Origin of the sequence: Curtobacterium sp. NPDC089689 (genome assembly GCF_044749145.1) — a bacterium.
Classification (GTDB): domain Bacteria; phylum Actinomycetota; class Actinomycetes; order Actinomycetales; family Microbacteriaceae; genus Curtobacterium.
On the sequence record NZ_JBIVHJ010000001.1, the window covers coordinates 484,768 to 933,155 of the forward strand.

At 72.0% G+C, this 448,388-nt stretch carries 448 protein-coding genes and 2 tRNA genes; 202 read left to right on the forward strand and 248 right to left on the reverse strand.

What is annotated here, in order from left to right; genetic code table 11:
- Positions 1-173 precede the first annotated feature (173 nt).
- Entirely contained in the window at positions 174-650 is a 477-nt protein-coding gene (locus ACIPYW_RS02255) for a MarR family winged helix-turn-helix transcriptional regulator (protein WP_290132676.1), read from the reverse strand.
- Positions 651-769: 119 nt separating this feature from the next.
- On the opposite strand from ACIPYW_RS02255, the gene ACIPYW_RS02260 reads away from it, so the two are divergent.
- Positions 770-2,935 (forward strand): MDR family MFS transporter, encoded by a 2,166-nt coding sequence (locus ACIPYW_RS02260; RefSeq protein WP_400410375.1) that lies wholly within the window; start codon positions 770-772, stop codon positions 2,933-2,935.
- Positions 2,936-3,020: 85 nt separating this feature from the next.
- On the forward strand, positions 3,021-3,620 hold the full coding sequence (locus ACIPYW_RS02265; RefSeq protein ID WP_400410376.1) for a TetR family transcriptional regulator: 600 nt from the start codon (positions 3,021-3,023) through the stop codon (positions 3,618-3,620).
- 16 nt (positions 3,621-3,636) lie between these two features.
- Here ACIPYW_RS02265 and ACIPYW_RS02270 read toward each other — a convergent pair whose 3' ends face one another.
- Complete coding sequence (locus ACIPYW_RS02270; protein WP_400410378.1) at positions 3,637-4,395, reverse strand: SDR family NAD(P)-dependent oxidoreductase; 759 nt, start codon at positions 4,393-4,395, stop codon at positions 3,637-3,639.
- A gap of 68 nt (positions 4,396-4,463) precedes the next feature.
- On the opposite strand from ACIPYW_RS02270, the gene ACIPYW_RS02275 reads away from it, so the two are divergent.
- The 3 genes from ACIPYW_RS02275 to ACIPYW_RS02285 all read left to right on the forward strand — a co-directional run bounded on the left by ACIPYW_RS02275 (position 4,464) and on the right by ACIPYW_RS02285 (position 6,028).
- Positions 4,464-5,069: a TetR family transcriptional regulator gene (locus tag ACIPYW_RS02275; RefSeq protein WP_400410380.1), complete on the forward strand. Its 606-nt coding sequence runs from the start codon at positions 4,464-4,466 to the stop codon at positions 5,067-5,069.
- A 90-nt stretch (positions 5,070-5,159) separates the two neighbouring features.
- Positions 5,160-5,561, forward strand: a complete 402-nt coding sequence (locus ACIPYW_RS02280; protein ID WP_400410382.1) for a VOC family protein — start codon at positions 5,160-5,162, stop codon at positions 5,559-5,561.
- Between the two features lie 32 nt (positions 5,562-5,593).
- A complete protein-coding gene (locus ACIPYW_RS02285) occupies positions 5,594-6,028 on the forward strand; it encodes a VOC family protein (protein WP_400410384.1) in 435 nt (144 codons plus the stop codon).
- A 39-nt stretch (positions 6,029-6,067) separates the two neighbouring features.
- On the opposite strand, the gene ACIPYW_RS02290 is transcribed toward ACIPYW_RS02285, so the two are convergent.
- Positions 6,068-6,331, reverse strand: a complete 264-nt coding sequence (locus ACIPYW_RS02290; protein ID WP_400410386.1) for a hypothetical protein — start codon at positions 6,329-6,331, stop codon at positions 6,068-6,070.
- A 63-nt stretch (positions 6,332-6,394) separates the two neighbouring features.
- Between ACIPYW_RS02290 and ACIPYW_RS02295 the strand changes: the two genes are divergently transcribed.
- The 3 genes from ACIPYW_RS02295 (at position 6,395) to ACIPYW_RS02305 (ending at position 7,836) form a co-directional block, all read left to right on the forward strand.
- Positions 6,395-6,607, forward strand: a complete 213-nt coding sequence (locus tag ACIPYW_RS02295; RefSeq protein WP_400410388.1) for a hypothetical protein — start codon at positions 6,395-6,397, stop codon at positions 6,605-6,607.
- Between the two features lie 75 nt (positions 6,608-6,682).
- Entirely contained in the window at positions 6,683-6,808 is a 126-nt protein-coding gene (locus ACIPYW_RS02300; protein WP_290132685.1) for a hypothetical protein, read from the forward strand.
- A 152-nt stretch (positions 6,809-6,960) separates the two neighbouring features.
- Entirely contained in the window at positions 6,961-7,836 is an 876-nt protein-coding gene (locus ACIPYW_RS02305) for a DUF808 domain-containing protein (protein ID WP_400410390.1), read from the forward strand.
- A gap of 29 nt (positions 7,837-7,865) precedes the next feature.
- On the opposite strand, the gene ACIPYW_RS02310 is transcribed toward ACIPYW_RS02305, so the two are convergent.
- From ACIPYW_RS02310 to ACIPYW_RS02320, 3 genes are all read right to left on the reverse strand, one after another.
- Positions 7,866-9,815, reverse strand: a complete 1,950-nt coding sequence (locus ACIPYW_RS02310; RefSeq protein ID WP_400410392.1) for a potassium transporter Kup — start codon at positions 9,813-9,815, stop codon at positions 7,866-7,868.
- A 228-nt stretch (positions 9,816-10,043) separates the two neighbouring features.
- Positions 10,044-10,442, reverse strand: a complete 399-nt coding sequence (locus ACIPYW_RS02315; RefSeq protein ID WP_400410394.1) for a hypothetical protein — start codon at positions 10,440-10,442, stop codon at positions 10,044-10,046.
- Positions 10,443-10,547: 105 nt separating this feature from the next.
- Complete coding sequence (locus tag ACIPYW_RS02320) at positions 10,548-11,264, reverse strand: MgtC/SapB family protein (protein WP_400410396.1); 717 nt, start codon at positions 11,262-11,264, stop codon at positions 10,548-10,550.
- Between the two features lie 106 nt (positions 11,265-11,370).
- Here ACIPYW_RS02320 and ACIPYW_RS02325 point away from each other — a divergent pair, with 106 nt between their 5' ends.
- The 5 genes from ACIPYW_RS02325 (at position 11,371) to ACIPYW_RS02345 (ending at position 17,560) form a co-directional block, all read left to right on the forward strand.
- Positions 11,371-13,035, forward strand: a complete 1,665-nt coding sequence (locus ACIPYW_RS02325; protein ID WP_400410397.1) for an HAD family acid phosphatase — start codon at positions 11,371-11,373, stop codon at positions 13,033-13,035.
- A 126-nt stretch (positions 13,036-13,161) separates the two neighbouring features.
- A complete protein-coding gene (locus tag ACIPYW_RS02330; protein WP_400410399.1) occupies positions 13,162-13,839 on the forward strand; it encodes a response regulator transcription factor in 678 nt (225 codons plus the stop codon).
- Positions 13,832-15,199 (forward strand): sensor histidine kinase, encoded by a 1,368-nt coding sequence (locus ACIPYW_RS02335; protein ID WP_400410401.1) that lies wholly within the window; start codon positions 13,832-13,834, stop codon positions 15,197-15,199. Before ACIPYW_RS02330 ends, ACIPYW_RS02335 begins: the two co-directional genes overlap by 8 nt.
- Before the next feature lie 100 nt (positions 15,200-15,299).
- Entirely contained in the window at positions 15,300-15,968 is a 669-nt protein-coding gene (locus ACIPYW_RS02340) for a PepSY domain-containing protein (protein WP_400410403.1), read from the forward strand.
- A gap of 236 nt (positions 15,969-16,204) precedes the next feature.
- Positions 16,205-17,560 (forward strand): lipopolysaccharide biosynthesis protein, encoded by a 1,356-nt coding sequence (locus ACIPYW_RS02345; protein WP_400410405.1) that lies wholly within the window; start codon positions 16,205-16,207, stop codon positions 17,558-17,560.
- Here ACIPYW_RS02345 and ACIPYW_RS02350 read toward each other — a convergent pair.
- A complete protein-coding gene (locus ACIPYW_RS02350; RefSeq protein ID WP_400412494.1) occupies positions 17,462-18,421 on the reverse strand; it encodes a TerC/Alx family metal homeostasis membrane protein in 960 nt (319 codons plus the stop codon). The genes ACIPYW_RS02345 and ACIPYW_RS02350 overlap by 99 nt on opposite strands.
- Before the next feature lie 354 nt (positions 18,422-18,775).
- On the opposite strand from ACIPYW_RS02350, the gene ACIPYW_RS02355 reads away from it, so the two are divergent.
- Entirely contained in the window at positions 18,776-19,795 is a 1,020-nt protein-coding gene (locus ACIPYW_RS02355; RefSeq protein WP_400410407.1) for an LLM class flavin-dependent oxidoreductase, read from the forward strand.
- Positions 19,796-19,934: 139 nt separating this feature from the next.
- On the opposite strand, the gene ACIPYW_RS02360 is transcribed toward ACIPYW_RS02355, so the two are convergent.
- Positions 19,935-20,615, reverse strand: a complete 681-nt coding sequence (locus ACIPYW_RS02360) for a response regulator (protein WP_400410408.1) — start codon at positions 20,613-20,615, stop codon at positions 19,935-19,937.
- Entirely contained in the window at positions 20,612-22,273 is a 1,662-nt protein-coding gene (locus tag ACIPYW_RS02365) for an ATP-binding protein (RefSeq protein ID WP_400410410.1), read from the reverse strand. The genes ACIPYW_RS02360 and ACIPYW_RS02365 overlap by 4 nt, the downstream gene beginning before the upstream one ends.
- Positions 22,274-22,463: 190 nt before the next feature.
- On the opposite strand from ACIPYW_RS02365, the gene ACIPYW_RS02370 reads away from it, so the two are divergent.
- Entirely contained in the window at positions 22,464-23,897 is a 1,434-nt protein-coding gene (locus ACIPYW_RS02370) for a cation:dicarboxylate symporter family transporter (RefSeq protein WP_400410412.1), read from the forward strand.
- A gap of 245 nt (positions 23,898-24,142) precedes the next feature.
- Here ACIPYW_RS02370 and ACIPYW_RS02375 read toward each other — a convergent pair whose 3' ends face one another.
- Positions 24,143-25,033: an SDR family oxidoreductase gene (locus ACIPYW_RS02375; RefSeq protein WP_400410414.1), complete on the reverse strand. Its 891-nt coding sequence runs from the start codon at positions 25,031-25,033 to the stop codon at positions 24,143-24,145.
- A gap of 79 nt (positions 25,034-25,112) precedes the next feature.
- Here ACIPYW_RS02375 and ACIPYW_RS02380 point away from each other — a divergent pair, with 79 nt between their 5' ends.
- Together ACIPYW_RS02380 and ACIPYW_RS02385 are read left to right on the forward strand one after the other, a co-directional pair.
- Complete coding sequence (locus tag ACIPYW_RS02380; protein ID WP_400410416.1) at positions 25,113-25,709, forward strand: TetR/AcrR family transcriptional regulator; 597 nt, start codon at positions 25,113-25,115, stop codon at positions 25,707-25,709.
- A complete protein-coding gene (locus ACIPYW_RS02385; RefSeq protein WP_400410417.1) occupies positions 25,709-26,059 on the forward strand; it encodes a hypothetical protein in 351 nt (116 codons plus the stop codon). The genes ACIPYW_RS02380 and ACIPYW_RS02385 overlap by 1 nt, the downstream gene beginning before the upstream one ends.
- Before the next feature lie 319 nt (positions 26,060-26,378).
- Here the strand turns inward: ACIPYW_RS02385 and ACIPYW_RS02390 are convergent, their stop codons facing one another.
- Positions 26,379-26,963, reverse strand: a complete 585-nt coding sequence (locus ACIPYW_RS02390; RefSeq protein WP_400410419.1) for a recombinase family protein — start codon at positions 26,961-26,963, stop codon at positions 26,379-26,381.
- A 98-nt stretch (positions 26,964-27,061) separates the two neighbouring features.
- Here ACIPYW_RS02390 and ACIPYW_RS02395 point away from each other — a divergent pair, with 98 nt between their 5' ends.
- Together ACIPYW_RS02395 and ACIPYW_RS02400 are read left to right on the forward strand one after the other, a co-directional pair.
- Positions 27,062-27,715: an HAD family hydrolase gene (locus tag ACIPYW_RS02395; RefSeq protein WP_400410421.1), complete on the forward strand. Its 654-nt coding sequence runs from the start codon at positions 27,062-27,064 to the stop codon at positions 27,713-27,715.
- Positions 27,716-27,803: 88 nt separating this feature from the next.
- Positions 27,804-28,304, forward strand: coding sequence for a GNAT family N-acetyltransferase (locus tag ACIPYW_RS02400; protein WP_400410423.1), 501 nt, complete (start codon positions 27,804-27,806; stop codon positions 28,302-28,304).
- Between the two features lie 283 nt (positions 28,305-28,587).
- Here the strand turns inward: ACIPYW_RS02400 and ACIPYW_RS02405 are convergent, their stop codons facing one another.
- Both ACIPYW_RS02405 and ACIPYW_RS02410 read right to left on the reverse strand, forming a co-directional pair.
- Positions 28,588-29,202 carry a hypothetical protein gene (locus ACIPYW_RS02405; RefSeq protein WP_400410424.1) on the reverse strand — a complete coding sequence of 205 codons (615 nt, stop codon included), beginning with the start codon at positions 29,200-29,202 and terminating at the stop codon, positions 28,588-28,590.
- Complete coding sequence (locus tag ACIPYW_RS02410) at positions 29,199-29,666, reverse strand: phosphohydrolase (protein WP_400410426.1); 468 nt, start codon at positions 29,664-29,666, stop codon at positions 29,199-29,201. Before ACIPYW_RS02410 ends, ACIPYW_RS02405 begins: the two co-directional genes overlap by 4 nt.
- Positions 29,667-30,256: 590 nt before the next feature.
- On the opposite strand from ACIPYW_RS02410, the gene ACIPYW_RS02415 reads away from it, so the two are divergent.
- Positions 30,257-30,919: a hypothetical protein gene (locus ACIPYW_RS02415; RefSeq protein ID WP_400410427.1), complete on the forward strand. Its 663-nt coding sequence runs from the start codon at positions 30,257-30,259 to the stop codon at positions 30,917-30,919.
- Positions 30,920-30,927: 8 nt separating this feature from the next.
- Here the strand turns inward: ACIPYW_RS02415 and ACIPYW_RS02420 are convergent, their stop codons facing one another.
- The 3 genes from ACIPYW_RS02420 to ACIPYW_RS02430 all read right to left on the reverse strand — a co-directional run bounded on the left by ACIPYW_RS02420 (position 30,928) and on the right by ACIPYW_RS02430 (position 33,239).
- Positions 30,928-31,677 (reverse strand): hypothetical protein, encoded by a 750-nt coding sequence (locus tag ACIPYW_RS02420; protein ID WP_400410429.1) that lies wholly within the window; start codon positions 31,675-31,677, stop codon positions 30,928-30,930.
- A 17-nt stretch (positions 31,678-31,694) separates the two neighbouring features.
- Positions 31,695-32,345, reverse strand: a complete 651-nt coding sequence (locus ACIPYW_RS02425) for a DedA family protein (protein ID WP_400410431.1) — start codon at positions 32,343-32,345, stop codon at positions 31,695-31,697.
- A 93-nt stretch (positions 32,346-32,438) separates the two neighbouring features.
- On the reverse strand, positions 32,439-33,239 hold the full coding sequence (locus ACIPYW_RS02430; protein ID WP_400410433.1) for a hypothetical protein: 801 nt from the start codon (positions 33,237-33,239) through the stop codon (positions 32,439-32,441).
- 357 nt (positions 33,240-33,596) lie between these two features.
- On the opposite strand from ACIPYW_RS02430, the gene ACIPYW_RS02435 reads away from it, so the two are divergent.
- From ACIPYW_RS02435 to trpS, 3 genes are all read left to right on the forward strand, one after another.
- On the forward strand, positions 33,597-34,568 hold the full coding sequence (locus ACIPYW_RS02435) for a sensor histidine kinase (protein ID WP_400410435.1): 972 nt from the start codon (positions 33,597-33,599) through the stop codon (positions 34,566-34,568).
- The gene (locus ACIPYW_RS02440) at positions 34,565-35,224 is read left to right on the forward strand and encodes a response regulator transcription factor (protein WP_400410437.1); all 660 of its coding nucleotides are present in this window, start codon (positions 34,565-34,567) and stop codon (positions 35,222-35,224) included. Before ACIPYW_RS02435 ends, ACIPYW_RS02440 begins: the two co-directional genes overlap by 4 nt.
- Before the next feature lie 504 nt (positions 35,225-35,728).
- Positions 35,729-36,745 (forward strand): tryptophan--tRNA ligase, encoded by a 1,017-nt coding sequence (gene trpS, locus ACIPYW_RS02445; RefSeq protein ID WP_400412495.1) that lies wholly within the window; start codon positions 35,729-35,731, stop codon positions 36,743-36,745.
- Positions 36,746-37,127: 382 nt separating this feature from the next.
- On the opposite strand, the gene ACIPYW_RS02450 is transcribed toward trpS, so the two are convergent.
- Positions 37,128-37,199 (reverse strand) — tRNA-Gln (locus ACIPYW_RS02450).
- Positions 37,200-37,293: 94 nt separating this feature from the next.
- On the opposite strand from ACIPYW_RS02450, the gene ACIPYW_RS02455 reads away from it, so the two are divergent.
- The 3 genes from ACIPYW_RS02455 (at position 37,294) to ACIPYW_RS02465 (ending at position 38,917) form a co-directional block, all read left to right on the forward strand.
- Complete coding sequence (locus tag ACIPYW_RS02455) at positions 37,294-37,788, forward strand: MarR family winged helix-turn-helix transcriptional regulator (protein ID WP_400410439.1); 495 nt, start codon at positions 37,294-37,296, stop codon at positions 37,786-37,788.
- Between the two features lie 38 nt (positions 37,789-37,826).
- The gene (locus tag ACIPYW_RS02460) at positions 37,827-38,267 is read left to right on the forward strand and encodes a VOC family protein (RefSeq protein WP_400410441.1); all 441 of its coding nucleotides are present in this window, start codon (positions 37,827-37,829) and stop codon (positions 38,265-38,267) included.
- 68 nt (positions 38,268-38,335) lie between these two features.
- Positions 38,336-38,917 carry a hypothetical protein gene (locus ACIPYW_RS02465; RefSeq protein ID WP_400410443.1) on the forward strand — a complete coding sequence of 194 codons (582 nt, stop codon included), beginning with the start codon at positions 38,336-38,338 and terminating at the stop codon, positions 38,915-38,917.
- A gap of 9 nt (positions 38,918-38,926) precedes the next feature.
- On the opposite strand, the gene ACIPYW_RS02470 is transcribed toward ACIPYW_RS02465, so the two are convergent.
- The 7 genes from ACIPYW_RS02470 to glp form a co-directional block, all read right to left on the reverse strand.
- Positions 38,927-40,831: an ABC-F family ATP-binding cassette domain-containing protein gene (locus ACIPYW_RS02470; RefSeq protein WP_400410445.1), complete on the reverse strand. Its 1,905-nt coding sequence runs from the start codon at positions 40,829-40,831 to the stop codon at positions 38,927-38,929.
- 82 nt (positions 40,832-40,913) lie between these two features.
- On the reverse strand, positions 40,914-41,312 hold the full coding sequence (locus ACIPYW_RS02475) for a PLD nuclease N-terminal domain-containing protein (RefSeq protein WP_290132741.1): 399 nt from the start codon (positions 41,310-41,312) through the stop codon (positions 40,914-40,916).
- 129 nt (positions 41,313-41,441) lie between these two features.
- Positions 41,442-42,023 (reverse strand): hypothetical protein, encoded by a 582-nt coding sequence (locus ACIPYW_RS02480; protein ID WP_400410447.1) that lies wholly within the window; start codon positions 42,021-42,023, stop codon positions 41,442-41,444.
- Positions 42,024-42,081: 58 nt separating this feature from the next.
- Positions 42,082-42,522 carry a molybdenum cofactor biosynthesis protein MoaE gene (locus tag ACIPYW_RS02485; RefSeq protein WP_400410449.1) on the reverse strand — a complete coding sequence of 147 codons (441 nt, stop codon included), beginning with the start codon at positions 42,520-42,522 and terminating at the stop codon, positions 42,082-42,084.
- A complete protein-coding gene (locus ACIPYW_RS02490) occupies positions 42,519-43,031 on the reverse strand; it encodes a molybdenum cofactor biosynthesis protein B (RefSeq protein ID WP_400410451.1) in 513 nt (170 codons plus the stop codon). The genes ACIPYW_RS02485 and ACIPYW_RS02490 overlap by 4 nt, the downstream gene beginning before the upstream one ends.
- Positions 43,028-43,501 carry a cyclic pyranopterin monophosphate synthase MoaC gene (moaC, locus tag ACIPYW_RS02495; protein WP_400410453.1) on the reverse strand — a complete coding sequence of 158 codons (474 nt, stop codon included), beginning with the start codon at positions 43,499-43,501 and terminating at the stop codon, positions 43,028-43,030. Before moaC ends, ACIPYW_RS02490 begins: the two co-directional genes overlap by 4 nt.
- A complete protein-coding gene (gene glp, locus ACIPYW_RS02500; RefSeq protein ID WP_400410455.1) occupies positions 43,502-44,746 on the reverse strand; it encodes a gephyrin-like molybdotransferase Glp in 1,245 nt (414 codons plus the stop codon).
- A 120-nt stretch (positions 44,747-44,866) separates the two neighbouring features.
- Between glp and ACIPYW_RS02505 the strand changes: the two genes are divergently transcribed.
- From ACIPYW_RS02505 to ACIPYW_RS02540, 8 genes are all read left to right on the forward strand, one after another.
- Entirely contained in the window at positions 44,867-45,715 is an 849-nt protein-coding gene (locus ACIPYW_RS02505) for an MTAP family purine nucleoside phosphorylase (RefSeq protein ID WP_400410457.1), read from the forward strand.
- Positions 45,712-46,881 carry an NAD-dependent epimerase/dehydratase family protein gene (locus tag ACIPYW_RS02510; RefSeq protein ID WP_400410459.1) on the forward strand — a complete coding sequence of 390 codons (1,170 nt, stop codon included), beginning with the start codon at positions 45,712-45,714 and terminating at the stop codon, positions 46,879-46,881. The genes ACIPYW_RS02505 and ACIPYW_RS02510 overlap by 4 nt, the downstream gene beginning before the upstream one ends.
- 356 nt (positions 46,882-47,237) lie before the next feature.
- On the forward strand, positions 47,238-48,047 hold the full coding sequence (locus tag ACIPYW_RS02515) for a glycosyltransferase family 2 protein (RefSeq protein ID WP_400410461.1): 810 nt from the start codon (positions 47,238-47,240) through the stop codon (positions 48,045-48,047).
- The gene (locus ACIPYW_RS02520; protein WP_400410463.1) at positions 48,044-48,679 is read left to right on the forward strand and encodes a DUF2064 domain-containing protein; all 636 of its coding nucleotides are present in this window, start codon (positions 48,044-48,046) and stop codon (positions 48,677-48,679) included. Before ACIPYW_RS02515 ends, ACIPYW_RS02520 begins: the two co-directional genes overlap by 4 nt.
- Positions 48,676-49,338 carry a methyltransferase domain-containing protein gene (locus tag ACIPYW_RS02525; protein WP_400410465.1) on the forward strand — a complete coding sequence of 221 codons (663 nt, stop codon included), beginning with the start codon at positions 48,676-48,678 and terminating at the stop codon, positions 49,336-49,338. Before ACIPYW_RS02520 ends, ACIPYW_RS02525 begins: the two co-directional genes overlap by 4 nt.
- 62 nt (positions 49,339-49,400) lie before the next feature.
- Positions 49,401-49,664 carry a hypothetical protein gene (locus tag ACIPYW_RS02530; RefSeq protein WP_400410466.1) on the forward strand — a complete coding sequence of 88 codons (264 nt, stop codon included), beginning with the start codon at positions 49,401-49,403 and terminating at the stop codon, positions 49,662-49,664.
- A gap of 177 nt (positions 49,665-49,841) precedes the next feature.
- Complete coding sequence (gene pgm / locus ACIPYW_RS02535; RefSeq protein WP_400410468.1) at positions 49,842-51,461, forward strand: phosphoglucomutase (alpha-D-glucose-1,6-bisphosphate-dependent); 1,620 nt, start codon at positions 49,842-49,844, stop codon at positions 51,459-51,461.
- 138 nt (positions 51,462-51,599) lie between these two features.
- The gene (locus tag ACIPYW_RS02540) at positions 51,600-54,068 is read left to right on the forward strand and encodes a DHA2 family efflux MFS transporter permease subunit (protein ID WP_400410470.1); all 2,469 of its coding nucleotides are present in this window, start codon (positions 51,600-51,602) and stop codon (positions 54,066-54,068) included.
- 33 nt (positions 54,069-54,101) lie between these two features.
- Here the strand turns inward: ACIPYW_RS02540 and ACIPYW_RS02545 are convergent, their stop codons facing one another.
- Positions 54,102-54,977, reverse strand: a complete 876-nt coding sequence (locus ACIPYW_RS02545) for a DNA-methyltransferase (RefSeq protein WP_400410472.1) — start codon at positions 54,975-54,977, stop codon at positions 54,102-54,104.
- Positions 54,978-55,047: 70 nt separating this feature from the next.
- On the opposite strand from ACIPYW_RS02545, the gene ACIPYW_RS02550 reads away from it, so the two are divergent.
- On the forward strand, positions 55,048-55,335 hold the full coding sequence (locus ACIPYW_RS02550) for a GNAT family N-acetyltransferase (protein WP_290132756.1): 288 nt from the start codon (positions 55,048-55,050) through the stop codon (positions 55,333-55,335).
- Positions 55,336-55,376: 41 nt separating this feature from the next.
- Here ACIPYW_RS02550 and ACIPYW_RS02555 read toward each other — a convergent pair whose 3' ends face one another.
- On the reverse strand, positions 55,377-55,706 hold the full coding sequence (locus ACIPYW_RS02555; protein WP_400410475.1) for a hypothetical protein: 330 nt from the start codon (positions 55,704-55,706) through the stop codon (positions 55,377-55,379).
- Positions 55,707-55,891: 185 nt separating this feature from the next.
- Between ACIPYW_RS02555 and ACIPYW_RS02560 the strand changes: the two genes are divergently transcribed.
- Positions 55,892-56,668 carry a hypothetical protein gene (locus ACIPYW_RS02560; RefSeq protein WP_400410476.1) on the forward strand — a complete coding sequence of 259 codons (777 nt, stop codon included), beginning with the start codon at positions 55,892-55,894 and terminating at the stop codon, positions 56,666-56,668.
- Here the strand turns inward: ACIPYW_RS02560 and ACIPYW_RS02565 are convergent.
- Complete coding sequence (locus ACIPYW_RS02565; protein ID WP_400410478.1) at positions 56,665-57,303, reverse strand: GNAT family N-acetyltransferase; 639 nt, start codon at positions 57,301-57,303, stop codon at positions 56,665-56,667. The genes ACIPYW_RS02560 and ACIPYW_RS02565 overlap by 4 nt on opposite strands.
- An 80-nt stretch (positions 57,304-57,383) precedes the next feature.
- Between ACIPYW_RS02565 and ACIPYW_RS02570 the strand changes: the two genes are divergently transcribed.
- Positions 57,384-58,004 carry a TetR/AcrR family transcriptional regulator gene (locus ACIPYW_RS02570; protein ID WP_400410480.1) on the forward strand — a complete coding sequence of 207 codons (621 nt, stop codon included), beginning with the start codon at positions 57,384-57,386 and terminating at the stop codon, positions 58,002-58,004.
- 111 nt (positions 58,005-58,115) lie between these two features.
- Here the strand turns inward: ACIPYW_RS02570 and ACIPYW_RS02575 are convergent, their stop codons facing one another.
- The 3 genes from ACIPYW_RS02575 to ACIPYW_RS02585 form a co-directional block, all read right to left on the reverse strand.
- A complete protein-coding gene (locus tag ACIPYW_RS02575) occupies positions 58,116-59,165 on the reverse strand; it encodes a biotin/lipoate A/B protein ligase family protein (RefSeq protein WP_400410481.1) in 1,050 nt (349 codons plus the stop codon).
- Between the two features lie 39 nt (positions 59,166-59,204).
- The gene (locus ACIPYW_RS02580; RefSeq protein ID WP_400410483.1) at positions 59,205-59,558 is read right to left on the reverse strand and encodes a hypothetical protein; all 354 of its coding nucleotides are present in this window, start codon (positions 59,556-59,558) and stop codon (positions 59,205-59,207) included.
- Positions 59,559-59,651: 93 nt separating this feature from the next.
- Positions 59,652-60,521 carry an alpha/beta hydrolase gene (locus ACIPYW_RS02585; protein WP_400410485.1) on the reverse strand — a complete coding sequence of 290 codons (870 nt, stop codon included), beginning with the start codon at positions 60,519-60,521 and terminating at the stop codon, positions 59,652-59,654.
- 98 nt (positions 60,522-60,619) lie between these two features.
- Between ACIPYW_RS02585 and ACIPYW_RS02590 the strand changes: the two genes are divergently transcribed.
- Positions 60,620-61,756 (forward strand): anion permease, encoded by a 1,137-nt coding sequence (locus tag ACIPYW_RS02590; protein WP_400410487.1) that lies wholly within the window; start codon positions 60,620-60,622, stop codon positions 61,754-61,756.
- A gap of 12 nt (positions 61,757-61,768) precedes the next feature.
- A complete protein-coding gene (locus tag ACIPYW_RS02595; RefSeq protein ID WP_400410489.1) occupies positions 61,769-62,038 on the forward strand; it encodes a hypothetical protein in 270 nt (89 codons plus the stop codon).
- Between the two features lie 72 nt (positions 62,039-62,110).
- Here the strand turns inward: ACIPYW_RS02595 and ACIPYW_RS02600 are convergent, their stop codons facing one another.
- The gene (locus ACIPYW_RS02600) at positions 62,111-62,863 is read right to left on the reverse strand and encodes an SDR family NAD(P)-dependent oxidoreductase (RefSeq protein WP_400410491.1); all 753 of its coding nucleotides are present in this window, start codon (positions 62,861-62,863) and stop codon (positions 62,111-62,113) included.
- A gap of 132 nt (positions 62,864-62,995) precedes the next feature.
- Between ACIPYW_RS02600 and ACIPYW_RS02605 the strand changes: the two genes are divergently transcribed.
- Positions 62,996-63,427 (forward strand): MarR family winged helix-turn-helix transcriptional regulator, encoded by a 432-nt coding sequence (locus ACIPYW_RS02605; protein WP_290132768.1) that lies wholly within the window; start codon positions 62,996-62,998, stop codon positions 63,425-63,427.
- Positions 63,428-63,432: 5 nt separating this feature from the next.
- Positions 63,433-64,770 (forward strand): MFS transporter, encoded by a 1,338-nt coding sequence (locus ACIPYW_RS02610; protein ID WP_400410493.1) that lies wholly within the window; start codon positions 63,433-63,435, stop codon positions 64,768-64,770.
- Between the two features lie 101 nt (positions 64,771-64,871).
- On the opposite strand, the gene ACIPYW_RS02615 is transcribed toward ACIPYW_RS02610, so the two are convergent.
- Positions 64,872-65,762, reverse strand: a complete 891-nt coding sequence (locus ACIPYW_RS02615) for an alpha-E domain-containing protein (protein WP_400410495.1) — start codon at positions 65,760-65,762, stop codon at positions 64,872-64,874.
- A 131-nt stretch (positions 65,763-65,893) separates the two neighbouring features.
- Here ACIPYW_RS02615 and ACIPYW_RS02620 point away from each other — a divergent pair, with 131 nt between their 5' ends.
- The gene (locus ACIPYW_RS02620) at positions 65,894-66,424 is read left to right on the forward strand and encodes a MarR family winged helix-turn-helix transcriptional regulator (RefSeq protein WP_058725235.1); all 531 of its coding nucleotides are present in this window, start codon (positions 65,894-65,896) and stop codon (positions 66,422-66,424) included.
- A 9-nt stretch (positions 66,425-66,433) separates the two neighbouring features.
- Positions 66,434-66,649: a hypothetical protein gene (locus tag ACIPYW_RS02625; protein ID WP_400410498.1), complete on the forward strand. Its 216-nt coding sequence runs from the start codon at positions 66,434-66,436 to the stop codon at positions 66,647-66,649.
- A 69-nt stretch (positions 66,650-66,718) separates the two neighbouring features.
- Here the strand turns inward: ACIPYW_RS02625 and ACIPYW_RS02630 are convergent, their stop codons facing one another.
- The 6 genes from ACIPYW_RS02630 to ACIPYW_RS02655 form a co-directional block, all read right to left on the reverse strand.
- Positions 66,719-67,561, reverse strand: coding sequence for an NAD(P)-dependent oxidoreductase (locus ACIPYW_RS02630; RefSeq protein WP_400410500.1), 843 nt, complete (start codon positions 67,559-67,561; stop codon positions 66,719-66,721).
- Positions 67,562-67,626: 65 nt separating this feature from the next.
- The gene (locus ACIPYW_RS02635) at positions 67,627-68,559 is read right to left on the reverse strand and encodes a peptidoglycan DD-metalloendopeptidase family protein (protein ID WP_400410502.1); all 933 of its coding nucleotides are present in this window, start codon (positions 68,557-68,559) and stop codon (positions 67,627-67,629) included.
- Positions 68,560-68,567: 8 nt separating this feature from the next.
- Positions 68,568-68,897 carry a hypothetical protein gene (locus ACIPYW_RS02640; RefSeq protein ID WP_400410504.1) on the reverse strand — a complete coding sequence of 110 codons (330 nt, stop codon included), beginning with the start codon at positions 68,895-68,897 and terminating at the stop codon, positions 68,568-68,570.
- A gap of 100 nt (positions 68,898-68,997) precedes the next feature.
- Positions 68,998-69,741 (reverse strand): lysophospholipid acyltransferase family protein, encoded by a 744-nt coding sequence (locus tag ACIPYW_RS02645; protein WP_400410506.1) that lies wholly within the window; start codon positions 69,739-69,741, stop codon positions 68,998-69,000.
- A 95-nt stretch (positions 69,742-69,836) separates the two neighbouring features.
- Positions 69,837-71,678, reverse strand: coding sequence for a DNA helicase RecQ (gene recQ, locus ACIPYW_RS02650; protein ID WP_400410507.1), 1,842 nt, complete (start codon positions 71,676-71,678; stop codon positions 69,837-69,839).
- A 9-nt stretch (positions 71,679-71,687) separates the two neighbouring features.
- Complete coding sequence (locus ACIPYW_RS02655) at positions 71,688-72,869, reverse strand: lysostaphin resistance A-like protein (protein ID WP_400410509.1); 1,182 nt, start codon at positions 72,867-72,869, stop codon at positions 71,688-71,690.
- 36 nt (positions 72,870-72,905) lie between these two features.
- On the opposite strand from ACIPYW_RS02655, the gene ACIPYW_RS02660 reads away from it, so the two are divergent.
- Positions 72,906-73,925: an EamA/RhaT family transporter gene (locus tag ACIPYW_RS02660; RefSeq protein WP_400410511.1), complete on the forward strand. Its 1,020-nt coding sequence runs from the start codon at positions 72,906-72,908 to the stop codon at positions 73,923-73,925.
- Between the two features lie 174 nt (positions 73,926-74,099).
- On the opposite strand, the gene ACIPYW_RS02665 is transcribed toward ACIPYW_RS02660, so the two are convergent.
- On the reverse strand, positions 74,100-74,528 hold the full coding sequence (locus ACIPYW_RS02665; protein ID WP_400410513.1) for a GNAT family acetyltransferase: 429 nt from the start codon (positions 74,526-74,528) through the stop codon (positions 74,100-74,102).
- A gap of 93 nt (positions 74,529-74,621) precedes the next feature.
- Here ACIPYW_RS02665 and ACIPYW_RS02670 point away from each other — a divergent pair, with 93 nt between their 5' ends.
- Positions 74,622-75,428: a class E sortase gene (locus ACIPYW_RS02670; RefSeq protein WP_400410515.1), complete on the forward strand. Its 807-nt coding sequence runs from the start codon at positions 74,622-74,624 to the stop codon at positions 75,426-75,428.
- Positions 75,425-75,601, forward strand: coding sequence for a hypothetical protein (locus ACIPYW_RS02675; RefSeq protein WP_290132782.1), 177 nt, complete (start codon positions 75,425-75,427; stop codon positions 75,599-75,601). Before ACIPYW_RS02670 ends, ACIPYW_RS02675 begins: the two co-directional genes overlap by 4 nt.
- Positions 75,602-75,643: 42 nt before the next feature.
- Here ACIPYW_RS02675 and ACIPYW_RS02680 read toward each other — a convergent pair whose 3' ends face one another.
- The 4 genes from ACIPYW_RS02680 to ACIPYW_RS02695 all read right to left on the reverse strand — a co-directional run bounded on the left by ACIPYW_RS02680 (position 75,644) and on the right by ACIPYW_RS02695 (position 81,691).
- The gene (locus ACIPYW_RS02680) at positions 75,644-78,625 is read right to left on the reverse strand and encodes an AAA family ATPase (RefSeq protein WP_400410517.1); all 2,982 of its coding nucleotides are present in this window, start codon (positions 78,623-78,625) and stop codon (positions 75,644-75,646) included.
- On the reverse strand, positions 78,625-79,794 hold the full coding sequence (locus ACIPYW_RS02685; RefSeq protein ID WP_400410519.1) for an exonuclease SbcCD subunit D: 1,170 nt from the start codon (positions 79,792-79,794) through the stop codon (positions 78,625-78,627). The genes ACIPYW_RS02680 and ACIPYW_RS02685 overlap by 1 nt, the downstream gene beginning before the upstream one ends.
- 67 nt (positions 79,795-79,861) lie before the next feature.
- Complete coding sequence (locus ACIPYW_RS02690; protein WP_400410521.1) at positions 79,862-81,049, reverse strand: S24/S26 family peptidase; 1,188 nt, start codon at positions 81,047-81,049, stop codon at positions 79,862-79,864.
- 42 nt (positions 81,050-81,091) lie between these two features.
- Complete coding sequence (locus ACIPYW_RS02695) at positions 81,092-81,691, reverse strand: hypothetical protein (protein ID WP_290132786.1); 600 nt, start codon at positions 81,689-81,691, stop codon at positions 81,092-81,094.
- A 255-nt stretch (positions 81,692-81,946) separates the two neighbouring features.
- Between ACIPYW_RS02695 and ACIPYW_RS02700 the strand changes: the two genes are divergently transcribed.
- A complete protein-coding gene (locus ACIPYW_RS02700) occupies positions 81,947-82,462 on the forward strand; it encodes a MarR family winged helix-turn-helix transcriptional regulator (protein ID WP_400410523.1) in 516 nt (171 codons plus the stop codon).
- Between the two features lie 10 nt (positions 82,463-82,472).
- Positions 82,473-82,982, forward strand: a complete 510-nt coding sequence (locus ACIPYW_RS02705; protein WP_400410525.1) for a DUF664 domain-containing protein — start codon at positions 82,473-82,475, stop codon at positions 82,980-82,982.
- A gap of 88 nt (positions 82,983-83,070) precedes the next feature.
- Here ACIPYW_RS02705 and ACIPYW_RS02710 read toward each other — a convergent pair whose 3' ends face one another.
- The gene (locus tag ACIPYW_RS02710) at positions 83,071-85,233 is read right to left on the reverse strand and encodes a DEAD/DEAH box helicase (protein WP_400410527.1); all 2,163 of its coding nucleotides are present in this window, start codon (positions 85,231-85,233) and stop codon (positions 83,071-83,073) included.
- Between the two features lie 269 nt (positions 85,234-85,502).
- A complete protein-coding gene (locus ACIPYW_RS02715) occupies positions 85,503-86,357 on the reverse strand; it encodes a PPK2 family polyphosphate kinase (protein ID WP_400410529.1) in 855 nt (284 codons plus the stop codon).
- Positions 86,358-86,503: 146 nt separating this feature from the next.
- On the opposite strand from ACIPYW_RS02715, the gene ACIPYW_RS02720 reads away from it, so the two are divergent.
- Positions 86,504-87,505, forward strand: coding sequence for an alpha/beta hydrolase (locus tag ACIPYW_RS02720; protein WP_400410531.1), 1,002 nt, complete (start codon positions 86,504-86,506; stop codon positions 87,503-87,505).
- A gap of 316 nt (positions 87,506-87,821) precedes the next feature.
- On the forward strand, positions 87,822-88,064 hold the full coding sequence (locus tag ACIPYW_RS02725) for a hypothetical protein (protein WP_400410533.1): 243 nt from the start codon (positions 87,822-87,824) through the stop codon (positions 88,062-88,064).
- A gap of 54 nt (positions 88,065-88,118) precedes the next feature.
- Here ACIPYW_RS02725 and ACIPYW_RS02730 read toward each other — a convergent pair whose 3' ends face one another.
- The 3 genes from ACIPYW_RS02730 to ACIPYW_RS02740 form a co-directional block, all read right to left on the reverse strand.
- Positions 88,119-91,589: an efflux RND transporter permease subunit gene (locus ACIPYW_RS02730; RefSeq protein WP_400410535.1), complete on the reverse strand. Its 3,471-nt coding sequence runs from the start codon at positions 91,587-91,589 to the stop codon at positions 88,119-88,121.
- A gap of 34 nt (positions 91,590-91,623) precedes the next feature.
- Positions 91,624-92,292, reverse strand: a complete 669-nt coding sequence (locus ACIPYW_RS02735) for a DUF6518 family protein (protein WP_400410537.1) — start codon at positions 92,290-92,292, stop codon at positions 91,624-91,626.
- 83 nt (positions 92,293-92,375) lie between these two features.
- On the reverse strand, positions 92,376-93,818 hold the full coding sequence (locus ACIPYW_RS02740; RefSeq protein WP_400410539.1) for a PLP-dependent aminotransferase family protein: 1,443 nt from the start codon (positions 93,816-93,818) through the stop codon (positions 92,376-92,378).
- A 60-nt stretch (positions 93,819-93,878) separates the two neighbouring features.
- Between ACIPYW_RS02740 and ACIPYW_RS02745 the strand changes: the two genes are divergently transcribed.
- The 3 genes from ACIPYW_RS02745 (at position 93,879) to ACIPYW_RS02755 (ending at position 96,048) form a co-directional block, all read left to right on the forward strand.
- A complete protein-coding gene (locus ACIPYW_RS02745) occupies positions 93,879-94,541 on the forward strand; it encodes a YitT family protein (protein WP_400410540.1) in 663 nt (220 codons plus the stop codon).
- A gap of 80 nt (positions 94,542-94,621) precedes the next feature.
- On the forward strand, positions 94,622-95,470 hold the full coding sequence (locus tag ACIPYW_RS02750) for a DUF4097 family beta strand repeat-containing protein (RefSeq protein ID WP_400410541.1): 849 nt from the start codon (positions 94,622-94,624) through the stop codon (positions 95,468-95,470).
- Complete coding sequence (locus ACIPYW_RS02755) at positions 95,467-96,048, forward strand: PadR family transcriptional regulator (RefSeq protein ID WP_290132798.1); 582 nt, start codon at positions 95,467-95,469, stop codon at positions 96,046-96,048. The genes ACIPYW_RS02750 and ACIPYW_RS02755 overlap by 4 nt, the downstream gene beginning before the upstream one ends.
- Positions 96,049-96,164: 116 nt before the next feature.
- Here ACIPYW_RS02755 and ACIPYW_RS02760 read toward each other — a convergent pair whose 3' ends face one another.
- Positions 96,165-96,953: a MerR family transcriptional regulator gene (locus ACIPYW_RS02760; RefSeq protein ID WP_400410542.1), complete on the reverse strand. Its 789-nt coding sequence runs from the start codon at positions 96,951-96,953 to the stop codon at positions 96,165-96,167.
- A gap of 130 nt (positions 96,954-97,083) precedes the next feature.
- Here ACIPYW_RS02760 and ACIPYW_RS02765 point away from each other — a divergent pair, with 130 nt between their 5' ends.
- From ACIPYW_RS02765 to ACIPYW_RS02780, 4 genes are all read left to right on the forward strand, one after another.
- Positions 97,084-99,357 (forward strand): amino acid permease, encoded by a 2,274-nt coding sequence (locus tag ACIPYW_RS02765; protein ID WP_400410543.1) that lies wholly within the window; start codon positions 97,084-97,086, stop codon positions 99,355-99,357.
- Between the two features lie 37 nt (positions 99,358-99,394).
- Positions 99,395-100,147 carry a hypothetical protein gene (locus ACIPYW_RS02770; protein WP_400410544.1) on the forward strand — a complete coding sequence of 251 codons (753 nt, stop codon included), beginning with the start codon at positions 99,395-99,397 and terminating at the stop codon, positions 100,145-100,147.
- A gap of 74 nt (positions 100,148-100,221) precedes the next feature.
- A complete protein-coding gene (locus ACIPYW_RS02775; RefSeq protein ID WP_290132802.1) occupies positions 100,222-100,482 on the forward strand; it encodes a DUF3072 domain-containing protein in 261 nt (86 codons plus the stop codon).
- A gap of 120 nt (positions 100,483-100,602) precedes the next feature.
- Positions 100,603-101,043, forward strand: a complete 441-nt coding sequence (locus tag ACIPYW_RS02780; protein WP_400410545.1) for a DoxX family protein — start codon at positions 100,603-100,605, stop codon at positions 101,041-101,043.
- Positions 101,044-101,161: 118 nt separating this feature from the next.
- Here ACIPYW_RS02780 and ACIPYW_RS02785 read toward each other — a convergent pair whose 3' ends face one another.
- Positions 101,162-102,283 carry an NAD(P)-binding domain-containing protein gene (locus tag ACIPYW_RS02785; RefSeq protein ID WP_400410546.1) on the reverse strand — a complete coding sequence of 374 codons (1,122 nt, stop codon included), beginning with the start codon at positions 102,281-102,283 and terminating at the stop codon, positions 101,162-101,164.
- A 160-nt stretch (positions 102,284-102,443) separates the two neighbouring features.
- Between ACIPYW_RS02785 and ACIPYW_RS02790 the strand changes: the two genes are divergently transcribed.
- The gene (locus ACIPYW_RS02790) at positions 102,444-102,659 is read left to right on the forward strand and encodes a DUF3073 domain-containing protein (protein ID WP_022905133.1); all 216 of its coding nucleotides are present in this window, start codon (positions 102,444-102,446) and stop codon (positions 102,657-102,659) included.
- A gap of 309 nt (positions 102,660-102,968) precedes the next feature.
- Here ACIPYW_RS02790 and purM read toward each other — a convergent pair whose 3' ends face one another.
- Positions 102,969-104,072, reverse strand: coding sequence for a phosphoribosylformylglycinamidine cyclo-ligase (gene purM, locus ACIPYW_RS02795; protein ID WP_400410548.1), 1,104 nt, complete (start codon positions 104,070-104,072; stop codon positions 102,969-102,971).
- 70 nt (positions 104,073-104,142) lie between these two features.
- Here purM and purF point away from each other — a divergent pair, with 70 nt between their 5' ends.
- On the forward strand, positions 104,143-105,600 hold the full coding sequence (purF, locus tag ACIPYW_RS02800) for an amidophosphoribosyltransferase (RefSeq protein WP_290132806.1): 1,458 nt from the start codon (positions 104,143-104,145) through the stop codon (positions 105,598-105,600).
- A gap of 84 nt (positions 105,601-105,684) precedes the next feature.
- On the opposite strand, the gene ACIPYW_RS02805 is transcribed toward purF, so the two are convergent.
- Entirely contained in the window at positions 105,685-106,080 is a 396-nt protein-coding gene (locus tag ACIPYW_RS02805) for a hypothetical protein (RefSeq protein ID WP_400410549.1), read from the reverse strand.
- A gap of 120 nt (positions 106,081-106,200) precedes the next feature.
- On the opposite strand from ACIPYW_RS02805, the gene ACIPYW_RS02810 reads away from it, so the two are divergent.
- Entirely contained in the window at positions 106,201-108,786 is a 2,586-nt protein-coding gene (locus ACIPYW_RS02810; RefSeq protein WP_400410550.1) for a LuxR C-terminal-related transcriptional regulator, read from the forward strand.
- A 280-nt stretch (positions 108,787-109,066) separates the two neighbouring features.
- On the opposite strand, the gene ACIPYW_RS02815 is transcribed toward ACIPYW_RS02810, so the two are convergent.
- Entirely contained in the window at positions 109,067-109,429 is a 363-nt protein-coding gene (locus ACIPYW_RS02815) for a sterol carrier family protein (RefSeq protein ID WP_400410551.1), read from the reverse strand.
- A gap of 58 nt (positions 109,430-109,487) precedes the next feature.
- Between ACIPYW_RS02815 and purD the strand changes: the two genes are divergently transcribed.
- Positions 109,488-110,756 (forward strand): phosphoribosylamine--glycine ligase, encoded by a 1,269-nt coding sequence (purD, locus tag ACIPYW_RS02820; protein WP_400410552.1) that lies wholly within the window; start codon positions 109,488-109,490, stop codon positions 110,754-110,756.
- Complete coding sequence (locus ACIPYW_RS02825) at positions 110,753-111,619, forward strand: phosphoribosylaminoimidazolesuccinocarboxamide synthase (RefSeq protein WP_400410553.1); 867 nt, start codon at positions 110,753-110,755, stop codon at positions 111,617-111,619. The genes purD and ACIPYW_RS02825 overlap by 4 nt, the downstream gene beginning before the upstream one ends.
- A 103-nt stretch (positions 111,620-111,722) precedes the next feature.
- On the opposite strand, the gene ACIPYW_RS02830 is transcribed toward ACIPYW_RS02825, so the two are convergent.
- On the reverse strand, positions 111,723-112,919 hold the full coding sequence (locus ACIPYW_RS02830; protein ID WP_400410554.1) for a PP2C family protein-serine/threonine phosphatase: 1,197 nt from the start codon (positions 112,917-112,919) through the stop codon (positions 111,723-111,725).
- Positions 112,920-113,081: 162 nt separating this feature from the next.
- Between ACIPYW_RS02830 and ACIPYW_RS02835 the strand changes: the two genes are divergently transcribed.
- From ACIPYW_RS02835 to ACIPYW_RS02855, 5 genes are read left to right on the forward strand one after another with little or no spacing between them, the layout of a single operon-like run.
- A complete protein-coding gene (locus ACIPYW_RS02835) occupies positions 113,082-114,005 on the forward strand; it encodes an ABC transporter ATP-binding protein (RefSeq protein ID WP_400410555.1) in 924 nt (307 codons plus the stop codon).
- Positions 114,002-114,817 (forward strand): ABC transporter permease, encoded by an 816-nt coding sequence (locus tag ACIPYW_RS02840; protein WP_400410556.1) that lies wholly within the window; start codon positions 114,002-114,004, stop codon positions 114,815-114,817. The genes ACIPYW_RS02835 and ACIPYW_RS02840 overlap by 4 nt, the downstream gene beginning before the upstream one ends.
- Positions 114,818-114,840: 23 nt before the next feature.
- Positions 114,841-116,100: a sensor histidine kinase gene (locus ACIPYW_RS02845; protein ID WP_400410557.1), complete on the forward strand. Its 1,260-nt coding sequence runs from the start codon at positions 114,841-114,843 to the stop codon at positions 116,098-116,100.
- Entirely contained in the window at positions 116,097-116,723 is a 627-nt protein-coding gene (locus tag ACIPYW_RS02850; protein WP_400410558.1) for a response regulator, read from the forward strand. Before ACIPYW_RS02845 ends, ACIPYW_RS02850 begins: the two co-directional genes overlap by 4 nt.
- A gap of 9 nt (positions 116,724-116,732) precedes the next feature.
- Positions 116,733-117,077, forward strand: a complete 345-nt coding sequence (locus ACIPYW_RS02855; protein WP_400410559.1) for a hypothetical protein — start codon at positions 116,733-116,735, stop codon at positions 117,075-117,077.
- 46 nt (positions 117,078-117,123) lie between these two features.
- Here the strand turns inward: ACIPYW_RS02855 and ACIPYW_RS02860 are convergent, their stop codons facing one another.
- The 3 genes from ACIPYW_RS02860 to ACIPYW_RS02870 form a co-directional block, all read right to left on the reverse strand.
- Positions 117,124-117,939 carry a helix-turn-helix transcriptional regulator gene (locus tag ACIPYW_RS02860; RefSeq protein ID WP_400410560.1) on the reverse strand — a complete coding sequence of 272 codons (816 nt, stop codon included), beginning with the start codon at positions 117,937-117,939 and terminating at the stop codon, positions 117,124-117,126.
- Between the two features lie 99 nt (positions 117,940-118,038).
- Positions 118,039-118,680, reverse strand: a complete 642-nt coding sequence (gene lepB / locus ACIPYW_RS02865) for a signal peptidase I (protein ID WP_400410561.1) — start codon at positions 118,678-118,680, stop codon at positions 118,039-118,041.
- Positions 118,677-119,201 (reverse strand): hypothetical protein, encoded by a 525-nt coding sequence (locus ACIPYW_RS02870; protein WP_400410562.1) that lies wholly within the window; start codon positions 119,199-119,201, stop codon positions 118,677-118,679. The genes lepB and ACIPYW_RS02870 overlap by 4 nt, the downstream gene beginning before the upstream one ends.
- A 119-nt stretch (positions 119,202-119,320) precedes the next feature.
- On the opposite strand from ACIPYW_RS02870, the gene ACIPYW_RS02875 reads away from it, so the two are divergent.
- The gene (locus tag ACIPYW_RS02875) at positions 119,321-120,190 is read left to right on the forward strand and encodes a VOC family protein (protein ID WP_400410564.1); all 870 of its coding nucleotides are present in this window, start codon (positions 119,321-119,323) and stop codon (positions 120,188-120,190) included.
- Between the two features lie 74 nt (positions 120,191-120,264).
- Here the strand turns inward: ACIPYW_RS02875 and ACIPYW_RS02880 are convergent, their stop codons facing one another.
- From ACIPYW_RS02880 to ACIPYW_RS02900, 5 genes are read right to left on the reverse strand one after another with little or no spacing between them, the layout of a single operon-like run.
- A complete protein-coding gene (locus ACIPYW_RS02880; protein WP_400410566.1) occupies positions 120,265-121,347 on the reverse strand; it encodes a hypothetical protein in 1,083 nt (360 codons plus the stop codon).
- A gap of 23 nt (positions 121,348-121,370) precedes the next feature.
- Positions 121,371-121,964: an ATP-binding cassette domain-containing protein gene (locus ACIPYW_RS02885; protein ID WP_400412497.1), complete on the reverse strand. Its 594-nt coding sequence runs from the start codon at positions 121,962-121,964 to the stop codon at positions 121,371-121,373.
- The gene (locus tag ACIPYW_RS02890; RefSeq protein WP_400410568.1) at positions 121,964-123,022 is read right to left on the reverse strand and encodes a peptidoglycan-binding protein; all 1,059 of its coding nucleotides are present in this window, start codon (positions 123,020-123,022) and stop codon (positions 121,964-121,966) included. The genes ACIPYW_RS02885 and ACIPYW_RS02890 overlap by 1 nt, the downstream gene beginning before the upstream one ends.
- On the reverse strand, positions 123,007-123,621 hold the full coding sequence (locus tag ACIPYW_RS02895; RefSeq protein WP_400410569.1) for a hypothetical protein: 615 nt from the start codon (positions 123,619-123,621) through the stop codon (positions 123,007-123,009). The genes ACIPYW_RS02890 and ACIPYW_RS02895 overlap by 16 nt, the downstream gene beginning before the upstream one ends.
- Positions 123,622-123,885 carry a hypothetical protein gene (locus tag ACIPYW_RS02900; protein ID WP_400410571.1) on the reverse strand — a complete coding sequence of 88 codons (264 nt, stop codon included), beginning with the start codon at positions 123,883-123,885 and terminating at the stop codon, positions 123,622-123,624.
- Between the two features lie 93 nt (positions 123,886-123,978).
- Between ACIPYW_RS02900 and ACIPYW_RS02905 the strand changes: the two genes are divergently transcribed.
- Positions 123,979-124,545, forward strand: a complete 567-nt coding sequence (locus ACIPYW_RS02905) for a GNAT family N-acetyltransferase (protein WP_400410573.1) — start codon at positions 123,979-123,981, stop codon at positions 124,543-124,545.
- 109 nt (positions 124,546-124,654) lie between these two features.
- Here the strand turns inward: ACIPYW_RS02905 and ACIPYW_RS02910 are convergent, their stop codons facing one another.
- Together ACIPYW_RS02910 and ACIPYW_RS02915 are read right to left on the reverse strand one after the other, a co-directional pair.
- Positions 124,655-126,184: a catalase gene (locus ACIPYW_RS02910; RefSeq protein ID WP_400410575.1), complete on the reverse strand. Its 1,530-nt coding sequence runs from the start codon at positions 126,182-126,184 to the stop codon at positions 124,655-124,657.
- An 83-nt stretch (positions 126,185-126,267) separates the two neighbouring features.
- Complete coding sequence (locus ACIPYW_RS02915) at positions 126,268-126,777, reverse strand: Fur family transcriptional regulator (protein ID WP_400410576.1); 510 nt, start codon at positions 126,775-126,777, stop codon at positions 126,268-126,270.
- A 138-nt stretch (positions 126,778-126,915) separates the two neighbouring features.
- Between ACIPYW_RS02915 and ACIPYW_RS02920 the strand changes: the two genes are divergently transcribed.
- The 3 genes from ACIPYW_RS02920 (at position 126,916) to ACIPYW_RS02930 (ending at position 130,039) form a co-directional block, all read left to right on the forward strand.
- Complete coding sequence (locus tag ACIPYW_RS02920) at positions 126,916-127,752, forward strand: aquaporin (protein WP_400410578.1); 837 nt, start codon at positions 126,916-126,918, stop codon at positions 127,750-127,752.
- 9 nt (positions 127,753-127,761) lie between these two features.
- A complete protein-coding gene (locus tag ACIPYW_RS02925) occupies positions 127,762-129,069 on the forward strand; it encodes an acyltransferase (protein WP_400410580.1) in 1,308 nt (435 codons plus the stop codon).
- A gap of 151 nt (positions 129,070-129,220) precedes the next feature.
- Positions 129,221-130,039 carry a cytochrome c oxidase assembly protein gene (locus ACIPYW_RS02930; RefSeq protein WP_400410582.1) on the forward strand — a complete coding sequence of 273 codons (819 nt, stop codon included), beginning with the start codon at positions 129,221-129,223 and terminating at the stop codon, positions 130,037-130,039.
- A 254-nt stretch (positions 130,040-130,293) separates the two neighbouring features.
- Here the strand turns inward: ACIPYW_RS02930 and ACIPYW_RS02935 are convergent, their stop codons facing one another.
- The gene (locus ACIPYW_RS02935; protein WP_400410584.1) at positions 130,294-131,967 is read right to left on the reverse strand and encodes a DHA2 family efflux MFS transporter permease subunit; all 1,674 of its coding nucleotides are present in this window, start codon (positions 131,965-131,967) and stop codon (positions 130,294-130,296) included.
- On the reverse strand, positions 131,964-132,572 hold the full coding sequence (locus ACIPYW_RS02940; protein ID WP_400410586.1) for a PadR family transcriptional regulator: 609 nt from the start codon (positions 132,570-132,572) through the stop codon (positions 131,964-131,966). The genes ACIPYW_RS02935 and ACIPYW_RS02940 overlap by 4 nt, the downstream gene beginning before the upstream one ends.
- 145 nt (positions 132,573-132,717) lie before the next feature.
- On the opposite strand from ACIPYW_RS02940, the gene purS reads away from it, so the two are divergent.
- The 4 genes from purS to ACIPYW_RS02960 all read left to right on the forward strand — a co-directional run bounded on the left by purS (position 132,718) and on the right by ACIPYW_RS02960 (position 137,072).
- Positions 132,718-132,969 carry a phosphoribosylformylglycinamidine synthase subunit PurS gene (purS, locus tag ACIPYW_RS02945; RefSeq protein ID WP_290132834.1) on the forward strand — a complete coding sequence of 84 codons (252 nt, stop codon included), beginning with the start codon at positions 132,718-132,720 and terminating at the stop codon, positions 132,967-132,969.
- 5 nt (positions 132,970-132,974) lie between these two features.
- Complete coding sequence (gene purQ, locus ACIPYW_RS02950; protein WP_070419245.1) at positions 132,975-133,670, forward strand: phosphoribosylformylglycinamidine synthase subunit PurQ; 696 nt, start codon at positions 132,975-132,977, stop codon at positions 133,668-133,670.
- Positions 133,671-133,735: 65 nt separating this feature from the next.
- Entirely contained in the window at positions 133,736-136,117 is a 2,382-nt protein-coding gene (gene purL / locus ACIPYW_RS02955) for a phosphoribosylformylglycinamidine synthase subunit PurL (protein WP_400410588.1), read from the forward strand.
- A 34-nt stretch (positions 136,118-136,151) separates the two neighbouring features.
- Positions 136,152-137,072 carry a 2-hydroxyacid dehydrogenase gene (locus tag ACIPYW_RS02960; RefSeq protein WP_400410590.1) on the forward strand — a complete coding sequence of 307 codons (921 nt, stop codon included), beginning with the start codon at positions 136,152-136,154 and terminating at the stop codon, positions 137,070-137,072.
- Positions 137,073-137,098: 26 nt separating this feature from the next.
- Here ACIPYW_RS02960 and ACIPYW_RS02965 read toward each other — a convergent pair whose 3' ends face one another.
- The 3 genes from ACIPYW_RS02965 to ACIPYW_RS02975 all read right to left on the reverse strand — a co-directional run bounded on the left by ACIPYW_RS02965 (position 137,099) and on the right by ACIPYW_RS02975 (position 138,976).
- Entirely contained in the window at positions 137,099-137,512 is a 414-nt protein-coding gene (locus ACIPYW_RS02965) for a GNAT family N-acetyltransferase (RefSeq protein ID WP_400410591.1), read from the reverse strand.
- A gap of 76 nt (positions 137,513-137,588) precedes the next feature.
- Complete coding sequence (locus tag ACIPYW_RS02970; RefSeq protein WP_400410593.1) at positions 137,589-138,659, reverse strand: lactonase family protein; 1,071 nt, start codon at positions 138,657-138,659, stop codon at positions 137,589-137,591.
- Positions 138,656-138,976 (reverse strand): chorismate mutase, encoded by a 321-nt coding sequence (locus ACIPYW_RS02975; protein ID WP_290132839.1) that lies wholly within the window; start codon positions 138,974-138,976, stop codon positions 138,656-138,658. Before ACIPYW_RS02975 ends, ACIPYW_RS02970 begins: the two co-directional genes overlap by 4 nt.
- 66 nt (positions 138,977-139,042) lie before the next feature.
- On the opposite strand from ACIPYW_RS02975, the gene ACIPYW_RS02980 reads away from it, so the two are divergent.
- Positions 139,043-139,447 (forward strand): DUF1304 domain-containing protein, encoded by a 405-nt coding sequence (locus tag ACIPYW_RS02980; RefSeq protein ID WP_400410595.1) that lies wholly within the window; start codon positions 139,043-139,045, stop codon positions 139,445-139,447.
- A gap of 130 nt (positions 139,448-139,577) precedes the next feature.
- Here ACIPYW_RS02980 and ACIPYW_RS02985 read toward each other — a convergent pair whose 3' ends face one another.
- The gene (locus tag ACIPYW_RS02985) at positions 139,578-140,588 is read right to left on the reverse strand and encodes an iron-siderophore ABC transporter substrate-binding protein (RefSeq protein WP_400410597.1); all 1,011 of its coding nucleotides are present in this window, start codon (positions 140,586-140,588) and stop codon (positions 139,578-139,580) included.
- A gap of 54 nt (positions 140,589-140,642) precedes the next feature.
- Here ACIPYW_RS02985 and ACIPYW_RS02990 point away from each other — a divergent pair, with 54 nt between their 5' ends.
- Positions 140,643-141,512: a shikimate dehydrogenase family protein gene (locus ACIPYW_RS02990; RefSeq protein ID WP_400410599.1), complete on the forward strand. Its 870-nt coding sequence runs from the start codon at positions 140,643-140,645 to the stop codon at positions 141,510-141,512.
- On the opposite strand, the gene ACIPYW_RS02995 is transcribed toward ACIPYW_RS02990, so the two are convergent.
- The gene (locus tag ACIPYW_RS02995; protein WP_400410601.1) at positions 141,499-141,891 is read right to left on the reverse strand and encodes a YchJ family protein; all 393 of its coding nucleotides are present in this window, start codon (positions 141,889-141,891) and stop codon (positions 141,499-141,501) included. The two genes, ACIPYW_RS02990 and ACIPYW_RS02995, sit on opposite strands and share 14 nt — an antisense overlap.
- Positions 141,892-141,922: 31 nt before the next feature.
- Here ACIPYW_RS02995 and ACIPYW_RS03000 point away from each other — a divergent pair, with 31 nt between their 5' ends.
- The gene (locus ACIPYW_RS03000; protein ID WP_400410603.1) at positions 141,923-142,591 is read left to right on the forward strand and encodes a hypothetical protein; all 669 of its coding nucleotides are present in this window, start codon (positions 141,923-141,925) and stop codon (positions 142,589-142,591) included.
- Between the two features lie 4 nt (positions 142,592-142,595).
- Here ACIPYW_RS03000 and ACIPYW_RS03005 read toward each other — a convergent pair whose 3' ends face one another.
- Positions 142,596-143,186: a hypothetical protein gene (locus tag ACIPYW_RS03005; protein ID WP_400410605.1), complete on the reverse strand. Its 591-nt coding sequence runs from the start codon at positions 143,184-143,186 to the stop codon at positions 142,596-142,598.
- Positions 143,187-143,300: 114 nt separating this feature from the next.
- Between ACIPYW_RS03005 and ACIPYW_RS03010 the strand changes: the two genes are divergently transcribed.
- From ACIPYW_RS03010 to ACIPYW_RS03020, 3 genes are all read left to right on the forward strand, one after another.
- Positions 143,301-144,704 (forward strand): alpha/beta fold hydrolase, encoded by a 1,404-nt coding sequence (locus tag ACIPYW_RS03010; RefSeq protein ID WP_400410607.1) that lies wholly within the window; start codon positions 143,301-143,303, stop codon positions 144,702-144,704.
- Positions 144,701-146,293: a GMC family oxidoreductase gene (locus ACIPYW_RS03015; protein ID WP_400410608.1), complete on the forward strand. Its 1,593-nt coding sequence runs from the start codon at positions 144,701-144,703 to the stop codon at positions 146,291-146,293. The genes ACIPYW_RS03010 and ACIPYW_RS03015 overlap by 4 nt, the downstream gene beginning before the upstream one ends.
- Positions 146,294-146,371: 78 nt before the next feature.
- On the forward strand, positions 146,372-147,103 hold the full coding sequence (locus tag ACIPYW_RS03020) for an SOS response-associated peptidase (protein ID WP_400410610.1): 732 nt from the start codon (positions 146,372-146,374) through the stop codon (positions 147,101-147,103).
- Positions 147,104-147,179: 76 nt separating this feature from the next.
- On the opposite strand, the gene ACIPYW_RS03025 is transcribed toward ACIPYW_RS03020, so the two are convergent.
- From ACIPYW_RS03025 to ACIPYW_RS03040, 4 genes are all read right to left on the reverse strand, one after another.
- The gene (locus ACIPYW_RS03025) at positions 147,180-147,509 is read right to left on the reverse strand and encodes a hypothetical protein (protein ID WP_400410611.1); all 330 of its coding nucleotides are present in this window, start codon (positions 147,507-147,509) and stop codon (positions 147,180-147,182) included.
- A 101-nt stretch (positions 147,510-147,610) separates the two neighbouring features.
- Positions 147,611-147,940, reverse strand: coding sequence for a hypothetical protein (locus ACIPYW_RS03030; protein ID WP_290132850.1), 330 nt, complete (start codon positions 147,938-147,940; stop codon positions 147,611-147,613).
- A gap of 390 nt (positions 147,941-148,330) precedes the next feature.
- Entirely contained in the window at positions 148,331-148,888 is a 558-nt protein-coding gene (locus tag ACIPYW_RS03035; protein WP_400410613.1) for a low molecular weight phosphatase family protein, read from the reverse strand.
- A 2-nt stretch (positions 148,889-148,890) separates the two neighbouring features.
- A complete protein-coding gene (locus ACIPYW_RS03040) occupies positions 148,891-150,195 on the reverse strand; it encodes an adenylosuccinate synthase (protein WP_290132852.1) in 1,305 nt (434 codons plus the stop codon).
- A 169-nt stretch (positions 150,196-150,364) separates the two neighbouring features.
- Here ACIPYW_RS03040 and ACIPYW_RS03045 point away from each other — a divergent pair, with 169 nt between their 5' ends.
- Complete coding sequence (locus tag ACIPYW_RS03045; protein ID WP_400410615.1) at positions 150,365-150,523, forward strand: hypothetical protein; 159 nt, start codon at positions 150,365-150,367, stop codon at positions 150,521-150,523.
- 119 nt (positions 150,524-150,642) lie between these two features.
- Here ACIPYW_RS03045 and ACIPYW_RS03050 read toward each other — a convergent pair whose 3' ends face one another.
- The gene (locus ACIPYW_RS03050; RefSeq protein ID WP_290132854.1) at positions 150,643-150,813 is read right to left on the reverse strand and encodes a hypothetical protein; all 171 of its coding nucleotides are present in this window, start codon (positions 150,811-150,813) and stop codon (positions 150,643-150,645) included.
- A gap of 77 nt (positions 150,814-150,890) precedes the next feature.
- Positions 150,891-154,529, reverse strand: a complete 3,639-nt coding sequence (locus tag ACIPYW_RS03055; RefSeq protein ID WP_400410617.1) for a S8 family serine peptidase — start codon at positions 154,527-154,529, stop codon at positions 150,891-150,893.
- Positions 154,530-154,688: 159 nt separating this feature from the next.
- On the opposite strand from ACIPYW_RS03055, the gene ACIPYW_RS03060 reads away from it, so the two are divergent.
- The 5 genes from ACIPYW_RS03060 (at position 154,689) to ACIPYW_RS03080 (ending at position 160,236) form a co-directional block, all read left to right on the forward strand.
- Positions 154,689-155,342 (forward strand): TetR/AcrR family transcriptional regulator, encoded by a 654-nt coding sequence (locus ACIPYW_RS03060; protein WP_290132856.1) that lies wholly within the window; start codon positions 154,689-154,691, stop codon positions 155,340-155,342.
- Positions 155,339-156,025 carry a hypothetical protein gene (locus ACIPYW_RS03065; protein ID WP_400410619.1) on the forward strand — a complete coding sequence of 229 codons (687 nt, stop codon included), beginning with the start codon at positions 155,339-155,341 and terminating at the stop codon, positions 156,023-156,025. Before ACIPYW_RS03060 ends, ACIPYW_RS03065 begins: the two co-directional genes overlap by 4 nt.
- A 1-nt stretch (position 156,026) precedes the next feature.
- The gene (locus ACIPYW_RS03070; protein WP_400410621.1) at positions 156,027-158,096 is read left to right on the forward strand and encodes a YhgE/Pip family protein; all 2,070 of its coding nucleotides are present in this window, start codon (positions 156,027-156,029) and stop codon (positions 158,094-158,096) included.
- A 166-nt stretch (positions 158,097-158,262) separates the two neighbouring features.
- Entirely contained in the window at positions 158,263-159,066 is an 804-nt protein-coding gene (locus ACIPYW_RS03075; RefSeq protein WP_400410623.1) for an NAD-dependent epimerase/dehydratase family protein, read from the forward strand.
- 147 nt (positions 159,067-159,213) lie between these two features.
- A complete protein-coding gene (locus ACIPYW_RS03080) occupies positions 159,214-160,236 on the forward strand; it encodes a LacI family DNA-binding transcriptional regulator (protein ID WP_400410625.1) in 1,023 nt (340 codons plus the stop codon).
- 63 nt (positions 160,237-160,299) lie between these two features.
- Here ACIPYW_RS03080 and ACIPYW_RS03085 read toward each other — a convergent pair whose 3' ends face one another.
- The gene (locus ACIPYW_RS03085; RefSeq protein WP_400410627.1) at positions 160,300-162,093 is read right to left on the reverse strand and encodes a BCCT family transporter; all 1,794 of its coding nucleotides are present in this window, start codon (positions 162,091-162,093) and stop codon (positions 160,300-160,302) included.
- A gap of 206 nt (positions 162,094-162,299) precedes the next feature.
- Between ACIPYW_RS03085 and ACIPYW_RS03090 the strand changes: the two genes are divergently transcribed.
- Positions 162,300-163,460, forward strand: a complete 1,161-nt coding sequence (locus tag ACIPYW_RS03090; RefSeq protein WP_400412499.1) for a PP2C family protein-serine/threonine phosphatase — start codon at positions 162,300-162,302, stop codon at positions 163,458-163,460.
- A 26-nt stretch (positions 163,461-163,486) separates the two neighbouring features.
- Here the strand turns inward: ACIPYW_RS03090 and ACIPYW_RS03095 are convergent, their stop codons facing one another.
- Together ACIPYW_RS03095 and ACIPYW_RS03100 are read right to left on the reverse strand one after the other, a co-directional pair.
- Entirely contained in the window at positions 163,487-164,125 is a 639-nt protein-coding gene (locus ACIPYW_RS03095) for a TrmH family RNA methyltransferase (protein WP_400410629.1), read from the reverse strand.
- A gap of 10 nt (positions 164,126-164,135) precedes the next feature.
- Complete coding sequence (locus tag ACIPYW_RS03100) at positions 164,136-164,861, reverse strand: TetR/AcrR family transcriptional regulator (protein WP_400410631.1); 726 nt, start codon at positions 164,859-164,861, stop codon at positions 164,136-164,138.
- A 195-nt stretch (positions 164,862-165,056) separates the two neighbouring features.
- Here ACIPYW_RS03100 and ACIPYW_RS03105 point away from each other — a divergent pair, with 195 nt between their 5' ends.
- Positions 165,057-165,854 (forward strand): HAD-IIA family hydrolase, encoded by a 798-nt coding sequence (locus ACIPYW_RS03105; protein ID WP_058725198.1) that lies wholly within the window; start codon positions 165,057-165,059, stop codon positions 165,852-165,854.
- Positions 165,855-165,861: 7 nt separating this feature from the next.
- The gene (locus ACIPYW_RS03110; protein ID WP_400410634.1) at positions 165,862-166,659 is read left to right on the forward strand and encodes a methyltransferase domain-containing protein; all 798 of its coding nucleotides are present in this window, start codon (positions 165,862-165,864) and stop codon (positions 166,657-166,659) included.
- 22 nt (positions 166,660-166,681) lie between these two features.
- Here the strand turns inward: ACIPYW_RS03110 and ACIPYW_RS03115 are convergent, their stop codons facing one another.
- Positions 166,682-167,560 (reverse strand): lysostaphin resistance A-like protein, encoded by an 879-nt coding sequence (locus tag ACIPYW_RS03115; RefSeq protein ID WP_400410636.1) that lies wholly within the window; start codon positions 167,558-167,560, stop codon positions 166,682-166,684.
- A gap of 23 nt (positions 167,561-167,583) precedes the next feature.
- Here ACIPYW_RS03115 and ACIPYW_RS03120 point away from each other — a divergent pair, with 23 nt between their 5' ends.
- Positions 167,584-168,273: a metal-dependent transcriptional regulator gene (locus ACIPYW_RS03120; RefSeq protein WP_290132868.1), complete on the forward strand. Its 690-nt coding sequence runs from the start codon at positions 167,584-167,586 to the stop codon at positions 168,271-168,273.
- Between the two features lie 354 nt (positions 168,274-168,627).
- Here the strand turns inward: ACIPYW_RS03120 and ACIPYW_RS03125 are convergent, their stop codons facing one another.
- Both ACIPYW_RS03125 and ACIPYW_RS03130 read right to left on the reverse strand, forming a co-directional pair.
- On the reverse strand, positions 168,628-169,920 hold the full coding sequence (locus tag ACIPYW_RS03125) for a sodium:proton exchanger (RefSeq protein ID WP_400410637.1): 1,293 nt from the start codon (positions 169,918-169,920) through the stop codon (positions 168,628-168,630).
- 363 nt (positions 169,921-170,283) lie between these two features.
- Positions 170,284-170,928: a HEAT repeat domain-containing protein gene (locus ACIPYW_RS03130; protein WP_400410639.1), complete on the reverse strand. Its 645-nt coding sequence runs from the start codon at positions 170,926-170,928 to the stop codon at positions 170,284-170,286.
- 111 nt (positions 170,929-171,039) lie between these two features.
- Between ACIPYW_RS03130 and ACIPYW_RS03135 the strand changes: the two genes are divergently transcribed.
- Positions 171,040-171,993, forward strand: a complete 954-nt coding sequence (locus ACIPYW_RS03135; RefSeq protein WP_400410641.1) for an aldo/keto reductase — start codon at positions 171,040-171,042, stop codon at positions 171,991-171,993.
- Between the two features lie 110 nt (positions 171,994-172,103).
- On the opposite strand, the gene ACIPYW_RS03140 is transcribed toward ACIPYW_RS03135, so the two are convergent.
- Together ACIPYW_RS03140 and pyrE are read right to left on the reverse strand one after the other, a co-directional pair.
- The gene (locus ACIPYW_RS03140) at positions 172,104-174,311 is read right to left on the reverse strand and encodes a septum formation family protein (RefSeq protein ID WP_400410643.1); all 2,208 of its coding nucleotides are present in this window, start codon (positions 174,309-174,311) and stop codon (positions 172,104-172,106) included.
- The gene (gene pyrE, locus ACIPYW_RS03145) at positions 174,308-174,859 is read right to left on the reverse strand and encodes an orotate phosphoribosyltransferase (protein WP_290132873.1); all 552 of its coding nucleotides are present in this window, start codon (positions 174,857-174,859) and stop codon (positions 174,308-174,310) included. The genes ACIPYW_RS03140 and pyrE overlap by 4 nt, the downstream gene beginning before the upstream one ends.
- A gap of 88 nt (positions 174,860-174,947) precedes the next feature.
- On the opposite strand from pyrE, the gene ACIPYW_RS03150 reads away from it, so the two are divergent.
- Positions 174,948-176,606, forward strand: a complete 1,659-nt coding sequence (locus ACIPYW_RS03150) for a hypothetical protein (protein WP_400410645.1) — start codon at positions 174,948-174,950, stop codon at positions 176,604-176,606.
- Positions 176,607-176,689: 83 nt separating this feature from the next.
- On the forward strand, positions 176,690-178,036 hold the full coding sequence (locus ACIPYW_RS03155; protein ID WP_400410647.1) for a peptidoglycan DD-metalloendopeptidase family protein: 1,347 nt from the start codon (positions 176,690-176,692) through the stop codon (positions 178,034-178,036).
- A gap of 286 nt (positions 178,037-178,322) precedes the next feature.
- Here the strand turns inward: ACIPYW_RS03155 and ACIPYW_RS03160 are convergent, their stop codons facing one another.
- Genes ACIPYW_RS03160 through ACIPYW_RS03180 form a run of 5 tightly spaced genes read right to left on the reverse strand, consistent with a single transcriptional unit; the run spans position 178,323 to position 180,544 of the window.
- Complete coding sequence (locus ACIPYW_RS03160) at positions 178,323-178,919, reverse strand: hypothetical protein (RefSeq protein WP_400410648.1); 597 nt, start codon at positions 178,917-178,919, stop codon at positions 178,323-178,325.
- The gene (locus ACIPYW_RS03165; protein ID WP_400410650.1) at positions 178,916-179,548 is read right to left on the reverse strand and encodes a hypothetical protein; all 633 of its coding nucleotides are present in this window, start codon (positions 179,546-179,548) and stop codon (positions 178,916-178,918) included. The genes ACIPYW_RS03160 and ACIPYW_RS03165 overlap by 4 nt, the downstream gene beginning before the upstream one ends.
- Positions 179,545-179,916, reverse strand: a complete 372-nt coding sequence (locus ACIPYW_RS03170) for a hypothetical protein (RefSeq protein ID WP_400410652.1) — start codon at positions 179,914-179,916, stop codon at positions 179,545-179,547. The genes ACIPYW_RS03165 and ACIPYW_RS03170 overlap by 4 nt, the downstream gene beginning before the upstream one ends.
- Positions 179,913-180,104, reverse strand: coding sequence for a DUF2273 domain-containing protein (locus ACIPYW_RS03175; RefSeq protein WP_400410653.1), 192 nt, complete (start codon positions 180,102-180,104; stop codon positions 179,913-179,915). The genes ACIPYW_RS03170 and ACIPYW_RS03175 overlap by 4 nt, the downstream gene beginning before the upstream one ends.
- On the reverse strand, positions 180,101-180,544 hold the full coding sequence (locus ACIPYW_RS03180) for an Asp23/Gls24 family envelope stress response protein (protein WP_290132879.1): 444 nt from the start codon (positions 180,542-180,544) through the stop codon (positions 180,101-180,103). The genes ACIPYW_RS03175 and ACIPYW_RS03180 overlap by 4 nt, the downstream gene beginning before the upstream one ends.
- A gap of 86 nt (positions 180,545-180,630) precedes the next feature.
- On the opposite strand from ACIPYW_RS03180, the gene ACIPYW_RS03185 reads away from it, so the two are divergent.
- Positions 180,631-181,467, forward strand: a complete 837-nt coding sequence (locus ACIPYW_RS03185; RefSeq protein WP_400410655.1) for an exodeoxyribonuclease III — start codon at positions 180,631-180,633, stop codon at positions 181,465-181,467.
- A gap of 148 nt (positions 181,468-181,615) precedes the next feature.
- Here the strand turns inward: ACIPYW_RS03185 and ACIPYW_RS03190 are convergent, their stop codons facing one another.
- Positions 181,616-182,539: an AEC family transporter gene (locus tag ACIPYW_RS03190; protein WP_400410657.1), complete on the reverse strand. Its 924-nt coding sequence runs from the start codon at positions 182,537-182,539 to the stop codon at positions 181,616-181,618.
- Between the two features lie 81 nt (positions 182,540-182,620).
- Between ACIPYW_RS03190 and ACIPYW_RS03195 the strand changes: the two genes are divergently transcribed.
- From ACIPYW_RS03195 to ACIPYW_RS03205, 3 genes are all read left to right on the forward strand, one after another.
- Entirely contained in the window at positions 182,621-183,208 is a 588-nt protein-coding gene (locus ACIPYW_RS03195; protein WP_400410658.1) for a nitroreductase family protein, read from the forward strand.
- A gap of 63 nt (positions 183,209-183,271) precedes the next feature.
- Positions 183,272-183,685, forward strand: coding sequence for an acyl-CoA thioesterase (locus tag ACIPYW_RS03200; protein ID WP_290132883.1), 414 nt, complete (start codon positions 183,272-183,274; stop codon positions 183,683-183,685).
- Positions 183,686-183,813: 128 nt separating this feature from the next.
- Positions 183,814-184,572 (forward strand): HAD-IIB family hydrolase, encoded by a 759-nt coding sequence (locus tag ACIPYW_RS03205; protein WP_400410660.1) that lies wholly within the window; start codon positions 183,814-183,816, stop codon positions 184,570-184,572.
- 134 nt (positions 184,573-184,706) lie between these two features.
- On the opposite strand, the gene ACIPYW_RS03210 is transcribed toward ACIPYW_RS03205, so the two are convergent.
- Both ACIPYW_RS03210 and ACIPYW_RS03215 read right to left on the reverse strand, forming a co-directional pair.
- On the reverse strand, positions 184,707-185,330 hold the full coding sequence (locus tag ACIPYW_RS03210; protein ID WP_290132885.1) for a phosphoribosylanthranilate isomerase: 624 nt from the start codon (positions 185,328-185,330) through the stop codon (positions 184,707-184,709).
- A 43-nt stretch (positions 185,331-185,373) separates the two neighbouring features.
- A complete protein-coding gene (locus ACIPYW_RS03215; protein WP_290132886.1) occupies positions 185,374-186,426 on the reverse strand; it encodes a serine/threonine-protein kinase in 1,053 nt (350 codons plus the stop codon).
- A gap of 194 nt (positions 186,427-186,620) precedes the next feature.
- Here ACIPYW_RS03215 and ACIPYW_RS03220 point away from each other — a divergent pair, with 194 nt between their 5' ends.
- Positions 186,621-186,824, forward strand: coding sequence for a DUF2945 domain-containing protein (locus ACIPYW_RS03220; protein WP_290132887.1), 204 nt, complete (start codon positions 186,621-186,623; stop codon positions 186,822-186,824).
- A gap of 17 nt (positions 186,825-186,841) precedes the next feature.
- Here ACIPYW_RS03220 and ACIPYW_RS03225 read toward each other — a convergent pair whose 3' ends face one another.
- Together ACIPYW_RS03225 and ACIPYW_RS03230 are read right to left on the reverse strand one after the other, a co-directional pair.
- A complete protein-coding gene (locus tag ACIPYW_RS03225) occupies positions 186,842-187,537 on the reverse strand; it encodes a DedA family protein (RefSeq protein WP_400410663.1) in 696 nt (231 codons plus the stop codon).
- 51 nt (positions 187,538-187,588) lie between these two features.
- Positions 187,589-188,719 (reverse strand): ROK family transcriptional regulator, encoded by a 1,131-nt coding sequence (locus ACIPYW_RS03230; RefSeq protein ID WP_400410665.1) that lies wholly within the window; start codon positions 188,717-188,719, stop codon positions 187,589-187,591.
- Between the two features lie 62 nt (positions 188,720-188,781).
- Between ACIPYW_RS03230 and ACIPYW_RS03235 the strand changes: the two genes are divergently transcribed.
- Entirely contained in the window at positions 188,782-190,527 is a 1,746-nt protein-coding gene (locus tag ACIPYW_RS03235) for a beta-N-acetylhexosaminidase (RefSeq protein WP_400410667.1), read from the forward strand.
- A gap of 274 nt (positions 190,528-190,801) precedes the next feature.
- Here ACIPYW_RS03235 and ACIPYW_RS03240 read toward each other — a convergent pair whose 3' ends face one another.
- From ACIPYW_RS03240 to ACIPYW_RS03295, 12 genes are all read right to left on the reverse strand, one after another.
- A complete protein-coding gene (locus ACIPYW_RS03240) occupies positions 190,802-192,931 on the reverse strand; it encodes a fructose-specific PTS transporter subunit EIIC (protein ID WP_400410669.1) in 2,130 nt (709 codons plus the stop codon).
- A gap of 85 nt (positions 192,932-193,016) precedes the next feature.
- Positions 193,017-194,063 (reverse strand): 1-phosphofructokinase family hexose kinase, encoded by a 1,047-nt coding sequence (locus ACIPYW_RS03245; protein ID WP_400410671.1) that lies wholly within the window; start codon positions 194,061-194,063, stop codon positions 193,017-193,019.
- Complete coding sequence (locus ACIPYW_RS03250; protein ID WP_400410673.1) at positions 194,060-194,848, reverse strand: DeoR/GlpR family DNA-binding transcription regulator; 789 nt, start codon at positions 194,846-194,848, stop codon at positions 194,060-194,062. Before ACIPYW_RS03250 ends, ACIPYW_RS03245 begins: the two co-directional genes overlap by 4 nt.
- Before the next feature lie 302 nt (positions 194,849-195,150).
- Positions 195,151-196,101 (reverse strand): carbohydrate ABC transporter permease, encoded by a 951-nt coding sequence (locus ACIPYW_RS03255; protein WP_400410675.1) that lies wholly within the window; start codon positions 196,099-196,101, stop codon positions 195,151-195,153.
- On the reverse strand, positions 196,098-197,135 hold the full coding sequence (locus ACIPYW_RS03260) for a carbohydrate ABC transporter permease (protein ID WP_400410677.1): 1,038 nt from the start codon (positions 197,133-197,135) through the stop codon (positions 196,098-196,100). The genes ACIPYW_RS03255 and ACIPYW_RS03260 overlap by 4 nt, the downstream gene beginning before the upstream one ends.
- A gap of 3 nt (positions 197,136-197,138) precedes the next feature.
- Positions 197,139-198,464 (reverse strand): sugar ABC transporter substrate-binding protein, encoded by a 1,326-nt coding sequence (locus ACIPYW_RS03265; protein WP_290132896.1) that lies wholly within the window; start codon positions 198,462-198,464, stop codon positions 197,139-197,141.
- Between the two features lie 280 nt (positions 198,465-198,744).
- Complete coding sequence (locus ACIPYW_RS03270) at positions 198,745-199,296, reverse strand: DUF2231 domain-containing protein (protein ID WP_400410680.1); 552 nt, start codon at positions 199,294-199,296, stop codon at positions 198,745-198,747.
- A 72-nt stretch (positions 199,297-199,368) separates the two neighbouring features.
- Positions 199,369-201,552 carry an ATP-dependent Clp protease ATP-binding subunit gene (locus ACIPYW_RS03275; RefSeq protein ID WP_400410682.1) on the reverse strand — a complete coding sequence of 728 codons (2,184 nt, stop codon included), beginning with the start codon at positions 201,550-201,552 and terminating at the stop codon, positions 199,369-199,371.
- 47 nt (positions 201,553-201,599) lie between these two features.
- The gene (locus ACIPYW_RS03280; RefSeq protein WP_400410684.1) at positions 201,600-202,994 is read right to left on the reverse strand and encodes an MFS transporter; all 1,395 of its coding nucleotides are present in this window, start codon (positions 202,992-202,994) and stop codon (positions 201,600-201,602) included.
- A 110-nt stretch (positions 202,995-203,104) separates the two neighbouring features.
- Positions 203,105-203,371 (reverse strand): twin-arginine translocase TatA/TatE family subunit, encoded by a 267-nt coding sequence (gene tatA, locus ACIPYW_RS03285; protein ID WP_400410686.1) that lies wholly within the window; start codon positions 203,369-203,371, stop codon positions 203,105-203,107.
- Between the two features lie 160 nt (positions 203,372-203,531).
- Positions 203,532-205,025: a sugar transferase gene (locus ACIPYW_RS03290; protein ID WP_400410688.1), complete on the reverse strand. Its 1,494-nt coding sequence runs from the start codon at positions 205,023-205,025 to the stop codon at positions 203,532-203,534.
- 111 nt (positions 205,026-205,136) lie between these two features.
- Positions 205,137-207,839 carry a glycoside hydrolase family 2 protein gene (locus tag ACIPYW_RS03295; RefSeq protein ID WP_400410690.1) on the reverse strand — a complete coding sequence of 901 codons (2,703 nt, stop codon included), beginning with the start codon at positions 207,837-207,839 and terminating at the stop codon, positions 205,137-205,139.
- 216 nt (positions 207,840-208,055) lie between these two features.
- Between ACIPYW_RS03295 and ACIPYW_RS03300 the strand changes: the two genes are divergently transcribed.
- Together ACIPYW_RS03300 and ACIPYW_RS03305 are read left to right on the forward strand one after the other, a co-directional pair.
- On the forward strand, positions 208,056-208,463 hold the full coding sequence (locus tag ACIPYW_RS03300) for a pilus assembly protein CpaE (protein WP_290132902.1): 408 nt from the start codon (positions 208,056-208,058) through the stop codon (positions 208,461-208,463).
- A gap of 77 nt (positions 208,464-208,540) precedes the next feature.
- Positions 208,541-209,371, forward strand: coding sequence for an aldo/keto reductase (locus tag ACIPYW_RS03305; RefSeq protein WP_400410692.1), 831 nt, complete (start codon positions 208,541-208,543; stop codon positions 209,369-209,371).
- 60 nt (positions 209,372-209,431) lie between these two features.
- On the opposite strand, the gene ACIPYW_RS03310 is transcribed toward ACIPYW_RS03305, so the two are convergent.
- Both ACIPYW_RS03310 and ACIPYW_RS03315 read right to left on the reverse strand, forming a co-directional pair.
- On the reverse strand, positions 209,432-209,890 hold the full coding sequence (locus tag ACIPYW_RS03310) for a DUF3060 domain-containing protein (RefSeq protein WP_400410694.1): 459 nt from the start codon (positions 209,888-209,890) through the stop codon (positions 209,432-209,434).
- Between the two features lie 102 nt (positions 209,891-209,992).
- Positions 209,993-212,410: an Ig-like domain-containing protein gene (locus ACIPYW_RS03315; RefSeq protein ID WP_400410696.1), complete on the reverse strand. Its 2,418-nt coding sequence runs from the start codon at positions 212,408-212,410 to the stop codon at positions 209,993-209,995.
- A gap of 275 nt (positions 212,411-212,685) precedes the next feature.
- Here ACIPYW_RS03315 and dnaK point away from each other — a divergent pair, with 275 nt between their 5' ends.
- From dnaK to ACIPYW_RS03340, 5 genes are all read left to right on the forward strand, one after another.
- Positions 212,686-214,551, forward strand: a complete 1,866-nt coding sequence (gene dnaK, locus ACIPYW_RS03320) for a molecular chaperone DnaK (protein ID WP_400410698.1) — start codon at positions 212,686-212,688, stop codon at positions 214,549-214,551.
- A gap of 2 nt (positions 214,552-214,553) precedes the next feature.
- Positions 214,554-215,216, forward strand: a complete 663-nt coding sequence (locus tag ACIPYW_RS03325) for a nucleotide exchange factor GrpE (protein WP_400410700.1) — start codon at positions 214,554-214,556, stop codon at positions 215,214-215,216.
- Positions 215,217-215,238: 22 nt separating this feature from the next.
- Positions 215,239-216,246 carry a DnaJ C-terminal domain-containing protein gene (locus ACIPYW_RS03330; protein ID WP_400410702.1) on the forward strand — a complete coding sequence of 336 codons (1,008 nt, stop codon included), beginning with the start codon at positions 215,239-215,241 and terminating at the stop codon, positions 216,244-216,246.
- Positions 216,247-216,419: 173 nt separating this feature from the next.
- A complete protein-coding gene (locus ACIPYW_RS03335; protein WP_400412501.1) occupies positions 216,420-216,830 on the forward strand; it encodes a heat shock protein transcriptional repressor HspR in 411 nt (136 codons plus the stop codon).
- Between the two features lie 23 nt (positions 216,831-216,853).
- Positions 216,854-217,996, forward strand: a complete 1,143-nt coding sequence (locus ACIPYW_RS03340) for a class I SAM-dependent methyltransferase (RefSeq protein ID WP_400410704.1) — start codon at positions 216,854-216,856, stop codon at positions 217,994-217,996.
- A 6-nt stretch (positions 217,997-218,002) separates the two neighbouring features.
- On the opposite strand, the gene ACIPYW_RS03345 is transcribed toward ACIPYW_RS03340, so the two are convergent.
- Positions 218,003-220,024, reverse strand: coding sequence for an acyltransferase family protein (locus tag ACIPYW_RS03345; protein ID WP_400410706.1), 2,022 nt, complete (start codon positions 220,022-220,024; stop codon positions 218,003-218,005).
- Between the two features lie 85 nt (positions 220,025-220,109).
- On the opposite strand from ACIPYW_RS03345, the gene ACIPYW_RS03350 reads away from it, so the two are divergent.
- Positions 220,110-221,609: a polysaccharide biosynthesis tyrosine autokinase gene (locus ACIPYW_RS03350; protein ID WP_400410708.1), complete on the forward strand. Its 1,500-nt coding sequence runs from the start codon at positions 220,110-220,112 to the stop codon at positions 221,607-221,609.
- 284 nt (positions 221,610-221,893) lie between these two features.
- Here the strand turns inward: ACIPYW_RS03350 and ACIPYW_RS03355 are convergent, their stop codons facing one another.
- From ACIPYW_RS03355 to ACIPYW_RS03370, 4 genes are all read right to left on the reverse strand, one after another.
- Positions 221,894-223,273, reverse strand: a complete 1,380-nt coding sequence (locus tag ACIPYW_RS03355) for a hypothetical protein (protein ID WP_400410710.1) — start codon at positions 223,271-223,273, stop codon at positions 221,894-221,896.
- Between the two features lie 81 nt (positions 223,274-223,354).
- A complete protein-coding gene (locus ACIPYW_RS03360; protein WP_400410712.1) occupies positions 223,355-224,665 on the reverse strand; it encodes a lipopolysaccharide biosynthesis protein in 1,311 nt (436 codons plus the stop codon).
- Positions 224,662-225,960, reverse strand: coding sequence for an O-antigen ligase family protein (locus ACIPYW_RS03365; protein ID WP_400410714.1), 1,299 nt, complete (start codon positions 225,958-225,960; stop codon positions 224,662-224,664). The genes ACIPYW_RS03360 and ACIPYW_RS03365 overlap by 4 nt, the downstream gene beginning before the upstream one ends.
- A gap of 49 nt (positions 225,961-226,009) precedes the next feature.
- On the reverse strand, positions 226,010-226,876 hold the full coding sequence (locus ACIPYW_RS03370; RefSeq protein ID WP_400410716.1) for a hypothetical protein: 867 nt from the start codon (positions 226,874-226,876) through the stop codon (positions 226,010-226,012).
- Between the two features lie 90 nt (positions 226,877-226,966).
- On the opposite strand from ACIPYW_RS03370, the gene ACIPYW_RS03375 reads away from it, so the two are divergent.
- Positions 226,967-227,869, forward strand: coding sequence for a hypothetical protein (locus tag ACIPYW_RS03375; protein WP_400410718.1), 903 nt, complete (start codon positions 226,967-226,969; stop codon positions 227,867-227,869).
- Between the two features lie 68 nt (positions 227,870-227,937).
- Here the strand turns inward: ACIPYW_RS03375 and ACIPYW_RS03380 are convergent, their stop codons facing one another.
- The 7 genes from ACIPYW_RS03380 to ACIPYW_RS03410 form a co-directional block, all read right to left on the reverse strand.
- A complete protein-coding gene (locus tag ACIPYW_RS03380; protein WP_400412503.1) occupies positions 227,938-229,125 on the reverse strand; it encodes a glycoside hydrolase family 1 protein in 1,188 nt (395 codons plus the stop codon).
- Positions 229,126-229,149: 24 nt separating this feature from the next.
- Complete coding sequence (locus tag ACIPYW_RS03385) at positions 229,150-230,022, reverse strand: alpha/beta fold hydrolase (RefSeq protein WP_400410720.1); 873 nt, start codon at positions 230,020-230,022, stop codon at positions 229,150-229,152.
- Positions 230,019-231,800 carry an ABC transporter ATP-binding protein gene (locus ACIPYW_RS03390; protein WP_400410722.1) on the reverse strand — a complete coding sequence of 594 codons (1,782 nt, stop codon included), beginning with the start codon at positions 231,798-231,800 and terminating at the stop codon, positions 230,019-230,021. Before ACIPYW_RS03390 ends, ACIPYW_RS03385 begins: the two co-directional genes overlap by 4 nt.
- Positions 231,797-232,726 carry an ABC transporter permease gene (locus ACIPYW_RS03395; RefSeq protein ID WP_400410724.1) on the reverse strand — a complete coding sequence of 310 codons (930 nt, stop codon included), beginning with the start codon at positions 232,724-232,726 and terminating at the stop codon, positions 231,797-231,799. The genes ACIPYW_RS03390 and ACIPYW_RS03395 overlap by 4 nt, the downstream gene beginning before the upstream one ends.
- Positions 232,723-233,703 carry an ABC transporter permease gene (locus ACIPYW_RS03400; protein ID WP_400410726.1) on the reverse strand — a complete coding sequence of 327 codons (981 nt, stop codon included), beginning with the start codon at positions 233,701-233,703 and terminating at the stop codon, positions 232,723-232,725. Before ACIPYW_RS03400 ends, ACIPYW_RS03395 begins: the two co-directional genes overlap by 4 nt.
- On the reverse strand, positions 233,700-235,460 hold the full coding sequence (locus ACIPYW_RS03405) for an ABC transporter substrate-binding protein (RefSeq protein WP_400410728.1): 1,761 nt from the start codon (positions 235,458-235,460) through the stop codon (positions 233,700-233,702). The genes ACIPYW_RS03400 and ACIPYW_RS03405 overlap by 4 nt, the downstream gene beginning before the upstream one ends.
- A gap of 146 nt (positions 235,461-235,606) precedes the next feature.
- Positions 235,607-236,713 carry a LacI family DNA-binding transcriptional regulator gene (locus ACIPYW_RS03410; protein WP_400410729.1) on the reverse strand — a complete coding sequence of 369 codons (1,107 nt, stop codon included), beginning with the start codon at positions 236,711-236,713 and terminating at the stop codon, positions 235,607-235,609.
- A gap of 226 nt (positions 236,714-236,939) precedes the next feature.
- On the opposite strand from ACIPYW_RS03410, the gene ACIPYW_RS03415 reads away from it, so the two are divergent.
- On the forward strand, positions 236,940-237,092 hold the full coding sequence (locus ACIPYW_RS03415) for a hypothetical protein (protein WP_400410731.1): 153 nt from the start codon (positions 236,940-236,942) through the stop codon (positions 237,090-237,092).
- A 27-nt stretch (positions 237,093-237,119) separates the two neighbouring features.
- Here ACIPYW_RS03415 and ACIPYW_RS03420 read toward each other — a convergent pair whose 3' ends face one another.
- The gene (locus ACIPYW_RS03420) at positions 237,120-237,857 is read right to left on the reverse strand and encodes a GntR family transcriptional regulator (protein ID WP_400410733.1); all 738 of its coding nucleotides are present in this window, start codon (positions 237,855-237,857) and stop codon (positions 237,120-237,122) included.
- 115 nt (positions 237,858-237,972) lie between these two features.
- Between ACIPYW_RS03420 and ACIPYW_RS03425 the strand changes: the two genes are divergently transcribed.
- Positions 237,973-239,118 (forward strand): MFS transporter, encoded by a 1,146-nt coding sequence (locus tag ACIPYW_RS03425; RefSeq protein WP_400412504.1) that lies wholly within the window; start codon positions 237,973-237,975, stop codon positions 239,116-239,118.
- A gap of 202 nt (positions 239,119-239,320) precedes the next feature.
- On the opposite strand, the gene ACIPYW_RS03430 is transcribed toward ACIPYW_RS03425, so the two are convergent.
- On the reverse strand, positions 239,321-240,478 hold the full coding sequence (locus ACIPYW_RS03430) for a Vms1/Ankzf1 family peptidyl-tRNA hydrolase (protein ID WP_400410735.1): 1,158 nt from the start codon (positions 240,476-240,478) through the stop codon (positions 239,321-239,323).
- Positions 240,479-240,710: 232 nt separating this feature from the next.
- On the opposite strand from ACIPYW_RS03430, the gene ACIPYW_RS03435 reads away from it, so the two are divergent.
- The 4 genes from ACIPYW_RS03435 to ACIPYW_RS03450 are packed head-to-tail and all read left to right on the forward strand — an operon-like array spanning position 240,711 to position 247,154.
- The gene (locus tag ACIPYW_RS03435; RefSeq protein WP_400410737.1) at positions 240,711-242,075 is read left to right on the forward strand and encodes an extracellular solute-binding protein; all 1,365 of its coding nucleotides are present in this window, start codon (positions 240,711-240,713) and stop codon (positions 242,073-242,075) included.
- On the forward strand, positions 242,072-243,181 hold the full coding sequence (locus ACIPYW_RS03440; RefSeq protein ID WP_400410738.1) for a carbohydrate ABC transporter permease: 1,110 nt from the start codon (positions 242,072-242,074) through the stop codon (positions 243,179-243,181). The genes ACIPYW_RS03435 and ACIPYW_RS03440 overlap by 4 nt, the downstream gene beginning before the upstream one ends.
- On the forward strand, positions 243,178-244,113 hold the full coding sequence (locus ACIPYW_RS03445; protein ID WP_400410740.1) for a carbohydrate ABC transporter permease: 936 nt from the start codon (positions 243,178-243,180) through the stop codon (positions 244,111-244,113). The genes ACIPYW_RS03440 and ACIPYW_RS03445 overlap by 4 nt, the downstream gene beginning before the upstream one ends.
- The gene (locus ACIPYW_RS03450; RefSeq protein WP_400410742.1) at positions 244,110-247,154 is read left to right on the forward strand and encodes a glycoside hydrolase family 2 TIM barrel-domain containing protein; all 3,045 of its coding nucleotides are present in this window, start codon (positions 244,110-244,112) and stop codon (positions 247,152-247,154) included. The genes ACIPYW_RS03445 and ACIPYW_RS03450 overlap by 4 nt, the downstream gene beginning before the upstream one ends.
- A gap of 188 nt (positions 247,155-247,342) precedes the next feature.
- Here the strand turns inward: ACIPYW_RS03450 and ACIPYW_RS03455 are convergent, their stop codons facing one another.
- On the reverse strand, positions 247,343-247,759 hold the full coding sequence (locus ACIPYW_RS03455; RefSeq protein ID WP_400410744.1) for a DUF3151 domain-containing protein: 417 nt from the start codon (positions 247,757-247,759) through the stop codon (positions 247,343-247,345).
- A gap of 289 nt (positions 247,760-248,048) precedes the next feature.
- Here ACIPYW_RS03455 and ACIPYW_RS03460 point away from each other — a divergent pair, with 289 nt between their 5' ends.
- Positions 248,049-249,626 carry an ABC-F family ATP-binding cassette domain-containing protein gene (locus ACIPYW_RS03460; protein WP_400410746.1) on the forward strand — a complete coding sequence of 526 codons (1,578 nt, stop codon included), beginning with the start codon at positions 248,049-248,051 and terminating at the stop codon, positions 249,624-249,626.
- 57 nt (positions 249,627-249,683) lie between these two features.
- Here ACIPYW_RS03460 and ACIPYW_RS03465 read toward each other — a convergent pair whose 3' ends face one another.
- From ACIPYW_RS03465 to ACIPYW_RS03480, 4 genes are all read right to left on the reverse strand, one after another.
- Positions 249,684-250,382, reverse strand: coding sequence for an SDR family oxidoreductase (locus ACIPYW_RS03465; RefSeq protein ID WP_400410748.1), 699 nt, complete (start codon positions 250,380-250,382; stop codon positions 249,684-249,686).
- A 74-nt stretch (positions 250,383-250,456) separates the two neighbouring features.
- Positions 250,457-250,834: a DedA family protein gene (locus tag ACIPYW_RS03470; RefSeq protein ID WP_400410750.1), complete on the reverse strand. Its 378-nt coding sequence runs from the start codon at positions 250,832-250,834 to the stop codon at positions 250,457-250,459.
- A 194-nt stretch (positions 250,835-251,028) separates the two neighbouring features.
- Entirely contained in the window at positions 251,029-252,060 is a 1,032-nt protein-coding gene (locus ACIPYW_RS03475) for a YihY/virulence factor BrkB family protein (RefSeq protein ID WP_400410752.1), read from the reverse strand.
- Positions 252,061-252,062: 2 nt separating this feature from the next.
- Positions 252,063-252,587 carry a hypothetical protein gene (locus ACIPYW_RS03480; RefSeq protein ID WP_400410753.1) on the reverse strand — a complete coding sequence of 175 codons (525 nt, stop codon included), beginning with the start codon at positions 252,585-252,587 and terminating at the stop codon, positions 252,063-252,065.
- Positions 252,588-252,650: 63 nt separating this feature from the next.
- Between ACIPYW_RS03480 and ACIPYW_RS03485 the strand changes: the two genes are divergently transcribed.
- A complete protein-coding gene (locus ACIPYW_RS03485; RefSeq protein WP_400410755.1) occupies positions 252,651-253,394 on the forward strand; it encodes an MBL fold metallo-hydrolase in 744 nt (247 codons plus the stop codon).
- A gap of 372 nt (positions 253,395-253,766) precedes the next feature.
- Here the strand turns inward: ACIPYW_RS03485 and ACIPYW_RS03490 are convergent, their stop codons facing one another.
- The 7 genes from ACIPYW_RS03490 to ACIPYW_RS03520 form a co-directional block, all read right to left on the reverse strand.
- Positions 253,767-254,810 carry a Gfo/Idh/MocA family protein gene (locus ACIPYW_RS03490; protein WP_400410757.1) on the reverse strand — a complete coding sequence of 348 codons (1,044 nt, stop codon included), beginning with the start codon at positions 254,808-254,810 and terminating at the stop codon, positions 253,767-253,769.
- 100 nt (positions 254,811-254,910) lie between these two features.
- Complete coding sequence (locus tag ACIPYW_RS03495; RefSeq protein ID WP_400410759.1) at positions 254,911-255,828, reverse strand: prenyltransferase; 918 nt, start codon at positions 255,826-255,828, stop codon at positions 254,911-254,913.
- Positions 255,825-256,250, reverse strand: a complete 426-nt coding sequence (locus ACIPYW_RS03500) for a lycopene cyclase domain-containing protein (RefSeq protein ID WP_290132939.1) — start codon at positions 256,248-256,250, stop codon at positions 255,825-255,827. The genes ACIPYW_RS03495 and ACIPYW_RS03500 overlap by 4 nt, the downstream gene beginning before the upstream one ends.
- Positions 256,247-256,579 (reverse strand): lycopene cyclase domain-containing protein, encoded by a 333-nt coding sequence (locus tag ACIPYW_RS03505; protein ID WP_290132940.1) that lies wholly within the window; start codon positions 256,577-256,579, stop codon positions 256,247-256,249. The genes ACIPYW_RS03500 and ACIPYW_RS03505 overlap by 4 nt, the downstream gene beginning before the upstream one ends.
- Positions 256,579-258,207 (reverse strand): phytoene desaturase family protein, encoded by a 1,629-nt coding sequence (gene crtI, locus ACIPYW_RS03510; protein ID WP_400410761.1) that lies wholly within the window; start codon positions 258,205-258,207, stop codon positions 256,579-256,581. Before crtI ends, ACIPYW_RS03505 begins: the two co-directional genes overlap by 1 nt.
- The gene (locus ACIPYW_RS03515) at positions 258,204-259,184 is read right to left on the reverse strand and encodes a phytoene/squalene synthase family protein (RefSeq protein WP_400410763.1); all 981 of its coding nucleotides are present in this window, start codon (positions 259,182-259,184) and stop codon (positions 258,204-258,206) included. The genes crtI and ACIPYW_RS03515 overlap by 4 nt, the downstream gene beginning before the upstream one ends.
- Entirely contained in the window at positions 259,181-260,239 is a 1,059-nt protein-coding gene (locus ACIPYW_RS03520; RefSeq protein WP_400410765.1) for a polyprenyl synthetase family protein, read from the reverse strand. The genes ACIPYW_RS03515 and ACIPYW_RS03520 overlap by 4 nt, the downstream gene beginning before the upstream one ends.
- Before the next feature lie 21 nt (positions 260,240-260,260).
- On the opposite strand from ACIPYW_RS03520, the gene idi reads away from it, so the two are divergent.
- From idi to ACIPYW_RS03555, 7 genes are all read left to right on the forward strand, one after another.
- Positions 260,261-260,803 carry an isopentenyl-diphosphate Delta-isomerase gene (gene idi, locus ACIPYW_RS03525; protein ID WP_290132944.1) on the forward strand — a complete coding sequence of 181 codons (543 nt, stop codon included), beginning with the start codon at positions 260,261-260,263 and terminating at the stop codon, positions 260,801-260,803.
- Positions 260,804-260,950: 147 nt separating this feature from the next.
- Positions 260,951-261,115, forward strand: a complete 165-nt coding sequence (locus ACIPYW_RS03530; protein WP_400410767.1) for a hypothetical protein — start codon at positions 260,951-260,953, stop codon at positions 261,113-261,115.
- A gap of 266 nt (positions 261,116-261,381) precedes the next feature.
- Positions 261,382-262,431: a magnesium and cobalt transport protein CorA gene (locus ACIPYW_RS03535; protein ID WP_400410768.1), complete on the forward strand. Its 1,050-nt coding sequence runs from the start codon at positions 261,382-261,384 to the stop codon at positions 262,429-262,431.
- Positions 262,432-262,646: 215 nt separating this feature from the next.
- Positions 262,647-263,666, forward strand: a complete 1,020-nt coding sequence (locus ACIPYW_RS03540; protein WP_290132947.1) for a LacI family DNA-binding transcriptional regulator — start codon at positions 262,647-262,649, stop codon at positions 263,664-263,666.
- Between the two features lie 547 nt (positions 263,667-264,213).
- Positions 264,214-265,737 carry a multiple monosaccharide ABC transporter ATP-binding protein gene (gene mmsA, locus ACIPYW_RS03545; RefSeq protein WP_290134156.1) on the forward strand — a complete coding sequence of 508 codons (1,524 nt, stop codon included), beginning with the start codon at positions 264,214-264,216 and terminating at the stop codon, positions 265,735-265,737.
- Positions 265,734-267,026 carry a multiple monosaccharide ABC transporter permease gene (mmsB, locus tag ACIPYW_RS03550; protein WP_400410770.1) on the forward strand — a complete coding sequence of 431 codons (1,293 nt, stop codon included), beginning with the start codon at positions 265,734-265,736 and terminating at the stop codon, positions 267,024-267,026. The genes mmsA and mmsB overlap by 4 nt, the downstream gene beginning before the upstream one ends.
- An 83-nt stretch (positions 267,027-267,109) precedes the next feature.
- Complete coding sequence (locus ACIPYW_RS03555; protein WP_400410772.1) at positions 267,110-268,213, forward strand: substrate-binding domain-containing protein; 1,104 nt, start codon at positions 267,110-267,112, stop codon at positions 268,211-268,213.
- 129 nt (positions 268,214-268,342) lie between these two features.
- On the opposite strand, the gene ACIPYW_RS03560 is transcribed toward ACIPYW_RS03555, so the two are convergent.
- From ACIPYW_RS03560 to dcd, 3 genes are all read right to left on the reverse strand, one after another.
- Entirely contained in the window at positions 268,343-268,687 is a 345-nt protein-coding gene (locus ACIPYW_RS03560) for a DUF86 domain-containing protein (RefSeq protein ID WP_400410774.1), read from the reverse strand.
- A complete protein-coding gene (locus tag ACIPYW_RS03565) occupies positions 268,684-269,199 on the reverse strand; it encodes a helix-turn-helix domain-containing protein (RefSeq protein ID WP_400410776.1) in 516 nt (171 codons plus the stop codon). The genes ACIPYW_RS03560 and ACIPYW_RS03565 overlap by 4 nt, the downstream gene beginning before the upstream one ends.
- 166 nt (positions 269,200-269,365) lie before the next feature.
- A complete protein-coding gene (gene dcd / locus ACIPYW_RS03570) occupies positions 269,366-269,953 on the reverse strand; it encodes a dCTP deaminase (protein WP_022903028.1) in 588 nt (195 codons plus the stop codon).
- Positions 269,954-270,033: 80 nt separating this feature from the next.
- Here dcd and ACIPYW_RS03575 point away from each other — a divergent pair, with 80 nt between their 5' ends.
- Together ACIPYW_RS03575 and ACIPYW_RS03580 are read left to right on the forward strand one after the other, a co-directional pair.
- The gene (locus tag ACIPYW_RS03575) at positions 270,034-271,146 is read left to right on the forward strand and encodes a GNAT family N-acetyltransferase (RefSeq protein WP_400410778.1); all 1,113 of its coding nucleotides are present in this window, start codon (positions 270,034-270,036) and stop codon (positions 271,144-271,146) included.
- Between the two features lie 118 nt (positions 271,147-271,264).
- Positions 271,265-273,310: a cytochrome c oxidase assembly protein gene (locus tag ACIPYW_RS03580; RefSeq protein ID WP_400410780.1), complete on the forward strand. Its 2,046-nt coding sequence runs from the start codon at positions 271,265-271,267 to the stop codon at positions 273,308-273,310.
- 196 nt (positions 273,311-273,506) lie between these two features.
- Here ACIPYW_RS03580 and ACIPYW_RS03585 read toward each other — a convergent pair whose 3' ends face one another.
- Both ACIPYW_RS03585 and ACIPYW_RS03590 read right to left on the reverse strand, forming a co-directional pair.
- The gene (locus ACIPYW_RS03585; protein WP_290132955.1) at positions 273,507-273,818 is read right to left on the reverse strand and encodes a hypothetical protein; all 312 of its coding nucleotides are present in this window, start codon (positions 273,816-273,818) and stop codon (positions 273,507-273,509) included.
- 25 nt (positions 273,819-273,843) lie between these two features.
- Positions 273,844-274,974: a DUF6177 family protein gene (locus ACIPYW_RS03590; RefSeq protein WP_400410782.1), complete on the reverse strand. Its 1,131-nt coding sequence runs from the start codon at positions 274,972-274,974 to the stop codon at positions 273,844-273,846.
- Positions 274,975-275,186: 212 nt separating this feature from the next.
- On the opposite strand from ACIPYW_RS03590, the gene ACIPYW_RS03595 reads away from it, so the two are divergent.
- The 7 genes from ACIPYW_RS03595 (at position 275,187) to ACIPYW_RS03625 (ending at position 281,527) form a co-directional block, all read left to right on the forward strand.
- Positions 275,187-275,260: transfer RNA gene (locus tag ACIPYW_RS03595), tRNA-Gly, on the forward strand.
- A 58-nt stretch (positions 275,261-275,318) separates the two neighbouring features.
- On the forward strand, positions 275,319-275,918 hold the full coding sequence (locus ACIPYW_RS03600) for an RNA polymerase sigma factor (RefSeq protein ID WP_400410784.1): 600 nt from the start codon (positions 275,319-275,321) through the stop codon (positions 275,916-275,918).
- Positions 275,915-276,802 carry a hypothetical protein gene (locus tag ACIPYW_RS03605; protein WP_400410786.1) on the forward strand — a complete coding sequence of 296 codons (888 nt, stop codon included), beginning with the start codon at positions 275,915-275,917 and terminating at the stop codon, positions 276,800-276,802. Before ACIPYW_RS03600 ends, ACIPYW_RS03605 begins: the two co-directional genes overlap by 4 nt.
- A 196-nt stretch (positions 276,803-276,998) precedes the next feature.
- Positions 276,999-278,108 carry an FAD-dependent oxidoreductase gene (locus ACIPYW_RS03610; protein WP_400410788.1) on the forward strand — a complete coding sequence of 370 codons (1,110 nt, stop codon included), beginning with the start codon at positions 276,999-277,001 and terminating at the stop codon, positions 278,106-278,108.
- 55 nt (positions 278,109-278,163) lie between these two features.
- Positions 278,164-279,183 carry a glycerate kinase gene (locus ACIPYW_RS03615; protein WP_400410789.1) on the forward strand — a complete coding sequence of 340 codons (1,020 nt, stop codon included), beginning with the start codon at positions 278,164-278,166 and terminating at the stop codon, positions 279,181-279,183.
- Positions 279,184-279,302: 119 nt separating this feature from the next.
- The gene (locus ACIPYW_RS03620; protein WP_400410791.1) at positions 279,303-280,349 is read left to right on the forward strand and encodes an NAD(P)-dependent alcohol dehydrogenase; all 1,047 of its coding nucleotides are present in this window, start codon (positions 279,303-279,305) and stop codon (positions 280,347-280,349) included.
- A gap of 215 nt (positions 280,350-280,564) precedes the next feature.
- Positions 280,565-281,527, forward strand: a complete 963-nt coding sequence (locus ACIPYW_RS03625; RefSeq protein WP_400410793.1) for a helix-turn-helix transcriptional regulator — start codon at positions 280,565-280,567, stop codon at positions 281,525-281,527.
- Here ACIPYW_RS03625 and ACIPYW_RS03630 read toward each other — a convergent pair.
- Genes ACIPYW_RS03630 through ACIPYW_RS03645 form a run of 4 tightly spaced genes read right to left on the reverse strand, consistent with a single transcriptional unit; the run spans position 281,524 to position 285,406 of the window.
- Positions 281,524-282,942: a hypothetical protein gene (locus tag ACIPYW_RS03630; RefSeq protein ID WP_400410795.1), complete on the reverse strand. Its 1,419-nt coding sequence runs from the start codon at positions 282,940-282,942 to the stop codon at positions 281,524-281,526. The two genes, ACIPYW_RS03625 and ACIPYW_RS03630, sit on opposite strands and share 4 nt — an antisense overlap.
- Positions 282,923-283,780 (reverse strand): TIGR03943 family putative permease subunit, encoded by an 858-nt coding sequence (locus tag ACIPYW_RS03635; protein WP_400410797.1) that lies wholly within the window; start codon positions 283,778-283,780, stop codon positions 282,923-282,925. The genes ACIPYW_RS03630 and ACIPYW_RS03635 overlap by 20 nt, the downstream gene beginning before the upstream one ends.
- Positions 283,767-284,789 (reverse strand): permease, encoded by a 1,023-nt coding sequence (locus tag ACIPYW_RS03640; protein ID WP_400410799.1) that lies wholly within the window; start codon positions 284,787-284,789, stop codon positions 283,767-283,769. Before ACIPYW_RS03640 ends, ACIPYW_RS03635 begins: the two co-directional genes overlap by 14 nt.
- A gap of 38 nt (positions 284,790-284,827) precedes the next feature.
- Positions 284,828-285,406 carry a TetR/AcrR family transcriptional regulator gene (locus tag ACIPYW_RS03645; RefSeq protein WP_400410800.1) on the reverse strand — a complete coding sequence of 193 codons (579 nt, stop codon included), beginning with the start codon at positions 285,404-285,406 and terminating at the stop codon, positions 284,828-284,830.
- 70 nt (positions 285,407-285,476) lie between these two features.
- Between ACIPYW_RS03645 and ACIPYW_RS03650 the strand changes: the two genes are divergently transcribed.
- Together ACIPYW_RS03650 and ACIPYW_RS03655 are read left to right on the forward strand one after the other, a co-directional pair.
- Positions 285,477-285,791 carry a DMT family transporter gene (locus ACIPYW_RS03650; RefSeq protein WP_400410802.1) on the forward strand — a complete coding sequence of 105 codons (315 nt, stop codon included), beginning with the start codon at positions 285,477-285,479 and terminating at the stop codon, positions 285,789-285,791.
- 1 nt (position 285,792) lies between these two features.
- Positions 285,793-286,209, forward strand: a complete 417-nt coding sequence (locus tag ACIPYW_RS03655) for a DMT family transporter (RefSeq protein ID WP_400410804.1) — start codon at positions 285,793-285,795, stop codon at positions 286,207-286,209.
- Between the two features lie 369 nt (positions 286,210-286,578).
- Here the strand turns inward: ACIPYW_RS03655 and ACIPYW_RS03660 are convergent, their stop codons facing one another.
- A complete protein-coding gene (locus ACIPYW_RS03660; RefSeq protein WP_400410806.1) occupies positions 286,579-287,718 on the reverse strand; it encodes a CE1758 family FMN-dependent luciferase-like monooxygenase in 1,140 nt (379 codons plus the stop codon).
- Between the two features lie 220 nt (positions 287,719-287,938).
- Between ACIPYW_RS03660 and ACIPYW_RS03665 the strand changes: the two genes are divergently transcribed.
- Positions 287,939-288,358, forward strand: a complete 420-nt coding sequence (locus tag ACIPYW_RS03665; protein ID WP_400410808.1) for a hypothetical protein — start codon at positions 287,939-287,941, stop codon at positions 288,356-288,358.
- A gap of 2 nt (positions 288,359-288,360) precedes the next feature.
- Entirely contained in the window at positions 288,361-289,809 is a 1,449-nt protein-coding gene (locus tag ACIPYW_RS03670; RefSeq protein ID WP_400410809.1) for an FtsX-like permease family protein, read from the forward strand.
- An 81-nt stretch (positions 289,810-289,890) separates the two neighbouring features.
- Here the strand turns inward: ACIPYW_RS03670 and ACIPYW_RS03675 are convergent, their stop codons facing one another.
- The 3 genes from ACIPYW_RS03675 to ACIPYW_RS03685 form a co-directional block, all read right to left on the reverse strand.
- A complete protein-coding gene (locus ACIPYW_RS03675) occupies positions 289,891-290,817 on the reverse strand; it encodes a DUF4436 family protein (RefSeq protein ID WP_400410810.1) in 927 nt (308 codons plus the stop codon).
- Positions 290,814-293,141, reverse strand: a complete 2,328-nt coding sequence (locus ACIPYW_RS03680; RefSeq protein ID WP_400410811.1) for an Ig-like domain-containing protein — start codon at positions 293,139-293,141, stop codon at positions 290,814-290,816. Before ACIPYW_RS03680 ends, ACIPYW_RS03675 begins: the two co-directional genes overlap by 4 nt.
- A gap of 120 nt (positions 293,142-293,261) precedes the next feature.
- The gene (locus ACIPYW_RS03685; protein ID WP_400410813.1) at positions 293,262-294,047 is read right to left on the reverse strand and encodes a phosphatase PAP2 family protein; all 786 of its coding nucleotides are present in this window, start codon (positions 294,045-294,047) and stop codon (positions 293,262-293,264) included.
- A 310-nt stretch (positions 294,048-294,357) separates the two neighbouring features.
- Here ACIPYW_RS03685 and ACIPYW_RS03690 point away from each other — a divergent pair, with 310 nt between their 5' ends.
- Positions 294,358-294,840, forward strand: coding sequence for a DUF4383 domain-containing protein (locus ACIPYW_RS03690; RefSeq protein WP_290132971.1), 483 nt, complete (start codon positions 294,358-294,360; stop codon positions 294,838-294,840).
- A gap of 384 nt (positions 294,841-295,224) precedes the next feature.
- Here the strand turns inward: ACIPYW_RS03690 and ACIPYW_RS03695 are convergent, their stop codons facing one another.
- From ACIPYW_RS03695 to ACIPYW_RS03750, 12 genes are all read right to left on the reverse strand, one after another.
- Positions 295,225-296,529, reverse strand: coding sequence for an ATP-dependent RecD-like DNA helicase (locus ACIPYW_RS03695; RefSeq protein ID WP_290132972.1), 1,305 nt, complete (start codon positions 296,527-296,529; stop codon positions 295,225-295,227).
- Complete coding sequence (locus ACIPYW_RS03700; RefSeq protein ID WP_400410815.1) at positions 296,526-298,688, reverse strand: cytochrome c oxidase assembly protein; 2,163 nt, start codon at positions 298,686-298,688, stop codon at positions 296,526-296,528. The genes ACIPYW_RS03695 and ACIPYW_RS03700 overlap by 4 nt, the downstream gene beginning before the upstream one ends.
- 153 nt (positions 298,689-298,841) lie before the next feature.
- Entirely contained in the window at positions 298,842-299,129 is a 288-nt protein-coding gene (locus tag ACIPYW_RS03705; protein ID WP_022903744.1) for an HU family DNA-binding protein, read from the reverse strand.
- Positions 299,130-299,445: 316 nt separating this feature from the next.
- Complete coding sequence (rpsN, locus tag ACIPYW_RS03710; protein ID WP_022903745.1) at positions 299,446-299,751, reverse strand: 30S ribosomal protein S14; 306 nt, start codon at positions 299,749-299,751, stop codon at positions 299,446-299,448.
- 2 nt (positions 299,752-299,753) lie between these two features.
- Positions 299,754-299,924 carry a 50S ribosomal protein L33 gene (gene rpmG, locus ACIPYW_RS03715; RefSeq protein ID WP_022903746.1) on the reverse strand — a complete coding sequence of 57 codons (171 nt, stop codon included), beginning with the start codon at positions 299,922-299,924 and terminating at the stop codon, positions 299,754-299,756.
- Positions 299,924-300,160, reverse strand: a complete 237-nt coding sequence (gene rpmB, locus ACIPYW_RS03720) for a 50S ribosomal protein L28 (RefSeq protein WP_022903747.1) — start codon at positions 300,158-300,160, stop codon at positions 299,924-299,926. Before rpmB ends, rpmG begins: the two co-directional genes overlap by 1 nt.
- A gap of 478 nt (positions 300,161-300,638) precedes the next feature.
- Positions 300,639-301,334 carry an alpha/beta fold hydrolase gene (locus ACIPYW_RS03725; RefSeq protein ID WP_400410818.1) on the reverse strand — a complete coding sequence of 232 codons (696 nt, stop codon included), beginning with the start codon at positions 301,332-301,334 and terminating at the stop codon, positions 300,639-300,641.
- 10 nt (positions 301,335-301,344) lie between these two features.
- On the reverse strand, positions 301,345-301,758 hold the full coding sequence (locus tag ACIPYW_RS03730) for a Fur family transcriptional regulator (protein ID WP_400410819.1): 414 nt from the start codon (positions 301,756-301,758) through the stop codon (positions 301,345-301,347).
- The gene (locus tag ACIPYW_RS03735; protein ID WP_400410821.1) at positions 301,755-302,687 is read right to left on the reverse strand and encodes a metal ABC transporter permease; all 933 of its coding nucleotides are present in this window, start codon (positions 302,685-302,687) and stop codon (positions 301,755-301,757) included. Before ACIPYW_RS03735 ends, ACIPYW_RS03730 begins: the two co-directional genes overlap by 4 nt.
- Positions 302,687-303,562 (reverse strand): metal ABC transporter ATP-binding protein, encoded by an 876-nt coding sequence (locus ACIPYW_RS03740; RefSeq protein WP_400410823.1) that lies wholly within the window; start codon positions 303,560-303,562, stop codon positions 302,687-302,689. The genes ACIPYW_RS03735 and ACIPYW_RS03740 overlap by 1 nt, the downstream gene beginning before the upstream one ends.
- Positions 303,559-304,470, reverse strand: a complete 912-nt coding sequence (locus tag ACIPYW_RS03745) for a metal ABC transporter solute-binding protein, Zn/Mn family (protein WP_400410825.1) — start codon at positions 304,468-304,470, stop codon at positions 303,559-303,561. The genes ACIPYW_RS03740 and ACIPYW_RS03745 overlap by 4 nt, the downstream gene beginning before the upstream one ends.
- A gap of 135 nt (positions 304,471-304,605) precedes the next feature.
- A complete protein-coding gene (locus ACIPYW_RS03750; protein ID WP_400410826.1) occupies positions 304,606-305,874 on the reverse strand; it encodes a PTS transporter subunit EIIC in 1,269 nt (422 codons plus the stop codon).
- Between the two features lie 209 nt (positions 305,875-306,083).
- Here ACIPYW_RS03750 and ACIPYW_RS03755 point away from each other — a divergent pair, with 209 nt between their 5' ends.
- The gene (locus ACIPYW_RS03755; protein ID WP_058741885.1) at positions 306,084-306,320 is read left to right on the forward strand and encodes a PTS transporter subunit EIIB; all 237 of its coding nucleotides are present in this window, start codon (positions 306,084-306,086) and stop codon (positions 306,318-306,320) included.
- Positions 306,317-306,772 (forward strand): PTS glucose transporter subunit IIA, encoded by a 456-nt coding sequence (locus tag ACIPYW_RS03760; protein WP_400410828.1) that lies wholly within the window; start codon positions 306,317-306,319, stop codon positions 306,770-306,772. Before ACIPYW_RS03755 ends, ACIPYW_RS03760 begins: the two co-directional genes overlap by 4 nt.
- A 96-nt stretch (positions 306,773-306,868) precedes the next feature.
- Here the strand turns inward: ACIPYW_RS03760 and ACIPYW_RS03765 are convergent, their stop codons facing one another.
- Complete coding sequence (locus ACIPYW_RS03765) at positions 306,869-307,666, reverse strand: GntR family transcriptional regulator (protein ID WP_290132981.1); 798 nt, start codon at positions 307,664-307,666, stop codon at positions 306,869-306,871.
- A gap of 56 nt (positions 307,667-307,722) precedes the next feature.
- On the opposite strand from ACIPYW_RS03765, the gene ACIPYW_RS03770 reads away from it, so the two are divergent.
- From ACIPYW_RS03770 to ACIPYW_RS03785, 4 genes are all read left to right on the forward strand, one after another.
- A complete protein-coding gene (locus ACIPYW_RS03770) occupies positions 307,723-308,355 on the forward strand; it encodes a response regulator (protein WP_400412506.1) in 633 nt (210 codons plus the stop codon).
- Entirely contained in the window at positions 308,348-309,544 is a 1,197-nt protein-coding gene (locus ACIPYW_RS03775; RefSeq protein WP_400410830.1) for a histidine kinase, read from the forward strand. Before ACIPYW_RS03770 ends, ACIPYW_RS03775 begins: the two co-directional genes overlap by 8 nt.
- Before the next feature lie 81 nt (positions 309,545-309,625).
- Entirely contained in the window at positions 309,626-311,674 is a 2,049-nt protein-coding gene (locus tag ACIPYW_RS03780) for a bifunctional lysylphosphatidylglycerol flippase/synthetase MprF (RefSeq protein WP_400410832.1), read from the forward strand.
- Positions 311,671-312,957 (forward strand): alpha/beta hydrolase, encoded by a 1,287-nt coding sequence (locus tag ACIPYW_RS03785; protein WP_400410834.1) that lies wholly within the window; start codon positions 311,671-311,673, stop codon positions 312,955-312,957. Before ACIPYW_RS03780 ends, ACIPYW_RS03785 begins: the two co-directional genes overlap by 4 nt.
- Positions 312,958-313,104: 147 nt before the next feature.
- Here the strand turns inward: ACIPYW_RS03785 and ACIPYW_RS03790 are convergent, their stop codons facing one another.
- From ACIPYW_RS03790 to ACIPYW_RS03810, 5 genes are all read right to left on the reverse strand, one after another.
- Entirely contained in the window at positions 313,105-313,680 is a 576-nt protein-coding gene (locus ACIPYW_RS03790) for a GNAT family N-acetyltransferase (RefSeq protein WP_400410835.1), read from the reverse strand.
- 96 nt (positions 313,681-313,776) lie between these two features.
- Complete coding sequence (locus tag ACIPYW_RS03795) at positions 313,777-315,351, reverse strand: dihydrolipoamide acetyltransferase family protein (RefSeq protein WP_400410837.1); 1,575 nt, start codon at positions 315,349-315,351, stop codon at positions 313,777-313,779.
- 37 nt (positions 315,352-315,388) lie between these two features.
- Positions 315,389-316,348: an alpha-ketoacid dehydrogenase subunit beta gene (locus ACIPYW_RS03800; protein WP_290134158.1), complete on the reverse strand. Its 960-nt coding sequence runs from the start codon at positions 316,346-316,348 to the stop codon at positions 315,389-315,391.
- A gap of 89 nt (positions 316,349-316,437) precedes the next feature.
- On the reverse strand, positions 316,438-317,571 hold the full coding sequence (locus tag ACIPYW_RS03805; protein ID WP_400410840.1) for a thiamine pyrophosphate-dependent enzyme: 1,134 nt from the start codon (positions 317,569-317,571) through the stop codon (positions 316,438-316,440).
- Between the two features lie 23 nt (positions 317,572-317,594).
- Positions 317,595-318,674 carry a histidinol-phosphate transaminase gene (locus tag ACIPYW_RS03810; protein ID WP_400410842.1) on the reverse strand — a complete coding sequence of 360 codons (1,080 nt, stop codon included), beginning with the start codon at positions 318,672-318,674 and terminating at the stop codon, positions 317,595-317,597.
- Positions 318,675-318,724: 50 nt separating this feature from the next.
- Between ACIPYW_RS03810 and ACIPYW_RS03815 the strand changes: the two genes are divergently transcribed.
- From ACIPYW_RS03815 to purB, 3 genes are all read left to right on the forward strand, one after another.
- The gene (locus tag ACIPYW_RS03815) at positions 318,725-319,123 is read left to right on the forward strand and encodes a phage holin family protein (protein WP_400410844.1); all 399 of its coding nucleotides are present in this window, start codon (positions 318,725-318,727) and stop codon (positions 319,121-319,123) included.
- 173 nt (positions 319,124-319,296) lie between these two features.
- On the forward strand, positions 319,297-319,809 hold the full coding sequence (locus ACIPYW_RS03820; protein ID WP_290132990.1) for a low molecular weight protein-tyrosine-phosphatase: 513 nt from the start codon (positions 319,297-319,299) through the stop codon (positions 319,807-319,809).
- The gene (gene purB / locus ACIPYW_RS03825; RefSeq protein ID WP_400410847.1) at positions 319,806-321,191 is read left to right on the forward strand and encodes an adenylosuccinate lyase; all 1,386 of its coding nucleotides are present in this window, start codon (positions 319,806-319,808) and stop codon (positions 321,189-321,191) included. Before ACIPYW_RS03820 ends, purB begins: the two co-directional genes overlap by 4 nt.
- Positions 321,192-321,370: 179 nt before the next feature.
- On the opposite strand, the gene ACIPYW_RS03830 is transcribed toward purB, so the two are convergent.
- A complete protein-coding gene (locus ACIPYW_RS03830) occupies positions 321,371-322,285 on the reverse strand; it encodes a LysR family transcriptional regulator (RefSeq protein ID WP_400410849.1) in 915 nt (304 codons plus the stop codon).
- Between the two features lie 71 nt (positions 322,286-322,356).
- Between ACIPYW_RS03830 and ACIPYW_RS03835 the strand changes: the two genes are divergently transcribed.
- Positions 322,357-323,316 carry an EamA family transporter gene (locus ACIPYW_RS03835; RefSeq protein ID WP_400410851.1) on the forward strand — a complete coding sequence of 320 codons (960 nt, stop codon included), beginning with the start codon at positions 322,357-322,359 and terminating at the stop codon, positions 323,314-323,316.
- Here the strand turns inward: ACIPYW_RS03835 and ACIPYW_RS03840 are convergent.
- Together ACIPYW_RS03840 and ACIPYW_RS03845 are read right to left on the reverse strand one after the other, a co-directional pair.
- Positions 323,285-324,274, reverse strand: a complete 990-nt coding sequence (locus ACIPYW_RS03840) for an epimerase (RefSeq protein ID WP_400410854.1) — start codon at positions 324,272-324,274, stop codon at positions 323,285-323,287. The genes ACIPYW_RS03835 and ACIPYW_RS03840 overlap by 32 nt on opposite strands.
- A complete protein-coding gene (locus tag ACIPYW_RS03845) occupies positions 324,274-324,918 on the reverse strand; it encodes a DUF4166 domain-containing protein (RefSeq protein ID WP_400410855.1) in 645 nt (214 codons plus the stop codon). The genes ACIPYW_RS03840 and ACIPYW_RS03845 overlap by 1 nt, the downstream gene beginning before the upstream one ends.
- Positions 324,919-324,964: 46 nt before the next feature.
- Here ACIPYW_RS03845 and ACIPYW_RS03850 point away from each other — a divergent pair, with 46 nt between their 5' ends.
- Positions 324,965-325,879 (forward strand): cation diffusion facilitator family transporter, encoded by a 915-nt coding sequence (locus ACIPYW_RS03850; RefSeq protein WP_400410857.1) that lies wholly within the window; start codon positions 324,965-324,967, stop codon positions 325,877-325,879.
- 32 nt (positions 325,880-325,911) lie between these two features.
- Here the strand turns inward: ACIPYW_RS03850 and ACIPYW_RS03855 are convergent, their stop codons facing one another.
- A complete protein-coding gene (locus tag ACIPYW_RS03855; RefSeq protein WP_400410860.1) occupies positions 325,912-326,520 on the reverse strand; it encodes a hypothetical protein in 609 nt (202 codons plus the stop codon).
- A gap of 110 nt (positions 326,521-326,630) precedes the next feature.
- The gene (locus tag ACIPYW_RS03860) at positions 326,631-327,893 is read right to left on the reverse strand and encodes an MFS transporter (RefSeq protein ID WP_400410862.1); all 1,263 of its coding nucleotides are present in this window, start codon (positions 327,891-327,893) and stop codon (positions 326,631-326,633) included.
- Between the two features lie 48 nt (positions 327,894-327,941).
- Here ACIPYW_RS03860 and ACIPYW_RS03865 point away from each other — a divergent pair, with 48 nt between their 5' ends.
- Positions 327,942-328,853, forward strand: a complete 912-nt coding sequence (locus ACIPYW_RS03865) for a LysR family transcriptional regulator (RefSeq protein ID WP_400410864.1) — start codon at positions 327,942-327,944, stop codon at positions 328,851-328,853.
- A 118-nt stretch (positions 328,854-328,971) separates the two neighbouring features.
- Here ACIPYW_RS03865 and ACIPYW_RS03870 read toward each other — a convergent pair whose 3' ends face one another.
- From ACIPYW_RS03870 to ACIPYW_RS03890, 5 genes are all read right to left on the reverse strand, one after another.
- Positions 328,972-329,190: a hypothetical protein gene (locus tag ACIPYW_RS03870; protein WP_400410867.1), complete on the reverse strand. Its 219-nt coding sequence runs from the start codon at positions 329,188-329,190 to the stop codon at positions 328,972-328,974.
- 132 nt (positions 329,191-329,322) lie between these two features.
- Positions 329,323-329,586, reverse strand: coding sequence for a hypothetical protein (locus tag ACIPYW_RS03875; RefSeq protein ID WP_290133002.1), 264 nt, complete (start codon positions 329,584-329,586; stop codon positions 329,323-329,325).
- Positions 329,583-330,239: a DUF308 domain-containing protein gene (locus tag ACIPYW_RS03880; protein ID WP_400410870.1), complete on the reverse strand. Its 657-nt coding sequence runs from the start codon at positions 330,237-330,239 to the stop codon at positions 329,583-329,585. Before ACIPYW_RS03880 ends, ACIPYW_RS03875 begins: the two co-directional genes overlap by 4 nt.
- 120 nt (positions 330,240-330,359) lie before the next feature.
- Complete coding sequence (locus ACIPYW_RS03885; protein WP_400410872.1) at positions 330,360-332,336, reverse strand: hypothetical protein; 1,977 nt, start codon at positions 332,334-332,336, stop codon at positions 330,360-330,362.
- A 138-nt stretch (positions 332,337-332,474) separates the two neighbouring features.
- Positions 332,475-334,160 carry an alpha-amylase family glycosyl hydrolase gene (locus ACIPYW_RS03890; RefSeq protein WP_400410874.1) on the reverse strand — a complete coding sequence of 562 codons (1,686 nt, stop codon included), beginning with the start codon at positions 334,158-334,160 and terminating at the stop codon, positions 332,475-332,477.
- Positions 334,161-334,261: 101 nt separating this feature from the next.
- Between ACIPYW_RS03890 and ACIPYW_RS03895 the strand changes: the two genes are divergently transcribed.
- From ACIPYW_RS03895 to ACIPYW_RS03915, 5 genes are all read left to right on the forward strand, one after another.
- Entirely contained in the window at positions 334,262-334,819 is a 558-nt protein-coding gene (locus ACIPYW_RS03895) for an NADPH-dependent FMN reductase (RefSeq protein WP_400410877.1), read from the forward strand.
- A 226-nt stretch (positions 334,820-335,045) separates the two neighbouring features.
- Positions 335,046-335,558 carry a MarR family winged helix-turn-helix transcriptional regulator gene (locus ACIPYW_RS03900; protein ID WP_400410879.1) on the forward strand — a complete coding sequence of 171 codons (513 nt, stop codon included), beginning with the start codon at positions 335,046-335,048 and terminating at the stop codon, positions 335,556-335,558.
- 118 nt (positions 335,559-335,676) lie between these two features.
- Positions 335,677-336,183, forward strand: coding sequence for a Dps family protein (locus ACIPYW_RS03905; protein ID WP_400410881.1), 507 nt, complete (start codon positions 335,677-335,679; stop codon positions 336,181-336,183).
- A 15-nt stretch (positions 336,184-336,198) separates the two neighbouring features.
- A complete protein-coding gene (locus ACIPYW_RS03910; protein WP_400410884.1) occupies positions 336,199-336,999 on the forward strand; it encodes an SDR family NAD(P)-dependent oxidoreductase in 801 nt (266 codons plus the stop codon).
- A 9-nt stretch (positions 337,000-337,008) separates the two neighbouring features.
- Positions 337,009-338,202, forward strand: coding sequence for an NAD(P)/FAD-dependent oxidoreductase (locus tag ACIPYW_RS03915; RefSeq protein ID WP_400410886.1), 1,194 nt, complete (start codon positions 337,009-337,011; stop codon positions 338,200-338,202).
- A 73-nt stretch (positions 338,203-338,275) separates the two neighbouring features.
- Here ACIPYW_RS03915 and ACIPYW_RS03920 read toward each other — a convergent pair whose 3' ends face one another.
- Positions 338,276-339,412, reverse strand: coding sequence for an alpha/beta fold hydrolase (locus ACIPYW_RS03920; protein ID WP_400410888.1), 1,137 nt, complete (start codon positions 339,410-339,412; stop codon positions 338,276-338,278).
- Positions 339,413-339,482: 70 nt separating this feature from the next.
- Entirely contained in the window at positions 339,483-340,355 is an 873-nt protein-coding gene (locus ACIPYW_RS03925) for an SMP-30/gluconolactonase/LRE family protein (RefSeq protein ID WP_400410891.1), read from the reverse strand.
- A 174-nt stretch (positions 340,356-340,529) separates the two neighbouring features.
- Between ACIPYW_RS03925 and ACIPYW_RS03930 the strand changes: the two genes are divergently transcribed.
- Positions 340,530-340,721: a hypothetical protein gene (locus ACIPYW_RS03930; protein WP_400410892.1), complete on the forward strand. Its 192-nt coding sequence runs from the start codon at positions 340,530-340,532 to the stop codon at positions 340,719-340,721.
- 49 nt (positions 340,722-340,770) lie between these two features.
- Here ACIPYW_RS03930 and ACIPYW_RS03935 read toward each other — a convergent pair whose 3' ends face one another.
- The 3 genes from ACIPYW_RS03935 to ACIPYW_RS03945 all read right to left on the reverse strand — a co-directional run bounded on the left by ACIPYW_RS03935 (position 340,771) and on the right by ACIPYW_RS03945 (position 343,743).
- The gene (locus ACIPYW_RS03935) at positions 340,771-341,604 is read right to left on the reverse strand and encodes a DUF1206 domain-containing protein (protein ID WP_400410895.1); all 834 of its coding nucleotides are present in this window, start codon (positions 341,602-341,604) and stop codon (positions 340,771-340,773) included.
- Between the two features lie 109 nt (positions 341,605-341,713).
- Positions 341,714-342,880: an RtcB family protein gene (locus tag ACIPYW_RS03940; protein ID WP_400410897.1), complete on the reverse strand. Its 1,167-nt coding sequence runs from the start codon at positions 342,878-342,880 to the stop codon at positions 341,714-341,716.
- Positions 342,881-343,272: 392 nt separating this feature from the next.
- Positions 343,273-343,743 (reverse strand): MarR family winged helix-turn-helix transcriptional regulator, encoded by a 471-nt coding sequence (locus ACIPYW_RS03945; RefSeq protein WP_290133016.1) that lies wholly within the window; start codon positions 343,741-343,743, stop codon positions 343,273-343,275.
- A 63-nt stretch (positions 343,744-343,806) separates the two neighbouring features.
- Here ACIPYW_RS03945 and ACIPYW_RS03950 point away from each other — a divergent pair, with 63 nt between their 5' ends.
- The 4 genes from ACIPYW_RS03950 to ACIPYW_RS03965 all read left to right on the forward strand — a co-directional run bounded on the left by ACIPYW_RS03950 (position 343,807) and on the right by ACIPYW_RS03965 (position 347,673).
- Entirely contained in the window at positions 343,807-344,334 is a 528-nt protein-coding gene (locus tag ACIPYW_RS03950; RefSeq protein ID WP_290133017.1) for a phenolic acid decarboxylase, read from the forward strand.
- Complete coding sequence (locus tag ACIPYW_RS03955) at positions 344,334-345,095, forward strand: alpha/beta hydrolase (protein WP_400410900.1); 762 nt, start codon at positions 344,334-344,336, stop codon at positions 345,093-345,095. The genes ACIPYW_RS03950 and ACIPYW_RS03955 overlap by 1 nt, the downstream gene beginning before the upstream one ends.
- A gap of 93 nt (positions 345,096-345,188) precedes the next feature.
- Complete coding sequence (locus tag ACIPYW_RS03960; protein WP_400410902.1) at positions 345,189-347,057, forward strand: glycoside hydrolase family 15 protein; 1,869 nt, start codon at positions 345,189-345,191, stop codon at positions 347,055-347,057.
- A 13-nt stretch (positions 347,058-347,070) separates the two neighbouring features.
- Positions 347,071-347,673 (forward strand): DUF1992 domain-containing protein, encoded by a 603-nt coding sequence (locus tag ACIPYW_RS03965; protein WP_400410904.1) that lies wholly within the window; start codon positions 347,071-347,073, stop codon positions 347,671-347,673.
- Between the two features lie 89 nt (positions 347,674-347,762).
- On the opposite strand, the gene ACIPYW_RS03970 is transcribed toward ACIPYW_RS03965, so the two are convergent.
- Entirely contained in the window at positions 347,763-348,443 is a 681-nt protein-coding gene (locus tag ACIPYW_RS03970; protein ID WP_400410906.1) for a hypothetical protein, read from the reverse strand.
- 201 nt (positions 348,444-348,644) lie between these two features.
- On the opposite strand from ACIPYW_RS03970, the gene ACIPYW_RS03975 reads away from it, so the two are divergent.
- The 6 genes from ACIPYW_RS03975 (at position 348,645) to ACIPYW_RS04000 (ending at position 353,806) form a co-directional block, all read left to right on the forward strand.
- Positions 348,645-351,026, forward strand: coding sequence for a phosphoketolase (locus ACIPYW_RS03975; protein WP_400410909.1), 2,382 nt, complete (start codon positions 348,645-348,647; stop codon positions 351,024-351,026).
- 195 nt (positions 351,027-351,221) lie between these two features.
- Positions 351,222-351,527: a hypothetical protein gene (locus ACIPYW_RS03980; RefSeq protein WP_400410911.1), complete on the forward strand. Its 306-nt coding sequence runs from the start codon at positions 351,222-351,224 to the stop codon at positions 351,525-351,527.
- The gene (locus ACIPYW_RS03985) at positions 351,517-351,732 is read left to right on the forward strand and encodes a hypothetical protein (RefSeq protein ID WP_400410913.1); all 216 of its coding nucleotides are present in this window, start codon (positions 351,517-351,519) and stop codon (positions 351,730-351,732) included. Before ACIPYW_RS03980 ends, ACIPYW_RS03985 begins: the two co-directional genes overlap by 11 nt.
- A gap of 53 nt (positions 351,733-351,785) precedes the next feature.
- Positions 351,786-352,469, forward strand: coding sequence for a fumarylacetoacetate hydrolase family protein (locus ACIPYW_RS03990; protein ID WP_400410916.1), 684 nt, complete (start codon positions 351,786-351,788; stop codon positions 352,467-352,469).
- A gap of 184 nt (positions 352,470-352,653) precedes the next feature.
- Positions 352,654-353,628 (forward strand): sugar phosphate isomerase/epimerase family protein, encoded by a 975-nt coding sequence (locus ACIPYW_RS03995; protein ID WP_400410918.1) that lies wholly within the window; start codon positions 352,654-352,656, stop codon positions 353,626-353,628.
- Between the two features lie 10 nt (positions 353,629-353,638).
- Positions 353,639-353,806 carry a hypothetical protein gene (locus tag ACIPYW_RS04000; RefSeq protein WP_400410920.1) on the forward strand — a complete coding sequence of 56 codons (168 nt, stop codon included), beginning with the start codon at positions 353,639-353,641 and terminating at the stop codon, positions 353,804-353,806.
- Positions 353,807-354,074: 268 nt separating this feature from the next.
- Here the strand turns inward: ACIPYW_RS04000 and ACIPYW_RS04005 are convergent, their stop codons facing one another.
- The 3 genes from ACIPYW_RS04005 to ACIPYW_RS04015 all read right to left on the reverse strand — a co-directional run bounded on the left by ACIPYW_RS04005 (position 354,075) and on the right by ACIPYW_RS04015 (position 357,757).
- The gene (locus ACIPYW_RS04005; RefSeq protein WP_400410921.1) at positions 354,075-354,230 is read right to left on the reverse strand and encodes a hypothetical protein; all 156 of its coding nucleotides are present in this window, start codon (positions 354,228-354,230) and stop codon (positions 354,075-354,077) included.
- A gap of 141 nt (positions 354,231-354,371) precedes the next feature.
- On the reverse strand, positions 354,372-356,870 hold the full coding sequence (locus ACIPYW_RS04010) for an ATP-dependent DNA ligase (RefSeq protein ID WP_400410923.1): 2,499 nt from the start codon (positions 356,868-356,870) through the stop codon (positions 354,372-354,374).
- Positions 356,867-357,757 carry an SDR family oxidoreductase gene (locus ACIPYW_RS04015; protein WP_400410925.1) on the reverse strand — a complete coding sequence of 297 codons (891 nt, stop codon included), beginning with the start codon at positions 357,755-357,757 and terminating at the stop codon, positions 356,867-356,869. The genes ACIPYW_RS04010 and ACIPYW_RS04015 overlap by 4 nt, the downstream gene beginning before the upstream one ends.
- 105 nt (positions 357,758-357,862) lie before the next feature.
- Between ACIPYW_RS04015 and ACIPYW_RS04020 the strand changes: the two genes are divergently transcribed.
- On the forward strand, positions 357,863-358,876 hold the full coding sequence (locus tag ACIPYW_RS04020; protein ID WP_400410927.1) for a Ku protein: 1,014 nt from the start codon (positions 357,863-357,865) through the stop codon (positions 358,874-358,876).
- On the opposite strand, the gene ACIPYW_RS04025 is transcribed toward ACIPYW_RS04020, so the two are convergent.
- Positions 358,873-359,358 carry a DUF6328 family protein gene (locus ACIPYW_RS04025; protein WP_400410928.1) on the reverse strand — a complete coding sequence of 162 codons (486 nt, stop codon included), beginning with the start codon at positions 359,356-359,358 and terminating at the stop codon, positions 358,873-358,875. The two genes, ACIPYW_RS04020 and ACIPYW_RS04025, sit on opposite strands and share 4 nt — an antisense overlap.
- An 83-nt stretch (positions 359,359-359,441) precedes the next feature.
- Between ACIPYW_RS04025 and ACIPYW_RS04030 the strand changes: the two genes are divergently transcribed.
- Positions 359,442-360,047 (forward strand): antibiotic biosynthesis monooxygenase, encoded by a 606-nt coding sequence (locus ACIPYW_RS04030; protein WP_400410930.1) that lies wholly within the window; start codon positions 359,442-359,444, stop codon positions 360,045-360,047.
- Positions 360,048-360,050: 3 nt separating this feature from the next.
- Here the strand turns inward: ACIPYW_RS04030 and ACIPYW_RS04035 are convergent, their stop codons facing one another.
- The 4 genes from ACIPYW_RS04035 to ACIPYW_RS04050 are packed head-to-tail and all read right to left on the reverse strand — an operon-like array spanning position 360,051 to position 364,329.
- Positions 360,051-360,986: a Ppx/GppA family phosphatase gene (locus ACIPYW_RS04035; RefSeq protein ID WP_400410933.1), complete on the reverse strand. Its 936-nt coding sequence runs from the start codon at positions 360,984-360,986 to the stop codon at positions 360,051-360,053.
- 31 nt (positions 360,987-361,017) lie between these two features.
- Positions 361,018-361,875, reverse strand: a complete 858-nt coding sequence (locus ACIPYW_RS04040) for a ribokinase (RefSeq protein WP_400410936.1) — start codon at positions 361,873-361,875, stop codon at positions 361,018-361,020.
- Positions 361,872-363,281: an MFS transporter gene (locus ACIPYW_RS04045; RefSeq protein ID WP_400410938.1), complete on the reverse strand. Its 1,410-nt coding sequence runs from the start codon at positions 363,279-363,281 to the stop codon at positions 361,872-361,874. Before ACIPYW_RS04045 ends, ACIPYW_RS04040 begins: the two co-directional genes overlap by 4 nt.
- Positions 363,282-363,285: 4 nt before the next feature.
- Positions 363,286-364,329, reverse strand: coding sequence for a nucleoside hydrolase (locus tag ACIPYW_RS04050; RefSeq protein WP_400410940.1), 1,044 nt, complete (start codon positions 364,327-364,329; stop codon positions 363,286-363,288).
- 156 nt (positions 364,330-364,485) lie between these two features.
- On the opposite strand from ACIPYW_RS04050, the gene ACIPYW_RS04055 reads away from it, so the two are divergent.
- Positions 364,486-365,472: a LacI family DNA-binding transcriptional regulator gene (locus tag ACIPYW_RS04055; RefSeq protein ID WP_400410942.1), complete on the forward strand. Its 987-nt coding sequence runs from the start codon at positions 364,486-364,488 to the stop codon at positions 365,470-365,472.
- Between the two features lie 263 nt (positions 365,473-365,735).
- Here ACIPYW_RS04055 and ACIPYW_RS04060 read toward each other — a convergent pair whose 3' ends face one another.
- The 12 genes from ACIPYW_RS04060 to ACIPYW_RS04115 all read right to left on the reverse strand — a co-directional run bounded on the left by ACIPYW_RS04060 (position 365,736) and on the right by ACIPYW_RS04115 (position 377,257).
- A complete protein-coding gene (locus ACIPYW_RS04060) occupies positions 365,736-367,409 on the reverse strand; it encodes an MDR family MFS transporter (protein WP_400410945.1) in 1,674 nt (557 codons plus the stop codon).
- A complete protein-coding gene (locus ACIPYW_RS04065) occupies positions 367,406-368,032 on the reverse strand; it encodes a TetR/AcrR family transcriptional regulator (RefSeq protein ID WP_400410948.1) in 627 nt (208 codons plus the stop codon). Before ACIPYW_RS04065 ends, ACIPYW_RS04060 begins: the two co-directional genes overlap by 4 nt.
- A 49-nt stretch (positions 368,033-368,081) precedes the next feature.
- Positions 368,082-368,564: a GNAT family N-acetyltransferase gene (locus ACIPYW_RS04070; RefSeq protein ID WP_290133040.1), complete on the reverse strand. Its 483-nt coding sequence runs from the start codon at positions 368,562-368,564 to the stop codon at positions 368,082-368,084.
- An 84-nt stretch (positions 368,565-368,648) separates the two neighbouring features.
- Complete coding sequence (locus tag ACIPYW_RS04075) at positions 368,649-369,329, reverse strand: HAD family hydrolase (RefSeq protein WP_400410951.1); 681 nt, start codon at positions 369,327-369,329, stop codon at positions 368,649-368,651.
- Between the two features lie 48 nt (positions 369,330-369,377).
- Entirely contained in the window at positions 369,378-370,019 is a 642-nt protein-coding gene (locus ACIPYW_RS04080; protein ID WP_400410954.1) for an MBL fold metallo-hydrolase, read from the reverse strand.
- Positions 370,020-370,097: 78 nt separating this feature from the next.
- Entirely contained in the window at positions 370,098-370,688 is a 591-nt protein-coding gene (locus ACIPYW_RS04085; RefSeq protein WP_400410957.1) for a DUF3618 domain-containing protein, read from the reverse strand.
- Positions 370,685-371,137 (reverse strand): phage holin family protein, encoded by a 453-nt coding sequence (locus ACIPYW_RS04090; RefSeq protein WP_400410960.1) that lies wholly within the window; start codon positions 371,135-371,137, stop codon positions 370,685-370,687. The genes ACIPYW_RS04085 and ACIPYW_RS04090 overlap by 4 nt, the downstream gene beginning before the upstream one ends.
- Positions 371,134-371,919, reverse strand: coding sequence for a hypothetical protein (locus ACIPYW_RS04095; protein ID WP_400410962.1), 786 nt, complete (start codon positions 371,917-371,919; stop codon positions 371,134-371,136). Before ACIPYW_RS04095 ends, ACIPYW_RS04090 begins: the two co-directional genes overlap by 4 nt.
- Positions 371,920-372,061: 142 nt before the next feature.
- Positions 372,062-374,008, reverse strand: a complete 1,947-nt coding sequence (locus tag ACIPYW_RS04100; protein ID WP_400410964.1) for an amylo-alpha-1,6-glucosidase — start codon at positions 374,006-374,008, stop codon at positions 372,062-372,064.
- The gene (locus ACIPYW_RS04105) at positions 374,005-374,919 is read right to left on the reverse strand and encodes a carbohydrate ABC transporter permease (protein WP_400410965.1); all 915 of its coding nucleotides are present in this window, start codon (positions 374,917-374,919) and stop codon (positions 374,005-374,007) included. Before ACIPYW_RS04105 ends, ACIPYW_RS04100 begins: the two co-directional genes overlap by 4 nt.
- On the reverse strand, positions 374,916-375,959 hold the full coding sequence (locus ACIPYW_RS04110) for a carbohydrate ABC transporter permease (protein WP_400410968.1): 1,044 nt from the start codon (positions 375,957-375,959) through the stop codon (positions 374,916-374,918). Before ACIPYW_RS04110 ends, ACIPYW_RS04105 begins: the two co-directional genes overlap by 4 nt.
- Before the next feature lie 5 nt (positions 375,960-375,964).
- Positions 375,965-377,257 (reverse strand): extracellular solute-binding protein, encoded by a 1,293-nt coding sequence (locus tag ACIPYW_RS04115; protein WP_400410970.1) that lies wholly within the window; start codon positions 377,255-377,257, stop codon positions 375,965-375,967.
- A 93-nt stretch (positions 377,258-377,350) separates the two neighbouring features.
- Here ACIPYW_RS04115 and ACIPYW_RS04120 point away from each other — a divergent pair, with 93 nt between their 5' ends.
- Both ACIPYW_RS04120 and ACIPYW_RS04125 read left to right on the forward strand, forming a co-directional pair.
- A complete protein-coding gene (locus ACIPYW_RS04120) occupies positions 377,351-378,340 on the forward strand; it encodes a LacI family DNA-binding transcriptional regulator (RefSeq protein WP_400410973.1) in 990 nt (329 codons plus the stop codon).
- A gap of 146 nt (positions 378,341-378,486) precedes the next feature.
- On the forward strand, positions 378,487-379,182 hold the full coding sequence (locus tag ACIPYW_RS04125) for a hypothetical protein (RefSeq protein WP_400410975.1): 696 nt from the start codon (positions 378,487-378,489) through the stop codon (positions 379,180-379,182).
- Here ACIPYW_RS04125 and ACIPYW_RS04130 read toward each other — a convergent pair.
- Positions 379,179-379,787 (reverse strand): helix-turn-helix domain-containing protein, encoded by a 609-nt coding sequence (locus ACIPYW_RS04130; protein WP_400410977.1) that lies wholly within the window; start codon positions 379,785-379,787, stop codon positions 379,179-379,181. The genes ACIPYW_RS04125 and ACIPYW_RS04130 overlap by 4 nt on opposite strands.
- A 66-nt stretch (positions 379,788-379,853) precedes the next feature.
- Here ACIPYW_RS04130 and ACIPYW_RS04135 point away from each other — a divergent pair, with 66 nt between their 5' ends.
- Positions 379,854-380,858 (forward strand): NAD(P)/FAD-dependent oxidoreductase, encoded by a 1,005-nt coding sequence (locus tag ACIPYW_RS04135; RefSeq protein WP_400410980.1) that lies wholly within the window; start codon positions 379,854-379,856, stop codon positions 380,856-380,858.
- On the opposite strand, the gene ACIPYW_RS04140 is transcribed toward ACIPYW_RS04135, so the two are convergent.
- The 6 genes from ACIPYW_RS04140 to ACIPYW_RS04165 all read right to left on the reverse strand — a co-directional run bounded on the left by ACIPYW_RS04140 (position 380,843) and on the right by ACIPYW_RS04165 (position 385,171).
- Positions 380,843-381,511 (reverse strand): pentapeptide repeat-containing protein, encoded by a 669-nt coding sequence (locus tag ACIPYW_RS04140; RefSeq protein WP_400410982.1) that lies wholly within the window; start codon positions 381,509-381,511, stop codon positions 380,843-380,845. The genes ACIPYW_RS04135 and ACIPYW_RS04140 overlap by 16 nt on opposite strands.
- 4 nt (positions 381,512-381,515) lie before the next feature.
- Positions 381,516-381,935 (reverse strand): DUF6314 family protein, encoded by a 420-nt coding sequence (locus ACIPYW_RS04145; protein ID WP_400410985.1) that lies wholly within the window; start codon positions 381,933-381,935, stop codon positions 381,516-381,518.
- A gap of 9 nt (positions 381,936-381,944) precedes the next feature.
- Positions 381,945-382,466: a hypothetical protein gene (locus ACIPYW_RS04150; RefSeq protein WP_400410987.1), complete on the reverse strand. Its 522-nt coding sequence runs from the start codon at positions 382,464-382,466 to the stop codon at positions 381,945-381,947.
- A complete protein-coding gene (locus tag ACIPYW_RS04155) occupies positions 382,463-382,774 on the reverse strand; it encodes an SHOCT domain-containing protein (RefSeq protein WP_400410990.1) in 312 nt (103 codons plus the stop codon). The genes ACIPYW_RS04150 and ACIPYW_RS04155 overlap by 4 nt, the downstream gene beginning before the upstream one ends.
- A gap of 113 nt (positions 382,775-382,887) precedes the next feature.
- The gene (locus ACIPYW_RS04160) at positions 382,888-383,964 is read right to left on the reverse strand and encodes an NAD-dependent epimerase/dehydratase family protein (protein WP_400410993.1); all 1,077 of its coding nucleotides are present in this window, start codon (positions 383,962-383,964) and stop codon (positions 382,888-382,890) included.
- Positions 383,965-383,980: 16 nt separating this feature from the next.
- Positions 383,981-385,171, reverse strand: coding sequence for a zinc-dependent alcohol dehydrogenase (locus ACIPYW_RS04165; RefSeq protein ID WP_400410995.1), 1,191 nt, complete (start codon positions 385,169-385,171; stop codon positions 383,981-383,983).
- A gap of 250 nt (positions 385,172-385,421) precedes the next feature.
- On the opposite strand from ACIPYW_RS04165, the gene ACIPYW_RS04170 reads away from it, so the two are divergent.
- Entirely contained in the window at positions 385,422-386,240 is an 819-nt protein-coding gene (locus tag ACIPYW_RS04170; protein WP_400410998.1) for a polysaccharide deacetylase family protein, read from the forward strand.
- On the opposite strand, the gene ACIPYW_RS04175 is transcribed toward ACIPYW_RS04170, so the two are convergent.
- A complete protein-coding gene (locus ACIPYW_RS04175) occupies positions 386,210-386,770 on the reverse strand; it encodes a GNAT family N-acetyltransferase (RefSeq protein ID WP_400411001.1) in 561 nt (186 codons plus the stop codon). The genes ACIPYW_RS04170 and ACIPYW_RS04175 overlap by 31 nt on opposite strands.
- A gap of 51 nt (positions 386,771-386,821) precedes the next feature.
- On the opposite strand from ACIPYW_RS04175, the gene ACIPYW_RS04180 reads away from it, so the two are divergent.
- Positions 386,822-387,424 (forward strand): TetR/AcrR family transcriptional regulator, encoded by a 603-nt coding sequence (locus ACIPYW_RS04180; protein WP_400411004.1) that lies wholly within the window; start codon positions 386,822-386,824, stop codon positions 387,422-387,424.
- 48 nt (positions 387,425-387,472) lie between these two features.
- Here the strand turns inward: ACIPYW_RS04180 and ACIPYW_RS04185 are convergent, their stop codons facing one another.
- The 8 genes from ACIPYW_RS04185 to ACIPYW_RS04220 form a co-directional block, all read right to left on the reverse strand.
- The gene (locus ACIPYW_RS04185; RefSeq protein WP_400411007.1) at positions 387,473-388,375 is read right to left on the reverse strand and encodes an aminoglycoside phosphotransferase family protein; all 903 of its coding nucleotides are present in this window, start codon (positions 388,373-388,375) and stop codon (positions 387,473-387,475) included.
- A gap of 3 nt (positions 388,376-388,378) precedes the next feature.
- Positions 388,379-388,933: a TetR/AcrR family transcriptional regulator gene (locus ACIPYW_RS04190; protein ID WP_400411009.1), complete on the reverse strand. Its 555-nt coding sequence runs from the start codon at positions 388,931-388,933 to the stop codon at positions 388,379-388,381.
- Positions 388,923-390,422, reverse strand: a complete 1,500-nt coding sequence (locus ACIPYW_RS04195; RefSeq protein WP_400411012.1) for an MFS transporter — start codon at positions 390,420-390,422, stop codon at positions 388,923-388,925. The genes ACIPYW_RS04190 and ACIPYW_RS04195 overlap by 11 nt, the downstream gene beginning before the upstream one ends.
- A 94-nt stretch (positions 390,423-390,516) precedes the next feature.
- Positions 390,517-391,155, reverse strand: coding sequence for a DNA alkylation repair protein (locus ACIPYW_RS04200; protein WP_400411015.1), 639 nt, complete (start codon positions 391,153-391,155; stop codon positions 390,517-390,519).
- Positions 391,152-391,943 (reverse strand): sulfite exporter TauE/SafE family protein, encoded by a 792-nt coding sequence (locus ACIPYW_RS04205; protein WP_400411017.1) that lies wholly within the window; start codon positions 391,941-391,943, stop codon positions 391,152-391,154. The genes ACIPYW_RS04200 and ACIPYW_RS04205 overlap by 4 nt, the downstream gene beginning before the upstream one ends.
- Positions 391,944-392,122: 179 nt before the next feature.
- Positions 392,123-393,322, reverse strand: a complete 1,200-nt coding sequence (locus ACIPYW_RS04210; RefSeq protein ID WP_400411020.1) for a peptidoglycan DD-metalloendopeptidase family protein — start codon at positions 393,320-393,322, stop codon at positions 392,123-392,125.
- A 126-nt stretch (positions 393,323-393,448) separates the two neighbouring features.
- Positions 393,449-394,027, reverse strand: coding sequence for an SRPBCC domain-containing protein (locus tag ACIPYW_RS04215; RefSeq protein WP_400412507.1), 579 nt, complete (start codon positions 394,025-394,027; stop codon positions 393,449-393,451).
- Positions 393,922-394,296: an ArsR/SmtB family transcription factor gene (locus tag ACIPYW_RS04220; protein ID WP_400411023.1), complete on the reverse strand. Its 375-nt coding sequence runs from the start codon at positions 394,294-394,296 to the stop codon at positions 393,922-393,924. Before ACIPYW_RS04220 ends, ACIPYW_RS04215 begins: the two co-directional genes overlap by 106 nt.
- A gap of 87 nt (positions 394,297-394,383) precedes the next feature.
- Between ACIPYW_RS04220 and ACIPYW_RS04225 the strand changes: the two genes are divergently transcribed.
- Positions 394,384-396,240 carry a gamma-glutamyltransferase family protein gene (locus tag ACIPYW_RS04225; protein ID WP_400411026.1) on the forward strand — a complete coding sequence of 619 codons (1,857 nt, stop codon included), beginning with the start codon at positions 394,384-394,386 and terminating at the stop codon, positions 396,238-396,240.
- Between the two features lie 34 nt (positions 396,241-396,274).
- On the opposite strand, the gene ACIPYW_RS04230 is transcribed toward ACIPYW_RS04225, so the two are convergent.
- Positions 396,275-397,324, reverse strand: a complete 1,050-nt coding sequence (locus ACIPYW_RS04230) for an NAD(P)-dependent alcohol dehydrogenase (RefSeq protein ID WP_400411029.1) — start codon at positions 397,322-397,324, stop codon at positions 396,275-396,277.
- 102 nt (positions 397,325-397,426) lie between these two features.
- A complete protein-coding gene (locus tag ACIPYW_RS04235) occupies positions 397,427-398,044 on the reverse strand; it encodes a DUF805 domain-containing protein (protein WP_400411031.1) in 618 nt (205 codons plus the stop codon).
- Between the two features lie 138 nt (positions 398,045-398,182).
- Between ACIPYW_RS04235 and ACIPYW_RS04240 the strand changes: the two genes are divergently transcribed.
- The 3 genes from ACIPYW_RS04240 to ACIPYW_RS04250 all read left to right on the forward strand — a co-directional run bounded on the left by ACIPYW_RS04240 (position 398,183) and on the right by ACIPYW_RS04250 (position 400,552).
- The gene (locus ACIPYW_RS04240) at positions 398,183-398,623 is read left to right on the forward strand and encodes an OsmC family peroxiredoxin (RefSeq protein ID WP_058724976.1); all 441 of its coding nucleotides are present in this window, start codon (positions 398,183-398,185) and stop codon (positions 398,621-398,623) included.
- A 94-nt stretch (positions 398,624-398,717) separates the two neighbouring features.
- Complete coding sequence (locus ACIPYW_RS04245; protein ID WP_400411034.1) at positions 398,718-398,981, forward strand: hypothetical protein; 264 nt, start codon at positions 398,718-398,720, stop codon at positions 398,979-398,981.
- A 74-nt stretch (positions 398,982-399,055) separates the two neighbouring features.
- Complete coding sequence (locus ACIPYW_RS04250) at positions 399,056-400,552, forward strand: threonine/serine exporter ThrE family protein (RefSeq protein WP_400411036.1); 1,497 nt, start codon at positions 399,056-399,058, stop codon at positions 400,550-400,552.
- Positions 400,553-400,586: 34 nt separating this feature from the next.
- Here ACIPYW_RS04250 and ACIPYW_RS04255 read toward each other — a convergent pair whose 3' ends face one another.
- Together ACIPYW_RS04255 and ACIPYW_RS04260 are read right to left on the reverse strand one after the other, a co-directional pair.
- Positions 400,587-400,781, reverse strand: coding sequence for a DUF2795 domain-containing protein (locus ACIPYW_RS04255; RefSeq protein WP_058724973.1), 195 nt, complete (start codon positions 400,779-400,781; stop codon positions 400,587-400,589).
- Between the two features lie 100 nt (positions 400,782-400,881).
- Positions 400,882-401,559, reverse strand: coding sequence for a TetR/AcrR family transcriptional regulator (locus tag ACIPYW_RS04260; protein WP_400411039.1), 678 nt, complete (start codon positions 401,557-401,559; stop codon positions 400,882-400,884).
- 188 nt (positions 401,560-401,747) lie between these two features.
- On the opposite strand from ACIPYW_RS04260, the gene ACIPYW_RS04265 reads away from it, so the two are divergent.
- From ACIPYW_RS04265 to ACIPYW_RS04280, 4 genes are all read left to right on the forward strand, one after another.
- Positions 401,748-402,071 (forward strand): hypothetical protein, encoded by a 324-nt coding sequence (locus ACIPYW_RS04265; protein ID WP_290133078.1) that lies wholly within the window; start codon positions 401,748-401,750, stop codon positions 402,069-402,071.
- A 68-nt stretch (positions 402,072-402,139) separates the two neighbouring features.
- Positions 402,140-403,033, forward strand: a complete 894-nt coding sequence (locus ACIPYW_RS04270; protein WP_400411041.1) for an ABC transporter ATP-binding protein — start codon at positions 402,140-402,142, stop codon at positions 403,031-403,033.
- A gap of 68 nt (positions 403,034-403,101) precedes the next feature.
- Positions 403,102-404,091 (forward strand): ABC transporter substrate-binding protein, encoded by a 990-nt coding sequence (locus ACIPYW_RS04275; RefSeq protein WP_400411044.1) that lies wholly within the window; start codon positions 403,102-403,104, stop codon positions 404,089-404,091.
- Between the two features lie 2 nt (positions 404,092-404,093).
- Positions 404,094-406,172 (forward strand): iron ABC transporter permease, encoded by a 2,079-nt coding sequence (locus ACIPYW_RS04280; protein ID WP_400411047.1) that lies wholly within the window; start codon positions 404,094-404,096, stop codon positions 406,170-406,172.
- A 92-nt stretch (positions 406,173-406,264) separates the two neighbouring features.
- On the opposite strand, the gene ACIPYW_RS04285 is transcribed toward ACIPYW_RS04280, so the two are convergent.
- Positions 406,265-407,164, reverse strand: a complete 900-nt coding sequence (locus ACIPYW_RS04285) for an SDR family oxidoreductase (protein WP_400411049.1) — start codon at positions 407,162-407,164, stop codon at positions 406,265-406,267.
- A gap of 148 nt (positions 407,165-407,312) precedes the next feature.
- On the opposite strand from ACIPYW_RS04285, the gene ACIPYW_RS04290 reads away from it, so the two are divergent.
- The gene (locus tag ACIPYW_RS04290; protein ID WP_400411051.1) at positions 407,313-408,116 is read left to right on the forward strand and encodes a hypothetical protein; all 804 of its coding nucleotides are present in this window, start codon (positions 407,313-407,315) and stop codon (positions 408,114-408,116) included.
- A 3-nt stretch (positions 408,117-408,119) separates the two neighbouring features.
- Here the strand turns inward: ACIPYW_RS04290 and ACIPYW_RS04295 are convergent, their stop codons facing one another.
- Both ACIPYW_RS04295 and ACIPYW_RS04300 read right to left on the reverse strand, forming a co-directional pair.
- Positions 408,120-408,902, reverse strand: coding sequence for an endonuclease/exonuclease/phosphatase family protein (locus ACIPYW_RS04295; RefSeq protein ID WP_400411053.1), 783 nt, complete (start codon positions 408,900-408,902; stop codon positions 408,120-408,122).
- Positions 408,903-408,918: 16 nt separating this feature from the next.
- The gene (locus ACIPYW_RS04300) at positions 408,919-409,488 is read right to left on the reverse strand and encodes a sigma-70 family RNA polymerase sigma factor (RefSeq protein WP_400411055.1); all 570 of its coding nucleotides are present in this window, start codon (positions 409,486-409,488) and stop codon (positions 408,919-408,921) included.
- A gap of 49 nt (positions 409,489-409,537) precedes the next feature.
- Between ACIPYW_RS04300 and ACIPYW_RS04305 the strand changes: the two genes are divergently transcribed.
- Positions 409,538-409,777: a hypothetical protein gene (locus tag ACIPYW_RS04305; protein WP_400412537.1), complete on the forward strand. Its 240-nt coding sequence runs from the start codon at positions 409,538-409,540 to the stop codon at positions 409,775-409,777.
- Entirely contained in the window at positions 409,774-410,172 is a 399-nt protein-coding gene (locus tag ACIPYW_RS04310) for a TetR family transcriptional regulator C-terminal domain-containing protein (RefSeq protein WP_400412508.1), read from the forward strand. The genes ACIPYW_RS04305 and ACIPYW_RS04310 overlap by 4 nt, the downstream gene beginning before the upstream one ends.
- Positions 410,173-410,187: 15 nt before the next feature.
- On the opposite strand, the gene ACIPYW_RS04315 is transcribed toward ACIPYW_RS04310, so the two are convergent.
- Complete coding sequence (locus ACIPYW_RS04315; protein ID WP_400411058.1) at positions 410,188-411,717, reverse strand: LCP family protein; 1,530 nt, start codon at positions 411,715-411,717, stop codon at positions 410,188-410,190.
- Between the two features lie 136 nt (positions 411,718-411,853).
- Positions 411,854-413,221: an MFS transporter gene (locus tag ACIPYW_RS04320; RefSeq protein ID WP_400411061.1), complete on the reverse strand. Its 1,368-nt coding sequence runs from the start codon at positions 413,219-413,221 to the stop codon at positions 411,854-411,856.
- Between the two features lie 107 nt (positions 413,222-413,328).
- Here ACIPYW_RS04320 and ACIPYW_RS04325 point away from each other — a divergent pair, with 107 nt between their 5' ends.
- Together ACIPYW_RS04325 and ACIPYW_RS04330 are read left to right on the forward strand one after the other, a co-directional pair.
- Positions 413,329-415,560: an FAD-dependent oxidoreductase gene (locus ACIPYW_RS04325; protein WP_400411063.1), complete on the forward strand. Its 2,232-nt coding sequence runs from the start codon at positions 413,329-413,331 to the stop codon at positions 415,558-415,560.
- Between the two features lie 56 nt (positions 415,561-415,616).
- Positions 415,617-416,393: an IclR family transcriptional regulator gene (locus ACIPYW_RS04330; protein ID WP_400411066.1), complete on the forward strand. Its 777-nt coding sequence runs from the start codon at positions 415,617-415,619 to the stop codon at positions 416,391-416,393.
- A gap of 12 nt (positions 416,394-416,405) precedes the next feature.
- On the opposite strand, the gene ACIPYW_RS04335 is transcribed toward ACIPYW_RS04330, so the two are convergent.
- Complete coding sequence (locus tag ACIPYW_RS04335; RefSeq protein ID WP_400411068.1) at positions 416,406-417,059, reverse strand: GntR family transcriptional regulator; 654 nt, start codon at positions 417,057-417,059, stop codon at positions 416,406-416,408.
- A gap of 12 nt (positions 417,060-417,071) precedes the next feature.
- Positions 417,072-419,213 (reverse strand): MMPL family transporter, encoded by a 2,142-nt coding sequence (locus ACIPYW_RS04340; protein WP_400411070.1) that lies wholly within the window; start codon positions 419,211-419,213, stop codon positions 417,072-417,074.
- Positions 419,214-419,283: 70 nt separating this feature from the next.
- Here ACIPYW_RS04340 and ACIPYW_RS04345 point away from each other — a divergent pair, with 70 nt between their 5' ends.
- Positions 419,284-419,685 carry a MarR family winged helix-turn-helix transcriptional regulator gene (locus ACIPYW_RS04345; RefSeq protein WP_400411072.1) on the forward strand — a complete coding sequence of 134 codons (402 nt, stop codon included), beginning with the start codon at positions 419,284-419,286 and terminating at the stop codon, positions 419,683-419,685.
- Positions 419,686-419,755: 70 nt separating this feature from the next.
- Positions 419,756-420,793 carry an LCP family protein gene (locus ACIPYW_RS04350; protein ID WP_400411074.1) on the forward strand — a complete coding sequence of 346 codons (1,038 nt, stop codon included), beginning with the start codon at positions 419,756-419,758 and terminating at the stop codon, positions 420,791-420,793.
- Positions 420,794-420,856: 63 nt separating this feature from the next.
- Here the strand turns inward: ACIPYW_RS04350 and ACIPYW_RS04355 are convergent, their stop codons facing one another.
- From ACIPYW_RS04355 to ACIPYW_RS04390, 8 genes are all read right to left on the reverse strand, one after another.
- Positions 420,857-421,540, reverse strand: a complete 684-nt coding sequence (locus ACIPYW_RS04355; RefSeq protein WP_400411076.1) for a transglycosylase family protein — start codon at positions 421,538-421,540, stop codon at positions 420,857-420,859.
- A gap of 301 nt (positions 421,541-421,841) precedes the next feature.
- Entirely contained in the window at positions 421,842-422,993 is a 1,152-nt protein-coding gene (gene rlmC / locus ACIPYW_RS04360; RefSeq protein WP_400411077.1) for a 23S rRNA (uracil(747)-C(5))-methyltransferase RlmC, read from the reverse strand.
- Positions 422,994-423,000: 7 nt separating this feature from the next.
- The gene (locus tag ACIPYW_RS04365) at positions 423,001-423,966 is read right to left on the reverse strand and encodes a hypothetical protein (protein WP_400411079.1); all 966 of its coding nucleotides are present in this window, start codon (positions 423,964-423,966) and stop codon (positions 423,001-423,003) included.
- The gene (locus tag ACIPYW_RS04370) at positions 423,963-425,024 is read right to left on the reverse strand and encodes a glycosyltransferase family 4 protein (RefSeq protein WP_400411081.1); all 1,062 of its coding nucleotides are present in this window, start codon (positions 425,022-425,024) and stop codon (positions 423,963-423,965) included. The genes ACIPYW_RS04365 and ACIPYW_RS04370 overlap by 4 nt, the downstream gene beginning before the upstream one ends.
- Positions 425,021-426,160 (reverse strand): glycosyltransferase, encoded by a 1,140-nt coding sequence (locus ACIPYW_RS04375; protein WP_400411083.1) that lies wholly within the window; start codon positions 426,158-426,160, stop codon positions 425,021-425,023. The genes ACIPYW_RS04370 and ACIPYW_RS04375 overlap by 4 nt, the downstream gene beginning before the upstream one ends.
- A gap of 71 nt (positions 426,161-426,231) precedes the next feature.
- Entirely contained in the window at positions 426,232-427,113 is an 882-nt protein-coding gene (locus ACIPYW_RS04380; protein WP_400411085.1) for an SMP-30/gluconolactonase/LRE family protein, read from the reverse strand.
- Positions 427,114-427,161: 48 nt separating this feature from the next.
- Positions 427,162-427,803: a FadR/GntR family transcriptional regulator gene (locus ACIPYW_RS04385; protein WP_290133098.1), complete on the reverse strand. Its 642-nt coding sequence runs from the start codon at positions 427,801-427,803 to the stop codon at positions 427,162-427,164.
- On the reverse strand, positions 427,800-428,522 hold the full coding sequence (locus ACIPYW_RS04390; protein WP_400411087.1) for an SDR family oxidoreductase: 723 nt from the start codon (positions 428,520-428,522) through the stop codon (positions 427,800-427,802). Before ACIPYW_RS04390 ends, ACIPYW_RS04385 begins: the two co-directional genes overlap by 4 nt.
- A 43-nt stretch (positions 428,523-428,565) precedes the next feature.
- Between ACIPYW_RS04390 and ACIPYW_RS04395 the strand changes: the two genes are divergently transcribed.
- The 7 genes from ACIPYW_RS04395 (at position 428,566) to ACIPYW_RS04425 (ending at position 435,858) form a co-directional block, all read left to right on the forward strand.
- Positions 428,566-429,327, forward strand: a complete 762-nt coding sequence (locus tag ACIPYW_RS04395; RefSeq protein ID WP_400411089.1) for an SDR family NAD(P)-dependent oxidoreductase — start codon at positions 428,566-428,568, stop codon at positions 429,325-429,327.
- Positions 429,328-429,482: 155 nt separating this feature from the next.
- Positions 429,483-432,410 carry a Na+/H+ antiporter subunit A gene (locus ACIPYW_RS04400; protein ID WP_400411091.1) on the forward strand — a complete coding sequence of 976 codons (2,928 nt, stop codon included), beginning with the start codon at positions 429,483-429,485 and terminating at the stop codon, positions 432,408-432,410.
- Positions 432,407-432,844: a Na(+)/H(+) antiporter subunit C gene (locus ACIPYW_RS04405; RefSeq protein ID WP_400411093.1), complete on the forward strand. Its 438-nt coding sequence runs from the start codon at positions 432,407-432,409 to the stop codon at positions 432,842-432,844. Before ACIPYW_RS04400 ends, ACIPYW_RS04405 begins: the two co-directional genes overlap by 4 nt.
- Positions 432,841-434,592 (forward strand): Na+/H+ antiporter subunit D, encoded by a 1,752-nt coding sequence (locus ACIPYW_RS04410; protein ID WP_400411095.1) that lies wholly within the window; start codon positions 432,841-432,843, stop codon positions 434,590-434,592. The genes ACIPYW_RS04405 and ACIPYW_RS04410 overlap by 4 nt, the downstream gene beginning before the upstream one ends.
- Positions 434,589-435,170, forward strand: coding sequence for a Na+/H+ antiporter subunit E (locus tag ACIPYW_RS04415; protein ID WP_400411097.1), 582 nt, complete (start codon positions 434,589-434,591; stop codon positions 435,168-435,170). The genes ACIPYW_RS04410 and ACIPYW_RS04415 overlap by 4 nt, the downstream gene beginning before the upstream one ends.
- Positions 435,167-435,508, forward strand: coding sequence for a sodium:proton antiporter (locus ACIPYW_RS04420; RefSeq protein ID WP_400411099.1), 342 nt, complete (start codon positions 435,167-435,169; stop codon positions 435,506-435,508). The genes ACIPYW_RS04415 and ACIPYW_RS04420 overlap by 4 nt, the downstream gene beginning before the upstream one ends.
- Positions 435,505-435,858 carry a cation:proton antiporter gene (locus ACIPYW_RS04425; RefSeq protein WP_400411101.1) on the forward strand — a complete coding sequence of 118 codons (354 nt, stop codon included), beginning with the start codon at positions 435,505-435,507 and terminating at the stop codon, positions 435,856-435,858. The genes ACIPYW_RS04420 and ACIPYW_RS04425 overlap by 4 nt, the downstream gene beginning before the upstream one ends.
- A 20-nt stretch (positions 435,859-435,878) precedes the next feature.
- On the opposite strand, the gene ACIPYW_RS04430 is transcribed toward ACIPYW_RS04425, so the two are convergent.
- The gene (locus tag ACIPYW_RS04430; RefSeq protein ID WP_400411103.1) at positions 435,879-437,096 is read right to left on the reverse strand and encodes an MFS transporter; all 1,218 of its coding nucleotides are present in this window, start codon (positions 437,094-437,096) and stop codon (positions 435,879-435,881) included.
- Positions 437,097-437,342: 246 nt separating this feature from the next.
- On the opposite strand from ACIPYW_RS04430, the gene ACIPYW_RS04435 reads away from it, so the two are divergent.
- The gene (locus tag ACIPYW_RS04435) at positions 437,343-438,371 is read left to right on the forward strand and encodes an aldo/keto reductase (RefSeq protein WP_400411104.1); all 1,029 of its coding nucleotides are present in this window, start codon (positions 437,343-437,345) and stop codon (positions 438,369-438,371) included.
- Positions 438,372-438,378: 7 nt separating this feature from the next.
- Here the strand turns inward: ACIPYW_RS04435 and ACIPYW_RS04440 are convergent, their stop codons facing one another.
- A complete protein-coding gene (locus ACIPYW_RS04440; RefSeq protein ID WP_400411107.1) occupies positions 438,379-438,567 on the reverse strand; it encodes a hypothetical protein in 189 nt (62 codons plus the stop codon).
- Between the two features lie 116 nt (positions 438,568-438,683).
- On the opposite strand from ACIPYW_RS04440, the gene soxR reads away from it, so the two are divergent.
- A complete protein-coding gene (soxR, locus tag ACIPYW_RS04445) occupies positions 438,684-439,157 on the forward strand; it encodes a redox-sensitive transcriptional activator SoxR (RefSeq protein ID WP_400411108.1) in 474 nt (157 codons plus the stop codon).
- Between the two features lie 86 nt (positions 439,158-439,243).
- On the opposite strand, the gene ACIPYW_RS04450 is transcribed toward soxR, so the two are convergent.
- Positions 439,244-439,954, reverse strand: coding sequence for a phosphatase PAP2 family protein (locus ACIPYW_RS04450; RefSeq protein WP_400411111.1), 711 nt, complete (start codon positions 439,952-439,954; stop codon positions 439,244-439,246).
- 93 nt (positions 439,955-440,047) lie between these two features.
- The gene (pcp, locus tag ACIPYW_RS04455; RefSeq protein WP_400411114.1) at positions 440,048-440,698 is read right to left on the reverse strand and encodes a pyroglutamyl-peptidase I; all 651 of its coding nucleotides are present in this window, start codon (positions 440,696-440,698) and stop codon (positions 440,048-440,050) included.
- A 73-nt stretch (positions 440,699-440,771) separates the two neighbouring features.
- On the opposite strand from pcp, the gene ACIPYW_RS04460 reads away from it, so the two are divergent.
- The gene (locus tag ACIPYW_RS04460; protein ID WP_400411117.1) at positions 440,772-441,419 is read left to right on the forward strand and encodes a Pr6Pr family membrane protein; all 648 of its coding nucleotides are present in this window, start codon (positions 440,772-440,774) and stop codon (positions 441,417-441,419) included.
- A 69-nt stretch (positions 441,420-441,488) separates the two neighbouring features.
- Complete coding sequence (locus tag ACIPYW_RS04465) at positions 441,489-441,617, forward strand: hypothetical protein (protein WP_400411119.1); 129 nt, start codon at positions 441,489-441,491, stop codon at positions 441,615-441,617.
- Between the two features lie 24 nt (positions 441,618-441,641).
- Here ACIPYW_RS04465 and ACIPYW_RS04470 read toward each other — a convergent pair whose 3' ends face one another.
- Positions 441,642-441,929, reverse strand: coding sequence for a Dabb family protein (locus ACIPYW_RS04470; protein WP_400411121.1), 288 nt, complete (start codon positions 441,927-441,929; stop codon positions 441,642-441,644).
- A 134-nt stretch (positions 441,930-442,063) separates the two neighbouring features.
- Between ACIPYW_RS04470 and ACIPYW_RS04475 the strand changes: the two genes are divergently transcribed.
- Positions 442,064-442,420, forward strand: a complete 357-nt coding sequence (locus ACIPYW_RS04475) for a VOC family protein (protein WP_400411122.1) — start codon at positions 442,064-442,066, stop codon at positions 442,418-442,420.
- 149 nt (positions 442,421-442,569) lie between these two features.
- Here the strand turns inward: ACIPYW_RS04475 and ACIPYW_RS04480 are convergent, their stop codons facing one another.
- From ACIPYW_RS04480 to ACIPYW_RS04500, 5 genes are all read right to left on the reverse strand, one after another.
- Positions 442,570-443,457, reverse strand: a complete 888-nt coding sequence (locus ACIPYW_RS04480) for an SDR family oxidoreductase (RefSeq protein WP_400411124.1) — start codon at positions 443,455-443,457, stop codon at positions 442,570-442,572.
- A gap of 252 nt (positions 443,458-443,709) precedes the next feature.
- Positions 443,710-444,639, reverse strand: coding sequence for an ROK family protein (locus ACIPYW_RS04485; RefSeq protein ID WP_400411126.1), 930 nt, complete (start codon positions 444,637-444,639; stop codon positions 443,710-443,712).
- On the reverse strand, positions 444,636-446,312 hold the full coding sequence (locus tag ACIPYW_RS04490; RefSeq protein WP_400411129.1) for a dipeptide ABC transporter ATP-binding protein: 1,677 nt from the start codon (positions 446,310-446,312) through the stop codon (positions 444,636-444,638). Before ACIPYW_RS04490 ends, ACIPYW_RS04485 begins: the two co-directional genes overlap by 4 nt.
- Positions 446,312-447,205, reverse strand: coding sequence for an ABC transporter permease (locus ACIPYW_RS04495; protein ID WP_290133122.1), 894 nt, complete (start codon positions 447,203-447,205; stop codon positions 446,312-446,314). Before ACIPYW_RS04495 ends, ACIPYW_RS04490 begins: the two co-directional genes overlap by 1 nt.
- Positions 447,206-447,260: 55 nt before the next feature.
- Positions 447,261-448,220, reverse strand: a complete 960-nt coding sequence (locus ACIPYW_RS04500) for an ABC transporter permease (protein ID WP_290133123.1) — start codon at positions 448,218-448,220, stop codon at positions 447,261-447,263.
- Between the last annotated feature and the right edge of the window lie 168 nt (positions 448,221-448,388).

The window sequence follows — 448,388 nt, forward strand, 5'->3', positions numbered from 1 at the left end:
GGGGCGTGGGTGGGGGCGGGGGGGGGGGCGGGGGGGCTGGGGGGGGGGGGGGGCGGGGGGGGGCGGGGGGGGGGGCGGGGGGGGGGCCGGGGGGCGGGGGGGGGGGCGGGGGGGGGCCCCCCCCCGCGCCTCCAGGCCGGCCCTTGGTGACCCGGCGCTGACGCGACGCGCGGTCAGGAAGTCGCGTCGCGCGCGGCCGCGCCCACCCCGAACAGGACGTCGGCCCGGTCGTTGAGCCGCTCGAGGAGCGCCGCGAGCTGCCGGAGCTCGTCGGCGGCGAAGACGCCCGTGAGGTCGTCGAAGACCTCGGCGCCGGCGAGGTCCAACTGGTCGAGGACCTCGACACCGAGCGGCGCGAGGGAGAGGAGGGCCGCACGGCCGTCCGCCGGATCGGGAGCAGTGCTGAGGAAACCTGCGTCCACGAGCGAGGCGACCCGTCGGCTGATGACCGGACGCGAGAGACCGGTGGCGTCCGCGATCGCCGTGGACCGTACGGCGCCGAAGTGCTCGACGGCGCGGAGGATCACGCGAGCGGTCGGGTCGAGTCCCCCGCGCGACTCGATGAGCGAGGCGCGGATGGTCTGCCGCACCCACAGCCGGTCGAGCTGCGATCGGAGGAGTCGCTCGGCGGCGGTCCGGTCCTCGTTCACGGGGTCAGCGTACCGGCCGGATTTAGTTGCTTTCAGAACGCAACGGATGTATCGTTGCGCGGTCTGCAAACTTTCACAGCGCGAAACTCCGGTTCGCGCAGCTTGATCCAAGGAGCTCGATGACAGCCACCGCACCCGTCTCGGTGCAGGCCCCCGCGGCCGCAGGTGGGGCCGGTCAGCAGCCGCTGATGACCCACCGCCAGATCCTCCTCGTCATCTACGGCCTGATGGCGGGCATGTTCCTGTCGTCCCTCGGCCAGACCGTCTTCGGGACCGCGATCCGCACGATCGGTGACGACCTGCACGGCCTCGACCAGCAGGCCTGGGTCACGACCGCGTACCTCATCACGTCGACGATCGCGACACCGATCTACGGCAAGCTCTCCGACATCTTCGGCCGCCGGCCGCTCTACATCTTCGGCATCGTCGTGTTCATCCTCGGCGCCGTGCTGTCGTCGATGGCGACCTCGATGATCATGCTCGCCGGCTTCCGCGCCGTGCAGGGCATCGGTGCCGGTGCGCTCATGTCGCTGCCGCTCGCGATCATGGGTGACATCCTCGCCCCGCGCGAGCGCGCCAAGTACCAGGGCTACTTCCTCGCGGTGTTCGGCATCTCGTCGGTGATCGGCCCGCTCATCGGCGGTCTGCTCGCCGGTTCCTCGGAGATCCTGTGGATCACCGGCTGGCGCTGGGTGCTCCTCATCAACGTGCCGATCGGCATCGCGGCGCTCATCATGGTGATCGTCTTCCTGCACCTGCCGAAGGTGCACCGCGCCGGCGACAAGCCCGTCGTCGACTGGTGGGGTGCGACCGCCGTGATCGTCACGCTCGTGCCGCTGCTGCTCGTCGCCGAGCAGGGCCGCACGTGGGGCTGGGGTTCGCCGGCCGCGATCGCCTGCTACGTGATCGGTGCCGTCGGCCTGGTCGCCCTGCTCGTCATCGAGTCGAAGATGGGCGACGCGGCGATCATCCCGCTGAAGCTCTTCCGCTCCGGCACGTTCTCGATGGCCACGGTCATCGGGTTCCTCGTCGGGTTCGCGATGTTCGGCGCGATGCTGACCATCCCGCTGTACCTGCAGATCGTCGTCGGCCTCACCCCGACCGAGTCCGGCTTCGCGACCCTGCCCCTCGTGGGCGGCCTGATGATCGCGTCGATCACGTCCGGCCAGATCGTCGCCCGGGTCGGCCGCTACCGGATCTTCCCGGTCATCGGCACGTTCCTGGTGTCGACCGGATACGTCGTCCTCACGTTCATGACGATCGACAAGCCGCTCTGGTTCCTCATGATCGGCATGTTCCTCATCGGGCTCGGCCTCGGCTCGGTCATGCAGTCGCTGACCCTCGCGTCGCAGGGCTCGGTCGAGGCGCGGGACATGGGTGTCGCGACCTCGTCGGCGACGTTCTTCCGCCAGATCGGTGGCACGCTCGGCACGGCCGTGCTGCTCTCCGTGCTGTTCTCCGTGATGCCGGCGAACATCCTGCACGCGACCGCGAACGAGAAGGACCTGTCCGCCGCACTCGGTGCCGCGACGAACCCGACCGTGGCCACCGCGAGCGAGAACCGCGGCGTGATGGACAAGATCTGGACGCCGATCGTGACCCCGCTCGAGGACGGCGTGCAGTCGAAGCTCGACGACGCCGCCGCACAGGCGAAGACCGCTGCTCGGACTGCGGTCACGGAGCAGGTCAGCGCAGCGGTCCAGCAGCAGGTCGCCGCCGGTGCGGTCCCCGAGGCCGCCGCCCAGCAGGTGATCGACCAGCAGGTCGCCGCCGCCACCCCCGCGGCCGAACAGCAGGCCCTCGCCGCCGTCGCGGACGAGGCGCACGCCAGCGTCCAGGACGGCACGGTCTCCGTCGACTGGGCGGACGCCTCCGAGCGCTCGTACTGGGTCGATCAGCTCACCCCGACGCTCGCGAAGCAGATCGACGACGGCTCCGGCTCGAGCGAGAACGCCTCGAGTGCGAACGACACCTCGTTCCTGACCGGCGCCGACAGCCGCCTCACCCGGCCGTTCATGGCGGGCTTCAACGCCTCGTCCGTGACGATCTACTGGGTCGGACTCGGCGTGATCCTGCTCGCGTTCGTGCTCACCTGGTTCTTCCGGGTCCCGCCGCTGCGCCAGCGCTCGGCCCTGCAGGAGCAGCACGACCTGTCCGCCGAGGCGCAGCTCGAGACCGAGGCGGGCACGGCAGCGGCCGCCGCGGGTTCCTTCACCGGACCGATGACGGGCTCCGTGCCGGTCCAGTCCGCACCGACGACGGGGTCCACCCCCACCCGTCGGTGACCGACCGGGGTGTCCGTCCGCTCCCCCCGCGCGGACGGACACCTCACCCTCCACTCCCCCGCCACGACCACCCCAGGAGGCCCTCGTGACCACCCCGGCGCTCGAACGCGACACCGCCGTCGACCCCGAGCCCTGCACCCTCCGCGAGCGCAAGAAGCAGCAGACCCGACAGGCGATCCACGGGGCGGCGCTCGACCGCGTCATCGCGCACGGACTCGACGGGGTGACCGTCGAGCAGATCTGCGCGGACGCCGACGTCTCCCCGCGGACGTTCTTCAACTACTTCACGTCGAAGGCGCACGCCGCCCTCGGGCTCGACACCGTCGTCACGCCCGACCGCGTCGCCGAGGCGTTCCGCGACGGCAGCGGGCGGCTCGTGGACGACGTCTGCACCCTCGTCGCCCGGAGCGTACCGCTGCCGTCGGACCGTAGCCGCACCAAGGAACTGCTCGTCCACCGACCCGAGATGACGCCGATGGTGATGCGGTGGATGGCCGAGTCACGGCAGGCGATGCTCGCGGTGGTCACCACGCGCACGGACGAGCAGACGGCTCGGACGGTCGTGACCCTGGTGATGTCCGCGCTCTCCGAGGTCGCGCACCGCGAAACCGTGTCGAGCACCGTCGAGCTCGGCGACCGGTTGCGCGCGGTGGTCGCGGAGATGGCCGCTCTCGCGACCGCCTGAGCCGTCAGGGGTCGCGTCAGACGACGGACCAGCCGCCGTCGCTCGGCAGCACCACGCCGTTCACGTTGGCGGAGTCGTCGCTCAGCAGCCAGGTGATGGCCGCGGCGAGCTGATCGGCCTGCGCCACGGGCGGGACCGCGACCTGCATGAGCGGCCCCACCCGTCCGGCCGCGTACTCGCTCCGCATCGGTGCCTCGATGTTCGTCGCGACCGCGCCGGGCGCGACGGCGTTCGCGCGGACGCCCTGCGGGCCGTGGAAGAACGCGACGCTCTTGGTGAAGCCCGCGATGGCGTGCTTCGAGGCGGTGTACGCCGCCCCTGCCGTCGACCCGCGGAGCGCCGCCTCCGAGGCGACGTTCACGACGGCGCCGTGACCGGCGGCGATCATCCGGGGCAGGACGGCTCGGGTGAGCCGCATGGGCCCCGTGACGTTGACGCTGAAGACCCGGTCCCACGTGGCGTCGTCCACCTCGTCCGGCGGCAGGAACCCGTCCATGATGCCGGCCACGTTCGCGAGCCCGTCGACCCGGTCGCCCGCAGCTGCGAGGAGCAGGTCGATCGTCTCGGCAGCGGCCACGTCGCCGACGACCGCCTCCACCTCCGTCCCGCTCAGTCCGGCCCGCAGGGCGTCGAGCCGCTCCGCGACCACGTCGGTCGCGACGACCCGGCCGCCCTCGTGGGCGATCCGCGTCGCCGTGGCGCGTCCGATGCCGGATCCGGCGCCGGTCACGATGATGGTCCTGCCGGCGAATCGTCCGGCGGTGGTGTCGGTCATGGTGTCTCCTCGTCGAGAGGCGCACGGTGCGCCGATGCAGTTGTAGCACTCAGTGCCGAAAGGTGTCCATGAGCTCCACGGGAGAGCGCCCCACCGGGCGTCCACGCACGATCGATCCCGACCGGGTGTCCCTGGTGGCGCTGCGGTTGTTCGACGACCGCGGGTTCGATGCGGTGTCGATGGACGACGTCGCGAGCGCGGCCGAGGTGAGTCGCCGCTCGCTGTTCCGTCTGTTCCCGACCAAGGCGGCCCTCGTGTGGGGCGGCCTCGACGAGTTCGCGGACCGGTTCACCCGTGCCCTCGCCGACCGTCCCGCCGACGAGGACGCCTGGGTGGCACTCCATGCCGCGTACCGCGCCGGGGCGGCGTTCCCGCCGAGCGTGGTCGAGGTCACCCGGCACCGGCTGCGCGTCATCCGGGAGAACCCGTCGCTCGACCAGCTCGGAGCCCCGACGGTCGCGGCGCTCACCGACACGATCGTGGCCTTCGTCGCCGACCGGTCCGGCACCCCGGCCGACGACCTCGCGACGACGGTCCGGGCGAACGCCGTCACCGCCGCCGCGAGCGCCGCCCTGACGTGGTGGGCGCTCCACGGTGGCGACGCAGCGCCCGAGGACGTCGTCGATCGGGCCCTCGGCCTGCTGCGCACCGACCTCGGGCGTCCGCTGTCCTGACGCGTGGCCGATCCGGTACACGGATCCCGAGGAGAGCGAACCGGATCGGCGGTCCTCGACGCCGGACGTCGAACGCAGTACCCTCCCTGCATGCGAGCCAAGGGTGCGTCGCCGTACTTCCAGTTCCCCGGTACCGCCCGGGCGGCCCTGCGGCGCTGGTCGGAGGTGTTCGGCGGTGAGGTGCGGATCGCGACCTACGCGGACTTCCGTCGCACGGACGGCCCCTCCGACGCGGTCGCGCACGGGCAACTGGCGGGCGACCTGGAGCTGTTCGCGGCCGATGCGGCCGAGGGCGAGACCGCGTTCGCGGCGACCGGACTGCTCTTCTCGCTGCTCGGTGCGTCCGACCCCGCAACGCTGACCCGTTGGTTCGAGGCGCTGTCGGTCGACGGCACCGTCCTCGATCCGCTGCAGCGGCGGCCGTGGGGCGACTGGGACGGTCAGGTGCGCGACGCGTTCGGCGTGACCTGGCTGATCGGCTACGAGGCCTAGGCGCTGCCGGGGCACGAGCAGGAGCAGGAGCGGTGAGCGCCGTCCGGCAGGTCCAGGTGACGTTCGACTGCGCCGAGCCGGAGCGCGTCGCACGGTTCTGGTGCGCGGTCCTCGGCTACGTGGTGCCGCCACCGCCGCCGGGCTTCGCGGACTGGGCGGCGTTCGACGCATCGCTGCCGACGGAGCACCAGGGTTCGGCGTTCGCCTGCCAGGACCCGGACGGCGTCGGGCCACGCCTGTTCTTCCAGCGCGTCCCGGAGGACAAGGTCGTGAAGAACCGGGTCCACCTCGACGTCCGGGTCGGGACGGGCCTCGTCGGGGAGGAGCGTCTCGCCGCCCTCGACGCCGAGAGCACGCGACTGGTGGCACTCGGCGCGACCCAGGTCCGGCGCATGACGGCGGACGGCATCAACGAGTCGTGCATCGTGATGCAGGACGTCGAGGGCAACGAGTTCTGCCTCGACTGACGCCGAGACCGGAGCGGAGCCCGGCGCCTGGCGCCCGCGTCAGCCCGCGGCGACGAGCGGCGCCCAGAAGACGTCGGGAGCTTCCTCCTGCACGCTGTCCGCGCTGAAGTCGAAGCCGTACTGGCCGACGAACTCGCGTGCGGCGGCGACCTCGTCCTCCTCGTCGTCGTGCGCGGCGTCGAAGAGGTACACACCGTGGCCCATCACGACGCCGCTGTCGCTCACGACGGCGAGGTCCCACCGCCCCTCCTCGGAGCGCGTGATCCGGACGACAGCGGCCTGGTCAGCGGTGAAGTCAGCCATGTCGCGAGCATACGGAGCGGCTTGTACCCCGGCATCAGGGTCGGGAGGCGTACGGTCCCGCGCATGAGCGAACACCACGGAGAACCCGGAGAACAGCACCACCCGGTCATGGACGGTGCCGAGGAAGCGACGAACGAGGAGAAGCTGCACGGCCTCGTCGAGCAGGTCGAGCACGACCACGGACACGAGGGTGCCGGCGCCATGGCCGACCATCTCCGCGACCGTGCCGCCGAGACCGGCGTCGAGGCCGAGGAACCGTCCGACCACGTCGAGTGACCGGTCCGGCCGACCCGGGAATGGACCCAGCCGCTCCGGCGTACACATGAACACCGATCTCACGAGGAGCGAGCCATGATCCAGACCGACCCCCAGCCGACCGACCGCGACGAGAAGCGCTGCCGCCCCGTCCCGTCGCTCCACGACGCGCCGGAACAGCGCTTCGGCCGCTGGCTCGGACTCATCAACGAGGGCCGCTGACGCGACCAGGTACCGGCCGCTGACGCGACCACCCGACCGCCTGGAGGCGCGGTGCCAGCCGGCACCGCGCCTCCAGGCGGTTCTGCGCCAGCACCGGCCGCTAGGCTGAGCGGTCGGACAGCAACCGGCTGGTCCAGCACGAGGAGATCAGCATGTCAGTGGGGTTGCTCGCGGTCGTCGACGACATCCTGTCCGCCGCACTCAAGGCGAGCGCGAAGACCGCCGGTGTGGTCATCGACGACGCTGCCGTCACCCCGCAGTACGTGCAGGGCATCGCGCCCGCGCGCGAACTGCCCGTCGTCGGGCGGATCGCGCTCGGCAGCCTGTTCAACAAGTTCGTCATCATCATCCCGCTCGCGCTCCTGCTGTCCGCGTTCGCGCCGTGGGTGCTGCCGTGGCTGCTCCTCATCGGCGGGACCTACCTGTGCTTCGAGGGGGCCGAGAAGGTCACCGAGTGGTTCGGCACCCACCACGCGGCCGACGCCGAGGCCCCGACCACCGAGCCGAAGCTCGTGTTCGGTGCGATCCGGACGGACCTCATCCTCAGCACCGAGATCATGCTCATCGCCCTCGCGGGCCTGGACCCCGACCTCGGGTTCTGGCCGACCGTCGGCGCGCTCATCGTCATCGGCCTGGTGATGACGATCGCGGTCTACGGGGCCGTCGCGCTCCTGGTGAAGATCGACGACATCGGCCTGCAGATGATGAAGAACCCGTCCCGGTCGACGCGCCGCGCCGGGGCCCGGGTGGTCCGCGCGATGCCGACCGTGTTCCGGGTGATCGGGGTCGTCGGCACCGTGGCGATGCTCTGGGTCGGTGGGCACCTGGTCGTGCAGAACCTCGCCGAGACGTTCTGGCACGGCCCGTACGACCTGCTGCACGCCGTCGAGCACGGCATCGAGGCGGCCGGGCCGGTCGTCACGTGGATCGTCGACACCGCGATCTCGGCCGTGTTCGGGCTCGCGCTCGGTATGGTCGTCGTCGGGGTCGTCCTCGGCATCGGGCGGCTGCGCGGCCGCACGCACTGAGCGGCCGTTCCCACTGATCGGCCGGGGCGTCAGAGCTCGACGTCGCTGCCCATCGTCACGGTGCGCTGCGCCGGCAGGCCGAAGCGCGCCGCCGGGTCCGCCGCGTTGTGCGCGAGACCGACGAAGAGCTTCTTCCGCCAGCTGACCATGCCACGGTTCCCCGGCTGCGGCCGCAGTGCGCCGCGGGAGATGAAGTACGACGCCTTCTCCATCTCGTCCGGATCGAGCTCCAGCACCTCGGCCAGGCACGCGGCGTGCAGGGCGCGCGGGAGGTCTTGGTCGTCGGAGAACCCGAACTTGATCGTGATGTGGTCGATGCCGTCGTCCTCGTAGCCGAGGTCGTCACGGAAGAACGCCTTCGCGTGCGGCACGTGCGGCACGTTCGCGGTGATGACGGACACGATGATCACGGTCCGGTGCACCACGTGGTTGTGCTCGACGTTGGCTCGGAGGGCGAGCGGCGTCGTCTCCTTGTTCGGGTGCGGGAAGATCGCGATGCCCTGGACCCGCGGGATCCCCTTCGTGTTGATCTTCTCGATGAAGTCCGCGAGCGAGCCCTCACGCTCCTTGCGTTCCTCCTGCACGAGCTGGCGTCCCCGTCGCCACGTCGTCATGAGCGTGATCACGGCGAGCGCGATGAGGAGCGGGACCCACCCGCCGTGCACGATCTTCGAGAGGTTGCCGGCGAGGAACGTCAGCTCGAGGCCACCGAACACGACCGCGGCGAGGACGAGCTTCCACGTCGCCCACTGCCAGAGCGGCTTCACGACGAGGAGCAGCAGGAGCGTGTCGACGACGAGCGCACCCGTGACGGACACGCCGTACGCGGTCGCGAGGCTCGCCGACGACCGGAACGTCAGCATCACCGCGAGCACGCCGATGAACAGCAGGAGGTTCACGGCAGGCAGGTAGATCTGGCCGCCCTCCTCGCGGGAGGTCTGGCGGATCGTCAGCGGGGGCAGGAGGCCGAGTTGCACGGCCTGCCGGCTGAGGGAGAACGCCCCGGAGATGACGGCCTGGCTGGCGATGACGGTGGCGGCGGTCGCGAGGATCACCACCGGCAGCTGGAGGCCGCTCGGGAAGAGCAGGAAGAACGGGTCCTTCGCGGCGGACGGGTCGCGGAGGACGAGGGACGCCTGACCGAGGTAGTTGAGGACGAGCGCGGGGAACACGACGAAGAACCAGGCGCGGAGGATCGGCTTCCGGCCGAAGTGCCCCATGTCGGCGTAGAGCGCCTCGGCACCGGTGATGACGAGGACCACGGCACCCATGGCCACGAACGTGATGTACGGGTGCGCGATGAGGAAGGAGATCGCCCACGTCGGCGAGAGCCCCTGCAGCACACCGGGGTGCGCGAGGATGTGCGGCACGCCGGCCGCCGCGATGACGACGAACCACAGGAGCATGACCGGCCCGAACAGGTTGCCCACCTTGCCGGTGCCGAACCGCTGCACCGCGAACAGCACGATGAGGATGACGGCCGCGATCGGCACGATGAGGTGCTCGATGCTCGGGGCCGCCGTCTGCAGGCCCTCGACCGCCGAGAGGACCGAGACCGCCGGGGTGATCACCGAGTCGCCGTAGAACAGGGAGACCCCGACGATGCCGATGACGAGGAAGATCGTCGCGCCACCCCGCCGCTTGGCGTAGAGACGACGGGCCAGCGCCGCGAGGGCCATGACGCCGCCCTCGCCGTTGTTGTCCGCGCGCATGAGGACGAGGACGTACTTGATCGACACGATGACCGTGACGCTCCAGAACATCATCGAGATGACGCCGTAGACGTCCTCCTGGTTCGCCTTGACGATCCCGCCGTCGATCGTGAAGACGGTCCGGAGCGCGTAGAGCGGACTGGTGCCGATGTCTCCGAACACCACGCCGAGCGCGGCGAGGGCGAGCGCGGCGATGCCCTTCGCTGGGCCGTGTCCGCCGTCCTCGCCGGTGTCGGTCGCGGGTGTGTGAGCGCGGGTCTCGGTCACCGTCGTCTCTTCCGTCACTGGTCGTCCGGGCGACGGCCGCGGATCATCCTCGCACCGTGCGGCCTGCGCCGTTCGCAGCGTGCGCACATGGACGGCCGGATGGCGCGCCTCTCGCCCCCGTCGCGACCCCGAGACGGACCGGAGGCGCGGTGCCAGCCGGCACCGCGCCTCCAGTCAGGCGGTTCGTCGCCGCAGCGACGGTCGTCGCGTCGGCGACGGGTCGTCGCGTCAGCGACGGCGGAAGTAACCGTTCGCGCCACCGACGAACATCAGGATCGTGGCGACGAGCACCGCGAGACCGCCGACGAAGCCGAAGGCGTTGCCGCCCGAGGCCGCACCGACGCCGACGCCGATGAGCTGCAGGATCGCGAGGACGAGCAGCACGATGCGGGCCCAGTTGCGACCGTCGCGCATCTTGAAGACGATGATCAGCTCGATCACCGCGAGGATGAAGGCGAAGATCGCCGTACCGACGAGCGGGCCGGTGCCGACGCCCTGCGCTGCGGCCGCGCTCCCACCGGAGACGAGCCCGATGATGCCCTGGATGATGTTCGCCAGGACCACGATCAGCCAGATGATGAACGAGACGGTGACGGTGGTCGGACGACCCGACGTGGTGTTGGCCATGATTGCTCCCTCTGCATCGGTCGCGTTCAGCGACCTTCCCGACAACGTACAGACGAAGTGCGGGCTTGTCCGGAGCGGGCCGGAAACCGTGCAGTCGATCGGCGGTCACTCCAGGTCGTCGTCGCCGATGACGGTCACCGAGTGCACACCGTCGACGGCCCCGATGCGCCCGAGGAGCACGCCGTCGCCGCTCGGTCCGGTGAGCTCGAGTCGGACCCCGGACCACCCCTCACCGCCACCGTCCTGCTGCTTCAGTGACGCGAGGGTCCAGCCTGCGCCGGTGGCCTGGGCGAGCACCTGCGGCAGGACGGCGCGACCGCTGGCGTAGACGACGTCGAGCACGGTGGCGGTCTCGCGCCCGCGGGCCGTTCGTCGGATCACGGCGGTGTACCCGAAGACGATGACGAAGTGCACGGCGGTGACGACCAGCGCGAGCAACCACAGGCCGGCTCCCGCCGCCATGCCGATCGCCGCGGTCTCCCAGACGGAGGCCGCCGTGGTGAGCCCACGGACCGCCCCTCGGCGCGTCAGGATCAGGCCGGCTCCGAGGAACCCGACCCCGGACACGATCTGCGCCGCGATGCGGGACGGATCGAGCACGACGTGACCAGCCACGAGGACGTCCCCGAACCCGTACTTCGACACGAGCAGCATGAGCGCGGACGCCGTGCCGACGATCGCTTGGGTGCGCAGCCCCGCGCTCTTCGACCGGAGCTGCCGCTCGAGGCCGATCAGGGACGCCAGCGCGAAGGCGAGGAGCAGCTCGCCGATCTGCACCCAGCCCTGCCCGGCGAACGGGGCGGTGAGGTCGGACTCGGTCACCACGTGAACAGTACGCCGATGAAATTGGTTCTGGCTTCTGGGCGGATTCCCAGCTAGCGTCACCGTGCCCCCTTCGAGGGCCACACTCCGATCGAAAGCGACACCGATGCCCTTCCCGATCCGCCGCGCCGTGCTCGTCACCACGACCACGGCAGCGCTCGTCGCCGGTTCCGTCCTGACCGGCTCGTTCTCCGCCAGCGCGCACCCCGCGCACGACCCCGGCCACCACGACGGCCAGCTCACCCCTCGTACCTCGTTCACCATGGCGGCCGACGGCTCGTCCGGTGCGACGCAGGGCGGCGAGGGCATCCCGAACATCGACTCCGTCAAGAAGACGATCGCCACGTACTACGGCGACCCCGGCACCGGGATCGCGGACAAAACCGACAGCCCGTACATCCGCGAGATGCGGTCGATCATGGCGAAGCAGACGAAGGAGCTCCGCGGGGAGTACCGCCGAGCCGTCGCGCACCACCAGAAGCCCGCGATCGTCCTCGACGCCGACGACACCACGCTGTGGACGTACGACATGGAGGTCGGGGACATGCACTTCGTGTTCACCCCGGCCGAGCAGGACGTCTGGGTCCAGGACCAGCGGTTCCCGGCCGTGCCCGCGATGGTCTCCTACGTGAACGCCGCGAAGGCGATGGGCTTCACGATCTTCGGGCTCACCGGGCGGAACGACGACCAGAAGGCCGCGACGCTCGCCAACCTCGAGAAGGTCGGGTACCGGGGCTTCACGTCCGACCACTACTTCACGAAGTGGACCGGCAAGGGCGCCTCGCAGCAGCCGTCCTACGTGCAGTGCGCCGCGGCCGCGTGCACGACGGTCGAGTACAAGGCGCTGACCCGGAAGCACATCGAGCGCGACCTCGGCTACACGATCGTCGACAATCTCGGCGACCAGTGGTCCGACCTGCAGGGCGGCTACGCCCAGGAGCAGGTCAAGCTGCCGAACCCGACCTACTACCTGCCGTCCGCGGACCTGCCCGGCGTCCGTGAGCCGTGGCTCTCCCCGCGCACGCACTTCCGGATGGCGGCCGACGGCTCGTCCGGTGCGACGCAGGGCGGCGAGGGCATCCCGAACATCGACTCGGTCAAGAAGACGATCGCCACGTACTACGGCGACCCCGGCACCGGGATCGCGGACAAGACCGACAGCCCGTACATCCGCGAGATGCGGTCGATCGTGCGGAAGCAGGCGCCGCTCGTCGCCGCACAGTGCTTCGTCGCGTCGAAGCAGCACCGCAACCCGGCAATCGTCCTCGACGCCGACGACACCACGCTGTGGACGTACGACATGGAGGTCGCGGACATGCACTTCGTGTTCGACCCGGCACTCCAGGACGAGTGGGTGCAGGACGAGCGTTTCCCGGCCACCCCGTCGATGACCTCGCTCGTGTCGGTCGCCGAGCGCTCGGGCTGCACGATCATCGGGCTCACCGGCCGCAACGAGGCGCAGCAGACCGCCACGATCGAGAACCTCCAGAAGGTCGGCTACCCGCAGTTCGCCGCCGAGCAGGACGGCAACCGCACGTACTACACGAAGTGGACCGGCACGGGCACGTCGCAGCAGCCGTCGTACATCACGTGCGCGACCGCGAAGTGCACCACGATCGAGTACAAGTCGCAGACCCGGGCGCACATCGAGTCCCGGTCCGGCGGGCACTACGACATCGTGGCGAACTTCGGTGACCAGTACAGCGACCTGATCGGCGGCTCCGCCGACCGGAGCGTCAAGCTGCCGAACCCGACGTACTACCTGCCCTGATCCGTTCCCGGATGACGGCCTGGAGGCACGGTGCCAGCTGGCACCGTGCCTCCCGTCCGTTCCGTGGTCGCGACGCGACCCGGCGCGCTTCAGCGCCGCTTCAGGCGGCTCCGACAGGCTGACGGCGTGCGTGTACTCGTGGTCGACGACGAGGTCCGGCTCGCCGACGGCATCCGCCGAGGGCTCGAGGCCGAGGGCTTCGCGGTGGACGTCGCCCACGACGGGGTCGACGGCCTCTGGTACGCCCGGGAGCACCCCTACGACGCGATCCTGCTCGACCTCATGATGCCGGAGATGAGCGGGTGGAAGGTCTGCGAAACCCTTCGGGCCGAGGGGAACTGGACGCCCGTGCTCATGCTCACCGCGAAGGACGGCGAGTGGGACCAGGTCGACGCGCTCGACGGCGGCGCCGACGACTACGTGACGAAGCCGTTCTCCTACCCGGTGCTCGTCGCCCGGCTGCGCGCACTGGTCCGGCGCGGCTCGCGGGAGCGACCGACGGTGTTGTCCGCCGGCGACCTCCGGCTCGACCCCGCCGAGCGACGGGCCTGGCGCGGCGAGCAACTGCTCGACCTGACGAGTCGGGAGTTCACCGTGCTCGAGTACCTCATGCGGCACGCGGGGCAGGTCCGCTCGAAGTCGGACGTCATCGCGGGTGTCTGGGACGAGGCGTTCGAGGGTGACCCGAACATCGTCGAGGTGTACGTCGGACACCTCCGCCGGAAGGTCGACCGGCCGTTCGGACGGGCCGCGATCGAGACCGTCCGCGGGGCCGGGTACCGCCTCGACGCCGACGGTGGCTGAGCGCTCCGGCGGGCTGGCTGCTCCCGCTCGTCGACGTCGCCGTCCTGCGAGCATCAGGGCCCGTGCGACGGCGGGTGCCGCGGCGGTGATCGCGGTCGCCCTGGTCGTCGGCGCCGTGGCGTTCGTCTGGGTGCTCCGGTCCTCGCTCGTCGGCGGCGTGCAGACGACCGCGGAACAGACCCTCGACACCCTCGCCGCCCGGATCGAGGCCGACGGACCGTCCGTCGTGGCCGACCAGGACGACGACCTGCTCGTGCAGGTCGTCGCCGACGGGCGGGTGCTCGCCCACGGCGACGACGCGGACGGCCCGACGCTCCCCACGACCGACGGGGTGCGGTACCGGCACGACGGCGAGTCCTGGCTCCTCAGCACCGACGACGTCGACCTGCCGGGCGGCGGAGAGGCGACCCTCGTCGTCGGGGCGCCACTCGCCGACGCCGACGCCGCGACCGCGGAGGTCTCAGTGCTGCTCGCCGTCGCCGTGCCCGTCGCGGTGCTCCTCATGGCCGGGGTGACCTGGGTCGTGGTCGGGCGTGCCCTGCGCCCCGTCGACCGGATGCGCCGCGAGGTGGACTCGATCGCGGCAGCCACCCTCGACGCCCGGGTCGCCGAACCCGGCAGCGGCGACGAGGTCGACCGGCTCGCCGCCACGATGAACCGCATGCTCGGCCGGCTCGAGCGCTCGCAGGAGGTCCAGCGCCGGTTCGTCGCCGATGCCTCGCACGAACTGCGGTCCCCGCTCGCGACGATCCGGCAGCACGCCGAGCTCGCCCGTGCGCACCCGGAGGTGACGGACACCGACGAGCTCGCCGGCGTCGTGCTCGACGAGGGCGCCCGTCTGGAGGACCTCGTCACCTCGCTCCTGCTGCTCACCCGGGTGGACGAGCGCGGGGTGGAACGGGACACGGCCGTGGACCTCGACGACGTCGTGCTCGCCGAGGCAGCACGGCTCCGTGGCCTCGGCGTCGCGGTCGACGCGGGTGCGGTGGGGGCGGCGCGGGCGTCCGGCGACCCGGTGCTGCTCGGACGGGTGGTGCGGAACCTCGTGGACAACGCCGCTCGGCACGCGCGGTCATGCGTCGTCCTCGGACTCGGGACCGGGACCGGGACCGGGACCGGCGCAGCCGAGGCCGTGCTGACCGTGGACGACGACGGCGCGGGCGTGCCCGTCGACCAGCGCGAGCGGGTGTTCGAACGGTTCGTCCGACTCGACGAAGGTCGCGCGCGGGACGCCGGTGGATCGGGGCTCGGGCTGGCGATCGTGCGCGACGTCGTGCGGGCGCACGGCGGGAGCGTGGCCGTGTCGGACGCGCCGGTCGGTGGCGCGCGGTTCACCGTCCGGTTGCCGGCGTCGGACTGACGACGCGGTGCCGGGTCGTGCCGGACCCGTCGGCCGGTCCGCCGGGCCGGTCCCAGGCCGCTTCAGGGTGGTTTCAGCACCCGCTCGACACACTCTCGGCATGGACACGACACGCTTCCCCGCCACCGCACGCCGCACCGCTCTCGTCGCCGCGGTCCCCCTCGCGCTCGTCCTCGGGCTCGCCGGGTGCTCCACCGGTTCCACCGGTTCCTCGGACACCGGCTCGGGCTCGGGTTCGGGCTCGGGTTCGTCGAGCAGCTCCGACGGGTCCGGCACCGGGTCCTCGGCGACCGCCGAGCGCTCGTCGGCACCGTCGGGGTCGGCGACCGCTGACGGGTCGGCTCTGCGCGCCGCCGTGTCGACCGCTCGCGACGCGGTCGCCTCGGGCACGGTGATCGCGGTCGAGCAGGAGGCCGGCGGCTCGTCGTGGGAGGTCACGGTCGTCGACCGCGACGGCGGCGAGCACGCGGTGCACACCGACGCCGCCGGTTCGCGCGTCACGGCCGGCCCGACGGCCGATGCGACCGATGCCGACGACGTCGCCGAGAACCGTCGGTTCGTGGACGCCGCCGACCTCGACGTCACGCAGGCCGCGGCGAAGACGGTCGACGTCGTGCCGGGCACCGTCACGGAGCTCGGGCTGGACGACCACCGGGGCGCGGTCGTCTGGGAAGCCGACGTCCGAGGCAGCGACGGCACGAAGCACAGCGTCCGGATCGACGCCGGATCGGGTGCCGTCGTCACGAACACGGTCGACACGGACGACTGACCGCCGGCCCGCGACCCTCGGTGGGTGCTCAGGCTCGACACCAGGAGCACCCGACAACCACAGCATCGTCGGCCTACCGTCGGGTTCGACCTGGAGGACACACCATGAACCTGGACGGCTTCGACGTCCCGACGCTCATCATCTTCTGCGTGGCTGCGGCCGTCGTGATCGGCGGGCTGCTGTCCAGTCGTCGTCGACACTGACGCACGGGGAGCGGGCGGTACGCTCCAGTACTCGTGAGCAGCGAACCGACCACGGCGGCAGCGGGTCCGCGGGCCGGCGTCGCGTCGTCGGCGCTCCTGTCCACCGTCGGCATCGGCGTCCAGGGCGCGACGAAGCTGCTCGTCACCGTCGTGATCGGCCGGGTGTTCGGCACCGAGGTCCTCGGCCAGTCGTCGGCGCTCCTGTCGCTCGGGGTGTTCGCGGCCTTGCTCTGGCCGTCCGCCGCCGGCAACACGGCGGCCCGTTCCCTGGCGATCGCGATGCGCGCCGGTCGGTCCGACGCCGCGGTGAACCGCCGTGTCGGTGCGTCGATGCTCGTCTCGTCGGTGGTGCTCGCCGCGCTCACGGTCCCGGTTGCCGTCGCGTGGGGCAACGGCCCGTGGACGGTCCTCGGCGGCGTCTCGGTCGTCGTGGGCTACGGCCTCTACGCCTACACCCGCGGGGCGCAGCTCGGGTACGACCGAGCCCGACGGGTCGCCGTGTGGGACGGCCTGACGAGCGTGCTCACACTGGGCCTGCTGGTGCTGGCGTGCGTCACCCGAGCGGAACCGTTCGTGCTCCTGCCGCTCGGCATCGGGTACACGGTGTTCGCGGTGGCGTGCTGGCCACGGGGCACGGGCGGCGACGCGACCGCACCCGAACCGACCCACGGGGTCCTGGGGTTCGCGGCCTGGAACGTGCTCGCCGGCCTCACCACGAACGGGCTGCTGCAGCTCGCCATGATCAGCGCGCAGGTGACTGCCTCGGCGCACGACGCCGGGGTGTACGCGGCGGCCTTCTCGCTCGCGACGCCCGCGTCGATGGTCGGTCAGGCGGTGGCGCAGGTCGTCGTCCCGGCGTTCGCACACCGCAGCGAGGCGTCGTCCCTCCGGACGCCGGGGACGCTGCGGTTCGTCACGGGCTTCGCCGCCGGGACAGCCGTGGTCTTCGGCCTGGTGGCGCTGCTCGCGGACTGGTTCCTGCCGCTGTTCTACCCGGACGAGGGCGTGGCCGCGGTCGCCGACCTCCGGTACCTCGTGCTCGGCGTGTGGGTGTTCACGATGTCGCTCGTCCCCGCGGCCCTGCTGCTCGCCGCCGGACGGTCACGGCAGGTGGCGCTCGCGTCGGTCAGCGGCTTCGTCGTCGGCGTGGTGCTCATGGCCGCCCTCGCCCCCGCGACCGGTGTCGCCGCGGGCAGCACCGGATTCCTGGTCGGCAGCGCGGTCAACCTCGTCGCCGTCGTGACGCTCGGGCTCCGGCGAACGACCGTGCCGACCGGACCGGCGGCCGCGTCAGCGCTCGACGGGACGGCGCCGGGCGTCGTCGTGCCGCATCCGCACGAGGCTCGCGAGGGTCGCACCGCCGATCGCGACGATGATCACCGCGAGTGACGTCCACGTCCCGATCTCCGGCGCCCACTCGACGTGCTGCCCGCCGTTCAGGAAGGGCAGCTCGTTCTCGTGCAGGGCGTGCAGCACGAGCTTCACGCCGATGAACGCCAGGATCAGGGCGATCCCGTACTTGAGGTAGATGAGACGCTCGAGCAGCCCACCGAGCAGGAAGTACAGCTGCCGCAGCCCCATGAGCGCGAACACGTTCGCGGTGAACACGATGAAGGCACTCTCCGTGATGCCGAAGATCGCGGGGATCGAGTCGAGCGCGAACAGCAGGTCGGTGGTGCCGATCGCGACGAGCACGACGAGCATCGGCGTGAAGTGCCGCTGCCCGTCGACGTGCGTCCGGAGCCGGATCCCGTCGTACGTGTCGGTGACGCGGACGCGACGCCGGAGCAGCCGCACGATGAAGCTGTCCTCCTGCTCCTCGCCGTCGTGGTCCTCGCGCACCTGCTGGATCGCGGTCCAGATCAGCCACGCGCCGAAGAGGTAGAAGATCCAGGAGAAGTCCTCGATGAGCCGCGCGCCGAGCAGGATGAAGACGCCGCGCAGCACGAGCGCGATGATGATGCCCATCATGAGCACCGCCTGCTGGATCGGCTTCGGCACCGCGAACCGCGCCATGATGATGACGAAGACGAACAGGTTGTCGATGCTCAGGCTGTACTCGGTCAGCCAGCCCGCGAGGAACTGCCCCGAGGCGTCCCCGCCGGCGAACACCAGCATCGCGAGGGCGAACAGGAGCGCCAGGCCGACGTAGAACCCGACCCAGAGTCCGGACTCCCGCATGGTCGGTTCGTGTGAACGACGCGAGACGATCACGAGGTCGGCGAGCAGGATCGCGACGACGACGACCATCGACCCGATCTCGAACGCGATGGGCAGGTCCGGCACGCGACGATCCTTCCGTGGCCGACGAGCTGCGCCACCCGTGCGGTGGGCCGTCCGGCACCCCGCGATCTTACCCGTGCGATCGTTCAGGTCCGGTCGGGACGGAGCGAGCGGCGTCCCGGCCCGAGCAGGGTGGCTCGAGGGCCGGGACGGCATCGCGATGACGAACCCCGGTGCGTTCGGGTCGGACCGGTCGGGTGCGGTTCGTCTGGTCACGACTCTAGCGGTCCACCGAACGGCGGACAAACCGATCTGTCTACCCAGAACGGGGGCCACACCGTCCGCCCGGTGCAGTGGCGCGGTGTCTGCGACGATCGAACCATGCCCCACGACGGTCAGCCCCTCGCACGACTCGGCTTCCTCACGATCGGCACCTTCGATCCCGCCCACCCGCGACGCGGGCACGAGGAGACCCTCCGCGTCATCGAGCGCGCGGAGTCCCTCGGCTACGACAGTGCGTGGCTGCGGCACCGCCACCTGCAGCACGGCATCTCCTCCCCCGTCGCGCTCCTCGCCGCCGCTTCGCAGCGCACCTCGCGCATCCACCTCGGCACGGCCGTCACACCGATCGGCGCCGAGAACCCGTTCCGGCTCGCCGAGGACCTCGGCACCGTCGACGTGCTCCTCGGCGGGCGGCTCAACCCCGGGTTCTCGTCGGGCACCCCCATGAACTACGACCTGTACCGCGACGCGATCCACCCGGACACGGCGGAGCTGGAGGACTTCGGCGACGCCCGACTCCTGCGCTTCCGCGACCTCGTCCGTGGCGACGCGGTCGTCGACCACGCCGAGCGCCGGGGCATCGAGGAGTTCGCCACGACCGTCCAGCCGCACAGCCCCGGCCTCGTCGATCGGCTCTGGTACGGCACCGGCAGCACACGGTCCGCGGTCTGGGCGGCCCGGAACGGCTTCCACCTGCTCACCTCCAGCGTGACCCGGAGCGAGGTCGGCACCGACTTCGCCACGAACCAGCGCGCCCAGGTGGAGGCGTACCTCGACGCCCACCCGGACCCCGCCGCCGCACGCGTGTCGCAGGGCCTCGTCGTCGTCCCGACCGACAGCGCCACACCCGAGCAGGAGGCCCGCTACCGCGCGTACGCCGAGGCACGGTCCGCACGCGTCGGCGTCCCCCAGGGTCCGGCAGGGCTGCTGTTCGCCGCCGACCTCGTCGGGTCGTCGGCGGAGATCGCGGACCGTCTGCGCGCGGACGCCGGCTTCCAGGTCGCGACCGAGGTCGCCTTCGCGTTGCCGTTCTCCTTCGAGGCCGACGACTACGCCCAGATCGTGACCGACATCGCCGAACACCTCGGCCCGGCACTCGGGTGGTCGCCCCGGACCTGATCCCCCGTCCGGAGCAGAGCGCGGCCGAGCGCTGACCGTTGCTCCCGCCACCACGGCCTGGAGGCACGACACGTGTCCGACGCGTGTCGTGCCTCCAGGCCGTGGCCGGTCCCGGCGTCAGCCGGTCACCTGCCGGCCGTCAGCGGAGCCAGCGGTACGCGTACTCCGGTCGGCCGGGGCCGCTGTGCCGGACGTCCTTGCCGGCCTGCCCCGCACCGATGAGGTGCTCCAGGTAGCGGCGTGCGGTCACCCGCGAGATCCCGAGCGCGTCGGCGACCTCGGACGCCGAGGCAGCCTGGTCCGTGTGGGTCAGGTGCGCCCGGACCGCGTCGAGCGTCTCCCGGGCGATCCCCTTCTCGTGGTCCGGCGGCGCGGTCGGACGCAGCGAGCCGAGGCTCTGGTCGATGTCCGCCTGGGTGAGGGACCGTCGGTCCTCGAACCCGCGCCGGAACTCGCGGTAGGTGGTCAGGCGCTCGGCGAACGTGCGGTAGCTGAAGGGCTTGACGAGGTACTGCACGACGCCGAGCGCGATCGCGTTCTTCACCCCGCGGGCGTCGTGGGCGGCGGTCACGGCGATGACGTCGACGGCGGACCCGGCGGTGCGGAGTGCACGGACGAGCTGCAGGCCGTGGGCGTCGGGCAGGTTGAGGTCGAGCAGGACGAGGTCCGGCTGCTCGGCGGCGACGGCGGCCAGCATCGCGCGCCCGGTCGCCGCCGACCCGACGACCGTGAAGCCGTCGAGCCGCGCCAGGTACGCGGCGTGCGCCTCGGCGGTCAGGGGTTCGTCCTCGACGATGAGGACCCGGACGGTGTCGGTCACGCGGGCACCCGCCCCGGTGTGAGGTCGACCACGAACCTGCTGCCGTCGGGCCCCGTGCTGACGGTGACCTCTCCGCCGATGCGCGCCACGGCGGACCGGACCAGGTCGAGGCCGAAGCCGCGCCCCTCCGGACCCGCGGACTTGGTGGACCATCCGCGTCCGTAGGCCGCGTCGAGGTCGGGGATGCCGGGGCCGTCGTCCTCGACGACGAACCGGCTGTGGCCGCCGGTGGTGGTCACCGTGACGGTCACGGTGCCGCGGCGCTCGGCGGTCGCGTCGACGGCGTTGTCGACGAGGTTGCCGAGGACGGTGATGACGTCGCCGGGTGCGGCCGCCACGGGTGCCGTGAGCCCGCTCATGTCGGTTGTCAGGGTCACCCCGCGTTCGTGGGCCTGCGCTCGCTTGCCGTCGAGCACCGCCGCGATGACGTCGGCAGGGGTCTCCGCCTCGGCGGCGGCACCGCCGGGCGCGCCCACGTCCGCGCCCACCTCGGCGGCGGCACCGCCGGGCGCGCGCAGGTCCGCACCGCCGCGCGCATCCGCGTGCCGGTCGAGCTCGTCGGACGCGAACCGGATCGCCTCGTCCACCCGCCCGAGCTCGAGGAGCGCGACCACGGCGTGCATCCGGTTCGCGAACTCGTGCGTCTGCGAGCGCAGTGCGTCGGTGAGGGTCCGGGTCGCCGCGAGCTCGCCTGACAGGTGCAGCAGCTCGGTCTGGTCCCGGATCGTGGCGACGGTCCCGAGCGGGCGGGAGGACCCGCGGGAGAACGCCATCTCCTGGTTGACGACGAGCACCCGGTCGGCGGTCGCGTACGTCTCGTCGACGGCACGGTCGCCCGAGGCGAGCAGGGTCCGCAGCTCCTCGGGCACGTCGAGCGACGCCAGCGGGACCGGACGCTGGCCGTCCACCGGGGTCGGCAGGTGCAGCAGCTCGGCGGCGCGGTCGTTGTGCAGCACGACGTCGCCCGAGCGGTCGATGACGACGAGCCCCTCGTGGACCGAGTGCAGGACGCCCTCGTACGACGCGAACACCCGCGCGAGCTCCTCGGGCCCGCGCCCAGCGGTGACCCGGCCGAGGTACCGGCTGAGCAACCACGAGAACAGAGCCGACACCGCGACGACGGCGAGCGCCAGCAGCACGACGGACACCAGCCGCGGCAGCAGCGCCGTCGAGATGTTGGCGACGGTCACCCCCGCGGCCACGAGCCCGATGACCCGACCGTCTCCGTCGGTGATCGGCGTGACGGCACGCACCGACGGGCCGAGGGTCCCGGTGAACGTCTCCGTGAAGGTGTTCCCGGCGAGGGCGGGCGCGATCGTGCCCCGGAACGGCTGCCCGATCTCGGCACGGTCGGGGTGGGTCCACCGGGTGCGGTCGGGCGCCATGATCGTGATGAAGTCGGTGTGGGTGCGGCGCATGAGGTCGAGGGCGTACGGCTCGAGTCGCTCGGACGGGTCGGCGGTGGTGGCCTGTTCGACGACGAACGGGTTGCGGGCGATCGAGACCGCGACGGCCTCGGACCTCTCCGCGGCGTCGGTCTCGAGGTCGGCCCGTGCCGACGACCAGCTCCACGCCCCGCCGACCACCACCCCCACGACCACGAACACGAGCTGCAGCGCGAACAACCGGGTTGCGATGCTCCACCGTCTCGGTGCCACTGTCCTGCCCTCCTCGCCTCGTTGCGGGAAGACCCATCCTCGCGCACCGCGGGCCGATCGCGCAGCACGGCCGTGAACGCAATGAACACAAGTCGACGTGCGCTGTCCGGAAGGGCGAGGGTGTCCCCACTCCCGAGAGGACGAGCCGACCGGCGCGACGACGCACCGGTCCCGACGACAAGGAAGTCTCATGGCATCGACGCACCCGTCCAGCACGCGCCCCACGCGGCGTCGCGGCCTGGACCGCTCGCACTGGCTGTACATCGCCGTCATCGCGGCGGTGGTCGCCGGCATCGTGGTCGGCCTCGCGGCCCCGGCGTTCGCGGTCGGCCTCAAGCCGATCGGCGACGGCTTCATCGCCCTCATCAAGATGATGATCGCGCCGGTGATCTTCTGCACGATCGTCCTCGGTGTGGGGTCCATCGCCAAGGCCGCGACGGTCGGCAAGGTCGGCGGGCTCGCCCTCGGCTACTTCGTCGCGATGTCCACGTTCGCGCTCGCGATCGGCCTCGTCGTCGGCAACCTCATCCACCCGGGCGACCACCTCGACATGTCGAAGGCGACGTACGAGCTGCCGGCCGGCTCGGAGGAGAGCGCGTCGTCGACGTCGGGCTTCCTGCTCGGCATCATCCCCGCCACCCTGGTGTCCTCGCTCACGAGCGGCAGCATCCTGCAGACACTGTTCGTCGCGCTGCTCGTCGGCTTCGCCCTGCAGGCCATGGGCGAGAAGGGGGCGCCGATCCTGACCGGCATCCGGCACCTGCAGGCACTCGTGTTCCGCATCCTCGCGATGGTGATGTGGGTCGCCCCGGTCGGCGCCTTCGGTGCGATCGCCGCGGTCGTCGGCGCGACCGGCGTCGCTGCACTCGTGGCCCTCGGCACGCTCATGGTCGCCTTCTACACCACGTGCATCGTGTTCGTCGTCGGGGTGCTCGGCGTCCTGCTCCGCATCGTCACCGGCGTGAACATCTTCCGGCTCATGAAGTACCTCGGCCGCGAGTACCTGCTCATCGTCTCGACGTCGTCGAGCGAGGTCAGCCTGCCGCGCCTCATCGCGAAGATGGAGCACCTCGGCGTCTCGAAGCCGGTCGTCGGCGTGACGGTCCCGACCGGGTACTCGTTCAACCTCGACGGCACCGCGATCTACCTGACCATGTCGTCGCTCTTCATCGCGAACGCGCTCGGCACCCCGCTGAACATCCCGGAGCAGATCTCGCTCCTGGTCTTCATGATCATCGCCTCGAAGGGTGCCGCCGGCGTCACCGGCGCCGGACTCGCGACGCTCGCGGGCGGCCTGCAGGCGCACCGGCCGGACCTCGTGAACGGCGTCGGGCTCATCGTCGGCATCGACCGGTTCATGTCCGAGGCACGCGCGCTGACGAACTTCACCGGCAACGCCGTCGCCACCGTGCTCGTGGGCACCTGGACCCGGCAGATCGACAAGCAGCAGGTCGAGCGGGTGCTGTCCGGCGCGGCGCCCTTCGACGAGCGCACGATGTCCGCGGACGACCACGGCGCCGCCCCGGCAGCGTCGGCACCGACCGAGCGCATCTCGACCGAGGCGGTCCGCACCATCGTCGAGCCGGAGCACGAGCTCCGCGCAGCGGCCGCCGAGCGGCGCTGACGGACGGGAGGGCCCGGGGGCCCCCCCCCCCCCCGCGGGGGGGGGGGGGGGGGGCCCCCCGGGGGCCCCCCCCCCCCCCCCGGGGGGGGGCCCCGCCCGGGGGGGACCCCCCCCTCGTGGCGCCGGACCCCGCGCCCCGCGCCGGGGCCCCCGCGCGGCGCTGCCGGCCGGGAGGCCCGGATCACCGCACGCAGACCTGCTGCGGTGATCCGGGCCTCCAGGCTGTGCCCCCGCACCCGCGTCGGTCAGTCGGCCGACGTCGTGTAGTACCCGGCGTCCAGGTCCTCGAGGAGCGTCGGGCCCGTCGGCTCCCAGCCGAGGAGCGCGCGCGTGCGCGCGCTCGATGCCGGCTGGTCGCCGCCGAGGAGCGCGCCGAAGACGCCGAGCGTCGCGGGGTCGACCGCTTGCGCGGGCAGGCCGGTCTGCCGGCTGACGGACTCGGCGACGGCGCGCATCGGCACCCCCTCCTCGGCGACGGCGTGCAGCACCGACCGCGGCGGCGCTGACTCGAGGGCGAGCCGGAAGAGTCGCGCCGCGTCCTCGACGTGGACGGCCGGCCACCGGTTCGCGCCGTCACCGACGAACGCGGCGACGCCGAGCTGCCGGTCGAGCTGCACGAGCGAGGCGATGAGGCCGTTGCGGTCCCCCGCGCCGTGCACCGTCCGCGGCATCCGGACGAGTCCGGACCGGATGCCGCGGTCCGCGAGCGCGAGGACGGCTGTGGCGGTCCGCGACCGTGCCCCGGCGGGACCGTCGGGGTCGAGCGCGTCGTCCTCCGTGGCGACCCCGGTCGGGTTCGTCGGTGTGCCGGACGCGGCGAAGAAGGCCTTGCCGCTGTCCGCGAGTGCATCGGCGAGGGTGGCGAGCATGGCGACCTCGTTGTCGATCGTCTCGTCGAAGGCGTCGAAGTCGAGCGTGAACGCCAGGTGGGCCGTCGCGTCCGCACGCCGGGCCTGCTCGACGATCAGGGCGTGGTCGGACACGTCGCCCCGGACCGGACGGGCACCCGCCGACCGGATGCGCTCGGCGGAGGCGTCGGAGCGGGCGAGCCCCGTGACCTCGTGGCCCTGACCGACGAGGTCGCGGGTGAGGGCGCTGCCGATCCAGCCGGACGCTCCCGTGATGAAGACCTGCATGTGCTGACTCCTTGTGATGAGACTTGGTATCGTCACGGTACACCCGATGAGACCGAGTCGCATCGGATAGCATGAGCCGGTGGCACGATGGCAACCCGATCCCCGCGGACGACTCCTGCGTGCGGCGCTCGACCTGTTCGCCGAGCAGGGCTACGACGACACGACCGCTGCGCAGATCGCCGAGCGGGCCGGGCTCACGAAGGCGACGCTCTTCCGGCAGTTCCTCGACAAGCGGGAGATCCTCTTCCAGGGGCAGGCGGCCACGGTCGAGACCGTCTCGCGCGTCGTGCGGGACGCCCCTGCCGACCGCACGGACGTGGACGTGGTCGACGACGTGCTCGACGCCCTCGTGGCCGCGCACGTGCCCGAGCAACAGGCGATCGGCGCGGCCATCACGGCGCTGACGGTGGCGCACGAGGCACTCCGGGAGCGGTACGTCTACAAGCGGTACGTCATCACCGAGGCGTTCGCGGCGGCACTGCAGGAGCGCGGTGTGCCCGCGCACCGTGCGACGGTGCTCGCCGGGACGGCCGTGCGGGGGTACTGGGACGGGTTCGAGCGGTGGACGGTCGCGGGGGCGGGAGCGGCGCTCGGGCCGCTCGTGCGCGAGGAGGTGGGGGCGTTGCGGGCAGCGGCGGCCCTGCTGGCGGCGGACGTCGGGTCGGCGGACGCCTGATGTCTCCGAAGCGGCACGCGCTCCTGTGGGGCCTGGCCGCCCTGGGGGTCCCCGTGGTCGGCGCCGCACTGCTCTGGGTGTGGGGTGTGTCCGAGGAGGCGACCCGAGGGACAGCGGGCGGCGCCACCCAGGGGCCTTCGCTGACGCTGATGCTCGCGCCGTCGGTCGTCGCGGTGGTGGCGGGCGCGGTCGTCCTCGGCGGCGTGACGCGACCGGTCCGGCCAAGGTGGCTCGGGGCGGGCCTGGCACTCGTCGCGCTCCTCCTCGCTGTCGGCCTCGGTGCCGCGGCGGCGCTCGTCGTGACCGGCGGGCAGCTGTACGTACCGGGTCCACTGCCGCCGAGTCCCTGACGAGGCGATGCGGCTCGGACTCGGGCTCGGGCTCGGGCTCGGAGAACGTCGCCGGATCGTCGCCGCAGCAGTCCGGATCCGGGCCGACCGGCACCGCGGGCCCGCAGGTTGTGTGCATGGCCAGGACGGCCCGCTGGCAGGCCGCCTCGGTGCCCGGCTCGACCAGCCGTGCCACGGCAGTTCGTGCCGGTGTGACTCGTCGTTGCGCTCGTCGCGCTCATCGCGCTCATCGTCGTCGTCGACATTCCTCTCCTTCGTCGCTGACGTGCCCCTGGCCGATCCGCTCCCAGGCACGTGGGCCCGAGAGCGGATCGCCCGGTCAACGGCCGTGGTGACCTTGGCGGTCGATACATCGGTAGACGGTTGCTCGTCCAACACCAAAGAGTTCGGCGAGCTCGGCGACCGAGTGCGTGCCGGCTTCGTGCACTTCGAGGAGGTGCCGCTGCTGCGCGGTGCTGGGCTTGGGCTGCCGCCCACGGAGATGACCCTTTGCCTCAGCGATCTGCATCCCTTCGCGCGTCCGGGCCCGGATGAGATCAGATTCAAACTCGGCCACCATCGCGAGGACGTTGAACAGCAGCCGGCCGACGGGGTCGTTCGGATCATGGACGGAACCACCGATGTTGAGCTTGACGTTCTTGGCGGTCAGTTCGTCGACGATGTCCTTCGCATCGCGAAGGCTCCTGGCCAACCGGTCCAGCTTCGCGATCACCAGGGTGTCGCCGTCACGGCAGGAAGCGAGCGCTTCGCGCAGACCGGGCCGTGACCGATTCGTGCCGGTCAAGCCGTGGTCGGTGTGGATGTTGGACGGAAGGACTCCGAGCCGTTCGAGAGCGACGCGTTGAGCGGTCAGATCTTGTTCGTAGGTTGAGACGCGGGCGCACCCGATGAGTAGAGCGTTCATGCCGCGAGGATCGCTCTACTGCGTCAGCTTCGGGTCGTCTCGAAACCGATCGGCTATCGGGACGGCGGAAGCGGTGTTCCCCTGACTACGATCCGAGCATGAGTACGCGGGGGATCGTCTTCTTCGATATCGATGGCACGTTAATCCCATCCATGTCGAGCAGCAGCTTCCTCGCCAAGCGCTTTGGACATGCACGTGCGCTCGACGCCGCTGAGCAGCGCTACGCCGAGGGTGAGCTGACGAACGAGGAAGTCAGCATCATCGACGCCGAGGGATGGCGCGGAACTCCAACGCCGACCGTTGCCTCGTGGCTCGAGGAGCTTCCACTGATCGCCGGGATCGACGAGGTCGTTGCCTGGTGCGTCGAGCACGATGTCGAGCCGGTCCTTGCGTCTCTGGCTTGGCAACCCGTTGCGGAAGCGATCGCGAAACGTCACGGGCTCACCGCAAACGGCGGCCCGCGAGTGCACGTCGTCGGGACTGACTATGACGGCACCGTGGCGGAGCACTTCGATGAGTACGACAAGCGCGATCGCGCTCTCCGGTTAGCGGCGGGGCGCGGTGTCTCGATCAATCACTGCTGTGCCATCGGTGATAGTCGGTCCGACCTCCCCCTGTTCGAGGCCCTGCCGGCATCGCTTGCTCTGAACGCCAGCGCCGCGGCGCGGGCGGCCGCGTCCGCTGCCGTTGACACAGAGGACTTGCGCGACGTCATCCCCTGGCTCGCGGCATGGAAGGCCACGCTCCACTGACCCCGGGCGCTCACCGGCTCAGACGACCGGTAGCCGATCGGCGAGTGAGACGTTGTGATGCCGCGGCGGTGTACTCCAGGATGGTCTGGTGGTGAGCATCCGGCGGGCACGTGTCGATGACGCCGAAAGGGTCGGGCTGTTCCAGACGCTGACGTGGGAGCAGACCTACCGTGGCATCGTCCCAGACTCCTTCTTGGATGCCCGGTCCCTCCGTCCAGCGACGGATCACTGGACAGAGCGCATCGGCACCGGCAGTCGACGCGTGTTCGTTGCGGAGTCACCCGAGGAACAAGTCATCGGTGTCGCGAGCACGAGCCGCAGTTCCGGTGACTCGAGCAGCTTGCCGAGCTTGGAGCTGTCGACGTTGTACGTAGATCGAGAGGCCCAGGGCACGGGAGTTGCCTCAAGCCTCCTGAATGCTGCGCTCAACGAAGAGGATGCTCACCTCCTCGTGTTTTCGTTCAACAAGCGGGCTCAGCGCTTCTACGCCAAGCACGGCTTCGAGCGCCAAGGAGATCGACAGATCGATTCAGGGACCGGGCTCTACGAAGAACGCTGGGTGCGGGAAAGGGGGAGACCGTCTCAGTGAACGGTCGTGCGCTCGACCGGGCGGCGCCCTGCCGTTGTCTCGGATGGGGATCGGCTACCGAACGAACGCGAATGCGCAACGGCGCGCGTCGCGGACACTATCCACTTCTCGAAGCGGTACGGCGTCTTGAAGGTGAGAGGCGGGTGGGGCCGCGCCGGTTGTGAGGCCGGGTCCCCACCCGGCGGTCAGCTGCGGGCCCCTGATCGGTCGCAGCTTGACCACGGTTCCATCGTCAACAAATCGCAAAGAGCCGTCAACATTTGGCAGCGATCACGGTGCGTGATCAGGACCACCACGGTGCGTCGTTGACCTGCTCCCCGTCCGCGGCATCGACCACGACATCGCGGAGGTTGGACACGCCTGCCTTGGTGGCGATGCGGGTGACAGTTGCCAGGCCAAGGCTGTGTCCGACACCGGCGTTCTCGAGGGTGCTTTTCGCCGCGACGTAGAAGTCCCACTGCGACATGTCGAGCGGCTGGTACTCAGCGTGAGTCGTCGCCATCTGCACGCAGAACACGTACACGTGCGCGTTGAGTTGCTTCCCGGCCGGGTCATCACCATGACGCGGGTGATATCGGGTGCCGCGCAAGCCGCGGAACTCGATGCGGGATAGCCGCGGTTGCTCCCACGCTTGAAGGTACGCGGACGACTTAACCTCCACCCTGATTCGGTCATCGAGGAGGAGGTCGTACGCGTCCCACTCCACCCGGTGCACCTCAGTCATGCCGAGGGCTTTCGCGACGAGGAACTCCGCCAAGTAGCCGCGGGCGTTGTTCATCCGCAGGTCCCCGAGCGCGAATTGCCAGAAGTCCGCCACCGTTGCCGGCACCCCGATGAACGTGTCGTCCCCGCGAGCAGGACGGATGACCGGCGGTTGCAGCCACTCGTCGTCAGTCACGGCTGGACTCCGAACTCGGCGAGGATGTCGTCCAAGGTCGTCCCGAGCAGGACGGCGGTCCGTTCGTATTTCGCTTGCAGCCTGGTGCGGGTTGCGTAGTCGGACACCAGCGCGAGTCGGGCGGGGTCGGCGTTGTGGCTGACATCGGCGCGCTTCACCCGTGGGGCGAGCGTGTCAGCCATGACCCGCGCCATCGAGTCGGTCAGCGGTTCCCCGCGCCTCTTCGTCATCGCGTCAACCGCGAGTACCTGCTCTGTCGTGAACCCCATCACCCGAAGCTCAGCGAGGGTCATGTCTGTGTCCTCGACGACATCATGCAGCCATCCGACGACCTGCTCATCCGGAGTGGTCAGCCGGGCCGCGACCGCAGCGGGATGCTCAATGTACGGTCGGCCGACCTTGTCGGTCTGCCCCTCGTGCGCACGGGTAGCCACGTCCCGCGCCAGAGACACCATGGTCGTCATGACTTCAGCGTCCCACGACCAGCCGACACGTCACTAGGCAGAACCGACCCGGCCGGACACGTCATGACCGTTCCCGTCCGGCCACCACACGGCGACCCGATGTCCGTTCAAGCCTGCAGGTGTCCGCTCGAACACGGCCTGTCAGGAGGGCAGTTCGCAGCGCAGTCATCTGCGCAATCGGGTACAAGGTGCCCGTCGCTCGCATCGCAGAGAACGTGAACTCGAGATACTCCACTGCGACGACGATGGCGTACCGCGCGATGCCGGAGACGTTCAAGCCAGGGCGGTCGTCGCCTCCAAGCGCGCTGTCCGGCACGATCGAAGGCGCATCGTTCGTCCGAACCGACCATCCATCTGTCGTTTCAGCCATTCGCGTCACACGCTGTTCCCAGCTCTCGTGAGACTGGTCAGAGTCAGTCACGCAGCGACATCGTCTCTCGGGGATCGACAGCCATGGGCCCATGGTGCCGGATGCGATCTTCCTCTGGAAGGTGCCGCACACAGTCCTCAAAGATGTTGGAGGCTGTCCTTTAGCCGATCGGCTATCGGTTCCGATCCTTCTCGTCGCGACGGGCCGATAGCTTCATGAGGTGGCAACCGGTGGGAAGTACGACGTTCTCTGGGACGAAGCGCGCCGTTCTCTGTATGAGGGCACCCTCCGCGTCGATCACGCTCCGGTCGACGGTGACCCGCGCTGGGGCCTCAGCCTCGTCCTGCTTCCACCCGCGGACCTTGCTGCATCGGTGAGCGCAGCCGCCGCTGAACTCGGCAGCCTCTACGGCGGGACGCACCACGTCTACAACGCCGCTGACCTGCACCTGACAGTCACGAGCCTGGAGCCCTATCGCGACGAGATCCCGCGAACAACGATCGAGCATTACGTCGACGCGGTCGAGCGCGTCCGCGATCTGCTGCACGTCAACGTTCGGCTGGTCGGGCCTGGCGGCTCGCCTTCCGGCGTGTTCGTGCAGGGCTTCGACGACGACACGCTGGTACCGATCCGGCGACAGATGCGCGAGACCGCGGCGGACCTGCACGACGGCGTGGCGCCGCCGATGGCGTTCGTGCGAGACACCGCACACATCTCCATAAGCGTCCACCGGCAGGCAGTACCCGAGACATCGGCAGCCGACCACGTCCAGCAACACAGGCACACGCGGTTCGGCAACATGGCGGAAGCCACCGTCGCACTCGCACGCTATCGGGCGTCGAAGCACTCGATGAGGCTCGAAGTCCTCCACACCGTCCGGTAGCCGGTGGGTCAGCGGACGCTCGAGGCTGCTTCTGTGGAAGGGATTCGCCGTACCTTCTCCTGCACGGCCACGGCGAAAGCGATGGCGATGACGAGGACCGCGCTGACGAGGCCGGTGCCGACGTCGAGGCCGCCTCGGGCGTGCGGGACCGCGACGAAGTCGGCGAAGGATGCGCCGACCGGGCGGGTGAGGACGTAGGCGGCCCAGAACGCCGTGACCGGTCCGAGCAGCGCCGTCAGGCGTGCGAGGACGACGATGATCATCGCGGCGACGAAGACGAGGCCGCCACCGAGGTAGCCGAGGTGGAACGTGCTCGCGGCGAGGTCACCAGCCGCGGTGCCCATCGCGAACGTGGCAATCACGGCGGCCCAGTAGAACAGCTGCCGCCGGGTGCTGGTGATCGTGTGCACGTCGACGGTGCCCTCGACCCGTCGCCACAGGACGAAGACGACGACCAGGGCGGCGAAGAAGACCGGGGTGGACACCGCGTACGGAACGCCGAGTGCGACGTGGGTGACGTCGGCGACCATCGTGCCGAACACCCCGACCATCGACACAGCACCCCAGTACAGCCACGGCCGGTACCGGTCGGCGCGGAGCTGCGCCACGAGCACGACGGCGAACACGGCCGCAGTGACCAGGACCGTGGGGACGGGGTCGAGGCGGGTGACCAGGAAGTCGGAGAGCGCCTCACCCATCCCGGTCGTGAGCACCTTGATCAGCCAGAACGACGCGGTCGGTCCCGGGACACGGTTCACCGTTCCGGTCCCACCCGTCACCGGTCCCCCACCGTCCGCTCCGCGGGTCGTGCCGCCGGTGACGTGCGCTTCCGGGCGACGTGACGGCGGCGCAGGGCGCCGATGACGATCGGCAGGACCGACACGACGACGATCACGATCATGAGTGCGTCGATGTTGTGGGCGACGAGCGGGATGCCTCCGAGCAGGACCCCCACTGCTGTCAGGCCGCAGGCCCAGGAGATGGCGCCGATGAGATTGAACAGCAGGAACCGCCGGTAGTGCATCTGCGCGGTCCCGGCCGCGAGCGGCACGTAGGTCCGGACGATCGGGACGAACCTGCCGAGGACCAGGCTGAGGCCGCCCCACTTCGTGAAGAACGCTTCTGCTTCATCGAGGCGGGCGGTGGTGAGGATGCGGGCGCCGTCCTTGAACAGGCGCCGGCCGTAGCGTTTCCCGATCCAGTAACCGACCTGGTCCCCGGCGACCGCTGCGATGGACGCCACGACGGCGACCTGCCACGGAGTCACGCCGAGGGTGCTGCTGATGATCGCGGCGGTGACCAGGAGGGAGTCGCCGGGCAGGAACGGGAACAGCACTCCGGACTCGATGAAGATCAGCAGCGCGATCCCGGCGAGGACGTAGGGGCCGAAGGCGTGCAGGACGGATGCTGCGTCGAACAGGCTCACGGCGAGCGGAACGGCGTGGAGCACGAGGGCCTTTCACGAGCGGAGGGCCTGGTGCCACCGGCGTTCAAGTCGGCGGTGGGACCAGTGGACGGGTCAGACAGTGAGTCGGCTGCGCTGCGCGGGTTCGTCGCGGCGGATGCGGATCACGAGGTAGCTGATGATCGCGGCGATGATGACGAAGAACACAATGCTCGTCGTGATCGTCCCGACACCCAGGCCGCCGTCCTTCGTTGACGCGGACAGCAGGTCGCCGGTGGACGCGCCGAGGGGGCGGGTGAGGATGTACGCGATCCAGAAGCAGAGCACCGGGCCGCGTCGGCCGATGAACCAGACGGCGGCGGTCAGGGCGATGGCACCGGCGAAGAGGAGCAGTGACGGGAAGTACCCCAGGCCGGTCTGTTCCGCGATGAGGTCGCCGGCGGCGGTGCCGAGGGCGAAGGTGAACAGGATCGCCAGCCAGTAGAACGCTTCCCGGCGGAGCGTGTCGATGCTGTGGATCGAGAGGGTCCCCTCGGTCCGGTACCAGATCGCGAACACCGCCAGGAGCGCGACGCCGAACACGGTGGTGCTGACGGCGAGGGGGACGCCCAGTCCGTCGGTGAGGTTGTCGGTGACGCAGGTCCCGACGATGCTGATCAGGACCACGGTGATCCAGTACACCGGCGGCCGGTAGCTGCGGGACCGGAACTGCAGGACCAGGAACACCGCCAACGCGACCGCCATGATCAGCGTCGTCAGCGGCAGTCCGAGTCCGACGGTGTCACTGAGGAGGTCAGCGGCGGTCTCACCGACCGTGGTTGCGAGGACCTTGATGATCCAGAACGACGCGGTCGGGTCGGGCACCTTGTTCGAGCGGGTCCGGGTCGGCGCAGGCGCTGCGGGCGAGTGGGACATAGCGTTCTCCTCGTCAGGATGGGCCGTACCGCGATGTGCGGGGTCGGCGATGCTCCGACGGTAGAAAACGGCGCGCAAGACTCCACCAAGAATTGGACCGGCCGCCCGTTCGACGTTTCTTGGCTGTTCCTTGGCTGGTGTCGCTGAGGCTGGGGGGGCCGGTGCTGCTCTGAGTGAGGCAGGATCGAGCCGACGCGGTGACGCCGGAACGCTTCCCCCCTCGCGTTCCGGCGTCACCAGTACGGAAGGGGCCACATGTCTGCTGGATGGCGGTCAGCGATCGCGGACGGACTGGCACGCTGGTCGTTCCGGTCTGGTGTGGAGACCGATCCGGACCGGTTGGCGTACCGCCGGTCCGTGATCGGGATCGCACTGCGTGTTGCGGTCGTCTCGGCGGCGCTGGTGATCGCGATCATTGTCCTCGTCGTCGCCTACGTGCTGTGGCAGCTGACCCCGAACCAGCTCCACGAACAACCCGGCCCGACCGACATCCACATCTACCTCGACACCATCGACCTCAGCGTCGCGGTCATCGGCGTCGGTGGTCTTGCGATCATCCTCGCCGGCATCGCCGCGTGGCTCATCGCCCGCCGCGCAGTCCGGCCGATCGCCGAAGCAGCACGCATGCAACGCACCTTCGTCGCCGACGCCAGCCACGAACTCCGCACCCCGCTGACGGTGCTCAACGCCCGCGTGCAACGGCTGCAACGGATGACCCCGGACGAAGACCGACGGCGTCCCGTCGTCGACGATCTGCGCGAAGACACCCAGATCCTGATCAACATCGTCAACGACCTCCTTGAAGCCGCCGCCGGCACCGCCGACCCCGACGGGAGCGCCGACCTCCGGGCCGCGATGGACTCGGTGCACCGCGACATGAACGTCCTCGCCGCGGAGCGAGGTGTGACGCTCGACGTTGAACCGATCGACGCCCGTGCGGGGGTATCGGAGACGCAGCTGCGCCGATGCCTGGTCGCGCTGACCGACAACGCGATCGGTCACACCCCACAGGGTGGGCACGTCCGGATCACCGCGACGACCACCGCGACCCGGGTGACGATCCGCGTTGCGGACGACGGTCCCGGTGTTGTCGGCATCGAACCAACTCGAGTCTTCGACCGCTTCGCCCACGGCGCACCCGCCGACGCGATAGCAACGAGCACCCGCACCGGGTACGGCATCGGCCTGGCTCTGGTCCGCGACATCGCCGTCCGAGCTGGCGGCGACGCAGTCATCGAACGCACGGACAGCAGCGGAACGATCTTCGCGCTCTACCTACCGACCGCTCCGGACAGCGGCTCGGAACACGACCGGAAGGACCGCGCATGATGCCCCGACTCCTCCTCATCGAGGACGACCCCAGGCTCGGTCCACTCGTCGCCGACGAGCTCGACGAGCAGTGGACCGTCACGCTCTGCGTGGACGGAGAATCCGCGCTCGAAACGGCTGCGAAGGAGTACTTCGACGTCATGGTGATCGATCGCCGGCTGCCCGGGATCGATGGCACCACGGTGGTCGCGACCCTTCGGCAGCGGCGCGTCAGCACCCCTGTGCTCATGCTCACCGCACTCGGTGAAGTCCACGACCGCGTCTCCGGGCTCGACGCCGGCGCGAACGACTACCTGGTCAAACCCTTCGACTTCGACGAGCTCACCGCACGGCTCCGCGCCCTCACCCGCGACTACACCGGCACTGGCGCCACCATCGAGATCGGCGGGTGGGCATTCCACCCCGACGACCACAGCATCACCTCCCCCTACACCGGCCGGGTCATGCTGACCGAGAAGGAGACCGCCCTGCTCCGGCTCCTCGCCGGCGAACCATCCCGCGCCTTCACCCGACAACACCTGCTCTCCGCAGTGTTCGACAACGGCGAGCAGCTCGGCACCGTCGACACCTACGTCCACTACATCCGCCGGAAAACCGACCGCGACCTCATCAGCACCATCCGCGGCATCGGCTACCGCCTCGGCACACCCGCGTGAACGCGGATCACGAACCCTCAAGCAGGGGAGAAGGACCTAGTCGTCCAAGAGACCTTCCTCCTCGCTTCGGACGCGACCGCCAGCAGCGCAGCCCCGGCGGCCCCGACGACCACCAGGAGCAGCACGACGGCCACAGCAACCACGATCAGCACCACAGGATCACCTCCACGCACACCATGGCGGCAACCCACCAAGGAATCCCCCAGCCGCGTCGCTTCGCCAGCAGGCTGGTCGCATCATGCGTCCCAGCACGACCCCGGATCGAGAGACTGCACGAGCGCTGCTGTCCGTGTCCGATAGCCGGTACTTCACCGGACGGGGGCCGACCCGCTACCCTGTGCCCATGCGTTCGCTTCGTTCCTCGTGGTGGTGGCTGCACTAGCAGCCTCTTAACGCATGGTCGCGGGCTGCACGGCAGCTCGCAAACCACGACACCGCCGCGCAGCCCTTCTCTCTTTCGAAAGGGCAACACCGGTGGACACCTTCACTGCAACGCAAGACCGCATGGCAGCGCTCGATGCCCGCATCGCAGCACACCCCGACCAATTCCGCGTCCTCACCGGAGAACGACCAACGGGCCGGCTCCACCTCGGCCATTACTTCGGCACGATCCTTGAACGGGTCACGCTGCAGGGTCAAGGCGTCGAAACGTTCCTCGTCCTGGCGGACTACCAAGTCATCACGGACCGCGACACCGCTGAGAACGTGGCCACGAACGTCCATGACGCGGTGCTCGACTACCTCGCCGCCGGCCTCGACCCGACATCGACGACGATCTTCACCCACTCGTCCGTGCCGGCGCTCAACCAGCTCCTCCTGCCGTTCCTCAGCCTCGTCACCGAAGCCGAACTCCACCGAAACCCCACGGTCAAGGCCGAGCTCGCTGCATCGGGACGCGCGCTCAGCGGCCTGATGCTGACCTACCCAGTCCACCAAGCAGCGGACATCCTCTTCTGCAAGGGCAACCTCGTTCCGGTCGGGAAGGACAACCTGCCCCACGTCGAACTGACCAGGACCGTCGCCCGCCGCTTCAATGACCGCTACGGCGACCTGTTTCCAGAACCGGAACCGCTCATCACCGCCGCACCCGAGGTGCCAGGCGTGGATGGCCGGAAGATGTCCAAGAGCTACGGCAACGCGATCGCACTCGGCATGACCGAGGACGAAACCGCTGCGGTCATCCGCCGCGCGACGACCGACAGTGAGCGGCACATCACCTTCGATCCGGAAGGCCGCCCGGGCGTCGCAGCACTCCTCACAACGGCAGCGCTCTGCGCTGGCACGACTCCCGAGATCATCGCTGAGCGCATCGGCTCGAAGGGTGCCGCCGAGCTGAAACGCGTAACGACAGACGCCGTCAACGACCGCTTCACTACACACCGACGTCGACGAGCAGAACTCGCCCAAGACAGGTCCACAGTCACAGACGTGCTGCAAGCCGGGATCGAACGCGCGAACACCATCGCAGACACAACCCTCGACGAAGTCCGAAGCATTATGAGCATGAACTACACCCGGTAAGAGTCGAGGGCAACGAACAGTCGACCCGTCTCAATAGGCGGTCGTGAAGCGAGTGAACTGGCGCGCGGAGGGCGTGCGCGCAACTGACTTCGTTGAGGTGTCGCAGATGAGTGGTCCGTTTCGGATTGCGTCAGCGGGACGTCATACGGACGGGTGCGAGAGCGACGACAGGGTCCTTCCGCGTCACTACCGGACGGCTGGGAAGCGATGCGCGTCGGCCGCTGCCGACGCGCGATGTTGCCAGGGCGGGCTCGCCACTGTCCTGTGTCTGGCATGTTCCTGACACAGGCGCCACCCATCACCCCAAGAGTGCGCAGTCGGGGCAGCAGTGGCTCGTCTACTGATCTGCTCCTCAGGGCGGGAGGGGGGGAACTCGTCCCCGCTCCGCCTCCAGGATTCGAACCCGGACCTAACGGCACCAAAGGCCGTCGTGCTGCCGTTACACCAAGGCGGAACACACCCGGCGGGGTGGAGCCCACCGAGTGCCCGACCATCCTCCCATGCCCCGGTCGGTGGCCGTGCGCTCCCGGTTCGGCCAAGATGGGGGGATGCCGCAGGAGGACGAGGTCGACCGGATCGTCGCGGCGTGGGGCCGGGAGCGTGACGACCTCGACTTCGCTCCGCTCGAGGTGTTCTCGCGGGTGGACCGGTTGGCGCGACACCTCGACCGGGCACGCCGCGCAGCGTTCGACGCGAGCGGGGTCGAGCCGTGGGAGTTCGACGTCCTGTCGGCGCTCCGGCGGGCGGGCGAGCCGTACGAGCTGAGCCCGAAGACCCTGCTGCAGCAGACGCTGGTGTCGAGCGGCACGATGACGAACCGCGTCGACCGGTTGGCGGCGAGGGGTTTGGTGAGCCGCCGGACGGACCCGCGCGACGGGCGCGGGATCCTCGTGGCGCTGACGGTGTCCGGACGGCAGGCGGTGGACGCCGCGATCGCCGACCTGCTCGACGCCGAACGCGGGATCCTCGACGAGGTGTCCGGGCCGGAGCAGGCGCAGCTGTCCGCCCTGCTGCGACGGCTGATCCTCGGCCTGGGCGACTGAGAGCAACCGGGCGCGACCGGCCGGACTAGCCTGCGGCCATGCACGCGATCACCCTGGCTGTGGCGGACGTCGAGCGTTCGGCCGCGTTCTACCGCGACCTGCTCGGCATCGAGGGCAGCGGCGTCATCGGCACCGAGTACCCGCGAACGGACTCGCAAGCGGGCGGGACGACGGCGATGTTCACGCTCGACGACGGTCTGATCGTGAGCGTGTACGCCCGCGAGGACATGGCGCTCGACTCCGGCGTCGAACTCCCGCACGGTCCGACCTCGACCATCGGGCACTTCGTCGGCTCGCAGTCCGATACAGACGCGTTCCTCGACCGTGCGCGGGCCGCGGGCGCGACGATGCTCGCGGCGCCGTACACACGTCCGTGGGGCATGTACTCCGGCTTCTTCCAGGACCCGGACGGCCACCTCTGGGAGGTCGTGGCGAACCCGGGCGGCGGCGACCCGGCGGATGCGTCGCCTGCCGCGTAGCGACGGGCTGGCTCGCGAGGCCCGAACGGGGGAACGCTCCACCGCGCCCGCTGCCCTACGGTTGCGTGGTGGACATCGGGCGGGCAGTGGTCGGGGCGAGTGCGGTCGGGGCGGTGGTGCTCGCCATCGGGCTGGGCATCGTCACGGCGCCGGGGAACACCCTCTCCGTGACACCCGGTCGGGGCATCGCGTGCGGGTCGTACCCAGACGGCACGACCACCGCTGCCGCATGGTTCATGGTCGAGTTCGAGAACCCGACCGGGCGGAGCGTCCACGTCGCCGACGTCGGTCCGGTCAGTGTCGAGGGGGCCGACGTGACACCGCTGCAGGTGGTCGTGCACGACGACGGAACACCAGCCGGGCTGTGGGTCACGGACGCTCCGGTGATGCCGCACGAGTTCGGCCGGACGGTGGCGATCGGTGCGGGCTGGACCGTTCCGGCGCACGGCAGGCTCGACCTCGTCGGGCGCCTGGTCGTGCACCCGGGCGCGAGCGTCGGACGCGTCGACGGGTTCACCGCCACGTCGGCCGGACCGCTCTGGACGACGCACACGGCCACGCTCGACCAGTCCTTCGCCATCGGCGTGGGTGACGGGAACTCGGGGCCGGCCATCGGCTGCGGCTCGTCGTTCCTCATCGACGACGCGTAGCCCGGACGACTACACCCCGAGCTGCTCCGCGACCTCGAGCCAGCGCTCCTCGAGCGACTCGACCTCGGCCTCGAGCGCCCCGAGCTTCGCCTGCAGCGCACCGAGGCCCGCGTAGTCGGACTGGTCGTGCGCCGCGAACGCGTCGAGGACCTCCTGCCGGTCGGCGCCGACACGGGCGATCCGTCGGTCGAGCGCCGACATCTCCTTCTCCGCCGCCCGACGCTCCGCACCCGAGAGCGCTGGAGCGGCGGCCGCGGCCGCAGCGGCCGGCATGCCGGACGCAGCAGCAGCGCCTCCGGCCCCGGCCCCGCCCGCCGGCCCGGCCACGCTGCCGGCCGAGCCGGTCCCACCTGCCGTGTCGGGCCTCCCGGCAGCAGCGGCGGCAGCCGCCGACGCGGTCGCGGGAACCGAGCCCGACGCACGCAGCCGCATGTACTCGTCGACCCCGCCGGGGAGGTGCCGGAGGTGCCCGCCGAGCACGGCGTACTGCTGGTCGGTGACGCGTTCGAGCAGGTAGCGGTCGTGCGAGACCACGAGGAGCGTGCCCGGCCAGGTGTCGAGCAGGTCCTCCATCGCGGCGAGCATGTCCGTGTCGAGGTCGTTCGTGGGCTCGTCGAGGATGAGCACGTTCGGTTCGTCGAGCAGGATGAGCATGAGCTGGAGCCGTCGCTTCTGCCCACCGCTGAGGTCCTTGACCGGTGTCGAGAGCTGCGCGGAGGTGAAGCCGAGGCGCTCGAGCAGCTGCGACGGCGTCATCTCCTTGCCGTCTGCGACGTAACTCGTCTTCTTGCGGGCGACGACCTCGCGGACACGGTCGTCCGCGAACTGCTGCAGGTCGGCGAGCTGCTGGTCGAGCACCGCGACCTGGACGGTCTTGCCGGTCTTCACGCGGCCCGTGGTGGGCTGGAGCTTGCCGGACACCAGGTTGAGCAGCGTCGACTTGCCCGCGCCGTTCGGCCCGAGGATGCCGGTCCGCTCCCCCGGCGCGATCCGCCACTCGACGTCCCGGAGGATGACGTCGTCGCCGAACGTGACACCGGCGTCGAGCAGGTCGACGACGTCCTTGCCGAGGCGCGCGGTCGCCATCTGCGAGAGCGCGACGGTGTCGCGGATCGGCGGGACGTCGTCGATGAGGGCGTTCGCCGCGTCGATGCGGAACTTCGGCTTGCTGGTCCGGGCGGGGGCGCCTCGACGGAGCCACGCGAGCTCCTTGCGGGCGAGGTTCTGCCGGCGCTGCTCGGACGCCGCCGCCTGCCGGTCACGTTCGACGCGCTGGAGGATGTACGCCGCGTAGCCGCCCTCGAAGGGGTCGACGATGCCGTCGTGGACCTCCCACGTGTCGGTCGACACGGCGTCGAGGAACCACCGGTCGTGTGTCACGACGACGAGACCGCCCTGGTTCGCGGACCACCGCCGCTTGATGTGGTCGGCGAGCCACTGGATGCCCTCGACGTCGAGGTGGTTCGTCGGCTCGTCGAGGAACAGCACGTCCCAGTCGCCGACGAGGAGCTTCGCGAGGGCGATGCGTCGCCGCTGACCTCCCGAGAGGTCGTCGACGTTCGCCTCCCACGGGATGTCCGACACGAGGCCGCCGATGATGTCGCGGATCGTCGGGTCGCCGGCCCACTCGTGCTCGGCTCGGTCGCCGACGACGGTCGCGCCGACGGTCGCGCCCGCCGGCAGGACGTCGCGCTGGTCGAGGTACCCGACCGTCAGACCGCGGCGGTGTGTGACCCGGCCGTCGTCCGGCTCGATCCGCTTCGAGAGGAGCGCGAGGAGCGTCGACTTGCCGTCGCCGTTCCGGCCGACCACGCCGATGCGGTCGCCCTCGTCGATGCCGAGGGTGACGCTGTCGAAGACGACACGGGTGGGGAACTCGAGATGCAGGTTCTCGGCGCCGAGGAGATGAGCCACCCGACAAGGGTACGGGGGCGCGCGGCGGGCGCGGTCGCGATCGCGTTGCGGTCGATCCGTAGGGTCGGCCTGGAGGCGCGGCTCAGCTCGACGGGGTCGGGTCGCCTTCGCCGGCTGCTTCCTTCGCGCGCTTCAGGCGCGCCTGCGCCTCCCAGTACTCGATCTCGCGCTCGAGGTCGGCGAGTTCCTGTTCGGTGCCGCTGACGCGTTTGTCGCCGTGGGCCGACCGGGCCTCCCCGAGGGTGGCGTACCGGTCCTCGTGGCGGACCGGATCGAGGTAGCGGCCGTGGTTCCGCTCGCCGGGTGCCCAGTCGTGACCGACGGCGAACCACACGATCGGGCCGACGACGGGGACGAAGATGCAGATGAGGACCCAGGCGAGCTTCGGCAGCCCGCGGATCTCGGCGTCGGTCTTCGTCAGGATGTCGATCAGGGCGAAGACGAGCAGGAGGGTCCCCGCCCCGTACAGCAGCACGCTCATGAGGTCGAATTCTATGGACCGGCCGAGAGCCCGGCTACGCCCCGAACGCGTGCCGCGGTTGCGATCGGGCAACGGTCTCCTGCGACGGCGTACAGGCTCGTCGCCAGGGTGCGACCGGTCGCGCGTGGGTCACTCGGCCTCGTGGGCGAGGTACCGCTGCGCCGTGGACGCCGAGCGGATCGAGATCGCCCCGGACCCGAGCCCCACCACGGCCCATCCGGCGTTCAGCGCCCAGAGGTCACCGGCGACGAGCGCAGCGGCGGCGCCGATCGTGACGATCGCCGCGGGCAGCACGGTGGACGCTGTCCGGACCCGCTGGAGCGCCGTGGCGCGGACGACGTCGAGCCGGTCCTCGGGTGCCCGCTCGCGCTCGCGGATCACGCGGCGGAGCGCGTCCTGCTCCCGCGGGAGCAGGACGTCCGTCACCGGGGGCGACACGCGGCCGCGTCGGCGGTCCCGCGCCGCCAGGACCAGGGACGCGACGAGGACGGCCGTGTACGCGACCAGGCCGGTCCACGCAATGGCCCACCGGCCGGTCGAGTCGGGCGGGAACACGAGGCCGACGACGAGGACGAGCGCCGCGGGGAGCACGAGCAGCGCGGTCGCGCGAGCGACGGAGAACCGGCGTGGGGCCGGCAACGCGAGCACGTCCAGCGCTCGGGCCTCGGCCGCTGCCCACCGCTGCTCAGCCCGTTCGACGGTGTCGGTCATCGTGCCCCTCATCGCTGCTCGCCGCGGCCTCCAGCCAACCAGGTGGCCTGGGGATCCGTCAGAGGGCGGCGACCCACTCGTCGGAGCCGTCGAGGAAGCGCTGGTGCTTCCAGATCGGGGTACGTTCCTTCACGAGGTCGATGAGGGCCGCACAGGCAGCGAAGGCCTGCGCCCGGTGCGGCGAGGCGACGGCGGCGGCGAGCGCGACGTCCCCCACCACGAGGGCTCCGACCCGGTGCAGCACGGCGATCCGGACGCCGGGGTGGTCCGCTGCGATCGTCTCGGCGACCTCGCGGAGCACGGCGGACGCGGTCGGGTGCCCCTCGTAGTCGAGCGCGGTGACGCCCCTGCCGCCGTCGTGGTCGCGGACGACCCCGGCGAACGTCACGACGGCGCCGTCACGGTCGGAGGCCACGGCGGTGCTCGTCTCCTCGACGGTCACGTCGCGGTCGACGACGTCCGCGAGCAGGACCCGCCCGGAAGCCTGCGCCCCGGTCACGAGGCGCTCCGCGGGGCGTGCCCGTCACCGTGGAGCTGGGCGAGCACGTGGTCGAGCAGCCCGTCGAGGACGTCGAGCCCGTCGGCCACGCCGCCTCGGGACCCCGGAAGCGTGACGATGAACGTTCCGCCGGCGGCGATCCCGGCGACTCCGCGGCTGAGGAGTGCGGTCGGTCCGGCCCCGGCGAGGCCCCGGCGCCGGATCTCCTCCACGATCCCGGGGAGTTCGAGGTCGAGCAGGGGTGCGACGGCCTCGGGCGTGCGGTCGGTGGGGGTGACACCGGTACCGCCGGTGGTGATGACGACCCGGGCGCCGGCGAGGACCTCGCCCGTGATCGTCTCCGCGATCGGACCACCGTCGGGCACTATCGTCGGTTCCGCCACCGTGAAGCCGTGCTCGCGGAGCCAGGCGGCGATCACGGGCCCGGTGCGGTCGAGTGCGGGGTCCGCCGCGGCCTGCGTGGAGACGACGAGCACGCCGGCTCGCCCCCTCGTCGGTTCGGACGTCATCGGTCTGCATCCCAGTCGCCCGAGCGGCCGCCGTGCTTCTCGAGCACCCGGACGTCGGTGATGGTCGCTGCTCGGTCGACGGCCTTGACCATGTCGTACACCGTGAGCGCGCCGACGCTGGCGCCGGTAAGAGCCTCCATCTCGACGCCGGTGCGCGAGGTGGTGCGGACGGACACCTCGACCACGACGCGGTCGTCGGTGCCCGTGATGTCGACCTGCACCCCCGAGATCGGCAGCGGGTGGCAGAGCGGGACGAGGTCGGAGGTCTTCTTCACCGCCATGATCGCGGCGATGCGCGCGGTGCCGATGACCTCGCCCTTGGGCAGTGAGCCGTCGAGGATCCGGGCGACGACGTCGGGCCGGGTCACGAGGGTCGCGGTCGCGGTGGCCGAGCGGTCGGTGACGTCCTTGTCGGAGACGTCGACCATGTGGGCCGATCCGTCGGCGCGGACGTGGGAGAGGTCGGTCATCTACAGACTCCAGACGGTGAGCGGGTCACCCGGTTCGACGGCGGCGGTGCCGACGGGGACGTGGACGAGGTGCGTCGCGGCGGCGTAGTGCGCGAGGAGGTGGGAGCTCGGGCCGCCGACCAGGTGGACACGGCCGTCCTCCACTCTGCCGCGTCGGACCTGGTGCTTGGCCTCGGGCGAGACGGCGGCCTCGGCTGCGGGCAGCACCTGCACGGGGCGGTCGGCGGGCAGCCCGACGAGCGGGGCGAGCACGGGGCGGAGGAACACCTCGAACGAGACGAGCGCCGAGACGGGGTTGCCGGGGAACGCGATCACGGGGACGGCTCGGTGGCCGAACGTCACCGTGCCGAGTGCCTGCGGGCCACCGGGCTGCATCGCGACCGGCGTCACCTCGAGCCCGCGCGGCTCGAGCGCCTGCCGCACGACCTCGTACGCACCCGCGCTGATCCCACCGGTCGTCAGGACGAGGTCAGCCCAGTCGCCGACGGCCTCGGTGACGCCCGCGAGGAACGCGGTCTCGTCGTCGGGGACCACGACGGTGCGGGCCTCGGCACCGACCTCGGCGAGCGCGGCGGTCAGCGCCACGCCGTTCGCGTCGCCGATGCCCGCACCGTGGACGTCGACACCGACGAGTTCGGAGCCGGTGCTGACGACGAGCACCCGGACCGGCCGGACGACGTCGACCTGTTCCACGCCGGCTGCGGCGAGCGCACCGAGGAGCGCCGGGGCGACGAACGCCCCGGCCTCGGCCACGACCCCGCCCCGGGGCAGGTCGGAACCGGTGGTGCGGACGAAGTCCCCCGCGGTGACGTCGTCGGGCACGTGGACGCGGTCGAGCGTCAACGCCGCGGGGAACGCGCCGACGTCGGTGCGTTCGACGGGGAAGACGGCATCGGCCCCGTCGGGGATCCGCGCGCCGGTCATGATCGGCGCGGCGGCACCGGGCGGGAGCGGGGCAGGGACCCGGCCCGCGGGGATCGGAGCAGCGACCGTGAGGGCCCGGCCGGCGTCGGCGGCGCGGACGGCGAAGCCGTCCATCTGGCTGTTGTCGAACGCGGGGAGCGCGACCGGTGCGACGACGCGTGTCGCGAGCCGACGGCGTGCCCCGGCGCGGGCGTCGGCGGCGAGGTCGACGGTGCGCAGGGCCTCCAGGCAGGGACGGTCGGACGTGCCGGGCGTGAGCTGCGCGGTGACCGGGGCGAGCAGCGCAGCCACCGCTTCGGCGTGTCGACCGATCGTTCGCACAGGGCCCTCCGAAGTCGTGGACGGAGCAAGGGGACGTGAGCTGCCCGGCGGAACCGCCGTCAGGGAGCGTCAGTAGCGTATCCAGCGCGCAACCCGCGCCGAGGACGATTCGGAGGACCTGTGGAGAACGACGTGACGATCGGTGTGATCGGTGGATCGGGCCTGTACGAGCTGTTCGAGCCGGGCACGGCGGAGGAGCGGACCGTCGCGACGCCGTTCGGCGAGACCTCCAGCCCGATCAGCATCGGCACCATGTCCGGCCGACGCGTGGCGTTCCTCACCCGGCACGGCCGGTCGCACTCGGTCGCACCGCACCGCATCAACCACCGTGCGAACACCTGGGCCCTGCGCTCGCTCGGCGTCCGGGCGATCGTCTCGTCGAGCGCCGTCGGTGGCCTGCACCCGGACTACGCACCCGGCACCTTCGTCGTGACCGACCAGCTCATCGACCGCACCTGGGGCCGCGCGGACACCTTCTTCGAGGACGACGTGCAGCACCTGTCGTTCGCCGACCCCTTCGACCCGGTGCTCCGGGGCGCCGCCGTCGAGGCCGTCGCCGCGCTCGGCGTGCCGCACCGGACGACCGGCACGTGCGTCGTGATCCAGGGCCCGCGGTTCTCGACCCGTGCCGAGTCGGTCTGGATGCGCGAGGCCGGCGGCCACACGATCAACATGACGATGACGCCGGAGGTCCCGCTCGCGGCCGAGCTCGGCATCGGCACGGTGAACCTGTCGTTCGTGACCGACGCCGACGCGGGCCTCGAGCTCGCGGCGGGGCCGGACGACGAGCCGGTCACGCACGCGGCGGTGATGGAGCGGCTCAAGCGGGCGAACGAGGTCATCGTGCGGGCGATCGGGTCGATCGTCGCAGCGATCCCGGAGGACTTCACGCCGCGTGAGCTCGTGCCGACGACCGCGAGCGCGTCGGTCCTGGCGCTGCCGGTGAACGGGCCGGGGGCGTCCGCGTGACCCGGCTGCTCGTCACCGGGGGCGCGGGGTTCATCGGCTCCGCGATCGTCCGGCGGGCGCTGGCCGAGGGGTACGAGGTCCGGGTGCTCGATTCGCTCCGGGCCGACGTGCACGGCGACGACGGCGCGGCGGCCGGCGCGGGCGCGGGCGCGGCGCCCGGCGCGGGCGCGGCGTCCGGCGCGGGCGCGGCGTCCGGCTCGGGTGCGGCGTCCGGCTCGGGCGCCTCCGGCCGGCCCGCGACCGTGCCCGAGGGCGTGGACTTCGTGCGCGGCGACGTCCGTGACGACGCCGTGCTCGACGCCGCACTCGACGGGGTCGACGTCGTCTGCCACCAGGCCGCGAAGGTCGGGCTCGGCGTCGACTTCCAGGACGCTCCCGACTACGTCTCCTCGAACGACACCGGGACGGCGCACGTCCTCGCCGCGATGGACCGGCACGGCATCGGCCGGCTCGTCGTCGCGAGCTCGATGGTCGTCTACGGCGAAGGGGCGTACGCGACCGCTGCCGGCGACCCGACCCGGCCGCCGGCGCGCCGCCGCGAGGACCTCGACGCCGGACGCTTCGACCCGATCGGTGCCGACGGCGAGCCGCTCGTGCCGGGCCTCATCGACGAGGACGCCGCGCTCGACCCGCGCAACGTGTACGCGCAGACGAAGGTGGCGCAGGAGCACCTGGCGTCCTCGTGGGCACGGGCCACCGGCGGCCGGGCGATCGCGCTCCGGTACCACAACGTCTACGGGCCGGGCATGCCCGCCAACACGCCGTACGCCGGTGTCGCGTCCCTGTTCCGCTCGGCGCTCGCGCGGGGTGAAGCCCCCCGGGTGTTCGAGGACGGCCGGCAGCGGCGGGACTTCGTGCACGTGGACGACGTCGCGGGCGCGAACGCGGCGTCGATCGCAGCGACGGCCGACCTGCCGGACGACTCGTTCCGGGCGTACAACGTCGGCTCGGGCACCGTGCACACCATCGGCGAGATGGCCGCCGCGATCGCCGGGCCGGACGGGCCGCAGCCGATCGTCACCGGCGAGTACCGGCTCGGGGACGTCCGGCACGTGACCGCGTCGTCGGAGCGCATCGGGCGGGAGCTCGGGTGGCGCGCCGAGGTCGACTTCGAGCGGGGCATGCGCGAGTTCGCGACGGCGCCGCTGCGGGCCGCGGTGCGCTGAGGCGCGGCGTGGCTCGCGGCCGCGCGCCCCGAGTCTCGTGTGGGCGCGCCCCGAGTCTCGCGCGGCGCGCCCCGAGTCTCGCGCAGGCGGACACGTCTCGCGTTCCGGAGCGCGAGAAGTGTCCGGCAGCACGAGACTCGGCCACGACCCGGCCCGGCCACGGCCCGGCCCGCGCCGCGACCCCTCCACCCCACATCGGGGGACACCGTATCCGGACACCGGGGTACAGCCCGGCCCGGTTCCGGTCAGGCCGCCCGGGCACCGTGGGGACCATGTCGACGACGCCCGCCAGTCCCGCGAACCCCGATCCGCACGGTGACCCCCGTCGATCCGGCCGTCCGCACCGAACAGACGGCATGAACGTCGACGTGATCCTGCCGTGCCTCGACGAGGCCGACGCCCTCCCCCGCGTGATCGGGCGGCTGCCGCAGGGCTACCGGGCGATCGTCGTCGACAACGGTTCGACCGACGGCTCGGCCGACGTCGCCCGCGCGCACGGCGCCACGGTCGTCACCGAGCCCCGCCGCGGATTCGGCTCCGCGTGCGCCGCGGGCGTCGCCGCCGCCACCGCCGACTTCGTCGCGTTCTGCGACGCGGACGCCTCGATGGACCCTGCCGAGCTACCAGGCCTGCTCGACCGCGTCGCGTCGGGTCGCACCGACCTCGCACTCGGCCGCCGCGTCCCGACCTCGCGCGGTGCGTGGGCACCGCACGCACGCTTCGCGAACCGCGTGCTCGCCGTCCTCATGCGCCGCGCCACCGGCTACCGGCTGCGCGACCTCGGGCCGATGCGCGTGATGCGCCGCGAGCAGCTCGTCGCGCTCGACCTGCAGGACCGCCGCAGCGGCTACCCGCTCGAGATGGTCCTCGCGGCGCACGCCGCCGGCCTCCGCGTCGACGAGAGCGACATCGGCTACGCGCAACGCATCGGTGACAGCAAGGTGACCGGCACGCTCCGCGGCACGGTCAACGCGGTCCGCGACATGTCGCGCCTCCTCCGCGCCTACCGCTCCGGCGAGCGCCGTCCTCGCACGGTCACCGACGCCACCCCCGACGCGGCAGCCCCCACCACGACGGGCACGACCGGCCTGGAGGCACGCCCCACCCCCACCGACACCGCTCCCCTCGAGCGCGTGGCCGGTCCCGTCGAGGGGGCGCGCTCGTGACCGCCGTGACGGTCGCGGTGGTCGCCAAGGAGTGCCTGCCCGGTCGCGTGAAGACCCGCCTCATCCCGGCGCTCGGCCCCGAGGGCGCCGCCCGCGTCGCGGCCGCGAGCCTGTCCGACACGCTGGCGACGGTGCGCGCGCTGCCGGCCGCCCGTCGGATCCTGTTCTTCGACGGCGAGGTCGTCCCGGCTGCGGCCGAGGGCTTCCACGTCCTGCCCCAGCCGACCGGAGACCTCGACGAGCGCCTCGGCACCCTCTTCGACGCCGTCCAGGGGCCGCTGCTCCTGGTCGGCATGGACACGCCGCAGGTGCGCCCGTCGGACGTCGCCGCGGTGTTCGAGCAGCCGGAGCGCGACGCCTGGTTCGGACCGGCGGAGGACGGCGGGTTCTGGGCGCTGTACCTGCACGTTCCCGACGGTGCACTCATCCGCGGTGTGCCGATGTCGAAGGACGACACGGGGGCGGTGCAGCGCGCCCGACTGGTGGACGCCGGACTCGACGTCGGTGACCTCGCACCCCTCCTCGACGTGGACGAGATCGCCGACGCCGACCGGGTGGCCGAACTCGCGCCCGACTCCGCGTTCGCCGCCGCCCTGGCGTCCGAACGCACGACCTCCGGAGGTGCCCGATGACCATGCACGCCCCGATGACCTTCGGCGCCGGCGGCGGCGAGCCGTACGCTCGTGCCCTCCGCTCCGACGGACGCCTCCGACTGACCGACCCGAGCCGACCCGGCACGGTCACGACGATGGACGTCGGGCGCTGGAGCGCCGCCGCCGACCGTGTCGACCGGTCGCTGCTCGACGATGCCGACGGTCCGGTCATCGACATCGGCTGCGGCCCGGGTCGGATGCTCGTCGCCGCGCGGGCCGTGGGCCTGCCGTCGCTCGGCGTGGACGTCTCCGCCGAGGCCGTCGCGATCGCCCGCCGTTCCGGAGGTCGGGCGGTGCAGGGTTCGGTCTTCGACCCGGTGCCCGACGAGGGCCACTGGGACACCGCACTCGTGATCGACGGGAACATCGGCATCGGCGGCGACCCCACGGCGCTCCTCGCCCGGTGTCGGGCGATCGTGCGTGTCGGCGGCCGCGTGGTCGTCGAGACGAACCCGGACCGTGACGCCGACCGGGCGTACACCGCCCGCGTGGTCGACGCCGACGGCCACGAGAGCGCCGCGTTCCCGTGGGCCGAGACCGGGCTCGACGCCCTCCACGGCCACGCGGCCGACGCGGGGCTGCTCGCTCGGCAGAGCTGGACGGCCGACGGCCGGACGTTCTGCGAGCTCATCGCCTGACCAGGCCCATCGCGCAACCGGTTGTTTTGCATGATGCAAGACACGGCGGTACCATCGTGCACATGCAGAACCGCGACTTCCCCTTCGGCGGCTCGTACGTGAGCGGCACCACGCGGCGCGACGAGCTCGGCGCGTACACCGCGACCGCGGCACAGCGTCCACTCGGCACCTACACGGGCGTCGCCGTCGCCCGACCGCTCGGACGCTTCGTCGACACACGGTCCGGGCGCGGCACGGCCACGGGTCCGGTCCGGACGGCGACGGGTTCGTTCCGGACCGCGACCGGCTCGCTCCGCACGGCGACGGGCTCCTTCCGCACGGCCTGACCCCCACCTCGGACAGCGCCACCCCACAGACCGCGAGCGGTCGCCCACCGGATCGTCCCCCCACCGATCCGGCTCGGGCGGCCGCTCGCTCCGTTCCGGCAGACGCCGCACGGTCCGTCGCGCGCGCCGGGACGGACGACCAGCACGCGCACCACCACCGGGTGCCAGGATGGGGACATGAACGACCGCGCCGGAACCCCTGCGACCGCCGACGACCTCGTCGACCTCGACGCCCTGCTCGCCGCGTACCACGAGCGCGTCCCGGACGTCTCCGTCCCCGAGCAGAAGGTCGTGTTCGGTACCTCCGGGCACCGCGGTTCGTCCCTCGACACCGCGTTCAACGACACCCACATCGCCGCGATCACGCAGGCGATCGTCGAGTACCGGACCCAGCAGGGCACCGACGGCCCGCTCTTCATCGGTCGTGACACCCACGCACTCTCGGCCCCGGCCGAGCGGACGGCGCTCGAGGTCCTCGCGGCGAACGGCGTCCGGGTGCTCGCCGACAGCGCCGACGGCTTCGTCCCGACCCCGGCCCTCAGCCACGCGATCATCGCCTACAACCGCGCCGGCAACCCGGACACGGCGGACGGCATCGTCATCACCCCGAGCCACAACCCGCCCCGCGACGGTGGCTTCAAGTACAACCCCCCGCACGGTGGCCCGGCCGACAGCGACGCCACCAGCTGGATCGCCGACCGCGCGAACGCCATCATCGCCGGGGGCAACGCCGAGGTGCGTCGCCAGGACGACACCGCGGCCGAGGGCTACGACTACCTCGGCTCCTACGTGGCCGATCTCGAGAACATCATCGACATGGACGCGATCAAGCGCGCCGGCGTCCGCATCGGTGCCGACCCCCTCGGCGGGGCGTCCCTGCCGTACTGGGAGCGCATCCGCGACCACTACGGCCTCGACCTCACGGTGGTGAACCCCGAGGTCGACCCGACCTGGGCGTTCATGACCCTCGACTGGGACGGCAAGATCCGCATGGACCCGTCGAGCGCGAGCGCGATGGCCTCGGTGGTCGCACGCAAGGACGAGTTCGACGTGCTGACGGGCAACGACGCCGACTCCGACCGGCACGGCATCGTGACGCCGGACGGCGGCCTGATGAACCCGAACCACTACCTCGCGGTCGCGATCGAGTACCTGTACGCCCACCGGCCCGAGTGGCGTGACGACGCCGCGATCGGCAAGACCCTCGTCTCGTCGAGCATCATCGACCGGGTCGCGGAGTCCCTCGGACGACGGCTGTGGGAGGTCCCGGTCGGGTTCAAGTGGTTCGTGCCGGGCCTGATCGACGGCTCGGTGGCGTTCGGCGGTGAGGAGTCCGCCGGTGCGAGCTTCCTGCGCAAGGACGGCACCGCGTGGACGACCGACAAGGACGGCATCATCCTGGCGCTCCTCGCGTCGGAGATCATCGCGGTGACCGGCAAGACCCCGTCGCAGCTCTACGCCGAGCTGACCGAGCGGTTCGGCGCGCCGGTCTACCAGCGGGTGGACGCCGCGGCGAGCAAGGAGCAGAAGGCCCGCCTGTCGAAGCTCGACGGCGACGCCATCGCCGCGGACACGCTCGCGGGCGACCCGATCACCGCCAAGCTCTCGAAGGCGCCGGGCAACGACGCGGCGGTCGGCGGCGTCAAGGTGGTCACGGACAAGGCGTGGTTCGCAGCTCGGCCGTCCGGCACCGAGGACGTCTACAAGATCTACGCCGAGAGCTTCGTCGGGCAGGAGCACCTCGAGCAGGTGCAGCGCGAGGCCAAGGAGATCGTCGACGCAGCCCTCGGCGCGTAGCGGGACGCAGGCGTAGCCTCCGGCTGGTCGGCAGCAGCCGGAGGTCTGCCGATCCACTCAGGAACGGGCTCCGGGCGGACCTTCGCCTTGCGGAGGTTGTAACTTTGCACCCAGCGCAAAGTTTCGGGAGACCTGCTCATGACCCAGACCGCGACCGCACCCGCGGCTCCCACGACGTCCTCGAACGCCGTGATGAACCACCGGCAGATCCTGCTGGTGATCTACGGCCTGATGGCCGGCATGTTCCTCGGCGCCCTCGACCAGACGATCGTCGGTACCGCGATCCGCACCATCGGTGACGACCTCCACGGCCTCGACCAGCAGGCGTGGGTGACGACCGGCTACCTGATCGCGTCGACGATCACCACGCCGATCTACGGCAAGCTCTCCGACATCTTCGGTCGCCGCCCGCTGTTCCTCACCGCGATCGGCATCTTCATCGTGGGGTCGCTGCTCGCGTCGTTCTCGACCTCAATGCTCATGCTCGCCGGCTTCCGCGCCCTGCAGGGCCTCGGCGCCGGTGGTCTCATGTCCCTCCCGCTCGCGATCATGGGCGACATGCTCGCTCCGCGTGAGCGCGCCAAGTACCAGGGCTACTTCCTCGCGGTGTTCGGCATCTCGTCCGTGATCGGCCCGCTCGTCGGCGGCCTGTTCGCCGGCGCGAACGAGATCGTGTTCATCGCGGGCTGGCGCTGGGTGTTCCTCATCAACGTCCCGATCGGCATCATCGCGCTGATCATGGTGACGACGTTCCTGCACCTGCCGAAGTTCGGCGACCGCGGCAAGCCCCGCATCGACTGGTGGGGTGCGGCGCTCGTCATCGTCACCCTCGTCCCGCTGCTCCTCGTCGCCGAGCAGGGCCGCGACTGGGGCTGGTGGTCGGCCGGGTCGATCGCCTGCTACGCCATCGGCCTCCTGGGGCTCATCGCGTTCGTCATCGTGGAGCGGGCGATGGGCGACAACGCGATCCTGCCGCTGAAGCTCTTCAACTCGCACGTCTTCTCGATGGCCGCGGTCCTCAGCGTGCTCGTCGGGTTCGGCATGTTCGGCGCGATGCTCACCATCCCGCTGTACCTGCAGATCGTGAAGGGCGTCACGCCGACCGAGTCCGGCTTCGCGATGCTGCCGATGGTCCTCGGCCTGATGATCGCGTCGATCGCCTCGGGTCAGATCATCTCCCGCACGGGCAAGTACCAGGTCTTCCCGGTCACGGGCACGGCGTTCACCGCGATCGGCTTCACGGTGCTGACGTTCCTCACGGCGGACAGCCCGCTGTGGTTCCTCATGCTCGGCATGTTCGGCATCGGCCTCGGGCTCGGGCAGCTCATGCAGACCCTGACCCTCGCCGCGCAGAACTCGGTGTCCCCGCGCGACATCGGTGTCGCCACGAGCGCCGCGACGTTCTTCCGCCAGATCGGCGGCACCATGGGCACGGCTGTCCTGCTCTCCGTCCTGTTCTCGCTCATGCCGACGAACATCACGACGGCGCTGCAGAACGAGTCCACGCTCAAGAGCAGTCTCAACGCCGCGCTGACCCCGTCCGTCGCGAACGCCGCGGACAACAAGGCGGTCATGGAGCAGGTCTGGAACAAGATCGTCGACCCGATCCAGTCGAACGTGCAGGACCAGCTCAACGCGGGCGCCGCGAAGGCCAAGGCCGCCGCGGACGAGGCCGTCACGAAGCAGGTCACCGCGAAGGTCCAGCAGGCCGTCGCCGCCGGGCAGGTCCCGGCAGCCTCCGCCGACTCCGTCATCGCCGAACAGGTCGCGGCAGCCAAGCCCGACGCCGAGCAGCAGGCGCTCGAGCAGGTCGCGTCCCAGGCGAAGGCCGAGGTCGTCGACGGGACGGTCCAGATCGACTACTCGAACGCGACGCAGCGCAGGAACGTCGTCGACGAGGTCGCTCCGACGATCAAGAAGCAGCTCGAGAAGGGCACGACGAGCTCGTCGAGTTCCTCGACGACGAGCGACACGTCGTTCCTCAACGGCGCGGACCCGCGGCTCACCCGGTCCTTCCTCGTCGGCTTCAGCAGCTCCGCGGTCACCGTCTACTACGTCGGCCTCGGCGTGATCCTGCTCGCGTTCGTGCTCACCTGGTTCTTCCGGGTCCCGCCGCTCCGGAAGGTGTCGGCACTGCAGGAGCAGGCGAACGCCGCGAAGGGCGGGCAGGACCGCCTCACCGCCGACGCGCAGGAGGCCGCTGCGAACACGGGTTCGCTCGTCACGCCCCACACCGGGTCGACGGACGTGGTCCCGACCTCGCCGGACGTGACGGTCCCCCGTCAGGACCGGCCGGGAGGCACGGCCTCCCCCGCCACGCCGGTCGCGTCCGACGGACGTTCGGCTCCCACTTCCGCGGACACCCGTGCCCCGCTGCCCGACGCCACGACCCACGGCGCGCACTCGGCTGCCGCGCCGGTGGACGAGCCGCCGACGACGACGGGCACCATCCGGACCCGTCCGGCGCACGCCGCACCGGCCGACGGATCGGCGGGGTCTGCCCCGGACGCGACCACGACGGCGCCGCAGGCCGACCCGGCGGAGGCGAGTCGTGCCTCCCGGCCGTACCAGGGCGACCACCCGCACGGCCGCCACTCGGCCGAGTAGTCGACCGACCGACCAGCCGCCCGTCCTCCGTCGTCAGCCGACGGCGGAGAACGTCGCGCCGGGCAGGCGCCGACGCATGACGTCGATCGCCGCTGCGTTGTCGTCGACGAGCACGTAGCGACGCCCGAGGGTGGTCGCGACGGCCCCGGTGGTGCCGCTGCCGGCGAAGAAGTCGAGCACCCAGTCGCCCTCGCGCGAAGACGCCTGGACGATGCGGCGGAGGACGCCCTCGGGCTTCTGCGTCGGGTAACCGGTCTTCTCACGGCCGGTCGGCGACACGATCGTGTGCCACCAGACGTCCGTCGGCAGCTTGCCGCGCTCCCGCTGCTCGGGCGTCACGAGCCCCGGCGCCATGTACGGCTCGCGGTCCACCGCCGCCGAGTCGAAGTGGTACCGGGCGGGGTCCTTCACGTAGACGAGGATCGTGTCGTGCTTCGTCGGCCACCGGGTCTTCGACTTCGCCCCGAAGTCGTAGGCCCAGACGATCTCGTTGAGGAACGACTCACGGCCGAAGAGCGCGTCGAGCAGCACCTTCGCGTAGTGCGACTCCCGGTAGTCGAGGTGCAGGTAGAGCGTCCCGTCGTCGGCGAGCACCCGCCACGCCTCGAGCAGCCGCGGCTCGAGGAACGACCAGTAGTCGTCGAACCGGTCGTCGAAGCGGAGCAGGTCGCCACGGACCCGCTCGTACGTGCCGCCGCGGAAGCCGGTGACGGTCTCGCGTCGCCCGGGGGCGCCCGGCGCCGTGTCACCCGTGCTCCTGACCGCGGTGCTCGCGTGTCGCCGTTGCTTCCGGCCGGTGTTGAACGGCGGGTCGAGGTAGACGAGCGTGAAGGAGCCGTCGTCGAGGGTCGGCAGGACGTCGAGGGCGTCCCCGTGGACCACCCGGTCCGGTCCGCGGTCGTCGTGCACGGGTCCATCCTCGCGTACGGAGCGCGGTTCACAGTGCGCTCACCGGCCGCCCGGGCGTAGCGTCGCGGACATGGCGACACCCGAGGTCCGGAACGACACCGAGCAGCAGCAGTACTCCCTCGTCGAGGACGGGGAGGTGATCGGACTCGCGGCGTACGAGATCGAGGGCGACGAGATCCGCTTCGTGCACACCGAGGTGGACCCCGAGCACCGCGGCGGCGGCCACGCATCCATGCTCGTGCAGGCGGCGCTCGACGACGTGCGCGCGAACTCGTCCCGCACCGTCGTGCCGCAGTGCAGCTACGTCAAGGCCTGGATCGAGCGGCACCCGGACTACCAGGAGCTCACCGCGCGCTGAGCGGCGTCGGCGCGTCGCGGCGCCGGGGCGGCTCCGACCGGTCAGTAGGTGCGGTCGTGCGTCCCGGCGCGGACCTCGTGCCGGCCGCCCGCTCGGACCCCCGGCACCTTGATGAGCACGTGCCCGCTGAGCAGGTCATGGTCGTCGTCGGCGGGCGTCGGGGCCTCTCGCGGCAGACGCGACTGCCGTTCGTACTCGGCCTGGGCCTCGTGCCGTGTCGGCGCAAAGACCTCGTCCATCATCGACACGACGCCGCCGGAGCCGCCCGAGCGCGTGGCCTTGTTCGACAGGTCGATCCACCCCACGCGATCGGCGACCCACATCGCGACGACCGCTGCGGCCACCGCCCCCAGGAGGATCAACCAGTTCACGTGCACGACGCTACGTGGGGCTCCGGGTGCCGACATCAGCCGCGCGGGGGATTCTCCTGATCCACACACGTCGTTCTTGGGGAGGACACCGAGACTGGTGGGGCGGCGGCCCGGTTCCCCCCTCCCGGGCCGCCGACCACCTTTCCGGCGCTGGGACCGCATCGCCCGTCGTGCAGACTGGAGCGATGCGCCGTCTCCGAGCAACCCTCGTCGTCGTGCTCTGCGCGGCCGTCCTGACCGGCTGCTCGACGGCGGAGGGGATCGCACGCCAGGCGTTCCACGGCAGCGGCAGCGGCAGCGGCGGCTCGGCTCCCTGTCCCGCGGTCGGCGACTCCCCCGAGCGCTCCGGACCGACGGACCCGTCGACGGCGACCCCCACCCCCGAGGCGACGCTCGACCCGACCGTCGCGCGCGAGGTCGCGTCCGCCCTCCGAGCCGTCCGGGCGCTGCCGGGCGTGGACCGCGCAGTCGAGACGACCACGAACGCACCGAGCACCGCTCCCGATCCCTCCTGCCCGACCCGCGAGGTGACGACGAACCACTTCTCGTCGCGCTTCGTGGTCGTCACCGATGTGTCGGCCTCCCCCGCCGAGGTCGGCGCGGTCCCGAGCACGATGGCCGAGGAACTCGCCTGGACCGGCGTCGGCCTCACGCTCACCGTGCCGGCCGGTACCGGGCACATCGCGAGCACCACGCACTACGAGGGCACGTTCGACCAGGTGATCCCCCGCAGCACGTCGACGGCGATCGCGCAGGGGCTCGCCACACTCGCCGCGACCCCGCACGTGGCGGGTCTGGACGCGACGATCCCGTCCACGATGCGGGTCGATTACGGCTCGCTCACCATCGGCGTGGACTCGGTCGACCAGGCGGTGCTCGACGAGGTGCACTCGGTCATCGAGCGGACGGCGTTCGAGGACACCACGTTGCACGGCTCGTACGGCAACGGCGCGAAGCCCTAGGCCGGCCGCGGCCCGACGGTCTGGTCCACCGCGGGCCGCCACATCGACACGGGCGCCGCGGACGTGAACCCGGTGAGCGGCGCGCCGTCGGCGAACCCGTGCCGCCGGTAGAGCCGTCGGTTGTGCGGGGTCGACGACTCCAGGTACGCCCCCTGCCGTCGCCGGTCCACCCGGTCGAGTGCGTGCTCGAGCAGCAGCCCGCCGACACCCTGCCCGCGCACGGCCTCCGACACGCCGATCTCGGCGAGGTACCAGTGCAGCGCGGCCGGGCGGGCACGCTCCATCCGGCGCAGGTGGGCGAGCGCCCGGACTCCGCCCGCGGTCCCGAGCACCCGCACGAGTTCCGGCACCTGCCGCACGAACGCCCGGAGCCCGCCTCGGTGCGGGAGCGGCGCCTGCCAGAACGCCGCGCCCACGACCCGGTCACGCGCGATCGCGACGTCGACGGCGCGGGACCGCTCCGGCACCGCTCGGATCAGGGCGGCGAACAGCCGCCCGAGCACGGCCACGCGGTGCTCGCCGGAACGCGGAGGCCGGATCTCGGCGAGCACCGGGTCCTCGGCGAAGGCCTCGGCCAGGACGGTGGCGGCGGCGTGCAGCTCGTGCTCCGCAGCGGCTCGGACGACGATCTCCATGGGGGCTCCTCCCTGATTCGGCCAAGTGGCCAGATTCATCGTCCAGCACGACCCTGCGCACGCGCCGTACGCTTCCTGTGATGACGGAGGTCGAGGGGACGCGCGGGTACCGCAGTCGTGCCGACCGGCGTGAGGAGCTGCTCGACGCCGCGGCCCTCGTCGTCCGCGACGAGGGGCTCGGCGGACTGACGACCCGTGCCGTGGCTGTCCGCGCCGGGGTCGCCCACGGCGTGGTCCACTACGTCTTCGGCGCCCGGAGGCACCTCGTCGTCGCCCTGCTCGAGCGCCAGGCCCGCGCGTCGCTCCCCCGCGTGCTCGGTGCGGCCGACGCCCACGACGATCTCACGGCAGCACTCGACGCCGCCGTGGCCGCGTGGATCGAGCTGGTCCGCACCGAACCCGAACGCTTCCGCCTGCTCGAGGCCATGAGTGCCGGCGGACCGGGTGCCGCTGGGGACGGTCCGCTGCTCGAGGCGGAGCGCCGACTCTGGCGTGACGCGGTCGACGCAGCGCTGCGGCACTGGACGTCGACGCACGACGTCGTCCTCGCGGTGCCCACGCCGGTCGCGGCCGACGCCGTCATCGCCGTGGTCGACGGCCTGACGCGGTCGTCCGCGAGCGACCCGGACGGCGCCTCGACGGACCGATCGCGTGCGCTCTTGGTGCGGGGCCTCGCCCACGCGCTCAGCACGGCACCCTGAGCAGCGCTCCGCGGTGACGCCGTGCCGCGGCGACAGCGCTCCGCGGCGGCACCGCGCCGCAGCGCTCCGCGGCGGCACCGCGCCGCAGCGCCCCGCGGCGGCGCCGTCAGCTCACGGGACGCGCTCGAGCCACTCCTTCGTCGCGAACTTCGTGTCGATGAGCTCCTGTGCCCGCTGCCGCTCGGCCTCGGTGACGTGCCCCTCGTGCGCGCCGTAGAGCTTCGTGAACGTGCCGATCAGCCGCTCGATCACCTCCGCACGGGGCAGGCCGGTCTGGGAGCGCAGCGGGTCGACGCGCTTCGCCGCCGAGGTCGTGCCCTTGTCGCTCATCTTCTCGCGGCCGATCCGGAGCACCTCGACCATCTTCTGGCCGTCCATGTCGTAGCTCATCGTGGCGTGGTGGAGCACGGCTCCGGTGCCGAGGCGCTTCTGCGCGGCGCCGCCGATCTTCCCCTTCGCCGAGGTGATGTCGTTGAGCGGCTGGTAGTACGCGTCGATCCCGAGCGACTTCAGCGCCTCGATCACCCACTCGTCGAGGTAGGCGTACGAGTCGGCGAAGGTCATGCCCTGCACGAGGTCCGCCGGCACGTAGAGCGAGTAGGAGATGATCGCGCCCGCCTCCATGAACATCGCGCCGCCACCGGAGATCCGCCGCACGACCTGCACGCCGTACTTCGCGGCCCCCTCGGGGTCGACCTCGTTCTTGAGGGACTGGAACGAGCCGATCACGACCGCGGACTCGTCCCACTCCCAGAGGCGGAGCGTCGGACCACGACGGCCTGCCCCGACCTCCTCGGTGAGCACCTGGTCGAGCGCGAGGTGCTCGTTCGGGGAGATCGGCCCCTCGTGGATGACCTCCCAGTCGTAGTCCTGCCACGAGGACGCCCGCGAGAGCGCCCGGCGGACGGCGACCCCGACCGACTCCGGCGTGAAGCCGAGCAGCTGCGCCCCCTCCGGCAGCGCGCCGCGGACGGCGGCGGCGATCCCGGCGGCGTCCGTCGTCGACGGCAGGCCGTTCACGGCGGCGTCGATCAGCGGCAGCGCGTCGTCCGGTTCGAGGAAGAAGTCACCGGCGAGCCGGAACTCCTGGATCGACCCGTCGACGACCTCGAGGTCGACGACGACGAGCTTCCCGCCTGGGACCTTGTACTCACCGTGCACACGACGACCCTACGCCCGCGGGCCTCGGCCGGGCGGTCGTCAGTCCCCGCGACGGAGGTCCTTGGCGAGGTACACGGAGGCCTCGTGCGCGGTGACCCACCGACCGTCGTCGCCCACGAAGGTGTAGTCGTACTCCTCGACTTCGCCGGTCGCGACGTACCCGGCCCGCTCGTAGAGGCGGCGGGCGTCCGGGTTGTCCTGCGCGACGCCGATGCGGAGCGCGCCGGACGGCTCCGTGCCGACCCAGGCGACGAGGACGGTCAGCTCGCCGCGGGCTTGGGCGTCCGCCGCCCACTGGGCGTAGCGCCGACCGGGCGGCTCCCGCCGCTCGAGCGCCACCGTCGCCGCCTCGTCGAGGCGCGTCACCAGCACCTCGGTGTCGCGTGCGGTCATCGTCGTCCCCGTCTCTCGGCCTGGAGGCCCGTGGCGGGCCCGCCCCGTGCCTCCAGCCCGTCCTGTGGTCGCGCCCGTCACGGACGCCGGCACTCAGCGCGCGACCGCGCGCTCCAGCCACGCGACGAGGTCGCCCACGACCTCGTCGCGGTTGGTCTCGTTGTAGACCTCGTGCCTCGCCCCCTCGTACACGCGAACCTCGACGTCCGACAGCCTCCCGCGCGACCGGTACGCCCGCGCCAGGCGCTCGACGGACCGCGGCCCGCCGAGGGTGTCGTCGGAGCCGACCTGCAGGAGCATCGGGAGGTCGTGCGGGATGCCCCGACGCGGGACCCCGAGCAGCCGGAGGGTGTCCGGGAGGCCGAAGAGCCGGATGACGTCGGCCTCGACCGCGAGTGGATCCAGGCCGATCGCGTCGATCACCGCGCGGTCGCGACTGATCCACTCGTACTTCGTCGGTCCGGCCCCGGCGAACCGGGCGTTGAGGTCCCCGCTGTTCATCCACCCGGGCAGCCGGTACGCGGTCGCGGAGAGCACGACGCCGTCGTAGAGCGCACTCGACGTGTTGACGATCCGCTGCGCCATGAGCGAGCCCCACGAGTGCCCGAGCAGGACGAGCGGGACGCCGGGGGTGTCCTCGCGGGCGAGGGCGCTGAGCTGCTCGACCGCCGCGATCACTGCACGCAAGCCCCCGGGGCCGAGCCGGCCGAGCTTCGCGTGGTCGCCGTCCCACTGCGCGAGCCCGGTGCGGCCGTGCCCGCGGTGGTCGTTGGCGTGCACGGTCCAGCCGGCGCGCACGAGGTCCTGTGCGAGCGGCTCGTAGCGCAGCGAGTGCTCACCGACACCGTGGGCGATCTGCACGATGCCCTTCGGCTTGCCGGCTCGCCAGGTGGAGTAGACGATCTCGACGCCGTGGGCGTCGGTGAACGAGGAGTCCCCTCGTGCTGCGGAGAAGGTCGGCACCTCTGCATCCTCGCAGACGCGCCGGTGCCGCACGGGTTCGGTGGCGTGTTCACCCGGCGTTCACGCAGCAGGCTCCGAGCGGGCCTACCGTTCCGCGCATGGACGTCCTCGTCACCGTCGTGCTGGTGATCGTGGTGGCCCTCGTGTTCGACTTCACGAACGGCTTCCACGACACCGCGAACGCCATGGCCACCTCGGTCGCCACGGGTGCCCTGAAGCCCCGGACCGCCGTGCTCATCTCCGCCGTCCTCAACGTGGTCGGCGCGTTCCTCTCCACCGAGGTCGCCAAGACCGTCTCGCAGGGCATCATCCGCGAGGGCCAGGACGGCATCCACATCTCCCCCGTGATGATCTTCGCGGGACTCGTCGGCGCCGTGCTGTGGAACCTCGCCACGTGGTACTTCGGCCTGCCGTCGTCGTCCACGCACGCACTGTTCGGCGGGCTCATCGGCGCGTCCATCATCGGCGCCGGACTGAACTCGGTCGACTGGGCCACGGTCGTGTCGAAGGTCGTGCTCCCGGCGCTGCTCTCCCCGGTCATCGCGGGTGTGATCGCCCTCGTCGCGACGTACCTCGCCTACTCGTTGACGAAGAACGCCACGACGCACGGCGCCGCGACCGGGTTCCGGCACGGGCAGACGATCTCGGCGTCGCTCGTCTCGCTGGCGCACGGCACGAACGACGCACAGAAGACCATGGGCGTCATCACGCTGACCCTGATCGCCGCGGACTACCAGCCGTCGGGCAGCGGACCGGCGCTCTGGGTGATCCTGGCGTGCGGACTCGCGATCGGCCTCGGCACCTACATGGGCGGGTGGCGGATCATGCGGACGGTCGGCAAGCGCATCTCGGACGTGCAGTCGCCGCAGGGCTTCGCGGCGGAGGCCAGCTCGGCCGCCACGATCCTCGTGTCGTCGCACCTCGGGTTCGCCCTGTCGACCACCCACGTCACGAGCGGCTCCGTGATCGGGTCGGGCCTCGGCAAGAAGCTCGCGGACGTGCACTGGTCCGTCGTCGGGCGGATCGTCGTCGCCTGGGTGATCACGCTGCCGGCGGCCGCGGTCGTCGGTGCCCTCGCGACGGCGGTGGCAGCGACCTCGACGATCGGGCTCGTCCTCGTCGCGGTCCTCGCCCTGGCGGCGGGCCTCGGCTTCTTCTTCCTCGCGCGCCGCAAGCCGGTGACGCAGGACAGCGTCAACGACGAGCAGCCGGCCCGGCAGCCGGTCGCGGCCTGACCGGAGGACCAGATGGACATCGACTTCGGTGCGATCGGGACGGTCGCGTGGGTGGGTTTCGTCGCGGCGGTGGGCGTGGTGCTGCTCTACACGCTGGGCCTGCGGCTGCTCGGGACCGGCCAGCCGGTCAACGCGGGTGGCGAGCGGACGCAGGACGCGCAGGAGACCCCGCGGTCCGGCCACACGCCCCCGCTCGCCCTGGCGGGTGCCGGGCTGTGCTTCGCGGTCTGCATCGCCGCCGTGCTCTTCGGCATCTGGATGACGATCCCGCAGTTCCACTGAGACGGACGGGAGGCCCGGATCACGTGACCGGGGGCGGTCAGGTGATCCGGGCCTCCCGTCCGCGTGCCCACGTCAGTGGGCGCTGTAGCCGCCGTCCACCAGGTGGTAGCTGCCGCTGATGAACGAGGCCTTGTCGCTCAGGAGGAACAGCACGAGCGCGGCGACCTCGGCGTCGGTGCCGAGCCGACCGGCGGCGTGCTCCTGCTCGAGGGCCGAGAGCGCCTCGGCGGAGAGCGACGAGCGCACGAGCGGGGTGTCGATGAAGCCGGGGCCGACCGCGTTCGTGCGGACACCCTTCGCCGTGTACTCGAGCGCGGCGACCTTGGTCAGCCCGACGAGTGCGTGCTTCGAGGCGACGTACGCGGCGTTCTGGGCGATGCCGACCGAGCCGAGCACCGACGACATGTTCACGATCGCGCCACCGCCGGCGGCGAGCATCGCGGGGATCTCGTAGCGGAGCCCGTAGAAGACACCGTCGAGGTCGACCGCACGCACGCGGTCCCACGCGTCGACGTCGTACTCGCCGATGGGCTGCGGGGCGGCCCCGATGCCGGCGTTGTTCACGGCGAGGTGCAGCGCTCCGTACGTGTCGACGGCGAACTGCACCATGCGCTCGTTGTCGGCGGCCAGCGCGGAGTTCGCCTCGAACGCGCTCGCGGTGCCGCCCGCGGCCTCGATCTCCGACACGACCCGCTGTGCGGCGTCGTCCTTGATGTCGGTGACGACGACCTTCGCGCCCGCCGCAGCGAGCTCCTTCGCGATTGCTTCGCCGATGCCGCTGCCGCCACCGGTGACGACGGCGACCTTGCCCTCGAACTCGGACATGTGCTCCTTCTTCCGTTCAGTTGAGCAACACCTGTTGCCCACAGTCCGAACGGTACACCTGCGGCGGCCGTTCCGGGTCCGCTCTGCGCACAACTGGTTCGTTCACTGAACTAATTTGGTAGGCTAACGATAATGTCCCCCACCGCCACCCGTGCGTCGCTCGCGACCGATCTCCGCATCGCGGTGAACCGGCTCTCGCGGACCCTGCGCAACCAGAAGGCCGACCAGACGGTCACGGACGCGCAGTTCTCCGCCCTCGCCCGACTGCACCGCGACGGAGCGATGACCCTCGCCGACCTCAGCCGGCAGGACGGCGTGACCCCGCCGTCGATGACGAAGACCGTCGCGGTCCTGACCGAGCGCGGACTCGTGTCGAAGCGCTTGCACGGCGACGACCGCCGCAAGGTGCTCATCGGCACCACCGACGCCGGCGCGGCCTTCGTCGAGGAGACCCGACGACGCCGCGACGGCTGGCTGAGCCCGCGGCTCACCGCCCTCACGCCGGCCGAGCGCCAGACGCTCGCCGACGCCACCGAGATCATGAGGAGGCTCGCGCAGCAGTGACGGCCATGTTCCGGTCCCTCTCGGGACGCAACTACCGCATCTGGTTCGCCGGTGCCCTGGTGTCCAACGTCGGCACCTGGATGCAACGCACCGCGCAGGACTGGATCGTCCTCACGCAGCTCTCCGACAACGACGCGGTCGCCGTCGGTGTCACGATGGCGCTCCAGTTCGGGCCGCAGCTGCTCCTCCTGCCCGTCACCGGGCTCGTCGCCGACCGCTTCGACCGCCGGAAGATGCTCATGCTCACGCAGGGGCTGATGGGCGCGCTCGGCCTCGGGCTCGGCGTGATGGTGCTCACCCACACCGCGACCCTGCTGTCGCTGTACGGCTTCGCGCTCGCGCTCGGCGTCGTCGCCGCGTTCGACACCCCGATCCGGCAGACCTTCGTCTCCGACGTCGTGCAGGGCGAGCACGTGTCGAACGCCGTGGCGCTCAACTCCGCGTCGTTCAACGCCGCACGACTCATCGGCCCCGCCGTCGCCGGTGTGCTCATCGCGGCGATCGGCTCCGGCTGGGTCTTCGTCATCAACGCGGCGTCGTTCCTGGCCGTGCTCCTCGCGCTGCGGTTCGTCGACCCGGCACAGCTCGCCGACCGCCCGCGGGCCAAGCGCGGCAAGGGCCAGATCGTCGCCGGTTTCCGGTACGTGCGGACACGGCCGGACATCATCGTCGTGCTGTGCATGATCTTCGTCGTGGGGACGTTCGGCGTGAACTTCCCGATCTTCACCTCGACGATGGCCCGCATCGAGTTCCACCGCGGCGCCGGCGAGTTCGGCCTGCTCAACTCGGTCATGGCGATCGGTTCGGTCCTCGGCGCCCTGCTGTCGGCACGACGGGACCGCCCCCGGATGCGCACGCTCGTGATCGCGTCGGCCGGCTTCGGCATCGCCTGCACGGCCGCTGCGTTCGCCCCCACGTACTGGAGCTTCGCGGTCGTCCTCATGTTCGTCGGGCTCGCCTCGCTGACCTTCATGACGACCGCGAACGCCCTCGTGCAGACCACCACGGCACCCGCGATGCGCGGTCGGGTCATGGCGCTCTACATGGCGATCTTCGCGGGCGGCACCCCGATCGGCGCCCCCATCGTCGGCGCGATCGCCGACGCCGCCGGACCGCGGTGGGCCATCGGGGTCGGTGCGGCCTCCGGCTTCGTCGCCCTCGCGATCGCGCTGGTCTGGCTCGTCCGGTTCGAGCGCCTCCGGCTCCGGTACGACGCCGACTCCCGACTGCACCTCGCCGTGACGCACGCGGTGCCGATCGTGAGCCCGCGGGCGGCGCGGGCGGCGCTGCGGCAGGACCTCTCGCGCGACGAGGCGGTCGCGAACCGGTCGAGCGGCGTCTGACACCCGCCACGTCACCGACGCGGCCGCCTGTCGGCCTGGAGGCGCGGTGCGGCGCCGCCACGCGCCTCCCGTCCGTCCCGTGGTGCGCCTGAGGACACGGGTCAGGTGACGGGGGCGACCACCTGGAACACGCGCTCCTCGAGCGCCCTGTCGACCGCCGCAGCGGCGGCCGCGAGGTGCGTCGTCACACCGGGCAGTGCGGTCAGCGCGTCCTCGGTCGCGACCGCGTCGAGAGCCGCGACCGCGCGTCGGAACCCCGCGACCTGCTCGGCCACGCACGCCGGAGCCACGCTCGCGAGCCCCTCGGCCGCTCGGTGGGCGAGGAAGCCGAGCGCACGCGGGCTGTTCGTGTCGAGGAGCAGGAACGCGGCAGCCTCGGCGGGTTCGACGTCGTGGTGGGCTCCGCGGTGGAACGCCTCGCGGGCACCGCAGCCGCGCAGCGCGTCCGACCACGACTCGGCGGATCCGGGGTCGAGCAGTTCGGAACCGAGCAGTGCCGCGGTCGTCCGGCACCGCGTGAGCGACCGACCGAGAGTGAAGAACGCCCACACCTCGTCGCGGCTGGCGTCCCCGTCGACGACCCCGACGGCGAGGGCGCTGCGTTCCTTCGCCCAGGTGAGGAAGTCGTGCGCACGGTCCCCGCCGACCTTGCGCGGCATTCGGGAACGGGTCACGTCCAGGCAGTCCCAGAGTTCGGTGGACACGACCTCGCGAGCCCGGCGCGCGCTGTCCCGGGCGACCGCGATCGCACTCGCGATGGAGGCCGGCTCGTGGCGGTCGAGCGCCAGGGCGTCGAGGGTGACCGCGAGGTCCGCGTCGCGACGGACGACGGCGCCGACGACCGCCCGGAGCGCGGCGGAGGTCGTCTGGACCGGTGGCGCGACCGACGGGTGTCGCCGAGCCACGTAGACGTCCAGGAGCCGGGCCACGGCATCGGTGTGCTCGACGGCGGCGCCGAGGCGGAAGACGCTCCCGGCGAGATGGCTCAGCACGTCCGCACCCGCATGCGGCGAACCTACTGAGCGGTCGTTGCCGGGGTGTTTCGGGCGGGGGTCACCGGTGTTGCGTGGCCGATCGACGCGCGCTTGCTAGACAATCTAACTAGAGCGTCTAGCATTGTGGTATGTCCACCGAGGAAGTCACCAACTCGGCGGGGTACTGGTACGACGATCGCTCGAGGGTCGACGCGGTCGACGTGCTGAACGCCCTCCGCCGCTACCGCACGGCCGAGAACGCCGCACAGCGTCGAGCCCGCGAGGCGCTGGGCGTCGGGGAGAACGCGCTCCTCGCACTCCGGGTGCTGATCGACGCCGAGCAGTCCGGACGGCGCATGAACTCCAAGCAGCTCGCGGAGGAACTCGGCATCACCGCCGCGTCGACCTCCGCTCTCGTCGACCGACTCGTCCGCAGCGGTCACATCGAGCGGCACCCCGACCCGCACGACCGCCGAGGGGTGTTCCTGACCGCGTCCGGTGAATCGATGCGCCAGGCGTTCCGGGTGCTCGACCAGCTGGACGAGAGCGGCGCTGAAGTCGCCTCCTCGCTGAGCGGATCGGAGCTCCGGGTCATCGTGTCCTTCCTCGAGGACATGACCCGGGTCGTCGACCACATCGCTCCGGCGGACGCACAGTCGGACGACGTCGCCGTCGCGTAGCCTCACCGCATGACACGCGCGGACCCCGGCACCGAGGGGCGCCATCCCGAGGACGACATGCCGCTGGCCGAGCTCGACGCCCGGGCTCGTGCGGACGCCGCGCTCCGGCGGATCCGCGCCGGGTCCGATCCTGCGCACGAAGCGTTCGACCTCGCGAACACCATGAACGACGAGGCCGTCGGACGGCTCACGGGCGCGGTGCGGCGGTGGCTCCGCCGGCACTGAGCTGCTGCCGTGCGGCGCGCGTCGGGCCGGACTGCAGGACGCGGGCCGCCTGGAGGCGGTGCACCTCGGTCAGAACGCCGTACCGACCGCCGCGACGTCGTCGCCGCCGTGCCCGGCCGCGCTCGCGTCGGCGTACACCCGGCCCAGGGCGTCGAGGAGCACCGTCGAGACCCCGGCATCGCGCGCCGCCTCGGCGATGAGACCGATGTCCTTCCGCAACCCGTCGAGCGCGAACTGCGCCGGGAACTCGCCCCGGATCATCGTCTCGCCCTTCGTGTGCGCGTACGGCGAGTCGCTGGCGCTCCCGTCGATCGCCTCGAGGAACAGCGCCGGGTCGAGACCGAGGGACCGCGCGATCGCGAGGGACTGCCCGGTCGCCGCGGTGACGGACGCGATCCAGGCGTTCGCCGCGAGCTTGAGCGCTGTGCCCTGACCGACCTGGTCGCCGGCGCGGACGGTCTTCACCGCGATCGCGTCGAACACCGGGGCGAGTCCGTCGAGCACGTCCGAGGGCCCCGCGGCGAGGAGCGTGAGCTTCCCCTGCTCCGCCGGCGCCTTCGTGCCGAGCATCATCGCCTCGACGAGCGTGACACCGTACTTCGCCGCCAGCTGGACGACCGTGTCAGTCCCGGCGGCGCCGATCGTCGAGGCCTGGACCCACACGGCGCCCTCCGGAGCATCCCCCGCGACCTGCTCGAGCACGTCCACCACGGCATCGGTGTCGAAGAGCGTCAGGAGGACGACCTCGGCGTGCTCGACGGCCTCGGCCGGCTCGCTCGCGACCGTCGCACCTTGCGACGCGAGGGGTTCGGCGCGCTCCCGCGTCCGGTTCCAGACCGTGACCTCGTGGCCGGCACGCACGAGGGACCCCGCGACACCGGCACCCATCGCACCCGTTCCCAACACTGACACGCGCACGAGCGACTCCGTCCTGCGCGGCACCCTGCCGCGACCGGCCCGACGCTACGCCTACCGGTTCAGAGCACCCCGCGGGCGGAGAGCCACGGTGCGGGATCGGTCGCGACACCGCCCACGATGACCTCGAAGTGGAGGTGCGCACCGGTCGAGACACCCGTGCTGCCCACCGCGCCGATCGGTCGACCGACACCGACCGTCTGCCCCACGACGACGTCGATCCGGGAGAGGTGACCGTACCGCGTCCGCGTGCCGTCGCCGTGCTGGACGAGGACCTGGTTGCCGTACCCGCCGAAGACACCGGCGGAGACGACCTGCCCCGCCAGGACGGACACGACCGGAGCCCCGTGCGGGGCCGCGAAGTCGAGCCCCTGGTGGTTCGTCGAGCAAGCTCCGCAGCCGGCGACCTGCCGACCCCCGAAGCCACCGGCGGGCGGGATCGTCCCCGCAACCGGTCGGACGACGTCGGGACCGGACGCGTGAGCAGGCGACCGGTCGGAACGGCCGGCGGGAGCCCGTCGTGCACCGACGTCGAAGGCGTCCCGCTCGACCGCCGCCGCGACGGCTCCGGGCGCGACGTACTGCTGCCCGGGGGCGCCGACGGACGCGGTGGTGACCTGCGGTGTCGACGCCACGGCGGCCTGCGGCGTGGCGACGGACACGACCAGACAGGCTGCGACCGCGGTCGCGGTGACGGGAATCGCCCGGGTGGCCGACACGGCGTCGCCGATCGCGCGGAACGGGAGGGCGACCGCGCCGGTGACGGCCTCGGTGAGGCTGCGGGCGGGGCCGGGCCCTCGGGAGGCCTGCTCCGCGGCACGGAGACTGCGGCGGCTCGGGAGGTCGGGTGTCGGCACCGGGGCGGCAGGAGGGGACACCGCCGCCCCGGTGGTCTGGGAGTCCCGCTCGCGTTCGGCCGCGCGGAGCTGACGCCGAGTGGGGAGCGGGGGCTGACGCCGAGTGGGGAGCGGGGGCTGCTCGGTCGTGGTGGTCACGACCGGCCTCAGGCGCAGACGACGCCGTCGCGGGCGATGCGGTCGACCTCGGCCACGACGGCGTCGACGACCGCGCGGGTGATCGCGTCGGCGACGGCCTCGACGAGCACGAGCTGCTCGGGCGTCACACGGTGCTCGTCCCGGATGCTCGCCGCCACGCGCTCCGGGATGTCGTCGATCGCAGCGACGAGTGCCGAGGGGACTGCGGACGAGGAGCCGGCACCGAGCGGCGCGGACATCGGCGAGGTCGGGACGGGGGTCGCGGCGATCTCGGGCACGGGCACAGCGGCCTGCTCACGTGAGCGGGCGACGGAGTCGAAGAGGGGCGTGGAGGACATGCTGCCTGCCTTCCGGTCGGTGTGCGACGAGCGGTTCGGTCCGCTCGCTGTGCCGACGGCACGCCTCCATTGAAGCATCAGTATTTCAGATGCGCAATACTCACTCGGGTTCGACGGCTGCGGTCGGGTCGTCGCGTCGGAGTGCCTGCTTGACCCGTTCGACGATGGTGGCGGGCGGGTTGTTGTACGCGTTCGCCGGCTGCTGCCCGCTGAGCTCCTGGATCGCGGCCATCACCGCGTCCGTCGCGTGGCGCCGGGCACGTCCGGACGACGCCTCACCGAAGGACGACAGGTCGAGGGGTTTCCCGAACTCGATCGTCACCTTCGCGAGCCTGGGGATCCTCGACCCCACCGGCTGGACGTTCTCGGTGCCGGTCAGTGCCACCGGGACCACTGGCGCACCGCTCGTCAGGGCCAGCCAGGCGACACCCGTCCGACCCTTGTACAGGCGGCCGTCGAGCGAGCGCGTGCCCTCGGGGTAGATCGCGAAGGCCTCCCCCGCCTCGAGACGCTCCAGACCGAGGTCGAGGGCGTGCTGCGCCGCCGACCCGGCCCCGCGCTCGACGCCGATCGCACCGATGCCACCGAAGAACGCCCGCGAGAGCGCGCCCTTCACGCCGGACCCGGTGAAGTACTCCTGCTTCGCGAGGAACGACACCTTCCGCGGCGCCATGAGCGTGATCGCCGGGGAGTCGATGAAGGACCGGTGGTTGCTCGCCAGGATCACGGCGCCGTGCCGGGGCACGTTGCGCCGTCCGACGATCCGCGGACGCCACAGCAGCCGGGCGAGCGGCGTGACCACCGCACGGCTGAGAGCGGTGGCGAACTTCGTCGAACCGGACACCCGGGCCTCCTCGTGACGGGAGGTTCCGAGTGTAGTGAGCGCGTTCGGGGACACATGCCCGACACGGCATGCGGCCCGCCGAGTGCGGAGATCGGTCAGTCGACCGCGGTGGCGACGACGTCGAGCACGGCCCGGCCGTACCGCTCGAGCTTCGCCGATCCGACCCCCGAGATCTCACCGAGCGCGTCGACGTCGGCGGGTTTCACTGCGGCTATCCCGCGGAGCGTCGCGTCGTTGAACACCACGTAGGCCGGGACGCCCTGCTCCCGCGCCTGCTCGGCTCGCCAGGCGCGCAGGGACTCGAACAGCCCGAGGGCCTCCTGCGGCATGTCGGTCACGACGGTGCGCCGCGACCGGCTCGCCCGCGGTGCCTTCACCGGATCGCGGCGCATGCGGACGACGACCCGTCCGGCGAGGACGTCCGCGCTCGTGGGACTCAGCACGATCGTGCCGTAGCCGTCACCGGAGACGGCCATGAACCCCTGTGCGAGCAGCTGCCGGGCGACGGCGCGCCACTCCCCCTCGGAGAGGTCGTTGCCGATGCCGAACGTCGCGAGGGAGTCGTGCCGGAGCTCCTGCACGCGCGGCGTCTGCTTGCCGACGAGGATGTCCACGAGGTGTGCGACGCCGTACCGCTGGCCGCGCTCGCGCTCCAGTCGGACCACGGTCGACAGGAGCTTCTGCGCCGGGACCGTGCCGTCCCACGACTCCGGGGGCGCGATACACGTGTCGCAGTTGCCGCACGCCGTGCTCTCCTGGCCGAAGTAGGCGAGCAGCCGGACCCGTCGACACTCGATCGTCTCGCACAGGGCGAGCATGGCGTCGAGGTGCGCGCTCAGCTGGCGGCGGTGCGCGGCATCGCCCTCTGACTGGTCGATCATCCGACGCTGCTGCACGACGTCGTTGAGGCCGTACGCGAGCCACGCGGTGGACGGCAGTCCGTCACGGCCGGCACGCCCGGTCTCCTGGTAGTAGCCCTCGACCGACTTCGGGAGGTCGAGGTGGGCGACGAACCGGACGTCGGGCTTGTCGATGCCCATGCCGAAGGCGATCGTCGCCACCATGACGACGCCGTCCTCGCGCAGGAACGTCGACTGGTTGCGTTCCCGCACCCGGGCATCGAGCCCCGCGTGGTACGGCAGCGCCGGGATGCCCTGTTCGGCGAGGGCGGCCGCGGTGCGTTCGACGGAGTTGCGGGACAGGCAGTAGACGATGCCGGCGTCGCCGCTGTGCTCGGTCCGGATGAAGGTCAGGAGCTGCTGCAGCGCGCCGGTCTTCGGCTCGATGCGGTACTGGATGTTCGGCCGGTCGAAGTCGGCGACGAAGTGCGCGGCGTCGTCGAGGCCGAGCCGTGCCGAGATCTCGCGGTGGGTCTGCGGCGTCGCCGTGGCGGTCAGCGCGATCCGGGGCACAGCGGGCCACCGCTCGTGCAGCACGCTCAGCTCGAGGTAGTCCGGCCGGAAGTCGTGGCCCCACTGGGCGACGCAGTGTGCCTCGTCGATGGCGAAGAGCGCGATGCGGGCGCGGTCGAGCAGGGCCCGCGTGCTCTCGAGCCGGAGCCGCTCGGGCGCGAGGTAGAGCATGTCCACCTCGCCCGACACGACCGCCCGCTCGACCCGGGCGCGCTCGTCCGGGCCCTGCGTCGAGTTGAGGAACGCCGCGCGCACGCCGTTCGCGGCGAGGGCGTCGACCTGGTCCTGCATGAGGGCGATGAGCGGCGACACGACGACCCCGACGCCGTCGCGCACGAGGGCCGGCACCTGGTAGCAGAGCGACTTGCCGCCTCCGGTCGGCATGAGCACGAGGGCGTCACCGCCGGAGACGACCTGGTCGATGATCGCGGCCTGCTGCCCGCGGAAGTCGTCGTAGCCCCACACCCGGTGCAGGACGTCGAGCGCCGCGGACCGCGACGGGGAGGTCGTGGCCGTCGTGCTCATGCCCCCAGCCTACGAGCGGCCGGCGACACCCGCGGTCGTGTCCACAGCACCGACGCCGTCCACAGGACCTGCGCCGCCCGCGCGACCGGCGTCGTCCGCGCGACCGGCGTCGTCCGCCGGACCCGAACCGGCCGTCCCCGCCGCGTGGGCAGGCGTGCCGTCCCAACCTGTGCCTCCCGGCTGGGTCCACCGTGGGTCGCCCGCCCAGGCGGGGACCGGACCGCGGAAGCGGGGCGCCTGGTGACCTGCGAAGCGTCGGTCGAGGCCACGCCACTTCGCGAGCAGCTCGACCATGCCCCAGTACGCCAAGGACGTGCCGAGGCTGACCAGCCAGCCGCCCGGAGTCCCGTTCGCGTCCTGCGACTGCAGGTCGATCCGCGACCACCCCGGCGCCTGCAGCACGAAGATCATGATGTTGTTGAACGCGTGCTGGAGGACCGTGGCCTCGAGACCTCCGGTGCGGAGCACGATGATCGCCGCGATGAGACCGAACGAGCCGACGTCGAGGATGCCCCAGACGTTGTAGCCGTTCGGGATGTGCAGCAGGGCGAAGACCACGGTGGAGACGGCGACCGCGGTGATCGTCCCGGCGCGACGCGGGATCCACGAGGCGACGGTCTGCATGAGGAATCCGCGGAAGACGAACTCCTCCGCCGCGCCCTGGAACGGGACGAGCACGATCACGAGGGCGATCGTGAGCACGAGCGTCGACAGCGTGACGGTGGACTGGCCGATCGCGGCGTGGTTCCAGCCGTCGCCGGTGATCATCCCGTCGCCGAGCGGGAAGAGCGCCTGCATGAAGAACATGACCGCGGCGATCACGAGCGTCGGGAGCAGGCACCAGGCCGTCCAGCCCCAGCGCACCCGGAAGCGGACCGACGACAGCACGCCCCGGCCGAGCCGCGCGATCCGGACCGCGAGGACGATCCCGGGCAGGAGCACCACGAGGGACACGAGCGACACCGAGAGCGTCAGCGGATCGGTCGGGTCGAGTGCGCCGCTGGACAGCTTCTGCTCGAAGTCGATCAGCCCCTCGGCGCCGCTCGTCGCACCCACCGGGATCGTGTACGCGATGACGATGAGCACCTGCGACACGAGGTACCACCCCGCGAGGAACGCGAGCGCCACGAGCGGACGCCACCACCGCCACCGGGCATCGATGCGGGTCAGGCGCTGGTAGGGAACACTCACGCGGTGCAGGCTACAAGGGCGGGCAGGATGGGAGCCGTGCTCACCGTCGTCCTCGGCCTCGCCGGCGCCCTCGTCTACGGGTTCGCCGACTTCCTCGGCGGCCTGGCCTCGCGCCGTGTCCGGCCGGTCGTCGTCACCGCCGTCGCCGCGCTGGTGGGGATCGTGCCGTTGCTCGTCGGGCTGGCGGTCGTGCCGTCGGCGTTCTCGGGCCGGGCGGTGCTCTGGGGCGCGGTCGCCGGGCTCGCCGGCGGGGTCGCGGTCCTGCTGCTCTACACGGCGCTCGCGATCGGCCCGATGAGCGTGCTCTCGCCGCTCACCGCGGTCTTCGCGGCTTGCGTGCCCGTGCTCGTCGCGGTGTCCAGGGGGACGACGCTGTCCCCGCTCGCCGGCGTCATGCTCGTGGTGGCGGTGGTCGCCGTCGTGCTCGTCGCGTCGGTCCGGGACGGATCGGGCGCGCGGGTCACCGTCCGCGGGGTGGTCGCGGCCGCGGTCGCGGGGTGCGGATTCGGTGGGATCGTGCTGGCGTACGACATGACCCCGGCCGACTCCGGGGTCGCCCCGCTGCTGGTGGCGCGGGTGCTGCAGGTGGTGGTGCTGGGAGCGGCTGCGACGGTCGTCCTGCGGCGTGCCCGCCGCGGTCGGGCGGTGCGGCCTGGAGGCGCGGATCGCGTCACCCCGTCGGCTCCGGCCGCGGGGTCTGCCGCGGTCGCGGGGTCCGCTGCGGTCACCGCGGGGTCTGCCGCGGTCGCGGGGTCCGCTGCGGTCACCGCGGGGTCTGCCGCGGTCGTTTCGGGGCGGACGCGGTGGTCCGGTCGGTTCGTCGGGACCGTCGTGGCGTGCGGTGTGCTGGACGCCCTGGCGAACGTGTTCATCCAGGCGGGACTGCACGCGAGCGGCGACCCGCTGACCCTGCCGGTGATGAGCGTGCTCAACGCGCTGTACCCGATCGGCACCGTGGTGCTCGCCGGGGTCCTGCTCCGCGAACGGCGGACGGTGCTGCAGTCGGTCGGCATCGTGCTCGCGTTCACGGCGTCGGTGGGGCTCGCGCTGGTGTGAGGTCCTGGGCCGGGTCTGGCGCGGCGTGCCGCGCGGTGCCCGGCGGTGCCCGGCGTGCCGCGCGGTGCCCGGCGGCGCCCCAGTCTCGGACCCGCGGACACTTTCGCGGCGGATCGGCGCGCAAGGTGTCCGCGGACCCGAGTCTCGGCCGTCGCCAGCCGGGGCCGAGGGGCGTCAGACGTCGGCGATGAGCCGCTTGCCGAGCGACACCGTGTGGTCGGGCTCGTACCCGAGCGACTCGTAGAAGCCGAGCACCTGCTCGTTGCCGGCGCGCACCTGGAGGTTGAGCTTCGGGCAGCCGATCGCGGCCAACCGCTGCTCGAACTCCCCCATGAACGTCCGACCGAGCCCGGAGCCCTGCAGGTCGGGCCGCACCGCGAGGTAGTTCACCCATCCCCGGTGCCCGTCGAACCCGGCCATGCCGGCACCGACCACCGCATCGTCCGCGTCGACGGCCACGAGGAACAGTTCGGGCTGCACCGTCAGCTTGCGCTCGATGTCGCGCCGCGGGTCGTTCCAGGGTCGCACGAGCCCGCACGCCTCCCACAGCGCCACGACCGCGTCGGTGTCAAAGCGGGCGAAGGCGCGGATCGCGTACTGCATCTCCACACGGTAACGGTCCTGTGGAGAACGGCGTCACCCGGGCGTCGGCATGGGATGGTACAACTGTCCGACCACCCCAGGATCAGGAGCACCGTGACCGCCCACGACACCCTCCCGTCGCGACCCGGCGACGCCACGGGCGGCGACGACCGTCAGGCGCCGCGACGTCGGGCACCTCGTCGTCGTCAGAGCGTCGGCGGCGCGATCGTCTCGCTCATCGCCGAACTGCTCATCATCGCCGGCGCCGGGACGGGGCTCTACGTCGTGTGGACGGCCTGGTGGACGGACGTCGTCGCGGTCCAGGGCCAGACGAAGCTCATCGACGGGCTCGGTCAGACCGACCCGACGACCGGCACGGGGACCGAGCACCGCGGCCCGGCTCCGGTCCTCTCCGAGCCGAAGGACGTCGAGGACGTGTTCGGCACGATGCAGATCCCCCGGTTCGGCGCCGACTACGACCGTCCGATCGGCGAGGGCACCGACCGTGAGAAGGTCCTCAACACCATCGGGCTCGGGCACTACCAGGACACCGCGATGCCCGGCGCCGAAGGCAACTTCGCCGTCGCCGGGCACCGGGTGACGTACGGCAAGCCGCTCAACCAGATCGCCGACCTCAAGGACGGCGACGCGGTGGTCGTCCGGGTGACGGACAAGGCGACCAAGTTCGACGTCTGGTACGTCTACAAGGTCACCGACTCCCAGATCGTCACGCCGGACAAGGTCGAGACGATCGCGCCCGTGCCGAACGAGCCCGGCGTCGAGCCGACGGCGGACGACCGTTGGCTGACCCTCACCGCCTGCCACCCGATGTGGTCCGCGGCGGAGCGCTACATCGTGCACGCCAAGCTCGACTACTGGATGCCCGTGTCCGAAGGCACCCCGAAGGAGCTCGCCAAGTGATCTTCCCGCTCGTCTGGCGGCTCCTGCCCGGACCGACCGCGCTCAAGGTGATCGAGCTGGTCGTGCTGCTCGCGGCGATCGTGTACGTGCTGTTCACGTGGGTCTTCCCGTGGGTCGCGGCGGACATCCTGCCGCCACCCGACGGCACGATCGACTCGACCCCGTCGCCGTAGCGGTAGCCGTCGGCGTCAGCGTCACCGGAGATGCGGGCGACGTCAGACCGTGGTCGTCACGCGCGACCCTCCGTCCGGCGTCCGCCGCACCGCGATGCGCTCGGGGATCCGCTGCTTGAGCTCCTCGACGTGGCTGACGATCCCCACCTGACGACCGCCGGCGGTCAGTCGTGACAGCTGCACGAGCACGCCGTCGAGCGCCTCCGGGTCGAGCGTGCCGAAGCCCTCGTCCACGAACAGCGTGCCGAGCGACACCCCGCCGGCCTCGGCCTGCACGACGTCGGCGAGCCCGAGCGCGAGGCACAGCGACACCGTGAAGGTCTCACCCCCGGACAGGCTGCGCGGATCGCGGACGGTGTCGGTCGTGTGGTCGTGCACCGCGAGCGCCAAGCCGGTCCGACGGGCCCGCGACCCGGACTCGCGCTCGTCGGAGGTCTCGAGGGTGAACCGGCCGCCGAGCATGCCGCGGAGTCGGTCGTTCGCCGCCGCGACGACGTCCTCGAAGCGGCGCATCAGCACGTAGGTCCCGAGGGTGATGCCGGACGGGTTGGCGGCCGTCGCACCGTTCGCGACGTCGGCCAGCCGGACCACCGCTCGGCTGCGAGCACTGGTGTCGTCACGCGCCCGCACCGCCACGGCCAGCTCGGCGGCGCAGCGCTGCACGGCGGTCGACCGATCGGTGGCGGTGACCGCGGCCCGGGTCGCCTCGTCGAGCAGATCGGTGGCCCACTCCCGTTCCGCTGCGGCGCCCGCGACGTCGAACTCGACGTCGGCGTCGGCGGCGGCCGCCTGCACCGCAGGGTCGGCGAGGCCCGCGTCGACGGCGCCTCGGGCGGCGATCGCGTCGTCGACCATCTGCCGCAGCTCGCGTCCTGCGGCGTCGTCCAGCAACGCCGCACGTGCGTCGGAGACCTCGTCGAAGCCGTGCTCCTCGAGGGCGGCGTCGACCTCGACGGTGCGGTCGGCCACGACCCGGTCGTCCTGGTCCACCGCGGCGTCGGCACGGACCACGGCGCCGAGCACCGCGACGTGCGCCTCGATCGCACGGACCACCGGAGCGAGTGCCGAGCCGCCCTCGACACCCGGGACGGGCACGACGGTCAGCCGAGCGACCGCGCCGCCGATCGCCTCGGCGTCCTCACGCAGCCGCTCGGCGTCGGCCTCGACCGCGGTGGCCAGCACGGCACGGCGGGTCTCTGCGTCGTTCCGGGCGCGTTCGCTCGCGCGCGTGGCCTCGTCGAAGGTGGTCAGTTCGCGGTCCAGGGCGACAGCCGCTCGGGAGGCGTCCTGCGCGGCCGTCACCGCGGCGGTGGCGTCGTCGAACGCCGCGGCGAGGTCGGCGTCGTCCAGGCCGCCCACCGTGTCGGCGAGCCGTCGGTGCTCGGCCTCCGCGACGCGGAGGTCGGCAGCGGCGTCGCCGAGAGCTGCCTCCGCCGCACGAGCGCGGTCGGCCGCCTGGTCGACGGCGTCGGTGGTGGGGTGGTCGTCCTTCGGGGCAGCCGGGACGGGGTGCTCGACGGCACCGCAGACCGGGCACGGGGAACCGTCTTCGAGGGCGGCTCCGAGTTCCCCGGCGAGCCCCGCGATGCGGCGGTCCCGCAGGTCACGCTCGGTCGCCAGGGCGGACTCGGCGGCGGTCCGGGCGACGACGACGGCCTGTTCCGCTCCGGACAGGCGACGGGTGGCCTCCGCGAGGGCCGCGCGGTCACGGCGAGCGACCACGAGCCGTTCGACCTCGTGTTCGGCAGCCGTGCCGCCGGCAGCCGTCTCCGCCGCCGCGGTTGCCCGGGCGACGAGCTCGGCGCGACGCGCGGGTCGTCCCTGCAGCGCGCGGTCGCGTTCGGCCACGTCGTCCTCGAGCGCCGCGAGGTCGCGGCGGGCGGCGTCGAGCGCGGTCGTCCGGGCATCGATCCGGGCGGCGAGGTCGACGAGGTGGCGCTCGGCCTCGACCGAGGCGCGGAGTCGTTCTGCGAGCGCTCCGACGTCGGCCCCGTGCTCGAGTCCGTGCCGCTCGCGGAGCGTGGCCGCGTCGGCCCGCGCGGCGGCGGCTCGGTCGCGCGCGGCGTCGAGGCTGTCCGCGAAGGACACCACCCGGGCCGCCCGGCTCGACCGCTCGAGCTGCTGCCGGGCGGCCTCGACCTCCCCGGAGCCCGCGTCGAGCGCGGCCAGTCGCGCGAGGAGGTCGCGACGGCGCACCACCGCGGTCGCGCGCGCCCGGAGCAGCGCCTCGTGCTCGGCGGCGGCCCGGGCAGCAGCGGCGGCATCGGCCCGCACACCCTCGGCACGCTGTGCTGCGTCCCGGAGCGCGTCGACCGTCCCGGGGAGGTCGGACTCGGTCGCGGTGTCGACGTCCGCCGCCTGGGCGAACCGGGCGAGCGCGTCGCGGACCCGGGCGTCCGCACCCTCGACCTCGGCCAGGACGGCCCGACGGCGTGCGGCGAGCTCCTCGGCGGTGCGGTCGTAGACCTGCGTGCCGAACAGCGACTGCAGGAGCTTCCGACGGTCCTCACCCGGTGAGCGGAGGAACCGGGCGAACTCCCCCTGCGGCAGCACGACCGTCTGGAGGAACTGCGCACGGTCGAGCCCGACGATGCGGGCGATCTCGGCTCCGACCTCCGGGATGCGGGCCGACAGGGGTTCGCCCGCGGCGTCGGACGGCCCGGCGAGCCGGAGGAGCTGTGCCGAGGCCTGCTGCTTCACCGTGCCGGTCCCGCGCTGCTTCGGGCGGTCGTACTGCGGGGTCCGCCGGACGCGGAACACCCCGGCGCCGGTCTCGAAGACGAGCTCGACGTACGGTTCGACCGACGGGTCGGCGTGCTGGCTGTGCAGTCGGTCGTTGCTCGCGTCCGCACCGGCGAGCCCGCCGTACAGGGCGAACACCACGGCGTCGATGATGGTCGACTTGCCCGAACCCGTCGGGCCCTCGAGCAGGAACACCCCGGACGCGGCGAGCGCGGCGAAGTCGATCGTCACCGTGTCCGGGTACGGCCCGATCGCGCGGAGTTCGAGGCGGTGCAGGTACATCAGCGGTCCCCCTCGGTCTGCAGTGCCCGCGCGGCGAACTCGTACGCCTCGGTCAGGACGGCGCGGTCGTCGTCGTCCGGGACGGCTCCGGTTGCGTACGTGACGAAGTCGGCTGCGACCTCGACCGGGTCGGACGTCGCCGTGACCGCACGCGCTGCCGGACGTGCGGCGCCGTCGGCCGGCTCGTGCGTGATGGCGAGGGCGTGCGGCAGGTGGTCCTTGACGCGCTGGTACATCCGTTCGGGGTGGACGGTGTCGGTGACCGCGACGCGGACCCAGGCGTCCGCGTGGTCCGCGAACGCTCCGGACTCGATGTCGCCGATGGGCGCCCGGACGTCGACCAGCCGCCGTGGCACGGGCGTGGGCAGCAGCTCGACCGCGACGCTGCCGTCCGCCGCGAGGTCCACCAGGGTGACGGACTTCGCCTGGTGCCGCTCCCCGAAGGAGAAGGCGAGGGGTGAGCCGGCGTACCGGACCCGGTCGCCGTCACCGACGCGCTGCGGGCCGTGCAGGTGCCCGAGGGCGACGTAGTCGAACCCGTCGAAGGTCGACCGCGCGACCATGTCGACACCACCGACGCGGATGTCCTGCTCGCTGTCGCTCGGTTCGGCGCCGCCCACGAACGCGTGCGCGACGACGACGCTCCGCGTGCCGGGCCGCGTGGCGAGGTCGGCGCGGATGCGATCGGTTGCCGCACCGACGACGGCCTGGTGGGACCGGGCGAGGGGCTCGTCCGGGACCGCGGCGAGCGCCCACCGGGTGAGGTCGGGGTGGAGGTACGGGATGCCGTACACGGCGACGGCACCGGCACCCGACGGGTCGTCCACGAGCACGGGCGTCGCGATGCCGGCGGGTTCGGCGAGGATGCGGACGCGGGAGGCCATGAACCCCGCGCCGAACCCGAGCCTGGCCGCGGAGTCGTGGTTGCCGGGGGTGATCACGACGGTCGCGTGCTCGGCGAGGCGTTCGAGCGCACCGGAGAGCATGCGGACTGCTTCGACCGGCGGGATCGCGCGGTCGTAGACGTCACCGGCGACGACGACGAGGTCGACCGACCGCGCGCGGACGACGTCGGCGAGGTGGTCGAGGAAGGCGGCCTGGTGGTCGAGCAGGTCTGCGCCCAGGAGGGTCCGACCGAGGTGCCAGTCGCCGGTGTGCAGGATCCGCATGCCGTCACGGTAGCGCCGTCCACGGACATCCACGGTCGCCCCGCGCGACCTGTGGACGACGGTCCGGTCAGGCGCAGGTGGCGGAGGTGATCCCGAGGAGCGATGCCACCTTCACGCGGACCGTCGGCGTGCTCACGGTGGTCCACGACCCGCCGAGGTTCGTGCGGAGGTGCAGCGTGTACGTCGTCCCGAGGTCGAGCAGCCCGCTCCCCTGGTACACGAGCGACGACGCGGCGCCCGGCGCGGTGGCGACCTGCGTGGTCCCGTTCAGGAGGTCGAACGAGTTCGGCGTCCCGATGCCTGTCGGGTACGTCCACGCGATCGTGACCGTGTTCGACGTGGCCGGGGTGCAGGTCAGCGTCAGCACGCTCGCCGCGGTCGCCGCCCCGTAGGTCGACGCCGCGCTCGTCGTCCGTGAGAACGGCGCCGCCACGGCCGGCGGCGACAGCAGTGTGCCGAGCCCGACGGCCAGCACGACCACGGCGGTCCCGCCGCCGAGGCGGCGTACCCGCCGGATCCGCCGATGATGTCGACGGAGCGAGCGCCGGGTGACGGTCGTGCCACCGCCGGACGGGAGGGACGGTGCGGGCCCGCCCCGTGCCTCCAGGCCGTCACCCGGTCGCGCCGGACCGTCAGCGCTGTCCGTGGGCTCGCCACCCACGCCGTCGCCGTCCGCGTCGTCTCCGTCGGCGTCGTCACCGGCCGCGAAGCGGCGGAGCGACCCGTCCACGGCGCACAGCGCGAGGACGGCCGCGAACCCGAGGCCGAGCAGCACGAGCCGGACCCACTCGCCCTCGCGGAGCCAGGTGATCGGCGCCGCGACGAACGGGATCCGCAGGAACGCGACCCCGTGCACGGCTTCCGGCTCGAGCGGCGTGGAGTCGGCCTGCGGGTTGGCGTCGCCCTTCGTGACGAGGGTGCCGCGCGGGCCGTCCTCGACGTAGCGGTGCATCCGCAGGTGCCCCGGCTGGTCGGGGTCGTCGGCGAGCAGGATCCTGCCCGGTCGGACCTCGGCGGACGGCACCGGGCGCGAGACCACGACGTCGCCCGGGACGAGCCGTGGCTCCATCGACCCGGTCATCACCGTGGTCGGCTGCCACCCGATGAGTGCAGGGGCGGCGGCCCAGAGCGCGAGACCGAGCACGGTGGCGACCACGCCGCGGGCGAGCGTCCCGACGACGACGCGCCCCCAGTCGACGGCGTCGTGGAACGCTCTGCGCGGTGTGCTGCCACCGGGCACGGCGATGCTGACCACGAGGACCTCCGACGGGGAGCGCGACGACGGGAGCGGGACGGCTCAGCTGTTCTGGGCCTCCCAGGTGAAGCCGAGGGCCGCGGTGCCGCCCTGGATCGAGTTCGGCGCGGATGTCGGCACCGTGTACGAGAAGCGGTAGACACGGGTCTCGGAGGCCGTGCCGGTCGGGGCCCAGGTGCCGACGCCGGTGGCGAAGTTCGTCGAGGCCGACCCGAAGCCGGCGACGGTGCCGGAGTAGAGCGTGCCGCTCGTGGTCGCCGGGGTGAAGCCTGTGCAGGAGCCGAAACCGCCGCCGGTGCCCTGCTCGACGGTGAGGTTGATGTTCGTCGCGAGGGCGTTCGTCGTGGCGGCGTTCGTGCCGTAGAGCTTGACGGTCGAGGGCAGCGAGCCGGTGGAGGTCACGGCGATGCAGTTCGTGCCGGTCGACCCCGGCTTGAGGCCGGTCGCGGTGAAGAGTGCGGTGTTGTTGTCGTCGTCGGTGAGAGCGACGGTGCCGGCGGTCCAGTTGCTGGTCGGGTTGACGGTGGTGGCCGAGAAGGCCGAGTACGAGGCGGTCGAGACGACGACACCCGAGGCGACGAGTGCGGCGGGGACGGCGATCCAGGCGGCGAGACGGGCAGCGCGAGGGGTGACACGGGACATGTGTGTGCTCCAGCGGAGAAGAGATCTGATCGGTGGTCGGCCCGGACCCGCGGTGGTTGGTCGCGCTGCGTGCCGTGGTGATGATCGAGGTGAGCGACCATCGCGTTGTTACGATCATCAAGATACTTGCTCGTCGTGCGTCTCACAAGACGAGGAACACCCCCTGTTCCGGGGGTGGTTCAATCATTGAGATACCTGGATGATGAGCACCACGTCGTGCACGCCGCACCGACGCCCCCACCCGAGAGAACCGTGATGACGGACCCTGCCCCAGTGCTCCCCGCCCGCCGGGCCGACACGCTGCCCCCCGCGCCCGTCTCCCCCGACGTCGTCGTTCCCGCGCCCGATGCAGACCTCACGCGGCTCCTCACCGCGTTCCGCCTGTTCCAGGCACAGCACGCGCGGGCCCTCGACCACGAGAGCGTCGCCAACGGCCTCGGCCCGACCGACGCCCGCTTCCTCTTCCACCTCGCAGCGGCCGACGGCGAGGGCATCACGCCGAAGCAGGCCGGCGCGCACCTCGAGCTGTCGACGGGCGCGATGACGTCACTCATCGACCGGCTCGAGCGCCGCGGACACCTCGAACGGCGTCCGAACCCGACGGACCGGCGGAGCATCCTCCTGCACCTCACCCCGTCCGGGGTGGCGGTCGCCGAGACGATCGGTGCACGCTGGGTCGACGCGTTCCGGCAGGTCGTGCCGCCGGGTGAGCGCGCCGCCCTCGCCGCGGTCCTCGACGAGGTGGGTTCCGCCCTCGCGCGACGCGCGTAGCGTCGCGGGCATGACCCCCTCCGAACTCCTCACCGAAGCATTCTCCCGTGTGCCGGAGACGATCGGCCGTGCCCTCGACGGACTCTCCGAGGACCAGCTCGCCGCACGTCCGGCCGCCGGCGCGAACACCCTCGCGTGGCTCGCCTGGCACGCCGCACGCGGCCAGGACGCCCAGGTCGCGGACCTCGCCGGGTCCGAGCAGGTCTGGACCGCGGACGGCTGGGCCGACCGGTTCGGCCTGCCCTTCCCGGCCGAGGCGCTCGGCTACGGCATGTCCCGCGACGACGTCGGCCGGGTGCGGGCGTCGGCGGAGCTGTTGACCGGCTACCTCGACGCGGTGACGGCCAGGACCGTCGAGTACCTCGCCACGCTCGCACCGGAGGACCTCGACGCCGTCGTCGACGACGCGTGGGACCCGCCGGTGACGGCGGGCGTCCGGCTCGTCAGCATCCTCGACGACTGCGTCCAGCACGCCGGCCAGGCCGGTTACGTGCGCGGTCTGCTCTTCTTCAACCGCTGACGCGGCCGACGGACGGACGGGAGGCCCGTGGCGGTGTCGCCACGGGCCTCCAGTCCGTCATCGGGGCACGTCCAGTGCCCCGCGCGCGTCACCGCGCCGCGAGCTCCGCGACCAGGCGGTCGCCCGGGGCGGCCTCGACGAGGTCGGCCTCGATCTCGGCGTTGTCGAGGATGCCCTCGATCTTGCGGCGGCGGTTCCGGGTCACGATCGTCACGACGGTCCCCTCGGCGCCGGCGCGACCGGTCCGGCCGGAGCGGTGCATGTACGCCTTGTAGTCGTCCGGGGCGTCCGCCTGCACGACGAGCGACACGTCGTCGACGTGGATGCCGCGGGCGGCGACGTCGGTCGCGACGAGCACGTTCACCCGGCCGCTCGACAGGAGCCCGAGGTTCCGGGTCCGCCGCGACTGGTTGAGGTCGCCGTGGAGCGAGGTGGCGCGGATGCCGGCGTCCTCGAACTGGTCGGCGAGGCGCTCGGCGTACGCGCGGGTGCGGGCGAACACGATCGTCTTGCCCTCACCGGCGACGAGTTCCTCGAGCAGCTGGTCCTTCTGGCGCTGCTCGACCACGAGCACGCGGTGGTCGATGGTCGAGGACGCCTGGTCCTCCCCCGCGACCTCGTGGACGCTCGGCTCGTGCAGGAACTCCGACACGAGCGAGGCGACCTGTGCGTCGAGGGTGGCGCTGAACAGGAGCTTCTGCGCACGGTTGCCCTGCGGCGTGACCTCGGCGGTCGCGGACAGGATTTCGCGCACCGGCTCGAGGAACCCGAGGTCGCACATGTGGTCGGCCTCGTCGAGCACGGACACGATGACCTCGCTGAGGTCGAGCTTGCCCTTGTTCATGAGGTCCTGGACGCGACCGGGCGTGCCGACGATGATGTCGACGCCGCGTTCGAGGGCGCCCTCCTGACGGCCGTACGGCACGCCGCCGTAGATCTGCGTCGTGAAGAGCCCGACCGAGCGGGCGATCGGCTGCACGGTGCGGTCGATCTGCAGCGCGAGCTCTCGCGTCGGCGCGAGGATGAGCGCACGCGGGGCGCGGCCCATCTTCCGCTTCGTGCCGCCGCCGTGCTCCATGAGCTTCTCGACGAGGGGCGCACCGAACGCGATGGTCTTGCCGGAGCCGGTGCGGCCACGGCCGAGCACGTCCTTGCCGGCGAGGACGTCGGGGATCGTCGCGGCCTGGATCGGGAACGGGTTCGACGCGCCCATCTCCGCGAGCGTGCGGGAGATGTTGCCGCCGATGCCGAGGTCGCCGAAGGTCACGCCCTCGACGTCGGCCGCGACGGTGGCCTCGGCCTGGAGCTTCTCGAGCTTGACGTCGTCGGCCGGCACGTACGGGGTGCGGGTCTCGTCGCGGTCCGAGCGGTCACGGCGCGGGCGGTCCTCGTCGAACGAGCGACGCGGGCGGTCGTCGAAGCGACGGGGTGCACGGTCGCGATCGTCGCGGTCGAAGCGCTCCCGGCGCGGACGGTCCTCGTCGAACGAGCGGCGGGGGCCGCGGTCGCTGGGCCCCTGCTCGCCGGTACCGGCGCGACGCGGAGCCTGCGGAGCGTCGTGACGGCCGTGCGAGGAGGGAGCGTCACGGTCGAACCGGCGCGGGGCGCGGTCGTCACGGTCGAAGCGACGCGGCGCACGCTCGTCGTGGTCACGACGCGGCGCACGGTCACGGTCGTCACGGTCGAAGCGACGGGGCGCACGGTCATCCCGGTCGAAACGACGCGGGCGGTCGTCCTGGTCGCGACGGGGCGCACGGTCGTCCCGGTCGAAGCGACGCCGCGCACGCTCGTCGCGGTCGAAGCGACGCGGCGCACGGTCGTCGCGGCCGAAGCGACGCGGCGCACGGTCGTCCTGGTCACGACGCGGTGCGCGGTCCCGGTCGTCGCCGTCGAACCGACGCGGGCGGTCGCCCTGGTCACGACGCGGCGCGCGGTCGCTGGGCCCCTGCTCGCCGGTACCGGCGCGACGCGGAGCCTGCGGAGCGTCGTGACGGCCGTGCGAGGAGGGAGCGTCGCGGTTCCAGCGGCTCTGGCCGCCCTCGCGGGGTTCCCAGTTCGGGCGCGCGGGACGGTCGCCCTGCGCACCGCGGCCGCGACGCTCCTCGGCGTCCCAGCGCTGCTTCTGGCGCGGCTGCGACGAATCGGCGGCGCGGAAGCCGCGGTGCTTGCTGCTGCGAGCGGCGGGGGTGCCGTTCGGGTGGCGGACTCGGTCATCGGCACGCTGACGCGCGCCCTTGTCGTACGGGGCCATCGTTCTTTCCGGGGTGCGGACATGCCACGACACCCGGCAGCGACATCGGCGGGGGCGGATCGTGGAGGGGGTTCATCCCGTCGCGGATCGACGTGATTCCAGCCCTCGAGCAACACACACCCAAACGAAGAACTCCGTGGTCACAGTGCCACGGCGCCGAAGGCCGACCGAGCGAGTCTACGCGATGCACCGCCGACTGACCAGCCCCGGCGCGGACGTGCGCCGACCGGCGGACGCGGGTCGAGCCTCCGGGCCGGTCCGGTCGGGGGTCAGGACTCGGCGAGCCGCCGACGCTGCTCGGCCACGTCGAAGTCCGCGGGCGGCCACGTGAGCTGCATGTCCTCGAGTGCCCGGAGGAGGAGCTGCTGCACGGCCAGCCGGGCGTACCACTTCCGGTTCGCGGGCACGACGTACCACGGCGCCTGCGGCGTCGAGGTGCGGTCGAAGACGATCTGGTACGCCTGCTGGTAGTCGTCCCAGAGCAAGCGCTCGTCGATGTCGCCGGGGTTGAACTTCCAGTGCTTGTCGGGGCGGTCGAGCCGGTCGCCGAGCCGCTCGCGCTGCTCGTCCTTCGAGATGTGCAGCATGACCTTGACGATCGTCGTGCCCTCGGCGACGAGGCGGTCCTCGAACTCGACGATGGCGCCGTACCGCCGCTCGATCTCCTCCGGCGGCGCGAACGAGCGCACGCGCTGGATGAGGACGTCCTCGTAGTGCGACCGGTCGAACACGCCGAGCTGTCCGGCGCCCGGGAGCTCCCGCTCGATGCGCCAGAGGAAGTCGCGCTCGCGCTCCTCGGCCGTCGGGGCCTTGAAGCCCGCGTAGTGCACGCCGTTCGGGTCGACCGCGCCGACCACGTGCGACACGATGCCGCCCTTGCCCGCCGTGTCCATCGCCTGGAGCACGAGCAGCACCCGCCGCTGGTCCCCTGCCGTGGCCGCGGCGTGCAGGCGTTCCTGCAGGGCGGAGAGCCGTGCGGCCCCGGCGGCGAGCGCTTCGAGCCCGTCGATCTTGCGCCCGGGGAAGCCCGGTGTGCCGTCGGGGTCCACGCGGTCGAGGCGGAAGCCCTCCTCGACGCGGAGCAGCGGTTCGGGGTCGGCGTTCCAGGCCTTGCGACGGCTCACGGGTCCTCCTGCGGGGTCTGCCGCCCATCCTGGCACCGGCCGGCGCACTCCGCCCGTACGCTTCTCCGTCCGTCGCTTCCCCGTCCGGCGCTTCTCCGTCCCCCGGTGGACGTGGGCGTGCAGCCCGCCGGGTTAGCGTGGTCGCGATGGGAACCGCTCGCCGCTCGCTGCTCGCCGTCGCCGGTGTGCTCGTCGCGCTCGTGTCCCTGGCCGCGTGCGGCCCGGACCCGACCGGCGACCGGAACGCCACCGTCACGACGGACCCGGTGATCTACCCGCTGTCGCTCCGGTACCACGGCGTCGACGTCGTCGCGGACGTGCCGTACGGCGCGGACCCACTGCAGCGCCTCGACGTCTGCCTGCCGCCCGACAGCGAGCCGGACGCGACCGCCACGCCGACGCCGACGGCCGCTGCCACCCCGGACACCGCCGCGAGGACGGCCGCCTCTCGACCCGCGGTGATGATGATCCACGGCGGCAGCTGGTCGCACGGCGACAAGGCGACGGCCGCCTACCGGTCGGTGTGCCGGTACCTCGCCTCGGAGGGGTTCGTCACCTTCAACGTCGACTACCGCCTCGCCCCGACGGACCCGTTCCCCGCGGGCTACGACGACGTCCGACGGGCGCTGGACTGGGTCTTCCGGACGAGCACCCTCACGACGTACGACGTCGACCGCGACCGCGTCGGGCTGTTCGGCGGGAGCGCCGGCGGCAACCTCGCGGCCCTGCTCGCCGTCACGGACCACGACTCCCCCGCGTTCGCGGACGGCGACCGGATCCGGGCGGTCGTCGACCTCAGCGGCCCGACGAACCTGACGAGCCGCTCGACCGAGGCCGACGGGGTGTCGGCATCCTTCCAGCGGAAGCAGCTGCTCTACCTCGGGTGCCGCACGTACACGCAGTGCCCGGCGGCCGAGCAGGCGTCGCCCGAGTACCACGTCACGGCGGACACCCCGCCGTTCTTCATCGGGCACTCCACGGACGAGTTCATCCCGCTGTGGGAGTCGCAGGAGTTCGTGTCGACGCTGCGGTCCCACGACGTGCCGGTGACGTTCGTGCAGGTGCAGGGCACGGCGCACTCGATCGCGCAGCTCGACGAGGCGATGAGCAAGCGCGTGGTCGCGTTCCTGCGCGATCGGCTCGGCTGACGGGTCAGCTCGGTCGCGTCCGGACCACCGGACGGGAGGCACGGGACGGGCGTGCACCGTGCCACCCGTCCGCCACCGGGTCGCCTTCGCGACCCGCCGTCGGCGACGCGGCCCACCGGGCACTGCGGAGCACGCGAGGCACGTCGATCGCTGGTCTGGCCGTTCGGGTACTCCAGCCCCGGTCCCCGCGTACCGGATCGGCCACGCGCCGAACCGGTTGCACCGTCCCTGCGTCGTGCTCGTGCCGCACCCCCTGCGCGGGTGGCACCCGGAGTCGGGACTGCTGCCCGGCGCCGTGTCCGCGCAGACTTCCGGAGTGACCGACACCTCGACGCGCCCCGCGACCGCCCCGACCACCTGGCAGCACGCCTCCGCTGTCCGGTCCGTGGTCGAGCTGCTCCTCGGGCTGTCGTTCTGCGCGACGGTCGCCTTCGGCGGCTACGCCGCGGCGACCGGGCACGTGCAGGTGCTGGCGCAGGTCGCCGCGATCGTGTTCGTCACCACCTTGGTCGTCGTGCTCGTCAACTGGTTCCGGGCCGTCGAGGCGTCCGAGCACTGACGGCCGCGCCCGCCCCGCGCGTCACGCGTCTCGGCCGCAGGCCCCCGGCGATCGTCAGTCGGTCGGTGCCGCCTCCTGCTCGCCGGTGCTCCGTTCCTCGTGACGCTGCTGCCGGGCCTCCTTGCGGGTGAGGCCGGCCTCCCGACGGTCCGCACGACGCTCCCGCGCCCGCTCGACGACGAAGTAGAGCGACGGCAGCACCACGAGGGTGAGGAGCGTCGACGACACGAGGCCGCCGATCACGACGAGCGCGAGCGGCTGCGAGATGAACCCCGACTTGCCGGTGAGCCCGAGCGCCATCGGCACCAGGGCGAAGATCGTCGCGAGCGCGGTCATCAGGATCGGCCGGAGTCGTCTCGTCGCGCCCTCGACCAGGGCCTCTGCGACGCGGAGCCCTCGCCGGCGGTACTGGTTCACGAGGTCGACGAGCACGATCGCGTTCGTCACGACGATGCCGACGAGCATGAGCAGGCCGATGATCGACGCGACGCCGAGCGGGATGCCGGTGATGATCTGCAGCAGGAGCGCGCCGGTCGCCGCGAACGGCACCGACATGAGGAGCAGCAAGGGCTGCAGCAGGCTCCGGAACGTGGCGACCATGATCACGTAGACGATCAGGATCGCGACGAGGATCGCGAGGAAGAGCTGGCTGAACGCCGACGACTGGCTGGACGCCACGCCGCCGATCGACGCCGACGCCCCCTTCGGCAGGTCGAGGGCATCGACGGCCGCGGTGACGTTCTGCACGGCGGCACCGAGGTTCGTCGCGTCCGGGGTGACCGTGATCGTCGCGGTCCGGACGGCGTTCGACGTCGTGATCGTGGTCGGGCCCTCGGACTGCTCCACGGTCGCGAGGTCGGACAGCGGCACCTCGCCGGTCGACGTCGGGATCGACAGCTCCTTGAGCGCCGCGATCGTCCCCGGCGGGTTCGGGTCGGCGATGTACACGTCGAGGGTGGCGTCGTCGATCTCGACGCTGCCGGTGTCGCGGGGCGAGACCGCGGCCGCGACCAGCCCGCCGACCTGCTGCTCGGTGAGGCCGCGCTCGGCGGCCTCCTGCCGGTCGACCTTCACGGCGAGGTACGGCTCGGCCGCCGAGAGGTTGCTCGTCGCCTCCGTGGTGCCGTCGACGCCGCGCATCTTCCGCAGCACCTCGTCCGCCGCGGTCCGGAGCTCGGCCTGGGTCGGCGCCGTGACGTCGACCTCGATGTCGCTCGAGCCGCCGAAGCCGCCGCCGGCCGAGGACAGCGACACCTCGCCGACGCCGTCGATCCGCTCGATGCGGTCGCGCGCGGTCGACTGGATCGTGGGCTGGTCGGCCGTCGAGTCGGTCGTGACGTTGTACTGCACGGACGCGGACGCGCCGCCACCGAAGGCCGCCTGGATCGACTGGCCGCTCGACCCGATGGTGGTCTGCACGGTCTCGACGCCCCGCACCCCACGCAGCACCTTCTCGACCTTCGCGGCCGCGTCGGACTGGTCGTCGAGGCTCGTGCCCGGCTCGAGGTCCTGCGTCACCGTGAAGGTGTTCTGGCCGGAGTCGCCGAGGTAGTTCGTCTTGACGAGCGGGACGGCCGCGAGGGTGCCGCCGAGCACGAAGACCGCGAGGACGATGACGACCCACGGGCGTCGCATCGCCCAGGCGAGGACCGGGCGGTAGCCGCGCTGGAGGCGGTCACGACGACCGGCGTCGTGCAGGTCGGCGGCGGAGGCCAGTGCGCCGGTCGCGGCCCCGCCCGCAGGCGCGCCCGTGGCAGCACCGGCAGCGGACTCCTCCGTGGAGGTCCCGTCGGCGGCCGCAGCACCGGCCTCGGCGTGCCGGTGGGTCTTCGGCGGCCGGAGGAACCAGTACGCGAGCACGGGCACGATCGTCAGGGACACGAGCAGCGACGCGATGAGGGCCATCGTCACGGTGAGCGCGAACGGCCGGAACAGCTCGCCGACCAGCTCCGCGACGAACGCCACCGGCAGGAACACCGCCACGGTGGTCAGGGTCGAGGCCGTGACCGCACCCGCGACCTCCCGCACCGCGTCGAGCACCGCCCGGGCCCGGTCGACCCCGGGCTGCATGTGCCGCTTGATGTTCTCGATGACGACGATGGAGTCGTCCACGACGCGGCCGATGGCGATCGTGAGCGCCGCGAGCGTGATGATGTTGAGGGAGTACCCGGCGGCGCGCATGCCGATCGCTGCGAGGAGCACCGACGTCGGGATCGAGATCGCCGTGACGAGGGTCGACCGCACCGACAGCAGGAACACCAGGATCACGACCACCGCGAACCCGAGGCCGAGCAGGCCCTCCTCGGCGAGGGAGTCGATCGACTGCTGGATGTACGGCGCCTGGTCGAACACCACCGTGAACCGCGGGTCGCCGGCGACCTTCGACTCGATGTCCGGAAGGGCCTTCTTCACCGTCTCCGACACGTCGACGGTGTTCGCCTCCTGCGTCTTCGTGATCGCGATGGTGAGCGCGGTCTTGCCGTCGACACGGCTGATCGAGGTGCGCGGCGACTCCTCGATCGCGACCTTCGCGACGTCGCCGAGCTTCGTCGGCGTGGTCGTGGTCGGCTGGGCAGCCGTACCGGTGGACGCGCCGGTGCCGGTGCCGGTGCCGGTGCCGGTACCGGTGGTCGGACTGGAGGCGCTGCTCCCGCCCGCCCCGCCGGTCCCGCCCGTCGTGCTGGTCGCGCCCGAGGCCCCGGCTGCGCCCGCCCCGCCGGTCGCGGATCCGGATGCGGAGCCGCCCGATCCGGACCCGCTGTCACCCGATCCGGACGAGCTGCTGCCCGAGGAGGCGGTGAGCGGGAGCGCCTCGATGTCCTTCAAGGACGCGATGCGCTCGCCGGTCTGGACCGAGAGCGTCTTCCCGTCCTGGGTGATCGTGCCACCGGGGATGAGCGTGCCGTTGTCGCTCAGGGCGTCCGAGATCGACTGCGACGTGAGCCCCTTCGCCGCGAGCTCGTCCTCGTCCGGGGTGATCACGACCCGACGGCCGGGGTTGCCGAAGACGTCGGCCTGCCGGACGCCGTCGAGCTTCTCGAGGTCCGGGACGGCCGTCGCGTTCAGGCGGTCGACGAGCTGCTCCTGGTTGCCCTCCCCCGTCACCGCGAGCTGCAGCACCGGCAGGTCGTCGAACGAGCCCGTGACGATCTGCGTCTGCACGGTGTCCGGCAGCGACAGCGCGTTGACCGCGGTCTGGATCTTGTCCTCGGCGCTGGCGAGGTTCGAGCCGTAGTCGAACGACGCGGACACGACACTCTGCCCGGTGGACGAGGTCGCACTCGTCGACTCGAGGTTCGGCACGGCCTGGATCGCCTGCTCGATCTTCGTCGAGACGTCGTTCGACACGACCTCCGGGGTGGCGCCGGGGTAGGCGCTCACGATGGCGACCTGGGGGAACTCGACGCTCGGGATCAGCTCCTGCTTGAGGCTCGTCAGCGAGATCCCGCCGAAGATCGCGACGACGATCGTGACGAGGGCGATGAGCGAACGGTTCCGGATGCTGAAGACCGAGAGGAGGTGCACCCTCCGATCCTCGCAGGCCCGCCGCGACCCGGGTTCAGCCGAGCAACAGGTAGCCGCCGAGGACGCCCAGCGCCCCGAGGATCCCGGTCCCGAGCGCGACCACGCGGGCGAGGGGTGTCCGGGCGGTGAGGACCCCGGCCGCGACCACGACGACGCCGGCGACGATCTCGACCGTCCAGAACGTGGTGCCCGTCGTCGCCGCGACCTCGAGCAGCGCACGCACGCCCTCGCCGACGAGCACCGCTCCGGTCACGCCGAGCGCAGCCGCGCGCCAGCGGGGGTGTCCGGAGCGGATCGCCCAGACGACGGCCCCCGCGAGGAACCCGGCTGGGATCGCCATGAGGACCCAGGAGTTCGTGACGGAGAGGGAGTCCGGGTACCCGCGCAGGTTCGTCGCCGCCCAGTAGCCGACGTGCATGAGCTCGAGGACGACCACACCGAGCACCATCGGCAGCGCCGGACGTCGGTACCGCCCGGACAGGAGCACGAGCAGTCCGGCGACGACGAACCACGGTCCGGCGGCGTTCGCGAGCGTCCCGAGAGCCGGGACCGCCTGTCCGTAGGAGGTGAGCATGCCCGCGAGGAGCGCGAGCCCCCCGGCGATCGACAACCGCACGGCGGGCGGCACCGGTCCGACGCCGGCCGGAGCGTCCGCGGCCGCCACGGCGTCACCGGAGGTCCGGGACTCCCTGATCGCTTCCATGCCCTCCACGATCGCGCTCGGCCGACGAGCACGCATCACCCGGAGGGACGCAGGACCTCCGCCGGAGGGATGATCCACGGTGGTCAGACGACGGCCGCGAGTGACCCGCGGGTTCCCACGGCCTCACCGCCCACCCTCGCCCACGCCCGCTCCAGCACGTCGACCATCCGGCTGCGGTCGGCGGCCGGCATCGTGAACGGCACCCGAAGGAAGCGCTCGAACCCGCCGTCCGGGCCGAACACCCCGCCGGAGGCGAGCACGACCCCCTCGGCCCGTGCCGCGAGGACGAGCGCGCTCGACACCGGCCGGCCGAGGCCCACCCACGTCGTCAACCCGCCCGCCGGCGACGGCACGTCCCACTCCGGGAGCCGCGTGCGCAAGGCGCCCACGACGTCGTCGCGGGCCTGTGCCAGGTACGCGCGCCGCTCCTCCAGGACGGTCTCGGTCCGTGGGACCAGCTCGCGCGCGACGAGCTGGTCGAGGACCGGCGTGCCGAGGTCTCCCGTGGGGCGGGCGAGGAGGAGCCGCTGCAGCAGCTCCGGACGAGCGCGGATCCAGCCGATGCGGAGTCCGCCCCAGAAGACCTTGTCGGCCGAGCCGATCATGACGACGTCGTCGGACGCCGCGGCCAGCGGGGTCGCGGCGGGTCCGTCGATGCGGAGCTCCCCCATCGTCTCGTCGGCGACGACCGTCGTCCCGACCGAGGCGGCGACCGACACGAGGAGGTCGCGGGCGTCGGGGGTCATCGTGGCGCCCGTGGGGTTGTGGAGCGCCGGCATGACGTAGGCCACCGACGGGGCCGTGCGGCGGAGCGTGTGCTCGAGGACCGTGGTGTCCCAGCCGGTGCGCGCGTCGACGGGCACCCCGACGAGCCGGCCACCGACCTCACGGAAGGCCTCGTGCGCGTGCGGGTAGGTCGGGGACTCGACGAGGACGGCGTCCCCGCGCCGGACGAGCACGCGGGCGAGCAGGGCGATCGCGTGCTGCGCGCCGATGGTGACGACGACCTGCGACGGGTCGGTGGGCAGGCCGCGCGCGGTGTACCGGTCGGCGATCGCCCGGCGGAGACCGGGGTCCCCGACGGTGTCGTACCCGATCCCGGCGAGCGCCGCCGGCACGTGCCGCACCGCCCGCTCCACGGCCTCGGCGATGCCCGGTGCCGCGTGCAGGGCCGCCTTGCGGAGGTCGAGCACGTCTCCGCCGACGACGCCGCCGAGCCGTTCGGGGTCGGGGCGCCCGACGAGGTCCCTCGGCAGCCGGACGACGCTGCCGGACCCGCGGACCGAGACGAGGAACCCGTCCTCGCGCAGCCGCGCGTACGCGTTCGCGACCGTGGTGCGGGAGACGCCGAGCGCCTCTGCCAGCCCACGCTCCGCGGGCAGGCGGACGCCCTGCGGGATGCGCCCGTCGATGGCGAGGACCCGGAGCGCATCGGAGAGCGCCTCGTACGCGGCGGCGTCCGTGCTGTCGCGCCAGTCGGTGAGGAGGAGTGCTGCGGACCGGGCGCTGAGCAGGACGGGCGTCATGGATCCACGGTAGCGCGATTGGCCCTCGACCTGCAGGCCAATCTGCCCCACGATCGGAGCATGCCCCGCACACCCGCCCTCACCCTCCGGTTCGTGCAGCTCATGGTCGGCCTGTTCCTCTACGGGGCGTCGACCGCGCTCCAGGTCCGGGCGGTCGTCGGCGTGGCCTCGTGGACGGTGCTCACCGAGGGACTGGAGCACGTGGTGCCGTGGTCGTTCGGTGTCATCACGGTGGTCTCCAGCGGCGTGATCCTGCTGTTCTGGATCCCGCTGCGCCAGAAGCCGGGCATCGGGACACTGCTCAACGCGCTCGCGATCGGCCCGTCGGCGGACCTCGTGCTCTGGCTGGTGCCGGCACCCGACGGGTTCCTCCCCCGCATCGGGCTCTTCGTCGCCGGGCTGCTGCTCCTCGCCGTCGCGACGGCGTTCTACATCGGAGCCGGTTTCGGCACGGGCGCCCGGGACGGCCTGATGGTCGGCGTCTCGCAGCGCTTCGGCTGGCCGATCTGGGTCGCGCGGACCGTCATCGAGGTCACCGTCGTCATCGTCGGCTGGCTCCTCGGCGGGGACGTCGGCGCGGGCACGGTGATCGCCGCGTTCGCGATCGGACCGATGGTGCAGCCGCTCATGCCCCTCTTCCGTCGGTTCCCGTGGAGTCCGGACCGCACGCGACTCGCCGCCGCGGCGGCCGCACCCGGCCCGGAGGCACGGACCACCTCCTGAACGTCGTCTTGCCACTCGCGCAACTCGCGATGTATCGTGTCGTCACCAGACGCGATACATCGCGAGTTCGAGGAGGCACCATGGCACAGGAGAAGTGGCTCGTGGAGGAGCCCAAGGTCATCGACACCGGCATCGTCCGACGCCTGAAGGTCGGGCTCGTCGCCGGTCAGGTCGACGTCGTCGCGCACGACGAGCCCACCGCCCGGGTGGAGGTGCACAGCGTCTCCGGCAAGCCGCTCATGGTCGAGGTCGACGGGGACACGCTGACCGTCGACCACCCGCAGATCCGCTGGGACGACCCGATCGGGTTCCTCAAGTCCTTCCGCGGCAAGGCCCAGGCGGACGTGAGCATCCTCGTGCCGCGGGACGTCCCGGTCACCCTCGGGGTCGTGTCGGCCGGCTCGCTCCTCTCCGGCACGGACCGCGGCGCCACGCTGCACACCGTCTCGGGCGACGTCGTCGTGGACGGGGTCGCGGGTGACGTCACCGTCAACGCCGTCTCCGGCACGACCACCGTGCGGGACCTCGACGGCGCCCTCACCGTGCACACCGTGTCGGGCGACGTCGTCGCGACCGGGTCGATCCCGCGCTTCCAGGCGGACGGGGTGAGCGCGGACGTCGTGCTCGACCTGCACGGCACCCCGGACTCGGCCCGCGTCAACACCGTGTCCGGCTCGGTCAGCGTCCGGCTCGAGGACGGTGTGCCCTACCGTTGCACCGTCTCGACTGCGTCCGGCAAGCTGCAGTTCGACGACTCCGAGATCCGCGGGGTGCGCGGCTCGTACGTCAAGCAGGGCGGAGAGCTCTCCGGCCAGTGGCTCGACCTCAAGGTGAACTCGGTCTCCGGCGACATCGCGGTGCTCCACGCCCCGCCGGTCGCCGATGGGTCCGCCACCACCCCGACCACCGACGGCGAGGTGCCCGCATGAGCCCGGTCTTCGCGCACGGCCACCTGCGCCTCTACCTGCTCGTCCTGCTGGCCGACCACCCGATGCACGGGTACGAGGTCATCACCGCCCTCGGCGACCGCTTCGGCGGCACGTACGTCCCGAGCGCCGGTACCGTCTACCCCCGTCTGGCGAAGCTCCAGGAGGAGGGCCTCGTGACGGGGACCGCCGACGGCCGCAAGACCGTCTACGCGATCACCGACGCCGGCCGTGCCGAGCTCGACGCCCGGGCCGCCGAGGTCGCCGCGCTCGAGGACGGCGTGACCGACTCGGTGAAGTCCCTCGCCGACGGCGTCCGGGCCTCGGTGGGCGAGGCCATGCGGTCCCTCCGCGCCGACCTCGCGGCGAGCGCCCAGGCCCCGCGCGGCCAGACGGCCGACGAGCCGGTCGACGTCCCGACGTCGGGCGCCAGTGCCCTCCGCGAGGTCGAGATGGTCCTGTCGTCGTTCCGGCAGCAGGTCCGTGCGGACCTCCGACGTCAGGCGACGCGGGGCACCCTCACCGCGGACACGGTGACCCGTCTGCGTGACGGCCTCGAGGCGCTGCGCCGCTCCCTCTGACGGGAGCGACGGGAGCGGACGCGAGCACCGGCAGGCCGGACCGGCGGGGCGGGCGCACACCGCGCCTCCCGGCCGGCCCGCCCGCGCCGTCGCCCTCCGTCACGCGCGCCGCGTCGTCACACCCCGCCGGCGTCCGCCAGGGCGTGCATCGCGTCGCGGAGCGCGCGTGCGGCGCCCGAGCCGGCCCACTCGTAGGCGTGCGTGAACCGCTCGTCGTGCACGTACATGTCCGCGAGCGTGCGGAACCGCTCGGCGGTGACGGCCGGTCCGGGCGCCTGCCCGAGCCAGGCGAGCTGCCGGCGAGCGAGTGCGGCCCCGGCGGCCGACGTCGGACCGTCCCCCGAAGTCGCCAGCGCCGCCGCGTCCCGGGCGATCGCCCGCTGCTCCGCCTGGAACGCATCCTTCGCGGCGGCGTCCTTCGACGTCCACCACTCCTGTCCGCGCTGCCAGGCCTCGGCGCCCCAACGCTCCTCGACCTCCTGCTTGAACCGGGTCTGGTCGAACCCGTCGAAGGTGTCCTGTGCGGTCATGTCGTCTCCTCGTTCGATCCTCGTGATGGTGGTGCGCACGGCCGCGAGCTGCCGGGCGAGCCGGTCGCGCTCCCGTTCGAGCCACGCGACGTGTGCCCGGAGTGCCGTGACGTCGTCCTGCTCGCCGTCGAGCACCTCGGCGATCTCCGCCAGCCCCAGGCCGAGCCCGCGGAGGAGCAGGATGCGCTGCAACCGGACGAGTGCCCGGTCGTCGTAGCGGCGGAGCCCGCCCTCGCCGACCGCCGTGGCCGGGAGCAACCCGATCGCGTCGTAGTGGCGCAGCGTCCGGCTGGAGACCCCCGCGGAACGCGCCACGGCGGCGATGCCGTGGGGTGCTTTCGCAGCGGACGCGGCGCTGTCTGTCCGATCACTCATGCTGCACACCGTAGGCGTTGACGCAGCGTCAACCACAACCCTGCTCGACGGCACAGGTTCCGAGGATCCACGCAGGCGCGGAATACGGGCGGGCGGGGTCGTGTTGACTCCGGGTCCGAAATGAGTAGGTTTGCCGCTCGTGACGAACGAGATCCGGTCGCTGAAGGCGCGACTGATCGGGGATCCCCTCCCCTCCGAGAAGCTCGAGGGACAGCTCCTCCCGAAGCACCTGGCACTGCCGATCTTCGCGAGCGACCCGCTCTCCTCCGTGGCGTACGCGCCGCAGGAGCTCCTCATGATCCTGCTGCTCGGCGGCATGGCGTTCCTGACCTTCGCGCCGTGGGTGGCTGCGCTCGTCGTGCTCCTCCTCGTGGTGGTCGTCGCCTCCTACCGGCAGCTCATCAAGGCGTACCCGTCCGGTGGCGGTGACTACGAGGTGGCGCACCGCAACCTCGGCGAGAAGGCCGGGCTCGTCGTCGCGAGTGCGCTGCTCGTCGACTACGTCATGACCGTGGCCGTGTCGGTGGCCTCCGGCGTGGACAACATCATCTCGGCGCTGCCGTTCCTCAACGAGTTCCGCGTCGAGCTCGCGCTGCTCTTCGTCGTGCTGCTCGCGGCCGTGAACCTCCGCGGGGTCCGCGAGTCGAGCAAGGCCTTCGCGATCCCGACCTACCTGTTCGTCACGTCGGTGTTCGTCATGGTCGTCACCGGTCTCGTGCGGGTCGCCGTCGGGGACGCCCCCGTCGCGGAGTCGGCGCAGTACACCGTGCAGAACGTCGAACACACGACCCAGGCCGCGTTCGTCCTGCTGCTCCTCCGTGCCTTCGCGTCCGGCTGCTCGGCCCTCACCGGCGTCGAGGCGATCGCGAACGGCGTGCAGGCCTTCCGTCGCCCGAAGATCCAGAACGCCCAGAAGACCCTCGTCGCGATGGGCGGGATCGCGATCGTCCTGTTCGTGGGGCTCATCACGCTCGCCCTCGTCGCCCGCGTGCACTACGCCGAGCGTGCCTGCGACCTGCAGGGCTTCGCCGACTGCGCGACCACACCGCAGCGCTCGCTCATCGCCCAGATCGCCGCCGCGACCTTCGGGGACGGCTCGGTCCTGTTCTTCGTCGTCCAGGCGACCACCGCGGCGGTCCTGCTCCTCGCGGCGAACACGGCGTTCAACGGGTTCCCGCTCCTCGGCTCGATCCTCGCGCGTGACTCGTACGCGCCGAAGGCCCTCTCGACGCGCGGCGACCGCCTCATCTACTCGAACGGCGTCATCGTCCTGGCGCTCGTCGCGGCGGCACTCCTCGTGGTGTACCGGGCAAACGTGACGAGCCTCATCCAGCTCTACATCATCGGCGTCTTCGTCTCGTTCACGCTCGGGCAGACCGGCATGGTCGTGCACTGGACACGCCTGCTCCGCCAGGACCGAGCGGGGACGGCCGCCGAGCCGGTGAACCGCGGTCAGGTCGTGCGCTCGCGGCTCATCAACACCGTCGGGGCGAGCTTCACGTTCGTCGTGCTCGTCATCGTCACCATCACGAAGTTCACGCACGGCGCCTGGCTCGTGTTCGTGATCATGCCCCTGCTGTTCGTCCTCATGCTCGGCGTGAACCGGTACTACCGCGACGTCTCGCACGAGATCGAGGCCGACGAGGAGACCGAGTTCGGCGCGACCGGCGACCACGCGATCGTGCTCGTCAACAAGCTGCAGAAGCCGGTGCTCAAGGCGCTCGACTACGCCATCGCCGCGAAGCACGCGAGCTTCGAGGCGGTGCACGTCGCGATCGACGACGCCGAGGCCGCGCGGCTCCGTGGCCAGTGGGCCGACCACGGCATCGAGGTGCCGCTCACGATCGTGCCGAGTCCGTACCGCGACATCTCGATGCCGCTCATCAAGTACATCAAGGCCCACCGCGCCGAGCACGGATCCGAGGTCGTCACCGTGTACACGCCGGTGTTCGTCGTCGGCCACTGGTGGGAGAACCTGCTCCACAACCACCGCGGCCGCCGCATCCGGAAGAAGCTCCTGCTCGTGCACGGCGTCACGGTCGCCCTGGTCCCGTGGTTGCTCGACTCGTCCGAGCTGCTCTACGGCCGGCGCTCGCGTCCACTGCCGGGCCAGGAGCGACGCGGCGAGCCCGTCCGGCCGCCGCTCCGCCGGTCGCCGCACGGGGTCTTCCGCCCCGAGGGCCGCGAGGAGGACCGGCTGCTCCGCTCCGACCAGCGCAACAGCCTGGTCCCTCGGGGCGGGTCCGGACCACGGGGTGAGGCCGGACCACGGCGTGCGACCCGGCCGGCCGGACCCGCCGAGGGCGTCGACCCGGCTCGCTGCACCGGCGAGCTCCGGACGCTGGTCGCGTCCCCGCCCGCGGCCCGCACGCCGGCGTCGCCGCCCGGGGCCGATCGGTCGTGACACCGCGTGACGGTGCCCGGTCGTACGATGTGACGCCATGACCCCGACCGATCTCCGCGCCTTCGCCACGTTCGACGCGCACGGCGGCAAGGTGTCCAAGCGCGTCGAGGTGCTCGACCACGAGCCGCCGGCCGGCAGCCCGCTCGAGGGCCTGGTCGCCGTGCGCGGGGAGCACCCCCTCGGCGCGGTCGACGAGCGTGCCGCCGACGACTCGGCAGCGCTCTCGCGCGGCGAGCCGGCCATCGGGTGGGTCGACCCCGCCACACTCCGCGACTGGTACCGACCGGACCGCGTCGTGATCACCCGCCTCGAGGCTCGCCGGTCCGGCATCGTCCCGGGTCTGTACGCCGACTCGCGTGGGCGCGGTCGGGTGCGGATCGACGGCCGGGAGGCGCTGCTCGCCCCCGACGGTCGGCCTGCCTTCCGTGCACTGGCCGGCCCCGACGACGCTCCGGTGGTCGACGTCCCGCTGCCGAAGGACCAGGCCGTCCGACTCGTCGCGGTGACCGCGGTCGGCGAGGGTCTCGAGATCGTCACGACCCCGGTGTCACCGTTCCTGTCACCCGGTCGGTACGCCGCGTACGCGGCCGACGTCCCCGGGCTGCCGCCGCGCCCGTCGACGGGGACCGAGCGGGTGACCGCGTCGGTGCTGCTCGACGGCGCACTGCACCCGGTCGACCGGATCGACGAGCGGGCGGCGACGATATGGATCGAGCGCGGTGGTTCGGTGGTCCCGATCGCACTGAGCGGGATCGGCCCCGACCTCGTGCGGTACGCCGCCTCCGCCTGACGCACGTCCTGCCGCTGCTGTCGGGGGACGCCGCGCTGGGGTGCGCGTCGGTGGCCCGGCGTAGCGTCCGCACCATGACCGATGCAGACCAGACCGACCACACGGGCGAGACGCTGGGTGGCCCGCGTCCGGACCCCTCGACGACCGCGAGCAAGGACCCCGAGGACTGGGTCACCGGTGACGAGCCGATGACCGGCCCGCAGCGGAGCTACCTCGACACCCTCGCGCGTGAGGCCGGCGAGGAACTCCCCGCCGACCTCACGAAGGCCGAGGCGTCGGAGCACATCGAGCGGCTGCAGGCGCAGACCGGGCGCGGGTCCGACGCCGCTTCCTGAACCCGGGTCCACCGAACGGCGGACCGCTGTCTGGGCATGTCCTGGCGAAGCCCTGGCGAAGTCCGCCGAGACCCCCGTCCGGGGGTATTCGATGACGTGTCACCCGCTAGCTTCTCGGGCATGCGAACGACATCGACCTCGATCGGCCTCACCGTGCTCCGCGTCGTCCTCGGCGTGGTGTTCATCGCTCACGGCGCGCAGAAGTTCGCGCAGGGCATCCCGAACGTCACCCAGGGCTTCGCGGGCATGGGCGTCCCGCTCGCCGACGTCGCCGCACCACTGGTCGCGGGGCTCGAGCTCGTCGGCGGGGTGTTCCTCGTGCTCGGCGTCGCGACCCGCGTCGTCGGGGTGCTCCTCGCGGTCGACATGGTGGTCGCAGGCCTGCTCGCCCACTCCTCGGCCGGGTTCTTCTCGCAGGACGGCGGCTTCGAGTACGTCCTCGTCCTCGCTGTCGGATCCCTGGCGGTCGCCCTGACCGGTCCCGGGCGGTTCTCCCTCGACGCGCTCCTGCTGCTCGCTGCCCGACGGCGTCGGGGCGTGGACCAGCCGCTGCCCGCCTGACCCGGACGACCCCGGCGCGACCTCGGACGGCCGGGAGGCGCGGCGCACGACCTGCGCCGCGCCTCCCGTCCGTCCGTTCGTTCTCTCGACCGTCCGTCGGCCCGGCCGCTGGCCGCAGTCAGGCGGCGTCGGCGAGCACGTCCACGACCTGCCGGGCGATGCGCCGACCCGCGCGGTTCGCACCGATCGTCGATGCCTGCGGGCCGTAACCCGCCAGGAACAGACGCGGTTCGTCCTTCGAGCGGCCGTCCGACACGACGATCCCGCCCTGCGCGGTGCGGAGCCGCAGCGGTGCGAGGTGGCGGAGGTCGGCACGGAAGCCCGTCGCCCACAGGACGGCATCGGCGTGCACGTGCTCGCCCTCGGCGGTCACGACGCCCGTCGCGTCGAGTCGGGCGAACATCGGCGAGGCCACCAGCGTGCCGCGGTCGATGCCCGCTCGGATGCGCCTCGTGACCGGGATGCCGGTGCCGCTGACGATGCTCGGCAGGACCCGACCGGCGCGTGCGGCACGGTCCTGCTCGTCGACCGCGGCGACCGCCGACTCCAGGTCGAGCGAGGCCGAGTCCGACCAGACGACGGGGCGCCTCGTGAACCACCGCGTGGACCGCGCGACCCCGTCGAGTTCGAGCAGGAACCCGATCGCGCTCGTCCCGCCGCCGACGACGACGACCGCCTGCCCGGCGAACTCCGTGGCGCTCCGGTACTCCGTCGTGTCGAGCTGCCGGCCGGTGAAGACGTCGCGCCCCGGGTACCACGGCACGAACGGGGTGCCCCACGTCCCGGAGGCGTTGACGACGACCTCGGAGCTGATCCGGCTCGTCCGACCGTCCGGAGTCTGCAGGGTCGTACAGAGTCGGTCGGAGCCCTCGACCCGGGTGACCGAGGTGACGGCGACCGGACGACGGACGCGGAGGTCGTAGTGCTGCTCGAAGCGCCGGTAGTACTCGGCGACGACGTCCCGGGCGGGTCGAGCGCGGTCGGCGTCGTCGAACGTGAGGCCCATCGCCCGCATCCCCGGCAGGTCGTGGACCCGGTGCGCCGCGCCCAGCCGCAGGGCCTCCCACCGGTACTGCCACGCGCCGCCGGTGTCCGGCCCGCGGTCGAGGACCACGAGGTCCGAGCCCGGCGCGAGTCCGAGGCGGCGCAGGTGGTGGGCGACCGAGAGCCCGGCCTGACCCGCGCCGATGACGACGACACGCGCGTACTGGTCCGGGGCGGGGTTCGTGGCGTCGCTCATCACATCCGATTCTGCTGTGTCCGCCGTGCTCGGGGCGACGTCCAGATCGGGGTACATGGTAGAGTGATCGGCAGATTTCAAACCACGAACCGTCCGATTCCCCGGGTGTCCAATCGCACCCGCCAGGATCGGACCAGAGCCGATCACGAGGGGGTCACGCATGGGGCGCGGCCGTCAGAAGGCAAAGCACACCAAGGTCGCCCGGGAGCTGAAGTACTTCAGCCCGGAGACGAACTACGGTGCGCTCGAACGCGAGCTCTCCGCCGGGCAGCACTCGGACGAGAACTCCTACGTCGACCGCTGGGCTGACCAGTACGGTGACGACGAGGACGACCTCGAGCTCGAGCAACACGAGGACCAGAACAAGTCCGCCTGAGCCGTCCTCGTGCGACACGCCGCTCACCCTCGGGTGCGCGGCGTTTGCGCGTGTGCGGCGCCCGTCGGCTCAGGTGCGGTGCGGTGCGGACCACGCGTGAACGTCCGGCCACGGTCACGACTCCCCGCACGCCGGGCGCCCGGTGGTCACGTCGTGTCGCTTCGGCTCGCCGAGAGCGACCATCCGTGACCGTCGGGCGGTGCGCACGCGGGGTGTTGCGACCACCCGCGGCAGGCGCTCGGGCGCGTCCGGCGGCCGGACGGCGGGTCGTGGGTCCCGCCCGCGCACGCCTCCGCCCGGCCGGGCGCGTCAGGCGGAGTACGCCCCCACGAGGCGCACGGCCCCGCCGTCGACGCCCTTCGCGCCCTGCTCGAAGCCGGTGAGGTCCTCGCGCGGCGCGGTCGAGATCGTCCCGACCGACCACGACGGCAGCCCCGCGGCGCCGAGCGACGCGATCACGTCCGACGCAGCACCCGCCGACACCACGGCGAACATCCCGATGCCGAGGTTCCACGTGCCCTCGGTGTCCTCGAGCGGCGTCCCCGCCATCGAGGCCAGCACCCGGAACACGGGCAGCGGGGACCACGTCGAACGGTCGACCTCGACCCACGAGCCGACCGGCAGCACGCGGGCGAGGTTCGCGGCGATGCCCCCACCGGTGACGTGCGAGAGCGAGTGCACCGCGCCGGGGTGCGACGACAGCAGGGACAGCAGCGGGCTCGTGTAGAGACGCGTGGGCTCGAGCAGGGCCTCGCCCACGGACACGCCGGCGCCGAACTCCGCCAGCTGGTCGGTGTACTGGACGCCCCGCGTCGACAGGATGTGCCGGACGAGGGAGTAGCCGTTCGAGTGGAGCCCCGACGACGCGATCGCCACGACGACGTCGCCGTCCTCGACCAGGTGCGCGCCGAGCTGCCGGTCGGCCTCGACGACACCGGTCGCCGCACCCGCCACGTCGTAGTCGTCCGGACCGAGGAGCCCCGGGTGTTCCGCGGTCTCGCCGCCGACGAGCGAGGTCCCCGTCGCCGAGCAACCGCGGGCGATCCCGGCGACGATGTCGGCGATCCGGTTCGGCACGACCCGGCCGCACGCGATGTAGTCCGTCATGAACAGCGGCTTCGCGCCGACCACGACGATGTCGTCGACGACCATGCCGACGAGGTCCTGCCCGATCGTGTCGTGCTTGTCGACGGCCTGCGCGATGGCGACCTTCGTGCCGACGCCGTCGGTCGAGGTGGCGAGCAGCGGGCGGTCGTACTCCTTGAGGAACGCGACGTCGTACAGACCGGCGAAGCCTCCGACGCCGCCGAGCACCGACGCGTCGTGCGTGGCCGACACCGCCGACTTCATGAGTTCGACCGCGAGGTCTCCGGCTGCTGTGTCGACGCCGGCCTCGGCGTAGGGGTTCGTCATGCGTCGTCCTCCGCGGGGCATGGCAGACTTGTTCGGTCCCCCCGATTCTACGGTCTGGAGCACACCGCGAATGTGCGGCATCGTCGGGCTCGTCGCCCAGAGTCCTGCCAACCAATCCATCTACGACGCTCTGCTCCTCCTGCAGCACCGAGGACAGGACTCGACCGGCATCGCCACGGTCGAGGGTCACATCCACCACATGCACAAGACGCGTGGGCACGTGCGGGAGGCCTTCCGCACGCGTGACATGCGGTCCCTGCTCGGCACGATGGGCCTCGGCCACGTGCGCTACGCCACGAAGGGCGCCGCGAGCAACGAGGAAGAGGCGCAGCCGTTCTACGTGAACGCGCCCTACGGCATCGTCCTCGTGCACAACGGCAACCTGACGAACACACGGGAGCTCACCCGCGAGCTGTTCGACATCGACCGTCGGCACCTCAACACGAGCTCCGACACCGAGCTGCTCGTGAACGTCCTCGCCCACGAGCTGCAGGGCCAGGTGCGCGGCAAGGACCTCGACCCCGGCCAGGTGTTCGACGCCGTGGAGCGCGTGCACGAGCGCGTCGAGGGCTCCTACGCCGCCATCGCCACCATCGCCGGACACGGCCTGCTCGCGTTCCGCGACCCGTTCGGCATCCGCCCGCTCATCCTCGGACACAAGTTCGACGAGGCCGGCCAGCCGGAGTGGGTCGTCGCGTCGGAGTCGCTCGTCCTCGAGTCCGGCGGCTACGAGATCGTCCGCGACATCGCCCCGGGTGAGGCCGTCTTCATCGAGATGAACGGCCAGATGCACGCGCGGCAGTGCGCGAAGAACCCGCGGCTCGTGCCCTGCTCGTTCGAGTACGTCTACCTCGCGCGTCCCGACTCGGTCATGAACGGCATCTCGGTGTACGACGCCCGGCTCCGCCTCGGCAACCGCCTGGCCGACACGATCGAGCAGTACGCGCCGACGGGGAACATCGACGTCGTCATGCCGATCCCGGACTCCTCGCGCCCGGCCGCGATGCAGGTCGCGCAGAAGCTCGGCATCGAGTACCGCGAGGGCTTCTACAAGAACCGCTACGTCGGCCGGACGTTCATCATGCCGGGACAGGCGGAGCGCAAGCGGTCCGTCCGCCAGAAGCTCAACGCCATGTCCTCGGAGTTCAAGGGCAAGAACATCCTCATCGTCGACGACTCGATCGTGCGCGGCACGACGAGCAAGGAGATCGTCGAGATGGCCCGGGCCGCCGGCGCGAACGAGGTCACGTTCACGAGCGCCGCTCCGCCCGTCCGGTACCCGCACGTCTACGGGATCAACATGCCCACGCGCGCGGAGCTCATCGCGCACGACCGGAAGATCCCGGAGATCAACCGGGTGCTCGGCAGCGACCACCTGATCTACCAGGAGATCGCCGACATGCGCGATGCGATCATCGAGGGGTCGGACGTCACCGACCTCGAGATGAGCTGCTTCACCGGCGAGTACGTCACGGGCACCGTCAGCCCCGAGTACCTGTCCTGGGTCGAGGCGAACCAGCTCAGCTAGGTCCGGTCGCCCAGGGCGACCAGCAGACGGACGGGAGGCCCGTGGCGACACCGCCACGGGCCTCCCGTCCGATCAGGGGTCGCGTCAGCGACCGGCGACGTCGTCGCCGTGGTCCTCGACCTCGCCGTCGACCGTCTCCGGCGCGGGTTCGACGTCCACGCGCTCGGCGGTCAACGCCGCCGCACGGCGCGCGAACACGCGGTCGAGCACGACGGCGACCACCGCGCCGACGAACGCGCCGATGGTCACGCCCCACAGCGAGAAGTACCCCACGAGCGAGCCGAAGCTCGCGGTCTCCTGGTGGTCGCCGCGGTCGAGGTTCATCGTCGCGGACACGACGACGAGGGTGACGAGGAAGCCGAGCACCGCGCCGCCGACGATGAAGACGCCGAACTTCGGCGCGCGTCGGATGGTGACCTCGTCGGAGGTGGAGACGGCGTTCGGGGCCGGTCGTTCTTCGGGTCCGTCGGTGGTGCTCACCAGCCCATTGTCCCCCACTGTGGGACGTGCTCCGGCCTGTGCGCGGAACGCGATCCGGTGCAGGATGGTCCCCACCGGTCGCGCCCTGACGACGGGTGGGGAGGGAACGAGGTGACACGCATGCGCGGACGCACCGAGCGTGGTCACCGGTCCGGTCCCCACCGCCGCCCGCCCGCGCGGATCGCCTGGCCGATCGCCCGCCGCGAGGAAGAGGACCGCGCGGTCGCCGTCGTCGCCGAGCACCGGTGGAGCGTCGCGCTCGTCGGCGCTCCGGGCCTCGGGAAGACCACCGCCGCCGAACGGATCACCGACCGCGTCGTCGGTCGCGACGCCGCGGGACGGACACTCGTCGTGCCGATCACGGCGGTCGCGGCTGGCCGGTCGATGCCCTTCGACGCGGTTTCCGGACACTTCGGCGAACTGCCGACCACGTTCGCGGAGCTCGCCGACGAACGTCAAGCGGCCGAGCGGCTCCGGTCGCTCGGTGGCGCGGACCGCGACGTGCTGCTCCGTGTCGACGACGCCGACCACCTCGACGCGATCTCCGCCCGGTACGTGGCGTGGCTCGTCCGCCACCAGGACGCCCGGCTCGTGCTGACCTGTCGGGACTTCACCGCGCTGCCCGAACCCCTCCGCGCCCTGTGGCAGGACGACCTGCTCGAACGCATCGACCTCCAGCCCCTCGACCTCCACGCGACCACCGACCTCATCGCGACCGCGCTCGGCGCTCCGTTGGAGAACGCTTCGGCGGAACGCGTGCACCGCGCGACCGCGGGCAACCCGCTGTACGTCCGCGAGGTCGTCCGCGCCGCCCTCGCCTCCGGGGCGCTCGAACAGACCGCGTCGGGGTGGTACTGGCGCGGACGGGTCACGGCGTCGAACAGCCTCGCCGACATGTACCGCACGGAGCTCGGCACGCTGCCCGAGGACCTCCGTGACGTCGTCGACATCGTCGCGCTCGCCGACCCGATCCCGCTCCCCCGGCTGCTCGCACTCGTGGCCGGCGGGGACATCGACCGGGTCGTGGCGCTCGGCCTCGTGCGGATGGACTCGACCGAGGACGGGACCGTGGTGGTGCGGCCGTCGCACCCCCTCGTCGGCGAGGTCGTCCGCGCCCTCGTGCCCGTCGCCCGTCGCACGCTCCTCTTCGCCCGTGCGAACGCGTTCCGCGCCGACCGCGCGGAGGGCGCTCCCCCGGCAGCCCGGCTCCGAGCGGCGCTGTGGTCGCTCGAGTGCGGCGTGCAGCCGCCGACCGCAGCCCTGCTCGACGCCGCACAGGTCGCGGTCCGGCTGCAGGAGCTGGAGAGCGCGATCGCCCTGACCTCGGCCGCACTCCGGACGTCGCTGTCGTGCACGGGGCGGATCGCGGCCCTCGTGCTGCGGTCGCTGGCGCACTCGTACAGCGCCGGTCGCGAGGCCGGTCGGGCGGACGCCGAGGCCGCGTGGTCGATCGCGCGCACGTCGGACGACGTGGACGACGCGGCGGTCATCGAGGCGTGCGAGACGCTCGCGAACATCCGCCAGTTCCACGACGACGACGTCGACGCCGCGGTGGCGCTCACCGACTCCGCGACCGAGCTGGTCGGTCCGGAGGCCGCCGAGCGGCTCCGGCTCCTGCGCCTGGCGCACCTGGGGTGGGGCGGTCGGTTCGCCGGCGTCCGCGCCGAGGTGGACGCGACCGGCATCGTGCACGCCCCGACCGTGCCGTTCGGCTTCCTCTGCGTCGCGCCGTGCGCCGTGATGGGCCTGGCCACCGCCGGGCGGCTCGACGACGCCGTGACCCTGGCACGCAAGGCCCTGCAGACCGCCGTGGTGAACCTCGAGGACGCGCCGTGGAGCGTCGGGGAGATCGTCTCCGTCCTCCACCAGGTGCAGGTGTGGCGCGGGGACGTCGCCGACCTGCTCACGGAGGTGCCGGTCCGACGGTCGAGCCCGTACCTCATGTACGACTTCACGCTGGAACTCATCGGCGACGGCAACCTCGCGATCGGGCAGCGGCGGTGGGACGACGCGATCGCCGCGTTCTCGGCGGCGTGCGAGCGCTACGACGTCGCGGACCACGGCGGCTTCGCGGCGTACCCGTGGGCCCGACTCGCCATGGCCTACGCCTACGCCGGTCGGCTCGAGGAGGCCGCCGTCGCGCTCGACCGGGCCCGGACGACGCCCCTGCGCGCCATGCGGATCACGGGCGAACAGGTGGCCGTGTCGATCGCGTGGACGGAGTGGCTCCTCGGCAACCCCGAGGGACAGCGTCACATGGACGAGGTCATCGAGCGGTCGACCACCGCGGGCTCGTGGACGCACGTCATGTACGGGCAGACGCTCCACTACGCGAACGACCTGCAGGCCGGTCGGGACGACGGACCGTCCGCGGACCGGCTGCGGGTCGCCGCCCAGCGGGTGGACGGGCCCCTCGCCGCGGCGATCGTCGAGTACCTGGACGCCGTCCGCGCCCGGGACCGACCGCGGGTCATCGTCGCGCAGGGCGTCCTCGCCTCGCACGGGATGTCCGTCACCGCAGGGCACACGAAGCCGCCGCTGACGAACCGCGAGTACGAGGTCGCGAAGCTCGCGGCTGAGGGACTGAGCAACCGACGGATCGCGGAGACGCTCGGGCTGTCCGTCCGGACCATCGACGCCCACCTGTCGCGCGTGTTCCAGAAGTGGGAACTGCACGCGCGGACCGAGCTCGCCGACCTGCTCTGAGCGGTGCCGGAACCGCTCGACGCCCCTCCGGTCGACCTGCCCGCTCCGGCCGATCACCGCAATCTGCGTTGCGGGATGCAGCACGACGCGCCGAATGGTTGACACAGCGGGCCGGAAATCGCGTAGCGTGTGGTGTGTCGCCGGGTTCGGACCCGTTCGGGTCGGGTCCGAATCCCGGCGACTTCCACGATAGGCAACCGGTTGCGTGGGGCGCATCGGTAGGACCTACCTAATTCGCTTCGCCTCGCGAGCGATCTCCCGTCGCACCGCGGGCCGCGGGTCAGGCCGGCAGGCGTACCGGCAGGAAGTCGGTCAGGTCCGCCCGCGAACCGGACGCGCTGACCCGCGCGGCATCGACCGCCTCGTCCCAGCGCAGCGTCCCGGTGGCGAGGGCGATCCAGGTCGCGGCGTCCGTCTCCACCACGTTCGGTGGGGTGCCGCGGGTGTGCCGCGGACCGGGGATCGCCTGCACGGCCGCGAACGGCGGGACGCGGACCTCGACGCTGTTGCCCGGGACGTCCTCGGCGAGCCGCTGCAGCGTCCACCGGACCGCCGTCGCGACGTCGGTGCGCTGTGTGCCGCCCTCGACCACCGCGGCGAGCGCGCGCCGTCCGTCCTCGTCGTCGATCGTCCTGCGGGGCATGTCCACAGGCTAGCGACGCCGATCGCAACGCGGCACCAGCGCTCGGTAGGCTGGCCGGGTGCGAATCCTCGTCCTCGGTTCCGGTGCCCGCGAGCACGCCATCGTCACGGCCCTCCTCGCGGAGCAGGCAGGGCACGTCATCACGGTCGCGCCGGGCAACGCCGGCATCGCCGCGGACGTCGAGACCGTGTCGCTCGACCCGACGAACGGAGCGCTCGTCGCCGAGTACGCGATCGAGAACGACGTCGAGCTGGTCGTCGTCGGTCCGGAGGCACCGCTCATCGCGGGTGTCGCCGACCCCGTCCGCACCCGCGGCATCCCGGTCTTCGGTCCGGGCAAGGCGGCTGCGCAGCTCGAGGGGTCCAAGGCGTTCGCGAAGCGGATCATGGCCGAGGCGGGCGTCCCCACCGGCCGTCCGGTGTACGCGGGCACGGTCGACGAAGCCGTGGCCGCGCTCGACGAGCTCGGGGCACCGTACGTGGTCAAGGCCGACGGGCTCGCGGCCGGCAAGGGCGTCCTCGTGACGGAGGACCGGCAGGCCGCGGTCGACCACGCCACCTACTGGCTCCAGCACGGGCACGTCGTGGTCGAGGAGTTCCTCGGCGGCGAAGAGGTCTCCCTGTTCTTCCTGAGCGACGGGCACGACGTGCGGCCGCTCAGCCCCGCGCAGGACTACAAGCGCCTCGGCGACGGCGACACCGGTCCGAACACCGGCGGCATGGGCGCCTACTCGCCCCTCCCCTGGCTCGCGGACCGCTGGGCATCCGAGGACGCCTTCGTGGCCGAGGTCACCGACCTGGTCGCCCTGCCGACGGTCCGGCGTCTCGAGCACGAGGGCACGCCGTTCGTCGGCCTGCTGTACTGCGGGCTCATCGTCACCGAGCAGGGTGTCCGCGTCATCGAGTTCAACGCCCGCTTCGGCGACCCGGAGACCCAGGTCGTGCTCCCCCGCCTGGCGACCCCGCTGAGCGGCCTCATGCTCGCCGCGGCGACCGGACGGCTCGGCTCCGTGCCGGCGCCGGAGTTCCGCGCCGAGTCCGCGGTGACCGTGGTCCTCGCGAGCGAGGGCTACCCGGAGAACCCGCACACCGGTCGTCGGATCACCGGCATCGACGCGGCGAACGCGCGGCCGGGCGTCTCGGTCGCCCACGCCGCGACGGGGCTCCTCGACGGCGAGCTCGTCGCCACCGGCGGTCGCGTGCTGAGCGTCGTCGCGACCGGCGCCGACTTCGCCGAGGCCCGTGAACGGGCGTACGCCGGTCTGCACGACATCACGCTCGAGGGTGCGCAGTACCGCACGGACATCGCCGCGAAGGTCGCCCGGTGAGCGCCCCCGTCGTCGACGGCTGGCAGCACGTCGCCTCGGGCAAGGTCCGCGAGCTCTACGTCCCGACCGGCACCACCGGGGTCGCGGACGCGTCCGAACTGCTCCTCGTGGCGTCAGACCGCGTCAGCGCCTACGACTTCGCGCTCGAGCCTCCGATCCCGGGCAAGGGCGAGCTGCTGACGCGGCTGTCCCGCTTCTGGTTCGACCGGCTGTCCGACGTCCAAAACCACCTCCTGCCCGAGTCCGCCGGCGGGACCCCGGTGCCGGCCGAGGTCGCGTCGCGCTCGATGCACGTGGTGCCGCTGACGATGTTCCCCGTCGAGTGCGTGGTGCGCGGCTACCTCGTGGGCAGCGGCTGGGCGGAGTACCAGGAGTCCGGCAGTGTCTGCGGTGTGGCGCTCCCGGCCGGGCTGTCGAACGGTGACCGCCTCCCCGAGCCGATCTACACGCCCGCGTACAAGGCGCCGCAGGGTGAGCACGACGAGAACATCTCGTTCGAGCAGACGGTGGAGCTCGTGGGGCAGCAGGACGCCGAGACGCTCCGCGACCTGTCACTCCGCGTCTACTCCGAGGCCGCGGCGATCGCGCTCGAGCACGGGGTCGTCATCGCCGACACGAAGTTCGAGTTCGGTCGTGACGCCGACGGGGTCGTGCGGATCGCGGACGAGGTCCTCACGAGCGACTCCAGCCGGTACTGGGACGCCCGCGGCGCGAACCGGACCGAGTCGTTCGACAAGCAGATCGTCCGCGACTGGCTCAGCGCGAACTGGGATCGCCAGGGCACGCCGCCCGTGCTCCCCGACGAGATCGTCGAGCGGACAGCCGCCCGCTACCGCGAGCTCATCGAGCGACTCGGCGCCTGACCGACGACGTCGCGCAGGACGACGAGCCAGATCGGCGGCGGCGCCTCGGAGCGGGACGACGAGCCGGACCGGCGCCGGCGTCGCAGGGCGCGACCAGCCCGCGTCAGGCGTCGCGCGCCACGACCACGACCGTCAGGTCGTCGCCCGGGTCGTGCTCGACGGACCGGGCGCGCACCCGACCGAGGAAGTCCTCGAGGTCGGCCGCGCCGCGGTAGAGCTCCCCGAGCCGTGACAGCGACGCGAGCGTCGAGTCCCACAGCTCGAGCGCGCCGTCGCTCACCAGGACGAGCACGTCCCCGACGCCGAGGTCGAGCGACCCCGTCGTCCGGGTGAGGCCGGCGGGGTGCAGGCCGAGCGGGAGGTCGAACGAGCGGAGCACGGCCTCGGAACCGTCGGCCCGGAGGTGCAGCACGAGCCCGTGTCCGGCGTCCGTGAACTCGAGGTGCCCGGTCGACGGCTCGAGCCGGCCGTGGAAGAGCGTGGCGAAGGACTCGGCGCGGCTGAGCTCGGGAGCGACCTGCGCCTCGAGCCCGGCGACCGCGGTGTCCGGTCGTTCGTCGCCGCGGGCGAGGAGCGCCCCGCGGATGTTCGCCGCGAGGAGTCCCGCCGACATGCCCTTGCCCATCACGTCGGCGAGCGTGACCACGAGGTCGTCGCCCGAGCGGTGCCACTCGTGCAGGTCGCCGGAGACGACGCCGTGGGGCACGCTCATGCCGGCGACCCGGTACCCGGGGACGGTGACCCCGGTCGGCTCGAGCCCGGCCAGGACGGCCCGGAGGCGGTCCTCGTCGGCACCGGCGGCGAGTTCACGCTCCGCCCACACCCCGAGTTCCTCGAGCAACGCCAGGTCGTCGTCGCCGAGGGTCCGCGGCGCTTGGTCCACGAGGCAGAGCGTCCCGACCTTGACGTCGTCGTCACCGAGCCGCAGCGGCACACCGGCGTAGAACCGGACGTTCGGGTCGTCGACCACCATCGGCATGTCGGCGTAGCGGGCGTCGGCCTTGGCGTCCTCGACGACGACCGGGCCGACCTCGCCCAGGGTCCGGCCGCAGAAGGTGTCCTGCAGCGGGATCGTCGGGTCGAACGGGGTGTCGCTCTGCTGCGACTTGATCGTCAGCACGGAGTCGCCCGCGAGGTTGAGGAACGAGCCGGTGACCCCGAAGGCCTCCCGGGCGATGCGGGTGATGCGCTCGAACCGCTCCTCGGGACCGCTCTCGACCACGTCGAGCGCCGCGAGCAGCGCCGCCCGCCGCACGGCGTCCGGGGCGATGGCGTTCGACGTCGAGGTGGTGAGGCTCATGCCCCCCACGGTAACGCCGCCCGCGAGCGCCCGCGTGTCCCCACAACGGAGGACGCGCACCCCCAGAGCGTGGGCCAGGATGTCCGGCCGTGACGATTGTCACGGTGACGTCGTGACGGACGGCAGCGGTGCAGCGACCCGATCGGCGCGAGATTGGTGCCCATGAACAGCACAGGACTCCCGGACGACGCGGTCATCGCACTGCGCGGTCTCCACAAGCGCTTCGGCGCCGTCCACGCCGTCGACGGCGTGGACCTCACGATCCGCCGCGGCGAGGTCGTCGCGCTCCTCGGTCCGAACGGCGCCGGCAAGACCACGACGGTCGACCTGGCACTCGGGCTCTCCACGCCCACCGACGGCGAGGTCCGTCTCTTCGGTGAGGACCCCCGTGCGGCGGTGGTCGACGGGCGGGTCGGGGCGATGCTGCAGGGCGGCGCGCTGCTGCCCGACATGACGGTCCGCGACGTGGTCGCCCTCGTCGGCGCCGCGCACCGCGACCCGATGCCCGTCGACGAGGCCCTCCGGCGGGCCCGGTGCACCGAGATCGCCGGACGACGGGTGAACAAGCTCTCCGGCGGGCAGCTGCAACGGGCGCGGTTCGCCGTCGCGGTCGTCTCGGACCCGGAGCTCCTCGTGCTCGACGAACCGACCGCGGCGATGGACGTCGAGGCCCGGCACACCTTCTGGTCGTCGATGCACGAGTTCACCGACGCGGGTCGCACGGTGGTCTTCGCCACCCACTACCTCGACGAGGCCGACACCTTCGCCGACCGCATCGTCATCATGCGGTCCGGTCGCGTCGTCGCCGACGGCACCCCGACCGAGATCAAGGCCATCGCGTCCAGCCGGTCGGTCCGGTTCGCCGGCGTCGGCCCCGACGCACACGTCGCCCTGCGCGCCCTGCCGGGCGTCACCGGCCTGGAGGCACGACACGACTCCGTCACGCTCCGCACCGACCGCAGTGACGACACGCTGCGGGCGCTCCTCACCTCGTTCCCGGAGGCGCACGACGTCCAGGTGGTCGCCTCGACCATGGACGACGCCTTCCTGGCCCTCACCGCCGACCCGCAGGAGGTCTCCGCATGACCAGCACGACCGCGACCACCGTCGCCGCTCCCGCCGTCCGTCCCCTCGCCCGCACCGTCCGGGGTCGCCTCCCGATCCGCTACGTCGCCCTGGAGACCGCCCGCCAGCTCCGCAACGTCAGGGCGATGGTGTTCACCTTCGCGATCCCGGTGGTGATGCTCCTGGTGTTCGGCGCCGCCTACGGGTCGCAACTCGACCAGTCCACCGGCCTGCGCTACCTGACCGTCACCACGCTGCAGATGGCGTCGTACGGCGCGATGATGGCCGCGCTCAGCCAGGCCTTCGCCATCGTCAACGAGCGCTCGATCGGCTGGAACCGCCAGCTCCGCGTCACGCCGCTGTCCGGCTGGGGCTTCATGGTGTCCAAGGTCATCGCGGCGATGGCGTTCGCGGCACTGTCCATCGGCATCACGATCACGGTGTCCGTGGTGGCCCTGCACGCGTCCCTCGACCCCGGGCACTGGCTCGCGGCGGCGTTCGGCATCTGGTGCGGCGTCGTCCCGTTCGCCCTCATCGCGATCCTCATCGGACAGTTCGCGAAGCCGTCGTTCGCACAGCCGCTCTTCATGGTCGTGTTCATGGGACTCGCCATCCTCGGTGGCCTCTGGGTCCCGCTGTCGATCATGCCGAGCTGGATGGGCTCCGTCGCGCACCTGCTGCCGTCGTTCTGGCTCAACCGCATCGGCCAGATGGGTGCCGGTGCCACCGGCAGCACCGGCATGGTCGAGCCGGCGCTCGTCCTGACGGGCTGGGCGGTCGCCCTGGCCGCCGTGATCGTGTGGCGCTACCGCCGCGACGCGGCGCGCCAGTGAGCGGTGGCCCTACGCTGACCGACATGACCGACTCCCGCACCCACCCCGTCGCCGTGAGCGACGGGGCGGAGGCGCGCCGTGCCTCCAGGCCGTCGCCCCGTTCGTTCCCGTGGGCCGTCCCGCCGGGCGCGACCGAGGAGGTCATCCGCGCCGGCCGGCGCCGCTGGTACGGCGGCGCCGTGTTCGCGCTGCTGTGGCAGGTGCTCGAACTCGTCGCCGTCTGGAACGACGGCCGGTCGTTCGAGGCGCACGTCTGGTCGACGCTCGCACTGTTCGTCCTGTACGCGGCGTACCTCTTCGCACCCGAGCTGATGTGGCGGAGCGGGATGCGCACCCGGGTCATCGTGCTCGCCGGGGTCGCGGCCCTCGCCGGGCTGCTGCTGCTCGTCGTCGGGCCGCTCGCGGTCTGGACGTGGCTCCTCGTCGCCGCGCTGACCGGCTTCGTCGCGGAGCGCTTCTGGGTCGCCGGGGTGGGGATCCTCACCGTCATCGTGGCCCAGGTCGTCGTGGCCGCGTCGCTCGGGTGGGACGGCGCGGTGGCCAGCGGCCTCCTGTTCGCGCCGGTCGTGACGGTCTCGGTCGGGGCGTCGATGCTGTTCTTCGGTCGGCAGCGCGAGGCGGAGGACAAGCTCGACGTCGCACAGGACGAACTCACCCGGCTCGCCGTCGTCGAGGAACGGACCCGGTTCTCGCGCGACCTGCACGACGTGCTCGGCCACTCGCTCACCGTCGTCGCGATGAAGTCCGAGCTCGCCGGCCGGCTCGTCGACGTCGACCCCGCGCGGGCCAAGGCGGAGATCCAGGACGTCGAACGGCTCTCCCGCGAGGCGCTGCAGGGGCTGCGCCAGGCGGTCAGCGGGTACCGGGAGGCCGACCTCGAGGCCGAGCTGGTGTCCGCCCGCGCCGCGCTGACGGCCGCCGAGCTCGAGGCCGATCTGCCGGCCGACGGCACGGCGGCGGCTCGGGACGTCCGGAGCCTGTTCGCCTGGGTGCTCCGGGAGGGAGTGACGAACGTCCTCCGGCACGCGGCGGCGACCCGGGTGCGGGTGACCCTGACCCGGACGGCGCTGACGATCGAGGACGACGGGGCCGGGGCCGCCGGAGCCGGCGGCACCGAGACCGGCGGCGCCGGGGCCGGCAGGGCGTCGCTCGTGGCCGGTGTCGGCGGCAACGGGCTCCGCGGGCTGCGGGAGCGGGCCGACGCGGTGGGCGCGACCGTCACCACCGGTACGAGCGACCTCGGGGGCTTCCTGCTGCGCGTCGAACGGAAGGGCCGACGATGACCGACACGATCCGGGTGCTGCTCGCCGACGACCAGGCGCTCGTGCGCGGCGCCCTCGCCTCGCTGCTCTCCCTCGAACCCGACATCGACGTCGTCGCCCAGGTGGCCCGCGGTGACGAGGTCGTCCAGGCGGCTCGGGCAGCGGGCGCCACGGTCGCCCTGCTCGACGTCGAGATGCCCGGCGCCGACGGCCTCACCGCCGCTGCCGCGCTCGCCCGGGACCTCCCGAGCTGCCGCTCCCTCATCGTCACGACCTTCGGACGGCCCGGGTACCTCCGCCGTGCCCTCGAGTCGGGGGCGGCCGGCTTCGTCGTGAAGGACACACCAGCCGAACAGCTCGCCGACGCCGTCCGACGGGTCGCCGGCGGGTTCCGCGTGGTCGACCCCGTGCTCGCGGCCGAGTCGCTCGCCGCCGGCCCCTCACCGCTCACCCCGCGCGAGACGGACGTCCTCATCGCCTTCCGCACGAGCCCCACGGTCGCCGGGGTCGCCGCGTCACTGCACCTGTCCGAGGGCACCGTGCGGAACCACCTGTCCGCCGCCATCGGCAAGACCACCGCCCGGAACGCCACCGAGGCGCTCCGGGTGGCCGCGGACAACGGGTGGCTCCTCGGGACGGCGTAGCCTGGGTCGGTGCTCCGCCCCGTCGTCCGCCGTCCGCTCCGCCGTGTCGCCACGTCGCTCGTGCTCGGTGCTGCCGCTGCGCTGACCCTGGCGGGCTGCGGCGCCCACGACTCGACCGGCCAGATCACGGTCACGGTGTCGGAGAACGCCGCGCAGCGCCCCTACGAGGTGAAGGTGTTCGCCGCGACGGGCAAGCTCGCCGAGCACCAGCGGGTGTTCCCGGGCGGCACGGCGGCGTTCGCCGGGGTCCCCCTCGGCGAGGTCACCGTCCGTGCGGCGGACCTCTGCACGCAGCACGCGACGGTGTCGGACGGATCGGTGGCGACCGTCACGCTGACGACGACGGGCTGCTGAGCCGCTGTCAGCCGATCGTCCCGTCCGCGGTCACGCTGCGGAGCGGTCAGGGTCGGCGGTGGGCCGTGCGGGCGAGGGTCTCGCGGGGGCTCTCCCCGAAGCGTGCCCGGTACGCCGCGGCGAAACGCCCGAGGTGCGCGAACTGCCACCGGTGTGCGACCTCACGCACGGTGACGATCCGGCGGCCGCCCGTCGCGAGCTCCAGGTGCACCCGGTCCAGCCGGGCCTCGCGCAGGTAGTGCATCGGCGTGATCGCGAGCCGCCGGCGGAAGAGGTCCTGCAGGCCCCGCTCGCTCAACCCGCAGGCGTCCGCGATGTCCGCGACCGTGATCGGGTCGCTCGCGTGCTCGTGCACGAAGGCGATCGCGCGGCGCATGCGCTGCTCGACGTCCGACCGCGCACGGGTGTAGGTGGAGAGGACGACCCTGGCCACGCGGCGCTTGAGCGCTCGACGCTCGGCGTCCGGGAGCTCGTCGTCGAGCACCCGGTCGACGGCGTCGCGCAGCAGCGTCCGCAGGGGCTCGGTCCGGTTGTCGGTGGGGTCCGGCTGCACGAACCGGAACGACTCGTCCGCGTCGCCGAGCAACGCCGGTGCGACGTGCAGGAGCGTCATGGCCGTGGCGTCCGTCTCGAAGGCGTAGGCCACCGACGCGGAGAGCACCACGGGCTGCCCGGGACGGACCTCCCAGCGTTCGCCGTCGTCCGCGGTGACGACGGCGTGCCCGTCCGCGAGCCAGAACACGACGTGGTCGGGGCGCGGTCCGATGGTGCCGGCCTGTGGGCCGTTCGTCCGGATGCGCCGCACCGAGAGTTCGTCGTCGCCGCCGGTCTGGTACTCGAACGCAGCATCGTCCGTCGGCATGGGGAGCACGCTACCCGGTGGGCGCTCCGACCACGACACCCCCGAACGCGCCGCAGTGCGGTCGCACGAGGCACGACCGGCGCTACCTGCCCTGCCCCGTCAGCGCGTCGCCCGGTCGGGGACCCGGTCCCACTCGTCGCCGTAGCGGGACAGCACGGTCCACCGGGACACCGGCCACGTCGTGATGAACGCGCGGCCCACCACGTCGTCGACCGGCACCGAGCCGTGCGCCCTGCTGTCCGCGGAGTCGTACCGGTTGTCGCCCATGACCCAGATGTGGTTCTTCGGCACCGTGATGTCGAAGTCGGTCCCGGAGACCCGATCGGATCCTGCTTCGCGGACGACGTACGGCTCGTCCACGGCCTTCCCGTTGACCGAGAGCCGCCCGTCGGACCCGCAGCAGGACACCCGGTCGCCCGGCAGCCCGATCACCCGCTTGATGAGGTCGTCGCCCTGGCCGGTCCCGAGCCAGCCGCCCGGGTCCGTGAAGACGACGACGTCACCGCGCTGCAACGGCACGAGCCCGGGGACGAGTTCGTTGACGAGCACCCGGTCGCCCACGAGGAGGGTGTTCTCCATCGACTCCGACGGGATGTAGAACGACCGGACCAGGAACGTCTTGACGAGGAACGAGGCGATCAGCGCCGCGACGACGATGATCGCCAGGTCGCGGAGGAAGCGCCAGCCGCTCCGCTGCTTCGCGTTGCCCTCGGTCGTCGCACCACTCGTCGCGTCACTCAATGCGTCAGCACCACCTTCACGAGTCCGATCACGAACGCGACCGCGGCGAGCACGATGCCGCCCCAGAGCCCGAGGAACGTCGGACGCGCCCCCGAGAACCGCTGCATGAACACGCCGACGAGCCCGATGCGCACGACGAGGATGACGACCGCGGCGATCTGCGCCCACTCCGCGGGGAGCCACCCCACCCAGGCCGCGGAGTACAGCACGGCCGGGATGAGGCCGGAGGTCGCGATCGGGTTGGCGTTCCGAGCGATCACCACGGCGCTCTCGCGTCGGACGTCGTCGTCGGTGTCGCGGTCCGCGCCGATCCCGTGTGCGACGAGGTGCGCCAGGACGTGTGCCAGGTAGGTCAGCACCGCCGTCGCGAGCACCGTCAGCACCGCCGCGCCGTGCTCGATCTCGACCGGACCGACGGCGATGGCGGCGCTGAGCACGGTGATGTTGCCGTAGATGTACGACGACATCCGGTCGCGGACGTGCTCGACCGGCAGGTCTCGCGGATCCGGACGTCGTGGCATCCGTCCATCATGGCCTCACCGCACCGGTCCTCGCCGACAGGACGCCGAGTGCGATGCGATCCGTCGCCGTCCCGACCCATTTGGTTGACGCGTCAACCAAATGGGTCGACACTTGATCCATGCAGACCCAGGACCTCCTCGCCGCCGACACCGGCATGGGCGCGGTCACGCTCCGCGTGGCCGACCTCGACCGCATGACGGCCTTCTACACCGAGGGCGTCCGGCTCAGCATCCTGTCGTCGGACCACGGGCGGACGGTCCTCGGGCGCGGAGTCGTGCCGATCCTCGTCCTCGAACACGCACCCGAGCTCCAGCACGCCGGCGCGCACGAGGCCGGACTCTTCCACACCGCGGTGCTGTTCGACACCCGCGCCGACCTCGCCGCTGCGCTGTACTCCGTCGCGACGCGGTACCCGCAGTCGTTCACCGGCAGCGCCGACCACCTGGTCAGCAACGCGTTCTACTGCACCGACCCCGAGGGCAACGGCGTCGAGCTCTACTGGGACCGGGACCGCACCGAGTGGTCGTGGACGCACGGCACCGTCGACATGGCCACGATCTTCCTCGACCCGAACGCGTTCCTCCGCGAGCACCTCACCCAGGACGCCCTCGACACCGCCGCCGCACGGCCCGGGCGCGTCGGGCACGTGCACCTCTCCGTCGGCGACGTCGCCACGGCCAGGGCGTTCTACGTCGACCAGCTCGGCTTCGCGACGACCGCCGGGTGGGGCGAAGCGCTGTTCGTGTCGGCCGGCGGCTACCACCACCACATGGCGATGAACACGTGGAACTCCCGCGGCGCCGGCCGTCGGCAGCTGGCCCTCGGCCTCGGCCTGGTCCGCATCGAGGTCCCCGGCACGGACGACCTCGGCTCCCTGACCGAGCGCATGCTGCACCACGGCGTCGAGCTGGCGGACGACGGGCGGACGGTCGCCTTCGAGGACCCGTGGGCGAACCGCATCGAGGTCACCGCACCCGGCCGGGGCTGATCGCGACGGCCTGGAGGCACGTGGCACGTCCGCCACGCCGCCGCAGCCGTTCACGACGCTCGAGCGGACAGTCGTCACCGGGTCCGGAAGTAGCGGTGCAGCGCGCGCTCTCGCACGCATCCGGCCGCGGCTGCGCCGCCGAGCACACCAGCGGCCGACCCGACAGCGGCGATCCCGCCCGCGGCGTGGAGGATCGGCCACGCGTCCTCCGGCGGCAGCATCCGCACGATCACCACAGCCACGGCAGTCGACGCGAGCGCTGACGTCAACGCCCAGATCACGTGCTGCAGGACGACCCCGAGCACCTGTGCGCACCGCGGGGTCCCGATGTGCAGGTCGGACGCCAGCACGAGCCGCCGGCGCACCACCGCTGCTCCCCCGACCAGGACACCGACGGCGCCAGCAGCTGCGAGCAAGGTGGCCTGCCCGGTGCCCCCGGACGGCGTGAACGCGGCTCCCAGCCGAGGGTTGAGCTGTCCCACCGTCGGCCGGTCCTCGTCCTCCGCCCCGGTCGAGGTCAGCACCGACCTGCGGAGCAACGAGACGGTGTCGTCACGCTGCGGCCAGACCGTCACCCAGCACGCATCGTAGGGTCGTGCGTCGTCCACGGACGGGGCGAGCACCGCGTACTCGAGGTCCGGGTCCCGTCCGTCGTCCGGGTAGGCGTACGCGCCCGCCACGGGCACGGATCCCCCGTCGGCGAGTTCGAGCGCGGTCCCTCGAGCAGCAGCGAGACCGAGTGATTCCCGGACAGTCGGTGAGAGCACGACACCGGGATGCCCCGTGAGCTGCGGTTCCCCGAGGACGGCGAGCAGCCCAGGAGTGACCTCGTAGGTCGGTAGCGCCGACCCCGGCAGCGCCGCCGGTACGGTTCCGTCCTCGAGCCGCCGGAGTGCGCCGGCCGCCACCACCCCTTCGGAGTCTGCGATCGCGTCGCAGGTGCGGCCGTCGATCCGTCCGCGCGCCTCCTGGACGGTCGTCGCGGCACCACTCGCGACGTAGTCGGTTGCAGCCCGCACGTCCGCCACGAGCTCGGCGGCTCGCACCCCTACGAGACCTGCCAGGAGCAGTCCGAGCACCAGCGCCCACGTGAACGCCCACGACGCTCCGGTACTGATGTCGCGCCATGCCTCCCGCAGGACCTCTCGAAGACGCATCGCCCGTGCGTGCCGGTACCGGCTCATCGGTGCCGCCCGAGGTCGAGCACCTCGTCGCACGCCGCACGGGTGTCGTCGTCGTGCGTCGCGACCACCACGACGGTGCCCGACTCGGCGAGTGCGCCGATCGCACGGTTCACCTCCGCGGAGGTCGCTCGGTCGAGTTGGGCCGTCGGTTCATCGACGAGCATGAGGTCCGGAGCGCTCGCCATGCCCCTTGCGAGCATGAGTCGTTGCGCTTCCCCTCCGGAGAGTTCGGCGAACCTCGCATGAGCTCGGTCCCCGAGCCCGAAGCGTTCGAGGACGCCGTGGGCACGCAGATCGGCTTCGCGTCGGTCAGCACCGCGTGCGATGAACGGCAGCGCGACGTGGTCCAGAGCACGGCGACGAGCGACGCCGTGCGGGTTCTGGAACACCCAGAGCGGACGGCAACGCGGTGGCCGGCGGACCGCCCCGTCGGTGGGACGGACCATGCCGGCGAGGATCGCGAGGAGCGTGGACTTGCCGGATCCGCTCGGACCGACCAACGCTGTGACCGTCCCCTCGACGAGCGTTCGGTCGACGTCGTGGAAGAGCCGGACACCGCTCGACCACTCGTGCCCGACGCCTTCCAGCATCACCGGCACGGTCGTTCCTGATCAGGCAGCGCCCGCAATCTGTCGAGCCTCGTTCCGTCGCGCGGCTGCACGAACGACTGTCCGAGCTCCGAGCCGAGCACCTCGACACGAACGGGCCGACCATCGGTCCGCTGCACGCAGGCGTTCGCGCCGTCGATCGCGAACAGCGCGGTCGGCGGGACCACCTGCACCGTCCTCGGACGGCGAAGGGACCACGTCGCCGCGATCATCGGCTCGCCGTCAGACGAGGCGACCGTCGCGGCGTACTCCGGCAGGGCCGAGATCGCTGCGAGCGAGCTGCCCGAGGACACGACCCCGCCCTCGTCGACCGGGACGGTCGTCGACCCGATCGTGAGGTCACGGGCGCCGGCCACCGGTTCGACCGGCAGGGAGTCGACGTGCGCGCTGCGGAGCTCGGCCGGGAGTTCCGCGAGCACCCCACCGTCGGCGACCGGAGCTCCGGTGACCGCGGAGCACGATCGGACCGTGTTCTCCGCCGAGGGGACCCATGCGAACGGGGCGCGGGGAAGCGTCTGCTCACTCGCGATGTCCGTTCGGACCCCGCGGTCGGCCAGGAAGCGCAGTGCGGCACGGAGCGTCCCGCGTCCGAACACACCGTCCTCGGCGAGCCCGGCTCCGCCCACGTTGAGGGCACGCTGCAGGCCGCGGACGTCGTCGCCACGAACGTCCGGCTCGAGGTCACGCCACAGCGGCACGTCGGTGGCGAGCGCGATGACGGGCTCACCGTCGACACTCGCCACCACGTCACCGCTGCGGAGCACGGTGCCGACGGAACACGCCGAGGCTGTGACCGTGCCGGTCCGGGCCGTCACGACGGCCCGCGGTCCCCCGGTGTCCAGCGCGAGCTGCACCTGTCGCTCGTCCGCATCGGCGCGTTCGGTCACCCGCACCGACGTCGCGGCGCTGGCACTCGCGAGAACCGCCGGACGGTCACTCGGGAGCGACACCACCGTGACGGTGGCAGCGACCGCGGCAACGAGGACGGCGGCCAGGCCGATCATCGTGCCCGAGGGCAACCGGATCACGGCGTCCGCCACAGCCCGAGCGGGTCCAGCCGGCACTGCACGGCCGCGTCCGCAGTCTCGTCGAACGGGAACGCCCCGGCGCTCTGGTCGCTGCGCCACCGCTGCTCACTGTAGTCGTCACCCACCAACCCCGCGGTCCTGAGGCAACTCACGGTGATCTTCGCCTCGTCCAGGCGATCCGGGTTCCGACGTGTTTCCCCGAAGAGGTAGGTGATGTACTCGTCAGACTGCTGCTCACATGCCCTGAGGACTGGGTCGGACCGCTCGAAGAAGTCGTCTGGGTACCGTTCGTCGAGCGCTCGCAGGGCGAAACCGCCGTCGGCATCGTAGTCGATCCCGAAACCACTGTCGGCCAGACATCGCTGCACGCGATCGTGCGTTGCTTCGAGCTCCTCCGGCGTGACGACACCATCGCTCAGCACGTTCGACTCGAAATCTGAGACGTCGTCGTCGAGCGCTGCTCGGAAGTCGTCAGCCCACGGACCGGACGCCTTGAGCTCGGACCTTCCCGGATGCGGACTCGGCGAGTTCGTTGTGACACCGGAGCACCCCGGGAGCATCAGCGCGCAGACAACCGCTGCGCTGGCGAGGCCGCCGCGAAGACGACGCACCTACCGCGCCGTCATGCCGTACGACACCACGTTCGCCCAACAGAGCTTCTGCTGGGACCACTTTCCCTTACCGACCCATGCTCCGTACTTGCTCGGAGCGTTCTTGATCGCGTTCCAGTGACGAGCACTGGAACACGAGTTGTTCTTCCCCTTCATCAGCGAGACCGACCCGTAGCACGCTGCTTTCGCCTCAGGCGCGGTGACGGTGTCGACTGCGACGCCCCCTGCCACCACGGTCCCGAGCACGACGTTCTTCATCGACATCGATCTTCCCTCCCGTTTGAAGTATCAGCGTTAACGTATCGACGCTCTGGCAGGGGCGCAACCTCGCCAATACCCGTCCGGCAGACTGGCCCCGTGACTGACGACACCCGGTGGGAGGTGGTCGAGGAGAGCGCACTGACGCTCGCCGACCACGAGGCGATCACGGCACTGCTGGCGCAGGCGTTCCCGGACTGGTCGCACTGGTTCGTGGGCAGCCGCAGTTGGAGCGGCATGCAGCCCGAACGCCGGGTGGTCGCCCGGGACGACGACGGAGTGGTCCTCGCGCACGTCGGGATCCGACGGATGTTCGTCACCGTCGGCGGCCGCGACGTCCTCGTCGGCGACACCGGTCTCGTCGCGGTGAGCCCGCGCCTCCAGGGCACCGGGATGGGCCGCGACCTCATGGAACGCGCGCGAGGTGTCCTCGAGGGACTCGCGGTCCCGTTCGGCTTCCTCGGCACCGGCGAGGACCGCGTCCCGTTCTACGCGAAGGTCGGCTGGCAGGTCTTCGACGACGTCGTGACCGACTACACCGCGTTCACCGCGGAGGGCGCGGGGATGCCGATGACCGAACAGGGCGGCTGGATGGTCCTCCCCGTGGCCGCACCCCTCGAGGACTGGCCCGCCGGACCGGTCCACCTGAACGCCCAGCAGGTCTAGAGGTGATGGCCAGCCCGGCAGACGACGGACGGGAGGCACGGTGCCAGCTGGCACCGTGCCTCCCGTCCGTCAGGTGGTGGGGCGGGCCTCCGCCCCTGCACTGACTGGGCTACGCCTCGACCGCGACCTTCTCCGGGTCCTCGTTCGATCCCGGAGCGCTCGGCGCGACGGCGGCGCGCACGCGCGACCCGAGGTCGGCGTCGACGTTCGTCCAGTAGGCGAACACGCGCTCGCGCAGGTCGTCACGGGTCACCTTCGAGACGTGACCGGCGATGTTCCCGACGAGGCGCTCACGCGCGGCGTCGTCGAGCACCTCGCGGTAGAGGGTGCCGGCCTGTCCGAAGTCGTCGTCCTCCGGGTGCAGGGTCGCCGCGGAGCGCTGGAGCGCACCGTCCGACTCCCAACCCGGAACGTCGTCGGTGGCGGCGGGGTCGGCGTGGGCGCCACCGAGCGTGTTCGGCGCGTACACCGGCACCTCCGACTTCTGGAAGTCGAAGCGCATGGCGCCGTCCTTCGAGTACGAGTGCACCTCGTTCTTCGGGGCGTTCACCGGCAGCTGCGCGTGGTTGGTGCCGACGCGGTAGCGGTGCGCGTCCGCGTAGCTGAAGATGCGCGCGAGGAGCATCTTGTCCGGGCTCGCCGCGATGCCGGGCACGAAGTTCGACGGGGCGAAGGTCGCCTGCTCGATCTGCGCGAAGTAGTTCTCCGGGTTGCGGTTGAGCTCGAGCTCGCCGACCTCGATGAGCGGGTAGTCCGCGTGCGGCCACACCTTCGTCAGGTCGAACGGGTTGAAGCGGTAGGACTCGGCGTCCGCGTACGGCATGACCTGCACCTTGAGGGTCCACTTCGGGAAGTCCTCGCGCTCGATCGCGGCGTGGAGGTCGCGGATGTGGAAGTCGGCGTCCTCACCGGCGATGCGGTCGGCGTCCTCCTGCGTGAGGGTCTTGTGGCCCTGCTGCGTGATGAAGTGGTACTTCACCCAGAAGCGCTCGCCGTCGGCGTTGATCCACTGGTACGTGTGCGAGCCGAAACCGTCCATCTCACGCCACGAGGCGGGGAGGCCGCGGTCGCCCATCAGCCACGTCACCTGGTGCGCCGACTCGGGCGACAGCGTCCAGAAGTCCCACTGCATGTCGTGGTCGCGGAGGTGCGAACCCGGCAGGCGCTTCTGCGAGCGGATGAAGTCCGGGAACTTGATGCCGTCGCGGATGAAGAACACGGGCGTGTTGTTGCCGACGAGGTCGTAGTTGCCCTCTTCGGTGTAGAACTTCAGCGCGAAGCCGCGGGGGTCGCGCCAGGTGTCCGGGGAGCCCTGCTCGCCGGCGACGCTCGAGAAGCGCACGAGCGTCTCGGTCTGCCCGCCCGGCTGGAGGAACGCGGCGCGGGTGTACTGCGACACGTCGTGCGTGACGGTGAACGTCCCGAACGCGCCGCCGCCCTTGGCGTGGACGACACGCTCCGGGACGCGCTCGCGGTTGAACTGGGCGAGCTTCTCGACGAGGTAGTGGTCGTGCAGCGCGAGGGGGCCGTCGGCGCCGACACCCATCGAGTGCTGGTCGCTGGAGACCGGAGCTCCGCTGTTGGTCGTGGTGGTGGGGGTGCCGGCCGGCTGGCCGGTCGTCGTGTTCTGGTCGGACACGGTTCCTCCTCGGAACGTTGGTTCGGTCAGGGTGCTCGGGTTGCTCGTGGTCCCGGTTCGGAGCCGGGAGGTGGGATCGCCTGTCAGGGCCGGTTGGTCGCGGTGCCTGCGTCGACGGAGGCCGGGGCGTCGTCGGCCGGTGCGCCCTCGGCCTGGCCACCCTCGGCCGGGGCGTCGTCCCGCTCGGCCGCAGCGCAGCGCTCGCAGATCCCCCAGTAGGTGACCTCGGCCGTGGTGACCGCGAAGCCGTGCGTCTCCGACGGCGTCAAGCACGGTGCGTGCCCGACGGCGCAGTCGACGTCCTCGATGGCGCCGCACACGGTGCAGACGATGTGGTGGTGGTTGTCGCCGGTCCGCCGTTCGTAGCGAGCGGGACTGCCGGCGGGCTCGATGCGGCGGACGAGCCCGACCCCGGTCAGTGCGGCGAGCACGCCGTACACCGCCTGGTGACTCGTCGTCGGGAGCTCGGCCGAGAGCGCGGAGACGATGGCGTCCGCGGTGGCGTGCGGCATCCGCTCTGTCGCGCGCAACACCGCGAGTCGCGGAGTGGTGACGCGCAGGCCCGCGGAGCGCAGCAGCTCTGCATCCTCCACACGCACTCCTTCTCTTGCAGCAGTCAAGACAACTCGTCCAGCGTAGCACCAGTCCGCCGGCGGCCAGGGATCGAACGGTCGATCATGACAGAAGCAACACCAGCCACTCGGGTCGCATCAGCCCCACCCCGTCTCCTCGTGCGCCTCGCCGCGGAGGCCGCGGGCACGTTCCTCCTCGTCCTCGCGCTCATCGGCGCGGCGAACTTCACGGCCGTCTTCCCCGACGCGCACAACACCCTCGGCGTCGGCCTGCTCGGCGTCGCCTCGACGCTCGGGCTCACCGTGATGATCGGGGCGAGCGCCTTCGGCCCGATCAGCGGCGGCCACTTCAACCCCGCGGTCACCGTCGGCCTCGCGGTCGCGGGGCGACACCGCTGGAGCGAGGTCGTGCCGTACGCGATCGCCCAGGTCGTCGGCGGGACGATCGGAGCCGGCGCGCTGCCGCTGATCGCGGGTCAGAGCAGCGGGGGCTTCCTCGCCGCGACGCTCGACGGGGGCTTCGCCTCGAACGGCTTCGGGTCGCAGGGCCCCGCAGGGTCCTCGCTGCTCGGCATCGCCGTCGCGGAGACCCTGGCGACGGCCCTGTTCGTCACCGTCATCCTGCGGGTGACCGGGAGCGCGGGCAGCGCGGTGCCCGCACCCCTGGTCATCGGGGCAACGCTCACGGTGCTGCTCCTCACGCTCATCCCGGTGTCGAACGCCTCGCTCAACCCGGCACGCTCGTTCGACCGCGGTGTTCGCGGGTCCGGAGTGGCTCGTGCAGTGGTGGGCGTTCCTGGTGTTCCCCGTCCTCGGTGCGGTCCTCGCCGGGCTCGGCGCCCGGGTACTGCGCCGGGCGTAGGCCCCGGGCGACGAGCTGCCGACCACGGACCGTCGGGAGCCGTGACCCGTTGCATGCCGATGGCGGCATGCAACGGGTCACGAAACGGCGGCGATCAGCTGGGCCGGAGCTGTGGAGGCCGTCGGCGGCGGTAGCGTCCGAGCATGTCGTCGCAGCAGAGCGTGCCGGAACGGGCACACACCGCACAGGACGTCCGGGGGATCATCGCGCAGCGGGACCTGGTCGTCGACCTCATCAGGACCGCGTGCGTCGTCCTCGTCGTCTTCGTGCACGTCGCGATGGTCGGGGTCGGCACGTCGGACGGCGGAATCGCGGTCACGAGCCCGCTCCAGGAGCTCGACTGGTACGTCGCCGCGACCTGGATCGGTCAGGTCATGCCGCTGTTCTTCGTGGTCGGAGGCTTCGCGAGCATCGTCGGCTGGCGCAGCACCGTGACCCGCGGGGGCGGAGCCCGGGACTGGTGGGCCACCCGGCTCGTCCGGCTCTTCCGACCCGCGGTGCCGCTCTTCGTCGTGCTCGCCTCAGGACTCGGCGCCGCCACCGTCGCCGGGACGCCCGCCGACCTCCTGGCCGAGGTCGCGTTCGGCATCGGCTCCCCGCTCTGGTTCCTCGCCGCCTACGGCATCACGCAGTGCTGCGTGCCGTTCATGGTCCGACTGCACGAACGTGCTCCGTGGCGGACCCTCGCCGCTCTCCTCGTGCTCGCGGCAGCGGTCGACGCCGTCCGTCTCGCGACCGGCGTCGCGGAGGTCGGCCTGCTCAACCTCGGCCCGGTGTGGTTGTTCGCGCAGCAGCTCGGGTTCCTCTGGGCGGACGGTTGGTTCGCCCGGAGGTCTCGCGTGCTGCTCGTCGTCGTCGCGGCCGCCGCGTACCTGGCCCTCGTGCCGATGACCTCGGTGGGGCTCTGGGCACCGGACATGCTGCAGGACCTCAACCCGCCGATGCTGCCGCTCGCGTTCCTCGCGGTCGCCCAGGCGTGCCTCGTGCACCTCGTCCACGGGCCGCTCACACGCCTGATGCGGACGCGTGCGGCGCAGGCCTCGGTGTTCCTCATCGGGCGGGACGGCATGGCGATCTACCTCTGGCACCTGCCGCTGTTCATCGCGCTCAACGGCGTGGCGCTCCTCGTCGGTCTGCCCTTCCCCGAGCCGGGCGGCACCGTCTGGTGGGCGACCCGCCCCGTCGCGCTCGTCGTGCTGCTCGGGATCGCGATCGCCGTCGCCCGGGCCCTCCGGCGGTTCGACCGCCCACTCCCCCGCCTCGTGCCCGGTGCCGACCGTCCGGCTTGGCCGGTCCTCGTCGTCGCGGGGCTCTGCACGGTCGGGCCGGCCTTCGCGGTCATGCAGCTGCACCTCTCGTTCCCGGTCGCCCTGGCGGGTGCACTCCTCGTACCGCTCGGGGTCTGGCTGCTGACGCGGACCACCCCGGCGGCGGGCGTCACCCGGATCTGAACCGGTTCTCACCCCCGGGGAGCCCCGGAGGGGCCTCGGGCGCGCACGCCGGGCGGAGGATGACCGGGGCAGCACGATCCGCAGGAGGCACCCCACGCCGTCGACACCCGAGTTCTGGTCCACGTGGCGGTTCGATCCGCTCGCAGCCGCGATGATCTGCGTCGCCGCGGTCGCCTACGGCTGGCGCCTGATCGGCGCCGTCCGGCGCGGAGCCCGGTGGCCGTGGTGGCGGACCCTCGCGTTCGTCGTCGCACTCGCACTGTTCGGGGTCGCCCAGTTCGGCATCGTCGGCGCCTACGCCGAGCAGCTCCGGTGGGCCTTCGTGCTCCGGCTGGCGGTGCTCTTCTTCGCGGTCCCCACCTTCGCCGCGTTGGCCGCGCCCGTCTCGTTGCTCCGGACGGGAGGCCCGGATCGCCTCGCGCAGGCAGCCACGGCCGCCCTCCGGTCACGTCCGGTCCGCGTCCTCGGCAACGCGATCGTGTCGCCACTGGTCGCCCTCGCGATGTTCTGCGTGCTCCTGACCCCACTGTCGGCCGCGATCCGGACGTCGCCGGTGTGGGCGGTGGCGATCACGGTGCTCGTACCGGTGCTCGGGTTCGGACTGCTCGCCCCACTGTCCGAGCCCGGGATCCTGCGGTCGTCGACATTCGTGACCGTGGAGTTCCTGCTGGCGTTCGTGGAGCTCATGCTCGACGCGATCCCGGGCATCGTCCTGCGGATCACGGACCACGTGCTGGACGGTGCTACCACGGTGCTCGTCGGGAAGGCCTGGTACCCGTCGCCGTTGCAGGACCAACACCTCGCCGGCGACCTGCTGTGGTTCATCGCCGAGGTCGCGGACATCCCGGTCCTCATCTCGCTCTTCGTCCGGTGGCAGCGGACCGACCGCCGCGAGGCCCGCGCCGTCGACGACCTCACCGACGAGGAGATGGCGGCGCTCACCCGGGCGCACCTCGAGCGGCGCGGGTAGTCGGCGGCCGGTGCCGTGGCCGCGGGCACGGCGGCGGTCACGGTCGCGGGACCTGATCGACATCGCGCGTGTCGATCGACGCGTGCTTCGTCGCTCCCGCACCGCGGCGAACGGCCACCGACGACCACGGCTGCCCGAGGTCACCGACGCGCTCGGCGACCCCACCACGAACGACGAACGACGTCGCCGCTGTCGCTCGACAGCGGCGACGTCCGTCGGGGTCGGTCGCTCGCGGGGGCTCGGTCCGGACCGGGCTACGCCTCGGCGTGCCGCCCGTGGTGCTCGGTCGCAGCGAGCTCGGCCTCGGGGGTCTCCGGGGCAGGAGCGGCCGCGTGCACACCGTGGCGCTCCGCACCCGCAGCGGCGGTCGCGGACGACGGCGCGGCGGCGGTCGCCTCGGCGTCCTGCGTCGCGACCGAGCCCGTCTGGTGCCACGCCACGGTCTGCTTCGGCTTCGCGAGGAACAGTGCCGCGACGATGCCGACGAGCAGCACCAGCGCCGGCAGGGCGAGCGACTGCCCCATCGCCGTCGCGAACGGCTGCTGCAGGAAGTCCGGCAGCGTGCCGACCTGCTGCTCTGCCCCGCCACCCGTCGAGCCGCCCGAGCCGGACGGGAAGTTCGCCGTGATTCGGGCCTCGATCAGCGCGGCGATGCCGGCCGAACCGAGGACGGCACCGATCTGGCGCGTGGTGTTGTAGACGCCCGACCCGGCGCCCGCGAGCTTCGGCGGGAGGTTGCGCGTCGCCGAGACGGACAGCGGACCCCACATGCAGGCGTTCGCGAGGCCGAGCAGCGTCGAGGGCAGGAGCACCCAGCCCCAGGCCGCGCCCGATGCGAGCAGCGAGCCGAACCAGAACAGGGCGCCCGAGAAGCACGCGAGGCCGAACGCCGCGACCCAGCGGAGGCTCCACCGGTTGAGGTTCTTGCCGACGAGCGGCGCGAGGCCCGCGGAGAGGACGGCCTGCGGGACGAGCAGGAGCGCCGCCTGGGTCGGGCTGAACGTCAGCACGTCCTGGGCCCACAGCATGATCGGCAGCGCGAACGACGAGATCGCGACGCCCACCGAGGTGATGGCGATGTTCGCGAGCGTGAAGTTGCGGTCCTTGAAGAGCCCGAGCGGCAGCAGCGGCTCGCCCTTCTGCACGCCCTGCCACACGACGAACGCGGCGAGGACGACGACGCCGGCGACGATCAGCGACCAGACCGAGATCGGACCGGTGATGGTGCCCCAGTCGTAGGTCTCGCCCTCCTGGATGCCGAAGACGAGCAGGAACATGCCGGCCGCGCTCAGGACGATGCCGAGGTAGTCGAACCGGTGCCCGTGCCGCTCGAACGACGGGACGAAGCGCTGCGCGAGCACGAACGCGACGACGCCGACGGGGACGTTCACGAAGAAGATCCACTCCCAGCCGAAGCCGTCGACGAGCAGACCGCCGACGATCGGGCCGACGAGCGAGGCGACACCGGCGACGGCACCCCAGAGGCCCATCGCCGCGCCGCGGTTCTGCGGCGGGAAGATGCGCGTGATGACCGCCATCGTCTGCGGGGTCATCATCGCGGCACCGAGGCCCTGGACGACGCGGGCGAGGATGAGCACCTCGATCGACCCGGCGAGGCCGCACCACAGGCTCGACAGCGTGAACACCACGAGGCCGGTCTGGTACAGCACCTTCGGGCCGAAGCGGTCACCGAGCCGCCCCGTGATGAGCAGCGGCACCGCGTACGCGAGCAGGTAGGCGCTCGTCACCCAGATCACCGAGTTGATGTCGGCGTCGAGCTTCGCGGCGATGGTCGGGGTCGCGACCGACACGATGGTCGAGTCGACGAGGATCATGAAGAAGCCGACGACCAGTGCCCAGAGGGCAGGCCACGGCTTCTTCTCGGTGCCCGTGTCCCGGGTGGTCGGCGTCGCGCCGGTGGTGGTCATCGAGTGTGTTCCTTCGTCTCGTCGTCTGCTGTGGTGGGGACGGCCGGGCCGTCCCAGGGGAGGTCGCCGCGCTCGATGCGGTCGGCGGTCGCCGAGAGCCACTCGATCTGCGCGGTGAGCATGGCACGGACGTACGACACGTCCAGCCAGAAGCGATCGGCCAGGTGCTTGGCCTGGAGGCCCGTGGCGGCCTCGTCGTACCCCTCGCGTTCCGCGCGGAGTGCCTCGGCGCGTGCGCGGAGGGCGGTCGCCGCGTCCTCGGCGCTCAGGTTGTCGACGTGGGACACCGCGAGCTGGAACTCCGGGTACTCGTCGGCCGGCTCGGCGATCATCCGTCGGAGGCCGTCCTCGAGTGCAGCACGGCCGTGGTCGGTGATCGCGTAGGTCGTCCGTTCCGGACGGTTGCCCTCGCGCGCGGTCCCGAGTGCCTCGGCGTACCCGAGCTCCACGAGGCGGCCGATCTGGTGGTAGAGCGTGCTCGGCCGGACCTTGACGTTCTGGTCCTCGCGACGCTGCAGCATCGTCTGGAACATCTCGTACGGGTGCATCGGGGCCTCGGCGAGGAGCCCGAGCGCGGCGAACGCGAGCGGCGTGAGCGACGCCATCCGTGCCTCCAGTCCGATGTTCGAGAACGACTATTCGACTTGGAATATACGCCTTGGACGAGTTCTCCACAACCGGTCGGGCGCGCCGCGCCCGCCGCCTAGACTGTTCTCGTCCCACCCATCCCCGAAGTGCTGGAGTGAACACGTGCCAACGATCGTCGTCGAGGTCATGCCCAAGGCCGAGATCCTCGACCCGCAGGGCAAGGCGGTGGGCAACGCGCTCGCCCGTCTCGGCAAGGCCGACCTGACCAACGTCCGCATCGGCAAGCGCTTCGAGGTGGCCGTCGACGGCCCCGTCGACGACGCCAAGCTCGCCGAGGTCCGCGAGATCGCGGCCGACGTCTTCTCGAACGCCGTGATCGAGGACGTCGTCTCCGTCACCGTGCAGGACGCGTGACGCGGATGCGCATCGGCGTCATCACGTTCCCGGGCTCGCTCGACGACCGCGACGCCCAGCGCGCGGTCCGCCTGGCGGGAGCCGACCCCGTCGCGCTCTGGCACGGCGACCACGACCTGCAGGGTGTCGACGCGATCGTGCTCCCCGGCGGGTTCTCCTACGGCGACTACCTCCGTGCCGGAGCGATCGCCGCGAAGGCCCCGATCATGGCCGAGGTCATCGACGCGGCCGGTAAGGGCATGCCCGTGCTCGGCATCTGCAACGGGTTCCAGATGCTCGCCGAGGCCCGCCTGGTGCCCGGAGCGCACACCCGCAACGCGCACCAGCAGTTCATCCGGCGCGACCAGAAGCTCCGCGTCGAGACCAGCGCCACGGCGTGGACCTCCGGGTTCACCGCCCAGCAGGAGATCACCATCCCGCTGAAGAACGCCGACGGACGCTTCGTTGCCGACGCCGACGAGATCAAGCGCATCGAGGACAACGGCCAGGTCGTGTTCCGCTACGTGGGCGTGAACCCGAACGGGTCGATCGACGACATCGCGGGCGTCTCGAACGAGCGCGGCAACGTCGTCGGCCTCATGCCGCACCCCGAGCACGCGACGGAGCCCGGCTTCGGCCCGGACACCCCCGCGGCGATGGCCTCCGGCACGGACGGCCTCACCTTCTTCACCTCCGTGATCGAGTCGACGCTCGTCAAGTGACGGCCACGACTCCAGCGCCCACGACCCCAGCGCCCACGACCTCAGTGACAGGGAACGACACCACCGTGACGAATACCGTTCGCCCGAAGCCCGACACCGTGCAGGACGCCGCCGCGACGCCCGACAAGGAGCAGCCGTACGAGGCGCTCGGGCTCAAGGCCGACGAGTACGCCCGCATCAAGGAGATCCTCGGCCGCCGCCCCACCTCGGGTGAGCTCGCCATGTACTCCGTCATGTGGTCGGAGCACTGCTCGTACAAGTCGAGCAAGAACTACCTCCGGCAGTTCGGCAAGAAGGTCACGCCGGAGATGACGAAGAACCTCATGGTCGGCATGGGTGAGAACGCCGGCGTGGTCGACATCGGCAACGGCTGGGCCGTCACCTTCAAGGTGGAGTCCCACAACCACCCGTCCTACGTCGAGCCGTACCAGGGTGCCGCGACGGGCGTGGGGGGCATCGTCCGCGACATCATCTCCATGGGTGCCCGCCCGGTCGCCGTGATGGACCAGCTCCGCTTCGGTGCGATCGAGCACGAGGACACGCAGCGCGTCGTGCACGGCGTCGTCGGCGGCATCTCGTTCTACGGCAACTGCCTCGGCCTGCCGAACATCGGCGGCGAGACCTACTTCGACCCGGTGTACCAGGGCAACCCGCTCGTCAACGCCCTCGCGGTCGGTGTGCTGCGGCACGAGGACCTCCACCTGGCGAACGCCTCGGGCGCGGGCAACAAGGTCGTGCTCTTCGGTGCCCGCACGGGTGGCGACGGCATCGGCGGCGCCTCGATCCTCGCGTCCGACACCTTCACCGAGGGCGGCCCGACCAAGCGTCCGGCCGTGCAGGTCGGCGACCCGTTCGCCGAGAAGGTCCTCATCGAGTGCTGCCTCGAGCTCTTCCAGGAGGAGCTCGTCGAGGGCATCCAGGACCTCGGCGCCGCGGGCATCTCGTGCGCGACCAGTGAGCTCGCGTCGAACGGCGACGGTGGCATGCACATCTCGCTCGACGACGTCCTGCTGCGCGACCCCACGCTCACGGCAGAGGAGATCCTCATGTCGGAGAGCCAGGAGCGCATGATGGCGGTCGTCCGCCCCGAGAAGCTCGACGAGTTCCTCGCCGTCGTCCGCAAGTGGGAGGTCGAGACGAGCGTCCTCGGCGAGGTCACCGGCACCGGCCGCCTCGTCATCGACTGGCAGGGCCAGGAGATCGTCAACGTCGACCCGCGCACCGTCGCGGTCGACGGCCCCGTGTACGACCGCCCGGTCGCGTACCCGACCTGGATCGACGCGCTGCAGGCCGACTCGGCTGCCTCGCTCGACCGGCCGGCCGACGGTCCTGCGCTGAAGGCACAGTTCCTGCAGCTCCTCGGCTCGCCGAACCTCGCGTCGAAGAACTGGGTGACGAACCAGTACGACACCTACGTCCTCGGCAACACCGCGCTGTCCTTCCCGGACGACGGCGGCATGATCCGCGTCGACGAGGAGACCGGGCTCGGCGTCTCGATCGCCACCGACGCCAACGGTCGGTACTGCCAACTCGACCCGAAGCAGGGCGCACGTCTGGCCCTGGCCGAGGCGTACCGGAACGTCGCCGTCACCGGTGCGGTCCCGGCCGCGGTCACCGACTGCCTCAACTTCGGCTCGCCGGAGAACCCCGAGGTCATGTGGCAGTTCTCCGAGGCCGTCGAGGGCCTCGCGGACGGCTGCATGGAGCTCGGCATCCCGGTCACCGGCGGCAACGTGTCGTTCTACAACCAGACCGGCACGACCCCGATCCACCCGACGCCGGTGGTCGGTGTGCTCGGCATCATCGACGACGTCGCCCTCCGCGTGCCGTCCGGCTGGCAGGACGACGGCCACAACGTGTACCTGCTCGGCACGACCTCGCTCGAGCTCGACGGCTCGGCGTGGGCCGGCACCGTGCACGGGCACCTCGGCGGGCGTCCGCCGGCGGTCGACCTGGAGCAGGAGAAGGCCCTGGCGGACCTCCTGCACGCGGCAGCGAGCGAGCAGCTCCTGACGAGCGCGCACGACCTCGCGGACGGTGGCCTCGGTCAGTCCCTCGCCGAGTCCGTCCTGCGCTTCGGCATCGGCGCCCGGATCGTCCTCGACGAACTCGAGGACCGTGACGGCGTCGACACGGCGACCGCGCTGTTCTCGGAGTCGACCGGCCGCGTCATCGTGACCGTCCGGCGCGAGGACGACGTGCGCTTCCAGGGCCTCTGCGAGGGTCGCGGGTTCCCGGTGCTCCGCATCGGCGTGACCGACGCGACGAGCGGTTCGCTCGAGGTCCAGGGCGCGTTCGAGGCCACGATCGACGAGCTCCGCGGCACGCACGCCGCGACGCTCCCGGCACGGTTCGGTGACGTCATCACCGAGGACGTCACCGAGGGCTACGTCGGCCGGGGTCCGCTCGACGACCACGGGTCGTTCTCGCCGCGGGCCGACTCCTGACCGCGTCGGCCGGCGTGACGACGGGCATCGCCTGATGCCCGTCGTCACCCTGCCGTTCCAGGAGCTCGTCGACCGCTTCGGCCCGGTGCCCGACGGCGTCGAGCTCGCCGTGTGGGACGTCGAGCAGCCGTTCGAACGCCCGGACGAGGTCGCGATCACCCTGCTGCCGTTCTACTTCGGCGGTCGGCACCGCTGGCAGTTCGTGCACGACCTGCCGAACCTCCGGCTGCTGCAGCTCCCGAGCGCCGGCTACGAGCACGCCGTCCCGCACGTCCCCGAGCACGCCCTGCTGGCGAACGGGCGTGGGATCCACGATGACGAGACCGCCGAGCTCGCCGTCGGCCTGGCGCTGACGAGCCTCCGGGAGCTCGGGGCGTTCCAGGCCGACCGCGCGAACGGCGTCTGGGACGCCCGCACCACGCGGTCCCTCGCCGATCGACGGGTGACGGTCGTCGGCTACGGGGCGATCGGTTCCGCCATCGCGACACGGTTCGAGGCCTTCCGCACGGAGGTCACCGTCGTGGCCCGGACCGCGCGCGAGCAGGACGGCCGGCAGGTGCACGGCTTCGACGAGCTCCCGGAACTCGCGGCGTCGACGGACGTGCTCGTGTTGATCACCCCGCTGACCGACGAGACGGAAGGGCTGGTGGACGCCGACCTCCTCGCGGCGCTGCCGGACGGGGCCCTCGTGGTGAACGTCGCACGCGGCAGGGTCGTCGACACCGACGCCCTGGTCGCCGAGGTGCGCTCCGGCCGGCTCTCGGCCGCGCTCGACGTCACCGATCCCGAGCCGCTCCCGGCCGGGCACCCGCTCTGGACGACGCCGAACACCGTCCTCACGCCGCACGTCGGCGGCAACACCGACCTCAGCGTCCCGCGCTCGATCGAGCTGGTGCGCCGTCAGGTGGCCGCGCTCGTGGAGCACCGTCCGTTCGAGAACGTCATCGAACGCTGACGGGGTCGGCCGTCGGCCAGCGCCGCTCAGTCGACGGGCAGCGCCATCCCGAGGCTCGGTGCGACGTCCTCGAAGCCGAGCGACCGGTAGAGCCGCTGCCCGGGCGGGTCCCCGACGAGGGTGACGTACGCGCCCTCGGGAGCGCGTGAGCGGATGTCGTCGACGAGCCACTCCACCACCGCCCGGCCGATCCCGTGCCGCTGGTGCGCCGGGTCGGTCGCGATGTCCGCGATGTGGAAGTACCAGCCGCCGTCGCCGATCGCCCGGCCCATCGCGACGACCTCCCCCGCGGGACCGACGACGTGACAGGCCGTCCAGCTCCCGGCGATGGCGCCGGCCCCCTGCTCGGGCGTCCTGGGCGTCAGCCCGGAGTCGCGGCGCAGCCGCAGGTAGTCGGCGAGCGGTGGCGGACCGGCGACGATCGTGTAGGACGCATCCATGCGCTCAGTCTGGCCGACCCCGCCGACACGACCCGCGCCTCCCGGCCGCGCAGCGCACGCGACCCGACACGAGCGATCAGACCGGGACGATGCAGGCCGGCGTGCCCACCGCGATCTGCGCCACTGCCTCGCCCGGGACCCCGTCGGCGCCGACGGGCAGCACCGCGATCGCGTCCGACATCTGGTTCGCGACGAGCAGGTACCCCGGCACGCGGGCGAAGTGCCGCGGCCACGTGCCACCTGCCGGGGCCGAGCCGATCAGGGTGAGTCCCCCGCCCGAGGCGTCGAGCACCACGATCACGTCCCGCCCGCGGACCGCGACGACCACGCGCCCGTCATCGTCGACCTCGAGGTGACTGAGCAGCGACTCCCCGACCGCACCGTCGAACGTCGGCGCGGAGGCCACGACCGTGAACGAACCGGAGTCGTCACGGCGGAGACGGTGCACCCGACCGTCGAGCTCGCCCGCGACGATGAGGTCGCCGTCGTGCCAGGCCATGTGCCGCGGGCCGACGCCGGGCGCGACGTGGTGCACCCGAACCGACTCGACGGCGGGTCCGGCGGTCACGCGGAACTCGTGCAGCGCGTCGCCACCGAGGTCGGCCACGAGGACCGTGCCGTCCGGCGTCGCGGTCGACTGGTGGGCGTGCGGTCCCTCCTGTCGGTCCTCGACCGGGCCGGTGACGTCCGGGAGCACCGCGGTGGCCACGGCGGACTCGGGCACGACGATGCGGTCGGCCGTGCCGTGTGCTCCCACCACGCCGTCGCTGGCGAGCACCGAGGCTGCGTACGACTCGGCGCGCTCGAGGGACACGGCCGTGACGGTGCCGGAGGTGTAGTTCGCCACGACGAGGGCGCCCGACGGGTCCACCCGGACGTGGCAGGGCGCGTCGCCGCCGGCGGTGGCGTCCCACAGGTGTTCCAGACCACCGGCGGTCCGGCGGAAGGCCGAGACGCTGCCGTCGGCGGTCTCGGAGACGGCGTAGACCCGGTCGCCGGAGACGGCCAGGAACGACGGGTCGTCCATCACGGCCACGGTCTGGGCGACGCCGTCGTGGACGAGGGAGATCCCGGTCGCGGTGCCACCGCCGGTCGCCGTGTAGGAGCCGACGAGCAGGTCGGGCAGGTCGGGCAGGTCGCCGCTCATTCGCCGCCGCCCGCGATGCGCTCGTGGTGGTGGATGACCTCGGCGACGATGAAGTTCAGGAACTTCTCCGCGAAGGCCGGGTCGAGGTGTGACTCGGCGGCGAGGTCGCGCAAGCGTGAGACCTGCACCTGCTCGCGAGCGGGGTCGGCCGCGGGCATGCCGGCGGCGGCCTTGAGGTAGCCGACGCGCTGCGTGTACTTGAAGCGTTCGGCGAGCATGTGGATGACGGCGGCGTCGATGTTGTCGATGCTCTGCCGGATGCTCTGCAGTTCGGCGACCGCAGCCTGGTCGTGCGCGGGCGTCTGGTCGTCGCTCATGCACCGAGCCTACTGGCCGCGGCTGGCGGCACCCACGTCGGTTACGAGGCTGCCAGAATGGGAGCCATGACGGCTCTCCTCGTGATCTCGAGCGTGTGCGCGGTCCTCGCCGGACTCGTGCACGTGTACATCTTCTTCCTCGAGTCGATCGCCTGGACGAGCCCGCGCGTCCGACGCATCTTCAGCGTCGAGACCGAGTCCGACGCGCTCGCGACCCGGTCGATGGCGTTCAACCAGGGCTTCTACAACCTCTTCCTCGCGATCGGCGCGATCCTCGGCGTGATCCTGATCGCGGCGGGCAACGGCGCGGTCGGGTGGCCGATCACGGTCTTCGCCACCGCGTCGATGCTCGGGGCCGCGGTCGTGCTGCTCGGGTCCGGTCGCCGGTACCTCCGCGCTGCGTTGGCGCAGGGCACGCTGCCGTTCCTCGCGCTGCTGTCCGCGCTGCTCGGGTCGACGTTCGGCGCCTGACCGCCCCTGCAGGACGGCGCGCCCCGCAGGGACGGCGCCGCGACGACGCTCCTGCACAGGATGACGCCCCACCCGCACGCACGACGCCCCCGCCGGGATCCGGCGGGGGCGTCGTGCGTGCGGCCAGGTCTCAGCCGAGCTTCTCCGCGAACTGCGACGGCAGCTTGTCGAGCGCCCACTCGATCGCGGCTGTCGTGCCGAGCGAGAACGCGGAGGACACGTCCTTGTCGTCGAACACGATGTCGTGACCGGCCTCGACCGACGGCACCTTCTGGAACAGCTTGTTCGAGGTCGCTTCCGACGCATCGACGAAGATCGGCAGGATGAGCGTCAGGTCGGCGTCGAGCAGGTCGAGGTTCTCGTCGGAGAGGCTCACCGCGAACTGCTTGCCGGCCTGCTGGTCGATGGCCTTCGGGATGGTGAAGCCGAGGTTCTCCATGAACTGCGACCGGCTGTCCGACGAGGCGTAGGCACCGAAGCCCTCGGAGGAGTACGAGCCGACGACGGCGGTCTTCCCCTCGAACTCCGGGTGCGCCTTGCGGGCCGCGGCGTAGGCGTCGTCGAGGCCGGAGAGCAGCTTCTTGCCCTCGGACTCCTTGCCGAGCGCCTTCGCGATCATGTCGACCTGCTGCTCCGTGGTCGCGAGGTAGTTCGCACCACCCTTCGGCACCGCGACGGTCGGCGCGATCGCGGAGAGCTTCGCGTAGCGGTCGGCGTCGCCCGAGCTCTTGACGTCGAGGATGACGTCCGGCTTGAGCTTGATGATGTCCTCGTAGCTCGGCTCGAGCGTCTGGATGATCTTCGGCGACTTCATGTAGGCGCCCTTCAGCCACGGGCCGACGCCGTCGCCGCCGAAGCCGAGCCAGTCGCTCGCGCCGACGGGCTGCACCCCGAGCTCGAGGGCCGTCTCGGCGTCACCCCAGCCGAGGGCGACGACGCGCTCGGGCGCGCTCTTGATCTCGGTCGTGCCGAGCGCGGTGGTGATGGACACCGGGAACTGTCCGTCGGCCTTCGCCGAGGAGGACGCGTCGTCGGTGGAGGTGCCGGAGCCGGACGCGCAGCCGGCCAGGACGAGGGATGCTGCGACGACGGCGCCCGCGGCTGCGAGCGCGCGGCGGAGTCGGGAAGAGGAGCGGGTCACAGAGGTAAGGGTACCCTAAGTCATCCGGGCAGGGAGCCTGGGTACGCTGACGGGGTGCAGTACTCCGATCCGGCCCGCTCCCACCTCGCGGTGCTCGGCTCCCCCATCGCACACTCCCTCTCGCCCACCCTCCACGCAGCGGCCTACGACGTGCTCGGGGTGCCCTTCACGTACGGGAGGCACGAGGTGGCGTCCGACGGGCTCGGTGCGTTCGTCGCGGGGCTGGGTCCGGAGTGGCGCGGGCTGAGCCTGACCATGCCGCTCAAGCGCGAGGTGCTGCCGCTCCTGGACCACACGACCCCCCTGGTCGACGAGCTCGGGGTCGCCAACACGATCCGCTTCCGCACGGTCGGTGCCCGTGTCGAGCGGCTGGGGGCGAACACCGACGTGGAGGGGCTGGTCCGGCCGGTCGAGGCGCTCGGTCACCTGCCGGGCGAGGCCACCGTCCTCGGCGGCGGCGCGACCGCGGCGAGCGCCGTCACCGCGGCGGTCCGGCTCGGCGCCGTCCTCGTGCGGGTGTTCCTGCGCGATCCGGCGAAGTCGCGGCGGCTCGTCGACCTCGCCGTCCGGCTCGGTGTGTCGCTCGAGGTGCACCCGCTGACGGACCTCCCGGGGACGCATCACGGGTTCGTCCTCTCGACGCTCCCCGGTGGCGCCGCGGACGGCCTCGACCTGACGCCGTCGGACCCGGACGCGGTGCTCTTCGACGTCGCGTACGAGCCATGGCCGACCGCTGCCGCCACCCGGTGGTCCGACGCCGGCGGCCGGGTGCTCAACGGCCTCGACATGCTGACCGAGCAGGCGATCGGGCAGATCCGGTTCTTCCTGACCGGCGACCAGGACCAGCTGCTCCCCGACGAGGCCGCGGTGCGTCGGGCGATGCGGTCCGCGGTCGGCCTGGAACCGTCGATCAGCCCGCGCTGACCACGCCGTCGACGTACAGCCACCGACCGTCCTCGCGGACGAAGTCGCTCGTCTCCTCGAGCACGCCGCGTTCGACGTCCGCGCGCCAGTACGCGCGGAACGCGACGGTGCCCGCAGTGTCGAACGGCCCGCCGGCGCGGGAGGCGACGATGTCGAGCCGGGTCCACCGCTGCGAGCCGTCGAGGTCGAGCGACGCCGGCCGGGTGCTCGGGTGCCAGGTCGCGAGCAGGTACTCCGGCAGCCCGAGCGCGAAGGCGGTGAACCGGGAGCGCATGAGCCGTTCGGCGGTGGGCGCGGGAGCGCCGGCGTGCAGCGGGCCGCAGCACTCGCCGTAGGGGTTGCCGCTCAGGCAGGGGCAGCGGTCGGTGTCGGCGGTCACCGGACGACGGTAGCGCGTGTAGGCAGGAGCGGTGTTCCGACTGGGCTGGCAGGTGTTCCGCACGCGGCTGCCCGAGCTCGTCTCCGACCGTGATCGGCGGCGCCTCGTGCTGGTGGCGTCGATCGTCGCGCCGGTGGTGACGGTCGGGCTGCTCGTCGTCGCCGCGCTGACCGAGGGGATCACCGTGGTCGGCGTGGTCGTGGCGCTGCTGTTCGGGGTCGCGGCCGGCGGGTTCGCGACGGTGTTCTGCCGCATCGGACCGAAGGGCTGGGCGATCCCGCCGGTGCCGGCGATCGGCTGGCGCACGCAGGAGGCGGTCGCTCGCTACTACGGTCGCAACCCTCCGGCGGTCGCACCGGAGCACCGGGACATCGTGCTGCAGAGCATCGCGGTGCACCGCGACCCGGTCGTCCGCACGACGCTGCAGAGCTCCTTCCTGCTCGGATCGTGGGTGTTCGGGCTGCTCGGCGCGCTCGTGCTCGGACTCACCGGGTCGACGGCGCACGGCCCCGTGTTCCTGTACGCACCGGTCTGGCCCCTGATCGCCGGCGGGTACGGGGTCATCGGGTTCCGCACGCTCGGGCGGCAGGAGCAGCTGCGCGTCGAGGCATCCGCGCTCCCGCCGGTGCCCCCGGTGCCCCCGAAGCGCGGTCGTCCGGGAGGCCCGAGCGGCAGCAAGCTCGCGCTGCCCGGGGAGTGACCGGTCAGTCGGTCGTCGCGGGCTCCGGCGCGTCGAGTGCCGCGCGCCGAGCGCGTTCGGTCCGCCCGAGGTCGGCGAGGTACCCGGGGAGCGAGAGCGCGTAGCCCGCGACCCAGAGCAGGGGGAACCACTGCGCCCAGCCCGCGACGACGCAGGCGACCGCGGCGGCGACACCCCCGCCGAGGAGCGGGCCGGCACGGCCGATCAGGGCGATGAGTCCCCGGCGGAGCAGCATCGTGTCGGCGAGGACGGCGTCGCGGTCCTCGGGCGCGACGGGCACGGCGCGTCGACGGAGGTACCGCTTCGTCGTCGGCCGGGCGGCGAACCGCAGGTCCACGCGGACCGGCCGGCCGTTGATCGTCGCGGCGGGGTCGAGCGGGCGGCGGGTCGGCACGCAGCCGAAGACCAGCAGCCCGACCCCGAGCGCGAGGAATGCGATCGCGACCACGCTGCGGACGAGACCGGTGCCGGCCCAGCCGAACCGTGCCTCCAGGGCGGAGAGCGCGACCACGCTGACGACGGTCGCCGCTCCCGCGATCCCCGCCGCTCGGCGGACGCGGGCGCGGTCGAAGACGTCGCCGGCGTGGCGGTGCAAGACGGAGCACCCGAGTCGGAACACTCCTCATGTCCTACCCCATGTCACCCGGTTCGAGGGGCGGGGTACAGGGCTGGTCGGTGTCCACATGGCGCGGCGCGTAGGAACGAACGCATGCCCGCCACCGCGTTCTGCCTCCACGCCCTCGGCTCGAGTTCCGAGGAGTTCGCGTTGCTGCACGACCGGCTGGAGGACACGATCGACCTCGTCGGCATCGACCTGCCCGGCTTCGGGTCGAGCCCGGCGTCCTCCGGCACGACCGTCGAGGACATGATCGAGCGGGTCGAGCGGGCCATCGGCCGCAGCGGCGTGACGGAGTGGGCGCTCGTCGGGCACTCGATGGGCGGGAAGGTCGCGGCGATCGTCGCGGACCGGACGGTGTCGGGCGCGAACGGACTGTTCGGCCTCCGTGGTGTCGTGCTGCTCGCCGCGTCGCCGCGCTCCCCCGAGCCGATGGGCGAAGACCGCCGAGCGGCCATGCTCGACTGGGCGGCCGCCGGACACATCACCACCGACCACGCGGGCGAGTTCGTCGACGCGAACACCGCGACGACGCTGCCGTCCGACCGGCTGCGGTCTGCCGTGCACGACGTCGAGCGCGCGGACCCCGAGGCCTGGCGCGCCTGGCTCGAACGGGGCAGTCGCGAGGACTGGTCCGACGACACCACGAACCCGGTACCCGCGCTCGTGCTCGCCGGCGCCGAGGACGGCGACCTCGGACCGACGGCGCAGCAGGAACTCGTGCTGCCGCACTGGTCGAACGGGACCTTCGCGGTCGTTCCGGGTGCCGCGCACCTGCTGCCCTGGGAGCAGCCCGACGACGTCGCCGACCGCATCCGCGCGTTCTGGGAGCGGCACGCCGCCAACGGTCCGGTCGTGCCGGAGGAGCACGCCCGGGTGATCGCCTCCCCGCGGGTGAGCGCGACCACCCGTGGTGCGTTGGCGGTCCGGTCGCTCGCGGACGACCCCGACGCGGACCCCCTGGCGCTGTCCCGCGCGCAACTCGACACCCTCCGTGCCGTCGCCGCGGTGGTGGTGCCGCAGACGGGCGAGCGGACGGTCGACGTCGCGCTCCGGGTGGACGCGCAGCTGGCGGACGGCGTCGGCGACGGATGGCGGCCGGACGGCTTGCCGACGGACGTCGAGGCGTACCGGGCGGCGCTCGACGAGCTCGGCGGGGCGGTCTCGCGTGGCCCGGTCGACGGGCCCGTCGGCGGCGACGTGCTCGCTGCCGTCCTCACCGCGATCGACGACGGCTCCTACGAGCCGGCCGGACCGATGACGGTCGCGCAGCTGTCCGCCTGGGCCGAGGACGTGGCGGTCGACCTGGCGAAGCAGTGGCTCGCGCACCCGGCGACCATGGCGGCGATCGACTACGACGGCTACGCGAACGGCGGCGACGGGGTGCGGAAGCAGGGCTTCCAGCTGCTCGGGGCCGGCCAGCGCGAGGCGTGGGAACCGGGGGCGCCGTCTCCGATCCCCCGGACGGACACGACGGAAGCAGGTGCGACGCGATGAGACTCGACGGACAGCGGCACTGGGACGAGGACGATGTCGTCGACGTGGTCGTCGTCGGGACCGGGGCCGGCGGCGCACCGCTCACCGCGGCCCTCGCACGACGCGGGCTCTCGGTCGTCGCGCTCGAGGCCGGACGGAACACCGAGCCGGGCGACCACACCCCCGACGAGGTGCTGGCCCCCGCGGACGTCAACTGGATGGACGAGCGGATCAGCGGCGGTGACGCCCCGACCGCGTTCGGGCCGAACAACAGCGGCACCGGTGTCGGCGGGTCGACGCTGCACTGGGGCGCGTTCACGCCGAGGCCGAGCCGGCACGACCTGCAGCTCCGGACCGAGACCGGGAAGGGCGAGGACTGGCCGATCGACCACGACGAGCTGACCGGGTACATCGAGCAGGTCGAGCACGACGTCGGCGTCGCCGGACCCGAGCACTACCCGTGGGACCCGTCCCGTCGCTACCGCATGCGCCCGCCGGCGCGGAACGCGTCCTCGGACATGATGATGCGCGGCACCGCGGCGCTCGGCATCACCGCGACCGACGCCCCCGTCGGCCTCACCACCGAGGACCGGCACCAGGAACACCACGGCCTCCGTCAGGCCTGCGTCTCGTGCGGGTCGTGTCACCAGGGCTGCCGGAACGGGTCGAAGGTGTCGATGGACACCACGTACCTGCCGGCAGCGGTGGCGTTCGGTGCCGAGATCCGCCCGGAGGCGTTCGTGCACGGCATCGAGCTCGACGCACTCGGCCGTGTCGAAGCGGTCGTCTACCACCAGGGCGGCCGGGACCACCGGCAGCGGTGCCGCTCGCTCGTCCTCGCAGCGGGTGGGGTCGAGACGCCGCGACTCCTGCTGCACACCGAGCTCGCGAACTCCAGCGGTCAGGTCGGGCGGAACTTCACCGCACACGGGGCGACGCAGGTGTGGGCGACGTTCGACGAGTCGATGCGGTCCTACCGCGGGTACCCGTCGTCGATCATCACCGAGGACTTCGTGCGGCCGACCGACGCCGACTTCGCGGGCGGCTACCTCATCCAGAGCCTCGGCGTGCAGCCGCTGACCTTCGCGACGACGCTCGTCCGGGGCGGCGGGCTGCGCGGGAAGGCGCTCGTCGACGCCATGCGGGACTACCCGCGGATGGCCGGGGTCGGCATCAACGCCGAGTGCCTGCCGTACGACGGGAACCGCCTCGAGCTGACCGACGAGCTCGACGCCCACGGGGTGCCTCGGGCACGGGTCACGTTCAGCCCCGGCGAGAACGAGGACGCGATCGAGCGGCACGCCGTGAAGACCATGACCGCGATCGTCGAGGCCGCCGGTGGACGCGACGTCCGCGTGCTCGAGCGGACCGCGCACACCATCGGCACGGCCCGGATGGGGACCGACGCCTCGTCGTCCGTCGTGGACCGGGACGGCCGGTCGTGGGACGTGCCGAACCTCTGGGTCTGCGACAACTCGGTGTTCCCGAGTGCCGTGATCGCGAACCCGGCGCTGACGATCATGGCGCTGTCGCTGCGGACGGCGGACCGGATGCTCGCGGGTGTGCCGGACGGCGGCGGGTCGCGGGAGACGGTGGGCGCGCGAGGCTGACGCTCGGCGCGGGCGGTGCGCGCGGGCGTGGGCGCGCGGGCACGGGCGCCTGTCGGCGGTCCCGGGCAGACTGGCGGCATGTGTGGAAGGTTCGTCGTCTCCGACACCACCGCCGACCTGCTCCCGGAACTCGTCGGTGAGCTCGCCGCGCGCACCGAACACGTCGACGAGGACACCGGTGAGGTCCGCGCTGGCCTGGCCCCGAGCTGGAACGTCGCCCCGACCGACCCCGTGTACGCCGTCCGACAGCGGCACGGGCACCGGGAACTCCCGCAGATCAGCTGGGGGTTCGTGCCGAGCTGGGCGAAGGACTTCCAGAAGCAGCGCCCGAAGCCGATCAACGCCCGCATCGAGACCGTCGCGACGAGCGGCATGTTCAAGCGGGCGTTCGCGACGAACCGGTGCATCGTGCCCGCGCAGGGCTACTACGAGTGGGTCGTGCGCGAGGACGGCAAGGAGCCGCACTTCGTCCACGAGCCCGGCGGCGCCCTCGCCATGGCGGGCGTCGTGAGCGCCTGGCCCGACCCGACGAAGCCCGAGGACGACCCGGACAAGTGGCGGCTGTCGCTCGCGATCATCACGCGGGACGCCCACGTCGCCCCGGGTGAGGTACACGATCGGATGCCGGCGTTCCTCACGCCCGACGGCTACGACGACTGGCTCGACGGCGAGCTCGGGACGGACGACCTGCTCGCCCTGCTCGACCACGAGTCGCTCGCGGTCGCAGCCGGGCTCGAGCAGTACGAGGTCGCACGGACCGTGAACAGCGTCCGGAACCAGGGACCGCACCTGATCGACCCCGTCGGCTGACGATCGTCGGGCCGACGACGAAGACCCCGCCTCGCGGGCGGGGTCTCTCGTGGTGTGTCGGTGGGTGGGACGCAGATCAGTCCAGCGTCCGCCGGACGTCCGGCAGGAGCACGTGGAGCCGTTCGGCGAGGCGGTCCTGGGCCTCCTCGAGGCTCCGGAAGTCTCCGACGTACTGACCGAAGGTGTCCGACACGAAGAAGTGCGCGCCCTGCTGGTCGACGACTCCCCCGTAGTACCCGCCGTAGTTCGCTGCCCAGAGACCAGCGTCCGCCTCGGACCACACCACGTGTACTCGGGCCGGCGCCTCGGGCGAGACGATCCCGTCGCCGATCCCGGTGATGAGCTCGATGGTCGCCGTGTCGACGTCCACCTCGGTGTGCTGGCCGGACGCGACGGGGGTGCTCATGGTGGTGCTCCTGGTGCTGGTGGCGCGGTGCGCCGTGGTGCTGTGCGGTGTGCTGTTGTCGGTGGCCCCGTCCGATGACGGGCGCGGATGGTCGCCCGGCACTACGCGACCGGCCGGATGACGGCCGGGAGCATGACGTGCAGCTGGTCGGCGAGTCGGCCCTGGGCTTCCTCGAGCGACCCGAAGTCGCCGACGACCAGGCCGAACGTGTCCGACGCGACGTACCGGCCGTCGCGCTTGTCGACCGAGCCCCCGAAGTAGCCGCCGTAGTTGGCGACCCACTCGTCCTCGTCCTCCTGGGTCCAGGTGAGCTTGGCGCGGCTCGCACGCCCGTGGACGGCAGCGTCGGCCTCGAGGATCGCGATCGTGTCGACGGTGTCGGTGTCGAGCGTGACCTCGGCTCGCGTGTCGGTCTGGACGGTCGTGCTCATGTCGTGCTCCTTCGCGTTCCGGGGTACATCTGCTGACACCAGAACGCTACGAGACAGCACGGTCCACACGCCACCCGCCCGCGTGCATTCACGGGTTGCGTCAATGCTCTCCATCGCCGAGGCCCGGGTTTCCGGGGGCTGATGACGACAATTCGGGGTACACGTCCCCCGACGGGGTACTCGCTCCGTGGATGAACCGGATCCCGGGGTACAGCGTCGATGACGCCCCCGCGAGACTCGGCGACGCCCCCGCGAGACTCGTGGTGGGCGACGACGTTCGCGCTCGCGGCCGCGAGACTGGTCGCTCAGCTCGAGACTCGGCAGCACGCAGCCGCAGGCAGCACCCAGGCAGCAGGCGGCAGCCAGCCGCCAGCGGCCAGCAGGCAGCGCTCAGCGCACCGCGCGCAGGGCGTCCGCGATCGTCGCCACGGCGGCCCCGATCTCGTCCGCCACCCGGGCGTGCGTCGCCGTCGACCGACGGTAGGGGTCGTCGACGTCGTCGTCCGCGGGGTCGACCGGGGGCGGCACCGAACCCCGGAGCCGAGCCACCCGCTCGACGAGTTCCGGCACGGTCGACACACCGGAGAGGTCGGCGGGCTCCAGCGCGTCGAGCACCCGTGCGAACTGCACGATCGTGAACGCCCGCTTCGTGGCACGGGGAGCGAGGGAGACCACCGCGGCCCGGTGCGCTCGCTCGGCGGTGAGCACGAGGTCCGCGGCACCGGCGATCGCGGGGGTGAGGTACCGCGCACGGTGGTCGTCCGGCGAACCGCCGAGCCGACGCGACTGCGCGGCAGCGGCCTCGTCCATCGGGGCGCCGTCCTGCGCGATGGTGCCCGCCGACTCGACCGTGAACGCAGGGGCGTCACGGCCGAGGCGGGCGGTGAGGACCTGTGCGCCGAGCGGAGACCGGCAGAGGTTGCCGCTGCAGACGAACAGGACGCGCATCGTCAGGACGCGGTCGGTGCGGCGCCGAGGAGGTCGTGCCGGACGACGATCGCGTCACGGCCGGGGCCGACGCCGATGGCCGAGATCCGGGCGCCGGACATCCGCTCGACGGCCAGCACGTAGTCCTGCGCGGCCTGCGGCAGGTCCTCGAACGACCGGGCGCCGGTGATGTCCTCGGTCCAGCCGGGGAACTCCTCGTAGATCGGCTTGGCGTGGTGGAAGTCCGACTGGTTCACGGGGACCTCGTCGACGCGCTGGCCGTCGACCTCGTACGCCACACAGACCGGGATGGTGTCCAGCCCGGTGAGGACGTCGAGCTTGGTGAGCACGAAGTCCGTCACGCCGTTGATGCGCGCCGTGTACCGGGCGATCGGGGCGTCGTACCAGCCGCAGCGGCGCGGACGTCCGGTGGTGGTGCCGAACTCGAAGCCGTTGGCGCGCAGGAACTCCCCCGACTCGTCGAACAGCTCGGTCGGGAACGGCCCGGCGCCGACGCGGGTCGTGTACGCCTTGACGATCCCGATGATGCGCTCGAGCTTGCCCGGGCCGATGCCGGAGCCGGTGGCGGCACCGCCGGCGGTCGCGGAGGAGGACGTCACGAACGGGTACGTCCCGTGGTCGACGTCGAGCATGGTTGCCTGGCCGGCCTCGAAGAGCACGGTGTCGCCGCGTTCGAGTGCCCGGTGGATCTCGAGCGCGGTGTCGGCGACCATCGGGCGGAGTCGGTCGGCGAACGAGAGCAGCGACTCGACGACCTCGTCGGCGTCGATCGCGCGGCGGTTGAACACCTTCACGAGGAGGTGGTTCTTCTGGTCGAGGGCAGCCTCGACCTTCTGCCGCAGGATGTTCTCGTCGAAGATGTCCTGGATGCGGATGCCGACGCGGTTGATCTTGTCGGCGTAGGTGGGGCCGATGCCCCGGCCGGTGGTGCCGATCTGCCGCTTGCCGAGGAACCGCTCGGTCACCTTGTCGATGGTGCGGTGGTAGTGCGTGATGACGTGGGCGTTGGCCGACACGAGCAGCCGGGAGACGTCGACGCCGCGGGCCTTCAGCGCGTCGAGCTCCTGGAAGAGGACCTCGAGGTCGACGACCACGCCGTTGCCGATGATCGGGGTGACCCCGGGCGTGAGGATGCCGGACGGCAGGAGGTGCAGCGCGTACTTCTCGCCGCCGACGACGACCGTGTGCCCGGCGTTGTTGCCGCCGTTGAACTTGACGACGTAGTCGATGCGGGACCCGAGGAGGTCGGTGGCCTTCCCCTTGCCCTCGTCGCCCCACTGGGCGCCGATGATGACTGCTGCGGGCATCTGGTTCTCCTCACGTTGGCGGAGGACCGCACGCGACCGGCTCGGTCGGTGGTCCACCCGAGTCTATCGGCTGGTCACCTCCACGCCACCGTCCGGACGGCTCCTGAGTGCACGGAGCCCCGGACCGAGCACGCTGGGACTCCGATGCCACGACGGAAGGACCACCACCATGAGCGACCCCATCGACGACCCGGAGCGCCTGCAGGACGTCGAGCAGGCCGAGGAACTGACGGACGGCGGGATCGGCTCGGTCGAGCACGCTCCGCAGGACGTGATGCCCGAGACGGACCGCGGCCGCGAAGCGACCGACGAACGACCGGACGCCTGATCCACAGGCGGGACGACCGGTCGAGGACGACCGACAGACGGACGGGAGGCACGGTGCCAGCTGGCACCGTGCCTCCCGTTCGTTGCTCGGTCGCGCCCGAACCGCGCCCGCCTTCGCAGCTAGCTGCGGAAGAAGTCCGCGTACGCGGGGTCCCCGACCGGCTGGCTGTGGCCCGGCTCGCGGAGCCGCTCCTCGACCATCGCCTGGATCACGTCGGGCGGGGTGAGACCGCGTCGACGCCACTCCGTGGGGTTCGCCCGGAGCTGCTTGATGTCGCTCTGCTGTCGCATGTGATCACCATTCCACGAAACAACTAGTTTGTCTAACTACCTGTCCCGTCAGCGCACTCCAGGCGGACCCGACGGATCTACTTCGTGACCTTCGGGGTCGGCTTCGAGGTGGCGGAGCCGTCCAGGTACCCCGGGGCCTTCGCGACGACCTTGACGGTCAGCTTCTTGCCGCGGTCGGACGTCTTGACCGTGTACTTCGCGGCCGTGGCCTTCCCGATGGCCTTCCCGTCCCGGTACCACTGGTACGAGTAGGTCACCTTCGCGCTGCCCGCGTCCCACTCGCCGTGCGCCGCGGTCAGCGTCTTGCCGACCTTGGCGGTCCCGCTGATCGACACCGAGCTGCCCGGCTTGAGGGCGAGCTTCGTGACGACCTTGGTCGAGACGGTCTGGGCCTGCTTGCCCACCGCGTTGCCGAGGTGGAGGAGCAGGACCTTCTCGCTCGTGGCACCGCTCGCGCGGGTCACCTGCAGCGACCCCTTGTCGGCGAACAGCGTGCCGCCCGCGCCCGACTGGGCGAAGGTCAGCGCCGGCTTGGCGAGGTCGAAGGTCGTCGCCGGGGTGGTGTCGACCACGGAGCCGCCCGTGACACCGGTCGCGTAGGCCGACTCGGTCTCCACGTGGTAGCTGACCTGCTTGCCGGTCGCGCCGATCAGGCTGGCCGTCACCGGCAGGACCTTCACCGCGCTGTCGAACGTGTTGACGTCCTGGCCGGGCGCCCCTGCGTTGAGCGGGTACGCGTCGACCACGGGGTCCTCGTCCTCGGCCGCGTGCAGGTCGACCGTCGTGACGAACGTCGCGTCGACCACCGACGACTTGGCGTCGTAGACGAGGTAGTCGTCCGTGCCGTCACCGTCCACGTCGATGTACACCTCGACGTTGGTCACGGCGCCGGGGTTGGCGTCGGGGCCCTGGGTCTGCACGCCGAACGCGAGCACGTCCGATGCCTTGTCGTAGCTCGCCCCGTAGGAGCGGACGTCGGCCGCGCGGAGCGACTGCTGGGCCGAACCGGCGGGGAACGACTCGGCCGGCGACGTGCCACCGAGGACGAACGGCGCGACCGCGGCGTGGTAACCGGTGGTCAGGCCGCCCTGGTCGACGGAACGGCCGGTCAGGGTGAGCTGCGCCTTCGTGGAGCCCGTGAAGGTCACACTGCTCCCCGTGACCGCACTCACCGGCTTCGGCGCGGCGTAGGTGCCGAGTCGGAGCGGTTCGACGGTCTTGTCGGTCGGCGTGAAGGTGACGAGGCCGGTCGCCGCCGCGACGAACTCGCGCTGGTAGCCCTGCTGCACGGCCTCCTGCGTCGGGTCGATCACCCGACGGAGCTGCGTCGGGTCGGCGACCCGCATGGTCAGCTTGAGGACCGCGCCGCCGCCGGGACGGACCGTGACGCGCTGCTTGTCGAGCGAGAAGGTCACGCCCGGCTGCGTCACACGGGACTGGTAGGCCACGTCGTACGTGTGCGCGACCGAGTCCTTGTTCGTGATGAGCAGGGAGCGCTCGGCGGTGGTGTTCTTGTCCGCGACCTCGACGACGCCGAAGGACGCGGTGACGAGCTTGCCGTTCTCGACGCTCACCACGGTGGTGTCGGCGTTCACGGCCTGCAGGGCGTCGACGCGGCCGGTGCCCTGACGGAGCTGGTTCGCGACCGTGTTGCCGTCCTTCACGTCGTGCGTCGCGGTGTTCATGAGCGCTGCCTTGACGGCGTCCGCACCCCAGGTCGGGTGCGACTCGAACGTCAGCGCGGCGATGCCCGCGACGTCCGGCGTGGCCATCGAGGTGCCGCTCATCGACATGCGGCCGTCACCGGTGCCGTTGGCGGCGGAGATGACGTTGACGCCGGGACCGGCGATGTCCGGCTTGACGATGTCGTCGAAGGAGCCGTGGACGCCGCGGCTGGTGAAGGACGCGAGGGTGTTCACGGCCTCGGGGTCGGTCGCCAGCTGGAAGCCCTCGAGCTCGTCCGCGAAGCGCACGTGCAGGGTCCCCGCCTTCGCGGCTGTCTGGAGGCCCGTGACGCTGTCCTTGGTCAGCTCGGCACCCGGGATGGTCGCGTTCCCCGCGATGCCCGAGTCGAAGGTGTTGACGGTGCCCGCGAGGAGCACGCCGACGCCGCCGGCGGCCGTGACGTTGTCGAAGCGGGTCTTCGACCCGCACTCGAGTGCGCCGTCGGTCCACTTCAGCCACGCGACCTTGCCCGCGATGGCGGCCTTGTCCGCACCGGTGAAGGCCGTGCAGCCGTCGACGTTCGTGGTCGGCACGGCGACGTCGCCCTCGACGGGCAGCGTGCCGGAGTAGTCCTGCGAGTACTGCGCCCGCCAGGTCTTCGCGACCGAGCTCGGCGCGGTCGCCTGGACGCCGTCGTAGAGGGACTGGCCCGTGGCGCTCGCGGCGACGGTCAGCGCACCCTCGGCGGTCCCGGGGGATCCCCCGATGTCGGTGAAGTCGTCGGCGTTGCCCGAGGCGATCACCGGCAGCACGCCGCGGTCGGTGAGGGCGTCGATCTTCGCGTTGTCGGGGTCGTCCGGCGCACCGTAGTCGGAGCCGAGCGAGAGGTTGAGGACGTTGATGTCCTTGCCCTGGGTGAGCGCCTGGCCGACCCAGTCGAGTGCGGCGCCGGTGAGGTCGGTCGAGCCGCCCCCGTCCCCGAACACCTTGAGGGCGTAGAGACCAGCTTCCGGCGCGGTGCCCGGACCGACCCACATGTCCTGGACCTGCTGGGCGGTCAGCTTGGTGTAGTCGCCGTCGAAGGTCTTCTTGTCGGCGGTGAGGCCGTAGCCCGCGACCGTGCCGGACACGTGCGTCCCGTGGTCGCCGCCCTTGCCGTCGATGGGGTTGTCGTCCGGTGCCGGCACCGGCTGGTAGGCGTCGCTCGTCGGGTCCGCGTTGTAGGTCGGACCCGCGAAGTCGTACCCGCCGAGGAACTTCGCGGGGTCGTACGAACCGGCTGCCGGCGCCGACGTCGAGGCGAGGGCGTCGGCGTACGCCTGGGCCGTGCCGGGACCGCCGAAGTCGGCCTGCGTGTAGTCGAGGCCCGTGTCGAGCACCGCGACGTTGACGCCCTTGCCGGTGTGCCCCGTCTGGGTCCAGGCGTTGAGTGCCCGGGTGTAGACGTCGCTCGCGGCGTTCTTCGGGGCGACGCCGTCGACGCCCGCCTTCGCCGTGCTCGGGTCGACGCCGGAGGGCGCAGCGGACGCGTCGGCGTTGACGGTCGGCTCGACGATCTTCTTCGGGGTGAGCGGGATGATGCTCTCGACGTCGGAGCGCTTCGCGATCTGCTGCAGCGCGTCGACGTCGGCGACGACCGCGACCCCGGGGACGGTGTACTCGGTGGCGTAGAGCTCGGTCGACCGCGGGTCGGCCTTCTTGACGGCGGCGCGGACGGCCTCCGTCGTGGACTGGATCGACTGGACACGCTGCTTCGCCTGCGTCGACGGGGACTTCGAGCGGGAGAGGTCCCCGCCCTTCGCCTGCGCGTCGACCTCGAGCGCACCCTTCCCGGTCGTGCGCACGAACGCGCTGACCGTCTTCGTGGGCTTCGCGTCACGCAGGGGCTGCGCGAGCTTCAGCTCGGGGATGGACACGCCTGCGGGAGCGGCGACGGCGGTGCCGCCGACCGCCAGCCCGGCGCACGTCAGGGCCGCGGCGGCGATGCCGGCGGTCAGGACGCGCGCGAGGCGGCGTGGTGTCGGGTTCGGGTTCGGTGTTGCACGGTTCAAAGGGCACTCCTGGCTCTGTCCGTGGTTCTCGTGGAATTCCTGTGAAGCTATTTGCTTCCTTTCAGGTCGCCTAGTCCCCTCTTCGGAGGACCGTCCCTCGTTCGGGGGTACACGATGCTTAACTTGCACACCCATGTGCAGTTTATTAGGATGGGGGCCATGACCACGCCTGCTGCGCCCACTCGCGCACCCCGCCGGGACGCCGCGGAGAACCGGGCGGCACTGATCGAGGCCGCGAAGACGGAACTCCAGCGCGACCCGGACGCCTCCCTCGAGACGATCGCCGCCGCCGCCGGTCTGTCGCGCCGTGCGGTCTACGGACACTTCCCGTCCCGTGACGACCTCGTCCGCGAGGTCGTCACCATCGGCGCCGCCCGGATCGCCGCCGCGATGCCGACCGCTGCCGACCTCGTCGAGGTGCCGGCCGCCGCTCGGATCGCCGCGATCGCGGTGGCGCTCTGGGCCGAGGTCTCGCACGTCCGCTCGATGGCGGCCGTCGCCGTCCGGGAACCCTTCATCCAGTCGGTGGCGGCCGAGTTCGCACCGGTCCGGGCCCGCGTCCGCGACGCCTGCGCGCTCGGGATCGCGGACGGCATCATGCGCGACGACGTCACCCCGGACGCGCTCGGCCGGCTCGTCGAGGACGCGTGCATCGCCGTGCTCGACGAGGCGACCCGCTCCGGCACCTCCGACGCCGCCGGACGTCGCATGGTCGTCCTGTCGGCGCTCGGCGTGACCGGCATCGACTGGCGCACCGCCCTGCTCTCCGAACCCAGCCCGTCGACCACCACCGCCCAGGAGCCCTCCGCATGAGCACCCTCGAACTCGACCACGTCGGCATCGGCGAGGAGCCCGGCGCCGCGCTGCCGACCGTGTCCGCGGTGGCCGGACCCGGTCGACCGGGCATCGTCGCCGTCGAGACCGAACAGGCCCCGGTGCTCGCGTCGCTCGTGGCCGGCGGCCGGATGCGACCCGACCGGGGTCGCGTGCTCGTCGACGGGCACGAGGACCCGGCAGCCGTGCGCGGCTCGTTCGCCCTCGTCGACACCCCCGGCGTCGCCGAGCCCTTCCCCGTGATGAGCTGCCGACGCATCGTCCGCGAGGAACTCGCCTACGCCGGTCAGCGACCGTCGCGCGAGCACGTCGACACGGTGCTCGAGTCACTCGGGATGGCGCAGTACGCCGACACCCACGTCCAGCGCGTCCCCACCGAGGTCCGCATCCGCCTGCTCGTCGAACTCGCCCTGCTCCGCGACGGTGTCACCGGACTGGTGGTCACCTCGCCCGAGCGGCACGGCGGCGCCGTAGAGGACTGGTTCGCCGTCGTGCGCGACGTCGCCCTCCGTGGCGTGACCGTCCTCCTCGTGACGTCGAAGGCCGCGGCGCAGACCGCCGTAGCCCTCCTCGACACCATCCCCTCCCCGACCACGACCGACGGCCCCGACGACGCGACCGCCACCGACGGAGACGACCCGCGCCTCCAGGAAGCGTCCTGACGTGACCACCACCTCGCTCGTCCGCGCGGAGCTCGCGCGCCTCACCGCCACGCCCCTCGCCCGCCTCGCGTTCATCGCACTGATGTGCGTGCCGCTGCTCTACGGCGGCGCCTACCTGTGGGCGAACCGCGACCCCTACGCCAAGCTCGACCAGGTCCCCGCCGCGATCGTCAACCAGGACGCCGGCGCCACGCTCGACGGCGACCGGGTGGACTACGGCGACGACGTCACGAAGGAGGCGATCGACGGCCACGACTTCGCGTGGACGGAGACCTCCGCGGCCGATGCACGCTCCGGGGTCCGGAACGGCACCTACGACTTCGTCGTGACGATCCCGCACGACTTCTCGTCCTCGCTCGTGTCGGCGCAGTCGGACGACCCCGAACAGGCCAAGCTCACGATGACGACCGCCGACACGAACTCGTACCTCGCGTCGACCATCGCAGAGCAGGCGGGCAAGACCATGCGGACCGCCGTCGCCGAGCGGGTCGGCAAGCAGGCCGCGAAGACACTCCTCGTCGGACTCGCGGACGTACGCGACAGCCTCGGCGACGCCGTCGACGGGGCCGGTCAACTCGCCTCCGGGGCCACCACCGCGAAGGACGGGGCCGACCGACTCGCCGACGGGACGGGCAAGCTCTCCTCGGGGGCGGCACAGCTCGCCGCCGGCACCGCGGACCTGCCGTCGCAGACGCAGCAGTTGGACAGCGGGGCGCAGCAGGTGTCCTCGGGCGCGTCGCAGCTCGCGTCCGGGCTCGCCGACGCGCAACAGCAGACCGCATCACTGCCGTCCGACACGGCTCGCCTCAACTCCGGCGCGCAGCAGGTCGCCAAGGGTCTGCAGACACTGTCGGACTCGACCGACCCGGCGCTGGAGTCACTCGAGGCGCTCTCCCCCGACACCGTGAACGCGGCGATCACCGCGGCGGCGGCGAAGCAGGGCGTCGAGCTGTCGCCTGAGGCGCAGGCGGTCATCGAGCAGACGGTCGAGCAGCAGCTCGCGGACTCCGGCAACCAGGAGCAGCTCGCGAAGGTCGAGAAGGCCCTGACCGGGATCGACCAGCTCCGTGACGGCTCGGCCCAGGTCGCCGCCGGGACGCAGCAGCTCGCCGACGCGTCGCCGACCCTGGCGAACGGGATCGCCACCGCGGCCGACGGCGCGTCCACCCTGTCCGGCGGCGCGTCGCAGGTCGCCGCGGGGACCTCGAAGCTCGCAGCGGCCGCGCCGTCCCTGTCGAGCGGCGCGTCCCAGCTCGCCTCTGGAGCGGCCTCGGCCGACGAGGGCGCGAAGTCGCTCGCGTCCGGGCTGACGAAGCTCGAGAGCGGCTCGACGGAGCTCGCGGACAAGCTCGACGACGGCCGCACCAAGATCCCGTCGTCGACCGCGTCGTCGCGCGAGGACCAGGCGTCCGTCATCTCGGACCCCGTGAAGGTCGGCGACGACAACGTGGCCTCGGCGGGGAACTACGGCGCCGGTCTCGCCCCGTTCTTCATCTCCCTCGCAGCCTGGATCGGCATGTACGCGCTGTTCCTCATCCTCAAGCCGATCTCGAAGCGGGCGATCACCGCGGTGCGGAAGCCCCTCCGGGTGGTGCTCGGCGGCTGGCTCACCCCCGCGCTCCTCGGGGTCGTGCAGATGGTCGCGCTGTTCCTCATCGTCCGGTTCGCGCTCGACCTGAACGTGGTGCAGGCCGGCCCGACGATCGGCATCATGGTGCTCGCCTCGGCCACGTTCGCGGCGATCATCATGGCGCTCAACGTGCTGCTCGGGTCCGTCGGGCAGTTCCTCGGCCTCGTGCTCATGCTCGTGCAGCTCGTGACCGCCGGCGGGACGTTCCCGTGGCAGACGCTGCCGGGGCCGTTGGCGGCGCTGCACTTCGCGCTGCCGATGACGTACTCGGTCGACGCCATCCGGCAGACGATGTACGGCGGGTCCGCGGCGGCGGCGTGGTCGGACACGGGCGTGCTGCTCTGCTGGCTGCTCGGGGCGCTGCTCGTGTCGTACGTCGTGACCGCCCGGCAGACCCGGAGTCGCACGCTGCGGGACCTCCGGCCGAGCCTCATCGGCTGACGCCGGGCCGCGGGCCGCTGCCCTTGCACAACCAAAGGCGCCTCGCACCACGCCATCGCGCGGTTCGAGGTGCCTTCGGTTGTGCGCCAGCGATCCGCACCGCCGCACACCCGCTCCGCCGCACACCCGCACCGCCGCACACCCACCCCCGCGTACCGTCGCGCACATGGCGACGCTGCTCATCACCGGAGCGGCCGGACGCATCGGGACGGCCCTCCGCCCGAGGCTCACGGCCGCCGGACACGACCTCGTCCTGCTCGACACCCGCCGCCCGGACCCGGCGGTCGGGGACCGTGAGCGCTTCGTCGAGGGGGACGTGAACGACCGCTCCGCCCTCGCGGCCGCCCTGCCCGGCGTCGACACGATCGTGCACCTGGCCGGGATCCCGACCGAGGACGAGTGGGACACCCTCGTCGCCGCCAACGTCACGGGCACCAAGAACCTGTTCGAGGCCGCCGTGGCAGCCCGGGTCCGACGTGTCGTCCAGGCGAGCTCGATCCACGCGGTCGGTCGGGTCCCCGAGGAGGGCACCGCCCCGGCGAGCGTCCCGGGCGACCGGCTCCCGCGTCCCGACCTGTACTACGGGTTCACCAAGGCCGCGATGGAGCTCCTCGGCAGCCTGTTCGCCGACCGGTACGACATGTCGGTGGTCTCGGCCCGCATCGGCGCCTTCGGCGAGCGCCCGAGCAGCCGGCGGGCGCTGCTGATGTGGAGTTCGCCGGACGACCTGGCGCGGCTCGTGCAGGCGACGGTCGACCTCCAGGAGCCGGGACACCACGTCGTGTGGGCGGTCTCGCGGAACACCGGGTCCCCCGCCGACCTGTCCGCCGGCGAGGCGATCGGCTTCCACCCCGCGGACGATGCCTCGGCCGTGCTCGACTCCGAGCAGCGTGCGGCCCTGCCGGACGAGGACATCCGGTTCCTCGGCGGCGGTATGGCGGACCTGCCACTCGGTCGGCGGTCGAGCTGACCACCGGACCGCCAGTGACGCGGCGGACCCGCACCGCGCCTCCAGGCAGCCACGACGCGGCGGACCCGCACCGCGCCTCCAGGCTGATGTCCTGACAACAGCACCAAGTGCGCCACCGCTAGGATCGACGAGGACACCAGGAGGTCGATGCCGATCATGGGCGACGGCAAGCCAGCCGGCGGCAAGCCGGCGACCATCTACGACGTCGCGGCACGTGCCGGCGTCTCCAAGTCGCTCGTCTCGCTCGTCCTGCAACGCTCCCCGCGGGTGAGCGACCAGCGCCGCACGGCGGTGCTGCAGGCCATCCAGGAGCTCGACTACCGCCCGTCGACGGCCGCCGTCGCCCTCGCGGGGACACGCTCCCGCACGATCGGGGTGGTGCTCGACGACTTCCGGAACCAGTGGTTCGTCGATCTCCTCACCGGCCTCCGCGAGTCGCTGCAGGACCAGGGGCACCGGCTCGTCGTCGCCGACCGGTTCCTCAACACCGGTCTGGACGCCTCGCCCGTGGAGGGCTTCCTCTCGATGCGCGTCGAGGGCATCGTGATCGCCGGCGAGCCCGAGACGGACCTGGCGGTCCCCGCGTCCATGCCGCTGGTGATCGCGGGTGGGCGCGTCGCGATCCCGCGCGCCGACACGGTCGCGAACGACGACCGCACCGGCGGCGCGATCGCCGCCGACCACCTGCTCGGCCTCGGGCACACGCGCATCGGCTTCGTCGGGGCGCGTTCCGCCGCCTCCGACGAACGACGGACCGGCCTGGAGGCACGGGTCGCCTCCGCCGGGTCCGGCGCCTCCGTCGTCAGTGCGGTCCTGCCCGGTGAGCCCACCGAGGACGCCGGTGTCCGTGCCGTCGGGGTCCTCCTCGACGAGCACCCCGACGTCACGGCGGTGTTCGCCGCGAACGACGTGATGGCCCTCGGGGCGCTCTCGGGCCTCGCCGAGCGGGGCCTGCGGGTGCCCGAGGACGTCTCGGTCATCGGGTACGACGACACCCCGGTCGCCGCCACCCGCTACGTCGGCCTGACGAGCATCGACGACCGGAGCGTCGAGATCGGCCGGGGTGCTGGTGAGCGGTTGCTCGCCCGCATCGCGGACCCGGACGCCCCGGCACGGGAGATCCTCGTCGAGCCGCGGCTCGTCGCGCGGCGCACGACCGCACGACGCTGACGCTGACGCTGACGCTGACGCTGCGACGGGAGCGCAGCTCGTCGCTCCCGCCGCGACGGTGCCTCAGCGGTCCGCGGTCGTGCCCTCGTCGCGGGCGACCGCCACGTCGAGCCGCGGGTCGAGTGCCGGGTCCGGGGACACCGCGGCGGTGCTCACCGGCGGGTCCGGCTCGTGCGCGACCTCCGGCCGTGCCGTGCCCCGGGTCGGGCGGAGCCGCTGCCGGATGACCCGCCACGGTCGACCGAGTCCGGTCTGGACGCCGCGCTCCGCGGGTGCGTCGACCTCGAGGCCGTAGTACTCGCCGACGCGTTCCAGGAGCAGCGCCCGTTCCGCCCGGTCGTACGCCCGGCGTTCGCGGCTGAACGCGATGACGGTCGACCAGCAGGTGAGCAGGAGCACGATGCTGAACGGGAGTGCGGTCGTGATCGCCGCCGTCTTCAGGGCGTTGAGGCCGCCGGTGAGCAGGAGCGCGATGGCGAGCAGTGCGGTCACGCCCGCGAAGAACACCCGGAGCCAGTTCTTCGGCTCGATGTCCCCGCCGGAGGCGAGCATGGCCATCACGAGCGACCCGGAGTCCGACGAGGTCACGAAGAAGACGCCGATGAGGAGGATCGCGCCGAACGTCAGGACGGTCCCCGCTGGCAGGTCCCCGAGCAGGGTGAACAGCGACCCCTCGACGTCGACCGAGCCGTCGCTGCCGACCAGGCCCCCGCCGTTCATCTGCTGGTGGACGGCGGCCCCGCCGAGCACGGCGAACCAGAGCATCGTGAGCGCGGTCGGCACGAGCAGGACGCCGAAGACGAACTGCCGCACCGTGCGGCCCTTCGAGATGCGGGCGATGAAGATGCCCACGAACGGCGCCCAGGACATCCACCAGCCCCAGTAGAACGTGGTCCAGGCCGCCTGCCAGGCCTCGCCGGCCGCGCCCTGCTGCGCGCTCACGGTGAAGGAGAGCCCGACGAGGTCCTGCAGGTACGCGCCGATCGACTGCACGAAGTCACGGAGGAGGTACTGCGTCGGGCCGACGACGAGGATGAACAGCAGCAGCGCGGCCGCGAGGAGCAGGTTGAAGTTCGACAGGATCTTCATGCCCTTCGTCACGCCGGTGACCAGCGAGACGATCGTGAGCGCGGTGATCACGGCGATGATGGCGATCTGGCTGACCGTGGTGCTCTCGGCGATGCCGGCGCTCTCGAGGCCGGCACCGATCTGGAGGACGCCGAGACCGAGTGAGGTCGCGACGCCGAACAGGGTCCCGATCAGGGCGACGACGTCGATGGTGTTGCCCCACCCGCCCTTGACGCGGGCCCCGAGGAGCGGCTCGAGGGCCCACCGGATCGAGACCGGGCGCCCGCGGCGGTGGATCGCGTACGCGAGCGCCAGCCCGAGCACGACGTAGATCGCCCAGGCGTGCAGGCCCCAGTGCAGGAAGGTCTGCGTCATCGCCTGCTGGGCGAGCGACGCCTCGTTCCCGGTGACGCCGGGGCGCGGATCCGCGAAGTGGCTCAGCGGCTCGGAGACGCCGTAGAAGACGAGACCGATCCCCATGCCGGCCGCGAAGAGCAGCGCGAACCACGAGCCGGTCGAGAACTCCGGTTCGTCGCGGTCCTTCCCGAGCTTGATGTCGCCGAACTTGCTGAAGCCGACGAAGATGCTGAACGCGACGAAGAAGGCCGCGACGAGGACGTAGTACCAGCTGAAGTTCTGGACGATCGCGTCCTGCAGTGTGTCGAAGGCGCCCTCTGCCGATGCCGGGGCGACGAGGGTCCACGCCACGAAGCCCAGGACGATGACCGCTGCGGGCCAGAACACCCAGCGCTTCAGTCGCGGGGTCGTGGTGGGGTGATGAGTCGCCATGCCGACCATGGTGCCCGGGTTCCTGTGGCCGCGCTCAGGTCCGGCGGTGGTGCGAGCACGGCCGGGCGCGTCCTCCGGACGGCGTTCGACTCCCCCCGGTGGTCAGCGGGTAGCGTTGCAGGCCGAACCGGTCCACCGCACCCACCACGCGGCGGCCGCCACCGAACGAGGCGGAGTCCGGTCACGGAGGATCTGGAGCGGTGCCGATGGAGGACGAGGGCCGGACGTCGGCACGTGCCGCACTGGTGGCGGCGCTCGACGTCGTGGGAGCGGCGCCGTCCGAGCGGTTCGAACGGATCGTCCGCGTCGCCCGCGAGGTCTTCGACGTCCCGTTGTCCTACGTCAACGTCCTCGACGACGACCTGCTGCACACACTGACGCCGAACGTGCCCGACGAGATCGTGTCCGGACCCGTCGGCTGGTCGTTCTGTCAGCTGACGATCCGGCAGGTCGAACCGACGGTCATCTGCGACACGACCGCCGACCCACGGACGGCCGGACTGCCCGGGGTGACGAACCGCGGCATCCGCTTCTACGCCGGGGTCCCGCTGACGATGCCGGGCGGCGTGCCCGTCGGGACGCTCTGCCTCATGGACACGCGGCCGCGGGACTTCTCGCTCGCTGACGAGGCCGCGCTGATCGACTTCGGCCGCTGGGCGGAACGCGCCCTCGGCCAGGGCCTCCACCACGACCGGTTGCAGGACGTCGTGGCCGCACTGACGCCCGCTCCGCTCGGGGTCGGCGACCTGCACGTCTCCGCGACCTCGGTACCGTACGGCGACACGAGCGGGGACCTGCACGACTGGTCGACCGACGGGCAGCACCTCACCGTGACGCTCGCCGACGTGATGGGCAAGGAGCAGCCCGCGGCGATCCTCGCTGCCGGGATCCGTTCGGCGCTCCGACAGCACCGCGACCGCGCACCCGAGGACGCCGTGCGGGCCGTCGAGCCGGCGGTCGCGGAGGACCTCGTCGCCGCGAGCGCGTTCGCCACGCTGTTCCACGCCCGGGTCACCCTCGGCACGGGTGCGGTCGAGGCGGTCGACGCCGGACACGGACTCGTCGTGCACCTCGGCGCCGACGGCCGGCACCGGATGCTCCGCTCGCACGACCTGCCGCTCGGCCTGCACCCGGTCGGCGCCGCACGGTCGGTCACGACCGTCACGCTGGCCCCCGGTGACGCACTCCTCGTGGCGAGCGACGGCGCGCTCGACCTCGGCGACGGCACGATCGACACGCTGTCCGCGCTCACGCGCACGTTCGAGCGCACGCGGGACCACCACGCGTTCCTCGAGACCGTCCGACTCCGCGCCGCCGAGCGTGCGGAGGACGACGTGACCGTGGTGCTGCTGACCCGCGACGCCTGACCCGACCTCGACAGCAGCGCGCGACGTCAGTCTGCGGTCGCGTGCTGCACGATCCAGCTGTGCATGACGATCGCAGCGGCGGCCGAGGCGTTGATGCTCCGCGTCGACCCGTACTGGGTGATCTCGAGGTGCGCGTCCGCCCCGGCCACGGCCTCGGCGGTCAGCCCCGGGCCCTCCTGGCCGAAGAGGAACACACAGCGCTCCGGGATCGCCGCGGTCTCGATGCGCTCGGCACCGTCGGTGTTGTCGATCGCGACGACCGGCCGCCCCTCGGCGTGCATGGCCTCGAGGAACGCCGCGACGTCCGGGTGGTACCGGACGTGCTGGTACCGGTCAGTGACCATCGCGCCGCGCTTGTTCCAGCGGCGGCGCCCGATGATGTGCACGGCGCCGGCGAGGAACGCGTTGGCGCTCCGCACGATCGACCCGATGTTGAGGTCGTGCTGCCAGTTCTCGATCGCGACGTCGAACGCGTGGCGCCGGGTGTCGAGGTCGGCGACGATCGCCTCCATCGACCAGTACCGGAATCGGTCGACGACGTTGCGGGGGTCGCCGTCCGCGAGGAGCTCCGGGTCGAGCCGGGGGTCGTCGGGCCACGGCTCGGGGTGGGGGCCGACGCCGTTGGTCGTGCGCTCGTGGGAGGGCTCGGGCTGGGCGGCGGTCACGCCCTCCAGACTAGGACGCGCGTTGCGCTGCGACCCGCGCCTCGATGCCGGCGAGCAGCACGTCGACGCCGAGCGTGAAGCGGTCGTCGTACGAGTGCGACCCGAGGATCTCCCCCACGAGCGCGTGCCGCTCCGGCCGGCCGGCCTCGGACGAGCCCCGGCCGACGAGGACGCCGACGTGCCCGACCACGAAGTCGTAGACCACGAAGAACGCGTACATCGCCTCACGGTCCGGCAAGCCGGCCTCCTGCAGCGCCGAGACGACGGTCCGGACGACGCCGTCCGACTCGGTCGAGGCGAGCGGTGCGTGCTGGCTGTGCGACTCGAGGACGAGCGGGTGGGTGGTCATGAGGTCGCGGAAGGTGCAGGCGAAGACCCGGACGACCTCGCGCCAGTCCGACGGCCACACGAAGGTCGAGGCGAACTCGTCCACGGTGCGCCGGACGAGCTCGGCGTGCAGGTCGTCGAGTCCGCCGATCGTCCGGTGCACGGTCATCGGGGCCACGCCGAGCGCCGCCCCGAGCGCGCGGAAGGACAGCCGGTCGAGCCCCTCCTCGTTCGCGATGCGTGTCGCGGCGTCGATCACCTGCTCGCGCGACAGCACGTTCGGGCGACCGCGTCGTCGCCGCGGCGCCACCCTTCCCTCCCCGACGGCCGCGCTCGCGGCAGCACCGGAGACGGCACCAGCAGCAGCGGGTCGGGGGGTGGCGGCGTGGGCGAGGGGGTCGACGAGCACGGTGGGACTCCTTGATCCAGTACGTGTACCGAAAATCCTAGGGCAAAAGCGAGCGACGTTCGGTGACTCGACCATCCCGGGAACCGACGCCCACGCGCAAGGGCCGATCCGCGCCTCCCGGCCTGCTCCCAGCACGCGCCGGGCGCGACCGCACGCGCATCCGGCATGACCACCCACTCGCACTAGGGTGAGGCCATGGCAACCCGCGACGAGGTCGAGTGCTGGCTGACGGACATGGACGGCGTGCTCGTCCACGAGAACCAGGCCCTGCCGGGGGCACCGGAGCTCATCCAGCAGTGGCTCGACGAGGGCACCGAGTTCCTCGTCCTGACGAACAACTCGATCTTCACGCCGCGCGACCTGAGCGCCCGGCTCCGCGGTTCGGGCCTGCACGTGCCCGAGGAGCGCATCTGGACGAGCGCGCTCGCGACCGCAGACTTCTGCCGGTCCCAGATGCCCGGCGGCTCCGCCTTCGTGATCGGCGAGGCCGGCATGACCACGGCACTGCACGAGGCCGGCTTCATCATGACCGAGACCGCCCCCGACTACGTGGTCGTCGGCGAGACACGCAACTACTCGTTCGAGGCGATCACCAAGGCCGTGCGGCTCATCCGCGACGGCGCGCGGTTCATCGTCACCAACCCCGACGCGACCGGTCCGAGCGCCGAGGGCGTCCTGCCGGCGACCGGTGCCATCGCCGCGATGATCGAGAAGGCCACCGGCAAGCAGCCGTACGTCGTCGGCAAGCCGAACCCGATGATGTTCCGCTCCGCGATGAACCGCATCGGGGCTCACTCCGAGAACACCGGCATGATCGGCGACCGTATGGACACGGACGTCCAGGCCGGCATCGAGGCGGGGCTCCACACCGTGCTCGTGATGACGGGCATCAGCGACCAGGCCGAGATCGAGAAGTACCCGTTCCGCCCGAGCGAGGTCATCTCCGGCGTGCACGAGCTCGTGCGCACCGAGCCGTTCGAAGTCGAGATGTAGGAGCACCGTGCGCTGGGACCCGGACCGCTACGCCGCCTTCGCGGACGACCGCGCACGGCCCTTCCACGACCTGGTCGCGCAGGTCGCGTGGTCGGCGGGCGACGGCCGGGAGGCACCGCGTCGCGTCGTCGACCTCGGTTGCGGCCCCGGGAACCTCACCGCCACCCTCGCGGCCCGCTGGCCGGGCGCACAGGTGGTCGGGATCGACAGCTCCGGGGAGATGCTCGCCACGGCTCCGTCGGACGTCCCCGGGCTGGCGTTCGAGCTCGGCGCGATCGAGGACTGGACGCCGGGCGCGACGGACGACGTCGTCGTGACGAACGCCGCGCTCCAGTGGGTGCCGTCGCACGTCGAGCTCCTGCCGCGGTGGTTCGCCGCGATGCCGTCGGGCGGGTGGTTCGCGATGCAGGTGCCGGGCAACTTCGACTCCCCGTCGCACGCGCTCATGCGGTCGGTCGCGGCCGACGGACCGTGGGCGTCCGTGCTCGAGGGCGTGCTGCGAGCCGACCCGGTCCTCGACCCGGCGGGTTACCTCGGGCTCATGCTCGACGCCGGACTCGAGGCCCGGGCGTGGGAGACGACGTACGCGCAGCTGCTGTCCGGCGACGACCCGGTGCTCGCGTGGGTGCGGGGCACGGGGCTGCGGCCCGCCGTCGCCGCCCTCGACGCCGCGGACCCGACGGGTGCGCTGACGACCGCGTTCACCGAGCGGTACGCCGCCCTGCTGCGTACCGCGTACCCGGCCGGACCGCACGGCACGGTGTACCCGTTCCGCCGGGTGTTCGCGGTCGGTCGCAAGCACTGACGCGTCCTTGCGCCGCTGCGCGTCAGACCGGCTGGAGGCGCGGCTCGTCGCCGCCCACGACGTACGCCGCCATCGGGGGCACCCCGACCCACCGGCGACGCAGACGACGTGGGCGGTCGTCCCGCCACGCCACCATGCCGCCCGCGACGATCCCGAAGGCGAGCAGGCCGAACGAGAACAGGCCGATCACCCCGGCGACCGTCAGCGTCGAGAGGTCGGACGGGTCCGCCGTGGCCGAGAAGCCGATCGACCCGAAGTCCCAGAACGCGTGCAGCAGCACGGGCGCGAGCAACGAGCCGGTCAACCGCCGCGCGACGTACAGCGTCGAGCCGAACGACGCCGCGAAGACGACCTGCAGCAGCGTGGGTCCGACACCGGCACCGGCGAGGATGTTCAGCAGGTGCAGCAGCCCGAACAGCACGCACGACACCGCCCACACCGCGAACTCGGGCAGACGTCGACGCAGCCCGACGAGCAGCACGCCCCGGGTCATCAGCTCCTCGAAGACCCCGACGAACAGCACCCCGACCGTGAGCAGCAGGAAGTACCGTACGGGCAGCGCGCCCCAGTCCACGAGCGGCAGCCGCACGAGGCAGACGAGGAGGATCCCGAGCGGCGCGATCATCGTCCAGCGCAGGGGCGTCCGGGTGGGGTCGACGGTCGCGATCCGCCACCAGCCGAGCGCGGTGACGACGACGGCGAGCGCCGCGACCGCGATCCCCTCCGGCACGACGAGGGAGCGGACGACGCTGTCGACCGTCTGCCCGAGACTCGGGTAGTCGTCGCTCGGGCGGGCTCGGACCGCGCTCACCACGGCGAAGACGACGAGGGGCGCGACGCCGACCAGCAGCGAGGGGGGAACCGGCCAGCGCCGTCTGCGGGCAGGGGCTGCTGACGTCACCCTTGCGTTTGTACCATTGACGCATGCGGCTTCCCTCCCTCAGCACCATGGCCGAGGACTACGTGAAGCTCATCTGGAAGGCGGGCGAGCGCGGCGGTGCCGGTCTGGCGACGCGCGACATCGCGGCGGCACTCCGGGTCTCGGCCTCCACGGTGTCGGGCAACCTCCGGAAGCTCGACCGCGACGGCCTGATCGAGCACACCCCGTACTACGGCGTCGTCCTCACGCCGCTCGGGCAGCAGGTCGCGGTGGCGATGGTCCGCCGACACCGGCTGATCGAGACGTTCCTGGTCCAGCGGCTCGGGTACGGCTGGGACGAGGTGCACACCGAGGCCGAGGCACTCGAGCACGCGGTGTCGGAGACCTTCCTCGACCGCGTCGACGCCGACCTGGGGCACCCGACGCACGACCCCCACGGCGACCCGATCCCCCGCGCGGACGGCTCCGTGCCGGACTCTCCCGGGGCGCTCCTGGGCACCGTGACACCGGGCACGTGCGGCACGGTGGACCGGGTGTCGGACGACGATCCCTCGCTCCTGCGGTACTTCGACGAGCTCGGAGTCGCGCTCGGCACGCACCTCCGGGTCGAGCAGGTCCGGGACTACGCGGGCGTCATCGCGGTGGCGCGCCGCTCCGCCGACGGTTCGGAGTCCCTCGTCGACCTGCCAGCCGCCGCCGCGACCGCCATCTGGCTCGCCCCCGACGACGACTGACCGGCGCGGTCCGCCCGTCCGATCCCGCCCCGCTTCGTCCGGTCCCGCCCCGCGCTGGTCGCTCGACATGCCGCTCACGTCCGCCCTGGTCGCACGACGGGCCGCCCATGCGCCGGCGACCCGACACGTTCGGTGACCACGCACTGGACCCCACGCACGTCCTCGCCGGACGGGAGGCACGGTGTCCGCCCGCGCCGCGCCTCCCGTCCGACCCCGCGCTGGTCGCACGACGTGCCGCTCACGTCCGCCCTGGTCGCACGACATGCCGCGCGGGCGCCCCCGAGCCGACACGTTCTGCGACCAGGCGCCCGGCGTGACGGCCGCGGCACCCGCAGCGCCCGCGCCAGCCCGGCGTCAGCCGCGCGCCACCGCCGACTGCCGCCGGAACGGCGCGGCCAGGGTCGGCGCGATCTCCCGCCGGTTGATCCAGAACACGACGACCGCGGCGACGAGGTGCACGATGCTGAGCACCCACCGCCCGCTCGTGTCCGTCACGACGAACTGGACCGCGAAGAGCGCCACGAGCGCGATCGCCGACCACCGGTGGAACCGCAGCGCGATGATGATCGCCACGCCGAGCACGGTCTGCGAGGCGGTGAGCATGAACTCCTCGACCTGCCGACCGTCGAGCGGCAGCCCGCCCGTGGTCCCACCGCCGAGCACGTGCGCGATCGGCAGCGACCCGACGAGCAGCGACCACTGGTTCACCTTCGAGGCGATGAGCGTCCCGATCGCCGCACCGCCCATCCCGCGCAGGGCGAAGAGCGCGGCGACGATGAACTCCGGCGCCTCGGTCGCGAGCGGTGCGAGCCACTGCACGAGGAAGTAACTGTCGATACCGAGCGCGCTGCCGGAGGACACGAGGGCCTCGGCGAAGGGCTCCGCGGACGACAGGATCACCGCGGCCGCGACGACGAACAGCGCGACGATCGTCCATCGACGCGCGCGGGTCGGCATCGCGGCGATGTTGCCCGCCATGCCGACGAGTTCCTCGTCGTCGTCGTCACCGTCGGACACCTTCGACGCGCGCCACAGGTAGGCGACGAACGCGGCGAGGAGCACGAACCCGAACCACAGCGGGATCGACCCGAACAGCGGGATGAGGAACGCCACGACCGCCAGGAGCGCGAGGAACCCGATGTCGAGCCGTGACGACTGCTCGAGCTGCAGCACCCGCGTGGCCGACGCTGGCAGCGAACCAGCGCGCACGTACCGCCGCGCGACGAGCAGCGAGATGACGACGACGAGCGGCCAGCCGAACCCGAGCAGCAACCGGTTCGACCCGGTCATGTTGGCGGCGGCGAACTGCTCGAACGCGGGGTCGGAGCCGGAGCGGAACGCGTAGAACAGGTCGACCGCGTACTCGGGCAGCACGGCGATGAGCGCGAGGATCGCGATGGCGAGCGCGCCTGCGATGTCCTTCTGCGCGGCCTCGGCGGCCCAGGCGAGCAGGAACGAGGCGGCGACGACCGCGCCGCCGAAGACGAGCAGGTCGACGACGGGGTTCGGGGCGGAGCCGGTCACCCGGAATACCACGGCGGGCAGCGCGAGGACGACGCAGATCGCGATGCGCCCCCAGGCGCTGCGACCCATGCGGGCGGGCGGTGCGTCGGCGTCGACGACGCGGACGGGTGAGGTGTCGATCACAGGGCGGTCCCTTGGTCGGGCCGCACCGATCGCGCGCGGGTGGGGAGCGCTTCGGCACGGCAGAACGGCCGAAGGTCTCGCTCGCCCGCCGGGTGGGACCGGCAGGTGGTGCACCGGGCCGATCGTCGTGATGGCCAGTGTGTCGATGCACGCGCTGGGAGCTACTCCCCTTCGACACCCACCCTGGCCGGTGTCGTCCCCGACACGCAAGCCGATCCGAGGGTTTCGAGACGCCGAATCCGCGGGTTCCGGCGCCCACCCAGCGCTGGTGCGGACGGCCGGGAGGCACGTGGCGGCGCCGCCACGCGCCTCCCGGCCGTCATCCGGTCGCGTCGGCGGCCGTCGCGCTCGCTGCGGGTCGCGTCAGCCGGAGGCGCGCTTGCTGCGTCCCAGCGCCATCTCGCGTCGCGCGCGCTCCAGCGCGAGCGAGGACGCGGCGTCCGGGTCGTGGAGCAGCCGCTCGGTGTCGGCGACGTGCTCGCGCACCGACTCGCCGCGTCGAGCGGCGGCGTCCGCGAGGACCGGCGCGACGACGTCCTCGCCGAGGGACACCAGCGCACGACTGAGGGCCAGTCGGCGGTCCCGGTCGCCCTCGCCGAGTTCCAGGGCGAGCCGTCGGGCCAGCGCGGGTCGTTCCCCCTCGGGGGCGAGGACCGCGGCGGCACGCCAGGCCGTTCGCCGGACATCGGGCTCGGTGTCGCCGATCCGGTCCGCGACCTCGGCGTACACGGACCCGTCGCGGATCTTCGACAGCGTGTGGAGCGCCTGCGACCGCGCCTGCGCCTCCGGACGGTCGAGCTCGGCGACGAGCCGTGGCACGACGACTTCCGCCGGCAGCCGGACGAGCGACCACGTCAGGGCCTCCCGGACCTGCAGGTCGGGGTCGACCGCGCACTGCTCGAGGAGGACGTCGAGGTCGGCCGGGTCCGCCGCGGTGCCGGCCGCCATCACGGCGCGGAGGCGCACGGAGGAACGGGGGTCGGCGAGGTGGTCGGTCAGCGTGCTCATCCCCTCATGCAACACTGCGAAGCCCCTGGCCGGGCGACAGGCGGCCGGGCATACCGTGGGAGGGTCGCGCCGTCACCGTGACCGCGACGACCAGACCACGAAAGGACCACCATGCCCCGCATCGGTACCAGCGACCTCACCGTGTTCCCCCTCGCCCTCGGCGGCAACGTCTTCGGCTGGACGGCCGACGAGCAGACTTCGCACCGGGTACTCGACGCGTACACGGGCGCTGGCGGCGACTTCGTGGACTCGGCCGACGTGTACTCCGCCTGGGCGCCGGGCAACAGCGGCGGCGAGTCCGAGCGGGTCATCGGTTCGTGGCTCCGCGCCTCGGGCAAGCGCGACGACGTCGTCATCGCGACGAAGGTGTCGCAGCACCCGGAGTTCCAGGGCCTCTCGGCGTCGAACGTCGCAGCGGCTGCCCGGGCCAGCCTCGAACGGCTCGGCACCGACCGGATCGACCTGTACTACGCGCACTTCGACGACGAGTCGACCCCGCTCGAGGAGACCGTGCGGGCGTTCGACCAGCTCGTGCGCGAGGGCCTCGTCCGGTACACGGCGATCTCGAACTACTCGCGGGAGCGTGCCCAGGAGTGGACCCGCATCGCGGACGAGCACGGCCTCGCGAAGCCGGTCGCGATCCAGCCGCACTACAACCTCGTGACGCGGGAGCCGTACGAGTCGGACATCGCGCCGCTCGCCGCCGCCGAGCACCTCGGGGTGGTGCCGTACTTCGCCCTCGCCGCCGGCTTCCTCACCGGGAAGTACCGCTCGGAGGAGGACTTCGCCGGGAAGGACCGCGAGGGGCAGGTGTCGGGCTACTTCTCGGACGAGGGGCTCGCGGTCGTCGACGCCCTCGACACGATCGGCCGGGAGCACGGCGTGGAGATCGCGACCGTGGCCCTGGCGTGGCTCCAGGCGCAGCCGGACGTCGTCGCGCCGATCGCCAGCGCGCGGAACACCGACCAGCTGCCGGCGCTGCTCGCGTCGGCGGAGCTCGAGCTCAGCGCGGAGGAGCTGCGCACCCTGTCGGACGCGTCCGCGAAGGTCCCCGCCGCTCGTTGACCGCGCCGGCAGCGCACGCTGCTGCCGCGGCCCGCGGGTGCGACGAAGCACGCGTCGATCGACACGTACTTCGTCGCACCCGCGACGCGGTGCAGCAGCGCCCGCGCCGCCTACGCCGCGGGCGCGAGCGACCCCGTGAGCTCCTGCCCCGACGACCGCGTGACGAAGCACGAGATGAACGTGTCGCCCTGCTGCCACGTCGACTCGTCCGGCGCGTAGGCCCCCTGGACCTGGACGTCCCCGACCGAGCCGGCCGCGGCCGTGTCCAGCGCCGCCGACGTCTGGCACTGCTCCGCAGCCTGCGCCGCGAGTGCGTCCGCCCCCGGGTACACGTCCGCCTGGACGGGCAGCCGTGCGGTGAGCTGCGCCGCGTGCGGCGTCGCGCAGTCCACGACCGTGAAGGTCTGCGCCCAGGCGTTCGTGAACGGCGACAGGCACTCCCCGCCCGCGAGGTCCGTCCACGCGTGCTCGCCCGGAGACGCCGGCGTTGTCGCGAACTCGAGCCCCGTCGCGGGCGTCTGCGCCTGCTCGGCCTCGGCGGAGGGCGTCGACGACGGCGCCGCGGACTGCGCGGCGGCGGTCGGTGACTTCGTGGGTGGGACGAGGTGGTCGGCGACCGTGTTGCCCATGATCCACTTCGCGAAGAGGAACACGAGGACGAGCAGCACGACGATGAGGACGATCGCGCCGCCGATGAGGAGCTGCTTGCCGCGCGTCCCCTCGCCCTGCAGCTTCGCGAACTGCTGGTTGATGAGCCCCTGCTGGGACGGCGGCGGCGTCGGGTTCTCCGGTGCGCGGCTCGTGGGAGCGGCGGCCGAGGACGACCGGACCGCGGGCATCATCGCCGTGCCGGTGTCGTGCGGGTCGTAGCCGGTCGTGCCGAGCTGGTCGACGGCGGCGGTCCCGAAGAGGTCCTTGATCGCGCTCGTGTCACTCGTCTCGCGGTCGGTCCACTCCGACTGGTCGATGTCCTCCGGGCGCACCGCTGCTGCTGCGGTGCCGGTCGTCGCGGCGGGCTCGGGGTCTGGGCGGTCCTCCGGAGCGGAGAGCAGTCCGTCGAAGTCCTGCCCGACCGCGGGCGGGAGGTGCGCCGAGTACGACTCGGGTGTCGGCTCGACGAGCGGCGGGGCGGAGGTCGGCGGCACGGCGTCGTCGGGTTCGGCCCACCACGGCGTCGCGGACGCGGAGCGTGGCGGCTCGAAGGCGACGGTCGGGGTCTCCTCGGCCTCGTCGGAGAGCGACCACCTGGTCGTGGCGGCCCCGTCCACTGCCGATTCGGCAGGCGCCGGCTCGGCCGGGTTCGGGTCGGCAGGCGCCGGCTCGGCAGGCGTCGACGGACGCGTCGGTTCGACCGGGAGGCCCGTGGCCGCGTCCGGCACGGAGAGTCGCGTCGTCGGGGCGTCCGGCTCGGATCCCGTCGGTGCGGCGGCCGCAGCCCCGGCAGCGACCGCACCGGCAGCGCCGAGTGCGGCGGCGGTCGGCAGCCCGGGCGCCGCGGTGGGGACCGCTCCGGTGACGACCTCGTCCTCCGCCTCGTCCGCGAGCGTCCACGACCCGGCTGTGTCGTACGCCTCGGAGGTCAGCGTCGTCGGGACCTCGCCCGTCTCGTCGTCGTGCACGGCCCAGTCGAACGGACGGTCCGACCCGGCAGCCGCGTCGTCGTCGGAGGACGACTGCACCCGCAGCAGGTCGGTGAAGCTCGGCGGCTCGTCGGCGGAGGGCAACGCGTCCTCGACCCCGAGCGGCTGGCGGGCCATCGGCTCGCCGACCGTCACCGCTCCCGTGCCGGTGCCGGTCGCACGGCCGAGCCAGTCGACGTCGTCGCGGCCGGTCCCGGTGGGGTCGGTCCGCCGGCGTTCCTCGTCGAGCGCCCGGGCCTCGGCGGCGCGGGCGTCCCGGTTCGACTGCGCGGTCGGCAGCTGGATCGAGCTCGGGTGCGCCTGCTGCGACGGGGCACGGAGCTCCTCGGGCATCGAGATCGCCTGCGTGGCACCGGCGTCGGCCGCCACCTCGTCACGCGCGACTTCCTCGGCCGGGGTCGTGTCCGCGCCGGCGGAGTCCTCCTCCGAGGGCGCCGTGAACGGCTCGGGCAGCGGCGCACCGGTCTCCTGCGCGGCCTTGATGGCCTCGCGACGCTCCCGCCGGGACGGCCACTCGTCGGCCGAGCGGGGAGCGCCGAAGATGTCCGCGGCACTGCGGAGACCGTGGAACGGAGCGTCCGCGTCCGACGCGCGCCGTGCCTCCAGGCCGTCGTCCCCGTCTCCGGGTCCGGCGGTGTCCTCGGGGCCCTGCGCGTCGTCCGGACGCTCCCCGGTCACGCGGACAACCCCAGGTCGGCCAACCCGATGGCGGCGTAGTAGGGGTACCCGGCGGCCTCGATCTTCTCCTTGGCGCCGGTGTCGCGGTCGACCACGACGGCGACCGCGGCGATGATCGCGCCCTCACGCTCGAGCGCCTCGGCCGCCTTGAGCGGCGACCCTCCGGTGGTCGAGGTGTCCTCCAGCACGATGACGCGCTTGCCACGGACGTCGGGGCCCTCGACCTGACGGCCGCGACCGTGGTCCTTCGGCTCCTTGCGGACGACGAAGGCGTCGTACGCGAGGCCACGGGCGGCGGCCTGGTGCAGCACGGCGCTCGCGATCGGGTCGGCTCCCATGGTGAGTCCGCCGACGGCGGCGACGTCCGGGACCTCGGCGATGAGGTCGGTCATCACCTGCCCGATGAGGGGGGCCACACGGTGGTCGAGGCTGACCTTGCGCAGGTCGATGTAGTACGACGCCTGCTTGCCGCTGGTCAGGGTGAAGTCGCCGTGGAACACGGCATCGGCCTTGATGTGGTCGATCAACTGGTCACGCACGTCAGTCACAGCGCACCAGAGTAGCCGGTCGGGGTGATCGGGCGCTCCTGTGCACCTGGGCGGCTCGCGCCGAGGCGCGCTCGGTACGCTCCGGAGCATGCCCCGCTCCGCACCGCCGCCAGCCGTCGAGGCGGGCAGCGCGGCCACCGCGGGCAGGTGGGTCGCGATCGGCCGGGAGGCACTGGGGGCCCTGGTCGCGCTGGCCCTGTCCGTCATCGCGTTGCGGCACGTCGTCGCCACACCGCGGGTCGCGCTGCTCTGGTACGACGGCGACTCGGTGCTCCTGCCGCTCGTCCGGCGCTCGCTCGACGCCGGGCAACCGTTCGAGTGGGCGATGTCCCCCGCGCTGTTCTTCTTCCCCGAGCTGCCGGTCTACCTGCTCTGCTCCGTGGTGACGGCGACCCCGCAGCAGGCGCTCGCGCTCAACGGTGTGCTCGTGCTGCTCGCCGTGTACGCACTGCTCCGCGCGGCGGCGAACGAACTCATGCCCTCGGCCGGACGTCCGGCGCGGATCGCGGTCTCCGGGCTGGCGCTCGCGTTCGTCACCGCGCTCGTCCTGACCGAGTCGACCGCGACGGCCACCTCGCTCGAACTCGCGTCGCTGCTCCTGACGACCACCTACTACTACGGCGCCGTGCTGGCGATGCTCGCGACCGCCGTGCTCGTGCTCCGGGCAGTGCGGACCGGACGGGCATCGGTCCCGGTCCTCGTCACGCTCGGCCTCGTCGCGGCGCTGACGACCGCGTCGAACCCGCTGTACGTGCCGTGGTCGGCCGGCCCGGTCATCGTGACACTCGGGCTGCTCGCACTCGCAAGCCGGGTGCCGTGGCGGCCGACCGGGCTGCTCGGCGGGGTGCTCGTCGTCGGCTCCGTGGTCGGGTACCTCGCGCGGATCCCGCTGCGCCCGTTCGTGTCGCTCGACCCGTCCACCTACGTGCACCCCTCGCGGGCGTTCGACACCCTGGCGTTCTTCGCGCAGCTCACCGACGACCGGGCGGCCACCGCGGCGGGCGACGCCGGACTGCTCCTGCTCTTCGTCGGGGTCCTGCTCGCCGTTGGTGGCACGGTGTGGGCCTGGCGGATCCGGACCTCCCGCACGGTGCTCGTCGCCACGGTGCTGCCGCTCGTGACCGTGGTCGCGGTGTCCGTCGGGGTCGTGGTCGCCGGGTCGGAGACCCCGCGGTACCTCGAACCGATCGTGACCGCGCCGCTCCTGGCGTTCATCGCGGTCGCCGAACTCACCCGGACCGCCGTCCGCGCGACCCGGGTCCACCGACCGTCACGGGCGGTCCGGACGGTCCTCGCGATCGGTGCGGCGGCCGTCCTCGTCGCGGGGGTGGCTGCCGCCCCTGGGACCGTCCGCACCGTGTCGGACGCCCGCTACTCCGCCGCCGGCTGCCTCGATCGCTGGGCAGCGGGGCGGGACGTCACCGGGGTCGGGCAGTTCTGGACGGTGCGGCCACTCGCGACCTACGCGGCACCGAACGTCGAGCTGCTGCAGGTCCGGGACACGTTCGACACCTACCCGTGGTTGGTCGACCTCGGCGCCTACCGCGGGGCCCGACCGACCTTCGTGGTCATCGGCTCCGGCGACGTCTGGACCCGGGCCGTGGAGGACTCGCTCGGCGCTCCGGCGTCGATCTCGCACTGCACGGGCTTCGACGTCTACGACTACGCGGGGACCGCGGGCGCGGCCGTCCTCCGGGACCGGGTCGTGCAGAGCGCGGAGCAGACCCTGCGCGACCGGGGCTTCTGAGGTCCACCCTGTCGCGCGGTGTTCCATCCACAGCGGCGCGCCCGCGACCCGATCTGCCTGTACGGATGTATAGGCTTCCCCCTGTGACCCGCGCCACCAGCCCCCGACCCCGCCGGACCCTCCCGCTCCGCCTCGCCGTCACCGGTCTGGCGCTCGCGGGACTCGTCGGTACCGTCGTGCTGGACGCCCCGGCGGCGCAGGCGAAGACGTACCCGTCGTGGGAGGACGTACTCGCCGCCCGTGGCAAGGAATCCGACAAGCAGGGGCAGATCACCAAGATCCGCGGCATCATCGACGGGCTGTCCGACGATCTCGAAGAAGCCCAGGCAGAGGCCCAGCGCCTCGGTGACGAGTTCCAGGAGGCGCAGTCCGCGGCGCAACGGCAGGCGGAGACGGAACAGAAGCTCCGCGCCGAGGCCGACGAGCACGCCGAGACCGCCGAACAGAGCGCCGCCCAGGCCGGGCAGCTCGCCGCCCAGATGGCGCGGTCCGGCGGCGCGGACGTCACCGCGTCGGTCGTCGGCAGCTCGGAGGACGCCTCCGACCTGCTCTACAACCTCGGCGCCCTGAGCAAGCTCTCCGAGCAGGCCGAGCGCGTCGAGGCCGCTGCCTCCGCGGATGCCTCCGTCGCGCGGTCCCTCACCGCGCAGGCCGACCGCGCGGCCAAGAAGCTCGACGAACTCGCTGACGAGGCGAAGGAACGGATGGACGTCGCGCAGGCCGCGTCCGACAAGGTCCAGGCAGCGTACGAGGAACAGCAGTCGAACAAGGCCCGGCTCGACGCACAGCTCGCGACCCTGACATCGGGTCGTGTCCGGTCCGAGAAGGAGTTCGCGAAGGGCGAGGCCATCCGCAAGGCGGCGGAGGAGAAGGCTGCACGTGAAGCGGCCGCCCGCGCCGCTGCTGCCGCGGCCGCTGCAGCCGCCGCGGCGAACAGCGGCGGTTCGTCGGGTGGGGGCTCCGGTGCCTCCGGCGGGTCGAGCGGCGGGTCCTCGGGCGGCTCCGTGGGGTCCGGCTCGGGTACGGGCTGGGTCCGACCGGCGAGCGGCGGCATCACGAGCCCGTACGGCTACCGTGTGCACCCGATCCACGGCGGCGTCATCTTCCACGACGGCGTCGACCTCGGCAGCCCGTGCTCGTCGGCCATCGTGGCGGCGGCCGCCGGGACGGTCGAGTACGTCGGCTGGTACGGCGGCTACGGCAACTACGTGCGGATCTCCCATGGCGGCGGGATCACGACCGCGTACGGCCACATCGTGAACGGCGGCTTCCGGGTGTCGCCCGGGCAGCGCGTCTCGGCCGGGCAGCTCATCGCGCTCGTGGGCTCCACGGGGAACTCGACCGGGTGCCACTCGCACATCGAGGTCCACACGGGCGGCGCCACGATCGACCCCGTGCCCTTCCTCCGCGCTCGCGGCGTCGGCATTTAGCGGACCTGCGCGGCCGCGCACCGGCGGCGCGCTCGCGCTCTCACGTTCGCGCTCTCGCGCTCTCGCTCTCGCGCTCTCGCGCTCTCGCGCTCTCGCGTTCGCACAACCAAAGGCAGTTCGAACCGCGCGCATCCGCGGTTCGAGGTGCCTTCGGTTGTGTGCCACCAATCCGCACCGCACTCACACCTGCACCGTCAACCGCGCCGGCACCCACGCCGGCACCAGCAACCGCGCCACGCCCGCACCGGCGCCGGCGCCCACACCGGCACCGGCACCGGCACCGGCGTCAGTGCACGCGGTCCGGCTTCCCCGACCCGACGCCCCCGCGGGCGATCTCGAGCAGGACCGGCAGCCGCTCGCCGAGCAGCGCATCGAGGTCCGCGACGATCGCCTCGACCCGCTCGGTGATCTCACGCGGCCCGGCCCCGCGGCGCGGACGCACCCGGACCCGGACGGCGCGACGGCCACGTACCCGGTGGACGTCCACCGCGAGCGACGCCACCTGCGGCAGCGCACCGATCGCTGACGACAGGGCGTGCTGCACGGCCGCGGCATCGACCCGCACCGAGCCCGCGACGCCGTCGGCACCACCGTCGTCCTGCACCACCGTGCCGGTCCGTCCGCCGCCGAGCGTGCTGAGCACCACGAGCGCGAGCACTCCGACGACGACCGCGCCGCCGAGGACCGCGGTCCACGCCACGAGCGATGCTTCCTCGGCCGCGCGGGCGCCGAGGTCGGTCAGGCCCGGTCGTGCGAGGTCGTGCCAGACGTCGGCGGCGGCCGGGACGGTCTGCACGAGGACGGCTCCGGCTCCCGCGACGAGCAGGGCGAGCCCGACGACGACGAGGGCGATGCGTCCGACGACGCGGTTCGTGGCGTTCACCCGTCCACCCTCCCGGTCGGCTGCACCCGGACGTGCGGCGTCACCGTGGGCTGCGCCGCGACGGCGTCGAGCTCCCGCCGGACGGCCTCGGTGGCGTCGAGCACCGGCACGTCCACCCCGGCGGCGGGCCGCAGCACCACGTCGACCGTCCGGCGTCCGACGGTGCCGACGGCGGCGTCCGGCCCGAGGCGTGTGGCGGAGCGGGCTGCACGGGCGGCCGCGGACGCGAGCACCTCGTCGTCGACGACCACCGCGAGCCGGTCGGACGGCAGGGTGTGACGGGGTCGGCGTTGCGGCAGGAGTCCGCGGAGCAGGAAGGTCAGCCCGACGAGGGCGACGATCGCGCCGACGGTCACCACCACGGTCGTGTCGAGGCCGTCCGGTGCCCGCACGGCCGTGTCGACGAGGGCTCGGAGGTCGACACCGGCCACGCGTTGGCCGAGCAGGACGACGGCGGCGGCGAAGACCACCGCAGCGGCGAGCAGCACGGTGAGCAGCATCGCGACGACGACGGTGCCCGAGCGCGACGCGGAGGTCTCGCGGCGGAGGACCCGTCGGTACACGCGCTCGTTCCCCGCCGACGACGCGTCGAGTCCGCGGGCGGGGCTGGCGTCCGGAGCCTCGCTCACCGCACCCTCCTCGGCGTGTCGACGACCGACGATCCGTAGGTCACGTCGACACGGTCGACCTGCCGCCCGGTGATCGTGTGCAGCCGCTCGGCGATCGTCCCGCGGGCGCGGTGTGCGGTCCGCAGCACCGGCTCGGACGGGACGGTGCCGGATCCGAGCGCGGGCACGACGAGCGGGGCCGTGATCTCGACCGCGAGCGAACCGTGCCCGTCGTCGGCGACCCGGGCACGGACCTCACGGAGGGGCGCACGGAGCGCCTCGGAGGCGACCGCCTGCGCGGTGTGGACGAGTGCGGCGGGACCGATGCGGTCCCACCCGGGCACGACGCCGCCGCTACCGGTCCCGCCGGCGACGACGGCGGCGCTCACGACGAGCTCCGGCGTCCGCGGAGCACGTCGACGAGTCGGCGCACGTCGAGGTCGCCGCTCACGATCCGACCGACGAGGGCCCCGACGAGCATGAACACGGCGACGACGACGAACGCCCAGAACCCGAGCGTCACGGCGACGATCGCGAGGACCGCCCCGGCGGCCGCCCCGACGACGGCCGCGTTCATCGCACGCGACCCTCGGAGTCCTCGGTCGCGGCCGGCAGCCCCGGGATCTCGACGTCGTTGATCGCGACGTTGACCTCGGTGACCTCGAGCCCGACGAGGTCGGTGACCGCGGCGGTGACGGCTTCGCGCACGGCGGAGGCGACCTGCATCATCGGCACGGGGTACTCGACGACGATCGTGATGTCGACCGCCGCCTGGGTCTCGCCGACCTCGACGCGGACGCCCTGCCCGAGGTCGCTCGACCCGATGGCGTCCCGGATCGCTCCGAACGCGCGCGCCGCGTTGCCACCCAGGGCGTGCACGCCGGGCACGTCGCGCGCGGCGATGCCGGCGACCTTCGCCACGACGGCGTCGTCGATGAGGGTCTTGCCCTTGGTGGTCACCTGCGTCGTCGTGGTCCCGGTGGTGGTCCCGTCGACGCGGTCCGTGGTGGATGCCATGGGTGGTCTCCGATCTGATCCGCTGATCCGGTGGTGCACCCCAGCGAACACCATCCCCCCGGGGAGGGACCGGTAGGTTCGGACCCATGCGCGTGGCGACCTGGAACGTGAACTCCGTCCGCACCCGAGTCGGGCGGATCGTCGACTGGTTGGTGCGCGAGGACGTCGACGTCCTCGGCATGCAGGAGATCAAGTGCAAGCCGGAGCAGTTCCCGACCGAGGCGTTCGAGGCCGCGGGCTACCAGGTCGAGGCGCACGGGCTGAACCAGTGGAACGGGGTCGCGTTCGCCAGCCGGCTGCCGATGGAGGACGTCACGCGGGACTTCCCCGGCCAGCCGGGCTTCCTGAAGGGCCACGAGGGGCCGGACCTCCCGGTCGAGGCCCGCGCGATCGGCATGACGGTCGACGGTGTGCGTCTCTGGAGCCTCTACGTGCCGAACGGCCGCGAGCTCGGCGACCCGCACTGGACGTACAAGCTCGACTGGCTGGCACAGCTCGCCGACCGCACATCGGAGTGGCTCACCGAGGACCCGAACCTCCCCCTCGCGCTGATGGGCGACTGGAACGTGGCGCCGTTCGACCGGGACGTCTGGGACATGGCGGTGTTCGAGGGCGCCACCCACGTCAGTGAGCCGGAGCGCGCGGCGTTCCGGGCGTTCGAGGAGCGCGGCCTGCAGGACGTGGTGCGTCCGATCGTCCCCGACGGCTACACCTACTGGGACTACAAGCAGCTCCGGTTCCCCCGCAACGAGGGCATGCGCATCGACTTCGTGCTCGGCTCGCAGGCGTTCGCGGACGTCGTCACCGACGCGGCGATCCACCGCAACGAGCGGAAGGGCGACGCCCCGAGCGACCACGTGCCCGTGACGGTCGACCTCGACCTCGACACCTCGCTCGACGACGACCGGCCGATGATCTTCTGACGCTCGCGACGTCGCGTGCGCTCGCGACGTCGCGCGCACCGAGCGCGTCGCGAGTGCCCGCCCGTTCGCGACCCCGTGCCGGCCTGGAGGCACGGTGCGGGCCCGACCCGCGCCTCCAGGCCGTCGGTGGGTCACTCCGGACAGCGCGCTACGGGTGCAGCAGGGCCGCGATCGCCACGAGCACCGGGACCGACCCGACGGTCGAGACGAGCACGACGTCCCGCGCCACCGGCACGGCGGCGCCGTAGCGCTGCGCGTAGTTGAAGACGTTCTGCGCCGACGGCAGCGCCCCGAGCGTGGTGAGCACGAAGACGTCCTGTGCGCCGAAGCCGAACACGTACCGCGCGAACGCGAACGCCACGGCGGGCATGACCACGAGCTTGATCGCCGACGCCACGACGACGTCGGTCCGGATCGCCGGGTCCCGCAGTGGTGTCGCGCCGTGCAGGCTCATGCCGAACGAGAGCAGCACCACCGGCACGGCCGCGGCCCCGACCAGGGAGAACGGGTCGAGGACGGGCGCCGGCAGCTCCACGTGCAGTGCACTGCACACGAGACCGACGAGCGACGCGATGATGATCGGGTTCCGGAACGGCCCGGCGATCCGACGCCCGAGGCTGCCCGAACCGGCCGTCGCGGTGTCGAGGACCGTCAGGGCGATCGGCGCGAGGACGATGAGCTGCAGCAGGATGACCGGGACGACGGCGGTGGCCTGCCCGAGGACGTAGACGGCGACCGGCAGGCCGATGTTGTTCGCGTTGACGTAGCTCGACGCGAGTGCCCCGACCGTCGTCGTCGTGAGCGGACGCCGGAGCACCACCCGGAAGACGACCGCCGCTCCGAGCGCGACCACGAGCGCGCTGACGAGCGACACCCAGAGCACGGGCGAGAGGAGCGCGGCGATGTCGGCGGTCGCGATGGTGTGGAACAGCAGGCACGGCATGAGCACGAAGAACGCGAGTCGGCTCATCACGAACTGGGCGTGCGGGCCGAGCAGGCCGGTGCGCCCCACGACGTACCCGGCAGCGATGATCGCGCCGATGATCGCGAACCCGGTCAAGACGCCACCCATCCCGTCCATCCTGGCACCTCGGCTTCATGTGACGTCGTACAGCCGGGAAATGCGAACGCATCGAATACCGTTGACGGCACCATGACCTCGCAGACGCTCACCCGCTCGACCGACTCCAGCCAGCCCCTCGTGCCCCTCCTCGAGGAGCGGTGGAGCCCGCGTTCCTACGACGAGTCCGCGACCATCGACGACGCCGCGTTCGACGCCGTCCTCGAGGCTGCACGCTGGGCTCCTTCGGCGATGAACCACCAGCCGCGCCGCTTCATCGCCGGTCGCCGTGGCACCGAGACGTTCCGGAAGATCAACGAGAACCTGCTCGGCTTCAACGCCGCGTGGGCGTTCCGTGCCAGCGCGCTCGTGGTCGGCGTGCTCGAGACCGTCACCGAGGACGGCGAGGAGCGGCCGTTCGCGCAGTACGACCTCGGCCAGTCGCTCGCGGCGCTGACCGTGCAGGCGCACGCCGAGGGCCTGCACGTGCACCAGATGGCGGGCATCGACGCCGAGGGGCTCCGCGCCGCGTTCGACCTGCCGGAGCGATTCCTGCCCTACACCGTGACGGCGATCGGCACGGTCGCGGACCCGTCGCAGCTCGACGACAAGGCCGCCGAGCGCGAGGTCGCGCCCCGCACCCGCCTGCCGCTCGACGAGGTCGTCCTCGTCAAGGAGTAGTCGGCAGCACGTCGTACCGACGGCCGGGTCCGCACGGGCCCGGCCGTCGTAGTATGTACTGACATGCAGAACGCGATGAACTTCTACACCCGCAAGTGGGTCCGCCCCGAGGACCTCAACGCCAACGGCACGCTCTTCGGCGGCAGCCTCCTCCGCTGGATCGACGAGGAGGCCGCGGTCTACGCGATCATCCAGCTCGGCAACGGCAAGGTCGTGACGAAGTACATGTCGGAGATCGTCTTCGTGTCGTCCGCGCGCGAGGGCGACATCGTCGAGATCGGCCTCGTCGCCACCCGCTTCGGCCGGACGTCGCTCACGATGCGGGCCGAGGCGCGCAACCTCTTCACGCACCGCAGCATCCTCACCATCGACGAGGTCGTCTTCGTGAACCTCGACGAGGACGGCAACCCGGCGCCGCACGGCTACACGGACATCACCTACGCGCGCGACCGGGTCCCCGCGACGCACCGGGCCTGACCGGCCGGCCGCCGCCCGCCGCCCGTCGGCCGCCGGCCGCTGCCCGCACGTCGCGGTGGTCCGCATCCGATCCGCACCGCTCCCCGCACGGACGGTCCGCTCGGCCCGACTCTGGCAGGATCGGACTCATGACCACGCCCCACCTCGTCGCCTTCGACCTGGACGACACCCTCGCCCCGTCAAAGTCGCCGCTCGACCCCCGCATGCTCGAGACCTTCGCGTCCCTGCTCGAGGTCGTGCCGGTCGCCGTGATCTCCGGTGGCAACTTCCACCAGTTCGAGCAGCAGCTCGTCACGCCGCTCCGACACCGCGACGGCCTGACGCTCGACGACCTCCACCTCCTGCCGACCTGCGGCACCCGGTACTACCGCTGGCAGGACGACGACTGGGCGCTGCAGTACGCCGAGGACCTCACCGACGAGCAGAAGGCCCGCGCCCTCGCCGCCGTGGAGGACCAGGCGAAGCAGGCCGGATACTGGGAGACCCGGACCTGGGGTGACATCCTCGAGGACCGTGGCTCGCAGATCACGTTCTCGGCCCTCGGCCAGGCAGCACCGGTCGACGTGAAGAAGCAGTGGGACCCGACCGGCGAGAAGAAGGACCACCTGCGCCGCCTCGTGCAGGAGCACCTGCCCGACCTCGAGGTCCGCTCCGGCGGTTCCACGAGCATCGACATCACCCGCAAGGGCATCGACAAGGCCTACGGGATGCGTCGGCTCGCCGCGCTCACGGGCATCGCGCTCGACGACATGCTGTTCGTCGGCGACCGCCTCGACCCCGAGGGGAACGACTACCCGGTGAAGGCACTCGGCGTCCCCTGCCACGCCGTGGAGGGTTGGGAGGACACCGACGCGTTCCTGACGGAGCTGATCCCGACGCTGCGCTGACGCGCACCGGTACGGACGGGAGGCCCGTGGCGGACCCGCCACGGGCCTCCCGTCCGTCCGTCTGGTCGCGTCGCGCGCGGGGCGCGGTCGGGGGCTCGTCGCCCCGCGGGTCGCGTCGCGCGCGGGGCGCGGCGTCAGGGGATGCTGCGGACTGCCTCGACGAACGCGCGGATCTTCGCGGCGTCCTTGACGCCGCGCTCGGACTCGACGCCGCTCGACACGTCGACGCCGTCCGGGTCGAGCGCCTCGACCGCGGCCACGACGTTCGCCGGTGTGAGGCCGCCAGCGAGGATCCAGGCCTCGTCCACCTTGCCCGCGATCGTCGAGGGCTCCACGAGCCGACCGCTGCCCGGCACCGCGGCGTCGAGCAGCAGGAGGTCGTGGTCGAACGCGGCACGCTGCTCGGGCGTCTCGCGCAGGTAGTCCTCGGTGCTGACCGCCCGGATCGTGAAGAAGCCGGCGTCACGCGCGCGGGCGAAGTCCGAGACGGATTCGCCGCCGTGCAGCTGGAGCGTGGTCAGTCCGACCGCCGAGGCGATGCCGACGACCTCGTCGATCTGCTGGTCGCGGAACACCCCGACGGCGTCGATGCCCTCGGGCACCCGCTCGACGAGTTCCTTCGCGAGGTCGGCCGTCACCGTGCGGGGGCTGTTCGCGGCGAAGACGAACCCGACCGCGTCGGCGCCGGCGTCCACGGCGGCGTCCACCGTCTCGGGGGTGGAGAGGCCGCAGATCTTGATCCAGCGCTGATCGGTCATGCCGTCCATCCTGCCAGGGCGCACAGACGCGGTCGCACCCGGTTCAGTGCAGCATGCCCGCCAGGTAGGACGCGCCGCACGCTGCGAGCAGCCCGAACATCGCGAACCCGCCGAGCAGCACGTTCCGCCGGCGCCACCGCTTCACGGAGTCGAACGTGCCCCGCTTGGCGTGTCGGTGTGCGGCACGGTGCAGCTTGTGCGCGCGGAGGTGCCTCTCGCGGTCGGGCCCCAGCGGCACCGGTCCGGTGATCTGCGTCGAACCGCCGCGCAGTGCGTTCGCCACGGCCACCGCGGTCGGCCGGCGCTCGGGGTCCCGGGCCGTCATGCGCTCGAGGAGGTCGCGCCACTCCGACGCGATGTCCTCCGGGACCTCCGGGTCGCGCCGGAGCCGGGCGAGGGCGGCCTCGATGAGCGTGCCGGAGTACTCCTGCTTGCCGGTCAGGGCCTCGAGCAGCACGAGCCCGAGCGAGTAGACGTCCGTCGCGAACCCGATCGGCTCGCCGGCCACCTGCTCCGGGCTGAGGTACGCGGCGGTCCCGATGATCGTGCCGTCGTTGGTGAGCCGGGATCCGTCGACGAAGTGCGCGACGCCGAAGTCGGTGAGCTTGACCGTCCGAGCGAAACCGGAGGAGCCCTCGTCGCTGATGAGGATGTTCGCCGGCTTGACGTCACGGTGCACGATGCCGCGGGAGTGCACGTAGGCGAGCGCGTCGGCGAGCTGCGCCCCGAGGTCGGCCACCTCGTAGTTGTGCAGGGCGCCCTCGGCCAGCCGCCGGAGCAGCGTCGTGTCGGCGATGAGCTCCATCACGATGAAGCGGTGCGGGCCGTCCTCGAAGTCGTGCGTCCCGGCGTCGTAGAGCGGGATGAGTCCGGGGTGCGAGAGCATGCTCAGCAGGCGGATCTCGCGCTCCTGGCGGACCCGGTCGGCGGTCGTCATGGTGTCCGGCGTCGCGAACAGCTTCACCGCGACGAGCCGGTAGGTGTGCTCGTCGCGCGCTTCGTAGACGGTGCCCATGCCACCGGTGCCGATGAGCCGCAGGAGGCGGTAGCGGCCAGCGAGGACCGTCTCCGCCCGAGGGCTGTCCAGCAGGGTCATGTGCACGTCGTTCCGTCGGGAGTCGGGAGCAGCAGTTGCCTTCGGGTTGACTCACCCAGTACGGTACGCGCCCGCGAACGATCCCGCGGGCTCGTTACGACATCGTGATGGGCCGTACTTCCCTGTGTTCATGCGGGTGCATGCGGTGTACGCAGGAGCGAAACGGATGAGCGTTCACGCGCAAGGAGGACACGATGGCGCTGTCGAAGGGCGACGAGGTGCACTGGAACACCTCGCAGGGCAAGACGACCGGCAAGCTGGTCGAGAAGAAGACCAAGGACTTCACGTTCGACGGTCAGGACTTCAAGCCGACCGACGACGACCCGTACTGGATCGTCGAGTCGGAGAAGTCGGGCAACAAGGCTGCCCACAAGGAGTCGGCCCTGACGAAGGCCTGAACCGGTCCCGGTGCGGCTCAGTCGCCGGCCGGGGTGGCGCGGCGCCGTCCGCGAGCACCCTGTCCGGCGCGGGCTCGTCGGATCCGTCGGACGACGAACGTGACCACGACGACCGCGATGGCGACGTAGAGTACCCGGTCGATCCACTCGGTGTACTGCTCGACCTTGTCGTACTGCGTCCCGAACGCCGCACCGAGCAGGACGAGCGCGCCGTTCCAGATCCCGCTCGCGATGATCGTGAAGACCGAGAACGTGCCGAGGTGCATGCGGTCCGCGCCCGCCGGGAGCGAGATGAGACTGCGGACGATCGGCACGAAGCGGCCGAAGAACACCGCGCTCTTGCCGTGCCGGTGGAACCAGTCCGCGGCCTTGCGGAAGTCGTCCTCGTCGACGAGCGGCAGCCGACCGAGCAGGCGCACGGTCCGCTCGAAGCCGATGACCGCGCCGAGCCAGTAGAGCACCAGTGCTCCGAGGTAGGACCCGAGCGTCGCCGCGACGAGCACCAGCACGAGGTTCATCTGCCCCGCCCCGGCGAGGAACCCGGCGAGCGGCAGGATGACCTCGGACGGGATCGGCGGGAACACGGTCTCGACGAAGAGCATGAGCGCGACGCCCCACTCCCCGAGGGCGTCGATGAGCTGCAGGACGAGCCCGGAGAGCCCGCCCATCTCGGGATCGGCGGCAGCCACGGGGCGGGGCAGGGCAGTCGTCATCCGCCGATCATCCCTGAACGGCCTGTCAGACTCCGGCGCGGGACCTGAGCGTCACCCGAGGCCCATGTGCGAGGTCCGCACGTGGGTGAGGGACCGAGCGAGCGCACCTCGCGCCACCGCGTCGCGACCGACCGTCGACGGCACGACCTCGACGGGGTGCCGCAGCTCGGGCGTCACGAGGTCCTGCAGCGCTGCGGCGAAGACGTCTGCGGCGGGCAGGACCTCTCCCCCGACCACGACGACCTGCGGGTCGAGCGTCGTGACGAGCTGCACCACGCCCGGGGCCACATCGGCCGCGAACGCGCGGACGACCTCGACGGCCACGGGGTCGCCGTGCCCGGCCGACGCGAAGACCGACTCGAGGTCCGTGCCGGGGGCGATCCGTGCCTCCAGACGGGTCGGCGCGGACGGCCACCCGGTCGAGGCGAGGCCCCCCATCTCGCCCGCGGCGCCCCGCGCCCCGCGCGCCAGCGATCCGTCGACCAGGTAGGACGCTCCGATCTGCCGCCCCATGACGAGGTAGAGCGCGTCGTCGACACCGCGGAACCGGCCCCACATCGCCTCGGCGGTCGCCGCGAGCTTGGCGTCGTTGTCGAAGAAGGTCGCCGCCCCGGGGAAGAGGTCCTGGATGCGGCCGGGCACCCGCGACTCCACCCACTGGGGCACCGCGACCGTGTAGTCGATCGCGCCCGAGCGGTCGACGACCGCCGGCACGCCGAACGTAGCGGCGAGCACCCGGTCGGGCGCGACACCCTCGGTGAGCCGCTGCACGACGTCCTGCACGCTCGTCCAGGCCTGCTCGGCGCTGGTCAGGTCGGCGTAGCGCTCCTCGACCCGGACGGTCGTCGCGCCCCGGAGGTCCGCACGCAGACCGACGATGCCGTGCAGCCCGAGGTCCACGCCGAGGACCGCACCGGCCGACGCGTCGGCGGCGAAGCGCTTGGCCCGACGCCCGGCCTTGTTCGGGGTCGCGATGGCCTCGGCCTCGGCGACCCACCCCTCGTCCACGAGGTCGGCGAGCGCAGCCTCGACCGTCGGCCGGGAGAGCCCGACCGTCCGGCTCAGCTCCGTGACCGTCCGGGAGGCGTCCTCGCGGAAGAGCTCGTCGAGGATCGCGCGCGAGTTGATCAGCCGCAGCACACCGGGGGTCGTCCCCACAACGGTGCTCGGGAGCGTTGACACGGTCTCTTCCACGGCCATAGCCTCCATATTACGAAAGACCATTGAGGAATGGTGGACCTGACATGCTCATCCCCCGCCCGCGCCGTACCGAAGCGGGAACCGGCGCCTTCGAGATCACCGCATCGACCCGCATCGCTGCAGACGACGACACCGCGTCGGTGCGACTGTACCTGCAGCAGACCCTCCGCGGCTCGACCGGCCTGCCGGTGCGCGACGCGGAACGTCACGAGGGGGCCGACGTCATCGCGCTGCGGGTCGCTTCCCCGGCAGAGCTCGAGACCCTGCCGGCCGGACCCGCGACCGCGGACAGCGGACCCGCGACCGCGGCCAGCGGACCCGCGTCGGCTCCGGGCGACCGCAGCGAGGCGTTCCGGCTCACGGTCACGCCCGGGCGGATCGAGGTGGTCGGCGGTTCGGCTGCCGGTGTCTTCTACGGTGTGCAGGCCCTGCTGCAGTCACTGCCGGCCGACGTGTACCGGCACGGACGCGTCGGGACGGGGCCGTGGACGGTCGCCGCGACGGTCGTCGAGGACGCCCCCGCCTTCGCCTGGCGCGGTGTGATGCTCGACGTCTGCCGCCACTTCCGCACGAAGCACGAGGTCATGCGGGTCGTCGACCAGCTCGCCGCGCACCGGATCAACCGCCTGCACTTCCACCTCACCGAGGACCAGGGGTGGCGGATCGAGATCCGGAAGTACCCGCGTCTGACCGAGGTCGGCTCGTGGCGGCGCGAGTCCCAGGTCGGCGCGCACGTGGCGGACGCCGACGGGGCGCTCCGTCCCGCCGGGTTCGACGGACGCCCGCACGGCGGGTACTACACGCAGGACGACGTCCGCGAGATCGTCGCCTACGCAGCCGACCGCTTCGTCACCGTCGTGCCCGAGATCGAGACACCCGGTCACGTCCGTGCCGCCCTCGCCGCGTACCCGGAGCTCGGCGTCCACCCGGACCGCCCGGTCGAGGTCTGGACGGAGTGGGGCATCGCCGACGACGTCCTCAACGCCGAGGAGTCCACGATCGCGTTCTTCCAGGACGTCCTCGACGAGGTCATCGACCTCTTCCCGAGCCCGTACATCGGCATCGGCGGCGACGAGTGCCCGAAGGTGCAGTGGGAGCACGACCCGCGCACGCAGGAGCGCATGCGGGAGCTCGGACTGGCGGACGAAGAGCAGCTCCAGGCGTGGATCATCGGCCGACTCGCGGCACACGTCGAGTCGCGGGGCCGACGTGCCTTCGGCTGGGACGAGATCCTCGAGGGCGGCACCCTGTCCCCGTCGGCCACCGTGCTGTCGTGGCGCGGGCTCACGGGTGCGCGGACGGCGGCGAAGCGGGGCCACGACGTCATCTCGTCCCCGGACGACCAGGCGTACCTCGACTACCGCCAGAGCGACCTGCCGACCGAGCCGATCCCGGTGTCCATCGTGCTCTCCGTGGACGACGTCTTCGCGTTCGACCCGGTGCCCTCGGGCCTGACCGACGCCGAGCGTGCGCACGTCATCGGCGGCCAGGGCAACATGTGGACCGAGCACGTCGACACCGCCCGGAAGCTCGACTACCAGCTCTTCCCCCGCGTCGCGGCACTCGCCGAGGCGCTGTGGTCGGCGGACGTCGCCGGACCACGGGACGTCGCGGAGTTCCGCGGACGCCTGGCGGAGCACACGGCACGGCTCGAGGCGATGGGGATCGAGTACCGGCACGAGGCCGGGCCGTTCCCGTGGGAGCAGCGGCCGGGGGTGCCGGGACGGCCGGCCTCACGGGAGGAACGCGCGGCGTACATCGACGCGGTGACGGCGAACATCGCGGAGTAGACGCCGCGGGTCGGGCTGGACCGACCGGACGCGGAGGACGCCGATCGGTCACGACTCCCCGCTCAGCTCACCCGAGAGGACGCGAATCGTCGCGCCCCACTCGCGAGAGCGACGTTCCGTGACCGCTCGACCTGCGGCCCGCGGGGTGTCGCGACCGCTCCGCGCTGCGAGTACGGGGCGGACTCGCGACCCGCGCGCGACGCGCCCACGGACGGAGAGGGAGGCACGGTGCCAGCTGGCACCGTGCCTCCCGTCCGTCACGTGGTGACGTCGACTACGCCGCGACCGGCGCGCGCTGCCCCACCGTCTCGGCCGCGACCGCGGGCTCGGAGCCCGCGGCGGCCTCGTCCACCGGACGACGACGCACCCACTTCTTCAGCCCGACCAGCACGAGCGCGGAGACCACGGTGCCGGCGAGGATCGCGACGATGAACATCCAGATGTTGCCGATCGCGAAGAAGACGAAGATGCCGCCGTGCGGTGCCCGCGAGGTCACGCCGGCCGCCATCGAGATCGCCCCGGTGACCGCGGCACCGATCATCGACGCCGGGATGACGCGGAGCGGGTCGGCCGCGGCGAACGGGATCGCGCCCTCGGAGATGAACGACGCACCGAGCAGCCACGCGGCCTTGCCGTTCTCCCGCTCCGGCTTGGTGAAGCCGCGACGGTAGAGGACGGTCGAGGCGAGCGCGAGGGCCAGCGGCGGGACCATGCCCGCGGCCATGACGGCGGCCATGATCTCGAACGGCACGACGTTGGTGGCCGAACCGGCACCGAGGCCGGCGACCGCGAACGCGTACGCCACCTTGTTGACCGGGCCACCGAGGTCGAACGCCATCATGAGGCCGAGGATGATGCCGAGCACGATCGCGGAGGCCCCGGACAGCGAGTTCAGCCACGCGGTGAGCTGCGTCATGACCCAGGCGATCGGACCGCCGAGCACGAGGAGCATGAGGCCTGAGGCGATGATCGACGCGAACAGCGGGATGATCACGACCGGCATGAGGCCGCGCAGCCAGCGCCAGGTCGGGATGCGCCCGATCCAGTACGCAGCGCCACCGGCGATGAGGCCACCGACGAGTCCGCCGAGGAAGCCGGCGTTCATGAAGACGGCGATCGAACCGGCGACGAAGCCCGGCGCGATGCCCGGACGGTCGGCGATGGCGTACGCGATGTACCCGGCGAGTGCTGCGACGAGGAATCCGAGCGAGACGCCACCGATCTGGAACGCGGCCGCGCCGAGGTAGTAGGCGAGCCCCTCCGGCGGGAGGTTCACGAGCGTGTAGTTCGTCAGCGTGTAGACGGCGTTGTTCTGGCCGGAGTCGCCGTGCTGCAGCGCGATGCCGTAGCCGGCGAGCAGGAAGCCGAGCGCGATGAGCAGACCGCCGCCCGCGACGAAGGGGATCATGTAGCTGACGCCGGTGAGGAGCCAGCGCTTGAGCGCCTGCCCGAAGTGCTCGTCGGGCTTCGTGGTCTCGGAGGTCGCCGCTCCGCCCTGGACGCGCGCGGCGTTCGGGTCGTCGGCGGCTCGGAGGGCCTCGGCGATCATCTTGTCGGGCTCGTCCACGCCCCGCTTCACCGGTCCGGACACGAGGGGCTTGCCCGCGAACCGGCCGCGGTCGCGCACGTCGACGTCCACCGCGAACACGACGGCGTCGGCCCGGGCGATGAGTGCCGGGTCGAGCGGCTCGACCTGCGACGAGCCCTGGGTCTCGACGTGCATCTCGGCACCGGCCCGCTGGGCGGCGGCGACGAGGGCGTCGGCCGCCATGTAGGTGTGTGCGATGCCGGTCGGGCAGGCGGTGACGCCGACGATGACCTTGCGGGCACCCGCGGCGGCGCCGCTCGTGGTCGCGTCACCGGACGCGGCCTGCGTCGACGGCGCTGCGGCCGGCCGGGAGGCGCTGCTCGCGTTCCCGACGCCGGCTGCGGCGACCTCGCCGCCCACCTCGCGCTGGACGAGGTCGACGATCTCCTGCGGGGTCGACGCGGCGCGGAGCGCCGCGGTGAAGTCCTCGCGGATGAGCGCCCGGGCGAGGGTCGAGAGGACCGTGAGGTGGTCCTTGTCGGCCCCCTCGGGCACGGCGATCATGAAGACGACGTCGGCGTCGCCGTCCGGAGCGCCGAACGGCACCTTCCGGGCGAGGCGCGAGAACGCGAGGGTCGGGCTCGACACCGAGGCCGACCGGGCGTGCGGGATGGCGATGCCGCCGGGCACGCCCGTGCCGACGCTGGCTTCGCGCTTGATGGCGTCCTCGGCGAGGGCGGCTCCGTCGGCTGCGCGGCCGGTGGCGGCGACGCGGTCGGCGAGGACGCGGATGACGTCGCTCGACGTCGCTCCGAGGTCCTCGTCGAGGCCGACGAGCTCAGCGCTGATGAGGCGCTGCGTCGTGTCTGCGGACATGGGTTGCTCCTTTGCAGTGGCGCCGGGGGCGCGGGCCGTGCTTCGTGCTGGTGGGTGAGGGGGTCGTGCGGGTGGTCGTCGCGGTTCAGACCGGCGTCGGTGCCGCTGGTGCCGCTGCCGTCGTCGTCGCGGGCCGCAGTGCACGGACCGCGATGGCGGTGGGATCGGTGTGGTCGAGTGCGGGGACGTCGCTGCCCGGGAGCGCGGCTGCTGCCGCTCCGGTCGCGACGGCCTGGGCGAGGCGCTCCTCCGGCCGCGCTCCGGCGACCTCGGCGAGCAGGTAACCGGCGAGGGAGGAGTCCCCCGCCCCGACGGTCGAGCGGGCGACGATCTTCGGGGCGGCGGCGGCGTGCGCTCCGTCGGGGCCGACGAGGACGGCGCCGGCGCTGCCGAGGGTGAGCAGGACGGTGTCCACACCCCGCGACCGGAGCCGCTCGGCCGCGGCGGCCGCAGCGTCGAGGTCCCGCTCGTACTCGTCGGGGTCGCCGCCGACGACCTCGGCGAGTTCCTCGGCGTTCGGCTTGACGAGGTCGATCCGCTCGCCGGACTGCAGCAGGGCCGTGAACGGGACGCCCGAGGAGTCGACGGCGATCCGGACGTCCCCACCGTGGCGGGCGCGGACGGCCCGGATCAGCTCGGCGAGCGCGTCGTCCGGGAGTCCCGGCGGCAGCGACCCGGCGAGGACGACCCAGCGTGCACCGGGTCCGGTCGGGGTCGGCCCCGCGGCGTCGGCGACGAGCGAGGCGAACTCCTCGAGGCGTCCGGCGAGGGACGGCCCGGGCTCGTTGAGCTTCGTGGTCGTGCCGGTGGGCTCGGTGACCGTGACGTTCGAGCGGAGCGGCGCGCCGATCGGCATCGCTGCCGTCGGGATGCCGCGGGTCGCGAGGCCGAGCAGCACGGGGTCGAGCTCGTCGCCCGGCAGGACCGCGATCGTGTCGCCACCGCTCGCCACGACGACGCGGGAGACGTTGACGCCCTTGCCGCCGGGCTCCGCCGTGGACCGCGTGGCGCGCTGGACGGCGCCACGCTGGAGTTCGCCGGCGAGCTCGATCGTGCGGTCGAGGCTCGGGTTCGGCGTCACCGTGACGATGCGCGTGCTGGTCCGCGCGTCGTGGCTCGGGTTCTGGTTCATGCGACGACCACCTCGACGTCCGCTTCGGCGAGCGCACCGGCGAGGTCCGCCGGGGGCTCCTGGTCGGTGACGATCGTGTCGACCTCGTCGAGCCGGGCGAAGCGCATGAGGGCCTCGACCCCGTGCTTGGCCGCGTCCGCGAGGACGACGCTCCGCCGAGCGGCCAGGACGTAGGCGCCCTTGACCGCGGCCTCGTACTCGTCCGGCGTGCTCAGCCCGAAGCCGGCGGACAGGCCGTTCGTCCCGACGAAGGCGATGTCCGGCCGCAGCGCGCCGATCTGCTCGACCGTGGCCGTGCCGACCGCGGCGCTGGTGACGCCGCGCACCCGGCCGCCGAGGAGGTGCAGTTCGACGTGCTCGCTGTGCTGCAGGACGCCGGCGATCGGGACCGAGTTCGTGATGACGGTGATCGTCGCCCCGGCCGTGGCGGGTTCCCACCGGGCGAGTTCGGCGCCGACGGCGGCGCAGGTCGTGCCGGCGTCGAGGGCGATCGACCCGGTGAACGTCGGCGGTACGAGACGCATGGCAGCGCGGGCGATCGCGGTCTTCGCGGAGCCGTGCTGCCCCTCACGTTCGGCGACGCTCAGTTCGACGACGCTCGACCGGCCGACCGGCACCGCTCCCCCGTGCACGCGGCGCAGGACGCCGGCGGACTCGAGGGCGTCGAGGTCACGTCGGACGGTCTCGGTGGTGACGTCGAAGTGCTCGGCCAGTTCGGCGACGGACACGCGCCCTGCCGACAGCAGCGAGGCGGCGATGGCGTCGTGCCGCTCGGTTGCGTACATGCCCGAACTCCTTCGTTCCCGTGGGTTTCGAGCACTGTACGCCGCAAAGTCACACGTTCGCAACCGTTTCGTTGCGAAACCAACACGTCCGCAGGCTTGCGCGCGCGCCCGCGCCGCCCGCCACCCGCACTGGTCCCACAACACGCCGCCCGGGGCTGCGCGGGCCGACACGTTCTGCGACCGGCCTGCGTCGGCGCGACAAGCGCACGCGCACGCGCACGCGAGCACCCGCCCACACGAGAACACCCCGCCCTGCACGGAGCAGGACGGGGTGTTCGGACTCGGACGTCGGCGCAGGCGCGTCAGCCCTTGACGGCCCCCGCGGTCATCCCGCTGACGAGCCGCCGCTGCACGATCAGGAAGAACACCACCACCGGGATCGAGAACAGCACGGACGCCGCCATGAGCCCGCCGAAGTCGGTCCCCTTGTTCGTGGAGAACCCCGCGAGCCACACCGGCAGCGTGTACATCCCCTGGTCCTTGAGCATCACGTACGCCGTCAGGTAGTCGTTCCACGCGGCGATGAACGCGAAGACGCTCGTCGCGATCACCCCCGGCATCACGAGCGGGAACAGGACGCTCCAGAGGATGCGGAACGTCCCCGCGCCGTCGACCTTCGCGGCCTCCTCGATCTCGACGGGCACGGCCACGAAGAACCCGCGCATCACCCAGATCGAGAACGGGAGGACGCTCGCGACGTACGCGAGGATCAGCCCGATGTAGCTGTTGAGCAGTCCGAGGGTCTGGAACGACAGGAACAGCGGGATGAGGAGCGCCCCGGACGGGATCATCTGCACGAAGAGGATCGCCACGAGGATCGCGCGCCGCCCGCGGAACCGGAACCGCGACAGCGCCGCCGAGGCCAGGAACCCGACCACGATCGACAGCAGCACCGCAGCCACCACGACGATCGCCGAGTTGCGCAGGTACACGAGGAACCCGTCCTGGGTCAGCGCCCGGGTGAAGTTCTCGAGCGTCGGTCGGAGCGGCAGCCAGATCGGCGTCAGCGTCGTGACCTCGTCCGCGGGCTTGAACGCCGTGTTCACCATCCAGTAGATCGGGAACACCCAGACCAGGCAGAACACCACCGCGATGGCGTTCGCGACGATGCGCGGCTTCCGCCGACGCGCGCCGCCCGGCGTGCCGCCCCGACCACGCCCACCCGGCCTGGAGGCACGCCTCACCCCCGCCACGTCGGGCTGCGCTTCGGAGGCGGTCGCCCCGGTCACCCCGGGGGTGGTGGTCGTCGTCACAGGTCTTCCTCTCCACTGCGGACGAGCCGGCGGATGTAGTAGCTGGTCAGCGCACCGAGGATCAGCGTCGAGATGACGGCGATCGCGGCACCCTGCCCGTACGCGTTCGAGACGAACGACTTCACGAAGGTCCAGATGCCGAGCGTGAGCGTCGTGTCCTCCGGGCCGCCCCTGGTGAGCAGCCAGATCTGGTTGAAGACGTTGAAGTCCCAGATCACCGAGAGGATCGTCACGAGGAGCAGCGTCGGCACGAGCGCGGGCAGCGTGATCGCCCGGTACATGGCCCACGCCGAGGCGCCGTCGAGCGCACCGGCCTCGTAGTACTCCGGCGCGATCTGCGACTGCGCCGCGTACAGCGTGAGCGCCACGAACGGCACCGCCTGCCAGATGACGAGCGAGAGCACGATCGCCAGTGACTGCCCCGGGGTCGAGGCCCAGTTGTCCTGCGTGTGGTCCCCGAACACGCCGAGCTGCGTGATCATCCAGTTGAGGACGCCGTAGAACGGCTGGAAGAGCCACTGCCACACGAGGCTGGACGCCACGTTCGGCATCGCCCAGGCCAGCACGAGCACGACACTGACCACCGTGCGCATGACGACGCCGAGCCGGGTGAGCAGCTGCGACACCGCCATGCCGATGCCGATCGTCCCGACGACCATCGCCCCCGTGACGAGCACCGTCCGGAGGATGACCGGCCAGAAGCTCGCGTCGGTGAGGACGTTCGTGTAGTTCGTGATCCCGGCGAACCCGGCCTGCCCGGTGAAGATCGCGCGGAGACCGTAGTCCTGGAAGGAGATGACCAGCAGCCGCACGAGCGGGTACACGACCAGCGCGAGCAACAGGACCGCGGCCGGCGCCAGCAGCACGAGCGGGGCCCGGGACGCCGTCAGCGACCGCCGACGGCCACCACGACCGCCCGCCGAACCGGACCCCGACGGACCCGACCCGGCCGGACGGCCCCGGCGCAGACCGCCACGCCGGGTGTCCGGCCCGGCCGAAGCCGGACCGGACACGCGCTCTGCAGTGGAGGTCATCGACTACTGCTGCGCGTTGAGCGCGGACGTGAGGTGCTCCGAGAAGCCCTCGGCTGCCTGCTGCGGTGTCTTCCGCCCCGTGGCGATGTCGGCGAACATCGTCTGGAAGCTCGAGTCACCCTCGATCGTGGCCCAGCCCGGTGTCGCCGGGGTCGGACGGCTCGTCGAGGCGGCCTCGAAGTACGGCTTGTGGAGCTCGTCCACGTCACCGGCGACCGCGTCGAGCAGCTGCGTCGAGTTCGGCTCCCACCCGTCGACGCCGAAGACCTGGTCCTTCTGGAACTCCTTCGAGGTCAGGATCTTGGTGTAGTAGAGCGCGAGGTCCTGGTTCTGGGACTTCGACGGGATGCCGAGGTCCGACCCGCCGAGGAACACCGGCTGCGTCTTCCCCTCGGTCGCGGAGGGCATCGGGAACGTCCCGATCTGGTCCTTCAGCTCGGGCTTGGCCGTGGTGATCGACCCGATCTCCCACGCTGAACCGAGGATCGCCGAGGTGTTGCCCTGGGCGAAGACGTCGGACTCGGCGGGCTTGTCGGTGTTGATGTCCTGCGTGGACTTCGCCGAGTAGCTGTTCTGGAAGTCCTTCCACGCCGTGAGGCCCTTGACGGCGGCGGCGGAGTCGAGCGCTCCCGTCCACTTGCCGCCCTTCTCGGTGGCGATCTGTCCGCCGGCGTCCCACACCCACTGCAGTCCGCCGTACCAGTACTGGCCGGGCATGTAGAACGCGGAGAAGTCGGCCTGCGGGTTCTTCGCCTTCACCTTGTCGAGGTCGGCGGTGAGCTCGTCGTACGACTTCGGCACGTCGGTGACCCCGGCGTCCGCCCACGTCTTCTTGTTGTAGATGACCGCGCGGTTGCCGGCGAACAGCGGGGCGCCGTAGAGCTTCCCGTCGACGGTCGCCGGGCCCTCGAGCCCGGACAGCCACGTCTGCCCGTCCTGCAGCTCCTTCTTGTAGGGCGACAGGTCCATCAGGCCACCGGTCGCGGCGTACACCGGCACCTGGGTGTTGCCGAGGTCGACCACGTCCGGGGCGTCCTGCTGCGCGAGCGCCGTCGTGAGCTTGGTCGTGATGCCGTCCCACTGCTGCAGTTGGAGCTTCACCTTGGCGCCGGTGTCCTTGGTGAACTGCTTCTCGGCGACGTCGAGGATCTTCGGGCTGAGGTCGCCGTTCATGATCCACACGGTGATGGTCTTGCCCTTGCCGTCGGGTGTGCCGATGGACTTCGTGCCGCCGTCGGAAGCTCCGTTGCTTCCGGCGGAGCACCCGGTGAGGGCGAGCGCGCCTGCGAGGGCGAGCGCACCGAGTGCGGCGAAACGCGTGCGTGTCACGTTGACTCCCTTGGTCCGACCTTTATGAAAGGACGTTGCGTAATGGTGAGTAAAGACCCATCGCGCAGGGATGTCAACACCGGATCGCAACCCTGTGGACAGTCGCGATCCGCATGTTTCCGGGGGATCACGGATGGCGAACAGATCGGGGTGCGGCCTTGACGAACTGGTCATGACCAGGCATGATCTGCGCCCGCTGGACGCGACGGACGGGAGGCCCGTGGCGATCCCGCCACGGGCCTCCCGTCCGTCGCCGGAGCGACACCGTCAGAGAGACCGTTCAGTCGAAGGGGACGTGCTCGCTCGACCCGACACCCGCACGCTGCCGGTAGGCCAGGTGCCCGCCGAGGTACCCACCGACGCCGACGACCGTCAGGCCCGCGAACCCGAGCAGCTTCCCGGCGCCGTGGTTCCCGCGCTTCCGCTGCATCCACGACAGCCCGTAGAGCGTGATCCCGACCCAGTTCACCGCCTGGTGCACCCACCCGGTCCGGAGCTGTTCGCGGTCGAGCTCGGACCAGTCCACGTACCCGGCGACCGAGGCGCTCCCGGACGACACCAGCCCCACACCGACGAGGGTCTTCGCGGCCTTCGCGTTCCCCTTCCCGCCGACGAGGTCGAGCACCGCCGCCGAGATCCACGCCCCGAGCGGCACCTGCACCATCAGGGGGTGGAGCGGGTGCCCGAAGGGCACGCCGTGCAGCAGCTGTCGCAGCGCCTTCGGGCGCGCGAGCGCGCGGACGACGCTGCGGTCGATGTCGACGGCCTTGTCGAGCACGTCCGCGTGCTCGACGGCGTCGGTGAGGCGACGGATGGCGCGGATCTCAGGCATGCCCCGGACGGTAGGCCAGGAGGCCCGGTGCCGGTCCCAGGGACCGGCACCGGGCCTCCTGGCCGCTGCCCGCTACTCCTCGACGATCTCGCCCTCGGCGACCTCACCGAGGTCGAACGGCTCGACGGTCAGCTCGTCGCCACCCGCAGCGACGTCCACCCGCACGGTGTCGCCGTCGCGGACGTCGCCGGCCAGGATGGCCCGCGCCAGCCGATCGTCGATCTGCCGCTGCATGAGCCGCCGCAACGGACGCGCGCCGTACACCGGGTCGTACCCGCGCTCGGCGAGCCACGTCCGGGCCGACGGCGTCACCGCGAGCTCGAGCCGACGGTCGGACAGCCGGCGCGCGAGGCGGTCGACGTACAGCGACACGATCTGCCCGAGGTCCTCCGAGGTGAGCGCCTGGAACACCACGATGTCGTCGAGCCGGTTGACGAACTCCGGCCGGAAGGCCTGTGACACGAGCTCACGCACGCCCTCCTCGCGCTGCTCCGGCGTCAACGAGGTGTCGGTGAGGAACTGCGACCCGAGGTTCGACGTCAGGATGAGGATCGTGTTCCGGAAGTCGACCGTCCGCCCCTGCCCGTCGGTCAGCCGGCCGTCGTCGAGCACCTGCAGGAGCACGTCGAAGACCTCCGGGTGGGCCTTCTCGACCTCGTCGAGCAGCACGACCGAGTAGGGCCGACGCCGGACGGACTCGGTGAGCTGCCCACCGGCCTCGTACCCGACGTAGCCGGGCGGGGCACCGATGAGCCGCGCGACCGAGTGCTTCTCGCCGTACTCGCTCATGTCGATCCGGACGAGGGCCTTCTCGTCGTCGAACAGGAACTCGGCGAGCGCCTTGGCCAGCTCGGTCTTGCCGACGCCGGTGGGTCCGAGGAACAGGAACGAGCCCGTCGGGCGGTCCGGGTCGGAGATGCCCGCACGGGTGCGGCGGACGGCCTCGGACACGGTGTTCACCGCCGAGCGCTGCCCGATGATCCGGCGGCCGAGCTCGTTCTCGAGGTGCAGCAGCTTCTCGGTCTCGCCCTGGAGCAGGCGCCCCATCGGGATGCCGGTCCACTGCGCGATGACGGCCGCGATGTCCTCGTCGGTGACGCTGTCGTTCACCATCCGCTCGGCGCTCTCGGCCTGCTCGGCGGCGGCCAGCTCGGCCTCGATGCGCGGCTTCTCGCCGTACTCGAGCCGGCTGACGGTCTCGTAGTCGGCCTCTCGCTGTGCCCGCTGCGAACGCATGCCCAGCTCGTCGAGCTGCTGCTTCAGCTCACCGATCCGGTTGAGCGACGCGCGCTCGGCCTGCCACCGCTGCTCGAGTTCGGCGAGCAGCGTCTCGCGGCTCGCGAGCTCGGCACGCAGGGTCTCGAGCCGCGCCTTCGAGGCGTCGTCCTTCTCCTGCTTGAGTGCGAACTCCTCGACGCGCAGCCGGTCCACCGTGCGCTTGAGCTCGTCGATCTCGACCGGCGACGAGTCGATCTCCATCCGGAGTCGCGACGCCGCCTCGTCGATGAGGTCGATCGCCTTGTCGGGCAGCTGACGACCGGAGATGTACCGGTTCGACAGGCTCGCAGCGGCGACGAGCGCGGAGTCGTTGATCGTCACCTTGTGGTGTGCCTCGTACCGCTCCTTGAGCCCGCGGAGGATGGCCACGGCGTCCTCGACGCTGGGCTCCCCCACGTAGACCTGCTGGAACCGTCGTTCGAGTGCGGCGTCCTTCTCGATGTACTGGCGGTACTCGTCGAGCGTCGTGGCACCGATGAGCCGGAGCTCACCGCGCGCGAGCATCGGCTTGAGCATGTTCGACGCTGCGACGGACCCTTCGCCGCCACCGGCGCCCATGAGCGTGTGCAGCTCGTCGATGAAGGTGATGACCTGCCCGTCGGAGTCGTTGATCTCCTTGAGCACGGCCTTGAGCCGCTCCTCGAACTCGCCGCGGTACTTCGCGCCGGCGATGAGGGCGGAGATGTCGAGCGACACGAGCCGCTTGTCCTTCAGGGAGTCGGCGACGTCCCCGGCGACGATGCGCTGCGCGAGCCCCTCGACCACGGCGGTCTTGCCGACCCCGGGCTCGCCGATGAGCACGGGGTTGTTCTTCGTCCGGCGGGTCAACACCTGTGACACGCGCCGGATCTCGGCGTCGCGGCCGATCACCGGGTCGAGCTTGCCGCTCCGGGCGATCGCGGTGAGGTCGACGCCGTACTGCTCGAGGGCGGTCTTCTGTCGCTCTTGCGAGTCAGGAGCGCCCTGGAGGTTCGCCATGCGTTCCGTCCTTTCGTTGCGTTGGTCTGGGGTTGAGTCTACTGCACTCAACTTCCGTTCGGCACGGTTTCTTCCCGCACCGGGTTCCGGATCCCGACCGCGCCGACGATCGCGCCGGCGAGCAGCAGGACGCCCATGACCACGACCGCACGGTGGAACCCGACCGTGCTCATCGCGCCGCCGAGCACGACACCCGCGAGCGCCACCATGACGAGGCTGGCGATCCGGGCCACGGCGTTGTTGACCGCCGAGCCGATGCCCGCCTCGGACTCCGGTACGGATCCCAGGACCGCACTGGTCAGCGGCGTCACCATGAGCGAGATCCCGACGCCGACGAGCACGAGCCCGGGGAGCACCGTCCACCAGTAGGCCGCCGGGTCGTCGCCGACGAGCACCATGAGGAACGAACCCACTGCCGCGATCGCCGGCCCCGCGGCCATGAACCACCGCGGCCCGTACCGGCCGGCGAAGGAGCCCACCGTCGTCGAGAGCAGCAGGAGCAGGATCGTCGGCGGCAGCGTGGCGATCCCGGCGACCCAGGCCGGGAACGCCCAGACCTCCTGGAGGAACAGGGTCACGACGAAGCCGACCATGCCGAGCGCACCGTAGATCGACAGTGTCGCCAGGTTCCCGACCGCGAAGTTCCGCGCCCGGAACAGCCCGAGGTCCACGAGCGGCTGCGGGGTCCGCCGTTCCCACGGCACGAACGCCACCAGCGCCAGCCCTCCGAGCACGAGCGCGCCGAGCACGATCGGGGACGACCAGCCGAGGCGCTCCTGCTCGATCAGCCCGAGCACCACCCCGCCGATGCCGACCACCGCGAGCACCGCCCCGACCACGTCGACCCGCGGCCTGCCGGGAGGCCGGACGTCACCGGAGATCCGGGCCACGAGCGGGATGGTCACCGCGATCGGCACCGCGGTGAGCACGAAGATCCACCGCCAACCGATCCCGTCGACGATCACCCCGCCGATGACCGGGCCGACGATCACGGCAGCGCTCGACCACGCCGTCCACGAGCCGATCGCCCTGCCCTGCGCCGCACCGCGGTACGCCGCGATGATGAGCGCGAGCGAGCTCGGTGTGACGAGCGCACCCCCGACACCCTGCAGTGCCCGCGCGACGATGAGCACCTCGCCCGTCGGCGCCGCCGCGCACACGATGGAGGCCACCCCGAAGACGATCAACCCGAGCGTGATGATCCGCACCCGGCCGAACAGGTCCGACAGGGAGCCGGCGACGAGGATGAGCGACCCGAGCGTCACCATGTAGGCGTCGACCACCCACTGCTGCACGACGAGGCCGCCCCCGAGCTCGTGCCGGATCGCCGGGAGCGCGACGTTCACGACGCTCGCGTCCAACCCCACCACGAACGACGCGAGGATCGCGACGACGAGCACCACGCGGCGGTCGTCGCGGAGCGGAGCAGCGGGCGTCGTCATGCGCTCATCCAACCCCGCACCGCCGACGTCGCGCACACGACCGCACGCACGACGAAGCCCCCGCGACCGGAGTGGTCGCGGGGGCTGCCGACAGGACGGGGCTGGGAGTCCTACTGCTTGGAGTCGGCGTTCGGCTGGACCGAGGGGCCCGGGTTCACGACCGGGGCCGCCGGCTGCGCAGCCGTGTTCTGCGCGGTCGTGTTCTGGGCGGTGGCGTCGGACGCCTGCTTGTCCTCGGTGCCCATCTCCTTCTTGAAGATGTTGATCGACTGGCCGAGACCCTTCGCGAGCGCCGGGAGCTTGGTCGCCCCGAACAGCAGGATGACGATCCCGAGGATGATCAGCAGATGGATGCCGGTGAGGCCTGCGAACATCATGACTCCTTCGATGGTGAACTGGTCGCCGTGCTCGGGTCTTCTTCGACACACGCGGCGGAAGCTCGTGGTCCGTTCATGGTAACTCGGTCTCTCCGGGAATCACAGGCGAGGGGCCCGAACGGACACCGTTCGCACAGGCTCGGCGACGGCCCCCGCCGGGTCAGTACGCGCCGCGGGACCGCAGCACGGACGGGATCGTCCGCGCGAGGATGACGAGGTCGTGCAGGAACGACCAGTTCTCGACGTAGTGGAGGTCGAGCCGGACCCCCTCGGCCCAGTCGAGGTCCGAGCGGCCGCTGACCTGCCAGAGCCCGGTGATGCCCGGCGTCACGAGCAGCCGTCGGTCGGCGAAGTCCTCGTAGACGGCGACCTCCTTCGGCAGCGCCGGACGCGGCCCGACGAGGCTCATCGACCCCGTCAGGACGTTCCAGAGCTGCGGAAGCTCATCGAGGGACGTCTTGCGCAGGATCGCCCCGACGCGGGTCACCCGTGGGTCGTCCCGCATCTTGAAGAGCGGCCCGGCGCCCTCGTTCGATGCCTCGAGCGCAGCCATCCGGGCTTCGGCGTCGACGCACATCGTCCGGAACTTGAGGATCGAGAAGTCCTGCCCAGCGCGACCGACACGGGTCTGGCGGAAGAACACCGGGCCCCGGTCATCGAGCCGGATCATGACCGCGATCGCGGCGAAGACCGGTGCGAGCAGCACGAGGCCGAGCCCGGCCCCCACGACGTCGAGCACCCGCTTGCCGAAGCGCCTACGGTAGTCCGGCGTCTCGACGTGCATGAGCGGCAGGCCGTCGACCGGACGCTCGTGGACCCGGCCTGCCGCGATGTCGGCGAGCGGCGACGAGACCACGAGCTCGACGCCGCGCTCCTCCAGCTGCCAGCCCAGGCGACGGAGACGCTCGTGCCCCCCGCGGATCGCACCCGCCACGACGACGGCGGGCACACCGCTCGCCTCCGCGCGGTCGAGGACGTCCTGGATCCCGCCGACGACCGACGCGCGCGCGGCTCCGAACTCGACGGTCGAGCCGACCGCGAGGCAGTCCGTGACGACGCCGGCGACGCGGTACCCGGCGACGGGGGTGGCCGCGATCCTGCGGCCGACGTAGCGCACGTCCTCAGCGTCGCCGACGAGCAGCACGTCCTGCAGCCGCTCGCCACGGCCCCGTCGGCGTGCGAGCACCGTCCGCACGACCTTGCGCTCCGCGACGAGCAGGGCGAGCCCGAGCGGGAACGCGATCGCGACGTACCCACGGGCGAGGTCGAGCTGGACTGCGTAGGCGACGATCGCGACGCTCGCTCCGGCGACGAGGCTCGCCAGCACGAGCCGGCGGTACTCCTCGTTGCCGACACCAGCGATGCGGGCGTTGCGGGTACGGAACGTCGACAGGAGCGTCATCCAGACGAGCACGATCGCGGGCGCGACGACGAACTCCATCCAGCCCGCGGCAGCAGAACCCACCGGGAGCTCGCCCGGGAACCGCACGAGGTGCGCCGCCACGAAGGCGAGGAGCAGGACGGCGAGGTCGAGGGCGGCGACAGCCGTCGCGAACCCGGGCCGTGCTCCGGCGGGGGCGGCGGTGGGAACGGCACGCGTCGCGGCCAGGGCGACGACTCCCACCGGACGGGTGCGACGGAACGTGAGTGACACCGCGGGGCCTCCGGTCGGACGCCGACCGACGGAAGGTCGGCCGGGCGCCTTCGTCGGTCAGAGCACGACGAAGGTTCGCCCCACCAGAATATCACCGAGATGTTGGAAATATCAATGACCGAGGACATCCGCGAGCGACCACAGCACCGGACGGTCGAGCAGCGCCCCCGCGTCCGCCGGCTCGACCCCGCGCACGCGGAACACCGCCCGCTCGCCAGGGAGCAGCGTCACGAAGCCCCGGTCGACGACCCCGTCCGGCGACACCCGGTCGGGCTGGAGCAGCAGGTCCCGCACGACGGTCGAGGCCTCCACCACCACACGGACCGTCGCACCGTCGACCTCGGTCGACGCGGAGAACCGCGCGGGCTCCCACCGCATCTCCCGGTCGGGCGCCGGCGTCCACACGGCGCGGTGCTCGTCGAGGTCGGCGACGATCAACTCGTTCCGCGGATCGTCCACGACCCCGACCGACTCGGGCAACGCGACGACGGCGACCCCGGCGGACAGGTGCACCGGCAGCGTCACCTCGGCGAGCACCGCACCGGCGAGCGTGACGCGGCGGACCCGCACGACGCCGTCGCCGACGGACCGGGTCGACCGGACCGCGACCTCGACGGGCGACGAACCGAAGGCTCCGGGCGACACCCCGAGCGAGACGCCCCCGGACCCGAGCGACAGCGTGTCCGCCAGCTCGCCCAGCTCAGCCGCCTCATCGACGTGCGCCGGTGAGGACGGGCGATCCGTGCCTCCAGGCTGGTCGTCCGGCGACGCGCCGGCCGGAGCCGCCGGCCGCGGGCCGGCGACCGACGAGACGGGCCGGATCGTCAGCAGCACGTCATCGTAGAGCCGCCGCAGCTCGTGCGCGAGCGGCTTGAGGCGCCCCGACGAGTCGACGGCCGACCACGACGCGACCGGCCACAGGTCATTGAGCTGCCACAGGACGACCCCGGTGTTCCGTGGCCAGTGCGTCCGCCAGTGCTCGACGCCCGTCGCGATCGCGCGCGCCTGCTGGAGCTGCGTCAGGTAGTGCCACGCGTCGAAGGACGCAGCGTCCACGCTGCCGAAGCGCGGAGCGATCCCCCGCGCCAACTTGCCCATCCCGTCGTCCGCCTTCTGGTGGTGGACGACGCCGGGTGCGTCCACGGTCAGCTCGGGGTCGGACACCGCGTCACGCAGCGTCCGCCACGCGGGCGGCGCCTGCCAGCCGAACTCGGACACGAACCGGGGCACCGACGCACGGTACGCGCTGTCGGGCAGGCGGTTCCAGGCCTCCCACGAGTGGTGCGTCTCGTGGTCGACGTCGTTCGCCGGCAGGTCCTCGTCGCCGGACCACGGCGAGCCCACCGTGTAGAAGCGCGTCGGGTCCACCGCGTCGACGATCGTCGGCAGGAGGTCGAGGTAGTAGTCCAGGCCCCAGCCGCGGTCCCCGAGCGACTCCGCCCAGCCGTCGACGTCGTGCAGCCAGATGTTCTCGTTGTTGCCGTTCCACACCACGAGGGACGGGTGGCGCGAGAGCCGGGCGACGTTGTCCCGGGCCTCCGCGACGACCTCGCTCCGGATCGGCTCGGTCTCCGGGTAGGCGGAGCACGCGAACGCGAAGTCCTGCCAGACGAGCAGTCCGAGCTCGTCGCACACCTCGTAGAAGTCGCGCGACTCGTACACGCCGCCGCCCCAGACGCGCACGAGGTTCGCCCGCAGCGCGGCCGCGGTGCTCAGTCGGGACGCGTAGCGGTCCCGCGTCACACGCGAGACGATGACGTCGTCGGGGATCCAGTTCACCCCGCGGACGTCCACGAGCGTCCCGTTGACGTACACACCGAACGGCTTGCCGATCGTGTCCGATGCCGTGTCGATCCGCGTCGACCGGAAGCCCGTCCGGAACACGTCACGGTCGAGGACCTCGCCCTCGACCGTCTGCAGCTCGACGGTCACGTCGTAGAGCGGCTGCTCGCCGTAGCCGCGCGGCCACCACCGCTGCGCATCCGGGACCCGCACGGTCACGACGGTCTCGTCGTCCTTCGGGGTCAGCTGCGCACGCGAGCGCTGTCGGGTCGTCCCGCCCTCGGCGTCCGGGCCGCTCACGGTCACGACCAGCACGAGGTCGTCGTCCTCGCCATCCTGGTCGAGGTCGTTCATCCCGGACCGCTCGACCGTGATGTGCGCGTCGAGCACGCCCTCCCCCGCCTCGACGTCGACGAGCGGACGCACCTCACGGAGTCGCGCCGTCGACCAGCGCTCGATCGCCACCGGCCGCCACGGGCCGCTGGTCACCGCCGTCAGCCCCCAGTCCCAGCCGAAGTTCGACGCCATCTTCCGCACGTACGGGAACGGCTCGTCGTACGGGCCCGGCATGCTCCCGGCCCTGGCCGCGACGCGTCCGGCCTCGCGGTAGGGCGACTCGAACAGGATCTCGAGCTCCCGCTCCGTGCGCGTGTTGGACCCACCGGTCGCATCGCGCAGGTCGAACCGGTAGCGCCGGTGCATGTTCCGGGTGGTCCCGACGGTCACACCGTCGACCGTCAGCGTCGACACCGTGTCGAGTCCGTCGCACACCAGGTCGACGCGTTCGTGCCCCCGCGGATCGACGTCGACCGCGCGCCGGTAGGCCCAGTCAGCGCGTCCGACCCACTTGCCGTCCGCCTCGTTGCGGTCGAACGTGGGGTCGGCGAGCAGGCCCTCCCGCTCGAGGTCGGTGTGCACCTGCCCCGGCACCGTCGCCGGGATGCTCCGACCGGCGACGCCGTCAGGGGCGCCACTGCCGCCTGCCATCGTCACGGTCCAGTCGTCGCGGAGTTCCTCGCGGTCGAGGGTCATGCGGGTCCTTCTCTGGGCGGGCGGGACCGGTGGTCCGCTCGGTCGGGACGCCGGCTGCGTGTCCGCCAGGCGGCCGGGTACCGGCCTGGAGGCACGACACCGGTCAGCCGGGCGTCGTCACGTCGCGCGCGCGACCGCCTGGGCGATCACACGAGGGGGTGCCCGGCGATGCTAGTACGCGGAGCTTGCACGGGGGTGGGTGGCAGGCTGGGGCGCGTGATCACAGTTGCTCTCGCCGCAGCCCTCCGCGACGCCGGACTCCGCTGGCACCCGTCGACCGGGGACCGCTTCGTCATCGACAAGCCCGGGGTCGACGACGACGTCTACACCGTCTCCGAGATGACCGTCGAGCGGCACGACTACCCCTCCGGCACCGTGCTCGGGTTCAACGGCACCACGGAGTGGGCGCTCGACTCGGTCGAGGCCGCCGAGTCGCTGTGGCTGCCGCGGGAGGACCAGCTGCGGTCCTTGCTCGGGAGCGCCTTCGTGTCGCTCGCGAGTTCGGGCTCGTCGCTGACCGTCACCGCGACCATCGACGGCGCCCCGCAGACCTTCGACGCTCCCGATGCGGCCGACGCGTACGGTGCCGCACTCCTCGCCTACATCCGTTCTGCGCTGGACTGACCGCCCCCGGACCGGGTGACGCGCCCGGCTGGGAGTTGCTGGAATGCACGCTGGGCGGGCTTTGGTTGCATGGCGACATGACCGTTCCGAACATCACCCTGAACGACGGCAAGACCATCCCGCAGCTCGGCTTCGGCGTCTTCCAGATCGACCCCTCCGACACCAAGGAGGCGACGCTCGCAGCGCTCGAGGTCGGCTACCGCCACATCGACACCGCCGAGATGTACGGCAACGAGAAGGAGGTCGGCGAGGCCATCGAGGCGTCCGGCATCCCTCGTGAGGAGATCTTCGTCACCTCGAAGCTCAACAACGGCTTCCACGACCCCGAGGCAGCGCTCGAGAACGGCAAGAAGTCGGCAGACCTCCTCGGCGGCTACACCGACCTCTTCCTCATCCACTGGCCGCTGCCCACCGTCTCGGACTTCGTGCCGACGTGGAAGGCGATGGAGGAGCTCTACCGCGCCGGCACCGCTCGCTCGATCGGCGTGAGCAACTTCCAGGCGCACCACCTCAACCGCCTCGCCGCCGAGACGACCATCACCCCGGCCGTGAACCAGATCGAGGTACACCCGTACCTCACGCAGGAGGAACTCCGCGCGTACGACCGCGAGCACGGCATCGCGACCGAGGCCTGGTCCCCCATCGCGCAGGGCCTCGTCCTCGACGACGAGACCATCACCCGCATCGCCGGCAACACCGGCAAGACCCCGGCGCAGGTCGTCCTCCGCTGGCACATCCAGCGCGGCGACATCGTCTTCCCGAAGTCGGTCACCCGCGCCCGCGTCGAGGAGAACTTCGCGATCTTCGACTTCGAGCTCTCCGACGAGGACATGACCGCGATCACGTCGCTCGACAAGGGCCACCGCACCGGCCCTGACCCGGACACGTTCGACTACGTCCCGGCCTGATCCGCCGGATGCACGAACGGGCGGCAACCTCCTGGTTGCCGCCCGTTCCGTCTGTCCGGTCTACTTGCCCTGAGCCTGAACGATGTTCTGCTCGCCCTTGTCGGTGACCCTCGTCGGCTTGTCGCCGGTGTAGAGGACATCGTTCGCGTTGCCGCTGAGCATGACGGTCTTGGCTGACCCGACCGTGATGCGGCTGATCGCGCTCTCGACGATCAGCTCGTCGACGTCACCGAGGTGCACGATCGAGTCGTTGCCCGACACGGTCACCTTCGCGCAAGCGCCTTCCAGAGTGATCTCGGCGCCGGACTGGTCCACGACCGCCGCCCCGTCGTTGCAGGTGACGGTCTTCTTCCCGTCCGGTACCCGCACCTCGGTCTGGGGCAGGACGGACGGCTTCGACGACGCGGAGGTCGACGGCTTCGACGTGGTCTCGGTGCCGTCGGCCGCGGAGCAGCCGGCGAGCACGGCAACGAGCGCAGCAGCGGCGATCGCGGGAGCAAGGATGCGGGGAGGACGCATGGCGGTGCCTTTCATTCGGGGTGGGGCGTGTGCCGGAGGTGAGTTGAGGGGGAGGGCCCGGCGCGAGCCGGGCCCTCCGATGCAGCCAGAGCTACGGGAGCGCTACTGGGCGTTGCGGTCGACGGTGAAGGACGACGAGGTCGTCGAGGTCTTCCCCGACTTCGTGGTCTGCTTCACCTCGAGGCCGGCGTACGTGCCCCCGCGAGCGAGGTCGAACAGGGCAGTGGCACGCCAGGTGCCGTCGTCACCGACCGTGGCAGTCGCGACCGTGGTCCGCGACGAGCCGACCCGGATCTCCGCACCCGGCGTTGCCGTCCCGACGAACGTCGGACGCAGCGTCGTGACGTTCTCGTTCTGTGCCGGCGCCGACAGGGTCAGCTCCCGGAACGACTCGTTCGACACGGTGAAGGACGCACGGATCGTGCCCGTGACGGTCCCACGGACCGACTGATCGACGTAGAGGTTGTACGTGCCCGGCGCCAGCGGCGACGCCTCGTCGGTCTTCGCGATCCACTGACCGTTCACGACCGTGCCGCTCGCGACGACCCGCGACGAACCACGAACCGTGATCGTCGCACCCTCGTGCCCCGTGCCCCGGAACTCCGGAGTGAGGGTGTCGAGGACCGCGTCCGCACCCGGGCTGGTCAGGGTGTGCGGCGTCACGATCGAAGCGAGCTCACCGATCGTGAACGCGTGACGGACCGTCGACGTCAGCCCGCCCTTGCTGATCTGGTCGAAGTACAGGTCGTACTTCCCCTTGCCGAGTTCCATCGTGGACGTCGCCGACCACGAACCCGACACGACCATCGCCGACGCGACCTCACGGCTCGACCCACGCACCACGATCTTCGAACCGGTCTCACCGGTCCCCGCGAACTCGACCCGGCCCGGCGCGACGGTGCCGTCGCGCTCCGGCTTCGTCACGACCACCGCAGCAGCCGGCTGCCCGTAGTTCAACGTGAACGACTTCGACTCGGATTCCGGAGCGCCATCGATGATGACACTGAACGAGTTCACGCCCGAGATCGCCTTTGTCGGATCGATCTTGATCTCGTACGCGTCACCCTTCGCGACCGTGCGACCGATCTCGGTGCCGACCGAGTTGCGCAGCACCACCGTCGAACCGTTCGGCGCCGCACCGAACGCGGTTGCCGGCTTCGTCGCGTCAGCAGCATCGAAGCGGCCGTCAGCAGTCAGCTCGACCGTGCCCTCACCCGGGTTCACGACGATCGTCTCGGTCTGGGCGTTGCCGCCCTTCGACTGCTGCGTCACCGTCAGTTCGTGCTCGGATGCGCTCAGGGCCTCGGTCGTCGTGAGGTTCCACTGCGAGCTCTGGAACACGTTGGCGGTCCCGACGACCTTGCCGTCCTCCGCCACGGTGATCGTCGACGAAGGCTCACCCGTGCCTCGCAGCTTGAGCTTTCCGCCCGCATGCGCGAAGCCGTCCTCGGGGCGCGTGACAGCGAGCTGCGCGCCGTAGTCGATCGAGACCGCGGTCTTGCCGGTCTGTTCGCCGCCGTAGGACTGGACGACGTCGATCTCGTAGGCACCGGCCTTGTTCGGCGCCGGGAGCTCCATCGACCACGCGCCGGACATCGGCACCTCGTCAGACGCGACCAGCATGTTGCCGTTCTCGTCGAGTGCCTGCACGACCGCGCCCGGCTGCGCCGCTCCGGAGAGCACCACGAGATCGTCGCGCTCAGCGCCGAACTCGTGCTCGACCGTGAGGTCTGCGATCTTCAGCTCGACGTCGAAGTCGTGGAACCCGTACTGCTTCTTGTCGACGTACTGTTCGATGTGAACGGGGTTCTCCCCGAGCTGCAACCCCTCCAGCTCGTAGGACCACTCGCCATCCGCGTTCGCGCGGATCTCGTCGGCCCGGCCATCACCCCATGCGATAGCGACGAACGCGTTCGGGATCGCGGCGCCCGACACGACGGCCGAACGTCGGTCGAGGTCGGTCGAAACGACTCGTCCGCCGAACCCGAGGCCCTCGATGCCGACGAAATCGTTGGTGCTCGGCGCCGATGTGGACGGCGCGAAGTAGGACTGGTTGGTCATCGACCTGATGTTCGTCGTGAGGTACTTCGAGTACGCCGGGACCATGATGTTCCCGCGCTCATCCTGCATGAGCTCCGACTGGGGACCCCCACAGGGGTGCTCCTGGAACCATTCGCCAAGTGACGCGTGCTTTGCGTACCCCCAGCACTGGCCCGGGTTCTTCGTGTCCTCCAGCTGGAAGCGACCGTCACCGGTGGGGAGCACTCGGTACGACGTGGCGGCCTTCTGCGCGTCAGCGTAGGTCGGGAATTGGCGCACGTACGATGCGGAATGCGTGCGGAAGTTGTATTCATCGAGCTTCGCGATGATCTGCACCGTGCGCCCGTCCTTGGCCTCTTGGGGAGCGGAGCTCGGGTTCGCGCTGGCGGCAGCACCGAAGGAGAGGCCGGACGCGATGGTCGCGACGGCGAGCGCGGATGCGCCGAGGCCTTTCGCGATGCGTTTGGTCTTGTAGGACATGGTTGGTGATCCCTTTCGAGGGGTCGGGCCGCGAGGGCTCATCGGGAATGATCGGTCCACCCGCGACTCGCGGTCGTCGTGGTCGCGGGACACCCCGCTGCCATTTCAAAATATCAAACTCTGCGTAGGAATACAACACTCGCTATCGAAATGACTTGAGTCATTCGGACGCAACTTCCAGCCCTTCGAGTTGACGTGCCCCCTGTCAGGAGTAAGGTTGAGTCCATCGGACGCAAGTCCAACGACTTCCGCACCAAACGAAGGAGCACCAACACATGGGACGTGCAGTAGGCATCGACCTCGGAACCACCAACTCGGTCGTCAGCGTGCTCGAGGGTGGCGAGCCCACGGTCATCGCGAACGCTGAGGGCCTCCGCACCACGCCGTCGATCGTCGCCTTCACGAAGGACGGCGAGGTCCTGGTCGGCGAGACCGCCAAGCGCCAGGCGGTCACGAACGTGGACCGCACCATCGCCTCCGTCAAGCGCCACATCGGCACCGACTGGAAGGTCGACATCGACGGCAAGCAGTACACGCCGCAGGAGATCTCGGCTCGAACCCTCGGCAAGCTCAAGCGCGACGCCGAGCAGTACCTCGGCGAGGACGTGACCGACGCGGTCATCACCGTCCCGGCGTACTTCAACGACGCCGAGCGCCAGGCCACGAAGGACGCCGGTGAGATCGCCGGTCTCAACGTCCTCCGCATCATCAACGAGCCGACGGCCGCTGCGCTCGCGTACGGCCTCGACAAGGGCAAGGAAGACGAGCTCATCCTGGTCTTCGACCTCGGTGGCGGCACCTTCGACGTCTCCCTGCTCGAGGTGGGCAAGGACGACGACTTCTCCACGATCCAGGTCCGCGCGACCGCCGGTGACAACCGCCTCGGCGGCGACGACTGGGACCAGCGAATCGTCGACTTCCTCATCAAGAAGTTCAAGGACGAGCACGGCGTCGACCTCTCGACCGACAAGATCGCGAAGCAGCGCCTCAAGGAAGCCGCTGAGCAGGCCAAGAAGGAGCTCTCGTCGCAGATGTCGGCGAGCATCCAGCTCCCGTACCTCACGCTCACGGCCGAGGGTCCGCTCAACCTCGACGAGACCATCTCGCGTGCGCAGTTCGAGCAGATGACCTCCGACCTGCTCGACCGCACGAAGAAGCCGTTCAACGACGTCATCAAGGAGGCGGGTGTCTCGGTCAGCGACATCGCGCACGTGGTGCTCGTCGGTGGCTCGACCCGCATGCCCGCCGTGGCCGAGGTCGTCAAGTCGCTCACGGGCGGCAAGCAGCCGAACCAGGGCGTCAACCCGGACGAGGTCGTGGCCGTCGGTGCCGCGCTGCAGGCTGGTGTCCTGAAGGGCGAGCGCAAGGACGTCCTCCTCATCGACGTGACGCCGCTGTCGCTCGGCATCGAGACCAAGGGCGGCCTGATGACGAAGCTCATCGACCGCAACACCGCGATCCCGACCAAGCGGAGCGAGACCTTCACGACCGCCGACGACAACCAGCCGTCGGTCGCGATCCAGGTCTTCCAGGGCGAGCGCGAGTTCACCCGCGACAACAAGCCGCTCGGCACCTTCGAGCTGACCGGCATCGCGCCGGCGCCCCGTGGCGTCCCGCAGGTCGAGGTCACGTTCGACATCGACGCGAACGGCATCGTGCACGTGTCCGCGAAGGACAAGGGCACCGGCAAGGAGCAGTCGATGGTCATCTCCGGCGGTTCGTCGCTGCCGAAGGAGGACATCGAGCGCATGGTCCGCGAGGCCGAGGAGCACGCGGCCGAGGACAAGGCCCGCCGTGAGGCCAACGAGCGTCGCAACCAGGCCGAGCAGCTCGTCTACTCGATCGAGAAGCTCATCAAGGAGAACGACGACAAGCTCCCCGCGGACGTCAAGTCCGAGGTCCAGGCCGACGTCGACGCCCTGAAGTCGGCGCTCGCGGGTGAGGACGACGACGCAGTGAAGGCCGCGTTCGACAAGCTCAACGAGTCGCAGGGCAAGCTCGGCCAGGCGATCTACAGCCAGCAGGACGCGGGTGCCGCGGCCGGTGGCGAGCAGCCCGCGGGTGACCAGGCGACGCAGGACGACGAGGACATCGTCGACGCCGAGGTCGTGGACGACGAGGACGACAAGGACAAGAAGTAACGATGCCGAACCCCGAGGACAACGCACCGAAGGACAACGTGCCCGAGGATGCAGAGCCCCAGGTCGAGGGCGACGCCACCAACGCGCAGGAGCCCGAGGACCTCATCGAGGCGGAGGGGCCGGACGTGGAGGTCTCCACGGACGGCCCCGCCGCCGGCGGGCCGCAGAGCGACCTCTCCCCGGAGGACCAGGCGCTGCTCGACGACGCCGCCCGAGGCATCGCCGAGGACAAGCTGAGCGCCGAGGACCGCGACCTGGTCGCCGAGATGCGGGCGGACATGCTCCGTGCGCAGGCCGAGCTGGTGAACTTCCGGAAGCGCGTCGAGCGTGACCGTGAGGCGAACCGCGAGGTCGCCATCGCCGAGGTCGTCCGGGCGCTCCTGCCGGCGCTCGACGACCTCACCCGAGCCGAGGCCCACGGCGACCTCGCCGAGGGGCCCATGCAGGTCATCGGTCAGAAGATCCGCGGCGGCTTCGAGAAGTTCAAGCTCGTGCAGATCGGTGAGAAGGGTGAAGCCTTCGACCCGAACATCCACGAGGCGATCGTGCAGCTCCCGACGCCGGGTGCGACCGCGCAGACCGTGGCGGACGTCGTCGAGCCGGGCTACAAGCTCGGCGAGCGGGTCCTCCGTGCGGCCAAGGTCGCGGTCGCGGTCCCGGCCTGAGCGCGGGAGGAGGTAGGTACGGATGGCCAGTCAGGATTGGTTCGACAAGGACTTCTACAAGGTCCTCGGCGTCGACAAGACGGCGAGCGACGCTGAGCTGAAGAAGACCTACCGGAAGCTCGCGCGGCAGTACCACCCGGACTCCAACCCGGGTGACGCCGCCGCCGAGGCCCGCTTCAAGGAGATCAGCGAGGCCTACTCGGTGCTCTCGGACAAGGAGCAGCGCGCCGAGTACGACCAGGTCCGCGCCATGGGCTCGGGCGCCCGCTTCACGGCGGGCGGCCCGGGTGCCCAGGGCGGATTCGAGGACGTCTTCGGCGGCATGTTCGGCGGCGGTGGAGGCGGTCAGCGTGTCCGCTTCGGGCAGTCGGGCAACGGACGCGGAGGCCCCAGCGGCTTCGAGGACATCCTCGGCGGCATGTTCGGCGGCGGCGGCTTCGGCCAGTCCACCGGCGGCTACCGCGGCTTCGGCGGACCGTCGAAGGGTCAGGACGTCACGGCGTCCACGACGCTCGACTTCGCGACCGCGATCGCCGGCGACACCGTCAAGCTCTCGCAGGGCAACGGTCGTCCGGTGAACGTCCGGATCCCGGCCGGGGTCGCGGACGGGCAGAAGATCCGTCTCCGCGGGCGCGGGCAGCCGTCCCCCGACGGCGGTGAGGCCGGCGACCTCGTGGTCACGGTCTCGGTCCGGAAGCACCCGGTCTTCGAGCGCGACGGGCTCAACCTCCGCGTGGACGTCCCCGTGACGTTCGTCGAGGCGGCGCTCGGCGCGACGATCCAGGTCCCGACGCTCGGCGGCGAGCCCGTCAAGCTGCGGGTCGCCCCCGGCACCCCGTCGGGTCGCGTCCTGCGCGTCAAGGGTCGCGGCGTCGCCAGCAACAAGGGCACGGGCGACCTGCTCGCCACCGTGCAGGTCGCGGTGCCCTCCCACCTGTCGGACAAGCAGCGCGAGGCCGTCGAGGCCCTGGCAGCTGCGCTGTCCGACGAGGATCCCCGCGAGGACCTCCTCGCCAAGGCGCGCGGCTAGCGCGCTGCACGAAACCCGGCCTGGGCCCACGCCGCCGGTACCTGCCCGTCGCGGAGCGGCGGGCAGGCCGTGTCGGTGGGGAGAGGCTCGGCGCGGCTCCGTCAGGAAGCCGCACCGAGCCTCCAGGCTGGTCCGCACCACGAATACGACGAGAGGGGCGGTCGATGACCGACATGGACGAGAACTCGCCCGTCCTCGCCATCGCGATGGCGGCCGAGCTCGCGGAGATGCACCCGCAGACGCTCCGGCAGTACGACCGGCTCGGCCTCGTCGTGCCCGGCCGCACCCGCGGCGGGTCGCGGCGGTACTCGATGCGCGACATCGCCCAGCTGCGGGAGATCGCGCGGCTCGGGTCCGAGGGCGTCTCGCTCGAGGGCATCCGTCGGGTGCTCGAACTCGAGAACGAGAACCGGGCGCTGCGCTCGCGGGTGTCGGAACTCGAGACGGCCCTCGCCGACCAGCTCATCAACCGGCCGGGCGCGCGTGTGTTCGCGGCCTCGGCGACCGGCGGTGCGGTGCCGTTGCGCGCCGGGATGCGCCCGCAGCGGAACACGCAGATCGTCCTCTGGCGTCCGCCGCACTAGGGCGCACTGGGTAGGGTGGCGCCGTGCCACCGGACCTCGCCGACCTCTTCCGCCGTCGCGACGACGACGCGCCGGACCTGATCACGATCGACGGCACCGACCGCTTCATCCTCGACGAGGCGCCGCACGTCCACGGCGATGCGCTCCGGCAGCCGGGTGAGGTCGCGGTCGTCGACGACCGGAACGGTGTGCTCACGCTCGGGGTCATCTCGGTGCACGGCGCGTCGGACGTCCGGGTCGTGCAGGACTCCCTCGTCGGGGTCCGCGCGCTCGAGGCCAACGCCGGCGTCTTCGGGCGGCGGGGCTTCCACCATCCGGACTCCCTCGAACGGGCGTTCACCGACGCACGGCTCGTGCTGCTGCGCCTCTCGAAGTCGAACGACCGGCTCGACGAGATCGCCCGCGCGGTCGCCCGGTACGCCGCACCCGACGTGGTGCTGCTCTGCGGCGGGGTGTCGAAGCACATGAACCTCGGGCAGAACGACGTCCTCCGTCGGTACTTCGGCGAGGTGACGGCCTCGCGCGGGCGCGGGAAGTCGCGGCTCCTCGTCGCGCAGGACCCCCTTCGTGCCTCGGCCGTCCGCGCGGACACGTCGAACCCGTGGCCGCGGTCGGTCCACAACGACGAACTCGGGTTGACGCTCGTCGCGCACGGCGGGGTGTTCGCGGGACCGTCGCTCGATCAAGGCACGCGCGTGCTCCTCGACGTGGTGCGCGACGCCGTCCCGACCGCTCGGACCGCTGTCGACCTCGGCTGCGGGAACGGCGTCATCGCGGTGTCGCTCGCGCGGCAGCGGCCCGGCATCAAGGTCATCGCGACGGACGTGACGCAGACCGCGGTGGCGTCGACGAAGGCGACCGCGGCGGCGAACGGTGTGGAGGACCGCGTGCAGGTCGTGCGGACGGACGCGGGCGACGAGCTCCAGGACGGCTGCGCCCAGCTCGTGCTGTGCAACCCGCCGTTCCACGCGGACACCACGGTGACCACCGACGCCGCCGAGGCGATGTTCCGGAACGCGGCCACGATCCTCCAGTCCGGCGGGGAACTGTGGTGCGTCTGGAACTCGCACCTGCGTTACCGGCCGGTGTTGGAGCGTGTCGTCGGCGCGACGCGCCAGGTGGTCCGGACCGACAAGTTCACCGTGACGGCGTCGCGGGTCTCGTGACGCGGCTCAGCGTGCCTCCTCGATCGCCCCGCCGATCTGCCTCCACAGCGCACGTGCCCACGGCTCGGTGAGGTGTCCGTAGTCCCGGTACAGCAGGGTGTTCCCGGACACGACGCCGCACCGGGTGGCCGAGCAGAACCAGTCGGTGAGGTCGGCGTAACCGTGACCGGCGTCCTCGGTCACGCGCCGTTCCGAGGCGATCCAACCAGGGTCCACACCGACGTGCCGGTCGACGCTACAGGCGCCGGCGTCGTCGAGGTTCGCCGAGAGGCACCGCGGGACCGACTCCGCGAACTCCGGGGTGTCGGCGAGGACACTCGCCCGTGACCGCTCGGGCAGCGCGGCCAGCGTCCGACGCAGCCCCTCGCGCCACAGGTCGATCCGGGCGGCCCGGTCCGCCTCGTCGGGCGCACCCACGAGCGGCAGGTGCGCGGAACCGGCGACGAGCACGACGTCCGGTGCGTCGGCCGTGAGCCGCTGCAGCACTGCGGCTCGCCACACGTCGCACTCCCGGTAGGGGCGGCCCGACGTCCTGACCTCGACGTCGACCATCGTGCACGCGTTCTTCGTGTACCCGAGGACCCGGACCCCGCCGCGTCGTTCCGCCCAGCCCTCGAGTGCCGGCATCCAGTGCGCAGCGTGGGAGTCCCCCACGAGCGCGACCGTCAGGGCACCCTCGGGGTCTCCGAGCACGCACGAGTTCACCGTCGTGTCCGAGGTCGACTCCACGTGACAGCCCTCGCGTCGGTAGTCCGACGAAGCCTCGGTCGCCCGGTCGAGCTGTGGTTCGAGTCCGCTCGGGACGAACGGCGTGAAGGTCGGCGGTGCAGTGGGCGTCACATCAGCGGCGGAGCGGCCCGACGTCGACGTCCGAGGGTCGGTGGCCGTACCCGCCCCGAGGACGACGGCGACGGCGAGGGCACTCGCGGAGACCCCGAGCAGCACGGTCCGGACGTCCGGCGCACGGACACCACGGAACGGCTGCTCGACGTACCGCGTCGTCAGGTGCGCGAGGACGACGGCGGTGGCCAGCGCGACGAAGCGCGCCCAGAGCGGAAGGGGCGTCGCGAGTCCGATCGCGGCCTGGGGCAGGACGAGCAGCGGCCAGTGCCAGAGGTACAGCGCGTACGAGATGCCCCCGAGGTACTGCAACGGACGGACCCCGAGCAGGACGACGGGGCCGAACGGGTGGCCAGCGGCTCCACCCCACACGAGCGCCGCCGCAGAGAGGACCGGCAAGAGGACGGCCGTCCCCGGGTACGCGGTGGTCTCGTCGAACACGGTCGCCGCGAGGAGGATGCCCGCGAGACCCGCCCAGCCGATGCACGCGGCCGCGTGACCCCGCACGACCCCCCGCCGGGTCACCGCGACCGCGACGAGTCCACCGGCCGCGAGTTCCCAGGCACGGGACGGCAGGGAGAAGAAGGCCCACGGTTGGGACCGGTCCGTCAGCAGCACGGCGAGGGTCAGTGACAGTCCGATGAGCGCCACGATCGTGCCGACGAGCAGGGCCGTCCGCTGGCTGTCCGACGAACGGCGTCCGAGTCGCCAGACGAGCAGGAGCAGCAGTGGCCAGAGCAGGTAGAACTGCTCCTCGACCCCGAGGGACCAGTAGTGCTGGAACGGCGACGGAGCGGTCCCGGTGAGGTAGTCGGTGCCTTCCGATGCGAAGTACAGGTTCGGAACCGACAGGAACGAAGCCACCGCGGCGTCGACGAGTTCGCCACGTGCCAGGGGCGGGACGAGCCCGAGTCCGGCCACCGCCGTCACGAGGGCGACGACGATGGCCGACGGCAGGATGCGACGGACACGACGAGCCCAGAACGCAGCGAGGTCGACACGGCCCCGCTGCTCGAGCTCGCGGACGACGTGACCGGTGATGAGGAAGCCGGAGACCACGAAGAAGACGTCGACCCCGACGAACCCGCCGCCGAACGTGAGCCCGGCATGCTCGAGGAGGACGAGCGCGACCGCGATGCCGCGAAGGCCGTGCACATCCGTTCGGAACGCGGGGGAAGGGCTGGTCATCTCATCTCCGTTCAGGGCGGGTGACCAAATGCTATCATGTGATATATTTACTTGGACAACCGCTCCCCCCAGACAGGAACGCGACATGGACACGGCGAACCTCGTGAAGGTCTTCCGCAAGGGATGGCTCCTGATCACGATCGGCCTCTTGCTCGGCGGGGGCGCCGGGCTCACCGCCGCCGAGGCCGCGACACCGGAGTACACGGCAGCGGTCAAGCTCTTCGTCGCGGTCCGCACTCCGGACGCAGCATCCGCGACCGACGTGTCGCAGGGCAACGCCGCAGCACAGCAGAAGGTCCGCTCCTACGCGGACGTGATCCTGACCGAGAGCATCCTGCAGCCGGTGATCGACGAACTCAGGCTCGACACGACCCCGACAGCGCTTGCGCGACGCGTGCAGCCGACGATCAACACGAACACCGTCGTGATGACGATCGCCGTCACCGACGAGTCGGCCCGACGTTCGGCGCGCATCGCGGACGCCATCGGCACGAGCTTCATCCGCGTCATCGAAGGACTCGAGAAGCCGAGTCCCGACGCGACGAGCCTCGTCCGGGCCTCGACCATCCAGGGCGCCGTCGTCCCGTCCGCGCCCTCCTCGCCGAACACGCCGTTGCACCTCGCCGTCGGTCTCGCGCTCGGCGCCCTGCTCGGGTTCGGCGCAGCACTCCTCCGGAGCGTTGTCGACACCAGGGTGCACGGGCCGCGCGACGTCGCCACCAGCACCGACTCGCCGATCCTCGCCACGCTCGGCTTCGACCACGACGCGAAGCGCCGCCCGCTGATCGTCTCCGCGGACCCGCGCAACCCGCTCGCCGAGGCGTACCGGGCGCTCCGGACCAACCTCCAGTTCGTCGACCTCGGGTCCGGCAACGGCAGCTTCGTCGTGACCTCCGCGATGCCCAGTGAAGGGAAGACCACGTCGACCGCGAACCTCGCCATCGCGCTTGCCGAGACCGGCGCACGCGTGGTGCTCATCGACGCCGACCTTCGCCGACCGCGGGTCGCCGAGGTGATGGGGCTCGAGAACGCCGCGGGCCTCACCGATCTCCTCATCGGTCGAGCCGAGGTCCACGACGTCGTCCAGCCGTGGGGGCGCACCAAGCTCGACGTGCTCCCCGCCGGACTCGTCCCGCCGAACCCGAGCGAGCTCCTGGGATCGGCCGCGATGCAGGCGCTGCTGGAGCTCCTGACGGCGCAGTACGACCACGTGCTCCTCGATGCTCCGCCGCTCCTCCCGGTGACCGACGCCGCGGTGCTCGCGTCGATGACCTCCGGTGCCGTCGTGGTCACCTCGGCCCGCAGCAGCCGGACGCCGCAGCTCCGTGCCGCACTCGACCGCCTCGAGCGGGTGGGAGCGTCCGTCCTCGGCGTGGTCGTCAGCATGGTGGCCTTCCGTAGGCGCAAGGGGTACGGCGGCGCGTACGGATCGGCGTACGGGGCGTACTACGGCGGCGCCGCGACGATCGACCTGGCAACCGCCGCACCGAAGCGTGGGCGTCGACTGCGCGACACCGAGACGGGGGCGTTTCCGGTTGCACCGGCGGTACCGATCCGGTCGCAAGCGGACGACTCCGCGACCTGAGGACCGGTCTGCCTGGGCAACGGACGCGCACGGCGGGGCTGGCCGGTCCCGGCGGTGGGCTGGACGGATCCGGCCGGACCGGTCTCGCAGACCGGCCTGGCCGGTCCGGCCGGTCCGGCCGGGCCGGCCGGGCGGGCCAGGCGAGCGGGACGGGTCGGGGGGGCCTGGCCGAGCCGACCCGAGCCGAGCCGGGCGCACCGGCCGGCTTGGCCGGTCGGGGGGGGGGCCGAGCCTGCCCGTGTGGCGGCCAGACCGGTCCAGTGCGCCTTTCAGCTCGCCATCGCTCAGGCGAGCACGGTGAATGTCGAGTTCCGCTCCAAACCCGTCGCTGCTGTCCACTCCGCTCGCTGATCGATGCGCTCGGACCGCTGCCAGTGCAGACGTGTGGTCGGCGCGAGCCGGATCGCGTTCTCGTCGCTCGTCAACCCGACGGGCACGCGGACCTTCGCGTAGAGGTAGGCGTCCGAGGCGCCGGCGAACTCATTGCCCCGCATGGCGATCCGAGCCTCCACGGCGTCCGAGTAGAACAGCGCGTGCGACCCCTTCCCCGACCGGTCGAGTCGGACACGCGCGCTCCAGCTCGACCCGGCCCGCGACGCTCTGGTGCCGCGGACGGCACAGGTCGACACGGTGCCCGGATCAGGGTCGCCGGAGGACCAGTACTCGAAGGTCTGCATGTTCCGGTCCGAGACGTTGCCGTTGAACTCGACGTTCGACCACGATGGCCCCGACACCACCGCGGGCCCCTGGATCGTCATCGCGGTGTCCCAGCAGTCGATGATCGTGTTGGCGCCGATCAGGACGTCCGTGGCACCGCTCCACACCTGTACGCCGTTGCCCATCCTGGAGACGCCGTCCGAGGCGAAACCACCCCCGGCCTCGCCGACGATGCAGCTTGCGAGCGTGAACCCCTGCGTCCGGACGGCGGAACTCGCCGTCTGCACCGCGTTGCGCCCCGTACCGAGGAGGGCGAGGTCGCGGACGGTCGTTCCAGAGCGCCCCTCGAGGATCGGTTCCGCCACCGCCAGCCACACACGCCGGCCGTCGGTGCTCGGGTTCTCTGTGCACCGCACCGTGACGACGGGCCCGATCGACGTGAACTGCCAGTCTTCGGTGAGCGCGCTGGTCGAGGCCTTCCGGTCACCGTGCATCGTGCCGTCGACCTTGAGGAACCCGATCTCCGTCGTCCAGGTGCTCACGTGGCCGTGATGCGTCCGTCCGATGTTCGCTGCACTGAGGTCGACCTGCCAGAGACCGTCACCGACGGCGTCCCAGCACCGCTCCCCCTGGACGTACTTGTAGGTCGTGATCACCGGCGCTTCGGATTCGTCGCCCCAGGACTCGAACCGTAGTCCGCGCGTCGATCCGGGTCGGATGATGCCGTGGAACCGTCTACCGCGCCGGAAGCGCACGGTGCTCCCGGCCGCGACGACTCCGGACGCGATCGCCTGGTTCACCCTCGCAGTCGTCGCCCAGGGGCGCGTCCGACTGCCGTCGGCGGTGTCGTCGCCCGCGGCGGAGTCGACGAAGTACTCCGCGGTGGCCGCACGCGCCGGACTCGTCCAGACCGTCAGCGCTGCCGCGGCCAGTCCCGCGGCGCCACCGGACAGCACTGTTCGTCGGCGCAGCCGCGCGGCGCGCGGCGGTTCGTTGTGGTCGTGCATGTCGTTCCTCTCCGCGCCGCACTCCGCAGCGCCGCGAGGACCCTACGGGCGCGGGCATTCGAGGACCGAAGCGTTCACATGTCACATGGTCGGACGGCCCCGAACGCGCCGCACGACGCGGCCGCAGGCGCGGAGGTCACTCGCGCGGAGGCCGTAGAACGAGCGCGGCGGAATGCCGTGTCGCTGCCAGACCTGCAGGACGTTCAGCGAGCTCGACACGAACGAGCCGACCAGGGTGCCGATCGCCGCCCCGACGGCACCGAGCCCGGGAACGAGCAGCACGACGAGGGTCGTGCTGACCGCCGCTGCGACGACGAGCGACCAACTCCGTCGCCCGGGCGCGCCCCGGGCACTCAGCGTCACGCCGGCGAGAGCGCCCTGACCCCCGACCGCCGTGGCCAGCAACAGGACGAGGCACGCGGGCAGCGCGGCTGCGAACTCGGGCCCGAACACGACGGGCACCCACCACCAGGCAGTCGCGGCGAGCACGGCACTCACGACGAGGGACAGTGCTGACGAGATGCGCGAGGCCGCGAGCATGCGTCGGTCATCGGCCTCTGCTGCGTCCGCCGCGAACGAGACGTCCCGGACGGCGTTGCTGATGACGAGCGGGAGGTCCGCGACGTTGACGGCGACGACGTAGAGTCCGAGCTCGGCCGGCCCGGACAGCGGCGTGATGAGCGCTTGGTCGAGCCGCGTGAGGAGCACGCCGGCCACCGACCCGAACCACACCCGGATCCCGAATGACAGGACGTCGCGGGAGCGGGCGTCCACGGAATCGACAGGCCCCACGACCGGGTCCGTACGGAGCAGCCCGAGGTACGCGGCGGCACCGACCACGGGGGCGAGCGCGAGGACGACCACCGCGCTCACCACCTCGAGCGTGCCGGCCGCGGCCAGGGCGGCGAGCGCGGTCAGCCGTGCACCAGCCGTGACCGCGCGCTCGACGGTGACGAGCCGCCATCGGTGGCGTCCGCTCGCGACCGCCTGGAGCAGCGTGGTCAGGAGGGTCGGGACCACTGCGACCGCGGCGACGCTCACCAGGGTCACCAGGGTGTCGTCCCCACCGCCGAAGAAGGGCGACGTGAGCACCACTGCGACCGTGACGACGGCCCCCGCGAGGACGAGGACGCCCGCCGCCCGCCAGACGAACGGCCCCGCGAGCCACGGTTGCCGAGCGATCGAGCGGGTGACGGAGGCCGGGACCCCGAAGGTCGCGAGGGCCACCGCGAGGAAGAGCGGGGCCGTGGCCGACGCGACCGCTCCTCGCCCGTCCACACCGAGCGCGAGTGCGAGGATCGGTGCCGTCGCGATCGACGCGAGCGGCGGGAACGCGTTCCCGACGAGGGCCGCGAGGATGTTCCCCACACGGTTCTGGTGCCCGGCGGTCACAGCCCGGCCCTGACGGTGCAGCGCGGGTCGGCCCGGTCCGGCAGGTCCGCGGTCGGGATCTCGCCCCGACCTCCACCCGCGTCGCCGGCCCCGCTCCCCGGGACGATCGCCAGCAGCAGGAAGAGCAGCAGCCCGATGGGGGTGTTGGTGCTGAGCGAGTTGAAGCCCATGAGCGTCAGCAACGTGAGCGCCGCCGCGAGGCGCGTTCCCGGGGTCCGCACCGCCCCCGCTCGCCGGGCGAACACGAGTCCGACGATCGCCGCGAAGAAGAGCACAGCCGCCACCAGCCCGAAGTCGACTGAGAACATCAGGAACGGGTTCTCGAAGGTGTTCCCGATCAGGGCGTTGCGGGTGACCTGCTCGCTCGCACCGAAGCCGCGGCCGATGACCGCGGTCTCCCGCCATTGCTCGACGGCGAGACCGATCGTCTTGAAGCGGGCCGACGACGAGCCACCGTCGTCCTCGAGGCGGTCGTTGACGATCGCTCCTGCGGCGCTCCCCAGGAAGGTCGTCAGGCCGATGGTCGCCGCGCCGAGCGCAGCGACCTTGACGACCGCGGCGATGCGCGACCGGAGGATGAGCACCACCACCGCGAGCACCGCCGCGAAGAGGGCGGATCGCGAACCGGTCAGCGCCACCCCCACGACGAGCAGGACGGGTACCGCGGTCCGTGCCCAGGCCGTGCCGAGCGCGGCCGCCATCGGGACAGCGGCTGAGATCCACAGTGCAGCGACGAGCGGGTGGTCGAAGGTACCGAGCATCCGCGCGGAGTCCGTCGCCCACCACCGCAGTCCCGCCAGCGTGCTCAGCCACGGCTGCGGCACGAGGACCGACCAGATCCCGAGGATCAGGAGCGTCTCGCCGACGGCGACGAGGACGATCATCCGGGCGACGGCGCTCGGGAGTCCGGGCTGGTCGGTCGACCGGGCTCGGACGACCAGGAACACCATCGTCGGAGCGATGAGCTGCAGCACGATCGTGCCGAGATCGCCGGCACGCCCGGTGAACCACGACGTGGCGATCGCGATGGCGATGAACACGAGCAGGACGGCAGTGACAACCGCGTGGCGACAGAGGACACGGCCGACTTGGCGTGGGTCACGGACGAAGGTCACCACGAGGAGCGCGATGCCGATCGTGGTCGCCGGGTGCCAGCTCGTCCCGAGGAGGCTCCGGGCGACCTCGAACGGCAGGAGGGCGGCGGAGAGGACCACAGCCGCGATGCCCCACTGTGGCCGACGGACGGTCGCGAGGGCGACCACGAGGGACAGAGCGATCTGGACGAGGAACAGCACGAGGAGCCTCCTGAACGGGTCGCTCCATTAGAACATGACATGTGTTATTTCAACAAGGGGTCCACGCGCCTCGGACGACGAGATCGCTGTCCGTCGGCGACCAGAGCGACGCGCGGACGCGGTCGTTCCGGCCGGCTCGGACGTTCTGGTCGAGGAGCGCGGGCGAGCGCCGCAGCCCCCGGATCGGCCAGAAGACGACACCATCGAGGGCGGTGACCGGAAGCACGGGGACCGCCGCCCGGAGCGACCGGTGGTGGAGCCAGGTGTCCGACGACCCTGGGGCGACCGACCTGAACCCGTCGCCGGCATCGCGCAGTGCGTCCAGGAACGCCGGCGGGTACAGCACCCCCTTCACCCCGACCGCGTAGTTGCGCGGCGTCACCTCGGCAGACGTGGCCCGCTCCCAGCGGTCGTAGGGCAGGACGCGATCGTCCTCGACGGTGATGCGGTTGACCCGATGCGCGAACACAGCATCCGGCCGACGAACGTGCTCCGCGACGAGGGTCTCGAGCCACCTTCGCGGGTAGAGCACGTCGTCGTCCGCGGTCACCATCGGGACGCGGTGCTGCGCCAGCGAGCAGACGTAGGGGAAGTACTTCTTGTGCGGGCCGAGGTCCTCGCACGGCCGGAGTTCGACCCCACGTGCCACGAGGCGACGCAGCCCCCGTGGAGGCTCGGCGAGCAGGGCGCCGTCATCGATCCAGACGATCAACCTCGACGGCCGCACGCTGCCGGCCCCGATGGACGCCAGCGTCAGGTGGACCGCACGGGCACGGGCACCGTACGTGGTCAGCGAGACCACGGGTCCGTCGGGCGCCGTCAGCGGATGACGCCCGAACCGGGCGCGGACGGCCGCCGACGCCATGTGCACGTACGACGCGAAGAGCCGGAGCGGGTCACGAGGAAGGGGGCGCATGGGCAGGAGCGTAGACAGGTCGTGCGCCACACTCCAGCGATCAAGATGTCATATGCACGAAGACGGATCGTCGACGACTAAGCTCGGACCGTGCGATGGAGTCGAGTGGGCTGGCCCGCGGTCGGGTACGTCTCCCTCGAGGACGTCGAGGGCTACCCCGAGCACCTCGCACGACTCCTGACCGACGCCCCGCCCACCGTGGCCGCCCTCGCGTCGGTCACCTGGAACGAAGCGCGCGTCGAACGCTGGGAGACCGAGACCCCTGCTGACGACGGCAGCACGGCCGTGAGCGCAGCCGTGGTCGTCCGGAACGACGAGGTCCTCGATACCCCGGACGGCCTCTGGAAGCGCTGGAACCACGCCCGCGTGACCCTGCGGTTCGACCGTGCCGTCCTCGATCCGGTCGACACGGAGACCCTCGACCTCCTCGCCGGGGACGTCCACGTCACGCGCGGCGAGCTCGCGCACGTCGACGCGGACGTCTGGGAGCTCCGGCTCCTGCTCTCCCCCACCGGTGAGCTCGCGGTGCACTTCCGTGACGTCGCGATCGAGGTCCGGTCCGTGCACGAGGACGACTGGGCAGGCCTGGAGCAGCGCCGGCAGCACGGTTGGCACGGCCCGGTACCGGACGGCTGGGTGGAGTGGGCGACGCCGGCGGTGCGTGCGGCGGCACACGGTGACGTCGGCGGGCTGTCGCTCGCGCTCGACGGCATCGGTGGCGAAACGGTCGGGATCGACGAGGTCGACCCCCGCTGGGGCTTCGCCCCGCTGCACGCCGCGGCCTGGTTCGACCGGCGCGGCACGACGGAGGCGCTGCTGGAACGGGGCGCGGACGTGACCGTGCCCGACGCCGAGGGGCGCAGTGCCCTTGATCTCGCCCGCGAGCGCGGCTCGCGGAAGGCGGAGGAGGTCCTGCTCGCCTGGTTCGACGACCAGACGGCGGGGCTGCACTTCACGGCGGAGGACCCCACCTCGGACGAATCGGCGGACTGAGACACAGAACGAACAGGAGGCTCGGTGCCAGCGGGCACCGAGCCTCCTGTCCGGCAGACGCGACCGTCTCAGACCGTGAGCGCGTTCGCCTGCGCGACCCGCCCGTACCAGCGCGCCGAGTCCTTCGGCGTCCGCTCGAAGGTCTCGCGGTCCCACGCGACGAGCCCGAAGGTCGGGCGGTAGCCCGACGCCCACTCGTAGTTGTCGAGCAGGGACCAGTGCTGGTAGCCGAGGACCTCGATGCCGTCCTCGATGCAGCGGTGGATGCCCTCGAGGGCGCCCTGCGTGTACGCGACCCGGCGGGAGTCGTCGGCGGTGGCGATGCCGTTCTCGGTGATCATGAGCGGCACGTGCCCGGAGAGCTCCCACGCCGAGCGGAGGCCGTCGGCGGAGGCCTCGGGGTAGAACTCCCAGCCGGTCAGGGTCGTCTCGACGTCGTCCGCGACGGGCAACGGACCGTCCGGGCCGATGAAGGTGCGGGTGTACGCCTGCACGCCGAGGAAGTCGTCACCGGCGGCCTGCTCGAGGTACCAGTCGTCGCGCGGGTACCCGTACTCGCGGAGCATCTCGTCCGAACCGGGTTCGCCGTTCGACCGGAAGGCCTGCGTCGCGATGGTCCAGCCGGACTGCAGCCCGGACACCTGTGACAAGACCTCGCGGGATCGCTGGTGCGACGCGAGCAGGGCGTCGGCGACGCCGAGGTCCGGGTTCGGGAGGCCGTACGCGACGAGGTTCGACGCGTCCTCTCCCCCGGCGAGCATCGCGGCGATGTTCGGCTCGTTGATCGTGCAGACGTAGCGCACGCCGTCCTGGACCACGGGCAGCGCGGCCTCGGTGTAGCGGGCGAACAGGTCGGCCGCGTCGGGTGCGCGCCAGAAGCCGTCGCGCTCGAACCAGCGCGGGACGGTGAAGTGCATGAGCGTGACGATGGGTTCGATGCCGAACTCGTGGCAGGTCTCGACCATGCGGCGGTAGTGGTCGATCTCCGCGCGGGAGACGAAGCCGCGCTCCGGCTCGATGCGCGCCCACTCGATGCTGAACCGGTAGGAGTTCAGGCCGAGGTCGGCGGCGATCCGGATGTCCTCGCGGTAGCGGTGGTAGCTGTCCGCGGCGTCGCCGGAGGGTTCGACGATGGTGGTGTCGGGCTCGTGCTCGTGGACCCACCAGTTGCTGTTGACGTTGTTGCCCTCGATCTGGTGGGCGGCGGTGGCGGCGCCCCAGAGGAAGCCGTCGGGGAACTGCAGCGTGGTGATGATGGTGCCTTTCAGTGCGTGCTCAGGTCAGTGCGTGCTCAGGAAGCGGTCGAAGACGGCGAGCGTCGCCGCCGGGTTCTCGACCTGCGGGCCGTGGTAGCTCTCGGGGATGACCTCGTAGGCGGCACCGGTGTCCTCCGCCATCTGCCGCTGCCACGGGATCGGCCAGGCACCGTCCCACTCGCCGTGGGTCACGAGCACCGGGAGGCCGGTCGCACGGAGCTCGGCGGAGGCGTCGGTGTGGTCCTCGAGGATGTGGCCACCGGCGACGACGCTCGCGGGGTCGTGTGCGTCGAAGCGGTCGCGGACGAACCGCGGGTCGTCGGGGAGCTCCTCGTCGGGGCGGTAGGCCCAGAGCGGGTTCGTCGAGTCGAACAGCTGGCGGAGGTTCCCGCCGGTGTCGTGCAGGATCGTGAGCTCGGCGACCTTGCGGTAGGGCCAGCCGTACGGTCCGGAGCAGAACTGGACGACGTCACGGAACGAGTCCGGCGAAGCGATGGCGGCCTCGCGGACGATGACACCGCCGAGCGAGTGGCCGATGAGGTGCACGGGAGCGCCGTCGTCGAGCAGCCGAGCGACCCGGACGACGTCGGCGGCTTCCTCCTGCAGCGTGTACCCGGACGGCGACGCCGCCCGGGCCGAGTCGGCCTGCCCACGTCGGGTGATCGCGACCGCGGTCCAGCCGGCGTCGCCCAGGAGCGGCATGAACGTCCGCCAGTCCTCCTTCGACCCCGTGTACCCGGGGACGATCAACACGACGCCCTTCGACCGCCCGGTGGGCACGACGCGGTAGGCGGTGAGCCGCCCGACGGGGAGGTCGATGCCGACGACGTCGACGCCGTCCGGGGTGGGGAGGTGCCCGAACGCGGGGACGGTCGGGAAGTCGTGGAGCGTGGTCATGCCTGCAGTGCCCTTCGGGGGTTCGGCACCGCGTCGAGCAGTGCCACCGTGTACGGGTCCTGCGGGTCCTGCAGCACCTCGGCCGTGCGGCCCCGTTCGACCACGGCGCCGTCGTGCAGCACCATGATGTCGTCCGTGATGAGCCGCGCGCTCAGCAGGTCGTGCGTGATGTAGAGGAGCGAGACGCCCCACTGCTCGCGCAGGTCCTCGAGGAGCGCGAGCACCCCGGCACGCAGCGTGACGTCGAGCATCGAGACGGGCTCGTCGGCGATGATGACCTGCGGGTCGGACGCCAGCGCCCGGGCGATGACGACACGCTGGCGCTGCCCGCCGGAGAGCTGGTGCGGGAGCTTCTGCGCGAACTGCTCGACGGGCGTCAGGCCCACGGTCTCGAGCAGCTCGAGCATCCGTCGCCTCGCGTCACGGCCGCGGAGTCCGGTGTAGTTTGCGATCGGCCGGGACAGGATGTACTCCACCGTGTGCAGCGGGTTGAGCGCCGCGTACGGGTCCTGGAACACCATCTGCACCTCGGAGCGGAGGTCCTTCAGCCCGCGTCGCCCGAGCTTCGCGACGTCCGTGTCGCCGAACCGGACGGTGCCGGTGGTGGGCTTCTCGACGCCGGTCAGCATCTTCGCGATCGTGGACTTGCCGGAGCCGGACTGGCCGACGAGAGCGAGCGACTGCCCTGGCTCGAGCGTGAACGAGACGTCGCGGACGGCCTGGACGGGCTGCTCGCCGCGTCGGGGTGCCGGGTACGTCTTGACGAGGTGGTCGACGACGATCGGGTTGCGCGCGGCGCTGCGCTCGCGGGAGCCGACCGTGCTGAACGACGACGTCGTCTCCTGGCGGGTGGCCGAGGGATCGCGCTGCGACCGGTCCGGGAACCCCGGGAGCGAGACGACCTCGGCACGCGGGTCGGCGTAGTGCGACAGCAGCATCTTCGTGTACTCGTCCTGTGGGTCGCGCAGGATCTCCGTCGAACCACCGTCCTCGACGATGCGGCCCTCGTGCATGACGAGCACGCGCTCGGTGGCCTCGAGGACGATGCCGAGGTCGTGGCTGATGAGGATCGCCGTGAACCCCTCGGACCGCTGCAACTCGATGATCGTGTCCATCACGGCGTGCTGGACGAGGACGTCGAGCGCCGTGGTCGGCTCGTCGAACACCATGAGCCGGGGTTCGAGCGACAGCGCGAGGGCGATCGACACGCGCTGCCGCATGCCGCCGGAGAGCTCCCCGGGGTAGCGGGCGAGCATCGTGGCGGGGAGCTTCACCTTCTCGATGAGCTCCCGCATCCGGGCGTCCCACCGCTCGCGCGGCACGTGCCCGTGTGCCTTGAACACGTCGATGAAGTGGTTGCGGATCGTCCGCACCGGGTTGAGCGCGTTCATGCCCGACTGCAGCACCATCGCGAACCCGCCCTGCCGCTGCTGGCGGAGCGCTTCGTCGTCGAGGTCGCGGATGTCCGACCCGGCGAAGAAGATGTTGCCGCCGTTGGTGCGCGCTGGAGGCTTCTGCAGCCGCGTCAGCGCGTACCCGAGGGTCGACTTGCCGGAGCCGGACTCCCCCACGAGGCCGACGAACTCGCCCTTCCGCAGGGAGAACGACACGTGGTCGACGGCCTGGACGGCCTCCTGGCCGGCGGACTCGTAGACGACCGACAGGTCGCGGACGTCCAGCAGGACGTCACCAGCGTCGGGACCTTCGGACTGGAAGCGCGTGGCGGCGCCGCCACGGGCCTCCCGGCCGTCTGCTGCGTGCGTGGGTGCGCCGCTCATGCGGTGGCCTCCTTGCGCTTGCGGCGCGCGCCCTCGCGCAGCCGCGGGTTGGACACGGCGTCGACGCCGAAGTTGATCAGGGTCAGGCTCATCGCCAGGAGGGCGATGCAGAGACCGGGGGCGAACAGCAGGATCCACTGACCGGTGAGCAGCGCGTTCGAGTTCTGCGCCCAGTAGAGGATCGTGCCCCAGCTGACGATCGACGAGTCACCGAGCCCGAGGAACTCGAGGCCCGCCTCGGCGAGGATCGCGCTCGTCGCGGCACCGAAGAACGAGCCGACGATGAGGCTCGTCATGTTCGGGAGGATCTCGCGGAACACGATGCGGGTGGCGCCGTCGCCGGAGAACTGCGCGGCCGTCACGAAGTCGCGGCTGCGGAGCGATTGCGTCTGGCTCCGGAGGACACGAGCGCCCCACGCCCACCCGGTGACCACGATCACGGCGATGATCACCGCGATGCCGCCGTTCTGCAGGTACGCGGCGATGACGATCATGAGCGGCAGGCCGGGGATGACGAGGAAGAGGTTCACGATGAACCCGATGACCTCGGCGACCCAGCCGCGGATGTAGCCCCAGCTCAGGCCGATGGCGACGGCCACGAGCGTGGACAGGAAGCCCGCGACCGCACCGACGAGCACGGAGACCCGGGCGCCGTAGATGAGCTGGGAGAGGACGTCCTCGCCGGCGGCGGTGGTGCCCATCCAGTGCGCCCACGTGGCGTCGGCGCTGCGGGCGAAGCCGTTCTGGCTCGCACCGTAGGGGGCGAGGAGCGGGGCGGCGATCGCCACGACGACGAACACGGCAAGGATGATGATGCCGATGCGGGCCTTGGTGTTGCTCCACACGACGCCGAACTGGCGGGCGGCGGCGAGCCACTTGGACGGGGCTGCTGGTTCGTGCTGCGTGCGTACTGCGACAGTGGTCATCGGCGCGTCCTCGGGTCCAGGACGCCGTAGAGGACGTCCACGATGAAGTTGGCGATGAGCACCGACACGGTGATCATCAGGAAGAGGGCCTGCATGAGCGGGTAGTCCTGCCCGATAACGGCGTTGAACAGCAGGTAGCCGATGCCCGGGTACCCGAACACCTGCTCCACGAGCACGGACCCGCCGACGACACCGCCGAGCGCGAGGCCGAAGCCGGTGAGGTTCGGCAGGATCGCGTTCCGCGCGGCGTACCGGACGGCGACCGTGCGGCCGCGGAGCCCGTTGGCCTCGGCGAAGGTGACGTAGTCGTCGCCGAGCGTGTTGATCATCGCGTTGCGCATGCCGATGATCCAGCCGCCGAGGCTCGTCACGAGGATCGTGATCGCCGGGAGCATCGCGTGCTGCAGGGCGTCCCCGATGAACTGTCCGCTGAAGCCCGGCGTGGTCGTGGCCGAGTAGGCCCCGGTCGTCGGGAACCAATGCAGGACGTAGCCGAGGAAGAACAGCAGCAGGAGCGCCGTCCAGAAGTACGGGAACGTCGACATGAAGCTGCCGGACAGGGTCGGGAGCGAGTCGAGCCAGGTGCCGCGCTTCCACGCCGCTCCGACGCCGATGAGGGTGCCGAGCACGAACGCGATGATCGTGACGAGGCCGACCAGGACCAGCGTGTACGGCAGGGCCTGAGCCACGAGGTCGCCGACGGGCTGCGGGTAGAACGTGTAGCTCGTGCCGAAGTCGAGCGTGACGACCTGGTGCAGGTAGCTCACGTAGTGGTCCCAGAGGTTGCCGCTCGGGACACCGAGCTGCGCCTCGATCGCCTTCTTGGTGGCGTCGGTGACGGGGCCGTTCTGGCTGAGCTTCGCGAGTGCGGCGTCGGTCGGACTGCCCGGCATGAGGCGCGGGAGCACGAAGTTCAGCGTGACCGCGGCCCACAGGGTCAGGACGAACAGGACGAGTTTCTGGAGGAGGTACTTCACTGGTCGGCCTCCTTCGTCTCTTCCAGGATCTTCTTGCCCGCCGCGCTGTCGCGGAGCCGGAGCTTCGAGAAGATCAGCAGCGGTGCCGAGTCGTAGTTCTGCGGTGCCATGTACGGGTCCTCCGCGCTCGGCCACCCGACGAACTTGTTCGTGTTGAACAGGCCCCAGAGGCCGCCGTAGTACATGCCGATCACCGGGACGTCGTCGTAGACGATGTTCTGCAGCCGGTGCAGGATCTCCAGCTGCTCCACCTTGTCGGTCGTCGCCTTGTACTCGTCGAGGAGCGCCTGGGTGTCGGCGTTCTTGTAGCGCTCGTAGTTGTTCACCGTCGACTTGCCGACGGGCTGGTAGAAGTCGCTCGACAGCAGCGAGTTGAACGCCTGGTAGACGTCACCGTTGCCCATGCCGCCCATGGCCATGTCGAACTTGCCGTTGTTGAGGTTGGCCTGGTACCCGGCCGGCTGCGGCGCCTGGAGCGACACCTTGATGCCGATGGCGGTGAGGTCGCGCTGCACCTGCTGGGCTGCGCGGAGCCAGTCGGAGTAGCCGTTCGCGGTCATGATCGTGATGGTCAGCTGCTTGCCGTCCTTCACGAGCTTGCCGCCCTGCTGCGTGTACCCGGACTTCGCGAACTCCTGGAGGGACCGCTTCGTGTCCTGCGTGATCATCCCCTTGTCGGGGATGGACGGGTCGAGGTACTGCTCCTGGTTGGGCAGGATGAGGCCCGTCTGACCGGCGGCCGTCAGGTTGCCCTCGGTCGCGGTCTCGGCGATGTCCGTTCGGTCGAGCGCGTACGAGATGCCCTTGCGGACGTTGACGTCGTTGTACGGCGCCTTCGTGAGGTTCGGCACGAGGCCGATCACACCGCCGGCCGGGAACCACCACGTGTTGGTCTTCGACGCAGCACCCCACGTGCCCTTGACGTCCGAGATGAACGAGTACGCCCAGTCGTAGCCGCGCGTGACGGTGTCGAGCTGGGTGTTCGTGGCTGGGAGGACGAGGTGCTTGATGGCGATCTTGTCGGCCTGCCAGTACCGGGGGTTCTTGTCCATCGAGTACTGCTGGTCGGTGTAGTTGCCGAGCACGAACGGCCCGGTGCCGACGGGGTTCGGGTCGCGCCACGTGGTCGGGTCCTTGACCTTCCCCCAGTGCTGCTCGCCGAGGATGTACGTCGCGCCGATGATGTTGAGGCTCGGCACGTCGTCGCTCTTGAGGTGGAAGACGACGTGGTCGCCGTCCTGCTCGATGCGGTCGATGTGCTGCCAGGCGCCCTTGATGTCCATCGCGGGGAACTTCTTGAGCAGGTCGAACGTGAAGACGACGTCCTTCGCGCTGAAGGGGTCGCCGTTCGACCACTCGACACCCTGCCGGATGGTCATGTCGATCGTGCGCGCGTTGGGCTGGGTCCAGCTGCTCGCGAGCCAGGGCGTGCCCTTGCCGTCGAGCGGGTTGACCTCGATCAGCGGCTCGTACATCCACTTGCTCGCGGTGCGGGCGTTGGAGATGTACGGGTTGAAGTTGCGGTCGAACAGCGGGTTGCCGTGGTCGGCGTTGATGAGCATCGTGTCCTTGCCGATGCTCGGGTCCGGCTGGGAGCGGACCTGGATGCTGCAGCCGCTGGCCGCGAGGGCCACGACCGCGATCCCGGCCAGGGCGGCGAGGAGACGGCCGTGCCGGCGGGGACGGGCGGGGCCGGTGGCACGGGCGCCGCGGGCTGTGCGCGGAGCGGCCGTGTGCGGGCCTGCTGGTTCGCGCACGCCTGGCTCGCGCATGCGCTGTGGGGGAAGCGTCATTGCTCGGTCGACCTCCGTGTCGATTCGGTACCGCACCAATGTATGCGCTTACATCACGGCGTGCAACCATCGGTTTTGATTGGCGGGGTGGAACACGGCGTCCGATGCCGTCAGGCGTCGAGCACCGGCGGGCAGCTCTCGCGGAGCAGGACCTCGACCGGCAGGCGCACGGCGCGCGGGGGCCCGTCGGGGTGGGCGAGCCGTTCGACGATCGCCCGCACGGCGGCACGCCCGAGCTCACCCATCGGCTGGTGCACGGTCGTGAGGCGCGGCTGCGAGAAGCGACCAGCGTCGATGCCGTCGAACCCGGTGACGACGACGTCCTCCGGCACGCGGATTCCGAGGGCCGCAGCGGCATCGAGCGTGCCGAGCGCCGACTGGTCGTTCGAGCAGACGACCGCACGGGGGACGGCACCCTCGAAGAGCGACGTCGCGAGCTGCCGGGCGCGGGCGCGGCCGAAGTCGCCGTGCACCACGGGCACGTCGGCCGGGTCGACCCCGTGCTCGACGAGGGCCGCGCGGAACCCCGCCGCGCGCTCCATGTCGTCCGGCGAGTCGATCGGACCGGCGACGTAGGCGATCGAGCGGATCCCGAGGCGTCCGACCACGTGCGACACGACGGTCCGCATGCCCGCGGCGTTGTCGACGCTCACCGAGTCAAAGCCGTGCGAGCGCCGGTCGTCCGCGAGCACCACCACGGGGATGCGCCGGGCGACGTGCTCGAGCAGTTCGTCCGGGACGGTCTGCGCGAGCACGGCGAGGCCGTCGACCCGGCCGGCGACGTCGTTCACGATGACGTCCCGCGACGGACCCCGACCGGCCGCGACCATGAGCGCGAGGCCGCGCTGCCACGCCTCGACCTCGGCGCCGCGGAGGACCTCGTCGAAGTAGAGGTTCGACGAGAACGGCTGCGTCACGTGCCGGCGGTCGTCGACCACGCGGACACCGCCGTCCGTGACGAGGTCCGGCCGCTCGTCGGGCACGACGTCGAAGCCCGGGAGCAGGAGTCCGACCACGCCGGTGCGCTTGCCGGCGAGGGCGCGCGCGTTGCCGGAGGGCACGTAGCCGAGCGTCCGGATGGCCGCCTGCACGCGGTCGCGGGTGCCCTCGCGGACGGCGTCCGGTGTCCGGAGCACGCGCGAGACGGTGGCGATGGAGACACCGGCGGCGGACGCCACGTCGTAGACCGTGGGAGGTGCGGTGCGCTGTCCAGCCAAGCCGTGCCTCCCGTCCGCCGTCGCGCTGGTGGTGCCGCGCCCGGTGCGGCCGGACCATCCTAGGCACGCCGTCCGGGCCGATCCGTCCACAGGTGCGTGCAGACCCTTGCGCTTCGCGGACGAACACGGTCACACTTGAGCGACCTCAGTACGTCCCGTGAGGAAGCGCATCCGCAGGCAGGGGCCTGCGCCACCGATCCGATGCCCACACACACAGGAGCCGACGATGTCGAAGAACACCCGCGGACAGAGCCGTGACGTCATCACCGAGTCGATCGCCATCGACGAGGTGAAGAGCGGACTGCTCGACCACAGTCAGGGGAACCAGAACGCCTGGATCTTCGGTGAGGCCGACGGGAGCGAAGAACCGACGCTCTGACGCGCCGGTCGCCGCGAGCCAGCGCCGTCAGCGCTCCGTCGGAGCGCCGGAGCGCTCGGTCGGCCCGACGATCGCCATGCCCGCACCGCGGAGCCGCCGGCGCTCCTGCGCGATGAACGCGAGCAGCCGGTCGTTGGTACCGGCGACGTGCGCTGCGAGCAGCTCCGCCGCGCGGTCGGCGTCGCCCGAACGGACGGCGTCGAGGATCGCGCTGTGCTCGTCCCAGGCGGCGTCGCGGGCCTCGGGCGTCCGCACCTCGATCCAGCGGGTCCGCTCGAGGCGGGTGAGCGCGTCCGCGACGGCGTCGGTGATGAAGCGGTTGCCGCCGAGCGACGCGAGGTCGAGGTGGAACGTCGAGCCCATCCGGATGCCCGAGCGCTGGTCGGGTGCCTCGCGGAGGTCGTCGAGGTGCGCCCGGACCTCGTCGAGCTGCTCGATCGAGGCGCGCGCGACCGCGAGCCTGGCGGCCGCGGGCTCGAGGACGCCGCGGAGTTCCGCGAGCGAGGCGATCTCGTCGAGGTCGATCGGGGTGACCGTCCACGAGCGCCCCTCGTGCAGGATGAGCCCCTCGCGCTCGAGCCGCGACAGCGCGGCGCGGACGGGGGTGCGTGAGGCGTGGAAGCGCGCCTCGAGACCGCGCTCGGAGATGCGCTCGCCCGGGGCGATGTCGAGCGTCAGGATCGCCGCCCGGAGGTTGTCGTAGAGCTGCGCGGTCTGCGAGACCGGCGCGTCGTCCGCGGTCACCACGTCTGTCGTTCCAGCCACGGTCCGAGAGCCTAGCAGGCATGGTATACCGTTTTGGTATACCAATCAGTTCTCGAACGGAACCATCGTGACGACGACCACCGCTCGCCCGACGACGACCCGACGTGCCTGGACGATGCTCGCGCTCGGGGTCGCGGCACAGGCGGCAGGGACCCTCGTCGTGTCGGCGCCGGCACTCCTCATCCCGTACCTGCACGCGCACGGCACACCGTTGCCCGTCGCCGGGGTCCTCGCCGCGGCGCCCACGTTCGGCATGGTCCTGACGCTGATCGCGTGGGGTGCCGTCACCGACCGGTTCGGCGAGCGGGTGGTGATCGCGGGCGGGCTCGTCCTCACGACCACCGCGGTGGCGGCAGCGTGGGGGTCGGCCGGTGACACCGTCCTGCTCGGGATCGCGTTCCTGGCTGCAGGCATGACGAGCGCCTCCACGAACGCGGCGAGTGGTCGCGTGGTCGTCGGGTGGTTCCCGAAGGAGCGCCGCGGACTCGCGATGGGGATCCGGCAGATGTCGCAACCGCTCGGCGTCACCCTTGCCGCGGTGACGGTCCCCCAGCTCGCCGAGGGCGCCGGCATCCGGGCGTCGCTCGTGCTGCCGGTCGTGCTCTGCGCCGTGCTCGCGGTCCTCTGCGCGATCGGCATCGTCAACCCGCCGCGGGCCTCGCGGGCCGACGCCCCGGCGGAGCACGTGGCGAACCCCTACCGCACCGACGGGTTCCTCTGGCGGGTGCACGCGGTGTCGGTGCTGCTCGTGGTGCCGCAGTTCAGCCTGTCCACGTACGGGCTGGTGTGGCTCGTCGGGCTCGGGTGGTCGACGGGTGCGGCCGGACTCCTCGTCGGCGGCGCGCAGTTCGTCGGTGCCGTCGGGCGCATCCTCGTCGGGGCCTGGAGCGACCGGGTCGGCTCCCGTGTCGGCCCGCTGCGGATCGTCGCCCTGAGCGCCGCGGCGGTGATGGGCGTGCTCGCGCTCGTGGACGTGACACACCTGGCAGCGGGGGCGGTGTTCCTCGTGGTGGCGACGAGCGTGACCGTCGCGGACAACGGGCTGGCGTACACGTCGGTGGCCGAAGCCGCGGGACCGTTCTGGTCGGGTCGTGCCCTCGGGGCGCAGAACACGGGGCAGTTCATCGCGGCGAGCGCCGTCGGTCCAGGTGTCGGCGCGCTCGTCGCGGGACTCGGGTTCGCGGCGTCCTTCTCGATCGTGGCGGTCCTGCCGCTGCTGGCGCTCCCGCTCGTGCCGAGGGCGGACCGCTCGCACGACTGACGCGCCCGGGCGTGCGGTACCGAGGTTGCGCGACTCGCCGCCCGCACGTCACCGAGGTTCCGACGACCGCGGCGGGAGCCGGTGAGATGCCGGTGTTCCGGAACCTCGGCAGGGCGGCTCGGGTGCGGAGGCGCGCGCGGGACGGACGGGAGGCCCGTGGCGGGGTCGCCACGGGCCTCCCGTCCGTCAGGGGGTCGCGTGATCAGGCGGGCACCGCCGGTCCGACCGGCCAGCGCAGGAGCGCGGCCGCCGCCGCCCCGCCCGGCAGGGACGCCGCGTTGACGAGTACGAGCTCCGCGTCCGTCAGCACCGCCGCCCGGACGAGCGCGCAGACCGCGGGCACCGGCCCGATCACCGGGACGCCGCCCGCCTGCTCCGGAGCCGTCGCGACCCAGGGCGCCGCCCCGAGTGCGAGGAGCGTCCGGTCCCCGATGGCGACGGCGTCGAGCGCGACCACCGAGCTCTGCGCCTGCTGCAGCGCCTCGACCACGGAGCCGAGCCCGGTCACGGCCTGGTTGTCGCCGCGTCCGACGTGGGTGCGGAGGAGGTCCTCCAGGTCGTGCCGACGCGTGGCGACGACACGGGCGAGTGCGACCTCGACGTGCTCGACGAAGGCCTGCTTCGACGCCGTGTCGGCGCGGGGGTCACCGGGGAACACCGACACGAGGGCCTTCGTCTCGGCCGACAGGGACTTCACCAGGAGCTCGCGTGCGGTGACGTCCCCCGCGATGACGACGAGCCCTGGTCGGCGCTCGCGGACCGTGGCGTCGAGGGCACCAGCGAGCTCGGACTGGTTCTGCTTCCAGATCTCCTCGGTGTGCTGCTGCCAGTGCGGCTGCTTCCACCCGGTGCCGGCCTTGGCGTAGTGCAGGGTGTCGTTGCGGCCCTCGACCTGCTGCTCGTCCGGGGCGACGGGCGCGTGGCCGAGCCGGTAGGTGCGGAAGGCTCCGCCCTCCTTGCCGGCGTGCACGACGAGGAACGGCAGGTCGACGGGGCGGTGTGCGACGAGGGGCACGAGGTCCGGGACGGCTCCGACGCCGACCGACTCCGCGCCGTGCAGGTGTCCGGGGAGCACCTCGCTCAGGACGATCGATCCCTCGTGGACGAGCACGTACCGGGTGACGGGCGAGGGGACGCCGGCCTCCTGCTCGAACTCGGCGGCGACGGCGTCCACGACGGCGTCGGTGGCACCCTGGGCACGGAGCGACTCCTCGACCGCGCGGAGCTTGAGCGCCGCCTGCCGCCTCGGGTCCTCCACGTTGCCGGAGACGTCCGCGTAGGCCCAGGCCCACGTGCCCCCGTCCTCCAGCCGCTGTCCCAGGATCTCGTGCAGTTCGCTCGTCGCGTTGGTCGACGTCATGGCAGCTCCTTCCGCTCAGCGTGCCGGAGCAGGTCTGCCCCGACGGCGGACACCGGTTCGGACGGACCCTGTCACGGTCCCCTGCGTCCGCGTCAGCCCACACTCCACCCGTCGACCCGGATGCGTCCACAGTGCGGAGGGAACGCCCAGCGACCTGCGTGAAAGTACAGCAACGCTCGGTTTTGTGGTTGGCTGGGCGGGACCCCGATCGACGACGAACCGGAGCCGTGCGATGACGCCGACAGGCAGAAGAAGCCCCATCACGAGACGACAACTCCTGGGCTTCGGCCTGGGGACGGCGGCAGCGGGTCTGCTCGCCGGCTGTGCGGTGCCGGGCTCGACGAACGTGAACAAGGCGGCGTTGATCCCCGCCGCGTCGGGCGGCGAGACCGTCCAGCTCACCTACTGGGCGTGGCTCAAGGACCTGCAGAAGGTCTGCGACGTGTGGAACGCGAAGAACCCCCGCATCCAGGTGACCGCGAACTGGATCCCCGGCGGCAACAGCGGCGGCTACCAGAAGATGTACTCCGCGCTCGCGGCCGGCGGTGGCCCGGACATCGGACAGGTCGAGCTCCGCCAGATCCCCGAGTTCATGCTCGCGAACGGCCTGACGGACCTCGCCCGGTACGGCGCGAAGGACTTCGAGTCGAAGTACGACGAGGCAGCGTGGGCGCAGGTCTCGTTCGTGGACGGCATCTACGGCATCCCGCAGGACACCGGCCCCATGGGCTTCTACTACCAGACCGCGATCCTCGAGCAGGCCGGCGGGGAACCCCCGAAGACGTGGGACGAGTGGCGCGACCTCGCCGACAAGGTGCGGGGGACCGGCAACGGCAACTACCTCGAGGTGTTCCCGGTCGCCGACGCGTCGCCGTTCGCCGCGTACGCACAGCAGGCCGGTGCGCGGTGGTTCAAGATCGACGGCGACGAGTGGGTCGTCGACATGACCGACGACAAGACGATGATGGTCGCCGAGTTCTTCGACGGCGTCATCGACGACAAGCTCGTCGACACGAGCGCCGGCGCGTACTCCCCCGGTTGGTACGCCGCGGCGGCGAGCGGCAAGATCGCGGCCGTCACGAGCGCGAGCTGGGGTGACGCGCTCATCCAGTCGGTGCAGGGCGGCGAGGGCAAGTGGAAGGTCGCGCCCATGCAGACGTGGAGCGACACGGGCTTCGGCTCGAGCGCGATCGGCGGCTCGACGGCCGCGGTCCTCGCCAACGCGAAGCACCCGGCCGAGGCGCTCGAGTTCATCACGTGGATGACCACCTCGCAGGAGGGCATCAACGCGATGATCAAGTACTGCGGCATCGGCTGGTCGCCCGCCAAGGACTACATCGGCGCCGCGCGACAGAAGCCGAGCGCGTGGTTCTCCGGGCAGAACTACAACGAAGAGGTCTTCGTCCCTGCGGCGCAGGAGCAGAACGTCGACTGGTCGTGGTCGCCGGTCACGCAGTCCGCGTTCACGAGCCTGCAGAACCAGTTCCGCCGCAAGCTGACCGGCGGCCTGAAGCTCACCGACGCGGTGGAGCTCGCCCAACGGGAGATCGTCCAGTCCTTCAAGGACAAGGGCCTGAGCGTGAGGACCGCACGATGAGCCAGCAGACCGGCGGCACCACGCCGACCTTCCGGACGAGCACGAAAGCCACCAGCGCGCAGAAGCGGGCGCCGTGGATCCTGCTCGGACCCTTCCTCGCCCTGTTCGTCCTGACGTTCATCATCCCGATCATCAGCGCGCTGTTCCAGAGCTTCACCACCGTCGACCGCAAGGGTCTGTTCGGCGAGGATGGCGTCGTCGGCCGGTTCGCCGGGTTCGACAACTACGCGATCGCGCTGCAGGACTCCGGGTTCGTCGCCTCGATCGGCCGGATGCTGCTGTTCGGCATCGTGCAGGTCCCGGTGATGATCATCCTCTGCACGATCCTGGCGCTGCTGCTCGAGTCGGCGAGCGCCCGCTGGCCCGCGTTCTTCCGAGCCGTGTACTTCATGCCGTACGGCGTCCCCGGCGTCATCGCGACGATCCTGTGGTCGTTCCTGTACGTGCCCGGGCTCTCCCCGATCGTGGCGCTGCTGCAGTCGATCGGGCTGCAGCCGGACTTCCTCGGCGCGAACAGCGTCCTGTGGTCGATCGCGAACATCGTCACCTGGACGTACACCGGCTACAACATGCTCATCATCGTGGCGCAGCTCAAGTCCATCCCGGGCGAGGTCTACGAGGCCGCGAAGATGGACGGCGCGAACGCCTTCCAGGTCGCGTGGCGCATCCAGATCCCGCTCATCGCGCCGGCGCTCGTGCTCACGACCGTGTTCTCGATCATCGGCACGCTGCAGCTCTTCGCGGAGCCGCAGATCCTGTCCACGGTCGCGCCCGCCATCGACACCGAGTACACGCCGAACTACGCGGCCTACACGAACGCGTTCGCTTTCAACGAGTACGGCGTCGCGTCGGCCCAGGCCGTGATCATCGCGCTGGCAGCCTTCATCCTGTCGTTCGCGTTCCTCGCGCTGACGAACCGGCCGCCGAAGAGCGAGCGCGACCAGAAGAGGCGCGCGAAGCGCGACGGCCTGGAGGCACGGCGTGCGCTCCAGACGCGCGTCACCGCCGACGGTGGGTCGCGACCCGCCACCGGTGTCGCGAACCGCAACACGACCACCGGGGCCGCACCGCGCCTCCCCGCTGACCAGAAGGGTGCGGAAGCATGAGCGGCGAGACGATCCAGGCACCGGTGACCAAGCAGGCGGCCGAGCCCGTCGACACCACCGCCATCACGGCGCACCAGCGCCGCAAGCTCGACCGGTCCGGGAAGTCGCAGATCGTCGTGACGGGGATCCTCGTCATCGTCGCGATCTACTTCCTGGTGCCGCTGTACTGGGTGGTCATCGCGGCGACGAAGACCACCGGGGCGCTGTTCGCGACGAACGGGTTCTGGTTCGGCGGCGAGTTCGCGTTGTTCAGCAACATCGCGCAGGTGTTCTCGTACGACGGCGGCATCTTCGTCCGGTGGATCGCGAACAGCATCCTGTACTCGGGCGTCGGCGCCGTGCTCGCGACGTACTTCGCCGCGGCCGGCGGCTACGCGCTCGCGAAGTACGAGTTCCGCGGTCGACAGCTCGTGTTCGGCACGATCCTCGGTGGCGTGCTCGTCCCCGGGACCGCGACGGCGCTGCCGCTGTTCCTGCTGTTCTCGACGCTCGGGCTGACCGACACGTACTGGAGCGTGCTCATCCCGAGCCTCGTCTCGCCGTTCGGGCTGTTCCTGTGCCGGGTCTACGCGGCGGCGTCGGTCGACACGGCGCTCCTCGAGCAGGCGCGCATCGACGGGGCCGGTGAGCTGCGGATCTTCCACACCATCGTGCTGCGGCAGATGACGCCGGCGCTCGTCACGGTGTTCCTGTTCCAGGTCGTCGGCATCTGGAACAACTTCTTCCTGCCGCTCATCATGCTGGCGGACCAGAAGCTGTACCCGATCACACTGGGACTCAACAACTGGCGTGCACAGGTCGATCGTCTGCCAGAGTTCTACCAGCTCACCACCGGCGGAGTGCTCGTCTCGGTCATCCCGCTCGTGATCGCGATCATCGTCCTGCAGCGCTTCTGGCGCGGGGGCCTCACGGAAGGATCGGTCAAGGGTTGACCGTCACTGCACAGCCATCCGCCGACTCGGCACGCGCCGACCTGGCGTCCACCGCCCCCGGCTCCGACTCGCGACTGGCACCCCGTGCCTGGTTGCACACGGACGCCCCCTCGCTGTCGCTGGACGGCGAGTGGGACTTCCGCTGGTCGCCCGTCGCCGACGTCCCGGTCCCCGGAGCCGACGCCGAGTGGGGCACCCTGCCGGTGCCGTCGCACTGGGTGCTGCACGGGCACGGGGCACCGAGCTACACGAACTTGCAGTACCCGTTCCCGATCGACCCGCCGCACCCGCCGGAGGAGAACCCCACCGGTGACCACCGGCGCACGTTCTCGCTGCCGGACTCGTTCGACGCGGCCGCCCGGGTCGTGCTGCGGTTCGACGGCGTGGAGTCGCACTTCCGGGTGTGGCTGAACGGCTCGCTCGTCGGCTGGAGCACCGGCTCGCGGCTCGTCACCGAGTTCGACGTGACCGCGCTGCTGCGTCCGGGGTCGAACGAGCTGCTCGTGCGCGTGCACCAGTGGTCCGGCGCCTCCTACCTGGAAGACCAGGACCAGTGGTGGCTGCCGGGCATCTTCCGCGACGTCACGCTGCTCGCGCGTCCGACGGCGGCGATCGACGACGTGTTCGTGCGCGCCGGTTGGGAGCCCGTGCTGGGCTCTGCGGCCACCGCGGGGACCGCGGCGTCGGGGCGGCCGTCGACGGGGACGGGGACGATCACCGTGCCGACGCTCGACGCCGTGTTCCCGGTGCGGTTCGCCGTTCCGTCCCTCGACGTCGACGTGACGTGGGCGTCCGCGTCCGACGTCGCTCCGATCACCGTCGAGGGCGTCGAGCCGTGGAGCGCCGAACTGCCGCGGCTGTACGACGCGACGCTGTCGACCGGCACCGCCGCCGGCGAACGTACGGGCGGCGAGACCGTCTCGCTCCGCCTCGGCTTCCGGTCGGTGCGGATCGAGGGCGACCGGTTCCTCGTGAACGGTGAGCGCGTGGTCTTCCACGGCGTGAACCGTCACGAGACCCACCCCGTCCGCGGGCGCGTCTTCGACGAGGAGCACGCCCGCGCCGACATGGCGCTCATGAAGCGGAGCAACGTCAACGCGATCCGCACCTCGCACTACCCGCCGCACCCGCGCGTGCTCGACCTCGCGGACGAGCTCGGGTTCTGGGTGGTCCTCGAGTGCGACCTGGAGACCCACGGCTTCCTGTTCACCGGGTGGGTGGGCAACCCCTCCGATGACCCGGCCTGGCGCGACGCGTACCTCGACCGGATCGCGCGGACGGTCGAGCGGGACAAGAACCACCCGTCCATCGTCATGTGGTCCCTCGGCAACGAGTCGGGCACCGGTCGGAACCTCGCGGCGATGTCGCAGTGGGTGCACGACCGCGACGACGAGCGTCCGGTCCACTACGAGGGCGACTACACGGGCGAGTACACCGACGTGTACTCGCGCATGTACCCGACGCTGCAGGAGACCGAGTCGATCGGCGGCGGCACGCCCACGCCCCTGATGGAGTGCGGCCCGGCCGAGGCGGCGCGGCAGCGGTCGAAGCCGTTCATCCACTGCGAGTACGTGCACGCGATGGGCAACGGACCGGGGCAGATCGCCGAGTACGAGGCCCTCGTGGACAAGTACCCGCGGCTCCACGGCGGCTTCGTGTGGGAGTGGCGGGACCACGGCCTGCTCACCCACACCGCCGACGGCACCCCGTACTACGGGTACGGCGGCGACTTCGGCGAGGTCGTGCACGACGGCAACTTCGTGATGGACGGCCTCGTGCTGCCCGACGACACCCCGACCCCGGGCCTCGCGGAGTTCGCGGCCGTCGTGGCGCCGATCCGGATGTCGTCGTCGGACACCACGCTGCTCGTCGAGAACCGGTACCACTCGGCCTCGACCGCGGGACTCCGCTTCAGCTGGACGCTGTCGCGGAACGGCGAGGTCGAGGCGTCCGGGCGGCTCGCCCCCGGCGTGGTCGCCGCTCGGGCGTCCGCGACCGTGCCCGTGCCGGACGAGGTGCTGTCGGCCGCCGCCGGCTCGGTCGCACCCGGCGACGAGCTCTGGTTCGACGTGACCGCGGAGCTCGCCGGACCGACCGCGTGGGCGGACACCGGCCACGTCGTGGCACGCACGCAGCGGCTCGTCGCGAGCCGACCGGCGGACGCGCCACGGGCCTCCCGGCAGGGGTGGGACGGCAGCCGTCTCGGCGACGGCACCTTCACCGCCCGCGGCGACCTGGTCTCGTTCAAGGGCCACGAGGTCGCCGGACCGCGACTCGAGCTCTGGCGCGCGCCGACGGACAACGACCGGCTGTCGTCACAGGGTGGCTACGAGACAGCCGACCCCGTGCTCACCGGCGGCGTCGGCGACCCGGACGCTCCGGCGTCGGCCGAGCGGTGGGTCGAGCGTGGGCTCGACCGGCTGACGCACCGGCTGGTGTCGGTCGACCGCACGGCGGACGGCCTCGTGCAACGGGTCCGGGTCGCGGCGGCGAACAGCGGGTGGGGCGTCGACGTCACGCACCGCTGGACCCTGACGGACGCCGGACTGCAGCTGCAGACGGACGCCGTGCCGTTCGGGGCCTGGGACGTCACGTGGCCGCGGTTCGGCGTGCGGTTCGACCTTCCCGTGTCGTTCCTCGACGAGACCGCGACGTGGTTCGGCACCGGTCCGGAGGAGTCCTACCCGGACTCCGACCACGCGGCACGGGTCGGACGGTTCTCGGCGCCGGTGCGCTCGATGACGGTGGAGTACTCGCGGCCGCAGGAGTCCGGCCACCGGCCCGAGCTGCGCTCGCTGAGCGTCGGCGACATCGCCGTGACGACGGTCGGCTCCCACCGCGCGGGCTTCACGCTCACACCGTGGACCGCGCAGCAGGTCACGCGCGCCGGGCACCCGTACGAGCTGCCGACGCCGGACCACGCGTACCTGTACCTCGACGTCGCGCAGCACGGGCTGGGCTCGCGGGCGTGCGGCCTCGACGTGCTGCCGGAGCACCAGCTGTGGCCGCACGCGGCGTCGTGGAGCGTGGTGCTGGGGTAGGGCTGGGCGGCGCCGTTCGCGTGCGCACAGCCAAAATCACCCCGAACCGCGTTTCCGCGTGGTTCGGGGTGACTTTGGTTGTGCGCTGGCGCTTCGCACCAGGGCGCGGCGGGCCGCGGCAGGGCGCGGCGCGCCTGCCGCGCGGCGCGCCTGCCGCGCGGCGCCTTCCGCGCGGCGCGCCCGCCGCGCTACGCGCCGAGCGCGCGCAGCGCCTCCGGGTCGCTCTGCTCGAGGAACGCCGTCAGCCGCTCGGGCTCGCCGTCCTCGCCGATCGCCTCGGCCGCCCGACGCAGCGCGAACAGCGCCCGGAGCACGCCGCGGTTCGGCTCGTGCGACCACGGCACCGGACCGGCGCCGCGCCACCCGGCCTTCCGCAGCGCGTCGAGCCCGCGGTGGTACCCGACCCGGGCGTAGGCGTACGACTCGAGCGTCGCACCGCGGTCCCAGGCCTCGTCGGCGAGGAGCGCCCAAGCCAGGCTCGACGACGGGTGCGACACCACGACGGAGGCGACGGGGGCGTCCGCGGCGATCGCCGACGTCACCTCCGGTTCCTCGGGCAGCAGGGTCTCGGGGGTGGCTGGGTTCGGCAGCAGGTTCTCCGGCATGCCTCCAGCCTGTCACCTCTTGCGCGGCAGCACCCCCGGGCGTACCGTGGTGGCCCACCCCGTCGTCACCACGGGGTCGCGGTGCGGGACGACCGGCCGCCGCCACGGGTGACGGCCACGGGGGTCCCCGACGGAAGCAGACGAGTTGCTGTCGATCACCGGTTCCGCTCAGCCCACGCGCTGACACCGTGATCGCGCCCGCCGTCGGGCGCTCCACCGCTCGTGCCCGACCGCACGGTGGTGGCTCCGGTGTCGTGCGCCCAGCACCGACAACCGGGGAGGCACCCGTATGCCCATCAGTCCGTCCGTCGTCCTGAACGACCTCAGTTTCGCCTGGCCCGACGGCACCGTCGCGCTCGACCACCTCACCGCCGCCTTCGGCCGCGGCCGCACCGGCCTGGTCGGGAGGAACGGGGCCGGCAAGTCCACGCTCGTCCGGCTGGTCACGGGGCAGCTCCACCCCACCTCGGGATCGGTCACGACGACCGGTCCGGTCGACCTGCTGCCGCAGCGCCTGACCGCGCGGCCCGACGACACCGTCACGGACCTCCTCGGCATCCGACCGACGGTCACGGCGCTCCGAGCGGTCCTCGGCGGCGACGCATCACCGGAGCACTTCGACGTGATCGGCGACGACTGGAACGTCGAGGAGCAGGCCGCCGCCGCGCTGTCCGGCATCGGGCTCGGCCTCGACGGTTCCGACCTCGACCGTCCCGTGTCGACGCTGTCCGGCGGACAGGCCGTGCTCGTCGCCGTCGCCGGGATCCGGATGCGCCGAGCACCGATCGCGTTCCTCGACGAGCCGACGAACAACCTCGACCGACGTGCCCGCGGCGTCCTGCTCGACATGGTCGACGGCTGGTCGGGCACGCTCGTGCTGGTGAGCCACGACCGGGAGCTCCTCGAGCACGTGGACGAGACCTGCGAGCTGCGCTCCGGGACGCTGACCGTGTTCGGTGGGACGTTCAGCGCGTACGAGGAGCACCTCGCGGTGCAGCAGGCCGCCGCCCTGCGCGAGGTCCGGGTCGCCGAGCAGCGGCACCGGAACGAGAAGCGGCAGCGCATCGAGGCGGAGACGAAGATCGCCCGGCGTGCCCGCTCGGGGAAGAAAGCCGCCGAGGGCTTGCCGAAGATCTTCGCGAACGAGATGCGGAAGCGTGGCGAGCAGACCGCCGGGCGACTCCGCACCGGGTACGCCGAGGACGAGGCCGCGGCGCTGGCGGCGAAGCACGAGGCCGAGGCCCGGCTGCGGGTCGACGAGTCGATCACGGTCGCGCTGCCCGATCCGGAGGTGCCGGCCTCCCGGATGATCGCCACCGTGACCGTCCGGGGTCGGGACACCATCGTGCGGGGCCCGGAACGGATCGCGGTCGCGGGCGACAACGGGGTCGGCAAGACGACGCTGCTCGAGCAGCTCGTCGGTCTCCCGGCCGCCCGCGAGCACCCGCTCCCGAGCACCGGTGCCGTCCCGCACGTCGATCGCATCGGCTACCTGCCGCAGCGGAAGGACTCGCTCGACGACACCGCGACCGTGTTCGACAACGTCCGCCGGCACGCCCCGACCGCGAGCGACGCCGAGGTGAAGAACCGGCTCGCCCGGTTCCTCGTCCGTGGGGACGCCGTGGACCGTCGCGCCGGGGACCTCTCCGGCGGCGAGCGGTTCCGGGTGGCCCTGGCGGCGCTCGTGCTCGCGGACCCGCCGCCGCAGCTGCTGGTGCTCGACGAGCCGACGAACGACCTCGACCTGACGAGCGTCGACCAGCTCGTCGACGCGCTGCGGTCCTACCGGGGTGCGCTCGTGGTCGTGAGCCACGACGAGACGTTCCTCGAGCGGCTCGACCTCACGGCCCGGATCGAGCTGTCGTGACCGGGACCGAGGGCCTCGGCCCCGGCCCCGGCACCGGCCCCGGCCCCGGCGGGACGGTCAGCGGCGCTTCGTCGGCCGGATCGCGAGCGACTCGACCGTGCCGCGCTCCGGCAGGTCGACGACGGTGCGGACCGCGGCCGCGACGTCCTCCGGAGCGAGGTAGTACGCGGTGTCGTAGTCCTCGCCGAGCTTCTGCGTGAGGGCGCTCTGCATGTCCGAGTCGGTCCGGCCCGGGTGCACGCTCGACACCCGCACGCCGTTCGCGCGCTCTTCCTCGCGGAGGGCGTCGGCGAAGGCACGGAGGGCGAACTTCGACGCCGCGTAGACCCCGCCACCGGGCCCGGAGTGGAACCCCGAGCCGCTGTTGATCGGCACGACGATGCCCCGGGCCGCGCGGAGGGCCGGGAGCGCGCGACGGGTGAGCTCGGCGACCGCGAACACGTTCGTCGCGAAGACCCGCTCCCACACGGGGCGCTCGGTGTCCGCGACGGTGGTGCCCTCCTCGACGCCGGCGTTGTGCACGAGGACGTCGAGGCGGTCCGGCAGGGCGGGCGCGTCACCGGCACCGAGGTCGCCGACGAACGGCGACGCATGCGGCAGTTCGGACACGAGGGCGTCGACGGCCACGGCGTTCCGACCGCCCACGTACACGTGGTGCGTCCGCCCGAGGTCGAGCGCGATGGCGCGGCCGATCCCGCGGGTCGCGCCCGTCACGAGTGCGGTGGGCAGGCTGACGGGAGGCGCGGTGTCGGTCATGCGCACCAGCCTACGGATGCGGTCTGACGGGGCTGCACCGTGCCTCCAGGCCGGGTGCGCGACCGCAGGTCGTGTCAGCGGGAGGCGACGGACGCGCCGCGCCGGCGGCGGAGCACCACCCACCCGCCTGCGCCGGCCACGACGACCGCGACGATCGCGGCGACACCCCAGGGCGAGCCGGCGAAGGCGGCGAGGACCGCCCAGAACAGGGCCAGACCGACGGTCGCGTAGACGAACGCCCACGCGACGCACCCGACCAGCATGGCGACCGTGTACCGCCACCACGGGACCCGGGCGAGGCCCGCGGCCGCGTTCACCATCGTCTGCAGGCCGACGGTGAGGAAGCTGATCGTGACGACCGGCAGCCCCCAGCGGTCGAGGAGCGCCGAGCCCCGACGGACCGCGGCCGAATCGAGCCACCGCCCCCACCGCGAGCGTGCCGCCCCGGTCACGGCCAGCCGTGCCCCCAGTACGTGGCCTGCGCACGGCAGAACACGATGACGAGCAGGCTGGCGACGAGCGGCCAGAATTGCAGGTCGTCGAGGAAGGACGGCACGGGCGAACGGTAGCGGCGCCCGCCGGGAATGTCCTCAGTCCGACCCGGCCGAGTGGGCCGGGTCGGTCACGGCCGGCCGGGTCGGCTGGGTCAGTCGCGGTCGGCGCCCTGGCGGATCCGGATCCCCTCGAGGACGTCCTTCGCCCGCTGCTCGTCCTGCTTCTCGATCTGGCGGGTGTCGCGCTCGGGGAGCTGGATGTCCTCCTCGGCGCGGATGCCGGCCTGCAGTTCACGGCCGCGTTCGAGCTCGGCGTCGAACTCCGCGCCGAACAGCAGCGCGTTGTTCGTGATCCAGATCCACAGCAGGAAGATGATCACGCCACCGAGCGAGCCGTACGTGGCGTTGTAGTTCGAGAAGTTGCCGACGTAGAACCCGAAGCCGAGGCTCGCGATGATCCAGATCAGGATGGCGACGAGCGAGCCGCCGCTCACCCACCGGAACTTCGGCTGCTCGACGTTCGGCGCCCAGTAGTACAGCACCGCGACCACGACCACGGCGATGACGAGCAGGATCGGCCACTGCACGATGAGCAGTACGGTCGCGGCAGCGTCCCCGAGGCCGATGAGGTCACCGGCACTCTTCGCGAACGGGCCGCTGATGAGGACGACGAGACCGACGACGAGCAGCACGACCGTGAACAGCGTCACGCCGAGCATCGTCGGGCGGAGCTTCCAGATCGGCCGTCCCTCGCGGACGTTGTAGATGCGGTTCATCGCACGGCCGAACGCCCCGACGTACCCGGAGGCCGACCAGAGCGCGCCGAGCAGACCGACGATGAACGTGATCGGTGCCGCGGGCGACCGGACGAGTCCCTCGATCGGGTCCTGGAGGAGCTTCGCCACGTCGCCGCCGCCGATGTTCGTGACGACCGCGAGCACGTTGTCGATGGTCTTCGTCGGCTCGGACACGAGGCCGAGGATCGAGACCACGGCCAGGATCCCGGGGAAGAGCGCGAGCACCGTGTAGTACGTCAGGCTCGCGGCAAGGTCGGTGCACTGGTCGCTCGAGAACTCGCGCAGGGTCTTCTTCAGCGTGTAGACGACCGTCGGCCTCGTGAGGTCGGTGGGGCCGTCCGGCTTGCGCGGGTCGTCGGCGTCGGGCTTCTGTCGTTCGCGTGCCATGGTCAGCCCCTGCCTGCGGCCCTCGCCGCCGCTTTCGCGCGGGCAGCGGCCTGCTTGCGGTTCTTCGTCGCGCGGCGCTGGACGGCGGCGATGCCGGCGCGCTGCTTCACCCGGTTGCGGTGCATCGGGTCGCGCTCGAGCGCCTCCTCCGCCGCCTTCTTCCGCGCCTTCCGGCCCTTCCGGCCGGGCTGGGACTGCTCGACCGCACCGGGTCCGTCGCCGCCGCGGGCGCCGAAGGGCAGCAGTGCGGTGAACGCGGTGGAGGCCGGCGGCTGCGCGAGGTGCCCGGCGTCCGTCCGCCCGATCCGCGTTCCGAGGACGATCGCGGCGATGCCGGCGGCCGCGGTCACACCCATCGCCACGAGCGGTGTGGGGTCGCGGTGCCAGCGCTGCTTCGTCCTCGCGATCGCGAGGCGCGTGCGCGCGGGCAGGTCCGCACGGCGGCGGATCTCCGCGACGGTGTCGGTGATGCCCTCGCGCGCACGGGTGTTCGCGAGTTCGAGCTCGGGGAGGCTGTCGTTGGGCATACACCGTGCCTACCAGGGCCGATCCGCGACGGCCCACAGTTCGGGGCGTCTACGGTGCCGGGCATGTTGTTCCGAGACGTCGCCGAGGGCATCCACCGACTGGAGGTCGCCCACACCAACACCTACCTCGTCGAGACCGGGGACCGGCTGCTCATGGTCGATGCCGGCCTCCCGGCGGTGTGGCCGCACCTGCAGCTCGCGGTGCGGGACCTCGGGTACTCGCCGGCCGCGGTCGAGGCGCTGCTCCTCACCCACGGGCACTTCGACCACGTGGGTACGGCGGGCCGGATGCGCCGGGAGTGGGGGACACCCGTGTACGTGCACCCCGGCGACCGGGAGCTGGCCGCGCACCCGTACTCCTACCGGCCGCAGACGAACCGGTTCGGCTTCGTCGCGCTGCACCCCGGCGGGCTGGCGCCCCTCGGACGGATGCTCCTCGCCGGGGCTGCCTGGGTGTCCGGTGTCGCGGACACGCTGCCGCTCGAGTCCCGGGCCGAGGTCCCCGGGTCGCCGTGGATCATCGAGACCCCGGGGCACACCGACGGGCACGTGGCGCTGCACTTCGCCGACCGCGATGCCGTCATCGTGGGCGACGCGCTCGTGACGCTCGACCCGTACACGGGCGGGATCGGGCCACGGGTGGTGGCCCCGGCGGCGACGGCGGACGTGCCCGAGGCGGTGGCGTCGCTCGATCGACTCGTGGACACCGAGGCGGCGCACGTGTTGCCGGGGCACGGTCCGGCGTGGTCGCTCGGGGTGCGGGCGGCGGTGGCGCAGGCGCGGCGCGCAGCGGGGGCCGCGGCGTAGCGGCTGGCGCCCGCGGGCGGGGCCGCGTGGCGGCGGTCGCGCAGCGGTGGCCCGGCGAGCGCGACGGTGCGGCGGTGCGGCGGGCGCGGGCGCGTCGGTGCGGTGCGGGCGCGGGTGCGGCGGTGCGGTGCGGGGGTGCGGCGTGCACGCGCGGTGGCGGCGACCGCGTGCCGGACGGGAGGCGCGGTGCGGGCCCGAACCGCGCCTCCCGTCCGGCTCCTGGTCGCGGCGCCCTCGCCGAAGCGACAGATGCCCGGCGAGCGCCGCCACGCGGGCCGCGAAAGCGACAGATGTCGGAGTCGGGTCGCCGCGTTCTGTCGCTTTCGCGGGAGCGACAGAACGCGGCCGCGCACGGCCGCGCCGCGCCGCCGCCTACTCCGGGACGACGACGTCCTCGGGGACCCCGGACTCCGCCGACCGCTGCGCCGCCTCCATCACCGCGAGGCTCCGGAGGTTGTCGCGACCGCTCGTCTCCGGCGCCGGCCCACCGGTGATCGACCGCGCGAACGCCTGCAGCCCCCCCTGGCGATCGGTGTGCTCCATCGTCGGGAGCTCCACCGGCTCGGCCTCGTCGTCCTGCGTGCGGCGGAGCGTGACGCGGTCGCCCTCGACGGCGTTCGGCTCACCCGAACGGCTCGTGAACCACAGCTCGCCGTCCGAGCCCTGGATGCTCCACTCCCCCGCCCAGGCCGTGCGGGGTGCGCGGGAGAGCCAGCTGCCGCGGTAACTGACGACCAGCCCGCCCTCGAGCTCGATGAGCATCGACGCGACGGCCTCGTCCTGGTACTTGCTGAACGACGGCGACGAGGCGCGGGCGTAGACCCGCACGGGCTCGCGGCCGGTGACCATCCGCATCAGGTCGAAGTGGTGGATGGCCATGTCGTTGATCATCGCGTGCGGGAACCGGTAGTGCGGGTGCTCCTCGAACGGGAGGTCGTTGTCCCACTGCCGGAAGTCGACGTCGATCGTGGCGACCTCGCCGACCACGTCCGCCTCGAGCAGCTCGGTGACGACCCGCGGCGCCGGGTACCAGCGGTAGTTCTGGCTGACCTGCAGCACGAGCCCGAGTTCCTCGGCACGGCGGACGGCGGTCGCCGCCTCTTCCGCGGTGTTGGCGAAGGGCTTCTCGACGAGGACGTGCTTGCCGGCGTCGAGGGCCTCGAGCGCGAGCGGCACGTGCGTGACGGCGGGTGCGGTGATGACGACGGCGTCGGCCTCGACCCCGGCGAGCGCCTCGGTGAGGGACGCGAACGCGGCGGACGCCGGCAGGCCGAGGTCGGTGCGCACGGCGTCGAGCGTCGCGGGCACGGGGTCGACGATGCCGACGACCTGGACCTCCGACACCTCGGGGATGGCGGTGCGGGCCCAGTTGCCGCCCCACCCTCCGAGACCGACGTGGATGATGCGGACCGGCATGCGTGCACTCCTTCGTGTTCGGCTCGTGCGGCCTCGACGGCGCACGTCCCTCCAGTCTGTCAGGCGTCGCCGACAGCGAGCGACGCGCGCCGCGCCCGCGTCACCGCACGAACACGTACGCGATGAGCGCCATCGTCACGAGGAAGCCCGCGAGGTAGTTGATCCACAGGAAGCGCTTCCACCCCGCGTTCGCCGCCTCGGCCCCGGCGTCCGTGACGTTCCACCACGGCAGCACGTTGAGGGCGTACGGCACGACGACGACCGCGGCGATCGGCCCCGGGAACGCCGAGAACAGCAGGACGATGCCCGCGACGACGTACGCCACGAAGGCCAGCCGCACCGTCGCCCGGGCACCGATCACGGTCGCCACCGAGCCGATGCCACCCGCCCGGTCGGCGAGCACGTCCTGCACGGCACCGAACGCGTGCGACGCCACACCCCAGAGGAAGAACGCCACGCACACGGCGACGAGCTGCCCGGTCCAGTGCGGCCCGGCGAGCGCGAGTCCGTACACGGCCGGCGACACGAAGTGCGTCGACGAGGTCAGGGAGTCGAGGAACGGCTTCTCCTTGAACCGCAGCCCCGGCGCCGAGTACGCGATCACGGCGAACACGCTGATCGCGAGGACGAGCCACGACCACGGACCGTTCCCGCTCAGCCCGCCGAGCACGACGAGCGCGACGAGGAACGGCACGTTCGTGACGACGACCGCCCAGAGCGTGGTGCGGTGCACGCTCTTGTCGAGCAGGGCACCCTCGACCCCGCCCTTCCGGGGGTTCCGCAGGTCGGACTCGTAGTCGAACACGTCGTTGATGCCGTACATCGCGAGGTTGTACGGCACGAGGAAGTAGACGACGCCGACGACGAAGGTCACGACGCCGAGCACCGAGCCGAACACGTCGGTGCCGAGCAGGTACGCGGCACCGAACGGGTAGGCGGTGTTCACCCAGCTGATCGGCCGCGAGGACGTGAACAGGGCGAGCAGGGTCGACGGCCGGGAGGCACGGGTCGCGGTCATGGGGTCGGCTCGCCTTCTGCGGACGGTCGCGCACCGGGCGCGTCGCGGGACGGTCGCGCCGGTGGCGCGGTGGAGGACGGACGGTCGAGCAGCACCCACAGCGCGGGCAGCAGCAGGACCGCACCGATCGAGTACGCGAGGTCCTCGACCGGGATCGCACCGATCTTCGCGCCGCTGATGAGCGACGGGTCGTACGCGACCACGCGCAGCGTCACGATGACGTTGTCGAACACGATCGTCATCACGAGGAGCACCACGGCCGCGATCAGCCCGCCCACGAGCGCGACCCGGCGACCGGGCCCCGACGGCCGACCTGCGGCCCGGGCACGCCGAGCGGCGACGACCCCGGCCGTGACCGCGACGACGACGGCGACGGCCAGGAACGGCACCGCGAGCAGGGCGTACGCGGCGTGCGAGCTCACGTGCGCCGCCGATCGAGCGCCTTCGCCACGAGCGGCGTGACCGCCCCGAACGCGTTCATCGTCGTGTAGCAGAGCAGCAGGAGGAAGAAGATCTCCTCGACCGGGACCTCCGGCGCCACGACGAGCCCGGTCAGGACCCGCTGTGGCCCGATGAAGAAGATGCCCGCGGCGACCCCGGCGACGTCCCACACGAGGAAGAACACCATGCCGATCGCCATCACCGCCGCCGCCCGCCACGGTGCCCGCCAGAAGAACAGCCGGAAGCGGGCGTCGAGCACCGTCATGCCGACGAGCGACACGACGAGCCCGGCGAGGTACAGCCCCGGCATCAGACCGCCGCGTCCCGCCGGAGCGGCGTCGGGAGCGGCTCGGTGCTGGTGTCGCCGTGCAGGCGCTTGAGCAGCACCTCGGCGCTGATCAGGCACATCGGCAGCCCGATGCCCGGCGTCGTCGAGGCGCCGACGTAGTACAGCCCGTCGACCTTCTTCGACCGGTTCGGCTCCCGGAAGAACGCGCTCTGCGCCAGGGTGTGCGCCGGCCCGAGCATCGAGCCGCTCCACGCGTTGTAGTCGTCGGCGAAGTCCTGCGGTCCGATCGTCCGGCGGACCCGGATGCGGTCGCGGAGGTCGGGCACGCCGGAGCGTTCGGCGATGACGTCGATCGCGCGGTCCGCGATCCGCTCGACCTCGAAGTCACCAGCGCCGTCGATGCCGCCCCTGCCGATGGACAGGTCGGCCGGCAGCGGCACGAGGACGAAGAGGTTGCTCGACCCGGGCGGCGCGACCGTCGTGTCGGTCTCGCTCGGCGCGCACACGTAGATCGACGCGGGGTCGGGGACGTGGCGGTCCTTCCCGAAGATCGCGCCGAAGTTCGCCTGCCAGTCGGCGGTGAACACGAGCGTGTGGTGCAGGAGCCCCGGTACCGGTCCGTCGACGCCCAGGTAGACGAGGACGGCGGACGGCCCCGGGTCGCGCTTCTGCCAGTGCTTCGCCGGGTAGGAGCGGTGCTCGGGGTCGAGCAGCTGCAGCTCGGTGTGCCGGAGGTCGGCCGCGCTGACGACGAGGTCGGCCGGTGCGACGTGCTGCCCGCCGTCGCGGTCGCGGTGCACGACGCCGGTGACGTGGCCGTCCTCGACGACGATCCGCTCGACCTTCGCGCCGGCGATGACCTGCGCGCCCTCGGCGCGGGCGAGTCGTCCGATCGCGCCGATGATCTCGTGGATGCCGCCCTTCGGGTACTGCACGCCGTCGGCCAGGTCGAGGTGGCTCATGAGGTGGTACATGCTCGGCGCCTTGTACGGGCTGGTGCCGAGGAACACCGCCGGGTAGCCGAGGACCTGCCAGAGACGGCGGTCGCGCACGGCGGTCTCGGCGTACTTCGCGAGCGGCTCGGTGAGCAGACGGAGGAGCTTCGGGAGCCGGCGCAGGACGTCCGGGGCGGCGAGCTTCCGGAGGTCTTGGAAGGTCGTGTAGAGGAACCGCCGCACCGCCATGGCGTAGGTCTCCTCGGCGGAGTCGAGGTACTTCCGGATCCGTGCTCCGGCCCCGGGCTCGACCGACTCGAAGAGCGCGATGTTGGCTTCCTTGTCGGCGCGGAGGTCGAGCGGCTCGTCGTGGCCCTCGGAGTACACGCGGTACCCGGGGTCGAGCGTGACGAGGTCGAGTTGCTCGGCCGCGGAGGTGCCGAGGAGCTGGAAGAAGTGGTCGAACACCTCGGGCATGAGGTACCACGACGGTCCGGTGTCGAACGTGAAGCCGTCGCGCTCCCACGAGCCCGCGCGGCCGCCGAGCTGGCTGCGCTGCTCGAGCAGCGTGACGGCGTAGCCGTCGCGCGCGAGCAGCGCCGCGGACGCGAGCCCGCTGATGCCACCGCCGATCACGACGGCGCGGCGGACGGGCACCTTGCGCCGGGTGGTGGACGCGGAGCCGGCCGGACGGGAGGCGCGGGGCGGGGTCACGCCGTGCCTCCCCCCACCGGCGCGGCCGGCCCGCCGCTGGCGCGTCGGTCCGGTACCGGCGGCGTGGGCCCAGGCCGTCGCGTGGCCAGCCCACGACCCGACAGGACCTGCGCGGCGAGCCGCGCCTTGACGGGGTTCGGGACGCGCACGCGCGTCGCGACGAGCTGCGCGGCGGGTGTCCGCGCGATGCGCGTGTTGAGCTCCTGGAACAGCGCGTGGGCGAGCCCGACCGCGTGCCGGGCGTCCCTGGGCAGCAGCGGGATCGTCATCGCGGCACGGTCGAGGTCGGCCTGGACGTCGGCGACGAGCCGGACCTTGGTGGCCTCGTCGAAGCTGCGGATGTCGACGCCGGGGAAGTACGAGCGGCCGAGGACCTCGAAGTCGGCGTGCAGGTCGCGGAGGAAGTTGACCTTCTGGAACGCGGCACCGAGGGCCCGAGCACCGTCGACGAGCACGGAGTCGTCGAACGTCGGGCGACCGGCACGGTACACGAACGCGCGGAGGCACATCAGGCCGACGACCTCCGCCGAGCCGTACACGTACTCGCGGAACGAGTCGTCGTCGTGCACGGTGCGGTCGAGGTCCATGCGCATCGACGCGAAGAACGGTCGGGTGAGCTCCGCGCCGAAGCCGGTCACGCGGGCCGACCGGGCGAAGGCGTGCACGACCGGGTTCGTCGAGAAGCCGAGCTCGATCGCGCGCTCGGTGTCGCGCTCGAGCTCGTCGAGGACCGTCCGGGCCAGCTCGCGGTCGAGCCCGGCCTCGGTCGCGGGGCCGTCCACGACCTCGTCGGCGACGCGGACGAGGGCGTAGACGTTGCGGATGTGCTCGCGGGCGTCCTTCCGGAGCAGGCGCGACGCCAGGCCGAACGACGTCGAGTACCGGTCGATGACGACCCCGGAGGCGGCCTCGGCGGTCGCGTCGTAGAGCGGGAGTCGGGCGGAGCGGTTCGGTTGCGGGTGGTGCGCGAGGGTCACCGGGCTCGCTCCACGAGTTCGGACACGATGGACTCCAGTCGGTCGGCGAGGTCGTAGGGCAGGCCCGCGAGCTCGGCGCGGGCCAGTGCCGTGTGCTCGGCGACGCGCTGTTCGGCTGCGGACTTGGCGCCGCAGGACACCAGCGTGGCACGGAGCTCGGCGGCCCGCTCCTCGGTGAGGTCCGGGTCGCCGAGGTGCTGCGACAGCTCCGGCCAGCAGTCCGTCGCCGCGGCGTGGGCGATGAGGACCGTGCGCTTGCCCTCCCGCAGGTCGCCGAGGACGGTCTTGCCGGTCTCTGCCTCGGCACCGAACACCCCGAGCAGGTCGTCGACGATCTGGTACGCGATCCCGATCTCGCGGCCGAACGCACCGAGCGCTGCGACGACGGGCTCGGGGGCACCGGCGAGCACGGCGCCGGACTGCAGCGGCGCCTCGAACGAGTACACGCTCGTCTTCGCGCGCTCCATCGCGAGGACGTCGTCGACGGTCGGCATCGGTCCGAGTGCGAGGTCGACGTCGGCCATCTCGCCCGCGGCGCTCGCGAACACGGCCTCGTCGAAGATGTCGAGCAGCCGAGAGCGTCGCTCCCCCGTGACGCCCGACGCCTCGATGAAGCGAGGTGCCGCGGCGAGCGCGAGGTCACCGGCGATGACCGCGGCGCTCGTGCCCCGGTGCTCGGCGGTCGGCAGCGGGAGTCCGCCCGTCGTGCCGGTGTCGCGGAAGGACCCGGCGACGTTCGGCTGCCCACGGCGGGACCAGTCGCGGTCGATGACGTCGTCGTGCACGACGAGCGCGGTGTGCAGGAGTTCGTACGCGGCGCCGACCTGCACGGCCGCCGCGGTGTCGGTGCCCCCGAGCGCCGAGTAGGCGGTGAGGACCATGCGCGGCCGGAAGCGCTTGCCGCCCATGCTCGCCTTGCGGAGCACGCGCCAGAGTTCCGGGTTCGGACCGCCGTACCGCTCGGCCCGGGCGCTCGACACGGCGAAGAAGCGCTCGAGGCAGTCGTCGACGAGCGCGAGGTCGTTCTGCGCCATGGTGGTCGCTTCCTCGCTCATTGGCCTAACCTATCGGTGCAGATGACGACTTTCCCTGAATCCGTGGTGCTGCTGGCCGATGACCGTACCCCGGTCGGCACGGCGGACAAGTTCACGGTGCACACCGACCACACGCCCCTCCACCTGGCCTTCTCCTGCCACGTGCGGAACACCGCCGGGCAGGTCCTCGTGACCCGCCGGGCGCTGTCGAAGAAGACGTGGCCGGGGGTGTGGACGAACACGTTCTGCGGCCATCCCGGTCCGGACGAGACGTTCGAGGACGCCATCGCCCGTCGGGCCTCCCGTGAGCTGGGCATCACCGTGCGCGACGTCGAGTCCGTCCTGCCCGACTTCCGGTACCGCGCGGTCGACGCCTCCGGGATCGTCGAGAACGAGGTCTGCCCGGTGTTCCGCGCCGTGACCGACGACGTGCCGGCGCCCGCCGACGACGAGGTCGCCGAGTACGCGTGGGTGTCCGAGGACGAGCTGCGGGCCTCGGTGGCCGGTGCGCCGTTCGCGTGGAGCCCCTGGCTCGGGTGGCAGCTCGCCGAGACCGAGCAGGCCGGGCTCCGCATCACGCCGTAGCGCGCCCGCGCGCGGCGCCGGGACTCGCGCTGCGCGTCCGTTCTCGCGCGCCGACGCGCGAGCGGTGTCGCTCACGCCGAGACTCGTGCGGCACCGGCCGAGACTCGGCCGCGCGGGCCAGCCAGTGTCCAGCGCACGGCATCGACGATGGTCCGTACGACCACCGGGGAGCGCGATGCCACCAGTGCCGCCGACGCGGTCCTCGACGCCCTCCGCGACGACCCGGTCATCGCGAGCGTGAAGGACCGGGCGGCGCTCGTTGCGGGAGCGGCCGCCGTCGCCTCGTCGAACCGCGACGTCCGGGACATGTGACGGGTGGGACATGTGAGGGCACTCAGACTCGGCTCCGCGGTCACCGACCGGGGTCGACGCCCTCGCGGCGCGTGACTAGGCTCGGAGGTCGGCTGCACGAGGCAGCCCACGGACGACCAGAAGGGCAGGTGAGGCGCGATGTCGGGTGACCATCCTCGATCGGGCCGACGGACCCTGCCCCGGCGGATCCACGCGCCCCGTCCCTGATCCCGCACCGCCCACGGGCGGTTCGCGCCTGCCTGCTCCCGACACGCAAGGAGCACGCCATGGCACTGATCGACAACGCCGTCTACGTCGCAGGACACCGCGTCGACTCGCCGTCGACCCCGTCGCGCGCCGCCCGGGGCGACCTCGCGTGGATCGGGCTGCTCCGCCCCGAGCCGTCCGAGCTCGCCGCCGTCGCGGCCGAGTTCGACCTGCACGAGAACGCCGTCGAGGACGCCCGCAAGGGACACCAGCGGGCGAAGCTCGAGCGGTACGGCGACACCCTCTTCCTCGTCCTCCGTCCGGCCTGGTACGACCGCACCGCCGAGGAGGTCCGGTTCGGCGAGGTCCACCTCTTCGTCGGTACCCGGTTCGTGGTGAGTGTCCGGCACGCCGAGCGGCCGGACCTCGCGGCACTGCGCGCCCGGTGCGAGGCCGACCCGGACTTCCTCGCCCGCGGGTCCGAGGCCGTCACCGCGGCCGTGCTCGACGAGGTGGTCGACGGGTACGCGCCGATCGTCGAGATCCTGCAGGAGGAGATCGACGCGATCGAGGACCAGCTCTTCGCCGGCCAGGTCGACCCCGGTGTCTCGAAGCGCATCTACCAGCTGCTCAGCGAGGTCCTCGGCTTCCAACGCGCGACGACGCCGGTGCCCGCGATGGTGAAGGGGCTCCTGCGCGGCGCCGACAAGTACGGCGTCGACGAGGAGGTCCAGCACCGCCTGCGCAACGTGCTCGACCACGCCCTGCGCGTCACCGAGCGGGTCGACTCGTTCCGGGCGCTGCTCGAGAACGCCCTCACCCTGCACTCGACGCTCGTCTCCCAGGAGCAGAACGAGGCGATGCGCCGGATGACCAGCGCGAGCCTCGCCCAGGGCGAGGAGAGCCGCCAGCTCGCCCGGGCGGCGCACCGGCAGGGCGAGGAGGTGAAGCGGATCTCGTCGTGGGCCGCGATCCTCTTCGCCCCGGGGCTCATCGCGGGCATCTACGGGATGAACTTCGACGACATGCCGGAGCTGCACTGGCGGTTCGGGTACCCGGTCGCGATCGTCGCGATGCTCGTCCTGATGGCCGTGCTCTGGGCGGTCTTCCGCAAGCGCAACTGGCTGTAGCCGCGAGGGGTGCAGACGCGACCCGATGACGGCCTGGAGGTGCGGAGCGGGCCCGCACCGCGCCTCCAGGCCGCCACGCGGTCGCGTCCGCCGACGATGGCCGCCGCCGTGATCGGTCCCGGGTGGCGTGGAGCGACGAGGCGTGCATAATGATCAGGCCCGGAATGTGAACGTGCACATCGACGTGCCACGACACCGGGCAGGAATGAGCAGCAATGGCGTCGACGCGAGCACAACAGTCGCGTGCGCCCAGCATCCGCGACGTCGCACGGGTCGCCGGGGTCTCCCACCAGACGGTCTCCCGTGTCCTGAACAACTCCGAGGCGATCCGCGCCGAGACCCGCGACCGGGTCCTCGCCGCGATGGAGCAGTTGCAGTACCGGCCGAACCGGGCCGCGCGGGCGCTGGTGACGAGCCGGACGCACACGATCGGCGTCCTCACGGCACGACGCGCGCACTACGGCCCCGCGGTCGCGCTGCAGGCGATCGAGGACGCGGCGGTGGCGCGCGGGTACAACGTGACGACCTCGACGCTGACCGAGACGACCGACGAGGCGGTGCGGGAGAGCATCCAGCGGCTCCTCGACCTCGACGTCGAGGGGATCGTGGTGATCGCCCCGCAGCAGAAGGTGTTCGACCTCATCGAGGAGCTCGGCATCCGGACGCCGTACGTCACGATGCGGGCCAGCGTCGGCGAGGACCCGACCGCGCTCTGGGTGGACCAGATGGAGGGCGCCCGGCTCGCCACCGCGCACCTGCTCGACCTCGGGCACGAGTACGTCCGGCACATCGCGGGACCCCAGGACTGGATCGAGGCCGACGCCCGGATGCAGGGCTTCCTGCGCGAGATGTCGGACCGCGAGATGCCCGTCGTGGCGCCGATCCTCGGGGACTGGACGGCCGACTTCGGTTACCACGCGGGCCGTGAACTCCTGCGGTGGCGGGACTGCACGGCGGTGTTCTGCTCGAACGACCAGATGGCGCTCGGGCTCGTGCACGCGGCGCGGTCCTACGGCCTGGACGTCCCCGGCGACCTCTCGGTGGTGGGCTACGACGACATCCCCGAGGCGAAGCACTTCTGGCCGCCGCTCACCACCGTGCAGGTCGACTTCGCGGAGCTCGGCCGGCGGTGCGTCGACCTCCTGCTCCCCCGGGACGACGAGCAGCTCCGGCCGATCGACATCGTCCCGCAGCTCGTGGTGCGCGGCTCCACGAGCGCGCCGCGCTCGCGCTGACGCACCGCCCTGACGAGACGTCCCGACCCGGCGGTCCGACGCGACCAACCACCGGCCTGGAGGCGCGGGGGGGGGGCCCCCCCCCCCCCCCCCCCCCGGGGGCCCCCCCCCCCCCCCCCCCGGCGGGGCGGCGGGGGGGGGCCCCCCCCCGCGCCTCCAGGCCGGTGCACGCAGACCCCGCCGACGTGTGCGGACATCCGCAACAGGACGCGGAAGTACCCCACACCGGGGGACGTGGACCGGCGCGTCGCGCCGGATGACGCGGGCCGTTACACAAACGCGACAATCCCGAATTGACAGCATCCGCACACCTGTGCGTAGGATTGCCCCCGTTCCAGCCGATGTGACCGTTCACATGGACCGTCACACGGCCGGGGCACCGGACGCGACAACGAGGTCCACGCAGGTGACTGCGCCCCCGCTGCCGCAGTGTCAACCCGAATGACTGCCGCGCTGGAGCGGCAGAAGGAGATGCACCGTGGCGTCAACCCCACAGGGCCCCGACCTGGCCACCAGGTCGGTGACCGCAGCCGAGACCATCCTCGAGATGCGGTCCATCACCAAGGAGTTCCCGGGCGTGAAGGCCCTCTCCGAGGTGTCGCTCGACGTCCGCGCCGGCGAGATCCACGCGATCTGCGGCGAGAACGGCGCGGGCAAGTCGACCCTCATGAAGGTCCTCTCGGGCGTGTACCCGTACGGCACCTACGAGGGCGAGATCGTCTTCGAGGGCGAAGAGGTCCGCTTCAAGGACATCAAGCAGTCCGAGCAGGCCGGCATCGTGATCATCCACCAGGAGCTCGCGCTGATCCCGGAGCTCTCGATCACCGAGAACCTGTTCCTCGGCAACGAGCCGTCGAAGTTCGGCGTGATCGACTGGACGAGCGCCCAGCTCCGCGCGCAGGACCTGCTCGCGCGCGTCGGCCTCGCCGAGGACCCGGACACGCAGATCAAGAACATCGGCGTCGGCAAGCAGCAGCTCGTGGAGATCGCGAAGGCCCTGCACAAGGACGTCAAGCTCCTCATCCTCGACGAGCCCACCGCCGCGCTGAACGAGAACGACTCCCAGCACCTGCTCGACCTCATCGTCGGGCTGAAGGCGAAGGGCATCTCGAGCATCATCATCAGCCACAAGCTCAACGAGATCGAGCAGATCGCGGACAGCATCACGATCATCCGCGACGGCAAGACGATCGAGACCCTCAACGTGAAGGGCGACGGCGTCAACGAGGACCGCATCATCCGCGGGATGGTCGGCCGGTCGCTCGAGAGCCGCTTCCCGGACCGCACCCCGAAGATCGGCGAGACGTTCTTCGAGGTCCGCAACTGGACCGTGCAGCACCCGCTCGACCCGTCGCGCCTGGTCTGCAAGGGATCGAACTTCCACGTCCGTCGCGGCGAGATCGTCGGCTTCGCGGGCCTCATGGGCGCCGGCCGCACCGAGCTCGCGATGAGCATCTTCGGTCGCTCCTACGGCACCTGGCTCGGCGGCGAGATCGTCAAGGACGGCCGCACGATCGAGGTGAAGAACGTCCAGCAGGCGATCGAGCACGGCATCGGGTACGTCTCCGAGGACCGCAAGGCGCTCGGTCTGAACCTGCTCGACACGGTCAAGCGCAGCACCGTCTCCGCCGACCTGCCGAAGATCTCGAAGGCCGGCGTCGTCGACTCCCTCGAGGAGTACAACGTCGCCGACAAGTACCGGAAGCTGCTCCGCACGAAGGTGCCGACCGTCGAGGAGAACGTCGGGAAGCTCTCCGGCGGGAACCAGCAGAAGGTCGTCCTGTCGAAGTGGATGTTCACCGACCCGGACATCCTGATCCTCGACGAGCCGACCCGCGGCATCGACGTGGGCGCCAAGTTCGAGATCTACGGCATCATCCAGCAGCTCGCGGCGGAGGGGAAGGGCATCATCCTCATCTCGTCCGAGCTCCCCGAACTCCTCGGCCTGTCGGACCGGATCTACACGATCTTCGAGGGCCAGATCACCGCTGACCTCCCGGCCGACCAGGCCGACCCCGAAACCCTCATGCGCAGCATGACCTCCGCGCGGAAGGGCGCCACCGTCTCATGAACAACCTGAAACTGCTCTTCGGCAAGGGCAACAGCATCGGCCAGTACGGCATGATCATCGCGCTCGTCGTGATCGTCGCCTTCTTCTGGTTCACGACGGACGGGCTCATCCTCGAGCCCACCAACGTGATCAACCTGTTCCTGCAGTACTCCTACATCCTCATCCTCGCGCTCGGCATGGTGATGGTGATCATCGCGGGCCACATCGACCTCTCGGTCGGTTCGGTCGCGGCGTTCGTCGGCATCATCGTCGCGCAGTCGATGTCCGTGTGGCACTGGCCGGCCTGGGCCGCGATCATCCTCGGCCTCGCCGTCGGTGCACTCGTCGGTGCCTGGCAGGGCTTCTGGGTGGCGTTCGTCCGGGTCCCCGCGTTCATCGTGACGCTCGCCGGTCAGCTCATCTTCCGCGGTGCGAACCAGATCATCGGCCAGTCCACCTCGGTCCCGACGCCGGACTCGTACAACACGATCGGAGCGGGGTACCTCCCCGACTTCGGCCCGGACTTCGGCTACTCGAACGGCACGCTCCTGCTCGGTCTCGTGACGATCGCGGCGCTCATCATCATCGAGGTGCGCGGTCGCCGTCGTCGCCGCAAGATGCAGGCCGAGGTCCCGCCGCTGTGGGTCTCCGTCGTCCGCACGGGCATCCTCGTCGCCGTCACCCTCGTCGCGACCTACCTGTTCGGCGCCGGCCCGGTCGGCACCTCGGTCCCGATCGTCGCGATCATCCTCGGCGTCCTCACGATCGTGTACGGCTTCATCACGAAGAACACGATCTTCGGACGCCAGGTCTACGCGGTCGGCGGCAACGCCAGCGCCGCGGTCCTGTCCGGCGTCAGCGCCCGCAAGGTCAACTTCTTCGTCATGGCGAACATGTCGGTCCTGGCCGCCGTCGCGGGCATGGTCTTCGTCGGCTACTCGAACGCCTCCGGTCCTGCCGACGGCACCGGTTGGGAGCTCGACGCGATCGCGGCCGTGTTCGTCGGTGGCGCCGCGGTCGCCGGCGGCATCGGCACCATCTCGGGGTCGATCATCGGTGGCCTCGTGATGGCACTCCTGTCGAACGGTCTCCAGCTCATGGGCATCGAGTCGAACAAGGTCCAGATCATCCGTGGTCTCGTCCTCCTCGTCGCGGTCGCCTTCGACGTCTACTCGAAGTCCCAGGGACGCCCGTCGCTGATCGGCGGCATGATGCGGCAGTTCCAGCGGAAGGACACCGAGCAGAACACGGTGGCCGCCCAGCAGCCGCGGTCGATCGACGACCAGCCGGACAAGGTCAACCCCCAGTAGAACGTGGCGCCGGGCGGCCCGTCCGCCCGGCGCACGAACCCCACCACCACAGCACCACCCCTCAACGAAGAGAAAGCAATCTCATGCGCAAGAAGCTCATCGCCGGCATCGGCCTGGCCCTCGTCGCGGGCCTCGCCCTCAGCGGCTGCTCCGCTCGCGGGACCTCCGGTTCGGACTCCGCCAGCACGGAGATCAAGAAGGGTGACCTGATCGGTGTCGCCCTGCCGGCCAAGACCTCGCAGAACTGGGTGCTCGCGGGCGCCGCGTTCGAGAAGTCGATCGAGGACGCCGGCTTCAAGGCCGACATCCAGTACGCCAACGCCGGCAACCCGGTCCCGGACCAGCAGTCGCAGATCTCGGGCATGGTCACCAAGGGCGCGAAGGTCGTCATCATCGGCGCCGCCGACGGTTCGCAGCTCGGCTCGCAGGTGAAGGCCGCCAAGGCGAAGGGCGTCACCGTCATCGCCTGGGACCGCAACATCCTGAACACCAAGGACGTCGACTACTACGTGGCGTTCAACAACTACAAGGTCGGCCAGCTGCAGGCGCAGGCACTCCTCGACGGCCTCAAGGCCGAGAAGGGTGACGGCCCCTACAACATCGAGCTGTTCGCCGGTTCGGCGGACGACGCGAACGCGACGGTCTTCTTCAACGGCGCGATGAACGTGCTCGAGCCGAAGATCAAGGACGGCACGGTCAAGGTCGTGTCCGGCCAGGAGACGTTCCAGAAGGTCCAGACCAAGGGTTGGCTCGCGCAGAACGCCCAGTCGCGCATGACCGACCTGCTGTCGCAGTACTACTCGGGTGACACCAAGCTCGACGGCGTCCTGTCGCCGAACGACACCCTCGCCCGTGCGATCCTCACCGCGACGAAGGCGGCCGGCAAGCCGAACCCCGTCGTCACCGGCCAGGACTCGGAGACCGCGTCGATCCCGCTCATCATGAAGGGCACGCAGTACTCGACGATCTACAAGAACACCACCGAGGAGGCGCAGGCCGCCATCGACCTGGTGTCCGACCTCGCGAAGGGCAACAAGCCCGACACCAAGATCGACAAGACGAACAACTACAACGGCGTCAAGACGGTCCCGGCGATCGAGCTCACCCCGATCCTCGTCACCAAGGAGAACGCGGTCGAGGCCTACAAGGGCAACGACACCCTCGAGGAGCTCGCCAAGAAGGGCTGATTCCCCTCGGCACACAGCACACGGACGGCCCCGTCTCGCACTCGCGAGACGGGGCCGTCCCGCGCTCGGCGACGGGACCGGACGACGGCCTGGAGGGTCGGTGCGGGCCCGCGCCGTCCCTCCAGGCCGTCACGTGGTCGCGTCGTCGACGTGCGCCGCCCGCAGGCGGCGAGCCGCGGCGCACAGGTGCGGCACGTCGGTCCGCGCCGTCCCGAAGACGACCGTCGGGGTCGTGTCGAAGTACCGGCGGGTGAGCCGTTCCGCGAGCAGCGACACCTTCGCCCACGGGATGCTCGGTTCGGAGGCGGTCACCTCTCCCGGGAGCATCCGCACCGCCTCCCCGATCTCGACCAGTCGCATCCGGACCGCGTCGTACACGAGGTGTTCCGGCAGCCCGTCGTCGCTGACGTACTCGCCGATCACCCCGCACGCCCGGATCACGTCGTCCAGGCGTTCACCCGTCCCCCGGGTCACAGCGGGATCGCCTCGCGCACGACCTTCGGGTCCATCCCCGCGGCGTCCACGACGTCGACCCGGGTCCCGAGCAGCTGTTCGGCCTCGTCCTGGATCCGCATCAGCGCGAAGATGCCGAGCCCGCGCCGGAGGTCGACCATGAGGTCGACGTCGCTCCCCGGCCCGTCCTCCCCGCGCGCGACACTGCCGAAGATCCGCGGGTTGCGTCCACCGAGCCGCCGCACGATGGCGTGGAGCTCGTTCCGCGCAGCGGCCACCCGTTCCCGCAGGGGCGGCGGCTCCTCGACGGGTTCGAGCTCGATCGACGCGGTGAAGCCGGCGGCGAGCAGCAGCCGCTGCAGTGCGGCGAGCGAGGGCTCCCGGCGACCGTTCTCGTAGGTGCTGATGACGCTCTGGGTGACACCGGCCCGGACGGCGAGCTGCACCTGTGTCAGCTCGGCGCGGACGCGGGCGTCACGGATGAGCTCGGCCGCCGAGACCGGCGGCGCGGGCCTGGGGAGGACTGCGGACATGCGGCCACGATACACAGAATGCGAAATTTGCCGGCCCATGTACTGCGGTTCGCCACAACCACGTGCGGGGATTGCTCCTGCTATATAGCGGTGCGTCGTTGGTCCGCGGTCCGCGCGGGTCTCCGTGGGCGCACCAGGCGTGCTGACGCGAGCCTGCGCGGGCGGCTCAGTCGCGGGTCGAGACGTCCGTGCGGTGGAAGTTCTGCGCCGAGCGCGACGCCGTCGGTCCGCGCTGCCCCTGGTACCGCGACTGGTACTCGGCCGACCCGTACGGCTTCTCCGCGGGGCTGGACAGCTGGAAGAAGCAGAGCTGGCCGATCTTCATGCCCGGCCAGAGCTTGATGGGCAGGGTAGCGACGTTCGACAGCTCGAGCGTCACGTGCCCGGAGAACCCGGGGTCGATGAAACCAGCCGTGGAGTGGGTCAGCAGCCCCAGACGCCCGAGCGAGCTCTTGCCCTCGAGCCGTGCCGCGATGTCGTCCGGCAGGCTCACGACCTCGAACGTCGATCCGAGCACGAACTCCCCCGGGTGCAGGACGAACGCCTCGTCCGGGTCGGTCTCCACCAGGCGCGTGAGTTCCGGCTGGTCCTCCGCCGGGTCGATGTGCGGGTACTTGTGGTTGTCGAACAACCGGAAGTACTTGTCGAGCCGGACGTCGATGCTCGACGGCTGCACGAGCGACGCGTCGTACGGGTCGAGACCGATGCGGCCGTCGGCGAGCTGGGCGGTGATGTCGCGGTCGGAGAGCAGCACGCTGGAAGCCTAGCGGCCGGTCGTCCGCGTCGATATCCTGTGAGGCTGCCCAGGTCCGGGCGGCGAACGGGAGCAGGACGATGACCACCGCAGGCCGACCGCCGTACACCGTCGAGGAACTCGACGTCCCCACGACGATGGACGACGACGCCCGACGCGTCGACGCCTTCCGTGCCTGGCTCGACGTGTCCGACCGCGCCGAGGCGGACGTCCACGGGCTGACCGAGCTCGCCTGGACCGCGGAGGAGTACCTCCCGCAGTGCCACACCCCCGGGGCGCCGAGTCGGCTGTTCGTGGCACGGGACACCGCCGGGACGGTCGTCGGCTCGGCGTCGTACGACTCGAAGGACGAACCGGGGACCACGAACTGCTGGCTCGCCGTCGGCGTCGACCCTGCACACCAGGGCCGCGGGATCGGCACCCTGCTCGCCGACCGGGTCGAGCAGGTCGCGCGGGACGAGGGCCGCACGCAGTGGAAGACGTACGCGGTGTCGCGCCAGGTCGGCCCGGGGGCCGGCGACGGGTTCCTGCAGGCACCGACCGGGTACGGTGCCGTCCCCGCGGACGAGGCCGCGGTCCGCTTCCTCCAGGGTCGCGGGTGGCGCTTCGGCCAGGTGAACCGGATCAGCCGACTCGCGCTGCCCGCCGACGCCTCGGTCGTCGCCGTCCTCAGGGAGCGCGCGGCCGGTGCCGCGGGTGACGCGTACCGCGTGCACGCCTGGACCGGTCGGACGCCGGAGCGGTGGCTCGACGGCGTCGCACTGCTGCACACCCGGATGTCGACCGACGCTCCGGAGGGTGACATGGAGGAGCCGGAGGACGTCTGGGACGCCGACCGTCTCCGCGAGCAGGAGGCCGAGCTCGAGCGGGCGCCGCGGACGATGGTGACGATCGCCGTGGAGCACGCGGACTCCGGCGTGCTCGTCGGGTTCACGCAGCTGGCCGTCCCGGACGCCCCGGAGCGCGCGGTCATGCAGTGGGACACCCTCGTGCTGCGGGAGCACCGCGGACACCGGCTCGGGTGGCTGCTCAAGGTGGAGGGCATCGCGTTCGTCGAGCGGGAGTTCCCCGGACACCCGTCGATCGTCACGTTCAACGCCGAGGAGAACCGGCCGATGCTCGACGTGAACGAGGCCGTCGGCTTCGTCGGCGTCGGCAGCGAGGGCATCTGGGAGCACCGCGACCAGGGCTGAGCCGGCACCACGACCCGACGGGGCGGGTGGTGTCCCGGACCCGGCCTGAGCCGGACCGCAGCCGGTGCGGCGGACGCACACCGTGCCTCCCTGCCGACTCGCCTACCATGGGACGGTCATGACCGTCACGTCCTCCGCACCCCCGTCCGGAGGCGCGGCGCCGGAATCGGCGCCCGTCACCGCGCGCACGTCCACCGTCGCGACGGTCCTCGTCGTCGCCGTCCCGCTCGCCGCGGCCTGCGCCGTGCTCGGGATGGTCGTCACCGGGGCCTTCGGCTCCGACCAGCAGCTCGTCTCCGCCGGTGACCTCGTGACCTACGGCCTGCCGATCGCGCGTGCCGTGCACGACACGATGGCCGCCGTCACCATCGGACTCCTCATCGTCGCGGCGTTCGCGCTCCCGGCCCGCAAGCAGGACCACGGGGCGGTCTCGAGCGTGCAGCACCGGGCGACCCGGTGGGCCGCGGCGACCGGCGGCGTGTGGTTCCTCGCCGCGGTCGTGAGCATCGTCCTCACCGGGGCGAACACGCTCGGTGTCCCGCTTTCGTCACCGGTGTTCGCCCGGAACTTCCTGCTCTTCGCGTTCCAGGTCGAGATCGGTCAGGCACTCGTCGTCTCCGCGGTCGCGATCCTCGCCGCGACCGTCGTCGCCGCGTTCGCCACCCGGGTGACGACCCTCGCCGTGGCGACCGTCCTCGCCCTGTTCGCGCTGCTGCCGCTGGCGCTCTCGGGGCACGCCGCCGGGTCGCTCGAGCACGCGAACGCGGTGAACTCGCTCGCGGTGCACCTCGTCGGGGTGTGCGTCTGGGCCGGCGGACTCGTCGCCGTGCTGCTGCTCCGCACCCGGACGAAGGGCGCGACCGGCCGGGTCGTGTCGCGCTACTCGACGCTCGCCGGGTGGTCGTTCGCCGCGGTGGCGTTCTCGGGCATCGTCAACGCGTCGCTGCGGCTGACCGGCCCGCTCGACCTGTTCACGACGACGTACGGCTGGCTGATCACCACCAAGGCCGTGATCCTCGTGCTGCTCGGCCTCGCCGGGATCGTGCAGCGCCGTCGCCTCGTGCCGGCACTCCTCCACTCGCCGCTCGACCGCCGTTCGTTCACCCGCTTCGCCCTCGCCGAGATCGTGTTCATGGCCGTGGCGATCGGCGTCTCGGTCGCGGTGTCGCGCTCGCAGCCGCCGATCCCGCAGACGCCGGAGACCGGGGACGACACCCGCTCCGGGCTCATCGGCTACCCGTACCCGCCGACCCAGACCCTGCACACGTACTTCACCGAGTGGCACTGGGACTGGGTGTGGGCAGCCCTCGCCGTGACCGGTGCCGGCTGGTACCTGCTCGCGGTGCGGAAGCTCCGGAAGCGTGGGGACAAGTGGCCCGTCGGGCGCACGATCGCCTGGCTGATCGGGTGCGCGCTCTTCGTCTGGACGACCTCGGGCGGCCCGGCCGTCTACGGGATGATCCACTTCTCGTCGCACATGGTGCAGCACATGCTGCTCATGATGTTCGTGCCGCTGCCGCTCGTCCTCGGCGGCCCGGTGCTGCTCGCCCTCCGGACGCTGCCGGTGCGCAACGACGGCTCACGCGGGGCCCGCGAGTGGCTCATGCTCTTCGTGCACTCCCGCTACATGCAGTTCATGGCGAAGCCCGCGGTCGCCGGGGTCATCTTCGCCGGCTCCCTCGTGGTGTTCTACTTCACGCCCGCGTTCGAGTACGCGATGCAGTCGCACGAGTGGCACGTCGTGATGGTCGTGCACTTCGTCCTCAGCGGGTACCTCTTCTTCTGGGTCTTCGTCGGCATCGACCCCGGCCCCGCCCGCCCGCAGTACCCGATCCTCATCATCGCCCTGCTCGCGACGCTGGCCTTCCACGCGTTCTTCGGCGTCGCGGTGATGACCTCGGCGTCGGTGTTCGCGTCCGACTGGTTCCATGCGCTCGGGCAGACGAACGACGCGGCGCTCCTGGCCGACCAGCACACGGGCGGCGGGATCGCGTGGGGTGCGGGTGAGCTGCCGATGGTGTTCGTCGCGCTGCTCGTGGTGCGGAACTGGGTCCGGTCGGATGCGCGGGACGCCAGGCGTCTCGACCGCAAGGCCGACCGCGACGGGGACGCCGACCTCAAGGCGTACAACGATCGGCTCGCGGCGCTGCGCGACCGCGACTGAGCGGCGGCAGGCGGAGGCGCGGGTGGGTGCGCCCGGTGCGCCCGGTGCGCCCGGTGCGTCCGGCGCGCTTCGCGTTCGCACAACCAAAGTCGACCCGAACCGCGCTTTCCCGTGGTGTCGATGGACTTTGGTTGTGCGCCGACGGCCGCGGCGGCCGCGGCGGCGCAGCGCCCGGCGGCGCCGCCGCGCCGGCGCGTCAGTCGCCGTGCACGAGGCACACGGCGTCGAGGTCCATCGCCGCCTCGAGCGCCGCGGAGATCCCTGACTCGCCGTCCGGCCCCGCGGGGGTCACCACGTCCACCCACCACAGCGGCACCTCGAGCGTCGGAGCTTCCGGCAGGATCCGCTCGACCTCGTCGAAGGCGTCGACCCGTCGGACACCGAGCACCGTCAGCACCGGGTGCGTCGCGTCACGGCAGACCTGCATCACCGGCCCGTCGTCGAGCGCACGCACACCCCACGTCTCGTCGTGCAGCAGCAGCGCCTCGGCCACGTCGCGGATCTCCACGGGCCGACGACAGAGGAGGGTCACCTCACGCGGCACCGGGACCTCCGCTGACCGGTGCTCCCACGTGCCCGTCCTCGTGCGCCGGGTCGAGCGGAGCGCCGCCGACGAGCTGCAGGAAGCGGTCTTCGTCGATGCGGTCGAGGAACGCTTCGAGCGCCTCCCACCCGTGCTCGAACCGGACGATGAGCCCGGCGTCGCCGCCGGACCCGGTGGACCTGGCGGAATCGGCGTCTCCGGTGGAACCATCGGACGCGTCCGAGCCCGCGGACGCAGCGGTCCCGAACGTCGTGGTCGACGTGTGCGGCGGCGGCCACTCCCCGTCGCGGTCCAGGAACGCGGTGGCCTCGGGTCCGACGACCACCGCGAGTGGCGACGGCTCGCCGTGGGAGACCGCCCGCACGAGGTGGTCCGCGTCACCGCGACGCTGCATGACGACGCCGAACACCGGCTCCACCTCGTCGGCGACCCGCTGGACGGCGTCGAACAGACGTGGGGCGAGCGACGGGTCGGCGTGCTCCTCCGGCACCGTGAGCACCGCCGACATGGTCTCGATCACGACCCCGTCCTGCAGGTGCGCGGTCATCGTCGCCGAGAACCCGTCGCCGATCGCGTACGAGGTGGAGACGCCCGGCGCCTCGTGCTTCGCGTACTGCGTCACGACCCAGCGGTCCCACGGCACGGTCAGCGGCTCGGCGGTCCCCCAGCGGGTCGGACACGCACCGACGGTGTCGCAGAGCGCCTCGATCGCGGAGCCCATGTCGACCGCCCGCCCCGCGTGGTGTCGGAGTGTGAGGTCGATGCTGATCTGCCGCACCGAGTCCGACGACACCGGGTGCTCCGGCGACGGCGTCCCGACGAGCTCCGGTCCGCGTCGGACGAAGTCCTCGACGCCGGTCGCCGCCGCGCCGGTGCGTCCGTCACGCACCGACCCGTCGAGGTCGGTGACCGCCCACGCCGCCCCGTGCGCACCGAGTGCGTGGCGCACGGCCGGGGTCAGGGCTGCGCCGGCCCCGGTGCGGAGCACGACCATCCGGCCGGCGGCGGAGGCGCGGCGGAGCAGGGAGGCGAAGGCGTCGGTCAGCCACACCACCGACGAAGCGGAGTCCACAACGATCGCTGAACCGACCACGTCGTCGATGAGGGGATGCCTGACCATCCGGTTCCTCCTCGGTCGTCCTGCCGCTCGGGTCCCCCTGGACGGTACACACGAGGGCGACACCTGTCCGTCACGCCGGTGGGCTCACAGCGCCTACACGGACACGGCCGGGAGGGACGGATCACCGCCGCCGCGGAGACTCCCGGAGCGCGTTCGGCTGGCTTCCAGCGGAGAATCCGGTAGGGTTGTCGACGTCCCGCTGAGCGGGATGCGCGAGTGTAGTTCAATGGTAGAACTCCAGCTTCCCAAGCTGGTAGCGCGGGTTCGATTCCCGTCACTCGCTCCACCTTCTCTCGTCTGCGTCGTGGTCGGAACCGATCGACGACCTGCGGACACTACGAGACATGAACCAGACCACGGGGGACCGGGCCGACGGCGACCGGGCCGATGGTGACCGAGCCGACGGTGACCGAGCCGACTGGGCACTGAGCGCCGCCGGGGACGGACAAGCGTTCGGACGGGTCTTCGACCGACACGCTCCACGGCTCCGTCGCCACGCGATCCGACTCGTCCCCACGCCCACGGACGCAGACGACGTCGTCGCCGTCACGTTCCTCGAAGCATGGCGACGCCGCGACCACGTGCGGTTCGTCGACGACTCGCTGCTGCCGTGGTTGCTCGTGACCGCGACGAACACGGCGCACAACGTCACCCGCGCGAGCACGAGGCACCGCCGCTTCCTCGCGCGGTTCCCGGTCGACGACCCGGCACCCGACCCCGCCGACGGGTTCACCGACGGCGACGCCGTGTCCGCGATGCGGGGACTCGCCCTCGCCGACCAGCGTGTCCTCACGCTCTGCGTCGTCGAGGGGCTCTCCGAACGCGAGGCGGCCGCCGCACTCGGCGTGCCACCAGGGACCGTCAAGTCCCGACTCCACCGGGCCAAGGCCCGACTCCACCAGCGGTACACACGCACGGCAGAATCCCTCGGAGGCGCACTGTGAAGGACGACATCTCTCCCCGCCTGACCGCGATGCGCGACGCGCTCGTCAGCGAGGTCGCCTCGACCAGGACGGCTCCTGGTCCCCGTCGCCGACCGACGAGGGGAACGGTCGTCGCGGTCGCCGTGGCGTTCCTCGCCGGCGGCGCGCTCACCGGTGGACTCACCGCCGCGGCGCTCCCCGGCAACGACCCCGACGCCGCGGTGGAGACGATGCTGTCCACCACGGCGAGGTACATGGTCGAGGAGGTGGACCACGGCGCCGCGCTCGGGACACCGACGTTCCGGACCGCCCACGGGGACTCGAGCACCACGCTCACGCACCGCCCGACCGGGGCCGACCGTGTCGTGGTGGCGTGGGCCTGCACCGACGGCGACGCTCCGTCCGTCGAGGTCGCCGGCGAGCCCGTCGTGGGAGGGGTCTGCGGCCGCGGTGATGCTGCAGCCGACCGGATCGGCTGGGGAACCGCAGCGGTGCCGACTTCCGGTGACGCCACCGTGACGGTCGGGGCGGGCGACGCCGACCGGTACGCGCTCTGGGTCTCGTGGGCGAGGTCCCCGAAGATCGCGGCAGCGTCGGCGCAGCAGCAGGCCGAGACCGCGGACGGGGTCGTCACGCTCGACGAGTACCGGACCGCCTTCAACCGGCTCGCTGCGTGCCAGGCGCAGGCCGGGCAGCCGATGGGCGAGGTCCCGCTGCTCTGGTACGCGGACGGCATCTGGAACTCCGACGGGCACGGGGCGGGGCCCTGGTACTCCTACGCGCTGCCGTCCACCGCGACCGACGTCTTCGACACGCAGTGCTTCCCGCGAGAGTTCGCGGACGTCGACGCCCTCTGGCAAGCAGAGCACCCGGAGCCCGACGAGCCGTCCCCCGCGGCGGGCTGATCGAGGACGACCCCGGGTCAGCGAACGGCCGCGCTCGCCCAGCCCCGCCGGGCCAGCGCGGCAACGACCCCGAGGTACGGCACCGCAGTCAGGACCGTCGTCATCGCGAGCGCCGACGCACGAGTGTGGCAGACGTGTCCCGCTCGGCGCCATCCCGGACGTGCGACCTCCGACGGAGCCGCACTACGCTCGCCCCATGCCCGCCCACGAGCCCGCACCGGTCCACCTCGTCATCGGCGGCGGGGTCGTCGGCGCAGCAACGGCCTACGCCCTCACCGCCCGCGGCGAGCGCGTCGTCCTCGTCGAGCAGCACGGCCGCGGGCACGACCGGGGCTCGTCGCACGGAGCCACGCGGATCTTCCGGCAGGGCTACACCGATGCCGAGTACGTCGCCCTGACGACCCGGGCGCTCGCACGCTGGGACGCGCTCGAGGCGCGTGCGGGCAGACAGCTCCTCGACCGGACCGGCGCGGTGGACCACGGACGGCCGGAGGTGGTCGACGCCATCGCCGCGGCACTGGGCGACGCGGGCATCCCCCACGAGACGCTCACGCCGGAGCAGGCGGCCGAGCGCTGGCCCGGCATCGCGTTCGAGGGGCACGTGCTCACCCACGCCACCGCCGGACGCATCCGCTCCGCCGAGGCGATCGAGGCGTTCCTGACGCTCGCCGAGGCCACCGGGTCAGCGGAGCTCCGGTTCGACACCCGGGTGACGGGCATCGAGGACCACGGCGACGAACTGACGGTGTCGACGAGCGACGGCGCGCGGATCCGCAGCCGGTCGGTGATCGCGGCCACGGGGTCCTGGGCCCCCACGCTGGTCGGTGACCTGCTCGCGCGACGCGGGGCGCGCCTCCCGGCCGTCCGCGTCACCCAGGAGCAGCCGGCCCACTTCCCCAGCCACCTGCCGGACGCGGCGTGGCCGAGCTTCGTGCACTGGGCCGACGGCGACGACGTGTACGGTTTGCTGACCCCGGGCGAGGGCGTGAAGGTGGGCTTCCACGGGACGGGGCCGGTGGTCGACCCCGACCACCGCGACTCCACGCCCGTGCCCGCGGAGGCCGAGCGCCTGCAGGCGTACGTCGCGCGGTACGTCCCCGGTGTCGACGCCTCGAGGCCGACCTTCATCAGCTGTCTCTACGACACGACGCCCGACGAGGACTTCGTCATCGACCGCCGCGGGCCGCTCACCGTCGCGACGGGGTTCTCGGGGCACGGGTTCAAGTTCGCGCCGCTGCTGGGCGAGATGCTCGCGGACCTGGCCCTCGGGGGCCCTCCGCACCCGCGGTTCGCGCTGACCAGCTGACCGGCTGCACGCGACCCGGCTGGTCGCCGCCGAGCCGTCCCACTACGGTGGTCGGGTGCGCATCGTGGTGGCTCCGGACTCGTTCAAGGGCACCGCGACCGCGGCGTCCGTGGCTGCAGCGATCGCCGACGGCTGGCGGACCGAGCGGCCGGACGACGATGTGGTCCTCGCGCCGATGGCCGACGGCGGCGAGGGCACCCTCGATGCGTTCGACACCGCGTTCCCGGGTTCCGTCCGGCAGCCCGTGACCGTCACCGGGCCCGCTGGCACGCCGATCGAGGCCGAGTGGCTGCTCCTCCCCGACGGACGCGGTGTGGTCGAGCTCGCGGCGACGAGCGGCCTGCCGCTGCTCGGCGGCGAGCTGCTGCCCGACACCGCGACCTCGCGGGGCTTCGGCGAGGCGATCGTCACTGCGCTCGACGCCGGCGTGACGGGGCTCGTGCTCGGCATCGGGGGCAGCGCCTCGACCGACGGGGGCGCCTCGGTGCTCGACGTCCTCGCCGACCGGCCGCTCCCCAGCGGAGGCGTGACGGTCCTCACCGACGTCACCTCGCCGCTCGTCGGGCCGACGGGTGCCGCCGCGGTGTTCGGGCCACAGAAGGGCATCGCCCCCGAGCGCGTGGCCGAGTTCGACGCCCGACTGTCGGCGTTCGCCGCACGCCTCCCCCACGTCGACCCGGCGACCCCCGGGGCCGGGGCCGCTGGTGGCGTCGGGTTCGGGCTGCTCGCATGGGGTGCGACCCTCGTGCGCGGTGCGGACGGGGTCGCCGAGGTCCTGAGCCTGCCGGAGCTGCTCGACGGCGCCGACGTCGTGGTCACGGGCGAGGGACGGTTCGACGGGCAGAGCGCGGCGGGCAAGGTGGTCTCGGTCGTGCACGAACTCGTCGGGCAGCACGCACCGGGCGCTCGGGCGATGCTCGTCGCCGGGGCGATCGAGGCTCCGCTGGACGCCTTCGCCGCCGCGGCCTCGCTGACGGTGATCGCGACGCAGACCACGGGTGAGCCGACCGACGCGCTCCGCGACCCGCTGCGGTTCGCGACGATCGCCGGGACCCGACTCGCCCGGATGGCCTGAGAGTTCCTCCAGCAGGGGTGCCCCAGCGTGACCACCCTCGGTGTGGCGCGCTCCAGCAGACTTGGAGTCGGGGCCGGAACCGGCCCCTCCAGCAATCGACCCACCCCACGAGGAGACCATTGCGCACCGTCAACGCCTACGCTGCCCCGTCCGCTACGGAGCCGCTCGTCAAGACCACCATCACCCGCCGCGACCTCGGCCCGAACGACGTCGAGATCGACATCGCCTACGCCGGCATCTGCCACTCGGACATCCACACCGTCCGTGGTGAGTGGGGCGAGATCCAGTACCCGCAGGTCGTCGGTCACGAGATCGTCGGCCACGTCTCCGCCGTCGGCTCCGACGTCACGAAGCACCAGGTCGGCGACCGCGTCGGCGTCGGCTGCATGGTGAACTCCTGCGGCGAGTGCGAGAACTGCGTCAAGGGCGAGGAGCAGTACTGCCTCAAGGGCAACATCCAGACCTACGCGGGCGTCGACCCGGCCGACGGCAGCATCACGCAGGGCGGCTACTCGCAGGCCATCGTGGTGAACGAGGACTTCGTGCTCCGCGTGCCCGAGTCGCTCGACATCGAGAAGGTCGCACCGCTGCTCTGCGCCGGCATCACGACCTACTCGCCGCTGCACCACTGGGGCGTCGGCCCCGGCTCGAAGGTCGCCGTGATCGGCATGGGTGGGCTCGGCCACATGGCGGTGAAGATCGCGGTCGCGCTCGGCGCCGAGGTCACCGTCCTGTCGCAGACCACGTCGAAGCAGGAGGACTCGCTCCGCTACGGCGCGACGGCCCACTACGCGACGAAGGACCCGGAGACGTTCGAGAAGCTCGCGAACTCCTTCGAGCTCATCATCAACACGGTGTCGGCGAAGATCCCGATGGCGTCCTACCTCGGGCTCCTCAAGGTCGACGGCACCATGGTGAACGTCGGCGCCCCGTCGGAGCCGCTCGAGGTCCCGGCGTTCGCGCTCATCCCGCGGCGCCTGAGCTGGGCCGGCTCCGCCATCGGCGGCATCCGCGAGACCCAGGAGATGCTCGACTTCTGCGCCGAGAAGGGCATCCTGCCGGAGACCGAGCTGATCAGCGCGGACCAGATCAACGAGGCGTACGAGCGTGTGCTGTCCTCGGACGTCCGGTACCGCTTCGTGATCGACGCAGCCACGCTCGCCTGAGGCGAGCAAGAGCCGAACTGGAGGCGCGTGGCGGGTCCGCCACGCGCCTCCAGTCCGTCCGGGGCGACCGCCCGTCCGTCCCGGGCGACGGCCCGTCACCGCGCCCGCACCCGCGCGCAGCAGCGCGCCGCCCGTTCATCCGCAGACCGCGTCGGCGTCGTCCGCGGCACGCAACCGGGTCGACGGAGCGGTCCAGCCGGAGGATGGTGGGGGTCATGTCCACCACTTCCACCCCCTCCCCCGCGGCGCTCGTCTCCGTGGCCGGCAGCGACACGGACTCGGCGATCCGTGACCTCGCCGGGATGTACGCGGGCAAGCAGTGGTACTCCGCCCACGTGGACGACGACTACTGGTACCGGTACGCCGGCATCGGCGACGCCCGGATGAGCGTCCGACGCTCGCAGATGCACGGCTACCTCCGCGGCGACGTCGCCGTCGAGGGCGAGGTGGTCGTCCAGTGGATCGACTCCGGCACCGCGACCGTCGACACCCACCGCGACGCGACCCCCATGCGCCTCGGCATCCCCGTCCTCTTCCCGATCGAGCAGCGCTTCGAGATGGAGTACCGCGACTGGGACCAGCGGCTCGTGCACCTGCGACGCGACCTCGTGCTCGACGTGGCGGCGGAGCAGTACCTCGTCGACGGTACGCTCGGCTTCCAGCGCGGGGTCGAGCCGGATGCGTCCGCGATCCAGCAGTGGCAGCGGTCGGTCGCCGGTGCGGTCCGCGCCTTCCGGGAGGACGGCGCGGAGTCGCTCGCGTGGCACGAGGCCCAGCGCGGTGTCGCCCGGGCGCTCCTGGGTCTGTACCGCTTCCAGGCACCGAAGCTCCCCGAGCACTTCGGTGCGCGGAGCAACCGCCGGGTCCGGGCAGCGGTCGAGCACATCCACTCGAACGCCGCCCTGCCGCTGACCGTGTCGGACATCGCGCGCGCCGCGGACCTCAGTGTCCGTGGCCTGCAGGAGTCGTTCCAGCGGGCACTCGACCGGACGCCGATGCAGTACCTCCGCGAGGTCCGGCTGCGCCGCGCCCACGAGGACCTGCTCCGTTCCTCCATCGAGGAGACCACGGTCGCCGACGTCGCGCGACGCTGGGGCTTCAGCCACATGGGCCGGTTCTCGAGCGAGTTCCTGCAGCGCTTCGGCGAGTACCCGAAGAACACCCTCCGTCGGCGCTAACCGACCTCGTCGCCCGTCGGGAGCGCACCGCACCAGTCGACCGTGGACGCCTCGACGCTCGCCTCGAGCGCACCGGAGGTCGCGTCGACGATGCTGACCAGGTCGCTGGTGGCCGAGCGGGTGACGACGGCGGCGAACTGCCCGTTCGGGGAGGGGCACACCGCCGTGACGCCCGCGTCCGCGGGCAGCGTCACCGCCAGCCGGGAGGCGCGGGTCGCCTCGACACGGAGGATGCGTTGGTCGAGCGTCCCGTCGGCACGGACGGTGCCCACCACACGCAGGTAGGTCGCGTCGGTGAGCGGCGCGATCCGGCCGAGGTAGGGCGCACCGGTGCTGCCCGCCGGGGTGGCGACCGGTGTCCGGGCGCCGTCGGTCAGGTCGAGGTACTCGATGCCGGTGCCGGTCTCGACGACCGCCGTGGTGTCCGAGCCGACGAAGCCGTGCAGGGTGGTGGCGCTGCCGAGCCGGACCGCTGCTGCCGCTCCGCTCATGTCGACGAGCACGAGGTCGTCGCCGCTGGTGCGGACGAGGGCGCTCTCGGTCCGGGGCACGTACGCCCACTGGCCGACCGTCATCGGCACGGCGCCCGTCGTCGGCTTCCCGTCGGCCGCGATCGCGGTCGGCATGTGCGTCCCGGTCATGTCGACGACGTAGAGCCCGACGTCCGCGGAGCGCCCCGACGAGGTGTCGGCGTACTCGAAGCCGAACGAGGCGCCGTCGTCGGCAGCGTGGAGGGCGGTCACCCGGCCGGCGGAGGTCGGCAGCGTGAGGTGCTCGACCGGGACGGTGTCGTCCTGCACGCCGCCGGTGAGCGGGACGACGTCGACGGCCGACTCGCCCCGGCCGGCATCGCGCACGACGACCAGCGAGCGACCGAGGCGTGCGAACTCCGTGATCCCGGTGTCGGCGTACACCGTCGTGGCGCCGCCGGCGTCGAGCGAGCGTCGGACGATCCGGTCCTTCCCGCCGTCCGACCCGGCGGGCACGAGCGCGAGGACGTCGGTGCTCCCGGTCCGGACCTCGGCGCGGAGGGTCGCCGTCGAGGACTGCCCCGGAGCACGGACCCCGGACACCGCGATCTCGTACGACCGGTCGTACGCCAGGGGTCCCGCGAACTCGACCGCGATCGTGTTGCCGCTCGAGGTGACCGTGTGCGCTGCCGCCGGCCGGACCCGCACGTCCGCGGCTCGCACCGGCTGCAGGGCCTGGTTCGCGGTGAGGATCACCCGCTGCGCCGGCTTCGACACGAGCCCGGTGGCGTCGTAGGTGACGTCCCGGAGGCGCGGACCCTGCTGCGACCCGACGACCGCGGCGAGCGCGCCGACGACGACGAGCACCACCGTGACGGCGAGGTACCGGACGCGGAAGCGGTCGCGGCGGGGGCGACGGTCGTGGTCAGTACTCGTAAGGGTCACTCGGCTGCGCGATCTGTCGGACCGAGGACGCCTTGACGACGATCCTGGCGGCGGACTGGTCGGGGTTGGCGACGAGCGATCCCCGCACGGTCACCCACCGGTCGGCGTCGGGGACGGCGCCGCTCGTGGTGACGCCGAGGCCGACGGGTTGGGCGTCGACCGCGCAGCAGCTGATCACGAAGCGGGTGAGCGTGAACGAGCCGTCACCGGCGGGGACGACGAAGCCCGTGAGCTCCACCCGCTTGCCGACGAGCGCGCTCGTGTCGGTGGTCTGGCGGATCAGGGCGGCCCAGTCCTTCACGCCGTAGTCGGACGTGTCGACGGCGTCGCTGCCGAGGAGCGCGACGCCCTGCGTGCCGGTGGCGTTCGAGAGGGTGGCGGCGTCGACGCTCCGCTGCTGGGCGGTCCGGGCGGACAGGGTCGTCGGCGGCAGGACGAGCATGGCGACCGTGACCCCGACCGTGACTGCTGCCGCTGCCCAGCCGAGGACGGCGCGTGTGCGGCGACCCGAGCCTCCCGGCCGACCGCCGCGGTCGTGCGGTCCCGCTGCCGGGCCCGCGGGCGCGTGTGCACCGTCGACCGCCGCGTCGTCGTGCGTGTGTCCGCCGCCGGCCGGCTCGTCGCCGTGCGAGTGCCCGTGGCCGCGCGCGACGACGACGAGCCCGGCGACCGCCGCCGGCACGGCGAGCGCGGCGAGCACGATCGTGAAGACCGCGTACCGCGGGTTGATGTAGAGGTCGAGGTGCCCGACGAGCGCCAGCCAGAGCGTGCACAACGCGACCGCGAGGACGGACCCGAGCCCCAGGGCTGCGGGCGCCGTCGACTCAGACGAGGACATTCATCACCAACCCGACGGTCGCGGCGAACAGGACGCAGACGACGGCGAGCAGCACGAGGAAACGTGCGCGGAACGTCGTGCGGAGGAGGGCGATCATCTTGACGTCGATGATCGGGCCGATGACGAGGAACGCCGTGATCGACCCGGGCAGGAACGTCGACGCGAACGACAGGGCGAAGAAGGCGTCGACGTTCGAGCAGAGCGACACCGTCATCGCGAGGAGCATCATCGCGCCGACGGACAGCACGGGGTTCGCACCGATCGCCACGAGCGTCGAGCGGGGCACGGCGACCTGGATCGCCGCGGCCAGTCCGGCGCCGACGAAGAGGGCAGGCATCATCGTCGCGGTCTCACCGCCGAACTGCGCGGCGCTGTCCCGCCAGCGGTTCCGGGAGCGGGGCGCCCCGACGGTCGCGCGGCAACGGGCCTCGAACGCGGGCAGCAGCAGGTCGGCCGGGCGTCGGTGGGCGGCGACGATCCAGCCGACGAGGTTCGCGACGACGAACCCGCCGACGATCCGCACCGGGAGGATCCAGCCGGACCAGCCGAACGCCTGCGCGGTGCTGATGATGACGAGCGGGTTGAGGATCGGCGCGGCGACGAGGAACGTGACGGCCTCGGCGGGGGTGAACCCGCGGAGCATGAGGCCGCGAGCGAGGGGGACGTTGCCGCACTCGCACACCGGGAACAGCATGCCGATGAGCGAGATCACCGCGCGACGGGGCACGGCACGCTGCGGCAGGATCCGTTCGAGCACCCCGACGGGCACCCAGACCTCGACGACGATCGACAGCAGGATGCCGAGCACGACGAACGGCAGGGACTCGACGACGACGCTGATCGCGAGCGTCAGGAAGTCCTGCACGACGTCCGGCAGACCCGCGGACCCGACGCTCGGCGAGACGATCCGGACGCCGAGGAGCACGACGACGGCGAGCAGCACGAGACCCGGGCCGGTGAGGCTCCGGGCGGGGGCGGGGGTCGTGGCCGTGGCGGTCGCGCGCGTCACCTGCGCAAGGATAGGCGACGTCGACGGCAGCCGACTCGTCAGCGCGCCGCGAGCCCGTCGAGGTGCCGGTCGAGGAGCTCGATCGCCCAGTCCGCCGACTCCCCCGGAGCCAGTCGCGACACGTGCATCGCGAGCCCGTCGACGAGGGCGTGCAGACGACGCGCCTCGTAGGCCCGATCGGCGTCCGGCACCCCGACGAGGTGGACGATCCGCTCGGTCCACTCCTGCATGTCCGACACGACCCGGTCGAGCGCCGGCCGGAGCTCCGGGTCGGTCAGTGCCGCGTTGCCGAGGGCGAGGTACACGTCGAGCTCGACGAGCCGCTCCTCGTCGAGCGGCAGCAGCTCGAGCAGGATGCGGCGCGCTCGTTCGCGGTCCGACAGCGTGTCGGGCACCGCGTCGACCCGGCGGGCGGTCGCGTCGAACACGGTCTCGAGCGCGTGCGTCCGGACGCTCGCCTGCGTGGGGAACACGTACCGGACGGTCGACGGGGGCAGCCCGGCCTCGGCCGCGACCCCGCGGACGCTCAGCGCGCCGAGGCCGTTCCGGGCGAGCACCCGCGCGGCCGCGTCGGACACGGTGCGGCGCCGTTCGCCGATGTCGATGCTCCTCGCCACGGGGCCATGGTCGCACGACTGTGCTACCTTCTTTGTCGTACAGTTGTGCGACTATCCGGAGGGAGCACTCGTGACGTGGATCGTGTTGGTGCTGTCGGGCGTGCTCGAAGCCGTGTGGGCCACCGCCCTCAGCGCGTCCGACGGGTTCAAGAAGGTCGTGCCGACGATCGTGTTCGTCGCGGGCATGGCGCTCAGCATGCTGGGCCTCGCGTACGCCATGACGGCCATCCCGGTGGGTACGGCCTACGCCGTGTGGGTCGGGATCGGAGCGTCGCTGACCGTCGTCGTCGCGGTGCTCCGCCGGCAGGAGGCCGCGTCCTTCGCCCGGCTCGCCCTCGTCTTCGGACTCGTGGCCTGCGTCGTCGGCCTCAAGGTGGTGAGCTGACGTGGCCTGGGTGGTCCTGTTCGTCAGTGCCGCACTCGAGACCGTGTGGGCGACCGCGCTCGGCGAGAGCCACGGCTTCACCAGGCTCGGACCGAGCCTGGTCTTCGCAGCGACGATCGCGGTGAGCCTCGGCGCGTTCGGGTACGTGCTGCGGCACATCCCGATCAGCACGGCGTACGCGGTGTGGACCGGGACCGGTGCCGCCCTGACCGTGCTCTGGGGCATGGCGACGGGGGCGGAGCCGGTGACCTTCCTCCGGCTGCTCTTCATCGCCGGCATCGTCGGGTGCGTCGTCGGGCTCAAGCTCGTGCCGGCGCGGCCGGCGCGTCGACGGGCTCGCCGAGACCCGGTCGCCCCGGCACGAGACTCGGTCGGCGCAGCACGAGACTCGGTCAGCGCGGCACGAGACTCGGCGTAGGCGACACTGCTCGGGCTCCGGGTCGCGAGAGTCGTCGCTCAGCACGAGACTCGGGAGCGCCGGTCGCGGGACGCGACCCGTGGACGGACGGGAGGCGGGGGGGGCGGCGGGGCCCCCCCCCCCCGGGGGGGGCGGGGGGGGGGGGGGGGGGGCCCGGCCCCCCCCCCCCCGCCCGGCGGGGGGGGGGGGGGGGGGGCGGGGCCGCGCGGGGGGGGGGGGGGGGGGGGGGCGGGGGGGGGGCCGGGGGGCGCGGGGGGGGGCCCCCCCCCCGGGCGGGGGGGGGGGCGGGGGGGGCCCCCCCCGGGGGGGGGGGGGGGGGGGGGGGGCCCCGCGCCCCCCCCCCCTCCCGTCAGTCTCCGCGTCACGTCGTCAGACGGACGCGCCCGTCCACTCGTCCTCGGCGGCGACGTGGTCACTGCCCGCCGTGCCGGCGGCCATGGCCGCCGCCACGCGGTCCGCGTGCGACGGCGGGTCGGACGGCACGTCGGCCAGGCGCCCCTCGTCGTTGATCCTGCGCAGCTCGGGGACGATGTCCTCCGCGAGGATGTCGATCTGCTCGAGGACCGTCTTCAGCGGCAGGCCGGCGTGGTCGACCAGGAACAGCTGGCGCTGGTAGTGCCCGACGTGGTCCTTCATCGTCGCGTACCGGTCGATGACCTGCTGGGGCGAACCGACCGTGAGCGGGGTCTGCGCGGTGAAGTCCTCCATCGAGGGCCCGTGACCGTAGACCGGGGCGTTGTCGAAGTACGGGCGGAACTCGTCGACGGCGTCCTGCGAGTTCTTCCGGGCGAAGAACTGCCCGCCGAGCCCGACGATCGCCTGGTCGGCCCGACCGTGCCCGTAGTGCTCGAAGCGCTGGCGGTAGAGCCCGACCATCTGCTCGGTGTGCTGGATCGGCCAGAAGATGTTGTTGTGGAGGAAGCCGTCGCCGTAGTACGCGGCCTGCTCGGCGATCTCCGGCGTGCGGATCGAGCCGTGCCAGACGAAGGGCGGGACGCCGTCGAGTGGACGCGGGGTGGAGGTGAAGCCCTGCAGCGGGGTGCGGAACTTGCCCTGCCAGTTGACGACGTCGTTCTCCCAGAGCTGGCGGACGAGGGCGTAGTTCTCGATCGCCAGGTTGACACCCTGCCGGATGTCCTGCCCGAACCACGGGTAGACGGGCCCGGTGTTGCCGCGGCCCATCATGAGGTCCATGCGGCCGTCGGAGATGACCTGGAGCATCGCGTACTCCTCGGCGATGCGCACGGGGTCGTTCGTCGTGATGAGGGTCGTCGAGGTCGAGAGCGTGATGTGCTTCGTCCGTCCGGCGAGGTAGCCGAGCATCGTGGTCGGACTCGACGCGACGAACGGCGGGTTGTGGTGCTCGCCCGTCGCGAAGACGTCGAGACCGGCCTGATCCGCGTGCTCGGCGATCGTGAGGATGTCCTTCACCCGCTGGGTGTCGTCCGGGGTCGTCCCGGTGGTGGGGTCGGTCGTGACGTCGCTGACCGTGAAGATCCCGAACTGCATGATGTGCTGCCCTTCGCCATTTCAATGCGTTTGCATCGACTTGCTGGGTACAACGTAGCGCACCGCGAGGCATTCCCGCCAGGGCGATCGTCGTCCTGTCGGCTGCCCTGTCGGTCGTCCTGCCGGTCGTCCTGCAGACGGAGGCAGCGTCATCCGGTCGCAGGATGTGACATGTCGGCGGTCCCCGACACCATGGGGAGACCAGGACGGAAGGCCATCCATGCTCCACACGACGAAGTTCCTCGCGATCGGCACGCTCGCCGTCGCCGCCGTCGCACTGTCCGGCTGCACCCAGCTGTCGGACGTCGCTCACGGCGAGGCGACGACGCACGCCGACACCCGGGCCGACCTCACGGACCCGCCGGCGTGGATGCCCGGCGACGCGACCGACATCACCGTCGTCGTCGGCACGGAGGGCGGATCGGGCTCCGCGCCGTCGAGCACGGTCTTCACGAGTGCGGACGGCGTGACCTCCGACCGGTGCGAGACGGTCCCCCGGAAGTCCGCCCCGACGGTGACGATCTCCGGAGCGCCGGATCCCTACGCCGCCGAGCAGGTCACGACGTGCGGAGCGTGGTCGATGGTCTCCGACGGCGACCGGTGGCACGCCTGGACGCCGAACCCGAACGACGGGGAGTGACGATGTCGCGCCACCGCGGCGAGCGCCGGCAGCGCCGTCCACGGCGAGGACTCGCGCGCCGGCGACCGCGACCGGGCTCCGACCGCGCCACCGTCGGTGTCGCGGCACTGTCCGCCGGGCTCGGCACGCTCGTCGTCACCGGGTCCGCCGCAGCCGAACGCATCGTCGAACTCGGCGAGCGCACCGGGCAGTCCGGCACCGTCGCGCTGATCCTGCCCGTGGTCGCGTGGGTGTTCGTCGGCATCGCGCTCTACGTCAGCGCCGTCGTCGCGTCGAACACGTGCGCGACCGTGATCGCCGGCCGGACCCGGAGCCTCGCCCTGCAACGGGTGCTCGGGGCGACGGGCGCGCAGCTGCGCAGCCAGATCACCCGTTCGGGACTCACCGCGGGGCTCGTCGGCGCGGTCGTCGGCGCCGTCGTCGGCGCGCTCGTCGCGAACGGCGCACTGGCCCTCGCCGCGGCGGCGTCCGTGCTGCCGGGCGTCGGCCTGCTCCTGCCGGTCGCCGTCGTCCCCGTCACGGTGCTGGTCGCCGCGATCACGACGGCCGCGTACCGCCTCGGGTCCCGCGCGGTGCTGTCGATCCCTCCGCTCCGCGCCCTCGACGCCGCCACCGAGGAGCACGTACCCGTGGGCTCCGGCGCGCGAGCACGTCGGCTCGTCGCCACGGCGGTGTTCCTCGTCGGCGCAGCCGGCATCGCAGCCGCGATCGTGCTCGGCGCGACGAGTGTGAGCGCGCTGCTCCTCGCCGTCGCGGCCGGGGCGGTCTCCTTCACCGGGGTCGTCGTCGGCACGCCCGTGCTCGTGCCCGCGGCGATCCGACTCGTCGCGGCCGGGTCGTCGCGGAGCGTCATCGGGGCCTTGGCCGCGCGGAACTCGCTGCGGTCCCCGCGCCGCACGGCACGGGCGACCGTGGGGCTGCTCATCGCGGTGACCCTGATGGTGACCTTCGCGGTCGGGTTCGGCACCTACGCGCGGATGCTCCAGCTGCAGTCCGCGGCCGACCCGGTGTACTACCGCGACGTCCAGGAGCAGTTCGACCAGCTCGCGGTGCTGTTCGCGAGCCTGACCGGTGCCGCGGGCGTCATCGCCGCCGCCGGGGTGGTCGTCGTGACCACGCTCACGATCGCCCAGCGCACGCGGGAGCTCGGGTTGCTGCGGGTGATCGGGACGTCGCGGCGACAGGTCCGGGCGCTCGTGCTGACCGAGGCGGCCATGACCATCGCTGTCGCCGTCGTGCTCGGCGTGCTGCTCGGTACCGCGTACGGCTGGTCCGGCGCCTACACGCTCCTCGGGGCGACCCCGGAGGCGCAGCTGATCGCCCCGGTCGTCCCGGCCTGGGTGCTCGTCACCGTCGTCACCGGCGCCGTCGTCACCGGGCTCGCCGCCGCCGTCGGGCCGGCCGCCCGCGCGGTGCGGAGTGCACCGGTCGCCGCGCTCCGGTACGAGTGAGCGGGCATGCCCTGCGCGGAACGTGCCAGGGGCCTCCCGGTCGCGCCGATGGCCGGGCAGCCCGCGCCGCACGCCGTCGGGTCAGGCGTCGTCCTCGAGCGTCCGCGCGCGCAACACCTTGGACTCGCGCCACAGCAGGTAGGCGCCGGTCCACACGAACATGATCGCCACGAGCGCCAGGCACGGGAACAAGAAGACGAAGTCGAGCGTCGTCCCGATCGGCGGCGCACCCGGCATCGCCGACCGCAGCGCCGGGAACGAGAGCAGGGTCGCGCTCAGCCAGATGACGTTCGCGAACTCGAGCTTCCGGCGGAGGATCGCGGACCCGATCGTCACCACCGCCATGAGCGTCGTGAACAGGATCGCGAGGATGTAGAACGACACGATCACCACGCTGAGGGCGTCCCGGTGCCCGTCGATCTGCATCGGCACGAGGGTCCGGCCGTTCTGCTCCTCACCCGCACCGCGGTCGGCCTGCATCACCCACGGTCGCGCCGAGTTCGACATGTCGACCTGGAACGGCACGGCCTCGCCGGACTCGTCGTTCTGGACGCTCAGCTGGAAGTTGGCGAACGGTTGGTCGAACGGGTACGACGTGTCGCCACGGTCGAGGGTCAGCGCGAGCGAGGTCGCATCGACCACGGACTGCCCGGGGAACGTCACCACGCTCGTCGTCACCCCGCCGCTCGAGACCTCGATGCGCAGCGGGTCCGCGATCTCGCCCGCCTTCTCGCCGACCAGGTCGCCGTGCGGGATCGGCAGCACGTTCGCCTGCATCACCCGGTTCGACAGGTCGACGTCCTGCACGCTCATCCGGAGCGTGACGTAGCTGCCGGTGCGGTCGTTCGAGCCGCTGACCGGCACCGCGGTCGTGGTCTTCAGCGCTCCGGTGGCCGCGATCACGACGTAGTAGACCGCGAGCAGCACGACCGCCACGATGAGGATGATCGGCGCGGGGTTGCGGCGCTTCCGCTTCGCGGGCGCCGGGGCTTCGGTGGTGTCGGTCATCGGGTGCTCCCTGGGTCAGCAGGTGGGTCGGTGGGGGCCGGACTGGAGGCGCTGCTCGCGCCCGTCGCGCCGCCCTCGGTCGGTCGGCGGGTCGCGACGGCAGCCGCGAGGGCGAACAGGATCATCGCGAGCAGCGGCACCATGGCGTCGGGGAACTCGGTGACGTTGAAGGTCGTGATCTGGTCGGCGAGCTCGGCGGCCTCCGTCGTGCCCTTGGCGACCGCGGTCGTGACGGTCACGGCGTTCGCCTGGGCCTGCCGGTCCGACGCGACTGCGAGCTGCTGCACGGCGGTGTCGGGGGCGTTCACGGCGTCGGCGTACACGCGGACGGTGACGTCCGCCTGCTGGCCGGGGTCGAGGGGGATCGAGCACGCGAAGGTGGTGGTCCCGACCTCGCACGCGAGCGTCTCACCCTCGACCTCGACGTGGACGTCGCGGTAGACCATGCCGGGGCTCATGCGTCCGGAGAAGTCGATCACCACGGCCGCGCCGGACGCGTTCGGGCCGAGGGTGCCGCGCATGTCCGCAGCGGTCCCGGGCACGATCCGCTGGGTGCCGAACCGCATGTCCACGGGCAGCGCGCCACCGGTCCCCGAGCCGCTCCCGCCGCCGGTACCTCCCGCGCCCGAGCCACCGCCAGCGCCGCCGCCGCCCGCGCCGCCGCCACCCGCGCCGCCGCCGCCGTTCGGGTCACTGCCGGCCGCTCCGTCGCCGGAGTCCGAGGTGCCGGAGCCGCTCGGCGCCGACGACGGCGTCGATCCGGGTGCGCCGCCGTTCCCCGCACTCGATCCGGACGTGCCGGACGGCCCGGGACCACCCGTCGTGCCGGAACCGCCGGCCGACCCGGAGGGTCCGGTCCCCGCGGTCGGACCAGGGCGACCACCCGTCGAGCCGGAACCGCTGCCGGGGACGGGCGTCGTGCCTCCAGGCCGGGGTGCCGAGGCGACCGTGAAGCGGGCGGACGCGGCTGACGACTCGATGCCTCCGTAGGTCTGCGTCGCCGCGATCGTCGCCGCGCCGAGCGCGAACGTACGCGACGGCGTGCACGACCACGCACCGCCGCTCCCGCCGGTCGCGGTGCAGAGGACCGTGCCGCCCTGCCGGACCGTCACCGTCGCGCGCTCGATCGCGCCGAGACCGCGTACCGCCGGTGTGCGGTCCGTCGTGGAGCCCGACGGCGCGGTGATCACCGGAGCCGACGGCGCACGGGTGGTGAGGGTGGCGTCGCTCGTCACCGGGCTGACCGACGCGGTCGTCGACGAGGCGGTCGCGCTGATCGGGAACGCGGTGCCGGGCGCGGTGCCCTGCGGCGCGGCAACGGTGAGCCGCAGCACGCGCTGCGCTCCCGGCGCGAGGGTGCCGAGGTCGAGGCCGTCGCGGAGCGATGCGCAGTCGATGCGGGTGCCGTCGAGTTCGCAGCGCGGGACCTGCAGTCGGCCGCGGGTGGCGCTGAGCACGACACCCCGGGCCTCGCCGGCGCCGGGGTTGCTCAGGGTCACCGTGCGGACGGCCGGGAAGCCCGCGAGGATCCGCTCGCCGCCGGACTGGGTGATGCGGAGACCTGCTGCGGCGAGGACGGTGAAGGTGCTCGTGGCGGTCGGCGACGTCTGGCCGAAGCGGTCGGTCTGGGTGGCCTCGACGGTGTGCTGGCCGACCGCGAGCGGTGCCGTCGGTGTGCAGGACCAGTCGGCGTCGGGGCCGGCGGGGACGGTGCACAGGGGCTCGCCGTCGATCGTCGCGGTGAGGACGGTGCCGGTCGTCGCGGCCTCGCCCGTGGTCTTGGTGCCCGTGATGGTCGGCTGCCGGTCGATCGACTCCGTGCCGGCGGGCGGCGCGGTGATCGTGGGGGCGACGGGTGCGGCCGGAGCGGTGACCGTGATCGAGTACGGTGCGGGCGCCTCGAAGGGGTCGATGCCCGAGGACCCCGTCTTCGTGCCGAGCGTCGCGGTGGGGTCGACGGCGAGCGTGACCAGGACCTGGTTCCCGACGCCCCACGTGCTCGTGCCGCACGCGGCCTGTGCGCCGCCGTTGACCGGCGCGCACGAGAACTGCCCGAGGCCGGTTCCTGGTCTGGACTCCGCGCTGATGATCTCCGTCTGCGGCGGCGCCGTGATCGTCCAGTTCCCGGTCCCGCCCTGCTGGTTCTGGATCGTCGCGACGACGCTGCCGCCGGGTTGCACGGACGGGGGCGTGCCGACCTGTGTCATCGCCTGCGCCGCCGTCGCCGGGACGAGCACCGAGCCCGCGACGAGGAGCGCTCCGAGCGCGGCCGCGACGAGCCGCCGGGTGCGCCGACCCTGCATCGCGGTGTGCTGATCCCGCATGTGCTCCCTACGTGACCGTGGCTCGCCCGCGGAGTGTCCCTCCCCCGCAGGTGTCGCCCAACGTAGTCCAGAAAGCGCGGGGTGGAACGAGCTGTTACTCGGCTGTGACGATCGCGACGGTCAGGAGAACAGGGCCTCGGTGCGGGGCGCGGTGTGCATCCCGTCCGCGAACCACACCGCAGCGATGACGGCGAGGATGCTGACGCTCGATGCCAGCCTGCCCGCGACGAGCATCGCTGCGTGGTCGTGTGCCGCGCCCGACACCCCGACGACGAGCGCCGCGATGCCGACCGCGAGCGCGAGTCCGGTGGCGATGAGCAGCACCGCGCTCACGACCCGCCGGGGACCGCGTCGTCCGTCACGGTCGCCACGCTCGCCCCGGTCCACCCGAGGCCCGACGGCCCGGACGACGCCGACCCAGAAGAGCGCGATCGCCGAGGCTCCCACGATGTCGCTCACCCGGTGCCAGCCGTAGACGACGGTCTGGTTCGCGACGAAGACGGCGTACGCGGCGCCGACGAGGGTGACGACGGGCCGGAAGCGCCTCGGCGTGACCATCAGCACGCCGAACAGTGCGGCCAGCGCGATCGTCGCGTGCCCCGACGGGAACGAGTTCGGCGTCGTCGACTGGGCGATCTCCGGGCGCACGGCGATATATTTGACGAGCGTCGAGGTCGCTGCCGACGCGAGCACGACGACACCGGCTCCGAGCCCCACCGCCAGGCGTCGCCGGGCGAACGCGACGGCGACCATCACGACGACGAGCAACAGGATCACCGGCACCGAGATCACGTTGAGTGCCGTGTCCGACCCGAACAGGTCGGACTCCCGGACGCCGCCGAGTGCGGCGTCCTCCGCCCGCTGACCGAGCGGCGTCAGGACGGCGACCGCGTACACGAGAGGCACGATCACGAACCCGAGAACCGCGAGCAGCGCCCACCGTCCCCGCCGCGAGACGACGGGGCCTGGCACAGGTGTTCGCGTCACCGGTCTGGTCCTCCTCGGGGTGCTGCTGGCAGGGGTCGTCGTCCGGCTCGTCGGCCGCTTCCGCGGGCGTCCAGCGGACGGGGGCGGGCAGGCCGTCCGATTCGGTCGGTCGGGGTCCGACACGATACCGTTGACGAGCAGGTCGAACGCTGGGAACGCGGCGGAACGACGGCCTGCTGGCAACGCGCTGGCGTACTCGTCGCCCGCCGTGTACGAGGAGGAAACCGAAGTGGCAGTCAAGGAACCGGGCATCACCGCTTCTCCGAACCGGGGCCTGGCCCTGACCGTCGGCGCGATCCTGGCGCTCTGGGGCATCCTGGGCTTCTTCTTCGCTGGTGAGGGTGGCCACGCCTTCTTCGGCAACGACGGCGGCTACCTCTGGGGCGTGTTCCTCGTGAACCCCGCGCTGTGCCTCGTCTGGACGCTCCTCGCCGCCGCGATGCTCATCGGTGGCCTCGGCACCACCATCGGGTCGCGCAACCTGAACCTCGTCGCGGGCGTCGTGCTGCTCGTGCTCGCGCTCTACGGCTTCCTGTTCATGAACACCTCGGCCAACGTGTTCGCGCTGAACACGGTCGACAACGGCTTCAACGCGATCGTCGGCTTCGTGCTGCTCGTCACGGCACTCGCTGCCGACCGCGAGAACCTCCGCGCACTCCGCGCCGACCGCGACAACCTCGACGCGCTGCGTGCCGAGGCCGCCCACGGCTGACGCTCCGCGCTCCTGACGCCCCGCCGACCCTCGAGGTCGGCGGGGCGTCGTCGTCCGGGGCACGCGGCTGCGGCTGCGGCTGCCGCTTCGGCTGCGGCTGCTGCGGCTGCCGCTTCGGCTGCGGCAGCAGCCGCGGCGCCGGCGCCGGCGCACAACCAAAGTCGATCCGCGCCACGGATCGGCGTGGTTCGGACGGCCTTCGGTTGTGCGAACGCGAACCGCACCGGGCGCCGGCGCGTGGGCGCTCGGTGGGCGGGCGCGCGGTGGGCGGGCGCTCGGTGGGCGGGCGCGCGGTGGCCGGGCGCGGACGCTCGGTTCGCGGGCGCGCGGGCGCTCGGTGCGCATCCGCGAACCGCACCGGGCGCGGCCCGCGGGAGCGCGCCGTCAGCCGTCAGCCGGCTTCGGCGCCTCGAGCTCGGTCGCGACAACGCGCGGCGCCTCGGACATGAACCGCCGGACGTCGAGGTCCACGATGATGTCCTGCGGGCGCAACGGTCTGGTCAGGTACAGCCCCTCGAGGGACGTCAGCCGCGACAGCGCGACGTACGTCTGGCCGGCGCTGAACACCCGGTTCCCGAGGTCCACCACGGCGCGGTCGTAGGTGCTGCCCTGCGACTTGTGGATCGTCACCGCCCAGGCCAGCCGGAGCGGGAACTGCTGGAACTCCCCCACGGTGTCCTTCTTGAGCTCCTTCTTGTCCGGGTCGTAGGAGTACTTGAACTTCTCCCACACGGACGGCTGGACCTCGAAGGACTCCCCGTCGACGTCGACCCACACGGTGTCACGGATCGTCGTCACGACGCCGAGGGTCCCGTTCACCCAGCGCTGGTCGGGGTCGTTGCGGAGGAACATCACGTGGGCCCCGGGCTTCAGCTCGAGGGCCTCGTCCGCGGGGAAGTTCCGCCCACCGAAGTCGCCGTTGACGTCGGCCCGCGCGGTCTTCACCTTCCCGGGCAGTCGATCGAGCGCCGCCTTGTTGATCCGCGCCACGGTGTCGTTCCGCGTCGCGAGGGTGATCGCGTCGTCGGGCGCCGGCCGCGCCCCCGCGGTGTTGAGCTGTCCGGCGATGTCCGCGGTCACCCGCCCGTGCCGCACGGCGGTCAGCATGGCGGCGAAGGCGTCGTCGCGCTGCCGGTGCACGGTCGCGAGCTCGACGATGTGCAGCTCGGCCTCGAGCCAGACCTTCGCGTCGAAGAACCACATCGAGCGGTAGTGGTCGGTGAAGTACGCGCGCTCGTCCCCGTCGCCCGGCACCGGCGGGAGCTGGTACGGGTCGCCGAACATGACGACCTGCACACCGCCGAACGCCTCGAACTGCCGACCGCGCGCCTTCCGGAGCGAGCGGTCCATCGCGTCGAGGAGGTCGGCGTTCACCATCGAGACCTCGTCGATCACGAGGGTGTCGATCGTGTTGAGGAGCTTGCGGGTGTCCGGCCCCTGCCGGAGCTCGGCGTCGGCGATGAGCCCGATCGGGAGCCGGAACAGCGAGTGGATCGTCTGCCCCCCGACGTTCAGCGCAGCGACACCGGTCGGCGCGCAGATCACGACCTGCTTCTCGGTGTGCCAGGACAGGTGGTTCAGCAGCGTCGACTTGCCGGTCCCCGCGCGGCCGGTGATGAACACGTGGTCGCGCGTGTGCTCGATGTAGTCGAAGACCGCGCGCTGTTCGGCGCTGAGCTCGACGGTCACGGCGCGTCCGCCCCGCGGTCGCTGCTCGGCCGGAAGGCACGGGTCGCCCTCGCCTCCGCACCCGCCTCGTCGGCGTGGCCGGCCCGGGCGGCCTCGCCGTCAGCGCTCGCGTCGTCGAAGTCGTCCTCGGGGTCTGCGACGCGGCTCGACGTCGAACCACGGTCCCGACGTCGAACCACGCGATCGCCCGGCGCGACGTCGGCTCCGAGGTTCGACCCGGCCGTCCCGTCGTGCACGATCGACGGGACCGACGCCCCGACCTCGGCGTCCGTCGCGGTCCGGTCCCGCCGGAGCCGGACGAGCACCACCACGGCGACGAGCACCACGACCGCGACCCCGGACGCCACGAGCACGGTGCCGGCACGTGCCTGGTCCGCGTACGGGTCGGGCCCCCACGTCCGGCCCATCGCCCCGAACCAGGACGCCTGCAGGAGCCCGAGCGGCCCCCGCACCGCGATGCCGAGCGAGACGAGACCCGCTGCGACCACGACGGCACCGATGATCCGCACGACGGCGGCCGACGTCGACGCGCGCCGGGCACCGGCGGCGACGGGGGTCAGCAGGCCGGGCAGTGCGAGCAGCCCGACGAGCAGGAAGACCGCGTCGATCACGGTGCGCCCGGTGGAGTCACTCACCGACCACCGCAGGGCCTGCGTCGCGGCGTACGCCCACCACACGCCGGCGAGGAGCAGGAACGCCGGGAACGGCTGGACGAGGTAGCGCACGACGGCGTTGCCGACGAGGAGGTCGGTCCACTCGCGGACGCCGGTGCTGCCGTCGCGTCGCTGGTGCACCGCCGCCCGGATCAGCTGCACGGGCGCGGACGCCCAGGCGAGCGCCGGGACGACGAGTCCGAGCAGCACGTGGGCGCCGACGTTCGCGGAGACGAGGAAGCGGTCGTAGGTGTGGAGCGAGCCTGAGGTCGCGACCACGAGGCACACGACGGCGATGCCCGCGGCGACCGAGCGTCGGACGGGCCAGGGTTCCCCGCGACGACGCAGCCGCACGACCCCGGCTGCGTACGTCGCGGCGAGCAGGACGGCCGCCATGAGCCAGAAGAGGTCGATGTTCCACGCGGTCAGCCAGCCCCACGGCCCCGGAGCGTGCGGGAGCGGGTCGTCCGTGAGGAGCTCGGCCGGTGTCGGGTCCGTCGTCTTGCTCAGCGCGATCTGGTCCGTCGGGGTCGCGGTCCGTCCGAGTGCCGCGGCGAACCCCGACGCGACGCCCATCACCGCGAGCTCGGTGACGACGAGCGCCCAGAAGGTCCGGCCGCTGCCCGGGCGTTCGGTGAGCGATCGGATGGCCCGACGGCGCTGCACCGCTCCGAGGACACCCATCGCGACGATCGCGCCGACCTTCACGAGCACGAGGACGCCGTACGGCGTCGCGAGGTTCGAGAACGCGCCGACCCGGATCTGCGCGGACGCGACCCCGGACACCGCCACGAGCACGAAGCACCCGAGCGCGATGCTCGAGTAGCGGCCGATGACGAGCGGCAGCCGCTCGCCACCGAGGACCGGCCGGACGAGGACGACCATCACGAGCCCGCCGACCCACAGCGCAGCGCCGACGAGGTGCAGCCCGAGCGCGGTGACCGCGGCGTCGTGGCTCGCGGTGCCGGCGGCGTGCCCCTGCTGCGCGAGCGGGACGAGGCCGATCATCGCGACCCCGGCGGTCAGGGCGACCATGCCCCGCGCCCGCACGGCGAAGCAGAGCACGGTGACCGACGCCGCGACGAGGACGGTCACGAGCCACGCGAGCCCGAGGTCCGTGCCGGTGAGGAACACCCCCATCGACTGCCCGAACTGCTCGTCGAGCGAGACCTGCGACCCGGCGACGCTGAGGAACGTGAAGAACGTCGTGACGACGCTCGACACCGTCCAGAGTCCGGCGGCAGCGGCGGCGACGTCGATCGCGCGGTCCCACTCCGGCGCGGTGCGCGAGAAGCCGATGGTCGCGAGGGCGAGCCCACCGATCGTCGCTGCTGCGGAGAGGTCGACCACGACCCGGGCGATCGGCAGCCCGAAGCGCACGACGGCGCCCGGGTCCGCGATGAGTGCGGGGTCCGCTCCGCCACCGATCACCAGCGCGACCAGCAGCGAGAAGAACGCGGCGAGCAGCAGCACGGCGGGGCCGATGGTGCGCGCGATCCGGTTCACCCGACAAGCCTAGGCGTTGCCCACCCGGCCACAGAATCCGCCGGGGCGACCTGTGGGTGGTGATCCGTGCCTCCAGGCCGGTGGGGGGCGGACAAGCCACCCGGACATGCGAAAGGGACGGCCGCAGCCGTCCCTCCCACCAGCAGAACCGTCTTACTTGACAGCAGCCTTCAGCTTCGAGCCGGCGCTGACCTTGACCGAGTCGCTCGCGGCGATCTCGATGGCCTCACCCGTCTGCGGGTTGCGGCCGGTGCGGGCGGCGCGGTGGGTCTTCTCGAAGGCGATCCAGCCGGGGATCGTGACCTTGGTGCCGTCGGCAACCGAGCTCGAGACGACGCTGAACAGCGCGTCGACGACGCCGTTCACGGTGGCCTGGCTCTGGCCGGACTCCTGCGCGACGGCAGCGACGAGCTCGGTACGGTTCAGGGACTTGTCAGCCATTGGATGTCCTCCTCGGACTTCTTCGGTATCGGTCGGGCCATCAGGCGCGATGCCCGTGGAACCGGGGTCGAACCTACCAGCCACCCAGGGCGTTTCCGGCCGACTCGCCCGGATTTCCGGGCCTGTCGCGGGTCTGGCGGGGCAGATGTGACCGATGTGACGGTCCGTGTACCCCGCTCACAGCCCCTACCGAGCGAACACCGGCACCACGCCGACGGAGCACGAACGCCCCGCCGAGGGAGCACGAACGATCCGCCGAGGGAGCGGAACGCCCCGTCACCAACAGGTGACGGGGCGTTCGACGGGAAGCGGATGCTTACCAGGAGCTCTTCGTGATGCCGGGGAGCTCGCCACGGTGGGCCATGTCGCGGAAGCGGACACGGCTGATGCCGTACTCACCGAGGTGGCCACGGGGGCGACCGTCGATGGCGTCGCGGTTGCGGTAGCGCACCGGCGACGCGTCGCGCGGGAGCTTCTGCAGGCCGACGCGGGCGGCCTCACGCGACTCGTCGGTGCCGTTCGGGTCCACGAGGGCCTTCTTCAGCTCGAGGCGACGCTCGGCGTAGCGCGCGATGACCTCGGCGCGCTGGTTGTTCTTCGCGATCTTGCTCTTCTTCGCCATGCTTAGCGCTCCTCACGGAAGTCGACGTGCTTGCGGACCACCGGGTCGTACTTCTTGAGCACGAGACGGTCGGGGTTGTTCCGACGGTTCTTCTTGGTCACGTACGTGAACCCGGTCCCCGCCGTGGAGCGGAGCTTGATGATCGGACGGATGTCCTGACCCTTTTTCGCCATCAGATCTTCTCCCCACGGGCGAGGAGATCCTTGACGACGGACTCGATGCCGCGTGCGTCGATCACCTTGATGCCCTTCGCGCTGAGCGTGAGCGTGACGTTACGACGAAGCGAGGGCACGTAGTACGTCTTCTTCTGCACGTTCGGGTCGAAGCGGCGCTTCGTCCGGCGGTGCGAGTGCGAGATGTTGTGACCGAAGCCGGGGGTGGCGCCGGTCACCTGGCACACTGCTGCCATGGTTTCCTCCTGAGTACCGTGCGGTCGGACGACCGCACCCAAGGTCACTTGCCTGGTGCGCACGCGCTGGTCCGGGGGACCGGCGAGGGGGTTGTACGCACCGCCCAGGCCCGATGACCCTGTCGAAGGGCCGGCGGACACCGCGCGACCGCGGCATTCGCGACGGTCGGAGGGCTTGGAACGAGCTGTTCTCCGCGCGGGCGCGGAGGACCAGGGGTCCACGTTACGCGAGCGTCGGGCGTGTCGCAAGCCGGAGCGGGTGGGTCGGGGTCGGCCTGGAGGCACGGTGCGGGTCCGGCGCGCAGGCTGCGGCCCGCCGCGCGTCGGGGCGCTTGGTCGCACGACGTGCCGCTCACGTTCCGCCCGTGCGACACCTTCTGCGACCACCACAGGACGCAGGCGGCATGTCGAGCGACCAAGACCCGACACCGACACCGACACCGACACCGCGCGCGCCGTCGCCCTCGCGCGCCGCGCCCTACGGCCCGTCGGTCGGTTTCGGTGCGAGCGCCTGCACCATGAGCTCGCCGAGCTCCCGCGGGGCAGTGAACATCGGCCAGTGCCCCGTGTCGAGTCCCACGATCGTGAGCTCCTCCGTCGCCACGAGCTCGGCCGCCCACGCCTGGTGGTCGTTCACCATCTGCGCCAGGTCGGCCGCCGGGATCTCGCACGAGATCACCGTCGCGGGGATCGCGTGCCGCGCCGGGTCGGCGTAGTGGAACGGATCGGAGGGCACCGACGCCGGCTCGGGGATCGCGACGCGCTCGAACCGAGCGCGCACCTCGTCGGTCATGCCGCGGAGGGTCGAGGCCTCCCAGACGTCCCACGACGGCAGCGGCACGACCCCGTCGACCACGGGCAGCTCGTCGTTGACGCAGCCGCCCTCCGGGCCGGGGAACGTGTCGACGTAGAGCAGGTGCGCCACGAGCGACGGCCGCTGGTCCGCAGCCATGTACGCGATCGGCCCGGCCCCGGACTGCCCCGCGAGCACGACGGGCTCGTCAGCCGTCGCGACCTCGTCGAGCACCGCGACGAGCGACGCCACCTGCTCGTCGAGCGTGTCGCCTGCGCGGGTCACGGCCTGCACCGAGTGGCCCGCCTCGACCAGCACCGGAGCGACGTCGTCCCACGCACTCGCGTCGAGCCAGAACCCGGGCACCAGGATCACGTGCATGGCTCGCAGGCTACGCGCCCGACCGCTCCGCGGTGCACGCCGCGCACTCGCCGAAGATGTCCACGACGTGGCTCGCGTTCGTGAACCCGTGCTGCGCTGCCACCTCCTGCGCCCACCGCTCGACCGGGTCTGCCTCGATCTCGACGGTCCGCCCGCAGTTCCGGCAGATGAGGTGGTGGTGGTGCTCGGCGGTCGTGCAGGCACGGTAGAGCGACTCGCCGTCCTGCTGCAGCGAATCCGCGTCCCCCTCAGACGCCAGGTCGGCCAACGCCCGGTAGACGGTGGCGAGTCCGATGGTCGACCCGCCTTCACGGAGGTGCTGGTGGAGCGCCTGCGCACTCACGAACCCCTCGGTCGAGTCGAGCGCACCGCGCACGGCCTCTCGCTGCCAGGTGTTCCGCTTGGGCTTCTGCACGGCGTTCACGCGCTGACTCCGATCTTCGCTGCTGCTCCGGCACCCGCCTGGAGGCCCGGATCACCTCCGCCGGTCCGCTCACGTCGTGCGACGCGGTCGCGTCCGCGCTTGTCCTTCCGCGCTCCGACGATCCGGCACACCACCCAGATCGCGAACGAGATGGTCGTGACGTAGGGGCTGATCGGCAGGCCGCCGCCGAGGGCGAGCAGGATGCCGCCGACGACGCTCGTCACGGCGAACACCGTCGACAACACGGGCACGACGACCGGGTGCGAGCTCAGACGGAGCGCGGCGGCGGCCGGGGTGACGAGCAGGGAGAGCACGAGCAGCGCCCCGACGATCTGCACCGACACCGCGGTGGCGAGGCCGAGCGCGAGCATGAACACGATCGCGAGCGTCCGCACCGGGACCCCCGCCGCGGCCGCCACGTCCGGGTCCACGGAGGAGAACATCAGCGGGCGCCAGATCACCAGCAGCGTGGCGACGACGATGGCCGCGATGACGATCAGGAACGTCAGCTGGGGGTTGTCGACCGAGACGATCTGCCCCGTGAGCAGGCCGAACTTGTTCGCCGCGCGACCCTTGTAGAGCGCGAGGCAGAGGATGCCGAGCCCGAGGCCGAACGGCATGAGCACCGCGATGATCGAGTTGCGCTCCCGCGCCCGGGACCCGAGCACGCCGATGAGCAGCGCCGCGATCACCGACCCGACGAGCGACCCGGTGACCACGTTCACCCCGAGGAGCAGCGACGCCGAGGCACCGGCGAACGAGAGCTCCGAGATGCCGTGCACCGCGAACGGCATGTTCCGGGCGACGACGAAGGGACCGATGAGCCCGCCGACGATGCCGAGCACCGCGCCCGCCCAGATCGAGTTCTGCACGAGCACGAGGAGCTCGCCGTAGTCCTGGAAGGAGAATACCTGCGACCACACGTCCATCAGATCCGCCCCTCGTCCGTGGTCGGCGCGTGCGGGTCCGGGTCGCAGTGGTGGTCGTGCGCGGCCTCGTTCGCGCCGACGATCACGATGCGGCCCATCGTGCGCACGACGTCGACGGGCGTGCCGTACAGGTCGCTCAGCACGTCGGTGCGGAGGACCTCGTCGGGAGCGCCGATCCGGAAGCGGCCGCCGGCGATGTAGAGCACCCGGTCGACGACGTCGAGGATCGGGTTGACGTCGTGCGTGACGAACAGCACCGCGGCGCCCTGCTGTCGACGCTGGCGGTCGATGAGCTCGGTCACGCCGCGCTGGTGCCGGAGGTCGAGCGAGATGAGCGGCTCGTCGCAGAGCAGGAGCGCGGGGTCGGCCGCGATCGCCTGCCCGACGCGGGTGCGCTGCTGCTCGCCACCGGACAGCTCGGCGACCGGGGCGTCCGCGAACGCCGTCGCGCCGACCTCGTCGAGGATCCGGTCGACCCGGGCACGGTCGGCACGGGACGCCGGACGGACGCCCCACCGGTGCCCCGTGACGCCCTGCGCGACCATGTCCCGGGCGCGGAGCGGCGTCCCCGCCTCCATCAGCCGCTGCTGCGGGATGTAGCCGATGCGACGGTGACCGCGGCGGACGGGCTGGCCGAGGAACGACATGCTTCCGCTCGTCAGCGCCTGCTGGCCGAGGACGGTCCGGAGCAGCGAGGTCTTGCCGGCGCCGTTCGGTCCGAGGACCGCGACGAACTCCCCCGGCGCGACGTCGAGGTCGAGGCCGTCCCAGAGCTTCCGCGAGCCGTAGGAGAGCCCGGCGTCGCGGAGCGTGAGCACGGCGGAACCGCCGCTGCGTGGTGCAGCGGCGGTCCGTTCGGGGGCCTGGACGGTCACTTCGCCAGCGCCGCCTTCACCGCGTCGATGTTCGCCTGCTGCCACGAGACGTAATCATCCCCCTTCGGGAGGGTCTCCGTGACACCGACCACCGGGACACCGGCCTCCTCGGCGGCCTGCTTGACCTGTTCGGTCTCCGCGCTCGACGTCTGGTCGTTGTAGGCGAGGAGCTTCACGGTCTTCTGGCTGAACAGCTTGAGGGTGTCGTTGAGGGCGGCCGGCGGCACGTCGTCGCCCTCCTCGATCGCCTCGGAGAACTTCTCCGGGGTGACGTTGTCGAGGCCGATCGCGTCGAAGAGGTAGCCCGGGACCGGCTCGGTGTACGCGACCTTCTCCCCGTCGTACTGCGTCTTCAGCGATGCCGTCTGCGACTCGAGCTGCTCGAGCTTGCCGGTGAGGGTCTTCGCGTTCGCCTCGAAGGTGCTCTTGCCCGAGCTGTCGAGGTCACCGAGGCGCGTCGCGACGTCGTCCACGAGCTTCACCATCGTCGGGTAGTCGTAGAACACGTGCTCGTTGAACTCGGTGTCGCCGCCCTCGTCGAGGCCGGAGAGCTTGACGACGTTGATCGTGTCGGCCTTCGTGTCCGAGGCGTCGGCGAGCGTGGTCATGAAGTCGTCGTACCCGCCGCCGTTCTCGATGAGGAGGTCGGCCTTCGACACCGCGAGCTGCGTCTTCGCGCTCGACTCGAACGAGTGCGGGTCCTGCGAGGGGTCGTCGAGGATGCTCGTCACCGACACCTCGTCACCACCGACGGCCTCGACCAGCGAGCCGTAGACGTTGGTCGACGCGACCACCCGGATGGTGTCGCCCGAGCTCCCGTTGCCGGAGGCCGAGCTGGTCGCGCAGCCCGACAGGGCGAGCGCGGCTGCGCCGGCGATGAGCGGGAGGGCGAGGAGTCGCTGCTGCATGTCGACGACGCTACTGCTTCTTGATAACGGTTGTCAAAATCAGTCGCGTGAGGAAACTGCCAGGCAACGGACTGGAGGCGCGGTGCCAGCTGGCACCGCGCCTCCGGTCAGATCGTGGTCGCGAAAGCGACCGGGCTACGCCTTGGTGGCCGCGTCGATAGTGTTCTCGGCGATCGTGTCCTCCTCGCGGCCGGGTGTGCGGAGGTTCCACTTCTTGATCACGAACGAGAACAGGAAGTAGTAGACGACCGCGTAGCCGAGGCCGATCGGGATGAGCCAGATCGCACCGTCCGCCTTGCCGAAGTTGAGCACGTAGTCGATCGCACCGGCCGAGAACGAGAACCCGTCGTGGATGCCGAGCGCGTTGACGAGGGCGAGCGAGGTCCCCGTGAGGAACGCGTGGATGACGTAGAGCGGGAACGCCACGAACATGAACGAGTACTCGAGGGGCTCGGTGATGCCGGTCACGAACGAGGTGAGCGCAGCGGAGACCATCAGCGCACCGACCACCTTGCGGTTCTGCGGCTTCGCGTTCCGCCAGATGGCGAGGGCACCGGCCGGCAGGGCGAACATCATGATCGGGAAGAAGCCGGTCTGGAAGATGCCGGCCGTCGGGTCACCCGCGAGGAAGCGGGGGATGTCACCGTGCACGATGGTGCCGGCGGCGTCGGTGAAGCTGCCGAGCTGGAACCACGGGAAGAAGTTGAGCAGCTGGTGCAGCCCGATCGGGATGAGCAGGCGGTTCGCGAAGCCGAAGATGCCGCCGCCGATGACGGCGTTGTCGGCGACGGCCTGACCGGCCGCGGTCAGCGCGATGTCGAAGTAGCGGTAGACGAACGACATGAGGACCGCGATCACGAGGCCCGCTGCCGCCGTGAGGATCGGGACGAGGCGGCGGCCCGAGAAGAAGCCGAGGAAGTCGGGCATCTTCGTCCGGTGGAACCGCTGCCAGAGGCCCGCCGCGACGAGACCCATGACGATGCCGCCGAGGACGCCGAAGTTGATCGTGGCCTGGTCGCCGTTCGCGTCCTTGACGCCCTTCAGGACGATCGGCGACATCACCGCGAACACCTGGTACATGACCATGTAGCCGACGACCGCGGCGAGCGCCGTGGTGCCGTCGGACTTCTTCGCCCACCCGATCGCGATGCCGACCGCGAAGAGCAGCGGCAGCCACGTGAAGATGGCCGCGCCCGCCGCGGAGATCACACCGGCGCCGGTCTCGAAGCCGGGGATCGCGCCGAGGAGGTCCGGCTGGCCGATGCGGTTGAGGATGCCCGCGGCGGGCATGACCGCGATCGGCAGGAGCAGGCTCCGCCCGAGGCGCTGTGCGTTGGCGAAGAGCTTCGACTGCTTCTTCGGGGTCTTCTTCTCCGGCACGTCCGTGGCGGTGGTGGCGCTCATCGGAGTTCCTCTCGTCGTTGGGTGGAGCTGCGGGGGTGGTGTGGAGCTGCTGGGGTGGAGCTTCGGGCGGCTTGAGTCGCGCGGGCGAGCGCAGGTACGCTCGGCGGTGACACCTGGCCGGTACTGTCCGGTCATGACCAGTTCCGTAGTCTGAACCGAGACCGGTTCCGTGTCAACCTGGTGCGAAACCCTCAACGAAGGAGGAAACGATGGCCGACATCAAGGCAGCCGACATCATCGCCGCGCTCGGCGGTGCCGACAACATCGACGAGGTCGAGGGCTGCATCACGCGCCTCCGCGTCGAGGTCGAGGACGGCGACCTCGTGGACAAGGCCGCCCTCCAGGCCGCCGGCGCCCAGGCCGTCGTCGGTGGCGGCACCGGCTGGCAGGTCATCGTCGGCCCGATCGCGGACAACCTCGCGCAGGACATCCAGGACGAGCTGTGACGACGGCGGTCCGCACGCCGTTCGGTGGTCCGGTCGTCGCGCTGTCGGACGTGCCGGACCCGGTGTTCGCCGGGCAGCTCGTCGGGGCCGGGGTCGCCGTCGACCCGACGGGCGTCGAGGGGTCGGTCACCGCGGTGGCTCCGGTCGACGGCACGATCGTGAAGCTGCACCCGCACGCGTTCGCGCTGCAGGGCGCGGCGGGGACGGACGTCCTCGTGCACGTCGGCATCGACACCGTGAAGCTGTCGGGCGAGGGCTTCGAGCTCCTCGCGGCCGAGGGCGACGCGGTCGCCGCGGGTGACCCGGTCGTCCGGTTCACCCCGTCGGTGATCTCCGCCGCCGGCTACTCGCCGATCTGCCCCGTCGTCGTGCTCGGCTCCGCGCCGGACTCGGTGCCGCAGGGCGCCGTCGGCACCACGGTCCGCGAGGGCGACGCGCTCTTCGAGGCGTAGGTCACTCCAGCTCCGACGAGTACGCGAGAGCGACAGTCCGTCGCGCCGTCCGGGCGGCAGACTGTCGCCTTCGCGGGCACGATGCGGCAGCCGCGGCTACGCGACCGCCTGCGGCGCCGTCGCGGTGACCTCCATCTGCACGCGGTAGCGGTCCGACCGGTACCACGAGCGACTGTGCTCGACGGGGCGGTCCCCCGAGTACGACACCCGGTCGAACTCGAGCACGGGAGCGCCCGTCTTCGTGCCGAGCAACGTGGCGACGTCGTCGGCCGCCGGCTTCGCCGCCACGGTCTGCTGCGCCCGGTCGATCGGCGTCCGGTACTCGGTCGCCGCGAGGGAGTAGACGGAACCGGACAGGTCGTGGTCGAGCAACCCGGGGAACGCCGACGCCGAGAGCCAGGCGTCGTCGATCGAGACCGGTGCCCCGTCCGCCATCCGCAGGCGCTTGAGGTGGTACGCGGTCTCGTCCTCGGCGAGCCGGAGCGCGGCGACGGTGTCCGTCGGCGGCACGCGCTCCTCACGGACGAGGACGACCGTGGTCGGGACGTGCCCGAGCGCCCGCATCTCCTCCGTGAAGGACGCGAGGTGCAGCGTCGACTGCACGGGTCGGTGGGCGACGAACGTGCCCTTGCCGCGGACGCGCTCGAGGTAGCCCTCGTTGACGAGCTGGCCGAGGGCCTCGCGCACGGTGATCCGCGAGACGCCGTACTCCTGGATGAGCTGCCGCTCGGACGGGATCGCCGCGCCGGGAGCGAGCCGCGCGGTCGCGAGGTCGAGCAGGATGCGCCGCAGCTGCTGGTGCTTGGGTTCGGCACCCTCGGTGATGCGGGTCGTCATCGCTCGGTCTGCTCCGTTGCTGTCCTGGTGGTACGAGGGGTGGTCATGCGCGGACATGACCAGTTCCCATCACAGTAGCGAGTCCACATCGGAACACCAACGCCCGTGACATGATGACGGCCGTGACCTCGGTGGTGATCGTCGACGACGAGACGCTCGTGCGCTACGGCTTCGAACTCATCCTCGGGGCGGCGCCGGACATCGACGTCGTCGCCACCGCGAACGACGTCGACGCGGTCCGGGTGGTCACCGAGCACCGTCCGGACGTCGTCCTGCTCGACGTGCGGATGCCGCACGTGAACGGTCTCGACGTCCTGCGGGAGGTGCACGCCCTGCGCGAGCCTCCGGCCGTCGCGATGCTCACGACCTTCGACGCCGAGGAGTACATCGGGCGCGCCATGGAGCTCGGCGCTGCCGGGTTCCTGCTCAAGGACACCGACCCCGAGGCCCTCGCCGAGTACGTCCGCGTCCTCGCCCGCGGCGGTGTGGTCCTCGCACCCGGGGTCGACCGCCGCCGGCTCTTCGCGACGAGGAGCCCCGTCGCGGTCCCGCCGCTGAGCGACCGCGAGCGCCAGGTGCTCCGGTGCATCGCCGACGGCGCGAGCAACCCGGACATCGGGCGACGACTCGGGGTGAGCACCGGCACGGTCAAGGAGGACGTCCGCGCACTCCTGGTGGCGTTCGGCGTCCCGACGCGGGTGCAGCTCGCACTGCGCGCGGCCGAGGCGGGACTGCTGGATGGCTGAGCACCGGGACCGGTCGCAGCTGGTGCAGGCCCTCCGCGACACGGACGGGAGGCTCGACCGCCTCGTCGACGTCGGCCTGCGATGGGCGCGCACCCACCGGGCACCCTGGTGGGTGGTCGACGTCCTGTTCGTCGTGGCCGCCGCCGCGGACGCCGTGCTCGACATCTCCGGCGCGACCTCCGTCGAGACCGGGCTGTCGCTCCTCGCCGCCGCGGCCCTGCTCCTGCGCCGCCGGCTGCCGGTCCTCGCGTTCGCGCTCACCATGCCGGGGCTGTTCGTCGGGTCGGCCGTGGTCGCCGCGAGCATCGCCCTCTTCACGCTCGGGGAGCGCACGGACCGACGCTGGCTCATGCTCGTCGCCGCGGCCGTGCAGTTCGTCGGCTTCAGCGGCTTCGTCGGCCCGCCGCAGAGCCTCGACGAGCTCGTCGTCTCGATCCTCTACGCCGTGATCTTCGCCCTCGGGCCGCTGGCGATCGGGCTGCTCGTCCGGACCCGCGCGCGGCTGACCGAGCAGCTCGCCGAGGTCCGGCTCGCCCGCGAGGAGGAACGACGGCAGGCGGCCGAGGTCGCGCTGTCCCGCGAGCGCGCCCTCCTCGCGCGCGAGATGCACGACGTCGTCTCGCACCAGGTGACGCTCATCGCGGTGCAGGCCGGGGCCGTCCAGGTCGCGGGACGGGACGAGGCCGAGCGGGGGTTCGCCCGGACGATCCGGCAGCTCTGCGTCGTGACGCTGCAGGAGCTCCGCGAGATGGTGCAGGTGCTGCGCGCCTCGGGCGGTACCGCGCGGGAGATCGCCCCGCAGCCGGTGCTCGCCGACCTCCCGCGGCTCATCGCCGACAGCGGCCTCGAGACCACCGCGACCGTCGACCTGCCGGAGTCGCTCGGACAGCCCGTGCAGCGCGCGGTGTACCGGTTCGTGCAGGAGGGGCTGACGAACGTCCGGAAGCACGCACCCGACGCCGCCGTGCGGGTGAGCGCCCGGATGCACGACGGCGTGGTCCTCGTCGACCTCGTGAACGGCCCCGCGCGTGCCGAACGGCTCGAACTGCCCGGCTCGGGGCTCGGCCTCATCGGACTCGGCGAACGCGCGTCGCTGCTCGGCGGGTCGCTCGAGGCCGGCCCGCAGCCCGGCGACGGGTACGCGCTGCACCTCCGCATCCCCGCCGACCACACGCCGTCGGTCGGATGAGGTCCGGATGGCCGATCGGCCACCCGAGGATCACGCCCCGGAGCGATGTGCCGGCACCCAGCTCGCCGCTTCGATGAGAGCGTGGCACTCCCTCCCGTCCTCTCCCGGCTCCGCTCGTTCCCGGTGACCGTCGTCGTCGCGGTCGTCGCGACGGCCCTGATCGTCTCGGCGCGGATGATGCACTCCGAGCCGGACTTCCCGCACCACCCGCCGGTGGCGTGCCTCGCCCTCGTCGCCGTGGTCCTCACGACGCTCGTCGCCGAACGCCGGCTCGGCTCGGTCCGGACGGTGCTCGTCGGGGTCGCCGCGCCCCTGCTCGCCGCCGGCATCACGCTCGCCGTCGTGAGCCTCGGATCGGCACTCGGTGAGGCGCACGCGGAGGCCGCGGTCGGGCAGCCCCTCACCGCGCCGTCCACGGTCGCGGTGGCGCTGCTCGGCGCGGCGTCCGCCACGATGCCGACGCAGTCGCGGTGGCGCGTCCGCGCGGTCCTCTGGACCGTCGTGCTCACCCTCGTGCTGTTCGCGGGCCACGGGTCGGACCTGGCGCGTGCCCTGGCGACCCTCCTCGGGACCGCAGCCGGCGTGCTCGTCGCGCCCCGTGCCTCCCGGCCGGTGGAGCGCACCGGACGCGCGGTGCCGCCACCGCGGACGCTCGTCGTCGCGACCCTGAGCGCCCTCGGCGCCGGCACCCTGGTGACCCTGGTCGTCCCGCAGGCCGACGGCGTCCTGTCGCCGTTCGCGGACGCGATGAGCGACCGGTCCGTCGCCGCCGTGGGCATCCTCCTGCTGATCGCGGCCTGGCTCGTCCAGCACGGCCGGCGACTCGGCGTGACGATCGCCGTCGGCGTCCTCGTGACGCTGACCGCTGTACTCGCCGATGCGTTCCTCATCGAGCCGATGCAGGAGGGCGGCGTGCAGTGGCAGGGACTCGGCCTCGACGCGCTCGAGTGGCAGGTGACGCTCCTCGGCGCGTGGCTGGTGCCCGCCACCGTCGTCGTCGTGGTGCTGGGGCTGCACGGCCGCCTCGTCCGCGCACGCTTCCGCGCCGTCGACGGGTCGCAGGCCGCGCTCGTCGAGATGCTCCGCGACGGGGACGCCGGCAGCCTCGGGCACATGGGCACCTGGCACGGCAACGCCACCTGGGTGCACCCGGACGGACTCGGCGCGGTCGCGTACCGCGTGCACGGCGACGTCGCGCTGACCGTCTCGGACCCGGTGTGCGCCGCCGCGGACCGCGCCGAGGTGCTCGGTGCCTTCGCGGCGGCCTGCGAGCGCAACGGCTGGGTGCCCGCGTTCACGAGCGTGCACGAACCCGTGCGGGAGATCCTCGCGGCCGACGGCTGGACGTCCGTGCCGGTCGGGGTCGAGGCCGTGCTCGACGTCACCGCGTTCAGCCTGAGCGGCAAGAAGCGCCAGGACCTCCGGACAGCATCGAACCGCGCGGACCGCGAGGGCGTGCGGGACGAGTGGACGACGTTCGCCGCGCTGTCGCCCGAGCACCGCAGCGAGGTCGAGGCGATCTGCACCCGCTGGGCGGCCGACCGACGGCTGCCGGAGATGGGCTTCACGCTCGGTGGCCTCCGGGAGCTCGACGACCCGGACGTGCGGCTCATGCTCGCGATCGACGCCGAGGACCGCGTGGTCGGGGTCACGAGCTGGCTCCCCGTGCACGAGCGCGGTGCCCTCACCGGGTGGACGCTCGACGTGATGCGCCGCGGCGAGGACGGGATGCCCGGCGTGATGGAGTTCCTCATCGCCCGGACCGCCCTCCGTGCCCGCGACGCCGGCCTCACCACGATCAGCCTGTCCGGTACGCCGCTCGCCGTGCACCCGGGCGCCGGAGTCCTGGTCACCCGGGGTTCCGCCGTGCTCGCCCGTGTCCTCGAGCCGGTGTACGGCTTCCGGTCGCTCCAGCGCTTCAAGGAGAAGTTCGGTGCCCGGCACGAGCCGCTCTGGCTCGTGGTCCCGACGCCGCTGCACGTGCCGCGGGTCGCTCGGGCGCTCGCCACGGCGTACGTGCCGGGGCTGCGGCCGAAGCACCTGTGGGCACTCCGTCAGGCGCACCGGCGGTCGCACGCTCCGGAGCAGCAGCCGGCCACGACGCCGCCCGCTGCCGCCGGTCGCTCGTGACCGTCACCGAGTGGCTCCTCGCCACCCAGCTGCAGGCGCCGTCGAAGCTCGTCCCGATCGACCTCGCCTTCGTCGTCGTCGCCCTGCTCGTCCTGCTCCCCGCGGTCCGGCGACGGGCGGCGGCCTGGCACTCCCGCGCCGCGTGGCGTGGTGTCGGGCTGCGGGCGGGGATCGCGGCTGCCGCGGCGGTGGTCGTGCTGCTCGCCTGCTGGGTGACGAGCGACGTGCTGAACCTGTTCGGCGTGGCGCTCAGCCCGGTGACGCGGATGTGGTGCGCGCTCGCCGCAGCGGCCCTCGCGCTCGCGGTCACGGCCCTGGTGCAGGGCGGGCGCTGGCGTCGGGCCGTCGCGGTCGTCCTCGTGCCCGCCGCACTCCTCGTGCCGGCGCTCGGGGTGAACGTCGAGTTCGCCAAGTACCCGACGCTCGGCACGGTCGTCCAGAGCGACCCGTACCCGGCGTTCGACCCGGACGCGGCCCCCGCCGCCTCGATGCCGACCGTCGGCGAGGTCCGCACGGTGACGATCCCCGGACGCCGGTCACACTTCGACGCCCGGCCCGCGATCGTGTACCTCCCGCCGGCCGCCCTCGTCCGTGACCCCCGCCCGCTGCCCGTCGTCCTCGCCTTCGCCGGTCAACCCGGTGCGCCGAGCGACATGTTCACCGCCGGGCAGATGGGGACCGTGCTCGATGCCTACGCCCGGGCCCACCACGGCCGTGCGCCGATCGTGCTCTCCGTCGACCAGCTCTCCGCACCCGGTCGGAACACGATGTGCGTCGACTCCCGACTCGGGGACGTGGACACCTACGTCACCCGGGACGTCCCGGCGTGGGCGGAGTCACACCTGCCCGTGACGCCGGACCGGTCGCACTGGGGGCTCGTCGGCTTCTCGCAGGGGGCGACCTGTGCGGTGCAGTTCCTCACCGGGCACCCGTCCGACTTCGCGGCGGCGCTGGCGATCTCGAGCGAGCTCCAGCCGATCGACCAGTCGCCGCAGCACAGCGCGGACCAGGCGTTCGGCGGGTCCGTCGCACGGTGGAGGGCCGCTGCACCCCGGGCGCTGATGGCCGATCACGCGCCCTACCGCGGTCACGACCTCTGGCTCACGGCGGGGTCGAGCGACCGCGAGTTCACCGAGAACGCTCGGCTGCTCGGTGCCGCGTCGGCGCGCGCCGGCATCCGGACGCGGTTCATGCCCGCGCCGAAGAGCGGGCACGACTGGAACACCGTGCAGTGGTCCTTGCGCTCGCAGCTGCCGCAGCTCTGCGACGCGCTCGCCGACTGACCGTCGACCTGGCGTGCCCGAGCGGGAGCGGCAGCGGCGTCGGACCACGGAACCGACGTCGAACCGACCGCCGCCCCTGGTTCGACGTCGTACCCGTGGTTCGACGGCTCAGCCTGGCGCCGCGACGAGACGTGGCGGACGCCCCGCTCAGGCGTGCGCGACGAGCCAGTCGTGCTGCTCGCTGCTGAGGGCCCGGTCCGACCACACCTGGCGCTCGACCCCGGCGGGCGTCGGCGACGAGGTCGTGCCCTGCCACACCAGGGAGAGCCCGGAGCGCCGGAGCACGACGGCCGACCCGGCGTTGTTCGTGAGCACGCGTCCGGTGACGGGGACGTCGGCCGCGGTGTCGTGTGCCGCCCGGATTGCGGCGGCAGCGGCCTCGGTCGCGTAGCCGTCGCCCCAGGACTCCGGGACGAACCGGTAGCCGAGGTTCCACACGTGACCGGCGGTCATGTCCACGCCGGCGACCCCGAGGAAGGTGCCGTCGTGCACCGAGCGGACAGCCCAGGAACCGAGTCCGTGCCGGATGCGTCCACCGATCTTGGCCTGGACGAGCTCGACCGTCTGCGCCCGGGAGCGGTGCCGACCCGCGGGCAGGTGCTGCCACGTGCGCGCGTCCGAGAAGAGCGCGTGCACGTCGTCGACGTCACCGGGCGTCAGCGGTGACAGGAGCAGTCGATCCGTTCGGATCTCCTGCGGGGGGACCAGGAGCTGGTGGACCATGCTCCGATCCTCACCCGCACCACCGACATCCGCGTGAACACCACGCGACATCCGCGCGACTCGGCTCGCCACGTGCGGCATCCCGCACGCAGATCCTCAGTCGAGCAGGAGTGCCGGCTCCTCGAGCACCGAGGCCACGTCGTGCACGAACCGCGACGCCACGTCGCCGTCGACGACCCGGTGGTCGAACGAGGCACCGATCGTGGTCACCATGCGCGACCGGACCTCGCCGTCGACGACCCACGGCTTCGGCTTGATCGTGCCCATGGCGACGATGGCGACCTCGCCCGGGTTGAGGATCGGCGTGCCCGTGTCCATGCCGAAGACACCGATGTTCGTGATCGAGACGGTGCCGTTCGCCATCTGCGCCGGGCTCGTCTTGCCGTCGCGGGCGGTGAGGGTGAGTTCCTCCAACGCCTGCGCCAGCTCGAGCAGCGACATGTCCTGCGCGTCCTTGATGTTCGGCACGATGAGCCCGCGCGGGGTCGCCGCGGCGATGCCGAGGTTCACGAAGTGGTGGACGATGATCTCGCGGTCGGTCCAGGTCGAGTTCACCGAGCGGTTGCGACGGACCGCCCAGATGACGGCCTTCGCGACGATGAGCAGCGGCGAGACCTTGACCCCCGCGAACGTCGGCGAGGCCTTGAGGCGCTTGACGAACTCCATCGTGTGCGTCGCGTCCACGTCCACGAACAGCGACACGTGCGGCGCGGTGAACGCCGAGGTGGTCATCGCGGTCGCGATGGCCTTGCGGACGCCCTTCACCGGGATGGTCTCGCTGCGGACCTCGCCCCACTCGGGCGTCTCGATGTTGCGGAACACGCTGGCCTGCTTCGCGTGCCGGATGACGTCGTCGCGGGTGATCTCACCCGAGAGCCCCGTGGCGACGATCTCGCTCAGTTCGACCCCGAGGTCACGGGCGAGCTTCCGGATCGGCGGCTTCGCGAGGACGTTGGTCGCGACGCTCTGCTTCCGCGGGCGGGTGCCCTGGCTCGCGACGGCGTCCGCGGTCGAGTCCTCACCCGGGTCCGCAGCGGCTGCGGCGAGCGCCGCGGCGTCCGCACTGGAGGCACGGCTCGCCTCCGCAGCGAGGGCCGCGGCCCGGCGGGCACCCGGCTTCCGGCGGGACGGTGCGGAGGTCGCCGAGCCGTAGCCGACGAGGACCGCGCCGGAGGTCTCGTCGGTCCCGACGACGCCCGCGCCGTCGGCGACCGACGTCGGTGCCGCGGCCGCGGGCACGGCCGGAGCGACCGGCGTGACGGCTGCCGCCGGAGCGGCGGCGGGTGCCGCGGACGCAGCGACGGGCGCGGACGCAGCGGGAGCCGGTGCTGCAGGGGCGGACGCGACCGACGGGGTGGGCGCGACCACGGGCGAGGCCGGGGCTGCGTCGGCGACGGGAGCCGCGCCTCCCGGCTGGCCACCGGCGAGCGCGTCCGAGTCGACCCGGATGATCGGTCGGCCGACCTCGACCGTGTCGCCCTCGGCGACGAGCAGGCCGGTGACGGTGCCGGAGAACGGCGACGGGAGCTCCACGAGCGACTTCGCCGTCTCGATCTCCACGAGGACCTGGTCGACGGCGATCTCGTCCCCGATGGCGACACGCCACTGGACGATCTCGGCCTCGGTCAGGCCTTCGCCCACGTCGGGCAGGGGGAATTCGGCGGCGGCCACTACGGCTCCTTCGACGTCGTTCGGGGTCGGACGGGGGTCAGTACGCGAGGGCGCGGTCGACGGCCTCGAGGACGCGGTCGGCGTCCGGGAGGTGCAGGTGCTCGAGCTTCGACACCGGGAACGGCACGTCGAAGCCGGAGACCCGGAGCGGCGGGGCCTGCAGCGTGTAGAACGCCCGCTCGGCGACCGTCGCCGCGATCTCGCTGCCGACGCTGACGAAGCCGGAGGCCTCTTGCGCGACGACGAGTCGGCCGGTCTTCGCGACCGAGGCGAGCAGCGGCTCCCAGTCGATCGGGGAGATCGACCGGAGGTCCACGACCTCGCAGCTCGTGCCCTCGGACTCGGCGATCTCCGCGGCCTGCATGAGCGTCGCGACCATGGCGCCGTGGCCGACGAGGGTGACCTCGGTGCCGGTGCGGGCGACACGCGTGGTGTGCATCGGCACGTGGCCGTCGACGAGGTCGACCTGCCCCTTCGGCCAGTACCGGGACTTCGGCTCGAGGAAGACGACCGGGTCCTTCGACGCCACTGCCTCTTGGATCATCCAGTAGGCGTCGTTCGGGGTGCTCGGGCTCACGACCCGCAAGCCCGCGGTGTGGGCGAAGTACGCCTCCGGGGACTCCTGGTGGTGCTCCACGGCACCGATGTGGCCGCCGTAGGGGATGCGGATGACGACCGGGAGCGACATGTGCGCCGGCAGCCGGTTCTGCATCTTCGCCAGCTGCGAGGTGATCTGGTCGAAGCCGGGCCACACGAAGCCGTCGAACTGGATCTCGACCACGGGCCGGTAGCCGCGCAGGGCGAGACCGATCGCGGTGCCGATGATCCCGGACTCGGCGAGCGGGGTGTCGCGCACGCGCTCGGGTCCGAAGCGGTCCTGCAGGCCCTCGGTGATGCGGAAGACACCGCCGAGCTGGCCGATGTCCTCGCCCATGAGCAGGACCTTGTCGTCGGCCTGCATCGCGGCGGCGAGCCCGGCGTTGAGCGCCTTGGCCATCGTCAGGGTCGGGGTGGGGTCGCTCGGGACCTCGCCGGCGCCGGGGTGGGCGCGGAGCGTGTAGTCGAAGAGCTGCTCGGTGGTGCTCATCAGTGGGCGCTCCCCTCGAAGCCGGCTTCGTACTGTTCGAGCCAGGCCTTCTGCTCGGTGACGAGCGGGTGCGGCTCGCGGTAGACGTGGTCGAACATGACGTGGACGGGCGGCGCGGTGAGCTCGACCGTCCGGCGGCGGACGTCGGCAGCGAGGTCCTCGCCCTCGGCGTCGAACGCCGCGAACTGCTCGTCGGTCGCGCCCTTCGAGCGGAGGTACGCCTCGGAGCGGACGATCGGGTCGCGGCGCACCCAGTCCTCGAGCTCGCCGTCGGCGCGGTACCGGCTCGGGTCGTCCGAGCTGGTGTGGGCGCCGATGCGGTAGGTGTCGGCCTCGATGAAGGCCGGACCCTGCCCGCTCCGGGCGTGCTCGGTCGCGACGACGGACGCCGTGTAGGACGCGAGGATGTCGTTGCCGTCGATGAGGACGCTCGGGATGCCGAAGCCCCGCGGGCGGTCGACGAGCGGGGTCGGCGACTGCACCGTGACCGGGACCGAGATCGCCCAGTGGTTGTTCTGCAGGAAGAACACGACCGGGGCCTTCGTCGACGAGGCGAAGACGAACGCCTCGTTCACGTCGCCCTGGCTGGTCGCGCCGTCACCGAAGTACACGATGGAGCATGCGTCGACGTCGGGGTCGCCCGTGCCGACCACGCCGTCGAGCTTCTGGCCGAGGGCGTAGCCGGTGGCGTGGAGCGTCTGCGAGCCGATCACGAGCGTCGAGATGTGCGTGTTGCCGCGCTCGTCCGGGTCCCAGCCGCCGTGGGTCTGGCCGCGGTACATCGCGATGATCTCCATCGGCTCGACACCACGCTCGGTGGTGACGGCGTGCTCGCGGTACGACGGGAAGACGTGGTCCTGGGCGCGGAGCGCGAACACGGAGCCGGTCTGCGCGGCTTCCTGCCCGTGGCTCGGTACCCAGAGGCCGAGCTGCCCGGTGCGCTGGAGGTTGTGACCGGCGTGGTCGAACCGACGGGTGAGGACCATGCGGCGGTGCATCGCCAGCAGGGTCTCGTCCGGGATCGCCCGCGCTGCGGCGGCGAACTCGGCGTTCTCGTCGGTCTCCACGAACCGACCCTCGGGGTCGAGGAGCCGGACGGTGGTCGTCGCGGGGGCCGCGGCGCGGAATGACATGCGGGCCAGCGTAGCGGCAGCGCTCAACGTGCCGATGTGAGGTCCCCCACAAGCGACCGCGCCGTTTCGAGGAGCGTTCCCACAGCCTCGTGCTCGCCGATCGAGATGCGGATCCCCTCGGGCGGGAAGGCCCGGACGATGATGCCCGCGGCCTCGAACGCCTCGGCCGCGGCGGCGGTCCCGGCACCGGTCGGCAGCCACACGAAGTTGCCCTGGGCGTCCGGTACCGGCCAGCCCTGCTCCCGGAGCGCCGCGACGATGCGGTCCCGGCTGGCCGCGAGTTCGGCGACGCGCTCGAGCAGTTCGTCCTCGCGCTCGAGGCTCGCGAGCGCCGCGGCCTGGCCCTGTGCCGTCACCGACAGCGGGATCGCACACGCACGGACGGCGTCGAGCACGTACTGCGGCCCGATCGCGTACCCGACCCGGAGGCCGGCGAGTCCGTACGCCTTCGAGAACGTGCGCAGGACGACGAGGTTCGGGAACCGGCCGACGAGCGCGCCGCCGCGGACCGCCGACGGGTCGGTGACGAACTCGGCGTAGGCCTCGTCGAGGACGACCAGCACGGTCGAGGGCACCGAGGCCATGAAGCGCTCGAACTCGTCCGCGGTGACGATGGGCCCCGTGGGGTTGTTCGGCGTGCAGACGATGACCATGCGCGTGCGCTCCGTCACGGCGGCCGCCATCGCGTCGAGGTCGTGCCCGCCGTCCGCCCGGTTCGGCACCTGCACGCTCGTCGCCCCCGCCACCGTGACGACTCCGGGGTACGCCTCGAAGGACCGCCACGCGTACACGACCTCGTCGCCGGGGCCGCTCGTGGCCTTCGCGAGCTCGTGCAGGATCGCGACGCTCCCCGGTGCGACGTGGACCTCGTCGGCGGTGACGTCGAAGCGGCGCGCGAGCTCGGCGCGGACGGCGAGGGCGGTGGCGTCGGGGTAGCGGTTGAACGCCGTCTGCGCCTGGACCGCCTGCACGACACCGGGGAGCGGCGGGAAGGGGTTCTCGTTGCTGGAGAGCTTGAAGGCGTCGGCCGCGGCCTGTCGACCCTGCTTGTAGGCGGGGAGCACCGCGATGTCGGGGCGGATGTGGACGCGCTCGTCGCTCATCACAGCAGGTTAGCGGCACCCTCGCGGCTGCACGACGGCATCATGGGCGCATGCGATTCCTCGTCCGCCTCGTCGTCAACGCCCTCGCGCTCTGGCTCACCACCCTCCTCGTGAGCGGCGTCTCCGTGACCGCGTTCGGGGACGGCGGCACGACCGCGACCGTCCTCACCTACCTGCTCGTCGCGTTCGTGTTCGGTCTCGTGAACGCCGTGATCGGCACGATCATCCGGGTCGTCGCGTTCCCGCTCTACATCCTGACCCTCGGGCTCATCTCGCTCGTCGTGAACGCGGTGCTCCTGCTCATCGTCGCCGGCATCTCGACCGCCATCGGCTTCGGCCTGCAGGTCGAGTCGTTCGGCTGGGGCATCGTCGGCGCCTTCGTGCTGGCCGTGTTCGCCTGGCTGATCGGCCTCTTCGTCCGGCCGGTGCTGAGCCGCCAGCGGGCGTGAGCGCGCCGGCGCCCGTGCCGCCGGGGTACCGGACCGCACCGCGCCGGCGCGTGAGCGCGCACGCGCCGGAACCGACCGACCGCCCGGCCGCACCCGCCCCGGTGACCCGCACCGTGCCTCCCGGCCGGATCACGGGTGTCGCCGACGTCACCGCACTGCGCCATGATGTCCCCATGACACAGGACGCCGACGCCCCGTTCCGCGTCTCGTTCGTCTGCAGCGGCAACATCTGCCGCTCCCCCATGGCCGGCATCGTCTTCGCCCAGCTCGCCGCCGACGCCGGGCTGAGCGACCGCTTCGTCGTCGAGTCCGCCGGCACCGGCGACTGGCACGTCGGCGAGCCCGCGGACGAGCGCACGATCGCGGCCCTCGCCGCGCGCGGATACGATGGCAGCAGGCATCGCGCCCGCCAGTTCGACCCGGACCGGTTCCCGGACCTCGACCTGGTGGTCGCACTCGACCGCTCCCACGAACGCGTCCTGCGCTCGTGGGCACCGACCATGGACGACGCCGCGAAGGTGACGCTCCTCCTGCGGTACGACGACGCCTGGCCCCAGCAGACCGACGTACCGGACCCGTACTACGCGGACCGGCACGAGTTCGACCGAGTGCTCTCGACCGTCGAGCGGGCCTGCCGGGCGCTCTTCCGACAGCTCGAGCCGGCAGTCCGTCAGGGAGCCCCATGACCCCCCTTCCCCCGCAGCCGATCAGCCCGCTCGACGGGCGGTACTACCCGATCGTGCACACGGTGGGCGAGCACCTCTCCGAGGCCGGCCTCAACCGCGCACGCATCGTCGTCGAGGTCGAGTGGTTGGTCTTCCTGACCGACCACGCGATGTTCACCACGTCGCCGCTCAGCGTCGACGACAAGGCCGCGCTCCGCCGCGTCGCGGAGACGTTCGGGCAGGAGCAGATCGCGGAGCTCGGCGAGATCGAGGCCACGACCCGGCACGACGTCAAGGCGGTCGAGTACTTCGTCCGTCGTCGTCTCTCGGAGCTCGGGCTCGACGCGATCGCCGAGCTGACGCACTTCGCGTGCACGAGCGAGGACGTCAACAACCTGTCGTACGCCCTCACCGTCCGCGACACCGTCGACCAGGTCTGGCTCCCGGCGTTCAAGGCCGTCATCGCGGCGCTCCGCACGATGGCCGAGGACCTCAAGGCCGTGCCGATGCTGTCGCACACGCACGGCCAGCCGGCCACCCCGACCACGCTCGGCAAGGAGCTCGCGGTGGTCGTGTACCGCCTCGAGCGCGTCCTCGGCCAGGTCGAGGCGACCGAGTACCTCGGCAAGTTCAGCGGCGCGACCGGCACGTTCTCGGCGCACCTCGCCGCGGACCCCGAGGCCGACTGGCCGACGCTGTCGCGCGAGTTCGTCGAGGGCCTCGGCCTGACGTGGAACCCGCTGACGACGCAGATCGAGTCGCACGACTGGCAGGCGGAGCTGTACGACCGCGTCCGGCACGCGAACCGCATCCTGCACAACCTCGCGACCGACGTGTGGACCTACATCTCGATGGGGTACTTCACGCAGATCCCGGTCGCCGGTGCGACGGGTTCGTCGACGATGCCGCACAAGATCAACCCGATCCGGTTCGAGAACGCCGAGGCGAACCTCGAGATCTCGTCCGCGCTGTTCTCCACGCTGTCCGAGACGCTGGTCACGAGCCGGCTGCAGCGCGACCTGACGGACTCGACCACGCAGCGGAACATCGGCGTCGCGTTCGGGCACTCGCTGCTCGCGCTCGACAACCTGCGCCGCGGGCTGTCCGAGATCGCCGTGAACGAGTCGCGGCTCGCGGAGGACCTCGACGGCAACTGGGAGGTGCTCGGCGAGGCGATCCAGACGGTCATCCGCGCCGAGGTCACGGCCGGGCAGTCGAACATCGAGGACCCCTACGCGATGCTCAAGGAGCTCACCCGCGGCAAGCGCATCGGGCAGGCGGACCTCGTCGCGTTCGTGAACGGCCTCGACATCTCGGACGGCGCGAAGGCCCGGCTGACGAACCTCACGCCCGCCACCTACACCGGGCTGGCGGACGAGCTGGTCGACCACCTGGACGTGTGACCTCCGAGTCCGACGGCCGTCTCCGCGATCTGCGGAGGCGGCCGTCGGCGTCCGGGGCGGTCGTGCGCTGACCCGCCGACCTGGGCCCACGCCGCCGGTTCCTGACCGACGCGCCAGCGGTGGGCAGGCCGTGCCGGTGGGGCGAGGCACGGGTCGGCCCCGCCGCGGCCGTCACCCCCTCAGGTGGTGACGTCCCGTGCTTCGGCGACCAGTGCCTCCAGGACGGTGCGCACGCCGGGACGGACCGCACGGTCCGGACGGACGAGCGCATCGATGCGCCGTCCCGCTCGGACGTCCGCGAGCTCCGCCAGGTGGAACCGTCCGGCAGCGCGCGTGCCCGACGTGTACCGCGGCACGAGCGCGATGCCGTGTCCGGCGGCCACGAGGTTCTCGATCACCGGCAGGTGGATGGTCCGGAACGCGACGCTCGGCGGGGTGTCCGTCGCCGCGGCGAGCGCGGTGAGCACGCGATCGATCGGGTAGTCCTCCGGGACACCGATCCAGGTCTCCCCCACGACGTCGTCGATCCCGACCCGTCGACGTCCGGCGAGCGGGTGGTCGGGCGGGAACGCGACGTCGAGCGGTTCCCGGAGGAGCGGAACGGTCTCGAGGCCGGACCGACCCGCCGGTGGCGCCCCGTCCGGCCGGTGCCCGACGACGACGTCGTGGTCGGCGGCGAGCGGGCCGAACTCGTCCTCGCTGACGTCCACGTCGACCAGGACGAGCGCGATGCCGGGGTGCTCGCGCATCCGGGTGAGGAGGCCCGGCAGCAGGAGCTCCGCGGCCGACGGGAAGATCGCGAGGTCCACCCGGCCGACGGCTCCGCCGACGTGGTCGCGCCAGGCTGCGTCGACCTCGGCGACCGCGGTGGCGATGCCGGCGGCGAGTCCGGCGAGCACCCGCCCGTCCTCGGTGAGGCGGACACCGCGGCCGCTGCGCTCGACGAGCGGTGTCCCGACCTGCCGCTGCAGGGTGCGGAGCTGCTGCGAGACAGCGCTCGGCGTGCGGTGGGTGGCCTCGGCGACGGCGGTGACGCTGCCGCGCTCGGCGAGCTCCCGGAGGACGGCGAGGAGCTGCACGTCGAAGTCGACCATGCAGGGAAACTACAACCTCGGTGTCGAACTGTTCGCTGGTGCTACAGCTTCTCGGTGGCCATGGTTGGAGGGTGCTCGCCCGTGATCGTCTCCTCGCCGTCGTCGTCACCGTGGCCTGGGGACTGAACTTCCCCGCCACCGCGCTGGCCCTCGACCACTTCCCGCCGTTCCTGCTCGCGGCGCTGCGGTTCACGCTCCTCGCGGTGCCGACCGTGCTGTTCGTGCCGCGCCCGCGCATCCCGTTCGGACGGCTCCTGCTCGTCGGGCTGGGGCTCGGCGTGCTGCAGTTCGCGTTCCTGTACCTGAGCATGGCGTCGGGGATGCCGTCGGGGCTCGCATCGCTCGTGCTCCAGGCGTCGGCGCCGTTCACCGTGGTGCTCGCGGGGGTGTTCCTCCGCGAGCGACTCACCGGACGGCAGGTCATCGGGGTGACGGTGGCGGTGTGCGCACTCGCCGCGATCGCCGTGCACCGGGCGCAGGCGGCGGCGCTGCTGCCCGTCGTGCTCGCGCTGTGCGGGGCGCTCGGGTGGGCGATCGGCAACGTCGCGACCCGGCGGGCGGGGGCGTCGAACCCGCTGCACCTGACGCTGTGGTGGTCGATCGTGCCGCCCGTGCCGATGGCCGTGCTGTCGCTGACGGTCGAGGGGCCGGCGCGCATCGGGCGGGCGCTCGGCACCGTGTTCACGCCCGCGGCCCTGCCCGCCGACCTCGGGCTGCTCTACATCGTGCTCGTGGCGACGCTCGTCGGGTACGGCATCTGGTCCCGGCTCCTGGCGACGTACCCGTCGAGCACGGTGGCGCCGTTCTCGATGCTCGTGCCGGTGATCGGGGTGCTCGCGTCGTGGGTGGCGTTCGGGGAGGTACCGGACGCGGTCGAGATCGTGGCGGGGGCGGTCGTCGTCGGGGCGGTGCTGTGGTCGTCGCGGCCGGCGGCACGGGCGCTGCCGGGTGCTCCGGCAGCGGACGGGCCGGCCGCCGCTGGCGCGGCGGCTCCGGCGTTCACCCCCGGTGCTGCCGACGCTCCGCGATGATCCCGGCGAGGGCCCCCCGCAGCTCCGGGTACCGGAACTCGTAGCCCGCCTCGAGGAGCCGCGTCGGCACCACCCACCGGCTCTTCAGGACGAGCTCGGTCTCGGTGCGGATCGCGAACGACCCGAGCTCGAGCATCCACCGCGTCGTCGGGAGTCCGATGCGGCGTCCGACAGCGTCCCGGATCGTCGCCATCACCGTCCGGTTGTCCGACGGGTTCGGGCTGGACACGTTGACCGGTCCCTCGATGTCCTGGCGGTCTCGGACGAAGCGGATCGCGCCGAGGACGTCGTCGATGTGCACCCACGAGAACTTCTGCCGTCCCCGGGTGCGCCGGTGTTCGTGGTACGTGCCCGCACGGAGCCGTGCCGGGGTCGGGAACCACGCGCCGTCGTACTGCGGGCCGCCGAGCCCGGCCTGGGCCAGTCGGAGCAGCGGTACGAGGGCGCTCCCGTCGCCGAACACGATCGCCATCCGGAGTGCGACCCGCCGAGTGGACGGCAGGTCGGCCCCGAAGAACGCCTGCTCCCACGCCGTCGCGATGCCGACCGAGAACCCCTCGCCGAGCTCCCCGGTGTGCTCGTCCTGCGGGCGGTCGTCGGCGTGCCGGTAGATCGTCGCGGTCGAGGCGTTCACCCACAGCGGCGGCGGGTGCTCGCTCGTGCGGATCGCCTCGGCGAGCTCGAGCGTCGTCTCCACCCGGGAGCGCAGGATCTCCCGACGGTTCCGTCGCCCGTACCGACAGTTGACGCTCTTGCCCGCCATGTTGACGACCATCGCTGCGCCGTCGACGAGCTCACGGATCCGGAGGGTGTTGCCCCACACGGCGTCGCCGGTCCGTCCGACGGTGACGACCTCGTACCCCTCGTCCGCGAACGCGCGACGGAGGTACTGCCCCACGAAGCCGCTCGCTCCTGCGACGACCACCCGGGGCTTCGGCTCCGGTCCCGGTGCTGCCATCAGCGTCCTCCTTCCGGCACGACGGAGTAACGGAACGCCCCCTCGTACCGGTACAGCGTGCCGACGAACGGCGCACGGAGCGCCAGGGACACGCGCTGGAGGCCCGCATCGTCATCGAATCGTTCGACGAGCGTCACACGTGGAGCGATCACCGCCGGGAGGCACCACTCGCGTCCCAGCGCCCGGAACGACACGTGCGTGGAGACCAGGCGCAGGGCACCCGCGTCGACCTCCGCCCGGAGTCGTGCGCTGACGCGCCCGCGGCGCCCGAGGTGGTCGACGAGGCCGTCGGGGCCGGCGGTGATCGCGTCCACCATCGTGCGGTCGCCGGTGCGGAAGCGGAACGTCCGGTGAGCCCGGACCGCGACGTGCCCGTCTGCCCCTCGTCCGCGCCCGACGCGCACCGGCCGGTTCTCCACGGTGAACGGCACGTCGTGCTCCCACACTGGGAACATCACCGCGTCGCGGGCGAACCAGGCGAGCACCGGCCAGAGCCACCGCCGTGGCGTGCCGACGACGTCGAACACCCCCGTGCCCCGGCCCACGTGACCCGGTGGCACCGCGCCGAAGTAGGTGCGGAGTCGTGGGTGCAGCCCGGCCAGGACGTCAGCGGGCGTGCTCAGTTCGTACGGCGACCGGACCACGCCCCGATCCTGGCACGCCGTCGGTCGCGGCTCCTACGATGTCGACATGGGACACGACCACGGGCACACGCACGGACACGCCTCGGAGCGTGCCCTGCTCGTCGCGTTCTGCATCTCGGCGGGCATCCTCCTCGCCGAGGTGGTCGGCGCCGTGGTCACCGGGTCCCTGGCGCTGCTCGTCGACGCCGGGCACATGGTCGTCGACACGGGCGGGATCGGCATCGGGCTCGTGGCGACGCGGCTCGCCCGCCGGAGCCCGACGGCGCAGCGCACGTGGGGGTACCAGCGTGCCGAGGTGCTCGGCGCCACGGCCCAGGCTGCCATCCTGCTCGCGGTCGGTGTCTTCGTGATCATCTCCGCCGTCCAGCGGCTGTTCGTCCCGGCGGAGATCCACTCGGGTCCGCTCCTCGTCTTCGGCGTGGTGGGGCTCGTCGGCAACCTCGTGGCCTACGCGGTGCTGCTCCGGGCGTCGGGCGAGGGCTTCACCTCACGGGCCGCCCGGCTCGAGGTGCTGAACGACACCCTCGGCTCGGTCGCGGTCATCCTCGCGGCGGTCGTGCTCATGGTCACCGGGTGGGAGCGCGCGGACTCGGTGGCGGCGATCCTGATCGGGCTGCTCATCCTGCCGCGGGCGCTGCGGCTGCTGCGCGAGACCGCGAACGTGCTGCTCGAGTCGACGCCGCCGGGGCTCGACCTCGACGCCGTCCGCGGCCACATCCTCGAGCTCGACCACGTCATCGCGGTCCACGACCTGCACGCCACCCTCGTCGCGACGGGTGTGCCGAACCTCACCGCGCACGTCGTGGTGGACGACCACTGCTTCTCGACCGCCCACGCGCCGCGCATCCTCGACGAGCTGCAGCAGTGCGTGGCGCAGCACTTCGACGTCCCCGTGGAGCACTCGACGTTCCAGCTCGAGCCCGCGTCCCACCGCCGGCACGAGCACGAGGTCCACGCCTAGCCCGCACACCCGGGCGGGGCGGGACGTGCGGGTCAGCAGCCGTCGGTGCGGGTCGGGTAGGCGGTGATGACGCGGTCCGTCGTCGCGGAGACGATCACCTTGACGAAGGGCTCGCGCTCGGGGCGTGACCCGTCGTCGAACGACACCGGCGCGGCGAAGCAGACCTTGCCGTCGCCGGCGTCCTGCGGGTAGCCCGAGCGCGGGGTCGTCAGCGCTGTCCGGACCGCGGTGAGCATGGCGTCGTCCCAGTCGCGCGAACCCCGCCCGCCGAGGACGTCGGTCCAGTCCTGGTCGTGCCGGGCCCGGATGTGCTCGTAGCCCTGCCCGGAGTTGCCGCACTGGAGGACGACGCGGCCGAGGGCGTCGGTGTCGTACTGCGCCACGACCTGTCGGCCGTCGGTCTCGCACCGGTCGAGGACGTCCGCTCCGGGCAGGTCGGGACCGTCGCGCGTGATGACCACGACGCCGTCGCTCGGCAGCGTGGCCCCCGGGGTCGACGGACCGCCGGACGCGGCGCCTCCGTCCAGGACCGGCTCGTCGACGCCGCGCTCCGCGGTGAGCGCGAGCCCGCCCGCGAGGAGTCCGGCGGCGACCACGGCGGCGACACCGGTGATGACGGACCGGCGACGCTTCTGGGACATGCGGACAGTATGCCGGACCGGCACCGCGCCTCCAGGCCGGGTCGGCCTCGCCGGACTGCCGACCTGCGGGCGTTCCGCGTCGGCCGGGCCCGTGTCGCGGGTCGTGTCGACTACGCCCTCGCCGCGAGCCGCTGCCCGGCGAACACCGCGAGCACGGCCACGAGCACCACGTACCCGACGAGCACGACGATCGTCGGGAGCACCAGCAGTGCTGCGCCGACCGCGACCACCGGGACGGTGAGGCCCGCGTACGCGATGAGGAACGTGGCCGCGAGCACCCCGCCCCGACGCTCCGGACCCACGAGGGCACCCGCGCTGGCGATCGACGCCCGGAAGAGCAGCCCGACGCCCGCACCCGCGACGATCCCGCCGCCGATGAAGCCCCCGACCTGCAGGAGCACGGCGGCCACGGCCAGCACCGCGAGCCCGCCGACGAGGAGCACGACGCCGAGCCGGATCTGCCCGCGTTGCGAGAGCCGGGCGAACACGAGCTGGCTCAGGGCGCTCGCGGCGAACACCCCGAACGTGGTCGCGCCCGCCGCGAGCCGGTCGGTCACGTGGAACGTGGTGGCGAGGAACGTCGGCGCGACCGAGGTGAAGAGGCCCTGGACGGCGAGCGCTGCGAACGCTCCCGTGCCGGCTGCCCAGAACGCAGAACCCTTGCCCTCGGGGGCCTGCAGGCGCTGCGGGCGGTACGGCACCCGCGACGCCTGGCGGTCGACGGTCTCGGGCGCGACGAGCACGACGACGAAGGCGATCGTCAGCGCGACGACGAAGACGACGTACGGGACCATGAGGGGCTGTCCGACGAACTCGGCCAGCGCGCCACCGACGAGGGCACCGAGGGACAGCCCACCGAGGTTGACGGCTCCGGCGGCGACGCTCGCACCCTTCGCGGACGCCTCGGAGCCGGTCGCCCGGACCCGCAGCTCGCCGAGGTGCGCGGTCGCCGTCGCCGTCAGGGTACCGACGCCGAGGCCGGTCACCAGCCGTGCGACCACCAGCCCGGTGACGTCGTTCCACACCAGGAAGAGCACCGCCGCGAGGAGTTCGAGCGCGATCGACACGAGGACGAGCGGCTTCCGCCCGTGGACGTCGCTGAGGTGCCCGGCGAGCCAGAGGGAGCCGACGACGCCCACGCCGTACGCCGCGAACACCACGGTCGTCGTGATCGTCGGGAAGCCGTCCCGTGCCTGGTAGATGACGTACAGGGGCGCCGGGACGGTCGCGAAGGCCATCACCGAGAGGAAGGCGAACGCGACGGCCCAGAAGCCGGCGCCGTGTCGACGTCGCGTGTGGGCCCGCCGACCGCGCGGGGCGGGGGCGACCCGGGTCGTCCGGACGGATCCCGTGCTGTGCTCGATGACTGACATGGTCCGATCCTCTGCCGCTTCGAGCATCGAGTCCAACGGATGCTCTTGATGATCACCATCGATCTGGTCGATGATCGGGTCATGGAGACCCGCCTGCTCGAACAGTTCGTCGCCGTGGCCGACGAGGGTGGCGTGACCCGGGCGGCCGAACGCCTCTGGGCAGCGCAGTCGACGGTGTCCGCCGGCCTCGCGTCGCTCGAACGGTCGCTCGGCGTCCGGCTGTTCGAGCGCACCGGCCGCACCCTCGTGCTCACGACCGCGGGCGAGGACCTGCTGCCGCACGCCCGGGCCGTGCTGGAGTCCCTCGACCGGATGCGCGACCTCGCGACGGTGGACGACGCCGACCTGCGCGGACGGGTGCGGCTCGGGATCTTCACGAGCATGGACATCGTGGACCTCACGGGGGTGCTGCGGCGGTTCCGGCAGCGGCACCCGCTCGTCGCGGTGGAGTTGATGACGTCCCCGTCGGGGACGACCGGACTCGTGCAGGACCTCGTCGCGGGGCGGATCGACCTCGCGTACTCCGGCCTGCCGAACCCGCCGAGTGGTGTCGTCGTCGAGCCGCTGCGGGAGTTGCCGTTCCGGGTGTTCACGGCGCCGGACCACCCCCTCGCCGGTCGGGCGTCGGTGTCACTCGCGGAGCTCGCGGACGAACCGTTCGTCGACACGGCGCACGGGTTCGGCAACCGGGTGATCCTCGACCAGGCGCTCGAGCAGCGCGGTATCCGGCGCCGGATCGTCGCGGAGATGAACGACATGCCGGCGGTCGTCCGGTTCGCGGCCGCCGGCCTCGGGGTCGGGGTGGTGCCGGACTCGGGGGTGCGGCACGAGGGCGCGGTGCTCGAACTCGAGGACGACGTTCCGCCGCTGCGGATCGGCCTCGCGATGCGCACCGCCCCGGAGCCGAACCGCGCGACGCAGACGCTGGCCCGCGACATCGTCGCGGCACGCGTCGGGTAGTCACCCGACCGACGGACTGGCGCGGCACGCTCGGTGGCAACGCGCCAGCGTTGCGCGTGCCGCGCTGACCGAGCCTGCGAGGGAAGACGGCGCGGTGCCGCCACGCGCCTCCAGGCCGTCAGTCCCCCCGGATCGGGAAGTCGGCTTGTTCGATGGCGACGGTCAGGTCGCCGCGGGTGAAGAGCGTCCCGGCGATCGCTGCGCCGCTGTCCGAGCCCGGCGTGACGGTGCAGAGAAGCATGGCCGCGTACCGGTCGAACGCCCTCGCGAGCGCCTGCTGGTCGCCGTGCCCGATCGCCCGGGCGCGTTGTTCGTCCGTCTCGGTGCTGACCTCCACGTCCGCATCCCACGTCCTTCGACCAGGAGTGGCGGCAGGACCCACGGTCATGACAGCGCAGTGTCGGGGTCGAGCGTCCGGGCGTGTCGGGACGGACCGGTCACGACCCAGGACGGGGCCGGACGCCTGCGGTCAGTGGAAGTCGTCGCCGTCGCTCTCGCCCGGGGTCTTGTGTCCGCCGAGCATGTCGTTGTCGTCCTGGTCGCTGGTGGAGGCCAGCTGGAGCATCGCGAGCACGACGACGACCACGATGAACGCGACACCGAGGAAGATGACGGCGAGGTGGGGCTCACGGGTGGAGATGAGGACCACCAGCGCGACGAACACGGCGATGATCGCCGAGATGCCGAGGAGTTCGGCCGGGCGCAGACGGTCGCGGCGGCTGGGGGTGGTCATGCGTGTGGTGCTCCGTCCGGGGCGGCTGCCGGAGCGGCCGTGCCCCACTTGTGCGAGAGTCCGGCGATCACGTGGAAGACCGCCGTGACGGCGAGGTAGGCGCCGAGCAGGCCGACCAGGATGATCGGCGCGTCGAGGGTGCCCTGGGCCTCGTCGATGCCGCCGAGCTGCTTCGAGTAGTCGGGCGGGGTCACGAGGAACGCGATGGCGAGCAGCAGGGTCAGGCCGCCGACGGTCGTCCAGTCGCGGGCGAACGGAGACCGGCCGCGGGCGCGCAGTCCCTGTGTGAGCTCGAGCGCGCCGGTGAGGACCGCGAACGCCACGACGATCGTGATGAACGCGGGGAGACCGCCACCGTTGAGGACCAGCGCGGCGATCCCGCAGAGGACCGCGATGACCGCCTGCGCGAGGGTCGACCGGCGAGCGCGCCCGTCGCCGTCGAGCCGACGCGAGCCGGCGGCCAGCACGATGCCCTCCACCACCGCGTACCCGCCGAACAGCAGCAGACCGTAGCCGGCGGCGTGGTTCGAGGAGAAGGTGATCACGAGCGCGACGACCGCAGCGGGGACGGCCCGGAGGACCGGGATCGGCCAGTACCGTGCGCGACGGGTGGCGTCGTCCACGGTGGAGACGTCGTCCACGGAGTCGGACACAGGACCTCTTTCAGGCATGCGGATCGTACGGTCGATCCTACCGCCGGCGCGGTGGACGCCCGACCGGGGCCGGGCGTCCGCGCTGAGGATGCTCGAACCCGGTCGGGCGGCCGCGCCCGGTCAGACCGGATCGACGTCCGACCCGGATCCGACACCGGGCGCCGGGACCCGGTCGGTGGCGTCGGTCACGAGGCGGTGCCGCCGCCGTGCGAGCCACCAGCAGGCTCCTCCGGCGGCGAGCACGACCCCGGCGAGCGCCGCGACCACCGCGAGGTCGGTAGCACCCGTGTACGCGAGCGCCGTCGGTCCACCGCGACGAGCGCCGGATCCGTCCGGCGCCGCGACGGGCGATCGATCGGTACCGGGTCGGCCGTCACCGTCGGCCGGCGTGCCGGTGGGCTCCGGCGAGACCGACGGGTGCGGTGACACGGACGGCTCCGGGCCGTCCGGATCGACGACCCCGATGACCACCTCCTCCGACTCGTCACCGCCGTCGGGGTCGGTCGGTGACGTGGCCGTCGCAACGTTCGGGATGTCGGAGCCGTCGCCGCGGTAGTCCGGGTCGAGCTCGGCCCGGATGCGGAACGCGGTGGTCTCCCCCGCCGCGAGCGAGCGTCCTGAGTGGCACGTGACCGTCTGCCCCTCGGCGGTGCAGTCGTCAGGGGAGCCGGTGAAGCGCAGCGGTCCGGGGAGGACGTCCACGGCGCCGACGTCCTCGGCGACGGCAGGACCCCGGTTGCGGGCCGTCACGGTGTACTCGACCTCGTCGCCGGGCTCGACGCCGTCGGCCGGGGCCACGCGCTTGTCCGTCTCGACGTGGGCGACCGGTGCGACGTCGTCCACGGTCGCCGTCGCGCGTGAGGTGTTGTCGGACTCGTCGACGTCCGACACGGAGGGCGCGGCGGCGATCGTCGCGGTGCTCTCCAGCGTCCCCGCGGCCTGCTCGGCCACCGTGGCGCTGATCGTGACCGCCGCGGCGGAGCCCCGGGGCAGGTCGAGGTCGGTACCCACGTCGCCGGTGCCGGATTCCGTTCCGCACGCGGCACCGTCTGCCCCGGCGCACCGCCAGGTGACGTCCTGCAGCTCGTCCGGGACGTCCACGGCGAACGCGCTCGGCGCGCTCGTGTTCACACCGATGTTCCGCGCGGTCGCGGTGTACTCGACCGCTGCGCCGGGAGCCAGTTGCGCGGGCAGGTCCTGCTCGACGGCGAGGTCGGCAGGCTTCCAGACGCGGAACTCCTCGACCTCGTGGACGTTCACGTGGCTGCCGGTCGCGGCGGAGAAGCCCAGCCGGAGGGTCGGCGGCAGCGATGCCTGACCGTCGCCGTGCAGCGGGACGTCGGCGAGGACGGTGTGCATGGCTGCACCGTCCTGGAGTCGGACCGTCATGGTGAGCTCGCCGTCGTCGCTCGGCAGGAGCGTGATCCGGACGCGTCGCGGGTCGTCCCCGGAGGCGAGCACACCACCAGGAGCCGGGGCGGCCGCGATGTGCCGGTAGCCCGTGGTGCCGTTCCCGGAGCCGCGGATGACCACGTGCTGCGGTCGTGCGCCGGGGCCGGAGCCGCCGATCGGAGCGGAGAAGTTGCCGTAGTGGTCGAGCGCCACGGCGGCGAAGCCCCCGGGGACACCCGGGAGGTCGCACGGGAGGGTGGTGCTCCCACCCTCGGTCGCCTCGACCCGGCAGGTGTAGCCGAGGCCGGCGCCGAACGACCCGACGCCCTGGGGAGCGGCGCCGTCGGCGAGGAAGAGCAGGAGACCGTCGGCGCCGGGGTCGTCCTCGTCGGTGTGCATCGTGTACGTGAACTCGATCTCGAGTCCGGTGTCGGAGGGGAACGTGTCGTTCGTCGACCACGCGTCGGCCTGCCGTTGGACGTCCTCGGTCAGCCGGAGCCGCCCTCCGGTGATCGACGCGTCACCGTGGAGCTCACCGCCGGCCGGCGAGGTGAAGTCGTGGACGTACGGGAAGCCGAGTTCGACCGCGGTGGAGGACGACGCGGTCAGGGCTGGGGCGGCGAGCACGGCGAGGGCGGTGCACACGCTCGCCGTACCCGCCAACCGTCGGAGGATCCGGGACCTGGTGGTGCTGGGTTCTGTCATGGCCCGATCGTCGCGAGCAGGACACGGGCACCGCGGGCGGGTCGCCCGTTCCGTGGACGGACGTCGTCAACGCACTACCTGTGCAGGAACCGCGATGCGCGCGACCGCAGGAGCCTGACGGACGCACACGACCGGCGGTCAGCGGGCCGGAGCCACCCAGACCGTCGTCTCACCGGGGAGCACCCCGTCGACCAGGGGCCCGGACGCGAGCAGGACCCGACCCGCGGGCAGCGGCACCGGTTCCGTCCCGAAGTTCATGACGCACCGCCACCCATCGTGCCGGTCGAACGCGACGACGGACGCAGCCGCCGACCCGGACGCGACCGAAGCCGCGGACGCCGTCGCACCGTCGACCCACGTCAGCTCCTCGCCGCGCTGCAGTCGACCCCGCTCCGAGAGCGCTGCACGGTACAGGCTCAGCGTCGAGTCGGGTTCGCCGTCCTCGGCCTCCACCGAACTCGCCCCGAAGTCCTCCGGCTGCGGCAGGTGCGGCGCCACGGCACCGAACCCGAACGACGGCCCCGACGTGGTCCAGGGGATGGGCACACGGCAGCCGTCGCGGCCCTTCACGGTGTGCCCGGTCCGGATCCACTTCGGGTCCTGGAGTTCGTCGTGGGGGATCGCGGGCGCTTCGTGCAGCCCGAGCTCCTCGCCCTGGTACACGTACGTCGAACCGGGCAGGGCGAGCAGGAGCACCGTCGCGGCCCGTGCCCGCCGGAGTCCGCGCTCCCGGTCGAGCGCCGGGGTCGTGCCGTCGGTCATGAGCCAGGCGTCGGTGTCGGTCCCCTCGGGCAGGCCGTAGCGGGTGGCGTGCCGGACGACGTCGTGGTTCGACAGCACCCACGTCGAGGACGCACCGGACTCCTCCGCCGCCGCGATGTTCCGCGAGATGATCGTCCGGAACACCTCGGCGTCGAACGGGGCCTCGAGCAGGTCGAAGTTGAACGCCTGTCCGAGCTCGGTCGGCCGGGCGTAGAGCACGCGACGCGGCGCCGGGGCCCACGCCTCGGCGACGGCGGCCCGCGGCGGGTCGTACTCGTCGAGCACGCGGCGCCACCCCTCGAAGATCGCGTGCACCTCGTCGCGGTCGTACAGCGGGTCGGAGCCGTCGAGCGGCAACGCCTGCTCGTTCGACGGTCGGTACGGCGTGGAGAGGTCCTTCGCGAGGCCGTGGGCGACGTCGACACGGAACCCGTCCACCCCGCGGTCCGCCCAGAACCGCAGCGTCTCCTCGAAGTCGGCCCGCACCTCGGGGTTCGACCAGTCGGGGTCGGGCTGCTCCGGCGCGAACAGGTGCAGGTACCACTGCCCGTCCGGCACGCGCGTCCACGCGCTGCCACCGAAGTTCGACACCCAGTCGCTCGGCGGGAGTTCGCCGGACTCCCCCGCGCCCTCACGGAAGACGTACCGAGCACGTTCCGGGGAACCGGGCGACGCGGCGAGCGCTGCCTCGAACCACGCGTGCGCCGAAGAGGTGTGGTTCGGCACGATGTCGACGATCACGCGGAGGTCGTGCTCGTGCGCGGCACGGAGGAACGCGTCGAAGTCGTCGAGCGTCCCGAGTCTCGGGTCGACCGCCCGGTGGTCGGCCACGTCGTAGCCGCCGTCGGCGAGCGGCGACGGGAAGAACGGCGAGAGCCACACCGCGTCCACGCCGAGCGAGGCGAGGTACGGCACCCGCGAGGCGATCCCCGCGACGTCCCCGAGTCCGTCGCCGTCCGCGTCGGCGAAGCTCCGCGGGTAGACCTGGTAGACGACGGCGTCACGCCACCAGTCGGCATCGGGGGTGCGGGGCGTGCTGGCGGGCGTCCTCGGGGTGCTCACGCGGCCGACGATACCGACGCCGGCTGCGCACGGGAATAGCGGCCCCGGCGACCTGATTGGTTGTACGTGACACCTTTCCGTCAACGAACAAGGGAACGCTGATGACGAACGTCCTGGTCCTGGTCGGCAGCCTCCGCGCCGGCTCCATCAACCGCAAGCTCGCCGAGGCAGCGGAGCAGCACGCTCCCAAGGGCGTCGAGCTCTCCACGTACGACGCGATCACCGACCTGCCCTTCTACAACGAGGACATCGACGGCGAGACCCCGCCCGCCGCCGCCGTCGCGTTCCGCGAGGCCCTCGCCGCGTCCGACGGCGTGCTCCTCGTCACGCCCGAGTACAACGGCTCGATCCCGGCCGTGCTGAAGAACGCGCTCGACTGGGCCTCGCGTCCGTTCGGCGCCTCGCCCATCTCCGGCAAGCCGCTCGCCGTGATCGGTTCGGCGTTCGGGCAGTACGGCGGGGTCTGGGCGCACGACGACGCCCGCAAGGTCGCCGGCATCGCCGGCGCGAGGGTCCTCGAGGACGTCAAGGTCGCGATCCCGCAGTCGGTCGTCCGGTTCGCCGAGACGCACCCGAAGGAGGACGACGAGGTCGTCTCGCTCGTGCAGGGCGCGCTGCGCGCGCTCGCAGCGACCGCCGCGGAGCCGGTCGCCGCGTAGCGATCGCGGGTCGCCCCGACGCGACCGTCTGCAGCCCGGAGGCGCGGTGCCGGCCCGCACCCCTCCCTCGCAGGCTCGGTCGGCGCGCCCCGCGCGACGCTTCGCGTCGCTCCTGAGCGGGGCGCGCTCCAGGCCGTCTCCTGCACAGCGTGCGCACGCATGCGCCTGTCCCCCACCCGCGGATTCGCTAGACACCCTGGTAAGCAGGCGGGTTACGCTGTCCCGCATGTCCACGCAGGAGATCACCGAGGCGTCCGGGTACTGGTTCCCCGACGACGACGCGACGCAGCGCGGCGTCGCCGTCCTCAACGCCCTGCGCCGCTACCGCTCCGCCGAGACCGCGATGCGTCGCCGCACCCGCGACTCCATGGGCATGGGTGAGACCGACCTGCTCGCGGTCCGGTTCCTGCTCCAGGCGCAGCGCTCCGGTCGGCAGGTCAGCCCGAAGGACCTGGCGGCGTACCTCAAGATCTCCTCGGCCTCGACGACGATCCTCATCGACCGGCTGGTGAAGTCGAACCACGTCCGCCGCGAGCCGCACCCGACCGACCGTCGGGCCCTCGTGATCGTGCCGACCACGGAGACCGACGACGAGGTCCGCGCCACGCTCGGTGTGATGCACCGCCGCATGATGGCGATCGCCGAGGGCCTGCCCGCCGACGACGCCCGCGTCGTGGCGCGCTTCCTCGAGGACATGCGCGAGGCCGTCGACCACGTCGACCCCGTCCCCGCGCACTGAGGCCCGCACGCTGAGCGTGCCGCGCGTCCGGCGAGCGCGCCCGGGGGACGGACGGCCAGGGAGCACTGAGGCGACTCCGCGTAGACCGGAGTGGTCACCGACGTGGAAGGAGCCGATCATGCACGCATCGGACAAGCTCGCCAAGAACCTCCAGGCGGTCCTCGTGGACCTCATCGACCTGCACCTCCAGGGCAAGCAGGCCCACTGGAACATCCTGGGCACGAACTTCCGTGACCTCCACCTGCAGCTCGACGAGATCGTCGACGCCGCGCGCGAGTTCGCGGACGACACCGCCGAGCGCATGCGCGCGCTGTACGCCGTGCCGGACGGGCGGTCCTCGACCGTCGCCGCGACGAGCCACCTCGACCAGTTCCCCGAGGGCGAGATCACGACGCACGACGCGATCGACCAGGTCACGCTGCGCCTCTACCAGGCGACCGGCACCATGCGCGACGTGCACGACGAGGTCGACGAGGAGGACCCGACCACCGCGGACCTGCTCCACGGCTTCATCGAGCGCCTCGAGCAGCTCGCGTGGATGGTCTCTGCCGAGAACCGCGCGCCGAGCACGCCGCTCGCCTCCGCGACGACGCCCGCGGTCGCCGACGCCTCGGCGCACTCCTAGGACGCCGGGGGCCACGTGGACCTCGGCATCCGGGGCAAGACCGCGCTCGTCTTCGGCGGGGATTCGGGGATCGGCTGGAACACGGCTCGTATCCTCCTCGCCGAGGGCGCGACGGTCGTCGTCACCGACCTCGACCAGGGCCGCCTGGACACCAGCGCCGACCAGCTCGAGGCGCCGAACGGCAAACTGTTCGCCTTCGCCGCGGACGTGACGAAGGCCGACAGCCTCGCCGCCCTGCACGACCGGGTGCGCGAGGCCGTGGGCGAGATCGACATCCTCGTGCAGTCCTCGGGCGTCACCGGCGCCCAGGGGCTGTTCCACGAGATCGACGAGCAGGGCTGGCTCGACACGATCGACATCGACCTCATGGGGCCGGTGCGGATCACGCGCGAGTTCATCTCCGACCTGCGGAACGGCGGCTGGGGTCGCATCGTCTACCTGGTGTCCGAGGACGCCTCGCAGCCGTACGACGACGAACTGCCGTACTGCGCTGCGAAGGCCGGCGTCCTCTCGTTCGCGAAGGGCCTCTCGCGCAGCTACGCGTCCGAGGGCCTGCTCGTGAACTGCGTCAGCCCGGCGTTCATCCACACGCCGATGACCGACGCGATGATGGACAAGCGGTCGAAGGAACTCGGGACGTCGTTCGACGAGGCCGTCTCGTCGTTCCTCGACGAGGAACGCCCGTACATGGAACTCGGACGCCGTGGGGAACCGGAGGAGGTCGCGAACGTCGTCGCGTTCCTCTGCTCCGACCTCGCGAGCTTCGTCAACGGCGCGAACTACCGGGTCGACTCCGGCTCGGTCGCCACGATCTAGGAGCACGACATGACCGACTTCCGGTACCTCATCGTCGGCGGCGGGATGGTCGCGGACTCCGCTGCGCGCGGCATCCGCGAACTCGACGCCGACGGGTCGATCGGGATCATCAGCGAGGACGTCGACCGGCCCTACGCCCGGCCGGCGCTCTCGAAGAAGCTGTGGACCGATCCCGAGTTCAGCTGGGACGAGAAGGTCGACCTCCACACCGAGGAGACCGGCGCCACGTTCGTGCTCGGCACCCGGGTGACGTCGATCGACCGGGACGCGAAGACCGTCACGACCGACCAGGGCGACACCCACGGTTACGAGCGACTGCTCATCGCGACCGGCGGCAAGCCACGAGGACTCGACGGACTCGAGCCCTCGGACCGCGTGCTCGACTACCGGAGCGCCGCCGACTACCGGAAGCTCCGGGAGTTCGCGGACGCCGGCGCGCACGTGGTCGTCGTCGGTGGTGGCTACATCGGCACCGAGATCACGGCGGGCATCTCGCAGAACGGGGCGGAGGTCACGTTCGTGGACCCCGACGAGGTCGTGGGCGGACGGATGTTCCCTGACGACCTCGCCCGGGCGTTCCAGCAGCGGTTCGTCGACGCCGGGGTGGACCTCCGCCTGGGTCGCCGCGTCGAGTCGGGCACCCAGACCGCCGACGGCGTCGTGCTCACGCTCGACGACGGGACGACGGTCGAGGCCGAGGCGGTCGTCGTCGGGCTCGGCATCGAGCCGGTCACGCAGCTCGCCGCCGACGCCGGCCTCACCGTACGCGACGGCATCGTCGTGTCCTCGACGCTCCGGACCGACGACGAGTCGATCTTCGCCGCAGGCGACGTGGCCGAGTACCCGGACCGCATCCTCGGCACCCGCCGCGTGGAGCACGTCGACAACGCGCAGCAGCAGGGCCGACAGGCCGGGCGGAACCTCGCGGACGCCGACGAGACCTACGACCACACACCGATGTTCTACTCGGACGTGTTCGACATGGGCTACGAGGCCGTGGGGCAGGTCACCTCGTCACTCCACACCGTCGAGGACTGGCGCGAGCCGACCGTGACCGGCGTCGTCTACTACCTCGACGACGACCAGGTCGTGAAGGGTGTCCTCCTCTGGAACGTGTGGGACAAGACCGACGAGGCCCGGAAGGTGCTCGCCGACGCCCACTCGCTCTCGCCGGACATGCTCATCGGACGCATCCAGCCCTGACGGGCCGGACCGGCTGACTGACGGGAGGCGCGGTGCCAGCTGGCCCCGCGCCTCCCGTCAGTCGCGTTGGGCGTCAGCGCGCGTCGCGCGCTTCGGGGGCGACCTCGTCGACCACCTCGCGTCGGTCGGCCGGGTCCACCGGGACGCCGTCCCCGTCCGCCATCGCGACCGCGTGCGCGGACTTCGCGGCCTCGAGCGCCTCGTCGTCGTTCCGCGCCATGCCGAACAGCTCGATGAAGCGCGACTTCACGAGGAGCCAGGCGTCCCCGGGGCTCAGCCGGGCGAGGTCCGAGGACGTCGAGTCGTCGCGCACCCGCTGGAGCGAGGACACCCCGCGGTCGGGGATGCGCCCGGCGACGTGGTCCACCGCGAGCCGCGCGACCGCGTCCGCCTGTGCGTGCATGACCGAGTGCGCGCCGTCGACGACCTCGCGGAGCACCGCGTACGGGAACACCCGCGCGAGACGGCGGACCCAGTCGCGCGGCACCATCGCATCGTGCTCGCCGCGCACGATCAGCGTCCGGGCCTGCACCTCGGCGGCGCGCTCCTCGATCGGGAACGCGATCATCCGCGGCAGCACCTTCGAGAACCAGTGCCATCCGCAGAGCACGTACGCGGTGATGCCCTGCCACCGCACCGCCGCGGGCTCGTGCACCGTCGACCGGAGGAACCGGAACGCCGACTGCCGCACGGTGCGGGCGCGGGAGTCGACGACCGGGCTGATGAGCACGAGGTCGGAGATGCCCGGACGTCGGGCCGCGACCTCCGTGACGACCTGGGTGCCCATCGAGTGGCCGACGAGCACCGGGTCCTCGAGCCGGAGCTCGTCGATGACCCGTTCGACGGCGTCCGCGTACCGCTCGATCGACACCCTGCCGCGGAAGTGCGGCACGCCCGCGAAGCCGGGCAGGTCGAGGGCGTGCACCGGACCGTTCTCGTTGAGGTGCGGTGCCAGCCGCTCGTAGTACGTCGCGGCGATGCCCAGTCCGGCGACGAGCACGAAGGCGCGGTCGCCCGGCTCACCGATGGAGCTGACGCGGACGTAGGTGCCGTCGACGGCGATGCGGTCGACCTCGACGGTGACGTCGGCGTCCTCGGCCTCAGCGAGGCGGCTCGCCGGGTCGGGTGCGTGAGCAGCGCGGTCGGGAGTGCGGGCAGCGCGGTCGGCGGCGTGCGTGGTGCGGTCGTGCGGCGTGCGGTCGTCGTCCACGGTGTCTCCTCGGGTCGAACGGTCGCCCAGGATACCCGCGGAGGTGGTCCGCCCGGCGGACCCCACCCCGTCAGCCGCTGAACGTGTACGCGGGGAAGCCGTGCACGCGGGTCGGCACCGCGAACACCGCGCCCGAGTGCGGGTGGTGCTCCAGGTCCTCCTCCGCGAGGTTCTCCCGCGCTGTCCCGACGTAGAGCGTCGACAGGTCCTCGCCGCCGAACGCCACCGAGGTCACGTTCGGGGCAGGGACCTCCACCGTCTCGAGGTGTGCTCCGTCCGGCCCCCACCGCTCGACCCGGCCTGCGCCGTAGACCGCCGTCCACAGGCAGTCCTCGTGGTCCCGCACGAGGCCGTCGTGCGCGGCTCCGCTGATGAACGGCACCAGTTCGCCGAGCTGCCCGTCCGGTCCGTAGGACGCGCGGTGGATCGTCGACGTGCTCGTGTCCGTGACGAACATCGCGGAGCCGTCCGCCGCCCACTCGAAGCCGTTCGCGACACCGAACCCGCCACGCAGCGTCCGGACGGAGCCGTCGGGCTCGACCGCGTACAGCGCCCCGGCCGGGTCCTCGCCACCGAGGTCCATGCTGCCGACGACGAAGCGGCCGAACGGGTCGCACTTGCCCTCGTTGAACCGGATGCCGGGCGTCGCGTGCTGCACGTGCACGAGCTCGCGTTCGACCGCGCCGTCGTGGCCCGTCAGCACCACGGTGTCCCCGAGGGCCGCCACGAACCCGCCCGCGGCCCGGGGTTGGAAGCTCGCGAGGGGCGGCGGCAGCGGGACGACGCTCCGGACCGTGCCGTCGGCAGCCGCGGTGGTGAGCGTGCCGAGGGTGATGTCCGTCCAGCGGAGCACCTGCTCCTCCGGGCTCCAGACGATGCTCTCGGCGAGCACGGCTCGATCGTCGCAGAAGACCGTCACGGGTCCGGTGGTCACGGTGTCCATCGGTCCTGCCTACCGGCGGTCGGCTCCGTGCCCGTCCAACAAGCTCCGTGCCCGTCCGACAAGGTGTGCGGACTCTCACCCGGTTCCTGGTCCGGGCGGCTTGCCCCCGCGGCCCGACGAGCGAATCGTTGGGCTTCCATCGTCCGGGACGTCCCCGACGACAGGAGGGGCCCCATGACGCCGAAGCCACGACCGTCGCTCCGCGCACGCCTCGGCGACTGGGCGTACGTGGTCGTCGGGAGCGCCGCCATCGTCGTCGGGACGGCGGTCGGACTCGCGGTGTCGGTCGGGGAGTTCTTCGCGTCCGGGATGGAACCGAGGGAGACGTCCCAGCCCGCCGACCCGGTCGACGACGAGCCCTCGTAGCGGTCCCGGTCCGCTCGGCGGGCGTGAACCGTGGTGACCCCGCGCGGCCTCAGAGGCGGGCGTACCGGGCGCGGAAGAAGCTGTAGACGCCGAACGCCACGAACCCGATGCCGATCACGACGAGCACGACCGTCCCACCGGGCACGCCGCGCAGCGCGTCGAATGCACCGTCGAGCCCGGTCGCCTGGTCCGGGTCGCTCCGGAACGCCGCCACGGCGACGAGCACGCCCACCGCGATCACCGCGACGCCCTTGAGCACGTAGCCGACGGTCCCGAGCACCGTCACGGCGTGCTCGATCGGTCGTCGGGGCCGGACGAGCTGCTTCCAGAACGAGCGCCGGGCTCCCTCGACGACCAGTGCGACGCCGATGCCGATCGCCACGGCGGCGACGAGGAGCAGGAGGAACACCCCACCCGGCGTCGCGAGGGCCTTCGCCGCAGCACTCCGAGACGAACCGCTCGAGCTCGTCCCGACGCCGATCGCGTACTGCACCGCCGACACCGACACCGCCCCGTACACGATGGCCTTGCCGGCGTTCTTCGCCCGGGCACCCCAGGCGCGGGCGCTGTCGCTCCGACCGCCGACGACGGCCTCGACGACGAGCCGGATCGTGAGCGCCGCCGTCCCGACCGCGACGACCCAGAGCAGGAACACCCCGCCGGGGACACGCTCGATCTGCTGCAGCGCCCCGGACTGGTCGGTCTCGCTCCCGCCGGCCGCGCTGCCGATCCCGAGCAGGACGACGAGGTACCCGATCAGCAGGTGGACGACACCGCTGCCGATGAAGCCGCCGCGGGCCAGCAGCTCGAACCAGCGGCTGTCCGCCACCCGTCGGGCCTGTCGCCCGGCGTCCTCGACCGCTCGTTCCGCCGTTCCGCTCATCGATCCAGCGTGCCCGTCCGCCGACGCCGTGTCCGGGCGGTGCGGTCGCCGGACCGGTCCGCCTGCCGCCGGGAGGCCCGTGGCGGCGCCGCCACGGGCCTCCCGTCCGTCAGTCGCCCTTGACGTTGACGACCTGCCGGAGCGTGTGCCGGACGCGGACCAGGTCCGCGGCGTCCGCCATCACCTGGTCGATGTCCTTGTACGCCGCCGGGATCTCGTCGAGGAACGCGTCGGTGTCCCGGTACTCGATGCCGGCCATCGCCGCCCGCAGCTCGTCGTGCGTGAAGGCCTTCCGAGCCGCCGACCGTGAGAACCGCCGGCCGGCGCCGTGCGGCGACGACTCGAGGGAGGGCTTGTTGCCGAGCCCCTCAACGACGTACGACGCGGTACCCATCGACCCGGGAATGAGCCCGGGCTGTCCGGCCGACGCCTGGATCGCACCCTTGCGGGACACCCAGACGCTCTTCCCCCAGTGCGTCTCGCGCTGCGTGAAGTTGTGGTGGCAGTTGATCCGCTCCTGCTCGTCGACCGCGGTCCCGAGCACCTCGGCCAGCTGGCGGACGACGCGGTCCATCATCTCCTCGCGGTTGAGCAGGGCGAAGTGCTGCGCCCACCGGAGCTCGGCGATGTACCGGTCGAACTCGGCGGTGCCCTCGACGAGGTAGGCCAGGTCGGGGTCCGGGAGCTCGATCCACCAGCGCTGCATCAGCTTCTTTGCGACGGCGATGTGCCGCTGCGCGATCTTGTTGCCGACCCCGCGGGAGCCGGAGTGCAGGAACAACCAGACCCGGTCCGCCTCGTCGAGGGACACCTCGATGAAGTGGTTCCCGGACCCGAGCGTGCCGAGCTGGTTCCGCCACCCACCGTGCGCGCGTGCCGGGTCGAAGCCGGCGGCCTCGGCCAGGGTCTCGAGCTCGGCGATGCGCGGCTCGGCCGTGGCGACGATCTTCCGGTTCGCGGCTCCGGCGGACAGCGGGATCGCCCGCTCGATCTGCTCGCGGAGCGTCCGCAGGTCGGACGGCAGGTCGGCCGCGCTGAACTGCGTCCGTACGGCGATCATGCCGCAGCCGATGTCGACGCCGACCGCCGCCGGCATGACCGCGCCGAGGGTGGGGATGACCGAGCCGACGGTGGCGCCGAGGCCGAGGTGGGCGTCGGGCATGAGTGCCAGGTGCGGGAACACGAACGGCATCCGCGCCGTCGTGCGGGCCTGCTGCTCGGTGTTCTCCTCGAGCACCGAGGCCCAGCTGAGCAATCGGTCGGTGATCTTCTGCATCGTTCGTCTCGCTTCCGTGACGGTGTCGCGGCCGTGGTGACGGCCTTCGGTGGCGGTCCGGGACGACGACGCTGCGGGCGGACGGGCCCACCCCGAGGGTGGACCGTGCGCGGAGAGCAGGAGAAGGACGCCCCGGGCCGGGTGGGCACGCGGGGCGTCGGGTGACGGTCGCGTGCCTACGCGGGGTTGCGGAGGGACTGGTTCGCGTACTGCCGTCCGGACAGCACGACGAGCGTGTCGAGCGTGGGCTCGACCCGCTGTTCGAGGTGCCGTACGGCGCGCATGCGCGGTCCTTCCGTGGTGCCCGGGACGGGCGGTCCTGCCGGTGGGCAGGAGCACGACAGTAGTGCGACACGCCCGGGGTGCGCAAGGGCGACACGCCCTGGCACGGCTCAGTCCGCTCGCGTCTCGAGCTGCTGCCGCAGCCGCTCCAGCGCGGGTCCCGCGTCCCGCAGCACCCGCCGCTCACCGTCGGACAGGGCCTCCATCGCGGCGACGAGCACGCGCTCCGCCGAGGCGTCGTACACCGCGAGCCGCTGCCGTGCGAGGTCGGTCAGCCCGACCTCGGTGCTCCGCCCGTCACCGCGCGCGAGCCGCCGTTCGACGAGCCCGTCGCGCTCCATCGCGGCGACGAGGTTGCTGACGGTCGAGCGCGCGAGCCCGAGCGCCCGGCCGAGCGCCGTCGGATTCGACCACCCGTCGACGTCGAGCCGTCGCAGGACCTCGATCTGCGCGTCGGGGATGTCGGGCAGGTCGACGGAGCGTCGCGCGGTGTTGAGGAGCGACCGTCGGAACGGGCCGACCTCGGCGCTCAGCCGACGCGCGACTGCCGGCAGGTCGGGGTCGCTCGGACTGATCGTCACCCTCCCAGGGTACTCACCGGAAATACGTGTGCAACAAACGCATCACTGGAGCAAACGCGACGCATGCAGATCACGACGAGCGTCGAACACCCCGTGCCCGAGCAGGACCTCTCGGGCATCGTCGGACACCGGTTCATCTACACGTACGCGAACGGCTGGCGGTACGAGATGTACGTCAAGAACGCGACGACCATCGACTACCGAATCCACTCCGGCATGGTCGGCGGCCGCTGGGTCAAGGACCAGCACGTCGACCTCGTGGCGCTGACCGCCGGTGTCTACAAGGTCTCGTGGAACGAACCCACGGGCACGAGCGTCGTGGTGACGGTCGTCCCGGGCGAGCGGGTGCTGCACGGCACGATCTTCTTCCCGCACTGGGTCGAGGAGGACGGCAGCAAGACGGTGCTCTTCCAGAACGACCACCTCGACCGCATGCGCGAGTACCGCGACCAGGGCCCCACCTACCCGATCTACGTCGTGCCGGAGTTCGCGTACATCACGCTGTTCGAGCACGTCGGCGAGGACGACGAGACCGTCGTCGACACCGCCCCCGGTGACCTCCCCGCCGGCTTCGCGGACCGGACGAACTGATGGAGCCGATCAGTCTCGAGCACCACGGCCGGACGCTCCGCGGCTGGCAGCTCGGCGCCGACGAGCCCGGGCGCCCGGCGGCGCTCCTCGTGCACGGGTTCGGCAGCACGGACACCGGCGGGCAGCAGCTCCTCGTCCAGACCGCACGACGGCTCGCCGACCACGGCGCTGCGGTCCGCTCGTACAGCCGGCTCGGCCACGGAACGAGCGACGGTGACTTCGCAGACATCACCATCAGCGACGAGGTCGAGCAGGTCACGACCATGGTCCGGACGCTCGCCGCGGACGTCGACGGTCCCGTTCACGTCGTCGCGCACAGCCTCGGAGCCGTCGAGTCTGCCCTCGCCGCCGCACGCGAGCCGGACCTCGTCGCGACACTGACCCTGTGGTCACCCGCCGGCGTGGTCGTCGACGACATCGCGAGCAAGGACGAGATCCAGGGACAGCCGCTGGCGCCGGCACGCGAGCAGGGCTTCTTCGACTTTGGTGGGATGGCGCTCGGTACGGCGTTCATCGACGAGGTGACCGCCGGGCTCGACGTGTACGCGGGGATCGACCGCTACACCGGTCCGGCGGAGGTGTTCCACGGTACGGCGGACCAGATCGTGCCGCTGTCCTACGGCGAGCGCTACGGCGAGGTCCTGCCCGGGGCGGCGTTCACCCCGGTCGAGGGCGCCGATCACGGGTGGTCGTCCGTGCCGTTCCGGCGGCTCCTCCTCGACCGGCTGGTCGCGGCGACGGGGCTCACCAACGTCGCCTGACGGCTCCTGCACAGCCTGGAGGCACGACTCGGGTCTCCACAGCGGGGTACGTCCGGCTGATGGTCGCCACCACTGCCAGGGCAGGCTGGGCCCATGAGTGAGCGGACCCGGGACACCCCTGATGCGACCGAGAACGAGGAACGCACCGACGGGTACGTGCCCCTGCGGTCCTACGGCGCCGTCGGTGACGGGCGCACGGTGGCCCTCATCGCGCTCGACGGTCGGATCGACTGGCTCCCGATCCCGTCGATGGACTCACCGCCGGTGTTCGCGAGCATCCTCGACGCCGAGCACGGCGGGCACGTCGCACTCCGGCCGGTCGCCGACGCCGAGGTCTCCCGCGAGTACCTGCCGGGCACGAACGTCCTCGTCACGACGTGGACCACGGCCTCCGGGCAGGTCACGGTGTCCGACGCGATGGTCACCGGTGTCGCCGGTCGGCTGCCGTGGGCCGAGGTCGCCCGGTGCGTGCAGGGCGTCCGCGGGTCGGTCGAGCTCGAGTGGGCCGTGGTGCCCGGCACGCTGCTGGGCACCGCCGAACCGAAGCGGCTCGACACCGCGAACGGCGCCGTGATCGGCGTCGACGGCATCACGATCGCGATCGTCGAGCAGGGCTTCGAGCCGGTGCACGACGACGGCCCGCGCTTCTCCGGCCGGTTCACGGCGAACGAGGGGTCGAAGCACATCCTCACGATCGTCGGCACCCACGACGAGCCGATCTTCATGCCGAAGCCCGAGGCGGCCCTCGCCGCGATGGACCGCACGATCGACAACTGGGCGACCTGGTCCGAGGCCTTCCACTACGACGGGCCGTGGGCGGACGCCGTGCAGCGGAGCGCCCTCGCCCTCAAGCTGCTCATCTACTCCCCCACGGGGGCGATCGCAGCGGCGCCGACCACGAGCCTGCCGGAGGACCGAACCGGCGGGAAGAACTGGGACTACCGCTTCGCCTGGGTCCGCGACCTGTCGTACACGGTGCATGCCCTCACCCGCTTCGGGCTGCGTGAGGAGACGCACGCGGCGGTGTCCTGGGTGATGCGGACCATCGCCGAGCACGACTCGTCGATGCCGATCTTCTACGAGCTCGACGGGTCGAAGAGCGACGGCGTCGAGGACCGCGACGTGCCGGGGTGGCAGGGCATCGGGCCGGTGACGATCGGCAACCGCGCCGGCGACCAGCTCCAGCTCGGCGTCTGGGGCGACGTCTTCGAGATCCTGCGGCAGTACGTCCGCGCCGGGAACGTGCTCGACCGCAAGACCGCCGCCGTGCTCGAACGACTCGCGGACGACGCGTGCCACCGCTGGGAGGAAGCCGACTCCGGCATGTGGGAGCTGCAGGACACGCAGCACTACGTCACGAGCAAGATCGGCTGCTGGCAGGCCCTCGACGCCGCTGCCGAGCTGCACGACGCGGGCATGATCGACGGCCCACGGGACAAGTGGGTCGAGAACCGCGAGCTCATCGAGCAGTGGGTCGCGGAGCACGGGTGGGACGAGGAACGCGGGTACTACGTGATGTACCCGGGCTCGGACAAGCTCGACACCTCGATCCTGCTGCACGCGATGAGCGCCTTCGACCGCGGTCCGCGCATGGCGTCCACGATCCGCGCGATCGAGGACCAGCTGCAGCGCGGTCCGCTCGTCTACCGGTACTCGGGCATGGAGCAGGAGGAGTCGCCGTTCGTCGCGTGCTCGTTCTGGCTCGCCGCCGCGATGGCGTGCACCGGGCGGGTGGACGACGCAGCCGGGCTCATGGACGCGATGGTCGCGCAGGCGAACGACGTCGGGTTGTACAGCGAGATGATCAGCGAGGACGGCTCCTTCATGGGGAACCTGCCGCAGGGTCTCTCGCACCTCGCACTGATCCAGGCCGCGTTGACCATCGAGGAGGTCCGTGCCGAGACGGCTGACAGCGACACGGCCGACGGGGACGACACTGGCGGGTCCGACCGCACAGCGTGATCATGGAGGGGTCATGAACGACGTCGACGCACGCATGGACCGACTCCGACGCGCCGCTCGCTACCGGTACGAGCGGCTCGTGGAGAGCGAGATCGAGCGCGGATCCCTCGACCCGGACGAGGTCCGTGAGGAACGACGGCTGCTGCAGGCGAAGGACGTCGGGCAGCACGCTCGCGCCCTCATCGAGGAGGCCGAGCGCCGCGGCGTGTTCGAGGGCAACCCGTACCACGGCAAACCGCTCCCCTCGAACGACGGCCGCCACGACCCCGACTGGTGGATCCGCTCGAAGATCGAACGGGAGCAGATCAGCGGGATCGCGCCGCCGGCGTTCGCGCTCCGGAAGGAGGACGCCGAGCTCGACGACCAGCTCGATGCGCTCTCGACGGAGGGCGACGTCCGCGACGTCCTCGAGGACTTCAACGCCCGGGTCAAGGAAGCCCGACGGCAGCTGCTCGGCGGGCCGCCCGTGGTGACACCGCTCCGCGACGTCGATGCAGCGGTGTCGGCGTGGCACGCCCGTCGGGAGGCCCGAGCCGCGTCCGACGCGGCCGCGGCGGCCGCGCGGGCTGCGGCGTCCGACACCCGGCGACCTCGTTGGTGGCGCCGTCGTCGCTGAGGTGATCCGCGCCTCCAGGCCGGTGCACACGCACGAGAGCGCCGCCCCCGTAGTCCGGGGGCGGCGCTGCTGCGTGGTGGTGCGGGGTGTTACTTGATCTTGGCGGTGATGGTCGCGGTGCCCACGAGCAGGCCGCGCTTGACGGCGTCGGTGCCGAACGTCTTGTTCAGCAGACCGGCAGCGTCCTCGGACACGTGCACCGTGGTACCGGTCAGGATCGCGTTGTCGCCCTCGAGCTGCAGCGGCTTGAGGGTGCCACCCCACAGCTCGAACAGGTACGCGTTCGCCGCGGCGACCTTGCCGTTGACCAGCACGTCACCGTAGAGCTTGGACGACCCCGGGTTCACCACGAAGTTCTCCAGCGTCACCGTCGTGTCACCGGCCTTGAGCGTCAGGCCCGAGTCGTCGTGGTTGAGCAGCCCCTGCACGTAGGGGCGGTACGAGCCGTCCGGGTTCCAGTACGTGACCGACCCGGCCGTGATCGGGAACGACACCGACCCGTTCTCGAGCTTGGCGTCGCCGGACACCCCGGGGGTGAGCTTCAGGGCGGTGAGGGCGTCGGTGAAGCCCGAGTCGAGCTTCACCGCCGTCGTGCCACCCAGCACCTCGGGCACCGACGCGACCGGCGCCGGGATCTTCGACGAGGACGAGGACACGGTGTGGATCGCGGGCGTCGACGCGTTCGCGGCGCCGACACCGAACGCGGCGCCACCCAGGACGAGCGCGCCCGTCGTGGCGAGGGTGATCGAGGTCTTCAGGCTCTTGCGCATGATCTTCGTTCCTTTGCTGTGGTTGACGCTCCGGCCGGCGGCCCTGACCCGCGCTGCTGTGCGCGAGTCGTGTACCGGCCGTACGTGACCGGGGAGCTTCTTGGGCGATCCGCCCTGGTGTCATGCATTCGGCACCCCCGTCCCGACGGTTTGGACGTGTTTGCTGGAAGTTCGCCACCTGCCGCTCCGTACCGTGGGTGTATGTCCCCTGCACCCATCGCGACCACCGACCGCATCCGGGCGATCGACGCCTGGTGGCGCGCCGCGAACTACCTCACCGCCGGGCAGATCCACCTGCTCGACAACCCGCTCCTCACCCGGCCGATCGAGCCGGACGACATCAAGCCACGCCTGCTCGGCCACTGGGGGACCTCGCCGGCGCTCAACCTCGTGTACGCGCACTGCAACGCACTCATCGCCGAGACGGACCGACAGCTGCTGTACGTCTGCGGTCCCGGGCACGGCGGCCCGGCGATGAACGCGAACGCATGGCTCGACGGCACGTGGAGCGAGCTCTACCCGGACACCACGCCGGACACCGACGGGCTCCAGCGCTTCTTCCGGCAGTTCTCGTTCCCCGGCGGCATCCCGTCGCACGCCGCGCCGGAGACCCCCGGTTCGATCAACGAGGGCGGTGAGCTCGGGTACTCCCTCGCCCACGCCTACGGTGCGGCGCTCGACAACCCGGACCTCGTCGTCGCGTGCGTGGTCGGCGACGGCGAGGCCGAGACCGGGCCGCTCGCCGCGTCCTGGCAGGCGCACACGTTCCTCGACCCGGTGTCCGACGGCGCCGTCCTGCCGATCCTCAACCTCAACGGGTGGAAGATCGCGAACCCGACCGTCCTCGCCCGCATCCCCGGGGAGGACCTCGACGCGTACTTCCGCGGGCTCGGCTACGAGCCGATCACGGTCGACTCCTCCCGGGTCGACCACGACCCGTTCGCCGTGCACGCCCTGCTCGACGCCGCACTCCGGCGAGCACTCGCCCGCATCGACGACATCCAGGCCGCCGCCCGCGCGCAGGCCGAACGCGCCGCAGCCGGACAGCTCGCGGGTGCTGCCGACCTCCGTCCGCGGTGGCCGATGATCGTCCTCCGCACCCCGAAGGGCTGGACGGGGCCGAACGAGGGCACCTTCCACTCGCACCAGATCCCGCTGCCCGACGTGCGGACGAACGACGAGGACCGCGCCCGGCTCGAGGAGTGGATGCGCTCCTACCGCCCGGAGGAGCTGTTCGACGAGCACGGCCGGCCGATCGGCATCCTCGGATCCATCCGTCCCGAGGGCGACCTCCGCATGAGCGCGACCCCGTTCGCGAACGGCGGCCGGATCCGGACCGCGCTCGACCTCCCCATGATCGCCGACCACGGCGTCCCCGCCGGTGAGCCCGCCTCGGCGACCGGGACCCTCGGCCCGTGGCTCGCCGCCCTGGTCGAGCGGTACGGGTCGGACTTCCGCCTGTTCGGCCCCGACGAGACGATCTCGAACAAGCTCGACGCGGTGTTCGACGTCACGAACCGGGTCTGGCGAGCGGACCGGGCACCCGGCGACGAACACCTCTCGGCGCGCGGCCGCGTCATCGAGGTCCTGTCCGAGCACGTCCTCGAGGGCATGCTCGAGGGCTACGTCCTGACCGGTCGGCACGGCATCCTCAACACGTACGAGGCGTTCGCGCACATCATCGACTCGATGGTCGGGCAGTACGCCAAGTGGCTCGAGTCCTCCGCGGACCTCGACTGGCGCATGCCGGTGTCGAACCTCACGATCCTGCTCTCGTCGCACGTCTGGCGACAGGACCACAACGGCTTCTCGCACCAAGATCCCGGGTTCCTCGACGTCGTCGCGTCGAAGCAGCAGGACCTCGTGCGGATCAAGCTCCCCGCCGACGCGAACACCCTGCTGGCCGTCACGGCCCACGCGCTCGAGACCACGAACCGCATCGAGGTCATCGTGGCCGGGAAGCACCCGGAGCCGGTGTTCCTGTCGCTGGAGGACGCCGTGGCACACGCCGAGGCAGGGCTCGGCGTGTGGGAGTGGGCCGGCACGGAGACCTCGGTCGGCCGGGCGGACGTCGTGCTCGTCGGGGCCGGCGACGTCCCCACGGTCGAGACGCTGGCGGCCGCCGCGATCATCCGCGAGCACGCACCCTCGGTCGGCGTGCGGGTCGTGAACGTCGTCGACCTGCTGTCGATCGGCGACCCGCGCAAGCACGAACACCCGGTCTCCGACGAGCGGTACGACGAGGTGTTCCTCCCCGGGACGCCGGCCGTCTTCGCGTTCCACGGGTACCCGGCACTCGTGCACCAGCTCACGTACCGCCGACACGGGCACGACGACCTCCACGTGCACGGTTTTCAGGAGCAGGGCACCACCACCACGCCGTTCGACATGCTCATGCGGAACGACATGGACCGCTTCGCGTTGGCGCACGACGCACTCACCCGGGTCGACGCGTCGGCGCACGCCGAGCTGCTCGACCGCCTCGGTGCGGCTCGTGACGCGGCGCGGGAGTACGCCTACACGCGCGGCGAGGACCACCCGTCGGTCGCGGGATGGGAGTTCGCCGGCTGGCCGCAGGACTGAGCGGCTCGACCGTGCGGCAAGACTGAGCCGCACGTCCGCAGGTCCGCGCGGTCAGGCTCGGCTCCCGCGCCGGACGCGTCTCCTGCACCGACCTGGAGGCACGGCTCACTCTCCACAGGACCGGTCACGCCCGTCGCGTGGCCGGTCCTGTGCTGCCAGGCTCAGGACATGGACGTGGGGTGGACGAGCGCGGCGGTGGCGGTGATCGGCGCCGTGGTGGCGGTGGCGAGCCTGGTGGTGACGGTCCTCGAAGGGGTGCGCGCGAGGCGACATACGAAGTACTCGGCCCACCACGATCACTGGTGGCAGCGTTGGTCATGGATCGCCGAGCGGGCGCTCTCGAACGCCGAGTGCGACCACGACGCCGCAGCGTTGATGGCTCGGGCGGTCCTGAGTCGTTCGTGGTCGACACCGGACGACGACTGGATGGAACGAGCCCTGGACGCCTACGAGTTCCGAGCGGCGAGGCGTCGACGAAAGGAGGCACGACGTGATCAGTGACATGGAGGACGACCGCTTCTTCGAGCTGTTCGCACGCTACGAGCGCAGCACCCTCAGATTGTTGCAGGATCCGCACTACGGTCCGATCATCCGGTCGGACGGCTCCCTCGCGGAACTCGAGGAGATGCGCGTCGAGCGTCGCGAGCGCGAGGAACGAGCCCGCGCCCGGAAGCTCCGCGCCGAGGCCTCCTTCGCCGAAGGCTGAGCAAGCCGACGCACGCCGAGCCGTGCCGAGCAGCGCCGTGCCAGGGTGGACGGGTGAGCGACCTCGTCATCCCGACCCCGCCGCGGCCGACCGTCCCGACGACCACTGGTGGCCAGTTCCCCGTCCGGCGGGTCTTCTGCGTCGGCCGCAACTACGCCGCGCACACGCGGGAGATGGGCCACGACCCGGACCGTGAGCCGCCGTTCTTCTTCACCAAGCCCGCGGACGCCGTCGTCGGTGACGGTGCCGACACCCCGTACCCGCCGCTCACCGCGCAGCTCGAACACGAGGTCGAACTCGTGGTCGCGATCGGCGCCGCCGCGGTCGACGTCCCGGCGGCCGACGCGCTGGGCGTCGTCTGGGGCTACGGCGTCGGGCTCGACCTCACCCGCCGCGACCTCCAGGCCGAGGCGAAGCGGCTCGGTCGCCCGTGGGACGCTGCGAAGGGGTTCGACGCGTCTGCCACGGTCGGCGTCCTCGTCCCCGCCGCCGGGGTGGACCCGACGCAGGGGGCCGTGGAGCTGACGGTGAACGGCACCCTCCGGCAGGCCGGCGACCTCGCCGACCAGATCTGGTCGGTCGCCGAGACGATCGCCGAACTGTCCCGCTCGGTCCGGCTCGCGCCCGGCGACCTCCTCATGACCGGCACGCCGGAAGGCGTGGGTCCGCTCGTCCGGGGCGACGTGGTCGAGGGGCGCATCGCGGGCGTCGGGTCGGTCCACACCGTCATCGTCTGAGCGAGCGCGACGCTCCTCCACACTCGCGGTCCCGCCGCGTCCCGGGCACGTGTCGAGGGACTGGGAGCGCTTGCAGGTCGGCAGCGTAGACCTCATGTGACGTCAGGGGTCAGTGGCGTCGCAACATCACGGACAGGGCCGGGTGCCGGGGAGCAGCAGGCCGTCCGGAACCGGAGGTGCCGACGTGCTCGAACACGACCTGCTCGCCACGTCCTCGACCTGGGCGGGCGACGAACCGATCGGCGAGCGGGTGCGCGCCGTCGGTGCCGCCGGGTTCGCGGGACTCTCCCTCACCGTCGGCGACCTGCACGAGGTCCGCGCCACCATCGGGTTCGCGGAGCTCCGGCGCATCCTCGACGGCTCCGGGATCGTCTGGGTGCAGCTCGGCCCACTCGACCGCTGGTGGTCGAGCGACGACCGTTCCGCCGACGAGGACGCCGACCGCGGTGTGGTCTTCGAGGCGACCGCGGCGCTGCGTGCGTGGCAGGTCGTCGTCGGGGCGGACACGACCCTGACGGTCCGCCCCGCAGCGATGATCGACGACTGGGTGGCGCTCGCGGCGCGGACCGAGCAGCTCGGTGCGCAGCTCGTCCTCGAGCCGGAGCCGTGGTCGAACCTGCCGACGGTCGAACGGGCCGCTCGGTTCGTGACCGCCGCGGGGCACCCGAACGGCGGTCTGCTCCTCGACGCGATGCACACCCTCCGGGGCGGCTCGACCCTGGCATCGGTGCACGAGGGCGTCGCGCCCGCCGTGCTCGCCGCGGTCGAGCTGAGCGACGGGCTCCTCCACACGCCGGCCGGCATGACCCTCGCCGAGGAGTCCCGCGCCGCACGGCACCTCCCCGGCTCCGGGGCGTGGGATCTGCCCGGCTTCGTCCGGACCGTGCGCGACCTGGGCTTCGACGAGCCGTGGGGCGTCGAGGTCCGGACCGCAGCGCACCACGCCATGCCGACCGCCGATGCCCTGCGGACCGCGGCTGCCGCCACCCGTGCCGTGCTTGACGCGGCCGATACGTTCGGCGCTCCCGCCGCCCCTGCGATGCCGTCCACGCCGGCGCCGACCTCCGCCGTCGACCTGGACTCGTCGCGCGCCCCGCGGATGCCGATGCCCTCCGTGCCGCTCCCCCGCCGGGAGGCCGACACAGGGACGCCCGCGTAGGTTCGCGAGCATGACGGACCACGACGACGAACTCCTCCGCCGTTCCCAGGACGCGATCGACGAGGCGAAGGCCGCTGCGGCCGACGTGACCGAGCCCGACGAGGACGACCTGGTCGAGCGGGACCTCCCGGTGGCGGACGACGCCGAGCCGAGCGACGGCCCGGCGCCCGCGCCCTGAGCTACCCAGCGACCGCGGCCCAGGACAGCCGGCCCAGGACAGTGGGCCCGGACAAGCCGTCCCAGAAGATTTTCCGATCAGGTGTGACGATCCGGTCCGCCGACGCGTCTCAGTGGTGAGCCTGCCAGTCGCTCACCGCGGCTGGCGTCAGCGCGCCGTGGCCGGTCATCCCTGAACGCCGGTCACGGCGCTCGGACGGCGGCCCGTGCGTTCCCTGATCCGGCGCACGGGTCGCCTTCACCCGCGGGCTCCGCTGCGGACGCGGGGCTCAGTCGTCGACCTCGTCGCCGAGGAAGTCGGCATAGGTGACCTCACCGTCCGCAGTGCCGCCCTCGGGGTGCGCCGGGACGCGCTGCGGTCGCGGGCTCGCCGCCGATCCGCGCTCCTCCGGCGTGAAGGGCGGCAGGTAGTTGCTCGCGCTCATGGTCACGCCCTTCCGTCTCGGCGAACGTAACAGTCGCGGGACGCCCGGCAGAGGGTGGTCCAGCGATCGTCCCCCGGAGACGCGTCGAACGGGGGACGGTTGTTCGCCCGGGGCGGAGCCCATGCGTGTGCATCTGCGCGATCAGGACTCGCGCACGACGTCGTCGGGGTCCTTGTCCGCGCGCCATCCACGCCACGAGGGCTGGCGGAGCCGTCCGTCCCCGGTCCACTCCGCGAACTGCACCTCACCCACGCGCACCGGTCGGACCCAGTGCGCGTCACGCGCATCCGAGCGAGGGACGTCCACGAACGGGGAGTCGTCGCGGGCCAGTGGTTCGAGCACCCCGGCGATCTCGTCGAGGTCGCGGTCGCGGAACCCGGTCCCGACCTTGCCGACGTACTCGAGCCCCTCGGGGCCCGGCACTCCGAGCAGCAGGGAGCCGATGCCGCCCGCCCGCCGCCCCGCACCGGGGCGCCACCCGCCGACCACGACCTCCTGCGTGGCGTGGTGCTTGACCTTGAGCCAGGCCTCCGAGCGCCGACCCCCGGCGTACTTCGAGCTGCGCTTCTTCGCGACGACCCCTTCGAGCCCTCGTCGCTCGGACTCGGCGAGCGCGGCGGCGAAGTCCCCCTCGACGACGTCGGGGACGTCGATGACGCCGCCGGGTTCGACGACCGTCGCGAGGGCCTCCCGTCGGGCGGTGTACCCGTGGCGGGTGAGCTCGTGGCCGTCGGCCTCGAGCACGTCGAACAGCAGCAGGCGCACCGGCGTCGTCGCACGGGCCGCTTCGACCTCGCGCGTCTTCGTGAGGCCCATCCGGTTCTGCAGGAGCTGGAACGAGGGCCGTCCGCGGTCGTCGAGTGCCACGATCTCCCCGTCGTAGACGCCGTCGACCGCGGCTCGTTCGGCGAGGTCCTGCAGCTCGGGGTACTGGGCGGTGAGGTCGTTGCCGTTCCGGCTCGTGAGGGTGACCCGGCCGTCCCGGACGGTCGCGAGCGCCCGGACGCCGTCCCACTTCAGCTCGAACGCCCAGTCCGCGGGGTCGAGCCGGGGCTCGCCCTTCGCCAGCGTCGCCTGCATGGTGCGGCGTTCCTCGGGGCGCTCGGTCGCGGGGCTGGTCGCGTGCACCGCCGGCCGGGAGGCACGGGTCGGCCCCGCCCCGCGCGTAGCGCCGGCCGTGCTGCCGGGCTCGCGGTCGGGCTGGTCCTTCGTGCGGTGGATGAGCCAGTTCTTCTCGTCGCCGTCGCGTCCACGTCCTCGCCCCCGGGTGTGCAGGAGCGCCAACCGTCGCGCTCCCCCGGTCCGGCCGTGCAGCGTGACGATGACCTCTTCGCCGTCGCGCCACTTCTCGAGCTCGTACGTGCCGTCGTCCCAGATCGTGACCGTCCCACCGCCGTACTCGGCCTTCGGGATGGTCCCCTCGAAGGAGCCGTACTCGAGCGGGTGGTCCTCGGTCTGCACGGCGAGGTGGTTCTTCCCCGGGTCCGTCGGTTCGCCCTTCGGGAGGGCCCAGCTGACGAGCACGCCGTCGTGCTCGAGGCGGAAGTCGTAGTGGTCCCGCGTGGCGTGGTGCTCCTGGATCACGAACGTCGGGGTGCCGTCGTCCCGGACGGTCGGCGCCCCGGCGGGGACGGGCTCCGGCGTCTTCGCGGCGTCGCGCTTGGAGCGGTACGCCGCCAGGCGGTCCTCGCTCGCCTGGTCCGCGTCGGCGGTCCGGTCGCTGTCCCAGTGGCCGGCGTCGGGTCGTCCGACGGCCAGCGAGGCGGAGGCGACCGGGTGCAGGAGGTCCCCACGGGCCTCCAGGCGGTCGAGCACGTCGTCGAGGGTGAGCTGCGCGAGCCCGCGCTGCGTCAGTTCGTCCCAGGTGCGCGGGGCGGCGACCGTCGGCCGGTCACGGCCGCGGAGCGAGTACGGCGCGATCGTCGTCTTGTTGCCGTTGTTCTGCGACCAGTCGACGAAGACCTTGCCGGTGCGTTCGGCGCGGCTCATGGAGGACAGGACGAGGTCGGGGAGGTCCTGCTCGAGCGCCCGGGCGAGTTCGTGCGCGACCTCGGACACCTGGGCGGTCGTCGCACGGCCGTCGAGCGCCGCGTACAGGTGGATGCCCTTCGACCCGGACGTGACCGGGTAGGGCTCGAGCCCCATGCCCTGCAGGACCTCGCGCGCAGCGACGGCGACCTCGACGCACTCGGGCAGCCCGACGCCCTCGCCCGGGTCGAGGTCGAGCACGAGCCGGTCGGGGTTCTGGTGCCCGCCACGCGGGCCGAAGCGCCACTGCGGCACGTGGAGCTCGAGCGCGGCCTGCTGCGCCATCCAGACGAGGGTCGCCACGTCGTCGACGATCGGGTACTCGGTGTCGTGCTCCTTGTGGGCGATCGTGTGGTGCCGCACCCAGTCGGGGGCGGAGTCGGGGAGGTTCTTCTCGAAGAAGACCTTCCCGTCGACGCCGTTCGCCCAGCGCTTCCGGGTCACCGGGCGGTCCTTCACGTGCGGGATCATCCACGGTGCGACCCGCTCGTAGTACTCGATCACCCGTCCCTTGGTGGTCCCGGTCTCCGGGTAGAGCACCTTGTCCGTGTTGCTCAGGCTGATCGACCGCCCGCCGACGAGCACCGTCCGCCGCTTCGCGACCGGACTCACAGCGCCACCCCGGTCGCTCCCGCCACGGTCAGGGTGGACCCGGAGGTGTACGACGACTCCGGCCCGGCGAGGTACACGTACGCGCTCCCGAGCTCCACGGGCTGCGCCGGTCGCCCGAACGGGGTGCCCTCGCCGTAGTGCGCGATCTCGTCGCCCGGGTAGCTGATCGGCTGCAGGGGTGTCCAGACCGGCCCAGGCACGACCGTGTTCGCCCGGATGCCCTTCGGCGCGAGCTGGCGAGCCAAGCCGTTGGTGTACGTGATGATCGCGGACTTCGTGGCGGCGTAGTCGATCATCCGCGCCTGCGGCTCGTACGCGGACACCGAGCTCGTCGTGACGATCGCGCTGCCGGGAGCCAGGTGCGGGACCGCGGCCCGGACGAGCCAGAACAGCGAGTACAGGTTGACCTTGAGCGTGCGGTCGAAGGACTCGGTGGTCTGCTCGGCGACGTCCTCGTGCACCTGCTGGAACCCGGCGACGGTGACGAGCGCGTCGAGCCCGCCGAGGGTGCTCACGGCGTCGCGGACGAGCCGTGCGCAGAAGTCCTCGTCGGTGAGGTCGCCCGGTAGCAGGACCGCCTTGCGTCCGAGGTCGCCGATCACGTCGCGGACGTCCTCGAGGTCGCTGAGCTCGTCCGGCAGGGCGTTCAGGGAGACGTCCGCGCCCTCCTTCGCCATCGCGATCGCCGCTGCCCGCCCGATGCCCGAGTCGGCGCCCGTGACGAGGACCCGGTAGCCGGTCATGCGACCGCTCCCCTGGTAGGACCGTTCGCCGTGGTCGGGCGCCGGGTCCATCGCGCTCGCGAGCCCGGAGCCGTCCTGCGTCTGCGCGGGGAACGGTGGGCGGGGGTGCTGGGTCCGCGGGTCCTGCTTGTCGAGCTGACTCATGTGCCCATCGTGCTCGCCCTTCCCCGGCACCGGCACAGCAGCCGCGGACCTGTGGAGAACCCGTCCCTCCGGACGTTCCGGTGCAGGGACGGGCATCATGTGGCCATGAGGTCGATCTGGAAGGGCTCCATCGCGTTCGGGCTGGTCAACGTGCCGATCAAGGTGTACGCGGCCACCGAGACCCACGACGTCTCCCTGCACCAGGTCCACGACGAGGACAAGGGCCGCATCCGGTACAAGCGCGTGTGCGAGTTCGGCCACGAGGTCGAGTACGCCGACATCCAGCGCGCCTACGACGACGGCGAGAAGACCGTCGTGCTCACCGCCGACGACTTCAAGCAGCTCCCCGAGGAGCAGTCGCACGAGATCGAGGTCCTGGAGTTCGTGCCGGTCGAGCAGGTCGACCCGATGATGTTCGAGAAGTCGTACTACCTCGAGCCGGACTCCCGGTCCCCGAAGGCGTACGTGCTGCTCCGCGAGACGCTGGCGAAGACCGACCGGCTGGCGATCGTGCAGTTCACCCTCCGGCAGAAGACCCGGCTCGGCGTCCTGCGGGTCAACGACGACGTCATCCTCCTGCAGGGACTGCTGTGGGGTGACGAGGTCCGTGCAGCGGACTTCAAGGGTCTCGACACCTCCGTGAAGGTGAGCGCGAACGAGCTGAAGATGTCGTCCTCGCTCGTGGACAGCATGTCCACCGACTTCGACCCGGACCGGTACACGGACGCCTACCAGGAGGAGCTGCAGCAACTCATCGACGCGAAGCTCGCGTCCGGCGACGACGTCGACACCGCCGAGACCTTCGGTGAGCGCGACGAGGACGACGACGAGGGTGAGGGTGGTGACGTCATCGACCTGATGGCCGCCCTGCGGGCGTCGGTCGACAAGAAGCGGACGGGAGGCTCGGGGTCGCGTCCCCGGAGCGGGTCGCGTTCCGGGGAGGACGACTCCACCGCTGACGACGCGCCGGCCGAGCGGGCGCCGGCCTCGAAGCGGACGAGCACCGCGAAGACGAGCTCCACGAAGACGAAGGCGTCGACCTCGGGGACCACGGCGAAGAAGGAACCGGCGAAGAAGGTCCCGGCGAAGAAGGCACCGGCGAAGAAGCGCGCCAGCTAGTCCTCGGTGTCCCGCGCCGTGCGGCGCAGCACCGTCGGCAGCGCCGTCCACAGCGCTCCGGTACCGACGAACACCGCGACCCCGGCGATGATCCCCCCGCGGCCGCCGAGCACCACGTCGAACACGAACCACACCGTCCCGGCGAACAGCAGCGCCGCGGCGAAGAGCGTCACGAGCAGCAGGACGTTGCCCGCGCGCACGAGGTCGTGCTTCTGCCGCTGCTTGAAGACGAGGCGGTGGGTGGCCACGACGGCGAGGGCGACGACGGTCACGACGACCGCGAGCACGACGAGCGTGAGGTAGATCGTCTCCTGCCGGGCGGTCAGCGACGAGAACCGCTGCTGGAACGGCAGCGTCAGCAGGAACCCGGCGAGGATCTGCGTCCCCGTCTGCACGATCCGCAGCTCCTGCTGGATGTCGCTCCAGTTGCGGTCCCACCGTTCGGTCGGGGTCTCGTTCCGACCCCGCTGCAACTCGCTCATGCCGCGACCGTACTGCCCGCGCCGGCCCGCGGATCGCCCCGCTCCGTCACGAGCCGGAAACACGTTTCGGGGACACTGGGAGCATGACTCCACAAGAGCCAGGGAGCCTGACCTCGTCATCCGTGAGCGCAGGCCCGCCCGTCACCGTGTCCATCACCCGCCTCGTCGAACCCGACCGGATCCCGGAGGCCACCCGCTGGGTGCAGTCCGGCGTCAACCTCGCGAACCGCTACCCGGGCTTCCTCGGCTCCGGGTGGGTCCGCTCGCACGCGACGAGCCGCGAGTGGCACGTGCTGTACCGGTTCGCGGACCACGAGCAGCTCGCGGCGTGGGAGGCCTCCGACGACCGTCTGCGGTGGCTCGACCTCGGCCGTGACCTCGTGGTGGAGTCCCGGGTCGAGAAGCGCACGGGCATCGAGGGCTGGTTCGACGCCCCGCAGGACACCCCGGCGTCGAGCGCTCCCCCGCGGTGGAAGCAGGCGGTGAGCATCTGGCTCGGCTTCTTCCCGGTGAACCTCGTCTTCACGTACCTGGTCGGCTGGCTCGTCCCGGCGTTCGGGCACCTCGCCGTGTTGCCGCGCGTACTGATCACGACGCTCGTGCTCACGCCGATCATGACGTTCTGGGTGCTGCCGTTCGTGACGAGGGCGATCCGCCCGTGGCTGCTCGCACCGCCTCGGGACGCGTGACCCTCAGCCGAGCACGGACAGCTGGTCGAGCCGCTCGAGGATGACGCCCTCGCGGAGGGCCCACGGACAGATCTCGAGCGCCGGCAGGTCGAAGATGTCGAGGCAGGCCTCGGCGACGAGGGCGCCGGGGACGACCTGGTGCGCGCGGCTCGGTGAGACCCCGGGGAGCGTCGCGAGTTCCTCGACCGTCATCCCGAGCAGCGCGGGCAGCTGCCGTCGGAGTTCGGCGCCGTCGAGGGACCGCGGGACGAGCGGCCCGTCGGCCGAGGGCGCCGCGCCGCAGATCCGGGCGATCGACCGGAACGTCTTCGACGTCGCGACGGCCCGGTCGGGCCGCCCGGAGCGGAGCAGGAGCCCTGCGTCCCGCGCGATCGACACCCGGATCTCGTGTCGGAGCCGCCGGACGTCGTCGTCCGTGGGTGCGCCCGTGGCGAAGAACGACCGCGCGAGCCGGGCCGCACCGATCGGCATCGACCACGCCACGTCCGGTGCCTCGTCGGCTCCGCCGGCGATCTCGAGCGAGCCACCGCCGATGTCGAACACCGCGAGGCGTCCGGCGGACCACCCGAACCAGCGGCGGACCGCCAGGAACGTCAGCCGCGCCTCGTCGTCGCCGGAGAGCACGGCGAGCTCGACACCGGTCGCCCGTTCGACGTGGGCGAGCACCGCGTCGGAGTTCACCGCGTCGCGGACGGCGGAGGTGGCGAACGCGAGCATGTCCTCGCAGCCGCGTTCCTCGGCGACGCGGACGGCGTCGGCGACGAAGGCGGTGAGCGCGTCGATCCCCCGCTGCGTCACGGCTCCGGCGCCGTCGAGGTGCTCGGCGAGCCGCAGCGGCTGCTTGAACGAGGATGCGGGCAGCGGGGCGGCGCCGCCGTGGGCGTCCACCACGAGCAGGTGGCCGGTGTTGGACCCGATGTCGAGGACGCCGACGCGCATGGCACCAACGCTAGCGGCCGGGAGGCGCCGCTCACGCCCGCAGGAACGCCTCGAGTTCGGCGGTGGTCGGGTAGGACGCCTGCGCGCCCGGCTTCGTCGCGGCGTACGCCCCGACCCCGACGGCGAACCGGGCCGCGTCGGCGAGGGAGTCCCCGGCGTCGAGCCGGAGCGCCACCGCACCCATGAACGCGTCGCCGCAGCCCGTGGTGTCGACCGGGTCCACGCGGACGGCGTCGACCGACACCGGGTCCGCGTCGCCGTCGTGCACCGTGCAGCCGGCTCCGCCCCGGGTGACGATCGAGCGCGCGACACCGTGGTCGCCGAGCTCGGCCGCCTCGTGCTCGTTCACGAGCAGGACGTCGGTCAGGTCGAGGAGCTCCTGCGGGACGGCGCCGAACGGCGACAGGTTCGTCAGCACGGTGACCCCGGCGTCGTGCGCGGCGCGGGCGGCGGCGAGCACGACGTCGATCGAGACCTCGAGGCAGAGCCCGAGCACACGGGCGTCGGCGAAGGCGTCGGCGGGGACGTCGTCCGGCGTCAGCGTGCCGTTCGCGCCGGCGGAGATCACGATGGTGTTCTCCCCCGCACCGTCGACCGTGATGACGGCGGTGCCGGTCGCCGTTCCCTGCCGGACGGCGACGTGCGTCGTGTCGACCCCGGCCGCCGCGACGGAGTCGCGGAGCAGCGCACCGTTCCCGTCGTCGCCGACCGCACCGATCATGCGCACCGTGCCCCCGAGCCTCCCGGCTGCCACCGCCTGGTTGGCGGACTTGCCGCCCGGGAGGATCGCGAGGTCCGAGCCCTGCAGGGTCTCACCGGGCTTCGGGAAGCGCTCGGTGCGGACCACGAGGTCCGCGTTGAGGCTGCCCACGACGACGATGCCGGTCATGCGGCTGCTCCTGTCTCGGCCGAGGCCGGGCGCGGGATGAGGAAGGAGGTGGCGAGGGCCGCGCACGTGATCACGGCTCCGAGCAGCATGCCACCGGAGTAGCCCGCGGTGCCCGCGGCCCCACCGGTGCCGAGCGCGATCTGGAGCGCCGGGAGGACCGCGAAGCTGATTCCCGCGCCGAGGTTGAACGCCCCGGCGTTCAGGCCGGGCAGGAACCCCGGGTTCGACTCGGGCGAGAGCACGATGCCGAGGCCGTTGAGGATGATGTTCGCGATGCCCGCGTAGGTGATGCCGATCAGGACCGTCGCGACGACGAGCACCGGGAGCGAGTGCACGCCGACGAAGGCCATCACGAGCGTCGCGACGACGCTCCCGACGAGTCCGACGCGGAGGACGGCCCGGTAGCCGAGGGTGGGCGCGAGCCGACCGGCGAACGGCCCGACGATCCAGCCGACCAGCGCGTACGGCGTGAGGAACGCGAGCGAGGCGAGGTCGGCCTCCATCCCGAAGCCCACCTCCGTGTTCTGCGCGAGCGACGTGACCAGCCCGTTGACCACCGCGAAGACACCGGTCATCGTGAGCAGGGTCGTGACGAGGAGCGCCCAGGTGCCGCGGCGCTTGAGGAACCGCGTCTCGACGAGGGGTTCACGGACCCGCGACTCGACCGCCCAGAAGACGCCGAACGCGACGAGGGCGACGACGATCCCGCCGACCACGAGCGCCCAGTCCGCGGCCGCGAGCTTGCCCGCCTCGTTGAACGCGGTGAGCAGGGCGCCGACGCTGACGACGAGCGGCAGGACACCCCACCAGTCCATCCGGGTGCCGGCGGACGGCTTCGACTCGACGCCCCACACGGCGACCATGAGCGCGGCCACCACCGTGACGACGGCGATCACCCAGAAGATCCCGCGGAAGCCGAAGTGCGTGGCGATCCACCCGCCGGCGAGGGCGTCCACACCCGCGATGCCGCCGTTGACCGCAGTGAGCAGGCCGAGCGCGGCGCCGTAGCGCTTCGGGTCGGCGATCTCGTTGCGGAGGATGAGCAGGCCGATCGGCACGACCGGCCCGGTGACGCCCTGGACCATGCGGCCGACGAACAGCATCGGGACGTTGACGGCGAGGGCGGCCACGACGCTGCCGACGAGCATCACGACGAGCATGCCGAGCAGGACGCGCTTCCGGCCGACGATGTCCGACAGTCGGGGCAGGAACAACGAGAACAGCGCCGCGAGGGTGAAGAACAGGGTCTGCGAGAGCCCGATCGTGGCGTCGTCGGTGCGGAGCTCGCGCGCCATCGTGACGAGGGCTGGGCTGAGCATGCTCGCGTTCAGCTGGAACGCGACGCAGGCGGCGAGCAGTGCGGCGGTCAGTGCGCCGATCGACTTCTTCGTCGAGGTGGAGGTCATGGGGTCAGTGCTCCGGGGTGACGGCGGTGTCGGGGTCGGTGAGGGTGGCGGCTGCGGCGCGCGGGGTCCAGCCGGTGTCGGGCGTCTCGCCGATGCGCTCGAGGGCGTCGACGACGAGGTCCCAGAACCGACCGTGGTCGAGCTCGGTCGCGGCGCTCGTGCGGCAGTCCGCCGGGGCCGGGGCGCGGAAGTCGGCGACGGTCATGCCGAGGGTGTGCTCCCCCTTCGTCTCCACGGTGATCGGCACCTTCACGGCGCGCACGACGGTCGGGTCGATGACGTACGCGACGGCGCAGGGGTCGTGCACGGGCGGCGCATCGAAGCCCTGGGCGTCCTGGTAGGTCTGCCCGAAGAAGTCGAGGAGCTCCCCGACGAACGCGGCCGGGCCGGTGCCGACGGCGGCGATGCGGGCGGCGACCTCCGGGGTGGCGAGTGCCTGGTGCGTCAGGTCGAGCCCGACCATGACGACGTCCCACCCGGCGCTGAAGACGATGTCCGCGGCTTCGGGGTCGATGACGATGTTGAACTCGGCGACCGGGCTCCAGTTGCCGACGTGCAGGCCGCCGCCCATCAGGACGACCTCCTTGACGCGCTCGACGATGCGGGGCTCCTTGCGGGCCGCGAGGGCGATGTTCGTGAGGCCTGCGGTCGGGACGAGGGTCACCGTCCCGGGCTCGTGCGCCATCACGGTGTCGATGATGAGGTCGACCGCGTGCCGCTCGTCGAGGTCGAACGACGGTTCGGGGAGCATCGGCCCGTCGAGGCCGCTCTCGCCGTGGATGTCCTCGGCGACCTCGATCTCGCGCAAGAGCGGTCGGGGCGAGCCCGCGGCGAACGGGATGCCGGTGATGCCGGCGATGCGGGCGACGGCGAGGGCGTTGCGGGTGACCTTCGGGAGGGTCTGGTTGCCGACGACCGTGGTCACGGCGAGCAGGTCGATGTCGGGGTTCCCGTGGGCGAGCAGCATCGCGACGGCGTCGTCGTGGCCGGGGTCGCAGTCCAGGATGATCTTGCTCGGCACGCGAGCCGGCACGCGGTCTTCTGCCACGGGGTCTCCACTTCGTCGGGGATGGAACGTCGAGGCCTGACGCGGTGGGGTCCGCGGCGGAGGAATCAGCTCCCGCGGCACGTCAAGCGTTTGACATGGAACCACGTCAAGCGTTTGACGTCAAGTTGCTGCGAGGCCTGTCGGTACGATCGGCAGGTGTCCTCCCCCACCCGCGTCACCGCCGCGATGGTCGCCGAGCGCGCCGGGACCAGCATCGCCACCGTCTCGCTCGTGGTCAACGGGAAGGACCGCGGCCGCGTCTCGGCCCCGATCGCCGAACGGGTCCGGACAGCGGTCGCCGAGCTCGGGTACGTCGTCGACCACGCCGCGAGCTCCCTCGCCCGTGGCAGTGGCGACCTCGTTGTGCTCATCGCCCCCGACCTCTCGAACCCGTTCTTCGCCGAGGTCATCCGCGGCGTCCGGGACACCCTGACCGACCGCTTCCAGCTCGTGCTCTCGGTCACCGAGCGCGGACGGCAACCCGAGACCTCGGACGTGCGGCGCTTCGAGCGGCTCCGACCGGCCGGGATCCTCGTCGACGCTCCGGCTGCCGGCGAGGACCTCTCCGCCAGCGTGCCCGTCGTGCAGCTCGACGCCCCGGGCGGGGTCGACGCCGTGAACTACGACCTGACGACCGGCGTGCACGAGCTGGTCGAGCACCTTGCCGGTGCCGGGCACCGCCGGATCGGGTACCTCGACGGCACCTCCCGCGCGGCGACCTTCGCGCTCCGCCGACGCCTGCTCGAGGGCGCTGCGACCGCCGCCGGACTCACCGTGTCGCCGCTCGTCGGGCGCGCGGACCTCACGGTGGACGCCGGTGCATCGGCGGGGTCGGAGCTGCTCGACCAGTGGCTCGCCGACGGGGTCACGGCGGTCGTCGCGGCCGCCGACACCCTGGCGTACGGCGTCCTGCGGGTGGCCGCGGACCGGGGACTGCGCGTCCCGGACCAGCTCGCGGTCGCGGGCTTCGACGACCTGCCGTCGTCCTCGGTCACCGCTCCGGCGCTGACGAGCGTGGCCCTGCCGGGAGCGGACCTCGGCCGGGCCGCAGCGCTCCGCCTCCTCGCGACGTTCGACGGCGGCGCCGCCGAGGTGCCGTCACTCCCCACGCGACTCGTCGTCCGCGCGAGCACCGCCGGCTGACGGCGCGCCGGGCCCGCGCTGCCGAACCCGAAACTCGCGGGCGCCGCCCCGAGACTCGCGCTGGGCGACCGCTCTCGCGGACAGCCGGCCGCGAACTGTCGCTCAGGCCGAGTCTCGTGGTCGCGCGTCAGGCCGCGGACGCACCATGCGACGGACGGGAGGCGCGGTGCCAGCTGGCACCGCACCTCCCGTCCGGTGGTGGCGACGACCCGAGACTCGCGCTGGGCGACAGGTCTCGCGCGCATCCGCCCGAGGGCTGTCGCTCAGGCCGGGTCTCGGCCGTCGCCCTCCACTCCGGCTGGAGCCGGAGCAGCCGGGCCGCGCTGCGCGCGCTCGAGCTCGTCGGCCTCGGCACCGCCGACGGCCTCGCCGCGGGCGACCATCCCGGCCACGTCGGCGAGCCGCATCTGCGGGATGAACAGTGCGAGCACGAGCGCGACCGCGATGAACGGCAGGAGGTACCAGAACACCGGCGCGAGCGAGTCCGCGTAGGCGTTCACGATGCCGTCCTGGATCGCCTGCGGGAGCTTCGCGAGTGCCGTCGGGTCGATGCTCGCGCTCGCGGACGCCGCGTCGGACGCGCTGCCACCGGCGCTCGTGAACACGTCGCGGAGCGCGTCGGTCAGGCGGGAGGTGAACAGCGCGCCGAAGACGGCCACCCCGAGGGAGGCGCCGACCTCGCGGAAGTAGTTGTTCGTCGACGTCGCGGTGCCGACCTGCTCCGGCGGGACGGCGTTCTGGGCGACGAGGACGACCACCTGCATGATGAGCCCGAGCCCGGCACCGAACACGAACAGGTAGACGCAGATGAGCCAGATCGGGGTGCTCGCTGCGAGGGTCGTCATCGAGAGCATCGCCAGGCCGACCAGGACCGTCCCGACGATCGGGAACATCCGGTACTTCCCGGTCTTCGTGATGAGCGTGCCGGACAGGATCGAGGTCCCCATCAGGCCGGCCATCATCGGCAGCATCAGCAGGCCGGACACCGCGGCCGAGGTGCCCGACGCCATCTGCAGGAACGTCGGGACGAAGCCGATCGCCGCGAACATGCCGACGCCGAGCACGAAGCCGATCGCGGTCGCGGTCACGAACGTGCGGTTGCGGAAGAACGACAGCGGGATGATCGGGTCCTCGGCGCGGGACTCGACGAACACGAACAGCGCGGCGGCGACGAGGAAGCCGGCACCCCAGGCCCAGGTCTCGGGGGCACCCCAGCCGTGGTCACGGTTGCCGCCGGACTCGGTGAAGAACACCAGGCAGGCGGTCGTCGCGGAGAGCAGGAGGACGCCCAGCCCGTCGATGCGACGCGTCGCCTTCTTGCTCGGCAGGGTCAGCGCGAACCAGGCCACCGCGAACGCCGCGATCCCGACCGGGATGTTGATCCAGAACGCCCAGTGCCAGGTCATGTGGTCGACGAAGAAGCCGCCGAGCAGCGGCCCGCCGACCGCGGAGAGCCCGAAGATCGCGCCCAGCGGGCCGAGGTACTTGCCGCGCTCCGAGGCCGGCACGATGTCGGCGATGATCGCCTGCGACAGGATCATGAGCCCGCCGCCGCCGAGGCCCTGCAGCGCGCGGAACACCACGAACTGCCAGAAGTCGGTGGACACCGCACAGCCGAGCGACGCCAGCGTGAACAGGGCGATCGCCACGAGGAACAGGTTCCGGCGGCCGATGACGTCACCGAACTTGCCGTAGATCGGCATCACGACGGTCGAGGCCAGCAGGTAGCCGGTCGTGATCCAGGCCTGGTGCGCAACGCCCCCGAGGTCGCCGACGATGGTCGGCATCGCGGTCGAGACGATGGTCTGGTCGAGGCTGGAGAGCAGCATCCCGGCGATGAGCGCCGAGAAGATGATCCAGATGCGCCGCTGGGTGAGCAGCAGCGGTCCGTCGGTGCCGGGGCGGGTGCGCCTGGCACCCTGCGCGGTGGCGGTCATGCGGTGGGGTCCTGTCCGGTGGTGGTGATGGCCGCCCTGAGCTGGCGGAGGTTGTCGGTGAGCAACACGTCGAACGGTGGACCGGTGCTCTCGTCGTAGGTGTCGTCGAAGTAGGTGCCGGCGGTGACCTTGAGCAGGGCGGCCGCCGTCTCGGCCACCAACTGCGCCCGGTGGTCGTCCGGGTCGTCCGGCCAGCCGAAGCGGTTCCGGACCGCGCTGGCGACCGCGGCGAGCTGCGCATCGGCAGCCGTGAGGAACTTCGCGACCATCGCGGGCTCGCGGTCGAACACCCGGCGGACGAGCGCCTCGTCCGCGCGGTCGAGCCCGACGACGTGGAGCTGCTCGACCGCGAGCGCGACGACGGACCCGAGGGGGTCGAGCTCCTCCGCCACGACGGCCCGCTCGGCGTAGTCGCGGAGCATCGCCGCGGACGCGCCCTGCTCGATGCCGAGCACCGCGTCGTCCTTCGAGGAGAAGTGGTTGAAGAACGTGCGACGGGAAACCCCGACGGTCTCGCAGAGCTGCTCGATCGTGAAGCCGTGCAGTCCGTGCTCGACGGTCGCACGGCGCGCCTCGACGATCATGCGTCGGCGCAGCGCGCGGGTGCGTTCGGTGGTGGTCACCGCACAAGAATTGCACTATCGGTCTGAGAGTGCAATGGATGTTCTTCGGCTAGAGCGCCTTCGCGAAGCAGAACGACCACGGCATGGTCTCCGCGTACGGCGTGTACACGGGGATCTGCTCCCAGCCCGTCTTGCGGTAGAGCGCGACGGCCTCGGGCTGCTTGTCGCCGGTCTGCAGGATCACCCGGGCTGCACCCTGCTCCCGCGCGACCCGCTCGCCCTCGGCCAGCAGCGCGGTGGCAGCGCCCTTGCCACGCGCGGCAGACAGGACGATGAGGCGCTTCAGTTCGACCTCGTCGCCGAGACGACGGACGGCGATGTGCCCGAGCGGGGTGCCGTCCTCGTCGAGCGCGAGGAGCGACGTGATCACGTCGGCCGGGTCGACCGTCAGCACCCGGTTGCGCTCGGCGGTGACGGCAGGGTCCTCCGCGGCGTTCGCCGAGCCGTACCGCTCGTGCATCTCCTCGTCCATGGTGGCGCGGAGGGCCACCCCGCGGGGGTCGTCCCAGGCGACGCGTTCGATCGTGATCACGAAGAACGATCCTCGCACGCCCGGGGGCCGATGACCGCGCGGGTGCCGATGACCGCGCGGGTCCCGACGACCGCGCGGCGCCGCTCACCGCAGGGTGGCGATGGGCCCGTCACCCGCGCGGAACGCCGACAGGACCGCGGCCGCGTCGTCGTGCACCGCCGCAGCGCCCGCCCCGCGGAGTTCGTCGCCGCCCACGCCGCCGGTCATCACCCCGATGCTCGTGACGCCGACCCGTCCGGCTGACTCGACGTCCCACACCGCATCGCCGATCATGACCGCGGACCCGGCGGACACTCCGGCCCGTTCCAGCGCGACCGAGATGATCCCCGGGTCCGGCTTCGCCTGCTCGACGTCCTCGGAGCTGGTGACCGCGGTCAGCCACTCCTCGGCGTCGAGCAGCTCGCGGAGTCGCACGAGCTCGGGCTCCGGCGCGCTCGTGGCGAGGACCACCGCGTGCCCGGCGTCGGCCACGGCGGCGAGCAGGTCGCGTGCACCGGGCAGGAGCCGGAGTCGGGGCTGCTGCTCCGCGTAGTACGCCGCGTGGTACTGCTCCGCGGCGTCTCGGGTGTCGTCGGAGGCGTCCGGCAGCAGCGCCTCGAGCAGCTTCGCGGAGTCCATGCCGATCGACCGGTGGATGCGCCAGGCGTCGACGGACTCGCCGATCGCCGTGAACGCACGCCACCAGGCGTCGATGTGGGCGTAGTTGGAGTCGACGAGCGTGCCGTCGATGTCGAAGAGGACTGCGGTCGTGGGTGCGTCGGCCATGTCGCCATGGTCCTCGGCGACCGACGTGACGCCTCCCAGGGCTGTCCGTCAGACCGTGATCGACTCCCCGGACCCGAGGATCGTCACCGGGACCGGACCGAGTCCGTCGGACCCCAGGAAGCGTGCGGTGGACTGCTGCCCCATCTCGCTGAGCATCGCCTCGTGGATCTGCACGGCACGCTCGGGAGCGACCTCGCGCACGTAGTCGACCGCCTCCGCGGTGTGCGTCCACGGACCGCTGGTCGGCACGAGGAGCGTCGGCACCGGGACACCGGGGACGAGGTACGCGTCGCCGGGGTGGAACACGGTGTCGTCGACGAGGTAGCCGACGTTCGCGATCGTCGGGATGTCACGGTGGATGACGGCGTGCTGCTCGCCGAACACGCGCACCGAGAACGGGCCGACCGCGAACGCGTCGCCGGCCTGCACCGCCGCGACGCGTCCGTCGTGCTCGCCGAGCTGGTCGACCACGGCCTGCGGAGCACGGACGACCAGTGCGGGGTTCGCCTCGAGCCCGGCGCGGACCGCGTCGACGTCGAAGTGGTCGAAGTGCTCGTGCGTGACGAGGACGCCGGTCGCCGCACGCACCAGGTCGGCGGCCTCCGGCGTGAAGGCGCCGGGGTCGATCACGAGGGTCGCGCCGTCCCGCTCGAGGACGACCGTGGCGTGGGTGTACTTCGTCAACTCCATGCTCTGAACGCTACCCCTGGGCGGACGGGAGGCCCGTGGCGGCGCCGCCACGTGCCTCCAGGCCGACTGTCGGTCGCGTCAGCTGCTGCGCACGTCCTGCGCGGCGCCCTGCGCGTGGTCCCGCACGTCGGACGCGGCGCCCTGCGCCTCGTCCTTGACGGTCTGCGCCGCGTCCTTCGCGGTGCCCTGCAGGTCCTGCGCGTGCTCCTTCGCGGCGTCGCCGAGCTGCGAGCCGACGTCCTTCGCCTGCTCCTTGACGTCCTCGACGAGCGGAGCGGCCTTGTCCTTCAGCTCGCCGGCCAGCTCCTCCTCCTTGTCCGACGTCGGGATGAGCGAGGACACCAGCCACCCGGCGCCGAAGGCTATGAGCCCCACGGCGAGCGGGTTGCCCTCGGCCTTCGCGACGCCCTGGTGCGCGACGTCCTTCGCGTGGTCGGCGACGCCGGAGGTCGAGCCCGACGCACTCGAGCGGGCGGAGTCGGCCGCGCCCATCACGGACTCACGGACGTTCTGGAACCGCCCCTTGACCTTCTCGGTCTGGCGGTGGGCGATGGACGACGGGCTGACCTTGTCGGCGAGCGCGTCGACGTCGGAGCCGAGTTCGCCGCGCGTGCGTTCGATCTCCGCGCGGATCTCGTCGGGGGTGCGGCTCTCGTTGGGGGTGCTCATGACTTCCTCCCGGTGGTGTGGGGCTTGAGCGCTTCGGGGACTTCCTTGGCCGTCTCGACGGTCTGCGGCGCGCCCTGGATTTCCTTGATCTCCTTGCGGCCGCGGAGCGCCAGGACGGCCGCGACGATCGCGTAGACCACCGCGATCACGACGGCGGACCAGGCGTTGCCGATGAGGTACCCGAGGCCCCACCACGCCGCGATCGACAGGAACAGGAGCGCGAAGAGCGCGGTGATCCCGGCGCCGCCGAACATCCCGCCCGCCTTGCCGGCCTTCTTCGCCGACTCGGTGAGCTCGGCCTTGGCGAGCGCGACCTCCTGCCGGAAGAGGCTCGACAGGTCCTTCGACACGTCGGACAGGAGCTCGCCGAGCGGGGTGGTCGCGGCACGCTCCTGCGGGCTCGGCTCGCCGAGCGGGGCCCCGGGGGCGCTCGGTGGCGTCTGGCTCATGCGCCGTCCGCTTCCTTCTCGTGCTTGACCTCGGTCGCGAGCGCCTTCGTCAGGCGTCCGGCGAGGATGCCCGCGCCAGCGGCGATCGCGATGAACGTGCCGGGGCGCTTCGCGGCGAAGGACTTCACCTCGTCGAGGAGCGAGCCGGGGTCGCGGCCGTCGAGGTACTCGGCGGCGCTGCCTGCGCGGTGCGAGAGGTCGCGCACGACCTTCGAGGCGATGCCCTGCTCGTCGTCGTTCTCGGCCATGCGTCCGAGCTGCTCGCCGATGTCGCGGAGACCCGACGCCGCGCGCTGCTGCTGGTCGGCGGCCTGCGACTTGAGGGTCTCGCTCGCCTGACCGTAGAGCTGCTTGGCGTGGTCCGTGGCCTCGGAGGCGACCTTGCCGGCCTGCTCCTTGGCGGTCCCGGCGACGTTCGCGGCCTTGTCCTTCGCGTCGCCGGCGACGTCCTGGGCCGCACCCTTCGCCGCGTCGGCCTTCCCGCTGCCGGTGCCGCCGTCGGCTGTGCCGCTGCTGCTCGCACCGGTGTCGCCGCTCGCGAGACCGATGCCCGCGGAGCCGGCCGCGCTCGGCGTCGCCGGCAGCTGTTCGTCGGCGGGGAGGGCGTCGAGCGGCTCGTCGAGCAGGGGGTCGACACCCCGGCCGGCGTGCTGCGCGGCGCCTTCGCCGAACGGGTCGTAGGTCTGCGGCGCGTCGGGGCTGGTGCTCGGCAGGCCGTCGGCGGCAGCGGTGCGGTCGTGGATCGGGGTCCCGGAGTCGTTCCCGGGTGGGTTCGTGGTCATGGTGGCCTTCCGGTTCGGTACCGCGAGCACGACGCTCGCGGTTCGGGACCGACCGTGCGCCCGCCGCGCTCCGACCCGGTCCAGACCGTCCGCGCAGCGCAGTCCCGCTGTCCACGGTGCGCGGGAGCACCGCGGGCGACCGTCAGCGCAGCGCCACCCACGCCGGGAACGCCGCGGCCGCGCTCCACGCCTGGGGCCGACAGGCGGCAGGGTACGGCGCCGGACGGGACACCTCGTCCGCCGCGTCCCCGGCGTGCAGCTCGGGCATCCGGAAGTCGAACGCGACCGCCGCAGCGAGCAGCTGCTCGGCGAGCACCCGGGCCTCGGCCCCGTGGCCGGACCGGACGAGCCCACTGATGACGACCGCGGTGTCGTGCGCCCACACGGTGCCGCCGTGGTAGCTCAGCGGCCAGTAGCCCGCGGCCGTGGTGGACAGCGTGCGCAGGCCGAACCCGCTCGCCATGTCCGGGGCGACGACACGGGCGGCGACGACGGCTTCCTCCTCGGGGCTGAGGATCCCGGTTCCGAGCAGGTGCCCGATGTTGCTCGTGGCGGAGTCGACCGGGCGCTTCGCCGCGTCGAGCGCGATCGCCGGGTACGGCCCGACCTCGTCGCGGACCCAGAACGCCTCGCGGAAGCGCTCTGCGAGCCGCGCGGCCCATGCGCGCCAGTCGTCGCCCCCGCTCCGGCCGAAAGCGTCGAGCAGGTCGGCGCCGTGGACGGCGGCCTCGTGCGCGTACCCCTGCACCTCGCAGAGGGCGATCGGCCCCTCGGCGAGCGTCCCGTCGCGCCACTGCACGCTGTCGCCGGAGTCCTTCCACCCCTGGTTCGCCAGGCCGCGGCCGGTCTCGTCGACGTACTCGAGCAGCCCGTCGCCGTCGTCGTCACCGTGGTCGCGCATCCACGCCAGGGCCCGTTCGAGCGCAGGGAGCAGCGCCTCGACCTCGGTGTCGGGCAGCCCGGCTCGCCAGGCGTCGTGCAGCAGGCAGACCCAGAGCGCGGTGGCGTCGACGGTTCCGTAGTACAGCGGCGGCAGCGAGAGCTCGTCGTTGTCGATCGCGAGCGTCGCCTGGCGGAGCTCGTGCATGACCTTGCCGGGCTGCTCGGCCGTCGTGGGGTCGGTCCGGGTGCCCTGCAGCGCGGCGAGCACCCGGAGCGTGCCGGCGGCGATCGACGTGTCGACGGGCAGGAGGAATCGCGCGGCCCAGATCGAGTCGCGGCCGAACAGCGTGAAGAACCACGGGGCGCCTGCGGCGAGGAACTCCCCCTCGGGCCGGGTCAGCCGCAGGGCGTCGAGGTCGTCGGTCGCGCGTGCGAGCCACCGACGGAGGCGGTCGTCCTCGACGCCGTCGGGGGCTGCGAACCGAGCGGGGGTGGTGGCGCCGGTCACCACGGCGTCCGGCGCGAGGACGGCGCAGTCCCAGCCGACCTCGACGATGCGGTCGCGTGGGACGCGCCAGGTGAGGACGACGTCGCCGTCGTCCAGGGAGACGTCGGCACCGGGGGCGTGGAGGGTCACCTCGACCGATCCGGCCGTCCAGGAGGCACGGCTCGCGCCGTCTCGGTCGTCCTTCGTCCCGAGCACGGCCGGCACGGGCGCGGGGGCGCCGCCGCCCTTCACGGCGTCCATGCCGCTCGCGTCCGGCGTGAGGCGCACCTCGACCTCGACGGCCCCGGGAACGTCGGAGCCGACCGGGTCGGCATGTCCCGCGAGTCGGTCCGTGATCCGGAGGGACTCGGCCACGCCGTCGATCCGCACGCGCCGGCGCCGGTCGAGGCGGACGTCGGGGTCGGCGCCGGGTCCGTCGAGGCCGCGGAGGAGTGCGGTGAACAGGACCTCCCGGGCGTCCACCGGGGCGGTCGACACGGGCTCGGCGTCGGTGCCCGCGACGGTCACGCCGATCGCGGACACGAACCGCTGGTCGCCGGTCCAGTACCCGTGCACGGGGTTCGTGCCGACGGTGCCGTGCCGGTCCGACCACGCCTGCGTCGGTGCGGCGAGGACGACGACCTCGTCGTGGAGCAGCGGTTGCCGAGGCACGGCGGTGGCCTCGGTTGGTCCGGGATGGGTGGTGGTGGTCGTCGTCATTCCTTGACCGCTCCGTCGCTCGTGTTCATGATCCGCTTCTGGGCGACGAAGAACGCGATCGCGACGGGGATCGTCATCACGAACGCGGCGGCGAGCTTCACCGGGAACTGGTTGCCGGCGCTGAGGGCTCCGGACGCCAGCGAGGCGACGCCCTTCGTCAGGGTGGTCAGCGCCGGGGAGGACGTCGACACGATGAAGTGCGGCAGTTCGTTCCACGACCCCTGGAAGGACAGGATCGTGATCGTCACCACGGCCGGACGAGCCATCGGCAGCACGATCGACCAGAACGTCCGGAACACCCCGGCGCCGTCGATCTTCGCCTGCTCCTCGACGCTGACCGGGATCGACTCGAAGAAGTTCTTCATGATGAACACCCCGGCGGCGTCGACGAGCAGCGGGATGATCATGCCGGAGTACGAGTCGTACATGCCGAGCTGGTTGATCACGAGGAACTTCGGGATGAGCAGCACGACGTTCGGCACCGCCATCACCGCGATGACGAGCGCGAACACCGTCTGCCGTCCGGGGAACCGCAGGCGTGCGAGTGCGTACCCGGCGAGCGAGTCGAAGAAGATCCGACCGGCGGTGACGCACACGGCGACGATCACCGAGTTCATCGTCCAGATGCCGAAGTCGGAGTTCTCGAAGAGCGTCCGGAACGCCGCGCCCGTCCACGTCGCGGGGAGCGCGAGCGGGTGGAGCGAGGCGTCCTCGTCGGTCTTGAACGAATTCACGATCGCGACGTAGAACGGCAGCAGGTAGACGACGGCGATGACGGCGCCCACGACGAGCAGCGCGATGCCGCGACCGGTGAGTCGGCGTGGCCGCCGGCCCGGACCGGGCGCCTGCGTGACGGCGGCGGCGCGGAGGTCCGGCACCGCGCCTCCCGGCCGGGTTGAGGTGGCGGTCATCGCGACCCTCCCTGTTCGATCCAGCGCATGCGCCGGCGGGAGACCGGACGCTCGCGCAGCGCCCAGCGCTGGAGGAGCGTGAAGACGATGATGATGGCGAACAGGATGAACGCGATCGCGGCGCCGACGCCCCATTGCTGGTTCTGGCCGAACGCGGTCGAGTAGGCCAGGTAGGCGGGCGTGAGCGTGGTGTTCGCCGGCGCGCCCTTCGTACCCGTGTAGATCTGGTCGAAGACCTGCCAGGTCCCGATCAGCCCGAGGGTCAGCACCGTGAAGAGGGTCGGGCGCAGCTGCGGCAGGGTGACCCGCCAGAACCGCGTCCACGCGCCGGCGCCGTCGATCATCGCGGCCTCGTCGACGTCGTGCGACAGGTTCTGCAGCGCCGCGATGAAGAGCAGCATGAAGGTGCCGCTCGTCGTGAAGACCGCCAGCAGGATGAACGCCGTCATCGCCACCGACGGTCCGGCGAGCCACTCCGACCACGGGATGCCGAGGGCGGTGTGGTCGGCGAGGAAGGCGGGCGGGTCGCCCCCTCCGAGCTGGAAGATGCCGGTCGGCTCGTTGAACCAGTTCGGCCCCGTCACCCCGATCCACCCGATGATCGCGTTGACGGCGCCGGTGGACGAGAACAGGAAGAGCCAGAGCACCGTGATCGCGACGGAGCTCGTCACCGAGGGGAAGTAGAACGCGGTCCGGAAGAACCCGCGGCCGCGCAGGGCCCGACCGTTCACGAGGACGGCCAGACCGAGCGCGACGGCGGTCTGCAGCGGCACGACGAACACCACGTACCAGAGGTTGTTCCGCAGGGCGGTGCCGAAGTTCTGCTCGTCGAGGCCGCCCCCGCCGAGGATCTTCGCGTAGTTCTGCCCGCCGACGAACTGCACGCCGGACGAGAACGGGCTGCCGACACCGCGCCAGTCCGAGACGCTCACCCACGCGGCCATGACCACGGGGACGAGGAGGAACAGGCCGAGCACGATCACCGTGGGTGCCGTGAACAGCCAGCCGGAGACGGTCTCGCCGCGGTTCTTCCGGGACACGTCGGTCAGCCCTGCAGCGCGGCGGACATGTTCTTCTGGACGCCCTCGAGCAGCGTCTTCACGTCGGTGCTCCTCAGTGTGCCGAGCTTCGAGTCCATGTCCGCGATGACGTCGGCCGTCCCGCTCTTCGTCGGCAGGCCCACCGCGTCGCCGGCCTGGTCGAGGAACGGCGCGTACTGCGGGTACTCCTGCTTCCAGGTGCCCGCGGCCGACTCGACGGAGGGCATGACGCCGAACGCCTTCGCGAACGCGAGCTGCTGGTCCTTGCCGACCATCTTCTCGACGAAGGACAGCGCGGCCTTCTGGTTCGGGGAGTCCTTCGCGATGCCCCAGCAGTTGGTGAACTGCAGCGTGCCGGCGCCCTTCGGCCCCGCGGGGAGCTTCGCGACCTCGTAGCCGACGCTCGGGTAGCTGGACGACATCGCGCCGGTGAGCCAGTTGCCCTCGATCGTCATCGCGGCCTTGTTCTTGCCGAACGCGTCACCGCCCCAGCTCTCGCCGAGGTCGCTCGAGAACTTCATCGAGCCGTCGTCGAGCAGGCCCTTGACGTAGTCGAGCGCCTCGACGTTCGCAGCGGAGTCGACGGTGGCCTTCGTCTGGTCGCTGTTGGTCAGCGCGCCACCGGCCTGTGCCATGAAGGCCCCGAGCCGCTCGACCTGGGGGCTCACGGCGAGCCCGACACGGCCGTCCTGCGTGAGCTTCTCGGACACCGACCTCAGCTGGGCCCAGGTGGTCGGCACGTCCGAGTCGGTGAGCCCCGCGGCCTTCCAGTCGGCCGTGTTGATGAAGAGTGCGAGGGTCGAGAAGTCCTTCGGCGCGCAGTAGAGCGTGCCGTCGAGGGTGAACGACTTCGTGAGGGTCGGGTAGAAGTCGCCCTTGTCCTGCAGCTGGTCGCCGTACGCCAGGAGCGAGCCGTTCGAGGCGTAGCCCGCGAGCGACGAGGTGCTGACGTAGAACACGTCGGCGGGCTTGCCGGACGCGAAGCCCTGGGCGAGCTGCTGGTCGAGGTTGTTGGCGGCCTGCACGGTGGCCTTCGTGCCGGACGACCCCGACCACGACGCGGCGGCGCTCTTGACCGCAGCGGTCTCGGCATCGCCGGACGATCCGATCAGGACGCTGATGGGGTCGTCGCTCGAGGTGAGCTTCCCCGACGCGGAACCGCCGGACCCACCCGAGCCGCCGGAGCCGCCGGATCCGGAGAACCCGGACCCGCAGGCCGAGAGGGTGAGGGCCGCGGTGAGGGCGATCGCGCCCGCGGTCAGCTTGCGTGCTGTGCGTCGTCGCACTGGTCGTTGCATCGGGACTCCTCGTTGAGTGCTGGGCTTCGATCGTTCAAATTTGATCGATCAAACGCCTCCACGGTACACCGCGGAACCGCTAACGTGAACCCCGTGTCCCAGCCCGCCACCGTCGCCGACGTCGCCGCGGCTGCCGGGGTGTCCCGGCAGACCGTGTCGAACGCGCTGAACCGCCCCGAGGTCGTCCGGCCGGCGACCCTCGACCGGGTACGCACGGCGATCGACGAACTCGGGTACCGGCCGCACGCGTCGGCCAGGCGGCTGCGGACGCGGCAGAGCTCCACCCTCGGTGTCCGGCTCCCGCCGGTGCACGGCATCTCCGGCGCGGTCCTCGACCGGTTCCTGCACGCCCTCGTCGAACGGGCGGACGAGCGCGGCATGCGGATCCTGCTCTTCACCGCGACCGACCTCGACGACGAACTCGCGCACATGGAGCGGCTCGTCGAGGGCTCGGACGTCGACGGGTTCGTGCTGACCTCGACGGCCCACGGCGATCCTCGTGCGGCCTGGCTCGGCGAGCGCGACGTGCCCTTCGTGACCTTCGGACGTCCCTGGGGCGTGCCGGACATGGACGACGCGCCGCACCCCTGGGTCGACGTCGACGGTCGGACCGGGCTCCGCGAGGCCACGGCAGGGCTCGTCGCACGCGGACACCGACGGATCGGGTTCCTCGGTTGGCCGAGCCCCTCCGGTCAGGGCGACGAGCGGCGGCTCGGCTGGCGGGACGCCCTGGCGGCAGCGGGGCTCGACGACGACACGGAGCCGCTCACGTGCGAGGACGACGTCGCCGCCGCCGCGTCGGTGGTGTCGCGAGCGGTGGACGACGGGGCCGTGTTCGACGCCGTGGTCTGCGCCTCGGACACGCTCGCCCTCGGAGCCCGGTTCGCCCTCGGTGCGGCCGTGCCCGTGGTCGGGTACGACGACACCCCGGTCGCCGAGGCCGTCGGCATCTCGAGCGTCGAGCAGCCCCTGGACGCGGCGGCGTCGGCGGCGGTCGAACTCCTGATGGGGTCGGGCCGCTCGGTCCTGCCGGCCACGACCGGGCACCGACTGCTGGCGCCACGGGTGGTCTGGCGCAGCTGACGGACGCCACGCGACCAACGCCCGTCGTCCGGACCGGACGGACACGATTCGGTGACGACCTCGCCGACGTCGATCCGGACGACCCGCCCGCGGGCTACCGTGCACCTCGAGGACGATCGAGTGCACGAGCGACCAAGGGGACGGTCATGGCAGGCAGGCAACGACACGTCGGGGCGGGGTCGGTGGTCGGGACGGGCATCGGACTCGCGCTCCTCACGGTCCTCACGCTGACCGGATGCACACCCACGACCGCGGCCGATCCCACCGCGCGTCCGTCCTCCGGGACCAGCACGCCCACCGCGACCGCCGACGCAGCCACGGCGGGCCCGACCTCGGCGGCACCGACCCCGCGCCCGACCTCCACGATCACCCCGGTCCCCGGTGTGGACGACGACGCCGGGGCACTCCCCGACACCTGCACCGGACTCATCACCGCGGGCAGGTGGGACGACGCCTTCGCCTCGGCGCCGCTGAACGACCCGGACGTCGTCGGCGACCCGGTCGAGGTGCCGAAGGACGCCCTGACGCCGGTACTGCAGCCCGACGGGAAGTCCCTGTACTGCGTCTGGCGTGACCCTCGGGCGGACACCACCTTCCTGTCGATCCGCGTCGCGGTCGTGGACTCCACGACGGCGTACCCGCACCTGCAGAGCGCGCTCCAGGGCTACGACTGCTCGCTCGACGGGTACGGCTACCGCTGCCAGAAGGTCTCGCAGAACGCGCAGTACCCCGTCACCGACGGCGACACCTACTTCACCCGCGGCGACGTCGGCATACACGTCCAGCAGTCGAACGTGTCGACCTCGGGCCTGCTGGACGACGTCGTCGCGCACGTCTTCTAACGGGCCGGGCGCGACCGGACGTGCGCCCGCTCCCCCTGCGGCCCGTACAGGCAGAGCACCTCGGTGACCTCGTCGGTGGTGTTGCCCACCCAGTGCGGCGTGTGCGTGTCGAACTCGACGACCTCGCCCGGCCCGAGGTCGAAGTCCCGGTCGCCGAGCAGGAGCCGGAGCCGACCGGACAGCACGTACAGCCACTCGTAGCCCTCGTGCGTCCGCAGCGTCCGGTCGGTGTTCGCGGGTTCCGGTGGGATGAGCTGCTTGAACGACCGGACCCCACCCGTGCGCCGGGTGAGCGGCACGACCACGCGCCCGCCGTGCACCTCGGGCTTGAGGTGCACGCGCGGGTCCCCCGTCGGCGGCGCCCCGACGAGGTCGTCGAGCGGCACCTGGTACGCCCGCGCGAGCGGCAGGAGCAGCTCGAGCGTCGGCTTGCGCTGCCCGGACTCGAGCCGCGAGAGCGTCGACACCGAGATCCCGGTCTCGGCGGCGAGCGCCGCCAACGTGACGTCGCGTCGCCCGCGCAGCGCGCGGAGTCGTGGACCGACCGCCTCGACGACGTCGGCCGTCGTGCGCGGGGCGATCCGTGCCTCCCGGTCGTGTGCCATGCCGCCATGTTGCCATGACGGCAACGTTCTTTGCTGATCGACAGTCGCGCCGCGCATGCTGCCGGCATGCGAGATCACTTCGACGTCATCGTCGTCGGCGGCGCGGCCGCCGGCCTGTCAGCAGCCCTCATCCTCGGCCGGTCCCGGCGCTCGGTCCTGGTCGTCGACGCCGGCGAGCCCCGCAACGCCCCCGCGGCAGGCATCCACAACTACCTCGGGCGCGAAGGTGCGTCACCCGCAGAGCTCGGTCGCGTCGGTCGCCAGGAGGTCGCCGCACACGGCGTCGAGGTGACGGCCGGGAGGATCGTGGCGACGTCCGCCACGGACGGGGACGGGACCGACGCCGTCGGCTTCTCGGTCACGTTCGACTCGGGCGCGGTCGTGACGGCACGCAGGCTGGTCGTCGCCTCCGGTGCCGTCGACGTCCTGCCGGAGGTCCAGGGGCTCGCGGAGCAGTGGGGGCGCGGGGTCGTGCACTGCCCGTTCTGCCACGGGTGGGAGATCCGCGATCGGCGCATCGGCGTGCTCGTGACGACCCCGAACGGTGCCCACCACGCCCTCATGTTCCGCGCACTGAGCGATGACGTGACAGCGTTCGTCGCCGATGAGACGCTCGTCGACGACACCGCTCTGGCTGGTCTCCGCGCCCGCGGGATCACGGTCGTGCACGATGTCGTGTCAGCCGTCCGCTCCGACGGCGACCGGCTGACCGGGGTGCTGCTCGGGTCCGGGGAGGTCGTGGCGCTCGATGCTCTGGCGGCGGCGAGCACGGTCGAGGCGCGGGTGGACTTCCTCTCCGGCGTCGGCCTGGAGGCCACCGACTTCGTCGTGGGTGACCACCGGTTCGGGAGTGCGCTGACGGTCGACGGGGTCGGGCAGACGGCGGTGCGTGGCGTGTACGCGGCCGGGAACGTGACCGCGCCGATGGCGACGGTGATCGCATCGGCCGCCGCGGGGACGGCGGTCGGTGCGGCCGTGCACGGGGACCTCGTGCAGGCAGACCTCGCGGCGGCGGTCGCTGCGGCGGCGGCGTCGGGGTCGGGTTCGCCTCGGGTTCAGTCGACGCGGTAGCCCGCCTGCGCCGCCAGCAGCGGAGCGAGCGTGGAGAGCTGGTCGGTGCCGATCGTCGCGCCGCGGAGGCCTTCGAGCCGCTCCACCCGGTCGAGGTCGGCCTCGCGGAGGTCCACGTGCTCGATCCGGGTGTTCGTCCCCTCGACCGCCCGGATCCGCGTGCCCGGGAACGCCACCCGGAGCAGCTTCGCGTCGGCGAGGTCGAGCTCGTCGACCACGCAGTCGCGGAAGACGACGTCGGTGAGGGTCGCTCCGCGGAGGTTCACGAACCCGAGCTTCATGCCGACGAACTCGACGCCGTTCAGCCCGGAGTCGTAGAGCTCGGCGGACCCGACGCGCCCGCCCGTGACCCGGACGTCGCGCCAGGTGCTGCTGGAGACGCGGAGCACGGGTGCGTCCAGTTCCTCGACCACGGTGTCCCGGACCCGCAGCCCACGGAGGTCTGCGTCGCCGGCGCGGAGGGTCTCGACGACGGACTCCTCGAGCTCGACGTCGGGCAGGCGCTCACCGGCGAGGTCGAGCACCACGATGCGCTTGCCCTCGATCCGGTCGCCGGACAGCACCTCGCCGGGGCCGGGCGTCCACGGTTCGAGGTCGGACGGGGACGGGACGGTGGTTCGCGGGGCGTCGGTGCCGTCGGTTCTGCGGGCCATGCGCTCAGTCTGCCGCGCGGGTCCGACGTCGGAGTTCGCTGGTGAGGGTGTAGTCCTTCGCCGGGCCGCGGGCGTCCCAGCGGACGGTCCACCGCTCGGCGTCGCCGTCGAGCACGCCCGTGTAGTCGTCGGGCGCGCAGGCGTGGGCGACGGACGTGCCCCACACCCAGGGGTGGAAGACGCGACCGTCGGCGAAGTGCACCGTCCACGCGTCATCATCGCTCCGCCGGACGGACAGCGTGCGCGAGACCGGCACCGCGCGGCCGCCGAGGGTCATCGTGCCGGACTCGTCCCAGCGCACCTCGTCCGGGCCGGTCAGGGACAGCGTCGTGCTCCCCGTGACGGTGCCCTCGACGCCGGCGAGCCGGTCGACCACGCGCCGCCGGAGTTCCCACTCCCCGAGGAGGTCCGTCGGCTGCAGCACCCGTCCACCCTAGGGCCGCGTGTCCGCTCCGTCCTGTCCACGCGGGCGGCGCCGGAGCGCGAGCCAGACGGCGGCGCCCACCGTGGCCAGAGCGGCTGCGACGAGCAAGCCCCCGGCGATGCCGGACGTCGATCCGACACCGTAGTTCGACCAGGGCAGGCCGAGCGCCCACTGGACGGCCGGCCCGACGACCAACAGCACGCCGGCCGGCACGACGACCAGGACGAAGCGCCGCCGATCCGGCCACGACGGGTGCAGGAGCACCGAGACGCCGGCCAACGTCGCCAACGCAGCGGCGCCGTAGGCCCACGACGCCCCGGAGACCCGCCAGCCGTCGTGGGCCAGCCAGGCCTGCACGTCGTGGCCGGTGCGGGCCCAGGCCGCTTCGTCGAAGCCGTACCGTCCCACGCCGACGGGCAGCGGCCAGCCGACGACGGCGAGCACGCCGGCGACCGCTCCGACGACGCCGAGGAGCACCGCCCAGAACCGCGGTCCGGCGGCGGGCTCGACGTCGAAGTCGGGGATGCTCACCCGCCGAGGGCCTCCACGCGGGCCGCCCGGTGCTCCTCGTCGGAGATGACGCCGCGGGCATGGAGGTCGTCGAGCTCGGCGAGCCGCTGCTCGAGCGACTTCGCGGGCGCGAGGGTCTGGCTCCGCATGGCCTGGTAGGCCAGGTCCTCCTGCATCGTGAACGGGTTCTGCCCGCGCTTCGCCATCCGGCTGCTGCGGACGACGATCGTCACGACGATGGCCACGAACCCGAGGCCGATGAACGCCGAGACGATCCCGAACAGCACCCCGAAGGCACCGAAACCGACCTCGATCTCGTCTCCGAACACGTCGTCCCCCTTCGTCGGACTGCTCCGACCGTAGTGGACCGCGCCGCCGTCGTGCTGCCCCGCGAACGAGGCAGCGACCGCCCACCGACGAGTCGGCCGTCAGCGCGGGGACGTCACCCCCGCAGCGGTCCCGACGCCGACACGTTCGCCCCGTCCGCGAACCCGCTCACGAGCTCCCGCAGGGCCTCCTCCGCCGTGTACCGCGGCTCCCAACCGAGTTCAGCCCGCGCCCGGTCGGTCCGCATGACCGGCACGCCCGCGGCGATGTCGATCCACCCGGCGTCCGTCGGCTGCAACCGGAGCCGCCACGTCAGCGTGACGATCCCGCGGAGCAGCCGGAGCGGGATCCGGACGGCCCCGCGCATGCCGAGCGCCCGGGCGATCCGCGGCGGGTTGAGCACGGGCGCCGCGGCGATGTTGAACGCTCCAGCCGCTCGCCGGTCCACGACCCGCCAGTACGCATCGGCGAGGTCGTCGGCGTGCACGGCCTGGAACACGAACGGGTACGGCAGGGGCAGCACCGCCCACCGCACCCAGCGGACGATGCGCATCGGGACGAGGTGTCCGAGGAACAGCCCTCGGAGCTCGGCCGCGACGTGCCGCTGGAACACCAGCCCGGGGCGGAGTCGCGACACGGTGATCGTCGGGTGCGCGGCGGCGAAGGCGTCGAGGGCGGCTTCGTTCTCAGCCTTGTGCTTCGAGTAGGTCGCGGTCGGGATGCCCGTGGCGGGCCAGGTCTCGTCAACGGGCGTGCGCTTCCCCGCCGGGTCCACGCCGCGGTAGGCCCCGACGGACGAGGCGATGACGACGTGTCCGACGCCGGCCCGCACCGCCGCCTCAAGGACGTGCGCCTGCCCGTCGACGTCGGTGCGCCGCTGGGCCGGGATGTCGTGCGTCGGCTGGAGTGCCCACGCGAGGTGCACGACGGCGTCCGCGCCCTGCAGCACGGCGGCGAGCTGCGGCACGACGCCGGGGTCGCCGACGTCGAGCGCGTGCCACACGGCCACGTCGTACGGGGCGACCCGGGCGTCCGGCAGCCGGCGCGCGACACCGACGACCTGCAGGTCATCGTCACCGACACCGTCGCCGGAGCCCGCGCCGGACCCCTCCCCGGCGAGGCGTGCGGCGGCGAGCCGACGAAGGAGCGCGGTCCCGACGTTCCCGGTCGCCCCGACGACGACGATCCGCATCAGACGATCCCGCCGGTCACGCCGCCGCCATCGCGGGGTCGAGCACGACCTTCACGCAGTCGTCCTCCTTCTTCTGGAAGACCGAGTACATGTGCGGTGCGTCCTCGAGCGACACCCGGTGCGACGTGAGGTCGAGCGTGCCGAGCGGGTCCGACGAGTCCTGCACGAGCGGCATGATGTCGTCGATCCACCGCTTGACGTTGCACTGTCCCTCGCGGATCGTGATCTGCTTGTCGAACAACGTCATCATCGGCATCGGGTCGGCCATCCCGCCGTAGACCCCGCTGAGCGACACCGTGCCACCGCGGCGGACGAGGTCGATGGCGGTGAGCACGGCGGCGAGCCGGTCGACCCCCGCGGTCTCGATCGCCTTCTGTGCGAGCTTGTCCGGCAGCAGCCCGGCGGCACGCTGCGCGAACCCGGCGACGGGGTTACCGTGCGCCTCCATGCCGACCGCGTCGACGACGCCGTCGGGTCCGCGGCCGTCGGTCAGGTCGACCAGCTGCGGCACGAGGTCGTCGGACAGGTCGAACACCTCGGCGCCGTGCTTCGCCCCGAGGTCGCGGCGGACCTGCTCGGGGTCGACGGCGAGCACCCGGTAGCCGAGGTGCTTCCCGATGCGGGCCGCGAACTGTCCGACGGGGCCGAGACCGAGCACCGCGAGCGTGCCGCCCTCGGGCACGTCGGCGTACTGCACCGCCTGCCACGCCGTCGGCAGGATGTCGCTGAGGAACAGCCACTGGTCGTCCGGGCCGGACTCCGGCACCACGATGGACCCGTAGTCGGCGTGCGGCACCCGGAGGTACTCGGCCTGGCCGCCGGGGACCTGCCCGTACATCTTCGTGTACCCGAACAGGGCCGCGCCGGAGCCGTACTCCGCCACCTGGGTCGTCTCGCACTGCGACTGGAAGCCGTGCCGGCACATCCAGCAGTGGCCGCACGAGATGTTGAACGGGATGACGACGCGGTCGCCGACCTTGAGGTTCGTGACACCGGACCCGACCTCCTCGACGATGCCCATCGGCTCGTGCCCGAGGACGTCGCCCTTGTCGATGTACGGGCCGAGCACCCGGTACAGGTGCAGGTCGGAGCCGCAGATCGCGGTCGACGTGATCCGCACGATCGCATCGGTCGGCTCCTGGATGGTCGGGTCGGGGACGGTCTCGACGGACACCTTCTCGGTGCCCTGCCAGGTCAGTGCGCGCACGTCGCGTTCCTCTCGTGGTCGCTTCGGGCCGGCCGGGAGGCACGGCTCGTCTCCGCCCCGTCGCTACCCGCCCGTCCCGTGGCGCGTTCCCAGCCGCGTCCACGACGCGCGGCGCGCACCGGACGCGCCGCGTGCCTCCAGGCCGGCCCGCGAGCCGACGCACGACGGGCGCGAGGGTGGCCGACCGGCCACCGGAGGATCGTTCCGCGAGGCGATGTGCGGGACCCGACCACGACGGATGGTGGTGGGGATGGACCACCGCACCACCCGCCGCACCCTGCTCGCCGGAGCCGGTGCCCTGCTCGCCACCTCGGCGCTGTCGGCGTGCTCGCCGACCGCACCCCGTCGCGTGTCGGAGCCGTCGCGCTCGCCGATCGCCCTCGACACCCCGACCGCCGTGGCCACGCCCATGCCGAGCCCCACGTGGACACCGCCCTCGATCACGCGGAAGCCGCTCCCGACCGGGACGGTGACCGGCCTGCCCGAGGGGACACCCGGGATCGCGTGGACGGTCGACGACGGCGTGTCCTCCGAGGTCGTCGGCGCCTACGTCCGCTTCGCACGGGAGACCGGCACGCGTCTGACGTTCTTCGTCAACGGCGTGCGGCCGTCGTGGACGGAGCACGCCGCGGCCCTCCGGCCGCTGGTGGCGTCGGGGCAGGTCCAGATCGGGAACCACACGTGGGACCACCCGGCCCTGACCGGGATGTCGAACCAGGCGATCGAGGACGAGCTCACGCGCAACCACGAGTTCATCGAGCGGACGTTCGGCGTGGACGCGCGCCCGTACTTCCGGCCGCCGTACGGGTACCACGACGCCCGGGTCGACGCGGCCGCCGCGCGGGTGGGCTACACCACGCCGCTGCTCTGGTACGGCACGCTCGCGGACTCCGGGGACATCGGCGCGGGGCAGATCGTCGGGTTCGCCGACCAGTGGTTCACGGCCGGTCGGATCGTCATCGGGCACGCGAACCACCCCGGGACGATCGGTGCACTCCCGCGCCTGGGATGCCTGCTCCGGCAGCGTCGCCTCGGGACCTACACGCTCGACGACGTGTTCGCGCGCTGAGCACCGGCCACGCGAACCGCGCCGTCGGCTCCGGCCGCGCCGGCGCCGAGCGACCGGCCGAAGCAGACCGAGTTGCCGGACCCGACGTAGGCGCCGAACAGCGGGATCGGAGCGTACCCCTCGCGCTGGTAGAACCGGATCGCGTCGGGCTGCGCGGTCCCGGTCTCGAGCACGAGCCGGGTGGCACCGAGCCGACGGGCCTCCTCCTCGAGCGCTCGGAGGACGGCGGTGGCGACCCCGGTGCCCCGCGCCTCGGGAGCGGTGTACATCCGCTTCACCTCGACCACGCCGGGTCCGAGCACGTCGTCGGTGAGCGGCCGGAGCCCGCCGCACGCGAGCGCGGTGCCGTCCTCGCTCCGCGCCACGAGGAACACCGGGACGTCCGCGGCCGAGGGCGGTACGCCCGGCTCGTGGTCGCTCGAGCCGTAGCGGGCGTCGAGCTCCCGGCGCTGCGCACGGCGGAGCCGGTCGGCGTCGGCGTCGTCGAACGGCGTCGTCGTGATGGTCCAGGGCGTGGCGAGCGGTGGCATGGCGGTCCTCTCCGTGACGATCGTTACGGTAACACCTGTTACGCTTCCGGTGTGCCACGGACCCGGGACGACGCAGCGCAGCGCGCACGTCTGTCCGACGCCGTGTTCACGACCCTCGCCGAACTCGGCCCCACCGGACTGACCCTGCGCGCCGTCGCCGAGCGGGCGGGCTGCACCACCGGACTCGTCCTGCACACGTTCCCGGACAAGCGAGCACTGCTCCTGCACGCCCGCGACGTCCTGCACGAGCGCACCCGCGCACGCGCCGAGCAGGCCGAGTCGACCGCTGCCGACCCCGCTGCCGCCGTCCGTGCGGTGGCCCTCGGGGCGCTCGCCACCGATGTCGACCGCGCTGCGGAGGCCCGCGTCTGGGTCGGCTTCCTCGCGGCGGCGCTCGGCGACCCGGTCCTCGCCGAGCGGCACGCCACGAACGCCCGGGCCTTCACCGAGCGGCTCGCGCGACTGATCGGCACCGCGACCGGCCTGCCCATTGACGCGAGTGCAGTCCGGGCGGCATCCCTCGGTGCGGCGGTCGAGGGCGTCACCGCACTCGCTGCCGGCGACCCGGACCACTGGACGCCCGGGCGGCAGACGGCCGCGCTCGACGTCGTGCTGAGCGCGGCGCTCGCACCGGAGCCCGACCCGGCGGACTGACCCGGCGGACTGCCCCGACGCACCGACCCAGCGCGCTGCCGGGCCCGGTCAGACCGCGTCCGGCGACGTGACCGGGTCGGCGAGCACGGCGTCGAGGACCGCACGGTGCTCGGCCGCACCACCGGGTCCGGCGCTCCCGGCGAGCATGATGAGGGACTTCCACAGCGCCCACGCCCGGGCCCGAGCCCACGTGCCCGCGTCGAGGCCGACCGCGTCGTGGAACACCCGGCGGGCGTCTGGGTCGAGGAACGTCCACGCCAGCACGAGGTCGCACGCCGGGTCGCCCACACCGCACGTCCCGAAGTCGATCACGGCGCTGAGGCGGCCGGCGTCGTCCACGAGGAGGTTGCCGGGGGCCACGTCGCCGTGGAACCACACGGGCGGGCCGGTCCACGTCGAGCGGGTCGCGGCGCCCCAGACGGCCTCGCACGCACGGCGGTCGACGCCGGGGCCGAGCGTGTCGAGCGCGGCGACCACCTCGACGGCGTAGTGCGACGGGTGTGCGCCGCGGTGGAACGAGTGCGCCCCCGGGGCCGGACCCGGACCGGCCGGCACCGCTCGCAGCTGCACGAGGACGGTCGCCACGTCGGCCGCGAGTCGGGCACGGTCCAGGTGCGGCACGTCCATCAGCACCGAGCCGGGGAGCCACCGGCGCACCGACCACGTGAACGGGTAGTCGGCGTCCGGCGAACCGAGCGCGACGGGCTCCGGCACGGGGACGTCGAGACGTGCAGCGAGGTACGGCAGGACCCGCTGTTCCTTCTCCACCGCGGGCACGTACCCGGCGGCGCTCGGGAGCCGGACGCTCAGGTCGTCACCGAGCCGGAAGGTCCGGTTGTCCCATCCCTGGTGCGCGACCTCGCGGACCGGCAGTCCGGCCCACTCGGGGAACTGCGTCGCCACGAGCCGTCGGACGAGGTCGGCGTCGATGTGGGGGGCGTCGGTGGACATGCGTCACGCGTCCGGTTCGGCAAGGTCGAGCAGGGCGTCCCGCGCGACGGCGAGTTCGCGCTCGTCGAGGTAGGGCGGCATCCCCGCGGCCGCTGCGAGCCCCTCGGCCGCGTGCCGGACGACGAGCGAACGCGCCTCGGGCAGCCCGTCGCGCGCGAAGGTCCCACGCCAGTCCTCGGCGTCGGCCGCCGTGATCGGCCCCATCCCGGGCACCGCGGTCAGCCCGGTCCAGAGCGTCGAGGGTGAGAAGACCGCCATCGCCCGGGGACTGCCGCCGCACAGCGTCCGGACGTAGGCGCGGAGCACCTTGCCCGGCCGGTTCTCGGCGAGGTCGACGTGCCGGAGCACCTCCGCCTTGAACGTCGCGAGGCCGTGCTCGGCGACCGCGAGGAGCAAGGCGTCCTTCGACGGGAAGTGGTGGAGCAGGCCGCTCTTCGACACCCCCGCGGCGGCGGCGACCTCGGCGACGCTCACCCGGGTTCCGCGTTCGGTGAGCAGCCGCTCGGCCGACTCCAGGACGGCCGCTCGGGTGCGCTCGCGATCGCGGTCAGTGCTCATGCGGTCCATCCTGCCGGTTCGGGATCACCCGGAGCGCGATGACCGCGGCGACCGCGAGCATCACCGCCGCGCACACCGATGCGAGCTGCATGCCACCGGTGAAGGCCTCACGGGCGTGCACGAGGAGCGGCGACGCGGGGTCGAGGGCCTGCGCAGCGCTCGCGAGGGACTCCCGGACCGCCGACGGGGCGTCGGGGTCGAGCGCACCGCGGTAGAAGGCGGTCTGCAGCGAGCCCAGCACCGCGATGCCCAGCGCGACGCCGAGTTCGTACCCGGTCTCCGAGATCGCGCTCGCCGCACCGGCACGCTCGCGGGGCGCTGATGCGACGACGGCGTCGGTCGCGAGCGTCATCGACACCCCGACGCCGAGACCGACGACCGCGAGGGCGAGGGCGATCCCGACGTAGGTCGGGAGTCCCTCGGCGAACGCCAGTCCAGCCATGCCGAGCGCCGCCACGGCGAGCCCGAGTCCGATCGACCGCCCCGGGCCGACGCGCCGCGCGAGCAGCCCGACCACCGCGATCACCGCGATGGACGCGAGCGTCGCGGGGAGCTCCGCCGCCCCGGCGAGCAGCGGGGTGAAGCCCCGGACGAGCTGCAGGTACTGCGAGAAGAAGAACAGCAGACCGCTGAACGCGAAGACCGACAGCGAGTTCGCCACCACGGCCCCGCTGAACGCCGGGATGCGGAAGAGCTGCAGGTCGATGAGCGGTGTGACGAGCCGGCGCTGCCGTCGCACGAACCACCAGCCGGCGAGCACGCCGACGACCACCCCGGCGCCGACCGTCCAGTCGAGACCGTGCCCGGCGAGGTGCTTCACCGCGTACACGAGCGGCACGATCGCGAGCACCGAGAGCGCGGCGGAGAGCAGGTCGATCGGGTTCCGCGCGCTCCCCCGCGACTCCGGCAGCAGCACGGCCCCCGCGACCACGATCACCACGATGACGGGCAGGTTGATGAGGAACACCGAGCCCCACCAGAAGTGCTCGAGGAGCGCACCGCCCACGAGCGGCCCCGCGGCCGCACCGCCCGTCGCACCGGCCGACCAGACGGCGATCGCGGTCGTGCGCTGCCGGGCGTCGCGGAAGATCGTCCGGACCAGCGACAGCGTCGACGGCATGAGCGTCGCGCCCGCGACGCCGAGCAGCGCACGCGCCGCGATGAGCACCTCGGGCGACTGCGCGAACGCCGCCCCGGCCGACGCGAGGCCGAACGCGACCGACCCGATGAGCAGCAACCGCTTCCGGCCGATCCGGTCCGCGACGTTGCCCATCGTGACCAGCAGCCCGGCCAGTGCGAACGAGTAGACGTCGCCGATCCAGAGCAGTTGCGTGGCGCTCGGCCCGAGGTCGGCGGTCAGCGACGGCACCGCGAGCGCGAGGACCGTCCCGTCGATCGCGAGCAGCACGACCGCGAGGGTCAGGACGCCGAGCGCCGCCCACTCACGCGGCGTGGCTCGGACGGTGGGCACGGAGGAGGTCGCTGTCACACCGCAAGCCTAACCGACCAACTGGTCGGCAGTACCGACTGCACAGTCTGCTCGCAGGAGCGGCCTGCCGGAGGCGAGTCGTGCCTCCCGGCCGTCACCCGCGCAAGCGGTCCCGCTCCGTGGGTGGCAGGTGCTCCGTCGCGGTCGCACGCGCGCCGGGCGAGAGCCAGCGACCCTGCCGCTCCAGGAAGGCCACGAGCGCCGGTTCGGACGCGCGCTTCCCGACCTCCCGCAGCACCCAGCCGACCGCGGACTGCACGGTGTCGCCGCGCTCCCGGACGAGCCGGCCCACGATGCCGAGCGCGACGTCCGCGTCGCCCTGCTTCACGAACGCCAACGTCGCGACCACCGCGATCCGCCGCACGATCGCCACGTCCGACTTCGCGAGCGCGAAGAGCTGGCCCGTGGAGCCGCCGGCGACGAGGGGTGCGCCGACGAGTTCCTCCGCCGCGAGGTCCACCAGCACCGGGTCGTCGAACCGCCCGGCCTTCGCCGCGGCGAGGTACTCGTCGGTCAGCTCATCGTCCGGACGCTCCCGCATCGCCTGCACGAGCAGCAGCACCGCGACCAGCCGCGCACCCGCGTCATCGCTCCAGAGCAGCGCCGAGCGCTCGCCCTCGTCGAGGTCGGCGAACCGCCGCGCGACCCTGCGGGCCGCCGCGACGTCGCCGCTCGTGCGAGCGAGGGCCGAGATGACGTCCTCCGCCGACCCACCGGCCTGGAGGCCCGTCACGCGACCTCGCCGTCGGTCGCCTCCGCCGTCGGCCGGGCCCGGCGACCGCGCCGCAGCACGATCACGGCGACCACCACGAGGAACGCCGCGAACAGCCACGTGCCGACCTGCGGGTCGACGAGTCGGGCGAGCCACGCACCCGCCGGGGAGCACACCGCCGCGGTGATGCCCACGGTCAGGCCGACCCGGACGTCCACCGCACGCCGACGGAGGTTCGCGACCGTGCCCGACACCGACGTCGGGACCATCGTCAGCAACGACGTCCCCTTCGCCAGCAGGTCGCCGGCGCCGAGGGCGACCTCGAGCCCCGGCACGATGACGACGCCGCCGCCCACGCCGACGAGCCCGGACAGCGCGCCCGACAGCAGGCCGAGCAGGAGCAACACCAGGGCCTCCACGACACCGAAGTGCACGTCGCCACCGCGGGTCGGGACCGTCGAGAAGAGCGACACGAGCACCGCCGCGATGAAGCCCACGAAGATCCACGGCAGTGCGCGGAGCGGGATCGTCCGGAGGAGCCGGGCACCGATCGGCGCACCGACCACGCTGCCGACCGCCAGGGTCAGCGCTGCGAGCCAGTGCACCTCGCCCTGCACGCCGTACGTGGTCGCACCGACGACGGCCGCGGGGGCGATCGCCACGAGCGACGTGGCGGAGGCGCGGCGCTGGTCCATGCCGAGCACCGCCATGAGCGCGGGGACCACCACGACACCGCCGCCGACGCCGAACAGCCCGGAGAGGAGTCCGGCGACGATGCCGATCGCGACGAGGGCGAGGGTCCGGCGCATCGTCCCAGCCTACGGCGCGCGCCGCGTGGAACTGGAGTACCACGGGCCGCAGGCTGCCGTGCGACGCCTGGCGGAGGGACCGAGACGGGCGGCCCGCACGCACGGAGCGTGCGGGCCGTTCCGTCCGAACGGGGAACCACGCAGGGTCAGGGCCGAGCTGCGGCCGATCGTGCGCCGCGTCAGCGGAAGTGCAGGACCGACAGCGGGTCGACGAGGGTGCCGCCGCGTCGGGTCTCGACGTGCACGTGCGGCCCCGTCGACTGCCCGGTGTTGCCCGACTTCCCGAGTTCGATGCCGCGCGAGATGATCTGGCCCTTCTTCACCTGGATCTTGCTGAGGTGGGCAGTGAGCACGGTCACGTTGCCGTACGTCACCACGACGTAGTTGCCGTAGCTCGCGTTGTTCGCCACGGCGCTCGTGACGGTGCCGGTCCCGGACGCGTACACGGGGGTCCCGACGGCCACCGGCGCATCGGTCCCCTGGTGGTAGCGCGGCACGTGGTTCGCGCCACGGTCGTCGCCGTAGCGGCCGGAGATCTTCGTGCTGAGCACCGGCCAGAGCAGACCCGTGACCGGCTTGGTCGACCAGATCCGCGTGTCCTTCTTGCCGTACAGCACCACGTTGCCGTCGACCTGCACGAGGAGGGAGCCCCCGCCGGACCGGTACGTCCCGGTGTGCCAGATCGCCTTCTTGCCGGGCTTGTAGACGACCAGGTTGCCGTCGTTCTGCACCGCGGCCCAGGAGCCGGGGTTCCCGCCGGTCCTGGACTGCCAGACCGCCTTGCCGGAGATCCGCTGCACGAGGTTGCCGTCGGTCTTCATCTCGAGGGTGCGGGTGCCGCTCGCGTCCGAACGGAGCGTGGTACCACCGAGGATCACGTTCCCGCGGGTCACGCGGTCCTGGTAGCCCTTCCAGTTGACGACCGACTCGGTCCCGGCGAGCAAGGCCATCGTGCCGTCGCCGCGGACGACGAACGACGTCGACGACTTCTTGCCGGCGAGCGCCCAGCGGGTGACGCGCTTGCCGTTGTGCACGAGGTCGACGGAGCGGTCCTTGCCGATCTTCACGGTCGCTCCCGGCTTGTTCGAGGTCCCCGACGCCCACAGCACGGCGTTGCCGATGCCGTACTCCACGAGGTTGCCGTCGCCCTGCAGGATGAGTCGGAACTGTCCGTTCGGCGAGGTGACGGAGTCGCCCGGGTTCAGGACCGTGCCGGCAGGGACACTGCCCGTCCAGACGACGGACGCGGACGCCGGCGCCGCGGTGCCGACGATGCCACCGGCGACGACGGCGAGCGCCGCGAGGCCTGCCGCCAGGCGGGAAGCGCGGGCTCGGAACGCCGGACGCGGACGCGTGGCGGTGGACGGGTTGCTGGTCATGGTTCCCCTGCTGGTCGGTGCGCCGTGCCCCTGCACGGACTGCGACCCGCCCTGCACGAGTCACCGAACGATGGTCGGTGTTCTACGTTCCTGAGGACAACCCCAGTTCCGGGGGCAGACCGTCGCTCAGGGTATCTGGAAGAACTCCTTCGGAGCCTCGAGCAGCGCCTCGAGCTTCCGGAACGACTGGGCCCAACCGGCGACGTTCACGTCCCGCATGCCCTCGGGGAACGGGCCCTGGGTGAGGGTCACGATCGTGCCGTCGCCGTCCTCGGTGAACTCGAGGGTGAGGGACAGCGGTGTCCCGTCCTCGATCCCCGGGATGCCGTGCGCGGTCGACGTGCCGACGATGATCCGGTTCTCCTCGATCTCCTGCAGCGTCGAGGTCACGGGCGACTGCCACTCCGGGTCGTCGTTGCTCACCATCGTGAGGTTCCAGGCGCCGCCGACGCGCGGGTCGACCTCGACCGTGCCCGCGGGGACGTGGAAGCCGAGCGGCCCGAACCAGAGCGCGAGCATGGCGGGGTCGACGAACGCGCGGTAGACGTCGGCGACGGGGTGGTCGAAGCGGTGCGTGGTGTGTGCGGTGAACTGCTCGGTCAGGACGACTCCTCCTGTGTGGGTCCGGTCGAGGTGGGTGTGGCGGAGGCGACGTCGCGTCGGGTGGCGAGCAGTGCCTCCAGGCTGTCGAACCGGTGGTCCCAGTCGGGCCGCAGCCCGCCGAGCCAGCCGGCCAGTTCCTCGACGCGCTCCGGCCGCAGGCGGCAGGTGCGCCAGGTGCCGTGCCGTTCCCGGGTGATGAGTCCGGCGCGCTCGAGGATGCCGAGGTGACGGGAGATCGCCGGGGCGCTGACGTCGAACGGTCCGGACAACGCCGTGACGGTCGCTTCGCCCTTGCCGAGCCGTTCGACGATCCGCCGTCGGATCGGGTCGGCGAGCGCTGCGAGGACGTCGTCGAGACGGTCCCGATCCATGGCTCCTCCTGGTGAACAATGCGGTTGATTAACCGATGCGTTCATCGTGCACTCGACCTCGGACGAGCGCAAGAGCAAGATCGGGTCATGCACAACCCCGCGTTCGTCCCGCCCACGTCCACGCCGACCCGCCCGGACCTCGCGGGCATGTTCGGCGCGGTCGCGGCAACGCACTGGACCGCGGCCGCCACCGCACAGTCGGTCCTGGAGCGCGGCGGCAACGCCTTCGACGCCGCGGTGGCCGGTGCGTTCGTGCTGCACGTCGTCGAGCCGCACCTCAACGGTCCCGGAGGCGACCTCACGGCCGTGTTCGCCACCGCCGACGACCCCACGCCCGTGGTGCTCTGCGGGCAGGGCCCGGCCCCCGCCGGAGCGACGCGCGAGCACTTCGCCGCCGAGGGCCTCGACCTCGTCCCCGGCGCAGGAGCGCTCGCGGCGACCGTGCCGGGGGCGGTGGACGCCTGGCTGCTCCTGTTGCGCGACCGGGGGACGTGGGACCTCGCGGACGTCCTCGCTCCCGCCATCGGGTACGCGCGGGACGGGCACCCGATCGCACCCGGGGTCGTGCGGACGATCACCGCCGTGGCGGACCTCTTCCGCGCGCACTGGCCCACCTCGGCTGCGCAGTGGCTGCCGGGAGGCACGGTGCCGGTCCCCGGGGACGTGGTGCGCAACGAGGCGCTCGCCTCCGTCCTCGAGCGGCTCGTCGCCGCGGGCGGTCCGCACGCCGGGCGCACCGCCCGGATCGACGCCGCCCGCACCGAATGGGCGGAGGGCGTGGTCGCGCAGACGATCGACCGGTTCGTCCGCGAGCCGCACCGCCATGCATCGGGCACCGACCACGCCGGCGTGCTGCGGGCGTCGGACCTGCGCGCGTTCCGGGCGACCTACGAGCCGGCGACGACGGCGGAGTTCCGCGGGTGCACGGTCGCCAAGACCGGACCGTGGGGTCAGGGTCCGGCGCTCCTCGAGACCCTCAGACTGCTCGATCCCCTCGACGACGCCCTGCTCGACCCGTCCACCGAACTCGGTGCGCACGCCGTGGTCGAGGCGCAGAAGCTCGCCCTCGCCGACCGGGAGCTGTTCTTCGGCGACGGCGAGGTGCCGCTCGACGTCCTGTTGTCCGACGCGTACACCGATGAGCGCCGGGCACTGATCGGCGAGCGTGCGTCGGCGGAGCTGCGGCCGGGCCACGTCCCCGGGGTCGACCACGCCGTGCCACCGCTCCGCACCGCGTACGACGCCGACGCGGGCGGGACCGCCGGCGAGCCGACCGTCCGGGTCACCCGGGACGCCGAGCGTGCCGTCCCGGTGGAGGACCGCGGCGAGCCGTTCGTCGCCCCGACCGGCGAGACCCGCGGCGACACGGTCCACATCGACGTCGTCGACCGGTGGGGCAACATGATCAGTGCGACCCCGTCGGGCGGCTGGCTCCAGTCGTCGCCGACCGTCCCCGGCCTCGGCTTCGCCCTCGGCACGCGCCTGCAGATGACCTGGCTCGAGGACGGCACCGCGTCGACGCTGACGCCCGGCGCACGGCCGCGGACCACCCTCACGCCGACGCTCGTGCTGCGGGACGGCCGACCGATCGCGGCACTCGGCTCCCCCGGCGGCGACCAGCAGGACCAGTGGCAGCTGCTCTTCCTGCTGCGGTGGATCGTCGGCGGCTACTCGCCCCAGCAGGCGATCGACGCGCCGGCGCTGCACACGACGTCGTTCCCGGGGTCGTTCTGGCCCCGGACGTGGGAGCCAGCGGGCCTGGTGGTCGAGGACCGGCTCGGGGACGACGTCATCGCGGCGCTGGAGGCCCGCGGGCACGTCGTCACCCGAGCCGGCGACTGGGCGCTGGGACGGCTGTGCTGCGTCACCCGTGACCCGTCGACCGGCGTGGTCGGTGCCGCCGCGAACTCCCGCGGCGCCCAGGGCTACGCGATCGCCCGCTGAGCACCCGGCCCGGGTCCCGGCCCGACCGCTCGCGTCAGCGCCCGAGGGTCGGAACGACCACCGCGCGGCCCGAGAGTTCCCCGGCCTCGAGCTTCCGGTACGCCTCGAGCGCGTCGTCGAGGGAAAACCGCTCGACGTCCGGCACGATCTGCCCCGCGCGGTACATCGCGACGACCTCGTGGAGATCCTCGATCGTGCCCCAGTAGGTGTTCGTGATCGTCGACTCGTACGGCGTCGAGAAGAAGTTCCACTCGGTCGTGCCCCCGGCGATGCCGACCACCGTCAAGCGGCCGCCGATCGCCATCGACGCCTGCGCGGTCTTCACCGTCGGGGTCGCACCGACGAAGTCGAAGGCCGCGTCGACGCCCCGCCCGCCGGTGATCTCCCGGATGGCCGCGACCTGGTCCGGGCCGCCGGGGACCGTGATCGCGCCGCGGGCAGCCGCACGGTCCATGGCGTCCTGCTTCATGTCCGTCGCGATGACGGTCGCACCGGTGAGCGCGGTGAGGATCTGCACGGCGATCTGCCCGAGACCGCCGAGTCCGACGACGAGCGCGTACTTCCCACCGCCCGCGAGGTTCGGCAGCGAGGCCTTGATCGCGTGGTACGGCGTCAACGCTGCGTCGCTGAGCGGTGCCGCGGCGACCGGGTCGGCGTCACCGAGCGGGACGAGGTTCCGTGCGGGCACGACGACGTACTCGGCCATGCCGCCGTCCCGGCCGAGGCCGATGCCCGCGTACGGGTTCGTGGCGGCGTTCTCGCAGTAGGTGTCCTGCCCCTTGGAGCAGTACGAGCAGTGCCCGCACCCGACGGGGCCGTACACGAGGTAGGCGTCCCCCGGGGTGAACCCGGTCACACCGTCGCCGACCGACTCGACCCAGCCGGAGTTCTCGTGCCCGAGGACGAACGCGGGTGCCTGCGCACCCGGCTGGCCCTCGCGGAACTCGCGGTAGACGGCGACGTCGGAGTGGCACGCCCCGGCGCCGGCGACCTCGAGCAGCACCTCGCCCGGCCCGGGCGTGGGCTTCGGCACGTCCGTGAGGGACGGGAAGGTCTGGTACTGCTCGAACACGACGGCACGCATGGTTGCTGCTCCTTCTGACGGGTCACTGGTGAGCGTCGACTCGACTCGTCGGGCGTCAGGGGGTGCGGCGTCGCGATCGGATCGGGCCGATCCACCGCCAAACTACACCTGTTGCGTAAGTGTCGGGCCAGGATCGGGGTCGGGCACGGACTCGCGACGCCCGGCGAACAGCCCACGGTCGAAGCGCGCACCACGCACGCGGGGACGACTGACCACCATGCCGGTGACGACCAACCACCCGATCGGGCCGGTGAAGACGAGGAGCAGGATCCACATCCCGGAGTGGTCGCGGTCGTGGAGGCGCCGCACGAGCAACGACCACCGCGGGATCGCGGTCACGAGGAGGCCGACGATGATCGCGACGTCCCAGCTGTCGGGCCAGGCGTCGCGACCCGACCCGTACCCCCACCACGCAGAGGAGTACCGACCCTGGTGGATCTCGAACAGGTGGAACCCGACCTGCGGCGACGGGACGGTGCCGAACGGGTCGGCGTAGACCGTCCAGCGTGCCGTCATGCCGAGCTGCTCGACGAGCCACCAGACCACGAGGGTGACCACTGCCTGCAGGGCGATCACCCAGAAGAACTCGGTCCGGCTGGCGCGGCCGTGGAACCGCCAGCCCTGCGTCCAGAAGCGCACCCAGGCCACGTCGGGTCGACCGAGCACGTCGACCGGCCCCTGCGCGGTCACGCGCGACCGGAACGACGTGCTGTCCCCCATGCGCCCGATCGTAGAGCAGACCTGCGTCTTCCCCGTGAGCAGGTTGCGAGAACGGTCGTTCTCCGATTGACTCGGCCTTGGCTCCGGACCGGAGTCCACGGCTCCGCACGGGGCCGACCCCACACGAAAGGAGCGGGAATGCCCACGCGCACCGCACGCACCGCCTGGAACGGCGGCCTCAACGACGGTTCCGGCCAGGTCGAACTCTCGAGCTCGAAGGTCGGCACCTACGACGTGTCCTTCCCGAAGCGCGCCGCGGACGAGGCCGGTGGCACAACCAGCCCCGAGGAGCTCATCGCCGCGGCCCACTCCTCCTGCTACGCCATGCAGTTCTCGGCGATCCTCGGCGAGGCCGGCGGCACCGTCGAGGCCCTCGACGTCAAGGCCGACGTCTCGCTCGGCCCGGACTCCGCCGGCGGCTTCAAGCTCACCGGCATCGTCCTCACCGTCAGCGGCGAGGTCTCCGGCATCGACGAGGCCGCCTTCCTCAAGGCCGCCGACGAGGCCAAGGCGACGTGCCCCGTCTCGAAGGCCCTCACCGGCGTCGACATCGAGCTGCACGCGACGTTCGAGCAGTAGTCACGACGCGTCGCTGACGCGACTGCGTTCCGGACGGGAGGCACGGTGCCGGCTGGCGCCGCGCCTCCCGTCCGTCGTCGGTACGCTCACCAGCGTGAGACGTCGCCGCTTCGCCACCCCGACCTGGCTCGCTCTCTGGACGGGCCTCGCGGCACTGGTCGCCGGTGTGGTGATCTGGGCCACTGCGCCGAGCGCGTCGTTCGGCTGGTTCGCGTACGCCCCGCTGGCGGGGGCGGTCTTCGACCCGGTGACGCACTCGTGGCAGCAGGTCGTCGGCCTGCTGACCGCGGTGGTGGGCGCGGTCGTCGCGGCCTTCGCCGCCGGACGCCTGAGCGCTCGCACCCGCGGGGGGCGCTGACCCGCCCAGCGGACGACACGGCCACGTTCAGCCGGCATCCGGACTCGGCGCCGAGCGGCTGGCACGATGGCGGGATGGCCGAGCAGTTCCTCCCCGGCGCGCCGAGGCCCGGCCGCCCGCCGCGGCCCCGCGTCCGGAAGGTCGCGCAGCACGACCTCCGTGACGCCCGCGCCCGGTTGCGCGGCACGATCTACGAGGACGTCACGCCCGACGTGCGCCCCCGCGAGCAGTACTCGCCGGTGCAGATCGTGGACTTCTGCCTCGACCTCGCCGAGGTGATGCTCGCTTCCGGCGCGGACACCCGGAGCGTCGAGACCGCGGTGGTCGCGGTGTCGACGAAGTGGAACCTCGCGCCGCTCGACCTCGACCTCACCGGCAGCTCGGTGACCATCCAGTACGCGCCTGCCGACGGTCCCGCGCTCGTGAAGTTCCGCACCGTGACGATCGACGGCTCGGACCTCGGGCGTCTCGCGTGGGCGAACCAGATCGTGGACGACCTCGTGCACGGTTCGCGCGACATGACCTCCGCCGTGAGTGCCCTCGTCGCCGTGCTCCGCATGCCGCCACGCTGGCCGAACTGGCTCGCCGACGTCGGGCTCGCGGTCCTCGGCACCTCGATCGCGATGCAGGCCGGCGGTGGCTGGCGAGCGGGCCTCGGGGCGTTCGTCCTCATGATGGGGATCATCGTGTCCGGCCGGTGGCTGACCGGTCGGGGCTTCCCGCAGTTCTTCGTCTCCGGTGCGCAGGGGGCGGTGGCGTCAGCACTCGGCACCCTCGCGATCGCGGCGGGGATCCTCGGTCCGGCCGGCGCGGCGACCATGGTGGCGGCGCTCGTGGTGCTCCTGCTGCCGCACGTCTCGCTCGTGACCTGGGCGCAGGACGCGATCTCCGGGTTCCGGGCGATGGCGGTCGCGCGGGCGTTCTCGATCCTGCTCGTCATCGCAGCGATCGTCGTCGGCGTCCCGGCCGGCATCGCGTTGACCCACTGGCTCCGCATCGAGGTCGACCCGTCCGGCATCGTGCTCGACCCGCTCCCGCTGTGGGCGTCGCTGTCCCTCACGGTCGTGTCCGCCGCGGCGAACTGCTTCGTGCAGCAGGCCAGCGCCCGGGTGATCCCGGTCGCGGTGGTCTTCTCGGTCGCGGCCGGAGCGTCGCTGTGGGCGATGCGCCACCTCGGGCTGCCCCTGCTCGGCGCGACGTTCCTCGCGTCCGTGCTGCTCGGCGTGCTCGCGACGATCGCCGCGGCGCGGATGCGCACCGCGGTGGGGGCGATCGCCGTCCCCGCGTTCTGCGGCGCACTGCTGCCCGGTGTCGCCGTGTCGAACGCCCTGCTCAACGTGATGTCCGGGTCGTCGACCTCGGCGCTCGACTTCGTGTCCGCCGTGACCGTCGCGCTCGCGATCGGCGCCGGTCTCGTCCTCGGCGGGCTCTTCGCGACGCCGGGTGCCCGACGAGCCCTCCGGCGTGCGCGGAAGGTCGTCGTGCACTCGGTCCACAGCGACACCACCGCACTCCGCGTCATCCGCGACTCGGGCTACGACCCCGGGGACGGCAGCCGACCGCGCTGGTGACCGCGGCCGGCCGCGCTGCCGGTCGTGCCGGGGCTCAGCTGGCGTCGGTGACGGCGCTCGACACGGCGGTGGGTGCGTCGTAGTCGCCGTCCGGGATGTTCTTCAGCGCCTCGAGCGCATCACCCGAGGCACCTTCGCGCTCGGCCGTGGCGACGATGTCGTCCTTCGACGCCGGGTACTCGATGCCGCTCAGGTACTTCTGGATCTCGATCGGGTTGGGGTTCGCCACGACGGCTCCTTCCGGTTGGGGTCTCCACCGAGTACCCCCGCCGGACTCTGCCCCGGCACGGTTCCGCGCATCCCGGCCAACCCCACCGGACTGTGCGCGGTCAGATCTCCCAGCTGCCCGGGTCGCTCCACGTGGCGTGCTGGACCTGGGCCCGCGGCTGGTACCGCTCCATCCAGCCGGCCTCGAGCCGCGCCACGGCCCGGTCGAACGCCTGCACGAGGTCCATGTCCGCACGCAGGAGCGCCTGGAGCTGCAGCCCCTCGTACAGGGCGATGAGCTGCTCGGCACCACGACGCGGGTCCATCGTGTGCGGCGCCCGACCGACGGCGACGTCCCGCTCGAGTCCGCGCTTGATCTGCGAGAAGAACAGCTGGTAGCGCGAGCGCAGGTACGTGGCCATCGGGTGCGACGGGTTGCCGGCCACGGACAGCAGGGCGACGAGCAGCCGCATGAGTGCCGGGTCCTCGGCGTTCGACGCGACGATCGCGCGGAGGAAGTCCACCGTGGCGGCGTCGCCGACCTCGGCCGTGACCTCCTCCATGCGGCCACCGTTCCAGCGGTCGACGGCGGCGAGGACGAGGCCGTCCCACGACGGGAAGTGCAGTTCGAGTTCGGCGAGCGTGATCCCCATGCGCTCCGCGACCTGCTCGGGTCGTGCCTCGTGGAAGGGCACGTCACGCAGGAGGTCGACGGTCGCCCCGACGATCGTGATCCGCAGGTGCAGGGTGGCGGCCGCAGCGGCTGCCGCGTGCGTGTCCGCGCTGGTGTTCTCGAGCATCGTGCCCTCCGATCGCCGGACGTCCTGTCCGGGGCGCCCTCGTGGGGCGCGTGCTGCACCCGGAACGGGTGCACGCTCCATCCTGGTGGATGTCGGGGGACACCAGAATCCCCGGTCCGGGTGTCGGCATTCCGGGGGACAAGCGTTCCGCTCAGCCCGTTCGCGGCCGCTCGTGTGACGATGCCGGCATGACCCCGAACGACTCGATCGCGCACGGTCTCGCGACCATGGCGTCCGCCGGCTTCGAGTTCGGCGGCGACGCCGACCAGGTCGCCCACGACGTCCGGACGATGTGGGAGCAGCTCGGTCGACCGGTCGGTGCGTTCGACGCCGCCGCGCGGGCGATCGCCGAACTCCCCCAGCGCCCCGAGGTCCCGATCGCGGACCAGGCACGGCGCCGTGCGTTCGAGCGGGCGATCGGGATCAATCCGGTCGAGGTGGAACTGGCCGCCGCCCTGTCCGCCCGTGAGCTCCTCGAACGGTTGGCGCGGACCTGCGGGGCACCCTGCTGACCGGGCGACGCGAAAGAATCCCGTCACGCGTTAGGTAAACCTAAGTAGGTGAGGCTACCCTTACCTCCGTGGTCGATCTGCACGCACGCGACGTCACCGTGGGCTACCACGGCGAGGACGTCGTCCACGCCGCCTCGCTCGAGCTCACCGCCGGGACGGTGACCGCCCTGGTCGGCCCGAACGGGTCGGGGAAGTCCACGCTCCTGCGCTCCATCGCACGGCTGCAGCCCACGCGCTCCGGGACCGTGCGCCTGCGCGGCGCGACCGACGAGCACGCCGCGAGCCGTGCCTCCAGGCCGACGGCGACGGCACGCGGGGCCGCCGATGCCGGAGGCGACGTCGTCGACGGCCTCGCCCTGACCCCGAAGGCGTTCGCCCGCCAGGTCGCACTGCTGACCCAGGGCCGCCCGGTGCCCGGCGGACTCCGCGTGCGCGACCTCGTGACCTTCGGCCGGCACCCGCACCGCGGCCGCTTCGGCGGACAGGACCCGGACGGGCAGGTCGTCGTCGCCCACGCGCTCGACGTGACCGGACTGACGAGCCTCGCCGAGCGGCCGGCGGACGAGCTGTCCGGCGGGCAGCTGCAGCGGGTCTGGCTCGCGAGCTGCCTCGCACAGCAGACCGGCGTCCTCCTGCTCGACGAGCCGACCACGTACCTCGACCTCCGCTACCAAGTGGAGCTGCTCGACCTGGTCCGCGACCTCGCGGACGTCCACGGGACGGCAGTCGGCGTCGTCCTGCACGACCTCGACCAGGCGGCAGCCGTCGCCGATCGGCTGGTGCTCCTCCGCGCCGGCGTCGTCGTCGCGGACGGCACTCCCGAGGACGTCCTCGACGCCGAGCGGCTCTCGGACGTGTACGGCATCCGCATCGACGTCGACCACGACCCCTCCACCGGTGCACTGCGGACCCGCGCGGTCGGTCGACACCACTCCCGGACCACCCCTGCACCCACCCGCTGACGACGGGGCGCGCAGCACGCGTCCGACCGACAGCTCCACCCAACCGAACAGGAAGAACCCGAGCCGCCATGAAGCGACGACTCCTCACCGCCACCGCCATCGCCGCCGCAGCCGCGCTGGCCCTCACCGCCTGCGGCTCCACGCAGGAGGCTTCCGACGCCAGCCCCTCCGCCGCGAAGATCACGGTCACCGATGCCCAGGGCACGAAGGTGACGCTCGACGGCCCCGCGAAGAAGGTCGTCGGCACCGAGTGGAACGTCGTCGAGGACCTCGAGACCCTCGGCGTCGCACCCGCCGGCGTCGCGGACGTGAAGGGCTACAGCCAGTGGGACTCGAAGGTCCCGCTGACCGGCGACCCGAAGGACATCGGTACCCGCGGTGAGCCGAGCACGGACACGATCGCCTCGATCGCCCCGGACCTCATCGTCGCGACGACCGACCTCAAGGACTCGGTCATCACGCAGCTCCGCAAGATCGCCCCGACGATCGTCATCGCCTCGGCGAAGTCGGGCGCCCAGCTCGAGACCATCAAGGACACGCTCGGCCTCATCGCGGAGGCCACCGGCACGACCGCGAAGGCCGACACCGTGTGGAAGGCCCTCGAGGACAAGATCGCGGACGGCAAGCAGGAGATCGCCGACGCGGGCAAGGCCGGCACGAAGGTGGCGTTCGCGGACGGGTACGTCCTGTCGAACCAGGTCACGATCCGTCCGTACACGAAGGGCTCGCTCATCGGGCAGGTCAACGACGAGCTCGGGCTCGCCGACGCCTGGTCCGGCACGGGCATCGAGGGCGACGAGGCGTACGGCCTCGGCTCGACCGACGTGGAGGGGCTGACGAAGCTCCCCGCCGACACGCAGTTCCTCTACATCGACAACAAGGCCGCGAGCGAGGACGACGTCTTCGGCAAGACCCTCGCGTCGAACGCCGTGTGGAAGTCGCTGCCGTTCGTCGAGCAGGACCACGTGCACCGTCTCGACGACGGCATCTGGATGTTCGGCGGGCCCGGCGCGATGGACGCCTACGTCGACGCCGCGGTCGCCGCGCTCACGAAGTAGCGGTGACCGGCACCGCCACGCAGGCGCGGGCCGGGAGGCGCTCCACGAGCGTCGCCCGGCCCGCGCTCGGCGTCCTGCTCCTCGTCGCCGGGATCGCGCTCGTCGCCGTGCTCGCCGCGGTGGACACCACCCAGGGCACCGCGAACGTCGGGGTCGCTGACGTCTGGAAGGCCCTCACCGGCCGGGTGGACGGCGCCGACGCGTCGGTCGTCGTCGCCTCCCGCTTCCCCCGTGCGGTCGCCGGGCTGGTCGTCGGCTTCGCGCTCGGTGTCGCCGGCGCAGCACTGCAGGCGGTGACCCGGAACGTGCTCGCCGCGCCGGACACCCTCGCCGTCAACGCCGGCGCGTACCTCGCGCTCGGCATCGTCTCGGTGTCGGGCATCGGGCTGCCGGTCGTCGCGCAGTCCGGGATCGCGTTCCTCGGGGGGCTCGCCGCCGCCGCACTGGTGCTCGCACTGTCCGGACTCGGCAGCGGGACCCTGCGGCTCGTCCTCGCCGGGACGGCGCTCGCCCTCGGTCTGGGCTCGGTGACGCAGGCGCTGGTCCTGCTGTTCCCGCAGCAGACCCGGGGTCTCTACAGCTGGAACCAGGGCGGCATCGCGCAGAACGGGTACGACACGATCCTGCCGATGCTCCCGGTGGTCGCGGTCGGGGTCGTCGGGTTCCTCGTCCTCTCCCACCGGGTGGACGCCCTGGCACTCGGCGACGACGCCGCCCGCGGGCTCGGCGTCCCGGTCCGGAGCACCCGCATCCTCGCGGTCGTCCTCGCGGTGCTGCTCTCCGCCGCAGCGGTGACGATCGCCGGACCGATCGGCTTCGTCGGCCTGTGCGCGCCGGCGCTCGTCCGCCCGGTCGCGCGGACCTTCCCCACCCTGCACCGATCCTGGGCGCTCCTGACCGTCTCGGGCCTCGTGGGTGCCGGCATCGTGGTCGCCTCCGACGTCCTGCTCCGCGCCGTCGTCTCGGGCGACCGGGCCGTGACCGTCCCCACGGGCGTCGTCACGAGCGTCGTCGGCGCGGTGTTCCTCGTCGTGATGGCACTCCGGATGCGCGACACCGGGCAGACCACCCCGCTCGAGGTCTCGCGGATCCCCGGTCGACTCGCGGTCGCCCTGACGGTCGTCGCCCTCGTGGCCGTGCTCGTCGGCGTGGTCGTCGCATCGGTGCTGCTCGGGGACGCGAAGCTCCTCCTGGGTGACGTGACGAACTGGCTGACCGGCCGGGCGAACCAGGCGATCTCGTTCATCCTCGACACCCGTGTCCCGCGGGTCACCGCCGCGCTCCTCGCCGGTGCGGCGCTGGCACTCGCCGGGACGCTCGTGCAGGGCGTCACCCGCAACCCGCTCGCCGACCCCGGGGTCCTCGGCGTCTCGAGCGGGGCCGGCCTCGGTGCCGTGCTCGTCGTGACGGCGGTCCCCGCGGCGTCGACGTGGGGCGTGGCCGGGGCCGCGTTCGCCGGTGCCGCGCTGGCGGCGCTCGTGGTGTTCGGTCTCGCTGCGCGCGGGGGCTTCCGACAGAACCGCCTCGTGCTCGTCGGCGTCGGGGTGTCGGCCGGGCTCACGGCACTCATCAGCCTGCTCATCGTGGTCACCGATCCGTTCAACGCGAACAAGGCACTGACCTGGTTGTCGGGCTCGACGTACGGCCGGACGTGGCAGGACTCCTTCCCGGTCGTCGTGGTGCTCGTCGTCGCGCTCGTGCTCGTGCTGCCGGCGCACCGGGAGCTCGACCTCGTCTCGCTCGACGAGGACTCGCCCCGGTTGCTCGGCGTCCGACTCGACCGGACCCGACTCGGCTTCCTGACGCTCTCGGTGCTGCTCACCGCGACGGCGATCGCGGCGGTCGGCACGATCGGCTTCGTCGGGCTGGTGGCTCCGCACGCGGCCCGCTCGCTGGTGGGTCGAGCGCACGCCCGGGTCGTGCCGGTGGCGGTGCTGCTCGGTGCGGTGCTCGTCTGCCTCGGTGACCTGCTCGGACGGACGGTCATCGCGCCGGCGCAGCTCGGTGCGGGCATCCTCACCGCGCTCGTCGGGACGCCGTACTTCGTGTGGCTGCTGCTGCGCACGCCGCGCACGCGCTGAAGGCGCTCGCACTCTGACGGTGTTCACACTCTGACGGACGGGAGGCACGGTGCCAGCCGGCACCGTGCCTCCCGTCCGTCACGTGGTCGCCGCTACGGCGTCGGCATCCCGCCGTCGACGTGCAGCGTCTCCCCCACGACGTAGGACGACTCGCCGCTGGCGAGGAACACGTACGCCGGCGCCAGCTCGGCGGGCTGGCCCCAGCGACCGAGGTAGGTCTGCTCGCCCGCGCTCGGGAGGTCCTCGGGCTTCTGCCCGCCGGCGGGCTGCAGCGGCGTCCAGATCGGACCGGGTGCGACGGCGTTCACCCGGATGCCCTTCGGCGCGAGCTGCGCGGCGAGGCCCTTGGCGAGGTTGTTCACGGTCGCCTTCGTCGCGGCGTAGTGCACGAGGTGCGGTGACGGCGCGTACGCCTGGATCGACGTCGTGTTGATGATCGTCGACCCGGGAGCCAGGTGCGGCACGGCGGCCTTCGTGATGCGGAAGGTCGCGTAGACGTTCGTCCTGAACGTCTCGTCGAACTCCTCGTCCTCGATGTCGGTGATCGAGTCGACGTTCTGCTGCTTGCCGGCGTTGTTCACGACGATGTCGAGTCCGCCGAGGCCCTCGACGGCCTTCGCGACGAGTTCCTCGCACCACTCCTTCGACGTGATGTCCCCGGGCAGCGCCACCGCCGTCCGTCCGGCGGCCTCGATGAGTCCGACGATGCGCTGCGCGTCCTCCTCCTCCTCGGGCAGGTAGGAGATCGCGACGTCGGCGCCCTCCCGTGCGTACGCGATCGCGACGGCGGCGCCGATGCCGGAGTCCCCGCCGGTGACGAGCGCCTTCCGGCCCTCGAGACGACCGGAGCCGCGGTAGGTGTCCTCACCGTGGTCGGCCGGCACGTTCTGCGCCATCTCCTCGTCGGTGCCGGCGCCGGGCAGGTACTGCTCGTCGGGCTTCTTGTCCGCGTACATCGCGGTCGGGTCCTGCATCGTGTACTGGTCCGTCATGCGCCGTACGGTACGCAGGCCGGGCAGCGCCGACGTCCAGGGCGCTGTCCCCCGACGGGTGTCGCCGAATGTCACGGTGCGGTGACGGCCCGGAACCGATTCGGTAACACCCGTCGTCCACCGAGGTCCGAGGCCGTACGGTCGACTGGTGACCTTCCGCCCCTCCCTCGCGCTCGGCGTCGCCGTGCTGGCCGCCTCGGCGACCGTGCTCGCGACCGGCGCACCCGCCGGGGCGGCGGAACCCACGCAGACGGCCAGCTCGACGCCGTCCGTGTCGAACGGCAAGCTCAAGCGCGTCGACGCCATCGAGCTCAGCGCCGAGTCGCTCGTCCTCGAGCGTGACGACCGCACCGTCGTCGACGTGTCGATGCGCGATGCGCGGTCGACCGTCTCCCTGCTCAACCGGCTCCTCGGCACGCCGTCGCGCACCCAGACGGCCGAGGGAGACGGCGGGGCGTGCTTCCCGGCCGGCACGACCTACACCTGGGGCGGTGCGATCCGTGTCGCCGCACTGGCCACGCCCGCCGAGCTCGGCAACGCCGTCGAGATCCGCGTCCTCCGTGACGAGGTCCGCTCCCGCAGCGGGTCGATGGTCGAGCTGTCCGGTCCGCACGGCGTGCAGGTCGGCGACGACATCGAGCGACGCATCGAACGGACCGCTCCGGAGGACCGGATGTCCTTCGGCTCGGACGACTCGGACGACCCCTCCGCCTGGCAGGTGCTCCTCCAGCGCGGCTGGGACGACACCGAGCAGCGCACGGACGACCGGTCCAGCGACGACCGGTCGAGCGACGACCGCCGTGCGCGTGCTGCGTCCGACCCGGACACCGACGACGCCGAGGACACCCGCGGCGACGACGCCGGACGCAACGGTGTCTCCGCCCTGACCGACGACACCACCGTGACCGTGCTCGGCTCCCCGATGCCGGTCAACGCGACGAGCGGCTGCTGACCCTCACACCAGGATCGTCGCGACGACCGGGAAGTGGTCGCTCGCGAACCAGGTCTCCGGCCCGTCGTGGTCGATCACGACCCGGTCCACGGCGCGCACACCCCGCGTGTACACCCAGTCGATGCGCTCACCCGACGCCACCGGCGGCTCCCAGTCGTTGAACGTCGCGGTCCGGTCCTCCGGATCCCCGGCGACGTCCCACGCGTCCGTGAACCCGGCCTCGACGAGCACCCGGGACGCCCGACCGACGCCGGCCGGCTCGTTGCAGTCCCCGGCGACCACGACCGGCCCGTCGACGGCGGCCGTGCGCTCCGCGATCACGGCCGTGCTCCTCGCCCGGACCTCGTCACCGTGCGGGCCCTCCTCGTGGTCGAGGTGGGTCGTCACGAGCGTGAAGGCCGCGCCGTCGACGTCGAGGAACCGCGCGTGGTTGACGATCCGGGGGAACACGCTCCCCCAGGTGTTGGACGCCGGCTCGTCCGGTGTGTCCGACAGCCAGAAGGACCCGTGCTCGACGGGACGGAGTCGATCACGTCGGAAGAACACGGCAGCGTGCTCACCCGCGCTCCCGCCCTCCCGGCCCTGACCGACGTCGCCGTACTCGGGCAGTCCGGCGCGCAGGTCGTCCATCTGGTGGTCGAACGCCTCCTGGACACACAGGACGTCGGGGTCGTGGCGTCGCACGATATCGAGCAGCACCGGCAGCCGCGCGGGCCAGTCGTGTGCGGGATCAGGGTTCTTGATGTTGTACGTCATCAGGGTGATCGGACGCTCGGCGCTGCTCACCCGTCGAACCTACCGATCACGCGGGCTCCGGGACCATGACCCGCCGGAGCGCGATGACGCCGTCGCGGGCCCGCGTCTTGGCGGTCCCGACCGGGACCCCGAGCTCGGTCGCCAGTTCCGGCCCGGAGAGCCCCACGAGGTGCCGGAGCACGACGGCCTCGCGCTGCCTCGGGGGCAGCTCGGCGACGGCACGGCGGAGGGCCGCGCGGTCGAGGACGCTCTCGGCGCGCTCCGTGGCGGAGTGGTCGACGACCTCGTGGTCGCGGGCGCCGATGCGGAGGTCGCGGTCGCGGTCGGCGCGGCTCTTCCGGACACGGTCGATGGCCCGTCGCTGTGCGATCGTCCGGACCCACGCGATGACCGAGTGTCGCGGGTCGTAGCGCTCGGCGATCAGCCAGATCTCGAGGAACACGTCCTGCACGACCTCTTCCACCTGGCTGGGGTCGTTCAGTTGATGGCGCACGTACCGCTCGACGAGCGGGCGGAAGCGTTCGTGCAGCGCCGTGAACGCGCGACGGTCACCGGCGGCCACGGCGAGCATCAGGTCGCGCTCCTGGGAGCACTTGGCGAGGAGTTCGTCGTTCATATCCGGTATTTTGCATGCTGCAAAATGGACTCACAAGTACGCTCTCCGCATGCCCACCACACCGATCACCTCCGCTACCGTTCGCCGCAGCACCGCGAAGGGACTGCGGACCCGGGCCCGCATCGTCGACGCTGCCGCGGAGCTCATGCTGACCCGCGGCGTCGCCGGCACGACCCTCGACGACATCGTGCTGCTGCCGGTGTCGGGCGGTCGCAGCTGTACCACTACTCCTCGGGCAAGGACGCGCTCGTCCACGACGTCATCGACCGGCAGGCGGACGCGGTCCTGACGCACCAGGGCGCCGACCACGCCGACCTCTCGACGTGGGAGGCCTGGTCACGCTGGCGGGACCGCACGGTGGACGGCGCGCACGCGGGTGGTTGCGTGGGCGGGTGTCCGCTCGGCTCGCTCGGCACCGAGGTCGCCGAGCGGGACAGCGCCGCGCGCAGTCTGGTGTCCGCCGGGTTCAGCCGATGGGAGGAGGGCTTCCGCCGGGGGATCGCCACGATGCAGCAGCGCGGCGTGCTCGACACCGACGCAGAGCCGGCCACGCTGGCGACCGCCGTGATGGTGGCGCTCCAGGGCGGCTTGCTCCTCGCGCAGGTCCACCGCGACGTGCGACCGCTCGCCGTCGGCCTGGACACCGCGATCGCGGCGATCCGGCAGCACGCGACCGCGGCGTGACACCGAGCGCCGGCGTCAGTTGATGCAGACGTTCGCCTTGCCGTAGTTGTGCACGTCGGTCGACTTGGGCGAGGGCTCGCTGCTCGGCTTCGCGGACGATCCACCGGACGACGACCCACCGGAGGAGGACCCACCGGACGAGCCCGACCCGCCGGCGGCCGGCGTCGAGGCAGACGACCCAGGCTGGGCCGGAGCGGACACCGTCTTGCCGTCGGAGCCGAGCACGAGCGTGACGCCCGTGACGTCGTTCGTCCGGACCGCGACGGCCCCCGGGGTGACCGCCGCGACGGCCTTCGCCTGCGACTCCATGCCCTTCGGGTACTGGACCTGCGTGGCCTTCGTGGTCTCCGAGGACCCGGGCGTCCCGACCTGGAAGCCGCGCGCGGTGAGGTTCTGCGTCGCGGCCGCCGCGGCGCCGGTGACCCCGCTGCCGTTCAGCACGGTGACCGTCGTGCTCGCCGGCTGTGCACTCGTGGCCTTGGTGTAGGCCTCGGGCTGCCCGACGAGACCCTGGACGAAGGCGGGCAGACCGACCTCGTCGACCTGGACGATCGAGAGCGCGGACCCGTTGACGTAGATCGTCGGCGTGCCGAGCGTCGGGATCGTCGCCGACTGGATGTTGCCGGGTCGGAGGTCGCGCATCTGGGCCGCGAGCGACACCAGGTCGGTGTCGGTCTGGATCGATCCGCCGACCGCCTTGAGGATGTTGCCGAGCTTGACCGGGTTGAGCAGTGTGCCGGCGGACAGGACCTTCCGGGCCTCCTGGGACAGGAAGTACTGCTGGCGGACGTTGCGGTCGAGGTCGCCGTTCGGCAGACCGTGGCGCTGGCGGACGAACGAGAGCGCCTGCTTGGCATCGAGTGAGCTCTTGCCCTTGGGCAGGTTCACGCCCGAGTACGGGTCGTTCACCGCGTTGTTCAGGCAGACGTCGACCGGCCCGAGTTCCTTGACGACCTGGTAGAAGCCGAGCAGGGAGACGCGGACGTAGTGGTCGATCTGCAGTCCGCTGACGTTCTCGATCGTCTTGATGAGCAGCTTCGCACCGCCGGTGTCGCCCCCGCCGTTGAGGGTGCCGTAGTAGAAGGCGCTGTTGAGCTTGCCCTTGCCGACGCCCGGGATCTCGACGTACGAGTCGCGCGGGAAGGAGATCATCGTCGCCTGCGAGCCGTCGGCGTTGATGTGGAGCACGATCATCGTGTCCGTGTTGGTCGCCCCGCCGTCGCTCGTCGTGCTGAGCTCGGCCATCTGCTCGGGGGTCGCGTTGTCCGGGCGGTGGTCGTCGCCGACGAGCAGGATGTTCTGCGCTTCGCCGTCGACGTCGTTCTTCGTGTCCTTCTTGCCGGTGATCGCGTTGACGATCGTGACGCTGCCCGCGAGCTGGTCGTACGTGTAGAAGGCGTACGCGCCGCTCAGGGCGATCGCCATGGTGACCACACCCGCGATCGCCGGGAAGACGGCGCTCAGGCGCCGCTTCTGCCGCCCGTGGCGGGGCGGCACGGAGCCGCGCCGGGCGCGGCGGGTCGTCTCGTCGGGTGCATCGCTCACCCGGAAAGGGTAACCGCAGTGCTCGAACCTGCCATGAGAACGCCTGGCAGGTCGCTCCGGACCGTCGCGACCACGAGACGGACGGGAGGCACGGTGCAGGCCTGCACCGCGCCTCCCGTCCGCTGGGTGGTCGCGTCTACGACGCGAGCCCGCCCTTGTGGGTCTCGCGCGCGCGGAGCACCGTGATGCCGGTGATCACGGCGGCGGCCATGACGTAGAACGCGGGGGCGAACGTGTTGCCCGTCGCCGCGATGAGCCACGTCGCGAAGTAGGGCGTGATGCCGCCGAAGACGGCGACGCTGATGTTGTACGCGATGCCCATCGAGCCGTACCGGATCGCGGTCGGGAAGAGCTCGGCCATCGCGGCGCTCACGGCGCCGTCGAACATCGCCATGAAGAGTCCGAGCAGCACCATCGCCGCGGCGGCGGCCGCGAAGTTGCCGGCGTCCATGAGCATCAGCGTCGGGTAGGTGAGCACGAGGAACCCGACGCAACCGGCGAGCATGACGGGCTTCCGACCGATCCGGTCCGACAGGAGGCCGAAGAACGGGACCAGGCACGCGATCACGAGGAAGCCGATCACGACGACCCCGTACGAGACCATCGGCGAGTAGTGCAGGTCCGCCTGCAGGTAGGACGGCATGAAGGTCTGCAGGATCCAGTGCCCCACGGCCTTCAGGACGACGAAGCCGATGCAGAAGAGCAGTGCGCGCCACGACGAGCGGAGGGACCGGCGGAGGGGGTTCGCCGCGACCTCGCCCTTCGCCTTCAGCGCACGGAACTCGGGGGTGTCCTCGAGCTTCGTCCGGAGGTACAGCCCGACGAGGCCGAGCGGCACGGCGGTGAGGAAGAGGACGCGCCAGCCCCACGACTCGAGCGCCCCGTCCCCCGCGAGCGCGGTGAAGAGGAACACGAGACCGCCGCCGACGATGAACGCCGCGAAGCCGAACACGTCGATGAAGCTCGTGACGAAACCGCGACGGTTCGACGGGGCGAACTCGGCGAGGAGGGTCGTCGCCCCGGCCCCCTCACCACCGGCTGCGAAGCCCTGCACGAGCCGGACGACCACGAGGAGGATCGGCGCGAGCAGTCCGACGCTCTGGTAGGTCGGCAGGATGCCCATCACGGCGGTCGCGCCGCTCGTGATGAGGATGACGGTCGCCAGCGTCGTCTTCCGGCCGACCCGGTCACCGAGCGACCCCCAGAAGAGTCCGCCGAGCGGGCGCATCACGAAGCCGGCTCCGAACACGGCGAAGGCCGAGAGCAGGGCCACCTGCGGGTCGCCCTGCTGGAAGAAGTACAGCGAGATGACGGTCGCCAGGGTGCCGTAGAGCCCGAAGTCGAACCACTCGACGAAGTGGCCGACGCCGGCGGCCACGATGACCTTCCGCATGCCCTGCCGACGGGCGTCATCGGCGAGCGCCGCGGAGACGTCCGTGGTCGTGGCGGCATCGGGGGCGGGAGCGCTGCCGGCGTCGTGCCGGATCCGGGTTCCGTCGCTCATGGGGTGACCTCACACTTCGTTGTCGAGAGTTGCTTGACCGTAGCACCCTTCGACGTTGCTTTGCCACTCAGTGGGAAATGCGGGCCGTGCAGTGGTACCGTGACCGCATGCTCTCCCACACCGAACACCACGACGTCGTGGTCGTCGGCGGAGGCCTCGCCGGCGTCTGTGCCGCCGTCGCCGCCGCTCGCCTCGGCTCCAGCGTCGCCCTCGTCACGAACCGCCCCGTGCTGGGCGGCAACTCCTCGAGCGAGGTCCGGGTGTGGGTGGTGGGCGCGACGGCACACGGCACGCAGCGCTTCGCCCGCGAGACCGGGATCATGGGCGAGCTCTTCCTCGAGAACCAGTACCGCAACCCCCAGGGCAACCCCGTCTACTGGGACCAGGTCGTGCTCGACCTCGTGCGGGCGGAGCCGGGCGTGCACCTGTACCTCAACACCGACGTGCGCACGGTCGACACCGACGGCGACCGGATCACCTCGGTGACCGGCTGGACGATGGGCTCGGAGATCGAGACCACGTTCACGGGCCCCGTGTTCCTCGACTGCACCGGGGACGGCCTCGTGGGCGCCCTCGCCGGCGCCGAGTACCGGATCGGTCGGGAAGGACGGGACGAGCACGGTGAGGAGTGGGCACCCGAGCAGGCCGACGACGAACTGCTCGGCAGTTCGATCTTCTTCTCGACGCACGACACCGGACGGTCGGAGAAGTTCGTGGCACCCTCGATCGCGATCGACGTCACGTCGACGCCGATCCTGGCGAACCGGGCCATCCGCACGGGTGACAACGGCTGCAACTACTGGTGGATCGAGTGGGGCGGCGAGCTCGACACCGTGGCGGAGAACGAACGGATCCGCGACGAGCTGTGGGCTGTCGTGTACGGCATCTGGGACCACATCAAGAACTCCGGCGAGTTCGACGCCGACACGCTCACGCTCGACTGGGTGGGCGCGGTGCCCGGCAAGCGGGAGTACCGGCGGTTCGTCGGCGACCACACACTCACGCAGCAGGACCTCCTGGCCCAGCGGTCCTTCCCCGACACCGTGGCCTACGGCGGCTGGTCGATCGACCTGCACCCCGTCGAGGGTGTATACGCGGAGACCGCCGGCGCGCAGCAGCGGTACACCGACGGCACGTACGACATCCCGTTCCGGTCGCTGTACTCGCGCAACGTGTCCAACCTGCTCTTCGCGGGGCGCGACATCTCCGCCTCGCACGTGGCCTTCGGCTCCACCCGGGTCATGGCGACGTGCGCCGCGCAGGGCCAGGCTGCGGGGACCGCCGCGCACCTCGTCGCCCGCCACGGCTGGACGCCGCGCGAGCTCGGGACCGACCACGTCGTCGACCTGCAGCGGACCCTGCTCGACGAGGACGCTCCGCTCGTCGGCGTGCGCGCGCCGCTGCCTGCGGACCTCGTGCCCCACGCCCGGATCACGGCGAGCAGCGAGCTGACCGCGATCGACACGACCCCGTGGGCGACCGACGAGACGTTCGCCCTCGACCGGGACGTCGCCGTCCTGCTGCCGGCGGACCCCTCGCTCGGGCGGCTCCGTCTGCGCACGGTCGCGGACGCCGCGTCCGAGGTCACGATCGAGGTCTGGACCACCGGGAAGCCGCAGAACGCCGTGCCGATCGACCGCGTCTCGACCCACGTCGCATCCGTGGCCGCCGGCGCGAGCGAGACGGAGGTCGACCTCGCGTTCCACCCGGACGAGCCGTGCAACGCCGTCGTCGTCGTGCGACGAGCACCAGGGGTGTCGCTCGTCCTGACCGACGGGCACCCGTACGGCGTCCTCGCTCTCCGGGCACGGTCGGCCGACGACGAGCAGTTCGACGACCACATCCCCGAGGAGGCCGACCAGCCGGTGACCGACTGGGAGGCCCGGGCCCTGCGCGGACGATCCTTCGCTCTCGACGTGACCGGCGCGACCGACGCGTGGCGGGCCTCCCGGGTGGCCGACGGCTACCAGCGACCCTTCGGCGGACCGCACATGTGGTCGTCCGCGGCGACGGGCGGCACAGCCGATCTGGTGCTCGAGTGGGCGGAACCGGTCGACGTGCGCGAGGTGCGCATCGTCTGGAACGACGACGTGGACGCGGACCTCATCAACCTGCACCACCACCGCACCCACTGGGACGCTGTCCCGACGCTCGCGCGCGACTACCGGGTCGAGGCCTGCGTCGACGGCGGCTGGCAGGCACTCGCCGAGGTCCGCGGCAACCGGCACCGCCACCGCGTGCACACCGTCGCTCCGGTCCGCACCGGTGCCGTGCGCATCGTGGTGACCGCGACCAACGGCTCACCGTTCGTGACGGTGAGCGCGGTCAAGGTGCGCTGAGGGCCGTGCCCGACGACCGCGGGGTGTCCGGGGGCGCGGCGGGCCAGAATGGACGGATGGCGACCACCCCTCCGAACCAGAGCATCGAGCGAGCCGCGGCCGTCCTCGGGGCGCTCGGCGCGTCCGAGACCGGCGTCATGCGCGCTTCGGACATCGCCCGTGCGATCGGGCTCGGCACCTCGACGACGGGCCGACTGCTGGCGACGCTGGAGTCGCTCGAGTACGTCCGACGCGATCCGGACCAGGGCTGGTCGGTCGGCCGGGCGGTGCTCGAGCTCGCGAGCCAGGGACTCAACCACAACCCTGTGCACCGCGAGTCCCGCGCCGCGGCCCAGGAGTTGGCGCACCGGATCGGCCTGACCGCGAACGTCGGCGTGCAGGACGACACGTCGTGCATCTACCTCTGCCACTTCGAGGGATCGCTCGCCCCGAAGTCGCACACGATGATCGGGATGCGGCAGCCGTTGCACGCGTCCGCACTCGGCAAGGCGCTGATGCTCGACCTGACCCAGGCGGATCGCGAAGCCCTCCTCGGGACGGACCTCGCTCGCTACACCGACCACACGATCACGACGCACGACGCCCTCACCGACGACCTCGTCGCCTCCGCCGGGCGCGGGTGGTGCGTCGAGAACCAGGAGCTCGCGCTCGGCCGGTTCTGCATCGCGGCACCGATCCGGAACGCCTCGGGTCGGATCGTCGCGGCCCTGTCGGTCTCCGGGCGGCTGACCCAGCTCCGGGACCGCGACACCGCCGTGCTCGCGGAGGACCTCATCGAGGTCGCGGACCGCATCAGCGTCGGGCTGGGGATGATCAGCGCGGTCGCGCACTGACCACGCCGGGACCTACTGGTCGCGCGAGGGCAGCAGGTGCACGGCCTCCATCGCGAGCTCGGCCGCGATCGGGTCCTTCGCCAGCACGGCGGCCTTGAGCTTCTCGAGCTCGGGGACGACCGTGTCCACGGGGATCAGGTCGGCGAGTTCGGGCACCCGCAGCTTGAACGCCAGGCCGTCGGTCGTCGACCGGCAGAGTGCCGCGAGCGACGCGTTGCCGCAGGCCTCGACCCACATCGCGTAGATGTTCGCGCCGTCACGGGCGACCTCGTCCTGCTTGCCCTTCGACGAGCGGGCGACGACGTCGTCGAGCATCTTGACGACCTTCTTGCGCTGCGACTCGGTGAAGCGCGGGACCGCGAGACGCACGACCCCGCCGTAGATCACCCCGAGGGTCCGGTAGGCGTCGAGGAGCTCGTCCTTCGTGGGAGCCGCCACACGGGTGTAGCGGTTCGGCGCCATCTCGATCAGGCCGGACCGGGAGAGCTCTGCCAGGGCCTCGCGGATGGGGGTGCGGGAGACGCCGAGCCAGGCGATGAGGTCGTCGTCGTTCAGGCGCTCACCGGGCTCGAGGGTGCCGTCCATGATCGCGTCGCGGATCTTGTCCTGGACGGTGTCGCGGAGGAGTTTCCGCTCGGCGGCGGGCTGGGTCGAGGGCACTGGCATGCGCCCAGCGTGTCACATGTGATGGGCAGCGCGCGAGAGGCGCGACGGCCACCATGCCCGCCGTCCGAGCTCGTACGTGAGGGCCGGGACGAGCAGGGACCGGACCACCACGGTGTCGAGCAGCACCCCGAACGCGACGACGAACGCGATCTGCGCCAGGAACAGGATCGGGATGACGCCGAGCGCCGCGAAGGTCGCCGCGAGGACGATGCCCGCGGAGGTGATCACGCCGCCGGTGACGCCGAGGCCGCGCAGCACTCCCTCGCGCGGGCCGTGCAGCAGGGCCTCCTCCCGGACCCGGGTCATCAGGAAGATGTTGTAGTCGACGCCGAGCGCCACGAGGAACACGAACGAGTACAGCGGCACGCTCGGGTCGGCGCCGGGGAAGTGGAACACGTGGTCGAAGACGAGGGCACCGACGCCGAGCGCGGCCGCGAACGAGACGATCACGCTGCCGATGAGGACCAGCGGCGCGACGATGCTCCGCAGCAGGAGCATGAGGATGAGGAGGATCACGACGAGGACGATCGGGATGATGACCGAGCGGTCGCGGATGCCCGTGTCGTTCGTGTCGAGGGCGGTCGCCGTGACCCCGCCGACGATCGCGTCCGGGTCGACCCGCTCGACGGCGGTCCGGAGGTCGCGGACCGTCTGCTCGGCGGCCGCGGAGTCCGCCGGGTCGGCGAGGGTCGCCTCGAGCAGGACGTCACCGCGTGACACGGTCGGCTCACCCGGGCTCCCGCCGGTGCCAGCGCCGGTCGTCCCGCCGCGCGCGCCGCTCACGGGCACGGTGCCGGACGGCGAGTCCTTCGCCGCCGCGGTCACCCCGTCCACGCCGTCGACGTCGGAGATCGCCCGCACCAGCGCGTCCTGCCGCGCTGCGCTCCCGATGACCTGCGCCGGGCTGCCGGAGCCGCCCGGGAAGTGGTCGGCGAGCACGTCCTGGCCGTCGCGGGCCTGCGACGCCCCGATCACGAGGTCGCTCTGCGGCACGCCGTCGGCACGCAGGCCGAACAGCCCGGCCCCCATGGCGAGGAGGCCGACCGTGCACACGACCCAGACGATCCGCGACCGGCGTGCCACCAGCCTCCCGACCGATGCCCAGAGCCCCTTCGCATCCGGACCGGTCACGACGGGGTGGGCGGACCCGTGCGCCGGACGGAGCGGCCAGAAGGCCGCGCGCCGGAAGGCGAGCAGCAGCGCGGGGAGGAGCGTGAGCGCCGCGAGCAGGCTGAACGCGATGCCGATCGCCGCCACCGGACCGAGCGCCTTGTTCGAGTTGAGGTCGGAGAAGAGCAGGCAGAGGACGCCCACGATGACCGTCCCACCCGACGCGAGGATCGGTTCCAGACTCCCGCGCAGGGCCGCCTTCGTCGCACCCCTGCCGGTGCGGTGGTCCCGGAGTGCCTCGCGGTAGCGCGCGGTGTACAGCAGCGCGTAGTCGGTCGCGGCGCCGATGACGAGGATCGAGAGGATGCCCTGCACCTGGCCGTTGACGGTCACGACGTCGGCCTTCGCGAGCCAGTACACGACGAGGATCGAGGCACAGAGCGCGAACGACGCCGTGCCGAGCACGAGCACGGGCAGGAGCGGCGACCGGTACACGACGATGAGGATCACGAACACCGCGGCCAGCGCCACACCGAGCAGGAGCCCGTCGATGCCGGCGAACGCCTCGGTCAGGTCGGCGGTGAACCCGGCCGGTCCGGTGACGTACCCGCGCAGCCCGGACGGGAGGGCGTCGTCGACGTCCGTGCGGATCGCCTCGACCGCGTCACCGGTCTCCGCGGACTGCGTGAGCGTCGCGACGATCTCGAGGGCGTCGCCGTCCTCGCTCGGGATGACGGGACTCACGCCCTGCACGTCGTCGCGGTCGCCGAGCGTGTCGGCGAGCTGCGTGGCGGCGGTGCGGTCTGACCGGGTGAGTCCGCCGTCGCGCTCGAGCACGACGATCGCCGGTGCCCCGGACGCCTGCCGGAACTCGGCGGCACGCTCCTGCACCTTCGTGGCGTCCGCCGACGCCGGCAGGAACGAGGTCTGGTCGTTCGTCGAGACGTCGGCGATCTTGCCGAAGTACGGTCCGCCGACGGAGGCGACGGCGAGCCAGGCGACGATGACGACGGCGGGGAGCACGATGCGGAGGAAGCGGGACACGGTGCGAGCGTACACGGATCGTCAGCATGCTGATCATCTGGTGTCGATGTGGCCTCCGTAGACTGCATCCATGCACGACGAGCCCGCAGCCTGGCCCATGGGTCGTCTGCTGGCCGCGGCCGCCCGACGGGTCGAACGCGACTGGGACGAGCGCCTCCGCGAGATCGGGCTCCCGCACGCCGGGCTGATCGCGATCGACATCCTCATCCGCACCGGGCCGACCGGAGCGGACACGATCGCCCGGGTCGCACGGGTGCAGCCACAGACGATGTCGCGCACGCTCGAACGGCTCGAGCGGGACGGGCTCGTCGAGCGGTCGCCCCACCCGGACGACCGTCGGCGTCGGGTCGTGACGGTCACCGACGCCGGGCGGGCAGCCTGGGACACGGCGAAGCACGTCGAGCGTGAGGTCCTCCCCGAGGACGAGCACCTGCGTCAGGCACTCGCCGCCATCATCGGTCGCGCACCCTAGCATCTGGAATACTGCATGCGGTACGCTGGTGGGGTCGGCGTCAGGGCCGACCCGTCGATCAGGAGCCCGCATGTCCGAACGCCGTGCCGCCCGTGCCGCCGCCGTCGCGATCGCCCATCGATCGGCGGGCCGCAAGCGGCCGTTCCTCGTCGCGCTCGTCGCGACGCTCGGCTCGCTCCTGGGCGTCGCCACGGTGATCGCCGTGACCGCGAGCCTCTTCGTCGGGGGCCTCGCGCGGTCGTTCGACGACAGGACGACGACGCTCCCGGACGCCTTTCCGTCGGGTCCGCGTCCCGCAGCGACCGACGGAGCGCAGAACATCCTCCTGATCGGGTCGGACTCGCGCGCGCAGGACGACCCGGACGGCGACCGCGCGGCCGGCGGCCGTTCCGACGCCCTGATGCTCGCGCACGTCCCGGCGGACCGGGACGCCGTGTACCTGATGTCGATCATGCGCGACTCGTGGGTCGAGGTCCCGGGGCGCGGCAGGGCGAAGATCAACGCCGCGTACAGCTGGGGTGGCGTGCCGCTCGTCGTGCAGACCGTGGAGCAGTTGCTCGACACCCGCATCGACCACGTCGCAGAGATCGACTTCGCCGGGTTCCGCGACATGACGAACGCACTCGGCGGCGTCACCGTGCAAGCGCCGTCCGACTTCACGGCGCGAGCGGGCACGCACTTCTCCGCGGGGCCGAACCACCTCGACGGCGATGCAGCCCTGACCTTCGTGCGCGAGCGCTCCGCCTTCGCCGACGCCGACCACACCCGCGTCCGCAACCAGCAGGCGTTCATGCGTGGCGTCGTCGACGGCGTGCTGTCGAAAGGGACGATCACGAACCCCGGGCGCATCCAGGACTTCGTGTCGGCGACGAGCGAGTACCTCTCGGTCGACGCCGGGCTCGACTTCCGGACCCTGGTCGGTCTCGGGTGGTCCCTGCGGGACGTCCGTTCATCCGACCTCGTCACCTTCACGATGCCGACCGCGGGCGGGGGCACGTCGCCGGACGGTCAGTCATACGTCGCGGTGAACGACCTCGCCGTGCAGTCCCTGTCGCGGGCGCTGCGCTCCGACGACGTGGCGACCTGGCTCGAGGCGAACCCGCAGTAGTGCTGGGCGGACGACGAACCCCCTCGGCCGTGGCCGAGGGGGTTCGTCACGCAGTCACGACGATCAGGCCGGGAGCTGCAGGGTCTGACCCGCGTAGATGAGGTTCGGGTCGTCGATGGTCGACGTGTTCGCCGCCCAGAGCTGCTTCCAGCCGCCCTCGAGGTCGAGCTTCGTCGCGATCTTGTCGAGCGTGTCACCCGAGGCGATCTTGTAGGTCTTGCCGCTCGTCTTCACCGGAGCCGGCTTGCTGGACGCCGCCGGCGCGGTGGCCTTCGGGGCGGCCTGCTGCGGAGCCGCCTGCTGCGGAGCCGCCTGCTGCGGGGCCGCCTGCTGCGGGGCGGCCTGCGTTGTGCTCTGCTGCGGTGCGGGCGCCGGCGCCGCGGCCTGCGGGGCCGCACCAGTGGTGCCGCTCAGGCCGAGCTTGGCGGAGCACGCCGGCCACGCACCCCAACCCTGCGACGCGAGGACGCGCTCGGCTACGGCGATCTGCGCCGAACGGCTCGCGGAGGCCGGGTTGCCGGAGCCGCCGTTGGCCTGCCAGGTGCCGAGGTTGAACTGCAGGCCGCCGTAGTAGCCGTTGCCGGTGTTGATCGCCCAGTTGCCACCGGACTCGCACTGTGCGAGCGCGTCCCAGGTCGAACCGGACGCTGCGTTCGCGGGCGCCGCCGCGAGGCCGACACCCGTCGCGGCGATGCCTGCGAAGGCGAGGCCACCGACGATGGTGCGGGTACGGGAAAGCTTCTTCATGTGATTGCTCCACCGGGGTCACGCGCCGGGAGATCCGACTGTCCACTGCCCACCCCGACCGTCCGCGGTCACGTTGTGGGGTGCGCCACCGGGGGCAGTGGTCTCGCGCCGGTGGCACCTCGGTGGGCCACCATAGGAAAATCCGCACCGTTATCAAACCGAGACAAACGGTTCTACCCAGTGGTGCCACGTCCCCCGGGTCTATTCCTGTACGCGGCGATCGCCGCCGTAGCGCAGATCGCCATGTACCCCAGGATGTTCCCTTGGCAATTCCCTGGGAAAACCGGCCCGGAGGCGCCCCTCACCGCCGCGAGAGCAGCGTCACCGCTTCGAGATGGCCGGTCTGCGGGAACATGTCGAGCACCCGGACCCGCTCGAGCCGGAACGACGGCATGCGTGCGAGGTCCTTCGCGAGGGTGACGGGGTTGCAGCTCGAGTACACGACGTGCTCGACGGTCGACTGCTCGAGCCACTCGGACAGCGTCGACCCGATCCCGCGTCGCGGCGGGTTCACGACGACGAGGTCCGGCACGGTGTCCGGTCGGGCACGGAGGGCGTGCTCGGTGGCGTCGTCGGCGGCGAACCGGACGTCCGAGAGACCCGCCTCGCGTGCGGACTGCCCCGCGGACCGGACGGCCTCACGGCTGGTCTCGATGCCCGTCACCGCACGCCCGGGCCGGGCCGCGTGGAGGGCGAAGCCGCCGACGCCGCAGTACAGGTCCCACATCGACGCCGGGCCCACCTCGTCGATCCACGTCGTCGCCTGGGCGTAGAGCTGCGCGGCGACGGTGGTGTTCGTCTGGAAGAAGCTCTGCGGGCGGAGGTGCATCGTGACGCCACCCATCCGCATCGGCAGCGTCTCCTGGTCGGTCAGCACGACCTCCCGGTCGCCCTCGGTGACGGCCTTGTGTTCGGGGAGCAGGTTCGCCGTGACGACCGCGGCCTCCGGCAGCACCGACCGGAGCGCGCCGAGGTGCTCGCGGAGCCGGGGCAGCTGTCCTTCGGAGCGCAGCACGAACCGGACCATGAGCTCGCCGTCGGGCGACTCCGTGACGAGCACGAACTTGAGCTCACCGCGTCGGGCCGCGACGTCGTACGGGATCAGCCGGGCGTCCTCGATGAACTGCGCGAGGACCGGCAGTGCCCGCTGGATCCCGGGCGTGCAGATGCCGCAGTGCCGCAGGTCCACCCCGCGCTGCCGGTGGTCGAGGATCCCGACCGTGGGACGCTGCACGGATCCCCCGACGACCATCTTCGCCTTGTTCCGGTAGGCCGACTCCGGGCTGGTGACGGCCGGCAGCCAGTCGACGGCCGACGGGCCCCCGGCTGCCTCGACCGCGTCGTGCAGGAGCTCCCGCGTCCGGATCTCCTTGTCGAGGACCTGGTCGGCGTAGGGCTGGCCCATGAGCGTGCACGATCGGCACACCCCGCGGTCGAAGTAGTCGCACTGCATGGCCGGCTCAGGATACGGCGTACCCCCGCTGCCACGCCTCCCGTGCGCGAGCATCGGCGGCCCGTGCGACCGCCGCGGTGCCGTCTCGGGATGCCGCAGTGGCTTGCCCGATCGCGGCGCACCAGGACTCGACCGAATCCCCGGCGAGGTAGCGGTCGTCCGGGTAGAGGTCGGTCATGCTGGACCCGGCGGGACCGACGGCGGGCGTGCCGAGCTCGAGGGCGCGGATCGCGACTCCGGACTGGTAGAAGCGGCGGTACGGCACGAGCACGACGTCGGCCGTGGCGATCAGTCGATCGAGTTCGGCCTCGTCGACGAAGGCGTCCCGGACCTCCCAGCCGTCGATGATCGGCCATCCACGACCGATCACCTCGAGTCGACGCGGCTCCGGCAGGCGATCGGCGAGCGCTCGCAAGAGATCGACGTCGCGGTCCGGTTTGTACTGCCCCAGCACCCGGACGACGCATGCCTCGCTGCGCGAGCTCCGCACGGCGAGCGGCCGTGGTGCGACCGGGTGTGGGAGCAGGAGTGCGCTGTCGCCAGGGCAGTCTGCCTGGAGGTCGGCACGGGCGCTCTCGCTGTGGACGATCATCCGGACCCGACGTCCGAGGAAGCCCCCTGCCCACCGGGCGACCCGGCCGTAGCCGCGCGCGTGGACGAGCGGCCGCGGGTCGTGCACGACGATGGCGGCATCGACACGGCCGCCGAGCACGAGACGCATGACGGCCCGGTCGAGGTGCCCCAGCACCGGCCATGTCACGAGGACGTGACCCCCCGAGCGCCGAGCACGGATCAGCGCACGCAGGGTGCGGCCGAGCCAGGCGAGCGCGGAGCCGCCTGCGGCGCTCGGCTCGTCCACACTGATCAGCCGGACCCCCGCAGCGTCACCACCGAGCGTCGCGACGAGCGCCGCCGAGTAGTGGTGCAGGGCTCCCCCGAGGGTGTTGACGACCACGATCCGTGCACTGCTCATGCGTGGAGCCAAGCGTCCGCGACCAGGCGACCGTCCTGCTCGGGCAGGTCCCCACGGACCACCTCGCGCGGCAGGGGAGCATCGAGCGCTGCGACGAGAGCGTCTGCGAGCAGTGCGGGGTCTCCGGGCTGGACGACCCGGTGTCCGTGCTGGGCGAGCCACGGCGCGAGACCCGTCTGGTCGGTGGTGACCACGGTGAGTCCGGCGGCGAGCGCCTCCTTCACGGGCAGGCCGACCTGCTCGCGCCATCGGCCGTCCGGCACGGACGGAGCGACGAGTACCGACGCACGGCTGAGCTCCTCGTTCGCCACGTGGTGCGGCAGTCGCCCGAGGACCCGACGGCTGGCCGGACGCTGGGATGCCCAGCGCCGGAGCCGTTCGTGCTGGGGCCCGGGGCCGATGATCGAGAGGGATGCGTCGGGACGGTGAGCCTCGACCGTCTCCCATGCGGTCGCGAGCACCTCGACGCCCTTGCGAGCCTCGAGCACACCGAGGAACACGCAGCTTCCGGGTTCAGCGGGACGCGGGGCCGGCGAGGGCGACGGGAGCTCGAGGCCGACCGAGTGCTCGACGTTGCAGATGAACGGGAGTCGGTCGTAGGCAGCACGCGCGGCCGGCGTCGCGAAGCGGATCCGGTCGAGCGTCAGCCGCGCGACGGCTCCGACGAGCAGACCGACGACGTTGACGACCCAGGACGGCACAGCTCGCCGACCTCCGACGAGTGTGCCGAGGTCGTTGTTCTCCATGGCGTACGTCACGACGCGGCGTCGGCGGCCGCGGATCGCCCCCGTCACCTTGAACCCGACGGCGAGCAGGACGTGCTTCGGCCAGAACCGCATCCACAGCGGCTCGGGCACCTCGAGTGTGGTCGCCGCGGTCGAGACGAAGCGCCCGAGGGCACCGATCATCGTCGTCCGGCGGATGCCCTCGGCGAGCCCGGTCCCCGCGAGGTCGTAGTTCGTGTCCAGGTAGAGCAGCTCAGCCGGCGCGCCGGCGCGGTGGCGCTCGACGTGCGCTGCGCGGAGCTCGGGGACGACTCGGATGCTCGTCGGGCTCACGCTGCCACCCGCATCAGCCCCGCGGGGACCCCGGCCTGCTCGGCGAGCGCTCGTTCGTACGCGGCGCAGACAGCTCGCCACGTGTAGTGCTCCCGTGCTCGCTCCTGCACGGCGCGCCCCAGGCGCCGCTGTTCCGCCGGGCCGCCGAGCAGCGCGAGGACCGCGTCGGCGATGGCGTCCGGATCGGGCTGCACGAAGGTGGCGTCGGTCCGGGCGAGCACCTCGCGGTTGTAGACCGTGTCACGAGCGACCATGGGGGCGCCGAGGTGCATCGCCTGGACGAGCGCCGGGTTCGTCCCGCCGACACTGTGTCCGTGGAAGTACGCGCCGGCGTGCTGCCACAGCGCGAACAGTCGCTCGTCGTCGGCGACGTGGCCGAGCCAGTGCACGTTCGGGTGCGCCTCGGCGAGCAGTCGGGCGTGCTCGTCGAGCTCACCGCCGTAGCCACTGGAGCCGACGATGACGACCGGGTGCTGCTGCGCGATCCGCTCGGCGGCGACGAGGAACTCGGGCACGGTGTTCTCGGGCACGAACCGGGCGACGACGAGCGCGAACGGGGTCCCCGCGAGGTGCGCGTCCTCGGGGTGCAGGGGCAGCGCGGGCGCCTCGGTCCCACCGTAGGGGATCACGACACCGTCCCGCTCGAACTCCCGGCGCCAGTACGTGCCGATGGCATCGGCGTCGAAGACGAGACGATCGGCGGTCCACGCGGTCATCCGGGCACCCGTCTTGAAGACCGCCTTCGCGAGCCGCCCCCACTTCGCGCGTTCCCACTCGATGCCGTCGACGTTGACGACGGTCGGGATGCCGGCGAGCTTCAGGAGCGGCAGCCAGTGCCCGTTCGCGCAGTTCATGACGAGGGCGACGTCCGGGCGTCGACGGATCGCGTCGAGCACGGCGGTCAGCCCGTAGGTCAGCGTGGAGAGCGACCGTGACTCGAGGCCACGGGTGGTCCGGCGGGTGATCCGCGCGTCGAGCGACGGGTCGTCGACGCGCTCCTGACCGGGCCGCCCGTAGACGGTCACGTCCCACCCCGCGTCGGCGAGGGCCGGTGCCACGTGGCGGACAGCGGTCTCGAACCCGCCGTAGTAGGACGGGTACCCGCGGGTCCCGATGATCGCGACGCGCTTCGACACGGTGGCTCCCTCGTTCGACTGACAGCTGCAATGATATTCTACACAGCAGTATCAGCCGAGGGAAGTTCGGCTCACCGGAGCACGGCGTCCCTCGTTCCGGTCCGCAGGCGGAAGATCGACGCGGTCGCCGTGAGGAAGAGGTCCGTGCCGTCGTCCCCGCCGAAGCAGAGGTTCGAGACGACCTCGGGCACCGGGACCTCGCCGAGCCGCTCGCCCGCCGGGTCGAACACGACGACACCCCGGTGCGACGACGACCAGACGTTCCCGTGCTCGTCCACGCGGATGCCGTCCGGGATGCCCTCGTCGGCGCCGAGCCGTGCGAACTCGCGCCCGTTCTTCACGCGGACGCCGACGTCGTCGACGTCCACGTCGTACGCCCGGATCACCGGGAGCTCACCCGAGGAGCTCGCGACGTACAGCACCCGCTCGTCCGGCGAGAACGCGAGGCCGTTCGGCTCGTCGGCGTCGGTGACGACCGGTCGGGGGTCCGCTCCGTCCGGGCCGCACCGGAAGACCCAGTGGTCGCCGTACTCCCGGACGCCGGGGTGCCCCTCGCGCGGCTGGGTGATGCCGTACGCGGGGTCCGTGAACCACACCGACCCGTCCGATGCGACCACGACGTCGTTCGGGGAGTTGAGCCGGCCGCCGTTCCACCCGTCGACGACCACGGTCACGTCGCCGTCCCGGTCGCGTTCGACCCGTCGGAGGCCGTGCGAGCACTGCACGACCGAGCCGTCGCGATCGAGGAACCGCCCGTTCGTGAACTCGACGGCCTCGGCGTACGTGTCGACCTCGCCGGTGTCGGCGTGCCACTGCAGGATGCGGTCGCCGGGGATGTCCGACCACCGGAGCGTCCTGGTCGCGGGGACCCAGCACGGCCCCTCGGCCCAGGTGCTCCCGGTGGCGATCCGCTCGACGGCGGACGGGTCGGGGACGAGCTCGGTGAACTCCATGACGCTCCTTCGCGTTGGTCGTACGGCCAGCATCGCACCGGCCGTGGGTCACGTCCGGTCGACGATCTCCTGCATCGCGGCCCGGGCGGCGGCCGGGTCGCCGTCCGCGACGGCGCGCGCGAGCGCGCCGTGCAGGCGGACGTCGTGCGCGTCGGGTCCGATCCCGACGCGCTCGTCGAGCGCGCGCTCGACGACGCCGTGCAGGCGGCGGAAGAGCGCGTTGCCGGACCGGTCCAGCACGCGTCGGTGCAGGTCGCGGTCGGCCTGGAGGAACGTCGCGGCGTCGTCGGGACCGGTGGCGGCGGCGAGACGGTCGGCGGAGGCGAGCAGTGCCTCCAGGCCGTCGGCGTCACCGGTCGCGGACGCCGCAGCCGCTGCCGCGGCCGGTTCCACGGCGCGGCGGAGCGCGCGGAGTTCGTGGAGGGCCACCTGCCGGTCCGGTCCGGTGAGCCGCCACCCGACCACGCGTGGGTCGAGCACGTCCCACTCGGCCGCGGGGAGCGCCACGACGCCGACCCGCCGCCGTGCCCGGAGGAGCCCGACGCCGACGAGGACGCGGACGGCCTCGCGGACGATGCTGCGGCTCGCGCCGGTCCGGACCACGAGGTCGTCGATGCTCACCGGATCGGTGCCGAAGGCGCCGTGCACGACGGCCGACCCGAGGTCGTCGAGGACCCGGTCGTAGATCACCGCTGCGCGACCGGACTGATGACCAGCTCGTCGACGCGCACGTGCGCGGGCGCCTCGAGCACGAAGGACACGGCGCGGGCGACGTCCTCCGGCTGGAGCATCACTGCACGGGCGGCGGCGTCCGGGACGACGGGACGACGGTCGAGGAAGTCCGTCGCGACGTCGCCCGGGCAGAGGTGCGTCGCACGGACGCCGTGCTCGGCGCCCTGCTGGTTGAGCGTCCGCACGACGGAGGCGAGCGCGGTCTTCGACGCCGAGTACGCGACGCCCGCGCCGGCCTGGAAGGACCACCCGGCGTACGAGGACACCACGACCACCGTGCCGCCGGCCACGCGGAGCGACGGGAGTGCGGCGTCCACGGTGGCGACCACGCCGGTCAGGTTCGTGTCGACGATCGCCCGGAAGTCGGCCATGGACTGGTCGTCCCAGCGACGTTCGGGGGCGTTCAGGCCGGCGGCGAGGACGAGTCCGTCGAGCCGACCGTGCCGGGTGAGCAGCGTGTCCCGAGCGGTCGCGACCGCCTCGACGTCTGCGGCGTCGAGCGGCAGCACGTCGGCGCTGCCGCCGGCCGCGCGGACCTGCTCGGCGACGGCGTCCAGCCGCTCGACCCTGCGGCCGCTGAGCACCACCGTCCACCCGTCGCTCGCGGCCTGCACCGCCACCGCGGCACCCATGCCGCTCCCGCCGCCGGTGATCCAGAGCACCCGTGCATCCGTCATGGGTGAATAGTATGCCTATTGGGGACCGACGACGGGAGCGACGATGCACCTCGACCTGACCGACCGCGTGGTGGTGGTGACCGGAGCCGCGCGCGGCATCGGCGCCGTGATCGCCGCACGCTTCGCCGCCGAGGGGTGCCGCGTGGTCGCGCTCGACCTCGCGTTCGACCCGGCCGCGGGCCCCGGTCCCGACGTCGACCAGGTGGTGTGCGACGTCACCGACCCGGACTCCGTGCGGACGGCGGTCGACACCGTCGTGGAGCGACACGGGACGATCGACGTGCTCGTCAACAACGCGGGCATCAACGTCGAGGGACTCGTCGCCGACCTCGACTGGGACGCGTGGCGGCGCTGCATGGACGTGAACGTCGGCGGGACCTTCCTCGTGAGCCAGGCGGTCGCGCCGGTGATGCGCGCCGCCGGCCGCGGTCGGATCGTGAACGCGGCGTCGTTCGCGGCGATCGTGCCGAGCGTCGGGAGCGCTGCCTACGCGGCATCGAAGGCGGCCGTGGTGCAGTTCACCCGGGTGCTCGCGTCCGAGCTCGGGCCGTGGGGCATCACCGTGAACGCGTACGCGCCGGGGATGGTGCCGACGGCCATGAACGGGTTCGCCGAGATGCCGCCCGAGCAGCAGGACCGGCTGCTCGACACGCTCTCGATCCGGCGCTGGGAGACGCCCGACGACGTGGCCGACCTGCTCGTGTTCCTCGCGAGCGACGCGTCGTCGTACATCACCGGGACACTCGTCGACGTCTCCGGGGGCAAGCTCGCGACGCAGATCCCCGCGCGGGCGCACGGTCGCTGACCGGACGACGCCACCGGCACACGAGCAGAGTGGACCCGTGGTCGCGCGGGCGACCATCAACGCTGTCCGGGCACACAGGTTCTGCCCATCCGACGCTTCGTAAGCTGTGAGCATCCAGTGAGCCGGACTGCAGCCCGACCCCGAGGAGGTGCCCCATGGTCACCGTCCTCGTCGCGTTCGCGGCACTCGCCCTCATCGTGCCGGCACTCACGCCCTGGCTCGGGCGCCGCGTCTTCCTCGTCGCCGCCCTCGCGCCGGCCGCCGCCGCGGTCCTGACGATCGCCCAGACACCCCGCGCCCTCGGCCCCGGGGTCCGGGAGCGGTTCACCTGGGTGCCGCAGCTCGACCTCGCCGTCGGTCTCCGGGTCGACGCCCTCTCGTGGGTGCTGGCGCTCGTCGTCACCGTGGTCGGGACCCTCGTGCTCGTCTACTGCGCCGCGTACTTCGAGGAGCGCGAGGTCGGTCTCGGGCGCTTCGCGGGCGTGCTGACAGCCTTCGCCGGCTCGATGTACGGGCTCGTGGTCGCCGACGACGTCATCGTGCTGTTCGTCCTGTGGGAGGCCACGACCGTCTTCTCGTACCTGCTCATCGGCCACGACGCAGTGAAGCGGGCGAGCCGGGCCGCCGCGATGCAGGCGCTCGTCGTGACCACGGCCGGCGGGCTGGCGATGCTCGCCGGGCTCGTCCTGCTCTCCGTCCGCGCCGGCACGACCTCGCTCAGCGCGATCGTCGAGGACGGTCCCGCGCTCGCGGCGTCCGGCGGCGCACTCGTCCCGGTGGCGGTGACGCTCGTGCTGCTCGGCGCCCTGACGAAGTCCGCGATCGTCCCCTTCCACTTCTGGCTGCCCGCCGCGATGGCCGCGCCGACCCCGGTGAGCGCCTACCTCCACGCCGCCGCGATGGTGAAGGCCGGCATCTACCTCGTCGCCCGACTCGCCCCGGCGTTCGCGCTCGTCGACGGCTGGCGTGAGACCGTCACGGTCCTCGGCGTCCTCGGCATGGTCGTCGGCGGCTACCGCGCGCTCCGGCAGACCGACCTCAAGCTGTTGCTCGCGTACGGAACGGTCGCCCAGCTCGGGTTCCTCGTCCTCGCCGTGGGCTGGGGGGAGCCGGCGATCGCCCTCGGCGGGGTGGCGCTCCTCGTGGCGCACGCGACGTTCAAGTCGACCCTGTTCCTCGTCGTCGGGGCCATCGACCACGTGGCCGGCACGCGAGACCTCACCCGCCTGAGCGGCCTCGGACGCCGGATGCCCTGGCTCGTGGTCGTCACGGTCCTCGCGCTCGCCTCGATGGCCGGACTCCCGCCGACGATCGGCTTCGTCGCGAAGGAGGCGGTGCTCGCGGGCTTCGTGGAGGCCCTGCACGGTGACGGCAGCGGTTGGGCGTGGTTCGCGCTCGTCGGCGTCACGGTCGGTTCGGTGCTCACGGTGGCCTACTCGCTGCGGTTCCTCTGGGGCGCGTTCGCCCGCAAGCCCGGCGTGGCCGAGTCCGAGCCGCACGGACTGCACGGCCTCGGTGCCGTGCCCTCCGTGCTCGGGGTCGCCGGTCTCGTGCTCGGTGTCCTCACCCCGCTCGTGGCGAAGGGCGTCGAGCCGGCCGCGCGTGCCGCGTCGATCGGCTCCGCACCGGTCCCGCACCTCGCGCTCTGGCACGGGCTCGAGCCGGCGCTCGGCATCTCCGCCGTCACGCTCGTCGGCGGTGTCGCGCTGTTCCTCGTGCGCCGCCCGGTCGAGGCGCTGCAGCACCGTCTCGCCGGCGCTCCGAGCGCTGCCGGCACCTACCGACAGGTGATGCGCGGACTCGACCGGGCCGCGACCGGGCTGACCGCCGCACTCCAGCGCGGTTCGCTCCCCTACTACCTGACGGTCATCCTCTCGGTGTTCGTCGCCGGGGCGATCCTGAACCTCGTCCTCGGCGGACCGTGGGCGTTCTCGGTCCGGTTCGCGGACTCGTGGGGGCAGGTCCCCGTCGTCGTCGTGATGGGCATCGCCGCGATCGCCGTGCTCACCGCGAAGACCCGCTTCGCCGCCGCGGTCCTCGTCGGGGTCACCGGGTACGGCATGTCGGTCCTCTTCGTGCTGCACGGCGCGATCGACCTCGCACTCACGCAGCTCGTGGTCGAGACGGTGACGCTCATCGCGTTCGTCCTCGTCCTGCGTCGCCTGCCCCCGCGGATCGCGACGGCGAACCCCTCGCGCTTCCGCATCGTGCGCGCACTCTTCGCCGGGCTGGCCGGACTCACCCTCGCGATCGTGGTCGTCGTCGCCGCGTCCTCCCGCACCGCCGAGCCGCTCTGGCCCGACCTCCCTGCGCTGACGAGCTCGTTCGGGCACGGGCTCAACGTGGTGAACGTCGCCCTCGTCGACCTGCGCGGGTGGGACACGCTCGGCGAACTGACCGTCGTCGTCGCGGCCGCCACGGGCGTCGCGAGCCTCATCTTCGTGAACTCGCGCGAGGACACGCTGCCGCGGCTCCGTGACCTCCCGTCGAGCATCACGAGCGACAAGCACCGCCCCGACGGTGAACCGCGCGCCTGGCTGCCGACGAGCGCCGCGATCCCGACCGGTCGCTCGGCGCTCCTCGACGTGGTCGTCCGACTCCTCTTCCACGGCCTCATCGTGCTGTCGGTGTACCTGCTCTTCGCCGGGCACAACGCCGCGGGCGGTGGGTTCGCCGGCGGCCTCGTCGCCGGCATCGCGCTCGCCGCCAGGTACCTCGCCGGTGGCCCGGCCGAGCTCGGCGCGGCAGCTCCGGTGCGCGCGGGTCGCCTCCTCGGGCTCGGTGTCGCGACCGCCGCCGTCACGGCGCTCGTGCCGCTGTTCTTCGGCAGGGAAGCCCTCTACTCGGAGTTCGTCGAGGCCACCGTCCCGGTGCTCGGACACATCGAGTTCGTCACGGCGACGTTCTTCGACATCGGCGTCTACCTCGTGGTCGTCGGACTCGTGCTCGACGTCCTCCGCAGCCTCGGTGCCGAGGTCGACCGACAGCGCCTCGAGGACTCCCGCGCGCCCATCGCCGACACGACCGAGTCCGACCCCGCCCACAACGCCGCTGCCGCCACCCCGGAAGGGAGTGCCACGTGACCGTCACCCTGGTCCTCGTCATCGCCATGGCGGTGCTGTTCTCGTGCGGCGTGTACCTGCTGCTCGAACGCTCGCTCACGCGGATGCTCCTCGGGTTCCTGCTCCTCGGCAACGCCCTCAACCTGCTCCTGCTCGTGATGTCCGGTGCCGCGGGCAAGCCGCCGATCGGGAAGTCCGCCGAGGGCATCACCGACCCGCTCCCGCAGGCGTTCGCCCTCACCGCGATCGTCATCACCTTCGCCGTGAGCGCGTTCCTCCTCGCGCTGATCCACCGCTCCTGGAAGCTCTCACGCGCGGACGAGGTCGAGGTCGACGAGGCCGACGTCGCCATCGGTCGGGAACGCGACGACGACGCCGACGAGGATCCCGGCGACGAGGACCCCGAGCTCGACACCGACCCCGAGGCCGCCCAGCAGGAGGAGCACACGCGATGACCTGGCTCGTCCCCCTCCTCGTGCTCGTCCCGCTGCTCGGCGCGGCGGCGGCACTCGGGCTCGTCCGCCACCAGAAGACGCAGCGGGCGATCACGGTCGGCGTGCTCGTCGTCGCCGTGGTGGTCGCCGCGACGCTCATGGTGCTCGTCGACCGGCACGGCACGATCGTGGTCCAGGTCGGCGGGTGGCAGGCACCGTACGGCATCTCGCTCGTCGTCGACCGGTTGAGCGCGCTGCTGCTCACCGTGAGCGCGAGCGTGCTCCTGCTCGTCCTGCTCTTCTCGATCGGGCAGGGGCTCGCCGACGACGACGAGGACGCCCCGGTCACGATCTTCTACCCGACGTACCTCGTGCTCGCGGCCGGTGTGCTCGACTCCTTCATCGCCGGCGACCTCTTCAACCTCTACGTCGCGTTCGAGATGCTGCTCGTGGCCTCGTACGTGCTCATCACCGTCGGCGGCAGCGAGCAGCGGGTCCGCGCCGGCACGACGTACATCGTGACGAGCCTCATCGCGTCCGCGATCTTCCTCGCCGCCATCGGGCTCGTGTACGGGGCGACCGGCACGGTGAACATCGCCCAGATCTCCGAGCGCGTCGCCGACCTGCCGGAGCACGTGCAGCTCCTGCTCCACACGATGCTCCTCATCGGGTTCGGCATCAAGGCCGCCGTGTTCCCGCTGGCGTTCTGGCTGCCCGACTCGTACCCGACGGCCCCGGCACCGGTCACCGCCGTCTTCGCCGGTCTGCTCACCAAGGTCGGCATCTACGCGATCATCCGCCTCGAGACGATCATCTTCCCGAGGCCCCAGCTCAACACGGTGCTGCTCGTGGTGGCGATCCTCACGATGGTGGTCGGGGTGCTCGGCGCGGTGTCGCAGACGGACGTGAAACGGCTGCTGTCCTTCACGCTCATCAGCCACATCGGCTTCATGGTGATGGGCATCGGTCTCGGATCGGTCGTCGGCACGGCAGCGGCGGTGTTCTACACGGTCCACCACATCGTCGTGCAGACCACGCTGTTCCTGGTGTCCGGACTCATGGAACGCGTCGGCGGGACGACCTCGACACGGTCCCTCGGCGGGCTCCTCAAGGCCGCTCCGCTGCTGGCGGCCCTGTACCTCGTGCCGGCGTTCAACCTCGGCGGCATCCCGCCGTTCTCCGGCTTCATCGGCAAGCTCGGCCTGTTCCGCGCCGCCGCGGAGGACGGTTCCCCCCTCGCGTACGCGACGATCGCCGCCGGGGTCGTCACGAGCCTCCTGACCCTCTACGCGCTCATGCGCGTCTGGGACGCCGCCTTCTGGCGGCCCAAGCCGGCCGCCGAGCCGGCCGCGCCGCACGCGAGCACGGCGGAGCCGCACGCGCACCTGCGGTCGCCGGAACCGGCGCCGCTGACGGTGTCCGAGGACAGCGGTGAGGCGTACCACCCGGGAGGCTCGGTGACCGTCACCGACGCACCGCACGCGAGCACCGCCTCTCCCATCCGGCACGGCCGTGTCGCCGCTGACGCGTCGTCACGGAACCGGCGGACGGGACCCAGTCCGGCGACCGGCTCCACGGCCGCCGCAGGCGAGGCGCCGGGACGCGTCCGCCTCCCCCGCATGCTCGTCGGTGTGACCACCGTCGCGGTCCTCGGGTCGGTCGCCCTGACCGTCGTCGCCGGACCGCTGTACGGCTACGCGACCCGCGCAGCCGAGTCGCTCGAGTCTCCGGACCGCTACGTCCAGGCCGTGCTCGGGGGTGAGCGGTGAGCGACACGCGACGCATCACGAACGCGCGGCGGATCGCCGTCGCCTGGCGCTACGACGTCCCGCTCGTCGCCGGGCTGACCGTGCTGTGGGCGCTCCTCTGGGGATCGTGGACCCCGCTCACGCTGCTCTGCGGCCTGGTGGTGGCGCTCCTCGTGACCCAGTTGCTGCCCCTGCCGCCGGTCCCGCTGTCGGCGCGGTTCTCCGTCCCGTCGGCGCTCCGGTTCCTCGTCGTGTGGAGCGGGTTCGTCGTCGCGGCGTCGTTCCGGGTCGCCTGGGCGGCGTTCCGACCGCGCGGGGTGCGGCGCAGTTCGATCGTGCTCGTGCAGCTGCACACGACGTCCGAGATGACCTTCACCCTCGCCACCATCGCGATCTCGCTCGTGCCGGGGTCGTACGTCGCCGACGTCGACCTCCGACACCGCAGGATCCTGCTGCACGTGCTCGACACCGAGCGGCTCGAGCAGGTCGACGCAGAACGGCGGACCGCGCTCCGGATCGAGGCGATGGTCATCCGGGCACTCGGTTCCAGGCAGGACGTCTCGGAGCTGTCCGAACCCCTGCCGGAGGTGGTCCGGTGAACGCCGCGGTGGCCGTCATGGCGGTGTGCATCGCCCTCGTCCTGCTCCTGCTCGGCGTCACGCTGGCGCTCGCGGTCGGACGCATCGTGCGCGGGCCGACGATCCTCGACCGGATGATCGGGTCGGACATGGTGCTGACGACCGTCCTGCTCGTCATCGCCGCGGCCATGGTGATCCGGCGCGACCTCACCGCCGTCCCGGTGCTCGTGGTCATCGCGGCGACGAGCGTGTTCGCGACGATCGCCGTGGCGCGGGCGGTCACGCCGTCGTCCGACCCGTCCGACGAGGGGTCCGACGTCACCACCCCGGAGCACGCCATCGAGGAGGAGACACCGTGATCGAACTCATCGAGGGCTTCGTCGACGGCGCCGGCGTCCGCGCGTGGATCGCCGTCGGGCTGCTGCTCGTCGGGTCCGTGCTGTCCCTCGGTGCCGGGGTCGGCATCGTCCGGTTCCCCGACCCGCTCGTCCGGCTCCACGCGATGGCGAAGCCGCAGGTCCTCGGACTGGCGTTCGCGCTCGCGGCGATCGTCGTGGCGGTGTGGACGTGGACGGCGCTGTGGCTCGTGCTGCCGATCATGGTGTTCCAGCTGTTCCTGGTGCCGGTGTCGACGCACATGATCGCGCGGGCCGGACTCCGGTCGGGCGACTACCGGCACGACGCGCTGCTGCACGACGACACCGAGTAGCCCGGGCGGCGCTCGGCGGGTCAGGCCGGGCGCCGGGCCCGCGACAGCACGAGGTTCGCCACCGCCGCGACCACCACCACGGCCGCCGCCACCGCGGGCAGCACCATCGCGCCCGCTGCCCCCGACCGTTCGGCGACCTCACCGGTCACCGCCGAGGCCAACGACTGCCCGACGATGACCGCCGAGCCGAGGATCGTCATGGTCGTCGCCGAGCGCCCGACCGGGGAACGGTCCGACCCGAGCGAGTACTGCGTCACGAGCGTCGGCCCGATGCCGATCCCCATCACGCCGAGCACGATCGCCACCGCGGCGACGGAGTCCGCCTGCGAGAACGCGACCGCGCCGGCGAGCAGCACCGCCCCGAACACGAGCCAGCGCCACCCGAGGCCGAACCGCCGCGGGAACGCCGCGGACCCGAGCGCGAGCCCGGCTGACCCGATGCCCATCACGCCGTAGAGGAGCCCCGCGCGCGAGGCCCCGCCGTGCGACTCCATGAACGCCGTCAACGAGGTCAGCGTCGCGCCGAAGAACAGGCCGATGCCGAGGATGCCGAGCACCACGACGACGAGACGCGGCCGCAGCAGCTCGCGCGCCGGCGCCTGGGCGACCGGACCGGACGCGGCGACGGCGAGCTTCCCGGTCGGGTGGAGCGCGAACGCGGTCACGAACACGAAGGTGAGCACCGAGGCCCCCGCGACGGCGACCCACGGCGCGATCGCGCTCGCGAGCACCCCGACGAGGAACGGGCCGATGATGAACACGGTCTCGTCGGCGGCGGACTCGTACGCCATGGTGCCGCTGAGGACCTTCTCGTGCCGGTCCGCCGCCATCCGCTGCCGGATGATCGCGACGAGTCGCGTGCGGGACATCGGGGCGACCTGCGGCGCGGACGCACCGATCAGGAAGGACATCGCGAGGACGGCCAGGTCCGGCGCCGCGCTCGACACCACGAACGGCAGCGCCCCGAGCAGGACGCCGTTGACGATGCCGACCGGGACGAGGACGCGCCGCTGGCCGAAGCGGTCAGCCGTCGCCCCGACCATCGGGCCGAAGACCGCCGAGCCGATGCCGACGGACGCGGAGTTGATGCCACCGAGCGCCACCGAGTCACGGGCGGCGACGACGAGCGTCAGGACACCGACCACCACCATCGCGAACGGGAGCCGCGCGATGAACGCGATCGGGAAGTACCACCGGCCGGCGTGGCCGATCAGGGAGGTGGGTCGTGCTTGGAGCATGGGGGTGTGCCTTCTCGGCCCGGCCGGACAGGGGGCGGGCCCATCGGGTGCCGCCGCTGTCCGTCGGGCCCCGTGGGGCGGCCGACGGCCGGTAGATACACACTGCGTGTTCTGCTTGCGCTGTCGAGGGTACCGCCTGTCGGCCGGGAGGCACGGGTCGGCGCCGCCACGGCCTCCCGGCCGACAGGCGGTAACCCTGCGTCACCGGCGGTCGCGGTGCCCGGCTGGCCACCTATCGTGTCGCGCATGGAACAGCGACGCACCGGACGGACGGGGGCTCCCGTCAGCGCGTTGACGCTCGGCACCCGCGCACTGGCCGGGGTCGCGGCACGCGACCTCGGCGCCGCGGCCGCACTCGTGCACGAGGCGCTCGAACGCGGGGTCACCGCGGTCGACGTGTCCGACGCCGACGGTGCCGGTCTGGCAGAGGAGGCGGTCGGAGCGGCCCTCGCGGGTCGGCGCGACGACGTCTTCGTGTCCGTACGGTTCGGGGATCCGGTCGATGCGGACCCGGCGCACCGCGGCAACGGACGCCGGTGGATGTTCCGCGCGGTGGAACGGAGCCTCGATCGACTGGGCGTCGACGTCATCGACCTCTACCAGCCCGCACGACCGGACCCGGCGACCTCCCTCGACGAGACGCTCGACGCCCTGGCGGACCTCGTGGCGCTCGGACGGATCCGGGCGTTCGGCATCCCGGGGTTCCCCGCTGAGGAGCTCGTCGAGGCGCAGTGGCTGCGTTCGGGGGGCAAGAGCGCGACAGCCACCCACGTGCCCTACTCGTTGCTCGCCCGGACCGCCGAACGGACGGTCTTGCCCGTCGCACGGCGGTTCGGGCTCGGGGTGTTCGCGGGCGCACCGCTCGCAGGAGGGTGGCTCGCGGGCGCCTACCGGGAGGGGGGCGGCCAGCCGGTGTCCCCACGAGCGGCGGCCGACCCGGACGCCTACGCTGTCGAGTCGCCGGGGAACCGCCGCAAGCTCGCGGTCGTGGACCGGTTGGGACGGATCGCCGACGAGGCCGGGTTGACCCTCTTCGAGCTCTCCGTCGGTTTCGTGCTGACCCACCCGGACGTGTCGAGCGTGGTCGTCGGGCCGCGGACGTCCTCTCACCTGGACGCGTTCCTCCAGGCGTCGGAGGTGGCGCTGGACGATGACCTGTTGGACGCGGTCGACCGCGAGGTTCCGCCGGGCACGCACGTGCTCGAGCAGGACACCGGGATCGCGCTGCCGGCGCTGTCCCGGGAGCGACTGCGGGGCCGGACGCTCGTGCGGTGACCCGCCGTCAGCGGTGCTGGGTGAGGGTGCAGAGCGCTTCGTGCGCGACCATCACGGGCACCGCGAGGGCGTGGGGCAGAGCAGCGGCGAGCCGCTCGAGGCCGGAGAGCACCGCATCCAGAGCCGGGTTGTCGGTCGGTGCGGGCCAGTTCGAGGAGACGGGGCGGGCGATGTCCTGCTGCGAGAGAACGGTCATGGTCGTGTCCTTCAGGTTGCCGCCGACCCTGCGTCAGCATTGTGATGTCCAACACATTGCCGGTCTGATGCCATGTCAAGTGCGATGGGAATCGGGCCAGGCGTACGATCTCGACCATGGTGGAGATCCCGACGCCGAAGCCGAAGCCGACCGACCTGCTCTCGATCGGGGAGGTCGTCCGCCGGACCGGTGTCGCGGCCTCGGCGCTGCACTTCTACGAGCGCAAGGGCCTGATCCATCCCGAGCGCACGACCGGCGGCACACGGCTCTACCCGCGGCACGTCGAACGCCGGATCGCGATCATCCAGGTCGCGAAGCGACTCGGGATCCCGCTCAGCGAGGTCGCCGAACAGTTCGAGACGTTGCCGAGCGACCGGATGCCGTCGCTCCGGGACTGGGCGCGGTTGAACGAGCGGTGGCGCGCGCGACTGCGGGCCCGTCAGCTCGAACTCGAGCGACTGCAGGACGAGATGACGCAGTGCATCGGCTGCGGCTGCGTCTCACTGAACGCCTGCCTGGTGATGAACCCGGGCGACACGATGGGCGCAGACGGCGCGGGTGCCCGGCGCCTCCTGCCGATCGAGGACTGACGCACGTGGGGTTCGGTGCGGGTGCGGGCGCGGGGTCACGAAACGCGCGCGTCTCGTCGCCCGGCCCGGGGCCTGGCCGGGCGCGCTCAGGCCCGACGCGGACCGCGCAGGAACGGGATACGTGGCATGAGCCAGTCGACCCAGACGACCCGGACGCCCGGGGCCACCGCGAGCGACCACAGGATCGAGGCCGCCGCGTCCGACGGGTAGTGCACGGCGTCGATCGACACGGCGAAGAACACCACGACGATCGCCACGACACCGGCGACGAGCACGACCCGGTGCCAGCGGTTCTCCCGGAGCAGCCAGATGAGGGCGATCACGAAGGCCGTGATGTACACCGTGTGCCCGCTCGGGTAGCCCGGGTCCGGCTGCACCGGGAACGGGTGGGGCAGCGCGGCGACGTCCGGCCGCGCGCGGTGCACGATCTCCTTCACGACGGCCGAGGGGATCCACGTGATGGCGATGGTCCCGCCGAACGCGAGCGCCGGCCGGACGTCCCGCGTCCGCCACCAGATCACGCCGACGACGACGAACGTGATCGCGATCGCCGGGGCCGGGCTGATGACGTGGTACACGGCGTCGGTGAAGGCGCCGATCGCCCCGGTGTGCAGTGCGTTGAGCGCCTTCGACAGTCCGAGGTCGACCGTCCCGAGCGTGAACCCGACCCCTGTGATCACGAGCACCGCGACGACGGCCAGCAGCACCGATGCGAGCGGGTACCGGGCGGGCTCGAGGATGCCGACGACGTCGCGATCGGCGGACGAGCGGCGGAGCTGCGAGGCGTCGGCGGTCATCCGACCATCGTCCCAGGTCGGCGACGACCGCGGCCCCGATTCCCGTGACGATCCATCAGAGACCGTTCAGCGACCGGGACTGCGGCGGCCGGCTCAGTGTTCCGCGCCGCCCTCCTCGACCAGGTCGGGCCCGCCGCGGAGCGCCTCGCGGACGACGACCTCGAGCGCACGGACGACGTCGTCGAGCGGCAGGGTCGGCGCCGTGCCGTCTCCGGGCCCCGGGGTGGCCGGCACGTGCACGAAGCCGGCACGCAGTCCCTCACGGCCGGCGAGGGACATGACCTCGTAGAACGCCTGGTTGCACGTGAAGGTCCCCGCCGTGTTCGACACCGCCGCGGGGACTCCGAGCGCCCGGACCGCGGCGACGATCCGCTTGATCGGGAGGGTCGTGAAGTACGCCGGCTGCCCGTTCGGGTCGATCGGCTCGTCGACGGGCTGCGCTCCGGCGTTGTCGGGGATCCTGGCGTCCTGCACGTTGATCGCGACCCGCTCCGGCGTGACCGCCGTCCGACCCTCGGCGAGTCCCGTCGCGATGACCACCGCGGGCCGGTGCTCGAGGATCGCCGCTGCGAGGCGCTGCCGCACCTCGGCGAACACCACCGGGAGCTGTTCGGTCACGAGCCGCGCCGGGCCGTCCCAGCGTTCGGCGAGCGCCGACACCGCGTCCCAGGAGGGGTTCGTCGCAGCGCCGCCGAACGGCTCGAAGGCGGTGAGCAGGACGGTCGTTCCGGTCGTGTCGGCCACGCCACCAGCCTAGGCACCGAGGTGCGCGCGCGTGCGGGCGACCAGGGCGCCGACCCGACGTTGTGGTGGCCCCATGAAGACAGCCCTGCTGGTTGCCGTCCGTCTCGCACTCGCCGCCGCGTCCGTCGCCGGCGTCGTGACGCAGGTCGTGCTGAGCATCCGTGCCGACTTCAGCCTGGTCAGCGTCTTCAGCTACTTCACGATCCTCAGCAACCTCTCCGCGAGCACAGTCTTCGTCGTCGGTGCGGTCCGCCTGGTGCGCGGTGTGCCGTCGTCGCGCGGCTGGGAGGTCGCGCGCGGAGCGTCGGTCGTGTACCTCGCCTTCGTGGGGCTCGTGTTCAACACGTTGCTCACCGGCGCGGACCTCGGTGAGCTCGTGCCGTGGGTGAACGTCGTGCACCACATGGTCGTCCCCGCAGCGGTCGTGCTCGACTGGTTCGTGGACCGCCCGCGGCACCGCCAGCCTGTCTCGATGATCTGGGCGGCCGCGATCGTCCCCGCCGTGTACACCGCGTACTCGCTCGTCCGTGGTGCCCTCGTCGGCTTCTACCCGTACCCGTTCTCCAACCCGGCCCGGGTCGGTGGCTACGGCGGGGTCGCGCTCTACTGCGCAGCCCTGCTCGTCGGGTTCCTCGTGCTCGCGGTGCTCGTCCGGGCGTCGGCGAACGCGATGGCGCGCCGCACCGCGGCACGCGCGGACGCACCGCGAGCGGCCTGTTGAGAACGCGCCCCACCGGACGGCGTGGCCTGCGGGCACGTCGACGACCGCCGCGAGCGGCACCGCCGCGGCATGCTCCACCCCGCCGACGTCGAGGCGCTCGTGCACCGACGACTGGCGGAGAACCTGCCCCACGACCCCGTCCACGCCGACTTCTTCGGCCCGGTCAGCCGTCCACGCGAGCCGGATCGGGAGCGGTGACGGGCGTGCGCCCCACCGCGACGGTCAGTCCTCGACGTCGAAGACCACGACGCGCTCGCTGCCCGCTCGGATGTGCGCGGACACGGGCTGGTGTTCCGGGTGCGGCAGGTAGCCATCGAGCGCCGCCCGGTCGCGGAAGCGCACGACGAGCATCCAGTCGAAACCACCCTCCTGGCCCTCGGTGCTGACACTCGGGCCCGAGCGCACCGACTCCACGCCGTCGATGCGGGGCAGGTGCTCCCGAGCGAGGGCATCTGCCCGTGCGGCCAGCCCGTCGGTCCCGTTCCACGCCACCAGTACCACGTGTGTCACGCCTGCCATCGCTGCTCCCGTCGTCACGACCCATGCTGCCTGCGTCCGGCTGGGACACCTCCACGCCTGTGACCGTGCCCATCCGCGCGACCTACCGTCGGCCGGGTACGACATCGACGACGAGAGGGAACACCATGGCGAGTGGAGTGGCAGCGGTCTGGGTACCGGTCAGCGACATGCAGCGAGCGGTCGCGTTCTACCGGGACACGCTCGGCCTGACGGTCGCGAGCGAGTCGGACGACTGGAGCGAGATCGACGCGAACGGGATGCGGCTCGGGTTGAACGCCCGGGAGTCGGCGACCCCGTCGGAGGGTGGCGGCGCAGTCGTCACGTTCCAGCCGGACGGGAGCCTCGAGGACGAGGTCGCCGACCTCCGGTCGAAGGGAGCCGAGTTCACGGGCGACATCAGTGACCACCCGTGGGGACGGATCGTCCCGTTCACGGACAGCGAGGGCAACGACCTGCAGCTGTACGCGCCCCCGCAGGGCTGACGGCCGCCGGTCGGGAACGCGGCCGGGTGAAGGACGGGAGGCGCGGTGCCAGCTGGCACCGTCCTCCCTCGCAGGCTCGGTCGGCGCGCCCCGCGCAACGCTTCGCGTCACTGCTGAGCGGGGCGCGCCAGTCTGCTTCCTGGGCACGTCTAGAAGGCGGGCGTCCCGCCCGCGATCGTGACGGTCGAGCCCGACTGGTAGCTCGACTCCGGGCTGACGAGGTGCACGTAGGCGGCACCGAGCTCGGCGGGCTGCCCAGGACGGCCGAACGGCGACGACTCGCCGAAGTGCGCCACGGTCTCGGCGTCGTCCGACCCCGGCTGCAGCGGCGTCCAGACCGGACCGGGGGCGACGGAGTTCACCCGGATGCCCTTCGGTGCGAGCTGCTGGGCGACGGCCTCGGTGAAGAGCTTGACCGCACCCTTCGACACCGCGTAGTCGATCTTGTCCGGCGACGGCGTGCTCGCCTGGATCGACCCGGTGGTGACGATCGTCGACCCGGGCTCGAGGTGCGGCACCGCGGCCTTGGTCAGCCAGAACAGCGAGTAGATGTTCGTCTTGAAGGTGGAGTCGAAGTGCTCGGTGCTGAGCGTCAGGATGTCGTCGTTGCTGTCCATCCGACCGGCGACCATGACGAGGGTGTCGAGGCCACCGAACTCGTCGACGGCCTTCTGCACGAGGTCCTGGCAGTACTGCTCGTCGGAGATGTCGCCGGGGAAGAGGACTGCGCGGCGCCCCTCACCCTCGAGGAGGTCGCGGACCTGTTCGGCGTCCTCCTGCTCGTCGGGGAGGTACGAGAGCACGAGGTCGGCGCCCTCGCGGGAGAGTGCGATCGCGGCGGCGCGGCCGATGCCCGAGTCGGCGCCGGTGACGATGCCGCGGTAGCCGGTCAGCCGCTCCTTGCCGACGTAGCTCTCTTCGCCGTGGTCCGGCTCGGGATCCATCTTCCACGCGGCACCGGGCAGCGACTGCTCTTGCTCCGGGTACGGCGGTGCGGGGTAGAGGGTGTTCGGGTCGCGCTTGTCGTACTGGCTCATGCGCCCACGATGCCCGGGCCCCGCTCGGTACCGGTCCAGCGTGCGGGCGGGCGGGTGCATCGGACGCCGGGCGGCGGGCGGCGGCGCGCATGGGACGCCGACGCGCGCCGGCGCGGATGGTCGTCGCACAACCGAAGTCCGTCGGAACCGTGGAGATCCACGGTTCGCACTGTCTTCGGCTGTGCGGCGGCGGCGCACGACGGTGCGGTCGCCGAGAGCGCCCGGCGGTCGTGCGGCGGCGGCGCCTCCGCGTCAGGTTACGGGCGCGCCCCCGAGCACGAGGTCCCGCGCCTGCGCCGCCGCGCCGAGCGCCACGGCGTCGGACCCCAGCGCCGACTGGGCGAGCCGGATCGGGGCGCCGCTGACGGGCGGTTCGGCGGCGATGCCGGCGGTCACGGCCGGTTCGAGGAGGTCCCACGAGCGGGCGATGCCCCCGCCGATCACGACGGTCGTCACGTCGAGGATCCCCGCCGTGAGCAGGGCAGCACGCGCGAGACCCCACCCGGCCCGCTCGAACACGGCGGCGGCGTCGAGGTCTCCCGCACGGGCGGCCTCGGCGACCTCGCGGGCGGAGACCCGGCGTCCGGAGCGTTCGGCGTAGCGGTCGGCGATGCCGCGGGCTCCGGCGAGCGTCTCGAGGTGCCCGACCTGTCCGCACGTGCACAGCGCGTCGCCGAAGCCGGGCACGTGTCCGATCTCGCCCGCGGCACCGCGCGGCCCGGCGAAGAGCGTCCCGCCGAGCACGAGCGCACCGCCGACCCCTGTGCCGAGCGTCATGCCGAGCACGTCGGGCTCCCCCGCGACGGCGCCGGTCGCGACCTCGCCGAGGAGGAACGCGTTCACGTCGTTGTCGAGGGTCGCGGGGACGCCGAGGGCCTCGGACACGGCCGTGGTCACGCCGTACCCGGCCCAACCGGTGAACGAGTTGCCGGTCACGAGGACCGTGCCGGTCCCCGCGTCCACGACACCGGCTGCGCCGACCCCGACACCCGCCAGGGAGGCCCGGTGCCGGTCGAGCAGGTCCGTCACCGCGCGGACGCCGGTCGCGACGATGGCCGCCCCGCCGGCGTGCGCCGGTGTCGGCAGGTCGACACGGTCGAGCACCTCGAGGCCCGGCGTGGTGAGGAGCACCTTCGTGTTCGTCCCGCCGACGTCGATGCCGGCGATGACCTCGGCGCTCATGCGGTCACCGTACCGAGTCCGGCGAGCCGCTCGGCGCGGCGGCGACGTTGCACGACGGGGTCGGGCACCGGGACGGCCGCGAGCAGCCGCCGGGTGTAGTCGGTCTCCGGGTGGACGAGGGTGGCACCGGTCGCGCCCTGCTCCTCGACGACGCCCTGACGCATCACGACGACGCGCTCGGCGAACTGCTGCACGACGGCGAGGTCGTGCGAGACGAACAAGCAGGCGAACCCGAGCTCGCCCTGGAGTTCCCGGAGCACGTCGAGCACGGTCTCCTGCACGCTCACGTCGAGCGCGCTCGTCGGTTCGTCGGCGACGAGGAGCCGCGGCGACAGCACGAGCGCCCGGGCGAGGGACACCCGCTGGCGCTGCCCACCGGAGAGCTCCCGCGGCGCCCGGGACGCGAGGGTCCGGGGCAGCCGGACGGCATCGAGGACCTCGTCGATGCGGCGCCGCTTGTCGGCCGAGGACATGCCACGACGGTGCACGGCGAGCGGCTCCGCGATGCACTCGGCGACGGACATGCGGGCGTCGAGCGAGGCGACGGGGTCCTGCAGCACGACGCCGATGCCGGACCGGAGCGTCCTGCGGTCACGGCCGCGAGCCCGGGCGAGGTCGGTCCCGAAGAGGTGCACGCTGCCCGAGGTCGGCTTCTGCAGGCCGAGCGCGACGCGTGCGGCCGTCGACTTGCCCGAGCCGGACTCCCCGACGAGTCCGATGGTCTCCCCGGCGTGGACGGCGATGTCGATCCCACGGAGGGCGTGCACCGCACGCGCCCCGCGCCCGAACGTCACCGAGACGTCCCGCAGGTCGACCGCCGGGGGCGAGTCGTGCCTCCCGGCCGGGTCGTCCGACGCGAGCAGCGCGGACGAACCCGTCGCGCCTGTCGCGACCGCGAGCCGCGGCACCGCCGCGAGCAGCCGCTTCGTGTAGTCGTGCTGCGGCCGGAGCAGGACGTCCTCGACGCCGCCGGTCTCGACGACCTCGCCCTGGAGCATTACCGCGACCCGGTCGGCGAAGTCCGCGACAACGCCCATGTTGTGTGTCACGAGCAGCACGCCCGTGCCGGTGTCGGCGGCGAGTCCGCGGAGCAGCTCGAGGATCTCCGCCTGCACCGTCACGTCGAGCGCGGTCGTCGGCTCGTCGGCGATGAGGAGCTTCGGCGCGTTCGCGATCGCCATGGCGATGACGACGCGCTGCCGCTGTCCGCCGGACAGCTCGAACGGGTACGCCCTCGCGCGGGCGGCGGGCGACGGGATGCCGACCCGGTCGAGGAGCTCCACCGCACGGGCCGACGCGGCCGCGGCGGACACGTCCTCGTGGTTCCGGATCACCTCGGCGATCTGCGCACCGACCCGGGTGAGCGGGTCGAGCGCGGTCGCGGGCTCCTGGAACACCATCGAGACGGTCGACCCGCGGAGCGAACGGAGTGCGGACTCCGGGGCGCCGACGACCTCGTGCCCGTCGACGACGGCGCTGCCGGTCGCGGTGGCGTTGCCGGAGAGGAGCCCCATCGCGGCGAGCGCCACGGTGGACTTGCCGGAGCCGGACTCCCCGACGAGCGCGAGCGTCTCTCCCGGTTCGACGTGCAGGGTGACACCGCGGACGGCGTCGACGGTCCCGGACTCGGTCGAGAAGGTGACCCCGAGGTCGGTGGTGGTCAGGACGGACATCAGCGGCCCCTCACGTCGAAGGCGTCCCGGAGCCCGTCGCCCACGGCGTTGAACGCGCAGACGACGAGGATCACGGCGAGTCCCGGTGGCACGATGAGCCACCAGCGTCCGGAGTAGGCGGAGGTCAGGCCGGCGGAGAGCATGCCGCCCCAGTCGGTGGCGGGGGCCTGGACGCCGAGTCCGAGGTAGGAGACGTACGCCACGAGGAGGATCGCGTCGGCGACCTGGAACGTGGCCGCGACGACGATCGTGGACACCGAGTTCGGCAGCAGGTGGCGACCGATCGCCCGGGCGTGGGAGCCTCCGATGGCGCGCAGGGTGAGGACGTAGTCGCGGTTCTTGAGCGTGAGTGTCTCGGCGCGGATGAGTCGGGAGGGCACGAGCCACGACACGAGCCCGAGGATCACGACGAGCCCCCAGACCCCGGGGGTCGTGATGGCCGAGATGACGAGCAGGATGAACAGCGCGGGGATCGCGATGCCGGCGTCGACGACGCGCATCATCACGGCGTCGACCCACCCCCCGACGTACCCGGCGACCGAGCCCCACAGCGTGCCGACCACGGTGGCGAGGATGCCCGCCGCGATGCCGACCATGAGCGACACCTTGCCGCCGAACATCAGCCGGCCGAGGACGTCGTGGCCGACGGCGTCGGTACCGAGCAGGTGCGCGGCGCTCGGGGCGAGGTTCACCTGGTCGAGCTGCGTGTGGGTCTGGTCGGTCGGGTACAGGAACGGGCCGACGAAGCAGAACAGGACGACCACCACGATGACGACGAGGCCGATCACCGCGAGGGTGTTGTGCCGGAAGCGGCGCACCGCGAGCTTCCAGCCGGTTGCGGCGACGGTGACCGGTGCGCCGGGGGCCTCCGGTGCCAGTTGGACGGCGCTCATGCGCGGACTCCCATCACGTCGGTGGGCGCAGTGTCGATGAGGGACGTGACGGCGCTCATGCGCGGCTCGCCTTCGTTCGCGGGTCGATGAGGGACTGCGCGACGTCGGCGAGCAGCGTGCCCACGACGGTCGCGATCGAGATGACGAGGACGCAGCCGAGCAGCGTCGGGTAGTCCGACGTCTGCGCCGCGTTCCAGAACAGCAGCCCCATGCCGGGGTAGTTGAACAGCTGCTCGGTCACGAGGGCCCCGCCGAACAGCACGGGCAGGTAGTAGCCGAGCATCGCGACGACCGGGGTGAGCGAGTTCCGGAACACGTGTCGCCGGAGGATCGTCGCCGTCGAGGCTCCCCCGGCCCGAGCTGTGCGGACGTAGTCCTCCTGGAGGTTCTCGAGCGTCGAGGCCCGCATGTACCGGCTGAACACGGCGATCATCGCGAGGGCTCCGGTGACGACGGGGAGCACGAGGCCGGCCGGGTCCTGGAACACCTCGGCGAGGGTGTTCCCGCTCGGCGCCTGGGACGGCAGCCACGGCAGCTGCTGGCTGAAGACGATGATGAGCACGAGTCCGAGGAAGAACGCGGGCGTCGAGTAGAACACGAACGCCAGCGCGGTGGCCGCGTAGTCGACCGCACCGTTGCGGCGGACGGCCTGCCACATCCCGACCGGGATCGCGATGACGAGCCCGAGGACCGCGGACATGCCGGTGAGCACGAGGGTCTTCGGCAGGCGCTCGGCGATGAGCTGCGAGACCGGCTCGTTGAGCGTGTACGACATGCCGATGTCGCCGGTGAGCAGGCGTCCGAGGAACCGGAGGTACTGCACGGGCAGCGGCTGGTCGAGTCCCTGCGACTGGTTGAACGCGGCGATCTGCGCCGGCGTCGCGGAGACGCCGAGGACGCCGCGGGCGGGTCCGCCCGGCAGGGCGTGCAGCAGGCAGAACACGACGATCGTGACGATGAGGACCACGGCGAGTGCTTGCAGCACGCGCCGGAGCAGGTAGAGAGCGGTGGTCATGCGGCTTCCGATGGTCGGATGGGAGACGTGAGCCGGGAGGGAGGCGCGGGGGGGGGGGGGGGCGCCCCCCCCCCCCCCCGCGGCAAGTGGGTGTTATTTTGCGAAGAAACACAGCGCGGGGGAGAAATGGGCGCGGGGGCCGGGGGGACGCCCCAGCACCAAAACAAT

Excerpts from the sequence above, each read along its gene's own strand:
- ACIPYW_RS04175 (WP_400411001.1), bottom strand. The coding sequence starts at position 386,770 with ATGCCACCGCTCGCCACGCCCTGGACCATCACGACGACGCCGTTCGAC.
- ACIPYW_RS02705 (WP_400410525.1), top strand. The coding sequence starts at position 82,473 with ATGACCCCCTCCGAACTCCTCACCGAAGCATTCTCCCGTGTGCCGGAG.
- ACIPYW_RS02375 (WP_400410414.1), bottom strand. The coding sequence starts at position 25,033 with ATGCAGGTCTTCATCACGGGAGCGTCCGGCTGGATCGGCAGCGCCCTC.
- dnaK (WP_400410698.1), top strand. The coding sequence starts at position 212,686 with ATGGGACGTGCAGTAGGCATCGACCTCGGAACCACCAACTCGGTCGTC.
- ACIPYW_RS03175 (WP_400410653.1), bottom strand. The coding sequence starts at position 180,104 with ATGAACGCGGCCGTCGTCGGGGCGGCCGCCGGGGCGGTCCTCGCGATC.
- ACIPYW_RS02475 (WP_290132741.1), bottom strand. The coding sequence starts at position 41,312 with ATGAGCGTGCTGCTGTACGGGGCGGGGACCCTCCTGCTCGTCTTCGCC.
- rlmC (WP_400411077.1), bottom strand. The coding sequence starts at position 422,993 with ATGCAGTGCGACTACTTCGACCGCGGGGTGTGCCGATCGTGCACGCTC.
- ACIPYW_RS02275 (WP_400410380.1), top strand. The coding sequence starts at position 4,464 with ATGAGCTCCACGGGAGAGCGCCCCACCGGGCGTCCACGCACGATCGAT.
- ACIPYW_RS03555 (WP_400410772.1), top strand. The coding sequence starts at position 267,110 with ATGCGCAAGAAGCTCATCGCCGGCATCGGCCTGGCCCTCGTCGCGGGC.
- ACIPYW_RS03860 (WP_400410862.1), bottom strand. The coding sequence starts at position 327,893 with ATGTCAGTCATCGAGCACAGCACGGGATCCGTCCGGACGACCCGGGTC.
- ACIPYW_RS02695 (WP_290132786.1), bottom strand. The coding sequence starts at position 81,691 with ATGTCCCGTGTCACCCCTCGCGCTGCCCGTCTCGCCGCCTGGATCGCC.
- ACIPYW_RS03850 (WP_400410857.1), top strand. The coding sequence starts at position 324,965 with ATGGGACACGACCACGGGCACACGCACGGACACGCCTCGGAGCGTGCC.
- ACIPYW_RS03275 (WP_400410682.1), bottom strand. The coding sequence starts at position 201,552 with ATGGCGAACCTCCAGGGCGCTCCTGACTCGCAAGAGCGACAGAAGACC.
- ACIPYW_RS04100 (WP_400410964.1), bottom strand. The coding sequence starts at position 374,008 with ATGACGACGACCACCACCACCCATCCCGGACCAACCGAGGCCACCGCC.
- ACIPYW_RS02850 (WP_400410558.1), top strand. The coding sequence starts at position 116,097 with ATGACCGACACGATCCGGGTGCTGCTCGCCGACGACCAGGCGCTCGTG.
- ACIPYW_RS02960 (WP_400410590.1), top strand. The coding sequence starts at position 136,152 with ATGCCCGTCGTCACCCTGCCGTTCCAGGAGCTCGTCGACCGCTTCGGC.
- ACIPYW_RS03415 (WP_400410731.1), top strand. The coding sequence starts at position 236,940 with ATGTCGAAGAACACCCGCGGACAGAGCCGTGACGTCATCACCGAGTCG.
- ACIPYW_RS03660 (WP_400410806.1), bottom strand. The coding sequence starts at position 287,718 with ATGCAGTTCGGGATCTTCACGGTCAGCGACGTCACGACCGACCCCACC.
- ACIPYW_RS02885 (WP_400412497.1), bottom strand. The coding sequence starts at position 121,964 with ATGCTGGAAGGCGTCGGGCACGAGTGGTCGAGCGGTGTCCGGCTCTTC.
- ACIPYW_RS03490 (WP_400410757.1), bottom strand. The coding sequence starts at position 254,810 with ATGCCGGTCCGCATCATCCACGTCGGTCTCGGAGGGTGGGGCGGCAAC.
- ACIPYW_RS04485 (WP_400411126.1), bottom strand. The coding sequence starts at position 444,639 with ATGAGCGCCGAGGTCATCGCCGGCATCGACGTCGGCGGGACGAACACG.
- ACIPYW_RS04015 (WP_400410925.1), bottom strand. The coding sequence starts at position 357,757 with ATGAGTCAGCTCGACAAGCAGGACCCGCGGACCCAGCACCCCCGCCCA.
- ACIPYW_RS02980 (WP_400410595.1), top strand. The coding sequence starts at position 139,043 with ATGACGGCTCTCCTCGTGATCTCGAGCGTGTGCGCGGTCCTCGCCGGA.
- ACIPYW_RS03665 (WP_400410808.1), top strand. The coding sequence starts at position 287,939 with ATGCTCCACACGACGAAGTTCCTCGCGATCGGCACGCTCGCCGTCGCC.
- ACIPYW_RS03010 (WP_400410607.1), top strand. The coding sequence starts at position 143,301 with ATGCCCGCCACCGCGTTCTGCCTCCACGCCCTCGGCTCGAGTTCCGAG.
- ACIPYW_RS04020 (WP_400410927.1), top strand. The coding sequence starts at position 357,863 with ATGAGGTCGATCTGGAAGGGCTCCATCGCGTTCGGGCTGGTCAACGTG.
- ACIPYW_RS03940 (WP_400410897.1), bottom strand. The coding sequence starts at position 342,880 with ATGCAGAAGATCACCGACCGATTGCTCAGCTGGGCCTCGGTGCTCGAG.
- ACIPYW_RS04220 (WP_400411023.1), bottom strand. The coding sequence starts at position 394,296 with ATGGATCGGGACCGTCTCGACGACGTCCTCGCAGCGCTCGCCGACCCG.
- ACIPYW_RS04030 (WP_400410930.1), top strand. The coding sequence starts at position 359,442 with ATGACTCCACAAGAGCCAGGGAGCCTGACCTCGTCATCCGTGAGCGCA.
- ACIPYW_RS02390 (WP_400410419.1), bottom strand. The coding sequence starts at position 26,963 with ATGAACGCTCTACTCATCGGGTGCGCCCGCGTCTCAACCTACGAACAA.
- ACIPYW_RS03065 (WP_400410619.1), top strand. The coding sequence starts at position 155,339 with ATGAGCACCCTCGAACTCGACCACGTCGGCATCGGCGAGGAGCCCGGC.
- ACIPYW_RS04170 (WP_400410998.1), top strand. The coding sequence starts at position 385,422 with ATGGACCACCGCACCACCCGCCGCACCCTGCTCGCCGGAGCCGGTGCC.
- ACIPYW_RS02735 (WP_400410537.1), bottom strand. The coding sequence starts at position 92,292 with ATGGAAGCGATCAGGGAGTCCCGGACCTCCGGTGACGCCGTGGCGGCC.
- ACIPYW_RS02395 (WP_400410421.1), top strand. The coding sequence starts at position 27,062 with ATGAGTACGCGGGGGATCGTCTTCTTCGATATCGATGGCACGTTAATC.
- ACIPYW_RS02560 (WP_400410476.1), top strand. The coding sequence starts at position 55,892 with ATGCGCCGTCTCCGAGCAACCCTCGTCGTCGTGCTCTGCGCGGCCGTC.
- ACIPYW_RS03875 (WP_290133002.1), bottom strand. The coding sequence starts at position 329,586 with ATGACCACCCCCAGCCGCCGCGACCGTCTGCGCCCGGCCGAACTCCTC.
- moaC (WP_400410453.1), bottom strand. The coding sequence starts at position 43,501 with ATGACCGACCTCTCCCACGTCCGCGCCGACGGATCGGCCCACATGGTC.
- ACIPYW_RS03480 (WP_400410753.1), bottom strand. The coding sequence starts at position 252,587 with ATGCCCAACGACAGCCTCCCCGAGCTCGAACTCGCGAACACCCGTGCG.
- ACIPYW_RS02410 (WP_400410426.1), bottom strand. The coding sequence starts at position 29,666 with ATGACGACCATGGTGTCTCTGGCGCGGGACGTGGCTACCCGTGCGCAC.
- ACIPYW_RS02460 (WP_400410441.1), top strand. The coding sequence starts at position 37,827 with ATGCACGCGATCACCCTGGCTGTGGCGGACGTCGAGCGTTCGGCCGCG.
- ACIPYW_RS03080 (WP_400410625.1), top strand. The coding sequence starts at position 159,214 with ATGCCGATCATGGGCGACGGCAAGCCAGCCGGCGGCAAGCCGGCGACC.
- ACIPYW_RS03960 (WP_400410902.1), top strand. The coding sequence starts at position 345,189 with ATGAGTGAGCGGACCCGGGACACCCCTGATGCGACCGAGAACGAGGAA.
- purM (WP_400410548.1), bottom strand. The coding sequence starts at position 104,072 with ATGACGAACCCCTACGCCGAGGCCGGCGTCGACACAGCAGCCGGAGAC.
- ACIPYW_RS03705 (WP_022903744.1), bottom strand. The coding sequence starts at position 299,129 with ATGGCTGACAAGTCCCTGAACCGTACCGAGCTCGTCGCTGCCGTCGCG.
- ACIPYW_RS03755 (WP_058741885.1), top strand. The coding sequence starts at position 306,084 with ATGGCCGACATCAAGGCAGCCGACATCATCGCCGCGCTCGGCGGTGCC.
- ACIPYW_RS03180 (WP_290132879.1), bottom strand. The coding sequence starts at position 180,544 with ATGGCATCCACCACGGACCGCGTCGACGGGACCACCACCGGGACCACG.
- ACIPYW_RS02340 (WP_400410403.1), top strand. The coding sequence starts at position 15,300 with ATGGACACGACACGCTTCCCCGCCACCGCACGCCGCACCGCTCTCGTC.
- ACIPYW_RS02455 (WP_400410439.1), top strand. The coding sequence starts at position 37,294 with ATGCCGCAGGAGGACGAGGTCGACCGGATCGTCGCGGCGTGGGGCCGG.
- ACIPYW_RS02700 (WP_400410523.1), top strand. The coding sequence starts at position 81,947 with ATGACGGACCCTGCCCCAGTGCTCCCCGCCCGCCGGGCCGACACGCTG.
- ACIPYW_RS02750 (WP_400410541.1), top strand. The coding sequence starts at position 94,622 with ATGGCACAGGAGAAGTGGCTCGTGGAGGAGCCCAAGGTCATCGACACC.
- ACIPYW_RS02790 (WP_022905133.1), top strand. The coding sequence starts at position 102,444 with ATGGGGCGCGGCCGTCAGAAGGCAAAGCACACCAAGGTCGCCCGGGAG.
- ACIPYW_RS03435 (WP_400410737.1), top strand. The coding sequence starts at position 240,711 with ATGACGCCGACAGGCAGAAGAAGCCCCATCACGAGACGACAACTCCTG.
- ACIPYW_RS03240 (WP_400410669.1), bottom strand. The coding sequence starts at position 192,931 with ATGTCCGCAGACACGACGCAGCGCCTCATCAGCGCTGAGCTCGTCGGC.
- ACIPYW_RS03025 (WP_400410611.1), bottom strand. The coding sequence starts at position 147,509 with ATGAGCACCCCCGTCGCGTCCGGCCAGCACACCGAGGTGGACGTCGAC.
- ACIPYW_RS02370 (WP_400410412.1), top strand. The coding sequence starts at position 22,464 with ATGGCATCGACGCACCCGTCCAGCACGCGCCCCACGCGGCGTCGCGGC.
- purF (WP_290132806.1), top strand. The coding sequence starts at position 104,143 with ATGTGCGGCATCGTCGGGCTCGTCGCCCAGAGTCCTGCCAACCAATCC.
- ACIPYW_RS03225 (WP_400410663.1), bottom strand. The coding sequence starts at position 187,537 with ATGACGACTGCCCTGCCCCGCCCCGTGGCTGCCGCCGATCCCGAGATG.
- ACIPYW_RS04260 (WP_400411039.1), bottom strand. The coding sequence starts at position 401,559 with ATGCTCGAGAACACCAGCGCGGACACGCACGCGGCAGCCGCTGCGGCC.
- ACIPYW_RS03790 (WP_400410835.1), bottom strand. The coding sequence starts at position 313,680 with ATGGTCCACCAGCTCCTGGTCCCCCCGCAGGAGATCCGAACGGATCGA.
- ACIPYW_RS04160 (WP_400410993.1), bottom strand. The coding sequence starts at position 383,964 with ATGCGGATCGTCGTCGTCGGGGCGACCGGGAACGTCGGGACCGCGCTC.
- trpS (WP_400412495.1), top strand. The coding sequence starts at position 35,729 with ATGGCAGCGCTCGATGCCCGCATCGCAGCACACCCCGACCAATTCCGC.
- ACIPYW_RS03680 (WP_400410811.1), bottom strand. The coding sequence starts at position 293,141 with ATGCGGGATCAGCACACCGCGATGCAGGGTCGGCGCACCCGGCGGCTC.
- ACIPYW_RS03335 (WP_400412501.1), top strand. The coding sequence starts at position 216,420 with ATGGACGAGAACTCGCCCGTCCTCGCCATCGCGATGGCGGCCGAGCTC.
- ACIPYW_RS03050 (WP_290132854.1), bottom strand. The coding sequence starts at position 150,813 with ATGCGACAGCAGAGCGACATCAAGCAGCTCCGGGCGAACCCCACGGAG.
- ACIPYW_RS03210 (WP_290132885.1), bottom strand. The coding sequence starts at position 185,330 with ATGACCGATCAGCGCTGGATCAAGATCTGCGGCCTCTCCACCCCCGAG.
- ACIPYW_RS02515 (WP_400410461.1), top strand. The coding sequence starts at position 47,238 with ATGAACGTCGACGTGATCCTGCCGTGCCTCGACGAGGCCGACGCCCTC.
- ACIPYW_RS04475 (WP_400411122.1), top strand. The coding sequence starts at position 442,064 with ATGGCGAGTGGAGTGGCAGCGGTCTGGGTACCGGTCAGCGACATGCAG.
- ACIPYW_RS03565 (WP_400410776.1), bottom strand. The coding sequence starts at position 269,199 with ATGTCCGCAGTCCTCCCCAGGCCCGCGCCGCCGGTCTCGGCGGCCGAG.
- ACIPYW_RS04090 (WP_400410960.1), bottom strand. The coding sequence starts at position 371,137 with ATGAGCCAGACGCCACCGAGCGCCCCCGGGGCCCCGCTCGGCGAGCCG.
- ACIPYW_RS03770 (WP_400412506.1), top strand. The coding sequence starts at position 307,723 with ATGACGGCCGTGACCTCGGTGGTGATCGTCGACGACGAGACGCTCGTG.
- ACIPYW_RS03965 (WP_400410904.1), top strand. The coding sequence starts at position 347,071 with ATGAACGACGTCGACGCACGCATGGACCGACTCCGACGCGCCGCTCGC.
- ACIPYW_RS02595 (WP_400410489.1), top strand. The coding sequence starts at position 61,769 with ATGGACATCGACTTCGGTGCGATCGGGACGGTCGCGTGGGTGGGTTTC.
- ACIPYW_RS03045 (WP_400410615.1), top strand. The coding sequence starts at position 150,365 with ATGAGCGACCCCATCGACGACCCGGAGCGCCTGCAGGACGTCGAGCAG.
- ACIPYW_RS02710 (WP_400410527.1), bottom strand. The coding sequence starts at position 85,233 with ATGGCCCCGTACGACAAGGGCGCGCGTCAGCGTGCCGATGACCGAGTC.
- ACIPYW_RS03935 (WP_400410895.1), bottom strand. The coding sequence starts at position 341,604 with ATGAGCGGAACGGCGGAACGAGCGGTCGAGGACGCCGGGCGACAGGCC.
- ACIPYW_RS03505 (WP_290132940.1), bottom strand. The coding sequence starts at position 256,579 with ATGCCGGGGCTGTACCTCGCCGGGCTCGTCGTGTCGCTCGTCGGCATG.
- ACIPYW_RS04430 (WP_400411103.1), bottom strand. The coding sequence starts at position 437,096 with ATGCTCCAAGCACGACCCACCTCCCTGATCGGCCACGCCGGCCGGTGG.
- ACIPYW_RS03530 (WP_400410767.1), top strand. The coding sequence starts at position 260,951 with ATGGTCCGTACGACCACCGGGGAGCGCGATGCCACCAGTGCCGCCGAC.
- ACIPYW_RS02620 (WP_058725235.1), top strand. The coding sequence starts at position 65,894 with ATGTCCACCGAGGAAGTCACCAACTCGGCGGGGTACTGGTACGACGAT.
- ACIPYW_RS04240 (WP_058724976.1), top strand. The coding sequence starts at position 398,183 with ATGCCCACGCGCACCGCACGCACCGCCTGGAACGGCGGCCTCAACGAC.
- ACIPYW_RS03745 (WP_400410825.1), bottom strand. The coding sequence starts at position 304,470 with ATGCAGCAGCGACTCCTCGCCCTCCCGCTCATCGCCGGCGCAGCCGCG.
- ACIPYW_RS02385 (WP_400410417.1), top strand. The coding sequence starts at position 25,709 with ATGTCTCCGAAGCGGCACGCGCTCCTGTGGGGCCTGGCCGCCCTGGGG.
- ACIPYW_RS04140 (WP_400410982.1), bottom strand. The coding sequence starts at position 381,511 with ATGGCCCGCAGAACCGACGGCACCGACGCCCCGCGAACCACCGTCCCG.
- ACIPYW_RS02605 (WP_290132768.1), top strand. The coding sequence starts at position 62,996 with ATGTCCCCCACCGCCACCCGTGCGTCGCTCGCGACCGATCTCCGCATC.
- ACIPYW_RS02975 (WP_290132839.1), bottom strand. The coding sequence starts at position 138,976 with ATGAGCGACGACCAGACGCCCGCGCACGACCAGGCTGCGGTCGCCGAA.
- ACIPYW_RS04380 (WP_400411085.1), bottom strand. The coding sequence starts at position 427,113 with ATGGAGTTCACCGAGCTCGTCCCCGACCCGTCCGCCGTCGAGCGGATC.
- ACIPYW_RS03390 (WP_400410722.1), bottom strand. The coding sequence starts at position 231,800 with ATGAGCGGCGCACCCACGCACGCAGCAGACGGCCGGGAGGCCCGTGGC.
- ACIPYW_RS03520 (WP_400410765.1), bottom strand. The coding sequence starts at position 260,239 with ATGAGCGAGGAAGCGACCACCATGGCGCAGAACGACCTCGCGCTCGTC.
- ACIPYW_RS03465 (WP_400410748.1), bottom strand. The coding sequence starts at position 250,382 with ATGACCGACACCGCGCCTCCCGTCAGCCTGCCCACCGCACTCGTGACG.
- ACIPYW_RS04025 (WP_400410928.1), bottom strand. The coding sequence starts at position 359,358 with ATGAGCGAGTTGCAGCGGGGTCGGAACGAGACCCCGACCGAACGGTGG.
- ACIPYW_RS03035 (WP_400410613.1), bottom strand. The coding sequence starts at position 148,888 with ATGCGCGTCCTGTTCGTCTGCAGCGGCAACCTCTGCCGGTCTCCGCTC.
- ACIPYW_RS03245 (WP_400410671.1), bottom strand. The coding sequence starts at position 194,063 with ATGAACCAGAACCCGAGCCACGACGCGCGGACCAGCACGCGCATCGTC.
- ACIPYW_RS03540 (WP_290132947.1), top strand. The coding sequence starts at position 262,647 with ATGGCGTCGACGCGAGCACAACAGTCGCGTGCGCCCAGCATCCGCGAC.
- ACIPYW_RS03295 (WP_400410690.1), bottom strand. The coding sequence starts at position 207,839 with ATGACCCTCGACCGCGAGGAACTCCGCGACGACTGGACCGTGACGATG.
- ACIPYW_RS03250 (WP_400410673.1), bottom strand. The coding sequence starts at position 194,848 with ATGTACGCAACCGAGCGGCACGACGCCATCGCCGCCTCGCTGCTGTCG.
- ACIPYW_RS02780 (WP_400410545.1), top strand. The coding sequence starts at position 100,603 with ATGCGAACGACATCGACCTCGATCGGCCTCACCGTGCTCCGCGTCGTC.
- ACIPYW_RS04075 (WP_400410951.1), bottom strand. The coding sequence starts at position 369,329 with ATGGCCGACGCACCCACGACCGCAGTCCTCTTCGACATCGACGGCACG.
- ACIPYW_RS02860 (WP_400410560.1), bottom strand. The coding sequence starts at position 117,939 with ATGCCGACGGACGATGCTGCGTTCGAGTACCAGACCGGCGGCGACGAC.
- ACIPYW_RS03305 (WP_400410692.1), top strand. The coding sequence starts at position 208,541 with ATGACCGTTCCGAACATCACCCTGAACGACGGCAAGACCATCCCGCAG.
- ACIPYW_RS02845 (WP_400410557.1), top strand. The coding sequence starts at position 114,841 with ATGACCGACTCCCGCACCCACCCCGTCGCCGTGAGCGACGGGGCGGAG.
- ACIPYW_RS02740 (WP_400410539.1), bottom strand. The coding sequence starts at position 93,818 with ATGACGCCCGTCCTGCTCAGCGCCCGGTCCGCAGCACTCCTCCTCACC.
- ACIPYW_RS04460 (WP_400411117.1), top strand. The coding sequence starts at position 440,772 with ATGAAGACAGCCCTGCTGGTTGCCGTCCGTCTCGCACTCGCCGCCGCG.
- ACIPYW_RS04435 (WP_400411104.1), top strand. The coding sequence starts at position 437,343 with ATGGAACAGCGACGCACCGGACGGACGGGGGCTCCCGTCAGCGCGTTG.
- ACIPYW_RS03195 (WP_400410658.1), top strand. The coding sequence starts at position 182,621 with ATGACCTCGCAGACGCTCACCCGCTCGACCGACTCCAGCCAGCCCCTC.
- ACIPYW_RS03675 (WP_400410810.1), bottom strand. The coding sequence starts at position 290,817 with ATGACCGACACCACCGAAGCCCCGGCGCCCGCGAAGCGGAAGCGCCGC.
- ACIPYW_RS04335 (WP_400411068.1), bottom strand. The coding sequence starts at position 417,059 with ATGCCAGTGCCCTCGACCCAGCCCGCCGCCGAGCGGAAACTCCTCCGC.
- ACIPYW_RS04000 (WP_400410920.1), top strand. The coding sequence starts at position 353,639 with ATGACGGACCACGACGACGAACTCCTCCGCCGTTCCCAGGACGCGATC.
- ACIPYW_RS04230 (WP_400411029.1), bottom strand. The coding sequence starts at position 397,324 with ATGCGTGCCGTCGTGTTCGAGCAGTACCAGACCTTCCCGTCCCTCACG.
- ACIPYW_RS03220 (WP_290132887.1), top strand. The coding sequence starts at position 186,621 with ATGGCGCTGTCGAAGGGCGACGAGGTGCACTGGAACACCTCGCAGGGC.
- ACIPYW_RS04045 (WP_400410938.1), bottom strand. The coding sequence starts at position 363,281 with ATGACCTCCACCTCGACGAAGAAGTCGATCGGCGCACTGACCGCCGCA.
- ACIPYW_RS02665 (WP_400410513.1), bottom strand. The coding sequence starts at position 74,528 with ATGCAGTACGCGATCCGCGCCTTCGCCCGCTTTGACACCGACGCGGTC.
- ACIPYW_RS04440 (WP_400411107.1), bottom strand. The coding sequence starts at position 438,567 with ATGACCGTTCTCTCGCAGCAGGACATCGCCCGCCCCGTCTCCTCGAAC.
- ACIPYW_RS04095 (WP_400410962.1), bottom strand. The coding sequence starts at position 371,919 with ATGACCACGAACCCACCCGGGAACGACTCCGGGACCCCGATCCACGAC.
- ACIPYW_RS02590 (WP_400410487.1), top strand. The coding sequence starts at position 60,620 with ATGGACGTCCTCGTCACCGTCGTGCTGGTGATCGTGGTGGCCCTCGTG.
- ACIPYW_RS02810 (WP_400410550.1), top strand. The coding sequence starts at position 106,201 with ATGCGCGGACGCACCGAGCGTGGTCACCGGTCCGGTCCCCACCGCCGC.
- ACIPYW_RS02935 (WP_400410584.1), bottom strand. The coding sequence starts at position 131,967 with ATGACCACCACCGGCGCGACGCCGACCACCCGGGACACGGGCACCGAG.
- ACIPYW_RS02775 (WP_290132802.1), top strand. The coding sequence starts at position 100,222 with ATGACCGATGCAGACCAGACCGACCACACGGGCGAGACGCTGGGTGGC.
- ACIPYW_RS04135 (WP_400410980.1), top strand. The coding sequence starts at position 379,854 with ATGCGAGATCACTTCGACGTCATCGTCGTCGGCGGCGCGGCCGCCGGC.
- ACIPYW_RS03775 (WP_400410830.1), top strand. The coding sequence starts at position 308,348 with ATGGCTGAGCACCGGGACCGGTCGCAGCTGGTGCAGGCCCTCCGCGAC.
- ACIPYW_RS02840 (WP_400410556.1), top strand. The coding sequence starts at position 114,002 with ATGACCAGCACGACCGCGACCACCGTCGCCGCTCCCGCCGTCCGTCCC.
- ACIPYW_RS04085 (WP_400410957.1), bottom strand. The coding sequence starts at position 370,688 with ATGAGCACCCCCAACGAGAGCCGCACCCCCGACGAGATCCGCGCGGAG.
- ACIPYW_RS03865 (WP_400410864.1), top strand. The coding sequence starts at position 327,942 with ATGATCACCATCGATCTGGTCGATGATCGGGTCATGGAGACCCGCCTG.
- ACIPYW_RS02930 (WP_400410582.1), top strand. The coding sequence starts at position 129,221 with ATGATCTGCGTCGCCGCGGTCGCCTACGGCTGGCGCCTGATCGGCGCC.
- ACIPYW_RS02580 (WP_400410483.1), bottom strand. The coding sequence starts at position 59,558 with ATGACCGCACGCGACACCGAGGTGCTGGTGACGCGCCTCGACGAGGCG.
- ACIPYW_RS04040 (WP_400410936.1), bottom strand. The coding sequence starts at position 361,875 with ATGACCGGCATCGTCGTCGTGGGCAGCCTCAACGCGGACCTCGTGGTC.
- idi (WP_290132944.1), top strand. The coding sequence starts at position 260,261 with ATGACGACTTTCCCTGAATCCGTGGTGCTGCTGGCCGATGACCGTACC.
- ACIPYW_RS04285 (WP_400411049.1), bottom strand. The coding sequence starts at position 407,164 with ATGACGGACCAGTACACGATGCAGGACCCGACCGCGATGTACGCGGAC.
- ACIPYW_RS03495 (WP_400410759.1), bottom strand. The coding sequence starts at position 255,828 with ATGACCGCGACCCGTGCCTCCCGGCCGTCGACCCTGCTCGCCCTGTTC.
- ACIPYW_RS03315 (WP_400410696.1), bottom strand. The coding sequence starts at position 212,410 with ATGTCCTACAAGACCAAACGCATCGCGAAAGGCCTCGGCGCATCCGCG.
- ACIPYW_RS04235 (WP_400411031.1), bottom strand. The coding sequence starts at position 398,044 with ATGGGGGACAGCACGTCGTTCCGGTCGCGCGTGACCGCGCAGGGGCCG.
- ACIPYW_RS02925 (WP_400410580.1), top strand. The coding sequence starts at position 127,762 with ATGTCGTCGCAGCAGAGCGTGCCGGAACGGGCACACACCGCACAGGAC.
- ACIPYW_RS03260 (WP_400410677.1), bottom strand. The coding sequence starts at position 197,135 with ATGACCTCCACTGCAGAGCGCGTGTCCGGTCCGGCTTCGGCCGGGCCG.
- ACIPYW_RS03905 (WP_400410881.1), top strand. The coding sequence starts at position 335,677 with ATGCACGCATCGGACAAGCTCGCCAAGAACCTCCAGGCGGTCCTCGTG.
- ACIPYW_RS04250 (WP_400411036.1), top strand. The coding sequence starts at position 399,056 with ATGGCCGAGCAGTTCCTCCCCGGCGCGCCGAGGCCCGGCCGCCCGCCG.
- ACIPYW_RS03235 (WP_400410667.1), top strand. The coding sequence starts at position 188,782 with ATGCTCATCCCCCGCCCGCGCCGTACCGAAGCGGGAACCGGCGCCTTC.
- ACIPYW_RS02835 (WP_400410555.1), top strand. The coding sequence starts at position 113,082 with ATGAACAGCACAGGACTCCCGGACGACGCGGTCATCGCACTGCGCGGT.
- ACIPYW_RS03885 (WP_400410872.1), bottom strand. The coding sequence starts at position 332,336 with ATGACAGAACCCAGCACCACCAGGTCCCGGATCCTCCGACGGTTGGCG.
- ACIPYW_RS04355 (WP_400411076.1), bottom strand. The coding sequence starts at position 421,540 with ATGAAGAAGCTTTCCCGTACCCGCACCATCGTCGGTGGCCTCGCCTTC.
- ACIPYW_RS02680 (WP_400410517.1), bottom strand. The coding sequence starts at position 78,625 with ATGTACCTGCACCGCCTCGAACTCCGCGCGATCGGGCCGTACCCGGAC.
- ACIPYW_RS03810 (WP_400410842.1), bottom strand. The coding sequence starts at position 318,674 with ATGAGCGACGAGCGCGTCCACATCCGCCCCGACATCGCGGTGCTCCCC.
- ACIPYW_RS04210 (WP_400411020.1), bottom strand. The coding sequence starts at position 393,322 with ATGACCAGCAACCCGTCCACCGCCACGCGTCCGCGTCCGGCGTTCCGA.
- ACIPYW_RS02745 (WP_400410540.1), top strand. The coding sequence starts at position 93,879 with ATGCCCCGCACACCCGCCCTCACCCTCCGGTTCGTGCAGCTCATGGTC.
- ACIPYW_RS02480 (WP_400410447.1), bottom strand. The coding sequence starts at position 42,023 with ATGACCGACACCGTCGAACGGGCTGAGCAGCGGTGGGCAGCGGCCGAG.
- ACIPYW_RS02295 (WP_400410388.1), top strand. The coding sequence starts at position 6,395 with ATGAGCGAACACCACGGAGAACCCGGAGAACAGCACCACCCGGTCATG.
- ACIPYW_RS03575 (WP_400410778.1), top strand. The coding sequence starts at position 270,034 with ATGACCACCGCAGGCCGACCGCCGTACACCGTCGAGGAACTCGACGTC.
- ACIPYW_RS02600 (WP_400410491.1), bottom strand. The coding sequence starts at position 62,863 with ATGTCCGAGTTCGAGGGCAAGGTCGCCGTCGTCACCGGTGGCGGCAGC.
- ACIPYW_RS02815 (WP_400410551.1), bottom strand. The coding sequence starts at position 109,429 with ATGCCCCGCAGGACGATCGACGACGAGGACGGACGGCGCGCGCTCGCC.
- ACIPYW_RS03270 (WP_400410680.1), bottom strand. The coding sequence starts at position 199,296 with ATGCCTGAGATCCGCGCCATCCGTCGCCTCACCGACGCCGTCGAGCAC.
- ACIPYW_RS02550 (WP_290132756.1), top strand. The coding sequence starts at position 55,048 with ATGGCGACACCCGAGGTCCGGAACGACACCGAGCAGCAGCAGTACTCC.
- ACIPYW_RS04275 (WP_400411044.1), top strand. The coding sequence starts at position 403,102 with ATGAAGCGACGACTCCTCACCGCCACCGCCATCGCCGCCGCAGCCGCG.
- ACIPYW_RS04450 (WP_400411111.1), bottom strand. The coding sequence starts at position 439,954 with ATGACCGCCGACGCCTCGCAGCTCCGCCGCTCGTCCGCCGATCGCGAC.
- ACIPYW_RS02610 (WP_400410493.1), top strand. The coding sequence starts at position 63,433 with ATGTTCCGGTCCCTCTCGGGACGCAACTACCGCATCTGGTTCGCCGGT.
- ACIPYW_RS02570 (WP_400410480.1), top strand. The coding sequence starts at position 57,384 with ATGACGGAGGTCGAGGGGACGCGCGGGTACCGCAGTCGTGCCGACCGG.
- ACIPYW_RS03280 (WP_400410684.1), bottom strand. The coding sequence starts at position 202,994 with ATGACGACGCCCGCTGCTCCGCTCCGCGACGACCGCCGCGTGGTGCTC.
- ACIPYW_RS03310 (WP_400410694.1), bottom strand. The coding sequence starts at position 209,890 with ATGCGTCCTCCCCGCATCCTTGCTCCCGCGATCGCCGCTGCTGCGCTC.
- ACIPYW_RS04490 (WP_400411129.1), bottom strand. The coding sequence starts at position 446,312 with ATGTCCGTCCTGACCACCACCGACCTCGGGGTCACCTTCTCGACCGAG.
- ACIPYW_RS03060 (WP_290132856.1), top strand. The coding sequence starts at position 154,689 with ATGACCACGCCTGCTGCGCCCACTCGCGCACCCCGCCGGGACGCCGCG.
- ACIPYW_RS02430 (WP_400410433.1), bottom strand. The coding sequence starts at position 33,239 with ATGTCCCACTCGCCCGCAGCGCCTGCGCCGACCCGGACCCGCTCGAAC.
- ACIPYW_RS03600 (WP_400410784.1), top strand. The coding sequence starts at position 275,319 with ATGAACCAGACCACGGGGGACCGGGCCGACGGCGACCGGGCCGATGGT.
- ACIPYW_RS02270 (WP_400410378.1), bottom strand. The coding sequence starts at position 4,395 with ATGACCGACACCACCGCCGGACGATTCGCCGGCAGGACCATCATCGTG.
- ACIPYW_RS03430 (WP_400410735.1), bottom strand. The coding sequence starts at position 240,478 with ATGACGTCGACCAACGCGACGAGCGAACTGCACGAGATCCTGGGACAG.
- ACIPYW_RS03805 (WP_400410840.1), bottom strand. The coding sequence starts at position 317,571 with ATGTCATTCCGCGCCGCGGCCCCCGCGACGACCACCGTCCGGCTCCTC.
- ACIPYW_RS03830 (WP_400410849.1), bottom strand. The coding sequence starts at position 322,285 with ATGGTCGACTTCGACGTGCAGCTCCTCGCCGTCCTCCGGGAGCTCGCC.
- ACIPYW_RS04320 (WP_400411061.1), bottom strand. The coding sequence starts at position 413,221 with ATGAGCGACGGAACCCGGATCCGGCACGACGCCGGCAGCGCTCCCGCC.
- ACIPYW_RS04500 (WP_290133123.1), bottom strand. The coding sequence starts at position 448,220 with ATGACCACCGCTCTCTACCTGCTCCGGCGCGTGCTGCAAGCACTCGCC.
- ACIPYW_RS03475 (WP_400410752.1), bottom strand. The coding sequence starts at position 252,060 with ATGGCACGCGAACGACAGAAGCCCGACGCCGACGACCCGCGCAAGCCG.
- ACIPYW_RS02540 (WP_400410470.1), top strand. The coding sequence starts at position 51,600 with ATGACCCAGACCGCGACCGCACCCGCGGCTCCCACGACGTCCTCGAAC.
- ACIPYW_RS04130 (WP_400410977.1), bottom strand. The coding sequence starts at position 379,787 with ATGGCACACGACCGGGAGGCACGGATCGCCCCGCGCACGACGGCCGAC.
- ACIPYW_RS03215 (WP_290132886.1), bottom strand. The coding sequence starts at position 186,426 with ATGACCCTGCTGGACAGCCCTCGGGCGGAGACGGTCCTCGCTGGCCGC.
- ACIPYW_RS02625 (WP_400410498.1), top strand. The coding sequence starts at position 66,434 with ATGACACGCGCGGACCCCGGCACCGAGGGGCGCCATCCCGAGGACGAC.
- ACIPYW_RS04345 (WP_400411072.1), top strand. The coding sequence starts at position 419,284 with ATGCACGACGAGCCCGCAGCCTGGCCCATGGGTCGTCTGCTGGCCGCG.
- purB (WP_400410847.1), top strand. The coding sequence starts at position 319,806 with ATGACCCCCCTTCCCCCGCAGCCGATCAGCCCGCTCGACGGGCGGTAC.
- ACIPYW_RS04185 (WP_400411007.1), bottom strand. The coding sequence starts at position 388,375 with ATGTCCACCGACGCCCCCCACATCGACGCCGACCTCGTCCGACGGCTC.
- ACIPYW_RS04495 (WP_290133122.1), bottom strand. The coding sequence starts at position 447,205 with ATGAGCGCCGTCCAACTGGCACCGGAGGCCCCCGGCGCACCGGTCACC.
- ACIPYW_RS02880 (WP_400410566.1), bottom strand. The coding sequence starts at position 121,347 with ATGCGTCTTCGAGAGGTCCTGCGGGAGGCATGGCGCGACATCAGTACC.
- ACIPYW_RS03185 (WP_400410655.1), top strand. The coding sequence starts at position 180,631 with ATGCGCGTGGCGACCTGGAACGTGAACTCCGTCCGCACCCGAGTCGGG.
- ACIPYW_RS02315 (WP_400410394.1), bottom strand. The coding sequence starts at position 10,442 with ATGGCCAACACCACGTCGGGTCGTCCGACCACCGTCACCGTCTCGTTC.
- ACIPYW_RS03855 (WP_400410860.1), bottom strand. The coding sequence starts at position 326,520 with ATGTCCCAGAAGCGTCGCCGGTCCGTCATCACCGGTGTCGCCGCCGTG.
- ACIPYW_RS03840 (WP_400410854.1), bottom strand. The coding sequence starts at position 324,274 with ATGGCAGCACCGGGACCGGAGCCGAAGCCCCGGGTGGTCGTCGCAGGA.
- ACIPYW_RS02760 (WP_400410542.1), bottom strand. The coding sequence starts at position 96,953 with ATGAGTGATCGGACAGACAGCGCCGCGTCCGCTGCGAAAGCACCCCAC.
- ACIPYW_RS03445 (WP_400410740.1), top strand. The coding sequence starts at position 243,178 with ATGAGCGGCGAGACGATCCAGGCACCGGTGACCAAGCAGGCGGCCGAG.
- ACIPYW_RS03635 (WP_400410797.1), bottom strand. The coding sequence starts at position 283,780 with ATGTCCTCGTCTGAGTCGACGGCGCCCGCAGCCCTGGGGCTCGGGTCC.
- ACIPYW_RS03925 (WP_400410891.1), bottom strand. The coding sequence starts at position 340,355 with ATGGACACCGTGACCACCGGACCCGTGACGGTCTTCTGCGACGATCGA.
- ACIPYW_RS02755 (WP_290132798.1), top strand. The coding sequence starts at position 95,467 with ATGAGCCCGGTCTTCGCGCACGGCCACCTGCGCCTCTACCTGCTCGTC.
- ACIPYW_RS04125 (WP_400410975.1), top strand. The coding sequence starts at position 378,487 with ATGGCAGGCAGGCAACGACACGTCGGGGCGGGGTCGGTGGTCGGGACG.
- ACIPYW_RS03915 (WP_400410886.1), top strand. The coding sequence starts at position 337,009 with ATGACCGACTTCCGGTACCTCATCGTCGGCGGCGGGATGGTCGCGGAC.
- ACIPYW_RS03580 (WP_400410780.1), top strand. The coding sequence starts at position 271,265 with ATGACCGTCACGTCCTCCGCACCCCCGTCCGGAGGCGCGGCGCCGGAA.
- ACIPYW_RS03200 (WP_290132883.1), top strand. The coding sequence starts at position 183,272 with ATGCAGAACGCGATGAACTTCTACACCCGCAAGTGGGTCCGCCCCGAG.
- ACIPYW_RS02440 (WP_400410437.1), top strand. The coding sequence starts at position 34,565 with ATGATGCCCCGACTCCTCCTCATCGAGGACGACCCCAGGCTCGGTCCA.
- pgm (WP_400410468.1), top strand. The coding sequence starts at position 49,842 with ATGAACGACCGCGCCGGAACCCCTGCGACCGCCGACGACCTCGTCGAC.
- ACIPYW_RS03625 (WP_400410793.1), top strand. The coding sequence starts at position 280,565 with ATGTCCACCACTTCCACCCCCTCCCCCGCGGCGCTCGTCTCCGTGGCC.
- soxR (WP_400411108.1), top strand. The coding sequence starts at position 438,684 with ATGGTGGAGATCCCGACGCCGAAGCCGAAGCCGACCGACCTGCTCTCG.
- ACIPYW_RS03930 (WP_400410892.1), top strand. The coding sequence starts at position 340,530 with ATGACGCCGAAGCCACGACCGTCGCTCCGCGCACGCCTCGGCGACTGG.
- ACIPYW_RS03205 (WP_400410660.1), top strand. The coding sequence starts at position 183,814 with ATGACCACGCCCCACCTCGTCGCCTTCGACCTGGACGACACCCTCGCC.
- ACIPYW_RS04105 (WP_400410965.1), bottom strand. The coding sequence starts at position 374,919 with ATGACCGCCACCTCAACCCGGCCGGGAGGCGCGGTGCCGGACCTCCGC.
- ACIPYW_RS04080 (WP_400410954.1), bottom strand. The coding sequence starts at position 370,019 with ATGGAGTTGACGAAGTACACCCACGCCACGGTCGTCCTCGAGCGGGAC.
- ACIPYW_RS03355 (WP_400410710.1), bottom strand. The coding sequence starts at position 223,273 with ATGCACGACCACAACGAACCGCCGCGCGCCGCGCGGCTGCGCCGACGA.
- ACIPYW_RS03765 (WP_290132981.1), bottom strand. The coding sequence starts at position 307,666 with ATGTCCGCGCATGACCACCCCTCGTACCACCAGGACAGCAACGGAGCA.
- ACIPYW_RS03815 (WP_400410844.1), top strand. The coding sequence starts at position 318,725 with ATGCGATTCCTCGTCCGCCTCGTCGTCAACGCCCTCGCGCTCTGGCTC.
- ACIPYW_RS04190 (WP_400411009.1), bottom strand. The coding sequence starts at position 388,933 with ATGAGCACTGACCGCGATCGCGAGCGCACCCGAGCGGCCGTCCTGGAG.
- ACIPYW_RS04115 (WP_400410970.1), bottom strand. The coding sequence starts at position 377,257 with ATGCAACGACCAGTGCGACGACGCACAGCACGCAAGCTGACCGCGGGC.
- ACIPYW_RS04325 (WP_400411063.1), top strand. The coding sequence starts at position 413,329 with ATGCTCTCCCACACCGAACACCACGACGTCGTGGTCGTCGGCGGAGGC.
- mmsA (WP_290134156.1), top strand. The coding sequence starts at position 264,214 with ATGCGGTCCATCACCAAGGAGTTCCCGGGCGTGAAGGCCCTCTCCGAG.
- ACIPYW_RS04350 (WP_400411074.1), top strand. The coding sequence starts at position 419,756 with ATGTCCGAACGCCGTGCCGCCCGTGCCGCCGCCGTCGCGATCGCCCAT.
- rpmG (WP_022903746.1), bottom strand. The coding sequence starts at position 299,924 with ATGGCGAAAAAGGGTCAGGACATCCGTCCGATCATCAAGCTCCGCTCC.
- ACIPYW_RS03725 (WP_400410818.1), bottom strand. The coding sequence starts at position 301,334 with ATGCACGTGATCCTGGTGCCCGGGTTCTGGCTCGACGCGAGTGCGTGG.
- ACIPYW_RS04390 (WP_400411087.1), bottom strand. The coding sequence starts at position 428,522 with ATGACGGATGCACGGGTGCTCTGGATCACCGGCGGCGGGAGCGGCATG.
- ACIPYW_RS02900 (WP_400410571.1), bottom strand. The coding sequence starts at position 123,885 with ATGTCGATGAAGAACGTCGTGCTCGGGACCGTGGTGGCAGGGGGCGTC.
- ACIPYW_RS04330 (WP_400411066.1), top strand. The coding sequence starts at position 415,617 with ATGGCGACCACCCCTCCGAACCAGAGCATCGAGCGAGCCGCGGCCGTC.
- ACIPYW_RS03030 (WP_290132850.1), bottom strand. The coding sequence starts at position 147,940 with ATGAGCACGACCGTCCAGACCGACACGCGAGCCGAGGTCACGCTCGAC.
- ACIPYW_RS03040 (WP_290132852.1), bottom strand. The coding sequence starts at position 150,195 with ATGCCCGCAGCAGTCATCATCGGCGCCCAGTGGGGCGACGAGGGCAAG.
- ACIPYW_RS02530 (WP_400410466.1), top strand. The coding sequence starts at position 49,401 with ATGCAGAACCGCGACTTCCCCTTCGGCGGCTCGTACGTGAGCGGCACC.
- ACIPYW_RS04480 (WP_400411124.1), bottom strand. The coding sequence starts at position 443,457 with ATGAGCCAGTACGACAAGCGCGACCCGAACACCCTCTACCCCGCACCG.
- ACIPYW_RS03485 (WP_400410755.1), top strand. The coding sequence starts at position 252,651 with ATGTTGTTCCGAGACGTCGCCGAGGGCATCCACCGACTGGAGGTCGCC.
- rpmB (WP_022903747.1), bottom strand. The coding sequence starts at position 300,160 with ATGGCAGCAGTGTGCCAGGTGACCGGCGCCACCCCCGGCTTCGGTCAC.
- recQ (WP_400410507.1), bottom strand. The coding sequence starts at position 71,678 with ATGAGCACGACGGCCACGACCTCCCCGTCGCGGTCCGCGGCGCTCGAC.
- ACIPYW_RS02350 (WP_400412494.1), bottom strand. The coding sequence starts at position 18,421 with ATGGTCGTCGTCGTCGCGATCCTGCTCGCCGACCTCGTGATCGTCTCG.
- ACIPYW_RS02685 (WP_400410519.1), bottom strand. The coding sequence starts at position 79,794 with ATGCGGATCCTGCACACCGGCGACTGGCACCTCGGTCGGACCCTCCTG.
- ACIPYW_RS02770 (WP_400410544.1), top strand. The coding sequence starts at position 99,395 with ATGACCCCGACCGATCTCCGCGCCTTCGCCACGTTCGACGCGCACGGC.
- ACIPYW_RS03325 (WP_400410700.1), top strand. The coding sequence starts at position 214,554 with ATGCCGAACCCCGAGGACAACGCACCGAAGGACAACGTGCCCGAGGAT.
- ACIPYW_RS03735 (WP_400410821.1), bottom strand. The coding sequence starts at position 302,687 with ATGGACGTGTGGTCGCAGGTATTCTCCTTCCAGGACTACGGCGAGCTC.
- ACIPYW_RS04035 (WP_400410933.1), bottom strand. The coding sequence starts at position 360,986 with ATGCGCGTCGGCGTCCTCGACATCGGGTCCAACACCGGCCACCTGCTC.
- ACIPYW_RS02325 (WP_400410397.1), top strand. The coding sequence starts at position 11,371 with ATGCCCTTCCCGATCCGCCGCGCCGTGCTCGTCACCACGACCACGGCA.
- ACIPYW_RS04410 (WP_400411095.1), top strand. The coding sequence starts at position 432,841 with ATGACCTGGCTCGTCCCCCTCCTCGTGCTCGTCCCGCTGCTCGGCGCG.
- ACIPYW_RS03370 (WP_400410716.1), bottom strand. The coding sequence starts at position 226,876 with ATGCGCCCCCTTCCTCGTGACCCGCTCCGGCTCTTCGCGTCGTACGTG.
- ACIPYW_RS03015 (WP_400410608.1), top strand. The coding sequence starts at position 144,701 with ATGAGACTCGACGGACAGCGGCACTGGGACGAGGACGATGTCGTCGAC.
- ACIPYW_RS02490 (WP_400410451.1), bottom strand. The coding sequence starts at position 43,031 with ATGACGTCCGAACCGACGAGGGGGCGAGCCGGCGTGCTCGTCGTCTCC.
- ACIPYW_RS03955 (WP_400410900.1), top strand. The coding sequence starts at position 344,334 with ATGGAGCCGATCAGTCTCGAGCACCACGGCCGGACGCTCCGCGGCTGG.
- ACIPYW_RS03750 (WP_400410826.1), bottom strand. The coding sequence starts at position 305,874 with ATGAGCGCCACCACCGCCACGGACGTGCCGGAGAAGAAGACCCCGAAG.
- ACIPYW_RS03460 (WP_400410746.1), top strand. The coding sequence starts at position 248,049 with ATGCCCATCAGTCCGTCCGTCGTCCTGAACGACCTCAGTTTCGCCTGG.
- ACIPYW_RS02785 (WP_400410546.1), bottom strand. The coding sequence starts at position 102,283 with ATGAGCGACGCCACGAACCCCGCCCCGGACCAGTACGCGCGTGTCGTC.
- ACIPYW_RS04265 (WP_290133078.1), top strand. The coding sequence starts at position 401,748 with ATGACCCCGAACGACTCGATCGCGCACGGTCTCGCGACCATGGCGTCC.
- purQ (WP_070419245.1), top strand. The coding sequence starts at position 132,975 with ATGCGCATCGGCGTCATCACGTTCCCGGGCTCGCTCGACGACCGCGAC.
- ACIPYW_RS04205 (WP_400411017.1), bottom strand. The coding sequence starts at position 391,943 with ATGCGCCGGACCCTCGCCCTCGTCGCGATCGGCATCGTCGCCGGACTC.
- ACIPYW_RS03135 (WP_400410641.1), top strand. The coding sequence starts at position 171,040 with ATGCCCCGCATCGGTACCAGCGACCTCACCGTGTTCCCCCTCGCCCTC.
- ACIPYW_RS04305 (WP_400412537.1), top strand. The coding sequence starts at position 409,538 with ATGCCCACCACACCGATCACCTCCGCTACCGTTCGCCGCAGCACCGCG.
- ACIPYW_RS03105 (WP_058725198.1), top strand. The coding sequence starts at position 165,057 with ATGGCAACCCGCGACGAGGTCGAGTGCTGGCTGACGGACATGGACGGC.
- ACIPYW_RS02260 (WP_400410375.1), top strand. The coding sequence starts at position 770 with ATGACAGCCACCGCACCCGTCTCGGTGCAGGCCCCCGCGGCCGCAGGT.
- ACIPYW_RS04060 (WP_400410945.1), bottom strand. The coding sequence starts at position 367,409 with ATGACCGCCACCGCGCAGGGTGCCAGGCGCACCCGCCCCGGCACCGAC.
- ACIPYW_RS04300 (WP_400411055.1), bottom strand. The coding sequence starts at position 409,488 with ATGAACGACGAACTCCTCGCCAAGTGCTCCCAGGAGCGCGACCTGATG.
- ACIPYW_RS04365 (WP_400411079.1), bottom strand. The coding sequence starts at position 423,966 with ATGAGCAGTGCACGGATCGTGGTCGTCAACACCCTCGGGGGAGCCCTG.
- ACIPYW_RS02565 (WP_400410478.1), bottom strand. The coding sequence starts at position 57,303 with ATGGAGATCGTCGTCCGAGCCGCTGCGGAGCACGAGCTGCACGCCGCC.
- ACIPYW_RS02965 (WP_400410591.1), bottom strand. The coding sequence starts at position 137,512 with ATGGATGCGTCCTACACGATCGTCGCCGGTCCGCCACCGCTCGCCGAC.
- ACIPYW_RS04400 (WP_400411091.1), top strand. The coding sequence starts at position 429,483 with ATGGTCACCGTCCTCGTCGCGTTCGCGGCACTCGCCCTCATCGTGCCG.
- ACIPYW_RS03820 (WP_290132990.1), top strand. The coding sequence starts at position 319,297 with ATGACACAGGACGCCGACGCCCCGTTCCGCGTCTCGTTCGTCTGCAGC.
- ACIPYW_RS02280 (WP_400410382.1), top strand. The coding sequence starts at position 5,160 with ATGCGAGCCAAGGGTGCGTCGCCGTACTTCCAGTTCCCCGGTACCGCC.
- ACIPYW_RS03900 (WP_400410879.1), top strand. The coding sequence starts at position 335,046 with ATGTCCACGCAGGAGATCACCGAGGCGTCCGGGTACTGGTTCCCCGAC.
- ACIPYW_RS03190 (WP_400410657.1), bottom strand. The coding sequence starts at position 182,539 with ATGGGTGGCGTCTTGACCGGGTTCGCGATCATCGGCGCGATCATCGCT.
- ACIPYW_RS03800 (WP_290134158.1), bottom strand. The coding sequence starts at position 316,348 with ATGGCCAAGGCGCTCAACGCCGGGCTCGCCGCCGCGATGCAGGCCGAC.
- ACIPYW_RS03150 (WP_400410645.1), top strand. The coding sequence starts at position 174,948 with ATGCCCCGCTCCGCACCGCCGCCAGCCGTCGAGGCGGGCAGCGCGGCC.
- ACIPYW_RS03425 (WP_400412504.1), top strand. The coding sequence starts at position 237,973 with ATGCTCGCGCTCGGGGTCGCGGCACAGGCGGCAGGGACCCTCGTCGTG.
- ACIPYW_RS03970 (WP_400410906.1), bottom strand. The coding sequence starts at position 348,443 with ATGCGCAAGAGCCTGAAGACCTCGATCACCCTCGCCACGACGGGCGCG.
- ACIPYW_RS03395 (WP_400410724.1), bottom strand. The coding sequence starts at position 232,726 with ATGACCACTGTCGCAGTACGCACGCAGCACGAACCAGCAGCCCCGTCC.
- ACIPYW_RS03535 (WP_400410768.1), top strand. The coding sequence starts at position 261,382 with ATGGCACTGATCGACAACGCCGTCTACGTCGCAGGACACCGCGTCGAC.
- ACIPYW_RS03350 (WP_400410708.1), top strand. The coding sequence starts at position 220,110 with ATGGACACGGCGAACCTCGTGAAGGTCTTCCGCAAGGGATGGCTCCTG.
- ACIPYW_RS03130 (WP_400410639.1), bottom strand. The coding sequence starts at position 170,928 with ATGAGCACGCTGACCGACCACCTCGCCGACCCCCGTTCCTCCGTGCGC.
- ACIPYW_RS02300 (WP_290132685.1), top strand. The coding sequence starts at position 6,683 with ATGATCCAGACCGACCCCCAGCCGACCGACCGCGACGAGAAGCGCTGC.
- rpsN (WP_022903745.1), bottom strand. The coding sequence starts at position 299,751 with ATGGCGAAGAAGAGCAAGATCGCGAAGAACAACCAGCGCGCCGAGGTC.
- ACIPYW_RS03075 (WP_400410623.1), top strand. The coding sequence starts at position 158,263 with ATGGCGACGCTGCTCATCACCGGAGCGGCCGGACGCATCGGGACGGCC.
- ACIPYW_RS03895 (WP_400410877.1), top strand. The coding sequence starts at position 334,262 with ATGACGAACGTCCTGGTCCTGGTCGGCAGCCTCCGCGCCGGCTCCATC.
- ACIPYW_RS03085 (WP_400410627.1), bottom strand. The coding sequence starts at position 162,093 with ATGGCGACTCATCACCCCACCACGACCCCGCGACTGAAGCGCTGGGTG.
- ACIPYW_RS02870 (WP_400410562.1), bottom strand. The coding sequence starts at position 119,201 with ATGCCACGACGTCCGGATCCGCGAGACCTGCCGGTCGAGCACGTCCGC.
- ACIPYW_RS03385 (WP_400410720.1), bottom strand. The coding sequence starts at position 230,022 with ATGACCACGCTCCACGACTTCCCGACCGTCCCCGCGTTCGGGCACCTC.
- ACIPYW_RS03330 (WP_400410702.1), top strand. The coding sequence starts at position 215,239 with ATGGCCAGTCAGGATTGGTTCGACAAGGACTTCTACAAGGTCCTCGGC.
- ACIPYW_RS04395 (WP_400411089.1), top strand. The coding sequence starts at position 428,566 with ATGCACCTCGACCTGACCGACCGCGTGGTGGTGGTGACCGGAGCCGCG.
- ACIPYW_RS03590 (WP_400410782.1), bottom strand. The coding sequence starts at position 274,974 with ATGGTCAGGCATCCCCTCATCGACGACGTGGTCGGTTCAGCGATCGTT.
- ACIPYW_RS04465 (WP_400411119.1), top strand. The coding sequence starts at position 441,489 with ATGCTCCACCCCGCCGACGTCGAGGCGCTCGTGCACCGACGACTGGCG.
- mmsB (WP_400410770.1), top strand. The coding sequence starts at position 265,734 with ATGAACAACCTGAAACTGCTCTTCGGCAAGGGCAACAGCATCGGCCAG.
- ACIPYW_RS03090 (WP_400412499.1), top strand. The coding sequence starts at position 162,300 with ATGGAGGACGAGGGCCGGACGTCGGCACGTGCCGCACTGGTGGCGGCG.
- ACIPYW_RS02525 (WP_400410465.1), top strand. The coding sequence starts at position 48,676 with ATGACCATGCACGCCCCGATGACCTTCGGCGCCGGCGGCGGCGAGCCG.
- ACIPYW_RS03670 (WP_400410809.1), top strand. The coding sequence starts at position 288,361 with ATGTCGCGCCACCGCGGCGAGCGCCGGCAGCGCCGTCCACGGCGAGGA.
- ACIPYW_RS02290 (WP_400410386.1), bottom strand. The coding sequence starts at position 6,331 with ATGGCTGACTTCACCGCTGACCAGGCCGCTGTCGTCCGGATCACGCGC.
- ACIPYW_RS03120 (WP_290132868.1), top strand. The coding sequence starts at position 167,584 with ATGCGGCTTCCCTCCCTCAGCACCATGGCCGAGGACTACGTGAAGCTC.
- ACIPYW_RS03975 (WP_400410909.1), top strand. The coding sequence starts at position 348,645 with ATGTCCCCTGCACCCATCGCGACCACCGACCGCATCCGGGCGATCGAC.
- tatA (WP_400410686.1), bottom strand. The coding sequence starts at position 203,371 with ATGATGTTCGCAGGCCTCACCGGCATCCATCTGCTGATCATCCTCGGG.
- ACIPYW_RS02830 (WP_400410554.1), bottom strand. The coding sequence starts at position 112,919 with ATGAGCCTCACCACCTCGACGTCGAACGCCATCGCCCCGGACGCCGTG.
- ACIPYW_RS02970 (WP_400410593.1), bottom strand. The coding sequence starts at position 138,659 with ATGAGCGGCGACCTGCCCGACCTGCCCGACCTGCTCGTCGGCTCCTAC.
- ACIPYW_RS04005 (WP_400410921.1), bottom strand. The coding sequence starts at position 354,230 with ATGAGCGCGAGCAACTACCTGCCGCCCTTCACGCCGGAGGAGCGCGGA.
- ACIPYW_RS02640 (WP_400410504.1), bottom strand. The coding sequence starts at position 68,897 with ATGTCCTCCACGCCCCTCTTCGACTCCGTCGCCCGCTCACGTGAGCAG.
- ACIPYW_RS02720 (WP_400410531.1), top strand. The coding sequence starts at position 86,504 with ATGGGAACCGCTCGCCGCTCGCTGCTCGCCGTCGCCGGTGTGCTCGTC.
- ACIPYW_RS03610 (WP_400410788.1), top strand. The coding sequence starts at position 276,999 with ATGCCCGCCCACGAGCCCGCACCGGTCCACCTCGTCATCGGCGGCGGG.
- ACIPYW_RS03440 (WP_400410738.1), top strand. The coding sequence starts at position 242,072 with ATGAGCCAGCAGACCGGCGGCACCACGCCGACCTTCCGGACGAGCACG.
- ACIPYW_RS02875 (WP_400410564.1), top strand. The coding sequence starts at position 119,321 with ATGCAGACCCAGGACCTCCTCGCCGCCGACACCGGCATGGGCGCGGTC.
- ACIPYW_RS02940 (WP_400410586.1), bottom strand. The coding sequence starts at position 132,572 with ATGGCGTCGCTCACGCCGCTCGCGTTCGCCGCGCTCGGGCTCCTCGCC.
- ACIPYW_RS03020 (WP_400410610.1), top strand. The coding sequence starts at position 146,372 with ATGTGTGGAAGGTTCGTCGTCTCCGACACCACCGCCGACCTGCTCCCG.
- ACIPYW_RS03950 (WP_290133017.1), top strand. The coding sequence starts at position 343,807 with ATGCAGATCACGACGAGCGTCGAACACCCCGTGCCCGAGCAGGACCTC.
- ACIPYW_RS02305 (WP_400410390.1), top strand. The coding sequence starts at position 6,961 with ATGTCAGTGGGGTTGCTCGCGGTCGTCGACGACATCCTGTCCGCCGCA.
- ACIPYW_RS04225 (WP_400411026.1), top strand. The coding sequence starts at position 394,384 with ATGCACAACCCCGCGTTCGTCCCGCCCACGTCCACGCCGACCCGCCCG.
- ACIPYW_RS03345 (WP_400410706.1), bottom strand. The coding sequence starts at position 220,024 with ATGACCAGCCCTTCCCCCGCGTTCCGAACGGATGTGCACGGCCTTCGC.
- ACIPYW_RS03455 (WP_400410744.1), bottom strand. The coding sequence starts at position 247,759 with ATGCCGGAGAACCTGCTGCCGAACCCAGCCACCCCCGAGACCCTGCTG.
- ACIPYW_RS02355 (WP_400410407.1), top strand. The coding sequence starts at position 18,776 with ATGCCCCACGACGGTCAGCCCCTCGCACGACTCGGCTTCCTCACGATC.